The organism is Leeia sp. (assembly GCF_041909055.1).
GTDB classification, from domain to species: domain Bacteria; phylum Pseudomonadota; class Gammaproteobacteria; order Burkholderiales; family Leeiaceae; genus Leeia; species Leeia aquatica.
Window position 1 is genome coordinate 112,059 of record NZ_JAYREC010000003.1, and the last position, 328,674, is coordinate 440,732.

311 protein-coding genes and 2 tRNA genes (1 of these 313 cut by a window edge) are annotated in these 328,674 nt (G+C 61.4%); 145 read left to right on the forward strand and 168 right to left on the reverse strand.

Features of this window, described 5'->3' with window-relative positions; translation table 11 throughout:
- A protein-coding gene (locus tag ACE3O2_RS09365; RefSeq protein WP_374336889.1) for a porin crosses the window boundary here: on the reverse strand, positions 1-138 show its start. 861 nt of this gene lie to the left of the window's left edge; only the first 138 of its 999 coding nucleotides appear in the window; the start codon lies at positions 136-138; the stop codon falls past the left edge of the window.
- Between the two features lie 224 nt (positions 139-362).
- Here ACE3O2_RS09365 and ACE3O2_RS09370 point away from each other — a divergent pair, with 224 nt between their 5' ends.
- Positions 363-1,511 (forward strand): 2-methylaconitate cis-trans isomerase PrpF family protein, encoded by a 1,149-nt coding sequence (locus ACE3O2_RS09370; RefSeq protein ID WP_374336890.1) that lies wholly within the window; start codon positions 363-365, stop codon positions 1,509-1,511.
- 16 nt (positions 1,512-1,527) lie between these two features.
- Here the strand turns inward: ACE3O2_RS09370 and ACE3O2_RS09375 are convergent.
- The 10 genes from ACE3O2_RS09375 to mpl form a co-directional block, all read right to left on the reverse strand.
- Positions 1,528-1,604, reverse strand: a tRNA-Arg gene (locus ACE3O2_RS09375).
- Between the two features lie 64 nt (positions 1,605-1,668).
- Positions 1,669-1,744, reverse strand: a tRNA-Thr gene (locus tag ACE3O2_RS09380).
- Positions 1,745-1,861: 117 nt separating this feature from the next.
- The gene (locus tag ACE3O2_RS09385; RefSeq protein ID WP_168877790.1) at positions 1,862-2,275 is read right to left on the reverse strand and encodes a ClpXP protease specificity-enhancing factor; all 414 of its coding nucleotides are present in this window, start codon (positions 2,273-2,275) and stop codon (positions 1,862-1,864) included.
- The gene (locus ACE3O2_RS09390) at positions 2,272-2,868 is read right to left on the reverse strand and encodes a glutathione S-transferase N-terminal domain-containing protein (protein ID WP_168877791.1); all 597 of its coding nucleotides are present in this window, start codon (positions 2,866-2,868) and stop codon (positions 2,272-2,274) included. The genes ACE3O2_RS09385 and ACE3O2_RS09390 overlap by 4 nt, the downstream gene beginning before the upstream one ends.
- Before the next feature lie 198 nt (positions 2,869-3,066).
- Complete coding sequence (locus tag ACE3O2_RS09395) at positions 3,067-3,849, reverse strand: cytochrome c1 (RefSeq protein ID WP_168877792.1); 783 nt, start codon at positions 3,847-3,849, stop codon at positions 3,067-3,069.
- 19 nt (positions 3,850-3,868) lie between these two features.
- Positions 3,869-5,122, reverse strand: a complete 1,254-nt coding sequence (locus tag ACE3O2_RS09400; RefSeq protein WP_374336893.1) for a cytochrome bc complex cytochrome b subunit — start codon at positions 5,120-5,122, stop codon at positions 3,869-3,871.
- A 2-nt stretch (positions 5,123-5,124) separates the two neighbouring features.
- The gene (petA, locus tag ACE3O2_RS09405) at positions 5,125-5,715 is read right to left on the reverse strand and encodes a ubiquinol-cytochrome c reductase iron-sulfur subunit (RefSeq protein WP_168877794.1); all 591 of its coding nucleotides are present in this window, start codon (positions 5,713-5,715) and stop codon (positions 5,125-5,127) included.
- 210 nt (positions 5,716-5,925) lie between these two features.
- Entirely contained in the window at positions 5,926-6,891 is a 966-nt protein-coding gene (locus tag ACE3O2_RS09410) for a porin (protein WP_374336895.1), read from the reverse strand.
- Between the two features lie 357 nt (positions 6,892-7,248).
- Positions 7,249-7,998, reverse strand: a complete 750-nt coding sequence (locus ACE3O2_RS09415; RefSeq protein ID WP_374336897.1) for a YdcF family protein — start codon at positions 7,996-7,998, stop codon at positions 7,249-7,251.
- Between the two features lie 5 nt (positions 7,999-8,003).
- The gene (mpl, locus tag ACE3O2_RS09420; protein ID WP_374336899.1) at positions 8,004-9,347 is read right to left on the reverse strand and encodes a UDP-N-acetylmuramate:L-alanyl-gamma-D-glutamyl-meso-diaminopimelate ligase; all 1,344 of its coding nucleotides are present in this window, start codon (positions 9,345-9,347) and stop codon (positions 8,004-8,006) included.
- A gap of 195 nt (positions 9,348-9,542) precedes the next feature.
- Between mpl and ACE3O2_RS09425 the strand changes: the two genes are divergently transcribed.
- Genes ACE3O2_RS09425 through ACE3O2_RS09435 form a run of 3 tightly spaced genes read left to right on the forward strand, consistent with a single transcriptional unit; the run spans position 9,543 to position 12,366 of the window.
- Positions 9,543-10,451, forward strand: a complete 909-nt coding sequence (locus ACE3O2_RS09425) for a GGDEF domain-containing protein (protein WP_168877798.1) — start codon at positions 9,543-9,545, stop codon at positions 10,449-10,451.
- Positions 10,452-10,505: 54 nt separating this feature from the next.
- Positions 10,506-11,363: a GyrI-like domain-containing protein gene (locus tag ACE3O2_RS09430; RefSeq protein WP_374336901.1), complete on the forward strand. Its 858-nt coding sequence runs from the start codon at positions 10,506-10,508 to the stop codon at positions 11,361-11,363.
- Between the two features lie 49 nt (positions 11,364-11,412).
- Positions 11,413-12,366: an alpha/beta hydrolase family protein gene (locus ACE3O2_RS09435; RefSeq protein WP_374336903.1), complete on the forward strand. Its 954-nt coding sequence runs from the start codon at positions 11,413-11,415 to the stop codon at positions 12,364-12,366.
- Positions 12,367-12,413: 47 nt separating this feature from the next.
- Here ACE3O2_RS09435 and ACE3O2_RS09440 read toward each other — a convergent pair whose 3' ends face one another.
- From ACE3O2_RS09440 to ACE3O2_RS09450, 3 genes are all read right to left on the reverse strand, one after another.
- Positions 12,414-14,195: an acyl-CoA dehydrogenase gene (locus tag ACE3O2_RS09440; protein ID WP_374336905.1), complete on the reverse strand. Its 1,782-nt coding sequence runs from the start codon at positions 14,193-14,195 to the stop codon at positions 12,414-12,416.
- Positions 14,196-14,391: 196 nt separating this feature from the next.
- Complete coding sequence (locus ACE3O2_RS09445; RefSeq protein WP_374336906.1) at positions 14,392-15,330, reverse strand: electron transfer flavoprotein subunit alpha/FixB family protein; 939 nt, start codon at positions 15,328-15,330, stop codon at positions 14,392-14,394.
- On the reverse strand, positions 15,330-16,079 hold the full coding sequence (locus ACE3O2_RS09450; protein WP_374336908.1) for an electron transfer flavoprotein subunit beta/FixA family protein: 750 nt from the start codon (positions 16,077-16,079) through the stop codon (positions 15,330-15,332). The genes ACE3O2_RS09445 and ACE3O2_RS09450 overlap by 1 nt, the downstream gene beginning before the upstream one ends.
- 365 nt (positions 16,080-16,444) lie before the next feature.
- Between ACE3O2_RS09450 and ACE3O2_RS09455 the strand changes: the two genes are divergently transcribed.
- Complete coding sequence (locus ACE3O2_RS09455; protein ID WP_374336910.1) at positions 16,445-16,867, forward strand: MaoC family dehydratase; 423 nt, start codon at positions 16,445-16,447, stop codon at positions 16,865-16,867.
- A 23-nt stretch (positions 16,868-16,890) separates the two neighbouring features.
- Here the strand turns inward: ACE3O2_RS09455 and rph are convergent, their stop codons facing one another.
- From rph to ACE3O2_RS09470, 3 genes are read right to left on the reverse strand one after another with little or no spacing between them, the layout of a single operon-like run.
- Complete coding sequence (gene rph, locus ACE3O2_RS09460; RefSeq protein ID WP_374336911.1) at positions 16,891-17,607, reverse strand: ribonuclease PH; 717 nt, start codon at positions 17,605-17,607, stop codon at positions 16,891-16,893.
- A 15-nt stretch (positions 17,608-17,622) separates the two neighbouring features.
- Positions 17,623-18,543, reverse strand: a complete 921-nt coding sequence (locus ACE3O2_RS09465; RefSeq protein WP_374336913.1) for a PP2C family serine/threonine-protein phosphatase — start codon at positions 18,541-18,543, stop codon at positions 17,623-17,625.
- A gap of 5 nt (positions 18,544-18,548) precedes the next feature.
- Positions 18,549-19,505, reverse strand: a complete 957-nt coding sequence (locus tag ACE3O2_RS09470) for a serine/threonine-protein kinase (protein WP_168877807.1) — start codon at positions 19,503-19,505, stop codon at positions 18,549-18,551.
- A gap of 164 nt (positions 19,506-19,669) precedes the next feature.
- Here ACE3O2_RS09470 and ACE3O2_RS09475 point away from each other — a divergent pair, with 164 nt between their 5' ends.
- Entirely contained in the window at positions 19,670-20,539 is an 870-nt protein-coding gene (locus ACE3O2_RS09475) for a YicC/YloC family endoribonuclease (protein WP_308418739.1), read from the forward strand.
- 24 nt (positions 20,540-20,563) lie between these two features.
- Here the strand turns inward: ACE3O2_RS09475 and ftsX are convergent, their stop codons facing one another.
- The 3 genes from ftsX to ftsY are packed head-to-tail and all read right to left on the reverse strand — an operon-like array spanning position 20,564 to position 23,203.
- Positions 20,564-21,463 carry a permease-like cell division protein FtsX gene (gene ftsX / locus ACE3O2_RS09480; RefSeq protein ID WP_374336916.1) on the reverse strand — a complete coding sequence of 300 codons (900 nt, stop codon included), beginning with the start codon at positions 21,461-21,463 and terminating at the stop codon, positions 20,564-20,566.
- The gene (ftsE, locus tag ACE3O2_RS09485; protein WP_374336918.1) at positions 21,460-22,119 is read right to left on the reverse strand and encodes a cell division ATP-binding protein FtsE; all 660 of its coding nucleotides are present in this window, start codon (positions 22,117-22,119) and stop codon (positions 21,460-21,462) included. Before ftsE ends, ftsX begins: the two co-directional genes overlap by 4 nt.
- A 4-nt stretch (positions 22,120-22,123) precedes the next feature.
- Positions 22,124-23,203: a signal recognition particle-docking protein FtsY gene (gene ftsY, locus ACE3O2_RS09490; protein ID WP_374337419.1), complete on the reverse strand. Its 1,080-nt coding sequence runs from the start codon at positions 23,201-23,203 to the stop codon at positions 22,124-22,126.
- A gap of 110 nt (positions 23,204-23,313) precedes the next feature.
- Here ftsY and rsmD point away from each other — a divergent pair, with 110 nt between their 5' ends.
- The 3 genes from rsmD to rpoH all read left to right on the forward strand — a co-directional run bounded on the left by rsmD (position 23,314) and on the right by rpoH (position 25,176).
- Positions 23,314-23,865 (forward strand): 16S rRNA (guanine(966)-N(2))-methyltransferase RsmD, encoded by a 552-nt coding sequence (gene rsmD, locus ACE3O2_RS09495; RefSeq protein ID WP_374336920.1) that lies wholly within the window; start codon positions 23,314-23,316, stop codon positions 23,863-23,865.
- A gap of 51 nt (positions 23,866-23,916) precedes the next feature.
- Positions 23,917-24,165 carry a YfhL family 4Fe-4S dicluster ferredoxin gene (locus ACE3O2_RS09500; RefSeq protein ID WP_168877812.1) on the forward strand — a complete coding sequence of 83 codons (249 nt, stop codon included), beginning with the start codon at positions 23,917-23,919 and terminating at the stop codon, positions 24,163-24,165.
- Between the two features lie 150 nt (positions 24,166-24,315).
- Positions 24,316-25,176 carry an RNA polymerase sigma factor RpoH gene (gene rpoH / locus ACE3O2_RS09505; RefSeq protein WP_168877813.1) on the forward strand — a complete coding sequence of 287 codons (861 nt, stop codon included), beginning with the start codon at positions 24,316-24,318 and terminating at the stop codon, positions 25,174-25,176.
- A 171-nt stretch (positions 25,177-25,347) separates the two neighbouring features.
- On the opposite strand, the gene ACE3O2_RS09510 is transcribed toward rpoH, so the two are convergent.
- The 3 genes from ACE3O2_RS09510 to ACE3O2_RS09520 form a co-directional block, all read right to left on the reverse strand.
- Positions 25,348-26,001, reverse strand: a complete 654-nt coding sequence (locus tag ACE3O2_RS09510; protein ID WP_374336923.1) for a hypothetical protein — start codon at positions 25,999-26,001, stop codon at positions 25,348-25,350.
- Between the two features lie 119 nt (positions 26,002-26,120).
- Complete coding sequence (locus ACE3O2_RS09515) at positions 26,121-28,274, reverse strand: UvrD-helicase domain-containing protein (RefSeq protein ID WP_374336925.1); 2,154 nt, start codon at positions 28,272-28,274, stop codon at positions 26,121-26,123.
- 238 nt (positions 28,275-28,512) lie between these two features.
- A complete protein-coding gene (locus ACE3O2_RS09520; protein WP_374336928.1) occupies positions 28,513-29,397 on the reverse strand; it encodes a FecR domain-containing protein in 885 nt (294 codons plus the stop codon).
- A 163-nt stretch (positions 29,398-29,560) separates the two neighbouring features.
- Between ACE3O2_RS09520 and leuS the strand changes: the two genes are divergently transcribed.
- From leuS to holA, 3 genes are read left to right on the forward strand one after another with little or no spacing between them, the layout of a single operon-like run.
- Positions 29,561-32,188 carry a leucine--tRNA ligase gene (leuS, locus tag ACE3O2_RS09525; RefSeq protein WP_374336929.1) on the forward strand — a complete coding sequence of 876 codons (2,628 nt, stop codon included), beginning with the start codon at positions 29,561-29,563 and terminating at the stop codon, positions 32,186-32,188.
- A complete protein-coding gene (gene lptE, locus ACE3O2_RS09530) occupies positions 32,188-32,703 on the forward strand; it encodes an LPS assembly lipoprotein LptE (RefSeq protein ID WP_374336930.1) in 516 nt (171 codons plus the stop codon). The genes leuS and lptE overlap by 1 nt, the downstream gene beginning before the upstream one ends.
- 17 nt (positions 32,704-32,720) lie before the next feature.
- Entirely contained in the window at positions 32,721-33,749 is a 1,029-nt protein-coding gene (holA, locus tag ACE3O2_RS09535) for a DNA polymerase III subunit delta (protein ID WP_168877818.1), read from the forward strand.
- A gap of 18 nt (positions 33,750-33,767) precedes the next feature.
- On the opposite strand, the gene ACE3O2_RS09540 is transcribed toward holA, so the two are convergent.
- Complete coding sequence (locus ACE3O2_RS09540; protein WP_374336933.1) at positions 33,768-34,790, reverse strand: alginate lyase family protein; 1,023 nt, start codon at positions 34,788-34,790, stop codon at positions 33,768-33,770.
- Between the two features lie 50 nt (positions 34,791-34,840).
- On the opposite strand from ACE3O2_RS09540, the gene yaaA reads away from it, so the two are divergent.
- On the forward strand, positions 34,841-35,614 hold the full coding sequence (yaaA, locus tag ACE3O2_RS09545) for a peroxide stress protein YaaA (RefSeq protein ID WP_374336935.1): 774 nt from the start codon (positions 34,841-34,843) through the stop codon (positions 35,612-35,614).
- A gap of 143 nt (positions 35,615-35,757) precedes the next feature.
- A complete protein-coding gene (locus ACE3O2_RS09550; RefSeq protein WP_374336937.1) occupies positions 35,758-36,531 on the forward strand; it encodes a transporter substrate-binding domain-containing protein in 774 nt (257 codons plus the stop codon).
- 36 nt (positions 36,532-36,567) lie between these two features.
- On the opposite strand, the gene ACE3O2_RS09555 is transcribed toward ACE3O2_RS09550, so the two are convergent.
- The 5 genes from ACE3O2_RS09555 to ACE3O2_RS09575 form a co-directional block, all read right to left on the reverse strand.
- A complete protein-coding gene (locus tag ACE3O2_RS09555) occupies positions 36,568-38,223 on the reverse strand; it encodes a hypothetical protein (protein WP_374336939.1) in 1,656 nt (551 codons plus the stop codon).
- Between the two features lie 234 nt (positions 38,224-38,457).
- The gene (ppk1, locus tag ACE3O2_RS09560) at positions 38,458-40,533 is read right to left on the reverse strand and encodes a polyphosphate kinase 1 (protein ID WP_374336941.1); all 2,076 of its coding nucleotides are present in this window, start codon (positions 40,531-40,533) and stop codon (positions 38,458-38,460) included.
- A gap of 44 nt (positions 40,534-40,577) precedes the next feature.
- Positions 40,578-40,850: an oxidative damage protection protein gene (locus tag ACE3O2_RS09565; protein WP_168877824.1), complete on the reverse strand. Its 273-nt coding sequence runs from the start codon at positions 40,848-40,850 to the stop codon at positions 40,578-40,580.
- Positions 40,851-40,880: 30 nt separating this feature from the next.
- Positions 40,881-42,245 carry an amino-acid N-acetyltransferase gene (gene argA / locus ACE3O2_RS09570; RefSeq protein ID WP_374336944.1) on the reverse strand — a complete coding sequence of 455 codons (1,365 nt, stop codon included), beginning with the start codon at positions 42,243-42,245 and terminating at the stop codon, positions 40,881-40,883.
- 20 nt (positions 42,246-42,265) lie between these two features.
- The gene (locus ACE3O2_RS09575) at positions 42,266-42,988 is read right to left on the reverse strand and encodes a 16S rRNA (uracil(1498)-N(3))-methyltransferase (protein WP_374336946.1); all 723 of its coding nucleotides are present in this window, start codon (positions 42,986-42,988) and stop codon (positions 42,266-42,268) included.
- Positions 42,989-43,119: 131 nt separating this feature from the next.
- Between ACE3O2_RS09575 and ACE3O2_RS09580 the strand changes: the two genes are divergently transcribed.
- Both ACE3O2_RS09580 and ACE3O2_RS09585 read left to right on the forward strand, forming a co-directional pair.
- Positions 43,120-43,920, forward strand: a complete 801-nt coding sequence (locus ACE3O2_RS09580) for an inositol monophosphatase (protein WP_374336948.1) — start codon at positions 43,120-43,122, stop codon at positions 43,918-43,920.
- A gap of 33 nt (positions 43,921-43,953) precedes the next feature.
- On the forward strand, positions 43,954-45,195 hold the full coding sequence (locus tag ACE3O2_RS09585) for a GGDEF domain-containing protein (RefSeq protein WP_374336950.1): 1,242 nt from the start codon (positions 43,954-43,956) through the stop codon (positions 45,193-45,195).
- A 135-nt stretch (positions 45,196-45,330) separates the two neighbouring features.
- Here ACE3O2_RS09585 and ACE3O2_RS09590 read toward each other — a convergent pair whose 3' ends face one another.
- The 3 genes from ACE3O2_RS09590 to ACE3O2_RS09600 all read right to left on the reverse strand — a co-directional run bounded on the left by ACE3O2_RS09590 (position 45,331) and on the right by ACE3O2_RS09600 (position 48,160).
- The gene (locus ACE3O2_RS09590) at positions 45,331-45,960 is read right to left on the reverse strand and encodes a thiol:disulfide interchange protein DsbA/DsbL (protein ID WP_374336952.1); all 630 of its coding nucleotides are present in this window, start codon (positions 45,958-45,960) and stop codon (positions 45,331-45,333) included.
- Between the two features lie 73 nt (positions 45,961-46,033).
- The gene (locus tag ACE3O2_RS09595; protein WP_374336954.1) at positions 46,034-46,750 is read right to left on the reverse strand and encodes an SPOR domain-containing protein; all 717 of its coding nucleotides are present in this window, start codon (positions 46,748-46,750) and stop codon (positions 46,034-46,036) included.
- 48 nt (positions 46,751-46,798) lie between these two features.
- A complete protein-coding gene (locus ACE3O2_RS09600; protein ID WP_374336956.1) occupies positions 46,799-48,160 on the reverse strand; it encodes an adenosylmethionine--8-amino-7-oxononanoate transaminase in 1,362 nt (453 codons plus the stop codon).
- 304 nt (positions 48,161-48,464) lie between these two features.
- On the opposite strand from ACE3O2_RS09600, the gene ACE3O2_RS09605 reads away from it, so the two are divergent.
- The 7 genes from ACE3O2_RS09605 to ACE3O2_RS09635 all read left to right on the forward strand — a co-directional run bounded on the left by ACE3O2_RS09605 (position 48,465) and on the right by ACE3O2_RS09635 (position 56,523).
- Positions 48,465-48,755, forward strand: coding sequence for a co-chaperone GroES (locus ACE3O2_RS09605; RefSeq protein WP_168877831.1), 291 nt, complete (start codon positions 48,465-48,467; stop codon positions 48,753-48,755).
- A 54-nt stretch (positions 48,756-48,809) separates the two neighbouring features.
- Positions 48,810-50,453 carry a chaperonin GroEL gene (gene groL / locus ACE3O2_RS09610; RefSeq protein WP_168877832.1) on the forward strand — a complete coding sequence of 548 codons (1,644 nt, stop codon included), beginning with the start codon at positions 48,810-48,812 and terminating at the stop codon, positions 50,451-50,453.
- 257 nt (positions 50,454-50,710) lie between these two features.
- On the forward strand, positions 50,711-51,847 hold the full coding sequence (gene macA / locus ACE3O2_RS09615) for a macrolide transporter subunit MacA (protein WP_374336958.1): 1,137 nt from the start codon (positions 50,711-50,713) through the stop codon (positions 51,845-51,847).
- Entirely contained in the window at positions 51,844-53,781 is a 1,938-nt protein-coding gene (locus tag ACE3O2_RS09620; RefSeq protein WP_374336960.1) for a MacB family efflux pump subunit, read from the forward strand. The genes macA and ACE3O2_RS09620 overlap by 4 nt, the downstream gene beginning before the upstream one ends.
- A gap of 2 nt (positions 53,782-53,783) precedes the next feature.
- Entirely contained in the window at positions 53,784-55,142 is a 1,359-nt protein-coding gene (locus ACE3O2_RS09625) for an efflux transporter outer membrane subunit (protein WP_374336962.1), read from the forward strand.
- A 52-nt stretch (positions 55,143-55,194) separates the two neighbouring features.
- Entirely contained in the window at positions 55,195-56,118 is a 924-nt protein-coding gene (locus tag ACE3O2_RS09630; protein WP_374336964.1) for an AraC family transcriptional regulator N-terminal domain-containing protein, read from the forward strand.
- A gap of 117 nt (positions 56,119-56,235) precedes the next feature.
- Positions 56,236-56,523: a putative quinol monooxygenase gene (locus ACE3O2_RS09635; protein ID WP_374336966.1), complete on the forward strand. Its 288-nt coding sequence runs from the start codon at positions 56,236-56,238 to the stop codon at positions 56,521-56,523.
- Here ACE3O2_RS09635 and ACE3O2_RS09640 read toward each other — a convergent pair whose 3' ends face one another.
- Positions 56,524-57,015: a prolyl-tRNA synthetase associated domain-containing protein gene (locus ACE3O2_RS09640; RefSeq protein ID WP_374336969.1), complete on the reverse strand. Its 492-nt coding sequence runs from the start codon at positions 57,013-57,015 to the stop codon at positions 56,524-56,526. It lies immediately after the preceding gene.
- Between the two features lie 81 nt (positions 57,016-57,096).
- On the opposite strand from ACE3O2_RS09640, the gene ACE3O2_RS09645 reads away from it, so the two are divergent.
- Positions 57,097-57,495 carry a MerR family transcriptional regulator gene (locus ACE3O2_RS09645; protein WP_374336971.1) on the forward strand — a complete coding sequence of 133 codons (399 nt, stop codon included), beginning with the start codon at positions 57,097-57,099 and terminating at the stop codon, positions 57,493-57,495.
- On the forward strand, positions 57,488-57,919 hold the full coding sequence (locus ACE3O2_RS09650; protein ID WP_374336973.1) for a carboxymuconolactone decarboxylase family protein: 432 nt from the start codon (positions 57,488-57,490) through the stop codon (positions 57,917-57,919). The genes ACE3O2_RS09645 and ACE3O2_RS09650 overlap by 8 nt, the downstream gene beginning before the upstream one ends.
- Here the strand turns inward: ACE3O2_RS09650 and ACE3O2_RS09655 are convergent.
- The 11 genes from ACE3O2_RS09655 to ACE3O2_RS09705 form a co-directional block, all read right to left on the reverse strand.
- The gene (locus ACE3O2_RS09655) at positions 57,868-58,821 is read right to left on the reverse strand and encodes a CysB family HTH-type transcriptional regulator (RefSeq protein WP_374336975.1); all 954 of its coding nucleotides are present in this window, start codon (positions 58,819-58,821) and stop codon (positions 57,868-57,870) included. The genes ACE3O2_RS09650 and ACE3O2_RS09655 overlap by 52 nt on opposite strands.
- Complete coding sequence (locus ACE3O2_RS09660; protein WP_374336977.1) at positions 58,818-59,900, reverse strand: sulfate/molybdate ABC transporter ATP-binding protein; 1,083 nt, start codon at positions 59,898-59,900, stop codon at positions 58,818-58,820. The genes ACE3O2_RS09655 and ACE3O2_RS09660 overlap by 4 nt, the downstream gene beginning before the upstream one ends.
- The gene (gene cysW, locus ACE3O2_RS09665; RefSeq protein ID WP_374336978.1) at positions 59,897-60,772 is read right to left on the reverse strand and encodes a sulfate ABC transporter permease subunit CysW; all 876 of its coding nucleotides are present in this window, start codon (positions 60,770-60,772) and stop codon (positions 59,897-59,899) included. The genes ACE3O2_RS09660 and cysW overlap by 4 nt, the downstream gene beginning before the upstream one ends.
- A complete protein-coding gene (locus ACE3O2_RS09670; RefSeq protein WP_374336980.1) occupies positions 60,769-61,497 on the reverse strand; it encodes a sulfate ABC transporter permease subunit CysT in 729 nt (242 codons plus the stop codon). Before ACE3O2_RS09670 ends, cysW begins: the two co-directional genes overlap by 4 nt.
- Positions 61,498-61,622: 125 nt before the next feature.
- A complete protein-coding gene (locus ACE3O2_RS09675) occupies positions 61,623-62,312 on the reverse strand; it encodes an RBBP9/YdeN family alpha/beta hydrolase (protein WP_374336982.1) in 690 nt (229 codons plus the stop codon).
- Positions 62,313-62,322: 10 nt separating this feature from the next.
- Complete coding sequence (locus ACE3O2_RS09680) at positions 62,323-63,330, reverse strand: sulfate ABC transporter substrate-binding protein (RefSeq protein ID WP_374336984.1); 1,008 nt, start codon at positions 63,328-63,330, stop codon at positions 62,323-62,325.
- A gap of 100 nt (positions 63,331-63,430) precedes the next feature.
- Entirely contained in the window at positions 63,431-64,300 is an 870-nt protein-coding gene (locus ACE3O2_RS09685) for a metal ABC transporter substrate-binding protein (RefSeq protein ID WP_374336986.1), read from the reverse strand.
- 67 nt (positions 64,301-64,367) lie between these two features.
- Positions 64,368-65,243, reverse strand: a complete 876-nt coding sequence (locus ACE3O2_RS09690) for a metal ABC transporter permease (protein ID WP_374337421.1) — start codon at positions 65,241-65,243, stop codon at positions 64,368-64,370.
- Positions 65,243-66,001 (reverse strand): metal ABC transporter ATP-binding protein, encoded by a 759-nt coding sequence (locus ACE3O2_RS09695; RefSeq protein WP_374336988.1) that lies wholly within the window; start codon positions 65,999-66,001, stop codon positions 65,243-65,245. Before ACE3O2_RS09695 ends, ACE3O2_RS09690 begins: the two co-directional genes overlap by 1 nt.
- A complete protein-coding gene (locus ACE3O2_RS09700) occupies positions 65,998-66,177 on the reverse strand; it encodes a hypothetical protein (RefSeq protein WP_374336990.1) in 180 nt (59 codons plus the stop codon). Before ACE3O2_RS09700 ends, ACE3O2_RS09695 begins: the two co-directional genes overlap by 4 nt.
- Entirely contained in the window at positions 66,174-66,644 is a 471-nt protein-coding gene (locus ACE3O2_RS09705) for a Fur family transcriptional regulator (protein ID WP_374336992.1), read from the reverse strand. The genes ACE3O2_RS09700 and ACE3O2_RS09705 overlap by 4 nt, the downstream gene beginning before the upstream one ends.
- 110 nt (positions 66,645-66,754) lie before the next feature.
- Between ACE3O2_RS09705 and ACE3O2_RS09710 the strand changes: the two genes are divergently transcribed.
- The 3 genes from ACE3O2_RS09710 to ACE3O2_RS09720 are packed head-to-tail and all read left to right on the forward strand — an operon-like array spanning position 66,755 to position 70,016.
- Positions 66,755-68,629, forward strand: a complete 1,875-nt coding sequence (locus ACE3O2_RS09710; protein ID WP_374336994.1) for a CHASE2 domain-containing protein — start codon at positions 66,755-66,757, stop codon at positions 68,627-68,629.
- Positions 68,626-69,138: an SH3 domain-containing protein gene (locus ACE3O2_RS09715; RefSeq protein WP_168877850.1), complete on the forward strand. Its 513-nt coding sequence runs from the start codon at positions 68,626-68,628 to the stop codon at positions 69,136-69,138. The genes ACE3O2_RS09710 and ACE3O2_RS09715 overlap by 4 nt, the downstream gene beginning before the upstream one ends.
- The gene (locus tag ACE3O2_RS09720) at positions 69,138-70,016 is read left to right on the forward strand and encodes a M48 family metalloprotease (protein ID WP_374336997.1); all 879 of its coding nucleotides are present in this window, start codon (positions 69,138-69,140) and stop codon (positions 70,014-70,016) included. The genes ACE3O2_RS09715 and ACE3O2_RS09720 overlap by 1 nt, the downstream gene beginning before the upstream one ends.
- 12 nt (positions 70,017-70,028) lie before the next feature.
- On the opposite strand, the gene ACE3O2_RS09725 is transcribed toward ACE3O2_RS09720, so the two are convergent.
- From ACE3O2_RS09725 to ACE3O2_RS09735, 3 genes are read right to left on the reverse strand one after another with little or no spacing between them, the layout of a single operon-like run.
- Positions 70,029-70,409 (reverse strand): hypothetical protein, encoded by a 381-nt coding sequence (locus tag ACE3O2_RS09725; protein WP_374336999.1) that lies wholly within the window; start codon positions 70,407-70,409, stop codon positions 70,029-70,031.
- Positions 70,410-70,436: 27 nt separating this feature from the next.
- On the reverse strand, positions 70,437-70,820 hold the full coding sequence (locus tag ACE3O2_RS09730; protein ID WP_168877853.1) for an STAS/SEC14 domain-containing protein: 384 nt from the start codon (positions 70,818-70,820) through the stop codon (positions 70,437-70,439).
- A gap of 33 nt (positions 70,821-70,853) precedes the next feature.
- Positions 70,854-72,503: a response regulator gene (locus tag ACE3O2_RS09735; RefSeq protein WP_308418740.1), complete on the reverse strand. Its 1,650-nt coding sequence runs from the start codon at positions 72,501-72,503 to the stop codon at positions 70,854-70,856.
- 168 nt (positions 72,504-72,671) lie between these two features.
- On the opposite strand from ACE3O2_RS09735, the gene ACE3O2_RS09740 reads away from it, so the two are divergent.
- A complete protein-coding gene (locus ACE3O2_RS09740; protein WP_374337002.1) occupies positions 72,672-74,537 on the forward strand; it encodes an ABC transporter ATP-binding protein in 1,866 nt (621 codons plus the stop codon).
- 3 nt (positions 74,538-74,540) lie between these two features.
- Here the strand turns inward: ACE3O2_RS09740 and ACE3O2_RS09745 are convergent, their stop codons facing one another.
- The gene (locus ACE3O2_RS09745) at positions 74,541-75,404 is read right to left on the reverse strand and encodes a GyrI-like domain-containing protein (RefSeq protein ID WP_374337004.1); all 864 of its coding nucleotides are present in this window, start codon (positions 75,402-75,404) and stop codon (positions 74,541-74,543) included.
- A gap of 82 nt (positions 75,405-75,486) precedes the next feature.
- Positions 75,487-75,843, reverse strand: a complete 357-nt coding sequence (locus ACE3O2_RS09750) for a hypothetical protein (RefSeq protein WP_168877856.1) — start codon at positions 75,841-75,843, stop codon at positions 75,487-75,489.
- Positions 75,844-76,174: 331 nt separating this feature from the next.
- Here ACE3O2_RS09750 and ACE3O2_RS09755 point away from each other — a divergent pair, with 331 nt between their 5' ends.
- From ACE3O2_RS09755 to ACE3O2_RS09770, 4 genes are all read left to right on the forward strand, one after another.
- Complete coding sequence (locus tag ACE3O2_RS09755) at positions 76,175-76,372, forward strand: hypothetical protein (protein ID WP_168877857.1); 198 nt, start codon at positions 76,175-76,177, stop codon at positions 76,370-76,372.
- Positions 76,373-76,491: 119 nt separating this feature from the next.
- On the forward strand, positions 76,492-76,734 hold the full coding sequence (locus ACE3O2_RS09760) for a hypothetical protein (protein WP_168877858.1): 243 nt from the start codon (positions 76,492-76,494) through the stop codon (positions 76,732-76,734).
- A 1,041-nt stretch (positions 76,735-77,775) separates the two neighbouring features.
- The gene (locus tag ACE3O2_RS09765) at positions 77,776-79,029 is read left to right on the forward strand and encodes an HlyD family secretion protein (RefSeq protein ID WP_374337007.1); all 1,254 of its coding nucleotides are present in this window, start codon (positions 77,776-77,778) and stop codon (positions 79,027-79,029) included.
- A gap of 20 nt (positions 79,030-79,049) precedes the next feature.
- Positions 79,050-81,200, forward strand: coding sequence for a peptidase domain-containing ABC transporter (locus ACE3O2_RS09770; protein ID WP_374337009.1), 2,151 nt, complete (start codon positions 79,050-79,052; stop codon positions 81,198-81,200).
- Here ACE3O2_RS09770 and metH read toward each other — a convergent pair.
- Positions 81,193-84,933, reverse strand: a complete 3,741-nt coding sequence (gene metH / locus ACE3O2_RS09775) for a methionine synthase (RefSeq protein WP_374337011.1) — start codon at positions 84,931-84,933, stop codon at positions 81,193-81,195. The genes ACE3O2_RS09770 and metH overlap by 8 nt on opposite strands.
- Before the next feature lie 37 nt (positions 84,934-84,970).
- Between metH and ACE3O2_RS09780 the strand changes: the two genes are divergently transcribed.
- Positions 84,971-85,765: a substrate-binding periplasmic protein gene (locus tag ACE3O2_RS09780; protein ID WP_374337013.1), complete on the forward strand. Its 795-nt coding sequence runs from the start codon at positions 84,971-84,973 to the stop codon at positions 85,763-85,765.
- Positions 85,766-85,774: 9 nt separating this feature from the next.
- Here the strand turns inward: ACE3O2_RS09780 and ACE3O2_RS09785 are convergent, their stop codons facing one another.
- Entirely contained in the window at positions 85,775-87,730 is a 1,956-nt protein-coding gene (locus ACE3O2_RS09785; protein ID WP_374337015.1) for a transglycosylase SLT domain-containing protein, read from the reverse strand.
- Between the two features lie 83 nt (positions 87,731-87,813).
- On the opposite strand from ACE3O2_RS09785, the gene ACE3O2_RS09790 reads away from it, so the two are divergent.
- The 4 genes from ACE3O2_RS09790 (at position 87,814) to ACE3O2_RS09805 (ending at position 91,020) form a co-directional block, all read left to right on the forward strand.
- Positions 87,814-89,181 (forward strand): NAD-dependent succinate-semialdehyde dehydrogenase, encoded by a 1,368-nt coding sequence (locus ACE3O2_RS09790; RefSeq protein ID WP_374337018.1) that lies wholly within the window; start codon positions 87,814-87,816, stop codon positions 89,179-89,181.
- A gap of 123 nt (positions 89,182-89,304) precedes the next feature.
- Positions 89,305-89,853 carry a peroxiredoxin gene (locus ACE3O2_RS09795; RefSeq protein ID WP_374337020.1) on the forward strand — a complete coding sequence of 183 codons (549 nt, stop codon included), beginning with the start codon at positions 89,305-89,307 and terminating at the stop codon, positions 89,851-89,853.
- A gap of 55 nt (positions 89,854-89,908) precedes the next feature.
- On the forward strand, positions 89,909-90,430 hold the full coding sequence (locus tag ACE3O2_RS09800) for a carboxymuconolactone decarboxylase family protein (RefSeq protein ID WP_374337022.1): 522 nt from the start codon (positions 89,909-89,911) through the stop codon (positions 90,428-90,430).
- 89 nt (positions 90,431-90,519) lie between these two features.
- Complete coding sequence (locus ACE3O2_RS09805; protein ID WP_374337024.1) at positions 90,520-91,020, forward strand: hypothetical protein; 501 nt, start codon at positions 90,520-90,522, stop codon at positions 91,018-91,020.
- Here ACE3O2_RS09805 and ACE3O2_RS09810 read toward each other — a convergent pair.
- On the reverse strand, positions 91,008-92,678 hold the full coding sequence (locus tag ACE3O2_RS09810) for an SgrR family transcriptional regulator (protein ID WP_374337026.1): 1,671 nt from the start codon (positions 92,676-92,678) through the stop codon (positions 91,008-91,010). The genes ACE3O2_RS09805 and ACE3O2_RS09810 overlap by 13 nt on opposite strands.
- 98 nt (positions 92,679-92,776) lie before the next feature.
- On the opposite strand from ACE3O2_RS09810, the gene ACE3O2_RS09815 reads away from it, so the two are divergent.
- Together ACE3O2_RS09815 and ACE3O2_RS09820 are read left to right on the forward strand one after the other, a co-directional pair.
- Positions 92,777-93,970 (forward strand): MFS transporter, encoded by a 1,194-nt coding sequence (locus tag ACE3O2_RS09815; RefSeq protein WP_374337028.1) that lies wholly within the window; start codon positions 92,777-92,779, stop codon positions 93,968-93,970.
- Positions 93,971-94,058: 88 nt separating this feature from the next.
- Complete coding sequence (locus ACE3O2_RS09820; RefSeq protein WP_374337030.1) at positions 94,059-95,069, forward strand: BMP family protein; 1,011 nt, start codon at positions 94,059-94,061, stop codon at positions 95,067-95,069.
- A 34-nt stretch (positions 95,070-95,103) separates the two neighbouring features.
- On the opposite strand, the gene ACE3O2_RS09825 is transcribed toward ACE3O2_RS09820, so the two are convergent.
- From ACE3O2_RS09825 to gap (ACE3O2_RS09845), 5 genes are all read right to left on the reverse strand, one after another.
- Positions 95,104-95,847, reverse strand: a complete 744-nt coding sequence (locus ACE3O2_RS09825; RefSeq protein WP_374337032.1) for an MBL fold metallo-hydrolase — start codon at positions 95,845-95,847, stop codon at positions 95,104-95,106.
- On the reverse strand, positions 95,844-96,446 hold the full coding sequence (locus ACE3O2_RS09830; protein WP_374337034.1) for a methyl-accepting chemotaxis protein: 603 nt from the start codon (positions 96,444-96,446) through the stop codon (positions 95,844-95,846). Before ACE3O2_RS09830 ends, ACE3O2_RS09825 begins: the two co-directional genes overlap by 4 nt.
- A gap of 83 nt (positions 96,447-96,529) precedes the next feature.
- Positions 96,530-96,910 carry a methylglyoxal synthase gene (locus tag ACE3O2_RS09835; protein WP_374337036.1) on the reverse strand — a complete coding sequence of 127 codons (381 nt, stop codon included), beginning with the start codon at positions 96,908-96,910 and terminating at the stop codon, positions 96,530-96,532.
- Positions 96,907-98,376: a pyruvate kinase gene (gene pyk / locus ACE3O2_RS09840; RefSeq protein WP_374337038.1), complete on the reverse strand. Its 1,470-nt coding sequence runs from the start codon at positions 98,374-98,376 to the stop codon at positions 96,907-96,909. Before pyk ends, ACE3O2_RS09835 begins: the two co-directional genes overlap by 4 nt.
- A 200-nt stretch (positions 98,377-98,576) precedes the next feature.
- Complete coding sequence (gap, locus tag ACE3O2_RS09845; RefSeq protein ID WP_374337040.1) at positions 98,577-99,593, reverse strand: type I glyceraldehyde-3-phosphate dehydrogenase; 1,017 nt, start codon at positions 99,591-99,593, stop codon at positions 98,577-98,579.
- A 320-nt stretch (positions 99,594-99,913) separates the two neighbouring features.
- Here gap (ACE3O2_RS09845) and ACE3O2_RS09850 point away from each other — a divergent pair, with 320 nt between their 5' ends.
- Positions 99,914-101,596: a Wzy polymerase domain-containing protein gene (locus ACE3O2_RS09850; RefSeq protein WP_374337042.1), complete on the forward strand. Its 1,683-nt coding sequence runs from the start codon at positions 99,914-99,916 to the stop codon at positions 101,594-101,596.
- Here the strand turns inward: ACE3O2_RS09850 and ACE3O2_RS09855 are convergent.
- Together ACE3O2_RS09855 and ACE3O2_RS09860 are read right to left on the reverse strand one after the other, a co-directional pair.
- Positions 101,499-102,653 carry a glycerate kinase gene (locus ACE3O2_RS09855; RefSeq protein ID WP_374337044.1) on the reverse strand — a complete coding sequence of 385 codons (1,155 nt, stop codon included), beginning with the start codon at positions 102,651-102,653 and terminating at the stop codon, positions 101,499-101,501. The genes ACE3O2_RS09850 and ACE3O2_RS09855 overlap by 98 nt on opposite strands.
- A complete protein-coding gene (locus ACE3O2_RS09860; protein WP_374337046.1) occupies positions 102,650-103,141 on the reverse strand; it encodes a glutathione peroxidase in 492 nt (163 codons plus the stop codon). Before ACE3O2_RS09860 ends, ACE3O2_RS09855 begins: the two co-directional genes overlap by 4 nt.
- Positions 103,142-103,246: 105 nt before the next feature.
- On the opposite strand from ACE3O2_RS09860, the gene ACE3O2_RS09865 reads away from it, so the two are divergent.
- The 3 genes from ACE3O2_RS09865 (at position 103,247) to ACE3O2_RS09875 (ending at position 106,267) form a co-directional block, all read left to right on the forward strand.
- A complete protein-coding gene (locus tag ACE3O2_RS09865; protein WP_374337048.1) occupies positions 103,247-104,809 on the forward strand; it encodes an FGGY-family carbohydrate kinase in 1,563 nt (520 codons plus the stop codon).
- 109 nt (positions 104,810-104,918) lie between these two features.
- A complete protein-coding gene (locus ACE3O2_RS09870; RefSeq protein ID WP_374337050.1) occupies positions 104,919-105,644 on the forward strand; it encodes a hypothetical protein in 726 nt (241 codons plus the stop codon).
- A gap of 35 nt (positions 105,645-105,679) precedes the next feature.
- Positions 105,680-106,267, forward strand: coding sequence for a TetR/AcrR family transcriptional regulator (locus ACE3O2_RS09875; protein WP_374337052.1), 588 nt, complete (start codon positions 105,680-105,682; stop codon positions 106,265-106,267).
- Between the two features lie 62 nt (positions 106,268-106,329).
- Here the strand turns inward: ACE3O2_RS09875 and ACE3O2_RS09880 are convergent, their stop codons facing one another.
- The 4 genes from ACE3O2_RS09880 to ACE3O2_RS09895 all read right to left on the reverse strand — a co-directional run bounded on the left by ACE3O2_RS09880 (position 106,330) and on the right by ACE3O2_RS09895 (position 110,259).
- Entirely contained in the window at positions 106,330-106,722 is a 393-nt protein-coding gene (locus tag ACE3O2_RS09880; protein ID WP_374337054.1) for a BON domain-containing protein, read from the reverse strand.
- A 177-nt stretch (positions 106,723-106,899) separates the two neighbouring features.
- Positions 106,900-108,267, reverse strand: a complete 1,368-nt coding sequence (locus tag ACE3O2_RS09885; RefSeq protein WP_374337056.1) for a sigma 54-interacting transcriptional regulator — start codon at positions 108,265-108,267, stop codon at positions 106,900-106,902.
- Positions 108,264-108,806, reverse strand: coding sequence for a hypothetical protein (locus ACE3O2_RS09890; protein ID WP_374337059.1), 543 nt, complete (start codon positions 108,804-108,806; stop codon positions 108,264-108,266). The genes ACE3O2_RS09885 and ACE3O2_RS09890 overlap by 4 nt, the downstream gene beginning before the upstream one ends.
- Positions 108,790-110,259, reverse strand: a complete 1,470-nt coding sequence (locus ACE3O2_RS09895) for an ATP-binding protein (protein ID WP_374337061.1) — start codon at positions 110,257-110,259, stop codon at positions 108,790-108,792. The genes ACE3O2_RS09890 and ACE3O2_RS09895 overlap by 17 nt, the downstream gene beginning before the upstream one ends.
- Before the next feature lie 200 nt (positions 110,260-110,459).
- On the opposite strand from ACE3O2_RS09895, the gene ACE3O2_RS09900 reads away from it, so the two are divergent.
- Positions 110,460-111,005, forward strand: coding sequence for a polymer-forming cytoskeletal protein (locus ACE3O2_RS09900; protein WP_168877889.1), 546 nt, complete (start codon positions 110,460-110,462; stop codon positions 111,003-111,005).
- Between the two features lie 53 nt (positions 111,006-111,058).
- Here the strand turns inward: ACE3O2_RS09900 and metW are convergent, their stop codons facing one another.
- Together metW and ACE3O2_RS09910 are read right to left on the reverse strand one after the other, a co-directional pair.
- Positions 111,059-111,649 carry a methionine biosynthesis protein MetW gene (metW, locus tag ACE3O2_RS09905; RefSeq protein ID WP_374337064.1) on the reverse strand — a complete coding sequence of 197 codons (591 nt, stop codon included), beginning with the start codon at positions 111,647-111,649 and terminating at the stop codon, positions 111,059-111,061.
- A complete protein-coding gene (locus tag ACE3O2_RS09910; protein WP_374337066.1) occupies positions 111,649-112,794 on the reverse strand; it encodes a homoserine O-acetyltransferase in 1,146 nt (381 codons plus the stop codon). The genes metW and ACE3O2_RS09910 overlap by 1 nt, the downstream gene beginning before the upstream one ends.
- A gap of 470 nt (positions 112,795-113,264) precedes the next feature.
- On the opposite strand from ACE3O2_RS09910, the gene ACE3O2_RS09915 reads away from it, so the two are divergent.
- Positions 113,265-113,414, forward strand: a complete 150-nt coding sequence (locus ACE3O2_RS09915; protein WP_168877892.1) for a hypothetical protein — start codon at positions 113,265-113,267, stop codon at positions 113,412-113,414.
- A gap of 74 nt (positions 113,415-113,488) precedes the next feature.
- Here the strand turns inward: ACE3O2_RS09915 and ACE3O2_RS09920 are convergent, their stop codons facing one another.
- Together ACE3O2_RS09920 and ACE3O2_RS09925 are read right to left on the reverse strand one after the other, a co-directional pair.
- Complete coding sequence (locus tag ACE3O2_RS09920) at positions 113,489-114,469, reverse strand: GlxA family transcriptional regulator (RefSeq protein WP_374337068.1); 981 nt, start codon at positions 114,467-114,469, stop codon at positions 113,489-113,491.
- Positions 114,470-114,478: 9 nt separating this feature from the next.
- A complete protein-coding gene (locus ACE3O2_RS09925) occupies positions 114,479-115,384 on the reverse strand; it encodes an EamA family transporter (RefSeq protein WP_374337070.1) in 906 nt (301 codons plus the stop codon).
- Positions 115,385-115,639: 255 nt separating this feature from the next.
- Here ACE3O2_RS09925 and ACE3O2_RS09930 point away from each other — a divergent pair, with 255 nt between their 5' ends.
- Positions 115,640-116,086 (forward strand): GNAT family N-acetyltransferase, encoded by a 447-nt coding sequence (locus ACE3O2_RS09930; protein ID WP_168877894.1) that lies wholly within the window; start codon positions 115,640-115,642, stop codon positions 116,084-116,086.
- A 7-nt stretch (positions 116,087-116,093) separates the two neighbouring features.
- Here the strand turns inward: ACE3O2_RS09930 and ACE3O2_RS09935 are convergent, their stop codons facing one another.
- Positions 116,094-117,110: a 1-aminocyclopropane-1-carboxylate deaminase gene (locus ACE3O2_RS09935; protein WP_374337073.1), complete on the reverse strand. Its 1,017-nt coding sequence runs from the start codon at positions 117,108-117,110 to the stop codon at positions 116,094-116,096.
- A 180-nt stretch (positions 117,111-117,290) separates the two neighbouring features.
- Between ACE3O2_RS09935 and ACE3O2_RS09940 the strand changes: the two genes are divergently transcribed.
- The gene (locus ACE3O2_RS09940) at positions 117,291-117,776 is read left to right on the forward strand and encodes an Lrp/AsnC family transcriptional regulator (protein WP_374337075.1); all 486 of its coding nucleotides are present in this window, start codon (positions 117,291-117,293) and stop codon (positions 117,774-117,776) included.
- 4 nt (positions 117,777-117,780) lie between these two features.
- Here ACE3O2_RS09940 and dtd read toward each other — a convergent pair whose 3' ends face one another.
- Positions 117,781-118,233: a D-aminoacyl-tRNA deacylase gene (dtd, locus tag ACE3O2_RS09945; protein WP_374337077.1), complete on the reverse strand. Its 453-nt coding sequence runs from the start codon at positions 118,231-118,233 to the stop codon at positions 117,781-117,783.
- Positions 118,234-118,338: 105 nt separating this feature from the next.
- Here dtd and ACE3O2_RS09950 point away from each other — a divergent pair, with 105 nt between their 5' ends.
- The 6 genes from ACE3O2_RS09950 (at position 118,339) to ACE3O2_RS09975 (ending at position 123,444) form a co-directional block, all read left to right on the forward strand.
- Positions 118,339-119,208 carry an alpha/beta fold hydrolase gene (locus tag ACE3O2_RS09950; RefSeq protein WP_374337080.1) on the forward strand — a complete coding sequence of 290 codons (870 nt, stop codon included), beginning with the start codon at positions 118,339-118,341 and terminating at the stop codon, positions 119,206-119,208.
- Positions 119,209-119,257: 49 nt separating this feature from the next.
- Positions 119,258-120,697, forward strand: coding sequence for an AlkA N-terminal domain-containing protein (locus ACE3O2_RS09955; RefSeq protein WP_374337082.1), 1,440 nt, complete (start codon positions 119,258-119,260; stop codon positions 120,695-120,697).
- Positions 120,684-121,211, forward strand: a complete 528-nt coding sequence (locus tag ACE3O2_RS09960) for a methylated-DNA--[protein]-cysteine S-methyltransferase (RefSeq protein ID WP_374337084.1) — start codon at positions 120,684-120,686, stop codon at positions 121,209-121,211. Before ACE3O2_RS09955 ends, ACE3O2_RS09960 begins: the two co-directional genes overlap by 14 nt.
- A complete protein-coding gene (locus ACE3O2_RS09965; RefSeq protein ID WP_168877901.1) occupies positions 121,189-122,073 on the forward strand; it encodes a DMT family transporter in 885 nt (294 codons plus the stop codon). The genes ACE3O2_RS09960 and ACE3O2_RS09965 overlap by 23 nt, the downstream gene beginning before the upstream one ends.
- 18 nt (positions 122,074-122,091) lie before the next feature.
- Complete coding sequence (locus ACE3O2_RS09970) at positions 122,092-123,078, forward strand: serine/threonine protein kinase (RefSeq protein ID WP_374337086.1); 987 nt, start codon at positions 122,092-122,094, stop codon at positions 123,076-123,078.
- Between the two features lie 126 nt (positions 123,079-123,204).
- Positions 123,205-123,444 (forward strand): hypothetical protein, encoded by a 240-nt coding sequence (locus ACE3O2_RS09975; protein ID WP_168877903.1) that lies wholly within the window; start codon positions 123,205-123,207, stop codon positions 123,442-123,444.
- Positions 123,445-123,450: 6 nt separating this feature from the next.
- Here ACE3O2_RS09975 and ACE3O2_RS09980 read toward each other — a convergent pair whose 3' ends face one another.
- Genes ACE3O2_RS09980 through polA form a run of 3 tightly spaced genes read right to left on the reverse strand, consistent with a single transcriptional unit; the run spans position 123,451 to position 127,082 of the window.
- Complete coding sequence (locus ACE3O2_RS09980) at positions 123,451-123,960, reverse strand: GNAT family N-acetyltransferase (RefSeq protein WP_374337088.1); 510 nt, start codon at positions 123,958-123,960, stop codon at positions 123,451-123,453.
- On the reverse strand, positions 123,942-124,346 hold the full coding sequence (locus ACE3O2_RS09985; RefSeq protein WP_374337090.1) for an STAS/SEC14 domain-containing protein: 405 nt from the start codon (positions 124,344-124,346) through the stop codon (positions 123,942-123,944). The genes ACE3O2_RS09980 and ACE3O2_RS09985 overlap by 19 nt, the downstream gene beginning before the upstream one ends.
- A complete protein-coding gene (gene polA / locus ACE3O2_RS09990; protein ID WP_374337092.1) occupies positions 124,347-127,082 on the reverse strand; it encodes a DNA polymerase I in 2,736 nt (911 codons plus the stop codon).
- A gap of 82 nt (positions 127,083-127,164) precedes the next feature.
- Between polA and ACE3O2_RS09995 the strand changes: the two genes are divergently transcribed.
- Genes ACE3O2_RS09995 through ACE3O2_RS10020 form a run of 6 tightly spaced genes read left to right on the forward strand, consistent with a single transcriptional unit; the run spans position 127,165 to position 130,823 of the window.
- Entirely contained in the window at positions 127,165-127,893 is a 729-nt protein-coding gene (locus ACE3O2_RS09995; protein ID WP_168877907.1) for a TIGR00730 family Rossman fold protein, read from the forward strand.
- An 8-nt stretch (positions 127,894-127,901) separates the two neighbouring features.
- The gene (locus ACE3O2_RS10000; RefSeq protein WP_374337095.1) at positions 127,902-128,252 is read left to right on the forward strand and encodes a DUF2782 domain-containing protein; all 351 of its coding nucleotides are present in this window, start codon (positions 127,902-127,904) and stop codon (positions 128,250-128,252) included.
- 28 nt (positions 128,253-128,280) lie between these two features.
- Positions 128,281-129,249 carry a homoserine kinase gene (locus ACE3O2_RS10005; RefSeq protein ID WP_374337097.1) on the forward strand — a complete coding sequence of 323 codons (969 nt, stop codon included), beginning with the start codon at positions 128,281-128,283 and terminating at the stop codon, positions 129,247-129,249.
- Between the two features lie 14 nt (positions 129,250-129,263).
- The gene (locus ACE3O2_RS10010) at positions 129,264-129,842 is read left to right on the forward strand and encodes a sigma-70 family RNA polymerase sigma factor (RefSeq protein ID WP_374337099.1); all 579 of its coding nucleotides are present in this window, start codon (positions 129,264-129,266) and stop codon (positions 129,840-129,842) included.
- Positions 129,820-130,029, forward strand: coding sequence for a zf-HC2 domain-containing protein (locus ACE3O2_RS10015; RefSeq protein ID WP_374337101.1), 210 nt, complete (start codon positions 129,820-129,822; stop codon positions 130,027-130,029). The genes ACE3O2_RS10010 and ACE3O2_RS10015 overlap by 23 nt, the downstream gene beginning before the upstream one ends.
- The gene (locus ACE3O2_RS10020) at positions 130,026-130,823 is read left to right on the forward strand and encodes a substrate-binding periplasmic protein (RefSeq protein ID WP_374337103.1); all 798 of its coding nucleotides are present in this window, start codon (positions 130,026-130,028) and stop codon (positions 130,821-130,823) included. Before ACE3O2_RS10015 ends, ACE3O2_RS10020 begins: the two co-directional genes overlap by 4 nt.
- Here the strand turns inward: ACE3O2_RS10020 and rfbD are convergent.
- From rfbD to ACE3O2_RS10045, 5 genes are read right to left on the reverse strand one after another with little or no spacing between them, the layout of a single operon-like run.
- The gene (gene rfbD / locus ACE3O2_RS10025) at positions 130,815-131,687 is read right to left on the reverse strand and encodes a dTDP-4-dehydrorhamnose reductase (RefSeq protein WP_374337423.1); all 873 of its coding nucleotides are present in this window, start codon (positions 131,685-131,687) and stop codon (positions 130,815-130,817) included. The genes ACE3O2_RS10020 and rfbD overlap by 9 nt on opposite strands.
- On the reverse strand, positions 131,687-132,238 hold the full coding sequence (gene rfbC / locus ACE3O2_RS10030; protein ID WP_374337105.1) for a dTDP-4-dehydrorhamnose 3,5-epimerase: 552 nt from the start codon (positions 132,236-132,238) through the stop codon (positions 131,687-131,689). Before rfbC ends, rfbD begins: the two co-directional genes overlap by 1 nt.
- Before the next feature lies 1 nt (position 132,239).
- Positions 132,240-133,109: a glucose-1-phosphate thymidylyltransferase RfbA gene (rfbA, locus tag ACE3O2_RS10035; RefSeq protein WP_374337107.1), complete on the reverse strand. Its 870-nt coding sequence runs from the start codon at positions 133,107-133,109 to the stop codon at positions 132,240-132,242.
- Positions 133,106-134,182, reverse strand: coding sequence for a dTDP-glucose 4,6-dehydratase (gene rfbB / locus ACE3O2_RS10040; RefSeq protein WP_374337109.1), 1,077 nt, complete (start codon positions 134,180-134,182; stop codon positions 133,106-133,108). Before rfbB ends, rfbA begins: the two co-directional genes overlap by 4 nt.
- Before the next feature lie 60 nt (positions 134,183-134,242).
- Complete coding sequence (locus ACE3O2_RS10045) at positions 134,243-135,226, reverse strand: polyprenyl synthetase family protein (protein ID WP_374337111.1); 984 nt, start codon at positions 135,224-135,226, stop codon at positions 134,243-134,245.
- Positions 135,227-135,425: 199 nt separating this feature from the next.
- Between ACE3O2_RS10045 and rplU the strand changes: the two genes are divergently transcribed.
- From rplU to proB, 8 genes are all read left to right on the forward strand, one after another.
- Entirely contained in the window at positions 135,426-135,737 is a 312-nt protein-coding gene (gene rplU / locus ACE3O2_RS10050; protein WP_168877916.1) for a 50S ribosomal protein L21, read from the forward strand.
- A 29-nt stretch (positions 135,738-135,766) separates the two neighbouring features.
- Entirely contained in the window at positions 135,767-136,024 is a 258-nt protein-coding gene (rpmA, locus tag ACE3O2_RS10055; RefSeq protein ID WP_168877917.1) for a 50S ribosomal protein L27, read from the forward strand.
- A 90-nt stretch (positions 136,025-136,114) separates the two neighbouring features.
- Positions 136,115-137,236, forward strand: coding sequence for a GTPase ObgE (gene obgE, locus ACE3O2_RS10060; protein ID WP_374337113.1), 1,122 nt, complete (start codon positions 136,115-136,117; stop codon positions 137,234-137,236).
- Positions 137,237-137,415: 179 nt separating this feature from the next.
- Positions 137,416-138,162, forward strand: a complete 747-nt coding sequence (locus tag ACE3O2_RS10065; RefSeq protein ID WP_374337115.1) for an SIMPL domain-containing protein — start codon at positions 137,416-137,418, stop codon at positions 138,160-138,162.
- A 98-nt stretch (positions 138,163-138,260) separates the two neighbouring features.
- Positions 138,261-139,544 carry a hypothetical protein gene (locus ACE3O2_RS10070; RefSeq protein WP_374337117.1) on the forward strand — a complete coding sequence of 428 codons (1,284 nt, stop codon included), beginning with the start codon at positions 138,261-138,263 and terminating at the stop codon, positions 139,542-139,544.
- Positions 139,541-140,230 (forward strand): hypothetical protein, encoded by a 690-nt coding sequence (locus ACE3O2_RS10075; protein WP_374337120.1) that lies wholly within the window; start codon positions 139,541-139,543, stop codon positions 140,228-140,230. Before ACE3O2_RS10070 ends, ACE3O2_RS10075 begins: the two co-directional genes overlap by 4 nt.
- Positions 140,230-143,043: an AAA family ATPase gene (locus ACE3O2_RS10080; RefSeq protein ID WP_374337122.1), complete on the forward strand. Its 2,814-nt coding sequence runs from the start codon at positions 140,230-140,232 to the stop codon at positions 143,041-143,043. The genes ACE3O2_RS10075 and ACE3O2_RS10080 overlap by 1 nt, the downstream gene beginning before the upstream one ends.
- A gap of 76 nt (positions 143,044-143,119) precedes the next feature.
- Positions 143,120-144,241 carry a glutamate 5-kinase gene (gene proB, locus ACE3O2_RS10085; RefSeq protein WP_374337124.1) on the forward strand — a complete coding sequence of 374 codons (1,122 nt, stop codon included), beginning with the start codon at positions 143,120-143,122 and terminating at the stop codon, positions 144,239-144,241.
- Between the two features lie 69 nt (positions 144,242-144,310).
- Here proB and ACE3O2_RS10090 read toward each other — a convergent pair whose 3' ends face one another.
- Positions 144,311-144,976, reverse strand: a complete 666-nt coding sequence (locus ACE3O2_RS10090; protein WP_374337126.1) for a glutathione S-transferase family protein — start codon at positions 144,974-144,976, stop codon at positions 144,311-144,313.
- Entirely contained in the window at positions 144,973-145,386 is a 414-nt protein-coding gene (locus tag ACE3O2_RS10095; protein WP_374337128.1) for a DoxX family protein, read from the reverse strand. Before ACE3O2_RS10095 ends, ACE3O2_RS10090 begins: the two co-directional genes overlap by 4 nt.
- Positions 145,387-145,466: 80 nt before the next feature.
- On the opposite strand from ACE3O2_RS10095, the gene ACE3O2_RS10100 reads away from it, so the two are divergent.
- From ACE3O2_RS10100 to ACE3O2_RS10125, 6 genes are all read left to right on the forward strand, one after another.
- Entirely contained in the window at positions 145,467-146,348 is an 882-nt protein-coding gene (locus ACE3O2_RS10100; RefSeq protein ID WP_374337130.1) for a LysR family transcriptional regulator, read from the forward strand.
- Positions 146,349-146,449: 101 nt separating this feature from the next.
- A complete protein-coding gene (gene deoC, locus ACE3O2_RS10105) occupies positions 146,450-147,217 on the forward strand; it encodes a deoxyribose-phosphate aldolase (protein ID WP_374337132.1) in 768 nt (255 codons plus the stop codon).
- Between the two features lie 3 nt (positions 147,218-147,220).
- Positions 147,221-148,555, forward strand: coding sequence for a thymidine phosphorylase (gene deoA / locus ACE3O2_RS10110; protein WP_374337134.1), 1,335 nt, complete (start codon positions 147,221-147,223; stop codon positions 148,553-148,555).
- A gap of 41 nt (positions 148,556-148,596) precedes the next feature.
- Entirely contained in the window at positions 148,597-149,793 is a 1,197-nt protein-coding gene (locus ACE3O2_RS10115; RefSeq protein WP_168877930.1) for a phosphopentomutase, read from the forward strand.
- A gap of 15 nt (positions 149,794-149,808) precedes the next feature.
- Positions 149,809-150,519 (forward strand): purine-nucleoside phosphorylase, encoded by a 711-nt coding sequence (gene deoD, locus ACE3O2_RS10120; protein WP_374337137.1) that lies wholly within the window; start codon positions 149,809-149,811, stop codon positions 150,517-150,519.
- A 126-nt stretch (positions 150,520-150,645) separates the two neighbouring features.
- A complete protein-coding gene (locus ACE3O2_RS10125; RefSeq protein WP_374337139.1) occupies positions 150,646-152,478 on the forward strand; it encodes a DEAD/DEAH box helicase in 1,833 nt (610 codons plus the stop codon).
- Positions 152,479-152,483: 5 nt separating this feature from the next.
- On the opposite strand, the gene ubiA is transcribed toward ACE3O2_RS10125, so the two are convergent.
- Genes ubiA through ACE3O2_RS10160 form a run of 7 tightly spaced genes read right to left on the reverse strand, consistent with a single transcriptional unit; the run spans position 152,484 to position 159,760 of the window.
- Positions 152,484-153,356, reverse strand: a complete 873-nt coding sequence (ubiA, locus tag ACE3O2_RS10130) for a 4-hydroxybenzoate octaprenyltransferase (RefSeq protein WP_374337141.1) — start codon at positions 153,354-153,356, stop codon at positions 152,484-152,486.
- Positions 153,343-153,909, reverse strand: a complete 567-nt coding sequence (locus ACE3O2_RS10135; RefSeq protein ID WP_374337143.1) for a chorismate lyase — start codon at positions 153,907-153,909, stop codon at positions 153,343-153,345. The genes ubiA and ACE3O2_RS10135 overlap by 14 nt, the downstream gene beginning before the upstream one ends.
- A 55-nt stretch (positions 153,910-153,964) precedes the next feature.
- The gene (locus tag ACE3O2_RS10140; protein WP_374337145.1) at positions 153,965-155,302 is read right to left on the reverse strand and encodes an HD domain-containing phosphohydrolase; all 1,338 of its coding nucleotides are present in this window, start codon (positions 155,300-155,302) and stop codon (positions 153,965-153,967) included.
- Between the two features lie 13 nt (positions 155,303-155,315).
- Positions 155,316-156,131 (reverse strand): HDOD domain-containing protein, encoded by an 816-nt coding sequence (locus tag ACE3O2_RS10145; protein ID WP_374337147.1) that lies wholly within the window; start codon positions 156,129-156,131, stop codon positions 155,316-155,318.
- On the reverse strand, positions 156,128-156,922 hold the full coding sequence (locus ACE3O2_RS10150; protein WP_374337149.1) for a response regulator: 795 nt from the start codon (positions 156,920-156,922) through the stop codon (positions 156,128-156,130). Before ACE3O2_RS10150 ends, ACE3O2_RS10145 begins: the two co-directional genes overlap by 4 nt.
- Before the next feature lie 30 nt (positions 156,923-156,952).
- On the reverse strand, positions 156,953-157,444 hold the full coding sequence (locus tag ACE3O2_RS10155) for a response regulator (protein WP_374337152.1): 492 nt from the start codon (positions 157,442-157,444) through the stop codon (positions 156,953-156,955).
- A 9-nt stretch (positions 157,445-157,453) separates the two neighbouring features.
- Positions 157,454-159,760 (reverse strand): ATP-binding protein, encoded by a 2,307-nt coding sequence (locus ACE3O2_RS10160; protein ID WP_374337154.1) that lies wholly within the window; start codon positions 159,758-159,760, stop codon positions 157,454-157,456.
- 191 nt (positions 159,761-159,951) lie between these two features.
- On the opposite strand from ACE3O2_RS10160, the gene ACE3O2_RS10165 reads away from it, so the two are divergent.
- Positions 159,952-160,347, forward strand: a complete 396-nt coding sequence (locus ACE3O2_RS10165; protein ID WP_374337425.1) for a response regulator — start codon at positions 159,952-159,954, stop codon at positions 160,345-160,347.
- Between the two features lie 60 nt (positions 160,348-160,407).
- Complete coding sequence (locus ACE3O2_RS10170) at positions 160,408-160,809, forward strand: hypothetical protein (RefSeq protein WP_374337156.1); 402 nt, start codon at positions 160,408-160,410, stop codon at positions 160,807-160,809.
- 6 nt (positions 160,810-160,815) lie between these two features.
- On the opposite strand, the gene ACE3O2_RS10175 is transcribed toward ACE3O2_RS10170, so the two are convergent.
- Entirely contained in the window at positions 160,816-161,073 is a 258-nt protein-coding gene (locus ACE3O2_RS10175) for a hypothetical protein (RefSeq protein WP_374337158.1), read from the reverse strand.
- Between the two features lie 118 nt (positions 161,074-161,191).
- Between ACE3O2_RS10175 and ACE3O2_RS10180 the strand changes: the two genes are divergently transcribed.
- A complete protein-coding gene (locus tag ACE3O2_RS10180) occupies positions 161,192-161,581 on the forward strand; it encodes a hypothetical protein (RefSeq protein WP_374337160.1) in 390 nt (129 codons plus the stop codon).
- Here the strand turns inward: ACE3O2_RS10180 and ACE3O2_RS10185 are convergent.
- The 3 genes from ACE3O2_RS10185 to ACE3O2_RS10195 all read right to left on the reverse strand — a co-directional run bounded on the left by ACE3O2_RS10185 (position 161,528) and on the right by ACE3O2_RS10195 (position 165,392).
- Positions 161,528-162,925 carry a rhomboid family intramembrane serine protease gene (locus tag ACE3O2_RS10185; RefSeq protein WP_374337162.1) on the reverse strand — a complete coding sequence of 466 codons (1,398 nt, stop codon included), beginning with the start codon at positions 162,923-162,925 and terminating at the stop codon, positions 161,528-161,530. The two genes, ACE3O2_RS10180 and ACE3O2_RS10185, sit on opposite strands and share 54 nt — an antisense overlap.
- A gap of 151 nt (positions 162,926-163,076) precedes the next feature.
- Positions 163,077-164,429 carry a carbonic anhydrase family protein gene (locus tag ACE3O2_RS10190; RefSeq protein ID WP_374337164.1) on the reverse strand — a complete coding sequence of 451 codons (1,353 nt, stop codon included), beginning with the start codon at positions 164,427-164,429 and terminating at the stop codon, positions 163,077-163,079.
- A gap of 84 nt (positions 164,430-164,513) precedes the next feature.
- Positions 164,514-165,392: a LysR substrate-binding domain-containing protein gene (locus ACE3O2_RS10195; protein WP_168877945.1), complete on the reverse strand. Its 879-nt coding sequence runs from the start codon at positions 165,390-165,392 to the stop codon at positions 164,514-164,516.
- Positions 165,393-165,519: 127 nt separating this feature from the next.
- On the opposite strand from ACE3O2_RS10195, the gene gcvH reads away from it, so the two are divergent.
- The 5 genes from gcvH (at position 165,520) to ACE3O2_RS10220 (ending at position 171,067) form a co-directional block, all read left to right on the forward strand.
- On the forward strand, positions 165,520-165,891 hold the full coding sequence (gene gcvH, locus ACE3O2_RS10200; RefSeq protein ID WP_168877946.1) for a glycine cleavage system protein GcvH: 372 nt from the start codon (positions 165,520-165,522) through the stop codon (positions 165,889-165,891).
- 93 nt (positions 165,892-165,984) lie between these two features.
- Positions 165,985-168,861: an aminomethyl-transferring glycine dehydrogenase gene (gcvP, locus tag ACE3O2_RS10205; protein WP_374337167.1), complete on the forward strand. Its 2,877-nt coding sequence runs from the start codon at positions 165,985-165,987 to the stop codon at positions 168,859-168,861.
- Positions 168,862-169,149: 288 nt separating this feature from the next.
- A complete protein-coding gene (locus tag ACE3O2_RS10210; RefSeq protein WP_168877948.1) occupies positions 169,150-169,308 on the forward strand; it encodes a DUF3563 family protein in 159 nt (52 codons plus the stop codon).
- 227 nt (positions 169,309-169,535) lie between these two features.
- Positions 169,536-170,330 (forward strand): substrate-binding periplasmic protein, encoded by a 795-nt coding sequence (locus tag ACE3O2_RS10215; RefSeq protein WP_374337169.1) that lies wholly within the window; start codon positions 169,536-169,538, stop codon positions 170,328-170,330.
- A 200-nt stretch (positions 170,331-170,530) separates the two neighbouring features.
- The gene (locus ACE3O2_RS10220) at positions 170,531-171,067 is read left to right on the forward strand and encodes a DUF2087 domain-containing protein (RefSeq protein WP_374337171.1); all 537 of its coding nucleotides are present in this window, start codon (positions 170,531-170,533) and stop codon (positions 171,065-171,067) included.
- 2 nt (positions 171,068-171,069) lie between these two features.
- On the opposite strand, the gene ACE3O2_RS10225 is transcribed toward ACE3O2_RS10220, so the two are convergent.
- Positions 171,070-172,281, reverse strand: a complete 1,212-nt coding sequence (locus ACE3O2_RS10225) for an MFS transporter (protein ID WP_374337173.1) — start codon at positions 172,279-172,281, stop codon at positions 171,070-171,072.
- Between the two features lie 120 nt (positions 172,282-172,401).
- On the opposite strand from ACE3O2_RS10225, the gene ACE3O2_RS10230 reads away from it, so the two are divergent.
- Positions 172,402-173,274 carry a LysR substrate-binding domain-containing protein gene (locus ACE3O2_RS10230; protein WP_374337175.1) on the forward strand — a complete coding sequence of 291 codons (873 nt, stop codon included), beginning with the start codon at positions 172,402-172,404 and terminating at the stop codon, positions 173,272-173,274.
- Here ACE3O2_RS10230 and ACE3O2_RS10235 read toward each other — a convergent pair.
- On the reverse strand, positions 173,264-174,193 hold the full coding sequence (locus tag ACE3O2_RS10235) for a LysR family transcriptional regulator (protein WP_374337177.1): 930 nt from the start codon (positions 174,191-174,193) through the stop codon (positions 173,264-173,266). The two genes, ACE3O2_RS10230 and ACE3O2_RS10235, sit on opposite strands and share 11 nt — an antisense overlap.
- A 114-nt stretch (positions 174,194-174,307) precedes the next feature.
- Here ACE3O2_RS10235 and ACE3O2_RS10240 point away from each other — a divergent pair, with 114 nt between their 5' ends.
- The 3 genes from ACE3O2_RS10240 to ACE3O2_RS10250 all read left to right on the forward strand — a co-directional run bounded on the left by ACE3O2_RS10240 (position 174,308) and on the right by ACE3O2_RS10250 (position 177,264).
- Positions 174,308-174,910, forward strand: a complete 603-nt coding sequence (locus tag ACE3O2_RS10240; RefSeq protein WP_374337179.1) for an FMN-dependent NADH-azoreductase — start codon at positions 174,308-174,310, stop codon at positions 174,908-174,910.
- Between the two features lie 230 nt (positions 174,911-175,140).
- On the forward strand, positions 175,141-176,571 hold the full coding sequence (locus ACE3O2_RS10245) for a catalase (RefSeq protein WP_374337181.1): 1,431 nt from the start codon (positions 175,141-175,143) through the stop codon (positions 176,569-176,571).
- 225 nt (positions 176,572-176,796) lie between these two features.
- A complete protein-coding gene (locus tag ACE3O2_RS10250) occupies positions 176,797-177,264 on the forward strand; it encodes a Dps family protein (RefSeq protein ID WP_168877956.1) in 468 nt (155 codons plus the stop codon).
- A gap of 36 nt (positions 177,265-177,300) precedes the next feature.
- Here ACE3O2_RS10250 and fusA read toward each other — a convergent pair whose 3' ends face one another.
- Both fusA and ACE3O2_RS10260 read right to left on the reverse strand, forming a co-directional pair.
- Positions 177,301-179,313, reverse strand: a complete 2,013-nt coding sequence (gene fusA / locus ACE3O2_RS10255; RefSeq protein WP_374337184.1) for an elongation factor G — start codon at positions 179,311-179,313, stop codon at positions 177,301-177,303.
- 96 nt (positions 179,314-179,409) lie between these two features.
- Positions 179,410-179,550, reverse strand: a complete 141-nt coding sequence (locus ACE3O2_RS10260; RefSeq protein WP_168877958.1) for a hypothetical protein — start codon at positions 179,548-179,550, stop codon at positions 179,410-179,412.
- 452 nt (positions 179,551-180,002) lie between these two features.
- On the opposite strand from ACE3O2_RS10260, the gene murI reads away from it, so the two are divergent.
- Entirely contained in the window at positions 180,003-180,797 is a 795-nt protein-coding gene (gene murI / locus ACE3O2_RS10265; RefSeq protein ID WP_374337186.1) for a glutamate racemase, read from the forward strand.
- Positions 180,798-180,803: 6 nt separating this feature from the next.
- On the opposite strand, the gene ACE3O2_RS10270 is transcribed toward murI, so the two are convergent.
- The 9 genes from ACE3O2_RS10270 to hemE form a co-directional block, all read right to left on the reverse strand.
- Entirely contained in the window at positions 180,804-181,901 is a 1,098-nt protein-coding gene (locus ACE3O2_RS10270; protein WP_374337188.1) for a YHYH protein, read from the reverse strand.
- A 56-nt stretch (positions 181,902-181,957) separates the two neighbouring features.
- On the reverse strand, positions 181,958-182,437 hold the full coding sequence (locus ACE3O2_RS10275; RefSeq protein WP_374337190.1) for a hypothetical protein: 480 nt from the start codon (positions 182,435-182,437) through the stop codon (positions 181,958-181,960).
- Positions 182,434-183,699 (reverse strand): Hsp70 family protein, encoded by a 1,266-nt coding sequence (locus ACE3O2_RS10280; protein WP_374337192.1) that lies wholly within the window; start codon positions 183,697-183,699, stop codon positions 182,434-182,436. The genes ACE3O2_RS10275 and ACE3O2_RS10280 overlap by 4 nt, the downstream gene beginning before the upstream one ends.
- A gap of 85 nt (positions 183,700-183,784) precedes the next feature.
- Positions 183,785-185,215: a D-alanyl-D-alanine carboxypeptidase/D-alanyl-D-alanine-endopeptidase gene (dacB, locus tag ACE3O2_RS10285; protein ID WP_374337194.1), complete on the reverse strand. Its 1,431-nt coding sequence runs from the start codon at positions 185,213-185,215 to the stop codon at positions 183,785-183,787.
- 62 nt (positions 185,216-185,277) lie between these two features.
- Entirely contained in the window at positions 185,278-186,921 is a 1,644-nt protein-coding gene (locus ACE3O2_RS10290) for a FecR domain-containing protein (RefSeq protein ID WP_374337196.1), read from the reverse strand.
- On the reverse strand, positions 186,914-187,624 hold the full coding sequence (locus ACE3O2_RS10295; RefSeq protein ID WP_374337198.1) for a response regulator transcription factor: 711 nt from the start codon (positions 187,622-187,624) through the stop codon (positions 186,914-186,916). Before ACE3O2_RS10295 ends, ACE3O2_RS10290 begins: the two co-directional genes overlap by 8 nt.
- Positions 187,587-190,010, reverse strand: a complete 2,424-nt coding sequence (locus tag ACE3O2_RS10300; RefSeq protein WP_374337200.1) for a CHASE2 domain-containing protein — start codon at positions 190,008-190,010, stop codon at positions 187,587-187,589. Before ACE3O2_RS10300 ends, ACE3O2_RS10295 begins: the two co-directional genes overlap by 38 nt.
- Positions 190,011-190,043: 33 nt before the next feature.
- On the reverse strand, positions 190,044-192,212 hold the full coding sequence (locus tag ACE3O2_RS10305) for a primosomal protein N' (protein WP_374337202.1): 2,169 nt from the start codon (positions 192,210-192,212) through the stop codon (positions 190,044-190,046).
- A 436-nt stretch (positions 192,213-192,648) separates the two neighbouring features.
- The gene (hemE, locus tag ACE3O2_RS10310) at positions 192,649-193,728 is read right to left on the reverse strand and encodes a uroporphyrinogen decarboxylase (protein ID WP_374337204.1); all 1,080 of its coding nucleotides are present in this window, start codon (positions 193,726-193,728) and stop codon (positions 192,649-192,651) included.
- Positions 193,729-194,023: 295 nt separating this feature from the next.
- Here hemE and ACE3O2_RS10315 point away from each other — a divergent pair, with 295 nt between their 5' ends.
- The 3 genes from ACE3O2_RS10315 to ACE3O2_RS10325 are packed head-to-tail and all read left to right on the forward strand — an operon-like array spanning position 194,024 to position 198,848.
- Positions 194,024-195,340: a surface lipoprotein assembly modifier gene (locus tag ACE3O2_RS10315; protein WP_374337206.1), complete on the forward strand. Its 1,317-nt coding sequence runs from the start codon at positions 194,024-194,026 to the stop codon at positions 195,338-195,340.
- Positions 195,341-195,354: 14 nt separating this feature from the next.
- Positions 195,355-196,749, forward strand: coding sequence for a FecR domain-containing protein (locus ACE3O2_RS10320; protein ID WP_374337208.1), 1,395 nt, complete (start codon positions 195,355-195,357; stop codon positions 196,747-196,749).
- A gap of 2 nt (positions 196,750-196,751) precedes the next feature.
- Positions 196,752-198,848: a hypothetical protein gene (locus ACE3O2_RS10325; RefSeq protein ID WP_374337210.1), complete on the forward strand. Its 2,097-nt coding sequence runs from the start codon at positions 196,752-196,754 to the stop codon at positions 198,846-198,848.
- 27 nt (positions 198,849-198,875) lie between these two features.
- Here ACE3O2_RS10325 and ACE3O2_RS10330 read toward each other — a convergent pair whose 3' ends face one another.
- On the reverse strand, positions 198,876-199,235 hold the full coding sequence (locus ACE3O2_RS10330; protein WP_374337212.1) for a hypothetical protein: 360 nt from the start codon (positions 199,233-199,235) through the stop codon (positions 198,876-198,878).
- Between the two features lie 398 nt (positions 199,236-199,633).
- Between ACE3O2_RS10330 and ACE3O2_RS10335 the strand changes: the two genes are divergently transcribed.
- Entirely contained in the window at positions 199,634-200,524 is an 891-nt protein-coding gene (locus ACE3O2_RS10335; RefSeq protein WP_374337214.1) for a GIY-YIG nuclease family protein, read from the forward strand.
- A gap of 116 nt (positions 200,525-200,640) precedes the next feature.
- Here the strand turns inward: ACE3O2_RS10335 and ACE3O2_RS10340 are convergent, their stop codons facing one another.
- Both ACE3O2_RS10340 and ACE3O2_RS10345 read right to left on the reverse strand, forming a co-directional pair.
- A complete protein-coding gene (locus ACE3O2_RS10340; RefSeq protein ID WP_374337216.1) occupies positions 200,641-201,798 on the reverse strand; it encodes a ribonucleotide-diphosphate reductase subunit beta in 1,158 nt (385 codons plus the stop codon).
- A 179-nt stretch (positions 201,799-201,977) separates the two neighbouring features.
- A complete protein-coding gene (locus tag ACE3O2_RS10345) occupies positions 201,978-204,863 on the reverse strand; it encodes a ribonucleoside-diphosphate reductase subunit alpha (RefSeq protein WP_168877974.1) in 2,886 nt (961 codons plus the stop codon).
- A 345-nt stretch (positions 204,864-205,208) separates the two neighbouring features.
- Between ACE3O2_RS10345 and purU the strand changes: the two genes are divergently transcribed.
- The 5 genes from purU (at position 205,209) to ACE3O2_RS10370 (ending at position 210,526) form a co-directional block, all read left to right on the forward strand.
- Positions 205,209-206,063 carry a formyltetrahydrofolate deformylase gene (purU, locus tag ACE3O2_RS10350; protein WP_168877975.1) on the forward strand — a complete coding sequence of 285 codons (855 nt, stop codon included), beginning with the start codon at positions 205,209-205,211 and terminating at the stop codon, positions 206,061-206,063.
- The gene (locus ACE3O2_RS10355) at positions 206,060-206,614 is read left to right on the forward strand and encodes a hypothetical protein (protein WP_374337218.1); all 555 of its coding nucleotides are present in this window, start codon (positions 206,060-206,062) and stop codon (positions 206,612-206,614) included. The genes purU and ACE3O2_RS10355 overlap by 4 nt, the downstream gene beginning before the upstream one ends.
- Before the next feature lie 10 nt (positions 206,615-206,624).
- Positions 206,625-207,179, forward strand: coding sequence for a dual specificity protein phosphatase family protein (locus tag ACE3O2_RS10360; protein ID WP_168877977.1), 555 nt, complete (start codon positions 206,625-206,627; stop codon positions 207,177-207,179).
- 253 nt (positions 207,180-207,432) lie between these two features.
- The gene (locus ACE3O2_RS10365; protein WP_374337220.1) at positions 207,433-209,235 is read left to right on the forward strand and encodes an acyl-CoA dehydrogenase C-terminal domain-containing protein; all 1,803 of its coding nucleotides are present in this window, start codon (positions 207,433-207,435) and stop codon (positions 209,233-209,235) included.
- A 124-nt stretch (positions 209,236-209,359) separates the two neighbouring features.
- Positions 209,360-210,526 carry a hypothetical protein gene (locus ACE3O2_RS10370; RefSeq protein WP_374337222.1) on the forward strand — a complete coding sequence of 389 codons (1,167 nt, stop codon included), beginning with the start codon at positions 209,360-209,362 and terminating at the stop codon, positions 210,524-210,526.
- A 36-nt stretch (positions 210,527-210,562) separates the two neighbouring features.
- Here ACE3O2_RS10370 and pyrC read toward each other — a convergent pair whose 3' ends face one another.
- Together pyrC and ACE3O2_RS10380 are read right to left on the reverse strand one after the other, a co-directional pair.
- Positions 210,563-211,600: a dihydroorotase gene (gene pyrC, locus ACE3O2_RS10375; protein ID WP_168877980.1), complete on the reverse strand. Its 1,038-nt coding sequence runs from the start codon at positions 211,598-211,600 to the stop codon at positions 210,563-210,565.
- A gap of 1 nt (position 211,601) precedes the next feature.
- Positions 211,602-212,675: a TrkA family potassium uptake protein gene (locus ACE3O2_RS10380; RefSeq protein WP_374337224.1), complete on the reverse strand. Its 1,074-nt coding sequence runs from the start codon at positions 212,673-212,675 to the stop codon at positions 211,602-211,604.
- An 87-nt stretch (positions 212,676-212,762) separates the two neighbouring features.
- On the opposite strand from ACE3O2_RS10380, the gene ACE3O2_RS10385 reads away from it, so the two are divergent.
- From ACE3O2_RS10385 to ACE3O2_RS10395, 3 genes are read left to right on the forward strand one after another with little or no spacing between them, the layout of a single operon-like run.
- Positions 212,763-213,011 (forward strand): hypothetical protein, encoded by a 249-nt coding sequence (locus tag ACE3O2_RS10385; protein ID WP_168877982.1) that lies wholly within the window; start codon positions 212,763-212,765, stop codon positions 213,009-213,011.
- A gap of 60 nt (positions 213,012-213,071) precedes the next feature.
- Positions 213,072-213,389: a hypothetical protein gene (locus tag ACE3O2_RS10390; protein WP_374337226.1), complete on the forward strand. Its 318-nt coding sequence runs from the start codon at positions 213,072-213,074 to the stop codon at positions 213,387-213,389.
- Positions 213,386-213,556 (forward strand): hypothetical protein, encoded by a 171-nt coding sequence (locus tag ACE3O2_RS10395; RefSeq protein WP_168877984.1) that lies wholly within the window; start codon positions 213,386-213,388, stop codon positions 213,554-213,556. The genes ACE3O2_RS10390 and ACE3O2_RS10395 overlap by 4 nt, the downstream gene beginning before the upstream one ends.
- Here the strand turns inward: ACE3O2_RS10395 and ACE3O2_RS10400 are convergent.
- A complete protein-coding gene (locus tag ACE3O2_RS10400; protein WP_374337228.1) occupies positions 213,553-214,350 on the reverse strand; it encodes a substrate-binding periplasmic protein in 798 nt (265 codons plus the stop codon). The two genes, ACE3O2_RS10395 and ACE3O2_RS10400, sit on opposite strands and share 4 nt — an antisense overlap.
- Before the next feature lie 147 nt (positions 214,351-214,497).
- Between ACE3O2_RS10400 and ACE3O2_RS10405 the strand changes: the two genes are divergently transcribed.
- On the forward strand, positions 214,498-215,544 hold the full coding sequence (locus ACE3O2_RS10405; protein ID WP_374337230.1) for an asparaginase: 1,047 nt from the start codon (positions 214,498-214,500) through the stop codon (positions 215,542-215,544).
- 16 nt (positions 215,545-215,560) lie between these two features.
- On the opposite strand, the gene ACE3O2_RS10410 is transcribed toward ACE3O2_RS10405, so the two are convergent.
- The 6 genes from ACE3O2_RS10410 to ACE3O2_RS10435 form a co-directional block, all read right to left on the reverse strand.
- On the reverse strand, positions 215,561-216,268 hold the full coding sequence (locus ACE3O2_RS10410; protein WP_374337233.1) for an SPOR domain-containing protein: 708 nt from the start codon (positions 216,266-216,268) through the stop codon (positions 215,561-215,563).
- Positions 216,265-217,056 (reverse strand): type III pantothenate kinase, encoded by a 792-nt coding sequence (locus tag ACE3O2_RS10415; protein ID WP_374337235.1) that lies wholly within the window; start codon positions 217,054-217,056, stop codon positions 216,265-216,267. Before ACE3O2_RS10415 ends, ACE3O2_RS10410 begins: the two co-directional genes overlap by 4 nt.
- Positions 217,053-218,045: a biotin--[acetyl-CoA-carboxylase] ligase gene (locus ACE3O2_RS10420; RefSeq protein WP_374337237.1), complete on the reverse strand. Its 993-nt coding sequence runs from the start codon at positions 218,043-218,045 to the stop codon at positions 217,053-217,055. Before ACE3O2_RS10420 ends, ACE3O2_RS10415 begins: the two co-directional genes overlap by 4 nt.
- Complete coding sequence (locus ACE3O2_RS10425) at positions 218,042-218,455, reverse strand: thioesterase family protein (protein ID WP_168877989.1); 414 nt, start codon at positions 218,453-218,455, stop codon at positions 218,042-218,044. The genes ACE3O2_RS10420 and ACE3O2_RS10425 overlap by 4 nt, the downstream gene beginning before the upstream one ends.
- Positions 218,456-218,514: 59 nt before the next feature.
- The gene (locus ACE3O2_RS10430; protein ID WP_374337239.1) at positions 218,515-220,974 is read right to left on the reverse strand and encodes a penicillin acylase family protein; all 2,460 of its coding nucleotides are present in this window, start codon (positions 220,972-220,974) and stop codon (positions 218,515-218,517) included.
- 80 nt (positions 220,975-221,054) lie between these two features.
- Positions 221,055-221,846: a transporter substrate-binding domain-containing protein gene (locus ACE3O2_RS10435; RefSeq protein WP_374337241.1), complete on the reverse strand. Its 792-nt coding sequence runs from the start codon at positions 221,844-221,846 to the stop codon at positions 221,055-221,057.
- A gap of 286 nt (positions 221,847-222,132) precedes the next feature.
- Here ACE3O2_RS10435 and ACE3O2_RS10440 point away from each other — a divergent pair, with 286 nt between their 5' ends.
- From ACE3O2_RS10440 to ggt, 5 genes are all read left to right on the forward strand, one after another.
- Positions 222,133-223,029: a transporter substrate-binding domain-containing protein gene (locus tag ACE3O2_RS10440; RefSeq protein ID WP_374337243.1), complete on the forward strand. Its 897-nt coding sequence runs from the start codon at positions 222,133-222,135 to the stop codon at positions 223,027-223,029.
- Positions 223,030-223,157: 128 nt separating this feature from the next.
- A complete protein-coding gene (locus ACE3O2_RS10445) occupies positions 223,158-223,886 on the forward strand; it encodes an amino acid ABC transporter permease (RefSeq protein ID WP_240947278.1) in 729 nt (242 codons plus the stop codon).
- Positions 223,883-224,548: an amino acid ABC transporter permease gene (locus ACE3O2_RS10450; protein ID WP_374337246.1), complete on the forward strand. Its 666-nt coding sequence runs from the start codon at positions 223,883-223,885 to the stop codon at positions 224,546-224,548. The genes ACE3O2_RS10445 and ACE3O2_RS10450 overlap by 4 nt, the downstream gene beginning before the upstream one ends.
- Before the next feature lie 18 nt (positions 224,549-224,566).
- Positions 224,567-225,298, forward strand: a complete 732-nt coding sequence (locus ACE3O2_RS10455; protein WP_168877994.1) for an amino acid ABC transporter ATP-binding protein — start codon at positions 224,567-224,569, stop codon at positions 225,296-225,298.
- 135 nt (positions 225,299-225,433) lie between these two features.
- The gene (gene ggt, locus ACE3O2_RS10460; RefSeq protein ID WP_374337248.1) at positions 225,434-227,185 is read left to right on the forward strand and encodes a gamma-glutamyltransferase; all 1,752 of its coding nucleotides are present in this window, start codon (positions 225,434-225,436) and stop codon (positions 227,183-227,185) included.
- Between the two features lie 41 nt (positions 227,186-227,226).
- Here the strand turns inward: ggt and ACE3O2_RS10465 are convergent, their stop codons facing one another.
- The 3 genes from ACE3O2_RS10465 to ilvD all read right to left on the reverse strand — a co-directional run bounded on the left by ACE3O2_RS10465 (position 227,227) and on the right by ilvD (position 230,147).
- A complete protein-coding gene (locus tag ACE3O2_RS10465; protein WP_374337250.1) occupies positions 227,227-227,898 on the reverse strand; it encodes an MgtC/SapB family protein in 672 nt (223 codons plus the stop codon).
- Between the two features lie 79 nt (positions 227,899-227,977).
- A complete protein-coding gene (locus tag ACE3O2_RS10470; protein ID WP_374337253.1) occupies positions 227,978-228,286 on the reverse strand; it encodes an MGMT family protein in 309 nt (102 codons plus the stop codon).
- A gap of 7 nt (positions 228,287-228,293) precedes the next feature.
- Positions 228,294-230,147, reverse strand: a complete 1,854-nt coding sequence (gene ilvD / locus ACE3O2_RS10475; protein WP_374337255.1) for a dihydroxy-acid dehydratase — start codon at positions 230,145-230,147, stop codon at positions 228,294-228,296.
- Between the two features lie 158 nt (positions 230,148-230,305).
- On the opposite strand from ilvD, the gene lgt reads away from it, so the two are divergent.
- Positions 230,306-231,181, forward strand: a complete 876-nt coding sequence (gene lgt / locus ACE3O2_RS10480) for a prolipoprotein diacylglyceryl transferase (RefSeq protein ID WP_374337258.1) — start codon at positions 230,306-230,308, stop codon at positions 231,179-231,181.
- A gap of 55 nt (positions 231,182-231,236) precedes the next feature.
- Positions 231,237-231,632, forward strand: a complete 396-nt coding sequence (locus tag ACE3O2_RS10485) for a hypothetical protein (RefSeq protein ID WP_374337260.1) — start codon at positions 231,237-231,239, stop codon at positions 231,630-231,632.
- 103 nt (positions 231,633-231,735) lie between these two features.
- Here ACE3O2_RS10485 and ACE3O2_RS10490 read toward each other — a convergent pair whose 3' ends face one another.
- The 3 genes from ACE3O2_RS10490 to argB are packed head-to-tail and all read right to left on the reverse strand — an operon-like array spanning position 231,736 to position 233,885.
- Positions 231,736-232,344 (reverse strand): 6-pyruvoyl tetrahydropterin synthase family protein, encoded by a 609-nt coding sequence (locus ACE3O2_RS10490; protein WP_374337262.1) that lies wholly within the window; start codon positions 232,342-232,344, stop codon positions 231,736-231,738.
- Positions 232,338-233,000, reverse strand: coding sequence for a pyrimidine 5'-nucleotidase (locus tag ACE3O2_RS10495; RefSeq protein ID WP_374337264.1), 663 nt, complete (start codon positions 232,998-233,000; stop codon positions 232,338-232,340). Before ACE3O2_RS10495 ends, ACE3O2_RS10490 begins: the two co-directional genes overlap by 7 nt.
- Positions 233,001-233,885, reverse strand: a complete 885-nt coding sequence (gene argB / locus ACE3O2_RS10500) for an acetylglutamate kinase (protein ID WP_168878003.1) — start codon at positions 233,883-233,885, stop codon at positions 233,001-233,003.
- 287 nt (positions 233,886-234,172) lie between these two features.
- Between argB and leuA the strand changes: the two genes are divergently transcribed.
- From leuA to ACE3O2_RS10515, 3 genes are all read left to right on the forward strand, one after another.
- On the forward strand, positions 234,173-235,822 hold the full coding sequence (gene leuA, locus ACE3O2_RS10505; RefSeq protein ID WP_374337267.1) for a 2-isopropylmalate synthase: 1,650 nt from the start codon (positions 234,173-234,175) through the stop codon (positions 235,820-235,822).
- 132 nt (positions 235,823-235,954) lie between these two features.
- A complete protein-coding gene (locus ACE3O2_RS10510; protein ID WP_374337269.1) occupies positions 235,955-237,766 on the forward strand; it encodes a 2-isopropylmalate synthase in 1,812 nt (603 codons plus the stop codon).
- Between the two features lie 125 nt (positions 237,767-237,891).
- Positions 237,892-239,364 carry a YdiU family protein gene (locus ACE3O2_RS10515; protein WP_374337271.1) on the forward strand — a complete coding sequence of 491 codons (1,473 nt, stop codon included), beginning with the start codon at positions 237,892-237,894 and terminating at the stop codon, positions 239,362-239,364.
- Here ACE3O2_RS10515 and ACE3O2_RS10520 read toward each other — a convergent pair whose 3' ends face one another.
- The gene (locus tag ACE3O2_RS10520; RefSeq protein WP_168878007.1) at positions 239,365-239,943 is read right to left on the reverse strand and encodes a TetR/AcrR family transcriptional regulator; all 579 of its coding nucleotides are present in this window, start codon (positions 239,941-239,943) and stop codon (positions 239,365-239,367) included.
- 196 nt (positions 239,944-240,139) lie between these two features.
- On the opposite strand from ACE3O2_RS10520, the gene ACE3O2_RS10525 reads away from it, so the two are divergent.
- Positions 240,140-240,901: a flagellar brake protein gene (locus ACE3O2_RS10525; protein ID WP_374337273.1), complete on the forward strand. Its 762-nt coding sequence runs from the start codon at positions 240,140-240,142 to the stop codon at positions 240,899-240,901.
- Between the two features lie 41 nt (positions 240,902-240,942).
- On the opposite strand, the gene ACE3O2_RS10530 is transcribed toward ACE3O2_RS10525, so the two are convergent.
- From ACE3O2_RS10530 to nhaA, 9 genes are all read right to left on the reverse strand, one after another.
- Positions 240,943-242,172, reverse strand: a complete 1,230-nt coding sequence (locus ACE3O2_RS10530) for a methyl-accepting chemotaxis protein (RefSeq protein WP_374337275.1) — start codon at positions 242,170-242,172, stop codon at positions 240,943-240,945.
- Positions 242,132-242,590: a hypothetical protein gene (locus ACE3O2_RS10535; protein WP_374337277.1), complete on the reverse strand. Its 459-nt coding sequence runs from the start codon at positions 242,588-242,590 to the stop codon at positions 242,132-242,134. The genes ACE3O2_RS10530 and ACE3O2_RS10535 overlap by 41 nt, the downstream gene beginning before the upstream one ends.
- A gap of 403 nt (positions 242,591-242,993) precedes the next feature.
- Positions 242,994-244,523, reverse strand: a complete 1,530-nt coding sequence (gene lnt / locus ACE3O2_RS10540; protein WP_374337279.1) for an apolipoprotein N-acyltransferase — start codon at positions 244,521-244,523, stop codon at positions 242,994-242,996.
- A complete protein-coding gene (locus ACE3O2_RS10545) occupies positions 244,513-245,367 on the reverse strand; it encodes an HlyC/CorC family transporter (protein WP_374337281.1) in 855 nt (284 codons plus the stop codon). The genes lnt and ACE3O2_RS10545 overlap by 11 nt, the downstream gene beginning before the upstream one ends.
- 73 nt (positions 245,368-245,440) lie before the next feature.
- Positions 245,441-245,854, reverse strand: a complete 414-nt coding sequence (locus ACE3O2_RS10550; protein ID WP_374337283.1) for a VOC family protein — start codon at positions 245,852-245,854, stop codon at positions 245,441-245,443.
- Positions 245,844-246,332, reverse strand: coding sequence for an rRNA maturation RNase YbeY (gene ybeY, locus ACE3O2_RS10555; protein ID WP_374337284.1), 489 nt, complete (start codon positions 246,330-246,332; stop codon positions 245,844-245,846). The genes ACE3O2_RS10550 and ybeY overlap by 11 nt, the downstream gene beginning before the upstream one ends.
- Positions 246,329-247,279, reverse strand: coding sequence for a PhoH family protein (locus ACE3O2_RS10560; RefSeq protein WP_168878012.1), 951 nt, complete (start codon positions 247,277-247,279; stop codon positions 246,329-246,331). The genes ybeY and ACE3O2_RS10560 overlap by 4 nt, the downstream gene beginning before the upstream one ends.
- A 10-nt stretch (positions 247,280-247,289) precedes the next feature.
- A complete protein-coding gene (gene miaB / locus ACE3O2_RS10565; RefSeq protein ID WP_374337286.1) occupies positions 247,290-248,627 on the reverse strand; it encodes a tRNA (N6-isopentenyl adenosine(37)-C2)-methylthiotransferase MiaB in 1,338 nt (445 codons plus the stop codon).
- A gap of 85 nt (positions 248,628-248,712) precedes the next feature.
- On the reverse strand, positions 248,713-250,044 hold the full coding sequence (gene nhaA, locus ACE3O2_RS10570) for a Na+/H+ antiporter NhaA (protein ID WP_374337288.1): 1,332 nt from the start codon (positions 250,042-250,044) through the stop codon (positions 248,713-248,715).
- A 137-nt stretch (positions 250,045-250,181) separates the two neighbouring features.
- Here nhaA and ACE3O2_RS10575 point away from each other — a divergent pair, with 137 nt between their 5' ends.
- On the forward strand, positions 250,182-251,807 hold the full coding sequence (locus tag ACE3O2_RS10575) for a methyl-accepting chemotaxis protein (RefSeq protein WP_374337290.1): 1,626 nt from the start codon (positions 250,182-250,184) through the stop codon (positions 251,805-251,807).
- A gap of 13 nt (positions 251,808-251,820) precedes the next feature.
- Here the strand turns inward: ACE3O2_RS10575 and ACE3O2_RS10580 are convergent, their stop codons facing one another.
- Together ACE3O2_RS10580 and rsmI are read right to left on the reverse strand one after the other, a co-directional pair.
- The gene (locus ACE3O2_RS10580; protein WP_374337292.1) at positions 251,821-253,311 is read right to left on the reverse strand and encodes a YifB family Mg chelatase-like AAA ATPase; all 1,491 of its coding nucleotides are present in this window, start codon (positions 253,309-253,311) and stop codon (positions 251,821-251,823) included.
- The gene (gene rsmI / locus ACE3O2_RS10585; protein ID WP_374337294.1) at positions 253,311-254,177 is read right to left on the reverse strand and encodes a 16S rRNA (cytidine(1402)-2'-O)-methyltransferase; all 867 of its coding nucleotides are present in this window, start codon (positions 254,175-254,177) and stop codon (positions 253,311-253,313) included. The genes ACE3O2_RS10580 and rsmI overlap by 1 nt, the downstream gene beginning before the upstream one ends.
- Here rsmI and ACE3O2_RS10590 point away from each other — a divergent pair.
- The 4 genes from ACE3O2_RS10590 to ACE3O2_RS10605 are packed head-to-tail and all read left to right on the forward strand — an operon-like array spanning position 254,176 to position 256,833.
- Positions 254,176-255,258 (forward strand): penicillin-binding protein activator, encoded by a 1,083-nt coding sequence (locus tag ACE3O2_RS10590; protein ID WP_374337296.1) that lies wholly within the window; start codon positions 254,176-254,178, stop codon positions 255,256-255,258. The two genes, rsmI and ACE3O2_RS10590, sit on opposite strands and share 2 nt — an antisense overlap.
- Positions 255,255-255,590, forward strand: a complete 336-nt coding sequence (locus tag ACE3O2_RS10595; RefSeq protein WP_374337298.1) for a YraN family protein — start codon at positions 255,255-255,257, stop codon at positions 255,588-255,590. Before ACE3O2_RS10590 ends, ACE3O2_RS10595 begins: the two co-directional genes overlap by 4 nt.
- Before the next feature lie 59 nt (positions 255,591-255,649).
- Positions 255,650-256,243 (forward strand): SIS domain-containing protein, encoded by a 594-nt coding sequence (locus ACE3O2_RS10600; RefSeq protein ID WP_374337300.1) that lies wholly within the window; start codon positions 255,650-255,652, stop codon positions 256,241-256,243.
- A complete protein-coding gene (locus ACE3O2_RS10605) occupies positions 256,240-256,833 on the forward strand; it encodes a BON domain-containing protein (protein ID WP_374337302.1) in 594 nt (197 codons plus the stop codon). The genes ACE3O2_RS10600 and ACE3O2_RS10605 overlap by 4 nt, the downstream gene beginning before the upstream one ends.
- A 17-nt stretch (positions 256,834-256,850) precedes the next feature.
- Here the strand turns inward: ACE3O2_RS10605 and ACE3O2_RS10610 are convergent, their stop codons facing one another.
- From ACE3O2_RS10610 to ACE3O2_RS10660, 11 genes are all read right to left on the reverse strand, one after another.
- Positions 256,851-257,765, reverse strand: a complete 915-nt coding sequence (locus ACE3O2_RS10610) for a diguanylate cyclase domain-containing protein (RefSeq protein WP_374337304.1) — start codon at positions 257,763-257,765, stop codon at positions 256,851-256,853.
- 13 nt (positions 257,766-257,778) lie between these two features.
- Complete coding sequence (locus ACE3O2_RS10615; protein ID WP_374337306.1) at positions 257,779-259,509, reverse strand: SpoIIE family protein phosphatase; 1,731 nt, start codon at positions 259,507-259,509, stop codon at positions 257,779-257,781.
- A 13-nt stretch (positions 259,510-259,522) separates the two neighbouring features.
- Positions 259,523-259,831, reverse strand: coding sequence for an STAS domain-containing protein (locus ACE3O2_RS10620; RefSeq protein ID WP_240947281.1), 309 nt, complete (start codon positions 259,829-259,831; stop codon positions 259,523-259,525).
- A 78-nt stretch (positions 259,832-259,909) separates the two neighbouring features.
- Complete coding sequence (locus ACE3O2_RS10625; protein WP_374337308.1) at positions 259,910-260,989, reverse strand: chemotaxis response regulator protein-glutamate methylesterase; 1,080 nt, start codon at positions 260,987-260,989, stop codon at positions 259,910-259,912.
- Between the two features lie 19 nt (positions 260,990-261,008).
- Positions 261,009-261,620: a chemoreceptor glutamine deamidase CheD gene (cheD, locus tag ACE3O2_RS10630; protein ID WP_374337310.1), complete on the reverse strand. Its 612-nt coding sequence runs from the start codon at positions 261,618-261,620 to the stop codon at positions 261,009-261,011.
- Positions 261,617-262,459, reverse strand: coding sequence for a CheR family methyltransferase (locus ACE3O2_RS10635; RefSeq protein WP_374337312.1), 843 nt, complete (start codon positions 262,457-262,459; stop codon positions 261,617-261,619). Before ACE3O2_RS10635 ends, cheD begins: the two co-directional genes overlap by 4 nt.
- A gap of 74 nt (positions 262,460-262,533) precedes the next feature.
- The gene (locus ACE3O2_RS10640) at positions 262,534-265,272 is read right to left on the reverse strand and encodes a methyl-accepting chemotaxis protein (protein WP_374337314.1); all 2,739 of its coding nucleotides are present in this window, start codon (positions 265,270-265,272) and stop codon (positions 262,534-262,536) included.
- Between the two features lie 21 nt (positions 265,273-265,293).
- On the reverse strand, positions 265,294-265,779 hold the full coding sequence (locus tag ACE3O2_RS10645; RefSeq protein WP_374337316.1) for a chemotaxis protein CheW: 486 nt from the start codon (positions 265,777-265,779) through the stop codon (positions 265,294-265,296).
- 17 nt (positions 265,780-265,796) lie between these two features.
- Entirely contained in the window at positions 265,797-267,944 is a 2,148-nt protein-coding gene (locus tag ACE3O2_RS10650; RefSeq protein WP_374337318.1) for a chemotaxis protein CheW, read from the reverse strand.
- Between the two features lie 49 nt (positions 267,945-267,993).
- Complete coding sequence (locus tag ACE3O2_RS10655; protein WP_168878028.1) at positions 267,994-268,359, reverse strand: response regulator; 366 nt, start codon at positions 268,357-268,359, stop codon at positions 267,994-267,996.
- A gap of 34 nt (positions 268,360-268,393) precedes the next feature.
- On the reverse strand, positions 268,394-269,530 hold the full coding sequence (locus tag ACE3O2_RS10660; protein WP_168878099.1) for a methyl-accepting chemotaxis protein: 1,137 nt from the start codon (positions 269,528-269,530) through the stop codon (positions 268,394-268,396).
- A 283-nt stretch (positions 269,531-269,813) separates the two neighbouring features.
- Here ACE3O2_RS10660 and mutL point away from each other — a divergent pair, with 283 nt between their 5' ends.
- Positions 269,814-271,610: a DNA mismatch repair endonuclease MutL gene (gene mutL / locus ACE3O2_RS10665; protein ID WP_374337320.1), complete on the forward strand. Its 1,797-nt coding sequence runs from the start codon at positions 269,814-269,816 to the stop codon at positions 271,608-271,610.
- Positions 271,607-272,566 carry a tRNA (adenosine(37)-N6)-dimethylallyltransferase MiaA gene (gene miaA / locus ACE3O2_RS10670; RefSeq protein ID WP_374337322.1) on the forward strand — a complete coding sequence of 320 codons (960 nt, stop codon included), beginning with the start codon at positions 271,607-271,609 and terminating at the stop codon, positions 272,564-272,566. The genes mutL and miaA overlap by 4 nt, the downstream gene beginning before the upstream one ends.
- On the opposite strand, the gene ACE3O2_RS10675 is transcribed toward miaA, so the two are convergent.
- The 5 genes from ACE3O2_RS10675 to xseA form a co-directional block, all read right to left on the reverse strand.
- Complete coding sequence (locus ACE3O2_RS10675; RefSeq protein ID WP_374337324.1) at positions 272,567-272,887, reverse strand: AzlD domain-containing protein; 321 nt, start codon at positions 272,885-272,887, stop codon at positions 272,567-272,569. It abuts the gene before it with no gap.
- On the reverse strand, positions 272,884-273,597 hold the full coding sequence (locus ACE3O2_RS10680) for an AzlC family ABC transporter permease (protein ID WP_374337326.1): 714 nt from the start codon (positions 273,595-273,597) through the stop codon (positions 272,884-272,886). Before ACE3O2_RS10680 ends, ACE3O2_RS10675 begins: the two co-directional genes overlap by 4 nt.
- Positions 273,598-273,660: 63 nt before the next feature.
- The gene (locus tag ACE3O2_RS10685) at positions 273,661-274,539 is read right to left on the reverse strand and encodes an AraC family transcriptional regulator (RefSeq protein WP_374337328.1); all 879 of its coding nucleotides are present in this window, start codon (positions 274,537-274,539) and stop codon (positions 273,661-273,663) included.
- 3 nt (positions 274,540-274,542) lie between these two features.
- Entirely contained in the window at positions 274,543-275,670 is a 1,128-nt protein-coding gene (locus tag ACE3O2_RS10690; RefSeq protein WP_374337330.1) for a GTP-binding protein, read from the reverse strand.
- Positions 275,671-275,735: 65 nt separating this feature from the next.
- The gene (gene xseA, locus ACE3O2_RS10695) at positions 275,736-277,073 is read right to left on the reverse strand and encodes an exodeoxyribonuclease VII large subunit (protein WP_374337333.1); all 1,338 of its coding nucleotides are present in this window, start codon (positions 277,071-277,073) and stop codon (positions 275,736-275,738) included.
- Positions 277,074-277,557: 484 nt separating this feature from the next.
- On the opposite strand from xseA, the gene ACE3O2_RS10700 reads away from it, so the two are divergent.
- From ACE3O2_RS10700 to adk, 6 genes are read left to right on the forward strand one after another with little or no spacing between them, the layout of a single operon-like run.
- Positions 277,558-278,175 (forward strand): MotA/TolQ/ExbB proton channel family protein, encoded by a 618-nt coding sequence (locus ACE3O2_RS10700; RefSeq protein WP_374337335.1) that lies wholly within the window; start codon positions 277,558-277,560, stop codon positions 278,173-278,175.
- A gap of 6 nt (positions 278,176-278,181) precedes the next feature.
- The gene (locus ACE3O2_RS10705) at positions 278,182-278,613 is read left to right on the forward strand and encodes an ExbD/TolR family protein (protein ID WP_374337338.1); all 432 of its coding nucleotides are present in this window, start codon (positions 278,182-278,184) and stop codon (positions 278,611-278,613) included.
- A 3-nt stretch (positions 278,614-278,616) separates the two neighbouring features.
- On the forward strand, positions 278,617-279,624 hold the full coding sequence (gene lpxK, locus ACE3O2_RS10710; RefSeq protein ID WP_374337340.1) for a tetraacyldisaccharide 4'-kinase: 1,008 nt from the start codon (positions 278,617-278,619) through the stop codon (positions 279,622-279,624).
- Complete coding sequence (locus ACE3O2_RS10715) at positions 279,614-279,793, forward strand: Trm112 family protein (RefSeq protein ID WP_168878039.1); 180 nt, start codon at positions 279,614-279,616, stop codon at positions 279,791-279,793. Before lpxK ends, ACE3O2_RS10715 begins: the two co-directional genes overlap by 11 nt.
- The gene (gene kdsB, locus ACE3O2_RS10720) at positions 279,793-280,581 is read left to right on the forward strand and encodes a 3-deoxy-manno-octulosonate cytidylyltransferase (RefSeq protein ID WP_374337342.1); all 789 of its coding nucleotides are present in this window, start codon (positions 279,793-279,795) and stop codon (positions 280,579-280,581) included. The genes ACE3O2_RS10715 and kdsB overlap by 1 nt, the downstream gene beginning before the upstream one ends.
- A 48-nt stretch (positions 280,582-280,629) precedes the next feature.
- Positions 280,630-281,286: an adenylate kinase gene (gene adk / locus ACE3O2_RS10725; protein ID WP_374337345.1), complete on the forward strand. Its 657-nt coding sequence runs from the start codon at positions 280,630-280,632 to the stop codon at positions 281,284-281,286.
- Positions 281,287-281,358: 72 nt separating this feature from the next.
- On the opposite strand, the gene ACE3O2_RS10730 is transcribed toward adk, so the two are convergent.
- Positions 281,359-282,372, reverse strand: a complete 1,014-nt coding sequence (locus tag ACE3O2_RS10730) for a class 1 fructose-bisphosphatase (RefSeq protein ID WP_168878042.1) — start codon at positions 282,370-282,372, stop codon at positions 281,359-281,361.
- Between the two features lie 121 nt (positions 282,373-282,493).
- The gene (locus tag ACE3O2_RS10735; protein ID WP_168878043.1) at positions 282,494-283,627 is read right to left on the reverse strand and encodes a branched-chain amino acid ABC transporter substrate-binding protein; all 1,134 of its coding nucleotides are present in this window, start codon (positions 283,625-283,627) and stop codon (positions 282,494-282,496) included.
- Positions 283,628-284,039: 412 nt separating this feature from the next.
- Here ACE3O2_RS10735 and ACE3O2_RS10740 point away from each other — a divergent pair, with 412 nt between their 5' ends.
- From ACE3O2_RS10740 to murB, 3 genes are all read left to right on the forward strand, one after another.
- Positions 284,040-285,443, forward strand: coding sequence for an MATE family efflux transporter (locus ACE3O2_RS10740; RefSeq protein WP_374337348.1), 1,404 nt, complete (start codon positions 284,040-284,042; stop codon positions 285,441-285,443).
- 78 nt (positions 285,444-285,521) lie between these two features.
- On the forward strand, positions 285,522-286,910 hold the full coding sequence (locus tag ACE3O2_RS10745) for an MATE family efflux transporter (protein WP_374337350.1): 1,389 nt from the start codon (positions 285,522-285,524) through the stop codon (positions 286,908-286,910).
- Positions 286,900-287,916, forward strand: coding sequence for a UDP-N-acetylmuramate dehydrogenase (murB, locus tag ACE3O2_RS10750; protein WP_374337352.1), 1,017 nt, complete (start codon positions 286,900-286,902; stop codon positions 287,914-287,916). Before ACE3O2_RS10745 ends, murB begins: the two co-directional genes overlap by 11 nt.
- Here the strand turns inward: murB and ACE3O2_RS10755 are convergent.
- Together ACE3O2_RS10755 and ACE3O2_RS10760 are read right to left on the reverse strand one after the other, a co-directional pair.
- Complete coding sequence (locus ACE3O2_RS10755) at positions 287,906-289,162, reverse strand: multifunctional CCA addition/repair protein (protein ID WP_374337355.1); 1,257 nt, start codon at positions 289,160-289,162, stop codon at positions 287,906-287,908. The two genes, murB and ACE3O2_RS10755, sit on opposite strands and share 11 nt — an antisense overlap.
- Positions 289,163-289,166: 4 nt before the next feature.
- Complete coding sequence (locus tag ACE3O2_RS10760) at positions 289,167-289,424, reverse strand: accessory factor UbiK family protein (RefSeq protein ID WP_168878047.1); 258 nt, start codon at positions 289,422-289,424, stop codon at positions 289,167-289,169.
- Between the two features lie 294 nt (positions 289,425-289,718).
- On the opposite strand from ACE3O2_RS10760, the gene ACE3O2_RS10765 reads away from it, so the two are divergent.
- The 7 genes from ACE3O2_RS10765 to ACE3O2_RS10795 all read left to right on the forward strand — a co-directional run bounded on the left by ACE3O2_RS10765 (position 289,719) and on the right by ACE3O2_RS10795 (position 298,697).
- The gene (locus tag ACE3O2_RS10765; protein WP_374337357.1) at positions 289,719-290,057 is read left to right on the forward strand and encodes a P-II family nitrogen regulator; all 339 of its coding nucleotides are present in this window, start codon (positions 289,719-289,721) and stop codon (positions 290,055-290,057) included.
- Between the two features lie 18 nt (positions 290,058-290,075).
- Entirely contained in the window at positions 290,076-291,377 is a 1,302-nt protein-coding gene (locus tag ACE3O2_RS10770; RefSeq protein ID WP_374337359.1) for an ammonium transporter, read from the forward strand.
- A gap of 213 nt (positions 291,378-291,590) precedes the next feature.
- Positions 291,591-293,576 (forward strand): transketolase, encoded by a 1,986-nt coding sequence (tkt, locus tag ACE3O2_RS10775; protein WP_374337362.1) that lies wholly within the window; start codon positions 291,591-291,593, stop codon positions 293,574-293,576.
- A gap of 175 nt (positions 293,577-293,751) precedes the next feature.
- Positions 293,752-294,765, forward strand: coding sequence for a type I glyceraldehyde-3-phosphate dehydrogenase (gene gap / locus ACE3O2_RS10780; protein ID WP_374337364.1), 1,014 nt, complete (start codon positions 293,752-293,754; stop codon positions 294,763-294,765).
- A gap of 109 nt (positions 294,766-294,874) precedes the next feature.
- Complete coding sequence (locus tag ACE3O2_RS10785) at positions 294,875-296,050, forward strand: phosphoglycerate kinase (protein ID WP_374337366.1); 1,176 nt, start codon at positions 294,875-294,877, stop codon at positions 296,048-296,050.
- 190 nt (positions 296,051-296,240) lie between these two features.
- Positions 296,241-297,305, forward strand: a complete 1,065-nt coding sequence (gene fba / locus ACE3O2_RS10790; protein ID WP_168878052.1) for a class II fructose-bisphosphate aldolase — start codon at positions 296,241-296,243, stop codon at positions 297,303-297,305.
- Positions 297,306-297,476: 171 nt separating this feature from the next.
- Complete coding sequence (locus ACE3O2_RS10795; RefSeq protein ID WP_374337369.1) at positions 297,477-298,697, forward strand: M24 family metallopeptidase; 1,221 nt, start codon at positions 297,477-297,479, stop codon at positions 298,695-298,697.
- Position 298,698: 1 nt separating this feature from the next.
- On the opposite strand, the gene ACE3O2_RS10800 is transcribed toward ACE3O2_RS10795, so the two are convergent.
- A complete protein-coding gene (locus tag ACE3O2_RS10800; RefSeq protein WP_374337371.1) occupies positions 298,699-299,859 on the reverse strand; it encodes a citrate synthase family protein in 1,161 nt (386 codons plus the stop codon).
- Positions 299,860-299,954: 95 nt separating this feature from the next.
- Between ACE3O2_RS10800 and ACE3O2_RS10805 the strand changes: the two genes are divergently transcribed.
- Complete coding sequence (locus ACE3O2_RS10805) at positions 299,955-300,728, forward strand: class I SAM-dependent methyltransferase (RefSeq protein ID WP_374337373.1); 774 nt, start codon at positions 299,955-299,957, stop codon at positions 300,726-300,728.
- A gap of 83 nt (positions 300,729-300,811) precedes the next feature.
- On the forward strand, positions 300,812-302,236 hold the full coding sequence (locus ACE3O2_RS10810; RefSeq protein WP_374337376.1) for a diguanylate cyclase domain-containing protein: 1,425 nt from the start codon (positions 300,812-300,814) through the stop codon (positions 302,234-302,236).
- Between the two features lie 12 nt (positions 302,237-302,248).
- Here ACE3O2_RS10810 and ACE3O2_RS10815 read toward each other — a convergent pair whose 3' ends face one another.
- From ACE3O2_RS10815 to ppc, 4 genes are all read right to left on the reverse strand, one after another.
- Positions 302,249-302,431, reverse strand: coding sequence for a hypothetical protein (locus ACE3O2_RS10815; RefSeq protein WP_374337378.1), 183 nt, complete (start codon positions 302,429-302,431; stop codon positions 302,249-302,251).
- Between the two features lie 11 nt (positions 302,432-302,442).
- On the reverse strand, positions 302,443-303,510 hold the full coding sequence (locus ACE3O2_RS10820) for a 3-deoxy-7-phosphoheptulonate synthase (protein ID WP_374337380.1): 1,068 nt from the start codon (positions 303,508-303,510) through the stop codon (positions 302,443-302,445).
- Positions 303,511-303,516: 6 nt separating this feature from the next.
- Positions 303,517-304,059, reverse strand: a complete 543-nt coding sequence (locus ACE3O2_RS10825) for a metal-dependent hydrolase (RefSeq protein ID WP_374337382.1) — start codon at positions 304,057-304,059, stop codon at positions 303,517-303,519.
- An 88-nt stretch (positions 304,060-304,147) separates the two neighbouring features.
- Positions 304,148-306,907: a phosphoenolpyruvate carboxylase gene (ppc, locus tag ACE3O2_RS10830; RefSeq protein WP_374337384.1), complete on the reverse strand. Its 2,760-nt coding sequence runs from the start codon at positions 306,905-306,907 to the stop codon at positions 304,148-304,150.
- Positions 306,908-307,157: 250 nt separating this feature from the next.
- On the opposite strand from ppc, the gene hemC reads away from it, so the two are divergent.
- Genes hemC through ACE3O2_RS10845 form a run of 3 tightly spaced genes read left to right on the forward strand, consistent with a single transcriptional unit; the run spans position 307,158 to position 311,168 of the window.
- A complete protein-coding gene (gene hemC, locus ACE3O2_RS10835) occupies positions 307,158-308,090 on the forward strand; it encodes a hydroxymethylbilane synthase (protein WP_374337386.1) in 933 nt (310 codons plus the stop codon).
- A gap of 10 nt (positions 308,091-308,100) precedes the next feature.
- Entirely contained in the window at positions 308,101-309,954 is a 1,854-nt protein-coding gene (locus ACE3O2_RS10840) for a uroporphyrinogen-III C-methyltransferase (RefSeq protein WP_374337388.1), read from the forward strand.
- Entirely contained in the window at positions 309,951-311,168 is a 1,218-nt protein-coding gene (locus ACE3O2_RS10845) for a heme biosynthesis HemY N-terminal domain-containing protein (protein ID WP_374337391.1), read from the forward strand. The genes ACE3O2_RS10840 and ACE3O2_RS10845 overlap by 4 nt, the downstream gene beginning before the upstream one ends.
- Here the strand turns inward: ACE3O2_RS10845 and ACE3O2_RS10850 are convergent.
- The 5 genes from ACE3O2_RS10850 to ACE3O2_RS10870 all read right to left on the reverse strand — a co-directional run bounded on the left by ACE3O2_RS10850 (position 311,156) and on the right by ACE3O2_RS10870 (position 316,533).
- Positions 311,156-311,989, reverse strand: a complete 834-nt coding sequence (locus ACE3O2_RS10850) for a DMT family transporter (RefSeq protein ID WP_374337393.1) — start codon at positions 311,987-311,989, stop codon at positions 311,156-311,158. The genes ACE3O2_RS10845 and ACE3O2_RS10850 overlap by 13 nt on opposite strands.
- Before the next feature lie 61 nt (positions 311,990-312,050).
- Complete coding sequence (locus tag ACE3O2_RS10855) at positions 312,051-312,764, reverse strand: helix-turn-helix domain-containing protein (protein ID WP_374337395.1); 714 nt, start codon at positions 312,762-312,764, stop codon at positions 312,051-312,053.
- The gene (prmC, locus tag ACE3O2_RS10860) at positions 312,765-313,589 is read right to left on the reverse strand and encodes a peptide chain release factor N(5)-glutamine methyltransferase (protein ID WP_374337397.1); all 825 of its coding nucleotides are present in this window, start codon (positions 313,587-313,589) and stop codon (positions 312,765-312,767) included.
- On the reverse strand, positions 313,586-315,028 hold the full coding sequence (gene mgtE / locus ACE3O2_RS10865; protein WP_374337399.1) for a magnesium transporter: 1,443 nt from the start codon (positions 315,026-315,028) through the stop codon (positions 313,586-313,588). Before mgtE ends, prmC begins: the two co-directional genes overlap by 4 nt.
- Before the next feature lie 188 nt (positions 315,029-315,216).
- Positions 315,217-316,533: an ATP-binding protein gene (locus ACE3O2_RS10870; RefSeq protein WP_374337401.1), complete on the reverse strand. Its 1,317-nt coding sequence runs from the start codon at positions 316,531-316,533 to the stop codon at positions 315,217-315,219.
- A 198-nt stretch (positions 316,534-316,731) separates the two neighbouring features.
- Between ACE3O2_RS10870 and ACE3O2_RS10875 the strand changes: the two genes are divergently transcribed.
- The gene (locus ACE3O2_RS10875) at positions 316,732-317,094 is read left to right on the forward strand and encodes a hypothetical protein (protein WP_374337403.1); all 363 of its coding nucleotides are present in this window, start codon (positions 316,732-316,734) and stop codon (positions 317,092-317,094) included.
- A 139-nt stretch (positions 317,095-317,233) separates the two neighbouring features.
- Entirely contained in the window at positions 317,234-317,671 is a 438-nt protein-coding gene (locus ACE3O2_RS10880; protein WP_374337405.1) for a hypothetical protein, read from the forward strand.
- An 86-nt stretch (positions 317,672-317,757) separates the two neighbouring features.
- Here the strand turns inward: ACE3O2_RS10880 and ompR are convergent, their stop codons facing one another.
- Positions 317,758-318,489, reverse strand: a complete 732-nt coding sequence (ompR, locus tag ACE3O2_RS10885) for a two-component system response regulator OmpR (RefSeq protein ID WP_374337407.1) — start codon at positions 318,487-318,489, stop codon at positions 317,758-317,760.
- Between the two features lie 188 nt (positions 318,490-318,677).
- Here ompR and ACE3O2_RS10890 point away from each other — a divergent pair, with 188 nt between their 5' ends.
- On the forward strand, positions 318,678-319,184 hold the full coding sequence (locus ACE3O2_RS10890; RefSeq protein ID WP_374337409.1) for a hypothetical protein: 507 nt from the start codon (positions 318,678-318,680) through the stop codon (positions 319,182-319,184).
- A 66-nt stretch (positions 319,185-319,250) separates the two neighbouring features.
- Here the strand turns inward: ACE3O2_RS10890 and glnA are convergent, their stop codons facing one another.
- Positions 319,251-320,660 carry a glutamate--ammonia ligase gene (glnA, locus tag ACE3O2_RS10895; protein ID WP_168878072.1) on the reverse strand — a complete coding sequence of 470 codons (1,410 nt, stop codon included), beginning with the start codon at positions 320,658-320,660 and terminating at the stop codon, positions 319,251-319,253.
- Between the two features lie 269 nt (positions 320,661-320,929).
- Between glnA and ACE3O2_RS10900 the strand changes: the two genes are divergently transcribed.
- The 3 genes from ACE3O2_RS10900 to mtgA are packed head-to-tail and all read left to right on the forward strand — an operon-like array spanning position 320,930 to position 322,970.
- Positions 320,930-321,382 (forward strand): rhodanese-like domain-containing protein, encoded by a 453-nt coding sequence (locus ACE3O2_RS10900; protein WP_168878073.1) that lies wholly within the window; start codon positions 320,930-320,932, stop codon positions 321,380-321,382.
- A 2-nt stretch (positions 321,383-321,384) separates the two neighbouring features.
- Complete coding sequence (aroE, locus tag ACE3O2_RS10905; protein WP_374337411.1) at positions 321,385-322,221, forward strand: shikimate dehydrogenase; 837 nt, start codon at positions 321,385-321,387, stop codon at positions 322,219-322,221.
- Positions 322,221-322,970 (forward strand): monofunctional biosynthetic peptidoglycan transglycosylase, encoded by a 750-nt coding sequence (mtgA, locus tag ACE3O2_RS10910; protein ID WP_168878074.1) that lies wholly within the window; start codon positions 322,221-322,223, stop codon positions 322,968-322,970. The genes aroE and mtgA overlap by 1 nt, the downstream gene beginning before the upstream one ends.
- A gap of 46 nt (positions 322,971-323,016) precedes the next feature.
- On the opposite strand, the gene ACE3O2_RS10915 is transcribed toward mtgA, so the two are convergent.
- From ACE3O2_RS10915 to ACE3O2_RS10925, 3 genes are read right to left on the reverse strand one after another with little or no spacing between them, the layout of a single operon-like run.
- Positions 323,017-323,352 carry a YnfA family protein gene (locus ACE3O2_RS10915; protein WP_374337413.1) on the reverse strand — a complete coding sequence of 112 codons (336 nt, stop codon included), beginning with the start codon at positions 323,350-323,352 and terminating at the stop codon, positions 323,017-323,019.
- A 33-nt stretch (positions 323,353-323,385) separates the two neighbouring features.
- Positions 323,386-324,282, reverse strand: a complete 897-nt coding sequence (locus tag ACE3O2_RS10920; RefSeq protein WP_374337415.1) for a sterol desaturase family protein — start codon at positions 324,280-324,282, stop codon at positions 323,386-323,388.
- Positions 324,283-324,311: 29 nt separating this feature from the next.
- Positions 324,312-328,436, reverse strand: a complete 4,125-nt coding sequence (locus ACE3O2_RS10925; RefSeq protein ID WP_374337417.1) for an amino acid adenylation domain-containing protein — start codon at positions 328,434-328,436, stop codon at positions 324,312-324,314.
- Positions 328,437-328,674 lie beyond the last annotated feature (238 nt).

The following is a 328,674-nucleotide window of genomic DNA, read 5'->3' on the forward strand; positions in this document are numbered from 1 at the left end:
AGCAGCATTTGAAGCCATTTTGTTCTTCCACTGCACACCGGCACGCACATAGCCGGAAATGGTGACATTGCCGCTGTCGGCAAAGGCAGCCGGGGCCAGCATGGTAGCCATCAGCGCTACCGTCAGTTTCTTTTGCATGATCATTCCCTTGAGTATTGATTTCATTTGGCGTACCCCGGCAACGTACCGGGGCACACCGCAGAGCAGGCGCATCCCGTTCTCTGCTGCGGCGCAACGACGCTTGCGTCATCGGCCTCCGTTATACCGACCGTTTCCTACATGCGGGTTACCGTTGCATGAAACGCGCGATCCAGCTGAGGCTTGTTGCATAATTGCCCTCATGATCATGTGCAGGAGTCATCATGACCCTATACCGACTACCCGCGCTCTATATGCGAGGTGGCACCAGCAAGGGGCTGTTCTTCAATGAGGCCGATCTGCCTGACGACCCGGCTTTGCGCCGCACCCTTCTGATCCGTGCGGTGGGCAGCCCGGACCCTTACGGCGCACAGATGGATGGCATGGGTACCGGCATTTCCAGCACCAGCAAGGTGGTGATCCTGCAGCGCAGTACCCAGCCGGATTGCGATGTGGACTACTGGTTCGGGCATGTCGATATTCAGCGCGGCACGCTGGATGAATCCGGCAATTGCGGCAACCTGAGTGCTGCGGTAGGCCCGGCGGCCTTGCTGATGGGGCTGCTGCCCGCGCAAGGCGAGCAAGTAGACATCCGTATCTGGCAGCAGAACCTGGGGCAGCGCATCATCGCCACCGTCCCGCTGCAGCAGGGCTGGCCCGCCTGCGAGGGCGATTTCAAGCTTGATGGCCTGGCTTTTCCCGGGGCGGCCATCCAGCTGGCTTATCTGGATCCGGCAGGAGAGTCCGCCGGGCTGTTCCCGACGGGGCAGCCGCTAGACATCCTGCACTTACCCGATGGCAATACCCTGGAAGCCACCTTGCTGGATTGCAGCAACCCGCTGATTCTGGTGCGCGCAGTGGACCTGGGCCTGAACGGAACCGAGTTACCGGCAGAAATCAACGCGGATGCGGGCTTACTGGCCCGGCTGGAGACGATTCGCGCCAGCGGTGCCGTTGCCATGGGACTGGCCCGGACCGTGGCTGAAGCCAGTCAACTGCGGCCTGCCACCCCCAAGCTGGCGCTGCTGAGTGTCGCGCAGGATTATGCCAGCACCACGGGCGAGCCTGTCCGGCGAGAGCAGCAGCATCTTACGGCCCGCATCCTGTCGATGGGCAAGCTGCACCATGCCTTTACCGGCACCGGCAGCCTGGCGCTGGCGGTAGCCACCTTGATTCCTGGCACCCTGGCCCATGCCCTGAGCCGCCCGGTTGACGGCAGTCTGGTGCGCTTCGGTCATCCATCGGGCTATAACGAGGTGGATGCGACGGTGGAGTCGGTGGCAGGCCAATGGCAGGTGCGGCAGGTGAACATGACGCGCACGGCGCGCTGCCTGATGCAGGGCGTGGTGTGGGTACCACTGGAGGATCATTAAACAGCATGGGGTGAGATGGCGTGCCCGACAGGGATCGAACCTGTAACCCCCAGCTTAGAAGGCTGGTGCTCTATCCAGTTGAGCTACGGGCACGTTGTGGCCGATCGACTCGCGGCAGGCCGGGAAGGCTGAATGAAACCTTGCTGCTGAAACAGGGTGGTGCCGACGACCGGAATCGAACTGGTGACCTTCGCATTACAAGTGCGCTGCTCTACCTACTGAGCTACGTCGGCATTCGCATCAACCTGTTACCCGATGCGGTCGGCTAGTTTAAAAGAAGCAACAGCAAATTGGAAGCCTCAGCACGGGGATTCCACACCGAGGCCTCATCCCTGTACAGGGCGTGATGCTTATTTGACAACTTTCAGCCTGGGGCGCTCGGCCTTCTCCGGCTCAGGCTGCACCTCATCCCCCGGGCCTTCATCCGTAGGTGGTGGCTCCGGCTGGCCATCGTCGTTCACCTCAAACGCCATGCCGGTACCATCCTCGCGGGCAAACACCGCACGCACCCGGTTCACCGGCACATAAATCTGGCGGGAGGCCCCATTGAAGCGGGCGGAAAAGGTAATCACCTCATTCCCGATTTGCAAGCCTTGGGTGGCCGTCGGGCTGATGTTGAGGGTGATTTCACCATCCTTCACATACTCTACCGGAACGCGAGTCTGCGCGGAGACCGCGACCACCAGATACGGCGTCATACCGTTATCACAGCACCATTCATGAATGGCGCGGATAAAGTAAGGGGTGGTCGTGATCACACTCACTTGCGCATGGCCTTTTCGGAAGCAGTCAGCGAATCAATAAAGGCCTGGCGGCTGAACAGGCGCTCGGCGTACTTCAGCACCGGCGCGGCCGTCTTCGGCAGCTCAATGCCATAGTGTTCCAGGCGCCACAGCAGCGGGGCGACCGCCACGTCCAGCATGGAAAACTCCTCGCCCAGCATGTATTTCTGCTTGGTGAAGATCGGGGCCAGCTTGCTCAGGCCATCACGAATGGCGGCGCGTGCCTTGTCCACGCCCTTGCTGCCCTCTTCCAATGCCTCGACATGAACAAACAGCTCCCGTTCAAAGCCATGCAGGAACAAGCGTGCACGTGCGCGCATGATCGGATCGGCCGGCATCAGTTGCGGATGCGGGAAGCGTTCATCAATGTACTCATTGATGATGTTGGACTCATGCAGGATGAGGTCCCGCTCGACCAGCACCGGCACCTGGTTGTAGGGATTCATCACCGCCAGATCTTCTGGCTTGTTGTGAATGTCCACATCCACAATCTGGAAATCCATGCCTTTTTCAAACAGCACAATGCGGCAACGGTGGCTGAACGGGCAGGTGGTCCCGGAGTACAGGGTCATCATGATGCGGACGTCGCTCCATCAAACAAATCGTGAAAGCGGCATTTTAGCAAAGTGGACATGCCCATGACCAGAAAAAGATTACAAGTCCATGAAAACAAAGAGGAAAACAAGAAAAACCAGCCAAATAATAGCTGCGACCAGCATAAAAAAACGGGGGCCAAGCCCCCGTTTCTACACACCAGACAAACCGGCGTGTGCTTAATGCACTTCTTTCCAGTAGTCCTGCTTCAGCAGATAGACAAACGGCAGCAGGATCAGGATCAGGAAGAACAGTACGCCGTAGCCCAGCTGCTCGCGGAACACCTGATGCGGCTCACCCATCCAGACCAGATAGTTGACCAGATCGGTCACCTTACGGTCATATTCAAGGGTGTTGGCCTTGCCATCATTCAGTGAGGTCAGCAGGCCCGGCTTCACCAGTTCCAGCTTTTCCAGCACTTGGTGCGGTTTGTTTTCGTGATCTTTCTCCGTCTTGTAGACGGCCACTTGCTCGCCTTGCAGCTCCCACAGCACGTGCGGCATGCCTACCTTGTCGAACACTTTGTTGTTCCAGCCGGTCGGGCGGCTGCTGTCACGGTAGAAACCGCGCAGGTAGGTGTACAGCCAGTCGGCACCGTTGTCCTTGGTGCGGGCAATCACGGAGAGGTCCGGCGGAACCGCGCCAAACCACTCCTTGGCTTCCTTGCCGTTCATGGCCACCGTCATCGGGTCGGTTACCTTGTCGGCCGCGAACAGCATATTGGCCTTGATCTGCTCTTCCGGAATGCCAATGTCGGCCAGACCATTGAAACGCATGGCCTGGGCGGAGTGACAAGACAAGCAGTAGTTGACAAACACCTGTGCGCCACGCTGCAGGGATTCCTGATTGCGCGGGTTGATCTCGACGTGGTCGAGCTGCACAGACGACTCATTAGCCAGAGCCAGCACCGGGGCGACACAGGCCAGCAACAGCAGTTGCTTGATCATGCGGGTCAATTTCATCACCGTATCCGTCCCTTGCTCACATGGTTACCCGGCTAGGCACCGGTTTCACTTTGTCGATGCTGGTAAACACCGGCATCAGAATGAAGAAGGCGAAGTAAACCACGCTCAGGATACGGGCGATCAGTGTACCCATGTCAGTTGGCGGCTTGGTGCCCAGATAGCCCAGACCCAAGAAGGCCACCACAAACAGGGCCAGTGCGCTCTTGTATAGCACGCCACGGTAGCGGATCGACTTCACCGGGCTACGGTCCAGCCATGGCAGGAAGGCAAAGGCCAGCACGGAGGCGCCCATGGCGGCCACACCGGGGAACTGGGAACCCAGAATCGGCGGAACCGCGCGCAGGATGGCGTAGAACGGGGTGAAGTACCATACCGGCGCAATATGCGGTGGCGTCTTCAGCGGGTCTGCCGGGATGAAGTTGTTGTACTCCAAAAAGTAGCCACCCATTTCCGGCATGAAGAACACAATAGCGGTGAACACGATCAGGAATACCACCACACCATAAATATCCTTGATGGTGTAGTAAGGGTGGCTATAGATCGCATCCAGATACAGGCCGGTCTTCGGGTCTTTCGGCTGCTTCTTCACTTCAATGCCGTCCGGGTTGTTGGAACCCACTTCGTGCAGTGCCATCAAGTGAGCAGCCACCAGACCGATCAGCACCAGCGGCAGCGCAATCACGTGCAGCGCAAAGAAGCGATTCAGGGTGACACCAGACACCACATAGTCACCACGAATCCACACGGCCAGATCCGGCCCGATGAACGGCACCGAGCCGAACAGGTTAACGATCACCTGTGCGCCCCAGAAGGACATCTGCCCCCACGGCAGCAGATAGCCAAAGAAGGCTTCGCCCATCAGCGCCAGGAAAATCATCACGCCGAAGATCCAGATCAGCTCGCGCGGCGCTTTGTAGGAGCCGTACAGCAGGCCACGGAACATGTGCAGGTAGACCACCACAAAGAACATGGAGGCACCCGTGGAGTGCATGTTGCGGATCAGCCAGCCACCCGGCACATCACGCATGATGTATTCCACCGACCAGAATGCCTTCTGTGCATCCGGCACGTAGTTCATGGTCAGGAAAATGCCGGTAACAATCTGCAGCACCAGCACCAAAGCCGCCAGTGAACCGAAGTAGTACCAGAAGTTGAAGTTCTTCGGAGCAGCATATTTGCCCCATTGCTCTTCCCACATGCGGGTGAGCGGGAAGCGCTCATTGACCCAGCCGAGCAGGCCGTTTCGGTCCTGTTGCACGCTGTTCGCCATGCTTACGCTCCTTTTCCGTCATCACCCACCAGCAGGGTAGTACCGCTGAGCTTGTAGGGCGGAATTTCCAGGTTTTTCGGGGCAGGGGAACCGGCATACACGCGGCCCGCCAAATCAAAACGAGAGCCATGACAGGGGCAAAGGAAGCCGCCCTTCCAGTCCGCGCCCAGATCGGCTGGCGCAATTTCCTTGCGCAGGGTGGGCGAACAGCCCAAGTGCGTACAGACGCCCAACGCCACAAACAGCTCAGGCTTGACCGAACGGTTGGTGTTCTTGGCGTAATCCGGTTGCTGCGGATCTTCCGACTTCGGGTCTGCCAGCTTGCCATCCAGCGATGGCAACACGCTCAGCATGTCCGGGGTGCGGCTCAGAATCCACACCGGCTTGCCACGCCACTCTACCGTCAGCAATTGCCCCGGCTCCAGCTTGGATACATCTACTTCCACCGGTGCACCTGCTGCTTTTGCGCGCGCACTCGGGAACCAACTGGCCACAAAGGGTGTCGCAATACCAGCTACTGCCACGCCACCTGCTACGCCGGATGCGGCGAGCAGAAAGCGGCGCTTGCCACTGTCTACCGTTTGATCACTCATCGCTCGATTCCTGCCAGACCTAAACCTGCGCATTCTACCGCAATCCCGCCCTCAGCTTAAGCACCACGCTCAGGAAATTGCCGCAAAAACGCCCATTCGTCGCAGCAAGGCGACGTTTCTTGATCATTGTTAGCCAGATTGCCAACAGACGCAAAAGAAAAAGCCGCCCGAAGGCGGCTTTTTCAGACTTCAAACCGTTGCAGGCAACGATTAGAAGGAGTGCTTCATACCCACGAAGAACTTGGTTTCTGCCGAGGTATCGGTCACCTTGTTGCGGATGTACTCGGTGAAGAACTTGGTGCGCTTGCTCAGGTTGTAGTTCAAACCAACCGACCAGGTGCTCTTCTTCACGTTTTCAGCATAACCTTTGTTTTTCAAACGACCAGCCTGAATCTGGAAGTCAAATTTGCCAAAGGAAGCCCCGGCGTACAAAGTGAAAGCCTTGGCTTTGCGCTGATTGGAAGCCAAGTTAGAAGGCTTCCATTGCTGATACTCAGCACCGAATGCCCAGTCACCAAACTTCACGCCACCGGTAACTTGCCAAGTGTTGGCAGAACCACCACTGTTTTTCTGACGCAGATAGGCTGCACCCACATCCCAGTTTGCAGCGTCGTAGTCAACGCGAACGGACGTTTCGGTAGTGCCACGGAAAGAAGTGGTCTTGTCTTCCTTGGTAGACCACTGCAGCGAGCCAGTGAAGCCGCCCATTGCCGGCATGTCGTAACGGATCATGTTGCTGGTGAAGCTGTCGCTAAAGCGACCATGCAGCTCATCACCATACAGTTCCAGGTTGTCGTGCTTGCCGTCACCGAAGTTGTCTTCGCCATTGCCCAAGCGCACTTGACCGAAGGACCCCTTCAGGCCAACCCAAGTGTTGTGGTTACCAAATTGGCCGGTGCGGTCAGTACCGCCTTCGTCTTTACCAGAACCATCAACAGCAAAACGGGAGCGGATTTGACCCACAGCAGTCAGGCCATTACCCAGATCTTCGGACATGTTGAACTGGATTTGGCCACGACCATCAACGCGGGTTTCGCGCACGTTCTTGCCAGTAGCTTGCTTGTTCAGAAACTGCAAGCCGCCACGCATATAGCCAGAAATGGTCACGTTGCCGCTATCAGCGAATGCCGGAGCAGCCAGGGCGCCCAGCACAGCAACTGCGATCAGCTTTTTCATTTAGATCACTCCATATGGTTAACAACAATATCAGTGCCTTCTGTCGGACACCAATTCTGTGAAACTACCAGCGCATTTAACCGCATCCACCGCCGACATGCCAAGCTGATTTTCACGTTTCGCCCGGTTTTGCACAGCAAGTGTTGCGGGGTCACAACAAGCATGCCCTTAACATAAGAAGACTTGGCAAAACCGGCCGTCAACCCGCGCCAATGCTTGCCCGAAAGAAATCATCGCTACTTTATCCCGCGTGTCACCTGAAGCGCGGCAGGCGCCATTTCCGCCAAATGTGAAGGTTTCTTCCGTTGCGGCAACACAACACTTTTTTGGCGCTGCATCCCGACTTGGCGGGCGCATTCAGTGCCGAATGGCATACCACACGATACCCAACCATTCATGCAGCATCTGACCACTTTCCCTCCATGAAGTCGCTCCCGGCACCCAGTTGCGGTACCAGGGCTGATAGTCCGTGTGGAAGGCCACTCCCGCAGGCTGCACCTGCAGGCCCTGCTGCTGGAATTGCGGCAGCGCGCGCCGCAAATGCCAGCCATCGCTGACCACGTAGACGTGCTGGATGCCTTGCTGGCGTAGCAGCGATGCACTGAAGCGCGCATTTTCCGCCGTGGTATTAGAGCGCCCTTCTACCCAACGCACCGGCACCCCGAACTCATCTTGCAACACCCGCTGCTGCAGCACCGCCTCGGCCATGCCGCCATCCGGTGCGCCGCCACTCACCAGCACCGGCAGGCCCGTCTTGCGTTGCAACCAGGCGGCGTAGCGCACACGCTGCAAGCTGGGCTCTGCCAGTGTTCTGGCTTCATGAAAATCCGCCATGGCATCGCGGCGTCCGCCACCGAGCACCACAATGGCTTGCATACTGGAATTCGCCTGCCAGGCCATCCCCTGCTCCAGCCCGGCCGCCAGGCGGTTGACACACCATGGGGTCGCCGTCAGGTATAGTAAGAACAGCCCTAGCCAGAAGCCCACTTTAGCAATGCGCGGGAAACGCTGCCGCCCCAGCCAGGCCAGCAGCAGCAGCCACAGCAGACTGAAGGGCGGTAATACAAAAGCAACGATCAGATTACGGATAAACCAGCTGGTATCCATGCCATTCAGGCCAGCGCATTCAGCAACAGCTGGTGGATGCCGCCAAAGCCGCCATTGCTCATCACCAGAATCTGGTCACCCGGTTGCGCCATGTGCACCACTGCTGCCACCAGCGCGTCCAGCTGCTCGAATGACTGTCCCCGCGCACCAAGAGGGGCCAGAGCTGCAGCTGCGTCCCAGCCCAGATTGTGCGCATAGCAGAAACTGTGGTCCGCCTCCTGCAGGCTGGCGGCCAATTGGTCCTTCATGGCACCCAGCTTCATGGTGTTGGAGCGCGGTTCCAGCACGGCCAGAATGCGTGCCTGCCCCACCTTGCGACGTAGACCGGCAACGGTGGTGGCAATGGCGGTAGGGTGGTGGGCGAAATCGTCGTACACCGTGATGTCACGCACCGTACCGCGTACCTCCATCCGCCGCCGCACATTCTGAAAGACTGCCAGCCCCGCCAGTGACTGCGCCACCGTCACACCAGCATGGCGTGCCGCCGCAATGGCGGCGAGTGCGTTGTGACGGTTATGCTCACCCAGCATGGACCAGTGCAAATCACCCTGCGTCTGGCCTCCCAGCAGCACGCTACACCCATTATCCGCATCCGGCGCGCCCGCTTGCCAGCCTGCATCCACCGCAAAGCGTTCCAGGCTGCTCCAGCAGCCGCGCTGCAACACTCGCTCCAGCACGGGCGACTGGCCATTGCTGATCACCCTCCCCTCGCGGGGCACCGTACGCAGCAGGTGGTGGAACTGGGTTTCGATGGCCGCCAGATCCGCAAAGATATCAGCGTGGTCAAACTCCAGATTGTTCAGGATCGCGGTACGCGGGTGGTAATGTACAAACTTGGAGCGCTTGTCGAAGAAGGCGGTATCGTATTCATCGGCCTCGATCACAAAGAACGGGCTGTCCGTCAACCGGGCCGAAATACCAAAGTTCATCGGCACCCCGCCGATCAGGAACCCTGGATTCAAACCCGCATGCTCCAATATCCACGCCAGCATCGAGCTGGTGGTGGTCTTGCCGTGGGTACCGGCCACCGCCAGCACCCACTTGCCGCGCAGCACATGCTCCGCCAGCCACTGCGGCCCCGAGGTATAGGGCAGGCCACGGTCCATGATGGCCTCCATCAGCGGATTACCGCGCGACACCACATTGCCGACCACGAACAGATCCGGCTGCAAGTCCAGTTGCTGCTCAGCAAAGCCCTCAATCAACTCAATGCCCAACTGCTCCAGCTGGGTACTCATCGGCGGGTACACCCCCGCATCGCAGCCTGTTACCCGATGCCCCGCTGCTTTGGCAATGGCCGCAATCCCCCCCATGAAGGTTCCGCAAATGCCAATGATATGGATATGCATGCCGCTTTTCCCGTTGCGTGCGTAAAGCGCTGATTCTAACAGGCTTTGCTGCGAATCAGGCCACAGCCACGCATTCGTCATGGCCTGCAGGCTTGCGTTCATGCAGCCCGCTGGTTATCCTTGCCCCGACTCGCGCAGTCCGCTTTTGGCGATGCCGCTGATCCCTACAAGAATAGTGCGACACACTGGAACCCTATGGCTGCCTCTCCTGCTGATATTGCCCGCATTGCCCTGATTCGTCTGGCTGAACAAAGCCTGCCCCCCACCCCGGAAAATTACGCCCGCTTTTACTATGATGTGACCGGCACCGCACAGCCCGCGATGCAGGATGCGCAGCTGGTTGCACAGGTACAGCAGGTGGTACAGGACGCCAATCTGACCACCCTGCAGCTGGTGCAATACCTGGGCGGGCAGAATGCCACGCTGGAAACCTCCATAGAGGACCTGAGCCAAGCTGACGACAAGACTCGCGTACTGCACCTGCTCAACAGCCTGATCAGTACCACCCGCTCCATGCAGCAAACGGTGGAAGCATCACGCACCGAATTGAACGAAACCCGCCAAACCCTGCAGCAACTGCAGCATGAAGTGGAAATGAGCCACCACGACATGGAACACGATCTGATTACCGGGGTACAGAACCGGCTGGGCATGGACAAGACGCTGGCCAAAGAGGTCAGCAAAGCGCAGTCGACACGTACCAAGCTGACGGTATCCCTGATCGCCATCGACAGCTTCGAGGAGCACAAGAAGCGGCACGGCATCGACAGCTCGGACAAACTGCTGCAGCATCTGGTCACGGTAGGCCGCTCGGTCATGCGCGACAGCGACAGCATGGTGCGCTATGGGCAAGAAGAATTTCTGCTGGTCCTGCCGGAGACCGACCTCAAGGGCGCCCGTTTTGTATTAGACCGCTTGCAGCTGATCCTGCACCGCTCGCCGGTGTTTGTGCAGAACGACAAGATCCAGGTCAGCCTGTCTGCAGGCATTGCACAAATGCAGGGCAACGAGAAAAGCCACTCGCTGGTGATGCGGGCCGATCGCGCCCTGTTTGCCGCCAAGGCGGTGGGCAACGGGCATATCGAGTACGCTGGACAGCAATAAGCTGTCGCACAAAAGCTCAAGCCCCCCGTCAAAACCGATGGGTACAATCCGGGCATGCGTACATCCCTTGAGCTGAGCCTGCAGCAAGTCAACCGCGTAGTTGACCACATCGAAGCAGAACTGGGCCAATCCTTGCAGGCGGAGGATCTGGCCGCATTCGCCCAGCTGTCCGTCTGGCAGCTGCACCGCCTGTTCCGGGCGGTGGTGGGTGAATCCCTGATGGACTATGTGCGCCGTCGCCGTCTGGCGCAAGCAAGCGAACAGTTACGGTACAGTCAGCAAACGGTACTGGACATTGCCCTGGCCTGCGGCTTTGACTCGCATGAGGTTTTTACCCGCGCTTTCCGCCGCGAGTTTCATTGCTCTCCCACCCAGTATCGACGTGCCGAGCAGCTGCCCGCCAGCTTCCCGCGGCCCCGCCTCACCCCGGAATACCTGCTGCACCGCTTTGAGGGCATCACACTGACACCGGAATGGCAAACCCTTCCCGAGCGGCACGTCGCGGGACTCGGCCTGCAGTTGTATGGCCATGAGTCAGCCCAGCTGATCCCCGATCTGTGGCGCAAGCTCCGCACCCACCCGCAAGTACAGCAGTCTGCCGCCTGGGGGGTGCTGGATATCAGCCCGGACCAGCGCCAGCTGCGCTATCTGGCTGCCATTGCATGGCCTGAGGGCAGCCCCGTTCCGGAAGGCTGGCAGGCGCGCCGGATACCGGCTGGCCGCTATGCCCGCTTCCAGCACCAGGGCAGTGTCGCCAGCATCCAGCACAGCGTCAATTACCTGCATGCGGTGTGGCTGCCGCAGTCCGGGCAACAGCTGGCGGCCCGCCCCGAGCTGGAGTACTACCCCTCGGACCAGATCATTCAACTCCAGCAGCTGCGGATGGATATGCTGCTGCCTGTCGACCTGTGAGCGCCTCATCATGCCCCGATTATTTCTACACCTGCTTGGTGTTTGCCTGATGCTACCCGTATTGAGCCAGGCCATCGGCCTGCAACGCTTTGAAGTCCAGGACCCGGTACGGCAAAGCCGGATTGCGGCCCAGATGTGGTATCCCAGCGACAGCCCGGAGCAGACATTGCGGGTGGGCAGCTTCAGCCTGCAGGTTGCTGTCAACGGTCGGCCACTTGAGGGCCGCCGCCCTTTGCTGTTGATCTCGCATGGCAATGGCGGCAACAGCCTGGCACACCGTGATCTGGCGGACCACTTGGCTCGCGCCGGGTTTGTGGTGGTGACCTTCACCCATCCGTTTGACAATCACGAGAACCAGCAAGCGCTGGGCACCACCCTGCAATCACACGATCGTCCGCGTGAATTGCAGCGGGTTCTGGACCATGTGCTAGCGGACCCGGCCTTGTCCAGCCGAGTTGATCCGCAGCGCATCGGCGCCATCGGCTTCTCGGCAGGCGGCTACACCGTGCTGGCCAGTGCGGCAGGCGATGTGCAGCAAGCCCGCTATGACGCGTACTGCAGCAGTCAGCGCGATGACCCGCTAACCTGCAAGGCCTATCGTGAGCGAGGATTTATCCAGCCGGTAGAGCCAGTGTTGCCGGTGGTGGCGGACCCGCGCCTGAAAGCCCTGGTGCTGATGGCCCCGGCGGGGGTCTTCATGCTGAGCGATGAGCGTCTGCGCCAGTTGCAGCAACCGGTCCTGCTCTATCAGGCCACCCAGGATCACCTGATCCGCGAGCCGTTCAGTGTGGAGCGCCTGCGCAAGCTGCTGCCCAATATTCGTGGCGACCACCGCATCGAGGCGGGACACTTCGTTTTCATCGCCCCCTGCCCCTCAAACCTGCTCGCCGAACTGGCGGAGATATGCAGTGATGCGCCGGGCATTGACCGCGCCGCCATCCACCGCCGGATCAACAACGACGTCACCCTGTTCTTTCAGCAGCAATTACCGCCCGCCCCATGACAAAACGCCCTTGCGGGCGTTTTGTCATGGGGGATCACAGCGTCCTGTCAGAACTGGGCATCATCCATCAGCAGCACACTATCGGCACCGCCGGTGACTTGCACATGCAAGCCGCTGACCAGCGGCAGGCTGTGCTCGGCGTAGAAGCGGGCGGTGGCCAGCTTGGCATCAAACCAGGCCGGGTCGCTGTCGCGCTGCAGGGTGGCCGCCACCACCTGGCGCGCCATCATCATGCCGCCCAGCACCGTCCCCATCAGTTTCAGATACGGCACGGCACCCGCGGCAGCCGCGCGCGGCTGGCCACTGAACTGGGCAACCATCCAGTCGCTGCTCTGCTGTGCCAGTTTGAGTGCCGCTTGCAGGGCGTCGGCAACGCGGGCGCCGGTTTCCCCGCAGGTACGCGCTTTTTCCGCATCGGCAGCGGCCATCGCCAATACCGCCCTGGCGGTCGCGCCGCCATCTCGTGCCAGCTTGCGGCCAATCAGGTCCAGCGCCTGAATGCCGGTGGTGCCTTCGTAGATGGTTGTAATCCGCGCATCGCGCATGAACTGTGCCGCGCCGGTTTCTTCAATGAAGCCCATGCCACCGTGGATCTGCACGCCGAGATAAGTGATTTCCTGTGCCTGCTCGGTACTCCATGCCTTCACAATCGGGATCAGGAAGTCCACCAGCGCCTGTTGCTGCTTCTGTGCCGCCGCGTCAGGGTGCACGGCAGCCATGTCCAGCGCCACTGCCGCCACGTAGGACAAGGCGCGCATGGCTTCGATCTGCGAGCGCATCGACATCAGCATGCGGCGAATATCCGGGTGACGGATGATCGCTACCGGCGCCGGGTTGCTGCCGCCCAGCTCACGGCTCTGCACGCGGTCTCGCGCGTACCAGACCGCCTGCTGATAGGCGCGCTCGGCAATCGCCACCCCCTCCACGCCCACACCAAGCCGTGCGTGGTTCATCATGGTAAACATGTATTCTAGGCCACGGTTCGGCTCGCCCACCAGATAGCCAATCGCTCCGCCCTGCTCGCCAAACTGCATCACACAGGTCGGGCTGGCGTGGATGCCCAGCTTGTGCTCAATCGACACACAGCGCACATCATTACGCGCACCCAGTGCACCATCCGCACCTACCAGATACTTGGGCACCACGAACAGGGAAATTCCCTTCACCCCGGCCGGCGCATCCGGCAAGCGCGCCAACACCAGATGAATGATGTTTTCAGCGCAGTCGTGCTCACCCCAGGTGATGAAAATCTTCTGCCCGCTGATGCGGTAGTGCTCACCTTCCGGCACCGCCTTGCTGCGCACCTGACTCAGGTCGGAACCCGCCTGCGGCTCGGTGAGGTTCATGGTGCCGGTCCAGACCCCCTCCACCATCTTGTGCAGGTAGGTCGCTTTCAGCGCATCCGACGCATGATGGTGCAGGGACTCGATGGCCCCTTGCGTCAGCAACGGTAGCAGGCTGTAGGACAGATTGGCCGCGCACCACATCTCGTTCACGGCCACTGAAATGGCGGCAGGCAGGCCTTGTCCACCAAATGCTGTATCCCCTCCCAGGCTGTTCCAGCCCGCCTCAACAAACTGCCGGTAGGCTTCGGCAAAACCGTCCGCCGCTTTCACCTGATAGTCCGACCACTGCGCGCCTTGTACATCACCCGGCTGATTCAAGGGGGCCAGCACGCCGTTGGCAAATTTGCCCGCTTCTTCAAACACGGCATCGGCCAGCTCTGCCGTGGCCTCTTCATAACCGGGCAGGCGGGCGACCTGATCAAAGTCGGTCAGGGATTTCAGGGCAAACAGCATGTCGCGCACAGGCGTGGCAAAGGCAGTCATGGCGTGGCTCCGCAGTAAGTAATGGTCAAGCGCTTGCTTTATTTGGGTGCGCTGACCCGCTTGAATCATGGAGGATCAATCGGCAAATTGCGAACTTGCCAACGTACAAACAACACGCCCCTGCCCGGCAGTCATGCTGCAGACAGGGGCGATGTAACGCAGGTCACCCAACTACGGGTAACCAACCAACCGGGCCTTACTTGGCCAGCTCGGCTTGCAGTTCCGGCAGTACCGTGAACAGGTCACCCACCAGGCCGTAATCCGCCACCTGGAAGATCGGGGCTTCTTCGTCCTTGTTGATGGCGACGATCACCTTGCTGTCCTTCATCCCGGCCAGATGCTGAATCGCACCCGAGATGCCCACCGCCACGTACAGCTGCGGTGCCACCACCTTGCCGGTCTGACCCACCTGATAGTCGTTCGGCGCATAGCCCGCGTCCACAGCAGCACGGGAGGCCCCCACTGCTGCACCCAGCTTGTCGGCCAGCGGCACCAGCACCTTCTGAAAGTTCTCTTCCGAGCCTAGGCCACGACCACCGGACACAATGATCTTGGCCGAGGTCAGCTCCGGACGCTCGGACTTGGTCATTTCCGCGCCGACAAAGCGGGACAGGCTGCTGTCCGCACCGGTTGTAACGCTTTCCACCGCAGCCGCACCACCGCTGGCGGCGACCGGATCAAACGCAGTGGTCCGCACCGTCATGACCTTGATGCTGTCGGACGATTTGACCGTAGCCAGCACATTACCGGCATAGATCGGGCGCACGAAGGTATCCGCCGACTCCACGCCCACCACTTCGGAAATCATCGCCACATCCAGCAGGGCGGCCGCGCGCGGCAGATAGTTCTTGCCACTGGTGGTCGCCGGAGCCAGCACGGCACCATAGCCCTTGGCCAGTTCCGCCACCAAGCTACCGATGTTTTCGGCCAGTTGATGCCCCAGATGGGCCGCATCGGCCACCAGCACCTTGGCGACGCCAGCCACTTTGGCAGCGGCTTCCGCCACAGCGCCACATTGGTGGCCTGCGACCAGCAGATGGATGTCGCCACCCAGCTTCTGGGCTGCGCTCAGGGTATTCAGGGTGGCAGCCTTCAGCTGCGTGTTGTCGTGTTCAGCAATAACCAGGACGCTCATCACAGCACCTTCGCTTCGTTACGCAGTTTTTCCACCAGCTCAGCCACGCTGGCCACCTTCTTGCCTGCGCTGCGCGCAGCCGGCTCGGCCACCTTCACGGTGGTCAGGCGCGGGGTGACATCCACACCCAGCGCTTCCGGGCTCAGGGTTTCCAGCGGCTTCTTCTTGGCGGCCATGATGTTCGGCAGCTTGACGTAGCGCGGCTCGTTCAAGCGCAGGTCGGTGGTCACCACCGCAGGCAGCTTGAGGTCCACGGTTTCCAGACCGCCATCCACTTCGCGGGTCACCGCTACGGTACCCGTCTGCAGATCCACCTTGGAGGCAAACGTGCCTTGCGGCATGCCACTCAGCGCTGCCAGCATCTGGCCAGTCTGGTTGGCATCGTCATCAATCGCTTGCTTGCCGAGGATCACCAGTTGCGGTTGTTCCTTGTCGACAATGGCTTTCAGCAGCTTGGCCACGGCCAGCGGTTGCAGTTCGGCTGCCGTTTCCACCAGCACCGCACGGTCTGCCCCCATGGCCAGCGCGGTGCGCAGGGTTTCCTGGCACTGGCTCACGCCCAGCGAGACGGCAACGATTTCCGTGACCTTGCCGGCTTCTTTCAGGCGTACCGCCTCTTCCACCGCGATTTCATCAAAGGGGTTCATCGACATCTTGACGTTGGCGATATCCACGCCGCTGCCATCTGCCTTGACCCGCACCTTGACGTTGTAATCCACAACGCGCTTGACTGCGACCAGGACCTTCATACGCCTCCAGAGATGTATCAGCTGGGCAGTCTACTGCCCCGTTCATGGGCGACCGGGCTCTCACCCCGCCGCTGCGCACTGTCATGCCGCACTGCGGCATGACGACGTTAATCCATCAAGTCTAGCAGGCTTGCCGCCTGCCGGTAAGCATTCTGCCCTGCCGTTTTAAACAAACGTTTGAGCAGCCGTCATAGTTTGCTGTTTTAGCGCATTTTAATTCACAAAGCAAGCGCTTGAATAATTTACAGCATCACATATTTACGTTTACGTTAACGTAACATGCAAATTCCTGCAAGGTGCCCCCTTGCCAAGCCGTCATGCTGCACCGCAAAATGCAGCTTCCCGCTGAATCGCAAGGAACGGTCATGCAGCAATCGTATGCATTTGAAGATTTGAATATCGGTCTCGCCGCCGAGATCGGCCGTACGGTCACTGAAGCAGACATCGTGCTGTTTGCCGGTGTCACCGGTGATACCAATCCGGCACATCTGAACCAGCAGTACGCAGAAGGCACGCTGTTCAAAGGTCGCATTGCTCACGGCATGCTGTCAGCCGGTCTGGTGTCTGCGGTATTGGGTACCCGCCTGCCAGGTCCGGGCACCATTTACCTGAGTCAGTCGCTGAAATTCCGCGCACCGGTACGCCCGGGCGATACCGTGGTGGCACGAGTGGAAGTCACCTCGCTGGACCCGGCCAAGAAGAAAGTGACGCTGAGCACCACTTGCCGCGTGGGCGACACGGTGGTGCTGGAAGGTGAGGCCGTGGTGCTGGCCCCGGCCCGCAGCTAAGCAAGACGCAGCGCTTGGTGGGCTCAGCCTGCCAGCGCGGCTTTCTGCAGCTCAATCAGGCGAGCAATGCCTGCGCTGGCCAAGTCCAGCATCTGATTCATTTCTGTACGGTCAAACGCCACGCCTTCGGCGGTGCCCTGCACCTCAATGAAGCGCCCTGCGCCGGTCATCACCACATTCATGTCGGTTTCGCAGTCGGAATCTTCCGGGTAATCCAGATCCAGCACCGGCAAGCCCTGCCAGATACCGACCGAAACCGCGGCCACATGGTCACGAATCGGCAAGGCGGGCAGCTCGCCACGCTGCACCAGCAGGGACAAGGCGTCGTGCACCGCCACAAAAGCACCGGTAATGCTGGCGGTCCGGGTGCCACCATCGGCCTGGATCACGTCGCAGTCGACCAGCACCTGTCGCTCGCCCAGTGCGCCCAGGTCCACCACCGCGCGCAGGCTACGGCCAATCAGACGCTGGATCTCCTGGGTACGGCCGCTTTGCTTGCCTTGCGCGGCTTCGCGCTTCATGCGACTACCCGTCGAGCGCGGCAGCATGCCGTATTCTGCCGTCAGCCAGCCCTGCCCTTTGCCCTTGAGGAAACCGGGCACACCGGACTCAACACTGGCGGTGCAGATCACCTGGGTATCGCCAAACTCCACCAGCACACTGCCTTCGGCGTGGCGGGTGTAATGACGGGTCAGACGTACCGGGCGCAGCTGCCCCGGTTCACGTTGCGATGGGCGCATGGCAGCTTTCAACAATCAGGGTTTGGCAAATTTGCGGATGGCGTTCTGGATTTCAGCAATGGCGCGCTCGATGTCGTCATCGCTGACCTCGCCGCTGGCCTTCACATCATCCGAAACCCGCAGGGTATCCATCTGGGTGGTGACCACATCGGGGTTCATCTTCAGGGTGGAGGTGGCGGTGGCAATGGTGCCATCCTCTTCCTCCAGCCAGGTGATGCCCAGCGCGGTCAGGTTATCGGCGTGCTTGCCGCCGTTGAATTCAGCCCGGTCCATCAACTGTGGCAGCGCGTACAGCACCGGATAATGGGTCAGGTATTGCACCATGTCATGGGAATCCAGCGCGCCCCACACGCCATCGGTACACAGCAGAATGGTGTCGCCATTGGCGACAGGGCGACGCGGCGCCAGCTCCACCTCAGGCGGCAGCATGCTGCCCAGGCAGTTGTAGATCTTGTTCTTGTCCGGATGGGTTTCCGCCTCACGCTCGGTAATCTTGCCCATCTGCACCAGTTGTTTGACCCGGGAGTGGTCCTGGGTCAGCGCCACCAGCTCGCTATTGTGGAAAAAATACAGCCGTGAGTCACCCACATGCGCCCAGTAGGCCATATTGTCCTGCACGATACAGGCCACCACCGTGGTGCGCGGCGTTTCCAGCAGCTGGTTCTTGCTGGCATAGCCCAGAATGGCGTCGTGCGCCTGGTGTATGGTCTCGTACAAAAAGGCCGCAGGCTCACGCACCACTGGTTTGGCCTGCTCCTCAAAGCGGTTGACCATCAGCTCCACCGCAATCTGCGCCGCGATTTCGCCCTGCAGGTGCCCCCCCATGCCATCAGCCACCACCAGCAGCAGCGAGTCGCGGCTGTAGCTATAGCCCATGCGGTCCTGATTGTATTTGCGGCCGCCGCGGCGGCTTTCCTGATAAATCGAGAATTTCATCCTGTTCAGTCCTTGCGGCTGATCAAGTCACGCTGCAGGAATTCCTTGACCCGCTTGAACATGCTGACCTGAGGCACCTGATAATCCGTGCGCAACAATTCTTTTTGTAATTGCAGGACCGACTGCGGCCGGTCCATGAAATCCCGCTGCAAACACCAGTCCACCAGCTCCAGCAGCTGCGGTGAGTACATTTCCCGCCAGACCTTGTTCTGGCTGACCGGGCGGTATTTATCCTCGATCACCCGCGCGTCACCGGGTTGAGGCGCGTGCTTGGCCATACAGGCAAAAATGCTGGCACCCACCGCATAGACATCGCTCCACGGCCCAAGGTTATCTCGGTCGCGGTATTGCTCCGGTGGCGCAAAACCCGGGGTGAACATGGGCGACAGCCGTGGATTGTTGTCCGTCAGCGTCTGGCGGGCGGAGCCAAAATCCAGTAGTACTGGCGTACCATCCTGCCGGATATAGATATTGGCGGGCTTGATATCGAGGTGCAGCAGCTTGTGCAAATGCACGTCGCGCAGCCCGTTGAGTAGCTGGCCAAACACCAGCCGGATCATGCTTTCCTTGACCGGACCGGGCCGCAGCTGGATTTCCCGTTGCAGGGTGCGGCCGCGCTCATAGTTCATCACCATGTAGACGGTTTCGTTGGCGCGGAAGAAATTGAGCACGCGCACCACATTCGGGTGTTGAATACCCGCCAGCGCCTTGCCTTCCTCAAAGAAGCACTTCAGGCCATAGCGGAAGGTGGGCAGGTAATCGGCATTGGAGGGTTCCACCACATCGCCCGAAGTGCGCAGCACCAGCGAGCTGGGCAGATACTCCTTGATGGCGACCGGCTGGTCACTCTCATCGTGCGCCAGATAGACAATACTGAAGCCGCCCGAGCTGAGGGGCTTCACGATGGTATAATTCAGCAGCTGATAACCGCGCGGCAGCGGTTGATTGGTTTGTTGCCCCATGCCCTCTAACCAGATTCGTGTTCGGTGACCGGTCCGGTTACCGGACGGTATGGCAGCTGCAAACAGGAGGGCTCCGCCACTCCCGGCATGACTGTCGCATTGTCTTAGTTCGCCAACCCCTTGTAAAGCCGGAGCCACACACTCCGGTATAGCAGAAAGGAAGCATGATGATCGCCAGCATGACGGGTTACGCGTCCGTGACCGCAGAGACCGATCTGGGCATGATGACGCTGGAATTGCGGGCGGTCAATAACCGATTCCTCGATGCCGTGTTCCGCATGCCGGAAGAGCTGCGCGCCTTCGAGCCGCTGTTGCGGGAAGCGCTGTCCGGCGCCATCAGCCGGGGCAAGGTGGAATGCCGTATCAACCTCACCGCCCGACCTGATGCCCAAGCCGCGCTGGAGGTCAACGACCGCATGGTGAGCGCCCTGCTGGCCGCCGAGCAACGCGTGCTGGCACAGGCTGGGGGCGCGCGCGGCCTGTCGGTCTCCGATATCCTGCGCTGGCCCGGCGTCATGGCCGCTACCGAGGTCGATAACGAGCGGCTGAGCCGTACCTTGCAGCAAGCCATGCAGCAGGCGCTGCAGGACTTTGTCGCTTCTCGTAAGCGGGAAGGTGCCAAGCTGGCGGACGTGCTGCGTGAACGGCTGGAAGGCATCGAAGCGCTGGCACAAGCCACTCGCCCGAAGATGCCGCAGCTGGTCCAGGCTTATCAACAGAAGCTGGTGGAGCGCCTGCAGGAAGTCTTCGGCCAGGCGGACGATCAGCGCATCCAGCAGGAGCTGGCGCTGTTCGCGCAGAAGATTGATGTGGACGAAGAATTGTCACGCCTGGGCGCACACTGCAGCGAAGTGCGCCGCATCCTCAAGCAAGGTGGCGTGGTCGGCAAGCGGCTGGATTTCATGATGCAGGAACTGCAGCGCGAGGCGAATACCCTCGGCTCCAAGGCGGCTTCGCTGGAGCTGACCCAGACCTCGGTGGACATGAAAGTGCTGGTCGAACAGATGCGCGAGCAGGTGCAGAACATCGAGTAAGCGCCGACATTGCGGCGCCTCGGTTCAGCGATGGTCCAGTTGCAGCAGGTGGCGGGTCACCGCCACCCAGGCCCCCAGCCAGGCCAGTACCCCGGCTGCAGCCATCAGCAATAGCCCTTGCCACCACGGCAGGTAGGCCAGGGTCAGCTCGGTACCGTACAGGCGCGCCAGATGCAGCACCGGCGCTGACAGCTGCCAGGTGGCCAGCGCGGTAATTCCCCAGGCGGTGGCACCGCCCAGCATGCCTTGCAGCCCGGCAAAGTACAGGAAAGGCCGCCGGATAAAGGCGCGGGTGGCACCGATCAGGCGACTGACTTCAATCTCGTCCCGCCGTAACAGGATCTGCAGCCGCACGGTATTGCCCATCACCACCAGCAGGCCGATCGCCAGCAGCGCACTCAACCAGCCGATCAGGCTGCGCCCCAGCTGGGTAATCGCCACCAGCCGTTCCACCCAGGCGGCATCATGCACCACCTCGGCCACCTCCGGGCGTGCCGCCCACTGCGCCTGCTGCTGAGCCGGTGCCGCTGGATCGGCAAACTGCAACACCAGTGCGTCCGGCAAGGGATTGTCCGGCAAGGCATCGCCCAGCTCAGCCAGGTTGGCGCGGCCGATCAGATCCTTGAACGCGGCATCGCGTCCGATCCATTGCACCTTGACACCGCCGCTGGCCTCAATCTGCTTCTGCAGCTGCCTGGCCGCATCCGCACTGACTTCCGGCTTGAGAAACAGGGTCAGCTGCGGTTGCACCGGCAAGCGGGCCACTACCCGCTCACCATTGCTGAGCATGACCCACAGCAGCGTCGGCAGGGCCAGTGCTACCCCGATCATGCTCAATGTCAGCAGCAGGGCAAACGGTTGCCTCAGCAGATTGCGCAGGCCACTGAACAGCGCCTTGCGATGTGCCCACCACCATGCCTTCATGCCACCAGCCTCCCCTGCTCCAGGTGCAGGCGTCGGTTGGCGTAGCGGGACAGTACCGCTTCGTCATGGGTAGAGATCAACACGGTGGTGCCGACCTGATTGAAGGTGGTAAACAGCTGCATGATGTCTTCGGCGTACTGAGCATCCAGGTTGCCGGTCGGCTCATCGGCCAGCAGGATGCTGGGACGGTTGACCACCGCCCGCGCAATGCACAGCCGCTGCTGCTCGCCGCCGGATAAGGTAATCGGCAACGCTTTTTCCTTGCTCAGCAGGCCCACCTTGTCCAGCGCGGCCCGCACCCGCTTGGCGGCTTCTTTCGGCGGGTAGCCAATGATGGACAAGGGCAGCATGGCGTTATCAAACACGCTACGGTCAAACAACAGCTTGTGGTCCTGAAACACCAGACCCAGATTGCGCCGCAGGATAGGGATGGCGAACGGCTTGAGCGCCGCCAGATTCTGCCCGCCTACCAGCACGCTACCCGAAGTGGGCCGCTCAATGGCGGCCAGCAGCTTGAGCAGGGTACTCTTGCCAGCCCCGGAATGGCCGGTCAGGAACACCATTTCACCCGCCGCCACCTCGCAGCTGACATTGCTCAGTGCCTGATGACCATCCGGATAGCGCTTGTTGACCTGGCTCAGCTTGATGAACGACATGGGCTTACTCGTCGTCGAACAGGGCGTTGATAAAGTCGGCGGCCACAAAAGGGCGCAGGTCGTCGCGCTGCTCGCCAACCCCGATAAAGCGCAACGGCACCGGGCGGCTACGGGCAATCGCGGCAATCACGCCGCCCTTGGCGGTACCATCCAGCTTGGTCAGGATCAGGCCGGTTACCCCCAGCGCATCGTCAAACGCCTTGACCTGCGCGACCGCGTTTTGCCCGGTATTGGCATCCAGCACCAGCAGCACTTCATGCGGCGCGCTGCCTTCGGCCTTGGTGACCACCCGCTTCACCTTCTTGATCTCTTCCATCAGGTGCAGCTGGGTCGGCAAGCGCCCGGCGGTATCCACCAGTACCACATCAATATTGCGCGCCTTGGCGGCATTGATGGCGTCAAACGCCACCGCAGCCGGGTCACCACCGTCCTGCGCGATCACCGTGACGCCATTGCGCTCGCCCCAAGCCATCAACTGCTCGCGGGCTGCAGCGCGGAAGGTATCACCCGCGGCCAGCAGCACCGACTTGCCCTGGGACTGGAAATAATGAGTCAACTTACCGATCGAGGTGGTCTTGCCGGCACCATTCACCCCCACCATCATGATCACGTAAGGATGGTGGGTCGAAATGTCCAGCGGGCGCTCCAGCGGCAGCACCAGCTCGGTCAACGCCTCCTGCAGCTCCTGCTTCAACGCGCGCGGGTCTTTCAACTCACGCAGAGTCGCCCGGTCACGCACGGTCTTGAGCAGGGTCTGGGTGGCATCCACGCCCATGTCGGCGGTCAGCAAGACGGTTTCCAGCTCTTCATACAGGTCTTCGTCAATCTGGCCGCCACCAAACAGGCCCGCCAGCTGCTTGGTGAATTGCTGACGGGTTTTGGTCAGCCCCTGCTTCAGCCGGGCCGCCCAACCCAGTTTGGGGACATCTTCGGTCGCGGGGGCCTCAGGCTGGCTGACGGCGGGATCGGCTGCGGGCTTGTCTTTTTTGAAGAAACTGAACATCGTGGCTTTCTGTCCCGATACGTGGCGACCGGCGTCTGTTTGATCCTGCTTAACGGATGACACGCAATCGGGGTATAATATCCTGTTTTATTAGATCAATTTGCCGCCCGACCGTTCGGGCATGCAAATGACGTATTGTACGGGAGCCCGGCCCCGGCGCGCTACTTCATCGCGCCCGGACTGCACATCGCATGTTACGCAATCAGGTACGCATCATCGGCGGGCAATGGCGCCGCCGCCTGCTCAGCTTTCCGGACGGTGACGGCCTGCGCCCGACTTCAGACCGGGTGCGGGAAACCGTTTTCAACTGGCTGGGACAAGACCTGCACGGACAAAGTTGCCTGGATTTGTTTGCCGGCAGCGGTGCATTGTCTTTTGAGGCGGCATCCCGCCATGCTGCACGGGTGGTGGCGCTGGAATTGAGCCACAGCGTGGTACGGCAACTGAAGCAGAATCGCCAGTTGCTGCAGGCACAGCAGATCGACATTGTGCCGGGTGATGCTCTGCAATGGTTGCGCCAGTCCAGCGAGCAGTTTGATGTGATTTTTGCGGACCCTCCGTTTGCCGCCAACCTGCTGCCCGCTGTGCTGCCCCTGGCGGCTGCGCGGCTGAAGCCGGAAGGGCGGCTGTATATCGAAGGTGAACATTTGCCCGAGCTGCCTGCCGAATGGACCATACAGCGGCAAGGCAAGGCAGGACGGGTCAGCTATGCCTTGCTGCAACGGTCCGACCAGCCCGCTTGATTGACGCGGCAGGCCGTGCCAGAATCGAACTGAATAGTTGAGGAAATTACTATGTCTTTAATGATCACGGATGAATGCATCAACTGCGATGTCTGTGAGCCGGAGTGCCCGAATCAGGCCATTTCGCAGGGCCCGGAAATCTATGAGATCGACCCGAACCGCTGCACCGAGTGCGTGGGGCACTACGATACGCCGCAGTGCCAGGAAGTCTGCCCGGTAGACTGTATTCCGCACGACCCGGACAACGTCGAGACCCGGGAAGTGCTGCTGGTCAAATACGAGAAGCTGCAAGCTGCCTGAGCCTTGCCGCCTGATTCAAAACCGTTGTTGTTGCAGTCGCCATCCTGTCTCCAGGTTCCCCTACGGGGGTTGAACTTTTGACAGGATTGGCACTCTCATTGCCCGAGTGCTAATATTTTGTCAGACCCGAAAGCAGAAAGGCAGACATCCATGACGTCCACTGCGGTCATCCCGCTAACCGTTTCGACGGGGAATCTGGAGAGCTACATTCACAGCGTCAACCAGTTCCCCCTGCTGACGCAGGAAGAGGAACAGGCGCTGGCTGAGCGCCTGCACCGCCACAACGATGTGGAGGCTGCCCGCCAGCTGGTGCTGTCGCACCTGCGGGTGGTGGTGTCCATCGCCCGCAGCTATGCCGGTTACGGCTTGCAGCAGGCCGACCTGATCCAGGAAGGCAATATCGGCCTGATGAAGGCGGTCAAGCGCTTTGACCCCAGCCGGGGCGTGCGTCTGTTCTCCTTTGCCGTGCACTGGATCAAGGCCGAGATTCACGAGTTCATCCTGAAGAACTGGCGTCTGGTCCGGGTGGCGACCACCAAATCCCAGCGCAAGCTGTTCTTCAACCTGCGCAGCATGAAATCCGGCTTCAGCGCCCTGAACGAGCGTGAGGCGCAGGATATCGCCGAGCAGCTGGGGGTGAAGGCATCCGACGTGATGGAGATGGACACCCGTCTGTCCGGTCAGGATATTTCGCTGGAGCCTACCGAAGCGGATGACGACAACGCCCAGCAGGCTCCGATTGCCTACCTGGCCGATACCCGCAACGAACCCACCGCCCGGCTGGAGCAGCAAGCCATCGCCCACCTGCACGGCGAAGGCCTGATTGCGGCGCTGGACACCTTGGACGCACGCAGCCGCCACATTGTGGAATCACGCTGGCTGAGCGATGACAGCGGCGCCACCCTGCACGAGCTGGCCGCCGAGTATGGCGTTTCCGCCGAGCGAATTCGCCAGATCGAGCAAAAAGCCCTGCAGAAAATGCGACAGCAGCTGATCGCGCTGGTGGACTAAGCCATCTGGTTTCGCCCATAAAAAAAACGCCCTGCCTAATGCCTAGCTTTTCGCCCCACCGATGTTAACGATGAAGTTAACCGAGCACGGCAGCAAGGAACTACAAAGCCGGTATGAAAGGTGGTAAAAGGAATATGGCGCAGCTACTCCGGTAGCGCGCCCAGTTAAGCGCTATGTCTGCGGCAAGGAAAACACAACCTGAATAACCTTCTGGTTAGGGTAGAGCTTCTTGATCGCCGAGCGCAATTCGTCATGCCGTGCAACCAGTGACAAAAGATCTTCATCAACATTTTTGTAGATGGACGCTGTTATCTCTTTGAGCTTGTGAGTGAGGTCGATTCCAAGGACTTGCTCAATATCGTCCTGTGCGACTTTCCTTCCCACAGGGAAGCCCGCAGCAGCCATCTTGGGAAAGACTTCGTTCAGTACAAGCTCTGAGCGTATGCGAATTAACTGAATCGCAAGCGCAAATCGCTGCTCCTCAAGAAAAAGACCTGCATACGTCTGTGCATGGTCGCTCTGCAGTAAAAACTGAAGATCGCTCGCCTGGAACCGGTGCTCACCCACGGAAAGAGCTGGATGTGCAGCGAGGTTGAGCCAAGCGTCGGCGCGACCGCGGCAAGGCTCAAGGGCTTCTTTACGGTATTGCTCAAGCGTGTTCCAGAGATTGAATATCGTGTACAGAGCCCGGCTACCAGCCCCGACGTTGCGATCTCGAGTTTCACGATCGCGCCGCTGACTTTCCAAGGAGAACGCCACCCAAGCACCAACGAATGAAGCTACGAGAGTCGCTAGTATGGCGACAATGTCCTTGTACTCTGGCATTCAACCTCCGAAATTCCCAACGCATGAGTTAACCAGCGGGCTGCAAGGCCAAAGCATAGGTAAACCGCCGGCCTTGTTAACCAACTGAGTTGAACGATTTTAACCTTGATAAAACACGCTCAGCAGGCTTCCAGCCGAGCATAGCTGAGCAACAGCCATTTTACGCCCGCCTCCGGGAAGTTGACCTGAACCCGTGCGTCGTCACCCGAGCCTTCAGCTGCCACGATCACCCCTTGGCCAAAGCGGCCGTGCTTCACACTCTGACCAATGCGAAAGCCTTGCAGGTCTTGCGTACCCGCATACACGGCAGCGCCGGTTTGCACGCGGGGTGCTGCGTAGCCTCCATGGTTTGCACTGCTGGGCGGGCGACGGTTCAGCCACTGCGTCAGCGGCTCAGGTATCTCGCGCAGGAAGCGGCTTGCCAGATTGTAGCGGGTCTGGCCGTACAGCTGACGCTGCGTCGCCAGCGTCAGGTATAGCCGTTTGCGGGCACGGGTAATCGCCACATACATCAGGCGGCGCTCTTCACCGATACCATCGTGGGCGGAGAGACTGTTTTCATGCGGAAACAGCCCCTCTTCCAGACCGCAGACCCAGACCGCGTCAAACTCCAGCCCCTTGGCGGAGTGCACCGTCATCAGCTGCAGGGCATCCTGCGCCACTTCGGCCTGCAATTCACCGGATTCCAGCGAGGCATGCGCCAGAAAATCCTCAACCGTGCCGCCTTCCACCTCGTACTGGAAGTTCTGCGCCGCGTTGACCAGTTCTTCCAGGTTCTCCAGCCGCTCTTCACCATCCTTCTCGGCGCGGTAGGAATCGCGCAGGCCGCTGCGGTCCAGCAAGGCGTCGATCTTTTCTGGCAGCGGCAACTCGGCAATCTCGGCAGACAATTCGTCAATCAGGCGCACGAACACCGCCAGCTTGTTGGCCGCCGTGCCACCCGGCGGACGACTGCAGCAACTGGCCCACAGGGACAATCCCCCCTCCCGCGCCGCCACCTGCACCGCTTCCAGCGTACGCGCACCGATGCCTCGCGCCGGGAAATTGACCACCCGCAGCCAGGCACCGTCATCATCCCGGTTGGCGGTCAACCGCAGGTAGGCCAGTGCGTGCTTGATTTCCTGCCGCTCGAAGAAGCGCAGCCCGCCGTACACCCGGTACGGCACCCCGGCCGCAAACAATTGATGCTCCAGCAGGCGGGACTGCGCATTGGAGCGATACAGCACCGCCATGTCGGCCAGCGCCGTACCCTCACGGTGCAGCTGCCGCACTTCCTCTACGATGAAGTGCGCTTCGTCCTGGTCCGTCAGCGCCTCGAATACCCGCACCGGCTCGCCGGGTCCGGCAGCCGTCCACAATTGCTTGCCCAGACGGCCTTCATTGTTTTCGATCAGCGCGTTGGCAGCGTCCAGAATATTGCCGAAGGATCGGTAATTTTGCTCGAGCCGGATCACCTTGCCGATGCGGAATTCACGCTCGAAATCACGCATATTGCCGACATTGGCACCACGGAAGGCATAAATGGACTGGTCATCGTCGCCCACCACAAACATGGCGGTATCCGGCCCGGCCAGCAATTTCAGCCACTGGTACTGCAGGCGGTTGGTATCCTGGAACTCATCGACCAGAATGTGGCGGAAGCGCTGCTGGTAGTGCTCCCGCAGCATGGCATTGCGTGACAGCAATTCGTACGCCCGCAGCAGCAGCTCTGCAAAATCCACCACGCCTTCGCGCTGGCATTGCTGCTCATACTCGCCATAAACGTCGATATAGCGGCGGGTCTGCGGATCATAGCTCTCGCAGGCGCTGGCGCGGATGCCGCTTTCTTTTTGACTGTTGATGAACTGCTGTACCTGGCGCGGTGGCGTACGCTCCTCATCCACATTCAAGGCACGCATCACCCGCTTGATCAGCGCCAGCTGATCCTGCATGTCCAGAATCTGAAACGCCGCAGGCAAACCACACTCACGATGATGCGCGCGCAACAGCCGGTTGCACAGCCCATGGAAGGTACCTACCCACATGCCCCGGGTATTGATGGGCAGCATGGCGGTCAGCCGGGTCAGCATCTCCCGCGCTGCCTTGTTGGTAAAGGTCACCGCCATCAGGCCAAAGGGACTGGCCAGCCCGCTGTCCACCAGCCAGGCAATGCGGGTGGTCAGCACCCGGGTCTTGCCGCTACCCGCCCCGGCGAGGATCAGGGCCGACTCATGCGGCAGGGTTACCGCGGCCAGTTGCTCCGGATTCAGTCCGGACAGAAAATCATCACGCATGACAAGCAGGGGGTGCTACCACCCCCGATCAGGACAATGCGCGTATTGTAAGGGCAAACCCGGCAAGAACGCTCGTTCTATTTAATAATGCCGCTCAGAGCCAGGTTTATGGTCTTGCCAGCGGGGCCGAGGCAAGGCGAAAACGGCTAAGGAAGCGGAGTTTACTCGGGGTAAATGAGCATTCCGAAGCCATTTTCAACGCCATATCGGCGCCGCGCAGCAGACGATGAACCGGCTCTCAGCGCAGCCCGGCCTTGGGCTGCAACTCTGGCACCACGCCCAGCACCAGCGAGGCCGCAGCGTTGGCATCACTTTCGCTGTCAAAGTCCGGCACGCTGACCAGATACACCGCGCGGCCCTTGAACTTGCGCTGCTGCACTACAGCCGGAATACCCGCCTCATCCAGCGTACTCACCAACGCCTGCGCGACGGCCTTTTTCGGATAGGCTGCCAGATACAGCGACCAGTCACCCCGCACCACAGCTACGCCCCGGCCAGACTGGGTTTCGGTTTGCGGTGCCCAATCGGTTTCCAGCTTGTTACGGTCAACATAACTCACCGGCTCGGGCTGGCTGCCCCGGTTGGCCACATAGAACTGCAAGGGCTGGTCCAGCGTGGCAGACGCGCCGCCTGCGTGGCTAACCCCGATCTTGCCTTCAATCAGACACACCAGATCGCGCCCTTCATCGGATTTGCCCCACAAGTCGGTGCCGCGAATGCCCGCCGTCACCGTGGCCACCCGGATGCTGACATCACGCCGCGCCAGCTTCTGCGAGCTGCTGGTGGTAAAACGGAACGCCCCCTTGAGCACATCCAGCGAAGCGGCAAACAGGCCCTGGTTTTCCTCGGCAGGCACCACACTGCTCACCTTGAACTGGGCCTGCTCGCCCAGTTTGACGGTACTGCCCTCACTCAGCAGCAATTCCACTCGTCCGCCGGTACCGGTCTGCAGCAGGTCGCCCGCTTTCAGTACCGTTGCCGGGGTCAGCGCCTGACGGCTGCCATTGGCATGCTGCACCCAGGCGGGCATCTGCAGCCTGGCCACCTGCACGGCAGGCACAGCGAAAACGGCCATGGGCATGGCTAAAGCGGCGAGCAAACCCAATCGTTGCAAGGCATTCATGCAGGTCTCCTGTCATTCGCGTTAGCAGACTGCCAGAGTTGGCAGCGCTGTGGGTATAATCAACACTTTACATCATGACGGTGTCGCGCCAAAACCGCCAGTCCAACCATGCTGAAAGCATGCGCGCGGATGCGACCCCCAGCACGCAAGGACAGACCGCACCATGCAAGAGCAATACCGCCCGGCGGAGATTGAACCGGCCGCTCAGGCCCACTGGCAAGCCGCACAGACCTTCAAGGTGGTGGAAGACCCGAACCGCCCGAAGTACTACGCCTGCTCCATGCTGCCCTACCCGTCCGGCAAGCTGCACATGGGCCATGTACGCAACTACACCATCAACGACATGCTGGCCCGCCACCTGCGCATGAAGGGCTTCAACGTGCTGATGCCGATGGGCTGGGACGCCTTCGGCCTGCCTGCCGAGAACGCAGCCATTGCCTATCAGCGCTCACCGGCGGAGTGGACCTACGCCAACATCGAAGACATGAAGTCGCAGATGCAGCCGCTGGGGCTGGGCTTTGACTGGTCCCGCGAAGTCGCCACCTGCGACCCGGACTACTACAAGTGGAACCAGTGGTTCTTCCTGAAGATGCTGGAGCAAGGCATCGTCTACAAGAAAACCCAGGTGGTGAACTGGGATCCGGTGGACCAGACCGTGCTGGCCAATGAGCAGGTGGTGGACGGCCGTGGCTGGCGCTCCGGTGCCATTGTGGAAAAGCGTGAAATTCCGGGTTATTACTTTGCCATCACCCGCTACGCCGAAGAACTGCTCTCCAGCATCGACCAGCTGGACGGTTGGCCGGACCAGGTACGTGCCATGCAGCGCAACTGGATCGGCAAGTCGACCGGCGTACGCTTTGCCTTCAAGCACGACGTGCGTGATGCCTCCGGCGCGCTGATTCAGGATGGCAAACTGTTTGTCTTCACCACCCGTGCAGACACCATCATGGGGGTCACCTTCTGCGCGGTGGCAGCTGAGCATCCGCTGGCCACCCGTGCGGCAGAGCTGAAGCCCGCACTGGCGGCCTTCATCGAGGAATGCAAGAAGGGCGGCACCACGGAAGCCGAGCTGGCCACCCAGGACAAGAAGGGCATGGACACCGGCTTGACCGTGACCCACCCGTTGACCGGCGAAGCAGTACCGCTGTGGATCGGTAACTATGTGCTGATGAGTTATGGCGACGGCGCGGTAATGGGCGTGCCGGCGCACGACGAGCGTGATTTTGCCTTTGCCAATAAGTATGGTTTGCCGATCAAGCAAGTGATTGCCACGACCCATGTCGATACCCAACCGTTTGATGCCAAGGAGTGGCAGGGCTGGTATGGCGACAAGCAGCTGACGCACTGCGTCCACTCCGGCAAGTATGACGGCCTGGACTACGAAGCCGCTGTCGACGCCGTAGTGGCCGATCTGGCTGCGCAAAACAACGGCGAAAAGAAAACCACCTACCGCCTGCGCGACTGGGGCATCTCGCGCCAGCGCTACTGGGGCACGCCGATTCCCATCATCCACTGCGCCAGCTGTGGCGATGTGCCGGTGCCGTATGATCAGCTGCCGGTCAAACTGCCAACGGACTGCATTCCGGATGGCTCGGGCAACCCGCTGAAACACCGTGCGGATTTCCTCCACGTCGATTGCCCGCAGTGCGGCAAACCGGCGCAGCGGGAAACCGACACCATGGATACCTTTGTCGATTCCAGCTGGTATTTCATGCGCTATGCCTGCCCGGACGCCACCACCATGGTGGACGCACGCAACGATTACTGGATGGCGATGGACCAGTACATCGGCGGCATTGAACACGCCGTGCTGCACCTGCTGTACGCCCGCTTCTGGACCAAGGCGATGCGCGACATCGGGCTGGTGAAGATCGACGAGCCGTTCACCCGCCTGTTTACCCAGGGCATGCTGCTCAACGACAGCTACTACCGCGAACAGGCTGATGGCAAGAAGCGCTGGTTCTACCCGAGCGAGGTCGAGGTCCAGCACGACGACAAGGGCCGTCCGGTCAGCGCTGTCGCCAAGGAAGATGGTCAGCCGGTGCAGATGGGCGGCATCGAGAAGATGTCCAAGTCCAAGAACAATGTGGTGGAACCGAAAGACATCATCAGCCGCTTCGGGGCCGATACCGCGCGTCTGTTCACCATGTTTGCCGGGCCGCCGGAGCAAAGCGCAGCGTGGTCGGACAGCGGTGTGGAAGGCGCCTATCGCTATCTGCGCCGGGTCTGGGCCTGGTGCTACAAGCAGCATGACGCGCTGAAGGACGCTGGGACGGTTGACGCCGCCAGCCTGGACGCCGCCAGCAAGGCACTGCGCCGTGAGGTACACCTGACGCTCAAGCAGATCAACCACGATTACGAGCGCTTCCAGTACAACACGGTGGTATCCGGTGCGATGAAGCTGCTGAACACGCTGGAAGGTGCAGCGGCCGTGGCACCCTCGGTACTGCGTGAAGGCGCCAGCATCCTGCTGCGCGTGCTGTCGCCGGTCAGCCCGCACCTCACCCACGCCTTGTGGACCGAGCTGGGCTACGCGGCCACTGCCGGTGAGCTGGTCAACGCCAGTTGGCCCGAACCGGAAGCCGCGGCGATGGACAGCGACCAGATTGAGCTGGTGGTGCAGGTGAATGGCAAGCTGCGGGGTCAGATCAGCGTGCCGAAGGCGGCAGATCGCGCCGCCATTGAGGCCGCCGCGTTGGCCGACCCGCATGTGATGAAGCACGTCGAAGGCCAGACCATCAAGAAGGTGGTGGTGGTGCCGGGGCGTCTGGTCAATCTGGTGGTCGGCTGATGCGTACCTTACTCTCTCGTCTGTGCTTGCTCGGTCTGCTCAGCTTGCTGGCCGGTTGTGGCTTCCACTTGCGTGGTGCCCAACCGGTGGAGCTACCGTTCAAGCAGGTGTTCCTGGCCAAGTCCGGCGTGTTTCAACTGGACCTCGACGCGCAGCGTACCCTGAGTGAGCGCGGCGGGGTGGAGGTCTTGGCGCAGAGCAGCAGCGATGCGCCCGTGCTGGACAGCCTGCAGGAGTCACGCAACCGCAACCTGCGCTCGGTCAACATCGACGGCAAGGTGAAGGAATACGAGCTGCAATACACCTTCTCCTTCCGCCTGCGCAGCGCCGCGGGTGAGACCTTGCTGCAGAACCAGATCTCGCTGGTGCGCCGCATGAGCTATAGCGACGATGCCTTGCTGGCCAAGGAGCAGGAAGAGAACCGCCTGTATCTGGACATGCGGCAGGACGCACTGCAGCAGATGCTGCGCCGTCTGGCCCACGCGCCAGTTGGCAGCACGCCAGCTGCTCACTGAGTGGGATTGTTGCCGCCGTGGAGTTGAAGCTCGAGCAGTTGTCGCGCCATCTGCAGGGGCCGTTGGCCCCCTTGTATGTGTTGCATGGCGATGAAGCCCTGTTGCAGATCGAGGCGCGTGACGCGCTGCGTGAAGTCGCGCAGCGCGCCGGGTTCCTGGCGCGGGAAAGCCACGTGGTGGAAAGTGGCTTTCAGTGGTCTACCTTGTTGTTTGCCAATGATGCGATGTCGCTGTTTGCCGACCGCAAGTTCATTGAACTCGCCATTCCTTCCGGCAAACCAGGCACCCAGGGCAGTGAAGCCTTGCAGCAGCTGAGCCAGTCACTCAACCCCGACAACCTGCTGCTGATCACCTTGCCTCGTCTGGACAAAGCCACCCAATCCAGCAAATGGTTTCAGGCCTTGCAACAGGCCGGCGTCACCATCGCCACCCCGCCGGTGGAGCGTCAGGCGCTGCCCGCCTGGCTGAATGGCAGGCTGCAAAAGCAAAAGCAGCAGCTGGACCCTGCAGGGCTGACCTTTCTGGCAGAACGGGTGGAGGGCAATTTGCTGGCTGCGCATCAGGAAGTGCAGAAGTTGGCCCTGCTCTACCCCGAAGGCGCACTGAGCGAAGCGCAGGTGCGGGAGGCGGTACTGAATGTGGCCCGCTTTGATGTGTTTCAGCTCTCCGAAGCCGTGCTGCAAGGAGATACGGCCCGTTTTCTGCGCATGCTGGATGGTCTGAAGGCCGAGGGCGAGGCCCCCACGCTGGTGCTGTGGTCACTCAATGAAGATGCCCACCTGCTGTACCGGGTGGCGCACGGTCTGGCCCAAGGGCAAGCATTACCGGCCTTGCTGCGGGAGAACCGGGTATGGGGCGACAAGCAGCAATGGGTTGGTCCCGCCGCACGGCGGCTGGATGGCCCCACCCTGCGCCGCGCCTTGTCATTGTGTGCCGAGGCTGATCGCGCCAGCAAAGGCGTCAGCCCGCACGACCCTTGGCACGTGCTCAGTCAGCTTGGCCTGCTGCTGTGTGGTGCGCCCGTATTGCCGTCCTGGACACACTAGATTCCTCAACGAACCGGGCTACTCCGCCGTTTGCCACAGCAGCACATCGCCGCCCACCTGCCACGCCTGCAGGGACGTGAGCCCCTGCAGCCAGCGCTGCAACCGCGCATCCGGATGATGCTGCTGCCACAGCCACATCCAGGATGCATTCAGTCCTTTGACGCTGACAGGCTCTTGTGGTCGCCCCGCCTGCTGCGCCATCCAGCCGGGGTCCGCCAGACTATCCAGCACCCGCGATACCAGCCGCGACAGGCGACGCTCCCGCTCCTCATACAGGTTTACCCCTTGCCGCGACGCCAGCTCGGCCATCCACACCAGCGGCAGCAGCGCAAACTGGTGATAGGCCAGCGCTTTCTTGCCCCTCGCCATTTCACGCGGCAAGGTGCCATCCTCCTGCAGCTCGGCCAATCCCAGCCGGTATTGGTCACAGGCCCAGTCAAACAGCGCCTGTCGCTCGGTGGCGACTGCCACGGTCATCACGCTCCACCCCGCCCAGTAGGCGTGGTTGTTGAAGTCCGATTCGCGCTTGCGAGCGGCATAGCGCTGCTGTACGGCCGTTGCCAGTTGCAGCAGCCAGCCCTCAATCTGCTGCCGCTGTTCCAGCGGCAGTTGTGGCTTGACCTGCAGATAGGCCAGCGCCAGCCCGCCAGTACGCCATTTGCGCTCATACTCGCCCTGTGGGTTGACCTTGCCGAGCAGCGCCTGCCCTTGCGCCCAGTCCTGCAGCCATTGTCCAGCGCAGCGGGCGGCAGCGGCATCCCCGAGGCGCACATAACGGTTGCTCCAGGACTGCACCTGTCGCAGGTAGGTATCCAGCGGCATGGCCGCCGTCTTGTTAGCCGCCACCAAGGCAGGGTCCGCTTCGGAGTGCTGGGCATCGGTATAGAAGCTGACACCGATGACATCACGCTGAGCCGCTGGTGTGGCTACGCAAGCCTTGCCATTATCAGGCTGCAAGGGTGCACGCAGCACATAGGGGGACATCCAGGCCCCCGCGCCGCCATGCCACAGCAGTAATACCAGCCACCAGACCCTGCCCATCCTGACCGCTCCTTGCTAAACTGCTGCCTTGAATTTCTGCAGGTTACCCCATGCTGTTACTGCTGTCGCCCGCCAAGACGCTGGACTACGATTCTCCGCTCACCACCCGCCGCTTTAGCCAGCCCGATTACCTGCCCCAGTCACAGCAGCTGATCGAGCGTTTGCGCCACTTCAGCCCGGCCGCACTGGCCGAATTGATGTCACTGTCGGACAAGCTGGCGCAACTGAATGTGGGGCGTTACGCCGACTGGCACACCCCGTTTACGCCAGACAATGCCCGCCCGGCGGTGCTGGCCTTCATGGGTGATGTGTATGAGGGGCTACAAGCCCGCCAGTTTGACGATGCTGACCTGGACTATGCGCAGCAGCACCTGCGCATTCTCTCCGGCCTGTACGGCCTGCTGCGCCCGCTGGACCTGATCCAGCCCTATCGGCTGGAAATGGGGACCCGACTGGACACCTCAGCCGGGCGCGACCTGTATGCGTTCTGGGGCCAACAGCTCGCCCAGGCGCTGGACCAGCTGGCACAAGCAGAGGCACCGGGTCCGATCATCAACCTGGCCTCGGATGAGTATTTCAAGGCCGTCCCCGTCGCTGCCCTGCGCACGCCGGTGATCCAGCCGGTGTTCCAGGACCGCAAGAACGGGGTGTACAAGATCATCAGCTTTCACGCCAAGCGCGCACGCGGCATGATGGCCCGTTTTGCCATCCGCCACCGCCTGCAGCACGCCGAAGCGCTGCAAGGCTTTGATGAAGCGGGTTATCGCTTTGCCCCCGAGGCGTCGAGCGAGGATCGCTGGCTGTTCCGTCGGGAAGCGCCCTAGGTCGCCTGCCCCGCATTGTGGCACAATGCGCTTTCGCTGCAGTGCAGCGTAAACACGACCGCTTGCCATGCAAGCTGCCGTGTCCCATTGATCAAAGCGCATGTGGCGATCCCGCATGCCGCCGTGTTTGACAGGTGTATCCCATGAAGAAGTTGCTCCCCGCCCTGCTGGCCGGTCTGCTGGTCAGCGGCAGTGTTCTGGCCAAAGACTGGACCGAAGTCCGCATTGGCATGGAACCATCCTATCCGCCGTTTTCCAAGCTGAGCCCCAGCGGCAAGATCGAAGGTTTCGAGCCGGAACTGCTGGCGCTGTACTGCGCAGAAATGAAGCTGAAGTGCACGCTGGTCAGCAGTGAGTTTGATGGCCTGATCCCCGGCCTGCTGGCCAAGAAGTTCGACGTAATCATGTCTTCCATGTCGATCAACGCCGAGCGCAAGCAGAAGGTGAACTTTTCCGACCGCTACTACATCACCCCGTCGCAGCTGGTTGCCAAGCAAGGCAGCCCATTGCTGCCCACCGCAGCGGCGCTGAAAGGCAAGACCATTGGCGTGCAGCGCGGTTCGGTATCTGCCGACTATGCTCTGGCAAGCTGGCAAAGCCAGGGCGTGAACGTTCGCCAGTACTCCAAGACCCCGGAAGCCTATATGGACCTGACTTCTGGCCGTCTGGATGCGGTGTTTGCCGACAAGATGGAAATCCAGCAGGGTTTCCTGGCCAAGAACAGTGCCAAGTTTGCCCTGATTGGCACGCCGGTTTCCGACGCCAAGTACATCGGTGAAGGCATTGGCATGGCTTTCCGCAAGGAAGACCAGGACCTGACCGCACGCTTCAATGATGCCATCAAGAAGGTGCAGGCCAGCGGTGCATTCAAGAAGCTGAGCGATCGCTACTTCAAGTACGACATCAGCAAGGGTTGATGTATGCTGACCATGGCGGCTCAAGCCGCCATGGTGCTAAAAGCTGCTGGCCTGCGCTGCAGGCATCTCCAGCAAGGCTTCCAGCTGGGCCGGTGTGATGAATTCGAACTGGTCCACATTCATGCCATGGTCCATGCGCCGGATGGCGCGAATGCTGACCTCGTCCGTCATCCGCATCACATCAAATTCCCGCAGCGGCGCAAACTGCCCGGCAGGTGCAATCAGACTGGCAGGCTGCTTCATTTCCGGCACCGAAGGTAACAGCAGTGCCGGCTCGTAGTGCTCGACCTGATCATTTTCCTTGCGGCGCACCCGCACGGCCTCCGCATACGGCGCCAGCAGCTGCAAGCCAATGTCCAGCAGGCGTCCCTGCCGCACCCAGCGCACCACTGCCACATTCCAGCGGTCGACATGCTCGGAGCGAATCAGCACCACACTGCCCACGGTGATGCTTTCCGGCTGCGCCGTTTCCAGCTGCAAGGCGTAGCCCCCGGGGCTGACATTGATCACCTGCCAGCGCGACAGATGCACCTCCGGGCTCACCGGCGGTACCACCCGCACCACCTCGTCACCCGTCTCGGCGACAGCCTCCTCGGCGGCAACAGCCGCAGGCTCCAGCTCCAGTGCCCCGACATCTTCAGCCTGCAGGCGCTCGCGCTGCAGCTGCTGATGTGCAGACCACAAGCCACAGACCAGCAATACACTGGCGTTGTTGCGCATGCGGTTGAACAAGCGCTGCGGGGTAATCCCCCAAGCGCGGATCAGGCGGCGCAGCAGGTCAATATGGTGGGTGGCTTTCTGAAAATGGCTGGAAGAGGCTGCAACCTTTTCCAGCGGGACCAGCTCCTTGTGCAACCGGCGCACCACCTCAAAGGTATTGAGCAGAATGGCATGCCGCCCGTCCAGCTGCATCGGGCGGTGCCCCATAAACTGGGGCGGCACATCACGGTCGAGCTGAATCAGGAAGAACCCGGCGGGGTCTGCCAGCTGGGAGACCGCCTGCAGGGTGGCGTAATTAGCCAGCTTGTGCAGCCACTCCTGCACCTTCTGGATCTCGCCCGGCAACAGGCTGTGCGGATCTGACAGTCCCAGCAGCAGGATCTGCTTGTACAGCTGCTGAATGCTGACATTGGCCCCCTCCGGGACCTCGTCCAGCATTTTCTGCTCCCAGGCATGGCGGAACAGCAGGTGCACTTCCAGCCAGACCCGCTCCGGAACCGGGTAATAATTGCCATAGCACAGCATCAAGACCCGCTGGCTCAGCTGCAGCAGGCGCAGCAACAAGCCCGCGGCATTGCGCTGCCCGAACACAAAGCGGCGGCTGCTCTCTTCACGCAATACCAGCTTGCAGGCGCAAATCAACTCCAGCAACAGGTCGCGCGCCAGATGCCAGGCCTGCTCCGCCCGCTCGCGCTGCGGCACGGCCACACCGTGGTACAAACGCTCCAATGCGGGCAGGTGAATGTCGATCTTGGTCTGGAACTGCTCCAGCGCCTGCAGGCGAAAATCCCGGTCCAGCTTGCTGCGGTTGAGGGTGAACAAGGCGTCAAACAGGGTACGCCCCAGATCCAGCGGCTGCACCTGCGGCAGGCCGATCAACCAGTCGTGCAACGACTTGGCATCTGCCAAGTGCGATGACAACTGCGAGGCCACCGGCTCAGGTACATACAAGGATTCTAGCGTCGCATTCATGGGCGTGTTTCAAGACCGTCGGGTTGTCCAGCTGGCATGCCGATCTTGACAACGGCATGCCGCTTGATTGGGTTATAGGATGACTGCATCAGACCCGCAAGCCCAACCCGCTACCACAAGTCTGGATGAGGTCCTGGCAGAACATCTTCAATCAACCAGCATAAATGATGCCAGCCTGCCCCATCGTACACCGGAGACCCGAATGCAGCCTGAAACCCCCTCCGCAACAAGCCCTTAAGCTGCGCCGGACTCACCCAGTTCCAGCAGCAGGTGCTGCTGGGCAACACGCGCCACACCCCGGCGTGACGTTTTTTGTCGATAACTGCCGTCTGGCAGCATTTCCCAAGCTTGCCGGTTATCGCTCAGATACGGCAGCAAGCCTTCGCGGATCACCCGGCGCTTGAGCTTGGGTTCCAGCACAGGGAACGCCACCTCGATGCGCCGGAACAGATTGCGGTGCATCCAGTCTGCGGAAGACAGGTACACCTTCTCTTCCTTGTCGGCATGGAAGTAAAACACCCGGGTGTGCTCCAGGAAGCGCCCCACCACCGAGCGCACCCGGATATTCTCCGACAAACCCGGCACGCCCGGGCGTAACGCACACACGCCGCGGATGATCAGGTCCACCTGAACCCCCGCTTGCGACGCCGCGTATAGCGCCCGGATCACCTGCGGTTCGACCAGCGCATTCATCTTGGCGATGACCCGTGCCTTGCGGCCCGCCTTGGCGTGGCGGACCTCGGCTTCAATGGCCCGCAGGATTTCGCTGTGCAGGGTGAAGGGGGCCTGCCACAAGGCGTGCAGTTGCCCGGCCTTGCCCAGCCCGGTGAGCTGGGTGAAGATGTCGCTGACGTCTTCACCAATCTGCTCATTGCAGGTCATCAGGCCAAAGTCGGTATAGAACTTGGTGGTACGCGGGTGATAGTTACCCGTCCCCAGATGCACGTATCGGCGCAGCCCTTTCGCCTCACGCCGCACCACCATCAGCATCTTGGCATGGGTCTTGTAACCCACCACCCCATACACCACGTGGGCGCCCACCTCTTCCAGCCGATCGGCCCAGCCAATATTGGCCTCTTCATCAAAGCGGGCCATCAGTTCCAGCACCACGGTGACTTCCTTGCCACGCTGTGCAGCCTGGATCAGCGCGTCCATCAACGCCGAGTCATTGCCGGTGCGGTATACCGTCATCTTGATGGCCACCACCCGCTCATCGTGCGCGGCCTGACGCAACAACTCGACCACCGGGCCAAAGGACTGGAATGGGTGATGCAGCAGCACATCGCCACGCTGCATGACTTCAAACATGTCGTGATGCTTTTGCAGCACCGAAGGCAGGGCCGGGCGGAAGGGCGGGTATTTCAAGTCGGCCCGGTTCACCAGATCCGGCACCTGCATCAACCGCACCAGATTCACAGGGCCATCCACCTTGAACAGGCCCCCTTCTTCCAGCTTGAACTGCGACAGCAGGAACTCCACCATGTGCTGTGGGCAATTGTCCGCCACCTCCAGACGAACCGCCTCGCCAAACTGACGGTGGCTCAGCTCATCCTGCAACGCCTCGCGCAGATCGGTCATGTCGCCCTCGTCCACCGAGAGGTCGGCGTTACGGGTCACCCGGAACTGGTAGCAGCCCAGCACGTCCATGCCAGAGAACAACTCGCCCACATGCGCATGCAGAATGGAGGACAGGAACACGAAGCCATGCGAGACACCAGAGATCTCTGGCGGCAAGGGGATCACTCGCGGCAGAATACGTGGAGCCTGCACAATGGCGACCCCGGAATTGCGCCCGAACGCATCACGCCCATCCAGCTCGACGGCAAAGTTCAGGCTCTTGTTGAGTACCCGCGGGAAGGGATGCGCCGGGTCCAGCCCGATCGGGGTCAGCACCGGCATCACTTCACGGAAAAAGTAGTCTCGCACCCAGGCTTGCTGTGCCTCGTTCCAGCTGGGGCGTCGCAGGAAGCAGACCCCTTCCGCAGCCAGCGCAGGCAACACCGTTTCGCGCAGTACCCGGTACTGGTGCGACACCAGACCGTGCAGACGTTCGCTGATCTCTTGCAGCAAGGCGGCGGGCGTGTAGCCATCCACCTCGGTTGCATCACCCCGGCTGCGCAGGTGTTCTTGCAGCGAGGCGATGCGGACCTCAAACAATTCGTCCAGATTACTGCTGACGATACACAGGAATTTCAACCGTTCCAGCAGCGGATTACTGTCATCTTCCGCTTGCGCCAACACACGGCGGTTGAATTCAATCAGGCAAAGCTCACGGTTGAGCAGGTGATCCGGGCGTAGTTTGAGGGTCATACCGAAGTCAGTCAGGGGTGAGTCGGGTCACCCGGACAGACCCCTTACGGGGCGGGCGGCACATACCCTGCAACCGCATCCGCACCTCCGCCAAAGAAATAGGCTTCCAGTTGCGCAGTCAGGTACTGCCGGGCCCGGCTGTCTGCCAGGTTAAGACGGTTTTCATTGATCAGCATGGTCTGGTGGCGAACCCAGGCTTGCCAAGCTTCCTTGGACACATTCTCGAACACCCGCTTGCCCAGCTCTCCCGGCAGCGGGGGGAAGTCCAGCCCTTCGGCCTCACGCCCCAGTTTGATGCACTGTACCATTCTGCTCATGATGTTTCCTTTCACTTTACTGCTGGTTTATTACATTTTTTTGACAATCTGTACCAATGGCCGGTCACTGGGCTTGAGCGGCTTGATAAATACCTTGGAGCGGCGCTGGAAGTTGTACAGCTGCTGCTTCTTGGCCGGCAGATCCGATACCGGTGCCGCCGCAAACCCCCGCTCGCAAAACCAGTGTGCGGTACGGGTGGTCAACACAAACAATTGCTGCAGCCCCAGCTCCAGCGCGCGCTGTTCGACCGCCTGCAACAGCAAGTCACCATAGCCCGCCGCCCGAAACTGCGGGTCCACCACCAGACAGGCCAGCTCGCCCATGCCGGACTCGGCATAGGGGTACAAAGCCACACAGCCGACGGTCCGGTTATCGTGCTCCAGCACGGCAAAGCGTTCGATCTCCATTTCCAGCAATTCGCGCCCGCGCTTGACTAGCACGCCTTCCGACTCCAGCGGCTCGATCAGTTGCAGGATGCTGCCGACGTCATCAATGGTGGCATGGCGCAGCCGTTCCAGCCGCTGCCGGGTAATCAGGGTTCCGACCCCTTCATGGGTAAACAGTTCCAGCAACAAGGCACCATCTTCAAAGCGGGACAGCAGATGCACCCGTTCAATTCCCAGCTCACAGGCGCGAATGGCCGCAGGCAGATAACAGCCGATGTCATCGTACTGTTCCGAGCGCTTCTTCAGCACCTCGCGGGCTTCACGGGTGGTGACTTCCAGGCGCACGCTACCATGGGCGTCGGTCAGCCCAGGATCGTCCATGAAGAAAATCAGCTTGTCCGCGTTCAGTTCAGTCGCCACAGCGGTGGCCGTATCCTCCACCGTCAGGTTGAACGCCTCTCCGGTAGGCGAATAACCCAGCGGCGAAATGACCACAATCTCGCCTTCACCCAGCCGCTGCTGGATGGTTTCAACATGCACTCGGCGCACCTCGCCGCTGTACATCATGTCCACCCCATCGCGCACCCCCAGCGGCTGCGCAATCAGGAAGTTGCCACCCGCCACCCTGATACCGGCATTCGACATAGGAGTAGAGGGGAGTCCCATGGACAGGGTGGCTTCAATATCGGCACGCACCACGCCCACCGCCTCTTTCACGCACTCCAGCACGTCGGCATCGGTTATGCGCACCCCGCGATGGTAGTTCAGAGGCAGGCCTTTGGCCTGCACCCGCTGGTTAACTTGGGGGCGGACACCATGCACCAGCACCAGCCGCACCCCCAGGCTGACCAGCAGGTTGAAATCATGGGTCAGCGAAGCCAGCTGACCGCCCGCCACCACATCCCCCCCAATGGCGACTACAAAGGTTCGGCCTCGGAAGGCACGGATATAGGGTGCCGCTTCACGAAACCAAGTCACCATCGGGGTATGTGGCAGCATGCGGCTCATGGACTCTTCCCACTCCTTGTTCAGAAATCGCCCCACAGGGCAGAAATAGCCGCCAGCGCCGCCAGCGCTGCGGTTTCCGTACGCAGTACCCGAGGCCCCAGGGTCAGCGCTTGCCAGCCGTATTGTAACGCGAGGGCCACCTCTTCCTCACTCAGCCCCCCTTCCGGCCCGGCCAGCAACCACTGGCCGGTTGGCGCGGTCTGCTCTCGCAGGCGCTGCGTCGAACCCGGCAGCAGCACCAGCCCACGCTGCCCCGCCTGATGCTGCTGAGCCAACCAAGCGGACAAGGCTTGCGCCTCATGCACCACCGGCACTTGATTGCGCCCGCATTGCTCGCAGGCCGCCTCCACCACCCCCTGCCAATGCGCCTGCTTTTTCGCCCAGCGCTCGGGCGGCAGTTTGACGATGCCGCGACGGGTCAGCACCGGCTGAATCTCCGCCACCCCCAGCTCAACCGCCTTCTGCAGGGTGTAATCCATGCGGTCCCCACTGGACACCCCTTGCACCAGCTTCAGCTGCAGCGGCGACTCCCGTTCCACCGGGTCATGCGCGCCCAGCAGCACCTCGCTCCACTTGTTCGTCATCTGCGTCAAGGTAGCGTGGTACTCGCCACCCTCACCGTTGAACAAGGTCAAACTGTCCTGGGGCTGCAGGCGCAGCACCTGAACATGCCGGTGCACCGTCTCCGGCAAACGCAGCAGCTGACCCGGCTGCAGCGGTTGAGGGCAATAGAATCGAGGCATCGCTGAAATTGCGTAAAGACAGGAAGACTGGCAGTATAAGCCAATACTGAGTCTGGCCTGAACCATGCTGTTGTCCACCCTCCCGCCGCCGTCCTTCCACCCCTTGGCCGTTACCGCGCAGAAAGCCAGCCATGCTTGACCCGGAACGCTATCTTCCTGCGGTGTGTGACCTGGTTCGCACCGTTGCGCACCGTGAGATCATGCCGCGCTTCCTCAGCGGGCAATATGCCCGCAAGGTCGATGGCAGCTTGCTCACAGAAGCTGATCTGGCGACCCAGTCTGCGCTGATTGAAGGGCTGACCCGCATCATCCACTTCCCGGTGATGGGCGAGGAGATGAGCAAGGAAGAGCAGCAACGCTTGTGGCAGGCCGGCGACTCTGGCCTGTGGTGTCTGGACCCGATCGACGGTACCACCAACTTCATCCACGGCCTGCCCTACTTCGCCACCTCGGTCGCCTTGATGCAGCATGGTCGCAGCGTGCTGGGGGTGATTTACAATCCGGTCAGCAATGAACTATTCAGCGCGGTGGCCGGCAAAGGGGCCTGGCTCAACGGCCAGCCGCTGCCGCTGAAGCGCCATGTACCGCGCATGTGTGATGCCATCGCAGGTGTAGAGATCAAGTGGCTCTCCGGCAAGCTGCCAGCCCGCCTGATGAGCGTGGCCCCCTATGGCAGCCAGCGCAATCTGGGGGCCTCTACCCTGGACTGGTGTTATGTCGCAGCAGGCCGCTTTGATCTATATTTACATGGCGGTCAGAAGCTGTGGGACTACGCGGCAGGCGCATTGATCCTGCAAGAAGCAGGCGGCTGCATGTCTACCCTGCAATCACCACAGTTCTGGCAAGATGTGGTCTGGACCCGTTCTGCGGTTGCTGCACTGGATCCTGGCCTGTTTGAAACCTGGCAGAAATGGGTCTGGGCCAATCGCTGACCCGCTGCCGCTATTCAAGGAGGGGAACTGTCGATGCCATCACCGCTGTGGCGCGCAGTAGCCCCTTTACCGACCCCGGCGCTCTGGCTGTGTGTCAATACGCTGGGTGAGTTGCGATGCACTCAACTGAATAAAGCGGCGCAACAGCTGCTGCCCGAATTTGCTACCGCAGAACCCCTCTCCCAGCAATTGAGCCCCCGCCATCTGGTGATCCTGTCGCAGGCCCTGAGCCAGGGTGTCGCACTGGATGCCTTGCGCTTTTTCACCGCCCGCCAGCGCTGGCTGCAGCTCAGCCTCAGCCCGCAAGCCGGTGGCTGCGGCCTCGCCTTGCTCAGTGATATCAGCGATTTGCAGTCCCCACCGACCGACTTGGCCGATGCGCATTGGCTGGAAATCCTCAACTGGCTCCCGGTGGGGCTGGAGGTGGATCGGGAAAACTTTCAGACCCTGCTGCTCAACCGCAAGTTTGTGGAGCTGTTCGGCTATACCGATGCCGATCTGCCCACACTGGATGAGTGGTGGCAACATTGCTATCCGGACGTAGCGTACCGCAATACCGCGCGTGCCGCCTGGGAAACCGCCATCGCGGAAGCGCGCCTGTACAATATCGACATGGCGCCGCAGGAATGGCGGGTACGTTGCAAGAATGGCGAGTATCGGGACATCCAGTTTCACTATCGTGCCATTGGCGACCGTCATGTGCATGTGTACCTGGATGTCAGCGAGCAGCGCAGACTGGAAGAGGAGCTTCGCCAGCAAGCCACTACGGATGCGCTGACCGGCCTGCTGACCCGCCGCCACTTCTTTGAGCAAGGTGCCCTGCGCCTGCAGCAGGCGCAGCGTCAGGGCCATCCACTCTGCGTGCTCATGCTCGATCTGGATCATTTCAAACGGATCAACGACCGCCATGGCCATGCCGCGGGGGATCTGGCCCTGCAGCATGCAGCCGGTCTGCTGCGAGAGGGCTTGCGCATGCCTGACTTGCTGGCCCGACTGGGTGGCGAAGAGTTCGTCCTGCTGCTGGAGCACACCGACGTCGAGCAGGCTCAGCAACTGGCCGAGCGGCTGCGGCAACACCTGCACCAACACCCCTGCCCGTTACCGGATGGCAAAGCCTTGCGCCTCACCGCCAGTTTCGGCGTTGCCCGGATACAGCAAGGAGACAGTCTGGACAGCCTGCTTTCCCGCGCCGACAAAGCCATGTATCACGCCAAGGAATTGGGGCGTAACCGCGTCATGGTAGAGCTTGCCGCATCAGGAAACATCGAGGGATAGGGAAGCGCGGGTGGCATCGCACAGGTACACGCGCCTCAGGTATGGGGTTAAGCCGGGCCCACCCGAAAGGCCCTGCTCATTCACCTGCACACAGGCAAAACGAAGGGAACCGGCAATGCCGGTTCCCTTTCAACATCACGGTGCCTTGCGTGACTGCGCAATCAGCTGGTTCAACACAGCAAACAGCTGGTCTTCACCGCCGGCATCGGTCACCGAGGTCATGAACTTGCCTTGCACCACAAAGGTTGGCACACCCGAGATACCGTAGTCCTGGGTGACTTTGGGTGCACGGTTGGCGTAAGTCTGAACGCCGAAGGAGTTGTACACCCCCATGAAGGTAGCGGCGTTGAGCGGCTTGCCATTTACCTTTTGCTTACCGGCCCAGTCTTTCACCACGTCAGCATCACGCAGCTCAAGCTCTTGCTTGTGAATGGCGTCAAACGCAGGGCCAACCAGTTGCGGCATCTTCAGCGCTTCAATGGTCGCATACAGCTGGGCGTGCTTCTGCATGCCCGCATTCCAGGCCGCATGTACCCGGCGGAACTGTACATCGGCCGGCAGCGTCTTCAGCCAGGCATTGAGTTTTGGCTCCAGATGGTAGCAGTGCGGGCAACCCAGCCAGAAGAATTCAATCACTTCCACCTTGCCCTTGGGAGCCTGCACCGGCATCGGGTTCGGCATATTGATCCACGGCTGCGCCGCCTGGGCCACCAGACTGCCTGCCAGTGCCACGGTAGCCAGCAACCATTTCCATCCTGCTTTCATCACGCTCATCCTCTTGGTTTCAGTTCACGTCTCGCTCAGCCGATCCGGACCTTGTCCCACCGGCCAGGTACCCTTACTTCAACGGCAAGACCGTTGGGGTAATCCCGTTTTGCTGCAAGGTAGCCTTGACCCGGTCAATGTCTTCCTGCTTGTTCAGCGGTCCCACCATCACGCGATGCCATACCCCCTTGCCGGGAATATCCTTGCTGCGGACCGAGGCATCCAGCCCCAGCAGCGCCAGGCGGGCGCGCAGGCTCTCCGCGTCAGACTCATCCTGGAACGAGCCCGCTTGCAACAAGGCGCGCGCGGGCTTGGCGTCAGCCGGTTTCTCTTCAGCCGGTTTGGCATCGCCAGCCTCAGCAGGCTTGGCATCCGCGGGTTTCGCATCTGCCGGTTTGCTGTCAGCGGGCTTGCTGTCTGCAGGCTTGGCGTCTGCCGGTTTAGTATCCGCCGGCTTGCCAGCAGGCGTGGAGGCACCTTGTTCGGTCCCCGGCAAAATTTCAAAGAATTCAAAGTCCGGCTTGCTGGCCGGCTTGGGCGCATTCGGGTCGGCCACAGCCACACCATTGGCTTCTGGCTTGGGCAAGCCATCCGGTACGGCAGACGCCCCTACCTGCAGGCTGGAACCTTGACTGCCCAGCAACTTGCGGTTGACCAGATAAACCCCGGCCAGGGAAATGCCAATCCCCAGGAACAAGCCAATGACAATCCCGGAAAACAGGCTGCTGCCCCCTTGGCGATTGCTGCCGGACGGACGAGCACGCGGGGTATTCTTGTGGTCTCGGCTCATTGATCCTCCAGTTGGCCGGTTAGCGCGGACAGTCCGCACGCTGGGCGATTATACCGTTTTCATGCGCACGCCGCATGGGGCCCCCATCACCTCCAGCAGTGCATCATGGGTCGCCGCCACCAGGTGCTCGGCCTCCTCATCCGTCAGCACATAAGGGGGCATCCAGTAAACCGTTGGTCCCATCGGGCGCAGCAAAAGTTCACGCTTGAGTGCCGCCGCAAACAGCAGCTGGGCAAAACCGGTCGGCGCGTCCTCCACCTCAAAGGCCCAGATCATGCCGCCCCCCGTCTCCCCCGCCTGACGGAATTGCCGCACAAAGGGCAAGGCACGAATGGGCTCCGCCAAATGGTTAATGCGGGCCGCCAGCAGGCGATTTTGCGCAAACACATCCTGCTGCTCAAACAGGGACAGCGTCGCCAGCGCGGCCCGGCACGCCAGCGGATTGCCGGTGTAGGAGTGCGAATGCAGGAAGCCCCGACTGACATCATCATGGTAAAACGCCTGATAGATCGTGTCCCGACTCAGCACCACCGACAGCGGCAAATAGCCTCCCGTAATGCCTTTGGACAGCAACAGCAGGTCCGGCCAGATGCCCGCCTGCTCACACGCGAAGAAGGTGCCGGTGCGGCCACAGCCTACCGCGATTTCATCGGCAATCAGATGGACCTGATACTGATCGCACAAGCGGCGCAACTGCTGCAAGTACCACGGCCCATACATCGCCATGCCGGCCGCCCCCTGCACCAGCGGCTCGACAATCACAGCCGCCACCTGACTGTGGTGCAGAGCCAGATAGTCCGCCATCGCCCGGATGGCCCGCGCGGCAACGGTCTCCGGAGCTTCTCCCGGCGAGGCCAGCCGCCGGTCCGGTGACGGCATGGCGACACCGGCACGCAGCAACGGGGCATAGGTATCGCGAAACAGCGCCACGTCGGTGACCGCCAGCGCGCCCAGCGTTTCACCATGGTAGCTGTCCGTCAGATGCAGGAAGCGAGTTTTCTCCGGCTGACCGACATTGCGCCAGTAATGAAAGCTCTTCTTCAACGCCATCTCGGTCGCCGAGGCACCATCCGAGCCATAGAAGGCGTGGCCCAATACGCCACCGGTCAAGGCAGACAGGCGCTCGGAGAGCTCGATCACCGGGGCATGGGTAAACCCGGCCAGCATCACATGCTCCAGCTGGTCCAGCTGGTCTTTCAGCGCGGCATTGATTGCCGGATGACCATGCCCGAACAGGTTGACCCACCAGCTGGATACGCCATCCAGATAGCGCTTGCCGTCAAAGTCATACAGCCACGCGCCCTGCGCCCGCGCCACCGGCACCAGCGGGAAGGTTTCATGCCGCTTCATCTGGGTGCAGGGGTGCCACACCGCCTGCAGGCTGCGCTGCAGCCATGCCTGATTGTTCATTACACCCTGCCCTGCACACCTGTTCATCATGGGGCTGGATTGTAGCATGCCCCTCTGCCCCCCCTGTCGGGATGCCCTGTGGCATTCAGTGCGGATTCAGCCAATGTCGGGGCATGGGGTGGCGGCTCGCCTGTGATAAAAATCTCACAGCCGCCCTCTTGAAAAGGGTAAAAGCCGCCCATACCATTAGCACTCGCCACGGGGGAGTGCCAAAACGTGTTTGCGTATCAGGCACTCAGGACCCGCATCTTTCTGTAACGAGCGGTAGACCGTCTCGTTTTTTGTGAATCAGGAGAGTTGGATTATGAAAATTCGTCCGTTGCACGACCGTGTGATCGTCAAGCGTCTGGAAGCCGAAGAAAAAACCGCTTCCGGCATCGTTCTGCCGGGCAATGCTGCCGAAAAGCCAGACATGGGTCTGGTGGAAGCCGTTGGCGCAGGCAAGATCCAGGACAACGGTTCCGTGCGTCCGATGAGCCTGAAGGTGGGCGATAAGGTGATCTTTGGCAAGTACAGCGGCCAGTCCGTGAAAGTGGACGGCGAAGAACTGCTGGTGATGCGCGAAGAAGACGTGATGGGCGTGGTGGAAGGCTAAGCCTCCCGCAACCGCAACGTCTCATAACTCATTCCAATCCGGAGAGAAACGAACATGGCTGCAAAACAAGTTAAGTTCCACGACGAAGCCCGTGCCAAGATGGTGGTGGGTGTCAACGTTCTGGCCGACGCCGTCAAGGTGACCCTGGGTCCGAAGGGCCGCAATGTGGTGCTGGACCGCTCCTTCGGCGCCCCGACCATCACCAAGGACGGTGTGTCGGTGGCCAAGGAAATCGAACTGAAGGACAAGTTCGAAAACATGGGCGCCCAAATGGTCAAGGAAGTGGCTTCCAAGACCTCCGACGTGGCCGGTGACGGTACCACCACCGCTACCGTGCTGGCACAAGCCATCGTGCAGGAAGGCATGAAGTACGTGGCCGCCGGCATGAACCCGATGGACCTGAAGCGCGGTATCGACAAGGCTGTGGCTGCCCTGGTTGAACAACTGAAAGGCATCAGCAAGCCGACCACCACCTCCAAGGAAATCGCCCAGGTGGGTTCCATTTCCGCCAACAGCGACGAATCGATCGGCAAGATCATCGCCGACGCGATGGACAAAGTGGGCAAGGAAGGCGTGATCACCGTTGAAGACGGCAAGAGCCTGGACAACGAGCTGGACGTGGTGGAAGGCATGCAGTTCGACCGCGGCTACCTGTCCCCGTACTTCATCAACAACCCGGAAAAGCAGATCGCAGCGCTGGACAACCCGTTCATCCTGCTGTTCGACAAGAAGATCAGCAACATCCGTGACCTGCTGCCGCTGCTGGAGCAAGTGGCCAAGTCCGGCCGTCCGCTGCTGATCATCGCTGAAGACGTGGAAGGTGAAGCCTTGGCCACGCTGGTGGTGAACACCATGCGCGGCATCCTGAAGGTGGTGGCTGTCAAGGCCCCAGGCTTCGGCGACCGCCGCAAGGCCATGCTGGAAGACATCGCCATCCTGACCGGTGGCACCGTGATCGCTGAAGAAGTGGGCCTGTCGCTGGAAAAGGCAACCCTGGCTGAGCTGGGTCAAGCCAAGCGCGTGGAAGTGGGCAAGGAACTGACTACCGTGATCGACGGTATTGGCCAGGCTGATGCCATTCAGGCTCGCGTGGGTCAAATCGATCGCCAGATCGAAGAAGCCACCAGCGACTACGACCGCGAAAAGCTGCAGGAACGCAAGGCCAAGCTGGCCGGTGGCGTGGCCGTGATCAAGGTTGGCGCAGCCACCGAAGTCGAAATGAAGGAAAAGAAGGCTCGCGTGGAAGACGCGCTGCACGCCACCCGCGCTGCAGTGGAAGAAGGCATCGTGCCGGGCGGTGGTGTGGCCCTGCTGCGTGCCCGCGCCAACCTGGGCAAAGTGGAAACCATCAACGGTGACCAGGAAGCCGGTGTGAAGATCGTGCTGAAGGCGATCGAAGCCCCGCTGCGCCAGATCGTTTCCAACGCCGGCGACGAGCCGAGCGTGGTGATCGCCAAGGTGCTGGAAGGCAAGGGTAACTTCGGTTACAACGCCGGTTCCAGCGAATACGGCGACATGGTGGAAATGGGCGTGCTGGATCCGACCAAGGTCACCCGCTCCGCACTGCAGTTCGCTGCTTCTGTGGCTGGTCTGATGCTGACCACCGACGCCATGGTAGCTGAGCTGCCGGAAGACAAGCCGGCTGGCGGCATGCCGGGTGGCATGGGCGGCATGGGTGGCATGGACGGCATGATGTAATCTGCTGATCCTGTTACCGGATCGACCCGACTGCTCACCGTAAGTGGGCAGTCCACACAGAGGGGCTGGTGGAAACACCAGCCCCTCTGTGTACATCCACCCGCCCAATAAAAGCTTATCTCAGACACGCTGTCACGCTCATGAGCCGATCTACAGCATGGCAGGCGTATTTTTTTAGGGCAGCCTAAGGGCACTTTTGGCATACTGCACGCACTTGATCCAGCCTAGGCTGGTGCTAACCCGGTTTTGATTCACCCATGTCCAGACTCAGCAAGCTGTTTACCCGGTATTGGAAGCGTGCATTGATCGTCACGATCATCTTGCTCGGGGGCGTATACGGCTATCGGCAATGGACCTATGAGCCACCGCAGGAATACCTGACGGCACCAGTGGTACGCGGCGACCTGGAGCAGGCGGTTCTGGCCACGGGCACGTTGCAGGCGCGTTACCAGGTGGATGTGGGTGCACAGGCTTCCGGTCAGTTACGCAAACTGTGGGTCGATGCCGGCAGCAAAGTACAGCAGGGGCAAGTGCTGGCGGAGATTGATCCCCAGCTGGTCGAGAGTGACCTCAAGTCGGCACTGGCACAGCGTGATGTGCTGCAAGCCCAGCTGAACAGCCGGCAAATCGGGCTGCAGCTGGCCCGCAAAGAGTTGCAACGGCAACAGGGTCTGTGGCAAACCGAAGCGACGGCACGCAAGGAGTTGGAAGCCGCCGAAGCCCAGGTCCGCCAGGGTGAGGCCGATACCGAAGCGCTGAAAGCGCAGATTCGCAACGCCCAGATCAATATCGATCGTAACCGTACAACACTGGGTTATACCCGCATCACCGCCCCTATTAGTGGCGAGGTGGTGGAAATCGTCACCCAGCAGGGCCAGACCGTGATTGCCAGCCAGCAAGCACCGGTAATCCTGCGGCTGGCAGACTTGCGCGAGATGACCGTGAAGGCGCAGGTTTCCGAAGCTGACGTGATGCGGCTGACGCCCGGCATGCCGGTCTACTTCACGGTGCTGGGTGCGCCGCAGCAACGCTACTGGGGCAAGCTGCGTACCGTATTGCCGATGCCGGAGCGGATCAATAACGCGGTGTTTTACCGCGCCCTGTTCGAGGTGCCCAATCCGCAAGGCAAGCTCAAAGTAGACATGACGGCTGAAGTCAACCTGTTGCTCGCGTCTGCCAAGCAAGTGCTGAACATCCCGCTGTCCGCACTGGGGGCCCGTAATGCCAAGGGGCTGCATGCCGTCAAAGTGCTGAGTGCCCAGCATCAGGTGCAAACCCGCTGGGTCCGCCTCGGCATGCAGACCAATACCCGGGCGCAAGTATTATCTGGCCTGAAAGCGGGCGAACTGGTGATTACAGGCGGCGGCGAAGGGGCCGCGAGCGTGGCGCCATGAGTCAGCCGCTGCTCTCGCTGCGCGAGGTCAGCCGCCGGTTCCCGGCTGGCGAACAGGACGTCACCGTACTGGACCGCGTCTCGCTGGACATCCATGCTGGCGAAATGGTCGCCATCATCGGCAGCTCAGGCTCCGGCAAATCCACGCTGATGAACATCCTCGGCTGTCTGGATCAGGCCAGCAGCGGCAACTATCAGATCAATGGCGAGGATACCGCCCGCTTCGAACCGGATGCCCTGGCTCGTTTGCGGCGGGAACACTTCGGCTTCATTTTCCAGCGCTACCACCTGTTACCCCACTTGAGCGCGCTCGACAATGTGGCGATGCCTGCCGTCTACGCGGGCCTGCCGCTGGAGGCCCGCCGCGAGCGTGCCTCCCAACTGCTGCAGCGGCTGGGCTTGGGCGACAAGCTGCACAACCGGCCCAGCCAGTTGTCTGGCGGTCAGCAGCAGCGTGTCTCCATTGCCCGTGCACTGATGAATGGCGGCGACATCATCCTCGCCGATGAGCCGACCGGCGCGCTGGACAGCCGCAGCGGCGAGGAGGTGATGCGCATCCTGCAGGAGCTGAATGCCGCAGGCCATACCGTGATCCTGGTCACCCATGACCCGCAGGTGGCAGCCCGTGCGCGCCGCATCATTGAAATTCATGATGGCCGTATTCTGCGTGACCAGCATCAGGATGCCACCCCACCAGCAACCATCCCGCATCAGCCCATGCAGCGTAACCCGCTGGCCATGCTGGGACAATTGGCCGAAGCCTTCAAGATGGCACTGCATGCCATGCTGGCCAACCGCCTGCGTACCTTGCTGACCATGCTGGGCATCATCATCGGCATCACCTCGGTGGTGTCGATCATCACCATTGGCGATGCCGCCCAGAATTACATCCTGACTGACCTGCGCTCCTACGGCACCAACACCATCGACGTCGGCCGTGGCAGCGACTGGGGAGACGACAAGGCCAATAGCATCCGCAGCCTGCAGGCGGGCGATCTGACCGCCCTCGCCAATGAACCCTACGTGGACAGTGTGACGCCTATTACCGGCACCGGAGTGCGTGGGAGGGTAGGGAATCTGGATGCCAGCATCGAAGTCAGTGGGGTCAGCGCGCAGTACTTCCGTGTGAAAGGCAAGACCATCGCCAGCGGCCTGCCTTTTAATGCGGATGATGTGGCTCGTCAGGCCCAGGTTGCTGTCATTGATGAGCGCACCCGCAAGAAACTTTTCCCTAACCGGGACCCGATCGGAGAGGTCATCCTGCTTGGGCACGTGCCGGTCCGGGTGGTGGGGGTGATGGCCAGCCGAAAGTCCATGTTCAGCGATGGCCAAAGCCTGCGTGTGTTGATCCCTTACACCACGGCAGGAAGCCACCTGCTGGGACGCTCTCACTTTGACTATCTGACCATCCGGGTGCGGGACGGTCAACCCCCGGTACTGGCCGAGCAGGCGCTGACCCGTTTGCTGACCCAGCGCCACGGCAGCAAGGATTTCTTCACGGAGAATATCGACGTCGCGATCCGACAGGTCACCACCGTCAGCAATACCCTCAGCCTGCTGCTGACGCTGGTTGCGGTCATTTCCCTGCTGGTGGGCGGCATCGGTGTGATGAACATCATGCTGGTATCGGTGACCGAGCGTACCCGTGAGATCGGCATCCGCATGGCGGTTGGCGCACGGCAGCAGGATGTGATGCAGCAGTTCATCACCGAATCGGTGCTGGTCTGCCTGGTCGGTGGTGGCATCGGCGTGGTGCTGTCCTGGGGGCTGGCTACGGTCGCGGGACTGCTGCTGCCCAGCTGGCAGATTGGCCTGCCGGGGCGTGCCGTGCTGCTGGCGGTCGTCTGTGCCAGCCTGATCGGCCTGATTTTTGGCTACCTGCCGGCCCGCCGTGCCGCCCGCCTTAACCCGATAGACGCGCTGGCTCGAGAATGACCATGTTCCGCCCTGCCCTGTTACTGACCTTGAGCTACTTGCTGACCGCCTGCGCACCCACGCCATGGCAGCGGCCCAAGGCAACGGTCCCCAAGCAATGGCAAACCGAGGCTTCCAGCCAGCCCCCGCTGTCAAACACCGACTGGTGGCAGGGCTTTGGCGACCCCACCCTGCTGCAGCTGCTGCAAACGGTACGCCGCGACAACCCGGACCTGGCGGCTTCCGCTCAGCGCATCCGCAAGGCCATGCTCGAAGCAGGTATCAGCGCACGTGACGCTTACCCCAGCTTCACGGCCAGCCTCAACCGTAATGCCAGTCGCACCCTGGGTGAAGAAGACAAGCAATGGCAGCGCCAGTACCAATCCTCGATCGGGGTGTCGTATGTAGTGGACCTGTGGGGGAAACTGGATGCCGCCCAACGCGCAGGCTCACTGGAGTGGCAGGCCACCGAAGCAGATCATCGGGCACTGCAGCTGACACTGGACCGACAGGTGGCGGAGCGCTACTGGGACATCGCGGCGGCTCGCACCAAGCTGGCGTATCTGGAGCAAAGCCGCCAATACCAGCAACGGGTAGTCCAGTTGCTGGAGCAGCAGCAGCGCTGGGGTGCCATCGCTCCCCAGGACCGTTTGCAGGCCGAGCAGCTGCTGCTGAAATACCAACAGGAACGCCTGGGCCAAGAGCAGGATCTGGCCAGCCACTATAATGCTTTGGCACTGCTGGCCAATCAGCCCCCGGGTTCCTTTCATCCGGACATCGCACCACTCCCCCTGCAATCCGCCCTGCCAACGGTGCAGGCTGGTTTGCCCAGCAGTCTGCTGAACCGCAGACCGGACCTGCTGGCCGCCGAGCAACGGGTACAGGCGCTGCTGGCCCATGTCGACGAACGCAAACGCGCGTTTTACCCAGCGCTGACACTGACCGGCGAACTCAGTGGCAGTAGTCCGGAGCTGCGCCATGTGCTGCGTAACCCGCTGGCACTGCTGGGCGCTGGCTTGGTACTGCCCTTCATGCAGTGGCCCACTCTGCAGCTGCAGCAGCAAGCCAGCGAAGCCGAGTACGAAGAAGCCATCATTCTGCTACGCAAGCGCTGGTATACCGCTTTCCAGGAAGTGGATGATGCGCTGTCGAACCAGCAACAGCTGGGCGAGCAAATCCGCTTGCAACAGCAGATCGTGCAGCGCCAGCAACAGCAGGAGCGCATTGCCGAGCAGCGCTATCGCGCCGGTGCGGTGGCGCTCAAGGAGTGGCTGGCCGCCAGCGAAGCCCGCAGGCAGGGCGAGCTGGAATGGCTGGACCTTCAGCTGGAACGCCTCAAAAGCCTGTCGCAACTCTATGCAGCACTGGGTGGCGGCTATTGATTGCACGTTAGGGAAAGGCGATGATGTGGCCTGATATTGACCTGACCCCGCCATGCCGCACGCCGCACCCGATCCCCTGCTGAGCCTGCAACAGCAGGCCCGCCCGCTGGCCAGCCAGCCCGGGCACACCGCGACTGCCCTGCCAGAGCTGTGGTTGTTCCGCAGTGACCAGCCCTTGTCGCTGGTACGCGGCTACAGCCCCTATAGCCAGGTGGCGGTTGCGCTCAGTGGCCGCAAGTGGATTCACTGTCAGGGACAGACGTTTCTCAACGATGCTCGTCAGCATGTGGTGCTGCACGGTCGGCATCATTATCAGGCCGAGGTGGAAGCCAGTCCGGCAGCGCCCTATATTGCCCTCAAGCTACAACTTCCCCCGGCCCTGTTGGGGCGCACCTTGCTGGAGCTGCTGGAAGATCAGTTGTTGCCGCGTCGCGAGGTGGCTGCCGCCGCTTTTGTCGGCGAAGTGAATGCGCCGCTGGCAGATGCCTTGTGCCGCCTGCTGGATTGCCTTGGCCACCCCGCCGAGCGCCGCCTGTTGGCACCGCTCTACTTGAAGGAAATCACCGTCCGGCTGCTGACTTCTGAGGCGGCCAGCGTGCTGCGCGCCGGGCTGACCCGCGAGCACCTGCAGGTGTTGCGCGCCATGCAATACATCGAGCGCCACGCCACCCGTCAGCCGGAGATCGACGAGATCGCATCCGCTGTGGCCATGAGTCGTTCCAGCCTGGGGCATCGCTTCCGTCAGATTGTCGGCATGCCGCCGGGGCAATATGCCCGCCAGTTACGGCTGGAGACGGCTCGCCTGCTGCTGCTCGACCAGCAGGTGTCGGTCGCGCAGGCGGCAGAACAGGCGGGCTACGCCAGTACCTCGCATTTCTCGCGCGATTTCCGCCGCCAGTTTGGCCTGAGTCCTGGCCGCTATGCGGATACCTTTCTGCGACAAGCGGTGCTGCCGCTGGCGGCGATGGCAGGCTGAGCTACCGGTTTGCACAATCCGGCATGTCGGCTGGCGTTCCCGGCATCGGCAGGCCGCTCGTCGCTGGGCACAATGGCGCTCCCGGTCAACGTGACCTCCATTCAGGATATCCAGACCATGAGCGCCCATCTGCTGATTCACTTTAACGCTCAAGCCGAGCACTACCCGGCCCTGTTGCAATTGCTGACTGAAGCCAGCCAGACGCTGCCGGGCCAAGGCGGCTGCGCACAATTTCAATTGTTTCGATCGCTGGAGCAGCCCCACGCGCTGACCGTACTGGAGCAGTGGCAATCCCGTGAGGACCATGCCGCCCACTTCGCCCGGCTGGAAGCCTCCGGGGGTTGGGCCCATGTGCAATCCCTGCTGGCCACCGCACCCCAGATACACTGGCTGCAAGTGGCTTGATCAGGCACGCCGGGGTACGTCGAGAATATCCGGCGTATGCCCGGTGGCTTGCAAAAAGTGACGCACATCGCGCTGACTCAGCACCCGCGTTGCCGTGTTGACCAAGGGGTGCGCCTGTACCGCAGAGGCATCCCACACTGCCTGATCCAGCACGCAGCGCACCTGTCGGCTTGCATCCTGCCACAGGGCCAGCAGCGACACCGAGCCCGGCTGCAATTGCAAATAGCGTTGCAGGCGCTCTGCGGAGGCCAGCCTGAGGCCGGACACTCCAAGCAACGGCGAAAGCGCCTTCAAATCCACCTGATAGTCTGACGGCACCACCAGCAGCAGATGCTGGCGGCCTTTACCGTCGCACAGAAACAGGTTTTTGGTGGGCAAACCCGGCACCTCAGCCGCCAGCCGATCCGCTTCCTCACAGGTAAAGACCGGAGGGTGGGTCCAGCACGGGCTGTCGATACCGTGTTGTTGCAGAAAATCATCAAGCGTCGTCATGACCCTACCCTGCCAGCAGGCTGGCAGCGCGTCAAGCCAGCCTGCTTGACTTTGAGTACACTCCAACTTTTACAGTGGGTCATGAACGCCATGTACAGCATCCAGGACATCAGTGCACAGACCGGGCTGAGCGCCCATACCCTGCGCTACTACGAGCGCATCGGGTTGCTCGGGCCGGTACCGCGTGCACCGGGCGGCCAGCGCCGCTACCGGGAGGATGACCTGCACTGGCTGGCGTTCCTGCAACGCCTGCGCGTGATCGGCATGCCCATCCGGGAGATGCAGACCTACGCCAGGCTTCGACAATCTGGTGACAGTACGCTCGCGCAGCGTCGAACCATGCTGGAACAGTATCAGACCGCCCTGCTGGAACGAATCGGACAATTGCAGCAGTCCGCCCACCGGCTGGACGAAAAGATCGCCCACTACCGGCGGCTGGAGCTGGCTATCACCGCGACCGGAGACCCCAACCATGAATGACACACGTTACGAGCGCGGCCTGCAGAAGCTGGCCGAGATTGACGGCCATGCTGGTCAGCAGGTGATCGACAGCTTGCAGGACTTGGCTCCCGACTTTGCCCGTTACCTGATCGAATACCCGTTTGGCGACATCTACAACCGCCCCGGCCTCGACCTGCGCGGGCGGGAGATCGCAGTGGTGGCGGCGCTGACTGCACTGGGCAATGCCGCGCCACAGCTGAAGGTCCACCTGCATGCAGCGCTGAATGTCGGGCTCAGCCGCGAGGAAATTCTGGAGGTGATCATGCAGATGTCGGTCTATGCCGGCTTCCCGGCGGCACTGAATGCGCTGACCGTGGCACGCACGGTGTTTGCTGAGCGTGCTGCTGAGACTCAGGCCACCGCAGACAGCCGCTCCGCCCCCTCGCCTTCGGCCAGTACCTGACTGATGCGGTATTCATCCAGCTCCGGGGCACACAGCTGAATGAAGCGATAGGCAAAGTCCCGCAGATAGTGACCCCGCCGCACCGCAATGCGGGTGGTGTTCTGCGGGAACAGGGTGTGGCTGTCCAGCAGGTGCAGACCCTGGTCGCGCCGGGCATTGAACGCCATCGAGGCAATGATGCCCACGCCCAGCCCCAGCTCGACGTAGGACTTGATCACGTCCGCATCCAGTGCCGACATCACCACATCCGGCAGCAAACCGGCATCGGTAAAGGCTTGGTCGATCCTGGCCCGGCCAGTAAACCCCTCGTGATAGGTGATGATCGGGTAGTCTGCCAACGCTTCCAGCGTGAGCTCGGGTACATCGAGCAGCGGGTGCCCGTCCGGCACCAGCACGCCATGATGCCAGTGGTAATAGGGAAAGGAGCCCAAGGGGGGATGTTCAGTCAGGGATTCGGTGGCGATGCCGATATCGGCCTGCCCGTCGATCAGCATGCGGGCAATCTCATCCGGGCTGCCCTGATGCAGCTTCAGGTGTACGCGCGGGAAGCGCCGCTTGAATGCGGTCACCACTTGCGGCAGCACATAACGGGCCTGCGTGTGAGTGGTGGCAACGGTCAACTGCCCTTCATCCCGCTGGCTGTACTGTTCGGCCAGCCGCTTGATGTTGCCCGCTTCGAGCAGCAGGCGGTCCACCATATTGACCAGCTCCTTGCCGGGTTCGGTCAACCCCAGTAGCCGCTTGCCTTTGCGGACAAACAGTTCCACCCCCAGTTCGTCTTCCAGGTCCTTGATATGCTTGGAGACCCCGGACTGCGAGGTAAACAGGACGTTGGCGGCTTCGGTCAGATTGAAGTTGCGGCGTACCGTCTCTCGGATGATGCGCAGTTGCTGGAAATTCATGCGGCGACTCCCGTTGCCAGCTGCCTGGCAAACAACTGCAGTCGCTGCGGTCGCAATGCCACCAGTTGCCCTTCCTGCAGCGCCAGCGACTGCAATTGCTCGCGGCTCAGCTCCACCTCGATCGGGGCACGCAGGCCCTCCAGACTTTCCAGCTCGACGCGGCTGCGGATACCAAAGGTCAACACCCGTGCCACTCGGGCAGCAATGCCCTCGCCCACACTCGCCTGCGGCAGAATATCCAGCTCATGCGGACGAGCAAAGGCAATCACCTCCTCGCCCTGGGCGAAGCTGCCCTGTAGCGGCAAGCTGGCCGCGCCGATCTCCACCCGCCCGGCATTGATGCGCCCGGCAAAGCGGTTGACGTTGCCGAGGAAGCCATACACAAACGGCGTTTCCGGTTGCTGGTAGACCTGCTCTGGCGTTCCCGTCTGTTCTACTTTGCCATGGTTCATCAGCACCACCCGGTCTGCCACCTCCAGCGCCTCATCCTGATCGTGCGTGACAAACAGGGAAGTGACATGCAGTTCATCGTGCAAACGGCGCAGCCAGCGGCGCAGTTCCTTGCGCACCTGGGCATCCAGTGCACCGAAAGGCTCGTCCAGCAACAACACCTTGGGCTCTACCGCCAGCGCCCGTGCCAGTGCAATCCGCTGCCGCTGCCCACCCGATAGCTGGGAAGGGAAACGGTCTGCCAACCAGTCCAGCTGTACCAGCTGCAACAGTGACATCACCCGCTCACGGATGGTGGCCTCCGACGGGCGCTCACGGCGGGGCTTCATGCGCAGGCCAAACGCGATGTTGTCAAACACCGTCATGTGCTGGAACAAGGCGTAATGCTGGAACACAAACCCCACTTGCCGTTCACGGGCATGCCGCGCTACGGCATCTTCGCCATCCAGAATCACCTGTCCGGCGTCGGCCTGCTCCAGCCCGGCGATGATGCGCAGCAGGGTGGTTTTACCGCAGCCAGAGGGCCCTAGTAATGCCACCAGCTCGCCAGAGGGAAACGACAGACTGATGTCATCCAGCGCGACAAATTGGCCAAAGCGCTTGTGAATATGCTGAACCTGAATGCTCATGGAGCCTCCCGAAGCAAGGATATCTGCCGTGCAGCCCGATGCTCCACCCAGGTTTTGACCACCAGGGTGAACAAAGCCAGCACCGCCAGCAGGGACGCTACGGCAAAGGCCGCAGCATGTTGGTATTCGTTGTACAAAATCTCGACCTGCAGCGGCAGGGTGTTGGTCATGCCACGGATGTGCCCCGACACCACGCTGACTGCGCCAAACTCACCCATCGCCCGTGCGCTGCACAGGATCACGCCATACAGCAGCCCCCACTTCACATTGGGCAGGGTCACATGCCAGAAGGTGCGCCAGCCATTGGCCCCCAGCACCAGCGCCGCCTCTTCCTCTTCCCGACCTTGCGCCTGCATCAGCGGGATCAGCTCACGGGCAATAAAAGGAAGGGTCACAAACAGGGTGGCCAGCACGATGCCCGGCACCGCAAAGATCACTTTGAGCTCATGGCTGGCCAGCCAAGGCCCCAGCCAGCCTTGCGCACCAAACAGCAGGACAAACATCAGCCCCGCCACCACCGGCGACACCGAAAACGGGATGTCGATCAGGGTGATCAGCAAGGTTTTGCCGGGAAAGTCAAACTTGGCAATGGCCCAGGCAGCGCATAGCCCGAACAGCAGGTTGACCGGCACGGCAATGCCCACCGCCAGCAAGGTCAGCTGGATGGCAGACCAGACCTCCGGGTCATGCAGGGCGCTCAACCAGGCTGACATGCCTTTGGCCAAGGCTTCCACCAGCACCACAACCAGCGGCATGAGCAAGAACAGGGCAAAGAAGGCCAGCGCCACCACCAGCAGGCTGAGACGCACCCAGCGTGGGTCACGGGTGGCCAGCGGATGGTGGGAGGCAGCCTGGATCACGATCGTACTCATGCTGGCGCTCCCTGGCGGCGTACCAGCCAGCCTTGCAGTCCGTTGATCAACAGCAGCATGATCAGCGAGAGGCTAAGCATCACCACCGCAATGGCGGTGGCCCCGGCATAGTCATATTGTTCCAGCTTGCTGATGATCAGCAGCGGCGCAATTTCAGAGACCATGGGCAAATTACCCGCGATGAAAATGACCGAACCGTACTCGCCCACACCACGGGCAAACGCCAGCGCGACAAACACCCCCAGCGGTTGAAAAGCGACCTTCAGACCCAAGGGCTCCAGCCACTGCCCCAACCAGCCATTGCGGGCATACAGTGCGGTCAGGGCAATACCCGCCACGGCGGTTGGCAAGGCAAAGGGCAAATCAATCAAGGCATCCACCACCCGTTTTCCCGGGAAGGGATAACGCACCAGAACCCAAGCCAGCAGCACCCCGAACACGGTATTGAGCAGCGCTGCCGCCATGGCCATACCAAACGACAGACGGTAAGAGGCCACCACGCGCTCCGACGTGGCGGCTTGCCAGAAGTGCTCCCACCCCAGCGAACCCGCCTTCAGCACCACCGCCAGCAGGGGCAGCAGTACCATCAGCAGCAGATACAGCAAGGTTATACCCAGACTGAGGCGAAAGCCCGGCAGCACATGCCAGCGCTGGCGGCGCGCCCTCCGGATGGATGGCCCATGGTGCGGTATGGCTTCCAGTGTCACGTCTGCACCGGCTGGCATGATGCGCTCCCTGTTATTGGTGAAAGCCAGTGTAGGGAGCCCGACAGTGCTTGAGAAATATTAAAAACTGCGTTCTTTATTCAATAAAGTGATTTGAAGCAATATCACTAAGAACTGACAAGCATTTAAGCTAAACGACTACCTGTTTGCCGCTCCAGCAAGAGCCGGGTGTGATGGCGCAGGCGAGAAAGGTGCCCACCTCGCCCTTTGGGCAGATAGAGGGCGTCATCATCATTTCCCAAGGGCATACCGGTCTGACAAGTCTGCAAGGCATGCAGCAATTGCAGGCCAGCAGGCCAAGGACCGAAACCGGCCTCCACATTGATATGCCCGGCCATACCCTGATTAACGAAGCGACTACCCCAGCGGTCCGCCCACCATGCCGCAGACGTCAGCCGCATCCACGGATCATTGCGGCTGGCCACCAGCACACTGGGGCAGGGCAAAGGTTTGTCTGGCAGCCAGGCCGCTACACCGGCTTGCCAGCTCACCTCCTCCGGGTGCAAGCCCAGCAAGTCAAAGCGCGCCGGGCTGGCCGGAGCCACCAGCAACGCCCCTGCCACCTTGCCGGGCAATTCCTGGATCGCCACCACACTGGCCAGGCAGCCAAAGCTGTGTGCCACCACATACACCGGCCCAACGGCCTCCTGTATGGCCTGGCGTACAGAGCTGGCCCACCAGGCCAGTACCGGCTGTGTCCAGTCAATGCCGGTGACCCGGCACGCCTGCGGCAGCTGCTGCTCCATCCAGCTCTGCCAGTGCGCCGGGCCACTGCCCATGTAGCCCGGCACCATGAGAATGGTGGCGTGAGACACAGCGTCTCCCTTACTTGACCGCGATCTGGTCAAACACCCCGCCATCGGCAAAATGGACTTTCTGTGCCTTTTGCCAGCCACCGAAAACCTGATCAATGGTAAACAGGTTCAGCTTGGGGAAGCGCTTGAGGTCTTCCGGCTGCGCCAGCTGCGGCAATACCGGGCGGAAGTAATGGTCTGCCGCCAGGCGCTGCCCTTCTGCAGAGTAGAGATACTGCAGGTAAGCCTGCGCCTGCTTCAGCTGTCCGTGCTTGCTGGCCACTTTGTCGACCACCGCCACCACCGGCTCGGCCAGGATGGATACCGAAGGCACCACAATCTGGAACTTGTCCGGTCCCAGCTCTTGGGTAGCGAGGAATGCCTCGTTTTCCCACGCCAGCAATACATCGCCAATACCGCGTTCGGCAAAGGTGGTCAGCGAGCCGCGTGCAGCGGAATCCAGCACTTTGACGTTACCATACAGCTTGCGTACAAATTCACGGGCGGTTGCCTCGGAGCCGCCCGGTTGCTTCAGAGCATAGCCCCAGGCCGCCAGATAGTTCCAGCGGGCACCGCCACCGGTTTTCGGATTGGGCGTCACCACCTCCACACCGGGCTTGACCAGATCGGACCAATCCTTGATGCCCTTGGGGTTGCCCTTGCGCACCAGAAACACGATGGTCGAGGTATAGGGAGCACTGTTATGTTCCAACCGTTTTTGCCAGTCGGCAGGCAGGTTACCGGTTTTGCTGGCAATTTCGTCAATGTCGTACGCCAGTGCCAGCGTGACCACATCCGCCTCCAGCCCGTCGATCACCGCACGGGCCTGTTTGCCAGAGCCGCCGTGAGACTGGTTGATGCGCAGTTCCTCGCCGGTCTTGCCCTTCCAGTAGCGGGCAAATTTTTCGTTGTAGTCCTTGTAAAACTCGCGGGTCGGGTCGTAGGAGACATTGAGCAGGTCTGCCTGCGCCCACAGTGGCACACTGGCGACCAGCGCCAGTAGCCAGCGGGAAGAGCGGATTCGTACAGATTGTTTCATGGTGTGACCTCATGTCGTGTGGAATGAGGCCACTGTACGGCTCAGCCCATGCTGGGTGAACCAAGAAAAAGTGCAAAGCTTATCGCCTGCGGTGTCACCCTCACATGGCTGCCAGTAGCTGACTCAGGTTGTAGCGGAACATGGCTTCATAACTGGCCGCCGGACCGGTTGCTGCCGACAAGGCATCCGAATACAGCTTGCCGCCCGGCTTGACGCCCGCTTCACTGGCCAACTGCTGCAACAACCGCGGGTTGCTGATGTTTTCCACAAATACGGCCTTGACCTGCTGTTGACGGATCTGCTCGATCAGGCGTGCCACCGCCTTGGGGGTGGCTTCGGCATCGGTATTCATGCCTTGCGGCGCCAAGAAGGTGATGCCGAAACGCTGTGCGAGGTAGCCAAACGCATCATGCGAGGTGATGACCTTGCGGCGGGCTGCCGGGAGCTTGCCCACGGCAGCCTGCGCCCATTGTTCCAGTACCTGCAGGCGTTGCTGATAAGCGCTGCTGCGCTGGCGATAATAGGCCGCATGCGCCGGGTCGACCTTGCTCAAGGCCAGCTCGATGTTCTGCACATACTGGCGGACGCGTGCCGGGTCCTGCCAGGCATGCGGGTCTACACCATGCTCTTCGCCGGCCAGGGTCTGCACGCCCTTGGATGCGACGGTGAGTACGCCCTGATAATGTGCGGCGGTGGCCAGCCGAGGCAGCCAGTCGTCAAATCCCAAACCGTTGACCACCACCAGCCGAGCCTTCCCCAACAACGCAGCGTGCTTGGGGGCAGGCTGAAAGACATGGGCGTCCTGATCCGGCCCGACCAGCGCTGTGACGCTGACCTGCTCCCCGCCCACCTGCTGCACCAGATCCCCCAGAATGGAGAAGCTGACCACTACCGGCAAGCGTTCCGCCTTTGCCAGCCCGCAGATCAGCAGCAAGGCAGCTGACAGTTGTACCCAACGATGACGACGCATTGTTCACCTCTTCTTACGCAACCCAGTTGCATTTAATAATAAACCGATGCACCCTCCGCAGGCCTGCTCAGGCCTCCAGATGGCGCAAACGCCACACTTTCCACAGCAGCCCGCCCTGTGAGCCCAGCAGCAGCGACAGCATGTAGCCAAGCCCGGCCACCAGAATGATGCTGGGGCCAGAGGGTAGATCCGCATGATAGGACAGTAACAAACCGAGGTAGCCGGACAAACCCGCCAGCCCCAGTGACACCGCAAACAGGCCCGGCAGTTGGGCCGCCCACAGGCGGGCGCTGGTGGCAGGCAGCATCATGAGGCCCACCGCCATCAGGGTGCCTAGCGCCTGAAAACCGGCCACCAGATTGAGCACCACCAAAATCAGGAATACAAAGTGCGCCACCGCGCCGCCGCCACCCATGGCGCGGAAGAAGTCCGGGTCAAAACTCTCCAGCACCAGTGGCCGGTACAACAGGGCCAGCGTCAGCAGCGTGAAGCTGGCAATACCCGCCACCAGCAACAGGGCCGCAGGATCGACCGCCAGTACCGCGCCAAACAGGAAGTGCAGCAGGTCGACGTTCTTGCCCCATTTGGACACCAGCAGCACGCCGGTCGCCAGTGATAACAGGTAGAACGCGGCGAAGCTGGCGTCTTCCTTGAGCTGGGTCTGTCGTGTCACCCAGCCCGCCAACACCACCACCACCACCCCGGCAATCAGCCCGCCAATACTCATCGCCACCAGCGACAAGCCTTGCGCAATAAAGGCAATGGCCGCACCCGGCAGGATGGCATGGCTCATGGCGTCGCCCACCAGACTCATCCGGCGCAGCACCAGCAGCAGGCCAATCGGTGCGCAGCCCATCGCCAGCGCCAGACAACCTACCAGCGCATGCCGCATGAAGGCGAAATCGGCAAACGGCTGCCACAACCATTGGTACAAGGTATGCATCATGCGGCCACGCTCTGGTTGACAGGGTCATCCCGATGGCACACGGGCGCATCATCTACCCATCGTTCCGCCATGGCGTTGGCACGCTGCAGGCAGGCCGGGGTCAGCACTTCCTGGGTCGGGCCCCAGGCAATGCACTCTTTGGCCAGCAAGACCGTGTCCATAAAATGGCTACGGACCTGGTCAAAGTCATGCAACACCCCGATCACGGTACGCCCCTCGTGCTGCCAGTGCTGGATCAGCCGCAGCAAATCGGCCGTGGTACGTGCATCCACCCCGGTGAACGGCTCATCCAGCAAGATGATGGGCGCATCCTGCAGCAGGATGCGCGAGAACAGCACCCGCTGGAATTGCCCGCTGGACAGGCTGCCGATACTGCGGTCGCCAAAGCCTTCCAGACCCACCGTGGCCAGCGCCTGCTCCACCTGCTCACGCTCAGCCTGAGACACGCCACCAAACCAGCCCCGTTTGCGCCAATGCCCCAGCAGCACTACATCACGCACCGACACCGGGAAGCTGCGGTCGATATTCGCCAGTTGCGGCAAATACGCCATGTGTCGCGTCGGGTCGGCAAAGCGGATGCTGCCATGCTGCACCGGCAGCAGACCCACCAGCGCCTTGAGCAAACTGCTCTTGCCTGCACCATTGGGACCAACGATGGCGGTGGTCACCCCCTGACGAAACTGACCGGACACATGGTGCACCGCCGGATGGCGGTGGTACGCCAGCGTCACATTTTCCAGCGTCACCGCACTCATGCCGCCCCCTTCAGCGCCCACCACACCCCGCCCCACAGCAGCAGCAGCAGGGGCAGTACACACAGCACCCGCTGAAAGGCGGAGGCACCCAGCACACTCCAGCGTGCACGCTGGGGTACCGGGCGCGCCGTGTGGCGGTCGGGCGTATGGGAGTGCGAGTGGGTATGACCGCTCATGCGGTAGCTTCCTGTTGGCAGGCGTGGCAAACGCCCTTGATTTCCAGCTCATGCGCCGTGATGGTGAATTGTGCAGCTGCCGCATCCTGTTGCAACTGGCGCATGCTGGCCACCCCGGCGACTTCAGTAACCTGATGGCAGCGCTGACAAATCAGCAGCACACCTTGATGATGGGGAGTCAGCCCATGCTCGCAGGCCACAAAGGCGTTCAGCGATTCCAGTCGATGCACCAGCCCCATGCTGACCAGAAAATCCAGCGCCCGATACACCGTCGGCGGCGCAGCCGTGGGTTTGGCTTTCTGCAAGCAGGCCAGAATGTCGTACGCCTTGAGCGGCCCTCCCGCCTGCAGCAGCAAGGCCAGCACCTCACGGCGGCTGTCGGTAAGCTTTTCGCCGCGACTCAGGCACCACTGCTGGGCGGCCTGCAAGGCAAGGGGCAGGGAATTCATCGGGGTAAAGGGCAGCAAGGTCTCAGGTCTTATAAATGCAATGTTATAACATAACACATTGATGCGTCCAGTCTGCAGCCGCGCCACAAACCTGCCATAATCAGCGGCGAAACCTCGCGGACCCTGATATGGCCTCCCCTTTGCGACCCTGGCTCACTCGCCTGCAGCTACAGCCCGCCCTGGCGCTGGCCGGTCTGTTTGCGCTCTGGGTATTGATGGAAGCCTTGGCGGGCCTGCGTCTGCTGGCCCCGCTTGATACCTACTTCAGCGACCATTTGCTCCGCCAGCACGCTTCACAGCGCCCTACACCCGACAACATCGTGATGATCGGCATCGACCAGCGCAGCCTGGAAGACGACGCCATGCTGGACTTTGCCGGGCGCAACTGGCCGTGGCCACGGATGGTGCATGCCGAGCTGCTGCGTGAACTGCAGCAGCGGGGTGCCAAGGCTGTCATCTTTGACCTCACCTTCACCGAAGGTGACCCCTCGGCGCCAGAGAGTGACCGCGCCTTTGCCCAGGCCCTGCGGGCATTCCCGGCCTATTTACCGCTGGTAGTGCAGCCTGATGGGCAGCCCTCGCCATTCAAGCGTCTGCCCCCGATCATGGCAGTCCGCCCCGGCCCGGATGCCCAGCTCGACGCGGGTGCGCCACTGCTGACACCAATGGCGTTGCCGGTCGATGTCTGGCGCACCGGCTTGATCAACTTCCTGCCCGATCCGGATACCGTGGGGCGTCGCTACTATATTGACTATCTACGTCAAGGCTGGCGCATCCCTTCCCTGCCTGCCCGGGTCGCCCGCGATCAGGGCTGGGCGGTGCCACCACAGACCGATATTCTGCTGAACTGGTACAGCAAGCCCTTCTCCCGACTCTCCTACCGAGATGTGGTATTGAGCCGACAATTCAGCAAACCCATCCCGCTGCCGGATCTACACGGCAAAATCATCATCGTTGGCGCGTATGCCTCAGGTTTGTCCGACCTGCACCCCACGCCACTCAGCCGCCTCACCGATCCACCCACCCCGACCGCCGGGCCAGAGATTCTGGCCACCGCGCTGGCCAACCTGCAACACGGCGACTGGCTGCGTCCGGCACCGCGCGCCTCGGAGCTGGGGCTGGCCATCCTGCTGATGTTCCTGCTGGCCTGGGGCTGGCGGCGTGGCTGGCATGTCAGCCTGCTTGCCCTGGGTTTGCTGCTGGCAACAGCGTTCAGCACGCTGGGTAGCTATCTGCTCTTGCAGCGGACCATTCTTTGGCTTCCCTTTAGCTACCTGACCCTATGCTGGTTGTATTTTTTCATCTGCGCCTTGCTGTACTTTCTGGCCGAGCGGCGGCGGCGTGAGCATACCGTACAGCTGTTCAACCGCTTTCTGGATCCCCGTGTGGTGCGCAAGCTGGTAGACCGCAATGCGCTGGCCCAGGCGGAAGTCGGCCAGGCAGTGGAAATCTCGGTGCTGTTCTCCGACATCCGCGGTTTTACCACCCTGTCTGAGCGGCAGCCACCAGAAAAAGTAGTGCAGATGCTGAACGGTTATTTCGACTTGCAGGTAGAAGCGATAGACTTGCACGGTGGCACACTGGACAAGTTTATCGGTGATGCCATCATGGCCTTTTGGGGGGCGCCGCTCAGCAATCCGCATCACGCCAGCGAGGCGGTCGCCGCAGCGCTGGACATGACCGACCGGCTGGAACAGTTCAAGCGCATGCTGGGTGAGGCCGGACAAGGGTTTGATATCGGTATCGGCATCCATAGCGGCCCCGCCGTGGTGGGCCTGATTGGCTCCACCCAGCGGCGACTGGATTACACCGCGATTGGGGATACCGTGAATCTGGCCAGCCGCATTGAAGGACAAACCAAAGGTATCGCCCGCATTCTGGTCTCGGAATCCACCCGGCTGGCGTGCGGTGAACAATTTGAATTCATCGACCACGGTGAACATCAGGTCAAGGGCCGGGAACAACCGGTCCGGCTATTTGAACCAAAAAGGAAGACAACATGAACCGCATGCCGCGCCTGCTGGCCGGAGCGCTATTGGTGACCGGGGGGCTGGCTCTGGCGGCTCCCGCCACGGTAACCCGTAGCAGTGATCTGAAAGCCAAACCGCAACTCGACGCACCAACCATCGCCACCCTCTCGGCCAATAGCGAAGTGGATGCCACCCCCGGCGAAGGCCGCTGGGTGCAAGTGAAGACCAGCGACGGCAAGAGCGGCTGGGTCAACTTGATGGCGATTCGCTTCAAGAGCACTGCGAGTGGCAACGCCGGCGCAGGACTGGCGCAGGTGCTCGGTGCCACCCGCTCTGGCAGTACGAGCTCGGCCTCTACGACGGGTGCTAAAGCCGGCAAGGACGACCCCATGGCCAAGGCAGATATTCAGAATGCCACCCCCAATCCGGCGGATGTCGCCCAGATGGAACGCTATGCCGTCTCGGCCAATGAGGCCCGGCAAATCGCCCAGGCCAACCGCCTGAAAGCACAAAAAGTAGATTACCTGAAAGGAGGCCAGTAATGCGTGCCCGTCTTCCCCTGCGCCCGCTGCTGCTGACCGCCTTGTGTGCTGCGCTGCTGGCTGGTTGTGCCAACAATAAAGAGGTGCAGAAACTACTCAACAACTTGCCGGACAGCAACGCCAAGCAGATGCTGCAAGGTGCAGCCGAGGCCACCTCGGATGTCAGCCCGGAAGAAGAGCGCGCCATGGGCAAGGACATGTCCGCGCTGCTGCTAGGTGCAAGGCCTTTGTTACGCCATCCGGCGGCAGAGCAGTACGTCAACCGGCTGGGCCTGTGGATTGCACTGCAGAGCGAACGCCCCGATCTACCGTGGCGCTTTGGCATTCTTGACGACAAGGGTGTGAATGCCTACGCGGCACCTGGTGGTTATGTGTTCGTCACCAAGGGCTTGTTGCTGTCGGTGAAATCCGAATCCGAGCTGGCCGGGATCTTGGGCCACGAAATCGCCCACGTCATCAAGCGCCACCATGTGCAAGTGGCCAAGAAGAAGGGCATGGGCAAACTGGTGAGCGGGGCCATCGGGCAATATGCGCAGAAGCAAGGTACGCCGGAGTTGGCGGCAATGAACAATCTGTTCAGGAACGTCTATACCTCCGGTCTGGACCAGGCCGATGAGTATGAGGCCGATGAGTTGGGGGTGGTACTGGCCACCCGTGCGGGCTACTCGCCGTATGGCCTGCCTTCGGTGCTGCAGATGTTTGCAGCCGCCAATGCCAAAGACCCGGGCTTTGAGCTGCTGTTCTCGACCCACCCGATGCCGAATGACCGCCTGAACCGGCTGGACAAGCTGATGGGTGACAAGCTGGATGGTTTTGAGAAAACCGCTTCGCAAGACTCCAGCCGCCTGCGCAACATCCAGCGCTTGCTGGCTAGGTAAGTCTGGCTGACCTTACTCCGCTTGCTGCGCAGGCGGGGTAAGGTAACGCTGCAGCCAGGCTACCGCGTCGGGCTCATTACTGAAGGCAAAGCAGGGAATCTGTGGCCGGTTGTACAGCAGTGACAGACGGAACAGATGATGCAGATACCAGCCTTCCAGCACATAGGCCAGTGCGCTGGTCACACCGCATAGCGCCGGACCGGACAGGTAGCGTTTGACCTCGGGCGGCACAGACGGCCGCCCGCTACCGAAGACGATGACAGGACACGGACAATCCGCCAGTTCCTGCTGCCGGGCCACCGCCCACTGGATGTCTTCCAGTGTGATCAGCGGATCATTGCCATGATCCACCCTGACGATGCCATCCGCACCCAGCCAGACTTGTGGCCGCATGCTTGCCTCCCATGTCCGGAGCCCCTTTCAGGCGGCTTCGTTTCCGGTTTTCGGTACGTATCGCTTGAGCCAGGCCACCGCCTCAGCCTCGCTGGATACGACAAAGGCAGGATAAGGCGGCGTATCAAACAGCAGGTACAGCTTGACCATATTGCGGATCCAGTAGGAATCGGCCACATAGGCAATAGCGGTGGTCATGCGGGCGACCATGGCCTGCTGGGTAAACGCCTTGGCTTCCTTGCTAACCTTGGGGCGCCCCCTGCCCAACACCATGACCGGATGTGGCTGCGGGCACAGGCGAGCCCGCGCTTCAAACACCCGCTGGATCAGGTCAAGGGACAATTCCGGGTCCACCCCATGGTCGATGCGGACAATACCATCTTCTCCCAGCCATACCCGAGATTCTGTCATCGGCTACCCTGTCATGATGCGGCTTCGCCCGCATCACGCTCCCTTGATTCCAAACTGCTGGCGTACCATACGATACGCCTGCATCATTTTTTGATATTTGCCATTGGTCGGGTCTTGTGCGCCCACCCGCGCCAACAGGTCTTGTGCCAGCTGCATATACGCATCGTGCCAGCCGTGCTGCCCCACATAGGCCAATACGGCGCTGATGGCATTCAAGGCCACCGGCATGCTGCCTGGCCGCTCTGCCAGTGCCGACAGAAAGTGGTGTACCGCCCCTTCCAGATCCCCCGCCTGCGCCATACGCACGGCGGCATTATTCAATTCCACCACATCATTGGCGTGATCCTCGATCAAGGCTTTGCCTTCAGATTCACGCCCAACGGCTACGAACATCTGCTCCACTTTTCGCAATACTGCCACATCATCGTGCTGATTGCGCAGCAAACTGGATACAACCTCCTTTCCAGCCTGCTCATCACCCGCCCGGTAGCAGGCTTCCGCCAGTGCCACGCTGTAGGTGCCTGGCAGGTTATCCTTCAGCTCAGCAAATTGCTCCCGTGCGGCCTGCAAACTCTTTCCCGCCCGCACCGCATCACCCCGTGCGCTTGCAATACCGTACTCCATGACATGGGCCAGCAGGTCTGACTGCGGTGTGTGGAATGCCCGTCGCACCTGCGCCAGCGTCTGCTCTGCCGACTGGGTCTCGCCACTGGCCAGCAAGCTCTGGCTCAACTGGGCATAATCACCAGCGTCGTGCTGGAAGGAGTAGCGGGCATACTCGATCGTGTTGCGAAACGCATCCACCGCCACCGGCCAGTCGGCATTGCGCTGTGCCAGCTCTCCCAGTTGCCGCTGTCGCTGGATGATCGCCGGTGAGCGCGCCGCCGCACGCGACAGCACTTCCTGCGCGGACAGCAAATCTTCCTGTGCCTCCAGGCACCCCGCCAGACCGTCGTAGGCTTCCATTGCATAGGGATTTTCCGCCAGCACACTCTCAAACACGCGGCGGGCATTGGGATAATCCTTCAGGCGGAACAGCGACTTGCCCAGGCCCATGCGCGCCCACGGTGCTGGCCGGATGCGCAGCACCTGCTCATAAGTTTGCCGCGCTTCAAGGAAGGCGCCGGTCAACAAGGACAGACGTGCCTTGAGCCGCATGAAGTCGATCACGTAGGGATCCCGTTCTTCAATGCGGGCATTGCACTCCGCCAATGCACGCAGGTAGTCATGTTGCAGGATAGCCTGGTCCACCACCTTGAACGCCTGCTTCTTGGCCACGGCTTTCACCAGCCGCTGGCGCAAGGTCTCCCCCGAAAAGGGTTTCAACAGATAGTCATCCGGCGCGAGCTCCGCCGCAGACAGCACCGTCTGGGCGTTGGCTTCAGCCGTCACAATCATGAACACGGCAGATTGCTTCAGCAAATTGCGAGTTTTCAGCTCTTCCAGCAGACGCAGGCCATCAAACGGATGACTGAGCGAGAGGTCGCTCAATACCACGTCAATATCGCCTCGTTGTACCCGCGACAAGGCCTCATGGATCCGCGAAGCAAAATCCACCCGATTGGCACCAAATGACGACAGGGTCATCGACAGCGCCGTACGCATCTCCGCCACACTGTCGACCACCAGAAAGCCGGCACGGGAAAAATCCGGGTCAAGCTCCACCTGCAACTGTCCTTTCACCGGTTTGACATGGTGTCAGTATAGAGTAAGGTGCGTTGCTTGACTGCCTGCGCCGGTTCACGAGGCAGATGGATTGACCGCTGGGTCAGCCCTGTGGTTAGATTGGAAACGTTTTTCCCGAAATGCAGCCTTCGCTGTGTTTCGTCGTTCTTTGCCAAGGAGTTCAGTGTGTTTCGTCTGTTCGAGCGTCTGGTTAACCCGTATCCCGACACCCCACCGGTTCGCCCCCCCAAAACCTTGTTGCCTTTCTTATGGGCTGGGACGCAAGGCGTACGCAAGTGGATGCTGTTGATCGTTATTCTGACAGCGGCCATTGGTGCCTTTGAGGCCTTGCTGTTTGCCATGCTGGGCGAAGTGGTCGATTGGCTGAGTAACGTCACCCCGTCCCAGTTGTGGACCCAACATGCTGATACCTTGCTGCTGCTTGGCGGCTTGCTGCTCGCCAGCCCGTTACTGATTGCCCTGCATGCCCTGCTGAAGTACCAGGGGCTCCAAGGTAATCTGCCCATGCGACTACGCTGGAACTTTCACCGTCTGATGCTCGATCAGAGCATGCGCTTTTACCAGGATGAATTCGCCGGCCGCATTGCCACCAAGGTGATGCAGACTGCTCTGGCCGTGCGGGATGCCTGGATGGCGGTCATCGACATCATGGTGTTTGTGGTGATCTACTTTGTCACCATGGTGGCGATTGTCGGTCAGCTGGACCGCTGGCTGCTGCTGCCTTTCCTTGGCTGGCTGGTGCTCTACATTGCCACCCTGTGCTTCTTCGTGCCACGCATGGGCAAGGTTGGCCAGCGGCAGGCTGACGCACGCTCACTGATGACCGGCCGCATTACCGATGCTTACGCCAACATCACCACCGTCAAGCTGTTCTCGCATGCCCAGCGTGAAGCGCACTATGCGCGCTCTGCCATGCAGGAATTCATGGCCTCGGTACATGCCCAGATGCGGCTCGCCTCCGGGTTTGACATCATCAACCATATCCTGAGCATTGCGCTGATTGGCAGCACCGCCGGTGCCACCCTGTATCTGTGGACGCAAGGCCAGGTCGGGGTCGGTGCGGTGGCGGCGGCCACCGCCATGGCCTTGCGCCTGAATGGCATTTCACACTGGATCATGTGGGAAATGGCGGGCCTGTTCGAGCATATCGGCACGGTACAGGATGGCATGGCCACGCTGAGCCGGGGCAATAGTGTGGTGGACCGCCCAGACGCCAAACCTTTGCTGGTGACCCAGGGGGACATCCACTTCGAGCACGTCACCTTCAACTACGGCGGCAAGCGCCCGGTGATTGAGGCCTTGCAACTGAATATCCGCCCAGGCGAGAAGGTGGGGCTGGTTGGCCGATCCGGTGCGGGCAAGTCCACCATCGTCAACCTGCTGCTGCGCTTTTACGATATTGAGCAAGGTCGCATCCTGATCGACGGGCAGGATATTTCAGGCGTAACACAAGATAGCCTGCGGGCGCAAATCGGCATGGTGACACAAGACACCTCGCTACTGCACCGCTCGGTGAATGACAATATCCGCTATGGCCGGCCGGACGCCAGTGATGAACAGGTCGTCCACGCCGCACAGCGTGCCGAAGCCCATGACTTTGTGCTGGAGCTTTCGGACCCGCAGGGTCGTAAAGGCTATGAAGCCCACGTTGGTGAGCGTGGCGTGAAGCTGTCTGGCGGGCAACGTCAACGCATTGCCATTGCACGGGTGATGCTGAAAGATGCCCCCATCCTGCTGCTGGATGAGGCTACCAGTGCCCTGGACTCGGAAGTGGAAACCGCCATCCAGGCCAGCCTCTACAGACTGATGGAAGGCAAGACGGTGATTGCCATCGCCCACCGGCTCTCCACCATTGCGGCCATGGACCGGCTGATTGTGCTGGACAAGGGACGGGTGGTGGAAGAGGGGAACCACCAGCAGCTGCTGGAATTGGGTGGCATCTATGCCCGACTGTGGGCGCATCAGAGCGGTGGTTTCCTCGGCGAAGAAGCCGACGAAGAAGCCGTAGAAGAGGCCACCCTTCCAGCCTGACGCTTATTGGATGGGCAAGAAAATGTCCGTCACCGCTTCATGTGCCGGCACATCCGGAAACAGGCAGACGCGCTGCAAGAAGAGCGGCGCGTCCCGCAACTGCGCTCCGCTGCCGGGGAGCCAATGTCGGTACAGATGCAGGATGGCCCCCTCCAGCTGCTCATCCGGGCCAATATGGCGCAACACGGCACAGCGCCCACCCGGCAATGTGCCCGCTACCACCCCTTGCGGGTTGTCTGCCACCTCGCCGTCCCAGGCCACACACAAGTCAAAGCGGTAGTCTTCAGGGGCAACATCGTCCGGATGGTGGTAACACACATTGTAGGTGGCATAACGGCTGGGCGGCAGGTGATGCGCCTTGCGCCAGGCAATGAAGCGTTGCAGGCTTTCCCCCAGCAAGGCGCTCGGTCCGCGATGCGGTAGCATAGCGACCCGTGTCAGGGGAAAATCACGAATCAGGATGTCGGCATCCGGTTCAAACATGATGGCACTCCGTGCAGTATGCAAAGGCTGAAAAACACCCTGCCAGCGTTGCCACTGCGGTTGACGCCGGAACTGGCTCGGGCTGATACCAAAGCCTTGGCGAAACGCACGTGACAAGGAAGCAGAGCTGTCATAGCCCAGATCGAGTGCGATGCGCGTGATGCTATGGCGGGGCCGCCAAGCCAGCAAGGCCGCCGCACGCTGCAGGCGAGCCCCTTGCCGGAAGGCCTGCACGCTCAAACCAAAGCGTGCGCTAAACAGGCGGTGAAAATGCCAGGGCGAACAGGCCGCCAGCTGACTCAAATCCTCACGCCCCTGCTTTTGGTCCAGATGATGTTCCAGACTGTGCCACACCTGCTGCCAACGCCGCGCATCGCGCATCATCCACACTCCTTCTGAGTAGCATCAGATTAAGCGGCGCGCGGCCTGAACACTTGGCAGATCGTGCGAACCTGCATGGCGGGATTTACTTGCAGCGTTGCAGCTTGCGGTCGTTTACCAGCAGGAATTTGCCGTCAGGGGACAGCTTGAGTGTGAATGGCGCCTTGTACACCTCCCCTTCTTCATTGCAAGAGAACGTGCCCTCCAGCAAGGTTGCCGTACTGACCTTCGGCGACTTCAGGGTACACACTTGCTCATACTGCATGAGGGTCTTGCTGTCGATGACATAACCCACGTCATCGTCCGGCAGGACAGCTTTGCAGCCCTGCTTGGCCGTCACATCCACCCAGTTGCCACGAAAGGGGGCCGGGATGGTCGTCGCTGCCGCCAGGGCAGCACTACTGCTCATCGCAGCAACCAACAACAACAGCAAGGTACGCATCAGTGTCTTTCGAGGGTGAGGTGACAATCCCTCATTATACCAACAGCATCCAGCATCAACCACATCAAGTCCCCGCCGCCCTCACCCACCTGCCCCTCGCCTCGCATCATCCTGGCTCATCGCATCCACTCGTGTGGGGTGTCCCGCACCCACTTACTCATGCGAATATTCTTTCCATAAAAAATGGAGTCACCAATTTTCCACAAAAGTAAAAATAATAGTTTACATAAAGATAGAATAAAACTAGGATTGTGCACCCACCGCGTCCGCTATCCGACCAGTTGGGTGAAGTCAGTTAACCCTCTAACCACATACAAAACAGGAGCACCACATGCAACAGCATTCCCAGCACCTGCAAGAACTGTCGATGGAAGAAATCGCTCACGTCAATGGCGGCCTGCAAGATCCAGGCAAGCAATGGCTTTTTCTGACCCCCTCATCCATCAAGCTGGACGCCGGGGGCGGCTTGTTTGGCAGCTACAACTGGGACAATGGCAGCTGGAGCGTGGGCGTTCGTTTCAGCTTTTAAGCCCGCGACAAGACTTGGCTTTCTCATGTGACATGCATATGCCCCTGGGCCTTCGAGCATACCGAAGTGCACGCCCAGGCAAACGCATATCAGCCTGCAAATGAACAGGAGTAGCAAAAATGGAAATGTTGTCTCACGAAGAACTGAACGGCGTGGCCGGTGGTACCAACCCTAGCTTTTCTCTTACCTCCAGCTCCATCAGCGGCACGTACAGCTTTGGCAGCGGCTCGGTCAATGGCAGTTACAACTGGGGTAATGGCAGCTGGAGCGCCGGAGGGAGTTACAACTCCGGCAACTGGACGTTCTCTGGCGGTTTCGGCAGCGGTGGTAGCTGGAATGCGGGTGTAACGCTCCACTTCTGATCCGCAGGGCCAGCGGCTGCCTTGCTTGCCTGATCAAGCAGCAAGGCAGTCTGAAAACGATAGACCCGATCCATTCGGGCATCTCAAAAGGGAGTGATCAAATGGAAATGTTGTTGCAACAGGAAATTCAGCAAGTCGCCGGAGCAAGAGCGCGTGACAACTGGGTGGCCGATCTCCTCGGTGAACCACGCGGCATGGGTGATGCTGTGCCACCTAGCGCGGGAGGAGGCGGGTACCCTGGGTATTTGCCCCCCTACACCTACCAAAGCGTCGGGATGGCTGGGATGACCCCGGAGGAGCGTCTGGACTTCATTAACGCCATACGCAATGCATCCAGCCACCCGTAAGGGGGTGCCCCCATTGCGGCTCATCCCGGCAGCACAGGGCAACCCTCGCACCGGGTAGGTGGATCAAAGCAGAGACGGGCTAACACATGCCGAGCCCGCCTCTGAAGCCGGTCATGGTCATTGCCGTCGGGTGCTGAACGAGCCAATACACGCTTACCCTCCCCGCCCGTCACACCCATACCATGCCTAAAAAAAGCAGAACCATTCATATCAAGGAGTGAACCATGACACAGCAACAGCGCGCCTTGCAGACCCTGAGCCAAGAAGAAACTACATGGGTTTCAGGTGGGGGCGACGAGGCTTGGACCGAGATTGATACCCGCGAATTAGGGGCCAACTATTCCATGTACACATGGGTAGAAATCCCAAGGCTTAACCCAGGCCTAGGCGGGGGTGCGAGTACTTGGGTTATGGTGCCAACACCAGGGGCCATTTTCCCTCACAACACCCCCGATTCGACAACGAGCCCCACGCCAACCGCGAATCCCAATGAAGTCGATGCATTCGGCAACCCCTTGCCGTAAGGGTGTGCTTTCTCCGGCGTCACTGCTGGAGAACGTTCGGGGCAGGCGCTTGCGTCTGCCCCGTCCGGGCTTTACCCTCCCTTACCGGTCCGGATGCGCGGCATGCCGCCTGCGGCAAGCCAGACGGTCCACGGGTGCGGCCCGCTTGTTTGTTGAAGGATAGGACTGAAATGCGTCCCCTGTTTCGTGAGGAAGCCCTGCGCCACCAGCAGATTCGCTGGCTGGGAGACATCCTGTTGACCCAGCCCCTGGCGACGTGGGTGCTGACCGGGCTGGCACTGGCACTGGCAGGCGCGCTGCTGGCGCTGCTGATCTTTGGCAGTTATACCCGGCACAGCACCATCAATGGCGAGTTGCGGCCCGACAAAGGCACCCTCAGTATTCGCGCTCCACAATCCGGGCTGGTGTTGCGCAAGCTGGTGCAGGAAGGCCAGACGGTGCGCAAGGGGCAGGCGTTGTTCATCCTGGGCAGCGACCGGGATGCTTCCAGCCAGCCCGCCATCCAGCAAGCCATCAGTGAACAGATTGCCAAACGCAGGCAAAGTCTGGAGGCTCAGCGCAGCCGGACCCAGGCCCTGCAATTACAGGAACAGCAGCGCTTGCAGACCCAGCTCTCCAGTCTGGGCAACGAAATGGACAAGCTGAAAATGGCCATGTCGATGCAGCAGGAGCGGACACGACTGGCGGAGGGCGTGGTCAAACGCTACGAGTCGCTGGTGGAACAGCACTTTGTCTCAGCAGAGCAATTAGCCCAGAAGCAATCAGAGCTGCTGGATCAACGCAGCCGCCTGCAGCAACTGGAAAAGGAGCAAGCCGGTCTGCAACGGCAATTTGCCGACACCGAGCGCCAGTTGCAGCAATTGCCGGGGCAACAGCAGAACCAGCTTTCCGGACTGGAGCGGGAGCTGGCCGAGCTGAACCAGCAGTGGATGGAGAGTGAATCCCGCCGCACCATCACACTGACCGCCCCGGAAGATGGCATCGCCACGGCCGTGCTTGCCGAGCAAGGGCAGCCCGTCAACCCGGAACGCCCGCTGATGAGCCTGATCCCGGCCAATGCCCGCCTGCAGGCACGGCTGTACGCCCCCAGTCAGGATATTGGCTTCATCCGCCCCGGCAATCGGGTGGTCTTGCGCTATGCAGCTTACCCCTTCCAGAAGTTCGGCCACCAGACCGGCAAGGTGATTTCTGTCTCGCGCACCAGCATCAACCTGCAGGAAAGCGGGGTTGCCGCTGCCGACACGCGAAGCGAACCCATGTACCAGATTACCGTGCAGCTGGCGCAGCAGGATTTTGTCAGCCGTGGCGGGCATTTCCCCTTGCAGCCCGGCATGCGGCTGCAGGCGGAGGTACAGCAGGAACGTCGCAAATTGTATGAGTGGGCGCTGGAGCCCTTGTTCGGTTTTAGCGACCGCTTGCAATAAATTTTTCCGGATCCGTGCTCATGTCCATCCTTCAGCATCTGCGTTTCAGCATGTCGCCGCAACTGCCGATCATTCTGCAAACCGAGGCAGCGGAGTGTGGTCTGGCTTGTCTGGCCATGGTGTCCTCCTGGCATGGCCATCGCGTTGACCTGCCCACCCTGCGCAATCGCTTCAACATCTCGCTCAAGGGGGTCACCCTCGCCAATCTGATACAGATGGCCAACCAGCTGGAGATGAACAGCCGTCCGCTCAAGCTGGAGCTGACCGAGCTGGACCAGCTGCGCCGCCCCTGTATCCTGCACTGGAACCTCAACCACTTTGTGGTGTTGCATGCGGTCAATCGGCGTGGCATTGTCATCCACGACCCCGCGCTGGGCAAGCGTCAGGTCTCCTGGGAAGAAGCATCGCGCAGCTTTACCGGTGTGGCGCTGGAGCTGTGGCCCAGCAAGCCGTTTCAACCCAGAACCGAAGTACAGCGGGTACGCCTGCGGGAACTGATGGGGCAGGTTGGCGGTTTTCGCAAGGCCTTGCTGCAAATCCTCGGCCTCTCCGCCGCGCTGGAGGTGTTTTCCCTGATCACCCCGTTGATGATGCAGTGGGTGCTGGACCATGTGCTGACCACCGGTGATCTGGACTTGCTGACCACACTAGGCATCAGCTTTCTCGCGCTGACCGTTTTCAATCAAGCCATCAATGCATTGCGGAAATGGGTGATGCTGTATCTGGGGACCACCCTGAACCTGCAATGGCGCAGCAATCTGTTCACCCACCTGCTGAACCTGCCGGTGCAGTACTTTGAAAGACGTCATGTCGGCGATGTGGTGTCACGCTTCGGCAGCATTGATGCCATCCAGCAAACGCTGACCACCTCTTTCATGGAGGCCATTCTCGACGGGATCATGACCCTGCTCACCTTGACCGTCATGTACCTGTATAGCCCGGCACTGGCGACCATCGCGGTACTGGCCATGCTGGCCTATGCCGTGGGCCGCGCGCTCTGGTTCAGACCTTTGCGCAATGCCACCGAAGCCCAGATTGTGTATGCCGCGCGTCAGCAGAGTCATTTTCTCGAGTCCATACGCGGGATCAAGGCCATCAAGCTGTTTCAGCGGCAGGACATCCGCCGCTCGACCTGGCTCACCCTGCAAGCCGAGCAAGTCAATGCCGGTGTACGTACCCAGCAAATGAGCATTGCGTATGAGGTGTATAACAGCCTGCTGTTCGGGCTGGTGCATGTGGTGATGATCTGGGTCGGTGCCAAAGCCGTGCTGGCTGGCGAATACACCGCGGGTGCCCTGATGGCATTCATTGCCTATAAAACCCAGTTTGATGGCCGGGTCAGCAGCCTGATCAACAAATACTTTGAGCTCAAGATGCTGCAGCTGCAAGGCGCACGGCTAGCCGATATCGCGCTGACCCCGCCCGAAACCCTGCAACGGGAGCACGCAGAACCGACGGAAACGATCACCGGCGCAGCCGACATCACCCTGCAGGAGGTTCGCTTCCGTTACGGCACCCATGAAAGCTGGGTGCTGGATGGCGCCTCGCTGAAGGTGAACGCAGGGGAATCCGTCGCCATTGTCGGGCCCTCAGGCTGCGGCAAAACCACCCTGATTCATGTGATGCTGGGGATCCATACCCCGGAATCCGGCGATGTCTGCATTGGCGATGTCAGCCTGAAGAAGCTGGGGCCCAATGCCATCCGGCAGCTGGTCGGCACCGTGATGCAGGATGATGTACTGTTTGCCGGTTCCATCAAGGACAATATCAGCTTCTTTGATCCCCATGCAGACCGCGAGTGGGTAGAGGAATGTGCTCAGCGTGCTGCCATTCATGAGGATATCCTGCGGATGCCCATGGGCTACAACACCCTGGTCGGCGACATGGGCACCGCCGTGTCGGGCGGCCAGAAGCAGCGCCTGCTGCTGGCGCGCGCCCTCTACAAGCGCCCGCATATTCTCTATCTGGACGAGGCGACCAGCAGCCTGGATGTGGAGCTGGAGCACCTCGTCAACCAGTCGGTGAAGGCACTGCAGATTACCCGCATCATCGTCGCACACCGCCCGCAAACCATCGCCTCTGCAGATCGGGTGGTCTTGCTGCAACAAGGCAAGCTACAGGAGCTCTCTCGCACGACTGACGTGGCGATGCCGGAAACCAGCCTCAGCTGACATAGCCCAGCACCGGCGCCAGGTCACGCTCCGCCTGCTGCTGTGTAACACCACGGCGGCGGGCGTAGTCCTCCACCTGATCACGGTTGATCTTGCCGACGGCAAAATACTGGCTTTGCGGATGGCTGAAGTAGAAGCCGGATACCGCTGCCGTGGGCAGCATGGCGTAGCCTTCGGTCAGGGTCATGCCGATGGCTGGCGCATCCAGCAGGCGGAACAGATCGGCCTTGGCGACGTGGTCCGGGCAGGCCGGGTAACCGGGGGCCGGACGAATGCCCACATATTCCTCGTCGGTCAGCTGGTCTACCGTCAGGCTTTCATCGGCGGCATAGCCCCACAGCTCGCGCCGCACTTTGGCGTGCATGTACTCGGCAAAGCCTTCGGCAAAACGGTCGGCCAGCGCTTTGACCATAATGGCACTGTAGTCATCATTGGCCGCCTCAAAACGCGCCACATGCGGGTCAATGCCGATGCCACCGGTCACCGCAAAGGCACCGATGTAATCCTGCACGCCACTACCCTTGGGCGCGATGAAATCCGCCAGGCACCAGTTTGGCTTGCCAGCGGCCTTGGTATTCTGCTGCCGCAGATTGTGCCAGGTCATCAGCCGCTCGCCGGTTTCCGGGTGGTAGATTTCAATATCGTCGTGCTCGACGGTGGCCGCCGGAAACAAACCCACCACGCCATTGGCCTGCACCCAACGCTCGGCCACCATTTGTCGCAGCATGGTCTGCGCGTCGGCAAACAGGGCGCGCGCCGACTCGCCGACCACCTCGTCCTGCAGAATGCGGGGATACTTGCCGAACAGCTCCCAAGCGTTGAAGAAGGGACTCCAGTCGATATAGGGCTCGATCTCGGCCAGCGGCACATCCTCAAAGCGGAACACCCCCAACTGGCGCGGGCGTGGTGGCTGATACTGCGACCAGTCGAAGCCGGTCGCCGGGGCAAAACCATTCGCCCGGGCAGCGTCAATGCTCAGAAAACGGGCCTGTTCCTTGTTGGCATGAATGGTGCGGATGTTCTGGTATTCCGCCTGCACACCGGCCACAAAAGCCGGCTTCAGTTCATCAGACAGCAGGCTGGAGCACACACCCACTGCACGGCTGGCATCCGGCACATACACCACGCAGCCCGCCGGGTAGTTCGGCTCGATCTTGACGGCGGTATGCACCTTGCTGGTGGTCGCGCCGCCAATCAGCAGCGGAATGTCAAAGCCTTGCCGCTGCATCTCCTTGGCCATGTGCGCCATTTCTTCCAGCGACGGCGTAATCAGGCCACTCAGCCCGATGATATCGGCCCGTTCCGCCTTGGCCGCGTCCAGAATGGTCTGCGCCGGCACCATCACCCCCAGGTCGATCACCTGATAGTTGTTACAGCGCAGCACTACGCCAACAATATTCTTGCCGATATCGTGCACATCGCCCTTCACGGTGGCCATGATGATCTTGCCCTTGGCGGGCGCATCGGCCAACCCCAACCGGATCTTCTCTTCTTCAATGAAGGGTTCCAGATGGGCAACAGCAGCCTTCATCACCCGCGCCGATTTCACCACCTGCGGCAGGAACATCTTGCCGGCACCAAACAGGTCACCCACATGGTTCATGCCATTCATCAGCGGGCCTTCGATCACATGGATCGGGCGCTCGGCCTGCAGGCGGGCCTCTTCGGTATCGTCCACAATATAGGTGGTAATACCCTTGACCAGCGCGTGGGTGATGCGCTCCTGCAGGCTGCCCTGGCGCCAGCTCAGGTCTTCACCCTGTTTCTGCGCGGCGTCACCACGGAAACTTTCCGCCAGCGTGATCAGCAGTTCGGTGGCATCACCGCCCTCTTTGGGCGTGCGCATCAACACCACATCTTCAATGCGTTCACGCAGTTGCGGGTCCACTTCTTCGTAGACCTCCAGCGCCCCGGCATTGACGATGCCCATGGTCATGCCGCGCTGAATGGCGTGGTAGAGGAACACGGCGTGAATGGCTTCACGCACTTTGTTATTGCCGCGGAAGCTGAAGGACACATTGGAAACGCCGCCGGAAATCTTGGCGTGCGGCAGGTTGTCCTTGATCCAGCCCGTCGCCTCGATGAAGTCCAGACCGTAGCGGGCGTGCTCCTCGATGCCGGTGGCCACCGCAAAGATGTTCGGGTCAAAGATGATGTCTTCGGGCGGGAAGCCGATGTCGTGCACCAGCATGTCATAGCTGCGCTGGCAGATTTCCACCTTGCGGGCGTAGGTATCGGCCTGGCCCTGCTCGTCAAACGCCATCACGATCACGGCGGCGCCATAGCGGCGCAGCAATTTAGCCTGGTGGCGGAACTGCTCCTCACCCTCCTTCAGGGAAATCGAGTTGACGATGCACTTACCCTGCACACACTTCAGACCGGCTTCGATCACGCTCCACTTGGAGGAGTCGATCATGATCGGCACCCGGCTGATATCCGGTTCTGCGGCCACCAGATTGAGGAAGGTGACCATGGCCTTGTGGGCATCGAGCATGCCCTCGTCCATATTGATGTCGATCACCTGTGCCCCGGCCTCCACCTGCTGCCGCGCCACTTCCAGCGCTGCCGGGTAGTCGCCGTTCAGGATCAGCCGGGCAAAGGCCTTGGAGCCGGTCACATTGGTGCGTTCGCCCACATTGACGAACAGGTCACGGTCACCAATATTGAACGGCTCGAGCCCGGACAGGCGGCACTTGGGCTCAATCTGCGGCAGGACACGAGGTGGCTTGGTCGCCAGTACCTGCGCCATCGCCTGGATATGGTCCGGCGTGGTGCCGCAGCAGCCACCGACAATGTTGACCAAGCCGCTGTCGGCCCATTCCGCCACATGCTGCGCCATGTCTTCCGGCGTCAGGTCGTAACCGCCAAATTCATTCGGCAAACCAGCATTGGCATGCACCGACACCCAGCTCTCGCTGATACGCGCCATTTCCTCCACATAGGGGCGCAACAGATCCGGACCCAGCGCACAGTTCAGGCCATAGCTGAGCGCGCGGCTGTGACGCAGCGAGTTGTAGAAAGCTTCGGTGGTCTGACCGGTCAAGGTACGGCCAGACTGGTCGGTAATGGTGCCGGAGATCATCACCGGTACCGATACCCCGTGCTGGTCGAAGTATTGCTCGATGGCAAACACCGCCGCCTTGGCGTTCAGTGTGTCGAAAATGGTTTCCACCAGCAGCAGATCCACTCCGCCCTTGAGCAGACCATCAATCGCCTCGGTGTAGGATTCCACCAGCGCATCAAAGGTGACATTGCGGTAACCGGGGTCGTTGACGTCCGGGCTGATCGAGCAGGTGCGGTTGGTCGGCCCCAGCACCCCGGCACAGAAACGTGGCTTGGACGGGTTGCGCGCGGTCTCCGCCGCACACAGCGATTTCACCAGCTGTGCCGCCGCAAAATTCAGCTCCCACACCAGTGATTCCATGCCGTAATCGGCCATGGCAATCGAGGTGGCGTTGAAGGAGTTGGTCTCGATGATGTCGGCCCCGGCATCGAGATAGGCCTGGTGAATGCCGCCAATCACGTCGGGGCGGGTCAGCACCAGCAGGTCGTTATTACCCTTGAGATCATGCGGCCAATCGGCAAAGCGCTCACCGCGATAGTCGGCTTCTTCCAGGCGATGACGCTGGATCATGGTCCCCATGCCGCCATCGAGGATGAGAATGCGCTCTGCCAGCAGACGTTGCAATTCCGGGCGGCGGTTGACGATGGTGGCGGGTGCGCTTGTATTCATGACAGTACGGTGCTAGACCTAAAGGAAACCTATGGAGGTGCCTGCATTGTACCACGCTCACTCCACCCCCCTGCGCCATTGGTCTACCCTGCTGGTGCTGCTTTGCCTGAGCCCAGCAGCCCCCGCCGTGACCCTCAACATGATGTTTGGCCACGCCGATGGCGAGCCCATCGTCGAATTTGAAAGCAAGGCCCCGAATGCCCCGCTGAGCGGTGGCGTGACCTATGACCTGGGCAGGGCACTGGCCTTGCAGCTGAAAGTCCAGCTGCAGTTTGTAGAATTTTCCCGACGGCGTGTCGAAATGGCCTTGCTGAACGGCGATGCTCACATTGCCTGCAATACCAATCCGGCCTGGATGGACAAACCCGAGCGCTATCACTGGAGCAAGCCGGTTTACGCCCACGCCGAAACCCTGGTTTCGCGACAGCAGGTGGGCAAGCCGATCCGCGAGCCGCAGGACCTGAAAGGCGGATCACTCGGCACCATTCTGGGCTACCGCTACCCGGACCTTGAACCCTTTTTCCAGCAAGGCAGCATCCTGCGACGGGACGAGCCTTCACTAGATGGCAATTTCCGCAAACTGGGCAGCGGCCAGCTGACCGCCTTGATCAGCACCCGCGATGAAATCGCCGCCTGGCTACGCCGCCGTCCGACGGAGCAGGGCAAGTTTGTGGTCAGCGACAAGGACCTGACCACCTACCCCACCCACTGCCTGCTCTCGCCCAAAGCACCCATTACCCTGGAGCAACTGGATGCCGCACTGGATGCCTTGCGCAAGAGTGGTCAGTTGCAACAGATCATGAGCCGCTACCAGCTCTCCCCGGTGCCGTAAGCGTCACCCTTACTGTGCATCCGGTGCCAGGGAGACACTACCCCTTACCGGCATGGTGCCCATGCGCTTTTTCAGGCTGATGTAGGGATCCCCCAGCACCGCCGCGTAGAACACGGCGTTGCTCATCACCTTCTTCACATAGTCGCGGGTTTCATCAAACGGAATGGACTCGGTATAAATGGCCCCTTCCAGCGGCTTGCCACCCAGCCAGGCACGTGCACGCCCCGGGCCGGCATTGTAGGCCGCTGTCGCCAGCACCGGGTGGCCCAAGCTATCCAGCACATACTTCAAATAACTGGTACCCAGCAGCACATTGGTGTCGATATCATGCACCGCACTTTGCTGATAACCGGCCAGGCCAATGCGGCGGGCAATCCAGCTGGCGGTACCCGGCATCAGCTGCATCAGCCCGGCGGCCCCCACTGCGGAGCGCGCCACGCTGGCAAAGCGACTTTCCTGCCGGATCAGGCCAAACACCCAGGCCTCATTCACCCCCAGCCGCTCGGTATGCAGCTTCATCACATCCCGGTAGGGACTCAGGAAACGCAATGAGAAGTTGTGCAGCTGCTTGGTGCGATCAGCCGTGTTGATGGCGCGGTCATACCACTGGTTGCGGCGGGCATACTCGGCAGCAGCCAGCAGCAGTTTGTCGTCCAGTTCCCGCTGGGTCAGCAGCCACTCGCGGTTGGCTTCAAACTTCCAGTCCATCTGGTACAGCAGCATGCCACGCGCAAAGCCCGGCATTTGTGAGGCTTGCTTCACCTCGGCCTCGGTGGGCTTGTAGCTTTCACGCAGATTGAGAGTGTTCTGGCCCAGCTCCTCCGATGCCAGCAGGCCATAGTAGGTGTACTCCCCGGCCAGGCCCTGGTACAGCTCGCGCGCCTCGTCCAGATTGCCCTGGGCCGCCAGCGCCCGTGCCTTCCAGTAGCGCCAGGTGTTTTCACTGGCCATTTTCTCCGGCATGGCGGCGATGGCTTCCTTCACCATCGCCCAGTCCTTGCCGCGCAATGCCGCCCGTACCTTCCACCCCAGCTGGGTTTCCGACAGCACGGTGTCTCCTGCCAGGCGGTACCACTCCACTGCTTCCGGCATCAGCTTGAATGACGCCCAGTGGGCCACCAGACCCCAGGCATATTTGCGGTCAGTAGCCTCCATGCCGCCCTGCCAGCGTTGCAGCAGCGCAGCAGCCTGTGCCGGGTCCAGCATGGCTTGCCGGTGCAAGGCGAACAAGGCCACTTCCCGTGCTGCACGGGGCTTGGGGAATTCGCTCAGGCGCGCCAGATAGCTGGTCGGGCTGTTATAGATACTCTCCAGCTGGCGCAGGTCCAGCTGCTCACCGGCAGGTAACCAGTCATTGGTAGCGCGGGCGGCATCCAGCCGGTCACTCTTGGTGATTCGTCCTTCGCGCAAGGCCAGCCGCATGCGGTCCCACACTGCGGTGCTATCCAGGCCGGACTGCCGACGCCAGCTGTCCAGCAAGGTCAGGCAGCCTTTGGCCTGCTCGGCCCCGCTATACCATAGCGCCTTCAGTTCAGCCGGAGGCAAGGCGGTACCCCCGGCTTGCCGTGCCAGCAGCCGGTAGCAGTTCAATTCCTGGGTTTCATTGCCCAGCTTGGCATCAAACTGGTTGAAGACGCTCCACTGCTGGCGACGCCCCAGCGACAGCAGCCACTCCAGCCGCAAACGCTCACTCATCCAGCTATCCGCATACTGCTTCAGGTAAGCGTCCACCCGCGACGGGGCAGCGTTGTCCAGATCCAGCGCCAATTGCCAATAGCGCGGGTAAGGAGCGCCCAGGGTGCCATCCAGCCGGTTGGCCAGCTGCTCCAGACGTGCCGCATCCTTGGCACGGAAAGCATCACGGGCCGCATTCAGGTCTTCAGGGATACCGGCATGGGCCGTTGCCAGCATCAGCAGGCCGGTCAGGCTCAGACAAATCGGGGTAAAATGACGCAGTCGGTTCATGTACTCTATGTCACATAGCTTCCGGCTCACGCCGGGATCGTGGAAACGGGCCACCTATTCAGGTGGCCTTACAGGATAACACAATGCCATATTACAGCCTGAACCCGGCCACGGAAGCCCTGCAGGCCGAGTTCGCCAGCTTGCCCTCTGCGGACTTGCACGATGCCATTGCTGCCACCACGCAAGCCCAGAAACGCTGGGCAGATTGGCCACTGCCAGCACGCTGTGAAGCGCTGAGACAGGTCGCCCGCCTGTTGCGTTCCCGGGAAAGTGCATTAGCCTGTCTGATCAGCCAGGAGATGGGCAAGTTAAGCCGCGAAGCGGTGGCAGAACTGGGCAAATGTGCCGACCTGGCCGACTTTTACGCCGACCATGCGCCCGCCATGCTGGCGGACCAGCCGGTCGCCCTGCCTAGTGGCCGCGGCTATGTCAGCCACCAGCCGCTGGGCACCGTGCTCGGGGTCATGCCGTGGAATTATCCCTTCTGGCAGGTTTTTCGCTTTGCGATTCCTGCGCTGCTGGCGGGCAATGCCTGCTTGCTCAAGCACGCAGCCAATGTGCCGCAGTGTGCACTGGCGATTCAGCAGCTGTTTGACGATGCCGGTCTGCCCGCGCAAACCTTCCAGACCCTGCTGCTGGAAAATGACGATGTCGACCGGGCCATTGCCCAGCCTACCGTGCGGGCCATTTCCTTTACCGGCTCGGAAACCATAGGCAGACTGGTCGCGGCGACTGCAGGTCGCTATCTGAAAAAGTGCGTGCTGGAGCTGGGCGGCTCCGACCCTTGGGTGGTGCTGCATGATGCCGATCTGGAAGCCTCTGCCGATCAAGCCGTGGCAGCCCGTTTCATCAACGCTGGGCAAGCCTGCACCGCCGCCAAGCGCATCATCGTGGTGCCCGAGATTGCCGACCGCTTTGTTGCGCTACTGGCCGAGCGCATTGCACGGCTGACCCCGGGTGACCCGCAAGACCCGGCTACCCGCCTGGCCCCGCTGGCCCGCAAGGACCTGCTCGACAAACTGCAGAGGCAGGTGGATGCCAGTGTGGCGACCGGCGCAGAAGTGATTCTGGGCGGGAAACGCCAGCCCGGTGCCGGTTACTACTTCCAGGCCACCTTGCTGGATCAGGTGCCCGACAATGCGCCCGCCTATTTTGAGGAACTGTTTGGTCCGGTGGCGGCGGTGATTCGCGCCCAGGATGAAGTGGACGCACTACGGCTGGCCAATGACACCCGCTATGGTCTGGGGGGCGTGGTGTGGAGCCGGGATCTGGAACGCGCCGAAGCCTTTGCCCGCCGTATCGAATCCGGCATGGCCTACGTCAACAGCCAGCTGCGCTCCAATAATCTGCTACCGTTTGGCGGCATCAAAGCCTCGGGCTATGGCCGTGAGCTGTCCGAGCTGGGCATCCGCGAGTTCACCAACGCCAAGTCCATCTGGATCCGGGACTAGGCTTGCAATGACAGCAGCCATAGCGATAGCTTACCCCTATTAAATAGATAACAACAATCAATTTAACAGCATCAATAGCTCAAATCATAATGAGGCATCTTCACTCAACGCAGGAGCCTCAGCATGAAAACCGTCGGACAATCCCTCGAAGCCTTCCACATCACCGGCGTCAAGCCTGGCTTCAACCATCATGAAGAAAATGGCGTTTCCGCCTTTGAAAGCCTGACCGAGCAGTCCTTCAGCGGCAAGTGGAAGATCATCTACTTCTACCCCAAGGATTTCACCTTTGTCTGCCCGACAGAAATCGTCGAGTTCAACAAGCTGGTCAACGACTTTGCCGATCGCGATGCGGTGCTGCTGGGTGGCTCGACCGACAATGAATTCGTCAAACTGGCCTGGCGCCGCGAGCACAAAGACCTGGACCGCCTGAACCACTGGCAGTTTGCCGATGTCACCGGTTCGCTGGTGGATATGCTGGGCGTACGCGATGCCCAGGCGGGGGTCGCCTTGCGCGCCACCTTTATCGTCGACCCGGACAATGTGATCCAGCACGTCTCGGTGAACAACCTGAATGTGGGCCGCAACCCGCAGGAAATCCTGCGCTTGCTGGATGGCCTGCAGACCGATGAGCTGTGCCCGTGCAACCGCGCGGTCGGCGGCCAGACCCTGTAATCCCCCACATCATGCCCCGGGGCGGCCACTGCCGCCCCGGGCTGGAGACTGCATCATGGAATTCCTGAACCCCATCAAAGCACTGATCCCGGACTATGCCAAGGATGTCCGCCTGAATCTGGACGGCGTCCTGGCCCGCTCCAGCCTGAGCCCGGCAGACGCCGTTGGGGCAGCCCTGGCGGCTGCCTTTGCCAGCAAATCCGCCCCGTTGATTGCGGCCTTCCGCGACAGCGGCATCCTGAGCTCGGAGGAAACCGAGGCCGCCCACACCGCCGCCGCCCTAATGGGCATGACCAATGTCTGGTACAGCTATCTGGACATGGCGGATAACGACGAGCTGAAAACCCTGCCCGCCCAGTTGCGCATGAACGCCTACCAGAACCATGGTGGCGTCGACAAGCGGCGCTTCGAGCTGTACGCACTGGCCAGCAGCATTGTCGGCAAATGCCGCTTCTGCATCTCTGCCCACTACGCAGTACTGCAGCAAGAGGGCATGAGCAGCTCGGAACTGCGCGATATCGGCCGCATTGCCGCCGTCATCAACGCCACCGCACAGGTGCTGGCCGCTGAGGCGTGAGCACAAGCTCACGTCAGTCGCTGGTATCCTCCTGGCATCTCCCCCTACACTTCCGTCCGGATACCACGGTAACGGACGGAAGTGCTGCCATGAGGCATTTGCTGGTTGTCGTACTGCTGCTCAGCGCGCTACAGGCGCACGCCGCTTTGCCCATTCACACACGGATTGAACTGGCCCTGCGCTGCAAGGCCGAGCCGCTGGACGCGCACAACCCGACGACGCGAAAATGGTTGCAGCAGCAGGGTGTCCGCATCATTGACCATGACCCGGAAGGCCCTCCGGATCAGGTCTTCCGCTTCAAGTCCCCCATTACCATCGCTGGCGTCCGCATCAAAACCTTGTTCTATCAGGCGGACAGCGGCGGCATTTTCATGGCGGAATTTGAGGGCGACATGGCCCGGCTGGCCCACCAATGGCAGCTCAAACCGCATACCGGGAACGCAAAGCAGCGTCGGGAAGATGGCGGTGGCCTGCTGGATGTCCGCTTCATCGACAAGGCCGCTGGCGCAGATGTCATGCAGCAGGTGATCGGACCATGGATTGCCAACCCCAAACGTCAAGGCTGGGGCTGCCATTTTTACGATGGCTGAGCGTCGTCCCCTCGCACCCACAGCTTGCTGAAGTCCACCCAGCCATTGTTGCCGGGCGTAGCCCCCGCCAGCCATGGCGCCGGGTGAAGGCAATTGGCTTCGTGCGATAACGGTAGCAACCAGCCCTCCTGGACCAGATGGCTGGCTTCCTGTTGAAAACCCGCCAGTTGCTCGGCCTGCCCCGGCATCGCCTGGATCCTGGCCAGGGCTCGCCACAGTGCTTGCTGCCGCAGAGGTGGCAAATGCTCAATGATATTACCGCCCAGCCATTCATACAGGCTGAATACGGTATCTTCGGACAGGATTTCACCCTGCAGCGTCAGGTCGGCGCGCGGGAAGGCGCTACCTCCCTGCAACAAGGCCGCATCGCGCGGCAAGACCGTCAGCGTGATGCCTGCCAGGTTCAGCCGCTGACGGATGCGTGGCAACAACACGGCGGCCTGGGGCACCCCGAAATGCTGCAGGGTTACAGCCTGTGCAGCGTGTCTGAACGTCTGCCCGGATGGCAGACATTCTGCGGGCGGCCAACTCGCCAACAAATGGTGGGCCGGGCGCCGCCAGACCTCGTCGTCTGCCACCAGCGGGGGATGCGCCAGCCACGCCGCCAACTGCTGTCGCCGCTGGTCGTCAGACTCCCCCAGGATCAAGTAATGGCAGCCTTCCGGCCAATGCAGCCCCGCCTTGTGAACTGGCTGGCCCTCTTCCCGCTGCCACACCAGATCAAAGGGTGCCGGGTAATCCGGCAAATCCAGAATCCACAGCTCGATCTGCTCCAGCAGCGGTGCACCGCGATGGTGATGGGGCATGGCTTGCAACAGCAAGCGCCCCGGATGCCGCTGCAGCAAGCGCCATGGCCCACTGCCCACCGGCTGCTCGCCAAACTGACGGCGGCGGCGTGGCACGATGGACGCCGGACCATTGGTCAGGCAGTGCGGCCATAGCCAGTCTGGCCGCTCCAGCTCGCAACTGAAGCTGAGCGCATCGTGGCAAACCACCCGCCGCAGATGCCTGTATTGCCACTGCGCCGGGCCCGGCTCATCCCGCAAGCGCAGCAGGGTTTCCATCACGGCTGCACTATCCAGCACGCTGCCATCATGAAATTGCAGGCGGGGGCGTAACCAGAAACGCCAGCACTGCCCCTGCTGCTGCGCCTCCCAGTGGTGTGCCAGCGAGCCCACCAGCCCGCGTTGTGGGTCCGCCTCCAGTAAACGGTCAAACAGCTGCCGCACCAGATTGGCTTCCAGCCAGAACGCCACCGTCAGCGGGTCCAGTGATTTGAGCGCGCGAGGCAAGGGAATACGCAGCCGGGAACCGGCGTCGTGCTGCGCCAGCAAGCGCGGCAGGCTATCCAGCCATTGCTGCCGCTCTGCCGCAGGCAGGCGCTGCAATACCTGCGACAGTGCGCCTTGCTGCAACAACTGTTGCAGCTCCTGCTCCAGTTGCTGCAGCGCCTTGCCATGCAGCTGCAAGGTAGAGCGCACCCCACGTCCACGGCCCGCTTGCCAGGTCAACCAGCCCTCGCCCTGCATGCGTCCCAGCAGTTGCCGGGCGTGCCGCTCGCTGACGCACAGTTGCGCAGCCAGCTCCGGCAAGCCGGGCTGAACCGGTTGCTCACCGTAGGTCTGATACAGTTTCTGGAAGTAGCGTGCCAGCGACATGATGTAAAAAGCGGAACAGAACCCTTGTTTTAGCCCTTATTTTCATTCCGCTTATTGTTGCACACTTGCCCGGTCATTACACGCCTCAAGACGCCACCATGACCGCCACCCGTCTGCTTCTGCTATGCCAAGCCTTGCTGGTGCTCAGCCGCGCGCTGACCCAGCCGCTGTTTGTTCTGTTGCTGCACCGCCTGCATCTCTCCACCGAATGGATCGGTCTCATTCTCTCCCTGTGCGGAATCAGCGCCACCTTGATTGGCTTGTATGGGGGGCATCTGGCAGACCGCATGGGGCCGGCCCGGCTGCTGCGCAGTATGGTACTGCTGATTGCGCTGACCTTGCCGGCCCTGACACTCTCACCGCATCCCGCCATGTCCGCCCTCCTCATCTTGAGCGTGGACAGTGCCATGAGTGTCATCCTGGTGTCGTTCAAGGCCATGCTGGCACGCTGGATTACAACCGAGGAGCGCCCCAAGGTCTACGCTACCGGCTACCTGCTCTCCAACATCATGTTCTCGCTTGGACCGCTTTTGGGGCTGCAGCTGGCCGGCCTGCAGTTTGCCATTCCCTTCTGGCTGGGAGGCATCAGTGTGGGTCTGACCCTGCCTGTGCTGCGGCAGCTCCGCAGGTTTCCTGTCCAGCAGGATGCCGATGTCCGCAGTACGGCCCGTTTTGTTGACACCCTCAGCCGCTTGCGCCAGGACCACGTGCTGGTGTGCTACACCTTGGTCAGTTTCTGCCACTCGATGATCTATGGCCGGTTCAGCGCCTGGCTGATGCTGTGGCTGCTGAACCATTACAGCCCCATGCTCAGCCAGCGCTACCTCACCAGCATGATCCTGACCAATACGCTCGGCGTAGTCTTGCTGCAGTACCCGGTCAGCCGCTGGCTGTTGCGGGGTCATCTGGCACGATGGTTACTGTGGGCCAGCCTGTGCCTGCTGCCCGCTTTGTGGATATTGCAGGTCTCCACCAGCCTGCCGATGATGTGCGCGGCCATCCTGCTGTTTACCCTGGCCGAGCTGGTACTGGTGCCTGCCGAATACCAGCTGATCGACCAGATTGCCCCGGCTGATGCGCGTGGGGCCTATTATGGTGCCAGCCAGCTGTCGATGCTGGGTGCGGCGCTCAGCCCGGTACTGTGCGGCGCCTTGCTGAAGTGGGGCGGAAACACGGCCCTGTTTCTATCACTGCAAGGCATCGCCGTGGCTGGCGTCATGCTGCTGCTACTGGGCTTGCGCCTGCAACAGCAACGTACGCAACCGGTCCCGATGACGGCTGCGCCGGGCTGACATGACGAGCGGTGCTTGCCCAAACCAGGCGTGCCGCATACCATGCCCACTGCCCCCCGGCTAAGTCAAACTGGTATTGGAGTAAGGTATGCATGGCTTGCTGCGGGCACCCGCGCTGGCGTCGCTTGCCCTCATGGCAAGCACCGTCGCCCACGCGCTCACCCCCGCCATCATTTACGATCAGGGCGGTAAATTCGACAAAGGCTTTAACGAATCAGCTTTTGTGGGTGCGGAGAAATTCCGCGCCGAGAGCAAAATCAGTTTTCTGGAGGCCATGGCCACCCATGAAAACAACGCAGAAAACCAGATTCGCAACATGATCCAGAAGGGCGCAGACCACATCATCCTGATTGGTTTCACCTTCTCGGATGCCGTGGCCAAAACCAGCAAGGAATTCCCCAAGGTTCGCTTCACGCTGGTAGACAGCGTGGTGGAAGGCCCCAATGTGCAGTCCATTGTGTTCAAGGAGCATGAGGGGTCTTTTCTGGTCGGCATGGCAGCGGCCTATGGCAGCAAAACCAGCAAGCTGGGCTTCATCACCGCCATGGACATTCCGATGCTGCAGGCGTTTGGTTGCGGTTATGCCCAAGGGGCCAAACAGGTGCGCAGCAATATTGAAGTGTTCACCAGCACCATCGGCACCACTGGCGAGGCATTCAGCAACCCGCCCAAAGCAGCGCTGCTGGCCAAGAAGCAGATCGAGAAAGGTGCCGATGTGGTGTATGCCGCAGCAGGCGCCAGCGGCCTAGGCACCCTGCGGGTGGCCCGCGACACCAATACCTTCGCCATTGGCGTAGACAGTAACCAGAACTGGATGCTGCCCGGACGGGTGCTGACCTCCATGGTCAAGCGCATCGACACTGCGGTCTACCAGGCCTTGACCAGCTCCAGCAAAGGTAGCTGGAAGCCGGGCATTCTGAAACTGGGCCTGAAAGAAGGTGGGGTGGACTGGTCGCTGGACACGTATAACACCAGCCTGATTAGCCCCGCCACCAAGGCGGCCGTGGAACAGGCCCGGAAGAACATCATCGAGGGCAAAACCCGGGTGGTGGATTTCCGCGAGGGCAACAGTTGCCCCGTCGCGCTCACACCGATGTAACACACACCGGGCGGCCCCTTGCGGCTGCCCGGTGCTAACGCTTGATGCCGCTACCCACCGGCAAGGCCGCAAACCAGTTAATGAAGCGCATCACATCCCCGCCCTGATACACCGCGCCATGTTGCGGGCACATCATGTCCGGGTTCAGCTTGGCGGCCCGCTCACACCAGTCCAGCTTGGCCTCGGTGGACCCCATCCAGCGCCGGTGGAAGCCTTCCGCATGGCGGATGTGCTGGTCAAACTGAGTCACAAACAGACCACTCTCATCTTCGGGCAACAAGGCCGCGCCGACATCACCGGAGAACAGGATACGGGCGGCCGGATCATACAGCTGCATATTGCCGGACGAGTGCAGGTAGTGGGCCGGAACCGCTTGCAACTCCAGCTGGCCGTGGCGGAAGGTCATTCCCTCATCCGGGATGGAAATCAGCGTCTGATCGTCACCACCAAAATGTGGAATGAACGTGGCCCACAGGCGGCTGATATAGCAACGCAGCTGCGGGTTGAAATCCAGCCACAGCCCCAGCGAAGAAATGATGTCCGGGTCCTGATGTGAGGCAAACAGGCTGCGGATCGACAGCGGGTCCGCCACCGCACTGATGGCGGAAAACACCGCCGGGAATATTTCGCTGCCACCGGGGTCGGTCAGCAGATTGTCGTTACCACTGGAAATCAGGTACTCGTTGGTATCAATCACATAGCCGTGTTTGTCCGGGTCGCGTGCAATCAAGGTCCAACGGTGGTCACCCTGCTGGAAGATGACGGTTGCCTGTTTCATGCCTGCCTCCCCAAACCATCATGCAAAGCGGCCAGGGCCGGAACAATGGCCTGGATGTTCTGATCAAAATCTTGTGACACTTCACTAAGCTGGTTGCTGTAAGCAGCACCGTAGGCGGCCTCAATCTTGGCCGAGCGGGAAATGGCAATACCGAACTGGCAGATCTTCTGCGCGTCATCCAGCTTGACCCGCAACTCGCGTCGATACTGGCGGATATCGGAGCGGATGCGGGAAAAAGCCTGCTTCTGCTGACCTAGCCGCTGCTTTAAAGCTCCGCACTGTTCACCAGACAACGCATTGGCCGTCTGCATCAACTTGGCCCGTCGCTCCTGTCGCAGCAGGTCGGTGATCAGTGCCACCGAGCGGTAGGCATCCTGCTTCAGCAGCTGCATGAGACGGGTCAACTCCACCGACAACACCCGCAGCTCTTTGGAGATGACACTGAAGCCCAGCGCGGCACGCCCTGCCCGGTTGGCCAGCAGGATGGCATTCAAGGCCATGATGTTGATCTGGAAGGCGATGACCACCACCTCTTTGATGCCCTCATTGAGATGCACCATATCGACCAGTTCGGTTGCAGCAGCAGATTGCTCGGACATCGGCTTACCCCGGCAGGTAACAGCTTCAGTCTAGCAAAAGAGAAAAAAAATGCTGTGTGCCGCGTCGCCCGGCTTGATCCGGATCAAATCACCGCAGGCAGGCGTGCCAGCAAGGCGTGCGCCGTGGCCAGATTGGTGGCCAGTGCCACGTTGTGGACATCACACACCCGCAGCAAGGCGGTGATGTCCGGCTCATGGGGCTGGGCCTGCAAAGGATCGCGCAGGAACAGCACCATGCCCACCCGCCCCTCAGCCACCCAGGCGCCAATCTGCTGGTCACCTCCGAGCGGGCCGGACAGCAGGCCCTCCACCATCAGACCGGTGCCTTCGCGGATACGCTGGCTGGTGGTACCGGTCCCGATCAGCCGATGCGGACGCAGCAGCGCTGCGTGCGCCCGCGCCAAGGTCACCATATCGTCCTTCTTGCGATCATGCGCAATCAGGGCAATGGTCAGCGGTTTCATGCCGGTTTGCGCGCCTTGCGTTTCGGGGCGGCAGGGGTATCAAAACCATGGCCCACACGCACGATCTTCATGGTATTGGTGCCACCCGGCTTGCCCAGGGGCTCGCCATTGGTGATGACGATGGCGTCGCCCACTTCCACCAATCCGGCTTCCAGCAGCTTGCGTTCGGCATCGGCCAGCAGCGCGTCGCGATCCACATAGTTGGCCTCCATCAGCAATGTACGCACATCACGGTACAGTGCCAGACGTCGGCGGGTACTTTCCTGCGGCGTCAGCGCAATGATCGGCACTCCGGCGTTCAGGCGGCTCATCCACAGGGCGGTCGAGCCCGATTCGGTCAGCGCGGCAATGGCCTTGACCTTGAGATGGTGCGCGGTAAACAGCGCCGCCATGGCAATCGACTGGTCGATGCGGGTAAAGGTGCGGTTGAGGAAATCGGTATCCAGCGTGATATGGGCCGACTTTTCCGCTTCCACGCAGATGCGGGCCATCGCTGTAACCGTCTCGATCGGGAACTGGCCGGACGCCGTCTCGGCGGACAGCATCACCGCATCGGTGCCATCCAGCACGGCATTGGCCACATCCGACACTTCGGCACGGGTCGGTACCGGGCTGGAGATCATCGACTCCATCATTTGCGTCGCCGTGATCGACAGCTTGTTATGCTCGCGGGCCATGCGGATCAGCTTCTTCTGTACCGCAGGCACCGCCGCATCGCCGATTTCCACCGCGAGGTCACCGCGCGCCACCATTACGCCATCACAGGCTTGCAGCAGGTCCTCCAGATCACGTACCGCTTCGGTACGCTCCACTTTGGCGATCATCTGCGCATGGCCACCGGCAGCACGCATCAGCTCACGCGCCATATACATGTCAGCCCCGTTCTTGGGGAAGGAGACGGCGATGAAGTCGGCCTCAAACGCCACCGCGGTCTTGATGTCTTCCATGTCCTTGGCGGTCAGCGCTGGCGCGGTGAGGCCGCCCCCCAGCTTGTTGATGCCCTTCTTGTTGCTGAGCACCCCGCCGTGCACCACGGTGCAATGCACTTCGCTGTTGCGCACATCTTCCACTCGCAGCTCGATGCGGCCATCGTCCAGCAGCAGGGTATCGCCCTCGGTCACATCGTTGACCAGCTCCTTGTAGTCCAGCCCGACCCGGTTCAAATCACCGCTGGTTGCATGCGCATCGAGGATGAAGCGCTCGCCGTTGTTCAGGTGAACCTTGCCTTCCACAAAGGTGCCGATACGGATCTTCGGCCCCTGCAGGTCCGCCATCACGCCGACATCACAACCCAGTCGGGCGGCGATTTCACGTACCAGCCGTACCCGCTGGGTATGCTCTTCGGCCGTGCCGTGCGAGAAATTGATGCGGACGACGTTCACGCCAGCCTTGAGCATGCCCTCCAGGGCCTCCGGACTGGTGCTGGACGGGCCAAGGGTGGCAACAATCTTGGTTTTACGGAACATGGCTGATTACGCGCCCTTAGCGCGCCTCCTGGCTTCGGGCTGGACGGATGGTCGGCAGGCCCGTGGAACGAAAACCGGACGCAGGTAAGCGCCGGTCAAATAAAAAGAAGGGCACAAGACAGACAGCGTTTCCCCCCAGAAACACTGGCCACCCCGTGCCCCCCACTCGTGAACCGGTCATGTGACGCTGTTCGCGTCGCTCAGCCCGCTGCCTTCATCAAGGCAACGGTGGTATCCAGCATGCGGTTGGAAAAACCCCACTCGTTGTCGTACCAGCTCGACACCTTGACCAGACGACCTTCGGATACCTTGGTCAGCGTGGCATCAAAGATACTGGAGTGCGGGTTGTGGTTGAAATCCACCGACACCAGCGGCGCGGTGTTGTACGCCAGAATGCCCTTCAGCTCGCCTTCCGCGGCGGCCTTCAGCACGGCATTGACTTCATCCGCCGTGGTATCCCGGGCAGCGACAAAGGTCAGGTCCACCAGCGACACATTAATAGTAGGCACGCGTACGGCAAAGCCATCCAGCTTGCCATTCAGCTCCGGCAACACCAGACCGACGGCAGCGGCGGCGCCAGTCTTGGTCGGGATCATCGACGATACTGCCGAACGGGCGCGGCGCAGGTCTTCGTGGTATACGTCGGTCAGCACCTGATCATTGGTGAAGGCATGTACCGTGGTCATCAGGCCGTTCACCAGACCGATCTTCTCGTGCAGCGGTTTGACCAGCGGTGCCAGGCAGTTGGTGGTGCAGGAGGCATTGGAAATCACCGTGTCGCTGGCTTTCAGCACGCCATGGTTGACGCCGTAAACGACCGTCGCATCCACATCTTTGCCACCCGGCGCGGAGATGATCACCTTTTTGGCCCCCGCTTGCAGGTGCAGGCCGGCCTTTTCCTTGCTGGTGAACAGGCCGGTACATTCCAGTACCACGTCCACATTCAGCGCCTTCCACGGCAGCTCGGCCGGGTTACGTACGGCGGTGGTCAGGATACGGTCGCCATTGACCACCAGATATTCACCATCCACCGACACCTGCCCCGGGAACATGCCATGGGTGGTGTCGTACTGGGTGAGGTGAGCATTGGTGTTGGCATTGCCCAGATCGTTGATGGCCACGATTTCAATATCGTGTTTCTTGCCGCCTTCGTACAGGGCCCGCAGTACATTGCGGCCAATGCGGCCATAGCCGTTGATGGCAACCCGGATGCTCATGCTCACCTCCACAGTACTTCAATACAGATGTAGTTTTGTTTCCAACACTGCAGCGCAAACGATTCGTGCATCGCAACATGCTGATTGTCAGGAATTTCCGACAATATTTGCATGCAAACAAGCCACCAGCGCGCATGGAACGGTTGAGACTACTCTAGTCCAAATGTAGTTCAATTACAAGTAACAAAACTAATAATTTTGCGTCAGTTTGATGTAGTCGCGTGCACATCCAGAGGCACTCCATCGCAGCATCCATGCATGCCCATGCCGGCAGCGGCCTGCTCTGTTAAGATAGCGCGACTTGCCACTACGCCGTCATCATGCGCCCGCTTCCGCTTACCCCCAGCCTGTTGTTCACCACCCTCGCCAGTCTGTTGCTCGGTTTTTGTTGCCTGTTTGTCGACCCCGGCTACTCTGCACTGGTGCAATACACCCTGGTGTTTGTCGGCCTGACCGCGCTGGTGTTTCTCACCCTGCTGGCACGCAGCTGGCTGGAACGCGAAACGCTGACCGATCTGCTGGCTGCGGCATTGTGCGTCGGCGGTACGGTGGTTGCTGTCGACGGGGCGCAACAGCTGCTCAGCGCCATGGGCTCAGCCCGCTTTGCCAACCAGCAGATTGCCGGCACCCTGATTCGCCAGCCGAATCTGTACGCCAGCATGCTGTTACTGGGCTGGACGGCAACCCTCTACCTGCTGCCCGCATTGCAAGTTCGCTGGTGGCGAATCGGTGGCTGGTTATTGGCGGCGCTGGTGTTCGGCTGCACCTTGCCGTTTACCGGCTCGCGCACCATGTTCATCAATCTGGTATTGCTCAGTGGCCTGGCGATTGCCGCGCTGATCCTGGGCCGTTATCAGCGGCAAAAGCACTTTGGGCTCAGCCTGCTGCTCGCCATGCTGCTGGCGCTGGTGTCGCAATTTACCTTGCCACCGGCGCTCGCCAAGTTGACCGGTGCCACCAACCGCAGCGTACTGCAACGCGTAGAGGCCGCAGGGGCCACCGCCAGCGCCCGCCTGCGTACCGACGAGTGGAAAAAGGCGGTGCAGGTGTGGCAGGTACACCCGCTCACCGGCGTCGGCACCGTACGCTTCCCTTACCATAGCTTTGTCCTGCAACAGCAGGCACCCTTCAACGAAATCCCACGCGAGCGACTGTACACCCACCCGCACAACCTGCTTTTCGAGGTGCTCGCCGAGCAGGGTCTGATCGGTCTGGGCTTGCTGCTCGGTTTTCTGTGGTGGTGGTCCATCCAGCAGGTGTGGCAGAAGATAGATAGCCCGCGCCTGCTGGGCTGTGCCGGGGTGCTGATCCTACTGACCCACAGCATGCTGGAATTTCCGTTGTGGTACTGGTATTTCCTGATCCCGTTCACCCTGCTGCTGGCGCTAAACGACGACAGCCGCTGGCATCTGCGCCTGTCGGTACCGGGTAGTGTGCTCCTGCTGGCGCCCGCACTTACCCTGCTGGGTTGGGGCGGTTATCAGCAATGGTTGGGCACACAGCAGATCAACGCCAGTTATCACGCTTACTTTACCTCACGCAATGTCAGCCAGTCCCGCCAGTTGGCCCGCCCGGCGCTGAATAACCCACTACTGTCGCTGGATGCGGAGATGCAGTACAGCTATGGCGATACCGCCAATCTGCGCACGCTGCCGGATACGCTGGCACGCAATACCCGCCTGCTGCGCTGGCGGCCTTTCGCCAGCGTGGTCTACCACCGCGCCTTGTTGCTGGCCCAGGCCGGCCAGTTGAAGGAAGCCCGTTTCTGGCTGGCTGCCGGTTTGCGCAACTACCCCAAGGATCGCGGCTATCTGGAAAACATGTACGTGCGCTCCGAGCCCACCCCGGCACTCAAGGCCTTCTATGCCGAATATCAGGTCGCCAGTCAGAAGCGGCTGGACGAGATCAAGGCTGAGGTGGCCGCCATCCAGCGCAAAAGAGCTGCGTCATTGAAGCCGCAGCCTGCTGCAGCAAGCGCGGCGTCGCAGCCTGCATCGCGCTGAGGTCCGCCGGGCCATCGGCGATGGAAAAGCAGCCTTGAAAACGTGCCTGTAGCGCCTCACGTGCCGCAGGGTCAATGCCACCTGACAGCAGGCTGACCGGCACCGGCTGGCGTTGTGCCCAAACGGCTACGCGCCAGGGCAGTTTGCCACCCAACGTTTGCAGGTCGCTACGCCCCTCCCCGGTCACCACCCAGTCGGCCCAGGCCAACTTGGCCTCGGCCCCCAGCTGCTGCAGCATCCAGTCGGCACCGGATTGCTGCCGGGCGCCCAGCAGCCGCAGCGCATAACCGATACCGCCCGCCGCCCCGCTTCCGGTGGCCGCACTGGCGGACCATCCCGCCCAGGCATCGCCCAGCGTGACCCAGTGACACATGGCCGCCTCCAGCGCCTCCTGTTGGGCGGGTTCGAAACCCTTTTGCCGGGCAAACACCCTGGTCGCCCCTTGTGGTCCGCACAAAGGGTTGTCCACATCGCTGAGCAGGGTCAGCGTGAGCTGCGCCAATCGGGGGTCCAGACTTCGGGTATCCAGTGTCTGCAGGGACAACAGGTCTTGCGCCGTGGGCCAAGCTGCGGCTGCTCGCGGCGTGAGCTGTGCGCCCAAGGCCACCAGCAGCCCCAGGCCACCGTCGTTGACACTGCTGCCGCCCAGCGCCACGCTGATGTGTGTGGCCCCCGCGTCCAGCGCCTGGCGAATCAGCAGCCCCACCCCGGCGCTACTGCGCTGCATCGGGTCAGTGTCGCCTGCCTGTGCCAAACCCACCACGGTGGCCACTTCAAGCAGCGCATGACGCTCGGACAGCCACAGTAGCGGTGCCTCCCATGGCTGCCCGCAGGCATCGACCACCGGCACGCGGTACTGCGGGCCACCCAACACTTGCGCCAGCACCTGCAGACTGCCCTCACCGCCGTCGGCCAGCGGCAGGCAGGCCACCTCGGCACCCGGGCAGACCTGTCGAACCCCAGCCGCCATCGCTTCCGCGACCAGCACGGCATCCAGCGAACCTTTGAAACTGTCCGGGCACAACAGCACACGCAAGGGCCGCATGGGGGTGCTCACGCGCTGGCCTGCAAGGCCTTTTCGATGTCCTGCTGCAAATCCTCGGGTTTGGTGGTGGGGGCATAGCGGTCCAGTACCTGACCATCACGCCCCACCAGGAATTTGGTGAAGTTCCATTTGATGCCTTCGGTACCCAGCACGCCGGGGGCAGAAGACTTGAGGAAGCGATATAGCGGGTGTGCACCGTCCCCATTCACCTCGATCTTGTCGAATACCGTAAAGCTCACCCCGTAGTTACGCTCGCAAAATGCACCAATCGCGCTGGCGTCCCCCGGCTCTTGCTTGCCGAACTGGTTGCAGGGAAAGCCCAGTACCACCAGCCCTTGGGCGGCGTAGCGCTCGTGCAGCACCTGCAGGCCAGCATACTGCGGGGTAAAGCCGCATTCGCTCGCGGTATTGACAATCAACAGCACCTGCCCGCGAAAGCGCGCCAGGTCCACAGTTTCACCACTCAAAGTCTGTGCCGAAAAATCGAAAGCAGTCGTCATGTTCGTCCTCCGGGGTTCGAAAATTCCGATTGTAGCGTGATCATGATCGCTGCAGTCTGCGCTGAATTGGCGCACAATGCATCCTTTTGTCTTGACCGCCTGCAGATGGTTGCTGATGCCCTGATCCTGTCCCTCGACTTTGGCACCCAAAGCGTGCGCGCCATGCTGTTTGATGCGCACGGCGCGGTTCATGGCAAGGCCCAGCTGGCGCTGAACGATTATCAGGCGCCACAGCCCGGCTGGATGGAACATGATGCCGACGGCTTCTGGCAAGTGCTGGGGGCAGTCTGCCAGCAGCTGTGGTCCAGCGCTGCGGCAGATGCACGCCACCGCCTGATCGGCATCAGCCTCACCACCCAGCGCGCCACCATGGTGGCCCTGGATGCCGAGGGTCAGGCCCTGCGCCCAGCCATCGTCTGGCCCGACCAGCGACGCGCCAATACCCTGCCACGTCTGCGCTGGCACTGGCGCAGCGCCTTCCGCCTGCTGGGGCTGCAGCACACAGTACAGTACTTCCACCGTGAGGCCGACTGCAACTGGCTGGCCGAACAGCAGCCCGAGCTGTGGTCACGCACGGCGCACTATCTGCTGCTGTCCGGTTTCCTGACCTGGAAACTGACCGGACACTTTCGAGACAGTACCGGCTGCCAAGTCGGCTATGTGCCTTATGACTTCAAGCATCACCGCTGGGCCGCTGCCTGGGACTGGAAATGGCAAGCTTTGCCCGCCTTGCGCCGCGAGCAGCTGCCCGAGCTGCTGCCACCGGGTAGTGTACTGGGTCACATCACGGACACCGCCTCCAGCCACACCGGCATTCCAGCCGGGCTGCCGTTGATTGCCGCCGCGGCCGACAAAGCCTGCGAGGTGCTGGGTAGTGGTGCCTTGCAACCGCATATCGCCTGCCTGTCGTTTGGTACCACCGCCACCATCAACACCACACAGACCCGCTACATCGAACCGCTGCGCTTCATCCCGCCCTACCCCGCGGCCATTCCGGATGCCTGGAATACCGAAATCCAGATCAGCCGCGGCTACTGGATGGTGAGCTGGTTCAAGGAAGAGTTTGGCCACCCGGAGCAAGCGCTGGCAGAAGAACTGGGGGTGACGCCGGAGCAGCTGTTTGAACACCTGGCCGATACCGCCGAACCCGGTGCCATGGGGCTGATGCTGCAGCCTTACTGGTCCCCCGGCGTCAAGCAGCCCGGCCCGGAGGCGCGTGGTGCCATCATCGGCTTTACCGACAGCCACAATCGCGCCCATCTGTATCGCGCCATTCTGGAGGGTTTGTCTTATGCCCTGCGGGAAGCCAAGGAGCGGATTGAGCAGCGCAGCGGTACCCGTATCACCGAATTGCGGATTGCCGGTGGTGGCTCGCAGAGCGATGCCGCCATGCAGCTGACGGCAGACATCTTCGGCCTGCCCGCCACCCGCCCCCGCCTGTACGAAGCCTCAGCGCTGGGTGCGGCCATGGTGGCGGCCGTCAGCCTCGGCCTGCATGCCGACCATGCGGCAGCGGTCAAGGCCATGTGCCAGCCAGGGCAGACCTTCCTGCCCGATCCCGCCCGGCAGCATCGTTACCAGCAGCTCTACCAGCGGGTCTACCGCCAGCTGTACAAGCGGCTGCAACCCCTCTACCGCGCGCTGTACGACATCAACCACTCGCAGTAAGCCATTGCCTAACACACGCAGAGCAGGACGCCACGCCGCAAAAGGTTGAACCTGTTTACATTATAGTCATCATTTTATATTATGCTCATCATTCAAAAGGAGGGCGGTGATGACACACTTACTGGCAGAAGTCATTGAGGCGCACGGTGGCATGGCGCGGTGGCAGGAGACAGCCCGAATCCGGGCCTCGGTTTCGGCGACAGGTGGCCTGTTTTCGGCCAAAGGGCACCCGGACACACTGGCCGATGTCGAAGTGGAAGTCAGCTGCCACCAGCCTCGTGCGATCTACACGCCATTCCCGGCGGTGGGTCAGACTGGCATTTTCCAGCCGTCCCGTGTCGCCATTATGAGCCACGATGACGCGGTGCTGTGTACCCGCACCCAGCCACGTGAGGCGTTTTCTGATCCCGCCGCATCCGCCAGCTGGGATGACCTTTCGCTACTCTATTTCGGCGGCTACGCCATCTGGAATTACCTGTGCGCGCCCTTCTTTCTCAGCGGGCCGGGCTTCACGGTCACGGAAGGGGATGGCTGGGAAGAGGAAGGTGAGCTGTGGCGGCGGCTGCAGGTCACCTTTCCCGAAGGCTTCCCCACCCACTCCAGGCAGCAGGTATTCTACGTGGATGAGGCACGTCAGCTGCGACGGCTGGATTATCAGGCTGACATCATGGGTGGCGTTCCAGTGGCACACTATATGTCTGCCCCTCAGGATTGCTCTGGCTTGCGCATCCCCACCCAGCGCCGGGCTTACCCGCGTGGCCCGGACAATCAGGCCAACAAGGCGCGCTGCGTGGTCGAAGTCACATTGTCCAACATTACCCTGGGATGCCACTGAATCCGGCATGCTGCAGGCACACAAGGAGTCGGCCCATGGCCCGCTATGACAAAGGACACAAGGCAACAACCCATCAGCGGGTGGTCCGGCTGGCGGCGCGCCGCTTTCGTGAGTCAGGATTGTCTGCAGTAGGCGTAGCCAGCTTGATGGGCGAGGCTGGACTGACCCACGGTGGTTTCTATGGGCATTTCCCATCGAAACAAGCCTTGATCCGTGAGGCACTGGTGTCGGCCTTGAGCGACACCCGCCAGCATCTGGAGAAAGTGGCCCACGCACAGGGTGGCCTCGCGGCCCTGCTACACGCCTACTTGGGTGCCGACCATCGGGACAACCCGGCAGATGGATGTGCCATTGCGGCATTGGCCGCTGAAGTCAGCCGGGAGCCCGAAGAGACCCGCGCCGCTTTTGCCGAACAAACCCAGGCATTGATAGCCTTGATCGAGTCACAGCTTCCACCCGCCACACAGCAGCAAGCGGGTCGGCCAGCCAAGGCGGTGCTGGCCACCATGCTGGGGACACTGTTGCTGGCCCGAACCACCACTGACCGCGCCGAGGCTGACGCCATGCTGGAGATCGGCATGCAGGCCGCCTTGCAACTGGGCCAGACCGGGGTACTGTCCTGAACCCGTAGCCCTGACTGCGGGTCAGGGCCGGAGTAGCCCGCCATGCGGGCCACGGTTCACGCTCAGGACTTGACCAGCATGGCGTTCTCAACCGCCCGTACGCCCGGGATGGCCCCCGCCAGGTCCAGTGCATGATTCAACTGCACATCAGAAGCCACCTCACCGCGCAGGGTGATGTTGCCGCCCCGTGCCTCCACCTGGATACTCTGGCCATCCAGCAAGGGATCGGCCTTGAAGGCTGCGCTGATCTGCTCGCTCAGCGCCTGGTCACTCGGCTGCGCCGGGCTGACCGCTGCCGGTGAGGCGGCAACCTCGGCGGGCATGGCAGCGACAGGGGCTACGGTGGCGGCTTTGCCGGTTTTGACCTTGGGCTTGTTGCTGGTCGCCCAGCCTGCACTGGCCAATGCCAGTGTCAGCACAGCAGACCATCCCAATACGGCTTTACGATTCCACATGCGTCATACTCCTTTTACTGAACACAAAAGCGCACCGAATCACGGTGCCACCCACCATTCAGCAAAGGGCATGCCAGCCCATGGCAATCATTTAAATTCAAAGGGTTAACCATCGGCCTGGACAGGGATCTTGCAGGACAAGCCTGCTGGCGTCGTCCCAGCCCGACAGGTCAAACCTCAACCGCTGCTGGCCTCGCCCAGCGTCTCCCCCCGGAACAGGCTGGGGGTCAGCGCATGGCGCTGCAGCAGACGGTAGAATTCAGTGCGGTTACGATCTGCCAGCTTGGCGGCTTCGGCGACATTGCCATCGGTCAGTTTCAGCAATTGAATCAAGTATTGCCGCTCGAATGCCTGTTTGGCTGCGGCATAGCTGAGGCTCTCCATGCTGGGCTGACGCAGTGCGCGCTGAACCAGCCCCAGCGGAATCAGGGGCGAAGTCGCCAGCGCGGACACCTGCTCCACCACATTGTAGAGCTGGCGGATATTGCCGGGCCACGGCGCGCTGACCAGCATCTCCATCCCTTCCGGCACAAACCCTTGCAGCAGTTTGTCGTAACGCTGCGACTGCTGCTGCAGGAAGTGGTTGGCCAGCAGCGGGATGTCTTCCCGCCGCGCGGACAGCGACGGCAGGTGCAGCGACACCACGTTGAGCCGGTAATACAGGTCCTCGCGGAACTGGCCTTGTTGCATGGCCTCGTCCAGATTGCGGTGGGTGGCGGAGAGGATGCGTACATTGATCTTGCGCGCCTGCGCCGCGCCAAGCGGGCGCACCGCCCGCTCCTGTAGCACCCGCAGCAATTTCACCTGCAAGGGCAAGGGCATGTCGCCAATCTCGTCAAGAAACAGGGTACCACCGTCGGCGGCCTGAAACAGCCCCTCGTGATCGCGTACCGCACCGGTAAACGAGCCTTTGACGTGGCCGAACAGCTCGGACTCCAGCAACGATTCCGGTATCGCCCCACAGTTCACTGCAATAAAAGGCGCACTGCGGCGCGGGCTGGCACGGTGCACTGCCTGCGCCAGCAGCTCCTTGCCGCTGCCGCTCTCGCCCTGGATCAGCACACTGGCGTCGCTCTGCGCCAGCAGGCGGGCCTCCGCCAGCAAGGTTTGCATCACCGCGCTGCGGCTGAGGATGCCGGCGCGCCAGCCTTCATCATCGCCCGCCGCCGGGGTGGGCAGCATGCTCATGGCGGCAGCCACCTTCTGCAGCAGCAACTTGCCGTCAAACGGCTTGCTCAGGTAGTCGAATACCCCGCGCTGTGCGGCATCCACCGCGTCCGGAATGCTGCCATGAGCGGTGAGCAGGATCACAGGTAAACCCGGGTGGCTGGCACGCACCAGCTCGAACAGCTGCATGCCATCCATGCCCGGCAGGCGGATGTCGCTGATCAGCAACTGCGGCAGGGACAGTGCCATTTGTGCCAGCGCCGCTTCGGCATGCTCGACGGCCACCACCTGATGCCCGGCAGTCTGCAGGCGTAGCGTCACCAGACGGCGCAGGTCAGGATCATCATCCACCAACAGGATATAGGGTGTGCTGCTCATCGGCTGGCCTCCGGTGTGGGTAGCGGTTTGGGGGCCAGGCTGCGTTCGATCGCCTTCATACCTTCCAGCTTGTCGTTCAACTGATCGGCCCGCTTTTTCTCGTCTTTCCACTGCGCATTCACACGGTCCACCTGTTCCTCCTGCTTGCGCTGTTGCTGCCACTGGGTTTGCAACACTTGCAGCAGGGGTCGCCAACTGGCGCTCTCCGCCCGTTTGAGCAATTCATCACCCTGCTGCACGGCACGCGCCAGGTCTCCCGGCCCTCGCAACTGCGACCACACCATGACTTGTTGTACCTGTACCGTTTCACTGCGTTTGAGCTCGCCCAGCCGTGTAGCCTCCTTGGCCAGCTCAGCCGGACTCATGCCCTGATAGCGCTGGTACAACACCAGCCACTCACGCAAGGCCTGATCCGCTTTTTGCTGGCGCTGTTGCTCGGCGCTCACCACCGGCGCCGCCGGGCGTCGGGGTGCCGCACAGGCATTGAGCAAACCACATGCCAGCAAGGCCGCCAGCAGACGGTTAATGTTCTGAATCATGATCATCAGGCAATTCAATCCGAAAATGCGCGCCCTGCGCGCTGGCTAACAAACGAACGCGGCCACCATGCAGCAGCACGCACTCGCGCACAATGGAAAGCCCCACCCCGCTGCCACGACCGGCATCGGTCGCCCGGTCCAGCGGTTGGCGCTGCCCCTGAAAGAAGGGATCAAAGATGCGGGCATGATCTTGCGGGTCCACACCGGGCCCTTGGTCAATACAGTCCAGCTGCAGCCAGGATCGTCCCTCTTGCTGCAGCCGGGTACCCACCATGCGGATCAACCCGCCCGGCGGGCTGAAGCGGATGGCATTCGAGAGCAGGTTGTCCCACAGCATGGCAAAGCGCGCCTCGTCCAGCGCCAGCTGCACATCCGGCACCATCAGTTCGACCCGTAACTGGCGTGACTGCAACGGCAGCACATGGCGGCGCAGCGCCGCCTCCAATGCGGCTTGCAGTGACACACCACGCCGTAGCGGGTCATGCCGGGTCGCGGCAGCTTGTAACTGCAGCAAGTCTTCGATCCGCCGCTGCAGCAGCAAGGTATTCTGCTGCAGGATGCTGACCACCTCACGCTGGGCAGCGCTCAGCTCGCCCACGCCATCTTCCGCCAGCAGGGCACTGCCCTCACGCAGCGACGCCAGCGGGGTTTTCAGCTCGTGTGACACATGGCGCAGTACCCGCGCCTGATCATCCTCCAGCGCCGCCAGACGCTGGCGCAGCCAGTCCAGCCTCTGCCCTAGCTGCAACAGGTCACGCGGGCCTTGCAACTGCACGGGGTCAGTCAAGCGGCCCTCTCCCAGCTGATGGATGGCGCGTTCCAGCTGCCGCACCGGGCGATTCAACCAGCGCCCCAAGCTCCCCGCCAGCAGGATCACCCCCAATAGCGCGGCGACAATCCAGACCAGCAGCTGCTGCCGCTCACGATCGAGCTGCTGGTCCTGCTGCTGTTGCCGCAGTGCCAGTGCTTGCTGGCTGGTGCGTGACACCGCCTGCATGGTTTCATCCATCTGCTGCAGCAAGGTCAGCAAGGGTCGCACCCGCTCCGGATGGCCACTGGCCGCAGGCAGATTGGCGTAGACCAGCCGTCCCAGCTGTAACCAGTGCTGCAAGGATTGATGCGCCGCCCCTTCCAGCGGCTGCAGCAGGCGTTGCGCACGCTGCTGGCTCTCCAGCCACTGTGCCCGGTAGTTCTGCAACAGGCTGGCATCATCCAGCAACAGATACTGGCGGGCGCTGCGCTCCAGCGCGACCCCCTGCATCAGCAATTGCTGCACGTCCTCCGTCACCTGCACGGCACGGCGGGTCAGTAGCCGGTTGCTGCTGACCTGGGTATCCAGCAACAGCAGGCTGCGCAGCAGCGCCAGGCTGGGCAACAAGGCCACCAGCAGCATGCTCAGCAGCAGGACCTGGCGAAAGGTAGGGTGTCGCCAGCGGAAAAAGCGGGAAGTCATCCTGCCTAGGGCAAGCCACCGGCCAGAAAGTTGCGCAACAGACTGTCGGGGCGACACGACAAAAACAGGCGCTCCTTCACAAGGATGGCAATCAATTCATTGATTAAAAAGGAAAATCCATTCTGGCACAGCGCTTGCAAGAGGGTGATCAACCCCCTTGGGGGTGCCTGGATATCCCCTGATTACTGCTAGGAGCTGACATGTTCAACAAGAACACCCCGACCCCATCCACCGAGCGTGATGTGCGTAACCCGCTGGGAGGCCGTCCGCTGCAGCAAAGCCCGCTCAACACGCCACCCGCCTCGCTGGTGGCGCAACCCGAAGCCCCGGTCAGCCCGGCGGAAACCGAGAGCGGCGCGCGTTTGATCGTCGGCCCCAATGTGAAGCTGAAAGGGGCGGAAATCCTCGACTGCGACACTCTGGTGGTGGAAGGACGGGTCGAGGCGACCATGGACAGCCGGGTGCTGCGCATCGCAGCCAATGGCTCGTTTTCCGGCAAGGTCAGCATCGACGTGGCGGAAATTCACGGCCAGTTTGATGGCGAACTGACAGCCCGCCAACAGCTGGTGATCCACGCCACCGGCAAGGTCAACGGCCAGCTGCGCTATGGCAAGTTGCTGGTGGAGGAAGGCGGCCAGCTGTCTGGCGATGTCCGCTCACTGTCGGCGGAGCCCGACAAGCCATTGTCGCGTCGGGACAGTGCAGAAATCAGCCCGCTGAAAGCGCTGGCCAGCGCGGCGGGTTAAGCCGCCTGCCGCAGGGTGGCGCCAGCCGGAGCCGCCCTGCCATTCCGCCAGAGCTAGGCGCGTTGGCCCAGGCGGAAAATCGCCACACTGCCGCGCCAATTCGGCCACCAGCGCACCAAGCGGCCTCGGTGCATCACCCGTTTGTCGAGCAGCCGGAAGCCCAGCTGGCCTGCCAGGTGATCAAAATCATTCACCGTGCAGAAGTGGATGTTCGGCGTGTCATACCACTGATAAGGGATCAGGTCGGACACCGGCATGCGCCCGCACAGGATCTGCCAGCGGTTCTGCCAGAAGCCGAAGTTGGGGAAGGACACGATACACTCGCGCCCGACCCGCGCCATTTCACGCAGGATACCTTCCACATCGTGCATGGACTGGATGGTGTGGCTGAGCAGCACATAGTCAAAACTGCCGCTCTCGAACATCGACAGCCCGCTCTCCAGATCGCTCTGGATCACATGCACGCCATTGTCGAGGCAAGCGGCGATATTGGCGTCGTCACGGTCCACACCGTAACCCGTCACCTGCCGTTCGCGCTGCAGCAGTGCCAGCAGGCTGCCATCACCACAGCCCAGGTCCAGCACGCGGCTGCCGGGCGCAATCTGTTCGGCAATCTGCAGGAATTCCGGTCGCAAGGTCAGCATCACACCCCCTCCGCCGCAATGCGGTCAAAATAGCGCCGCATCACGGCAAAGTATTGGGGATCGTCCATCAGGAAGGCATCGTGTCCGTGCACCGATCGAATCTCGGCATAGGTCACCGGCAGCCGGTTATCGGTCAGCGCCTTGACGATCTCGCGTGAGCGGTCCGGTGCAAAGCGCCAGTCCGAATCGAACGCGGCAATCAGGAAGGACGCCTTGGCACGCGACAAGGCGCGGCTGAGATTACCCTCGCCGTAGCGGCGAGCCGGGTCAAAGTAGTCCAGCGCCTTGGTCATCAACAGATAGGTATTGGCGTCAAAGTACCCGGCGAACTTGTCCCCCTGATAGCGCAGGTAGGATTCGATCTGGAACTCGACATCAAAGTTGTAGTTGAAACGCTCGCCGCGCAGCAGGCGGCCAAACTTGGAGCCCATGCCATCATCGGACAAATAGGTGATGTGGCCCAGCATGCGCGCCAGCCGCAGGCCACGGGTGGGCACCACGCCGTGGGCGTAATAGTCACCACCGTGGAAATCCGGGTCAGTGAGGATGGCTTGTCGGGCCACATCGTTGAACGCAATATTCTGTGCCGACAGGCGCGGTGCAGAAGCAATCACCACCGCATGGCGGATGCGCTCCGGGAAACTCATCGTCCACATCAGGGCCTGCATGCCCCCCAAGCTGCCACCCACCACTGCCGCCCACTGCGCAATTCCCAGTTGATCAGCAAGGCGTGCCTGGGAATCCACCCAGTCTTTCACCGTCACCAGCGGAAAGCGCGAGCCGAACGGGGTACCGGTTTCCGGATCGATCGTCGAGGGCCCGGTGGAGCCGTGGCAACCGCCCAGGTTGTTCAAGGCCACCACGAAGAAGCGCTCGGTATCAATCGGCTTGCCCGGCCCGATCATGTTGTCCCACCAGCCTGCCGCCTTGTCGTCCTCATGGTGCAAACCGGCGGCATGGTGATGGCCAGAGAGGGCATGGCAGATCAGCACCGCATTGCTGCGGTCTGCGTTCAATTCACCATAGGTCTCATACACCAGCTGGTAGCGGGGCACGGTCACCCCGCAGGTCAGCAGCAAGGGCTGATCAAACTGGGCAGTCTGCGGGACCACACAGCCCACCGAGCCGCCTTTATCCTGACTCATCCTGACTCCTTGGCCTGGCATGGTGGCCCGGCCTGAAATAAAAAACACCCGCAGGCATCGCGTGCGGGTGTTCTTGGATTCCGCAACGTGGCGGAACAGGATGACCCTACGCTTTAGCCCCATTTATAGCGCGCCGGCAAGCTGTCCCTTCAAATCCGCGCGGGATGCACAGGCATCCAATGGCATGAAATCTACGCGCACCCACCCCGCCCGTCAACCGCCGCCCGAGCGGGCACCATGCACGCCCAGACTGTTTTTTGGTAGTTTAATTACTTTGTTAGCGTAATAATAAAATAATAAAAACAACCGAGATACAAACAATCAATTGAAAAATAACAATAAAATAAAAATTCTCTGCTACTATCCACACCAAAATACAAAAATTAGCCACCTAAACATATTGCATTGCACAACAAATTTTGCTACATTAGCTCTGCACTCATGAGGTGCATGACGAAAGGAGCAACACCATGACAGACCTTGGCCTGCTTGCAGCCTATATGCTGATGCGCAACCGTCTGAACGAAGAACTGAACCCGGCCCCTGCACCGGAACCGGAGCAGGAACTGAGCCCGCTGTTCCTCAGCAATCCGAAGCGTCGCTGGCTGAGTCAGGACTGAACGCCGCTCGGCGCGCCTGATCCAGCAAAAAGCCCGCCAGATGGCGGGCCTGTTTTTTCCGGATGGCGACATCGTCACGCCGCTTCCAGCTGCTGGCGTCGTTGCCCCGGCGGCACCGGGTCAAACTTGGCCCATACCCGCCGAAAATCCCGTGCTGAACCAAAGCCCGCCAACTCCGCCACCTTCTCCACCGAGTGGCGCGGATTTTCCAGCAGCTGCCGGGCAAACGTAACCCGAATCTGCTGCTGGTAGTCCACCACCCCCACCCCGGCGTGCTGCCGGAACAACCGGGTCAGGTTACGCACACTCATGTGCACCTGCTCCGCCAACTCAGGCAGGGACCAGTGACGATCCGGCTTGCCACTGATCACATCCTGTATCTTGTGTACCGCAGGGTGCATGTGGTTACGGTGTGCAAGCCAAGGCGACAACTGCGGGTCCTGCCCGCTGCGCCGCAAATAGACCACCAAGTGCCGCGCGACCGCCTGCGCAATCTCAGGTCCGGCATGCTGCTCAATCAGGTACAGCGCCAGATCGATCCCCGCCGTCACGCCGGCGCTGGTCAGGATAGGGCCATCTTCAACAAAGATACGGTCATCTTCCACCCTGGCCAGCGGTGCCTGCAGGCGCAGCCGTTCCAGCAACGTAAAGTGGGTGGTACAGCGGCGGCCATTGAGCAGACCTGCACGCGCCAGCAACAATGCAGCCGAGCAGATGCTGGCCACCTGATGCCGCGAACCCACAGTGGATCGCAGCCAGTTCACCACCTGCTGCGCCTCGGGCAGCGCGTAATTAACGATGGACTGGGTCACGCCGCACAGCATCACCAGCGCTTGCTCCGGCAGATACGATGGCAGCGGGGACACCCCAGCCACCGGCAAACCCAGCGAGGAGGATACTTGCTCACTGGGGGCTACCCAATGCAGGTCGAATGGCGCCCCCTTGGCACAGGCCACACGAAACGCCTCCGCAGGCCCTGCCATGTCCAGCATCATGAATTGCGGTGTCAGCACAAAATACACCGGCACCCTGCCCATCGTACGCCCGTCTGCCACGTTGTCCTCCTATCCCGTTCTTGCCGGCGCCGGCTGACCACGCAGCAGGCTCCACAAACGCGCGCCCTGCAAATTGACCAGCAGGCCCGCCATCAGCAACACCACCCCACCCCATTGCTGGCCATTCAACTGCTCGCGGTACACCACCCACGCCGTAATCAGTCCCACCACCGGCACCAGCAAACTGAACGGTGCCACCTGGTTGGCGGGATAGCGCGCCAGCAAGCGACTCCACAAACCATAGCCCAGCAAGGTGGCCACCCAAGCCAGATAGGCCACGGCGAGCAGCGAAGGCCAGGAAAATCCGGTCAGGGCCGTCCGGATCGCCTCTGGGCCTTCAATCGCCAGCGACAAGCCGAGGAAGGGCAGCGGCGGTATCAGGCTGGCCCAGACCACAAAGGCAAACATGTTGACGGGGCCATGCTTGGCCACCTGCCGGGTGACAATATTGCCGCAGGCCCACATGCTGGCCGCACACAGGGTAAACAGGAAACCCAGCAGCGGCATGCCCAGACCGTGCGCCATGCCGATCAGCGCCAGCCCGCCCGCCGCCAGCAACAAGCCCAGCAGCTGGCTTGTACGCCAGCGCTCACCCAGCCACAGCAGGGACAGCAGCAGGGTAAAGAAGGCCTGCGATTGCAGCACCACCGAAGCCAGTCCCGTTGGCATGCCGACATGAATGGCGGAAAACAGGAAGCCGAACTGCCCCACGGAAATGGTCAGCCCATACAGGATATACAAGCGCCAGGGCAATTTCGGACGCGGCACAAACAGCACCGGCAACGCCGCCAGTACAAAGCGCAATGCGCCCAGCAGCAAAGGCGGCACCCCGTGCAGCCCGGCCTTGATGACTGCAAAATTGACACCCCAGACCAGCACGATCAAACCCGCCAGCCCGATATCCCGTGTACGCACTTTTCACCACCCTTCGTTTGTACCATACTGTGCATGTCAGCCCGGCTTGCACAACAGGAACAGCGGCTGGCAAATTCATCTGCACTGTACCGGCACAATCGACAGACAGTTTGCTACTGTGCCCCGACACGGCCCGTTGCCCTGGTTGATCCGGGTAAGCAGATGGTGAGGCAAGCGGACGGCCATCGCCATAGCCGTAACCGCCAGCGTGCGGACAAATCAAGCCAACGCATGCGCGCAGAAGGAGTAACCGTCATGCAGCTGCAGCTCCTCCCGGCACAAGACAGTGACTTTGAAACCCTGCTGGCCCTGCGCATTCGTGCCCTGCGCCCCAGCCTGGAGGCCCTTGGCCGCTTTGACCCACAGCGCGCCCGCGAGCGCTTTCGTCAGGCCTTTTCACCGGCCCGCACCCTGCGCATTGAGCTGGAAGGCAGCTGCATAGGCCTGATCACCGTAGATCGCAGCCAGGACCCGTGGGCATTGGAACAACTCTACCTTGATCCCAGCGCCCAGGGCTGCGGCATTGGCAGCCACCTGCTGCGACAGTTGCTACAGGAAGCAGACCAGGCTCAGGTCACCGTGCGGGTGGATGCACTACGCGGCAGTGACGCCAACCGCTTCTACCGGCAGCATGGCTTTGAACAGATTGGCGAAGGGGAGTGGGATATCCATTACCAGCGCCCCTTCCGCTTGCTGCATTAACCCGCGCTCAGCCCTGACGGAACAGCTCACTGTAGGCGTTCAGCGCAGGCACCCCGCCCAGGTGGGCATACAGCACCCGTGAACCCGCCGGGAAGAAGCCTTCTCGCACCAAGCCGATCAGGCCCTGCATGGATTTACCCTCATACACCGGGTCGGTCAGCATGCCTTCGAGGCGCGCACACAACCGGATGGCCTCCAGTGTACCCTCGCTGGGCAGGCCATATTCCGGCCCGGCAAAGCGCGGGTCCAGCACCACATCTTCCGCCGTAATCGGTACACCGAGCGCAACCCGATCCGCAGTTTGCTGGGCAATCCGCAAAATCTGCGCATGGGTCTTGTCCGGGGTGGCTGAGGCATCAATCCCGATCACGCGCCGGGCACGACCATCTGCCGCAAAACCCACCACCATGCCGGCCTGGGTGCTGCCGGTCACCGAGCACACCACAATGTAATCAAACTGGAAGCCCAGCGCGGCCTCTTGCGCCCGCACCTCTTCCGCAAAGCCCACAAACCCCAGCCCACCCAGGGGATGCTCGGAGCACCCCGCCGGAATCGGGAACGGCTTGCCCCCTGCCTCGCGCACTTCCTGCATGGCACGCTCCCAGCTGGGCCGGATGCCGATATCGAAGCCCGCCGGATCCAGCCGCACGTCCGCCCCCAGAATGCGGGAGAGCTGAATGTTGCCCACCTGGTCATAGCCCAGCTCGGCATAGTTCACCCATTTCTCCTGCACCAGCACACACTTCATGCCCAGATGCGCTGCCACAGCGGCGACTTGCCGGGTCTGGTTGGACTGAATGCCACCAATCGACACCAGCGTATCGCACCCCTCGGCCAAGGCCTGCGGGATCAGGTACTCCAGCTTGCGCGTCTTGTTGCCACCAAACGCCAGCCCGCTGTTGCAATCCTCACGCTTGGCATACAACGACACCGCCCCGCCCAAGTGCTGGCTCAAGCGCTGCAGCGGGTGAATCGGTGATGGCCCGAACGTAAGCGGGTAACGTGGAAATGCGGACAGGTTCATCAGCTTGCCTCCAAAGGGTTATCAGGTACCGCAGGGTTCGCTGCGGTGACCAAACCATTGTAAGCAAAGCCAAAAAGCACTACATTGCAAAAAAATCCACACCTGCAAAACAATGAAACATCAAAAAATAATTTGAATTATTAATATTCTTACAATTCACTAAAAAGCAGAATAAAATTAATGACAAACCCTGCCAAACCCACTACCACGCCGCTGGACCGTATCGACCGCGCCATTCTGCGCCACCTGCAACGAGATGCATCACTCTCCAACGTGGAGCTGGCGCAGCGCGTCAACCTCAGCCCGCCCGCTTGTCTGCGGCGGGTAGAGCGCCTGAAACAAAGCGGGCTGATCCGTGGCGTGGTTGCCCTGCTGGATGCCAAGGCGCTGGATGCGGGCATGCTGGTGATGATCGGCGTGGTACTGGACCGCTCCACGCCAGAGTCGTTTACCGAGTTTGAAAAAGCGGTGGTCAAGGTCTCTGGCTGCATGGAATGCCACGTCACCACCGGTGAATTCGACTACTTCATGCTGATCCGCACCCGCGACAACGACAGCTTCAACCGCCTGCACGCCGAACAGCTGCTGCACTTGCCCGGCGTACGGCAGATCCGCTCCTTCATCGTGCTCAAGCAGGTGCTGTCCACCACCCAGCTGCCGCTGTAAGCCCCTACTCGCGCTGGCGGGAATCCAGCCACAGGGTGACCGGGCCGTCGTTTTGCAACGATACCTGCATGTCGGCGCCAAACACCCCAGTCGGAACCGGACGGCCCAGCCGTTCGGAAAGGGTGCGGACAAAGGCATCAAACAGCGGACGGGACACCTCCGGTGGCGCGGCGCGGCTCCAGGACGGCCGATTGCCTTTCTTGACCGATGCATACAGGGTGAACTGGCTCACCGCCAGCATCTGGCCGCCGACTTCCAGTGCGGAGCGGTTCATCACCCCCTCTGCATCTGAAAACAGCCGCAGGTTGACCAGCTTCTGGGTCAACCAGTCGATGTCGTCTGGCTGGTCATCCGCGGTGACCCCGACCAGCAGCAGGTAGCCCATGCCAATCGCCCCGACCACTTCACCTTCCACGCTGACTGCCGCCTGCTTCACCCGCTGTAATGTCACCCGCACCGCCATGCTCCCGGCAAAAGCCCCATGCTACCACGCTGGCCGTACAGGCTACGCGCTGGCCAGCAGCTGCTAGAATGAAGCATTCCCTGCCGCTGGAGCTGGCCCATGAATGCGCCTCGAGAAGCCTTTGTGCTGTGTAGCCAGCCTGGCGGCCTGCACCGTGTGCATTACTACGAGTGGGGCGACCCGGCCAACCCGCGCGTGTTGCTGTGTGTGCACGGGGTCACCCGCAACGGGCTGGATTTCCGCTATCTGGCCGAGGCCCTGAGTGCGGATTACCGGGTAGTCAGTGTGGATGTTGCCGGACGTGGGCTGAGCGACTGGTTGCCCGAAGCCAGCCTGTATGCGGTGCCGCAGTATGTGGCCGACCTGGTGACGGTGATTGCCCGGCTGGGGGTCGAGCGGGTGGACTGGCTGGGGACGTCAATGGGCGGGCTGATCGGCATGGCGCTCGCCAGCCTGCCGGGTAACCCGATTGCCCGGCTGATGCTCAACGATGTCGGCCCCTTGATCTCCGCCGTGTCTATCAACCGTATTGCCGAATACATTGGCAAAGAGCCGGTGTTTCCGGACCTCGCTGCCGCCGAAGCGCATATCCGGCGCGTCTCGACCCCCTTTGGCGCACTCAGTGATGCGCAGTGGCGTGATTTCACCCTCAGCAGCGTGCGCCCTCATCCGCAGGGCGGCTTTGTGATGCGCTACGATCCCAAACTGGCAGAGAGCTTTCAGGCGCTGGTGGGCGGCAACGATATTCCACTGTGGCCACTATATGAGCAGATTCACTGCCCGACACTGGTGATCCGTGGTGCCGAATCGGACTTGCTGAGCCGTGAGACGGTGCAACACATGCAGGCATGTGGCCCCCGGGCCGAAGCGGCGGAAATCGCCGGAGTGGGGCATGCGCCGATGTTTCACGATGCCGCCCAGATCGGTGTGGTCCAGCATTTCCTGCAGCACACCCCTGTGCCGGTTTGATGTCCGAAAACAGTGAGCGGGGCGCGGCAGGCACGCGCATAATGGGCTCATGCTGCTCGATCCTGACCACTGCTATCACGCCCTGTTGAGCCACGACCATCGCTTTGATGGCCAGTTCTACATAGGCGTCACCTCCACCCGGGTGTACTGTCGCCCGGTGTGCCGGGTGAAAACGCCCAAGCTGGCTAACTGCCGTTTTTATCCCAGTGCGGCAGCGGCAGAGGCCGCTGGTTTTCGCCCCTGCCGTCGCTGCCGCCCGGAGCTGGCACCCGGCAAATCAACGATGGACAGTGCCGCCCGGCTTGCCATCCTCACCGCCCGCCGGATCGAGGCGGGTGATCTGAGCCAGATGCGCCTGCCCGAGCTGGCGGCACAACTGGGGGTGAGTGATCGTCACCTGCGGCGGGTGTTTCAGGAAGAGTACGGCGTTAGTCCCAATGCCTACGCCCAGACCCAACGCCTGCTGCTGGCCAAGCGCCTGTTGACCGACAGCACGCTGCCGGTCACCGAGGTGGCTCTGGCCAGTGGCTTTGGCAGCCTGTCGCGCTTCAACAGCCTGTTTCGCAGCTGCTACCGCATGGCGCCCAGCGACTTGCGACAGCAGCCGGTACAAGATACTGCACCGGACGCGCCATTGCGCTTTGAGCTCAGCTACCGCCCGCCCTATGACTGGGCCACCCTGCGGGACTTTCTGTCCCACCGCTGCATTCCCGGTGTCGAACATTGGGAGGGAGAGGTCTACCGTCGCAGTGTACGGTTGGAATACCAAGGGCAGACACACCAAGGCTGGCTGCAGGTGCAGCCCATGCCAGGCCGCCCCAGCCTGCTGCTGCAACTGGGGCCCGGGCTGGCGCGCGCCATCCCGCCGGTATTGATTCGGGTCCGTCAGCTGTTCGATCTGTGTTGCAACCCGGACGAGATTGATGCCGTGCTCGGCACGCTGGCCGAAAACCAGCCCGGCATGCGAGTGCCGGGCAGTTTTGATGGGTTTGAACTGGCGGTGCGTGCCATCCTCGGCCAGCAGGTGATGGTGAAAGCCGCGCGTACCTTGGTCACCCGGCTGGTGGCCCGTCTCGGCGACCCACTGCCGGATGCCGGGCCGGTAACCCACCTGTTCCCCAGCGCGGCCACGGTGGCCGCCACCGCACCCGAGGTACTGGGTGAGCTGGGCATCCTGCGGCGGCGCAGTGCCTGCCTGATCGCGCTGGCGGAACAGGTGGCGAATGGGCAATTACTGCTGCGCCCCGGCGGCGACCTGCCGCGTACCCTGCAGCAATTGCAAGCCATTCCCGGCATCGGGCCGTGGACTGCGCAGTACATCGCCATGCGCGCCTTGAGCTGGCCAGATGCTTTTCCGGCGGCCGATGTCGGCCTGTACCAAGCATTGGGCTGCCGCGACGCCCGCCAGACGGAGCAAATCAGCCAAGCCTGGCGACCGTGGCGTGCTTACGCCGTCATGCACCTGTGGCACCGCCATGCAGACCACTGAAACGATCTGGCAATGCGTGTGGCCCAGCCCCTTGGGCGAGATGCTGCTGCGCTGCAGTGCGCAGGGGCTACGCGGTGTATGGTTCATCGGACAGCGCTATTTTCCGGCCGATGCCAACGCCTTCGCCACTACGCCGGGGCATGCGCTTCTGCACGAAACACAGCAACAGCTGACGGCATATTTTGCGGGCGAGCTGCAGCAGTTCACGCTACCGCTGGACCCGCTTGGCACCCCGTTTCAGCACCGGGTGTGGCAAGGCATTGCCCGCATCCCGTATGGACACACCTGCAGCTATGGCGAACTGGCCGCCGCACTCGGTCGCCCCACCGCTGCACGTGCGCTGGGCCATGCCACCGGGCAAAACCCTTTATCGCTGCTCATTCCTTGCCATCGTCTGCTCAGCAAGCAGGGGCAGCTCACTGGCTACGCCGGGGGACTGCCTCGCAAGCAAGCCCTGCTGCAACTGGAACACACCACCCTGAGGACACACCATGCCACTGCGCAGCCTGATTGACCTGTTCCTGCTGGCCGCTTTATGGGGGGCATCATTTTTGTTCATGCGCGCCACCGCGCCACTGTTTGGCCCCATTGCGCTGATTACCTTGCGGGTTTGCATCGCCAGCCTGTTCCTGCTGCCCTTGCTGCTGATGCAGGGCGGTGGCAGCGCGCTACGGCAGCATCCGTTCCGTCTGCTACTGGCTGGGCTGATTAATACCGCCATCCCCTTCGTGCTGCTGGCCTACGCCACCCTGTCACTGACTGCTGGGTTTGCTGCGGTGTTAAATGCCACGGCACCGATGTGGGGCGCGCTGCTCGGCTACCTGCTGTGGCAGGAGCCACTGGCGCGCAGTCGCTTGCTGGGATTGCTGGTCGGCTTTTCCGGCGTGGCCTTGCTGGTGTGGGATAAAGTGTCGTTCAAGCCCGGTGGCAGCGGGCTGGCAGTGGTAGCCGGGCTGGCGGCCACCTTCTGCTACGGCTTGGCCTCACACTTGGTCAAACGTCAGCTGGCGGGTGTCCGCCCATTGGCGGTGGCCTGTGGCAGCCAGTTGGGCGCCGCACTCTGCCTGCTGCCGCTGGCACTCTGGCAGTGGCCAGCAGTTCACGCCAGCACAGCGCAGTGGGGGCAGGTGGTGATGCTGGGCGTGGGTTGTACCGGTATTGCCTACATCCTTTATTTTCGCCTGCTGAGTCAGGTCGGGGTAGCGCGCGCCTTGGCCGTCACCTACCTGATTCCGTTGTTTGGCATCCTGTGGGGCTATCTGTTGCTGCATGAGACGGTGACGCTGCGCATGCTGCTGGGCGGGCTGGTGATCCTGCTCGGGGTGGCACTGGCTACTGGCGTGCTGCCTCGGGCCAGACCGGCAAGCCCTCGTTAATCTGCGTACAATGGCGGCATGAATGACACCTTGCTGCCGCCTTATGCGGACCTGACCCCGGACCGGGTACTGGATGCAGTCGAAAGCCTGGGCCTGCGTTGTAGCGGCCACCAGCTGGCGCTGAACAGTTTCGAGAATCGCGTCTACCAGATTGGCATGGAAGAAGGTCCGCCGCTAGTGGCCAAATTCTACCGCCCGGCACGCTGGAGCGACGACGCCATCCTGGAAGAGCACGCCTTCAGCCAGCAACTGGCCGAACAGGAAATCCCGGTGGTCGCGCCACTCCTGCTGCAAGGCCGCACGCTGCATGCGTTTGAAGGCTTCCGCTTTGCCCTGTTCCCGCGACGTGGCGGCCGTGCGCCGGAGCTGGACCAGCCCGACACCCTGGTCTGGATGGGCCGCTTTCTGGGGCGCATCCATGCGCTGGGGCGTCTGCAGCCCTACCAGCACCGCCCGCGGCTGGACCTCGACAGCTTTGGTCATCAGGCGCGGGACAGCCTGCTGCAGCATGCCGAGTTGCCCCCCGAATTGCTCCAGCCGTGGCGGAGCGTGGTCGATCAGGCGCTGGAAGGCGTAGCCGCTTGTTATGCCCGCGCCGGTGACCTCACCCTGCTGCGCCTGCATGGCGACTGCCACGCCGGGAATGTGCTGTGGACCGATGCCGGACCGCACTTTGTCGATTTTGACGACAGCCGCATGGGCCCTGCGCTGCAGGACCTGTGGATGCTGCTCTCGGGCGACCGTGCCCAGATGCAATCACAGCTGCTGGACGTGCTGGCCGGGTATGAAGACTTCTGTGAATTCGACCCGGCGGAACTGCATCTGCTGGAAGCGCTGCGCACCCTGCGCCTGATCCACTACAGCGCCTGGCTGGCCCAGCGCTGGCACGACCCCGCCTTCCCTGCCGCCTTCCCCTGGTTCAATACCCAGCGCTACTGGGAAGAGCGCATTCTGGAGTTGCGCGAACAAATCGCGGCGATGCAGGAAGGTCCGCTGGTGGTGTAAGCATCCCGCCCCACCCAGTCGAGCCATTGCCCGCCCGCCGTGGTCAGAACGCGTTGGTTTGATCCGCATCAAGCCCCCTGTCCGCCAGGATGCGCACACTGCTCGTCATAACCCGAGGAGTGCGTCATGAGTGTGACACCCGATACCCCCGCCCCGCTGGAAGCCACCCTGGAACTGCTAGGGCTTCCCGCTGCCGAGCTGGCTCAGAGCCAGCCCCAGTTAATGCAACACCTCGGCGAGCAGTGTCGCGCCTGCCCACAAGGGCAACAATGTGTGGACGATCTGGCGCACGACCGCGTAGACCAAACGCTGGAACCCTTCTGCCCTAATCGCGATACCTTGCAGACGCTGGCCCAGCTGCGTTGACGGGGCTCAGGCCAGGCGCTTGCTCATGTGCTGCAGGCGGGATTGGTAGCCACATCGCTGGTAAAGCCCGATGGCATGCTGGTTGAACTGGAATACGTCCAGCCGCATTTCCTGTGCGCCTTGCTCACGTGCCCAGTCATCGACCTGTTGCAGCAAAGCATGGCCGATGCCCTGCCCTTGCCATGGCAGCAACACCGCCACGCTCTGGATCTGGCATGCCAGCATCGGCTGCAGGTGCGGCATGCTGCGTTCATCCAGCAAGCGTGCTACCAGTAAGGCCACCACTTGGCCATCCACCTGCCACAGCCAGAATGCCCCCTCCCCCGCCTCCTGCCGCTGTAGCCGAAGCTGCCAGAACTCGGCATCCCGCATCGGGTCCGTCACCGCGGTGAACAATTCGGGTGCCGCCTGATGGTGCTGTGCTTGCAACACGGCACCCAGCTGGCAAATCACCGGCAAATCGGCCCATGTGGCCCGTCGCACCCTGCCCGGCGGGCTCATTCGCTCAGCAGCCATTGCAAGGCCTGTTCCTCATCATAGAAGTAGCGCAGCATTCCCCCGGCATTGCGGACCGCCGTTTCCATGAAACGCACCTGCTCCGCCCAGGCCGGATCTTCCACCACCGCCATCCGCCGGCGGCGGCGCGGCAAGGGCAGGCTGTGCAGCAACACATAGCTGTCCGCCAGCGACAATCGCCCTCTCAACTGCCGGTTATCCACCCGGACCCGATCCGGGTCCAGCTTGTCCAGCACGTGATAGAACACCTGCATCATGTTCTGGGTGTGCGGCAAGGTGGATTCGGCCAGCATGGTCACCTGCAGCCAGCCCGCTTGCTGCTGATACCGCAACAAGGGCTGGCCGGTGTCATCCCGGCAGGTCTGGATATCCTGATCAGACTGCATTCAATGCGCCGCCTCCCAGCTGGGGCCCAGGCCTACTTCCGCCAGCAGCGGCACCCGCAAGCTGGCCACATCGGCCATCAGCTGCGGCAGCGTCTGCTGCACGCGCGCGACCTCAGCATCCGGCACTTCCAGCACCAGCTCATCGTGTACCTGCATCACCAGACGGCTTGCCAACTGCTGCTCGCTCAACCAGCGGTCCACCGCAATCATCGCCAGCTTGATCAGGTCTGCCGCCGTGCCTTGCATCGGCGCATTGATGGCTGCGCGCTCCGCACCCTGCCGGCGCATTGGGTTGGCGGCCTGAATTTCCGGCAGCCACAGACGGCGACCGAACACGGTCTCGACATAGCCTTGCTCGCGCGCCTGGCTGCGGGTGCGCTCCATATAGTCCTTCACCCCTGGATAGCGCTGAAAGTAACGGTCGATAAAACCTTGTGCCGTGCCACGGTCGATTTCCAGCTGGCTGGCCAAGCCGAAGGCGGACATGCCATAGATCAAGCCGAAGTTGATGGTCTTGGCGTAACGGCGCTGGTCGGACGATACCGCCTCAGGGCTAGTGCCAAACACTTCTGCTGCGGTTGCCCGATGCACGTCCAGGCCCTCGGCAAACGCACGCAGCAGGCCGGGATCTTCCGACAGGTGCGCCATGATGCGCAGCTCGATTTGCGAATAGTCCGCACTCATCAGCACATGGCCGGCTGGCGCAATGAAGGCCTCGCGGATACGCCGCCCTTCGGCGGTACGCACCGGGATGTTCTGCAAGTTGGGGTCGTTGCTGGCCAGCCGCCCGGTCACCGCCACCGCTTGCGCATAGTTGGTATGTACCCGTCCGGTCTGCGGGTTGACCATCAAAGGCAGCTTGTCGGTGTAGGTGGACTTGAGCTTGGACAGGCTGCGGTTTTCCAGCAGCAGCTTGGGTAAGGGGTAATCCAGCGCCAGTTTCTGCAGCACTTCTTCGTCGGTGGAGAAGCCGCCGCTGGCGGTTTTCTTCACGTCTTTGGTCGGGATGCCCAGCTTGCCAAACAGGATTTCCTGCAACTGCTTGGGCGAGTTCAGATTGAACGGTTGTCCGGCCAGTTCATACGCCTGTTGCTCCAGTTGCAGCAGGCGCTGGCCCAGCTCGTGGCTTTGCCGTTGCAGCAGCGCCGGGTCCAGCAACACGCCATGACGCTCCATGCGGAACAGGATCTCAGCCACCGGCAGCTCCAGCTGGCGATATACATAATCCAGCGAGGCTTGCCGCTGCAGCTCAGGCTGAAACTGTTGCACCAGCCGCAGGGTCACATCCGCATCTTCGGCCGCATAGCGGGTGGCATCTTCCACGCTGACCTGCGCAAACGGAATCTGCTTGGCGCCTTTGCCGCAAATGTCTTCGTACTTGATGGTGGTGAGGTCCAGGTATTTGCTGGCCAGATCGTCCATATTGTGTGGCTCATTGCTGGCCAGCACGTAGGATTGCAACATGCTGTCGTCCACCACACCACGCAGGGTGATGCCATGGTTGGCAAAGATGTGGCGGTCGTACTTGAGGTTTTGCCCCACCTTGGGTGACGCCGGGTCCTCCAGCCAGGGCTTCAGCAGGGCCAGCACCTCGTCCATGGGCAATTGCTGAGGGGCGCCCGGATAGTCATGTGCCAGCGGCAGATAGGCGGCTTCGCCCGCCTGCACCGAGAACGAGATGCCGACCATGCGGGCGGTCATGCCGTCCAGACCCGTGGTTTCGGTATCCAGCGCCACCATGGGGGCTGCTTGCAGGCGTTGCAGCCAGCGTTGCAACTGCCCGAGCTCGGTGATGCAGTCGTACTGACACTCCGCCGGAGCCGCAATGGCTGCCGTCGCCACTGCAGCCGCCTCAACGGCTGCGCCCACCAGTGGGCTGGCGGCAGAAGCTTCACTGTCCAGCTCGCGCACCCAGCTCTTGAATTCGCACAGCTGGAACAAAGCCTGCAAGGCGGCCACATCCTTGGGTTGTGGTTGCAGCGCATCCCAGCCGGGCGGCAAGGCCACATCGCATTTGATGGTGATCAGTTGCCGCCCCAAGGGCAGCCATTGCAGGCTGTCGCGCAGGTTCTGCCCGACCACCCCGCCAATCTCATCCGCACGAGACATCAGGGTCGCCAGATCGCCATACTCGCTCAGCCATTTGACCGCGGTTTTGGGGCCACACTTGGGCACACCGGGTACATTGTCGACACTGTCGCCAATCAGGGTGAGGTAGTCGATGATGCGATCGGGCGGGACGCCAAACTTGCCGATCACGCCGTCGTGGTCCAGCATCTCCTCGGTCATGGTATTGACCAGGGTGATATGCGAGGTCACTAGCTGCGCCATGTCCTTGTCGCCGGTAGACACCACCACCTGCATGCCTTCTGCGGCGGCCCGCTGCGCCAGGGTACCGATCACATCGTCGGCTTCGACTCCTGGCTCTACAATCAGCGGCAAGCCCATGGCGCGGATAATGTCGTACAAAGGCTCGACCTGCGGTCGCATCTGGTCCGGCATCGGTGGCCGATGCGCCTTATACTCCGAATAGAGGTCATCGCGGAAAGTCTTGCCTTTTGCGTCGAACACCACAACGGTATAATCAGCCGGCTGTTCTTTCAGCAAGCGACGCAGCATGCTTACCACGCCCTTGATGGCACCGGTCGGCAAGCCGCTGCTGGCCCGCAGATCGGGCAAGGCATAAAAGGCGCGGTAGAGATAGGATGAACCGTCGACCAGTACCAGCTTTTTCATGGGGTTCGAGACTTTCCGGCATGCGGCCACCTCACCCCGCGGACCTGAACAGGCCCGCCCAGAACGGATTTGGAGGTTGCCAATGAGTTTGAGGGACAAGCTACCGAAGGTAGTCGATCCGCGCGCGCAGAACAAGCCCTACTCCGCCAAAGAATCATGGCGGCTGATGGAAATCATGTCCGAATTTGTGGACGGCATCGAGCAGCTGACCAAGGTGCTGCCTGCCGTCAGCATTTTTGGCTCCGCCCGCACCAAGCCGGAGCACCCGTATTACCAGCTGACGGAGGACATCGCACGCCGCCTGTCGGATTCCGGCTTTGCGGTCATCTCCGGTGGCGGCCCCGGTATCATGGAGGCGGCCAACAAGGGTGCTTTCGCCGGCACCTCGCCCTCGATTGGCCTCAACATCCTGCTACCCCATGAGCAGGGGGGTAATCCGTATCAGGATGTCAGCGTCAACTTCAAGTTCTTCTTTGCCCGCAAGGTGATGTTCGTCAAGCACGCCACCGCCTACGTGGTGATGCCGGGTGGCTTTGGCACGCTGGACGAACTCTCCGAAGCGCTGACCCTGATCCAGACCGGCAAGGCCAAGAAGATTCCGGTGATCCTGGTGGGCCGCAGTTTCTGGCAAGGCTTGCTGGACTGGTTCCAGAGTACGCTGGTGGGCGAGAAAATGATCAACCCGGAAGACATGGATCTGGTCAAAGTTACTGACGACCCGCAAGAAGTGGTCGACATCGTCTTCAACCATTACGAAGCGCGCAGCCGGGGCCAAACCCTGGCCGAGCGGGCCTCGACTTTTTCACTGTGAGGGCGGGCATGCGCACTACCCTGATCGCGGCCAGCTTAGGCCTGTTCCTGCAACTGGCAGGACCTGCCGTGCACGCCGCTGAGCCCTTGCCGCCCGGCTTGCAGCCGCTGCCGGATGTGCCCCCTCCGCTGGTCAATATTGATCCGGACAATGAGCCCGAAGTGACAGTCGTCCAGAAAGGCGACGTCAGGGAAGAGCAATTCCGCATCCGGGGTCGGCTCTACATGATCAAGATTACCCCGGCCAACGGCAGCAACAGCTATTACCTGGTCGACGACAAAGGCAGCGGGCAATTCCAGCGCCGTGACCGTGTTGATGTTAATCTGCAAATCCCCCGCTGGGTGGTGATGGAATTCTGATCCACCCTTTATCCGAGCCTGAATCCTTATGTCTGTTTTTACCCCTGTCAGCGAAGCTGAACTATCCGACTGGCTGCGCGCCTACACCCTGGGGCCCCTGCGGGAGCTGAAGGGCATTCTGGCCGGCATCGACAACAGCAATTTCTTTGTCACTACCGAGGGAGATCGCTCCGGCAACTGGCCCGATCAGACCCACTTTGTGCTGACCCTGTTCGAAAACCTGAAAGCCGAGCAGTTGCCCTACAATCTGGAGCTGATGGAGTTCCTGTCTCAGCAAGGCCTGCCTTCCCCCGCTCCGATACGGGATCGCAACGGGCAGTATCTGGGTGAGCTCAATGGCAAACCAGCCGCACTGGTGGTGCGACTGGATGGCGACTGGACCGAGCGGCCCAATGTGGCGCAATGTGCGCAGGTGGGCGGCTTGCTCGCCCGCATGCATCTGGCGGGGCAAGCCTACCCGCAGCAACGCGAGAATACCCATGGCAATGCCTGGCGTATCCGCACCGCCATTGCGGTGTCCCGCTTCCTGACCCCTGCCGAACAAGGGCTGATGGAGAACGAGGTCGCCCTGCAAGCCACCTTTGACCGCAGCGAATTACCCACGGGGGCAATCCATGCCGATCTGTTCCGCGACAACATTCTGTTCGTCGGCGATACCGTCAGCGGGGTGATCGACTTCTATTTTGCCTGCACCGACCTGCTGCTCTACGATGTGGCCATCACCGTCAACGACTGGTGCATGGGTAATGATTACCGGTTTGATACCGCCCGCCTGCAAGCCTTCTTGCAGCACTATCACGCCACCCGGCCCTTTACTGCCGCCGAAGCCGAAGCCTGGCCGATGATGCTGCGTGCAGCCGCCTTGCGATTCTGGTTGTCCCGGCTGTACGATTACTTCCTGCCGCGTCCGGCTGAGATGAACCAGCCGAAAGACCCACGGCATTTCCATCGCATTCTGGCCCAGCATGTGCGGGAAACCCCGCCCTTGCCGGTTTGAGGAACCCGCTCCACATGGCCGACTTTCTGATCGAACTGCAACAGCACCGCGATTATCTGTATCGCTACGCCCTGTTACAGCTACGCGATCCGGATCAGGCGGAGGATGTCACCCAGGAAACCCTGCTGGCCGCCGTTGAGCAGAAATCCGGTTTTGCCGGTAAATCCAGCCTCAAAACCTGGTTAACCGGCATCCTCAAGTTCAAGATCATTGACGTGATCCGGGCCCGCAGCCGCGAACCGCTGGCCAGTGAAGAGCAGCAGCTGGCGCAAGAGGGGCTGGGCGAGCTGGAAACCTTGTTTGATGAGCGCGGCCATTGGGCGACCCCCAATGTGTCTGACTGGAGCAAGCCCGAGCACGCGCTGAGCAACAGCCAGTTCTGGCAGTTGTTTGAATGGTGTCAGCAGCGGCTGCCGGTCAAAACTGCGCAGGCCTTCATGATGCGCGAGGTCATGGGGCTGGAGATTGCAGAAATCTGTAAGGCGCTGGAGGTGACAGCGACCAATTGTTCAGTGCTGTTATACCGGGCCCGCATGGGGTTGCGTACCTGTCTGAATGAGAAATGGTTTGATGGTGAAGCCCGAACCGCGTAGCTGCCGCAAGGCCACTGAATTACTATCCCGCTCGCTCGACCAGCCGCTGGGTCTGGGGGAACGTTTCTGGCTGCGCTGGCATCTGGGGCTGTGCAGCAGCTGCCGCAACTTCCGGCAACAGCTAGGGCACCTGCGTACCTTCTCCCACCACTTGCCGGACCAAGACCGGCAACCGCCGGAATCATGACGCTGCGGTCCCTCTGCGCCCGGCTCTGCCTGGGTGTGTTGCTGCTGAGCCCCTTGTGGCTGAGCGCACGGCCTCTGGTGCTGGTTTACAGCGTCATGCCGCCACTACGCTACACCGATGTGCATGGCCGACCTGCGGGACCTTATATCGACCTGATCCGGGAGCTGGGGCGGGAAATGCAGATCCCGCTGCAGATTCAGGAATGCCCGCTGATGCGCTGTCTGAAACTGCTGGAAATTGGTGAAGCCGATGTCTCCATCGGTTTGCGTGCCACCCCCGAGCGGGAGCAATTCCTCTATTTCCTGACCCCGCCGTTTGCCTGGGGCAGCAATACCGCCTTCTATCAGCGCCGTGATGACACGCAGCCGATCCGGCAGCTGAGCGATCTGAAAGGGCGTTGTATCGGCGTGGTGCTGGGCAGCCAGTTCTCCAGCGCCTTTGATAACGACACCAGCCTGTGCAAGGACACCACCGGCAGTGCCTACAACAATTTCCGCAAGCTGGTGTTTGGTCGGCTGGACGTGGTTGCCGTGCCCTCTGCACAAGGGGATTACCTGCTCAGCACCCCGGAGTTTCATGGCAAACTGGTGCGGGCACCCTACGCCATGGAATCCTCCGCTCCACGCCAGATCAGCCTGTCGCGCAACTCACCCTGGTTTACCCGCCGTGCTGAACTGGAGACGGCGCTGCGGCAGATCCTCAAGTACCCGCGTGTGCAACAGCTGGTCAATAACGTCAGTGATCCGAAGAAGCAGCCGGACATCGCACCGGATGCCCAGCCTCAACTACGCTGACCCGCGCGCCTGCAAGCATTGTTGCAGACCGGTTTGCCAATCCGGCAAACGTATCGAGAATACCTCAGCCAGCTTGTCGCAGCTCAACCGCGAATTGGCGGGCCGGCGGGCCGGTGAGGGGAAGTCTTGACTGGTGATCGGCCGTACCGGCGTACTGAACCCGGACTGTGCCATGATGGCCGAGGCGAAACCACACCAGCTGGTTTCCCCGCCATTGACCAGATGGTAGATGCCTGCACGCTCACCCAGGGTCGTCGGCGACACCTGCACCAGCACTTGCGCCACAGCCTCCGCTATATGGCGGCTCCAGGTCGGTGCACCGACCTGGTCTGCCACCACCGCCAGCTCGGGTTTTTCCGCGGCCAAACGCAGCATGGTCAACATGAAGTTGCGCCCCCGGTTGCCATACACCCAGCTGGTGCGAAAGATCAGCGCTGCCGCGCCACTGGCCAGAATGGCCTGCTCACCGGCGTGTTTGTCCGCGCCATAGGCATTGAGTGGCTGACAGGGGTCGGTTTCCCGGTAGACCTGCTCGCCCTCACCCGCAAACACGTAGTCGGTGGAGAAATGCACCAAGCCACAGCCCAGTTCACGAGCCAGGCGGGCCAGCTCACCCGGCAAGGCGGTGTTGAGCCGCTGAGATAACTCTCGCTCGGTTTCCGCCTTGTCTACGGCGGTATAAGCCGCCGCATTCACAATCCAGCGTGGCTGGCACCCTCGAACCGCCGCCGCCACCGCAATAGGATCCAGCAGATCCAGCTCCGTGCGCGTCGGTGCCCAGACCTTGCCGAGGGTCGACAGGGTACGCGCCAATTCAAAGCCCACCTGCCCAGTCACCCCGGTCAGCAGGATGTCGGCAGTCATCACGGCCACGGCTTTGCCTCCGCCCAAGTGGGCGCATCGAGATCTTTGCCAGACAACAACGGCGTCAGCCCTTCCAGTGGCCAATCAATCGCCAGGGTTGGGTCATCCCAGCGGATATAACCTTCATGCTCGGGTGCGTAGTAGGCCGTGGCTTTGTAGAGGAAATCCACCGTTTCGGAGAGCACCAGAAAACCATGCGCAAAACCGGGTGGGATCCACAGTTGTCGATGGTTCTCTGCACTCAGCTCCACCCCCACCCATTGCCCATAGGCGGGAGAATCACGCCGCAAGTCTACCGCCACATCGAACACGCAACCAGACGTCACCCGCACCAGCTTACCCTGCGCAAAGGGCGGGAGCTGATAATGCAAGCCGCGTAGCACCCCCCGGCTGGAACGGGAATGGTTATCCTGCACAAAGGCACCGCTAAAACCGGTCGCCGCTTCAAAACGCTGCTGGTGAAAACTCTCCATAAAGAAACCGCGTGCATCGCCAAATACGCGTGGCTCCAGAATGTATACATCAGGCAAGCGGGTCGGAATCAGCTGCATGTCACACCGCCCCGACCAGATCCAGCAAATACTGCCCATAGCCGGTCTTTTTCAGCGGCTGTGCCAGCCGCACCACCTGCGCGTCATCGATATAGCCCATGCGCCAGGCAATTTCTTCCGGGCAGGCGACCTTCTGGCCAGTACGCTTTTCGATGGTGGCAATGAATTGGGAGGCTTCCAGCATGGACTCATGCGTGCCGGTATCCAGCCAGGCGTAACCCCGCCCCATGCTGGCCACTTCCAGCTGCCCCTGCTGCAGGTAAAGTCGATTCAGATCGGTGATTTCCAGCTCGCCTCGTGCGGAAGGTTTCAGGCACCGTGCCATTTCAACCACTTGGGCATCGTAGAAGTACAGGCCGGTTACCGCATAGCGTGACTTGGGCTGTGCCGGTTTTTCTTCAATACTGACCGCCTGCCCTTGCGCGTCAAATTCGACCACCCCATAGCGCTCCGGGTCATTCACGGCATAGGCAAACACGGTTGCACCCTCGGTTTTTTGTGCGGCGTACTGCAGTTGCACCGCCAAATCTGCGCCGTAGAAGATGTTGTCACCCAGCACCAGTGCCGAAGGCTCCTGCCCGACAAAATCCGCTCCCAGGATGAAGGCTTGTGCCAAACCATCGGGTGAGGGCTGTACACAGTAGCTGAATCGAACACCCCATTGACTACCGTCGCCCAGCAGTGCCTCAAAGCGGGGCGTGTCTTGTGGGGTGGAGATGATCAGGATGTCGCGGATCCCCGCCAGCAGCAGCGTGCTGAGCGGGTAGTAAATCATCGGCTTGTCATAGATGGGCAGCAGTTGCTTGGATACCGACAGCGTGGCCGGATACAGCCGGGTACCGGAGCCCCCCGCAAGGATGATGCCTTTCATGCCTGATCTCCATATTGGGTTTGCAGCCATTGGCGGTAAGCGCCACTTTGCACCCGCTGCAGCCAAGCCTCATTGGCCAGGTACCAGTCCACTGTTTTGGCCAGCCCGGTCTTGAAGGTTTCTTCCGGCTGCCAGCCCAGCTCGTCCCGCATACGACTGGCGTCAATGGCATAGCGGCGGTCGTGGCCCGGGCGGTCCGCCACAAACTGAATCTGCTGTCGATAGGATAGCCCATCCGCCCGCGGACGACGTTCATCCAGCAGCTGGCACAGGGTCTCGACCACCGACAGATTGGTCTGCTCATTACAGCCGCCGATGCAGTAGGTTTCCCCCAGTTGCCCTTGTGACAGCACCCGCGCAATGCCTTTGCAATGGTCCAGCACATACAGCCAGTCGCGTACGTTCAGCCCATCACCATAAACCGGCAGCGCCTCACCTGCCAGCGCCTTGCACAGCATGAGCGGGATCAGCTTTTCCGGGAACTGCAGCGGTCCATAGTTGTTGGAGCAATTGGTGGTCAGTACCGGCAGACCATAGCTGTGATGCCAGGCTCGCACCAGATGGTCACTGGCGGCCTTGGAGGCCGAATAGGGGCTATTGGGTGCGTAGGGCGTACGCTCATGGAAGGCAGCCGCCTCAGGCGTCAGCGAACCGTACACTTCATCGGTCGAAACATGCAGAAAGCGAAATACGGCATGACCTTCCGGTGGCAGCGTCTGCTGGTATTGCCGTGCGGCTTCCAGCAAGGTGAAAGTCCCGACGATATTGGTGTCGATAAAGTCGCGTGGCCCCAGCAGGGAGCGATCAACATGGCTTTCAGCAGCGAAGTGCACAATGGCAGCAGGTCGATGCGTGCGGAACAAGTCGGCCAGCAACGCGGCATCACCAATATCGCCCTGCACAAAGGTAAAGTCAGGATCGCCGCGCAAGGGGTCTAAACTGGACAGGTTGCCCGCATAGGTGAGCTTGTCCAGCACCACCACCGGCTGGCCCAGTACTTGCCGCGCATACAGGGTGAAATTGGAACCGATGAAACCGGCTCCGCCGGTGACTAGCCAGGGGCGACGTGACACAGCGTCTCCTCAATCATGGATTCTACGGTCACACACAACGCACCATCACAAGGTGCGGTATCAGGCGTCCCGCTCAATGGACAACAGCGCCAGCTGCCGCAGCTGATCTCGGGTTTCGCTGTCCGGCACTCCCTGCAGGCAGGCAATGGCGGCTTCGACCTCACCCATGGCCACCTCCCGCGCGCTGGCCACCGCACCGGTCTCCTGCATCAGCTCCAGCAAGCGAGGCATGATGCCCAAGTCGCCCGCCACGATCGCGGCTTTCAACCCCGGCAATTCCGCTTCCGGCGCACGGCGCAGCGCGTAAATCACCGGCAGGGTCAGCTTGCCTTCGGCCAGATCGTCTCCGGCGTTCTTGCCGATGGTCTGCGCATCACCCGAGTAATCCAGTACGTCGTCGATGATCTGAAACGCAGTACCCAGGTGCATGCCGTAGCGCGCCAGGCTCTCCTCCTGCTCCACCGACACCCCGGCGAGCACCGCACCCAGACGGGCAGCCGCCTCGAACAGCTTGGCCGTCTTGTACTGGATGACCCGCAAGTAGTCCGGCACATCAATATCGGTGTTTCCGATATTCATCAACTGCAACACTTCGCCTTCGGCGATCAGGTTGGTGGCATCCGCCAGGATTTCCTGCACCCGCATCTGGCCGACGGTCACCATCATCTGGAAACTGCGCGAGTACAGGAAGTCCCCCACCAGTACGGCAGCGGCATTGCCGAACATGGCATTGGCCGTCTGTTTGCCACGGCGCAGACCGGACTCATCCACCACGTCATCGTGCAGCAAGGTGGCGGTGTGGATCAGCTCCACTACGGCAGCCAGCACATGGTGATACTGCCCCGGGTACTGGCAGGCACGGGCCGTCATCAAGGTCAGCAAGGGACGCAGGCGTTTGCCACCATTGCCAATAATGTATTCGGCCACCTGGTTGACCAACACCACCTCGGAACCAAGGTGGGAGCGGATGCAGGCATCCACCGCCTGCATGTCAGCCGCGAAACTCGCGCGCAAGGTCTGGAAGGAAATCGGTTGGGCAATCACAACACAAGCCAATCAGTCTGAGGGTTTGCGCGCCAGTGTACCGCAAAACGGCCCATCTGGCAGCGCACCCACGGCGCACCCATAAAAACCGTTGACAAATCAGTGACTTTCAGGAAAAATGTCGCGTTCCACATTCTGGCAGCCGCATTGCCGGGCGTGGAATAGCTTAATTTGAAGAATCCAGAACTGGAGCTCGTTTATGTACGCGGTCGTAAAAACCGGTGGCAAACAGTACAAAGTTGCCATTGGCGAAAAACTCAAAGTAGAACAGATACCGGCAGACATCAACAGCGAAATCGTACTCGAAGAAGTGTTGCTGATCGCCGATGGCGAGAAGGTAGCGGTCGGTACGCCGCTGATTGCTGGTGCCTCGGTGAAGGCCACCGTGCTGTCCCAAGGTCGTCACGACAAGGTTCGCATCTTCAAGATGCGCCGTCGTAAGCACTACCAGAAGCGTCAAGGCCATCGTCAGAACTACACCGAACTGCAAATCACCGCCATCAACGGCTAAGCAGACGGTCAGCACAGGAGTAAACTCTCATGGCACACAAAAAAGCAGGCGGTAGCTCGCGCAACGGCCGCGACTCGCATTCCAAGCGTCTGGGCACCAAGGCCTACGGCGGCGAACTGATTTCCGCTGGCAGCATCATCATCCGCCAGCGCGGCACCCAGTTCCACGCTGGCGAAAACGTCGGCATGGGCAAGGACCACACCCTGTTCGCCAAGGTGGACGGTCGTGTGGCTTTCGTGACCAAGGGTCCGCTGAAGCGCAAGACGGTGACCGTGGTTCCGGCCTGATCCGAGCCTCGCACCGCAAAGCCCTATTCGCTTGAATAGGGCTTTTTTTCTTCCTATGCTGCCACAGGCAGCCAGGCAAGCAGGAACAACATGAAATTCATTGACGAAGCCCGTATCGAAGTCCAGGCCGGCAAAGGCGGCAACGGCTCCGCCAGCATGCGCCGTGAAAAGTTCGTGCCGCGCGGCGGCCCGGACGGCGGCGACGGCGGTCGCGGCGGCAGCATCATTGTGGTGGCGGATGAAAACGTCAACACCCTGGTCGACTATCGCTTCGTCAAACACTACCGTGCCCGCAACGGTGAAAATGGCCGTGGCGCCGATTGCTACGGCAAGAGCGCGGAAGATGTCTATCTGCGCATGCCGATCGGCACGGTCATTTCTGATCGCGAAACCGGCGATCTGGTGGCCGATCTGACCCACCATGGTCAGGAAGTGGTGCTGGCCCGCGGCGGCAAGGGGGGACTGGGCAACCTGCATTTCAAGTCCTCCACCAACCGTGCCCCACGCCAGTTCACCCATGGTGAGGAAGGCGAGCAACGGGAGCTGATGCTGGAGCTGAAGGTGCTGGCCGATGTGGGGCTGCTGGGCATGCCCAACGCCGGCAAGTCCACCTTCATCCGCGCCGTCTCTGCGGCACAGCCCAAGGTGGCCGACTACCCATTTACCACGCTGCACCCCAATCTGGGTGTGGTGCGCATCGACCACGACCGCAGCTTCGTGATGGCCGATATTCCGGGCCTGATTGAAGGTGCCGCCGAAGGGGCCGGGCTGGGGCATCGCTTCCTCAAGCATCTGGCCCGCACCGGCGTGCTGCTGCATCTGGTCGACCTCGCCCCGTTCGATGAGAGCATCGACCCGGTGCAGGAAGCCCGTGCCATCGTGGAAGAACTGCGCAAATACGATGAAGCGCTGTACCAGAAGCCACGCTGGCTGGTCCTGAACAAGCTGGACATGATCGCGGAAGATGAGCGTGACGCCAAAGTAGCCGACTTCCTCACCCGCTTCGAGTGGCCCGCCAACCCGGACCCGCTGGCCGCTTTTGACCCACAGGCCGCCCGCCACTTTGTCATTTCCGGCCTCACTGGCGAAGGCACCCGTGAACTGACCTTTGCCATCATGGACTACCTGGAAGCGACCCGGCCACAGCACCAGGCTGCTGAAGGCGAAGCAGCCCCGGTAGAGCCGGAGCCGTGGGACCCGACCAAGAGCTGAGCCTGACACCTGAAAACCCGCCTGCTGGCGGGTTTTTCATTGCTGGGTTTACTCGCAGAACCACACTGAGCAAGCGTCCCAGTGGCGCGTGAAGATTCCTTCACGCCATTCCCCATACATTCCTTTGGCATGACAGCACCCAGCCCCTACACTGCTCAGTAGTGATATTGGAGCCCTGCATGACCCCGAACCGCTTTCACCTGACTGGACTGGGTGTAACCTTGGCCATTGGCATGGCCAGTGCGGCCTTCATCCTGGGCTATCAAGCCCGGCAGGCGGCCACCACCGGCCAGCAGAGCATCGAGGTCAAGGGCTTGGCCGAGAAACCGGTGACCGCCGATCATGGCGAGCTGGCGCTCACCCTGTCGGGACAAGGCGCCACCCTGCCGGAAGCACTGGCGGCTCTGCGCAAACAGCGCCCGCAGCTGGAGCAGTTCATCCAGCAGCACCAGTTTCAGAAGCCGGATATCGAAGTGGATAACGAAAGCTTTGAGCCGGTCTACAAAAAGGACGACGAAGGTCGGCAGACCGAGCAGCTGGACTACTACCTCGCCCGGCAGAGCTACACCCTGCACAGCAAGGATGTACAGCGCATTGCCCGTACCGAACACGATGTATTGCAGCTGCAGGAAGCCGGCTTGCCGGTCAGCCATGAGCCGGCAGCCTATCTGGTCAGCAATCTGGAGCAGGTCAAGATGTCGCTGATCGGTGCCGCCACCGACAATGCCAGCAGCCGCGCACAAGAGTTTGCCCGCCACGGCAATGTAACGGTCGGCAGCATGCGCTCGGCCTCACAGGGTGCGTTTTACATCCTGCCCGCCAACGGTCAGAACGACAACAGTGACGACTATGGTGGCGTCTACGACAAATCCACCATCAACAAACTGGCCCGCGTGGTAGTGACCGTGCGCTATAACCTGAACTGATTTCGCTTCATCCACCTCTCCTCTCGGCCCGCCATGACAAGCGGGCAATTCTGGGCCGCAAGCAGTATAATGCGGCCTGATTTTTTTGCAGCAGCCCCATGAGCGACCTTGTTTCCGGCCTGCCGGAGTTTTTCAGCACCGATCTGCCGCCTGGCGAATTGCCGATGCTGCGCCCGCTGCTGGCAGCGCGCCCCCTGCTGCAGGCCTTCATTGCCCTGTTCCGTGGCGGTGAAGAAGAGGTGATGGTGCGGCTGCTGGTACTGCGCGAGATTGGCGCACGCGCCGACCTGCCCCGCTGGTCACCACAAGCGCTGCAGCAGCAGTTCAGCTATCTGAATCCGGTCAAGCTCGATACCGTGCTCAAGCGCCTGCGCGAGCATGATCTGCTGATCTGGGACAGTGACAGTGGCGATTACGCCCTGTCCGAGCAAGCCCGCGCCGCCCTCGCCGCCCTCTCTACCCTGTTCAGCTTTGCCAGCGACCCCGATCAGGAACTGGATTACCTGACCTCGCAAGTGGCCGCCGGTCAGGCGGTGGGCAAAGTGTCGGAAGAGGCGCTGCGCCATCTGCTGGGTGGCCTCAATACCCTGCACCAGGAATTCACCGACGCACTGGAGTCCCAATCTGAATTCCGCATCCAGGCCGCACAGGGCAAGCTGGAGCGGGTGTGGCAGAGTGTGGAGAAAGCCACCGCCGTGGCCCGTACCGTCTACAGCGACGAAGAGCAACCCGTCAGCATCGTGCACACTGCGCAGGCCATCTCGCTGGCACAGAGCCGCATGCTGGCGCTGACCGGCACCTTCAAGCGCCGGCTGGCGCAATTGCAGCAGCAGCGGGTGCATCTGGGACAGAGTGGCCTGACCACCCGCGATATCTCCGCCTGGCTGCAACAGCAAAGCCAGGCCCGGCTGGCCAACCTGCTGGAAGCACTGTTACCCGCATTGCCGGATACCGCTTTCCTGACCAGCGATGAGCTGCTGGATGTGGCCGAATTCGAACTGATCGACCGCGACCGCCCGCAAACACTGGCCACCAGTCTGCCGCCGGTCGAGACCGCCCCCGATGCCGACGCCCCCACCGTGGAGCGCCTGATTGCCGCCGAGCGTCTGTTTGAGCGTTTGCAGGCAGTGCATAGCGATACCCGCCTGCTGGACGCGGTGCTGACGGACAGCTACGCCACCACCGCCTATCGCCTGTCCCTGCTCTCTCTGCTGGGCGACCCGGAAACGGCGACTGACCACAGCGTGGTCGCGCAGCTGGCCCGGCTTCCCTTGCAGCTGGACAGTGATGGCCGCATTGAAACTGTCACCGACCACCATGCTATCGAGAGCATCAGCCATGGGCTGCTGCGCCCGCTGAACCCTACTGACGAGTCAGCATGAACGATTCCCTTGCTACCTTGACCGCGCGCCTGCTGGCGCATCGCGTCATTCCCCGTCAGGACCCGCTGGCCCGCCGCGCCCTGACCGATGAGCGCTTCCGCGCCGAGCTGGATGCCCGCCTGGCTGCCGTTGGCCTGCGCCTGCTGGAAAATCCCTACTCGGAATACATCGCACTGGCGCTGCTGGGCGCACAGGAAGCCGCCGTTTTCGGGCAGGACGATGTCTGGCAATCGAATAACCTGGGCCTGCCGCGCGATGCCATCGCGCTGCTGGTAGTACTGTGGGCGCTGATCATCCTGCCCAAGCGACAGCGCCAACACGCCCGCCGCAGCAAGGAGCAGGCCGACCAGCAAGACATGTTTGGCAGTGACAAGCCGCTGCCGCACGGCGATGAGGTGTCCACCACCCTGTCGGAAGAGGCACTGTTCGCCGATTTCGGCAAACTGCTGGGTGGCAAGACCCGCATGAACCTGAACCTCGGCCTGCTGACACGGCTGGGCTTCATCCAGCGCCGCCAGAAAGGCATAGGCGAAGGCCCGCTGCTGGACCTGGCGCTGGATTACAGCAAGCTGGCCCCGCGCATCATCGACGGCGCACTGGGCGACGTGCTGCGCGAGTTGGGCCGCAGCCTGCCGGACCAGCCCGGCCCGCAGGTCGACGACGAACCGGAAGACGAGGACGCCTGATGTTCCGCATCCTGCAACTGGACATGATTCACTGGGATTTCTGGCAAGGCGTGAGCGTGCCGCTGGATGCCCAGATTGTCACCATCATCGGCCCCAATGGCTCCGGCAAGACCACGCTGCTGGACGCGCTGCGCACCATGCTGGCGCTGGACTGCTCCGGCCGCCGTGACTACAAGCGCTATGTGCGCAATAACAAGACCCCTTTCGCCTGGTTGCGTGGCCGCGTCGCCAACCCGCGCACCAGCGGCTTGTTCCCCTACCCGTTCTGGCCACACCAAAGCCCGGAAGTGACGCTGTTTTGTCGCATCCGCAAGCAAGGCGGTGACTGGGTGCGGCAATACGCCATTGCCGACGGTGACGTGCCGCTGAATGAGGACAGTGAATCGACGCTGGAATGGCTGGGCGTGCAGGAATACCGGCGGCGGCTGGAGCAGGCCGGGCTAACGCCCGCCATTGCCAAGGTACTGGCGCTGGAGCAAGGTGATACCGACAAACTGTGCGAGTACAGCCCGAAAGCCTTGCTGGATCTGGTTTTCCAGGTCTTTGGCGACAAAGCCGTGCTGGACCACTACGCCGAAGCCAAAGCCCAGCAACAGCAGGTCGAACACGAGCTGGAAGAGCTGGACCGTGCCAGCAAGGCGCTGGAGCATGAGGCCGCCACTGCCAGCCAGCGTGCGGACAAGTATCTGGAATGGAAACGGTTGTCGGACGATCTGCTGACACTGGACAGCGAAGTGCTGCCACGCATGCGGCTGGAGGCCCAGTATCAAGACCTCAGCCAGCGCTGGAAGGACTATCGGCTGCCCTGGCATACCCTGCGCGAGCAGGGGCGGCAGGCACACGAGCTGGAGCAACAGCACATCGAGCTCACCCAGCGCCTGAAACAGGCGCAGAGCGCGGTCGAGCAGGCCGAGCGTATCGAACGTGATGCACTGCGCCACCTTACCGAACTGCAGTCGCACGCCCAGCAGCACGAAGAGCTGCTCAAGCTGCGCGACCGCTTGACCCAGCTCGCCAAGTCGCACCCCGGCGCCGACCAGCTGGCCGATCAAGTGACAGACCTGCGCAACCAGCTGCGCCAGTGCAACAAAGAACGCGAGCAGCTGCTGTCGCGCCGCGACGAGCTGAACGCCACGCTCACTTCCTTGCAGCAGACCGGGCAAATGCCGCTGCCGCGTGAGGTGAGTGAGTTCCGTCGCATGCTGGACAGCGAAGGCATTGCGCATGACCTGCTGGTCGACATCGTCGATATTGCCAACCCTCAGTGGCAGGCCGCCATCGAAGGCATCTTGCGCGGCAACCGTTATCTGGTGCTGCTCAAGCGCAGCAGTGACCGTCGCCGTGCCCGCGAGCTGGCGCAGCGCGCCCGTTATCGCCACTTCATCGTCGACGAGCGTGAGCCGGTCGGCACGGCCAAACGCGGCAGCCTGCTCGAAGCCATCCGCTTCAATGCCGATGCGCCGGGCTGGCTGGTCGAGCAACTCAATCGCATCAGCCGGGTGGACAGTGTGGCCGACGGGGAGACCGTACAGGGCGACTGGATCACCCCGGATGGTTACTTCAAGGAACGGCGTGGCAGCCGCCACATTGGCGTCGAAGCCCACGACTACTGTCTGGGTACCGGCGTCAAGAAACAGCGCGAGCAGGCGGTCCACCGTGAGCTGGCCGACCTGCACGAGCAGGACATGGCACTGCAGCGCCGCATCAGCGCACTGAATCGTGAGCTGTCACCACTGCAGCAGATGCTGGATGGGGTGGACGCGGCCCATCAGCTGGCCCTGCGCACGGATGACTTCGCCACCGCCGAAGAAGCCTTGGCCAGCATGGCCCAGCTGCGGCAGGACGCCGGGCAGGCACTGGCCACCGCGCAGGACATTACCCGGCTGGAACGTGACGCCTGCAACGCGCTGGACAAGCAACGCGATGGCGTACGCCGCCAGCAGTACACGCTGGAAGCCAGTCTGGAAGAGGCGCGCCGCCTGCTCACCCAGCGCCGCCTGCAATTGCGTGATCTGCTGACCCAGCTGCGACAAGTGCGCCATGGCATGCCTGCCAGCTGGCTGCTGGCAGACGCCCGCCGCACCCTGTGCGAGCAATATCAATCGCTGGAGCAGGTGCGCGCCCAGATCAAGGTGGAGCGGGACCGACTGGATGCCGGTCTGGCGCGCGGCGAGTGGATTACCGATGAAACCGTGCTGCTGCGGCGAGACAAGCTGCAACAGCTGCTGCAGGAGCGCCAGCAGCAGCTCGACGCCATCGGCATCTCGCTGGCCCGCGCCCGTACACTGACCGAAGACGCACGCGGTGCCTACATCAACAAGCTGAAGTCCACCGTGCGGGCCTATGGCCGCAATGTGAAGCAGCTGGGTGCGCTGGCCGGCATCGAAGTGGAAAGCGAGTTGCCGCATCTGGACAACGACGATCTGGTGCTGGCACAGGCCGGGCTGGTGGTGAAGTTCAACTTCGACCAGAAGGGCATGATGGGGCTGAACGATGGCGAAGCCTCCGGCGGCCAGCAGGTGATGAAGTCGCTGATCCTACTGATCGGGCTGATGATGAACGACAGCCAGCCCTCCGGCTTTGTGTTCATCGACGAACCGTTCGCCCACCTGGACATCTTCAACATTGACCGCGTGGGTGCCTTCCTCAAGGCCACCGAGGCGCAGTACCTGATCACCTCGCCCAACACCCACAACGTCAACATCTTCGAGCCCTCTGAACTGACGCTGACCACCCGCAAGAAGCGCCCCGGTGAAAGCTGGGCACCACCGCTGCTGCAGACACGCCGCAAGCGGGCCGCATTGGCGCGTTAAGCCAGGAACGGTCGGCTACAGACAGACACCAGCAGCACTTCCCCCTATAATGGTCCGCCATTATCAGGGGGAAGCAATGCAGTCCGTCATCCAGTCGTGCCAGCGTATCGTCATCAAGGTCGGCAGCAGCCTCGTTACCAATGAGGGTCGCGGGCTGGACCACGCCGCACTCGCGCGCTGGGCGGAGGAAATGGCCGCGCTGACCCGTATGGGCAAGCAGGTGGTGCTGGTATCCAGCGGGGCGATTGCCGAAGGCGTCAAGCGGCTGGGCTGGGCCAAGCGCCCCAGCATGCTGCACGAAAAACAGGCCGCTGCTGCCGTCGGCCAGATGGGGCTGGTGCAAGGCTATGAGAGCTGCTTCCGTCAGCATGGCCTGCAAACTGCGCAGATCCTGCTCACCCACGAAGACCTGGCCGACCGTACCCGCTATCTGAACGCCCGCTCCACCCTGCTCACCTTGCTGCAGCACCGCGTGCTGCCCATCATCAATGAAAACGACACGGTGGTGACCAGCGAAATCAAGTTCGGCGACAACGATACGCTGGGTGCGCTGGTGACCAACCTGATCGACGCCGATGCGCTCATCATCCTCACCGACCAGCGCGGCCTGTATACCGCCGACCCGCGCAACAATCCGGCAGCCGAATTCGTGCACGAGGCGGTGGCGGGGTCTGCCGAGCTGGAGCAGATGGCTGGTGGTGCCGGTTCTTCGGTCGGTACCGGTGGCATGTACACCAAGGTGATTGCCGCCAAGCGCGCGGCGCTCAGTGGCGCGCATACCGTAATTGCCAGCGGGCGCGAGCCTCAGGTACTGACCCGGCTGGCCGCGGGCGAGGCGATCGGCAGCCAGTTGACCGCAGGCACCTCGCGGCTGGCCGCCCGCAAGCAATGGCTGGCTGATCATTTGCAGGTCAAAGGCAGCGTGACGCTGGACGAAGGCGCGGTCAAGGCGCTGCGTGGTGGCGCCAGCCTGCTGCCGGTCGGCGTGGTGGCGGTCAATGGCGATTTCCTGCGCGGCGAGGTGGTGCGCTGCCTGTCGCCGGAAGGAGTGGAAGTGGCACGCGGCCTGGTCAACTACTCCAGTCTGGAAACGCAGAAGGTACTGCGCCAGCCTACCGCCAAGCTGGAACCCATTCTCGGCTATATCGACGAGCCGGAATTGATCCATCGCGACAACCTGGTGCTGTTGCAAGCCTGATGCCTTCTGCATCATACGCAAACGGCCCACCCCTTGGTGGGCCGTTTGCTTGTACTGCTCCCCTCCGCCTCAGGCCGCTAGTTGCATCCGCCGCGCCAGCGCAGAGCCTTTCTGGCTGACAAACGCCCGCAACCCGCGCAGATAGTCTGCGGCCACCGCCTGCCGCACCGACGGGCGATCCGCCAGCGCCTGCCGCCAGGCTTGCAGCTTGGGCAAATCCGCAAACAGCTGCAGGTCTGCCACTTCGGTCAAAGCCTCAAAGTAGCGGAAGGCCGGGGCAAATGCAGCATCAACCAGCGAGAATGCACTCCCCGCAAAGAATGGTCCCGCCCCCAGTTCCGACTCCAGCCGCTCAAACCGCGCCCGTAGCGCACGGCCTGCGCGCTGCAGACCGGCTTCATCGACAGCCGCATACAGGCTGCCGATATCGTTCAGGGTGGCCGAGGCAAATTCGATCCAGCCCCGGTGCTGGGCGCGCTGCAGCGCGTCCGTGGGGTGCAATGCAGGCAGGGCCGTATCCTCCAAATACTCGCAGATGACGGCCGACTCGAAGATCGGCTGCCCTTCTACCAGCAGCAGCGGAGTCTTGCCGGTGGGTGACAGCGCCAAAAACCAGTCCGGCTTGTGGGCGAGGTCAATGTCCACCCGTTCGAACGGCACCCCCTTCTCCTGCAGGGCAATGGCGGCGCGCTGCACATAGGGGCACAGCCGATGGCTGATGAGGGTCAGCTTCATGCGGCACCTCCCACGGTCGCACGGCTACGCAACGTCAGGGCGCCATCACCGACCAGCCATTGCACCAGCGAGGCCACGCTGAGGAACACCGGATACTCCCAGCCGCCACCAGGGCTGGTGTGGACCCAGCCATTGCCCAGATGCACCCAGGCTGCTGCCAGCATCACCGGTAGCAGCAGCAAGGACACCTGACGAGCATAGATGCCCAGCAGCAAGGCTATCCCCCCGAGCAATTCCACCGTAAAGACCGGGTACGCCATCCAGCCGGGGAAGCCGACACTGGCAAAAAACTGCGCAGTGCCCGGCAGGGTGAACACCAGCAGCTTCAGCAGCGCGTGTGAAATCCACATGATGCCGAGGCTCCAGCGCAGCAAAGTGGCGCCCCATTGTTGTTGCGTATGAGCAGACATATTTCATCACTCCTTGTTGTGAACAGTGGGTGTAGACTATATTTGCACTCATGCAATGAAAATAAGCACCATCACAAACCATGCATGCAAAAACGCAATACAAGCTCAGCGCGGATGACCTGATCCTGCTGCTGGCCCTGGTCCGCACCGGCAAGCTGGCACAAGCGGGGGAGCGATTGGGCGTGGATGCCTCGACGGTGTTTCGCAGCATTCAGCGTATTGAGCGCGGGCTGGGCTGCAATCTGTTTGTCCGCTCTCGCCAAGGCTACGCCGCCACCGAACTGGCGCTGCAATTGGCCGAGCAAGCCGAGCAGATCGAGATGGCGATTGAAACCGCGCGCTCCAGCGCCCAGCAAGCGCCCGAGCAACTCAATGGCAGCGTGCGGCTGACCACCACCGACACCCTCCTGCACGGGCTGGTGGCCCCTGCCCTGCTCAGCCTGCGTCAGCAACACCCGCTGCTGGCATTTGAACTCCATACCGGCAATGAGCTGGCCAGCCTGACCCGCCGCGATGCCGATCTGGCCGTGCGCGCCACGCGCCAGCCGCCCTCGCATCTGGTAGGGCGCAGGCTGGGGCCGATTCGGGTCGCCCTCTACGCCCCTGCCGGGACCCGCATCAGCATGGCAGAAGCCTGCCAGGGGCAGCTGCCGTGGATTACCCCGGATGACGCGCTGCCGGAACATCCTTCGGTGCGCTGGCGCCGCAAGCATTACCCGCGCCTGCAACCCACCTACCGGGTCAACAGCATCCAGAGCGTGCAAGAGCTGGTGTTGCGCGGGCTGGGGGTGGGCATCCTGCCTTGTTTTCTGGCGGACCCGCAGCCGGGCCTGCAACGGCTGAGCGACGAGCTGCCGGAATGCCAGACCGACCTGTGGCTGCTGACCCATGCCGAATCCCGCCACCAGCGTCGGGTGGCGGTGTGCTATGCCTGGCTGGCCGAGCAGGTCAAACTGCCCTGATCTTGCGCGCTTTGCCGGTAAATTGTTGACAACACAAATTCAAATTGTTGACAATATATAGGTTCGCTGGCCGCGCCAGCCGCCTTCCATTGGAGCAATCCATGTCCGATCTTCAGACAGCCGCCCTGCGCGCGCTGCAATTGATGGATTTGACCAGCCTGAACGACGACGACACCCCGGCCCGGATCGTGTCGCTCTGCCAGCAGGCTGACAGTCCGGCGGGCCAGGTGGCCGCCGTCTGTGTCTACCCGCGCTTTGTCCCCATCGCCCGCAAAACCTTGCTGGCCCAAGGCACGCCCCATGTTCGCATTGCCACCGTCACCAACTTCCCGCTGGGCGAAGAGGATGTCGCGATCGCCGTGGCAGAAACCCGCGCGGCCGTCGCCTATGGTGCCGACGAAGTGGACGTGGTATTCCCGTGGCGTGCACTGCAGGCCGGTCATGCCACCGTCGGCGAACAGCTGGTGCGCGCCTGCAAGGACGCGTGTGGCGATATCTTGCTGAAAGTCATCATCGAGAGCGGTGAGCTGCGCGACCCGGCGCTGATTCGCCAGGCCAGCCAGATCAGCATCGCCGCCGGTGCGGATTTCATCAAGACCTCGACCGGCAAGGTGCCGGTCAATGCCACACTGGAAGCGGCTGAAGTGATGCTGCAAGTGATTGCAGAAACCGGCGGGCGGTGTGGCTTCAAGGCAGCGGGAGGCGTAAAGTCAGCAGAAGATGCTGCGCGCTATCTGTCGCTGGCCGACCAGCTGCTGGGGGCCGACTGGGTGACCCCGGCCCATTTCCGCTTTGGCGCATCCAGCCTGCTTAACAACCTGCTGGCGACCCTCGGTCACGGCACGGCATCGACCACGCAAGGGTATTGATCCATGTTCCTGCCTCAAGAAATCATCCGCAAAAAACGCGATCGCCAGCCACTGACTGACGAGGAAATCCGCTTCTTCGTCAAAGGCATCGCCAATGGCAGCATCAGCGAAGGCCAGATTGCCGCTTTTGGCATGGCGGTCTACTTCAACGACATGCCGATCAACGAACGCGTGGCGTTGACGCTGGCGATGCGCGATTCCGGCATGGTGATGCGCTGGGATGACATGGGCTTTGATGGCCCCATTGTTGACAAGCACTCCACCGGTGGCGTCGGCGATGTGGTGTCGCTGATGCTGGGCCCCATGGTCGCCGCTTGCGGCGGCATGGTGCCGATGATTGCCGGGCGGGGCCTGGGCCACACCGGCGGCACGCTGGACAAGCTGGACGCCATCCCCGGCTACAACACCACGCCGGACCATGAGACCTTCCGCCGTGTGGTCAAAGCCCACCGCGTGGCCATTATCGGCCAGACCGGTGACCTGGCCCCGGCGGACAAGCGCTTCTACGCCACGCGGGACATTACCGCCACCGTGGAATCCATCCCGCTGATCACCGCCTCCATTCTGTCGAAGAAGCTGGCTGCCGGCCTGCAGGCGCTGGTGATGGACGTGAAAACCGGCAGCGGTGCCTTCATGCCCACCTATGAATCGGCAGAGGCCCTGGCACGCAGCATCGTCGGTGTCGGTAACGGTGCCGGCATGGCCACCACCGCCCTGCTGACCGACATGAACCAGCCACTGGCCACCTGCGCCGGTAACGCCATTGAAAGCCGCGAGGCAGTACGCTACCTGCGGGGCGACATCCGACCGGCCCGCCTGCATGAAATCACGCTGGCGCTGTGTGCGGAAATGTTGCTGGCCGGTAAACTGGCCGACAACGAAGCCGAAGCCCGCGCCAAACTGCAGGACGCGCTCGACTCTGGCCGCGCAGCGGCCTGCTTTGGTCAGATGGTCGCGGCGCTGGGCGGTCCGGCTGACTTTGTAGAGCATTTCGACCGTCACCTGCCGACGGCCGCCGTGATCAAGCCGGTCTATGCTGAACGTAGCGGCTTTGTCAGCGCGATGGATACCCGTGAGCTGGGTCTGACGGTGGTGGCGCTAGGCGGCGGTCGCCGCACCGCCAGCGATCAGCTGGATTACAGTGTGGGCCTGTCCGACTTCGTCGAGCTGGGTCAATCGGTCAGCAGCGATACCCCACTGGCGATGGTACATGCCCGCAATGACGCCGAATATGAAGCTGCAGCGGCCACGGTACGGGCAGCCATTACGCTGGCTGATGCCAAGCCGGCGGCACACCCCGAGGTGTACCGCAAGATTCGCCTGCAAGACCTCGCATGAACTGACGCGGATGTCTGTCCGGCATCCGCAGGAGAAGCCGCATGAAACGCGCCATCATTCTGGTACTGGATTCGCTGGGCATCGGTGCAACGGCCGATGCCGTTCGCTTTGGTGATGTCGGCAGCAATACCCTCGGGCATATTGCGCAGACTGCCGCCCAGGCAGGCCATGCCTTGACGCTACCTCACCTTTCCCGGCTGGGGCTGGCCCATGCCTGCGAGGCTTCGTCCGGCTATTTTCCGGAGGGCATGGACCGCGCCGCGCCAATCTCGGCCTGGGGCTACGCCCGCGAACTCTCCAGCGGCAAGGATACGCCCTCCGGCCACTGGGAGATCGCCGGGGTGCCCGTGCTGTTTGACTGGGGCTATTTCAGCGACAAGACCAACAGTTTCCCGCAGGAACTGCTGGACAAGCTGGTCGCCCGCGCAGGGTTGCCTGGCTATCTGGGCAACTGCCACGCTTCCGGCACCGACATCCTCACCCGCCTCGGCGTGGAACACATGCAAAGTGGCAAGCCGATCTTCTACACCTCGGCGGATTCGGTGTTCCAGATTGCCTGCCATGAGGAAAGCTTCGGGCTGGAACGGCTATACGAACTGTGCCGCATCGCCCGCGAAGAACTCGGCCCCTACAATATTGGCCGGGTGATTGCCCGCCCCTTTGTGGGACACGGCCCGGACGACTTTGCCCGTACCGGCAACCGCAAGGATCTGGCCGTGGAACCGCCCGCGCCCACCGTGCTGCAAAAATTGCAGGAAGCCGGGGGGGAGGTGGTCTCGGTCGGCAAGATTGCCGACATCTATGCCCACGTCGGCATCACCCGCAAGGTCAAGGCCACCGGCATTCCCGAGCTATGGGATGCGACACTGGCGGAGCTGGACCGTGCGGGCGACCGCACCCTGGTGTTCACCAACTTTGTGGATTTCGACTCCAGCTATGGTCATCGCCGCGATACCCTGGGCTATGCCCGTGCGCTGGAACAATTCGACCAGCGCCTGCCGGAGCTGCTGGCCCGGATGGGCGAGGACGATATCCTGATCCTGACCGCCGACCACGGCTGCGACCCGACCTGGCCAGGTTCTGACCACACCCGCGAGCATATCCCGGTGCTGTGCTATGGCAAGCAGGTCGCTGCGGGTCCGCTGGGCGAGCGCAGCACCTTTGCCGACATTGGCCAAAGCATCGCCCACCATTTTGGCCTGAGTCCGATGGACTATGGCAGCAACTTCCTGAACTGAACACGGAGCCTTTCCATGCCTACACCTCATATTGGCGCCCAGCCGGGCGATTTTGCTGAAACCGTGATCATGCCGGGCGACCCGCTGCGCGCGCAGCTGATTGCCGAAACCTGGCTGAGCGATGCGCGCCAGGTTACTTCTGTGCGCAATATGTTCGGCTACACCGGCCACTACAAGGGCAAGCGCCTGTCGATCATGGCACACGGCATGGGCATTCCATCGGCCAGCATTTACGCCACCGAGCTGATCCGTGAGTACGGGGTGAAGAACATCATCCGCGTCGGCTCCTGCGGCGCGCTGTCGACCGACGTGAAGCTGCGTGACGTGATCATTGCCATGGGTGCCAGCACCGACAGCAAGGTCAACCGCATGCGCTTCATGGACCACGATTTTGCCGCCATTGCCGACTTTGACCTGCTGCAGACCGCCGTCAACGTCGCCAAAACCCAGGGCAAGGCCGTGCGGGTGGGCAATGTGTTCTCTGCCGACCTGTTCTACACCCCGCAGCCGCAGATGTTCGACGTGATGGAGAAGATGAAGGTGCTGGCGGTTGAAATGGAAGTGGCCGGTCTGTATGGCCTGGCTGCCGAGTTCGGCGCCCGTGCGCTGGGCATCCTCACCGTCTCCGACCACATCCGCACCGGCGAGGCCACCACCGCCGAAGAGCGGCAAAAAACCTTTGCCGACATGATCGAGATCGCCCTCGATACCGCCATCCAGCTGTAAGACAGGGCGGTCACGCTACAGCAAAGCGCCACCTTAGAAGGTGGCGCTTTTCACTAAAGGCCAGTAGGCGCCCTTGCTGCTGCAGTGCTAGCATCCCGCGCTTGTCTATCCTGCCCGGATTGCGCCTTGGCCACCCTGATCCCCAACCTGAACAGCTGCCTTCCACGCATGACCTCCGGCGAAAAGCGTTTCGCACGCCGCCTTGAGGCCTTGCTGGAAGACGACTATCTCTGCTGGTATGACGTGACGGTGGGCGTCAAGCGACGCAGGCCGGATTTTCTGATTCTGAACCCCCACCGTGGCCTGCTGGCGCTGGAGGTCAAGGACTGGAAGCTGGAAAGCATCCAGTCCATTGACCCTACCCTGGTCCAGGCTGAATTCAATGGTCGCTTGGTACGGGATGTGAACCCGCTGCTCAAGGCACGCGACTTCATGAATGTCACGGTCGACCTGCTAAAGCGGGACCCTCTCCTGCTGCAGTCACCAGACAGTCGGCACGCAGGCAAGCTGTGCATGCCTTATGGCTATGGCCTGGTGCTCAGCAAGATCAATCGCAAGGCCTTTATGGAATCCGGCCTGCAGGATGTCCTGGCCCCCCATTTGGTCATTTGTCAGGACGAAATGACCGAGGGCATGGAAGCGGAAGCCTTCCAGCTGCAGCTATGGGGCATGTTCCCCCAACCCTTTTCCTGTCGTCTGACCCTACCGCAGATCGACCGTATTCGCTGGCACCTGTTTCCGGATGTACGTATCGTTCATCAGCACACCTTGTTTGATGCTGATGATACGACAGTCCCTCAGGCACCGGACCTGATCCGCATTATGGACCTGCAACAGGAGCAACTGGCACGCAGTCTGGGCGAAGGCCACCGCGTGATCCATGGTGTGGCCGGATCAGGCAAGACCATGATTTTGGGTTACCGTGCCGAATATCTGGCGAAAGCGGCCAGCAAGCCCATCCTGATTCTTTGCTTCAATCGTGCGCTGGCGCAGCGACTGACGGGCTGGATGATCAGTAAAGGACTGGAGCAGCGTGTCACCGTACGTACCCTGCACAGTTGGTGCAGTGACATGATCACCACCTACCAGTTACCCCGCCCGCCGCAGGATGAGGGCCGCTTTGCCGCCATGGTGCAGACCGTGATTGACGGCGTGAACCAGCAGCAGGTACCGGCAGGACAGTACAGTGCGGTACTGATTGATGAGGGTCACGACTTTGAACCCGAGTGGTTCCGCTTGATCGTGCAGATGGTCGACCCGGATACCAACGCCTTGCTGGTGATGTACGACAGTGCGCAGGATATTTACCAGAAAACCCGCAAACGGCGCTTCAGCTTTGCCAGCGTCGGCATCCAGGCACAGGGCAGAACCACCATCTTGCGCCTGAATTACCGAAATACTGCCGAGGTACTCGGGGTTGCGCATGCCTTCGCACAAGAGCTGCTGACCGCCGAAGAGGCGGAAGAAGACGGGGTGCCGCTGGTGGCACCGCAAAGTGCGGGGCGACACGGTCCAGCGCCTGAGTTTATTCAGCTCCCGTCTTTCCGTGAAGAGATCCTGCTGGTGGCCGACAAACTGCGTGCTGCCAATGAGGCGGGTACAGCCTTGCAAGACATGGCGGTACTGGTTTACCGCAAACAGCAAGTCAGCATGGTCACCGACTGGCTGCAGCAATCGGGTATTCCGGCACAGGTCCTCTCCAGCAAAGCGGCTGAGCAGGGCAAGGAAGCCGTCAACGTTCTGACCATGCACGCGAGTAAAGGGCTGGAATTCTCGACAGTAGCCCTGTCCGGCCTGGGGGACTTGCCTTATGCCAGTCACGATGCCAACGAGCAAGCCCGTGTCTTGTACGTCGGCATGACGCGTGCCATGCAGCAGTTGATCCTGACCGCCAGCCAGGACTCCGACTTTACCCGCAAATTACAGCAAGCTTGCGCCCCTGCCCAGCAGGCCGCCTGAACCCCTCAGTGCAGCATACTATCCAGCAAGATGCCGCCGAACAGGGCAGCGCCAAACCAGTTGTTGTGGCGGAAGGCGGCGAAGCAGCCTTCGCGGCTGCGGTGGCGGATGAGGTGGTAGTGATACAGGGCGATCGCGGCGGCAGCGGCCACGCCAGCGTAGTAGGGCCAGCCGCGCAGCAGCTGCAGGCCTAGCAGGGTGATCAGCAGCAGGCTGAGGCCGTAGCAGAGCATCACCGCCAGCACGTCAAAGCGGCCAAAGGTGAGCGCTGAGGTGCGGATGCCGATGCGGATGTCGTCATCGCGGTCGACCATCGCGTACTCGGTATCGTAGGCCACTGTCCACAGCACATTGGCGAGCAGCAGCCACCACGCCTCCAGCGGAATCCGCCCTTGCAGGGCGGCGTAGGCCATCGGGATGCCAAAGCCAAAGGCAATGCCCAGATACGCTTGCGGGATGGCGAAGAAACGCTTGAAGAAGGGGTAGCTGGCGGCAATGAAGGCCGCAGGCAAGGTCAGCCACAGCGCCAGTGCGGGCAGCGGCAAGGCCACCAGCAAGGCCAGCAGCGCCAGCCCGGCTGCGGTCAGCAGGGCATCACGCGGTTTCAGCTCACCCGACACCAACGGCCGTTGCAGCGTGCGTTTGACGTGACCGTCAAAATCACGGTCAGCCCAGTCGTTGATGGCGCAGCCTGCTGCCCGCATCAGGATGGTGCCGAGCACAAAGATCAGCACCACCGTCGGTTGCGGCTGGCCCTGCCCGGCCAGCCATAACGCCCACAGGGTAGGCCACAGCAGCAGCAAGGTGCCACTCGGGTTGTCAAAGCGGGTCAGCCGGGCATAGGCCCACAGCGTACGCCGCCAGTCAGTATTCGACATGCAATCGCTCCCACAAGGTGGGCAAAAAGACTTCGGTGACCATCAAGGGCGCGCCCCGCAGCAGGAACACGGAGCGCCGCGCCCACAGGGTTCCGCAACGTTGCCCGACAGCACGCTCGGCTTGTCGGTGCAATGGGTGTCGGGCGCTGATCTGCCGGTAGCACAGCGCCTGTCGGCTGACGCGCGGATCGGTAAACAACACCTCCGCCAGCGGGCGATTACCCAGGTGCAGGACGGGTTGCCAGCTGCCGCGAATGGCGGCCAGCGGGGCAATGCTGTGGCCGACCACCACGGGCTGACCATCCAGCGTCAGCGTGACATCACGCACCAGGGTGCGCAAACGGCGCAGCAGCCCGACAGCGTGAAATTCATCGGCATGCGGCATGCCTACCGTAGACACCACATGGCGCACCGCGAAACGGCTGGACAGGCTGCGCAAGCGCCAGGTCAGCGAGCCGGGCGCAGACAGCCATTGTTGCTGCACCCGGTCGATGCGTGGCAAGGTTTGTGACCAGCCGTCACCATCCGGTGCGTGAAGACAGGGGTTATGCATACGGCGCCATTATGCCAGATGGCGCCGCAGCGACACAGCGAACGACGATTGCGGGTCAACTGCCGGTGTAGACCACCACCGGGAACACTTTACCCTCGGTATGGGCAAAGCGCTGAATTTGCTGGATTTGCGCCGCATTGAGCACATGATCATGCGACAGCAGCAAGACGCCGTCTGGCGTACGCAGGTCCTCGGCCAGCTTCATGCCGGGTTTTAGGTTGGCAAGATCTACCCGCTGCGTGCCGCCCACCAGCAAGGCATCCGGTTCCGCCAGCACCGCTTCAAAGGCTTGCAGTACCGCAGGATCGTAGCGGCTTTTACTGTACTTACGCAGGAATTGCAGCGCGTCTTCGCTCTTGAGCACATGGCCGATCAGGCTGCCGCTCAGCAGGGCCTCAAAATCCACCACCAGCATCAGAATACGGCCACCAAGGGGGATCTGCTCTCCGGCCAGACCATCGGGGAAGCCTTTGCCATCGTAGCGCTCGTGCTGATGGCGAATCAGCTTGCCGGCCGCCGCCATCTGCTCGATGGGCATCAGCGCCATCTGGCCTTTCTCGGGGTGCCGCGCATAGAGGTTGCGCTCATCTGGCGTCAGCTGGTCAAACGGCTTGGCGAGAATCTCATCCGGCAGGCCAATCTTGCCGATATCGTGCAGCAAGCCCGCCACCATCAGCTCCTGCGCCAATTGGTCAGATTGGCCCAGCTTGCGGGCGACCCGCCGGGCCAGCTCACCCACGCGGTTGCCGCTGCCAATATTGCCGCCTCGCAGCTCCAGCAGGTTGCTGAAAACCTTGAGCATGGTGAAGATGTTCTTCTTCAGCCGATCCTGCGCATTTTCCAGGAACAGCACGGTCTGGCGCAGTTCTTCGGTGCGGGCTTGCACCGTGACCTCCAGGTTGCTGTTGAGCTGCTTCAACTCGTCATTCTGTGCCTGGGTCAGTGCTTCCAGACGTGCCTTGTCACGCTCCAGTTGCCGCTTTTCCAGCGCGCCAGCCACGGTCAGCACAATATCGTTGTCATCCCACGGCTTGGCAACGTAGCGGTAGATGCCACCATCGTTAATGGCCTGGATGGTGGCACCCAGTTCGGCGTAGCCGGTCAGCAGAATGCGAGGGATCTCCGGCCAGCGTTGTCGCACCTGGGCCAAAAATTCAGCCCCATTCATGCCCGGCATGCGCATGTCAGACACCACCAGATCCACCGGTTCAGCCTGCAGGATCTCCAGCGCCATGGCCGCACTCTCTGCAGTCAGCACTTGATAGCCATGCGGGCGAAACAATCGTCGCAAGGAAGACAGAATGTTGACTTCATCATCGACAAACAGCAGTACTGGCGCATTCGTGCTGCCTGCCATGTCGGACACATCTGGAGTCATGGTCAGGGGTTCCATTTCTTCGCCCTAACTAGGAAAGAAAAGCTGCTTGTTGTGCAAAAACGGCCTGCTTGTTGACCAGCTCCTGCCACTGGGCTTCATCCAGCCGCAAAAAAGCCAACATGGAAGCCGGCAGGATCGTCTCTACGCTGAAAGGCTTACCGGCGAGCATCGCATGGGTCAATCTGTCGGCACAGTATACAATTGCACTGATGGGCCCGGCACTCCAAGCATCCTCCGAATGATGATTGGCAATACTGTAGCTAATGCAATCGGGCAGATGCCAGTGAATGCTCATCGCCTCGCCCAGCTCGGCATGATCAAAACCCAGGATCTCGCGCTCATGGGCCAAGAGCTCCGCCTCCTCCACCTCCCAATGTAGCGCCGCCTTCAGAAGGTCTGGATTTTTTTCATACATGAACAACAAGCCAATATCACAAAACAAACCTGCCACATAACAGACTTCTTTGGGAAAATCCAGCATTGTTGCCAGATAGTCTGCGTTCAAAGCTGTTTGCAGACAGTGTTTCCAGAATGCCTTGAGGTCCGTGCTTTCTGAAAATGCCCCCACCATTCCCAGGCTGATGGCCATCTTGCGAATGGTTTGCATACCCAGCACCGTCATGGCTTCCTGTACCGTTCCTACCCGGCCGGACACACCAAAAAAGGATGAATTGGCCAAGCGGAGCACCTTGACCAGCAGCGCCTGATCCTTGCTGATGCACATGCCCACATCCTGCATGCTCACGTCGGCATTGTCCAGCATGCGGATAAGTTCTATGGCCACAAACCGTGAGCCTTTGATGCTTATTCCCGTCTCAAGATACGCGGATAACTTGGGATTCATTTCATATCGTCCATGGCCTGCAAGATAATGACCCGGCCCTTGCCCTGGCTGTCACGCCCTATCTCAAATACACTCGCCAGCATCTTTTTGTCGGGGCTCACATTGACCTGGACTGGCTTCCCATTTTCAGACAAAGGTGACCGCAACAAACGCGACATCTCATGAGGCAAAACCGCCAATGCCTCTGCCCCTACACTGTCCACTCCCAACTGCAAATTGATGAATGCTTGGTTAACCATCGCAATGGTCAGATCTTCAGCAACACCGACCAGCGGGAATGGCATCACTTCCAGAATCTCTTTTGCCACATCCAGCGCGGCATTACTCAGCCTGGATTCCTGCCTGCTTGTCATGACCATTTCGGTCATGCGCTGATTGACCGCCATCAGCTCGCTGTTCAACCGGCCATTCTCCTGAATGACCCCGTACATTCTGAAAGCGTCAACCACCGTCGCCTTCACCATTTCATCGTCCCAAGGCTTGGACAGAAATTTATAGATTGCCCCTTCATTGACGGCATCGGTAATGGATTTAAGGTCTGAGTAACCTGACAGGACAATCCGAATACTATCCGGATAGCGCTTCTTTGCCTCTGAAAGAAACTGCACGCCCGTCATGTTGGGCATACGTTGATCGGAGATGATCACGCCTGGCTGGTACTGCTCCAGCAACGCCAATCCCTCGGCCCCACCATTTGCCCGAAGAATGGTATACCCTTCAGTTCGTAGCAGGCGATACAATGCAGCAAGTACATTCTCTTCATCATCAACCAGCAGCAGAACTTTCTCCATTGCATACATACCTCAAAGTAAATGGCACTATCACGCTTCTATATGCTCGACCCCGCTTTCTCCATCATTCAAGCGATCTTGCCCCATCAGAGCCCGCATTTCATCCGCCAGCCTGCGGTTTTCGCGGCGAATAGTCATATCCGACATCACCTCTAGTAGGTGCATCAACAGGTCCGTACGTTCCCAAGGTTTACTGACAAAGCGGGCAATGCCTACCTCGTTGATGGCCCGCAGCACCGCCGTCATGTCCGCCTGACCGGAGAGGATGATGCTGGCAGCATCCGGGCGGATCTGCTTCAGGCTGCGCAGCATTTCCACCCCATTCATCTCCGGCATGCGATAGTCGCTCACCACCAGATCCACCGGGTTCTCAAACGCATGGGCCAGCGCCTGTGCGGGCTCGGTAAACGTATGCAACCTGATCTGGAAGGCGCTGTCTGCCGCCTTGACCAGAAACAACAGCTCCCGCTTGAGTGCATTGAGCACATTGGCTTCATCATCAACCAGCATGACTTCAAACATGACCGTCTCCTATGCCTCAGCGGCAACCAGCACTTCGCCCCGGCGAACCGGCAAATGGATGGTGAAGCAGGTACCCACGCCCACCTCACTGCTGACTGTAATATAGCCGCCCAGCTTCTTCATGATGCCAAACACCAGTGATAAACCCAGCCCGGTGCCCTGCCCGACCGGCTTGGTGGTAAAGAAAGGTTCAAAGATGCGCTTCAGGTTTTCCGGGCTGATCCCCTTGCCGGAATCCTGAATGGAGATCCAGACCCGGTCTTCCGCAGCACCACTACGCAAGGTGATGGTGCCAAAGCTTTCAATGGCTTGGGCCGCATTGACCAGAATGTTCAGGAAAACCTGATTCAGTTGCGACGGAATGGTCTCGACGGACGGTATTTCTCCGTACTCCTTGATCACATCTGCCTTGTATTTGATTTCATTGCGTACCACATTGAGGGTAGAATCGAGTCCTTTGTGCAGATCGACCAGCAGCCATTCGCCTTCATCCACATGCGAGAAGTCCTTCAGGTCCTGCACGATGCGTTTGACCCGGTCGATGCCATCGCGTGACTCTGTCAGCAAGGCGGTGGTGTCTTCCAGCAGGAAGTCATAATCAATCTGCTTCTTGTAGCGCGCCACCTCGCCCCGGGTGGCCTCGCTCAGCTCACCTTCTGCATTCAGGTAGATCTGGTTCAGCCCGGTCAGGTCGTTCAGGTATTTACCCAGTGAATTGAGGTTGGAGGCCACAAAGCCGGTCGGGTTGTTGATTTCATGCGCCACCCCGGCGGCCAGCTGCCCGATGGCAGCCATCTTCTCCGATTGCAGCAACTGGTTCTGAGCCTGCTCCAGCTGATAGATCAACTGCTTTTGTGCTTCCCTTTCCTGCCACAGCTGCTGTTCATTGACTTTGCGCTCCGTAATATCCCGCAGCATCATCTGCAGCATAAACCCGTCATCCAGATGGGTATTGTTGATGACGACTTCAGCATGAAACGTCTCTTGATCAAATCTGCTGAATTCAAATTCAAACCTGCAGCTACCCCGACTTTCCGCCTCACGCACCTTGCGCAAAAAAGCAGGCCAGCTAAACTGCCCGTTTTCCTGCCGATGCGGAAAAAAAGCCTTGAAATCGTGGTTTAGGACATCCTCACTCGACCGCGCGCGGAACATGCCTACGGCAGCCCGGTTCACCTCGCTGATCCCTTGGTCATTGAGGAGAAACACCGCATCCATATTGGACAGAAACAGGATTTCAAACCGCTCGGCCATCTGCCATATTTCCAGCTGGGATGCTGAACGTTGTGCCTCTGCCTCTTCTTTGGCCTTTTCCAGCCGTACCTGGTGCCGGGACATGATCCGGAACAGAAACAAGGCAATAGCCGTAACCATCCAGATAATCAGCTGAATGATGATATGGTCATTCCACAGCCTCGCCACAGGCACAGACCAGTAGCTCTCCGGAATGGCTGCTTCCATGACCCAGCCCGATTTCACCACCGTTGCACGGAGGTAGCGGTACCCGGCAGGTCTCAGCAAAGCACCATGCTCCATGGCAGCGATTTTCCTGACCTGTCCAGGCTTGATTTCCATCATGTCACTGACACCCCAGCCTTGCGAGTTGGCCACTTGCAAAATACCGGCGTGGTTGGGGTGATAAAGCAGTAATCCTCTGCTGCTGAAGAGCATGACCCACTGCTGATTGCGTGAAAACTTGCTCAGCAGTTCCTGCCGAATGCTGCTCAGCAGCACATCTATCGTAACAGCCCCCTCCGGCTTCCCCTGCTCGTTGCTGAAACTTCGTGCTACCGTTACATACGGTTCTGAAACATCAAAATAAGGTTCGGAGATCAGAACTTGGCCTTTGTTCTTGAGGGTGGACTGATACCACTCCTTGGTCCGGAAATCCTCCTGGTTGTGCAGCCAGTCTACCTGGATTCCATATTTATACGCTTCAATGTCATCATGACCGACAAACCGGTTAAACGGCTTGCCATCACTGGCAAACACCCCCGGCTCAAACCAGATCCCGACCCCGAATATCTGGGTATTGTCCAGACCCTGCAAAGCTTGCAGCATGCGCTGCTGCAATGACTCCGGATCATTCCGCTCACCTCCCAATGTATAGGTCAACAGTTTGACCTGACGTGCATATCGGTCCAGTTCAAGGTCCATCTCATTGGCATGCACAGCAAGCACTTCCTGCTCCCTGGCAGTAATGTCACGCTCAAGGGTCTGCACCGAACCGTGGTAGTACCACCATGCCAGCCCACTGAGGGCGACACCAGAAAGTACAATTCCAAACAGCGTGAAACAGGCTTTCTTGTTAATCACTCACCCTCCCAGTCATTCCATCGAGTAAAGTGTCAACATCCATGCAATCGGTAGTTTCAGTGTAGACCATCCTTACCAAATTACTTGACTCACCGCCCACAGGATCAAGAGCTAATTGTATGTACTACAGCGTTATTTAGATGATGCGATTTGCGTTAGCCTCGTCACATGGGTGATGCATTCAGATTCTCATCGTAGAAGATGATCCTGCATTGAGGCTGCTGTACGAACGACAAGTCCAGAGCTGGAACATGCCGGTTGAACTGCGAATGGTCAGCAACGGCCTGGAAGGACTGCTGGAGATGGGTCGTCAACCGCCTGACTTGCTGTTGACTGACCTGATCATGCCGGAGCTGGATGGCTTTGCCATGCTCAATGCCCTGCGCACCAGTCCGCGTGTCAAACCCATGGCCATTGTGGCGGTCAGCGGGCTGGAGGACGAGGTGATTGCCAGCCGTGGTGGTCTGCCTGCCGGAGTGACCCGCATGCACAAGCCGGTGCCGTTTCATGAGCTGCATGGCTATGTGCAGGCTCTACATGCTTTGTTCGTCCGGGAACAAGCGGCCTCACACCCACTCGTCCGATAGCGGGCGCAACTTCTGATGCGCAGACGGGTCCATCCAGGGTCTTCCTTGCCGGACTCTGGCATGCTGCGATATTCCCTGCTGGCTGGCGTACTGTTGGTCTTGTCTGCCTGTCGAACGGACGCCTTGCTACACGCAGATGCGCGCTTGCGATCGCAGCTGCGTCAGGATGGGGTGTACCGTGCGCTGCAGCCCAAGGGTGACTGGATGCAGTGTGTGCTGATCGAAGAAAATGTCCGCACTTCAGCGTATGTTGATCTGGAAACGCGGGAGATTCATCAGGCACCGTGTCCGGGTGACCCCGGCAGTATTCCCCTGCTGGACGCTTTCCGGGTGGGGGCTGAGGGCAACATCCTGTGGTACGACCCGCTGGCAGAGCACTACCGGCCCTATGCCGAATTTCTGGTCAAGCAGCGCACAGCAGCAGAACCTGTCACTTCAGGTGCGGAGCGCGCCCTGCCATGAGCGGGCTTAATGAGCACGACCATCCATGATGGCGGCCCCGCCCAGCAAGGCCCGCAGGCTCTCGAAGCTGCCATGGAACAGCAGGACATGGTTTGGCAGGCTGAACCAGGAGCTGCCTCGGTTGAGTTCCGCCGTCACATAGCTGGTGGGGTTACCGCGTTGATCCAGCACCACATGGGTGGTGAGCAGGGGCAGGCCGCCGCCGTGCAGGGCAGGCTGGTAGCGGGTCAGCAGGTTGGCGTTACGGGTGAAGGTTTCAATCATGGTGGCGCGCCCATTTTAATTGGGTTGCCAGTCAGCTATCAAGGTGAATCTGCTGACAGCAGGCTGTCAGCACGCCCCGGCATACTGGGCCTCCCTTAACCACGATGAGCCCACGCCCATGAATCCAGTTCAACCCTTGCCCCCTCTGCCCTTTGCTGGCGTGGAATGGTCCCGTTTTCGCCTGCGTCACGGCGTGACGGAAGCACAACTGATGTCCGCTGCGCAAAGGGTGGTAGATGGCTTGCTCCGGCATCAACCCGGCTTTCAGGGCCATGCGGTGCTGCGCGATAGTGAGGGCGGCTATATTGACTTGTTGCTGGCCGACAGCGAGGCCCGCGCCCAGGCACTCTGCGGGATGTGGGTGTCCCATCCCGCCTGCGCAGACTATCTGGCCCTGCTGGAGCCGGATTCGGTCCAGCTCGGCTTCCACAGTAGCCTGTGCTCGGCCAGCGCCCTACCACTGCGCGCTGAGTTGATCCTCGGCGGAGCCGGGGAAGTGCTGGCGTAGCAGGGTCAGCGCCAGCTGGGTATGGGCGGTATCGCCCTGCTCACGGCTGGCGCGGGCCACCAGCAGCAACAGGGCCGGGAGGGCACGATGCTGGCGGTCGCGCGCCAGCAAGGCCCGGCACAGGCGCACCCCTTCCGGCAGGAAACCCGCCTGCAGCAGCCGTTTGCCCAGATTGGCCATCAGGCTGGCAGACAGGCGCGGCACAGGCCGTGCGTGCGTCAGGTAGTGATTGAGTACCTCGCGCGCTTGCTCAACCGGCAGCGCATTCCAGGCCAGCAGGCGGCCAGTGGCCAGATGATAGTCCTCGCTATCACCTTGCCAGCGGCTGGCCTGATAGTAGGCTTGCAGCAGCTCGGCCTGCTGCGGGTGCTGTTGCACCAGGGGGCGCAGCAGGGTGCGTGCGCGGTCAAAGGCCAGATCGGCCAGCAGCAGGTGTACCTTGTGCAGTTGCGCGGCCAGCTGCTCGGCCTCGGAAGGCCCGGCATCCAGCACCACCGGTTGCTCATCCTTGCGCCGACTCAAACGATACAGCCCTGCCAGCACGGCCCCAGCCGCAAAGCCGCCCAAGTGAGCGGTGTTATTGATCATGCCGTCCTTGTCGGCCCACATCTGGTAAGCCTCGTTGACCATCCAGACAGGCAGTACCAGCAGGGCGGGGGCCATGAAGAAGTCCAGATACACCACCACCCAGTACAGGAAGCGGATGCGCTGCAGGCCAAACAGCACCACGAACATGGCCATCACGCCCGAGATCGCGCCCGAGGCCCCCACCCCGACCACCAGCCGCTCGCTGTGCAGGGCCAGATCCAGGGCATTGGCGCCCAGCCCGGCCAGCAGGTAACACAGCAGGAACAGCCCCGCGCCCAGCGCTTCTTCGACCAGATAGCCGACGATGAACAGCACCACCATATTGCCAAACAGGTGATCCGCACTACCGTGCAGGAACATATGGCTGAACCAGGTCACCGGGCGGGGTTGCGCCGGAACAAAGCCGTAATGATCAGTCACGCTCTTGGCCAGCAAGGTCTCGAACTGTTTGCGCGCGGACTGCCAGCCTTCAGGGGCCAAGCCACTGGGCGAAAACAGTTGACCCGACTTCAGCGCGCGCTGAAAACCGGGGTCGTATTGCAGCTGCTGGGCCATGGCCGCCACCTCGCTCGGTGCCTCCGGCTCGCGTACATCGGCTTTGCCATGCTGGTTCTGATAGTGGACATACAGCGGCAATTCAATGTCGGGCAAAGACGATTGCAGGTAGTAGGTCCAGGCCGCATCTGTCCGTTGCTCATCCTTGCCCTGCAGCACAAAGAAAATGAAGGTACAGCTGATGATCAGCAGCAACGTCATCCAGGGTGGGCGGCGGCGCCAGTCGGGCGCTCGGGGTACGGGCAGTATCAGCATCAGTGAGCAGAACCGGCAAAGAAAAAGGCCGCTGCCCCTGCAGCGGCCTGATCCGGATTATGCAGGCAGTCTACGTCCGCGCCAAGCCGCGATAGCCTCAATTCTCTACAATGGCTCGGCCATTCACCGCCTGTACCGGGCGGGCGTTGTAGGGATAGAGCTGCGTATAGGCTTCATACTGTTTTGGCGAGATATTGCCCACATTTTTCAGCACAAACCACTTCACCCCCTCTGAGCACGGCGGCGTGGTCAGTGAGCCATCGTAATGGAAGTAATTACGGCTGGCAGGCAGCAAGCGGTTGGCGTCAAAGCCCGCGCTGGGCACCGCCTTCTCTTCACTGGCCTTGCCCGGCATATTGTCGAACACCGGCTTGAGCACCGGATTATCCTTGCCCCGGTTGAGTAGCACGCCAATCACCAGCAGCTTGCCATCCTCACTCTTGTGCACCAAGTGCGCCACCATGTCATTGGCGCGACCATTGATCTGCTCTTCACTCGGGGTATGGAAGTGGAATTGCAGCAGCTTGTAGCGCTTGCCCTCCAGCACCACGCCGCCCCCTTCCGCGACATTGGCCTGAATGGTGTGGCCATTGTTCACCACGGTGAGCGCACTGCTCTTGTATTCATAGCTCAGCGCCGGTACGCCGCTCCCGAATTTCCCCACCAGATTGATCGGTGACTGGGTGCGGCCTTCGGCACACACCTTCCACTCTGGTTTGAGCTTGGCCCAGAACTCCGGCCCGTTTTCGCCGTTATAGCTCCAGTGCACTTCGTGGCTGTCGCCCGCGGGCTTGGCCTCACCCGGCTTCTGCTCACCATGCTGACTCATGCCGAGGCAAGCCCGCAGCTCTTCCAGCCGCTTGTCCGGGTTACCGCTGATGGCACACTTCTTCTCACCCGAGCGGATCTGCTTCACCCCCTCGGCCAGCTTCTGCTTGTCCCCCTCCAGCGAGGCTTTCTTTTCCTTCAGGGCATTGATTTCACTTTTCAGCTTGGCCGCCTCATCCGACAGGGTCAGCATTTCGGTTTGCTGGTCCATCTCGTGCTGCAACTTGGCGATATCTTGCTTGAGCTGATCCGCTTCGGCCTTCAGGGCTGCTTCATCGCCCGGTTTGCCGCCTTCGCCGGGCTTGTGTGCCTCGGTGGCATGTTCAGGCTCGGCGCTCCCATGCTCAGCCTTGGGTTTTTCATGCCCACCCTCTTTCGTGCCGTGCTCACCCGCATCGGCGTGTTCTTCGCCACCCCCTTCAGCATCGCCCTCTTCCGCCTGCTGCTCGGTGTCATGCGCCTTGCTCTGGCCCTTCTTGCTCTTGCCATGACTGAGCACCACCGCCAGTACCACACTGAGGACGATCAGCAGCACACCACCGCCGATCAGGCCGATCATTAACCACTTTTTCTTCTTGTTGTCTGCCGCGGGGGCGGCGGCTTCTGCTGCAGGTTCAGACATGAGCATTCATCCTTGAGGGGCGCAACACCGCGCAATGCGTCTTAACTATAGCGCAGGAATGACGGCTTGCAGATGACGACATGGTCAGGTGGGATTGGTGCCACCCGTGGTATGTTGCAAGCGCGCCGACATGTAATCCACCAGCGCCAGCACCGCTTCACTGGCGCGGCTGCGGTCATAATGCAGATGTACACGGATGTCCGGCAGCTTGGGCATGCGCTCCAGCGAGCCCAGCACATGCACCCCCTCCGGCACCGCGCTGCGTGCCAGCACTGTGACGCCCAGCCCGGCCAGCACCCCGGCCTTGATGCCGCCAAAACTCGGGCTGGTATAGGCGATGCGCCATGGACGGCCAATCTGCTCCAGCGTTTCCAGGATGCGCTGACGGTAAACACAGCCCATCGGTGCCACGATCAAGGGCAGCGGGCTCTTGCTGTAGACAGCATGCTGCGGGCTGCCGATCCACACCAGTGCCTCGGTCCAGCCTTCGTTGGTGGTTTTGACGTTGGAGTTGGCGTGCAGGCCAAATACCAGGTCGTATTCCCCTTTCTCCAGCTTGGCCAGCAGGTGGGTCGACAGTTCGCAGCCCACTTCCAGCATCACTTCCGGGTAACTTTGCGCAAAGCGTCCTAAAATATCCGGGAGGAAGGAGTCAGCAAACTCGTTGGGTACCCCCAGCCGTACCGCCCCGGAGAGGCTGGTCTTGTTGATGCGGGCCAGCAGTTCGTCGTTCAGGTTGAGCATGGGGCGCGCATAGCTGAGCAATACATGCCCCTCCTCGGAGAGCTGGAAGCTGCGGCCGGAGCGCTGAAACAACGGTACACCGACCAGCTCTTCCAGCCGCTTGACCTGCAGGCTGATGGCCGGTTGCGAGCGACCCAACAGGTCTCCGGCGCTGGAGAATCCCCCTTCGTCGACAACAGTCACAAAGGTGCGCAGCAAGTCAGTAGGCAGGTTTTTCATGCATTCCCGGCTTTGGATTAACAGGACTAATCAAACCATTATAACTATTGATTTGACTTATGCGTTGCCAAACCCTATTTTTGCGGGGTTTTCTACCCCCAGTCCATGGACGATAAAGAGGCCCGACATGAGCACCAAATTTTCCGAAGATCACGAGTGGCTGCGCAGTGAAGCAGACGGCAGCGTCACCATTGGCATCACCCACTACGCACAGGATTCGCTGGGCGACCTGGTGTTTGTGGAGCTGCCTGCGGTGGGTAGCACCGTCAGCAAGGGTGACGCCTCCTGCGTGATCGAATCGGTCAAGGCTGCGGCCGACGTGAAAATGCCGGTGTCCGGCACCGTGCTGGCCGTCAATGAAGCGCTGGTGGACAACCCGGCGCTGGTGAATGAAGACCCGGAAGGCGCGGGCTGGTTTGTCCGCCTGCAGCCGAGCGATCTGTCCGAAGCCGATGGCCTGATGGACGAAGCTGCTTACAAGGCCCATATCGGCGCCTGATGTTGTGTGACTGCGCTGGACTGGCCACTGTGCTGGCCAGCCGGGCAGCCATTGCCTGACCAGACCCACCCCTACCGTTGCAGGAGCCGCACCATGACCACCCCCCGCCGTTCGCTGGCTGAACTGGAACAGCACAACGACTTCCAGCGCCGCCATATCGGCCCTTCCCGTGCAGACCAGGCCAAGATGCTGGCTGAGCTGGGTTACAGCTCGCTGGACAGCCTGATGGATGCCATCGTTCCGGCCAGCATTCGCCGCACCGAACCGATGCCGCTGCCGGGCGCCAAAACCGAGCCGGAAGCGCTGGCGGAACTGCGCGGGCTGGCTGAGCAGAATCAGGTGTTCAAGTCCTACATTGGCATGGGTTACTACGGCAGCCATACGCCGGGGGTGATTCTGCGCAACATCCTGGAAAACCCGGCCTGGTATACCGCCTATACGCCGTATCAGCCGGAAATCTCGCAAGGTCGTCTGGAAGCCATCCTCAACTTCCAGACCATGATCAGCGACCTGACCGGCATGGACATTGCCAACGCCTCCATGCTGGACGAAGGTACCGCTGCTGCCGAAGCCATGACGCTGGCGCTGCGGGTGGGCAAGTCCAAGTCCAATGTCTTCTATGTGGCCGACGACGTGTTGCCGCAAACGCTGGACGTGATCCAGACCCGCGCGGCACCGCTGGGCATTGAAGTGCGTATCTGCAGCGGCGACGAAGCGCTGGAGAACGACTCCTTCGCCGTATTGCTGCAATATCCCGGGGTCAACGGTGACGTACGTGACTACGCCAACTGGGTACAACGCTACAAGGCTCGTGGTGGCATGGTCATCGTCGCAGCCGACCTGCTGGCCCTGACACTGCTGGCTGCCCCCGGCCAATGGGGTGCCGACGTGGCAGTGGGCAACAGCCAGCGCTTCGGCGTGCCGATGGGCTTTGGCGGCCCGCACGCCGGTTACATGGCGACCCGTGATGAATTCAAGCGCCAGATGCCGGGCCGTCTGGTCGGCGTGTCGGTGGACAGCCACGGCAAGCCCGCCTACCGTCTGGCACTGCAAACCCGCGAGCAGCATATCCGCCGCGAGAAGGCCACCTCCAATATCTGTACCGCACAGGTGCTGCTGGCGGTGATTGCCAGCATGTATGCGGTCTACCATGGTCCCAAGGGCCTGAAGACCATCGCCCAGCGCACCCACCGTCTGGCAGGCACCTTTGCCGCCGGGCTGAAGAGCCTGGGCCTGAGGCTGAGCAACGCCACTTTCTTTGATACCGTCACGGTACAGACCGGCAACCGCACCGCCAGCATTCACGCCGCAGCAGCCGCTGCCCGCATCAACCTGCGGGTGGTGGACGACGCCCACATTGGCGTGTCCTTCGACGAAACCACCACGCGCGCTGACGTGCAAACCCTGTGGGGCCTGTTCGCCACGGCGGGCAGCAGCCTGCCGGACTTCGACCGTGTGGAAGCCGATGTGACGGATGCCTTCCCGGCCAGCCTGCTGCGCCAGGGTAGCTACCTCGACCATCCGGTATTCCATCAGTACCACTCTGAAACCGAGATGCTGCGCTACCTGCGCTATCTGGCGGACAAGGACATTGCGCTGGACCGCGCCATGATCCCGCTCGGCTCGTGCACCATGAAGCTGAATGCCACCAGCGAAATGATCCCGGTGACCTGGCCGGAATTTGGCCAGATCCACCCGTTTGCCCCGGCCAGCCAGACCCAAGGCTACCGCAGCATGATCAAACAGCTGGAAGACATGCTGTGTGCCGCCACCGGCTATGCCGCCGTGTCGCTGCAGCCCAACGCGGGTTCACAAGGCGAGTACGCGGGTCTGCAGATCATCCAGGCTTACCATCGCAGCCGTGGCGAAGGCCACCGCAACATCTGCCTGATCCCGAGCTCGGCCCACGGTACCAACCCGGCGTCCGCCCAGATGGTGGACATGCAGGTGGTGGTGGTGAAGTGTGATGAGAACGGCAACGTGGATGTGGCTGACCTGCGCGCCAAGGCCGAGCAACACAGCGTCAACCTGGCCGCCATCATGATCACCTACCCGTCCACCCACGGTGTGTTCGAGCAAGGTGTGCGTGAAATCTGCGACATCATCCATCAGCATGGTGGTCAGGTGTATGTGGACGGTGCCAACATGAACGCACTGGTCGGCCTGGCTGCACCGGGGCACTTCGGCGGCGACGTGTCGCACCTGAACCTGCACAAGACCTTCTGCATTCCGCATGGTGGCGGCGGCCCGGGCGTCGGCCCCGTGGCGGTAGGTGCCCATCTGGCGCGTTTCCTGCCGGGTCACCGTGTGCTGGAAAACGGCGAGCAGCAGATTGGCGCCGTGTCCGCCGCACCATTCGGCTCGGCCAGCATCCTGCCGATTTCCTGGACCTATATCGCCCTGATGGGCGGCGAAGGCCTGAAGTACGCCACCGAGAGCGCCATCCTGTCAGCCAACTACCTGGCCCGCAAGCTGTCGCCGCATTTCCCGGTGCTGTACAGCGGCCCGGGCGGGCTGGTCGCGCACGAGTGCATCATCGACCTGCGCCCGCTGAAGGACAGCAGCGGCATTTCGGTAGACGATGTGGCCAAGCGCCTGATGGACTTCGGCTTCCATGCCCCGACCATGAGCTTCCCGGTTGCCGGCACGCTGATGATTGAGCCGACCGAGTCCGAATCGCTGGAAGAGCTGGATCGTTTCATCGAAGCGATGGTCACCATCCGCGAAGAAATCCGCGCGGTGGAAGAAGGCCGCCTGTCGCTGCAGGACAACCCGCTGGTGCACGCGCCGCATACCGCACAAACGGTACTGGCCAATGAGTGGAACCATGCTTACCCGCGTGAGCAAGCCGCCTATCCGGTGGCAGGCCTGCGTCAGCGCAAGTACTGGCCGCCCGTAGGTCGGGTGGACAATGTCTACGGTGACCGCAACCTGTTCTGCAGCTGCATCCCGATGGACGCATACCAGTAAGTTTCACCGGTTTCACCCCCAAAAAGGCGCCTGCGGGCGCTTTTTTGCTTTGCAGCATTACAGGCAGGCATCACCTGACCTCCTGCTTCCTCCCGTGGCTTTGTCACGGCTGCACTACGACCTGAGTGCGCCCTTTAACCGGTTTCATTCATTCTTCACACCCTTGTAAAATGCTGTAAATAAACATGTTATGGATATGGCATTTTGATTAATTTGCGAATTATTAGTTGACTAATTTAAGAGACATGATATGATTTGTGCATTGCATCATAACCAAGGAGTAAAACCATGTTCTCGAACCTGTTCCATCTGCTGTTCAGCACCAATGAAGACCGTGAGCGCGAGCAACACGAAGCTTGGCTGGCTGAAGCGCAAGACCTGTTTGACCTGGAAAACCGCATGCGCGAACTGGACCGTCGTCCGGCTGGCAACCGCATTTTCCACTGATCCATCCCTGATGGATGGTTTCGCAATCTGCGCGAAACCTGTGGCCCTGCAGCACTGACCCCAAGGGATAGACCCATCGGTCCATCGCCTGTCTGACAAGGTAGCTGCCATGCGCCCACCCCCTGCAGCCCGCTCATGCGGGCTGCTTCCATTTGCACATCTGCAAGCTTGCTGACTCAGGATTACTGCTATTCTTGTGTTATTGCCACCGGATCGGGGTGATCGTTGTGCGTTCCTGCCTCTGCGCGATTCTGCTGCTGCTCACGACCCTGCCCGCTGTGGCGGACACACTGGCCATCAAACTGTTTGCCAGTGAATTCCCGCCCTTGCAGTACCCGGGGCCTGATGGCGATGCGCAAGGCTATGTCCACCAGCTTCTGCAAGAAGCACTGCAACGTACGCAACAGCAACTGGGCACCGATGTCACATTCAAAGCCGATCCCCTCAGCTTTTTACCGCTCAAGCGCGCCCTGCTGAATGTACAAACCACGCCCAACAGCCTGCTGCTCAGCGTGGCACGTACGCCGGATCGGGAGCAAGACATGCTGTGGGTGGCCGTGGTATCCCCCTACGACATCTGGCTGTATCGCAAACGCAGCACCCTGCCCAAACCCACGGACATCCTGGCCCTGCGCGGCAGGGGTTATCGCATCGGCGTGCAGGATGGCAGCAATGTGCAGGAATGGTTGCTCAAGCAAGGGATTGGCCAGCCACCAGACAATACCCTGCTCGACCCAGTTCCGCAGAACGCCCTCAACCTGGGCAAAGCCGTGATGGGTCGCATCGATTTCTTTGCTCACCCGGACATCAGCCTGGGCCTCCGCGCCCGCGAGCAACGGGTTGATCCGCGCCAGCTGGAGCCCGTGTTCCGACTGGATGCCCTCAGCACCCCGTTGTGGCTCGCAGCCAACAAACAGACCGATCCGCGCCTGATCAGCGCCCTGCGGCAGCAGCTGCAGCTGATGGCACAGCAAGGGCGACTGGATGCCTTGCAAAAGGCCTGGCACGATGCACAACCATGAAGCGCATTGAGCCGGACTGGCAGGCATGCCATAATAATCGGCGGTCGGCAGTTCACCCAGGCATCGCCGCTCCTGTCCAGGAGTGCTAAACCTGCCCGCAGCATCCTGTGGAACACATTCTTTGCCTTGTGCCTCACTGGAAGTCGGCGATCACCAGTCCCGCATTGTCGGTGGCACGTTACAGCGAAGGATGTCTGACCGTGTCCAAAACCCTTGTACCTTACCTTGTGCCCGACGTGTCTGATCTGGCACGCGCCTTGCGCCGCCATTGGCCAAGCCAGCCCGACATGCCAGGTCAGGTCGACATGCTGAACCTGCTGGCACGCTGCGCCGGTTTCAGCAATTTTCAGAGCTATCGCCAGCACGCGCTGCGCCCGCAGAAAACCGAGGTATCCCACCCGCCGGTACCGGCGCTGGCGCAAAAATTCATGCAGCTGCTGGATGCGCAGGGCCAGTTGACCCGCTGGCCATCGGGCCGCCCCCTGCAGCAACTGGCCTTGTGGTATCTGTGGGGTCGCTTTGACCGCCGCCGCAGCTACCACGAGCGGGAGGTCAATACCCTGCTCAACCAGCACCATCGTTTCGGTGACCCGGCCTTGCTGCGCCGGGAACTGGTCGGGCTGGGCCTGCTCAGCCGCAGTGACGACTGTCGGGACTACCGCCGTCTGTCACCGCAGCCCCCTGATGACGTCATCGCCGTATTGAAGCACCGGGAACGCCAGTTGCAGGCGGCCTGAGTTCAAGCCGGTTGAGCGGCCTGCACCGGCCGCTCTCGAATCGGCAAGTTCACGATGGCCGCCAGCGCAGCCAATGCCATGTCGGCATACCACATGGCATTGAAGTTCCCCAGTTTGACCAAGGCTTGTCCGCCCAGCCACGCCCCCAGAAAGCCGCCCACCTGATGCGACAGCAAGGTCAGGCCAAACAGCGTGGCCAGGTAGCGGGTGCCGAATAGCTTGCCGACCAGCGCGGCAGTAGGCGGCACGGTCGCCAGCCAAGTAAAACCCAGCCCGGCAGCAAACAGGTAATAGGTTAGCGGTGTGCGTGGTGCCAGCAGATACAGTCCCACCAGCAAGGCCCGCGAACCATACATGGCCGCCAGCACATACTTGCTGCGGTATTGGCCAATGCAACGCCCGGCATACAGACTACCAAAAATATTGGCCAGTCCGATAATGGCCAGAGACCAGCTGGCCACCTGAGGTGGTAACCCACACAAATTCACCTCACCCGGCAGGTGTGTAACCAGAAAGGCAATGTGGAAACCGCAGGTGAAGAAGCCGGCATGCAGCAGCAGATAGCTGCGGTCCTGCATCGCCTGCCGCACCACCGCGCCCAGCGGTTGTGCCTCGGCACTTGCGCTTGGCAGGGCCTGCTCTCGTCCGCCCAGCTTGCCAATCAAGGGCAAGGTGGCCAACGCCGCCAGTGCCATGGTCCAGAGTGCCCCCATCCAGCCGATGCCCAGTATCAGCTTTTGCAGCAAGGGAGCGAACACAAACTGGCCAAACGATCCGCCTGCATTGATCACTCCGGACGCATCTGCGCGGGCACTGGCTGGCAGGCGCTGTGAAGCCGCCCCCAGCAGAACGGAGAACCCGGCGATGCCGGAACCCGCCGCGGCAAACAGCCCCAGTGTGATCGACAAGGCCCAGCCCTGCCCCGCCAGCGGTGTCAGCGCACACCCCGCAGCCAGCAGCAAGACCCCTACCAGCAGCGCTTGTTGCGGGCCTTTACGGTCTGCCACCATCCCGGCAATGGGTTGCACCGCCCCCCACACAAACTGGCCAATGGCCAGCGCCAGACTGATGGTCGCCACCCCCATGCCGGTCGCCCGGTTGATCGGCCCCACGAACAGCCCCAGCGACTGGCGAATCCCCATGGACACCATCAGCAGACCGGCCGCGGCCAGGGTAACCACCATCACATCACGTTGTCTCAAACTGGCAAACATGGAAGGCTCCGCAGCATGTTGTGGCGTATACGGCATTGTCAGCCTTCAGGCGCAGGCTGACAAATCAGTTAAACTACAGCTATTGCCCAGTTTTTCTGCGCCATGATGCACTTGCCCTCCATGAAAGCCCTGCAAGCCTTTGCTGCGGTCATGCGCAGCGGCAGCTTCACGCTTGCCGCGGCAGAACTGCATGTCAGCGCCGGGGCCATCGGGCAACAGATCCAGAAGCTCGAAGCCATGCTGGGTTACCCCTTGTTTCAGCGCAGCACCCGTCAGATATGGGCCACAGCTGCGGCCCAAACCTACTGGCAGCAGTTGCAACCCATCTTGCAGCAACTGCAGGCACTGCATCAGGCGTCACCCCATACCGATACGGTGCGCATGACCTTGCCGCCCAGCTTTGCCTCCCGCTGGCTGGCCCCCCGCTTGGAGCACCTGGCCCGGCAACACCCACACATACGCTTGCACCTGCACACCTCGATCCAGCCCATGGATCTGGTACAGGAAGGCTTTGATCTGGCCATCCGCTACTTCACCGGTGAGGACGAGGGGCTGGAAAGCCAGTTACTCTGCCCGGACGAAGTGCGCGTTTTCTGCAGCCCAAGCTATCAGCAACAGCTGTCGCTACGGCAGGTCGATGACCTCAGCCGTGCCACGCTCTATGCCACCCCGCTGCAGCCCTACTGGGCAGCATGGTTTGACCGCTTCAGTACCCTGACACCCCAACACGTGCAGGCCATACCGCAGATCCACGTCGATCAGGGCGTGATTGCCATAGAAGCCTGCAGCCGAGGCCAAGGCCAAGGCATGCTGATGATCAGCCCGGTGCTGGTGGCCGATGAGCTGGCCAGTGGCCGCCTGATCGAACCCTTCCCCTGTCGCCTGCCACTCAACCACGGCTACCACGTGGTACATCGACCGCAGCAGCTCTCCACCGCAGCACGCACGGTCAAAGCCTGGCTGCTGGCGGAGGCACAGCAACCTACAGGCTGACTGCCTCCAGCGTATCCACCAGGAAGTCGATCAATGCCCGTACCGCAGGCGTCAGGCCGCGACGGCTGGCGTAGGCCAGGTGGAAAAATCCACTGGGCAGCTGCCAGTCCGGCAGCAGCAGCTGCAAGTCACCGGTCGCTAGTTCCTTGCCGCACAAGTAGGCAGGCAACCAGCCCGCACCGACTCCGCTCAGGATGGCAGACTTGAGCAACTGCATGTCGTCGCACACCAGCCGGGGCTGGTGCGGCACCAGCACCTGCTGCCCATCCGGATGACTGAAGCGCAGCTGGAAGCGACCATCATGCGGGCGCAGGCTGACGGTAGGCTTGCCCAGCAGATCCTGCGGCTGCTGTGGCCAGCCGGCGTGTGCCAGCCAGGCCAGGCTGGCCACCATCACTGGCTGCGAGCGGGATAGCCGCCTGACGACAACCCCAGCGTCCTCATCAGACTCCTGCCGCACCCGCAAGGCGAAATCAAAGCCGTCTTCAATCAGATCCACTCGCCGACTGGTGACCTCCACCTCAACGCTGACCTCAGGGTAGCGCAGCATGAACTCCGGCAGGGTGTGCAGCAGCAGCCCTTGCGCAATGGCGATCGGGCAACTGAAGCGTACCCGGCCACGCGGGATGGAATGCACCCGTTGCACGGTTTCCTGCGCCGCATCCGCGGCAAGGCGCATGCTCAAGCAGTGCTGCAGGTATTGGTGACCGATATCCGTCAGTGCCAGTCGCCGCGTACTCCGCTGCAGCAATCGTACCCCCAGCGCCTGCTCCAGCAGGGCAATCCGGCGCGACAAGCGGGATTTGGGCACCCCGAGTACCCGGCTGGCGGCCGCAAAGCCACCGTGCTGAACCACCTGGCTGAAGAAAAACAGGTCATTCCAGTCAGGGTTAGGCTGCGGCAAAGTCGGAGCGGTCATATTTGGCACCATTGTTCCATATACAGGACAATATATCCGAAAAATGCAGGCTTATCACCACATGCCACACCAATGATAATGGGCTCACTTCAACACGACTTATCGGAGCTTTCCATGAACATCCTGCATCTCGATTCCAGCCCGCTGATGGCCCACTCGGTGTCACGCCAGCTGACCGCCAAGTTGGTCAGCCAGCTGCAACAACAAAACCCGAATGCCACCCTCACCTATCGTGATCTGGCGCAGAACGCCCCCAGCCACTTGTCTTACAGCGAACTGGGTGCCGCCCAGCAAGACCCGTCAGAATGGAGCCAGACCCTGCGGCAGGATGTGGCAACCGCCAAGGCCATCCTTGCCGAGTTTCTGGCTGCCGATGCCATCGTCGTTGGCGCCCCGATGTACAACTTCTCCATCCCCAGCCAGTTGAAGGCCTGGATTGACCGCATCTCGGTAGCAGGTACCACCTTCAAGTACACCGAAACCGGTCCGGTCGGCCTGCTCAGCGGCAAAACGGTCTATATCGTGTCCAGCCGGGGCGGCCTGTATGGCAGCGCCAACGCCATGGACCATCAGGAAGCCTATCTGAAGACGGTGTTCCAGTTCCTGGGCCTGAGCGATGTGCAGATCATCCGCGCTGAAGGCGTCAACATGGGGGACAGCCTCCGCCAGCAGGCGCTGCAAGCCGCGCAGCAGGACATTGCCGCCGTCGCAGCCTGATCCGCCCCGTCGCGCCGCAACAGCCACCTTCGGGTGGCTGTTTTTGCTTCAATCGATAGTTTTTTAAAATTAAATTGTTTTAAACAATCAATTTTACCAATTTACCGTCTCCCGCCATACTCCGATCCAACACGTCGCAGGAGCACACCATGAACACGCAAACCACCCTGCGGGAACACATTCTGGCCATTCTGGCCGCAGTTGCCCATTGACCCTGAGGAGAGCAAACCATGTCCAAGCCCATCATGCACAGCGCTGCTGGCGCCCCCGTGATCAACAACCAGAACAGCCTGAGTGCCGGTCCGCGTGGCCCCGTGCTGCTGCAGGATGTCTGGTTGCTGGAGAAACTGGCCCACTTCGATCGCGAACGCATTCCGGAGCGTGTGGTCCATGCCAAGGGCTCCGGTGCCTATGGCACCTTGACCATCACCCAGGACATCACGGCCTGGAGCAAGGCCGCCGTTTTCAGCCGGGTGGGCAAACAGACGCCGCTGTTCCTGCGCTTCTCAACTGTGGCCGGGGAACGCGGAGCCGCCGACGCCGAACGCGATGTACGCGGCTTTGCCCTCAAGTTCTACACCGAAGAAGGCAACTGGGATGTGGTGGGTAACAACACGCCGGTGTTCTTCCTGCGCGATCCGCTGAAATTCCCGGATTTCATCCATACCCAGAAACGGGACCCGCAAACCAACCTGCGTAACCCGGTTGCTGCCTGGGATTTCTGGTCACAGCATCCGGAAAGCCTGCACCAGCTGACCATTCTGATGAGCGACCGTGGCCTGCCACGCAACTACCGCCAGCTCAATGGCTATGGCAGCCATACCTACAGCTTCATCAATGCCCGCAATGAACGCTTCTGGGTGAAATTCCACTTCAAGTCGATGCAGGGGCACAGCTTCTATACCGACGCAGAAGGCGCAGACGTGGTCGGTTCTGACCGCGAAAGCGCCCAGCGTGATCTGTTTGCCGCCATCGAAGCGGGCAACTTCCCGCGCTGGAAGTTCATGGTCCAGGTGATGCCGGAAGCCGAGGCGCAACAATACCGCATCAACCCGTTCGACCTGACCAAGGTGTGGCCACACGCGGACTACCCGCTGATGGAGGTCGGCATCCTCGAACTCAACCGCAATCCGCAGGATTATTTTGCTGAAGTCGAGCAGGCCGCCTTTACCCCGGCCAATGTGGTACCCGGCGTTGGCTTCTCGCCAGACCGCATGCTGCAGGGCCGCCTGTTCTCCTACGGCGACACCCAGCGCTACCGCTTGGGGGTCAACCACCACCAGATCCCGGTGAACGCACCACGTTGCCCCTTCCACAGCGTACACCGCGATGGCGGCATGCGACTGGCGGCCCCAAGCGGTCCAAACTACCAGCCGAGCAGCCTGCCCGGCGCCCTGCAGGACCAGCCGCAACAGGCTGAGCCTAATCTGGACCTGTTCGGCAGCGCAGGGCATTGGGATCACCGGGTGGATGACGACTACTACAGCCAGCCCGGTGCCCTGTTCCGCCTGATGGATGCTGGCCAGCAGGCCCGCTTGTTTGGCAGTATCGCCCGCTCGATGCGCCCTGTACCTGTGGAGATCCAGCAGCGCATGCTGGCGCATTTTGCCAAAGCAGACCCGACCTATGCGGCCGGTGTGGCGGCTGCCTTGCAAAGTTGATCACCCCGGCGGGCCCGGCGGCCCGCCTTTTCTCGCGGAGGCCATCATGCAGCTGAACGTGCGACATACCCTGGGTTTGCTGATCCTGGTCAGCGGCTGGTGGCAACTGCTGTCCGATCTGCCCAGGCCATAGCCATAAACTATGACAGGCTAAAGAATTAACCATTTCACAAAATCCGGCCCAGCATCCACAATGCAGTCATTACTCTGCAGAAAGGACGCATCATGGAGATCAACTTGGGGATTCCTGAAACCAACCGGCAACAGATTGCCGAGGGCTTGTCCCGCCTGCTGGCTGACACCTACACCCTCTACCTGCAAACCCATAACTTCCACTGGAACGTGACCGGGCCAATGTTCAATACCCTGCATCTGATGTTCGAGACGCAGTACAACGAACTGGCACTGGCGGTAGACCTGATTGCCGAGCGTATCCGCTCGCTGGGCTTCCCCGCACCGGGCACCTACCAGTCCTTTGCCCGGCTGACCTCGATTGCCGAGGTCGAAGGCGTGCCCAAGGCGCAGGAGATGCTGGCCATCCTGCTGAAAGGGCAGGAAGCGGTGGTACGTACCGCCCGCAGCCTGTTCCCGCTGGTAGATGAAGTGAACGACGAAGCCACCGCCGACTTGCTGACCCAGCGCATGCAGCTGCATGAGAAAACCGCCTGGATGCTGCGCAGCATGCTGGATTGAAAAAAGGGGCAGACCTTGCGGTCTGCCCCTTCTGCTTCATGCCAGCAAGCTGGCTTGTACCTGGACGGGTACCGGCTCCAGCTGGTCAAACTGCATGCTGAAGCTGGCACGCCCGGAGGTCAGGGCGCGCAGCTGGCCGATATAGCCAAACATTTCCCGCAGCGGCACCTGCGCCACGATCACCATGCCCGTCCCTTGCGGTTCCTGCTGACGCACCTGCCCACGGCGGCGGTTGAGATCACCAATACAATCGCCGACGTACGCCAGCGGGGTGACCACTTCCACCGTCATGGCCGGCTCCAGCAATACCGGCTTCGCCTGCAGCATCGCCGCCCGGAAGGCTTGCGCTGCCACCTGCTCGAAGGCCTGCACCGATGAGTCGCGCTCATGGTAGCTGCCATCCAGCAAAACGACCTTGCAATCCACCACCGGGTAGCCCGCCAGCACCCCCGCTTGCGCGGCCTGGCGGAACCCCTGCTCCACCCCGGGGATGAACTCCCGTGGAATGGCGCCGCCGGTAATACGGCTTTCAAACTGCAGCCCTTCACCGCGAGGCAAGGGTTCCAGCTGCAGCTGCACCTCGGCAAACTGGCCTGGGCCACCGGTCTGCTTGCGGAACACCTGCCGCTGCACCACCCCTTGCGTAGGGGTTTCCCGATACGCCACACGGGGCTGACCGGTATTCACCTCCACCCGGAAGCGGCTACGCAGTTTTTCCAGCGTGACCTCCAGTTGCAGCTCACCCATGCCGGACAGCAATAACTGCCCGGATTCCGGATCGGTGCGCAAGCGCAGGCTCGGGTCTTCCTGCACCAGCACCTGCAAGCCCTTGAGCAGATTCTGCTGATCGGCCCGGCTGCGCGGTTCTACCGCCACATCCAGCACCGGTTCTGGCGCTTCAATCTGCTCCAGCAGCAGCGGCTGGTCCAGCGCGGTCAGCGTTTCACCGGTCACGGTGTCCTTGAGACCGGTCACCGCCACAATGTCGCCCGCTTGCAGGCGAGGCCGTTCCACCCGCTCGCTGGCGTGCATTTCATACACCCGCGAAACACGCTCGCGGCGCTGCCGGTTGACATTGAGCAGCGTCGAGCCTGCTTCCAGCTGGCCCCGGTATACCCGCAGCCAGGTCAGGGTACCGTGGTCATCGTGCGTCACCTTGAACGCCAGTGCTGCAAACGGCCCGGTGACCGATGCTTCCAGCTCGCGCTGTACATCCTCTGGCGCAGGCAGATAGTCCACCACTGCATCCAGCAGCGGCTCGATGCCCCGGTTGCGGAATGCGGAACCCAGCAGTACCGGCACCGCCTTGCCTTGCAGCGTGACCTGCCGCAAGACCCAACGCAGCGACGCCAGCGGCAGGGTTTCCCCCGCCAGCCAGGCTTCCAGCAGCGCATCATCATGACCCACCAGTGCTTCCACCAGCAGGGCACGGTGCTGCTCCACTTCTGCCTGCATCTCTTCCGCCACCGGCAAACGCTGCGCCGGGCCTGCTTTGTCGTCAGGCCACAGCCAGGATTCACGGCTCAGCAGGTCCACCAGACCGATGAACTGGTCTTCTTGGCCAATGGGCAACTGGGTCACCAGTGCCTCCACCCCCAGCCGCTCACGAATCATGCCGACCACCCGGTGGAAGTCCGCACCCACCCGATCCAGCTTGTTGACGAAGGCCAGCCGGGGTACCCGGTAACGATCGGCCAGACGCCAGTTGGTCTCGGTCTGAGGCTCCACCCCGGCCACGCCGTCGAACACCACCACCGCACCGTCCAGCACCCGCAGCGAGCGGTTGACTTCGATATTGAAGTCAATATGCCCCGGGGTGTCGATCAGGTTGATCTGATGTTCCCGCCAATGCACCGTGGTGGCCGCACTGTTGATGGTGATGCCTCGCGCCCGCTCTTGCGGGTCAAAGTCCATAGCCGCAGCGCCATCATGTACCTCACCCAGCCGGTGACGCGCGCCGGTGTAATACAGCACCCGTTCTGTGGTGGTGGTCTTGCCTGCGTCGACGTGTGCAATGATGCCAATGTTGCGAAGTTTTCTGTTTTCCATGTTGATTTCTCACTACCAGCAAAAACCCCCTGTGGGGGTTGCCCAGCAGGGGGGTTGCGCGTGACCCTGCGGGCAAAAGCCGCAGGAATGCTGCGGCTAGTGCATGGCTTGCGTGATCTGACGACGGGATGGCTGCGCAAACGACACATCCGCCCGCACCGGACCAAAGGACGCGCGCAAGCCGCCGCGTCCTTGGCCGAGGTAAATCGTGGCAATCAGTTTGTCGTAGGTACGCATGATCAATACTTTCCGTGTCAGCCCCAGAAAACAAAAACCCCGGCGGGGTGCTCCTGCCGGGGTCTGGGACGATGGCCCGGCAGGCTTGCGCCTCCCAAGCCTGGCCTGGAAGGCTATACGCGCAACAAGTACAGCTGCACACCCATGCGGGCGCGGCTGCTCAGCTCAAAAGACTGTGGTTGCGACATCGGGAAACATCCCTGTTCAAATCTGGAATGCTGGCACTGTAACAGGTAGCACACAACATATCAAGAGAGGGTTTATTCACACGCTCCCCGATATATTGGAACGCGGTGGGTCAAGCGTGGTCAGCATCATGTGGTGGCTGTCATACACCCCTGACCATGCTGCCCTGTTCTGCATGTCTTGGGCAGCCGCTGTTACTGTCTGCACAGCGGGCATGTCACGATATAATCAGCAAATGCAATCAACCCTACGGACAGGCAAGCAGGATGACTGACGCAGCGATCGGCGTATTCGATTCCGGCCTGGGTGGCCTGTCGGTCTTACGGCATGTGCGGGCCACCCTGCCACAGGAGTCGCTGTGCTATGTGGCGGACTCGGCGCATGTGCCTTATGGCAGCAAATCGCCGGATTACATCATCCAGCGCAGTGAACACATTACCCGCTTTCTGTTGGCGCAAGGCTGCAAGGCACTGGTGATCGCCTGCAATACCGCCACAGCTGCGGCGGCGGCCTGGCTGCGTGAGCAGCATCCGGATGTGCCGATCGTGGCGATGGAACCCGCCGTCAAACCCGCTGTGACACAAAGCCGCAATCAGGTGATTGGGGTACTGGCGACCGAGGGTACGCTGAAAAGCGCTCAGTTTGCGGCGCTGCTGGCCCGCTTTGGCAGCGGGGTTACCGTGGTGACCCAGCCTTGCCACGGCTTGGTAGAACTGATTGAACAGGGTGCCTTGCAGGCGGACGATACCCGCACCCTGCTGCAGCGCTATATGGCCCCCCTGCTGGCGGCCGGGGTGGATACCATCGTGCTCGGCTGTACCCACTATCCCTTCGTGGCCCCCCTGATCCGTGGGCTGGCCGGTCCGGACGTGGCTTTGATCGACACTGGCAGCGCAGTGGCCCGCCAGCTGCAACGCCGGCTGACGGAATTGGGTCTGCTCAACACAACCAACACCACACCACAAGACCATTTCTTCAGCAGCGCTGCCGGACCCGAAGCCGAGCGAATCACCCGATTGCTGTGGGGGGCAGAGGTCAGCGTACAGCCCTTGCCCGGTTGACGGTCCTTAACGACTGGCTGGCACGCAGGCCACCACATTACCCGGCATCTGACGACATTGCCCGTGCAAGACGTCGCCACGCGGAGTGACGAAGCGGCAACCGCTCCCCTCTGCTTGCCCCTGACACGCGACCTGTGCTTCCGGCGGGGGAACCCGCCCTCCCCCGGCGTAACCTTCCTGACCTTGTCGCTGCGCACCCCCCTGCCCACCGGCAGGCGCATTGCCCGGCATGCCAGGTGCGCCATTTTCCCCATTGCCGGAGCGGCTGGCGACCCGCACCGGCGTGCCCCGGAAACAGCCCATGGTGTAGGGGTATTCGCGGGTCAGCACATAATGGTAGAGCATGACCCGCAGCCCCTCCCACCACACCGGTGCGGTCCGGCCATGACATTCGTCCAGGTCCGCATTGCCCAGTTCGCGACCGGACTCGTCAACGCTGCTGTAGATGCCAAACCCGTCCAGCGCGTAGCCCAGCAGCTTGCCACGCTCATTGGCCCCTTCCAGACAGGGTGAAGGACCGTGGTAGTGGTACTCCCCTTCCCGTTGCGGATGTCCATTGCAGCGGTCCTGCACCTCATGTGCCACCGCATCACGCCCCCCGGCGTCCAGCGCATTATAAATGGCTACACCACTCAGCGCCACGCCGATCATGCCCATCGGCACACAACTGGGTTGTGCTGCCCGCAGCGGCTGGCGCGGCAGGCGAATCTGCACGGTATGGCTGCTGATGCGGTTGGGGTTACGGTCCACCGCGTAGGCCGGGTCGCTCCGTGCCACCGGAAACACCCCGGTTACATGTCCCAATGGCAGGCCATTGCCTTGTAGCAAGCGGCTGTCCGCACTCAGGCTGATGCTGAAGCGTGCATCCGGCCAGCTGACCTGCCCTTGCACGCTCAGCTTGCGGGTCTCGTCCCAGAAGGCACCCTGAATCCAGTCGCCCTTCACTTGGGCACCGCCACCATCGAAGCGGCTGTTGCAGACGTAGACATAGCCACGCTGAGGCTGGCTGCTGATCTTGCCATCGCCCAGTGGCAGATGATGCGGGTCAGGCGCAGCGTGAACGGCCGTCAACCCCAGAGTCAACACGATCAGCATGCTACGCATGGTATACCCCATCCAGCCCCGTTGCTTGCAGTGTAGGCCAGCGGTCTGCGTACTGCTCAGTCCTGCGGGTCAGGCGCGGCAGCAACCCAGTACAATTCGCTGCTGAGCGCCATCACCGACTGCTGCTGGTCGATGGCCTCCTGCAGCAGATCAAGCAGTTGCCGGGTTTCTTCCAGCAGTTCGTCGCGCCGAAGGGTGTAATGGACCTCAGTCTCCAGCGTACGTTCACGGCCACGCCAGCCAAACAGGACCTTGAATTCGTCCGGTCGCGCCGACAGGTCCAGCAGCGCCTCCTGCAGCTCTACCTGTAACCGGTATAGCTGATAGCCGGAGAGGCAGGTCTCGCCGCCCTGATCCAGAAAGGCATCGTCTGCTTCATCCAGTTGGGCGCGGTCGAAGTAGCGCTCGAAGAAGGTATAGCTCCAATCATCCAGCACCACCCGGTGTGGTATGCCTTGCGCGTCGATGGTGGCGCGGTCCGGCCCCAGGTGGAAGTACAAATGGGTATAGATGCTGGTTTTGGAGTGGCGACTCATGCGTTCATGCCGCCATAGCGGCGGTGTGCCGCCAGCGCCAGGCCGGCACCGATGCTGCCAAACAGGTCACCTTCCACCGGTCGCGACCCCGGCAACAGGCGCTGTACCTGCTGGCGCAGCGAGCTGACGCCACTGGCCCCACCGGTAAAGAATACGGTATCGACCTGCTCGGCACGCACACCGGCTTGCTGTAGCAAGCCGGTGACGGTTTGCGTGATGCGTTTCAAGTCTGCGTCGATGGCATCCGCCAGTTGTTGCCCACTCAGCACATGCTGCAGCGGGGGCGATAACTGGTCCAGCTCCAATACCGTTTCAGGCTGACTGGAGAGCTCGATCTTGGCCTGCTCCACCGCAATGGCCAGCGCGTGTCCGGCGCGTTGTTCCACCAGCTGCAGCAAGCGGGCGAAACGTCCCGGTTCCGCCACATCGCGCTTCACATCCTGCAGTTCTGCCCACACCTTGCGGGTATAGGCCTGGTTGATGGTATGCCAGGTCGCCAGATTGAAGTAATAACTGGACGGCACTTCTGCATCACGATGGCGCAGCTTGCTGCGGTAGCCCAGCAGGGGCATCACCGCCGCCAGGCTCAGGCGACGGTCGAAATCGGTACCACCGATATGCACCCCGGCATTGGCGAGGATATCGTCCCGCCGCTCATCCAGATGGCGGCGCTGCGGGGAAACACGGATCAGCGAGAAGTCGGAGGTACCGCCGCCGATATCGACGATCAGCACCAGTTCCTCTCGCGTCACCTGCTGTTCATAGTCGAACGCGGCGGCGATGGGCTCGTACTGAAAACTGACTTCGCGAAAGCCGCAGTCCAGCGCGGTCTGACGCAAGGTATCTTCCGCCAGTTGGTCTGCCTGCGGGTCTTCGTCCACAAAGAACACCGGGCGACCCAGCACCGCACGCTCAAAGCTGCGCCCGGCGGCCTGCTCTGCTCGCCGCTTCAGCTCCTGGATGAAGAAACGCAGCAGGTCGCGGAACGGAATCTTGCGGCCCAGCACTTCGGTATGGCCATCGAGCAGGCTGCTGCCCAGCAGGCTTTTCAGCGAGCGCATCAGACGGCCTTCTTCACCGGAAAGGTACTCGGCCAGCGCCGCGCGGCCAAAGCTCACCTGCTGGTTTTCTGCATTGAAGAAGACTGCGCTAGGCAGGGTGAATTTGTCGTCCTCCAGCGCCAGCAGCCGTGGCTGTGCGTCGACCACCCATCCCGCTGTGGAATTGGAGGTTCCGAAATCCAGACCGCACACCGACGTCATCTTGCCACTCCTGCATCAAGGGTCGCGCAGTCTGGCAGATTTCCCCTGTCAGAACAAGTCCTTACCTGACAAATGGTCCACAGGATCAGTGGTTTTCGTACACCTCGCTCACCAGCGCGTCCAGCACCGGCGCGGCCCGCTCGGAGAGTTTGTGATGCGACACCGCCACTACGATCCACCATTGCCCGGAGCGCGCACGCACGAACCCGGACAAGGCCCGCACATCCTGCAAGGTGCCGGTTTTCATGTGCGCCGAGGTGGCGACCGAATCTTCGGCAAAGCGCTTGCGGATGGTACCGTCCACCCCGGCAATCGGCAGGGAGGAAATCAGTTCCGGCATATACGGCGATTGCCACACCGCGCGCAGCAGCTGCGCCATATGCTGGGTACTGATACGCTCGATGCGGGAAAGCCCGGAGCCATTTTCCATCACCAGCTCACCGAACTGCAGGGATTTGCTGCGCAGCCACTGCTGGATGCGCTCGCGGGCCGCTTGCAGGGGGTCGCCCGCCTGCCCGGACTCCACCCCCAGGGTGAGAAACAGCTGGCGCGCCATCAGGTTGTTGGAGAATTTGTTGATGTCGTGAATCACTTCACGCAGTACCGGCGATCCCTGGCTGGCCAGCAGGGTTGCCTCTGCCGGGACCGCACCGTCTGGCACGCTGCCAAGCGACAGCTGGGCATCCAGCTTGCTCCAGCGCCCGCCCAGCTCACGCCAGGTGTCGCGCACACTGGCGGCGATGAAGTCGGCATGATTACCCAGCGCGACACTATAGGTGGCGTCCTGACAGCTGGCGGGGAACTCGCCACTGAAGGTCATCTGGGTTTCACCATTGGCCGCCGTCTTGCTGTCGACTTTCAGTTTGTTGCGCCAGGTGGTGCAATCACCGCCCCCCACCCTCAGCTTGTTGACCAGTTGCAGGCGCGGCAGCGCGGGCTCTGGCAGCAGGCGTACCCCGTCGGCACTGCCGTACAGCCGTACACGCAAGGTCTTGAAATTGACCAGCAAGGGGTCGGGCACCACGTTGTAGGGCCGATCTGCCGCGCCGTCAAATTGCCCATCGTCTTCCTGCTGCGGCGGGAAGTAGCGGCGATCCAGCCGCAGCTCGCCGCTGATCTCACGAATGCCGCGCAGGCGTAGCTGCCGCACCAGCAACCACAGGCTTTCCTGGGTCAGTTTGGGGTCACCATAGCCTCTCAGGTAGAGGTCGCCCACCCAGCGCTCGCCCTCCTGCCGCCCTTGCCCGTACAGCTCGGTACGCCAGCTATAGGTCGGCCCCAGCAGTTCCAGCCCGGCAAAGGTGGTCACCAGCTTCATGGTGGAGGCCGGGTTGACGGCAACCTGCTCCCGATACTGGTACAAGGGCGCGCCACCCTGTACCGGCATCACATAGACGGCCAGACCGTCGGCAGGCAGCTTGGCCGCCTTCATGGCCTGCTGAACTTCTGCAGGCAGCTCTCCTTCTGCGGCCAGTACCGTCAAGGGTAACAGGCACAATGCAATCCACGAACGCATGACTTCCCCAATACAGAAGCCAGATCGCGTGATCTGGCCTCGGCAAACATAATGTTGAATTTTTACTGGGCAGTGATCGGCTGGCCGTTGCCACTGGTGACGGGGGTACCATCACTGGTCACCAGACGTCGGGCCACGGTAAACCGCTGCGGAGGTGAGTACGGCGTGGTAAAGCCATCCGGATCGATCGCCTGCACCCGCAGGAACCACTCACCGGCATCGGGCCGCGCAAGGTCCAGCTCAGGCTTGGCCACCATCTGTTCCAGCTTGATCTGCCGGAAGTCTTTGTACTCGGACAGTTGGACCCGGTAATGCTGCTCCGGTTCTCCTGGCCAGCTGAAATACAGGCGTTCGTTGCGCTCCTTGGGCTGCAAGGGGATCAGCTGCAGCGGTCGCACCGTCAGCTGCTGCACATCGCCATACGGACCTTGCTTCTCGCTGCCATCCGCTTGCCGCACCACGGTCGCCATCCGCCAGTAGTATTGGCCCGGTGTCAGCTCCGACTGCAGCTGCGGCTGCGACACCTGCCGATCCTGTTGCACGCTCTGAAAGCGGGCATCACTTGCCAGCTGCCAGCGGTAGCGCAACACCCCTTCCGGCTCGGCCCAGCGGAACGCCACAGCGCCCGTTACCACCTTGCTGCCCGTGCGGGGTTCGGAAGGCAGCGGCGCTTCCGGCCGTGCGGCCAGCGTGAACGGGTGCAGCTGGTCCGGGCCTTCCAGCCCATGCGCATCCACAGCGCGGATGGCCAAAACGTACTGGCCATCTTCCAGCCCGCTGATCCGGGTTTGCGGCTGCGTAGCCGACAGGGACAACAGCACCTGGTTCAGCCCCTCATCCCGCGCCACGCGCACCCGATAAGCTTGTGCGGCACTCACCGCAGGCCACTCCAGCCGGAACTGCACCCGCTCGTGCAGGGGTGGCAGCTGACTCAGGTCCGGGGCGGATGGCAAGCTGATCGGCACCGCAACCTTGCCTTGCGCATCAGCCCAGCTGCCTTGTCCTGCCGTCAGTTGCTGGGTCGAACGGCCTGACTGCCCTTGCAGCTCCACTCGCCCTTCTGTGACTTCGCTCTGGCTGTGCTGCTGGGCCTCATCAAACGCCACCCGGAAGCGGGTGCCACGAACCCCGGCGGCGACGAGCGGGGTATTGACGTCAAAACGACTGCCTGTGCGCTTGTCCGGGTTGGCATGCGCCTCGATCCGGCCTTGCTGCAGCTGTACGCGGTTATCACCCCGCCCACCCGGTGCCAGGCGCAGTTGCTCCAAGCGTGCACGACTGCTGCCCTGTAGCTGGACAATACTGCCATCCGGCAAACGCAAGGCAAGCGTGCCATCCGGCTGGGTCAGCAGTGCATCGCCCTCATTGACCTTGCTGTTGGCCGTGACCACCTGCCCATTGACGGTGGCGCCACGGGCATACAGCACCGTTCCGGTTGCCGGTTGCGGTTTCAGCCAGATCAGCGGAATGCTCAGGATGGTGCCGGGTTGCAGATGGGTCGGCAAGTGCACCCGGTTGTAGCGCTGCACATCCGCCCAGCGCTCAGGCCGGTCCAGCAACTGGTGGCTGACCGAATAGACCGAGTCGCCCGGCTTGACCTGATACTGCAGGTCATCCGGCGACGGCGTCGGCAAGCCTGCCGCAACCACAGTCAGGCTGGCGCCCAGCATCAAGACGGGCAAGGCCCGGTACCACCCCTCAAACATCCGCACCCACCTGCTCCAGTCGATAGCCGAAACTGTATACCGGCGTCAGCCGGAATCCGTGCTCAGGGCGCAACTGCAGCTTGCTGCGAACCCGGGAAATATGGGTATCCATGGTGCGCGAGGGCAGATCATGGTCATGCCCCCACACGGCTTCCTGGATATGGCTGCGCGACAGCAAACGCCCCAGGTTACGGAACAGCAGGAAGGCCAGGTCAAATTCCTTGTGCGTCACTTCCAGCGTCACCCCATCCCGCACGATGGTCTTGGCTGTCGAGTCGAACTCGAACGGCTCGACGGTGAGCTGCTGCACCCCTTGCTGCTGCGGGTAAGCGCGCCGCAGAAGGGCAAACACCCGTGCCATCAGTTCGGCTCGCCGCATCGGCTTGACCATGTAATCATCGGCCCCGGCAGCCAGCCCGGCCACAATGTCGGTTTCCTCGCTGCGGCAGGTGAGGAACAGCACCGGCAACGGGTCCTGGATGGAGCTGCGTACCCAGGTCAGCACTTCCAGCCCCGACATATCCGGCACTTCCCAATCCAGAATCAGCAGGTCAAAGCTTTCCCGGCGCAGTTCGTTGACCAGCCGGCGGCCTTCCTGATAGGTATGGCAACTGTGCCCGGCTTCCCCCAACACCTGACTGACGTAGTCTCCAAGACTGGCGTCGTCATCCAGTACTGCTATCCGCATCATCCATCCTTGCATGCTCAGTCTGCACCGCTGGCGGTGCGATTGCTGTTTCACCTGCGTCAGCACCCGCCGCCGACAGCAGGGCAAACCGGAACGTTGTACCCTGACCTATCGTGCTGTCTACTTCAATGATACCACCATGCCGGTCGAGAACGGTCTTGACAAATGCCAGACCCAGCCCCACCCCCTCTTCCTCCGGCTGACCAGAGGTACGAAAACGCTTGAAACGCTGGAACAGCTCGGTCTGCCGCTCAGGCGGAATGCCATAACCCTGGTCACGGATACTGCACCACCACCAGCCTCCCTCATAGTGGATCTGGCTGAATACCGAGGTACCGGCCGGGCTGTACTTGATGGCGTTGGACAGCAGGTTAATCAAGACCCGCGTCAACAACACCCGGTCGGCCAGCACAGGGGCTTCGGGGTGGGTATCGGGCTGGACCAGGGTCACCCCTTTCTCCTGCGCATTGACCCAAAGCTCATCGAGGGCATCCAGTAACAGCTCGGACAGGTTCTCTTCTGCAAAATGATACTGCTGCGCCTCAGCGCGAGCCAGCTGTACAAAGTTCTCGGCCAGACCCAGAGCCCGGCCGGCGTACTGGGCCAGCCGCTGCAGGAATTCCTCCTGCGGCAGTGCACGCCCCGGGCTGCGCTGCAATTCGATCAGGGCCAGGATAGAGGCCTGCGGCGAGCGCATGTCGTGCGACAGGAAGCGCAAGGCATCATCGCGGCCCCGCTCAGCTTGTCGCAGACTGGAGATATCGACCAGATTGACAATCCAGCCATTGAGCTCACGTCGCGCATTGAAGAACGGCGCGCACTTGACCAGCAAGCGGCTGCCATCACCCGCCCCGACTTCAATGCCATCGGCCACTTCGGCAATCTTGCCGGGGTCCAGCAAATCCAGCCAGGCCAGGATATTGCTGGCCTCCTGCGGCTGCAACGGCAACAGCAGGTGGGCCAGATGCCGCCCCGGCAGCGGCTCGGTCAGCGCAGCTTCAAAGCGGCGTGCCGCCGCCTGATTCGCCAGCAGGATGGTGCCTGCCGCATCCGTAATCAAGGTGGCATCCGGCAAACTGTTCAAACCATCGAACACCAGTCGTCGCCAGTCTGCCGCACGCTCCATGGCTTGCCGCACCAGCATGATGCGCTGGTCCAGAACCGTGGTCAGCTGTTCAGGCGCGGCATCGACCAGACCAAACGGCTGCGGCTCGTCGCGCAAACGCTCAAACGCCTCGCCCAGATAGCGCAGGGCGGCTTCCAGCCTTCGCCAGCTCCATGCCGGATAGGCGATGCCCAGCCCAATCAAGGCAGCGGAAGGCGGTAGCCACCAACCCGCCCGCATCAACCACACTGTCGCCAGCAGCACTGCCAGTGCCAGTGCCACCGTGGTCAACAGGATCCAGCGTGGCGACAGGCTGAGAAAGGCCACATAGGCCAGCAGCAGGGGCAGCAAGGCAAACAGCATGGACCACAGCGGCGTCACCCGCTCCAGTCGCTGCCCGCCGAGCAGGCTGTCCAGCACATTGGCCATCACTTCCACGCCTGGCATGGCCCGGGACGTACCCGATACCGGGGTGGGATAGGCATCCCCCAGCCCCACAGCCGACGCGCCGATCAGCACATACTGGTCACGAAACGAGGCCGGATCGACCCGGCCCTGCAACACATCCAGCGCCGACACTTGCCGGAAATGCCCGACCGGGCCTGCAAACGGCACCTGCATCCAGTAGTCTCGCTGCCAGACCCCGGGGGCTGCCCCCCCTGCCGGACGGCGCATGCCCGGTATGCGGTCAGGCTTGTGACCTGCCCATTGCAGCATGGCCAGTGTGAGGTGCGGATAGGTCCGGTTGGCAAAACCTTCCTGCAGGTACACGCTGCGCGCCAGACCATCCGGGTCCAGCTCCAGGTGAATGTGACCTTGGCCTGCTGCAGCGCGTTGCAGCAGCGGAATCGGCTCCAGCAGTTCCAGTTGACCGCCGCGCTGGCTCAGTACCACCGGCAGGATCACCCTGCCATGCTGCCGCATTGCCTCTGCCAGCAAGACATCGTCGAGCGGCTGGTTCAGGTCTGGCTCAGACAAGATCACATCCAGCCCCACCACCTTGGCCTGTGCGGTTCGCGACAGCAAGGCAGCCAGTACGGCACGGCGCCACGGCCAACGACCCAGCACATGAATGCTGGCGTCGTCGAGTGTCACCAGGGTGATGTCGGGCCGCGCCGAGCGTTGCAACTGGGGCAACAAGCCGTCATACAGGGTCTGGTCCAGCCGCCCCAGCCCATTCTGCCAGCCCAGCCAGCCGACCAGCCCCCCCATCAGCAGCAGGCTGAGCAACCATTCCCGCAGCAACAAGGACCAGCCCGCGCGGTGACCGCCCCAGCGGGGCCACAGCCGTATCATGCGACGGCTTCCACCAGACGGCATACAGGAATATCAGACATCAAGCGGATCAACCTCCAGTGTCCAGCTCACGCCCGGGGTGGGCAAGCCATACAGTTGTGGCGTCACAGCGCGCAGCCGCTGTTGCAGCGCGGCGCGTGTGGTGGATTGCAGCATCAGCTGTGCACGCTCCCGGCCATTCACCCGCAGCATCAGCGCCGGAACCGGTTCAAACACTTCGACCGTATCGGCCGCCTGCTCGGGCAGCATCAACTGTCGTGCCTGCTGCAGCCACTGCAAGGCCTGCTCGAGCGTACGCGCCTCAGCCCGCAGGATAGCCTGATATGCCAGCGGCGGGAACAGGCATTGCGCCCGTTCTGCCAGCAACTGTGTGGCAAACGCCGGGTAATCATGCTGTGTCAGCGCCACATACAGCGGATGATCCGGGAAAGCCGTCTGCACCAGCACACGGCCCGGCTTGTCCGCCCGACCCGCCCGACCCGCCACCTGCACCAATTGCGCAAACAGCCGCTCACTGGCGCGAAAGTCCGCACTGTACAGGCTGCCATCTGCGCCCACCACCGCCACCAGTGTCAGATTGGGGAAGTCATGCCCTTTGGCCAGCATCTGAGTACCAATCAGAATGTCGGCTTCGCCCGCCACAATCTGTTGCTGCGCCGCTTGCCAGCTGCCTTTACGCCGCATGCTGTCGCGGTCCACCCGCAGCAGGCGCGCATCGGGCAGGGCCTCAGCCAGCGCCGCTTCCAACCGCTGGGTGCCACTGCCCACCGGCTTCAGGTCTTGATTGCCGCAATCCGGGCAGTGCTGCGGCACCGCCTGACCCCACCCGCAATGGTGACACACCAGACGCCGCTCGCCTCGATGCCAGACCAGGCGCGCACTGCAACGGCGGCAGGAGGCCTGCCAGCCGCAGGCATCACAGAACAATACGGGGGCGTAACCGCGCCGATTGAGGAATAACAAGCTCTGCTCGCCACGCTGCAATTGTTGCCGCAGCACCCGTAGCAAGGCTTCGGACAGGCCATCGCGCAGCGGTGCCCGTCGGGTGTCCAGCAGCACCACTTCCGGCAATTGCGCCCCCGCTACGGCGCGCTGTCCCAGCGAGAGCAAGCGATAACGTGCTTGCTGGGCGTTATGCCAGCTTTCCAGCGAAGGCGTGGCCGAGCCCAGCAGCACCTGCACACCGGCCTGCCGTCCGCGCATGACCGCCACATCCCGCGCCGAGTAGCGCAAGCCTTCCTGCTGCTTGTAGGACGCGTCGTGCTCTTCATCCACCACAATCAGCCCCAGCCGGGGCAAGGGCGTGAACACCGCCAGGCGTGTGCCCAGAATCAGGTCCCGCTCACCGGCCTGGCAGGCCAGCCATTCCCGGGCGCGTTCTGCATCACTGACCTCACTGTGCAGGCAAGCGATGCGTGCGGTCGGGAAGCGCTGACGGAAGCGCTGCAGCAGTTGCGGCGTCAGGTTGATTTCCGGCACCAGCACCAGGCCCTGCTGGCCTGCTGCGAGCACCTCGGCCAGCCGCTGCAGATACACTTCGGTTTTGCCACTGCCGGTAATGCCGAACAGGAGCGCGGTCTCAGCCCCCAACTCACGCAAGGCCGCCACGGCATGGCCTTGGTCAGGGGAAAGGGTAGGCCCGTCAGTCGGTGACAGCTCCGGGGCCACGCCCCTGACCGGTTCCAGCCAGCCTTGCGTGAGCCAGTGCTTTAACAATGCAGGAGCACTTGCCCCCATGCTGGCCAGCACCTGCCAGTCGCCACCCTGCTGGAGTGCTTGAAAGAGTTGCCGCTGTAAGCGGGCTTGTGCGGGCAGCGCGGCCAGAGCGGCCTGCCCGGCAGGCGTCAGACATACCTGTTGTGGCATCAACTCGCGCAGCGCTTCGGTTTGCCGCAAGCGCCCCGGCAAGGCGGTGAACAGGGTGGCGCCCAGCGGGTACTGGTAATACTGGCTGCAGAAGGTCAGCAACTGCAGCAACCCCGAGTCCAGCAAAGGCGCCTCATCCAGCAGGGTCATCACCGATTTCAGCCGGGCAGGATCTATCTCGCTGTGTTGATCCAGCGCCATGAGGATTGCCACGCGCTGCCGTCGCCCAAAAGGGACCAGCACGCGGCAGCCCAGGTGGGCTTCGTTCAATCCTTCCGCACGATAATCAAACAGTTGCGGCAGCGGCACATCCAGCGCCACCCGGGCAATCTGCATGCAAGCTCCTGATCCGGTATCCATACCCTTTGCCCATGTCAGGGACTTGGCAGCGAAAGTTAAAGTAAGTTGTGACAAACACCGGCAAACCCTTTACGCAAAAGCGATTTTTGCCTTACCCACAGCTTCTGTGGATAACTATGTGGAAAATACGGGGGCAGCCGGGTCAAGTTTCGAGAACATGCAGGTTACCGACAGGTTGCACATTCTTTAAGCAAAGATTAATTTCTTTATATATCAATAGCTTGCAAAAACACTGAATGTCTTTTGCATGCTTCAGTGTGCTGCACCGCATGACCTGAGCAAACTGTGCATAACTTTGGTCGTGGAACTTAAAATGCCGCACTTTGCAAGAGGGTGAATGCAAAAAAACCTGTTGACATTACCCTCTGGCGCATGACGACTCAGAACAGCGCTGTGACCATTTTACGACAGCTTAAACTGCGGCACGGTGGTAAGCGCGGCTATGCTGCTGTACCGCCTGCACCAGCGCGGTGACATGCTCGGGGCGGGTAAACTGGGAAATACCATGCCCCAAGTTGAACACATGGCCGCTCCCCTGACCGTAGCTGTCCAATAGTCGCATGACTTCACGCTCAATGGCCGCCGGTTGTGCGAACAGGGTGCTCGGGTCCAGATTGCCTTGCAGTGCGACGCGATCCCCCACCCGGCGACGAGCATCGCCGAGGTCTGTGGTCCAGTCCAGCCCCACGGCGTCACACCCGGTATCGGCGATCATCTCCAGCCATTGCCCGCCGCCCTTGGTAAACACAATCACCGGGACTTTGCGCCCCTCTGCTTCACGCGTGAGCCCCGATATGATCTGCTGCATGTAGTGCAAGGAAAATTCCTGATAGGCCGCCTTGGTCAGGGTACCACCCCAGGTATCGAACAGCTGCACCGCCTGTGCCCCGGCTGCAATTTGCGCGTTCAGGTAGGCGGTCACGGCAGTGGCCGTGACCTGCAGGATATGGTGAAACAGGTCTGGCCGGTCATGCAGCATGGTTTTGGTCACCGGGAAGCCATCACTGCTACCACGGCCTTCAACCATATAGCACGCGAGCGTGAACGGGCTGCCCGAGAAGCCAATCAGCGGTACACGGCCTTGCAGCGCCTTGCGAATCTCCCGCACCGCGTCCATTACATAACGCAGTTCCAGCTCCGGATCGGGCGCCTGCAGCTGGCGGATGGCGGCCTCATCCCGCAGCGGGCGTTCAAACCGCGGACCTTCGCCCTCGGCAAAGTACAGGCCCAGCCCCATGGCATCCGGCACGGTCAGAATATCCGAGAACAGAATGGCGGCATCCAGCGCATAGCGCTCCAGCGGCTGCAGGGTGACTTCCGTGGCCAGCGCCGGGTTCTGACACAGCTGCAGAAAGGAGCCAGCCTGCTTGCGGGTAGCACAGTATTCCGGCAGGTAACGCCCCGCCTGCCGCATCAGCCACATCGGCGTCTGATCCACCGGCTGCCGCAGCAGGGCACGCAGGAAACGGTCGTTCTGAAGCACAGCAGTCATGGTGGCGGTCCGTCGTCAGCAAAAAGTGCATTATACCCGATCCCCACTGGCTGCCAGGGCGACCTGCATCAAGCCTTTGCCGCTCATGGCAGCCCCCGTGTTGTGCACTATGGCCGCATCAAGCCCGGACCGTAGCATGTACACCACAGCCTTGGCCGGGGCCTTGCTGCCAGACCGCTGCGTCTGGTGCAGCACACTCAACGGTCGACTATACTTGTTCACATATCCACTGCCGCGGTCTGTGCACTCGTGCCTGCGGCTTTGCCAGATCTATCCGCGACAGGATCATCCGGACATGCGCCTGACCCGTACCTTGCTGGCCGCCAGCTGTCTGCTGGCCTCATCGGCCCTGTTTGCTGCTGGCCATCCGGCCTTGGCCTCTGCGCAACAAATGTTGTCGCGGAAACAGCCAGCAGCCGCCTTCAAATTGCTGGCGCCGCTGGCCCCACAGCTTTCAGGCGACCCCGAATTTGACTATCTGCTCGGCATCGCCGCACTCGACAGCGGCAACCCGACGGAGGCCGTGTTTGCCCTGGAACGGGTGGTCGATACCCAGCCGGACAACCAGCCCGCTCGCCTGGAGCTCGCCCGCGCCCACTTCATGCTGGGCGAGAAAGCTGCTGCTCGTGAGGCCTTCCAGACAGTCAAGGATGCTAACCCGCCCAAAGCAGCGCTCTCAACCATCAACCAGTACCTGAATGCCATAGACGGCCCTGAAGCCGGTAAAACCCGTATCCATGGCTATGTGCAGGCGGGCCTCGGTCGCGACAGCAATGTCAACAGCGCGACCACCATTCAGAAGGTCGCCATCCCGTTGCTGGGCGGTTTGACAGTCAACCTGTCAGATAACAGCCTTGCTCAGCGTGATCGTTATGTCAGCATGGGTGCTGGGTTTGATATCCGTCATAACCTTGATGATGACCTGGTCTGGACCGGCAGCGTGGATGCCCAATGGCGCGAGAATCACCGTTGGGATGCGTTTGACGTTCACGGCCTGACTGCACAGACCGGCCTGACCTGGCTACGTCCGAGCGACAGCTACAGCATGGGGCTGGTGGGGCAAACCTTGCAAGTCGACCACAATAGCTATCGCACCTTGAAGGGCATCAATGGCCAGTGGATCCATGCGCTGGATGCGCAAGCCCAGATTGGCCTGTATGCCCAGCTGGCCCGCCTGCACTACCCCGGCCAGTCCGCGCGCGATGCCAACCGCAGCGTGCTGGGCGCGGCCTACGCCGAACAGCTGGACGATGACAGCATGATGTACAGCAGCGTCTATCTGGGGCGTGAAGCCGTCCGGAACGGCAACTACCCGCAGCTGGGGCACAAACTGTTTGGCTTCCGGCTAGGCGGCGAGTGGAATCTGCGCCCGGACCTCAAGCTGTTCATTCAGAGCAGCCTTGAGCGCCGCCGCTACGGCGGACAGGAAAGCCTGTTCAAGAGTAGCCGCCGTGACCGGCAGCTGGACCTGCGTATTGGCCTCAGCTATACCCCGATCAAAAACCTGACCCTGACCCCTTCGCTGAGCTGGACACGTAGCCGCTCCAACATCGGCATACACGATTATCGACGCACTCAGGCTGATCTGACCGTGCGTTATGACTTTGAGTGATAGCGAGGTTTGCCATGACCCCACGCGTGTTTACCCTCACCCGAACCTCTGCAGCGCTCTTGATTGCTGGTTTGTTGCCACTCCACCTCTGGGCCGCTGCAGGCAAAGTGGAATTTGTCAGCGGTGAGGTCATTGCCACGGGCAGCAACGGCCAAACCCGTACGCTGAGCCGAGGCAGCGAACTGGATGTCGCTGACCTGATCAATACCCAGAATGGCCGGATACAGGTGCGATTTACCGACGGGGGCTATGTGTCGCTGGCCCCGCGCACCCAGTTCAAGATCACCCAATACAAGTTCAACGGCAAAAATGATGGCGAGGAGCAAGGTTTCTTCAGCCTGTTCCGCGGCAGCATGCGCACCGTGACTGGCTTGATTGGCAAGGGGCGGCGTGAAGCCTACCAGGTGACCACGCCGACGGCCACCATCGGCATCCGTGGCACAGAATACACGGCAGAGCAAACGGATGGTTTAAAAGTCGCTGTGGCCAAAGGTTCAGTGGTGGTGACCAATGAAGTCGCCGATGTCGTACTGCAACCGGGCGAAAGTGTGTTCATAGACGGCCCAAAGACGCAGCCCAAGCCAGTAGAGAAAAGTGCCATCGTCGTTAGCCAGCAGGAAGACGAACAAACTCTGCCGGAAGACAGCAAGCCGCTGGATAATCAGCTGATTACCGGTAATGCGGTCGACAGCAATGGCAACAGCACCATCAAGCTGCCCTCCATGAGTGATGGCTCGGGATACCGGGTGAATTATTCCTATGTCAACCCGGGCTCGCCCAGTTATGGCACACCCCAGCTAGGTTCTGCCAGCAGCAGTACAGCGACGTTCAGTGACAGTGGCACCAAATTGACCACTTTTACCGATCTAAGCAATACCACTAATACCGGTACGACGACGGTTCTTGATGCTGGCAACAACAGCATCCTGGGCTGGGGGCGCTGGACCAATGGCTCAACCAGTGGAACCGGGCTGTTGGCCAGTCAATCCTATAGTGGTGCAACTCAAGCATTTCACTACATCGTCGGGCAGCCCACCGCTGCAGGCAGCATGCCCAGCACCGGCAGCTATACCTACAGCCTGATGGGCTCCACCACGCCCACCGCCAGCACTGGCTTGACCAGCAACAGTTTCAGTGGGTCTCTCAGTGTGGATTTCGGCCTCAATCAGGTCAAGCTGACCGGCTCCATCACCTCGGGGGCCAATACTTATAGCTTTATCGCCCCAAACTCTGGCTCGCTGACCAACGTGTTTTCGATCAGCAGCAGCAACCCCGGCGGTAGTTGTGCGGGGTGCACGTTCAATGGCGACGGCTTCTTTGCAGGCAACGCTGCGCAAAATGTTGGCCTCAGCTACAAACTGGATATTGTCGGGAACTGGCTGAACGGCGTCGCCGCCTTCCAGCAGTAACCGTGTCCATACAGCAGCAAGCTGCACGCCGAGCTGAGCAGCTGCTGGCGGAGAATCGCCCGTCCAAGGCTGCGCGGGTGCTGCAGGCGGCGGCAGATAGTAGCGCTCCTGCCCCCTACTGGCTGTTGCTCGGCCACGCGCTGCGGCTGGCCGGGGAGCCCCTGCCGGCTTGGGAGGCGTTGCAGTGTGCCTTGCACCGGGATAACAGCCTATTGCCGGCCCGGCTGGCAGGGTTGCAGGCTTTGAGTGAGGCCGGGCAGCTCACTCAAGCGCTACACCTCTGCCAGCAATGGTGCACTGAATTTCCGGATAGCCCAGACCTGCACACCGCACAGGCATGGCTGCTACGCAGCCTGCAACAAACGGATGCCGCGCTGACACTCTATCGGCACACCTTGGAGCGCTGGCCCGCGCACCTGCCCGCCCGTGAAAAAGCCTGCTTGTTGCTGCAACAACAAGGCCAGCTCTTCGCTGCGCTGGCCTTGGCGGATGACGGCCCTGACGACCTGCCCCACCGGCTGCTTCAAGCCGAATGTCTGCTGGCAACCGGGCAAGCGCAGCAGGCCGTAGCACGCCTCAGCCAAACAGACACCGATACGCCGCCAGAACCGCTTCGACTCGCCCTGCTGGGCATCGCTGCCGCTTGTGCGGGCGATATGGATACAGCCGGGCATGCTTTCAGCCAGGCCCCGGAGACTGCCCGTCAGGCCATTGCCAAGCGGGCGCCGGGCTGGAGTGCCCAGCAATGCGAGCAAGCCCGCCTGCTCCCGGAAACGCTGGCCCTGCACTACCTGAACGAGCAACGCTGTCATGCCAGCTGGCACGACCCCGCCCACTGCGCCCCGCTGGCGCTGGACACCCTGCCCGCGCCGCTGGGCGACCCACCGGACAACGTGCTGTGGTTTCAGGCGCTGTGGCGACCGCATGACCGCATGACCCTGCGTGAGCGTGCAGAAGCACTGGCTGCCCGCCTGCCTGCAACGCCGGTACGACAGGCAAACACTGCGCGTGCCGATGGCCCCTATCGTATCGGCCTGCTGAGTGCAGACTGGTGCCCGCACCCGGCCCCCCGCCTGATCCTGCCGCTACTGCGCCATGCCAGCCCGCGCGTACGCTATATCCGCTACGCCAGCGCGCCGCCTGTGGCCTACCCGCCGGTTGTCGCCATGCAGGCACACGCCCCGCTGGTCGACCTGTCGCGGTTGAGCGACCTGCACGCCGCCCAGCGCATTGCCGCAGACCAGCTGGACCTGCTGATCGACCTCAGCGGCTGGACCTCACAGTTTCGCCCAGCCCTGCTCAAGCACCGCCCGGCCCCCCGCCAGCTGGGCTGGCTTGGCTACTTCAGCACCTGCGGCGGTGCCGGGCTGGACCATGTGCTGCTGGACCCGATCATGGCCCCGCAAGGCGAAGACCGCTACTGGTGGGAAACCCTGCTGCGCATGCCGGAAACCCTGTGGCTGTATGACGACCAGCAAGCCATCGCCGCCACCCCCAGCCGCAGCGAACTGGGCCTGCCCGAGCAGGGCTTCGTATTTTGCAGCATCCATTCCGACTACAAACTGGACCCGACCCTCTTCGCCGCCTGGATGCAGCTGCTGCACGCGGTGCCCGGCAGCGTGCTATGGCAAACCCCGCGCCTGCCCGCCGTGGCAGAACACCTGCGGCGGGAAGCCAAGCGGCATGGCATCCCGCCAGAGCGACTGATCTTCAGCCCTTACGAGCCGGACCTGCCTCGCTATCTAGCCCGCTACCACCAAGCGGATCTCTTCCTCGACACCGCCTGCTGCAACACCGGCACTACCCTGCTCGATGCCCTCTATAGCGGCCTGCCCACCCTCACCCTGTGCGGCAACACCCCCTCCACCCGCAAAGGCGCCAGCATCCTGCACGCCCTCGGCCTGGATACGCTGATCTGCCACAGTCTGGCAGACTACAGCGCGCGAGCACTGCAGCTGGCCCGCGAGCCACAAGGGCTGGCCGCGCTACGCCAGCAGGTACAACACGCGCGCCAGCGCCCGCCGCTCAACAGCCGCCTGCAAGCCCAGCAGCTAGAGAACATGTGGTGCCATGTAATTGAGACCTGCCCCGCGCACTAGCGCACAGGACCTGGCCGCACAGACACCTCACGCCGAAGCCGCAGGCTCTCGCCCTTCCAGCAGCGCCACATCGCCCAGCTGGTCCCCCACCCGGTGCGACAAATGGCGAAACACCGCCAACCGCACCTCCGCCGCATCCGCCCGCCCCAGCTCCTCCACCAGATGCGTCTGCGCCTCATAGTGCAGTACCAGCAAGCCGCGCAGCTTCTCAAAAGCGGAAGCATGCCCATTGCAAACACTCAGGTCATTCGCCAGCACCCGATCAATCATCCCCGGCTCCAGCAACCGCACCTGACTCATCACGCACAACTGCACGATCTCCAGATCAATCGCCTCCACCGTCTCCGCCCACCGCTCATGGCTAAACCGCTGTTTGCTGAGACTCATCGCACCCCCACATGAAAATATTGCATCGCAACATATCGCTTACTTTACTGTGCTAGCGTGGGAATGCCAACACCGCTTGAGGAAATCTGCACGCTAGCAGCGGAACCTGATCAAAAGGATAGGCGGAGTTGCGCCTACTGAGCTTGAGAGCATGTAGGCACGCGCAAGGCGTGAGTCGAGAGTAGTACGTCGGCAATCGCCCTGACACTCGGGATCGGCATTCTTTTGGAGAAGATCAAACAGGCCAAGTCAACTAAAAATGTCAATGGCATTTTTATACCCATGCGAGGCACCCGATAGTGGGTGCACGTAGCGTACTCAATACCGAGCGTACACGGTAAAATCGGTTTCTGCGCAGTGATAATTTATGATCCGAAATAGGACCAACAAAGCACATCATGCAGCCTTTTTCAATCACCCTGTTTGCTACCACCGGTGACCCTGAGGGTATTCGCCATGTCGACAAATCTAACTGGTCAGGCTACGGCGTAGTGTTCAACCGGGAACTATTTCATCAACTGAAACAAGAGCCCGGCTTTTCTCAGGCAGGTGTTTATATTCTTGTAGGCAACGCCGCTGAGGAGACCATCTATATCGGTGAGGCCGATCCGGTCGGGGATCGGCTCAAGAATCACGTCTCGAACAAGGAAGGATGGGTCTGGGGCGTTTACTTTTTTGACCGAAACCACAAGATTGGAAAAACGGAAGTTCAGTATCTCGAATCGGCACTGGTGACGCTGGCCAAGAAGCATGGTCGCGCAATTCTGTTAAACAAGAATAGTCCTACCTCACCAACGATGGCTCCTGCAGCAAAGGCAACGGCACAGGCCTTCCTAGCAGACATGCTGTTGATCTTGCCAATGCTTGGGATCAACGCGTTCACACCACCGAAGCAAGAAGATCCGCTCGATCAAGTACAACCAGTCGGGGCAGAAAGCGATAAGTTCGACACCATCGTTGTCCCTGCTCGTGAGGAAGGATTCAAACAACGTTTCTTGAACGAAAACTGCTGGTTTGCGGTTCGGATCAATGCGAAGCACATCTCAAAACTGAAGTACATCGCGGCTTATCAGGTTGCCCCTGTTGCCGCCATTACTCACATTGCCGAGGTCGAAACCATTGTTCCGTATAACGATACGGGTAAATACATGATTCGATTCAAGGGGCCAGCCACAGCGGTCTCCCCTATACCACGTTTGGAAAATAGCGAGATCAATATGCAGTCCCCACGGTACGCACTGCGCGAAAAGCTCGCTGCAGCTCTGGCGCTTGATCAGATTTGGAAGTAGCCAAAGTGATTTCCATCATAACAAGAAGCCCCGCAAAAGCGGGGCTTCTTGTTGGCAGCACAATGGGAATGGTACGACATAAATGAAAAACTAACTGTCACCCGATGGGCTAACCCTCAATCCCAGCTCAACGCCCCACCCGACTGATACTCGGTGACGCGGGTTTCGAAGAAGTTCTTTTCTTTCTTCAGGTCGATCATTTCGCTCATCCACGGGAAGGGGTTGGTTTCGCCGGGGAAGAGGGGGTCGAGGCCGATTTGCTGCATGCGGCGGTTGGCGATGAAGCGCAGGTATTCCTTGAACATGCCGGCATTGAGGCCGAGCACGCCGCGTGGCATGGTGTCTTCGGCGTAGGCGTATTCCAGGTCTACAGCTTTCTTGAACAGCTCCACCAGCTCGGCCTTGAAGCTGTCGGTCCACAGGTGCGGGTTTTCCAGCTTGATGGTGTTGATGAGGTCGATGCCAAAATTGCAGTGCATGGATTCGTCGCGCAGGATGTACTGGTACTGCTCCGCAGCACCGGTCATCTTGTTCTGGCGGCCGAGGGCGAGGATCTGCACAAAGCCCACATAGAAGAACAGGCCTTCCATGATGCAGGCGAACACGATCAGCGATTTGAGCAGTTGCTGGTCGGTGGCCGGGGTGCCGGTCTTGAATTCCGGGTTGGTCAGCGCGTCGATGAAGGGGATCAGGAATTCATCCTTGTCGCGGATGGATTTGATCTCGTGGTAGGCGTTGAACACTTCGCCTTCGTCCAGCCCCAGCGATTCGACGATGTACTGGTAGGCGTGGGTGTGGATGGCCTCTTCAAACGCTTGCCGCAGCAGGAACTGGCGGCATTCTGGCGCGGTGATCTGGCGGTAGGTGCCGAGTACAATATTGTTGGCGGCCAGGCTGTCGGCGGTGACGAAGAAGCCGAGGTTGCGCTTGACCAGGCGGCGCTCGTCTTCGGTCAGGCCGTTCGGGCTTTTCCACAGCTCGATATCGCGCTGCATGTTCACTTCCTGCGGCATCCAGTGGTTGGCGCAGGTGGCGAGGTATTTTTCCCAAGCCCATTTGTACTTGAACGGTACCAGCTGGTTGACGTCGGTCTGGCCGTTGATGATGCGCTTGTCGACGGCGTTGACGCGGTTGGAAGCCCCGCCGCTCAGCAGGCTGCTGGCGGCCACCGGCTCGGCGGCATAGACCGGGGCCGGGTCGGGCCGAGGCGTCGCGGCAGCTTGCGGCGCAGCGGGTTTGCTCGGGCTTGCCACTTCGTCATCCCAGTTCAGCATGGTGGTCTTTCCTTTATCTCTCTAAGCCGGTGGCGCGCGGCGCCACCCTCGGTTCATTCAGTCTGCAGGACAGGGCTGCAGTTTGGACAGGCGGCGGGGGAGCTTGTTGCAGCCCGCCGCCAGACGGTCAGCCATCGCCACCACCGCTGCCACAGCGGCAGGGGGCGAGGGTGCCGCAGTCACTGGCAGCTTTCGCAGTCCGGGTTGTCGATGCTGCAGAATTTCACGTCAGACGCCGGTTCACTCACCGATTGCGCAGCGGCAATGGCGGTGGCGGCCTGGGCGGCGGCGGATACGCCACCACTCACCGGCACCGCATTCAGCTCACCGCCCTGGCCGGTGGACTTCTCGGCGGAGGTGGCGGCCAGCGTGCGCAGGTAGTAGGTGGTTTTCAGGCCCTTGACCCAGGCGAACTTGTAGAGGTCGTCCAGCTTCTTGCCAGAGGCGCCGGCCACATACAGGTTGAGCGATTGTGCCTGGTCCAGCCACTTCTGGCGGCGGCTGGCGGCTTCCACCAGCCACTTCGGGTCCACTTCAAATGCGGTGGCGTACAGCGCACGCAGATTGGCCGGGATGCGGTCGATCCGGCCCAGCGAGCCATCAAAGTACTTGAGGTCAGCCACCATCACTTCGTCCCACAGGCCGGCGGCCTTGAGGTCGCGCACCAGATAGTCGTTGACCACGGTGAACTCGCCGGACAGGTTGGATTTGACGAACAGGTTCTGGTAGGTCGGCTCGATCGACGCGGACACGCCCACGATGTTGGAAATGGTCGCGGTCGGGGCAATGGCCAGGCAGTTGGAGTTGCGCATGCCGTACTGCTTGACGCGCTCACGCAGTGCGTCCCAGTTCATGCGTTGCGAACGGTCTACCTCCAGGTAGCCGCCGCGTGCTTCGGCCAGCAGGTCGAGCGAGTCGAGCGGCAGGATGCCACGGTCCCACAGGCTGCCTTGGTAGGAGTGGTAGCGGCCCCGCTCCTGCGCCAGCTCGGTGGATGCCCAGTAGGCGTAGTAGGCCAGTGCTTCCATCGAGCGGTCGGCGAACTCGACGGCCTCTTCCGAGCCATACGGCACGCGCAATTCAAACAGGCATTCCTGGAACGACATCAGGCCCAGACCCACCGGACGGTGGCGCAGGTTGGCATTGCGTGCCTTCTTCACCGGGTAGAAGTTGATGTCGATCACGTTGTCCAGCATGCGCATGGCGGTCTTCACCGTGCGCTTGAGCTTGTCATGGTCGAGCACTTTGCTGCCGGTACCGTCGTCCTTCAGGTGCGCCAGCAGGTTGACCGAGCCGAGGTTACACACGGCAATCTCGTTGTCATTGGTGTTGAGGGTGATCTCGGTGCACAGGTTGGAGCTGTGTACCACGCCCACGTGCTGCTGCGGGCTGCGCACATTGCACGGATCCTTGAAGGTGATCCACGGATGGCCGGTTTCAAACAGCATGGTCAGCATCTTGCGCCACAGGGTGAGCGCTGGAATCTTCTTGTGCACGCGCATTTCGCCGCGCTCGGCCTTGGCTTCGTAGGCGGTGTAGGCTTCTTCAAACGCGAGGCCAAACTTGTCGTGCAGGTCCGGTGCTTCTGACGGGCTGAACAGGGTCCAGTCTGCGCCTTCCATCACGCGCTTCATGAACAGGTCCGGCACCCAGTTGGCGGTGTTCATGTCGTGGGTGCGGCGGCGGTCATCACCGGTGTTCTTGCGCAGCTCGAGGAATTCTTCCACGTCGGCGTGCCAAGTTTCCAGATAGGCGCAGACTGCACCCTTGCGCTTGCCGCCCTGGTTGACGGCCACGGCGGTGTCGTTCACCACCTTGAGGAAAGGCACCACCCCTTGCGACTTGCCATTGGTGCCCTTGATGTGGCTGCCCAGCGCCCGCACCGGGGTCCAGTCATTGCCCAGGCCACCGGCAAACTTGGACAGCAGCGCGTTTTCCTTGATGCCCTCGTAGATGCCATCCAGATCGTCGGCGATGGTGGTCAGGTAGCAGCTGGACAGCTGGCTGTGCAGGGTGCCGGAGTTGAACAGCGTCGGGGTGGATGACATGAAGTCGAACTTCGACAGCACTTCATAGAATTCGATGGTGCGGGTTTCGCGGTCGATTTCGTTGATGGCCAGGCCCATCGCCACCCGCATGAAGAAAGCTTGCGGCATTTCGATACGGCGACCGTGTACGTGCAGGAAGTAGCGGTCGTACAAGGTCTGCAGGCCGAGGTAGCCAAACTGGTAATCGCGGTGCGCGTCCAGCGCGGCGCCCAGGCGGGCGAGGTCAAACTGGGCCAGACGCGGGTCCAGCAGCTCAGCTTCAATACCTTGTTTGATGTAACGCGGGAAGTAGTCGACATAGCGCTCGGCCATTTCCTGCTGGCTCAGCTCTTCGCCGATGATTTCGCGGCGGATGGTGTTCAGCAGCAGGCGGGCGGTCACATAGTTGTAGGCCGGGTCTTGCTCGATCATGGCACGGGCGGCCAGCACCAGCGACTTGCGCACTTCGTCCGCCGGGACCCCGTCGTACAGGTTCTTCAGGGTTTCGGCCAGCAGGTGTTCCACGTCCACCACCGATTCGTAGCCTTCGGCGGCCGAGTCGAGCAAGGCGCGCAGCTTTTTCAGGTCCAGCGGGCTGCGGCTGCCATTGGTTTCCACCACGTGGATGGTGGCATGTGCTTCCGTGTCCGGCTTGGCGGCACGCTCGGCCTTGCGCTGCTCGCGGTACAGCACGTAGGCGCGGGCCACGTCATGCTCGCCGGAACGCATCAGCGACAGTTCGACCTGATCCTGGATGTCTTCAATGTGGATAGCGCCACCATCCGGCTTGCGGCGCATCAGGGCGTTCACCACCGATTGCGTCAACTGCTCCACCAGCTCGCGCACGCGGGCGCTGGCCGCAGCCTGGCTGCCATGGGTGGCGATGAAAGCTTTGGTCATGGCCACGGAAATCTTCACCGGCTCAAAAGCCACCACATCCCCGTTACGGCGGATCGTCTTGTACTGGGCGTAGGCTGCGTTCATGTCTGCCTCCGGACTGAGCGGGGTGGATGCGGTGGATTCTGCGACGGTTTGCATGCGTAGGCTCCTGATGGCGCACGAAAAACAGCCCGCCGGAACACGTCTCAAAAGGTGTGGGCAAGCTGTGGATAATCTGTGGGAATCCACTATATCTAGTGGAGACCCTGCTTTGATGTCACAAATTCTAGTAGCCTGAGCCGCTTCGCGCAAGCTTGATTTTTCGCCGCAATGCGGTATAGAGGGCCGCCCCGTTATGCCAACGGCCTGAGAAATCCGATGGTTGCTAGTGTGCCCCGCAACACGACGCGCAGTGCATTTCTGCTACACTGCTCCCGCCCCTCCGATAACCCCATGCCGCGTACGGCTACGACGGCCCCGCATGACACTTCTCCACTCGACATCATGAAAAATACCGCCACCCTGTTGATCAGCAGCCCCGACCACAAAGGGCTGGTCGCCGCGATTGCCGACTTTCTCTATCAGCACAACGCCAACATCCTGCACGCGGATCAACACCAGGACGCACAGGAAAACCTGTTTCTGATGCGGGTGGAGTGGGATCTGGAGGAATTCACCCTGCCGCTGGAGCAGTTTGCAGAGGCGTTCGCCCCGATTGCCGAGCGGCATCAGCTGGACTGGCGGCTGGAAGATGGCCGGCGGCGCAGCCGGATGGCGATTTTTGTGTCCCGCTTTGACCACTGCCTGGTGGACCTGCTGTACCGCCACCAGAGTGGCGAGCTGCCCTGCGACATTCCGCTGATCATCAGCAACCATGAGGATACCCGCCGGCTGGCCGAGTTCTACGGCATCCCCTTTGTGGTGATCCCGGTCAATGGTGACAACAAGGCAGAGGCCGAAGCCGAGCAGCAGCGCCTGCTGGACGCACACCAGATCGACCTGATCGTGCTGGCCCGCTATATGCAGGTGCTCTCCACCGAGTTCTGCGCCCGTTACCCGCAGCGCATCATCAACATCCACCACAGTTTCCTGCCCGCCTTCCATGGCGCCCGCCCCTATCATCGTGCCTTTGAGCGCGGGGTGAAACTGATCGGCGCCACCGGCCACTATGTGACAGAGATCCTGGATGATGGCCCCATCATTGAGCAGGATGTGGCTCGCATCAGCCACCGTGATGCGATTGACGACCTGCTGCAGAAAGGCCGCGACCTGGAAAAGGTGGTGCTGTCGCGTGCGGTGCGCTGGCATCTGGATCACCGGGTACTGGTCTACAAGAACAAGACCGTGGTGTTTGATTGATTGCTCGCCTGACCGCCCGCCTGCATCAGCTGTGGGACGATTGCGCCCACCTGCTGCTGGGGCGCCCCCTGCTGCCCTGGCCTTATCACTGGCAGCATGGCGAGCTGCTGCTGGTTCTGTGGCTGCTGGGGGTGGTCAATACCAATCCGGCACCTGAGTTTGTCGCCGGGCCTGTGCTGCGGGTACTGTTTTTCAGTGGCACATATCTGCTGAGCAACCTGCTGCTGGCGCGCGTACTGTGGCAGGTGTTGCGGCGCATGGTCCCCGGTCTGCCGTGGCTGGCCTGTCTCACCGTGCTGGTGATGGGCAGCCTGCCGGATGCCCTGATGCCCTTGCTACGGCAGCTGGGCGCCGCCGGTGCGGCGCTGAGCGATTTGCTGTCCTTGTATTGCCTGTTTGCCATCCTGCGCGGGCTGCGTCAGCTGACTGGTGCGCCCTGGTTGTGGCTATCCCTGCTGGGTGCCGCTGGCTGGCTCTCTGCACAAGCTGTGTTTATACTCAGTTTGCATACCGGGATTACCCTGGGCTGGATTCTGCCTCCTGCAAGTTGAGATCATCGCCATGTCCTTACGCCATTTGCTGCTGTTACTGTTTGTGCTGCCCCTGCTGGCATGGGCGGCCCCACGCCCCAGTGAATGGGCGCAGCCGGTAGGCAATGGCAAGATCATCAACCTGTACCGCATTTCGCCCAGCATTTATCGCAGTGCGCAGCTGGATGGCCCTGATGTGGCCAGCCTGAAGAAACTGGGCATCCGGACGGTACTCAACCTGCGCCGCTTTCATTCAGACGAGTACCTGTTCAAGGGCACCTCGGTACAAATGGTGCGGGTGCCGATGAATGCCTGGCATATTGAAGACGAAGACGTGGTGGCGGCCCTGAAGGTGTTGCAGCAAGCCTCTCCGGCGGCACCAGTGCTGATCCATTGCCAGCACGGTGCCGACCGCACCGGCGTGGTGTCGGCCATGTATCGCATCGTCGTGCAAGGCTGGGACAAGCAGGCGGCCATCGACGAAATGATCAATGGTGGCTATGGCTTCCATCCGGTGTGGGACAATATCCGCAGCTATATCCAGCAGGTCGATGTGGCGCGCATCAAGGCGGCCGTCAGCCGCTGAGGGTCCACCCCTTACCCGCCGCGCGAAAAAAGTAAGGCGGACCGATTGTCAGGACCCTTTTTCCCGGCTATGCTTATTAGAGAATTGTGGTTCATTATTGTGAAACTTACCAAATCAAGCGCTTGCTTGATTTTTTGAGACGCAAATAGTTGAACCTGATCAAACACTTGTTTGAAACCCAACTATACTTGAAGCATGCCAGGGTCCGCCCCGTGTCCGGAGACGGTCCCCTACAGATGACGGGAGCACTCAGATGGCCAACTATAAAGCGCCGATGCGCGACATGAAGTTTGTACTGTTCGAACTGCTGCAAGCGGACCAGAAAATGGCCACGCTGCCGGGGCTGGAAGAAGCCACCGCCGATGTGTTCGAGCAGTATCTGGAAGCCGCCGCCCAGTTCTGCGAAAGCGAGCTGGCCCCGCTTAATCGTGCCGCTGACGAAGAGGGCTGCACTTACGATGCGGCCAGCCACAGCGTCAAGACCCCGGCCGGCTTCAAGGAAGCTTACAAGCAATTCTGCGAGCTGGGCTTCACCAGCATCGATTGCGACCCGGACTACGGTGGCCAGGGCATGCCGAAGACGCTGTCCTTCCCGATGATGGAAATGATGAATTCGGCCAACGTGGCCTGGGCCATGTATCCGGGCCTGTCCCACGGTGCCTACAGCGCCATCCACGCCCACGGTACCGACGAGCAGAAAGCCCAGTACCTGCCGAAGCTGGTGGACGGCAGCTGGACCGGCACCATGTGCCTGACCGAACCGCACTGCGGTACCGACCTCGGCCTGCTGAAGACCAAGGCCGAGCCGAATGCCGACGGCAGCTACAGCATCACCGGCACCAAGATCTTCATCTCGGCCGGTGAGCACGACATGTCGGACAACATCATCCACTTGGTGCTGGCCCGCCTGCCAGATTCGCCGAAAGACATCAAGGGCATCTCCCTGTTCATCGTGCCGAAGTTCATGCCGAACGCGGATGGCAGCGTGGGTGAGCGCAACAGCGTGTACTGTGGCGCCATCGAACACAAGATGGGCATCAAGGCCAATGCCACCGCCGTGATCAACCTGGACGGTGCCAAAGGCTATTTGATTGGTGAAGTGAACAAGGGCATGTCCTGCATGTTCACCATGATGAATGCCGCGCGTCTCGGCTGCGGCATGCAAGGTCTGGCCATTGGTGAGGCCTCCTTCCAGAACGCGCTGACCTACGCCAAGGAGCGCCTGCAAATGCGCGCACTCGGCGGTGCCCAAGCCCCGGAAAAAGCCGCGGATCCGATCATTGTGCATCCGGACGTGCGCCGCATGCTGCTGACCGGCAAGGCCTACACCGAAGCAGGCCGAGCCTTCTCCACCTGGCTGGCCATGCTGCTGGATGTGGAAGAGCGCGCCACCAACGAAGAAGAGCGCAAGGATGCTGCCGATCTGGTGGCGCTGCTGACCCCGATCGCCAAAGCCTTCATGACCGACAACGGCTACATCGCCGCCAATATGGGCATGCAGGTCTTCGGTGGTCACGGCTTCATCCGTGAATGGGGCATGGAGCAGTACGTACGTGACTGCCGTATCTCGCAGATTTACGAAGGCACTAATGGCATCCAGGCGCTGGACCTGCTGGGCCGCAAGATTCTGCTGGACCAAGGCCAGAAGCTGCGCAAGTTCACCAAGATGGTGCACAAGTTCTGCGAAGCCGAAGCCGGTAACGCCGAGCTGGTTGAATTCATCGCTCCAGTCGCCAAGCTGAACAAAGAGCTGGGTGACATCACCATGGCCATTGGCATGCAGGCGATGCAGAACCAGCAGGAAGTCGGCGCGGCCTCGGTCGACTACCTGCGCCTGCTTGGCCATCTGGTCTATGGCTACTTCTGGGCACGCATGGTCAAGCTGGCGCTGGCACAGCAAAATGGCAATGAAGCCGACTTCTACAAAGCCAAGATCAGCACCGCCCACTTCTACTTTGCCCGCCTGTTCCCGGAGGTGGAAGCCCTCAAGCTACAACTGAAGGCCGGAGCCCAAAGCATGCTGGCGCTGGACGCCGAACACTTCGGCTTCTACTGAGCCCGCTAAACTGCCAGACCACGCCCACCAAATGGTGGGCGTTTTTGTTACAGCCATGCGACAGCAGTTGGCCCGTTTGAACGCTTCGCGTAACATCATGGCTTTGTCATGAAGAGGACGGGCCATGCGCCGCCTGCTTGCCGTACTGCTATGCCTGCCCCTGCTGGCCGCTGCCAGCAGCAACCTGAAAGATACCGCCACACTGACGGCCGCTTGCCGTGGACTGCCCAAACAGGCCAGCCAGCTGCGCGACAATGATCAGCGCCAGCGCTATGTGATTTGTCGTGACATCGCCGTGCTGCAGCATGCCGGCAAGGTGGTTTATGGCGACCTCAAGCGCCTTGAGCGCCTGTATAACGAACACCAGTACGAAGCCCTGGAGCGCATCATCCGGCAAGAGCTGACCTATGTGCTGCGTGAGCTGAAAACGCAATCTGCAGTCATGCAATCGCTCAAGTTGCAACCGGGCGAAGGGGTCTGGGTGCAGCCCGGCCGCTGGGCATTTGATGTGGATGGCGATGGTCAGATCGAGGTGTGGGAGCGCCACCTGCTGGCAATTCCCAAACGGGGCCACCAGACTCCGTTGCTGGCTGCGCCCAGCAATGATGAAGCCTATTACCAGGCTGAGCACAATCTGGATGCCCGCTTCCAGGTCGATCAGTCTGACGTGCAGTGGGCGCTGGCCTATCACCAGTTCGCCCAAGGCGTGCTGGAACTGGTACTGTCCTACGACATCCACTGGGATGCCCCATTTGAACGCATCCTGGAGCTGAAGTCACCGCAAGGGGTTGCCCGCGCGCACCAGCAGGTGCTGGCTGGCCTCAAGACCTCCGACGCGCTGCGTACGTCCCTGCTGGCGGAAACCGATGATGCGGCTGAGTGGATTCCGAACCCAAAGCAGAAGCAAACGGTGTTTCCGCTGCCCATGGACGAGCAGACTTTCCAGACCTGGAAAACCCTGTTTGACCATGTGATTCCGGCCTGGTCGGGCCAAACCCTGCTGATCGCAACGGAACAGGACGATGGCCTGCTGGCCGCGCTGGCCGAATTCTGCCCCACCAGCCAGGGCATTGATATCGCAGCGGTCTTCCACAAGCCAGTCCGCTATCCCTTCGCGCTGGAAAAACAGGCAGCGCAGCAGGCACTGAGTCGTCAGGTGTGCCGGGCGGTGGACAGCAAACACCCGGCATCCCAACTGTTTGCTTTCCTGACCGAGTACGTCGCACAGCAGGACAAGAATCCGAACGTGCCCAGCATGGCCTTCCTGCGCCATCTGTACTGGGTGAATTAAGCCACGCGCCCCGGTTGCTTGACGACCGGGGCGGCTTTACGCAGTCACCAACCGCCAATCCACCGCTTCGCCCGCGCGCAGCGGGATCAGTACATCTCCGTCATAGGGCAGGCTATCCGGCACCGTCCAGCGCTCCTTGCGCAGCGTAATCTGCTCCTGATTGCGCGGCAGCTGATAGAAGTCCGGGCCATTGAAGCTGGCAAACGCTTCCAGCTGGTCTAGCGCCCCCACCGACTCAAACGCCTCAGCGTACAGTTCGATGGCGCTGAGCGCGGTATACATGCCGGCACAGCCGCAGGCATGCTCCTTGGCACCCTTGGCGTGTGGCGCACTGTCGGTACCCAGGAAGAACTTGCGGCTACCCGAGGTCGCAGCCGCCAGCAAGGCTTCGCGGTGACGCTCACGCTTGAGCACCGGCAGGCAGTAATGATGCGGCCGGATACCGCCGGTAAACAGCGCGTTGCGGTTCATCAACAAATGGTGAGCGGTCAAAGTGGCGGCGACGTTGTCCGGCGCCTGCTGCACAAACTGTGCGGCGTCTGCCGTGGTGATGTGCTCGAACACCACCCGCAGCCGCGGGAAGCGCTGCAGCAAGGGCTGCATCACCCGGTCAATAAATACGGCCTCCCGATCAAACACGTCCACCGTCGGATCGGTCACTTCGCCATGCACCAGCAAGGGCATACCCAGCCGTTCCATCTCAGACAGCGTATCGGCACACCGCCCCAGCAAGTCGGTCACCCCGGCATCCGAGTTGGTGGTGGCACCCGCCGGATACAGCTTCACCGCTTGCACCACCCCGCTTTGCCGGGCGCGGGCGATTTCCTCCGCTGGCGTCTTGTCGGTCAGGTAGAGCACCATCAGCGGGTCAAAGCTAGAACCCGCAGGCAGCGCGGCCAGGATGCGCTCACGGTAGGCCAGTGCCTGGGCAGTGGTGGTGACCGGCGGCTTCAGATTGGGCATGACGATGGCGCGGGCAAACTGCCGCGCCGTGTGCGGCAGTACAGCGGCCAATGCGGCACCATCACGCAGGTGCAGATGCCAATCATCGGGGCGGGTCAGGGTAAGTTCCATGTCAGGTCCTGTGGCGGTGGCTGGGAGCCAGGCCCAGCCGCTGGTTAAGGGCAGCAATCCGTTCGGCATCGCCTATCAGGATCAGTGTATCAAGTGCGTCAAGTACCGTGGAGGGGGGCGGATTGAAGATATGCTGGGACTGCTGGCCGGTACGCAAAGCTACCAGCGACACCCCCTCCTCATGCCCCAGCCCCAGCGCTTGCAGGCTTTGTCCGGCAACAGGCGAACCCTGCGGGATCAGCAGCTCTTCCACCCGCACCGTCTGATTGTCCGACCCCAGCACCATGTCGAGAAAGGTCACCACATTCGGGCGCACCATCTCGGATACCATGCGCAAGCCGCCGATGAAATTGGGCATCACCACGCTGTCTGCCCCCACCTGCTTGAGCTTCTTCAAGGAGCTCTCTTCGACGGCCTTGGCGATGATGCGCAGCGCCGGATTCAACCCTCGGGCGGTCAGCACCACGAACAGGTTATCTGCATCGTGATGCAGGGTGGCAATCAGGCCGTGTGCCCGCTCGATACCGGCCTCCTGCAGCAAAGCCTCACTGGTGGCATCGCCCAGCAGACAAGGCACCTGCTGCTGTTGCAGGGCCTCCAGTTTGGCGGGGTCCATGTCGATCACCACAAAGGGGCGCTGCGCCCGGCGCAGCTCATCTACTGCGTATTGCCCGGTCTGGCTGTAGCCACACAGGATGATGTGGCCGGACATGCCAGCCAGGGTACGTTGCAGGGTCATATGCTTCAAAGCCTTGCGAATGTCGCCGTCCAGCAGCGAGGTAATGAAACCGGACACGGTGTACAGCATCAGCCCGGAGCCAAACACAATCAGCAGGATGGTAAACCAGCGGCCGGCATCCGACAGCGGATGGGTCTCACCGTAGCCAATGGTGGCCAGTGTGATGACGGTCATGTACAGACTGTCAAACCAGGACCAGTCTTCCAGCAGGTGATAACCCATCATGCCGGTCAGTAACAAGCCCAGCAGCAGGCCATGAAACCAGAAAATCTTGCGGTAGAGCGGATGGTGCATTAGCCGGTGGGACCACCACCAAACCCCGGATAACCACCTCATCGTCCCTGTTCTCATGCGTTCATCCTAAAGTTAACGACGCGTGCGTCGATAAACCTTACAAGCCGTCCACCCATTGCACATGCCATCATGCACCTCCTGCCCCTGCCTGCCACCCTCGCGCCGCGAGCGGAACGTCATACCGAGCCCGTGCGCACGGTACAAGACCCCTACGCAAGTGCGATCCCGGTGTATCATGCGCAGGACAATCGGCACAACAGCAAAGACCGCCGTCGCAGTGAGCGCCGCCGCCGGGATGAGGCGGTAGCACAGGAGCAACGCTCGGGATTTGAACGCCGCACCGGGAAACTCACCTCGACCTGGCTGATCAAAGCCTGAGACACGCCCTCTTACATTTGAATGGTAAAGCATATGCGACACCACACGTTGACCGCCGTCATGGTTACCGTCTTGTCCGCGGGTTGGGTATGGGCCAGCCCGGTCGATGACGAGGTCACCCATGCCCAATACTGGCGTGAGCAAAAGAACAGCGAATGGCAAGCCGCCAACGCCAAGCAGCAGGACGCCGCCCGCCAGTACCAGCAGGCCCAGCAAAAACTGCAGGAAGCGCAGAAGGCGGCTGAGGCCGCCAAGCTGGAGCTGGACAAGCAAAGTCAGGCCTTGAAAAAAGCGACCGACGCACTGGCACAGGCCGATAGTCGGCTGGACAAGGCCTGGGCAGCGGCGGATGCTGAACGCAAGAAAAAGCCACAATGAGTGGCTGGCTGGGCCGGGTCCTGTTCATCGTATTGCTGGGAATGGGCTTCAGCCTCGCTTACCGCATGCTGTTTGCACCCGGCACCCGAGCCAGCCTGGACAGGCTGGCCTGGCAGCTGGCCCTGCTCTTGCTCGGCAGCAGCGTACTGTGGCTGCTCTGGCATTAACCCTTCGGCTGCAAGACCCGTTCCTGCAATTGTCGAATCTCGCCCTGGCTGGTCATTTGCCGTAATACCTGCGACAGTTGCCGGATCAGTGCGGGTCGCCACGGGTATTGCTGGGCATTGACCTTGCTGAAGCCAATGAAGGCCTGCTGCCGGTCCAGCACCAGCGTGGGTCGCAGGTCAGCCGGTATGCGAGCCAACCGGCTGCTGTCTCGCTTGGCCTGTCGCCACGCCCATTCCACGCTGAGGCGGTCATTGGCATAGCAATCCACCGCCCCGACCTTGAGCGCGGCCAATCCTTCCATGGCATCACGGAACTCCACCCGCAGGACCGCCCCGTCCTGAAACGGCTGGTTCAGGCTGCGACTCATCAGAAAGCCTTGGTTGACGCCTATCTGCAGCCCCCGAAAATCGAGTGGCCAGCGCGGCGAGCCTGGCAGGGGCAAACCCTGGCGACAGTACAGGGCCACATCCTCCTCCCCCAGCGGCCCCACATAGGGGTCGATATAGGGTCGCTCCTGTGGCCAGCGGTAGGGAGGGATCAACGCCAGCGCAGACCCTTGCTGCAGCATGGCAAGACCGCGCGCCCACGCTACGGGCCTCAACTGCAAGCGATAGTCCGGCAAGCGCCTGAATGCAGCCTGCAGAATGTGATTGTATAAACCCGCCGGTTGGCCATGATCCTGATAGGAATACGGCGGGTAGTTCTCGTCGTAATAGATGATGACCACTTGCGGTGCCGCCATCAGCGGCGTGATCAGCACCAGCCAGCCACACAAGAGCAATAAATAGCGCATTCAACAATCCCCCGATCTTTCAGTCTGGCACATCGGCCCGCCCCGTCAAGCCAGACTGGCGCTTGTGGCAGATCAAGTCGGGCCGCAATACGCCAGCAAGCACACCGACCCTCCCTTATACTGCCATCATGCCTGTATGCGGGAGTGATGATGATGTCCGTCTGGAAACCGGTTGCCGCCCTGCCCCAACATGTCCCGTTGGCGATCAGCCAGCGTGGCGACTGGGTCGAGTGTGTGCACTATGGCTCGATAGCTGTGTGTGATGCCTCGGGTCATCTGCTGTATCGCGCCGGCGATGTGGACACACCGCAGTTCACCCGTTCCACCCTCAAGCCCTTCCAGGCCCTGCCCCTGCTGAACTCCGGTGGGGTGGAGCATTTTGGTCTGACCGCCCGGCAACTGGCCCTGCTGTGCGCCAGCCACTCCGGTGAGCCGATGCATGTTGAAGCCGTCAGCGCCATGCTGGCACAGGTTGGCGGGCAGGTCTCGCAACTGCAGTGCGGGTGTCAGGTGCCTTTGTTTTATACCGATCATGCCTTGCCAGCAGATGCAACATTTACGCCTCTTCACCACAACTGCTCAGGCAAGCACACCGGCTTTCTTGCCTACTGCCAGTTGCATGGGCACGACCCCAGCAACCACCTCTCACCCCGCCACCCGTTGCAGCAGGCCATACGCGAAGCGGTGGCGCAAACCTGTCAGGTCAACCCGGCTGACATGCCGATGGGGATCGATGGCTGCAGCGCCCCCAATTACGCGCTGCCCTTGCGCGCCTTGGCCACCGGCTATGCCCGGCTGGCCGCAGGTGTCGTGCCCGGGATGGCGGGTGCACCTTTGCAGCCCTTGTACCAGGCGATGCAGACCCACCCTGATATGGTATCGGGTAGCGGTCGCTTTGATCTGGCGTTGACCCGACAGGGTGAGGGGCGCTGGGTGGCTAAAGGGGGCGCGGATGGGGTGCAGGCCATCGCGGTGCAGCACGCAGGCTATGGCATTGCCATCAAGATTGCCGATGGCAATGCACGTGCCCTGCACACCGTTACCCTGACCTTGCTGCAGCAACTGGGGCTGCTTGATCACCCGGAACGCACGGCCTTGGCCGCCTGGCATCAGCCGCCATTACACAATGCAGCAGGGCTAACCGTCGGCGGCATGGTGGCCCGCATTGAGCTGGCGGAACACCGCCGGCCATAGACAACCCTGCCAATACTCAGGGGCAGGGCTGAACCTGCAAGCGACTACCCGGCCACTCAGCGGACAGCGCCTTCAGGCTGTCACGCCCGGCCTCATCCAGCTTGGTAAACAGCAGGGTCCAGCGCTTGATCACCGGATCGCGCGGTCGCACCTGGGCCGACTTCACCCCCTGATTCTTCAAGGCCTCCAGGTGGTGATCTGCAGCTTCCTTGCTGGAGAAAATTCCGAGCGAAATGGCACTGTCCCACCGCCCTTTGTCTTCGATCACGCTCAGATCCGTCACACCCAATGAGCGTAGCTGCTCGACTTTTTTCTCAACCAGCGTCTTGTCGCCCAAGGGCGGGATATACACCCAGTACTTCTCGGCAAACGGTTCGGAACGCGCCGATACAGGCTGCAGACGGGCAGCCTGCAATCGTGGCCGCAAGCTGCGCCAGCCCGCATCATCCAGCTGGGTCCATTGCATGCAGACCTGTTGTGGCACGGCGATGCTGGCGGGCGGCTCCGCCACCGCCACCTCACTGGCCGGAAGCTCCGAGGCGGGGCTTTGCACCGAAGCAGGTTCCGCCTGACTGGCCGGGATCCCCTCCGGCTTGAGCAAGGTGACGTGGGACGCAGCCAGCTCGGCATGCGGTGGTTCAGGCTGCTCGGCCTGATAACCCCAGCGACTCCAGGCATAGAAACCGGCATTGGCCAGCAACAGTAGCAACAGTAGTTTCTTCATGAGGAGGATTGTCTGTCCTGCAAGGGGATTTCGGCAAGGGGCTGTCCGCGATCGGCCTGCAACAGGCTTAGAAGCCCTTCCAGCACCAGCCCGTCAACCTGTCTGACCTGCAGCGTCAGCAACGGCGCCAGCAGGCTGGCATCGCCACCGGACAGCAGACAGACCGGCGTCTGCCCGCGCTGCTGCATCAGGCGCGCTTGCTGTTGCACCGCACCGGCCATCGCCTGCAGTGCCCCGCTATACAGCGCATCACCCGTTGTCTGGGGAAAGGCCACGTATTGCCCGGGGCGACGCGCCAGCCGTGCGGTACCCCCTGCCAGCGCCTCCAGTATCAGTTGCAGTCCCGGTGCAATCACCCCGCCCAGGAATTGCCCGGCTGCTGTCAGGGCATCTATCGTCAGCGCCGTGCCAGCGCTCACCACCAGCGCATCACCCGCGTGTAGCCGACGCGCCGCCAGCAAGGACAGCCAGCGATCCGGCCCCAGCTGTGTCGGGTCCAGATAGCCATTATGTACTCCAGCGGCATCCGCCTGCGGCACCACCCAATGAATGGGCACCTCCGGCCAGCAGGCCCGGCAGGCTTGCTCCACCAGTGCGCGTTGCTGCGCGCCGGTGACACAGCTCCCCCAAATCTCGAGCGGCGCGGGGTCCGCCCGCCAAGGCGGCTGGGCCTGCAATGCGGCATAGTCGACCACCTGGGCCGGCTGCAAGTGCTGCCGTTCATGGCACCAGGCCCACTTCAGGCGGGTATTGCCACCATCCAGCAGCAAGTGACGCACACCGTTCATGTCCGGTCTTTCGCTGCGCGCAAGGACACCTCACCGGCGGCCACCGGCCGCACCGTCACCCCGTCATGCAGCAGCAAGGCACCCGCCGCATCCACGCCCATGGCCACTCCGGCCAGACAGTGGTCATCGTGGTAGCACACCTGTACCGGCTGCCCTTGCCAGACGTGGTAATACTGCCATTCCTCGCGGAAAGCCGCGAAACCTGCATCCACAAACTGCGCCGACACCGCTTGCAACTCATCCAGCAGCAAGGCCAGCAAGGCATTGCGTGAAGGCAGGTGCGGCAGATGTGCGGCCAGATCGGTAGTACGCTGGTCGATCTGTTGCTGCAGGTTGTCGGGCAACCGCACGTTCATGCCGATGCCGACCACCGCCTGGATGGGCCCCAGCGCATCGCCCTGGGTTTCAATCAGGATGCCGGCCAGCTTGTGGCCATCCACCAGAATATCGTTTGGCCATTTCAGTTGCGCGGCCTGCAGGCCCAGGCGGTGCAGTACCCGCACCACCGCCACCCCTACCGCCAGACTGAGCCCGGACAGCTGGCTGATCCCACCGGGGAAACGCCACAGCACAGAAAAAGCCAGACTGCCTCCCAATGCAGCCTGCCAGCTGCGCCCGCGGCGTCCCCGCCCGGCGGTCTGGAACTCTGCCGTCAGGCACAGGCCATGCACGGCCTGCGCCGCCCGTGACAGCAGCTGGCTGTTGGTTGAATCCGCCACACTCAGCACTTCCAGCGGTGGTGCCCCCGCTTGCCGCATGGCCTGAATCTGTGAAGCGTCCAGCCAGTCCACCGGCTGGCTGAGGCGATAACCGCGCCCATGCACACTGTGCACTGGCACCCCCAGCTCGCGCGCCTGCTGCAGGGCCAGCGAAATCGAAGCACGCGATACGCCCAGCTGATCGGCGAGGGCTTCGCCGGAGCAGAACTGTTCGGTGCTGAGTGCTCGCAGCGTATCGAACACCAAGGGGCGCGGTGCGGCCAGTGTCATGCCTGCCCCGCCGCCTGCATGGCCTGCAGCATATCAAGCATCTCGCCTTCGATGCTGATGGCCTTCTGCAGGCGGGTATCCACCACCACAAAGGTCACCCGGGCACTGGCCAGCAATTGCCCGCTCTCCTGATGGTGAAACTGCTGCTCCAGCACGGCATTGCGGCTACCGATCTCCACCAGTCGGGTCGTGAGCGTCAGCACATCATGCATGTGGGCGGCACGCCGGTAATCAATATTGATGTTGACCACCACAAAGGCCAGCCCGCGCTCGGACCAGGCATTGAGATCGGTCATGCTGGAAAACAGCGCCCAGCGCCCGTCTTCCATAAACTCCAGGTAGCGGGCGTTGTTGACATGGCCATACACATCAATGTGGTAGCCGCGCACAGTCAGGGTGGTTTGCTGCATGTCTGCCTTCAGCTTCAGGGAAGCGTCTATTGTGACCGATCCATCGTTCTGCAACCAGATCAGGGCAACAAACGCAGCTGGGAAGCCTGGTGCGCCTCCACATCCCGGCTGGAAATCCACATGGGCCGGTATTGCTGGGTTGCAAAGAGTGCAGCCTGATCATGGTGGTGCTCATCCAGCAGGATGCCGCTTTGCCCGATCGGGTTGATACCTACGGCCGCCTCCGGCTCCGCCATGTCGATCAGCCGTCGGGTCGAGGGGCCGGACACCACCGGTGCCCCCCCGGTTTCCATCCGGGTGTACTGGTTGTCGATGGTGTCGCGCGCACCTGCCACCGGGAACGGTCCGACATTAAAGAAGGGGGCCAGTGCCGGTACTTTGCCCAAACCATGCTCATGAGTGAGGGTATGCACCTTGCCCCAGCGCCATTGCTGGATATCCGGCCCCAGTTGTGCAGTCAGGCCAGCCACCGTACGCTTCCAGCTATGCTGCAGTTGCTGGTCGCGGGTTTCCACAGCCGGTGTACGCAGATGATCCCACCAGGGTGACTGTGGATTGCGGCTGATGCCATACAGCGATTTATCGAGCAGGAACAGGCGGCGCCAGACCAGCAAATCCTCGGCGCTCAGCTTGTCGGCAAACAGGCTGTTGACCAGCTCCCCTTTCCAGCGGTCACACACGGTTGCCGCCAGGCTGTTGACCGGGTAATCACCTTGCCAGCGGCCGATCAGGCCCAGCAACTGCTGCTCGGTGGGGGGCAGGCGGGTGCCATCCAGCTGGTGCGTCCAGCTCTGGCACAGACTTGCCGCCACCGGGTTGCGCACATCAGTCTGGATACGCTGCAGGTCCTGCAAAGTCCAGGCCGCTTCACGCGGCGCCAGCAACTGACTCAGCCGCAGCGCGCGGTCCATCGCCGGATAATAGCCCGCCACCGTAATACCACCGGCACTCAGCGCAGCAGGATAGGGATGATTGGCCGAATAGATAATGCCGGAAGGCGGATTCACATAGCGCGGGTTCTGTGCAAAGGGCGCAAAGCCCAGTGGCTCTTGCTTGCCACTGCTGCCATCCAGTACCTGATGGCTGTTCACCCCCAGCGGACGCAAGGTCTGCCGTCCGATGGCCCACATGGCGATATTGCCATCCTCGTCGGCATAGCTCAGATTCAGGCCGGGCGACCAGTGCTGGCTGGCGGCCTGCTCCATCGACTTCAAATCCGTCGCATGACTGATGGCATAGAGGCTATCAAACGGGCGATTACGTGGATCCAGATAGGTCCAGTTCACGGCCACCGGCGGACTGTCCTTCATGGCAAGAAACAAACTATTGACCACCGGGCCGTGCAAGGCCAGTTGCACATGCAGGGTAACCGGTGCGGCATCGCGCACCACGATGGTTTCTACCCGCCCGCCCAGCTGCACCCAGCGCCCCCGCTCCTTCACACGGCCGGGTACGGCGGGATCCTGCGCCAGCTGGTAATAATCCACCTCGTCGTTTTCCCACATGGTGAGGCCCACGGCGTGATGGCCATTGTGCCCCAGCAGCGGAAACGGAATACCGGGCAAGAAATGTCCATACACTTGCCAATCTGGGGTGTGGATTTGGGCTTCATACCAGACCGCAGGCGCATGAAAGCCAATGTGTGGATCATTGGCAAACAAGGGCTTGCCACTGGCACTAAGCTTGCCCGCAATCAGCCAGCTATTGCTGCCTTGCAGTTGCGGTACCGGCAAGCTTTGGTTGATCTCGGTCACCAGTCGCGCCATGGCCACCGAGACAGAGGCCGCAGGCTGCGGTTCCGGTGCCGTCACCGGATCTGGCCGTACCGCGGGGGAAGCTGCGCTGGGCTTTAGCGGTGGTTTGGTGACCGGTGTGGTCTGGGCACCGGGCCAGTCATATACCAGCTCCTTCATATAGGCCGGACCCAGCCGTGCAGAAAGCTGGCTGACCATGGGGTCCTCCTGAAAGCCCTGGGAAAAACCGTAGGCCATCAGACCGGCAATACTGAGGCTGTCCACCACCGTAAACGGGGCAGGTTTGCTGCGGGTCAGCGCGTACTCCACCGGCAGCCGCTGCTCGCGGATATACTGGTTGATGCCCGCCACATAGGCCTGAGCCGCCTCACGCACCGGGCCACCCTGACGAATCAGCGCTTCGGCCTGCCGGGTGGCTGCAGCGCGGATACCCAGGGTGCGGAACAACTTGTCGGTTTTCAGCCCGGCTTCGCCCACCAGCTCCGCCAGCCTCCCCTGCGCGACACGGCGCATCAGGTCCATTTGCCACAAACGCTCTTGCGCATGCAGGTAACCCAATGCTCGCATGGCATCCGCTTCGTTGCTGGCGGTCAGGTGCGGGATGCCCCAGACATCAAACTGCACGTCGACCGGCTTTTGCAGGCCGGTCAGCACCCGCTCCCCTTCCCGTTGCGGTGCACGTCCCAACAACCACAACCAGCCACCTGCCACCGTCAGCAGCACCAGCAATACGCTGACCAGCAGGATACGACGCAACCAGACCATGACCACTCCGGAACTCTGTTCAAAGCTGCACGAAGGCTAGAGCAAAGCGCCAGACAGGACAAGAGGCGGACACGCTTAAATCAGGGCGCAAAGGTAAAGTTGCGCTTGAGGTTGTAGCTGGTGCCCGGCCCGAACCACTTGTCATACAGCCGCTTGCCCTCGCCACTGCGCTCCAGCTCAAGCAGTGCCTGATTAATGGCTTGCACCAGCCGGGGATTGCCCTTGCGCACGACCACGCCATAGGGCTCGCGTGAAATGGTGAGCGCAGGGATTTCATAATCCTGCGGGTTCGGAATGGTCTTGTGGTAAGACATCAGGATGTGGCCATCGGTGGTCACGGCGTCCACCTCGTCCTGCAGCAAGGCCAGTGTCGCAGCGGTGCTGTCGTCGTACTTGACAATGCGCGCAGTTGGCAGCAGTTTCAGCAGGTTGTCATAGCTGGTGGAATGGGTGGCGACCCCGATCCGCAGATGGGCCAGATCCGAAAGCTGGTGCACCCGATCGACCCGGGCCATGAACTGTTGTCCGGAGACAAAATAGGTATAGCTGAAATCAAACCCCTTCTGCCGTTCCGGTGTACGGGTGGTCATGGCCACCACGACGTCGACATAGTTGTTTTGCAGAATCTGGAAGCGGTTTTGGGTGGAGACGGCCAGAAACTGCGCCCGCACTTTGAGGGCGCGGGCAATCGCACGCACCAGGTCAATCTCATAGCCTTGATACTGCCGCTTGGCATCGAGAAACCCAAACGGGGGATAGCCGTCGCGCACCCCGGCCACCAGCACGCCCTTGCTGAGGACGTCATCCAGCAACTCAGCCCGGAGAGGGAGGCTGAACAAGCACAGCAGCGCACAGATCCATGCCTTGACCATCCGTTTCCTCCACGGCGGGCGTTCTCTGATTCAGCATAGCCGAGCCTGCTGCGACTGCAAGCCCGCCCCTGCTGCAGCGCAAAAAGCAAGCGGCTTGCCCCTCAAGTCAGGCCACTCTATAATCGGCCGCACATTCTGTCTGTTACCCTCGCTCGAGGCAGAACAGGCAGAATGACCAAAACAAAATCGATATTGCATACGCGTCGGGCCGGGAGCGCCCCAAACGCGAGCCACCTGCCATTCGAGCAGGCTTACGTCCCACACTAGGCTGAGAGGAAATCTGAACATGCGTGTTACCCCCAAACTGCTGTCCACCCTGGTACTGGCTGCCTTCATCGCCCAACCGACCCTGGCTGAAGAACTGACCGGCACCCTGAAAAAGATCAAAGACAGCGGCCGTATCGTCGTCGGCGTGCGTGATGCATCGCAACCCTTTTCCTACCTGCTGAATGACAAGCAGTACGTGGGCTATTCGGTAGACCTGTGCAACAAGGTTGTGGACTCGGTGAAGAAGCAGCTCAAGCTGAGCGCCCTCTCCGTGATTTACCAGCCGGTGACCTCGCAAACCCGTATCCCGTTGATGCAGAACGGTACCATCGACCTCGAGTGCGGTTCCACCACCAACAGCATGGAGCGCCAGAAGCAGGTGGCTTTCGGCAACAACATGTTCTGGGTCAACGTGCGGATGGCGGTCAAGGCCAACTCCAGCATCAAGGGTCTGGCTGACCTGAACGGCAAGCCGGTAGTGACCACCACCGGCACCACCTCTGACCGTTACATCAAGCAGCACGAAGTCGGTTCCAAGATCGACGTGAAGAACCTGTACGGCAAGGACCATGATGAGTCCTTCCTGATGCTGGAAACTGACCGTGCCGCCGCCTTTGTGATGGATGACACCCTGCTGGCGGCCAAGATCGCCAACTCGCGTAACCCGGCTGATTTTGCCATCGTTGGTGAAATCCTGTCCGGCGAGCCGTACGGCATCATGCTGCGCAAGGACGACCCTCAGTTCAAGAAGGCGGTGGATGACGCGCTGAATGCCGTCTACAAGTCCAAGGAAATCTACAACATCTATGCCAAGTGGTTCCAGTCCCCGATTCCGCCGAAGGGCCTGAACCTGCGCATGCCAATGAGCGACAAGCTGAAGGCGCTGTTCGACAACCCGAACGACAAGGGCGCCTGATTCCCGTAGTCGCTACGGAAGCAGCAACGGGGGGCTAATGCCCCCCGTACCTTGTCTGCAACGCACCTGCTGACCAGCAATGCTGGCCCGGCAGGTGTACGTGCATCTGTTGTGGAGGTCTTATGGACATGAACTGGGGAGTATTCCTCGAAGAGTCCCCCACCGGAGATGGCCCGTACTGGAAGCTGGCGCTGGATGGTGCCAAGTGGACCGTACTGGTCAGTCTCGGTGGCTGGGCGATTGCGCTGCTGGTCGGCTCGCTGATCGGCATTCTGCGCACCGTACCCAACAAACTGCTGGTCTGGCTGGGCGATGCTTATGTGGAGTTATTCCGCAATATCCCCCTGCTGGTACAACTGTTCCTGTGGTTCTTTGTGTTGCCGGAAGTACTGCCGGAAGCGGTGGGCCGCTGGCTGAAACAGGACCTGCCCTATCCAGAGTTGACCACGGCCATCATTGGCCTCGGTCTGTTCACTGCCGCACGGGTTGCGGTACAGGTCAGCGCGGGCATCAAATCGCTGCCCCGTGGTCAGGCGGCGGCTGGGCTGGCTCTGGGATTCACCCGCACCGAGGTGTACCTGAAGATTCTGCTGCCGCAGGCGTTCCGCATCATCATCCCGCCACTCACCAGTGAGTTCATGAGCATTTTCAAAAACTCCTCGGTGGCACTGGGTATTGGCCTGACCGAACTGGTCTTCCAGATGCGGCAAATGGTGGAGTATTCCAGTGTGGTGATTGAAACCATCGCTGTGTATACCCTGATCTATATTGCCCTGGCCTTGATCGTCAACCGCTTCATGGCCTGGCTGGAACGGGCGGTGCGGATTCCGGGCCTGATCGCCGGAGGTGGCAAATGAGCATGCCCTTGATTGACTGGGAACTGGTAGTCGCCAACAAAGGCCTGATCGTTGAAGGCCTGCTGTTCTCCCTGAAACTGACCTTGATTGCCAGCGTGATCGGCATGATTGGCGGCGCACTGCTGGCAATGGCACGGTTGTCCTCCATCAAGCCCCTCTCCTTCCTGGCCTCCAGCTACGTCAACCTGTTCCGCTCGGTACCATTGCTGCTGGTGCTGTTCTGGTTCTTCTTCCTGCTACCGTTTTTCGGTATCCGGCTGGAGGTGGGTAATATCGCCATTGTGACGTTCTCGGTGTTTGAGGCGGCGTACTTCTGCGAAATCATCCGCGCCGGCATTCAGAGCATTTCTCGCGGTCAGGTTTCCGCCGCCAGTGCACTGGGGCTGACCTATGGGCAAACCATGTCGCTGATCGTGTTGCCCCAGGCCTTCCGCAATATGCTGCCGGTGCTGGTGACTCAGGTGGTGATCCTGTTTCAGGATACCTCGCTGACCTCGGTGATCGGCGTCTATGATTTCTTCCATGCTGCCGAGGTGGTTGGCAAGAATAATGGTGCGCTGCCGCCGATGATCATGTTTATTGCCGTGATCTATTTTGGCATCTGCTTTTCGATTTCCATGGCAGCCCGCACGCTGCTGAAACGCTACGCCGTGCTGCGTTGAGCGCCCAGGAGAATTCTCATGATTGATATCAAGAACATTTCCAAATGGTATGGCCAGTTCCAGGTGCTGACCGACTGCACCACCAGCATCAAGAAAGGTGAAGTGGTGGTGGTCTGCGGCCCCAGCGGCTCCGGTAAATCTACCCTCATCAAGTGCGTCAATGCGCTCGAACCCTTCCAGAAGGGCGAGATCATTGTGGACGGCACCTCGGTCGGCGCCAAGGGGACTAACCTGCCGAAGCTGCGCAGCCGCGTCGGCATGGTGTTCCAGCACTTTGAGCTGTTCCCGCACCTGACCATTACCGAAAACCTGATGCTGGCACAGGTCAAGGTGCTGGGCCGCAGCAAGGATGAGGCCAAAACCAAAGGTCTGGCCTTGCTGGAGCGGGTGGGCCTGAGCGCCCACGCCGCCAAGTATCCGGCGCAGCTGTCCGGTGGGCAGCAGCAACGGGTGGCGATTGCCCGCGCCTTGTCGATGGACCCGATCGTCATGCTGTTTGACGAACCGACCTCCGCGCTGGACCCGGAAATGGTGAACGAAGTGCTGGACGTGATGGTACAGCTGGCACAGGAAGGCATGACCATGATGTGCGTGACCCACGAAATGGGCTTCGCCAAAAAGGTCGCCAGCCGGGTGATCTTCATGGATCAGGGCCGCATCATCGAAGATTGTGCCAAAGATGAGTTCTTTGGCGACCTGTCAGCCCGCTCCGAACGGGCGCAGGGCTTCCTGTCCAAGATTCACCACTGAGTCCCCTTGCAGTATCCCGGCGGCCACCCTTGCGGTGGCCGTTTTGCTTTCATGGCGGCTTGGCGAAATCGGTCATTGACGCCAACAGGGCAAGGTGATGTGATGCGGGTTCTGTCCCGAATCCGGAGGTGTGTGGTGAACCGTCCTGTCCGTTTCTTCCAGCTATCCCTGATCAGTGCTTTGCTCGGCAGCAGCCTGCTGTGGTCTACCCCGGCGCTGTCTGACGCCGTTGCCCCCGAAGCCGCCTCAGGCTGGACCAGCAAAGCCCCGGTCACCGGCCAGCGCATGATGCTGGTCACGGCCAACCCGCTGGCGACCGAGGCCGGCATGGCCGTATTGCGCCGTGGCGGCAGTGTGATTGATGCCGCCATCGCGGCACAGGCCATGCTGGGCCTGACCGAGCCGCAATCCTCCGGCGTCGGTGGCGGTGCCTTTCTGGTGCATTTTGATGGCGGCAAGGTGACCACCTTTGATGGTCGCGAAACCGCCCCCGCAGCCGCCAAGCCGGAGCGTTTTCTCGATCAGGCGGGCAAGGCAATGTCCTTCTACGATGCGGTAGTGGGCGGTCGCTCGGTTGGCGTCCCCGGTGCCATTGCGGCACTGGAGCTGGCGCACAAGCGCTATGGCAAGCTGCCATGGAACAGCCTGTTTGACGACGCCATCCGCCGCGCAGAAGAAGGCTTCCCCATCTCGCCGCGCCTGTATACCCTGCTGAAAGGGGAAAACTACCTCAAGCTGGCGGAGCCCGCCCGCAGCTATTTCTATCAGGCCGATGGTAGCCCCAAATCTCAGGGCAGCCTGCTGCGCAATCCGGAATATGCGGCCACCCTGCGCGAGATTGCCAAGCGCGGCTCGGCTGCGCTGTACAGTGGTCCGATTGCCGAAGACATGCTCAAGGCCATCAGCAGCCACCCGAGCAATCCGGGCGACATGACGCTGGCCGACCTGCAAGCTTACCGCGCCAAGGAGCGCGCGCCAGTATGCGGCAGCTACCGCAGCTTTAGCATTTGCGGCATGGGCGCCCCCAGCTCCGGGGGCATTGCGGTGCTGCAGATGCTCAAGCTGATGGAGCGCTTCCCGCTGGCCAGCCAGCAGCCGCTCTCTGTCGAATCCGGCCACCTGTTTGCCGAAGCCGGACGGCTGGCGTTTGCGGATCGTGGCAAGTATCTGGGCGACCCGGATTTTGTTCCCGTTCCGACGGCGGGCCTGCTGGACCCGGCTTACCTGACCCAGCGCAGCCAGCTGATTGATCCGACCAAGAGTATGGGCAAAGCCAGCCCCGGCACCCCGCCCGGTGCAGTGGTCGCACTGGGTAAGGACAATGCCATCGAGCTGCCCTCCACCAGCCATATTGTGGCGGTAGACAAGGAGGGGCACGCCCTGTCGATGACCACCACCATTGAGGATGCCTTCGGCAGCCGCATCATGGTGCGTGGCTTCTTGCTCAACAACCAGCTGACCGACTTCTCCTTCAGCCCCACCGACAACGGTCAGCCAGTGGCCAATCGGGTAGAGCCCGGCAAGCGCCCGCGCAGTTCGATGTCACCCGTGCTGGTGTTCGATTCGTCAGGACAACTGTACGCGGCAGCCGGCTCGCCCGGTGGCTCCAGCATCATCAACTATGTCGCGCAGACGTTGGTGGGCCTGCTGGACTGGAAGCTGGACCCGCAACAAGCGGTTTCCATGCCGCACTATGGCAATCGCAATGGCGCCACCGAGCTGGAAAAGGACCAGAAGCTGGAAGGGCTGGCCGAGCAACTGAAGGCCAAAGGCCATGAGGTCAAGCTGATCGAGATGACCAGCGGCCTCTCCGCCATTGTTCGTACCAAGCAGGGCTGGGTTGGCGGTGCTGACCCACGGCGGGAAGGCGTGGTTGCCGCCGAATAAGTGCCCCCCGCCCGCCGGGCCTCGCCTGGCGGGTGGGTACCTCAGCCTTGACTCAGGCTGGCCCAGTCACAGCGCGCACCCAGCTTCTGCAGGCTGCGCGCTAACCGTTCGATCACCTGGAAATTGGCTTGCTCGGCCTGCAATACCACCGTGAGCTCTCCCCGCTCGGCATCACTGCTGTCCTGCAGGGAAAGGATGCGCAGCTGCAGTGTCTCGGCCTGCCGCAGCAATTGCTGGCGGCATTCGACCAAGCCCGTCAGCGGCAGCCGTACCCGTAATTGGTAACGGCTGTTGCTGGCTTCACTCAGCCCCATCGACATGTCCATCTGCACCGCAACCCGGTGCAGCACAATATTGGCCAGCACAATCACCGCCGTGGCAGCCGATGCCTCACGCCAGGCTCCACTGCCGCACAGCACACCGACGGCAGCGGCACACCACAGCGTCGCCGCAGTGTTCAGCCCCTTGATGGTGATGCCGTCGCGAAACATCACCCCGGCCCCCAGAAAACCAATACCCGTCACCACTTGCGCCGCAATGCGGCTGCTACCCGGCTCACCACTGAAGAACGGCGTCGCACCGACAAACAGGGTCGCCCCGACACACACCAGCGCATTGGTTTTCAAACCGGCCAGCCGGTGCCGCCACTGCCGCTCGGCACCAATCAGCGAGCCAAGCAGCAAGGCCAGCAGGGCGTGCAATAAAAAGGTCATCAGGTCCATATGTGCAGTGTAGCGTCTGTCATGGCGCACGTCAGGCCAGCATCAGCACCGGCTGAGGCAGATCAAAGCGCTAGCTTGCGGTGCCCCAGCCAAACTGCCGCAGGTCGATGCGCCCACTGGCGGAGAACACCACCCCTTCTGCCTCCAGCAGCACGCGTTGCAGCTCGTCACTGCCGTCCAGCCCGCGCGGGCTGATGCGGCCTGCCGCATTGACCACCCGGTGCCAGGGCAGGTCTGGATCACAAGCATCCTGCAACACCTTGCCGACCAGCCGAGCTCGGCGCGGTAAACCAGCGAGCAGGGCGACCTGACCATAGCTGGCCACTCGCCCGCAGGGAATGGCGGCCACCACCTGCAGGATGGCCGCGTGAGGCGTCAAGGCCGGTTTATTTTTCAACCTGGGAGACATCGCGCACCGCGCCAGTCGCAGCGCTGGTGGTCATCGCCGCGTAGGCGCGCAGCGCAGCTGAGACGGTACGCTCACGGTTGAGCGGTTTCCAGCCCGCCTTGCCCTTGGCATCCATCGCTTGCCGCCGCGCCGCCAGCGTGGCTTCCGACACGGCCAGGTGTATGGTCCGCTGCGGAATGTTGATCTCGATGGTATCGCCCTCTTCCACCAGACCAATGGCACCGCCTTCGGCGGCTTCCGGACTGGCGTGGCCAATGGAGAGACCCGAGGTCCCGCCCGAGAAACGGCCATCGGTCAGCAGCGCGCACGCCTTGCCCAGCCCTTTGGACTTCAGGTAACTGGTCGGGTACAGCATTTCCTGCATGCCGGGGCCACCCTTGGGGCCTTCATAGCGGATCACCACCACATCACCGGCCACGATCTGGTCACCCAGAATGGCCGCCACAGCCGCATCCTGGCTTTCGAAAATACGGGCACGGCCGGTAAAGCAGAGGATGGATTCGTCCACCCCGGCGGTTTTAACGATGCAGCCGTCTTCCGCAATATTGCCGTACAGCACGGCCAGACCGCCGTCCTGACTGTAGGCATGCTCACGGCTGCGGATACAGCCGTTAGCACGGTCATTGTCCAGATCGGGGTAACGCATCGACTGCGAGAAGGCGATGGTGGTCGCCACTCCGCCCGGTGCGGCACGGTAGAAGGTACGGGTGTCGTCACTGCAGCTGTCACGCATGATGTCAAAGCGGTTCAGCGCTTCTCCCATGCTCGGACTGTGCACGGTCGGCACCTCGCGCTGGATCAGCCCGGCGCGATCCAGCTCGCCCAGAATGCCCATCACGCCACCGGCACGATGCACATCCTCCATATGATACTTCTGCGTGGCAGGGGCCACTTTGCTCAGGCACGGCACCCGGCGTGAAATGCGGTCAATATCCTGCATGTTGAACGGCACACCCGCCTCATGCGCCGCCGCCAGCAGGTGCAGCACGGTGTTAGTCGAGCCGCCCATCGCCACGTCCAGACTCATCGCATTCTCGAATGCCGCCTGGGTGGCGATATTGCGCGGCAGTACCGAGGCATCGTCCTGCTCATAGTAGCGCTTGGCCAGCTCCACAATCAGGCGACCCGCCTGCAGGAACAATTGCTTGCGGTCGCCGTGGGTGGCCAGCGTGGAGCCATTGCCCGGCAGGCTGAGGCCCAGCGCCTCGGTCAGGCAGTTCATCGAGTTGGCGGTGAACATGCCGGAGCAGGAGCCGCAGGTCGGACAGGCCGAGCGCTCGATGCTGGCCACGTCGGCATCGCTCACCTTGCTGTCGGCAGCCTCGACCATGGCATCCACCAGATCCAGTTTGCGTACACCACCATTCCAGTTAACCTTGCCAGCCTCCATCGGCCCACCTGACACGAACACCACCGGAATATTCAGCCGCAGCGCCGCCATCAGCATGCCGGGGGTGATCTTGTCGCAGTTAGAGATACACACCAGCGCATCCGCGGTATGGGCGTTGACCATGTACTCAACCGAGTCGGCAATCAGGTCACGGCTGGGCAGGCTGTACAGCATGCCGCCGTGGCCCATGGCAATACCATCGTCTACTGCAATGGTGTTGAATTCTTTGGCAACCCCGCCAGCTTTTTCAATCTCACGCGCCACCAGCTGCCCCAGGTTCTGCAGGTGTACGTGGCCCGGCACAAACTGGGTAAAGGAGTTGGCGATGGCGATGATCGGCTTTTCGAAATCGGCATCCTGCATGCCGGTGGCGCGCCACAGGGCACGTGCGCCAGCCATGTTGCGACCAGCGGTGGAAGTACGGGAACGGTATTGCGGCATGATGATTCACTCTGTCGTAGCACGGATACGCAGCAGCACGCCGAAGGCGGCTGCCAGCCGGAAACCGGATACTTGTGGTATCCGTGGCGACGGTCACATGCCGTACACCGAGAAACGGGTATAATCCCCCGATTCTAAAAGAAAAGCGACTTGCACGCATGCTCAATCACGCCGACCTCGGATTCCAGCCGATCGCGTTTCAGGTAGGCCCGCTTGCCGTTCACTGGTACGGGCTGATGTACTTCACCGCCTTCTTGCTGTTTCTCGGCCTCGGGCGGCTACGCCTGCGTCAGATGAAGCATCTGGAGCTGACATCCCGCGACCTGGACGATCTGCTGTTCTACGGCGCGCTGGGGGTCATCCTCGGCGGGCGGCTGGGCTATGTGCTGTTCTACAAGTTTTCCGACTATCTGACCCAGCCCCTGAATATTTTCAAAGTGTGGGAAGGCGGCATGTCTTTCCACGGTGGCATGCTGGGTGTGTTCCTCGCCACCTTGCTGTTTGCCCGCAAGAAGAAGCTGACCTGGCTGACGGTGACTGACTTCATCGCCCCGACCGTGCCCATGGGCCTGATGGTGGGGCGCTTTGGCAACTTCATCAATGGTGAGCTGTGGGGCCGGGTGGCGTCGGCAGAGCTGCCCTGGGCCATGTTGTTCCCCGGTGCGCGCAGCGATGACGCCAGCTACCTGATGGCACACCCGGAGTGGAATACGTTCTTTGCACAATATGGCAGCCTGCCGCGCCACCCCTCGCAGCTGTATCAGATGGCACTGGAAGGCCTGCTGCTGTTCATCCTGCTGTGGCTGTACGCCCGCAAAGCACGTCCGACTGGTGCTGTGTCCGCACTGTTCATGATCGGCTATGGCAGCTTCCGCTTCATTGCCGAGTTTGCCCGTGAACCGGACAACTTCCTTGGCCTGCTGCGATTCAATCTGTCCATGGGCCAATGGCTGTCCTTGCCGATGGTGTTGATCGGCCTGTGGATGTGGTGGGCGTCACACAATCAGAAGCCAGGCCGCCGCGTGGTGCGGTGAACACGGCAAAGACAGGCTCGCAGGGGGCTGCCCCTGGACATCTTTGGAGCGGAAGTTGACATCTTCACCGACGCCTGGCTATTTCAGCCGTTATGGGCGTGGCATCGTGACCACGCTCGTCTGCGGCGCTGCCTTGCTGCTTGCCGTACTATCGCTGCTGGTAGCGCACTTCACCGTCCCGGCTTTTGCGGAGCTGTTCCAGTCCTTCGGTAGTGACCTGCCCGCCATTACCCGCATTGTGTTTGCCTACGGCAAGCTGATTGCGTTGCTGCTGGTGGTTCTGGTGCTGGCCGGCGGGCTCAATGTGCTGCTCTCGCGGCAACAGGAGAAAACGCAGCAAGATCAGGCGTTTTACCTTGCCTGTGTCTTGCTGGTGCTCGCGTTTCTGTGGGTCGGCCTGATAGGGGTGGCATGCTATGCCCCGATCTGGGCAATAGGGGCCGTGGTCTAAGGACTGGCATCGTCGCGCATGACTGGCGAGAGACACCGCCTCATGCTGTGGATCAGATGGAACAACAGGGGGTCAGGCCCCCCATTGCCTTTTTTTACCCTGCTCAGTCGTCGTCGTGAGTATGTACTTGCAAGGTCACCGCCGGATTCACGAATTGCCCCCCGGCCAACAACTTGTCGTACAGCTGCGGGTCATGCCATTCGGCCTTCACCTGGTCTGAGAACACAATGTCCTGCAGGCGGATGGTGCCCATGCGCGGGTTGTAGGCGTCTTCACGGAAGCATTGTGCATAGCCAGTTTCCGTCTCATGGGCGATGATGGAGTGCAGCTTCACATCGGCTTCCCCGTTGACCATCACCGTCTGCTGCAGCAGCGCATCAATCATCACGAAAAACACCCGGCTGAACTGCTCGGCGCTCGGCGATACCGGCATGGCAATCCAGCGTGCCGAGAAGCGCTGGCACAGGGCGATGTAGTCGGCCTCGTCACGATCCCAATAGGTCACCGCGTGATCAAACGCATCCACCAGATCGCGGATACTGCCCTTCATCAGCCCGAAGTCGTACACCATCTGGCCATGATCCAGCGCATGCGCCTCCAGCAGCACTTCCACCTTGTAGCTGTGGCCATGAATGGAGCGACGGCAGCGGTCGCTGGAACAATTGCGCACGATGTGCGCACTCTCAAAACCGAATTTCTTGCGTATCAGCATGATGCCTCCTTCGGTCCACGCCGCACCCAGCCGACCCGGGTCAGGGCCGCAATATTACGCACCACCGCATCGACAAAGGCCGGGCGGTGACGGGCGCGGCTAATCCACACCGTACGCATGCCCAGCCGCTTGGCGGTGCGCAGATTATCCAAACTGTCTTCCACCATGATCATGCTGCCGGGCGAAGCGGCCAGCTGCTGCATGATGCGTCGATAGCCCGAGGGCGCGGGCTTGGGTTGCAGCCGCACATCCTCAATGCCCCACACCGACTCAAACTGCCGCTCGATTCCAGCCCGCTGCAAGATACCATCCACATAATGCCGGGGCGCATTGCTGAACAGCACCTTGCGTCCCCGCAGCCGCGCCAGATGGCGTGACAGACCGGGCTCATGTTGCAGGCAGTCCAGCAACTCGTGCAAGGGGTGGGTTTCGCGCAGAAAATGCGCCGAATCCACGCCATGATGCCGGATCAAGCCACGCAAGGTCGCCCCATAGTGTTTCCAGTAGCGGTCACGCAGGGCCTGCGCCCCTTGCTCATCCAGCCCCAGATGGTGCTGCAGGTAGCGCGACATTTCCAGACTGATGCGCGGAAAAATCTGGCTACCGGCATCATGCAGGGTATTGTCCAGATCAAAGATCCACAACCATTCCGCCATTCAGCGCGCCCGGATCATGGTGCCGACCCCGGCGTCGGTCAGGATTTCCAGCAGCAGCGCATGTTTGACCCGCCCATCAATGATGTGCACCGAGGGCACACCTGCACGTGCCGCGTCCAGTGCCGAGCTGATCTTCGGCAGCATGCCGCCGGAGAGGGTGCCATCGGCCACCAGTTCGTCCACGCGTGATGGTGTCAGGCCGGTCAGCAGATTGCCCTGCTTGTCGAGTACCCCTGGCGTATTGGTCATCAGGATCAGTTTTTCCGCACCCAGCGTTTCCGCCAGTTTGCCCGCCACCAGATCAGCATTGATGTTGTAGGCCTCGCCCTGCTCGCCCACCCCCACCGGCGCAATCACCGGGATGAAGTCGCCGCTGTCGAGCAAGGCCACCAGTTCCGGATTGATATCGGCCACTTCGCCCACCTGGCCAATGTCCAGCGGGGTATCGTTCTGCTCATCCGGCAGGTAAAGCTTGCGGGCACGGATCATGTCGCCATCCTTGCCGGTCAGCCCGACGGCACGTCCGCCATGCTTGTTGATGAGGCTGACAATTTCTTTATTGACCAGACCGCCCAGTACCATTTCCACGATGTCCATGGTCTCGGCATCGGTCACCCGCATGCCCTGCACAAACTCGCCCTGCTTGCCCACGCGCGCCAGCAGATCGTTGATCTGAGGCCCGCCACCGTGCACCACCACCGGGTTCATGCCCACCAGCTTCAGTAGTACCACATCCTGGGCAAAGCCTTCTTTCAGCTGCGGATCGGTCATCGCATTGCCACCGTATTTGATGACAATGGTCTTGTCCGCAAAGCGGCGGATATACGGCAGCGCCTCTGCCAGAATGCCGGCTTTTTGCTGGGCATCAATGTTCGGGGTGTCCATGCGTCCTCCATCAAGTCATGGCCGCCATTGTACCGGAAGCGTGCGTAGCGTGCCGGTTCGCCCCCACTTGTCAAGCGGCGGATATTCGGGTTATGTTGAAAAAACCATGTGTGCCTTTTCCCGCCACTTTCTGCTGATTTCCCTGCACGCCAGCCTGCTGCTGGCGCTGCTGCGCTGCGCGCGCAAATAACCCCACCCCCTCCCCACAATTTGCGTTTCACCTCCGGCCCGACCTGACCGGTCTGGCTGGTTTTTGCTGTGTTGTTCCATGACCTGGAGAACCCACCATGCAGTCTGCTGCACACAAGTACCCACCCCAGCCCGTATTGGCCTTGCCGGATCGGCAATGGCCCAGCCGCCAGCTGACCCACCCGCCGATCTGGTGCAGTTCTGACCTGCGCGATGGCAATCAGGCGCTGGCCAACCCGATGAACGGCCATACCAAACTGCGGCTGTTCCGCCTGCTGGTGGCCATGGGTTTCAAAGAAATTGAAGTGGCGTTTCCCAGCGCCTCGCAAACCGATTTCGACTTTGTTCGCCAGCTGATTAGCGAGGGCGAAGTGCCGGACGATGTCACCCTGATGGTAATTACCCAGGCGCGAGGTGAGCTGATCGAGCGTACCTTCGACGCGCTGCAGGGTGCGCGCCGCGCCATCGTACACCTGTACAACCCGACCGCCCCGCTGTGGCGCAAAGTGGTGTACGGCAAGGACAAGGGCGGCATTCTGGACCTGGCAGTGACGGCGGCACAGCAGATCTGCCAGCGCGCGGCCCGTCACCCGGAAACCGAGTGGGTGTTCCAGTACTCGCCAGAGACCTTCAGCGCCACCGAACCGGAATTTGCCCGCGACATCTGCAATGCGGTGCTGGACATCTGGCAGCCGACGCCACAACACAAGGCCATCATCAACCTGCCCGCCACGGTGGAGCTGAGCAGCCCCAATGTCTACGCCGACCAGATCGAGTGGATGCACCGTCATCTGCACGGGCGTGACAGCGTGGTGTTGTCGGTTCATCCGCACAATGACAGAGGCTGCGCAGTTGCCGCCGCCGAACTGGCCCAGCTGGCTGGCGCTGAGCGGGTGGAAGGCTGCCTGTTTGGCAATGGTGAGCGCACCGGCAATGTCGACCTGGTGACGCTGGCGATGAACCTGTACAGCCAGGGCATTGATCCCGGCCTCGATTTTTCGGACATCGACCATATCCGCGACACGGTGTCCGACTGCATCCAGTTGCCGGTGCATCCGCGCCACCCCTACGCCGGCGAGCTGGTCTACACCGCTTTTTCCGGTTCGCATCAGGACGCCATCAAGAAGGGATTTGCCGCGCAGGACCGCGAAGGGCCGTGGGCGGTACCGTATTTGCCGATTGACCCGCAGGATGTGGGCCGCAGCTATGAGGCGGTGATTCGCGTCAACAGCCAGTCCGGCAAAGGCGGCAGCGCCTGGTTGCTGCAGGAATGTCACGGTCTGCAGCTGCCCCGTGCCTGGCAGGTGGAATTCAGCCAGACGGTACAACAGCACAGCGACCACAGTGGCGTGGAAGTGGACAGCCATACACTGTGGCAATTGTTCCAGCAGCAGTATCTGTCCGCCGGACGCTTCCAGCTGCTGGGCAGCTCGCCCGCTTTGCATACGGGAGCAGCAGCTGAACCGCTGCTGCAGTTTCAGGTGCAGGATGGCGAGCAGACCCTTAGCCTCAGCGCTGAAGGCAATGGCCCGCTCGACGCCCTGGTGAATGCCCTGTCCCGCCATCTCGACTGCACACTGGACATCCTCGACTTCCACGAGCATGCCCGCAGCGAGGGTCGTGCAGCGGACGCGGTAGCGTTTGTGGCCCTGTCGGTGGATGGACAGCAGCGCCTAGGCGCCAGCATCCACAGCGACAGTCTGCAAGCGGCCCTGCGGGCGGTTTTCAGTGCACTGAGTCGACGCTGAGGTGACTATACCGCCATCAAATTCTACATTTTGTCTAATTTTACGAATGCCGTTAGACAAATTTGCAATGTGTATTTGACAAAATGTCTAACGCCCTCTACAGTGGGAACAGCTTTTTGACAGGACAGCACCGTGCAATTGGACATCGAACGTCTGATCAGTGACTTTGGCGGACCGGCCGTATTATGCGAGGCATTTAACCAGGCCTTCCCGGACGATCCTTTGTCACGCGCCGCCATCTACAAATGGCGCGAGCGCGGCAGCATCCCTCTGGCGCAGGTCAACCGCCTGAGCGTGGTTGCCCAGCAACAGGGGCGCAGTTTCAGCATTCACCATTATCTGGCTGCCGAAGGCAGCCCTGCTGTGACCATCCCGGTGGTCACAGCATCCCAGCCACAGGTATCGAACATGAGCGACCGCCTCTATATTTTTGACACCACCTTGCGCGATGGCGAGCAGAGCCCCGGCGCGGCCATGACCAAGGATGAGAAAATCCGCATTGCCCGCCAGCTGGAAAAGCTGGGAGTGGACATCATCGAGGCCGGCTTTGCCGCCGCCAGCCCGGGCGATGCCGATGCCATCCGCGCCATTGCCGAAGTGATCAAGGATTCCACCGTCTGTTCGCTGGCCCGCGCCAACCCGAACGATGTGCGTGCCGCCGGTGAAGCCATCCGCCCGGCCGCACGTGGCCGTATCCATACCTTTATCGCCACCAGCCCGATCCACATGGAGAAGAAGCTGCGCATGACGCCGGATCAGGTGGTGGAAGCCGCCGTGGCCGCCGTGAAACTGGCGCGTGAATATACCGACGATGTGGAGTTCTCTGCCGAAGACGCGCTGCGCTCGGACATCGACTTCCTCGCCCGCATTTTCAGCGCCGTGATCGAAGCGGGCGCCACCACCCTGAACGTACCGGATACCGTTGGCTATGCGGTGCCGCAACGTACCGAAGCCTTCTTCCGCGAGCTGATCGGCAAGACCAAGGGTGGCGACAAGGTGATCTGGTCCGCCCACTGCCATAACGACCTCGGCATGGCGGTGGCCAATTCACTGGCTGCCGTGCTGGGCGGTGCCCGCCAGGTGGAATGCACCATCAATGGCCTCGGCGAGCGTGCCGGTAACGCCAGCCTGGAAGAAGTGGTGATGGCGGTGAAAACCCGGCAGGACATCTTTGGGGTACACACCGGTGTCGATGCCACCCAGATCGTGCCCAGCAGCAAGCTGGTGTCCACCATCACCGGCTACCCGGTGCAGCCGAACAAGGCCATCGTCGGTGCCAATGCCTTTGCCCACGAATCCGGCATTCATCAGGATGGCGTGCTGAAGCACCGGGAAACCTACGAGATCATGAGCGCAGAGTCGGTCGGCTGGAGTACCAACCGCCTGACGCTGGGCAAGCTGTCTGGCCGCAACGCGTTTCGCACCAAGCTCGAAGCACTGGGCATTGTGCTCGACAGCGAGGAAGCACTGAACACTGCCTTCGCCCGCTTCAAGGAGCTGGCCGACAAGAAACGGGAAATCTTCGACGAGGACCTGCAGGCACTGGTCAGCGACGAAGCCACCCAACACGAGCACGACGCGCTGAAACTGGTGTCGATGCGTGTGCATACCGAGACTGGCGAAGTGCCGCAGGCCGAGATCGTCATCAGCCAGAACGGCAACGAGCAGCGTGCCGCCAGCAGCGGCTCCGGCCCAGTCGATGCCGCGTTCAAGGCGATCGAGAATCTGATGCAGTCTGGCAGCGAGCTGCTGCTGTACTCGGTCAACGCCATCACCAGTGGTACCGACAGCCAGGGCGAAGTGACGGTACGACTATCCCGCTCGGGACGGGTAGTCAACGGACAAGGCGCAGACACCGACATCGTGGTGGCCAGCGCCAAGGCTTACCTCGACGCACTGGCTCGCCTCGCGGGTCAGGAGCAGAAGGTCAACCCACAGGTTTAGCGGGTTCAGGCCACAAGCCTACCGCGGGCCGGCCACAAGCCGGCCATTTGCTTTTGGGGGACCAGGGACGCGCTCGCTTGAGCGTAGCTCGCAGCCCCGTTACCATGGGGTGAAACGGAGTCACCATGCCTAGCCTGTCACAACTAACCCACCAAAACCGCTTTGCCCGCCTGCCAGAAAGCTTTTTTGCCTGGCAAGCACCCGATCCCCTGCCCGCCCCCTGGCTGGTCAGCGCCAATCTGGCTGCCGCCCGTTTGCTGGGGCTGGATGAGGCCACATTCATCGGTCCGGAATTGCTGAATTTGGCCAGCGGCAATCAGCTGCCTGATTGGTGTCAGCCCTTGGCCAGTGCCTATGCCGGCCATCAGTTTGGTGTGTTTGTACCGCAACTGGGAGATGGCCGTGCGCTGCTGCTGGGCGAAGTTTTAGGGCCGGAGGGTCAATGGGAGGTGCAACTGAAAGGCGCAGGCATGACACCCTTCTCCCGCCATGCCGATGGCCGCGCGGTGCTGCGCTCGTCGATACGGGAATACCTGTGCAGTGAAGCCATGCACGGGCTCGGCATCCCGACCACCCGCGCGCTGGCGCTGGTAGGTAGTGACCTGCCGGTCTATCGGGAACGAGCAGAACCTGCTGCCGTGGTGGTGCGGCTGGCCCCTAGTTTTGTTCGCTTTGGTCATTTCGAGTGGTACTACGCACGCCAGCAGCACGACTTGCTACGCCAGTTGGCTGACTACGTGATTGACCATGATTGGCCTGACCTGCGAGACACCCCAACCCCCTACCTGGCCCTGCTGCAACGGGTGATCCAGCGTACCGCTGAGCTGATGGCAGCGTGGCAGTCGGTGGGCTTCTGTCACGGCGTGATGAACAGTGACAATATGTCCATTCTGGGGCTGACGCTGGACTACGGCCCTTTCGGTTTTCTGGACCGCTACGACGCCGGACACATCTGCAATCACTCCGACCACGGCGGGCGCTATGCGTTTGACCAGCAACCGGGCGTGGCGCTATGGAACCTGCAGATTCTCGCCAGCGTCATGCTGCCACTGCTGGACCGGGACGCCGCCATTGCCGCGCTGGAAGACTATGCACCACAGTTTGAAGCGGCCTGGCTGCAGCGCATGCAAGCCAAACTGGGGCTGGCAGGCAGCCAGCCAGTCGAGCAGGATGCCCCGCTGATTGAGGCCACCTTGCAGCTACTGCAGCAACAGCAGGTGGACTACACCCGGTTCTGGCGACAGCTCAGCCATGTCGGGCGGCAGGCCGGGACGGCGGACTTGAATCTGCGCGCCCTGTTTCAAGACCCGGCCGCTTGCGACGCCTGGCTGCATGGCTATCGACAGCGGCTGGCCTTGGTATCGGGTCTGGATAGCGAGCGGCAAGCTGCCATGTGTGCCGTCAACCCAAAGTATATTCTGCGCAATCATCTGGCGGAGCAGGCCATCCGGCGTGCCGAAGATGATCGGGATTTCAGTGAAGTAAACCGCTTGCTGGGCTTGCTGGCCAAGCCGTTTGAGGAACAGCCGGAGCTGGCGCACTATGCAGAGGCACCGCCGGACTGGGCGGCGCAAATCTGCGTCAGCTGCTCCAGCTGATCAACGGACAAACAGCTCCAGTGCGCGGTCGGCCACCCCATCAATGTCCAGCCGCAGGTTAGGGTCGTACCACTGCGCAGTCCAGTTCAGCGCACCAAACACGAACAGGCGGGTGATGCGTACCGAGGTGGGAATCGCGCCCTCGTCCTTCAGCGCCTGCAGGGTTTCATTCCACGACTGCTCATAGCGGTCACGCAGGTTCACAATGCGCGCCTGCGACTCTTCAGACAGCGACTTCCACTCATACAGCAGCACCGGGATGAAATCGCTGCCACGCTCGAGCAAGGTCTTGAGGTGAGCACGCATCAGCGCGCGCAGTTTCTCACGCGCCGTGTTCACCCCTTGCAGGGCCGTTTCCTGGTCTTGCAATGCCAGTAACAGCCCTTCTTCCATCACCACCAGCAGGATTTCTTCCTTGCTCTTGAAGTAATAGAAAATACTGCCCGATTGCATGCCTACCGCGTTGGCAATATCGCGCACCGTGGTCCGCTCGAACCCTTTCTCGCGAAACAGGCGGGCGGCAGCACGCACCAGATCGGTACGGCGGTTGGCTTCTTCGTGTGTTTTGACTTTGGCCATAGGGTCACGCTGTCAGTGCAGCGCTTGCTTTATCCGGAATATGAGACATGATACCGTAACGTCCGCCGCAACACATGACACAATGCAGCACCAGCCGACACCCGGTCGAACAGACTGGCAGCCAGAACGGGGCAGCTTGTGCAATAATTCCATCAGGTTCACCTGCCAATGTGCCGCTTGCGGTTGAAGAGGAAAAATGACCGACAGCCCCGAAACGGAAAACCCCGTCCCCCTTGCGACCAGCGATGATCTGGCCCGCTATACACTGCATTCCGCCGTGGAAGTTGTGTACGTCCTGCGCACGCTGATCAAGAGCGGGCAGATGGTGGCGGTGTATTTCAACCATGGCAAGGACTTCATGCTGACCACCTTGCTGGATGTCGATCCGGCCAAAGGTCAGCTGATCCTGGACTGGGGCGGTAGCGAAGCGACCAATCAGCGTTTCCTCAATAGCGAACGGAATGTGTTTGTGACCTCGCCCGGTGGCGTGAAAATCCAGTTCGTCACCACCCAGGCCAAACAGGTCAGTTTCAATGGCCGCCCTGCCTTTTCTGTTGCGGTTCCGGATACCGCCATCAAGCTGCAGCGGCGAGAGTTTTTCCGCCTGGAAACGCCCATCAGCAACCCTTACCTGCTCACGGTGCAGGGGCATGAATCAGGGGAGCATGTCTTGCCTCTGCACGACATCAGCCTGGGTGGCGTCGGTCTGACCGTCGGCAACCCGGCACTATTCAGCTTTCTGGAGGAATTACCGGATTGCAAACTGGACTTACGTGAGTTCGGCATCCTGCCACTGGCATTGCAAGTGCGCAATGTCGTCACCATTGAGCATCGCGGCGGCGGCATCAGCCATCGCATGGGTTGTCTGTTTATCTCCCCCCGCTCCAGTGTGCAGAATATCCTGCAGCGTTTCATTGCCCAGCTGGAACGTGAGCGCAACGCCCTGTTGAAACGCTGAACGGGCGGTTTCCCGCCCGCCTCATCAGCTTACATTTCTTGTTAGATCTTGAACTGGGCAATCAGTCGGTCCTGCTCAGTGGCTTGGGCCGACAGCTCATCGCTAAGCCTGCGTACTTGAGTCATGGCCTCATGATTGCTCTCGGTCATGCTGGCGATCTGCTCCACATTGCGGCTGATGATGTCACTGGCTACCCCCTGCTCGGAGATCGCGGTGGAAATATCCGACGCCTTGACCACCGACTGCTCGGCCAGACCACGAATCTGCTGCAGTGAATCCGCCACCGAGGCCGTCAACCCAACACCATGCTGCACCCGGCTGCTGACCTCCTGCATGGAACCCACCGCCTGGCGGGTATCATCCTGCACCGCAGCGATGATACGGGTGATTTCATTGGTGGCCTGCCCGGTCCGCTCTGCCAGCTTGCGCACCTCATCCGCTACCACCGCAAAACCACGGCCCTGCTCACCGGCGCGCGCGGCTTCAATGGCGGCATTCAGGGCCAGCAAATTGGTTTGATCAGCAATTTCCTTGATCGACTGGGCAATGCCGCCGATCTCGATCGAACGCTGGCCGAGTTGATCCACCCCGCGCGACGCATCGGTCACCACCCCGGCAATACCCTGCAGAGCATGGGCGGCCTCGGTAGCCACCTGGCTGCCACTGCTAGCCGCATGTTGCACCTGCTCCACATCGTTGGCCACACCGCGCGCATTGTCCGACACCACCCGGATACTGACGGACAGCTGCTCCACCGCAGAGGCCGTGGATGCGGCCGCATCCGCCTGCTCGGCGGAAACCGTCTCAACCTGCCCGGCACGCTGGCTCATGCCACCAGCGGCCTGTTTCACCTCCGCCGATATGCGCTGGCTTTCCTGCAAGGTATTGCGCAAAGCCTGCATCAGGCTACCCAGCGCCTGGGTCATCCGGCCAATTTCATCCTGCGCCTTGACCACCCATTGATGACGCAGGTCACGCTGGGCTGCGGCCTGCTCCAGATCCGCTTCCATACGCCCCAGTGGCGTACCGATGTCGCCCGAGATCTTCCAGGCCAAGCCCGTACCCAGCACCACCGCAGCCAGCAACACCAGCAGACTCCAGCGGATAGCGGATTGCTGGCCCGCATTCCGCTCTTCCGTATTGGCTTCAATCTCCTTGAGGGCTGCAGCATAGGCCTTGGCGGTTGCATCTTCCAGCTGATGAGTCGGTTCACGAACCTTCTTCACCGCCTCATACAGCGCTTTCAGGTCCCCCCCCCGCGCCCATGCCATCTGCCACACCGCGCATCCCGCCGGCGTAAGCCGACAGCAAGCCACGGAACTGGTCAGCTTGCTGTTTCAGTTTATCTGCATCACCTTGCAACATCGGGTCGGCACTGCCCAGTACATTCAGCTGCGCTTCCGCTGCTTTGACTGAATCCTCCCACTTGCCGCGATACTCCTTGACCTTGCCCGCATCCCCCAGACCGGCATTGATGAGCATGTCTTTCTCGAAGCGACGCAAATTGCCAACCTCAGCCCTGAAATTCGCCAGCGAGGTCAGCATCACCCGTACAACAGCATCACTATGCCCCGCTGCCGCACCTTGCACCCGCAAACCTTGCCAGCCCAGCAGCCCTACCACCACCAGCATCACCAGCAAACCCGCAAAACCCAAACGTATCTTCTGCCGCAACATGACTGGCATCATGATTATTCCCTCGCCCCGTTATTCCTGCCTGCTGCAGGTTACTTTTTTATCCTAGATGCCTTTGGGAAAAACGAAACCCTATTTAGAGATCGTGTTTGCCCGGCAAAACCACGCTGTGTTCCAGCTGGCAGCTGGCTTCTGGTGCTGACCGCAGTGCCAGGCAGCGCTGCATTGAGTAAATCTCTCATTTGTCATTATTACATTTTTATTAAAACGTTACATTTGAATATTGTATTCAGTAAGCAAGGCGTAAGAAAACTGCAATGCCCCACGTCGAAAGTGCGCGCACTGCAAGCCTGCAAGCACCGCACAAAGTACGGCATTCAGGAGGGGTAATAAGGAGATCAGTGCCGGGGGCTACCTCGGTGGCAAACATGCGGACACTGCGGTGCCGTGCCGCGCGTTACACTGTCCGGCGCCAGCGCCCGGAAGTCAGAAACAGCAGTAGTGCAAGCCACAGCCAGTGGTCCCCCCATCGTAGATAGGGGGTCAGTCCGCTGCGAGGCTGTACAGTCGCCTCCACCACTGCCGCACGGAAGGGTGCGGCCTGCGCGACGACCCGGCCATCAAACTCAATGGCTGCCGTCATGCCGGTATTGGTGGCACGCAGCATGGGGCGGCCCATCTCCAGACTGCGGAAGCGGGCAATCTGCAAATGCTGCGGCAAGGCCACAGAATTGCCAAACCAGGCCAGATTGCTGCCATTGACCAGCAGATGCGCATCATGCGCCCCATTGCGCAGCTCATGGCCAAACAGGTCTTCGTAGCAGATGTTGCCTGCAATGCGCAGCCCCCCCAACGTAATGGGTGGCTGCGCAGGCTGACCGGGGGACATGTCCGCAAGCGGAATATGCAAAATGCGCAGCACCCAGCTGCTGAAAGGTTGTAGCGGCAGGTATTCGCCGAACGGCACCAAATGCACCTTGCGGTACCACTGTGGCCGCTCGTTCGCCGCCAGCAGCAACATGCTGTTGTAGTAGTCCCCGCTCGGCCCACGCTCTGGCAAACCCAGCAATAGCGCGGCTCCTTTCTGCTGGGCCGTGCGCTGCAAGTCCTGCAGATAGCCCTGCGGCAGCTGTTCCATCAATAGTGGAAAGGCCGTCTCGGGCAGTATCAGCAAGCGACCGCGCGCTGCATGGATCTGCGACTGATAGACCTCCAGCGACAGCCGGGTATTGTCCGGATTCCACTTCAGGTCTTGCGGGATATTGCCTTGCAGCAGGGACACCGAGAGGGGTGCACCCATCGGCGTGGTCCAGGCAATGTGCTGCCAGCCCCAGCCACTGCCGTAGATCAGCGCAATGAGCAAACCACCGCGACGCCACACCGGGCCGCGTCGGCAGCTCCCCATCCATAGCAGGCCGCCGGCCACCAGCGCCAACAGCAAGCTCACCCCATGCACCCCCAGTACCGAGGCCCAGCCTGCCAGCAGGGTGTCGGTCTGGCTAAAGCCCAGCGACAACCAGGGAAACCCGGTCAATAACACACCACGCAAGGCTTCACACAGGGTCCAGGCCAGCGGCATCAGCAGCAGGCAACGCCAGCCAAGCGGCGCTGACTGAGCGGCACGGGCCTGCAACCACCCGGCCAGCGCCGGGTATGCCGCTAGATAGACACAAAACAGAAAGGTGCTCAGCGCAGCCAGTGCCGGTGGCATGCCGCCATACACCGACATGCTGACGTACACCCAGTGCACCCCGCCGAGGAAACTGCCAAGGCCAAACAGAAAACCCAGCCAGGCTGCCCGACGCGGGTTGGGGGCGTGGTGCAGCCACAGCCCGAACAGCACGCACAGGGGCAGCGGTGCCAGCCAGCCGGCCAGGAAGGGGGCGAAAGTGAACACCGTTGTACTCCCCGCCAGCAAGGCGAGCAGGGAAGGAATACTGCGAGGCAGGCGGGGCGGTGTCATGGACACCGCGTGATCACGCGGCATCCGGCCCGCCATGGCGCGCACGGCTCACCTGCAGTGAGTACAGGCGACGGCTATCAGCCCGCAACACCTCAAACTGCAGCCCGAACGCCTCAACGCGCTCGCCCCGCTTGGGCAGGTGCCCAAATTGGTGCACCACCAGCCCACCGATGGTGTCAAACTCGTCGGTGGGCAGGTCGACCCCCAGGGCCTCGTTAAAATCAGCCACCTCGGTGACCGCCTTGACGCGCCAGCTGCCATCGCGGTCTTGCAGCAGATGGTCTTCGGTTTCATCGAAATCGTACTCGTCTTCGATATCACCGATGATTTGCTCGATCACATCTTCGATCGTCACCAAACCCGCGACACCGCCGTACTCATCCACCACCACCGCCATATGGTTGCGGTTGGCGCGGAACTCCTTCAGCAGCACATTTAGTCGCTTGGATTCCGGGATGAATACCGCCGGGCGCAGGCTGTCGCGCAGGTCAAAGCTGTCCGGATCAACAAAGTAGCGCAGCAGGTCCTTGGCCAGCAGAATGCCAATCACCTGATCGCGGTTGCCTTCGTACACCGGAAAACGGGAATACCCGGTTTCCAGCACCATCGGCATGAAGCGGGCAATCGGCTCCGCCACGTTAATTGTATCGATCTGCGCCCGAGGCACCATGATGTCGCCCGCGCGCAGGTCGGACACCTGCAGCACTCCCTCGATCATCGACAGGGCGTCGGCATCCATCAGGTTACGTTCAAAGGCAGCGTGCAGCAGTTCGACCAGTTGTTCACGGTCTTCGGGTTCGCGCATCAGGAATGCGGAGAGCCGTTCCAGCCAGGAGTGTTTGGCCGGCGGCTTAGGGGAACCTTCCATTGGGTCGGACAAGCAGAAATGCAGATGTGGCTGATTATACGGTGTAACCTTGCGCGGCGGGCAAGCGATATTTTCATGACAGCGGGGCCGCTACCGCTTCGTACAGTTCGATCGGCAAGCCATCCGGATCGGGCAGGAAGGTAAAGCGGGCACCGGTATAAGGGTCCACCCGCACCGGTTCGCACGTCACACCCGCAGCAGCCAGATGCTGAATCAGCCCATCCAGATCGCCAACCCGAAACGCCAGATGACGCAAGCCCAGCGCTTCGGGCCGACTGGGGCGCGCCGGGGCCTGCGGAAAGGTAAACAGCTCCAGCTGGCGACCATCCGGCAGCTGCAGATCCACTTTCCACGAATCGCGCTCAGCACGGTAGTGCGCGGCCCGCTCCCGCAACCCCAGCAGCTCGACATAGAAATGCCGGGCTGCCGCGAGATCACTGACGATCAGCGCCACATGGTGGATGCCGCTGAGCCACTCAGTCGTCAATGGCGCGCCCGTCGGATTCGATATACGGATCAGCAATGCCGAGGCCGGCCAGCAGACGGGTTTCCAGTGCCTCCATCTCCTCGGCTTCGTCGTCCTCCAGGTGGTCATAGCCACGCAGGTGCAGCATGCCGTGGATCAGCAGATGGGCGTAGTGGTCGTGCAGGGCCTTGCCCTGCTCTGCCGCTTCACGCGCCACCACCGGTGCGCACAGCACAATATCGCCCAACAGCGGCATGCCGTCGATGAGCGGGCCGTCGTCGTCGAAGGTGAAGGTCAGTACATTGGTGGCGTAATCCTTGCCCCGGTACTCCCGATTCAATTGCTGACCTTCCTCCGCATCGACAATGCGCAGGGTCAGCTCAACCGGCACCGTCTCCGGCAAGGCCACCGTGGCCCAGTCTTGCCACTGCTTGCGGCTGGGCAGATCACTGGCCTTGCTCTCGCATTGCACCGTCAGGTGTAACTGCTTGCGGCTCATGCGCCCTCTCCCTGCCACTGGTCATAGGCGTGGATGATGCGTTGAACCAGTGGGTGGCGCACCACGTCTTCCGCCTGGAAGTGATGGAAGGACAGCCCGCGCACATCCTGCAGAATCTGCTGCACCTCCACCAGACCACTCTTCTGGCGGCGATCAAGGTCCACCTGGGTCACGTCACCGGTCACCACCGCCTTGCTGCCAAAGCCAATACGGGTGAGGAACATCTTCATCTGCTCGGGCGTGGTGTTCTGGGCTTCGTCCAGAATGATGAAGGCGTGATTCAGGGTACGGCCACGCATGAAGGCCAGCGGGGCAATCTCGATCTGGTTGCGCTCAAAGCAGCGCTGCACCTTGTCGAAACCCATCAGGTCGTACAGCGCGTCGTACAGCGGGCGCAAATAGGGGTCGACCTTCTGCACCAGATCTCCGGGCAGGAAGCCCAGCCGCTCGCCAGCCTCCACCGCTGGGCGCACCAGCACCAGACGCTTCACCAGATCGCGCTCCAGCGCGTCCACCGCGCTGGCCACCGCCAGATAAGTCTTGCCAGTCCCGGCCGGGCCGATGCCAAAGGTGATGTCGTGCTGCTGGATGGCTTGCAGGTAGCTCACTTGCCGTGCCGTGCGCCCACGCAGGTCGGGGCGGCGGGTGAGCAGAATCGGCCCACGGCTGTCTGGCCCGCCCGCATCCGGGCGCAGCGTTTCCAGCACCCCCAGCTGCACCTCTTCAACCTCGATGGGCCGATTGGCACGGCCATACAGGGTTTCCAGCAGTTCGATGGCCCGCGCGGTCTTGTCCGGCGCGCCTTCAATGCGGAATTGCTCGGCACGGCGGTTGATCTGCACCCCCAGCCCGCTTTCCATCTGTCGCAGGTTTTCGTCCAGTGCGCCGCACAGATTGGCCAGCTTCTGGTTATCGACCGGGGTAAACGCGGTTTCCAGTACCGTCACACATACTCCTTCATGCCGCTTCGTGGGTCACCACCTCACCACGCAAGGTGTTGGGGTTGACCGCCGTAATGCGGATATCGACAAACTGGTTGATCAGGCGCGGGTTGCCGGGGAAGTTCACCGTGCGGTTGTTCTCGGTGCGGCCAAACAGCTCGCTGTCGCTCTTGCGGCTCACCCCCTCCACCAGCACTTTCTGCACGGTGCCCAGCATGCTTTCACTGATCGCCCGCGCCTGCTCGTTGATGCGGGCCTGCAGGCGCGCCAGTCGTGCCAGCTTGACCTCTTGCGGGGTATCGTCGGTCAGGTCTGCCGCAGGCGTGCCGGGGCGCGGGCTGTACACGAAGGAGAAGCTCTGGTCGAACCCCATCTCTTCAATCAGCTGCATGGTCTTCTCGAAGTCCGCCTCGGTTTCGCCGGGGAAGCCCACGATGAAATCGGATGACAGGCTGAGGTCCGGCCGCGCCGCTTTCAGCTTGCGTACCAGCGATTTGTACTCCAGCGCGGTATAGCCCCGCTTCATGTTCATCAGCACCCGGTCCGAACCCGCCTGTACCGGCAGGTGGAAGAACGAAGCCACCTTGGGCAGACGGGCAAAGCAGTCAATCAACCGTGGCGTCACTTCCTTCGGGTGGCTGGTGACAAAGCGGATGCGTTCGATACCGGGGATTTCGTGCACATACTCCAGCAGCAGTGCAAAATCGGCGATCTCACCATCGCTCATCACGCCGCGATAGGCGTTGACGTTCTGCCCGAGCAGGGTCACTTCCTTTACCCCCTGCACCGCCAGACCGGCAACTTCGGTCAGCACATCATCAAACGGGCGCGACACTTCTTCGCCACGGGTGTAAGGCACCACACAGAAGCTGCAGTACTTGCTGCACCCTTCCATGATCGACACCATGGCCGTCGCGCCTTGCACCTTGGCCGGTGGCAAGCTGTCGAACTTCTCGATCTCGGGGAAGCTGATGTCCACCTGCGCTTCGCCGCTCTGCCGCCGCTTCGCCATCATTTCCGGCAGGCGGTGCAGGGTTTGCGGGCCGAACACCACGTCGACAAACGGCGCACGCTTGACGATGGCCTCGCCTTCCTGTGAGGCCACACAGCCGCCCACGCCAATGATCAGGCCGGGGTTCTGCTGCTTGAGGTGACGCACCCGCCCCAGATCGGAAAACACCTTTTCCTGCGCCTTTTCCCGCACCGAACAGGTGTTGAACAGGATCACATCGGCTTCGTCCGGGTTGTCGGTGGTCGACAGGCCCTCGCTGATGTTCAGCAGATCGGCCATCTTGTCCGAGTCATACTCGTTCATCTGACAGCCGAAGGTTTTGATATACAGTTTCTTGCTCATGCTACGGACCCTACCCACCGAGGGCGGGCAAATACTTGATTAAATGGGGCGATTTTATCACAAAGCCCCATGGCGCGCCGTCCGTTCACCCGGCACGACGGCCCAGTACAGCAAACCACAGCGTCGCCAGCACCCCGGCCAGCACCGAGGCCAGCAGAATGGCGCCCTTGGCCTGCTCCAGTTGCTCAGGCAGCGGATAGGCCAGGCTGGCGATGAAGATCGACATGGTAAAGCCCATCCCCGCCAGCAAGCCAACACCAAACAGGTCACGCCAGCGTGCACCTTCGGGCAGCCGCGCCAAACGGAGCAGCCGCGCCAGCCCGCACAGCAGCAGGATACCAAAAGGCTTGCCCAGCACCAGCCCGGCGACAATACCGAGCGCCAGCGGTTGCTGCAGCGTAGTCAGCAGGCTGGCATCCAGATGGATGCCAGCATTGGCAAACGCAAACAGCGGCATGATCAGGAACGCGACCACGCCGTGCAAGCCATGCTCCAACCGTTGCAGCGGGGCCTGGATGGCTTCGCAGCCCGCCTCCAGTCCATGCACGATGTTTTGTGCTTCCTGATCGGTGAGCAACAGCGACAGGCGGTTGGGGTCGCGCTGTGCCAGATCGTTCAGCAGGCGCTGTGCGTCCTTGAGAAACAGCCCCGGCGCCACCTGCGGGCGGGCCGGAATGGCAAACGCCAGCAACACGCCTGCCACCGTGGCGTGCACCCCGGATTGCAGCACCAGATACCACAGGGCCACCCCCGGCAACAGGTAAAACCACAGGCTGCGCACCCCCAGCCGGTTGCCCAGCAGCAGCACCACCCACACCCCACCTGCAGCCAGCAGCATGTCCCACTGCAAGGCACCGCTGTAGAACAGCGCGATGACCAGCACCGCACCCAGGTCATCGGTAATCGCCAGTGCCGCCAGAAACACCCGCAGTGATGGCGGCACCCGGTTGCCCAGCAAGGTCAGCACCCCCAGCGCAAAGGCAATGTCGGTGGCCATCGGCACTCCCCAACCGTTGGCAGCCGGCGGGTGCGGGTTGAAATACAGATAGAGGGCCGCGGGGACCAGCATGCCACCAATGGCCCCCACCACCGGCAGCGCCGCTTGCCGCAGGCTGGCCAGTTCGCCCACCAGCAACTCTCGCTTGATCTCCAGCCCGACCAGCAGGAAAAACACCGCCATCAGGCCATCATTGATCCAGGCATGCAGCGGCAACTGCAAGCCAAGCCCGGCCAGACTCAGCCCGGCCGGCAGCTCCCACAAGGCATGGTAAGCATGCTCCCCACCCAGGTTCACCCACAGCAAGGCGGCGCCTGTCGCCAGCATCAGGACAATACCACTGGCGGCAGACAGCGCCGTGAAGCGTTCGATCGGTGCCACGATGAATCGCAGAATGGTGTGTCGTGTGTCAACCGTCATCTCGGCTCCTTCAGTTACGGGGAGTAGCTTGCCCGTCTCGGCCGCAAACTGTGGCCAGCATTGCATTTCCCTGATCATGGGCTAGGTTGAAAAGAAAGTGGTTCCATCTGATTGAATCCCTGCCCGGAGGGTGCAACATGCTCAAACGTCATATCGCTTCCCGATTGTACTTGCTGGGAGGCTGTCTATTGCTGTTGATTGTACTCACCGGATTGATCAGCCTCTATAACATGCGCGCCATCAATCAGGATTTTGCCAGCACCTACAATGACCGGGTGGTTCCACTCAAGCAGCTGAAAGTGGTGGCCGACATGTATGCGGTCAACATCGTTGATACCACGCACAAGCTGCGCAATGGCAACCTGAATGCCACGGCAGCCCAGCAAAGCATCGAAACCGCCCGGGCAACCATCGCCAAGGAATGGCAGGCCTATCGCAGCACCTATCTGACGCCGGATGAAGCACGTCTGGCCAGTGAGGCGGACACCTTGATGAAACAGGCGGATACCTCAATCAGCCAGCTGCTGGGCCTCATTCGGCAGAATAATGCAGAGGCTGTGGCTCAATATGCCGCAAAGAACATGTACCCGGTCATCGACCCGGTGTCTGGCAAAATCTCTGAGCTGATTGACTTGCAGTTACGCGAAGCACAGCGACTCTATCAGGACGGCGAGCAGCAATACCAGCGCACCCTCACCATCAGCATCGGTTTGTTGCTGGCAGCAATTGCCATCAGCCTGTTGCTCAGTCGCTGGATCGCCCGCAGTATCGTGGGGCCACTGAAAGCAGCCGTACACTATGCACAGACCATTGCGCAAGGCGACCTGAGCGCCTTGCCCCCTGCCGCCAGCCAGGATGAAACCGGCCAGTTGCTGACCTCGCTGGGTGTGATGCGGCAACAGCTTCATGCTCTGGTAGAACAGATCAGTAGCCTGGCCAGACAATTGAACGACCAATCCCGACATATGGGCGAATCGGTCAATCATGCCGTCTCGGCTACCGATACCCTGGACGAAGCCACCAGCTCGATTGCGGCAGCGGTTGAGCAGTCCGCCACCAGCATAGCCGTGATCAAGGACAACGCGACACATGCCCGTGAAGGGGTTCAAGCTACCGATACCGCCGCCCAGCACGCTTTAACTCGTGTTGGAGACATGCATCTGGAGCTGGAGCGCCTGAGTCACTCCATCCAGGACTCCGCACAGCAGGTACATACCTTGGCCGAGAGCAGTACTGAAATCAATGGCATGGTCAAGGTGATTGCGTCCATCGCCGAGCAAACCAACCTGCTGGCGCTGAATGCCTCCATTGAGGCTGCGCGTGCAGGCGAAATGGGGCGAGGCTTTGCGGTGGTTGCAGACGAGGTTCGCAAACTGGCTGAGCATACCGCCACTGCCACCAGTGACATTACCCAAGTGGTCTCTCGCATTACGCAGCAGACGGGGCAGACCGTGGAGCGCATGCAAAACAATGTTCGTCAGGTCAAGGCCACCATGGAGACTGCCACCACCACTCGAGAGCAGTTGAATGCGATTGGCAGCCATGTGCAGGCGGCCTTGAGTTCAGTGTCAGAAATCACCATTGCATTGCAGGAGCAGGTTCAGGCCAATCATCTGGTGGCACAGGATACCGAGCGGGTCGCTGACATGAGTAGCACCAACCTGTCCACCCTGCAGCAAGCCAGCGCCACCAGCCACGCCCTTGAGCAACAAAGCACCTCTTTGCTGCAGGCGGTACAACGATTCCAGCTCAGCACACACTGAATCGTGAGCGAGGTTACAAACCTCGCCGGTACTGGATGGCTTCCGCCACATCGGTGGCCTGCAAGGCGTCCCGCCCCGCCAGATCGGCCACGGTGCGGGCTACCCGCAAAATGCGATGGTAGGCACGGGCCGACAGGTTCAGTCGCTGGCTGGCCTGGGTCAGCATGTTCTGTGCAGTCGGGTCCAGTACGCAGAACTGTTCCAGCTCACGGCTACCGAGGCGGGCGTTGGGCATGCCTTGTCGCTGCTGCTGCCGAGCATGCGCCTGCGCCACCCGCTGCTGCACCGCCTCGCTGGATTCGCCATCCGGCATGGCCGCCAGTTGCTCTGGCGGCACGCTGGGCACTTCCAGCGTCAGGTCAATGCGGTCAAGCAGCGGGCCGGACAAGCGCCCGCGATAGCGTTGCACCTGATCCGGCGTGCAGCGGCAGCGCCCGGACGGATGACCATGGTAACCACAGGGGCAAGGGTTCATGGCGGCCACCAGCTGAAAACGCGCCGGGAAATCGGCTTGCTGCGCCGCACGTGAAATGGTGATGCGCCCGGCCTCCAGCGGCTCGCGCAAGACCTCCAGTACCTTGCGGTCAAACTCGGGCAACTCGTCCAGAAACAGGATGCCGTGATGGGCCAAGCTGATCTCACCGGGGCGCGGTGAACTGCCACCCCCAACCAGCGCGACACTGCTGGCACTGTGATGCGGGTCACGGTAGGGCCGCTGCCCCCAGTGTTTGGCTTGCCAGCCGCCGGAACCCAGCGACTGCACCATGGCGGCTTCCAGTGCTTCCTGCTCGTTCATCGGCGGCAACAGGCCGGGCAGCCGTTGGGCCAGCATGGACTTCCCGGTTCCTGGCGGGCCAAACAGCAGCAAGGAGTGCTGCCCTGCCGCCGCCACTTCCAGCGCCCGCTTGGCCTGGGCCTGGCCTTTGATGTCGCGCAGGTCCGGATAGTGTCGCGCGACACCTTGCGCTTGCCCCTGCCAGCCCGGCAACCGCTCACGGCCATTCAGGTGGGCGCACACTGCCAGCAGCGTGTCGGCGGGCAGAATCTGTGCCTCGCGTACCAGCGCGGCCTCATCGGCGTTGTCGCGCGGCAGGATGAATTGCCGTCCGGCCGTCTGGGTGGCCAGTGCCATGGCCAACGCGCCTCGAATCGGGCGGAGCTGACCGGTCAGGGCCAGTTCACCGGCAAACTCGTAGTGCTCCACCCCATCTGCCTGCAGCTGACCACTGGCCAGCAGGATACCGAGCGCAATCGGCAGGTCGAAACGGCCCGATTCTTTGGGCAAATCTGCCGGCGCCAGGTTGACGGTGATACGCCGTGCCGGCAATTCAAACCCGGCGGTCTGCAGCGCAGCCCGCACCCGGTCGCGGCTTTCCTTGACCTCGGCCTCCGGCAAACCCACCAGGGTGAACGAGGGCAGGCCATTGGCCAGATGTACCTCTACCGTCACCAGCGGCGCGTGCAAGCCCGCCAGCGCCCGGCTGTACAGCACCGCCAGCGCCATTAGTCCTCCTGTGCCTTGAGTTCCAGCGCGCGGCTGTACAGCAGGTTACGCGGCGCACCGCTGATGCGGGTGGCCAGTGCCACCGCCTGTTTAACCGGCAGCTCGGCCAGCAGAATCTGCAACACCCGCTCCGGCTCCTCTTCCAGCCCCTCGCTGACCCGCTCCGGCGCGCCATCCAGCACGATGACAAATTCGCCGCGCTGCTGGTTGGGGTCCGCCTGCATCCAGGGCAGCAGCTCACCGAGCGTGCCACGGCGGATGGTTTCAAACGTCTTGCTCAACTCACGGCACACCACCGCTTCTCGCGACGCACCCAGCCCGGTCAGCAGGTCCTGCATGCAATCCAGGATACGGTGTGGTGCCTCATATAACACCAGCAACTCCGTCACATCGCTGAGTGCGCGGATCGCCTCCAGCCGAGCGTTGTGTTTGGGGGGCAGGAAACCGATAAAGCGGAAGGCGGTACGCTCAAAGCCGCTGGCCGAGAGGGCGGTCACAACGGCGGAGGGTCCCGGCAAGGGTTCAACCCGAACCCCTGCCTGATGCATGGCGGCCACCACCCGTGCACCGGGGTCGGAAATACCCGGCGTGCCGGCATCCGACACCAGTGCCACATCCTCCCCAGCCTGCAGATGCTGCAACAGCTTTTCCGCCGCCGCACGTTCGTTGTGCTCATGCACCGCCAACATGCGGGGCTGCGCACCGATATGGCGCATCAAACCGCTGCTCACCCGGGTATCCTCGGCGGCCAGCAAGGTCACCCGGCTCAGCACATCGCGCGCGCGAACGGTCAGGTCTTGCAAATTTCCAATCGGGGTAGCGACCACATATAATGTGCCGACTGTTCTGTTATCAGGTTGCGCCATGCGCCTTTCTGCCTTGTTTCGTGTTGCTGTCGCCTTACTATACGGCCTCGGCCTGTCCCTCGCCAGTCAGGCCGAGGAGAATCCGGCCAGTGTGCCTGCGGCCACCCCGCAGACGCCACACATCGCCTTGCTGCTGCCCTTGCAGTCCAAGGCGCTGGGGCCGTCAGCCGACGCCATCAAATCCGGCTTCATGGCAGGCTTCGAGCGCGCCAGCAGCAACGCGCTGCCGTATGTGGTGTACCCGATGGCGGACGAAGGTGCCGAGGTGGTGGATACCTACCAGCTCGCCGTACGTAGTGGCGCCCGCGTGGTGGTAGGCCCCTTGACCATCCCTGCCTTGAAAACACTGGTGGATCGTCAGGCCATCAGCGTCCCGACCTTGGGCTTGAACACCCTGAGCAGCGAGCAGCCCGCTCCGGAAAAACTGTATCTGCTCAACCTGTCTGGGGCCGCTGAAGCCCGTCTGGTCGCACGCAAAGCCTGGCAGGCTGGCCTGAAGCGCGCCACCACGCTGGCCCTGGATTCGGCCGTAGACCAGCGCATGCAACAGGCGTTTGTGGCGGAATGGGAGAAGCTGGGTGGCACGATGGTGAGTCAGGTCAATGTCCCCACGGTCAAGCCCAACTACCCGTCGCTCAAACCGATGCTGGCCCAGTGCCAGTGCGATGTGTTTTTCCTGGCAACCGACGCCACCCGCGCCCGTACCATTCGCCCCTATCTGCCACCGGATGTGGCCGTGTACGCCACTTCGCAAGCCTATACCGGCCAGATCAAGTCGCCCGCCAACTTTGACCTGCGTAACCTGCGTTTCTACGATATGCCGTGGCTGTTGCAGCTGGATCATCCGGCGGTGATGATCTACAGCCGTAGCCCGGTACCGTTGTCACTGAGCAACGAACGCCTGTATGCGCTGGGCATTGATGCCTGGCGGCTGGCCGAAAAGATGCTGACCCACCAAAGCCAACAGCCATTGGAGCTGGACGGCGTGAGCGGGCGTCTGGTCTTGCTGCCGGACGGTCAGTTCCAGCGCGAGCTGACCGGCGCCGAAATACAGAATGATGAAGTCCGGCTGCAGCCGTGATTGACGGCAGCCAAGCCGAAGCAGCGGCTGCACACTGGCTGCAGAAGCAAGGCTTGCAGCTGGTGGCACGCAATTACCGTTGCCGCCATGGCGAGATTGACCTGATCATGCGCGATGGCCATACGCTGGTGTTTGTAGAAGTACGCGCCCGCAGCAGCAGCCGGTTTGGAGGGGCTGCTGCCAGCGTGGACCCTCGCAAGCAGCAGAAATTATGGCTGACCGCCCAGCACTATCTGGCCGGCTTGCCACAGCTACCCGCTTGCCGCTTTGATGTGCTGGCGCGGGAAGGTACTGAATGGCATTGGCTGAAGGATGCCATCCACGGCCAGTGACACACCGGCCCGCCGGAACTTTTTATGCCAGACCAACCCTTACCCATATTGCGGATGTCATGGATCTGATTGCCCGTATCAACCAACACTGCGCCGACAGCGCCACGCAGATCCTGCAGTATGGTGAAGAGCTGGCCACCCCGCTGGCGCTGGCGGCAGAAAAACTGGTGGAGAGCCTGCTGCAGGATGGCAAGATCCTGCTGTGTGCCGATGCGCATTGCCAGGCCTTGGCCAGCTATGCCGCCAGCCGTCTGCTGACACGCCTGCAGCTGGCACGCCCGGGTCTGGCTGCCCTGCACCTGTCTGGGGATGCCAGCTTGCTGGCCGCCCTGCAAGCGACCGACAGCCTGGACACGGTGTTTGCCCGGCAGATTGAAGTGCTGGGTCACCAGCAGGACGCCTTGCTGTTGCTGTGCAGCGATCAGCCCGGCCCCAGTTTGCTGCGGGCCATTGCCGCAGCACATGAGCGCGGGCTGATGGTGATTGCACTGGTCGGCCCGGCGGGTGCGGCGCTGGCCGCACAACTGCAGGAACAGGATGTTTTGCTGGAGGTACATTGTACCGACCCGGCCCGGGTGCATGAACTGTATTTACTGGCGTTGCATTGCCTATGCGACGCACTGGATTGTCTGCTGCTAGGAGTGGAAGCATGAAACATACGTTTTCCCGTCGTACCTTGGCCAGCCTGCTGCTGGTCACGGCATTGGTGCCGATGTTGAGCGGCTGCCCGGTGGTGGTAGGCGCTGGTGTGGTATTGGGGGCATCGTCTGCGGATGATCGCCGCACCACGGCCACCCAGCTGGAAGACCAGGGCATCGAATTGAAGGCCGAAAACCGGGTCGGCGAGAAGTTCAGTGGCAGCAATGTGCATATCAACGTGGTCAGCTTCAACAGGCAAGCCCTGATCACCGGTGAAGTGCCGGACGCCAAGACCAAGCAGGACATCGAACGCATCGTCAAGACGGTACCGAATGTTCGGACCGTATTCAATGAGATGGTGGTGGGCCCGACCAGCAGCCTGGGCAGCCGCAGCAATGATGGCTTCATCACCTCCAAGGTGAAAGCGCGTCTGCTGGACTCTGGCAAGGTCAACAGCAATCACGTCAAAGTGTTCACCGAAGATGGCGTTGTATTCCTGATGGGGCTGGTCAAACGACAGGAAGGCGCGGATGCGGTAGAAGTGGCGCGCACCACATCTGGCGTAAAACGCGTGGTAACCGGGTTCTTTGAATACCTGGACTGAGGGATTGACGAGCGCAATCAGGCGAGCACCGCCTGATTGCGCCCTGCTGATTTGGCCCGATACAAGGCCGCATCCGCTTTGCCCACCAACTCGGCCGCCAGCATCGTCGCATCTGGCAACACCGACGCCACGCCCACACTGATGGTCACCTCACCGCACACGGTGGACGCGGCATGCGGCAACTGCAGTTGCTGTACCTGCGCGCACAGATGGGTGCCATACTTCAGCACGTCTTCCGCCGAACAATACGGCAAGAGGGCGACAAACTCCTCTCCGCCATAACGCGCCATCACCTCACCCGGACGACGAGTGCTGTTGGCCAGACAATTCGCCACCGCTTGCAGGCAGCTATCGCCGAGCTGATGTCCGTAGTGATCGTTGTACAGCTTGAAATGGTCAATGTCGATCAGCGCCAGACCGAGCGGCAAACCCTGCCTGCGGTGACGTGCAATCTCTAGCTCCAGTTGCGCATCAAAGAAGCGGCGATTGAAAATGCCAGTCAGGCCATCCCGCTGTGCCAGATACTGCATGGCCAAAGCATGCTGCTGCAATTTGATGTGGGTTCGGACTCGGGCCAGAGCGGTGGGAGGATTAATCGGCTTGGTGATGAAGTCCACTGCACCCGCCTCCAAGGCAGCCACTTCGCTCTCCATGCTGTTGGTAGCGGTGACAAAAATGATGGCGCTGTCACGGGTGACCTCATCAGCCTTGAGGGCAGCACACACCTCATAGCCATTCATCCCCGGCATCTCGACATCCAGCAGGACCAACTGTGGGCGAAGGGTGCGTGCCAGATCAATTCCCTGAGCACCTGAAATGGCACACACTATCTGACCACACTCTTTCAGCAGGCTGCCGAGCAGACGCTGCATGGTGACACTGTCATCAATGATCAGTATCCGGCATTCCTGCATATCTGGTTCGGGCGGCATGGTTTATTGTACCTTACAGCCGTGGACGGTGCTTGAGCGGATAAGAGACGGTTACCCTGTTGCCAGCTGTATTGTAGTTCAGATCTCGGCACAGATTGCGTACCAGGGCAATACCCTTGCCGGATGGCCGCACTGCATGCAGCGTATTGGTCTGCTGCAGTTTACCCTGGTGATCAAAGCCCCGTCCGCTGTCCGTCACCATGATCTGCAAGACAGGCTCCGCCTCATCTTGCAAGATGGCCAGCTCGATGGTGATTTCACCTTGGGTCAGGGCCGTGAGCCGTTCGCTGCGCAGCATGAAGTACTCGTCCATGCCATCTGGTGACTCTTTGAGTGAAGAGTCCAGCAGCAAAATGCCATGATCAAGGGCATTGGCGAACAGTTCCGTCAGGATCAGGAATACTTCAGAACGCTGCCGCCGCGTAATGCGCACCTGATCCAGCACATGGATCAACAGCGGCACCGTATTCACATACTTCAGTTCCTCCGGCCCCAGCGTCAGCGCCATGCGCCAACCACTTTGCACACTGCCGGACACATCATCATGCTCGCGCTGACCCGCGCTGATGCGGTCGGCCAGCTCCTGATCACAGCGGACAATGACCAGGGAAATATCATCATGGTGCGGCTCGCCGGCCAGATGGTCGACCACGGACTGGCGAACCTGTTCGACCTCACCCCCTTGTGGGGCCTGCTGCACGGCTTGCAGCAGCCGTGGATAACCAAAGGGGGCCTTGTCGTGGTCTTCCGCCTCAACCAGACCATCCGAGCACATCACCAGCCGTAGCGGCTCTTGCAGCGCAAAGGATTCCGTCTTGGAGTCAAACTGCATTTCCGGCAGGATGCCGAGGGGCAGATGCCGCGACGGAAACAGCAACACCACCTCACCTTGTGCATTGAGCAGGTGCAGCTTGGGAATGCCTCCATTCCAGACTTCCAGCCGGTTGGTCAGCATGTCCACGGACACCAGCGCCGCCGAGATGAAGCGGTCGCGCGGCAGAATCTGCCTGACCTTGCTGTTGATCTCGCGCGCAATCTCGGCAATGGAGAAGCCCTTCTCGGTCATGGTGTAGAAAGGCTGCGTCACCGGCAGCACATTCAGCGCGGCCGTCAAACCATGCCCCACCCCGTCGGCCAGCATCACATACAGCACATCACCCGGTGTGCGTGCTGCTGCGAGCAAGTCTCCAGAGAGAAACTCGGCAGGAGAGATCCAGGAATCCAGCATCGGATCATCCAGCTTGGCGCTGTTGACGATGCGCTCCATCAAGTGCTGCGCCACCCGCTGCTCTTCGATCACGCGATCCTGGTAGCGGCTGAGCTCGATGGCCTGCTCCCGAACCCGCTTGTACAGCATGACACTGCGTTCAAAAGCGCTGATCTTGGCACGCAGAATAGGAAAATTGACCGGCTTGGTCAGGTAATCATCACCCCCCTGGGACAAGGCGGCCACCAGGTCGGCGTCGTTATCCAGTGCCGTCAGGAAAATTACGGGAACCCAGCGTTCGCCCACACGGGTTTTCAGCTCACGGGCTGTCGTGATGCCATCCATGCCAGGCATCACCATGTCCATCAAGACAATATCCGGTGTCTGCTGCTCGGCGATCTGCAGCGCCTCATCGCCACTCCCCGCCTCCAGCACCTGGTGCCCCAGCGACTCCGCAAAACGTCTCAACAACATGCGAATCATGCGGTCGTCGTCGACGACCATCAGGATCATGCCTTGCGTTTGCGGGGTATCCACCGGCTGTCAGCCCTCAGTCCATGACAAACAGTTTGCTGAAATTGGCAATTTCCAGTACCTGTCTGGCAGAGCCGGTGCAATGGCTAAGCGTCACCTGCTTGTGGTTATTGTCGGCTTTTTCCTTCAACAGCATCAGCATGCCGAGTGCCGAGCTGTCGATGTAATCTACCGCACGAAAATCCAGCACCAGTTGTCGCACCGCAGACTCTGCCAACGCCCGGTCGATGGCATCACGAAACTCACGGTGGGCATTGAAATCAAACCGCCCAGCCAGCGTCACCGTCGCCACGGCCCCATTTACGGTATAACTTGCCTGCATCATGCTCTCCTGCTATCAACCTGTCGCTTCAGGTTACCTGCCGGTAACCCGCCCGTGCATCTGCCCTGATTACATTATGGTCTACACCCGGTTGGTTTGCCGACCAAATCGCGCCAGCCACGCCATCACGCGTTCTGCCATCTTGTTGAGCGGCACGATCTCGTCCACCCCGCCTTGCGCGATGGCTTCCTTGGGCATGCCGAATACCACACAGCTCGCTTCATCCTGCGCAAAGTTGTACGCCCCGCCCTGCTTCATCTCCAGCATGCCCAATGCACCGTCCTTGCCCATGCCGGTGAGGATCACCCCCACCGCATTGGCGCCCGCCACATTGGCCGCTGAACGGAACAACACATCCACGCTGGGGCGATGGCGGTTGACCGGCGGGCCCTGATTCAACTCGATCACATAATTGGCCCCACTGCGGGCCAGCAGCATGTGCGAATGCCCCGGTGCAATATAGGCATGCCCTGGCATCACCCGCTCGCCGTGAACCGCCTCGGTAACCTTGATCTTGCACAACCCATCCAGCCGGTTGGCAAACGACTTGGTAAACATTTCCGGCATATGCTGCGTGATCAGGATGGCCGGGCTATCCGGCGGAAAAGGGACCAGAAAGTCTCGGAGAGCCTCCGTGCCGCCGGTAGACGCCCCCACAATGATCAGCTTTTCAGTCGACAGGATTTTCGGCCGCGCGCTCGGCAAGATGCTATCCGCACTCAATCTGGGGGCGATCTCCTGCTTGCGGGCACGCACCCGCGCACCGGCTGCAGCACGAATCTTGTCGCTGATCTCATCGGCGTAACCCTGAATGCCGCGCTCAATATCCAGCTTGGGCTTGGCAATGTAGTCCACCGCGCCTAGCTCCATCGCGCGCATGGCAGCCTCCGAGCTGCGCTCGGTCAGCGTCGAAATCATCAGCACCGGTGTGGGCCGTAGTCGCATCAGTTTCTCCAGGAAGTCGAGCCCATCCATGCGTGGCATTTCGATATCCAGCGTAATCACATCCGGATTGGTATTGCGGATCACCTCCCGCGCCACGATCGGGTCTTGTGCTACCCCCACCACACGCATGTCACGATTGCGGTTGATGATCTCGCTGAGCAGATTGCGAATCAGCGCCGAATCATCCACCACTACCACCTTGATCGGGTTTGCCATGCACCCCGCCCCTTCTGTGTCAGAACAGCTCGACCTGACCTTCGGCACTGCCGTAATTGATGCGCGTGCTGTAGTCGCGTTCGCGCTGGACAATGGTATTGTTGTGTACCGTCTTCAGTTTCTTGACCAGCACCCGGCCCGTACGGGCAAAGAAGTATACCTTGCGCGGATAAATGTCCAGCAGGTCTTCACACAAGACGGGGATATTCTCGATGGACAGGAAGCGCCGCACGAAACTGGCATTGCGCTGCCCCACATTCGCTACGGTAAAGCCACGCAGCACATTGCCGCCGCCAAACACCTTGGCTTCCAGATTCTGGCGCCGTGCGCCATTCTTCAACAGCTGATTGATCAGCACCTCCATGGCATAAGCCCCATAACGGGCCGATTGTGACAGTGGAGAGTCGCCGTCACCCTGCCCGTCGGGCAGCATGAAATGGTTCATGCCGCCAATGCCGGACACCCGGTCACGGATGCAGGCAGACACACAGGAGCCCAGCACGGTCACAATCATCATGTCACGCGTGGTTACATAGTATTCGCCCGGAAGGATCTTGGCGGCTTCGATGTCAAAATGCTTGTCGAAGTACAAAGTGGGGGCAATGACCTCCTCTTCCAGGCGAGCACTCATACCTCGCCTTTCAGGCCATACACCGTCTTGCCTCGCGGCACAAACAGATCGGACACATGCCCCAGATGTTCTGAATGGCCAACGTACAGCAGCCCATCCTTGCGCAGCAATGGCACAAACTTCTCCAGAATGCGCCGCTGGGTCGGCTTGTCAAAGTAGATCATGACATTACGGCAAAAGATGGCATCAAATGGCCCACGAATCGGCCAGCTGGCGTCCAGCAAATTGAGCTGGCGGAACGTGATCAGCGCCTGCAACTCCGGCCGCACCCGAGCTTCACCGACATGAGCACCGCTGCCCCGGAGAAAAAACCGGCGCATCCGGTCTGCAGACAGTTTCTCCAGTTTCTCCTGCGCATAGACGCCCGTCCGTCCCTTGTTCAATACCTGGGTATCCAGATCACTGGCCAGAATACGGGCATTCGGGGTCAGACTCTGAAAATGTTCCATCAGGGTCATCGCCAGCGTATAGGGCTCCTCGCCGGTACTGGCTGCGTTACACCAGATGTTGACCTGATGCCCATCTTTGGCGGTCTTGCTCAGCTGCTCCTTCAGCAGGTCAAAGTGATGAGCCTCACGAAAGAACGAGGTCAGATTGGTGGTCAGCGCATTGGTGAACTCCTCCCATTCCGGCGAGTTCGGGTTACGTTGCAACTGCTCGAGATAGGCCTGAAAGCTGGTCAAACCCTGTGCCCGCAGCCGGCGGGCCAGTCGGCTGTAAACCATTTGCTTCTTGCTGTCTGCCAGCGAGATGCCTGCCTTCTTGTAAATCACCTGACGCACCAGCTCAAAATCCTGGTCGGTGAAGTGGAATTCCCGGCTTTTGTCTTCGCTCAACATGATCTCATCCAGATAGTAGGGAGGGCTCCCGGCCCAAGTCTGCCCTTACACCGGGAGACGCTCATTGAGGCCACTCAGAACTCCTCCCAGTCCCCATCATCCGAAACAGGCTTGGGCAGGGACGCTGGCCTGCCGCCCCCCCGCGCCGGGCTGGCAGCGCGCGCTGTCGCCATCGCCGTAGGTGCCGGCGCGGCCAGTGCACGCGAGCTGCTGCCACCCAGTTTGAACACCGAGACTGCGATGGTCAAACCCTGCGCCTGCTCCTGCAGACTCTCTGCCGCCGCCGCCGCTTGCTCAACCAGTGCCGCATTCTGCTGCGTCATGTCATCCATCTGGGTGATGGTGGTATTGACCTGCTCGATGCCCGCGCTTTGCTCGGTGCTGGCAGCAGAGATCTCACTCATGATATCGGTGACCCGCTTCACAGCGGTGACGATCTCTTCCATGGTATGCCCCGCCTCATCCACCAGCTTGGAGCCACTGTCCACTTTCTCGACCGAGTCATTGATCAAGGCTTTGATTTCCTTGGCGGCACCGGCAGAGCGTTGCGCCAGGTTGCGCACCTCGCTGGCCACCACCGCAAAGCCCCGTCCTTGCTCACCGGCACGCGCCGCTTCCACCGCAGCATTCAGGGCCAGGATATTGGTCTGGAAGGCAATGCCGTCGATCACGCTGATGATGTCTTCGATCTTGCGGGCCGAGCCACTGATCGCCTGCATGGTGGTCACCACTTCACTGACCACTTCCCCACCCTTCACCGCAATATCGGATGCCCCACGCGCCAGCTGATTGGCCTGACGTGCATTTTCGGCATTCTGCTTCACCGTACTGGTCAGCTCTTCCATGCTGGACGCAGTTTCTTCCAGGCTGGCCGCTTGCTCTTCGGTACGCTGACTGAGGTTCTGGTTGCCGGAAGCAATTTCCCGCGATGCCGTGTTGATGGTATCGGTGGCCTCCTTGATCTGCAGCACAATCTCGGTCAGGCGGTCGATGGTGGTGGTGCTGTCTTCCTTCAGCTGACCGAAAGCCCCTTCGTAGTCATTCACCACCTTGACGGTCAGATCCCCTTGCGCCAGCGCGCTGAATACCCGGCCAATATCACTCAGACCACGTTCGCTGGTTTCCATCAGCCGGTTGACGCCGTCGCCCAGGGTCTTGAAGAATCCTGCCTTGCCTTGCATCTCGATACGCTGGCTGAAGTCACCCCGGCCAGTAGCCTGGATGATGCTGTCCACTTCCTGCTCCACCGCCACTTCCTGAGTGATGTCACTCCACTCCACCACACTGCCCAGCCGCTCGCCGGCTTCGCCAAACACCGGGTTGGCAATCAAGGCGAAGTGGCGGCCCCCTACCTGGATCTTGGTGCGGTAAGTGGCCTTCAGGTTAGCCAACATATTCATCTGGTGGGCCGGGTTCTTGTGGAAGGTGTCGATCAGCGTCCCTTGCAGATTGGCGGAGCTGAACTGTGGCAGGTCTTTGCGGATATCCGACTCTGCAGCACGCAGCATGTCTTGTACGGCGCGATTCATATAAATGATCTTGCGGTCGTTGTCCGCAATCATCACATTGCTGGACACCCCATCCAGCGCGCTCTTGATGCGGGCGTTCTCACCGGCCACCTGCAATTCACGCTCACGGGCAACCAGCTGCTCGGTCACATCCGCCCACTCCACCACACTGCCCAGACGGCTGCCTTGTTCATCTTTCACCGGGTTGGCAATCAGGTCAAAGGTACGTCCCCCCACCTTGATGCGTGACTTGTAGGTAGAAGTCAGGTTGGCCAGCAGACTCATCTGGTGTGCCGGGTTCTTGTGGAAGGTGTCGATCAGCGCGCCTTGCAGATTGGCAGTGCTGAATTGTGGCAGGTCCTTGCGGATATCGGCTTCAGCCGCACGCAGCATGTCCAGCACCGCGCGGTTCATGTAGATGATCTTGCGGTCGTTGTCCGCAATCATCACGTTGCCGGATACCCCATCCAGTGCACTCTTGATGCGGGCATTGGCCACCGCGGCTTCAGCCGCCGCGCGCAGGGTCTGCTGCATTTGCTGCATGTTGGCCAGCAGGCTGCTGCTGTCACCCGACTTCACCGGAATCGCGGTCTGCAAATCGCCCGCCGCCGTACGCTTGACCGCGGCCAGCGCCACACTCAGCTCCCCGCCCAGGCTGCCGAGAATGCTGCGGGTAATCCAGAATGCCAGCAGCACGCCGATGACCACCGCCGTCACGCCGATCAGCAAGACCATCTTGATGGTGGCGTTGCCTTCGGCCTCGAGCAGCGTAGCATGCTCCTGCACCTGACTGGTTTCAAAGTTGATCAAGGCAGAAATGGCCTCGAGGTAGGCACTCTGCGAATCACGGGTTTTGGTCAGCAGGTATGCCTTGGAGGCCACATGGTCGCCACTGTCAAACAAGCGCAGGAACTCGTTGGTATCCGCTACAAATCCGTCTCGAGTGGACTTCACCTTGTCAAGCAGGGCGCGCTCTTCCGGCTCCATCTCCGCAGACTCCAGCTGTTTGAGCCGGTCCACAATGATACTGCGGGCGTCATTGATCTTCTTGCGCTGTTCATCCACCAGGGCCTTGTCATCCGCCAGCTGCGTGGTGCGGATGGATCGGGCAATGCTGTTGATGGCATCAATGACATCATTGGCCAGCACAGATCGGGGGAAATGCTTGCGGCTCATTTCCACCATATTCTCCTGCATGCTGATCACCTGGTTTCGGGTCAGCAGGGCGGACAGCACCAGAAGCAGCAACAGGATGCCGAAGCCGCCGAGCAGTTTGTTACGAACAGACAGTGCATTCAGGTTCACTTGGTATCTCCCTGCAGAAGTTCAGGCGGGCTGCATGGAGTGGTCCATCAACTCCATTTCGCTGCTGGTCATCAGTTTTTCGATATCGGCGAGGATGATCATGCGTTCATCCACCGTCCCCAATCCCTGGATATAGTCCGTCTTCAAGGTGGCACCGAATTCGGGTGCAGGACGGATCTGTTCACTCATCAGGGTGATCACATCGGATACCCCGTCCACCACGATGCCCACCACCCTGTGCGCCACATTGAGGATGATCACCACCGTGAACTGGTTGTAGGTGGCGGTACCCACCTGAAATTTGATGCGCAAATCCACCACCGGCACGATGGTGCCGCGCAGGTTGATCACCCCCTTGATGAAGGCCGGGGAGTTGGCAATGGTGGTCACCGTGTCGTAGCCCCGGATCTCCTGCACCTTGAGGATGTCGATGCCGTACTCCTCCTCCCCGAGGGTAAAGACCAGGTATTCACCACTGGCCGCATTGTGCTGATTGACTGTTTCCATACGGACCATTCCTTGCATCAGGCTGCAGCAGGCTGCTGCTGGCTCAGTTTGAACAGGGCTTCCACGTCGATGATCAGCGCCACCCGCCCATCGCCCATGATGGTGGCCCCGGAAATACCGGCCACCTTGCGGTAATTGCTTTCCAGACTCTTGATCACCACCTGCTGCTGGCCCAGCAGGTCATCCACAAACAGCGCCAGCTTGCCGCCATCGGCCTCAAGGATGATCACCAGCCCGCGGTCATAGCTCGCCACATGGTCTTCAATGTTGAACACCCGGTGCAGGCACACCAGCGGCAGGTATTCACCGCGCACATGGATCAGCTCCCCGCGCCCGGCCACGGTGTTGATGTCTTCCATCCTGGGCTGCAAGGATTCCACGATGAAGGTGAGCGGAATCACAAATACCTCCGGCCCGACCGAAACCGACATGCCATCCAGAATCGCCAGCGTCAGCGGCAGCCGGATGGACATGGTGGTGCCCTGGTCGCGCGCCGACTCAATGTCGATACGGCCGCCCATGCCCTGGATATTGCGGCGAACCACATCCATGCCGACCCCCCGCCCGGAGACATCGGTCACCACTTCGGCCGTGGAAAAACCTGCCTCAAAGATCAGGCTCCACACTTCCTGATCGGTCATGCTGTCGCTCACCGTCATGCCATTGCTGCGCGCCTTGGCCAGAATGCGCTCCCGGCTGAGCCCGCCGCCATCGTCCGAAACCTGGATCATGATGTTGCCACCCTGATGGAAGGCCTTCAGCGTCAGCGTACCGCGCTCCGGCTTGCCTTTGGCCAGCCGGGCTTCACTGGTCTCAATGCCATGATCCAGGCTATTACGCACCAGGTGCGTGAGCGGGTCGGCCAGCTTTTCGATCAGGCCCTTGTCCATCTCGGTGTTTTCGCCGATGGTGACCAGATCCACCTTCTTGCCCAGTTTGGCCGCGACGTCGCGCACCACGCGCGGGAAGCGGCTGAAGACAAAGGAGATCGGCATCATGCGGATCGACATCGCGGCTTCCTGCAGCTCACGGGTATTGCGCTCGAGCAGGGCTACACCGTTGTACAGGCGTTCATGCAGCACCGGATCAAACTGACCGGCGATCTGCGCCAGCATGGCCTGGGTAATCACCAGCTCACCGACCAGATTGATGATCTGGTCCACCTTTTCCACCCCGACCCGGATCGAGGTGCTTTCCTGGGCCACTGCGCCTGCGGCCGCGGCCTTGGCAGCAGCCGGTTTCTCGGCAGGCACCTTGGCGGGCGCAGCGACAGCGGCCACGGGCACAATACTCGCTTCCGCCTGCTGCTCGGCTTCACTCAGCGGCGTGAACAGGCCAAAACCGTCACTCTCTTCCTGCACCAAGGCCTCGACCGGCGCAGAGGGAAGTGGCGCAAACAAGCCAAAGCCTTCATCTTCTTCCAGCACATCGTTACTGCTGACAGCGGCCCCCTCCAACGGGGGGAAGAAACCAAACCCGCCATCAGCATCGTCCTGCAGTCCGGCGTTGAAGTCTTCTACCGTAAACGCAAACTCCGGCAGCAGAAAGCCCAGCATCTCGGAGAGGTCCTGGCAGGACGCAGCGGTGGTAAACACCCATTCGCGCGTTTTGCCACCGTCGCCCTCATCTTGCTCACTCATGCTGCCCAGTTTGCCAAAGCCCGCAAGCCGCTCCTGCAATGAGTCCAGATCCAGCCCGGCCGCCAGCACAGCATCCAGTTTCAGCGTGAGCCGCAGCCGTTGCTCGCCTTCTGGCAGCCCGCCGCCTGCGGTCTCTTGTGCTTCATCTGCCCCCCCGCTCAATGCCGTCAGTCGGTCACAGATCAGCTGGCTGGCCGCATCATCCGCCTCTCCCTGACCTTGGTGCGCCGCCAGCAAGTTCTTCAGCACATCGCCCGCCTGCAGAAACACGTCCACCATTTCGCTGCTCAGCTTGAGCTCATGCTTGCGAATACGATCGAGCAGGTTTTCCAGAATATGGGTGACTTCAGTCAGGTCATTGAAGCCAAACGTACCGGCGCCACCCTTGATCGAGTGCGCGGCCCGAAAGATGGCATTCAAAGCCTCATCGTCCGGCTGCTGAATATCCAGCGCCAGTAGCAAGGACTCCATCTCTCCCAGGTGTTCCGCCGCCTCCTCGAAGAAGACCTGGTGAAACTGCGACATGTCTATGCTCATCACCCGCTCCGTCTGCCGATGACCCGGTGGGCCGAGGTTAGCCGATGACCTTTTTCACGACATCCAGCAGCTTTTGCGGATCGAAAGGCTTGACCAGCCAGCCCGTCGCGCCGGCAGCACGGCCTTGCTGCTTCATGGCGTCACCTGCTTCAGTGGTCAGCATCAGGATCGGCGTGGTGCGATAGGTCGGCAGCGCGCGCAAGGACTTGATCAGGGTAAGGCCATCCATGCCCGGCATGTTCTGATCGGTCAGGATCAGGTCAAACGGTGTGCCGCGGGCTGCCGCCAGCCCGGCATTGCCATCCACCGCTTCCTGTACCTGATAACCCGCTGTTTTCAGGGTGTATACCACCATCTGCCGGATGGACGCCGAGTCATCCACGGTGAGTATGTTCTTGGCCATATGTGCTCCAGGTGTTGAGTGTTGTCGGCTGGGGTCAGAACAGCTCTATATCGCCGGTGTCCATGGTGTTCTGGCTAACCGGGTTGAATTCCACATCTGCATGCAATGCCGCAATCTGCTGGCGAACCTCTTCTGCGATATCCGGAATGCGTTGCAGAAAGGCGGCTTGTTTCAATAACTGGGGCTGCGCAGCCAGCTCCTGCTGCATGCTGGTCAATTGCTCGCAGAGGCGCGCCATGTTTTCCATGCGTCGTGAGGTATGCGTCACCAACTGGTTGACCAGATCCTGGAACTGCAGAGAGCGAATGGCCTGGTTGGTATCCTGCTCGACCACGCCGGCAATGTCGGAGAGTTGATCCACCGCCTCACCCATGCTGACATTGAGCGCACGAATGGCGGACATGGTGCGCTCCACCCGCATCTTGGACTGCAAGGCAAAGTTCATGTCCTGTGCGGCCAGCTCGGCAATACGGCCTTCGGCATCTGTCACCGAGGAGTGGACCAGGCCAATATTGTCGCGAATCTGCTGGCTGAACTGGTTGGTGCGCAAGGAAAGGTTGCGCACTTCGTCGGCCACCACGGCAAAGCCACGCCCGGCCTCCCCGGCCCGTGCGGCTTCAATGGCCGCGTTCAGCGCCAGCAAGTTGGTCTGCTTGGCAATGGCTTCAATGTCGCCCACAAAGCCAAGTACCAGCTTGACCTGCTTGGCGATGTCATCCATTTTTTCTACCAGCGCCATGCCGATGGTGCTGTTGCGCACCGTGCTGTCCACAAACAGCGACAGGGTGCGTGACGTATCGTTGGCAAAGTCCTCAAAGGTGATGGACTGACCTTGCTCGGTTTCCACTTCACCCCGGGTCAGCGCCTGGGCAATCTGCTGCTGCGACGCGGCTTGCCGGGTAATGCTGGTAAAGCTGTTGATCAGGGTGTCGATGGCATCACCCAGGATGGTGCGCACCCGCACCATCTCGGACTCGGAAATGGCAAACTGGTGAAGAAACTCGTTATCCGCCGCGCACAGGGTTTCAAACACTTGCTGCTCGGCCACTGTGGTGTGGCCACTGTGACGCTCACGTGGCGGAGCCTGCACACCACCTTCGCGCCGTACGCACAACAAACCCACCCACATCAGCAACTGCAGCAGGGCGATACGCCAGTCCAGCCAGCCCATCTGCCACAACACGGCCTGCAGCAGCACCAGCAGGCTGCCCTGTATCCAGCGATTGTTCAGTTTCTGTAGCACACCCACCTTGCACCTCGAGGCATGATTATTCGGTCATGGCATATGCCATGCGGGCCATGCTTTATCCGTGCCGCTGCGGCAGCACTTATGTTTGGTGATAGTTGACGTCTCACGCTTCGTCAAGGCACAACTCGGACAGGCATGCCCCATTCTTGCTATACTCGGCCAGCCGGTCATGAACCGGATCCCCTGCTTTTTGACGACGTTCCGCATGCCTGCCATTGCCCTGTTGCCCGACCATCTGATCAACCAGATTGCTGCTGGTGAGGTGGTGGAGCGCCCGGCTTCTGCCCTCAAGGAAATGCTGGAAAACAGCCTGGATGCGGGCGCCGATGACATTCAGGTGCAGCTGCAGCAAGGCGGCATTCAGCTGATTCGCGTGAGCGACAATGGTGGTGGTATCCCGGTGGCTGAATTGCCGCTGGCACTGGCGCGCCACGCCACCAGCAAGATTCGCCAGCTGGAGGACCTGGAGCAGGTCGGTACCCTCGGTTTTCGTGGCGAGGGGCTTGCCAGTATCGCTTCCGTTTCCCGCTTGTCGCTGACCAGTCGCGCGGTGGGGGCGGATCACGCCTGGAAAGTGGAAGCGCAAGGTGGCGAGCTCTCCCAGCCCGAGCCCGCCGCGCTCAGCGCCGGTACCGTGGTGGAGGTGCACGACCTCTACTACAACACCCCTGCGCGCCGTAAATTCCTCAAGACCGAAGCCACCGAGTACGGGCATTGCGAGGATACCTTCAAGCGCATGGCGCTGGCTTGGCCACAGGTGGCGTTCACCCTCAGTCATAATGGCCGTGTCAGCTGGCGTCTGCCGCGGCAGAGCAGCCACCAGCGTATTGCTGCCATTCTGGGCGAACACTTTCTGGAAGACGGCCTGAGTGTGGCCGCAGAAAACGGGATGCTGCAGCTCTCCGGTCTGGTTGGCAGCCCGACGCAGTCCCGCGCCGGGCGCGATGCGCAGTACTTCTTCGTCAATGGCCGCTTTATCCGCGACAAACTGGTCAGCCACGCGCTGCGCGAGGCCTACCGCGATGTGCTGCATCACGAGCGCCACCCAGTCTATGCCTTGTTTTTCCAGCTGCCCCCCGAGCTGGTGGACGTGAACGTACACCCGCAGAAAAGCGAGGTGAAGTTCCGCGATAGCAGCGCGGTGTACCGCCTGCTGAAATCGACGGTGCAACAAATTCTGGCGGGTACGGTAGCTGGGAGCAGCCAGCCGGTTGCCGAACCCGGCTTCACGCCCATGCCGCCGATGATGACGACCCGCCCCGCTCCGACACCTGGCAGTGGCTGGACAGCTGCTCCGCGCTATGAACAAGCCCGGATGCCACTGGGTGTTGCCGAGGCCGTGCCGAACTATTTTGCCGCCTTGAAACCGCTGGACGACCTGCCGCAAGCGGCCCCGGCGCTCCCCGCCGCCACGGATGCCCCGCCACTGGGCTACGCGCTGGCACAGTTACAAGGCATCTATGTGCTGGCGCAAAACGAGCATGGCCTGATCGTGGTGGACATGCACGCCGCCCACGAGCGCATTCTGTACGAGAAACTGAAATCCGCACTGGATCAGCACAGTGTGGTCAGCCAGCCTTTGCTGATTCCCGCCAGCTTCCACGCCACCAGTCTGGAGATGGCGACCGCCAGCCAGCAGAGCGCGACGTTGTCACGGCTGGGCTTTGAGCTGGCCCCCGTTTCGCCAACGCATTTAGCCTTGCGTGCCGTACCGGTGGCCTTGCAGCAGGCCGACAGCATTGCGCTGACGCGCGATGTACTGAAAGACCTGGCTGAAGTCGGCAGCAGTGATGTGCTGACCGCTCGGCGTAACGAGCTGCTCGCCACCATGGCCTGCCACGGCGCCGTGCGTGCCAACCGCCATTTGACGTTGCCAGAAATGAACGCCCTGCTGCGTGAGATGGAAGCCACCGAACGCTCCGGGCAGTGCAACCATGGCCGCCCGACCTGGTTTCAGCTCACGCTGGCTGACCTCGACAAACTGTTCCTGCGCGGCCAATGACACCCGCCTTGCCCCCACTGATTCTGCTGGCCGGGCCGACCGCCAGCGGCAAAACCGCCTGCGCCATTCACCTGCTGGAGCAGCAGCTGCCTGTCGAGCTGGTCAGCGTCGATTCGGCGCTGGTCTATCGCGACATGAATATTGGCACCGCCAAGCCGGATGCCGCCACGCTGGCACGCGCACCGCACCACCTGATTGACCTGATCAGTCCGCTGGAGGCCTATTCAGCGGCGCAATTTCGCAACGATGCCTTGCAGGTGATGGCGGAAATCACCGCACGCGGCAAGATCCCGCTGCTGGTGGGCGGCACCATGCTGTACTACAAGGCGCTGCTGGAGGGCTTGTCGGACCTGCCGGAGGCGGACCCCGCCTTGCGTGCGCAGCTGGAAGCCGATGCCCGCACAGATGGTCTGGCCGCGCTGCATGCCCGTCTGGCCAGCCTCGACCCGACCACCGCAGCCCGTCTGCATCCGACCGATAGCCAGCGCATCCAGCGGGCGCTGGAAATCTGCCTGCTGAGCGGCGAGCCAATGTCGGCCTTGCTGGCACGGCAGCAAGCCAGCCCGCTACCCTACCGCACTCTGCAGCTGGCGCTACACCCCTCCGACCGTGCGGCGCTGCATGAGCGCATTGCGCTGCGTTTCCGGCAGATGCTGCAGGATGGCTTGCTGGATGAGGTTCGCGAGCTGCAGCAGCGCTACCCGGCGCTACACCCGGACTTGCCCAGCATGCGCTGTGTGGGTTACCGGCAGGCCTGGCTGCATCTGGCTGGTGAAGACGATCTGCCGACCCTGATCGACAAAGGCATCGCCGCCACCCGCCAGCTGGCCAAGCGGCAGATGACCTGGCTGCGTGGCCTGCCCGGCTGGCAGCTGCTCGACTGTCTGGCGGCCGACCTGCCGCAACAGGTCGAGCAACAGGTTCAGCGCTGGCTGGACACCGCACCTGCCCACTGATCAGAGCAGCGCTGCCCGCCAGGCAAAATACGCGGCCAGACCCAACACAATGGTCAGCAGCTGGTTACGCCAGCGCAGGCAGACCGCAATCGCCACCAGCGCACCGATCAGCTGCGGGTTACGCCAGTGCAGCTCAATACCCTGCTCGTGCGGTGCCAGCACCATGGGCACAATCAATGCGGTGAGCACCGTCACCGGCACAAAAGCCAGTGCCCGCTGCAAGGCCGGGGGGAAGGTGACCCGATCCCCCAGCAGAAAGAAAGAGGCCTTGATCAAGACGGTAATCAAGGCCATGCCCAGAATCATCACGGTGTAGTTCATGCTGCCTCCTGCACGACGGTCGATGTTCTGGCATGCACCCAGACCCCCACCGTCACGCCCGCCAGAATGGCCAGCATCAGCCCGCCCTTATAGGGCCAATGTCGGCCCAGCAAGGCCACCGCGCCTGCAGTGAGTGCCGCCAGCAGTTGTGGGCGCTGCTTGAGCTGTGGCACCACGATGCCGATGAAGGTCACCACCATGGCAAAATCCAGCCCCCATTGCTGCAAGGCAGGGAAGGCCGCGCCGAACAGCACGCCCAGCAAGGTCCAGCTTTGCCAGTTGAGGTACATGGATCCGGCAGAACCGAGAAAATACCAATGGCTCTGGCTGTGCTGCGGGTGCAGGCGGTAATGCCCCACCATCACGGCAAAGGTTTCATCGGTCAGCAGCGCCCCCAGCCCCGCCCGCCAGCGCAGCGGCAGATGGGCGACGTGTGGCAGCAAGGTGGCGGAATACAAGGCATGCCGTAGATTCACCACAAAGGTGGTCAGCCAGATCAGCAGCAGCGAGGCATGACCGGCGACCAGCCCGACTGCAATGAACTGACTGGAGCCGGCATAGACGGTGGCAGACATCAGCGAGCCATGCCATAGCTGCATGGCAGAGCCTGCCGCCAGGGTGCCGAAAATCACGCCAAACGGGGCGGCACCAACCAGCATGGGCAGGGTATCGCGCGCGCCTTCCAGCAAGGCAGAACGTGGGGTATGCATGAGAATGAACTCCTTTCACCCTCAGCATACGTAACCCCTGGGGGGCTGGCTTGTACGTTCTTGCTATGCCGCGCGGCGAGCCTGCTGCCAGCGACCCGGCGCCACACCAAACGCACGCTTGAAATGGCGGGTGAAGTGGCTCTGGTCGGTGAACCCGGCATCCAGCGCGACTTGCGCGACCGGGGTGCCACGCCGCAGTGCGGCGGCAGCACGGTTGACGCGCAGTTGCACCCGCCAGGCGTGGGGTGGCATGCCGACCGTTTGTGAAAACAGCCGTACGGCGTGGTAGCGGGACAACCCCACCTGATCCGCCAGCATCTGCAGGTTGAGGTCCTGCGCCGGATCATCCGCCAACCGCAGCATCATCTGCTGCACGCGGGCATCATCGCGGCAATGCAGCGCACGGTCAGAGCGGGTGCCCGCGTGGCGTTGCAGCAGCAGGCTCAGGCCATTGACCAGCAGGCTTTCCGCCTGCAAGGGATCATTCCCCTGCTCCAGTACCCGGTGGGCAGCCCCCAGCACACTACAAAGCGGCGCATCCTCCACCACCTTGACCGGAAACCAAGGCAGCGGTGCAGGTCGCCCGGCCAACTCATCCGCCACCTGCTGCATCACTGGTACCGTAGGGTAGAACACCCGATAGCGCCATCCTTCGGCAGACACCGCCTCTCCCGTATGCACTTCGCCGGGATTGACCACCCCCATCCGCCCCGGCGACACCACCAGATGCTTTCCACCGTATTGAAACGCCTCGGCGCCGGTTTCAATCACCGGTATGGCGTAGAAATCATGCCAGTGCGGCGTAAAGCGGTGCTCAATGAAGTGCGCCGTCAGCAGGTCGCTGTCGGGCAGCGCCGGGTGGCGAAAGAAATGGGCCCGCTCACGGGGTGCGAGCGGGTGCGGCCCCTCGGCTAGGGTCAGGTGGGGGGGCGGGTCGCCCATGGCTCAGCGCTTCGGCGCCATCAGGCAGCGCTCCAGCTCCTGCTCGATCAGCTCACGTGGCAATTGCCGCCCGATGAACACCAGCAGGTTGGATTTCTTTTCGCCATCGTTCCAGCGGCGGCCAAAATTGCTGCCCATCATCATGTGCACCCCCTGAAACACCACCTGGCGCGGCTCCTTGGCAATGTAGAGCAGGCCTTTGTAGCGGTAGAGGTCGTTGCCGTAGGTTTCCAGCAGCTTGCTGAGGGTTTCCTCCAGCTTGTGCATGTCAAATGCCCGCTCGCTGCGGAACACGAAGGACTGCACCGCATCCAGATGCCGATGCGGCGCGTGATGGTGGTGGTGTTCATGCTCACAATGGTCGTGGTCACAATGCTCATCATGTTCGTGATGGTGGTGATGGGCCGGATCATCACAATGCTCATCGTGGCAATCGTGGTGATCATGCGCCTCGCCAGGGTTGAGGAAATCCGGATTGATGTCCAGCCGGGCGTTGAGGTTGAAGCCACGGATGTCGAGGATGGTGTCGAGCGGGGCCTCGCCGAAGTGCACCGCCTGAATCTGCGCGCGCGGGTTCATCTGTACCAAGCGGTGGCTCAGGTCCGCGCGCTCGGCCTCGCTGACCAGATCGGTCTTGGACAACAGGATACGGTCAGCAAATGCCACCTGCTTCTGCGCGGTTTCTTCACGGTCTAGCTGCTGCTGGCCATGCTTGGCATCCACCACCGTCAACACGGCATCCAGCAGGTACAGCTTCTGTACGTCTTCATCAAAGAAGAAGGTCTGCGCCACCGGACCAGGGTCGGCCAGGCCGGTGGTCTCGATGATCACCCGCTCAAACTGTAGTTGGCCCAGCGCGCGCTTGCCCGCGAGCTCCAGCAGGATACGCTGCAGGTCACCCCGCACGGTGCAGCAGATGCAGCCATTGTTCATCTCCACCACCTGCTCGGTGTCCTGCACCAGCAGTTCGTTGTCGATGCCCACTTCGCCGAATTCGTTTTCAATCACGGCAATCTTCTGGCCGTGCTGCTCCTGCAGCACACGGTTAAGCAGGGTGGTTTTACCCGCCCCCAGAAAGCCGGTCAGAATGGTCACCGGGATCAGGTCGGTGCGGTTCGGGTTGGTGTTCATGCAAAATCCTGTGGCTGAGCGTCAATCATATGAATTGTTGAATATGGGGGAAGCAGGCAGCTTCTTCAAGCACCGTCTGTCTTGGGCAGCTCCAGCGGCAATGCTTGCTGCTGCGGCGCCGGCGGGCTGACCCGCGCCTGCAGCTGCCCTTCTGCCAGCTGAATGTGCAAGGCATCGCCCGCACGTACCTGTTCTGGATGGCGCACCACTTGCCCGTTGGCCGTGGTCACCAGGCTGTAGCCCCGCGCCAGCACGGCCGTCGGGTCCAGCGCCTGTAACCGCGCGGCCAGCGTGCTCAGGCGATGTGCATGGCTTTGCAGCTGGCGCTGCAGGCTGGGACCGAGGCGGCTTTGCAGCTGGCTCAAGCGATGTGTCAGCCTTGGCAAATCAGGACGGCATGCCTGCCAGCGCCAGCGCAACTGTTGCAGGCGATGCTGGCGCTGTTGCAGCAATTGGCTACCAGCACGCTGCCAACGTTGTTGCCATTGCTGTAATACCGCCTGTTGCTGAGCTATGCGCTGGCCCGGGTGCAACAGCCGCCGCGCCAGATAGTCGAGCTGCTGCATGCGTGGCTCCAGCTGGCGCGCCACGGCACGCTGCAGACGGCGCTGCAGCTGCCCCAGGTGCTGACGCATGGCCAGCCCATCTGGCGACACCAGCTCGGCCGCTGCGGTGGGCGTGGCGGCGCGCACATCGGCCACAAAATCAGCGATGGTGAAGTCGGTTTCATGCCCCACCCCGCTGACCAGCGGAATCCGGCTGGCGGCAATGGCATGCGCCAGCGCTTCATCATTGAATGCCCACAGGTCTTCGATCGAGCCACCGCCCCGGCATAGAATCAGCACCGACACTTCCGCGCGATCGTTGGCTTGCTCGATGGCCCGCCGCAACAAGGGGGCGGCACCGTCTCCCTGCACCGGTGCCGGGTAGAGAATGACCGGGATATGCGGCGCGCGCCGGCGCAACGCCGTGAGCACGTCACGCAAGGCGGCGGCTTGCGGTGAGGTGATCACCCCGATGGCGGCCGGATGCGCAGGCAAAGTGCGCTTGCTGTCCGGATCAAACAGGCCAGCGGCTTGCAGACGCTGCTTGAGCGCCTCATAGGCGGCAAACAGTGCACCACGCCCGGCTTGCCGCATGCTGTCGACGGACAGCTGAAACTCGCCACGCGCGGCGTACAACCCTGCGCTGGCATACAGCTCCACCTTGTCGCCATTGCTGACCGGCCACGCCACGTACTGCGCCTTGTGCCGGAACATCACGCAACGCACCTGGGCGTGTTCATCCTTGAGCACAAAGTACCAGTGGCCAGAGGCCGCACGGGTGAGATTGGACACCTCACCACTGACCCACATGGGCGGCAACTGACCCGCCAGCAGATCGGCAACCCGTTGATTGAGCATGGAAACCGGGACTACCGCTACTGATAATTCATTTGTCATCACAGTGAAGGTCAACTCATCCACACCTTGTCAAGCCCTGCACTGCAACATGCAATCTGGGCGTCATCTTGTCAACAAAAGAATTATGTTATTGATTTTAAACAATAAAAAACACTGTCCAAGAAGCTGGCAGGCTACAAAACTTCCTTTACCATCGGGGGGTTAGCGCACTTTTGCAAATGTTGCCCACAAAGTTATCCACAGCTTTTGTGGGTAAATCCAAAAAACCTTGATGGATGACGGGCTTAGCCCGCATTCTTAAAGTAGCCCCCCGTCTTGCTGAGGAGAAAACAATCGCTTAGCATGCGCACTGGCGCCGCTTTACCCCAACGGCATGGCGCAGCGAATGGGCGGTTCATGGTATCCTTGCGCCGGACGCCTGATTCGGTATCCATTGTAACCGCAGCGCCATAGCGCCGGGTTGTTTCACCAAGAAGGAACAGTTGTGTATTCCATCATTCAAGCGGCCGGCTGGCCGATCTGGTTGTTGATCGTCTCTTCGATTGCGGCGCTGGCCATCATCATCGAGCGCGCCTGGTCGCTGCGGTCCAGCAACATCATCCCGTCGGGCCTGCTGCGGGAAGTGGTGCAGGAATACCGCCAGCACGGTGTGAACGAAGCCTTGCTGAAGAAGCTGATTGATCCGCGCGCGCCGCTGATGTCGCGCGTGTTTGCATCCGGCCTGAAAAACGTGGGCAGCTCGCGCGAGATCATGAAAGAATCCATCGAGGAAGCCGGACGTGCTGCCTCCATCGAGCTGGAACGCTTCCTGACCACCCTCGGCACCATCGCCGCCATGTCGCCGCTGCTTGGCCTGTTTGGCACGGTGGTGGGCATGATCGAAATCTTTGGTGCCGGTGGCGGCAGCACCGGGCAAAACCCGGCAGAACTGGCACATGGTATCTCGGTTGCCCTGTACAACACCGCCTTCGGCATCATCGTCGCGGTGCCCAGCATGGCCTTCTATCGCCATTTCCGCACCAAGGTGGATCAGCTGCTGGTGGAGATGGAGCAGCAGGCCATCAAACTGGTGGAAATTCTCCACGGCGAACGGCAAGGTTAAGCCGCCATGAACTTCCGTCGCGCCAAGCACCGGGAAGAACCGGAGATCAACTTCATCCCGTTGATCGACTTGCTGCTGGTGATCCTGATCTTCCTGATGGTCACCACCACCTACTCCCGTTTTGCCGAGTTGCAGATCAACCTGCCGTCAACCGAGGAAGCCGCCAGTGTCAGCGATCCCAAGGACAAGATGCTGAATGTGGCCATCGACGCACAGGGCCGTTTCAACATCAATAACCAGCCGCTGAACCAGACGGATCTGGCCGGTATCAAGGCCGCCCTGCAACAGGCAGCGGGTGACAACAAGGACCCGGTGGTGGTCATCAATGCCGACAACGATGCCAAGCACCAGAATGTGGTGCTGGTGATGGAAGCCGCCCAGAGCGTCGGCTTTGCCAAAGTCACCTTTGCCATTGATGAACAGACACCCGGCAAGTAAACCATGCGGGGCCTGACCGCAGAATGGCGCCGCCCCAGTTGGCGGCGCTTTGTTTTGTGGTGGCCTGCCCGGCTGTACGGGCTGCTGGCCAGCCTGCGGCGCGCCCTCTACCGGGTCGGCCTGTTGCGCTCGGTGCAGCTGCCGGTGCCGGTCGTCGTGGTGGGCAACATCCATGTTGGCGGCAGTGGCAAAACGCCCCTGACCACCTGGCTGGCCCGCTCCCTGCATGAACGTGGCTGGCATCCGGCCATTGTCAGCCGGGGCTATGGCGGCAGCCATCGTCAACCACAAGCCGTCCACCCCGACAGTGATCCGGCTCTGACCGGCGATGAGCCGGTACTGCTGGCGCAGCAACTGTACGACCATGAGGTGCCAGTGTGGGTGGGGCAGGACCGGGTGGCCACCGCCCATGCCCTGCTGGCCGCACACCCTGAAGTTAACCTCATCCTGTGCGACGACGGCCTGCAGCACTATCGTCTGCAGCGTGATGTGGAAATCTGCGTGATCGACGGTGCAGCCCCTTGGGGCAGCCAGGCCCTGCTGCCGCAAGGCCCGCTACGGGAGCCGCTGCGCCGCTTGCAGCGGGTGGATGCCATCGTCTACAACGGCAGCCCGGTCGCGCCTGCTGCCGCCACGCCACCTGCCTTCATCATGCGCCTTGAGCCGCAGGATTTTTACCAGGTCAACCACCCTGAGCAGCGTCGGCAAGCGGCCGACTTTCAAGGTGAGCGTCTGGTGGCGGTCGCCGGGATCGGCAATCCGCAGCGTTTTGCCCGCACGCTGGACAGCCTGGGCTTGGCACTGCCCCTGCACGCATTCCCTGATCATCACCCCTATCAGGCGGCAGACTTCGTCCCCCTGGCCGCAGATGTCATCCTGATGACGGAAAAAGACGCAGTGAAATGCAAATCGCTGAATAATGATACACTGTGGGCATTGTGCATCGCGGCAGAGGTCCACCCGGATCTGGCCGCCCTGGTGGAAAGACGCCTTAACGCCCATGGACGCTAAACTGCTCGACATTCTGGTTTGCCCTTTGTGCAAGGGCCCCCTGCAATACCATAAGCCGGCCCAGGAGCTGGTCTGCCAAGCCGACCGGCTGGCTTTTCCGATCCGTGACGACATTCCGGTATTGCTGGAAGACGAGGCCCGCAGCCTCGATACCCCTGACGCAGCCTGATGACTGCGTTCACCGTCCTTATTCCGGCGCGACACGCCTCCACCCGCCTGCCCGGCAAGATGCTGGCGGAGGTGGGCGGTGTGCCGCTGATCGTGCGGACGGCGCAGCAAGCATTGCGCTCCGGTGCAGCCCAGGTGGTGGTCGCCACCGATCATGCCGACATTGAGCAGGTGGTACGCGACGCGGGCCTGCCGGTGCTGCGAACCCGGGAAGACCACCCAAGCGGGACGGACCGGCTGGCTGAGGCAGCCGACCTGTTAGGTCTGCCTGATGAAGCCCTGATCGTCAACGTGCAGGGCGATGAACCCTTGCTGCCGCCCGCACTGATCCAGCAGGTGGCGCGCGCGCTGGCGGATACCCCTGAGGCCGCCATTGCCACGCTATGCCATCCGATCCATAGCGCGACCGATTTCTTTAATCCCAATGTGGTCAAGGTCAGCTTTGATCAGCGCGGCCGTGCGCTGACCTTCAGCCGTGCCCCGCTACCTTACGCACGCGATGCCTTCGCACAGCAGCGCGACGTGCTGCCGGAGGGCCTGCCCGCCTATCGCCACATCGGGATCTATGGTTACCGCGCCCACTTCCTGCGCGCCTACCGGCAGCTGCAAGCCTGTCCGCTGGAGCAGTTTGAAGCACTGGAACAGTTGCGCGCACTGTGGCACGGTTATGTAATCCAGGTGGCCATCGCGGCGGACGCTCCGCCCGCCGGGGTGGATACAGCAGAGGATCTGGAACGGGTGCGACAATGGCTGACCTCCCAGCCCGCGCCTGACAACATGCCGGGATAAGGCATGCCCTGATGACAATCAACTTCGACCTTTGAGCAGAGGAACACCATGAAACTGATTTTGTTGGGCGCACCGGGTGCAGGCAAAGGCACCCAGGCCAACTACCTGAAGGCCCACTTCGGCATTCCGCAAATTTCGACTGGCGACATGCTGCGTGCCGCCGTGGCCGCAGGCTCGCCGCTGGGTCTGCAGGCCAAGGCTGTCATGGACGCGGGTCAATTGGTATCCGACGACATCATCATCGGTCTGGTCAAGGAGCGTATCGCCCAGCCGGACTGCGCCAAGGGCTTTCTGTTCGATGGCTTTCCGCGCACCATCCCGCAAGCCGATGCGCTGAAGGCAGCTGGGGTTGCCATCGACTATGTGGTGGAGATCGACGTGCCGGACAGCGAGATCGTCGAGCGCATGTCGGGCCGTCGCGTTCACCTGCCCTCGGGCCGCACCTACCATATCAAGTTCAACCCGCCGAAGCAGGATGGCGTGGATGACGAAACCGGCGAAGCCTTGGTGCAGCGCCCGGACGACCATGAAGATACCGTGAAGAAGCGCCTGGATGTGTACCACACCCAGACCGAAGTGCTGGTAGGCTACTACTCCGAGCAGGCCAAAGCGGGAGACCGCAGCGCGCCGAAGTATGTGAAGGTGGCTGGTGTGGGCAGTGTGGAAGGCATTCGCGACAGCATTCTGGCGGCACTGGGCAGCTAAGCCCTCGCCTGGCCACAGCAAAAAGCCCGCAACCATGCGGGCTTTTTTTTATGCGCACACCCGGGAGACCACTTAGCGGGCAGCGTCCGCCTCCAGATGATAACGGGTAATTCGCTCCACCTCGGCTTTTGAGCCCAGAAACACTGCAACCCGCTCATGCAGGCTCGAAGGTTGAATATCGAGGATACGCTGGCGGCCGTTGGTTGCCGCGCCACCAGCTTGCTCCACAATGAAACTCATCGGGTTGGCCTCATACATCAGGCGTAGCTTGCCCGGCTTGTTCGGTTCACGCGCATCCCACGGGTACATGAAAATCCCGCCCCGGGTGAGGATGCGGTGCACATCGCCTACCATGGCGGCGATCCAGCGCATATTGTAGTTCTTGCCCAGCGGCCCGGTCTGGCCTGCCAGCAACTCTTCCACATAACGCTGTACCGGAGCCTCCCAATGGCGAGCATTGGAGGTATTGATGGCAAATTCCTGCGTTTGCTCAGGGATGCGAATGTCGTCGTGGGTCAGCACAAACGAGCCCAGCTCGCGATCCAGCGTAAAGCCCTTGACCCCACTACCCAGCGTCAGCATCAGGATGGTTTGCGGACCATACATGGCGTAGCCTGCCGCCACCTGGGTCACCCCGGGTTGCAGAAAATCGGCTTCACCGGGTTCACTCACCCCATCCGGGCAGCGCAACACCGAGAAGATGGTCCCCACCGAGCCATTGATGTCGATATTGCTGGAGCCATCCAGCGGATCGAACAACAGCATGTAGGCGCCCTTGGGGAAACGGCCAGGAATGGGGTATACCGTGTCCATTTCCTCGGATGCCATGGCAGCCAGGTGGCCACCCCACTCATTGGCCTCCAGCAGGATCTCATTGGAGATCACATCCAGCTTCTTTTGCGCCTCACCCTGCACATTGTCGGTACCTGCATTGCCCAGCACACCACCCAGCGCGCCTTTCGACACGGCATGGCTGATGGCCTTGCAGGCACGGGCCACCACTTCAATCAGGAAACGCAGGTCAGCAGGGGTGCCGTGATCGCGGGTTTGTTCGATCAGGTAACGGCTGAGGGTGACACGAGACATGGGGGGACTCCACGATGCAGTGCGCGCAGTTTACCCCAGCATGAGCGGGCTGAATACCAGTCCACCACAAAGAAAAAACGGCACCCGAAGGTGCCGTTTCAGGGTGTGATGAGTCAGAGACTCATTTCACCACTTGCACATCTTTCCATGCGCCGTTGGTGAATTGCTTCACGGTCACAGCGCCGCCCTTGATGTCGCCCTTGGCGTCAAAGGAGATGGTACCGGTCACACCGGCCATCTTGATGGCAGCCAGCTTCGGCAGGTACTTGGCCGGTTCGACCGAGTCAGCCTGCTTCATGGCTTCGATGATGGCGTTCATGGCATCGTATTCATACGGTGCATAGATCTGGATATCCATGCCGAACTTGGCCTTGAAGCGCTTCTCGAAGTCCTTGCCCTTCGGCATCATGGCGCGCGGTACACCGGCTTCGGTGCAGTACACGTCGCCGGACATGCCGTCGCCAGCCAGCTTGATCATTTCGCCGGTGCAACCACCGTCACCCACCACGTACTTGGCCTTCAGGCCCAGACGCTTCATTTGCTGCACTTGCGGGCCAGCGGTTGCATCCATGCCACCGTACAACACCACGTCCGGTGCCTTGGCCTTGATGGAGGTCAGCACGGCAGACCAGTCGGTGGTCTTGTCGGTACCGAATTCACGCGCCACCACCTTGCCACCGGCAGCCTTGACAGCCTTTTCCACTTCGTCAGCCAGACCCTGGCCGTAAGCGGTGCGGTCATCAATGATGGCCACGGTCTTGGCCTTCAGGTTCTTGATCGCGAAGGAACCCATGGCGGTGCCTTGTTGCACGTCGTTCGCCACCACGCGGAAGGTGGTCTTGAAGCCTTGCTGGGTGTACTTCGGGTTGGTCGCGGACGGGGAGATCTGCGGAATGCCTGCATCAGAGTAAATCTTGGAGGCCGGGATGGAGGTACCGGAGTTCAGGTGACCCACCACGCCCTTCACGCCAGCATCCACCAGCTTCTGGGCAACCACGGTTGCCGTCTTCGGGTCAGCGGCATCATCTTCCGACACCAGCTGGAAGGTGACCACTTGGCCGCCGATCTTGATCTTCTTGGCGTTGGCTTCTTCAATGGCCATCTTGGCGCCGGCTTCGTTGTCCTTGCCCAGGTGAGCAATACCACCACTCATCGGACTGACCTGGCCGAGCTTGACCACCATGTCGGCGTGAGCAACACCCGCCAGAGCAACAGCGGAAGCAACAGCGATAACCAGCTTGTTCTTGGTAAACATACTCTCTCCTCATGCATTGGCGGGCGAACTTACGTTTCACGTATGCCAATAATATCGGTTTTACTGCTGGGGGTTGGCCATACCCGTACCCTGATGGGGCTTGGGAGCGCGGGAAATTATTACGCCGATTTTTATCTGCTATCAAGCGTTTTCTACAGGTCCGTCCATTTAACCAGCTACTGGACAGCCTTGACCTTGCCCAACACTCGCGGATTGCCGGAATTGTCCGCACCATGACGCTACAGCCCGCGTCACGGCTGAATCGCCATGACAGACGCTGCACAGGCACCCATACAGCAATACGCAAGCCTGATGGGGCCATTAGCCGCTATACTCGTCGGGATCTCAGTAATTTCACGGAGCAGTCAGTGTTGCAAGAATGGCGACAAAACAGCTGTGGCGCGGGCCTGGCATGCTGAATCGCGCGCGCAATGAAGCCCGGCAGCTGGTTCGCCTGGCGCTGCCTTTGATCATCAGCCAGATCGCCTATGTGCTGCTGGGGCTGCTGGATACCCTGATGGCGGCCCCCTCCGGCGCAGTGGCTCTGGCGGCAGTGTCTATGGGCAGCAGCATCTGGATCGCCGTGTTTCTCTCCCTGTTTGGCGTCTGCAGCGCGGTAGGACCGTTTGTTGCGCAATATCATGGTGCCAATGCGCCAGACAAGATTCGCCATGTCACCCAGCAAGCCGTGTGGCTGACCTTGGGCCTGTCCGCATTGGCCGTATTGCTGCTGCTGAATATGCGGCCGTTACTGGAGGCGACAGGCGCACCGGCTGCCGTGATTGCCCAGGCTCATCTGTTCTTGCAGGGTATTGCCATCGGCACCCCCGCCGGGCTATTGGGACGGACCTTGGGCCTGTACGCCTCCAGCACCTCCAATGCCCGCCCCGGCATGTTTTTTGCGCTGGGTGCGGTTGTGCTCAACATTCCGCTGAACTGGCTGCTGATCAACGGTCACTGGGGACTACCCGCCTTGGGGGGCGCTGGCTGTGGCTGGGCCAGCGGCATCAGCATGTGGTTGCTGCTGCCCCTGCAGCTGTGGCACCTGAAGCACTCACCGCGCTACCAAGGCTTTCGCGCCTTGCAGAATTTTTCTCGTCCGCACTGGCCCACGCTCGCGCAGCTGTTACGCTTTGGCTTGCCAATCGGCCTGACTTTCCTCGGTGAAGTCGGGGCATTTTCCAGCGTGGCCCTGTTCATCAGCCGCCTGGGCGAAGTCACCACGGCAGCACACCAGATCGTCACCAGCCTGTCGACCCTGACCTATATGCTGCCGCAGGGGCTCTCCATTGCCCTGTCCATCCGGGTCGCTCAGGCACTGGGTGCGCAGCAGGCGCAAGACGCCCGCTTCCGCTGGCAGGTCGGCCTGCTGCTGGCCCTGCTGGTGGCCTGCGGCAGTGCCAGCCTGATGTGGCTGGCCACCCCGGCGCGGCTCGCTTACCTCTACCATGTCGATCTGCCGGTGCTGCACATCGCCAGCGTGCTGCTGGGGGTGGCGGCCTGGTATCAGTTGTCGGACGCCATACAGGTTTGCGCTGCCGCCGCCCTGCGTGCCTACAAGATCAGTACCCTGCCGATGCTGGCCATGCTCGTCGCGTTCTGGTGCATTGCCATGCCGGTGGGTTACCTGCTGGCTTACCGGCCTGACCTGCTGCCTGGGCTGACCCTGCCACCCTTGGGGGCGCTGGGTTTCTGGCTGGCCTTGCTGCTGGGCCTGACGCTGGCGGCCGGCATGCTGCTGTGGGCCTTGCTCCGGGTCAGCCGCCAGGCCTGCCTGCATTCACCGCCTTTGCAGCCTGCGGCCAGCACGCATTGATTGGCGGATTCCGTCCGTACGATAACGGATAGAATCCGCTACAATGCAAGGCCAACTTTACTTTCGCTCTTTGACACCATGACGTTCCGTACCCGATTTGCCCCTCACATTGCCGAAGGCAATGCCCTCGCTCGCCTTGCCGGCCCTACCATCGTTGCGGGCATGTCCCAGCTGCTGATGGGCTTTGTGGATACCGTCATGGCGGGTCAAACCGGCGCAGTCTCCCTGGCTGGCGTGTCACTGGGGTTGAACACCTGGGTGATCCCCTTTGTCACCCTGTTTGGCCTGCTCAGTGCCATTGGTCCCTTCATTGCCAATCACTATGGGGCCAAGACCTACGCGCAGATTCCCCGCTTGGCCATGCAAGGGATATGGCTGGCCTTGATCTGCGGTGTACTGGTCGTGCTTCTGTTGCTCGGTTGCAGTCAGCTGTTCCATCTGACCGGTGCACAACCGGAGGTGGTAGCGCAGGCGCGGGTCTACCTCTACGGCATGGCATTCGGGACACCGGCAGCCCTGCTGTTCCGGGTGCTCACCTTTTATTCCGCCAGCGTGTCACTTACGCGCCCGATGATGGTGATTGGTCTCGGATCGTTATTGCTCAACATCCCCTTGAACTGGCTGCTGATCTACGGCCACTGGGGCCTGCCTGCCATGGGTGGCGCCGGTTGTGGCTGGGCCAGTGGCATCAGCATGTGGGCAGGCTTCTTTGTGATGGTGTGGCATGTCCGCCGCCACGCCAACTACGCCGCCTTCCGTCTGCCACTGCGTCTGCCCCGACCCGACTGGAGTCTGATCAAGCCCATCTTGCGACTGGGTGCCACCATTGGCGGCACCTACCTGTTTGAAGTGGCCGCCTTTGCCAGCGTCAGCCTGTTTCTGGCCTCATTGGGGGCTGAAGTGGTGGCGGGCCATCAGATCGTGATGAATTTTGCAGCCATGATGTTCATGGTGCCCAGCAATCTGGGGCATGCTCTCACGGTACGCATCGGTCAGCACGTGGGCGCCGGGCGTCTCGATCAAGCGCGGCGGGTCTCCATGGTCGCCCTGCTGATGGTCAGCGCATTTGCGCTGCTGTCGGGCTCGCTGATGTTCCTGTTCCCCTTGCAGATTGCCAGCCTGTACACCAGTGACCACGGCGCATTGCAGGTCGCCATTGGCTTGCTGCCCATCGGTGCGGCCTTCCAGCTCGGCGACTGCCTGCAGGCCTGCGCGGGCGGCGGCTTGCGTGGCTACAAGGTAGGTTCGCTGCCGATGTGGATCATGGGGCTGTCGTTCTGGGTGATTGCCGTACCGCTGGGTTACTGGCTGGCCTTTTCCCCCATCGGAGGTGGCGCACCACTGGGCGCACGCGGCTTCTGGTACGGGCTGACCGCCGGGCTGTTTGTCGCTGCACTGCTGCTCACCGCCAGCCTGTTGCGCGTCAACCGGCAGCGGCTTGTGGCACAATCCGGCCATGCGCATTGAATCTCTCGCGTCACTGACGCCGTATCACACTTTTGCCGTTGCCGCCCACGCCCGCTGGCTGGTTCACATCGAACAGGATGATGAACTCTGGCCCGCACTGAACGATCCACGCTGGGCAGGGCTGCCGCGCCTGATTCTGGGCGGCGGCAGCAACCTGCTGCCCACCGGTGACTTTGCCGGGGTGGTGCTCCGCCTGTGCACACAGGGCAAGCAATGCGTGGCCGAAGATGCCGCATCCTTGTGGGTGGAAGCGGCCGCTGGCGAGACCTGGCATCCTTTTGTGCAGTGGACGCTGTCTCAAGGTGGCTACGGGCTGGAGAACCTGTCGCTGATTCCGGGCACGGTGGGCGCGGCACCCATCCAGAATATTGGCGCCTACGGGGTAGAGCTGAAAGATTGCTTCGAGCAGCTCTCCCTGCTGGATGCACGCGATGGTCGCCTGCATACCCTGAACCGGGAACAGTGCGCCTTTGGCTATCGCGACAGCGTGTTCAAGCACGCTTGGCGCGAGCATGGCATCGTGCTACGGGTTCGTTTCCGCCTGAACAAGACCGCCACCGTACACACCGGCTATGGAGAATTGCAGAAAGAGCTGGACGCCATGCAGGTCAGCGCCCCCACGCCGCTAGACGTGGCACAGGCAGTGATTCGGGTACGCCAGCGCAAGCTGCCGGACCCGGCCGTGATCGGCAATGCCGGCAGCTTTTTCAAAAATCCGCTGGTACCCGCCGCGCAAGCGGCTGCCTTGCTGGCGCAATACCCGAATCTGGTGCACTACCCGGCCGCTGCCGGGCAGGTCAAACTGGCGGCAGGCTGGCTGATCGACCAGTGCGGCTGGAAAGGCCGCCAGCTGGGAGCGGCCGGGGTGTATGAACGGCAAGCACTGGTGCTGGTCAACCACGGCGGTGCCAGCGGTGGCGAAGTGCTGACACTGGCGCAAGCGATTCAGCGCGACGTGATGCAGCGCTTTGGGGTGGCGCTGGAGCCCGAACCCATCATCCTGTAGCGCCGCTGCGCTGCGCGGCCAAAATGGCGCTGACCGCTCGCAAGCGCGCATCATGTACCGCTTGCGGAATGGCCTGTGGTTTGGCGCACGCCTTGGCCACTGCCCCGGCATCCACCGCCCTCGCTGCCTGCTGCAGCTCCAGCCACTGCGCCTGCTGCGGGTAGGCCCGCTGCTGCAGCCCGGTCCGCCCTTGCGCATCAAAGCGGCACGCCTGCACCAGCTCGGCAAAGCGCTCCGGCCGACGGAAGGCATCCGCCCGCTCCAGCAACTTGAGCACCGTGCTCGGCCGCAGCTCGGCCAGACGGTGAATCTGCAAATGCAACAGGCACACCAGCTCGGCCAGCTCACGCAAGGCGGCTGGCAGCTTCAGACGCTCGCACACCGCGCTGACCACAGGCACGCCAGCCTGCTCATGCCCATGGTGGCGGGGCCAGTCCGCCGGGTCCGTCAGCCCCTTGCCCAGATCATGCAGCAACACCGCCCAGCGCACCGCCAGCGACGCGCCTTGCTGGGCCGCGAGGTCCAAGGCCAGTAGCACATGCTCGCCACTGTCCACTTCCGGATGATGCAGTGGCGGCTGTGGCACCCCGAACAACCGGTCCAGCTCCGGCAGGATCACCGCCAGCGCCCCACTCTCCCGCAGGCTGCGGATCATCAGCGAAGGCCGGGCTTCCATCAGCCCCTTGGCAAATTCCTGCCACACCCGCTCGGCAACCAGATGGTCCAGCTCACCGCTTTGCACCAGCTGCCGTAGCAGGGCAGCGGTTTCCGGTGCAGTCTGAAAACCAAAACGGGCGGCAAAACGGGCCAGCCGCAACACCCGCACCGGGTCTTCCACAAATGCCGGGCTCACGTGACGCAGCAGCCCGGCGCGCAAATCCGCCTCACCGCCGTAGGGGTCAACCAGCAGACCCTCCGCGCTTTCGGCCATGGCATTGATGGTAAGATCCCGCCGGGCCAGGTCTTGCTCCAGCGTAACCTCCGGATCGGCGTGAACCACAAAGCCGGTATAACCACTGCCCGACTTGCGCTCGGTACGCGCCAGCGCGTACTCCTCGTGGCTGACCGGGTGCAGGAACACCGGGAAATCCCGCCCCACCGGCTGAAAGCCCCGGCTCAGCAGCGCTTCCGCGCGTGCGCCAACCACCACGTAGTCATGGTCCTTGACCGGCAGTCCCAGCAGGCGGTCGCGCACCGCGCCGCCCACCCGGTAGACCTGCAAGCCTTGCAACAAGGGATCCTGCATCCCCTCAGGCCTCATCTGCCTCATGCGGCTGTGGCGGCGTTTCCAGCGCCTGCAGCCGCGCCTCCAGAGCGGCGAGCTGCTCACGGGTTCGCGCCAGCACCTGGGTCTGTACATCAAACTCTTCGCGGGTCACCAGATCCAGCTTGCCGAATGCGCTACCCAGCATGGCCTTGACGTTCTTCTCCAGATCTTTGGCCGGGCTGTTGGCCAGCAATTCAGAGAATTTCTGTGACAGCTCATCCTTCAGTTTGTCTCGCAACATGGTTTGTGTCCTTTGTCCAAACAGCTTGTCTGCATTGTATGCCATTCCGTCGGCGCATCGGCAGTGCAGCACATCAAAGTCCATGCACCAACGCGGTGCAGTCTGATGCGCATCCCGTCACACCCTGGTGCATGAGCGGCCTGCAATCACGGCGCTACCGCGCCTGGCGGGGCACTGTAGGGCTGGCACGCCTTTTGCCAGTAGGAAGGAAACAGCATGTTGCTGTGCAATAAAAAGCGGGCCGCCCTGCGCAGAACACCGCATCCCTTCCTCAGACTGGAGATAGGAACTGTCATGAAGTTCATTTCAGCGGTAATCAAGCCATTCAAACTGGACGAGGTGCGCGAAGCCTTGTCCGCCATCGGCGTACAAGGGTTGACCGTCAGCGAGGTCAAAGGTTTCGGACGGCAGAAGGGGCACACCGAGTTATACCGGGGTGCCGAGTATGTGGTGGACTTCCTGCCCAAGGTCAAAGTTGAGGTCGCGCTCGACGATGCACTGGTCGATCAGGCGGTGGAAGCGATTGAACAGGCCGCGCGCACCGGCAAGATCGGTGACGGCAAGGTGTTTGTATTCGATCTGGAACAAGTGGTCCGCATTCGCACTGGCGAAAGCGGTTCTGACGCCCTGTAAACCGCTGGAGCCCTGAACATGAAGATGTCCCGTTTTCTGCTGGCGCTGGCCAGCCCTGCCTTGGCGATGCCGGCATTGGCCGGCGCACCGGTCACCCTGGATCGCGGCGATACCGCCTGGATGCTGGTTGCCACCGCACTGGTATTGTTTATGACCCTGCCTGGTCTGGCGCTGTTCTACAGTGGCATGGTTCGCCGCAAGAACGTGTTGGCCACCATGATGCAAAGCTTCGCCATCACGGCTGCGGTCAGCGTACTGTGGGTGGTGGTGGGCTATAGCCTGGCGTTTGACCCGAACAACAGCTTCATTGGTGGTCTGGGCCGGGTGATGCTGCGCGGCATCGACCACAGCACCCTGTGGACCGATGGTGCCGGAACCGCTTACACCATCCCGGAACTGCTGTTCATGATGTTCCAGATGACCTTTGCCATCATTACCCCGGCACTGATCACCGGTGCCTTTGCCGAGCGGATGAAGTTTTCTGCCATGCTGCTGTTCTCGGTACTGTGGTCACTGGTGGTCTATGCCCCGGTCGCGCACTGGGTGTGGCAAGCCGGGGGCTGGCTGTTCGCCAAAGGAGCACTTGACTTTGCTGGCGGCACCGTGGTGCACATCAACGCCGGTGTCGCTGGTCTGGTGTGCGCCCTGATGCTCGGCAAGCGGGTGGGCTTTGGCCGTGAAGCCATGCCTCCACACAATCTGGTGCTGACCCTGATTGGTACCGGCATGTTGTGGGTTGGCTGGTTTGGTTTCAATGCGGGTAGCTGGCTGGCCGCCGATGGTCGTGCCGTGATGGCCATGGTCGCCACCCAGGTGGCCGCTGCTGCCGCCGCCCTGAGCTGGCTGTTTGCAGAGTGGCTGGGCAAGGGCAAGCCATCGGTGCTGGGCCTCGCCTCGGGTGCCGTTGCCGGTCTGGTGGCCATCACCCCGGCCTCGGGTTATGTGGGGGTAGGCGGTGCCTTGGTGCTGGGTCTGGTCGCCGGTATTGTCTGCTACTGGAGCGCCACCTGGCTCAAGCACAAGCTGGGCTACGACGACTCGCTGGACGCCTTTGGCGTGCATGGTGTCGGCGGCATTCTCGGCGCCCTGCTGACCGGTGTACTGGCTGACGCCAGCATCACCAAGGGCACCCCGGTACTGCTGCCCCCCATGGAGCAGCTGTGGGTACAAACCCAGGCCACGCTGGCGACGGCGGGCTACACCCTGGTGGTGACCTGGCTCTTGCTGAAAGTGCTGGACATGACCATCGGGCTACGTGTCAGCACCGATGAAGAGCGCGAAGGGCTGGACATTGTGCTGCATGGCGAGCACGTCGAATGATCACTCCTGTCCTGCCATAAACAGGGCATGTCTCTTGATGGCCGCCGGCTTGCCCGGCGGTTTTTTTTCGACCCTGTCCCCCTGATAAACCCTTAATTGTGCTGGTACTAAAATGGTCTGCCTTGCCGCCATCCGGCCCGATACGCGATAATTAGCAGATTTTATTTTGCCCCCACCCCCTGCGTGACCCTACTCGCACAATAGGAACTTGCAATGGTTTCCCGTACCGACCTCGCCAACGCCATTCGCGCCCTTGCCATGGACGCCGTGCAACAAGCCAATTCTGGCCACCCCGGCATGCCGATGGGCATGGCCGACATCGCCGTGGCCTTGTGGCATGGCGAGCTGAAGCACAATCCTGCCAACCCGAAGTGGCCCAACCGTGACCGCTTTGTGCTGTCCAACGGCCATGGCTCGATGCTGCTGTACAGCTTGCTGCATCTGACCGGTTACGACCTGTCGATCGACGACCTCAAGCAGTTCCGCCAACTGCACAGCCGCACGCCGGGCCACCCGGAGTATGGCTACGCACCGGGCGTGGAAACCACCACCGGCCCGCTGGGGCAGGGTATTGCCAATGCGGTGGGCATGGCACTGGCCGAAAAGATGCTGGCCGCCGAATTCAATCGCGACGGTTTTGACCTGATCAACCATCACACCTATGTGTTCCTCGGTGATGGCTGCCTGATGGAAGGCATTTCACACGAAGCCTGCTCGCTGGCCGGTACGCTGGGGCTGGACAAGCTGGTGGTGTTCTACGACGACAACGGCATTTCCATCGACGGCCACGTCGAAGGCTGGTTCACCGACAACACGCCGCAACGCTTTGCTGCCTATGGCTGGCATGTGATCCCCAAGGTGGATGGTCATGACGCCGACGCGGTGAGCCGCGCGATTGCCGAAGCCAAAACCGCAGGCAAACCCACCCTGATCTGCTGCCAGACCGTGATCGGCAAGGGTTCGCCCAACAAGCAAGGCACCCACGACAGCCACGGCGCACCGCTAGGGGCAGACGAGATTGCCGCCACCCGCGCCGCCATTGGCTGGCCGCACGCTGCGTTCGACATCCCGGCGCCGATCGCTGAAGCCTGGAATGCCCGCACCAAGGGTGAGGCCCTGGAAGCCGAGTGGAACCAGCGCTTCGCCGCTTACCAGCAAGCCCACCCGCAGCTGGCTGCCGAACTGAGCCGCCGTCTGTCCGGTGAACTGCCGGCCGACTTCGCCCAGTACGCTGCCGAGCAACTGCAAGCGGTAGACAGCAAGGCGGAAACCATTGCCACCCGCAAGGCCAGCCAGAACGCCATTCAGGCGCTGGCACCGAAACTGCCGGAACTGATCGGCGGCTCGGCCGACTTGGCCGGGTCCAACCTGACCCTGTGGAAAGGGGCCAGCGGCGTCAGCAAGGAAGCCGGTGGCAACTACATTTACTACGGCGTACGCGAGTTCGGCATGGCCGCCATCATGAACGGCATGACCCTGTACGGCGGCTTCCGTCCGTTCGGCGGCACCTTCCTGATGTTCTCGGAATACGCCCGCAATGCCCTGCGCATGGCGGCGCTGATGAAGATCAACCCGATCTTCGTGTTCACCCACGATTCGATCGGCCTCGGCGAAGATGGTCCGACCCACCAGCCGGTGGAACAGACCGCGACCCTGCGCATGATCCCGAACATGGACGTGTGGCGTCCGGCCGATACCGCGGAAGCGCTGGTGGCCTGGCAAGTGGCGGTGGAACACCGCAACACCCCAAGCTGCCTGATCTTCAGCCGCCAGAATCTGGCCTACCAGCCGAAGGATGCCCAGCAGCTGGCGGATATCCGCAAGGGCGGCTATGTGCTGAAAGCCGAAGCGGGTGAACTGAAGGCGGTACTGATCGCCACCGGTTCCGAAGTTGATCTGGCGGTGAAAGCGCAAGCTGCGCTGGCCGAGCAAGGCATCCACGTTCGCGTGGTGTCGATGCCGTCACCCTTCCTGTTTGACCGTCAGGACAGTAGCTACCAGCACGCCGTTTTGCCACGCCACATTCCGCGCGTGGCGATTGAGGCCGGGGTGTCGGACTACTGGCGCAAGTATGTCGGCCTGCATGGTGCGGTTGTCGGCATCGACACCTTTGGTGAATCCGCCCCGGCCCCTGCCCTGTTCAAGCAATTTGGCTTTACCGTGGATAACGTGGTCGCCCAGGTCAAGGCGATCCTGTAATCCCGCGCAGTATCCCGATGACGCCCTGCTCCCGCCTCTCCCCCAGCTGCCTGCGGCAGCGGGGCCTCATCACCCCGTCTTCCCCCATCCTCCCCCAATCGGATGGTCAGGCACCCCCATGCCGGGCGGACGGTCTTGTCAAACCCACTCGTGAAACCGTAAGGAGTCTCCCCCCATGATCCGCATCGCCATCAACGGCTACGGTCGGATTGGCCGCAATGTGCTGCGTGCCTTGTACGAAACCCAGCGCCGCAGCGAATTCAAGCTGGTGGCCATCAACGCTTCGGGCGATCTGGAAACCAACGCCCACCTGACCAAGTACGATACCGTGCACGGCCGCTTCCCGTTTGAGGTGAAGGCCGATGCCGACGGCAAGTGGCTACGGGTCAACGGTGAGGACATCCGTTTCTTCTCGACCCGTAACCCGGCAGAACTGCCGTGGGGGGAGCTGGGGGTGGACGTAGTACTGGAATGTACCGGTGCCTTTACCAGCAAAGCCAAGGCCAAGGTGCACCTGGAAGCGGGCGCCCGCAAGGTGTTGATCTCGGCACCGGGCGACAAGGACGTGGATGCCACCATCGTGGTCGGCGTCAACGAGCACATTCTGCGCCCGGAGCATGTGGTGGTGTCAAACGCCTCCTGCACCACCAACTGCCTGGCACCGATCGTCAAGGTGCTGCACGAGGCCATCGGCATTGAAAAAGGGGTGATGACCACCATCCACGCCTACACCAATGATCAGGTGCTGACCGACGTGCGCCACAAGGACCTGCGCCGTGCCCGCTCGGCCACGCAAAGCATGATCCCGACCAAGACAGGTGCCGCTGCCGCAGTGGGGCTGGTACTGCCGGAACTCAATGGCCAACTGGATGGTTTCTCCATCCGGGTACCGACCATCAATGTGTCGATGGTGGATCTGGCGGTGGTGCTCAAGCGCAATACCGACAAGAACGAAGTCAATCAGCTGATGGCAGATGCAGCCAGCGGCAAGATGAAGGGCATCATTGACTACAACGACGAGCCGCTGGTGTCGGTGGATTTCAACCACACCCCGGCGTCGAGCATTTTTGACTCCACCCTCACCAAGGTGCTGGATGGCAACCTGCTCAATGTGTCGGCCTGGTACGACAATGAGTGGGGCTACTCCTGCCGCATGCTGGATGCTGCCAAGGCCTTGATGGCCGTTTGAGCGTTTCCGCTGCAGCAGGGCGATGGCGGGGGTGCGTCATCGGACAGAGATGGAGCAACCGGGATCGCCCGGCTGTGATGCGGATTCCAACTGAAACAGGAGTGGTGGCATGCAATTCAAGAAACTGAGTGATCAAGCGCTGGCAGGCAAGCGGGTGCTGATTCGCGTCGACATGAACGTGCCGGTCAAGGACGGTATGATTGGCGACGATACCCGTATCCGCGCCTCCTTGCCGTCGATTGAGCTGGCGCTGGCACAGGGTGCATCGGTGTTGCTGATGACCCATCTGGGCCGGCCGACCGAAGGTGAGCTCAAGCCGGAAGACAGCCTGGCCCCGGTGGTCGCCCGCCTGGCTGAGCTGCTGGGCAAGCCGGTGCGACTGGTGGCCGACTGGCAGCAACACGGCGTGTCGCTGGCAGCAGGTGAAGTCGCCATGCTGGAGAACGTGCGCTGCAATGTCGGCGAGAAGAAGAACAGCGATGCACTGGGGCAGGCCTATGCCGCGCTGTGTGATGTGTTCGTGAACGATGCCTTTGGTACCGCCCACCGTGCCGAGGCTTCCACCCACGCCGTTGCCAAGTTTGCCCCGGTCACCTGCGCCGGGGTGCTGCTGGCGGCGGAACTGGACGCTCTGGGCAAGGCGCTGGCACAACCGGCTCGCCCGCTGGTCGCCATCGTGGCGGGCTCCAAGGTCTCCACCAAGCTGACCATTCTGGAGGCACTGGCCGACAAGGTAGACCAGTTGATCGTCGGCGGTGGTATCGCCAACACCTTCCTGCTGGCTGAAGGCCACCAGATCGGCAAGTCGCTGGCCGAGCCGGACCTGCTGGATGCAGCCCGTGCCGTCATTCAGAAGCTGCGCGCCCGCGGTGGCAAGGTGCCGCTGCCGCAAGATGTGGTGGTGGCCAGCGAATTCAGCGCCACGGCCACGGCCACGGTGAAGCCGCTGGCGGCCGTCGGGGCCGACGAGATGATCCTCGATATTGGCCCGAACGCCGCCAATGAGCTGGCCGAGCTGATTGCCCATGCTGGTACGGTGGTGTGGAATGGCCCGGTCGGTGTGTTTGAATTCGACCAGTTTGGCAAGGGTACCGAAACGCTGGCACGCGCCATTGCCGATAGCGCGGCCTTCTCGATTGCCGGTGGCGGCGATACGCTGGCGGCGGTGGCCAAGTATGGCATTACCGAGCAGGTATCCTATATTTCCACCGGTGGCGGCGCCTTCCTCGAGTTCCTCGAAGGCAAGGTGCTGCCGGCGGTGGACATCCTGCAACAGCGCGCCTGATCAACGGCCTATCGGATGTGGTCTGCCTGACATGGCAGACCACTTGCAGTGGTCCCATAGCGGTCTGCTTGGCGGCAGGCAGGCCAGTGTTACAATACGCCACTGCAAGCAGCATACCACTCGACTGAAATCGTGCGGTTGCCCCTCCCCCGCCGCAAGGCACGGGGCACCGCCAACCCCGGAGATTCGCATGCCTCTCGTATCCATGCGCCAGTTGCTCGACCACGCTGCCGAGCACAGCTATGGCCTGCCCGCTTTCAACGTCAACAATCTGGAACAGATGCGCGCCATCATGGAAGCGGCCGATAAGACCGACAGCCCGGTGATCGTGCAGGCTTCCGCCGGTGCCCGCAAATACGCGGGTGCACCGTTTCTGCGCCACCTGATTCTGGCGGCGGTGGAAGAGTTTCCGCATATCCCGGTGGTGATGCATCAGGACCACGGCACCAGTCCGGCCATTTGCCAGCGCTCGATCCAGCTGGGCTTCAGTTCGGTGATGATGGACGGCTCGCTGGCTGAAGATGGCAAAACCCCGACTGACTACGACTATAACGTGCGGGTGACCCGTACCACCGTTGAAATGGCTCACGCCTGCGGTGTGTCGGTGGAAGGTGAAATCGGTTGCCTGGGCTCGCTGGAAACTGGCATGGCCGGTGAGGAAGATGGCGTGGGTGCCGAAGGCACGCTGGACCATTCACAGCTGCTGACCGACCCAGAAGAAGCCGCCCGTTTTGTGCGTGACACCCAGGTGGATGCGCTGGCGATCGCCATTGGCACCAGCCATGGCGCCTACAAGTTCAGCCGCCCGCCGACCGGCGACATCCTGGCAATTGACCGCATCAAGGCCATCCACGCCCGCATCCCCAACACCCATCTGGTGATGCACGGCAGCTCCAGCGTGCCGCAGGACTGGCTGGCGGTGATCAACGAGTTTGGTGGCCAGATTCCGGAAACCTACGGTGTGCCGGTCGAAGAGATCGTGGAAGGCATCAAGCACGGCGTACGCAAGGTCAATATTGACACTGACCTGCGCCTGGCGTCCACGGGTGCCATCCGCCGCTTCCTCGCCAAGAACCCGGCCGAATTCGACCCGCGCAAGTACCTGAAGGAAACCGTCACCGCCATGCGTGACATCTGCGTGGCCCGCTACGAAGCGTTTGGTGCCGCCGGGCAGGCCAGCAAGATCAAGGCCCTGTCGCTCGATGCCATGGCCAGCCGCTACGCCAAGGGCGAGCTGGCAGCCGTCGTTCGCTGATCCCTTCCCCTCACCCGCCGGGCGGCGCATCCGCCCGGCGGGTTTCGCTCGTCCTTGTCCCCCGCTATAATACGGCTGCATTTTTTAGTCGGACCAATCAAATGGGATGTTGGTCAGGCCGGGAAACTGTTTTTTAGCGACACCTGACAACATAACAAGGATTGAGGACAAATGAGTATCGGCATCGGCGGCAGTACGCCCGAAGCAGCACTGGCCCGACTGTCAGACATGACAGCGGGTGCACACCCTATTGAGCAGGCCGAGTATCAGGCCCGCATCGCCAAGGCCCAGGCTTATATGCAGGCAAACGGTATCGACGCCGTCTATCTGCATGCCGGGACCGACCTGTATTATTTCACCGGCACCCGCTGGAACCCCAGCGAGCGTATGGTCGGCGCCTTGCTGCCCGCACACGGGCCCGTGCGTTACATCTCGCCCTGGTTTGAGATTGGCACCCTGCGCGACTACATGGCGGTGGAGGGTGAAGTGCTGGCCTGGCATGAGCACGAGAGCCCGTATGCGCTATTTGTACGCATGCTGGATACACTGCCAGCCCAGGGTCGTCGCCCGGTGATCGGTTTGAGCGAAAGCACGCCGTTCTTTGTGGTCAATGGCATCCAGAAGCTGACCACCGCCTATGATTTTGTGGACGCCAAGCCGGTGACGGCACATTGCCGTACCTGCAAGTCCCCCGCCGAAATTGCACTGATGCAACGCGCCAAGGACATGACACTGGAAGTGCACAAGGCCGTCGCCAGCATCCTGCATGAAGGCATCACCACGACCGAGGTAGAAGCCTTCATTGAAGCGGCGCATCGCAAGGTCGGCGCCAACGGCTCCTACTTCTGCATCGTGCTGTTTGGCGAGGCCAGCGCGTTCCCGCACGGCGTGAAGTATCCGCAGACGCTGAAGCAAGGCGACATGGTGCTGATCGACACCGGCTGCAAATTGCACAGTTACATCTCGGACATCACCCGCAGCTACGTGTTCGGCGAGGCCAGCCCACGCCAGCGTGAGATCTGGAAAGCCGAAAAAGCCGCACAGGCTGCAGCCTTCAAGGCAGCGCAGCTGGGTGTGCCGTGCAAGGAGGTGGATGCCGCTGCACGCCGCTGTCTGGCCGCCCACGGCCTGAGCGCCGGTTACGACCTGCCAGGCCTGCCGCACCGTACCGGCCACGGTATCGGGCTGGACATCCACGAGTGGCCGTACCTGGTCGGCAGCGATGATACCCCGCTGCAGGTTGGCATGTGCTTCAGTAACGAGCCAATGATCTGTGTACCCGGCGCATTCGGCATCCGTCTGGAAGACCACTTCTACATGAGCGAAGACGGCCCGCGCTGGTTCACCCAGCCATCGCACAGTATCGACGATCCGTTCGGTCTGGCCGCCTGAGTCAGTCCAGCAAACGAACCCGCCGCCCCGGTGGCGCGGGTTCACGGTCTGGCAGCGGGCCGGTATAGTCAGCCCGCGGCCGGATCGGCTGCCCTTGCGCCACCTGCTCCAGTGCATGCGCCATCCAGCCGACGCTTCGCCCTAGGGCAAACAGGGTGAACGCGGCATCCTGCGGCCATTGCCAGTGCCGTGCCAGTGCCACCAAACCAAAGTCCAGGCTGGGCGGTGCGGCCCCTGCGGCCTGCATCTCCTGCGCCAGCTGCACCCCAGCGTCCGACATCGGCAGGGTAGCCAGCATCAGGCGTGCCCGCGGGTCGCCTTGCGGGTACAGGGGATGTCCCCACCCCACCGACGCTTGTCCTGCCGCCGCCTGCAACGCCACCCGCCGCGCCACTGTTTCCGTTGGCAGCTGCGCCCACCAGGTCGCCACCTCACGGGTCGCGCCGCCGTGCCGGGCTCCGCTCAGCGCCGCCATCGCCCCCAGCAGTACCGCAGCCAGATCAGCCCCGGTTGCCGCAATGCAGCGCGCGGTAAAGCTGGAGGGGTTCAGTTCATGGTCAGCACACAGCACCAGCGCCAGCCGGATGGCCTCAGCCGATTCCGGCCGCTCCCAGGCCTGTGCACACCAGTGGTGTAGGGCTAGCCCTGGGTCGCCCTGACCCAGCAGCGCTTGGGCCACCGTGCGCACCAAGCCCATCGCCGTGACCGGTAGCAAGGAAGACTGCCCCACACAACGCGCCAGTGCCGCCCACACATCCAGCCCCTGCAAGGTGGCTGGAGCACGGCACTGCGCCCAGTCCTCTCCCGGCACCTGCCACAGCAAGCGGGCGACGTCCTCCAGCGTAGCCTGCTGTGCCAGCCGGGTGACCGCACGCCCCCGGTAATACAGCTCCCCCGCCTGCACCAGCGTCAGCGCGGATTGCAGCACCGGCTGGCCCCAGTCCAGCGAGCGGGCCGCAGCTGCACGACCACTGCGCGCCTGCTGCCGTGCACGCAAGCGCACCAGCTCCTTCACCGCATAGCGGTGATGCCGTCCCTGCTCACGCGGGTGCAGCCAGCCCCGGCTGACGTAGGCGTAGAGGGTGGCACGGCTCACCCCCAGCCATGCGGAAGCCGCCTTGGCGTCCAGCCAGTCGGTATCAGGGAGGTCAGGTTGATTCATTGCATCAAGATTGACCGTTTCCGCAGCGCTGCGCAATAGTGCGCATGCATGCAGCTCCCCGCCCGGGCGGATCCATCGCAATTGGGGATGACATCATGAATTACGATTTTGGTTTGACTGCGACCGACTACGCTACCCACCGCGCGGGCTTTCCGCCGGATCTGTTTGCCCGCCTGCAACCTTATGGCATCGGCCTGAAAGGCCAGCGCTTGCTGGATCTGGCAACGGGTACCGGCACACTGGCTCGAGGCTTTGCCCTGCGCGGCTGCCGCGTCAGCGGGCTGGACATTGCGGCGCCCATGATGGCGCAAGCACGCGAACTGGACCAGCGTGCCGGGGTGGTGGTGGACTACCACCTGGGTCGCGCCGAGGCGACCGGTCTGCCCGAAGGGTCATTTGACGTGGTCAGCGCCGGACAGTGCTGGCACTGGTTTGACGCCCAACAGGCGACACAGGAAATACGGCGTCTATTGCGGCCCAGTGGTGCGGTTCTGATTGCCAGCTTCGACTGGTTGCCGCGCCCAGGCAATCTGGTCGCTGCGATGGAGGCGCTGGTCAAGCAGCATAATCCGGCGTGGGACAAAGATGGTGGCTGCGGCATCCACCCAGACCGCCTCAACGATCTGCTGGATGCCGGTTTTGTCGGGCTGGAAAGTTTCAGTTTTGATCTGGATGTTCCTTACACGCCCGAGGCCTGGCGTGGTCGCATCCGGGCCAGCGCGGGGGTGGGTGCTTCACTGCCGCCCGACGCGGTAGCCCGCTTTGACGAGGCCCATAGCCAACTGTTACAGACACGGTTTCCGCAGGACATGCTGCAGGTACCCCACCGGGTGTTTGCGGTCATCGCCCGTAAGCTGGCTGCCACATAAATTCACATCCTCAGGGTCCAGAAAACGCTAAACTAAAAGGGCTTATCCCTGAAAGTTGCACCATGCCGTCCGATGAAGCCCTGATGTTTGAATTGGCCCCGGTGTCGCTGTGGCTGGAAGATTTCAGTGCCGTGCACGAACTCTTCCAGCAGCTGCGCAGTAGCGGGGTTACCGACTTGCAAGCCTGGATGGATGAAGTGCCTGAGCGGAGAAGCGAGTGCGCACGCCGCATTCAGGTACTGAAGGTGAATCAAGCCACCTTGAAGCTGTTTGAAGCGGACAGTTTTGAACACCTGACCGCCAACCTGGATCGGGTATTCCGCAACGGCATGCAGGGCAGCATGTCCGAGCTGCAGCAATTGTGGGACGGCAAGACCACGCTGCACCAGCGCACCATCAACTACACCCTCAGTGGCAAACCGCTGAACATTCAACTGCAAGCCACCATCCTGCCCGGTCACGAAGCAAACTGGTCGCGGGTGCTGCTGTCGATCAAAAACATCACCGCCCTGTGTCAGGCACAAGAGCGGCTGGCACAAAGCGAGGCGTATACCCGGGGCTTGTTCGAACACTCACCGGTCTCGCTGTGGGTGGAGGACTTCAGCGCCGTCAAGATCCTGCTGGATGAAGTGCGTGAGGCCGGTATCACGGATTTTCGGGTATTTACCGACGTACACCCGGAGTTTGTCGATCGCTGCATGCGCGAGATTCGCGTCAGTGACGTGAACCGGCAAACGCTGGAGATGTTCTGCGCCCCCGACAAGACCACGCTGCTGGCCCGTCTGGGTGATATTTTCCGTGACGACATGCGCCGCAACTTCACTGAACAGCTGATCGACCTGTGGCAGGGCAAGCTGTTCCAGCAGCGCGAGGTGGTCAACTACGCGCTGGATGGCAGTATCCGCCATATCTACATGCAGTTTTCCGTCTTGCCCGGCTATGAGCGGGACTGGTCACTGGTGCAGGTGGCGCTGACCGATATCTCCGCCCGCAAGAAAGCGGAAGCCTATCTGGAGTTCCTCGGCAAGCACGATGTGCTGACCAAGCTGTATAACCGTTCTTACTATGCAGACGAGCTGAACCGCCTGCAGCGGCGCGGCCCCTTCCCGGTGACTGTGCTGATTGTGGACCTCAACAGCCTGAAGCAGACCAACGACCTGCTGGGCCATGCCGCTGGCGATGCCTTGCTGCGCCGGGTGGGTGAAGTGTTGAACAAGGCCGTGGACCGGCCTGCTTCTGCTGCCCGTATTGGCGGCGATGAGTTTGTGCTGCTGCTGCCTGGTACGGATGAGGCGGGCGGTAAAAACATGGTCGAGCAGCTGGACCGGCTGGTCCAGCTCAATAACCAGTTCTACCCCGGCACCCCCTTGGCACTGTCCATTGGTGCGGCCACCTGCCATGAAGGCGGCCAGCTGGAACAGGCCATTCACGAAGCGGATACCCGTATGTACGAAGCCAAGCGGGCCTACCACAGCGGACTACAGGATCGGCGAGACGAGACGCCGTAAGCACCCGTCTGACTACTGGGCGGAGGCGATACCCTGCTGCATGGAAGCCGCCTGCTGATCCACCGTCTGCTGCACGCCTTGCGCCTTTTCCAGCGCCTTGCGGTCACCATCAAACAGCCGGTCTTCCGGCTTTTGCTCACGCTGGCAGCCCGCCAGCAGGGTCAGCACCAGCATGCCACCCAGTATTGCGCGCATCCCGTTCCCCTTTAACCTACACGCTTCGGCAACACATCACGCAGGGTATCCGCCGCCTTGCGGATCATGTCTTCCGTCGTCGCCCAGTCCACACAGCCATCGGTCACCGAGCAGCCGTACTTCAACTGGCTGAGGTCCGCCGGAATCGGCTGATTACCTGCTTGCAGGTGGCTCTCGATCATCACCCCGACGATCGAGCGGTTGCCCTCACGTACCTGGTGTACGCAATCGGTCAGTACCAGCGGCTGCAGCTCATATTTTTTATAGGAATTGCCATGCGAGCAATCCACCACAATGCTTTGTGCCAGCCCGGCCTTTTTCAGCGCGGTCTCGGCAATCGCCACGCTGACCGAATCATAGTTGGGCCGCCCACCACCACCGCGTAACACCAGATGGCCGTAAGCATTGCCGCGGGTGCGGATCACGCTGGAGCGACCCTGGCCATTGATGCCCAGGAAGCTGTGCGGGCTGGCGGCTGACAAAATGGCATTCACGGCGGCATCGAGCGAGCCATCGGTACCGTTCTTGAACCCGACCGGCGTGGACAGGCCAGACGACATCTCACGGTGGGTCTGCGATTCCGAGGTCCGTGCGCCAATCGCGGTCCAGGCAATCAGGTCACCCAGGTACTGCGGCGAAATCGGGTCCAGCGCCTCGGTGGCAGCAGGCAGGCCCAGCTCAGCCACATCCAGCAGGAAACGTCGGCCTCGCTCCATCCCCTCTTCGATATGGAAGGAGTCGTCCATGCGCGGGTCGTTGATAAAGCCCTTCCAGCCGGTCGAAGTACGCGGTTTTTCAAAATACACCCGCATCACCAGCAGCAGGGTATCACCCACCTCCTCCGCCAGCCGCTTCAGCCGTGCGGCGTACTCGAGCCCGGCTTCCGGGTCGTGGATGGAACAGGGACCGACCACCACAAACAGGCGCGGGTCTTGCCGGTCCAGAATGCGCTTGAGGTCGTGCCGTCCTTGCGCCACCACCTGCGCCGCACGTTCGGTCAGCGGTACCCGCTGGTGGATCGACTCCGGCGAGGGCATGTCGTCAAACGACAGGATGTTCAGGTTTTCCAGATTCTGCATGTTCACTCACTTTACTGCATCGGGTGCCATCTGCTGACGTTTGCGCCAGACCCGACCCACCGCCATCACCAGCAGGCAGGGTAACCACACCCATACCAGCTCACTCAAAATCACCACCACGCCACGTGGGCTGAAAAAGCCCACCCCGATCGGCGATACGCGGATCGGTCGCCACGGCAGAAAAAAACGTTCGTTGCTGAATGGGGCCAGCCAGGCCACACCCAGCCCTCCGGAGGTCATGGCGTCCAGCACACTGTGCGACAGGCAGCAGACCGTACCGAACCCCCACAGCGCAGCAAAGCCGGCACGCTGCCGCAGCAGCCAGGCAAATACGAAGCCTGCCAGCACCGCAAACAGAATGGAATGACTCAACCCCCGGTGCCCCAGCATGTGCTCATATGGGATACGCAGCACAAAGCTGACTACATCGGCATCCGGCAGCATGGTCAGCAGCACACCGCCCAGCAGGATGCTGCGCTGTGCGGGCAGGCTGGACAGCCAGGGCCGGAGCGCCAACGCAACAGCGGGATGGGTAAACAGGGTGGCCATGCCACACTTCCTCAGTAGACGAGCTTACCCTTATAGCATGCCACTGCGGGCTGCGCCATGCTCTGGCGCAGCCCGCAGCCACCGCTCGTCAGCCGCTATTGCGCAACCCCGCCGCCACCCCATTAATGGTCTGCAGAATGGCCAGCTTCACCATCGGCTCTTCATCCCCGCCGCGCAAACGCTTGAGCAGGTCCACCTGAATGTGCGACAGCGCGTCCAGATACGGCAGGCGGGTGTTCAGACTGCGCGCCAGGGTCGGGTTCCCGGCCAGCAGCGCTTCATGCCCGGTGATGCGCAACACAGCAGCAATGGTCCGCTCGCGTTCCGCCACCAGCGTGCCGAAAACGCGTTGCGACAGCGCCTTGTCAGTCACCAGCTCAGCATAACGACCGGCAATCACCAGATTGGTCTTGGCCAGCACCTGCTCCATATTGGACAGCACCGTCTTGAAGAACGGCCACTCGCGGTACATCCGGCCCAGCAAAACCCAGCCTTCGTCACCTCGCTGCTCGACGAAGCGGGCAACGGCACTGCCGAGCCCATACCAGCCCGGAATCATCAGCCGCGATTGTGACCAGCTGAACACCCAGGGGATCGCGCGCAGGGAGCTGATGCCCTTGAAGCCGCCGCGCGCTACCGGGCGGCTGCCGATATTCAGTGCCGCAATCTCGGCAATTGGCGTGGCTTGCGAGAAATAGGTCTCGAAACCTTCCGTCTCATACACCAGCCCACGGTAGGCGCGGAATGAGGCATTGGACAACTCGGCCATGGCCTCCAGCCAGCCGGGATCGGTCGGGTCGGTGGGCGGGTGCAGCAGGCTGGCTTCCAATGAGGCCGTCAGCAGGGTCTCCAGATTGCGGTAGCCAATCTCGGCGTTGGCGTACTTGGAGGCGATCACCTCACCTTGCTCGGTGATGCGAATCTGCCCGCGCACCGTACCCGCCGGTTGCGCCAGAATCGCCTCATGGCTGGGGCCACCACCACGCCCTACCGAACCACCACGACCGTGGAACAGGCGCAGCTTGACCCCTGCGGCATCGCAAACCTGCACCAGCGCCACCTCGGCCTGATACAGCTCCCAGTTGGAGGTCAGATAGCCGCCATCCTTGTTGCTGTCAGAATAACCCAGCATGATTTCCTGGGTACCGCGCTTGCTGTCCACCAGTGCGCGGTAGAACGGCAGCTCGAACAGGGAGCGCATGATGCCCGCGCTGCGCTGCAGGTCGTCGATGGTTTCGAACAGCGGCACCACCATCAGCTCGGTCTTCGGCGTTGGCAGCAATTGCAGCATGCCGCACTCTTTCTGGATCAGCGCCACTTCCAGCACATCCGACGCACTGTTGGCGTTGGAAATGATGCCGTGGACGATGGCATCCTTGCCGAATTGCTGCCGAATATCGCGGATGGCGTCGAAAATCGCCAGCTCCTTGGCAGTTTCTTCGCCATAGGCAAAGTAGGGCGAACGCAGCGGGCGGGGTGAGGTCAGCTCACGCAATAACACCCGCAGGCGGGCCGTTTCGTCCAGCGCCGGGTAGTGTTCCAGCCCGGCAGCCGCCAGCAGTTCGCTAACCACCCGCTCATGCACGCCAGAGTGCTGGCGTACGTCAATCGTGGCCAGGTGGAAGCCAAATACCTGGATCGCACGCTGCAGACGCGCCAGCGTCCCCTCGGTCAGCCAGCCACTCTGATGCGACTCCAGCGAATGCTCCACCACCGCCAGATCGGCGAGGAAGGCCGCCGGGGTAGCATACGCTTCCGCCCCTTCACAGAAGGTACGCACCCCATCCAGCCCGAGTGCCAGCGCCTTGGCGGCCAGCTTTTGCCGAATTGCCATCAGCGCCAGCCGGTACGGCTCGTCTTTGCGGCTTTCCGGCTGTTGTACCGAGCTGGCGGCCAGTGCAGCCAGATCGTGCGTCACGTTGACCTCACGTGAGGACAGCATCAGCCGCGATTCCAGTCGCGACAACAAATCAAAATAATGGCGGAAGGCTACTTCAGCCTGCACCTTGAAGGCGTAGCGCAGCACTTCGGCGTTGACAAAGGGGTTGCCATCGCGGTCACCGCCAATCCAGCTGCCCATGCGGAAAAAGGCGGGCAGCTCGACTGGGGCACCCAGCTGCTGGCCGAGCGCCGCTTCCAGATTCTGGTACAGCGCGGGCAACTGCTGCAGGAAGGTGTAATCGTAATAGGCGAGGCCGTTGCGAATCTCGTCGAATACCGTCAGCTTGAAGCTGCGAATCTCGGACGACTGCCACAAGGTCATCACCAGGCGACGCAAGGCTGCGGTATTGGCGTCCATCTCCTCCGGCGTCAGCCACGGGTTGCTGCGCACGGTCAGCAGGCGGGCGATCTCGCGCTCACAATCCAGCACACTCTTGCGCTGCACCTCGGTCGGGTGCGCGGTCAGCACCGGCGACAGCCAGCCATTTTGCAGGAGCTCGAGCACACTGCCCGGCGTCACTTGTTGTTCCTGCAGCCGCTGCATCACATGCGGCAAGCTGCCGACCTGTGGCGCGGAGCCTTCAATGCGGTGGATACGACGGCGACGGTTGTGGTGCAGGTCTTCGGCAATATTGGACAGGTGGGAGAAGTAGGCGAATGCCCGCACCAGCGCCACGGTATTGCCATGCGACAGCTGGGTCAGCTCGGCTTCCAGCGCCGCGCGCTGGGTGGGATCCGCATCCCCCAAGGCATGCGCAGTTTCACGGATGCGGGTAATGGTGGCCCCGGTTTCCACCCCTTCCACACAGGCCAGCACTTCCAGCAACAGGCGATCCAGCAGGGCAATATCGTCCTGCAGGGGTCCATCCTTGTCACGCCGCAACTTGACTTCTGCTTCTTCCCGCACCTTGCATCCCCCCGATTCTGCGTGATGCGGCCTTGCGGCATCACCACCACGCCCGGTGCCTTTTCGGCACCTTCATTACATAAAAAACACCTCTTATGATGTAATCAAACTACAAGCCGTATCTTGACGAAAATATTGCAACGCGGCAAAGGTTTTTTTGCTTGCGCCAGCGCAAGCCGTTGCCGATTTGCTGCATGGTACAATGAGACTGTCAGTTCACCTTTAACAGTTGATCATCAAGGACTTTTTCATGTCTTTCCCCGACCGCCTCGTCATCGCCACCCGTGAAAGCCCGCTGGCGTTGTGGCAGGCGGAACACGTGCGTCATCTGCTGCAAACGCAATATCCGGGGCTGCAGGTTGAACTGCTGGGCATGACCACCCAGGGAGACCGCATTCTGGATGTCAGTCTGTCAAAAATTGGTGGCAAAGGCCTGTTCGTCAAGGAGCTAGAACTGGCCATGCAGGAAGGCCGTGCCGATCTGGCCGTGCACTCGATGAAAGACGTCCCCATGCTGCTGCCGGAGGGCTTTGCCCTGCCCGCCATCCTGCAGCGGGAGGAACCCTTTGATGCGCTGGTATCCAACCAGTATGACAGCCTGGCAGCGCTGCCATCCGGCGCCGTAGTTGGCACCTCCAGCCTGCGGCGGGAAAGCCAGTTGCGCGCGCAGTACCCGCATCTGCGTATCGAGCCCTTGCGCGGCAATCTGGGCACCCGCCTGCGCAAGCTGGATGAAGGCCAGTACGCCGCCATCATCCTGGCCGTCGCCGGGCTGAAGCGGCTGGGGCTGGCAGAACGCATCCGGGCCGTCTTGCCGCCGGAGCAAAGCCTGCCCGCCGTCGGCCAAGGCGCAATTGGCATTGAATGCCGCAGTGATCGCCCTGAGCTGATCACGCTGCTGGCCGGTCTGGATCACGCCGCCACCTCGGCCTGCGTGCAAGCAGAGCGCGCTATGAGCCGCAAGCTGGGTGGCAGCTGTCAGGTGCCGCTAGGGGGATTTGCGGTACTGGAAGGTGAGCAGCTGTGGCTGCGCGGTTTCGTGGCCCAAGCCGATGGCCAGCAAGTGCTGCGCACCGAGCAGCGCGGTCGTATGACAGACGCAACACAACTGGGTGAAGCCGCCGCAATGGCACTGATTGCGCAGGGCGCGGATGCTATCATGGCAGCATTGAGTCTGCCCTGACTGGACTTCGGTGAACCCACCTCTGCACCACCGCCGTATTGTCGTTACCCGCCCGGCAGCACAAGCCAGTGCCCTGATGCAATCCATCCGGGAGCTGGGGGGCGAACCCCTGTTGCTGCCCTTGCTGGTGATCGAGCCGCTACCTGATCCGCATCAGCTGCGCCAAGCGGCGGAAACGCTGTCCACCGCCCGTTTCGCCATCTTCGTCAGCCCCAATGCCGTCGAGCAGGCCCTGCCGCTGCTGCTGGCACACGGCAGCTGGCCAGAAGGGGTGCAAGCTGTGGCCATTGGCCCGGGTACCGCGCACGCCTTGCAGCAAGCCCACATCACGGATGTACTGTGCCCACGCCAGCAGTACGACAGCCAAGGTGTGCTGGCCCTGCCCGAGCTGCAGACGGTGGACGGCCAGCGGATCCTGATCTTCCGTGGCGAAGACGGCAAGGCGGAGCTGGGTGATGGCTTGCAAGCGCGCGGGGCGCAGGTAGAGTACATTCCCTGCTACCGTCGACTGCTGCCACAGGATACCGCACAGCATCTGGCCGACCTGCTGAGCAGTGACCCGCCGGATGCCTTTATCGTCACCAGCAGTGAGGCGGCCCGCCATCTGTTCAGCTCAGCTGGAGAAAGCCTGCTCAAGCAGCTACAATCCATCCCGATCGGTGTCACCCATCCGCAAATTGGGGATACCGTGCGGGCACACGGCGGCAGCGCTGTCGAAGCCGGCAGCGGTGGTGACCTCGCCTTGTTGAAGGCTTTGTCTGCCGCGCCGGATGTGCCGCCCCCACCCGTGACCACTGGCCGTACTGTGATGCCTGAACCGACACCTGCTTCTCCCGTACAACCACAACGCCCCGGCCTGGGTGAGCGACTGGTTGAACGGATCAACCCGACCTTGCTGGTAGCCCTGGTGGCCCTCGGCATCCTGATCTGGCAATGGCGCGACAACAGCCTGCAACTGAGCCAGCTCAGGAGTGAGGTCGGTCTGCGACTGGCCGAAACCGGCGCCTTCCAGAAGCAAAGCCGTGACCTGATTGAGCGTATTGAGCGCGCGCGTATTGAAGAGCGCTCACGCCTGGTCACGCTGGAAACCCGCATGGCCGAGTCGCAAAGCCAGCAGGCCACGCTGGCCGCCTTGTACCAGAACCTGAACCAGCACCGTGACAGCCTGCTGCTGGCGGAAGTCGAACAGCTGCTGATGGCCGCCAGCCAGCAATTGCAGATTGCCAACGACCCGCGCGCCGCGCTGGTGGCACTGGAAGGGGCCCAGTCGCGGCTGGCGCTGGAGGATAATCCCAAGTTCCTGCCGCTGCGACAGAGTGTGGGCAAAGACATTGCCACCCTCAAGACCTTGCCCAATGTGGATACCGTCAACCTGACCATGCGGCTGGATGCCATGCTGGCCGTGGTGGACAACCTGCCCTTCAGCATCGACAGCCGCCCGCAACAGGCGCCAAAGCTGCCTAACGTCAAGGAAGAGCCGGACAGCCTGTCCAAGGAAATCTGGGGCGAAATCAAGCAGCTGATCCGTATCCGCCGTATTGACAAGCCGGATGCCCCGCTGCTGCCCGCCGAGCAGACCTATTTTGTGCGCGAGAACATGAAGCTGCGACTGCTGTCCGCCCGCACCGCCTTGCAACAGCGCGACGAAAACGTATTCCGCACCGATCTGCAAGCCGTGCGCCAGAGCCTGCAGGGCTTCTTTGATACTCAGTCGATGGACGTGAAGCAGAGCCTGACCCAGCTGAACCAGATGCTGGCCACGCCGTTGCAAGTCAAATTGCCCGATCTGACGGCCAGCCTGAGCGCACTCGGCAGCCTGAAAACCTTGCAAGAGCAGGAGCTCACCGCAGGAGCCCATCCATGAGGGCGCTGTTCTGGACCCTGCTGCTGTTTGTGCTGGCGGTGGTGCTGGCCCTGCTCAGCCGGGTCAACACCGGCTATGCCATCCTGATTGTGCCGCCTTATCGCATCGACATCAGCTTCAACACCTTTGTATTTCTGACGGTGCTGGCTTTCATTGTCGCCTATTTCATCATCCGTGCCGCCGCCACCACACTGGCGCTGCCGCAGAAAGTACGCGACTACCACCGCAGCAAGCGCCGCAATGCGGCGCAGAAATCGCTGCTGGATGCGCTGCTGGCCTACTTTGAAGGTCGCTACTCACGCGCCGAGCGGCTGGCTTCGCAAACGCTGGAGCTGGAAGAATCGCCACAGTCACGCGCCATCAGTGCGCTGCTGGCCGCCGCTGCAGCCGATTCGATCAAGAATACCGACAAGCGTGATGCCTATCTGGCGCGCAGCGAACTGGCAACGCCAGATACCCACCTCGCCCGGCTGATGGTGCAAGCCTCGCTGCAACTGAAGGCACATCGCTACGAAGAAGCGCTGGAAACCCTGCATACCGCCAAGAACATTGCGCCCAAGCTGACCACTGCCCTGCGGCTGGAGCTGACCGCTCGCCAGCAATTGGGCCAGTTTGCCCATGTGCTGCCGCTGATTGCCCAACTGGAAAAGAGTGAGGCCATCAACCCGGTACAAGCCGAGCAGTTGCGCAAGCATGCCTTCACCCGCCAGCTGCGGGATGAGGTGCAGGAGCTGGTGCCGTTCCGCCGCTTCTGGAGCAAGCTGCCGGCTGACTACCGACTGGACAGCAAGATGGCCTTGACCGCAGCCCGCAAGCTGACGGACTGGCAACAGTGGGAAGACAGTCGGTCAGTCCTCACCCAGGCACTGCAGCATGGCTGGGAGCCTGCCCTCGTGCTGGCACTGAGCCAGTTACCTGCGGATGCACCGGCAGATGAAGTGCTGGCGCGGGTGCAGCAGGCCGAAGCCTGGCTGGAGCAACACCCGCAGGATGCCAGCCTGCTGCTGGCATTGGGGCGCCTCTGTCGCCAGCAACAGCTCTGGGGCAAGGCGCGCAGCTATCTGGAAGCCAGTCTGGCCGTCGCCCCCTCTGCGGTCACCCATATTGAACTGGCTCGCCTGCTGACCCAGCTGGATGAAGCCAGCACCGCACAGCTGCATTTTGAAGCCGCCGCCAGCGCCGTGGAACAGGCGCTGGCCGATCAGGACGACTGAGCCCGCCGCCCGGACCACCAGACCAGACTGGCTGCCCCGCTGATCAACACGGCGGCCAGCCCGATCTGCCCACTCAGTGGCCGCCCGGTCCACAGATGCAGGGCCACGGTAGACAGCAGCGGTGTCAGGTTGGCCAGCACCCCGATCCGGCGTGGATCGCCTTGCTTCAGCGCGCGATCCCACAGGTAAAAGGCCGCGCCCATCGGCCCCAGACCCAGCAGCAGCAGACTCACACCATCTACCGTCCGCCACACCACCGCAGGCTCCCACAGCCCGTGGCAGAGCAAGGCCAGCGCAGCGGATACCATGCAAAAACCGCCGACCGCCGCTGTCGGGAATGGGGGTACCCGACGACTGGCCAGTGAGTAGCTCGCCCAGACCAAGGCCGAACAGCCGGCCAACGCAAAGCCGACGCCACTGCCCTGCAGGCTGAACTGTCGCCCGCCAACGATGGCCAGTGCCGCTCCGGCAAAGCCCAGCACCGCCGCCAGTACATGCACGGCCCGCAAGCGGTGCCCCGGCAGAAACAGGGGCGTCAGCAATACAATCAGCAAAGGCCACAGGTAGTTGATCAGATTGGCCTCAATCGGCGGCGCGTGGCGTAACGCCATGAACAGCAGAAAATGGAAGCCGAACAGGCCGTACACCCCCAGCAGCAAGGTGCGTAACGGTACCCGCCATTGCCGCCAGTGCGGCAGGCTCAACAGCCCCCCCAGCAGCAGGGAAAGGCCCGTCAACAAGAAAGGCGGCCAGTGCGCCAGCGCCAGCCCCAGTACCGCCAGGCTGGCCCACAGGATGATGGCCATCAGCGCCCACAGCATGACATGCTCCTCGGCAAAAACCCCATGCTAGCGCGGCAGGACGGGGCGGATCGTCGCAAGGCTAGGATGGGGTGCCGATTTTGTGCGTATCCGGCCACAGGTCACGGGCGCGCACCCCATCGCTGCGCCGCAAGGCGGCGGTGAGGGCGGAGGGGGAGGCATACCCCACCTGTGCCGCTACCGCAGCCACCGCCATACCCTGCTGCAACCGCTGCCGGGCGGCCTGCAAACGCAGCTGACGTAACCAGGATTGCGGGGTGAGTCCCGTATGCTGGAGGAAGCAATCGTGAAAATGCGGCACGGACCAGCCGCATAGCTGCGCCAGTTCGGCCACGGCGATTGGCCGGTGCAGATGGGCGCTCACCCAGTGGCCCAGTGCGTCCAGCGGCAGGGTTGCCGTACGCATGGGGGATTGATGCCAGCACAGCACACCTGCGACGGCGGCCTGCAGCCCGACATGGTCGGGGCGTTGCTGCAAGGCTTGTTGCAGCTGCTGCAACAAGGGCCGCAAGGCGGTGGGCCAGCCAAATGCGGTCGGGCGAAGCGGAAAGACTTCCACCGGCAAATCCAGCACCAGACACTGATTGTCATGATAGCCCGCAAAGTCATGGTGGCTCTGCGGCGGGATCCACACCCCGCTGCCCGGCAATACCCGGTACAGATGCCCCTCCACTTCCAGCTCCAGCGCACCCTGCAGACAGCACAGCCATTGGCTGAACGCATGGGCATGGCTGCCATGGCTGGCCGCATAGTGGCGAAGGGCAGCCTGACTCATTCAGCCCTCCGGCCGCTGCGCGCAGGTGACGCGGGCTTGCCCGGCCAGATCATGGTGCAAATGGATCTGTTGCCAGCCCGCCTGCTGCAACAAGGCAGGTACCGTCTCGCCCTGGTCATAACCATGTTCGACCAGCAACCAGCCGCCGGGGCGCAGGCAGGCCTTCGCCTGCTGGGCCAGTGCGCGGTAAGCCTGCAAGCCATCGGCACCATCGGTCAAGGCACTGGCGGGTTCATAGCGCAAGTCACCCTGCTGCAGGTGGGGGTCTCCCTGCGGGATATAGGGCGGGTTGCTGACGATGGCATCAAACTGCTGCCCGGTGACGGCACTCAGGTAATCGCTGTGCACGAACCGTACGGCGGCGCCCAGTCGCCTGGCATTGTTCTGCGCCACCTGCAAGGCGGCATCGGACAGGTCCAGCGCCGTCAGCTGCCACTGTGGCCGCTCCAGTGCCAGCGTAATGGCGATACAGCCGCTGCCGGTACCCACATCCAGCACCTGTAGCGGGGGATCTGCCGGCAGATGGGCCAGTGCCTGCTCGATCAGCAGCTCGGTATCCGGGCGCGGGATCAGCACGGCAGGCGTGACGCGGAAGGGCCGCCCGTAGAATTCGCGGCTCTCCAGCAAATACGCAATCGGCTCCCCGGCCAGCCGGCGCTGCACCAGCGTGGCAAAGTCGAGCCGGGCATCGCTCGAGATGGGTTCCCCGCCATGGGCCACCAGCCAGGCATGGTTGACCTGCAATACCTGCTGCAGCAGCAGGCGCGCCTCCAGCCGGGGCAGGCCGCAATGGCGCAGCAGCTGATCGAGGCTATCGTCACTCACAGCAGGAACACGGTCGCCAGACCGAGGAAGATGAAAAAGCCGCCCGAGTCGGTGCACGCGGTGATCATCACCGAAGACCCCATGGCGGGATCACGCCCCAGCTTGACCAGGGTCATCGGGATCATCACCCCCATGAAGGCGGCCAGCATCAGGTTCAAGGTCATGGCGGCCGTCATCACCAGCCCCAGCAAGGGGCTACCATACAGCGCGTAGGCCACCACGCCGATCAAGCCGCCCCAGATCACCCCGTTGGCCAGGCTGACGCCGATTTCCTTTTTCAACATCCAGCGCGCGCTGTCCGGATGCAGCTGATCCAGCGCCATGGCGCGCACGATCATGGTGATGGTCTGGTTGCCGGAATTGCCGCCGATCCCCGCCACAATCGGCATCAGCGCTGCCAGCGCCACCAGTTTTTCGATGGAACCTTCAAACAGGCCAATCACCCGGGATGCCACAAAGGCGGTCACCAGATTGATGGCCAGCCAGGCCCAGCGGTTCTTCACCGAGCGCCACACCCCGGCAAAGATATCCTCTTCCTCCTTCAAACCGGCCAGGTTCAGCATCTCGCTGTCGGATTCTTCCCGAATCACGTCCACCATGGCATCAATGGTCAGCCGCCCGCACAGTTTGCCGGTGGCATCCACCACCGGGGCGGAAATCAGGTCATAGCGTTCGAAGGCTTGTGCTGCATCGCTGACGTCATCCCCCGGCGAGAAGGTGACCGGATCATCCGCCATCACCTCCAGCACGCGCCTGTCCGGATCATTCAGCAGTAAACGCTTGAGTGGCAGCACCCCTTGCAGCAGGCCCGCCTGGTCGACGACAAACAGCTTGTCGGTGTGGTCCGGCAACTCATCGAAACGGCGCAGGTAGCGCAACACCACTTCCAGCGACACATCATCGCGGATGGTGACCATTTCGAAGTCCATCAGCGCGCCGACCTGATCGTCCTCGTACGACAGGGCCGATTGCAGCCGCTCGCGCTCCTGGGCGTCGAGGCCGGTCATCAGCTCAGCCACCACGTCTTCTGGCAAATCGGGGGCCAGATCGGCCAGCTCGTCCGCATCCAGTGATTCGGCGGCCGCCAGCAGTTCCTGATCGTCCATGTCGGCGATCAGCGATTCCCGTACCGAGTCGGAGACTTCCAGCAGGATGTCGCCGTCACGCTCGGCCTTGACCATATGCCAGACGGTCAGACGGTCGGCCAGCGGCAGCGCTTCGAGAATGTGTGCCACGTCCGCCGAATGCAAGGCATCCAGCCGCTTTTGCAGCTCGGTGAGATGCTGGCGATGGACCAGGGTTTCCACCAGATCCTGATGCGGGCCGGATTGCTTGTGAATCAGGTCCTCAACCAGCTTGTGCTTGTGCAGCAGGGCAACCACTTGTTTCAGGTTGTCCTGCAGGCTTTCCTGCGGTTTTTGTTCGAGTTCGGTGGTCATGACGCCAAGCTCCGCCCCATCGGGGGCTGCAGCTCAACGCCCGAAGGGATCAACAACGATGTTGCAAGGGGAACGCGTAACTGCGTTTACTGGGTAAGTCCATTGGGGTCGTACACATCCTTCTGGGCGGCCGATTGCCGCGTGATACTGCCATTGTAGCATTGAACCTGTGTTGCAACACAGCAACGTCATGCAGGCCGTGGCCAGCGCAGCTCAACCAGTAACCCGCCTTCGTCGGCCTGCGCCAGACGCAATTGTGCGCCTTGCTCACGGGTGATGCGCGCCACAATGGCCAGCCCCAGTCCGCTGCCGCCATCGCCGCCACGTGCCGCATTGCCGCGCTCAAACGGCTGCAGCAGGCGGGCCACCTCCGCTTCCGGAATACCCTGCCCATGGTCACGTATCTGCAGCCAGACCTGCTGCGCATCCTGTCCGGTTTGTACGATGACTGGTGGCGCGCCATAGCGGAAGGCATTGTCCAGCAGATTACCCAGCAGGCGGCTCATCGCCAGCGGCTGCAGTGCCAGCTTTGGCAGCGGTTCTGCCGCCAGGTGCAGCTGTAGCTGCCCTGAGGGGTATTTATCTGGCAACGGTCGCAGCAGTTCATGCAGCTCGGTCACCTCCGCCCGTTCTTTGGGGCCGCCACCGATATAGATCATGAATTGCTGCACGATGCGTTCCATATCCTGCAGGTCGCCCAGCATGCCGTCGCGCAGGCTGTCGTCATGCATCATTTCAACCGCCAGCCGCATCCGGGTCAGCGGGGTACGCAGGTCATGGCTGATGCCCGCCAGCATCAGTCGTCGGGCATCGTCTGCATCGCGCAGCGACGTCACCATCTGGTTGAACTGATCCGTCAGCAGCCGCAGCTCTTGCGGGCCGCTCGACACCAGCAGCGGCGGTGACTGTCCTTCCGCCAGCAACTTGCTGGCCATCCCCAGTGCGCGCAGGGGCCGGTTCAGGCGCCAGACAAAGAAGGATGCGCCCAACATGGCAAGCAGGGTAAAGCTGCTGATACCCACCAGCAACGGCCATCGCCGTTCATTGCGAATACGCCCAAGCGGAATGGACAACCAGTACGGGCGCTCCAGCACATCGACTTGCAGCCACAAACGCCAGTTGGGCTGGCGCTGGACGCGCACGGCATGAATCGGCAGCTGGTCCGCTTGCAGCTGCCGCACAATCGCCTGCTCTTGCGCCGGGATATTGTTGTCTGCAGGCGGATAAGCCTCACTCAGTGGATATAGGTTGGGACCATAGGGCCGGTTGTAGGCACGCAGCCATTGCGCCCGCTGCGCCTCCGGCACGGCCTCCAGCTGCCCCTCCAGTTCGGACAAGGTATCCAGCACCTGTTCACTCAGCTGCCCCGCCACCAGATTTTGCCGGTAGTAGCGCAACACGCCCCAGGCAAACCATTGCGACAACAGCAAGGTCACGATGACCACGACGGCCAGTCGGCCAAACAGGGTGCGCGGCATCCAGCGCTGCAGGTTCAGGCGTGTCATGTCTGCATGATACGACCAAGCCGCCCGCTTTGCCGATCTGCCACACGCCTCAGTTGTAAATCGCTGTAACGCAAGCCATGTGGCCGCTCGCTTTTTTACAGCCCGTACCCGCCCAGACACAACTGGCTTACACGCGGACCGCAGACTGCGGTCCATGGCAAACGCCATATCACCCTTAAGACCACACAGGAGCTGCACATGAAACACATTCTGTTGATGAGTGCCCTCACCCTCTCGCTCACCTCGCTGCTGGCCCATGCCGAGCGTGAACCCGCACCGCAGACCGATCACCCCACGTCCATCAATGACCGCCAGCAAGAGCAGCGTGAGCGCATTGAACAGGGTGTGAAAAGTGGCGAACTGACCTGGCACGAAACCGCCCGTCTGGCCCGCGAGCAGCGGCACATCAAACGGGAAGAGGCCCGCTATCGTGCGGATGGCGAGTTGACCGCCCGCGAGCGTGCGGATTTGCAGCGCGATCTGAACAAAGCCTCCCGCGACATTCATGGGCAGAAGCATGATGCGCAGGATCGTGATCGCCACGGCGGCCGCCGCCGCTGAGCCCAGCATCTGTAAATACCTGTAACCCAGAACCGCCAGCGGTACGCCTTTTTACAAAGCGCCCCCCTGGCGGACACAAAGCACTTACAGCCCGGGTTCACACTAACGACGTCATCACCTGATCATGGAGTTTAAAATCATGAAAATCTCTCTGCTGATGTTAACCCTGCTGCTGGCTGTTGGCGTGGCTCGGGCCGAAGACACCCCGACACAAAATGAGGCGCCCAAGACCCTGGAGCAACGTGAACAACAATTGCAATCGCAAATTGAGCGCGGCCTGCAAAGCGGCAACCTGACCCAAGGCGAGGCGGATCGCCTGAAAGCCGAGCTGGACCGTATCAAGAAACGGGAAGCCGAGCTGCGTGCTGACGGCACCCTCACCGGGCAGGAGCGTGCCCGACTGGAACATCGCCTTAATGAATTGAAACATGACATTCAGCATGAGAAGCGGGATGCCAAGCGTAGCCAGCACCAAGGTGAGGGTCAGGAGGGTGAACATCAGGGCCGCGGTGAGCACAAGGATGGTGAGCACGGTGGCCGAGGCGGGGACAAAGGCGGCAAAGGCAAAGGCGGCTAAGCACAGCCTTATCCCAGCCCCCGGCTGTGCAAGCAGCCGGGGGCTGGGGCATTCAAGCCCGTCTGTACATCGAAGGGCAGCCGCCTTCAAGGTGTGGTAGTCGCACCATCTGGAACAAACACATAGCCGAAGCCCCACACGGTCTGGATAAAGCCCGGCTGCGACGGGTCGGCCTCAATCAGTTTGCGCAAGCGTGATATCTGCACATCGACACTGCGATCAAACGCTTCAAATTCCCGGCCACGCGACAACTCCAGCAAGCGCTCACGCGACAGCGGGTGACGCGGATGCATGGCCAACACCTTGAGCAGGCTAAACTCAGCCTGCGACAAGGGGACTTCAACCTCGCCACGAAACAGCTTGCGTTGCCCCGCATCCAGCCGGTAATCGGCAAAGACATAGACCTCTTCCGGATCCAGCGCCGCCGCCAGCGCGGGCACCTCCCCCTGACGCCGCAGCACCGCCTGGATGCGTGCCAGCAATTCTCGCGGATTGAACGGTTTGGGCAGGTAGTCATCCGCCCCCATCTCCAGTCCGATGATGCGGTCCACGTCGTCACCACGGGCGGTCAACATGATGATGGGCAAATTGTCGTTGCGCGCACGAATCTTGCGGCACACCGACAAACCATCTTCACCCGGTAACATCAAGTCCAGGATCAACAGATGCGGGCGTCGCTGCTGCAGCCGTTTTTCCAGCTGGCTGGCGTCTGCATAGACGTCAACGTCAAAGCCCTGCTCGGTGAGGTAGCGGGTCAACAGCTCGCGAATGCGGGCATCGTCATCAATCAGCAGCAGGCGTCGGGATGGGCTTGTCATGCCTTGTACTGTAGGGGAGCCGGCTGCGTTCTGCCAAGCCCCTGTTGCACCACAAGCGTAAAAAGCCTGTGGTAAACAGCGGTCAGGTTACAGCTTTTTACACGGTTCCCACAGCGCGACACAATGCAGATACACTCCTGCATCATACTGCCTTCATCCCGTTTTCCGCCTTGCACCCGAGCCTGATCATGCGCGCCCACCCCTTGCTTGCCATGCTGCTATTGCTTGCCTCTCTTGGCAGCACGGCGCATGCAGAAACGCCGGATCAGGGCAGCAATCTGCCGCCCAAGCTGGCTGAGCGCTGGCAACTGCGCGAGAAGCGCCTGCAGCAAGCGCTGGAAAACGGCGACATCACTCCTGAGGCCGCCGCGCGGCTACGGGAACGCTGGGCACGGCAGGCGGCCACCATTGAAAAAGCCCGTGGCCAGCTGCTTGACGGCAAGTCACCGGGGAGCAAACCCGGCAAACCCCAGCCAGAGAGCCTGCAGCCGCAACCGGAAACCCCGGCGCTGGATAACCTGCCGGCCCGCAAGGCCCTGCGCGAAGCCCGCAAAGCAAAGGAAGCACAAAAGACAGAAGCGGATGCAGAAGGACAACGAGGCCGCGAGGGCGGTGGCCGGCGCGGGCGCGATGGCGGTGGCTCCGACCGCGGGGGTCGTGATGGGGGAGGGCACGGCGGCAAAGGCAAAGGCTGAGCCGTCGGCAGCAAACAAAACGCCCCGGCGCAAACCGGGGCGTTTTGTCATCCTGTAACCGCGTACTTACAGGCTGTAGTACATCTGGAATTCCACCGGGTGGGTGGTCATCCGGGTCTTGTTCACTTCTTCCATCTTCAGCTCAATGTAAGCGTCGATGAAGTCGTTGCTGAACACACCGCCACGGGTCAGGAACTCGCGGTCAGCATCCAGCGCGGCCAGTGCTTCTTCCAGGCTGGCGCACACGGTCGGGATCAGCTTGTCTTCTTCCGGCGGCAGGTCGTACAGGTTCTTGTCTGCCGGATCGCCCGGGTGAATCTTGTTCTGGATACCGTCCAGACCCGCCATCATCAGTGCGGCAAAGCACAGGTACGGGTTGGCCAGCGGATCCGGGAAGCGGGTCTCGATACGGCGCGCCTTGTCGGAAGCCACGTGCGGAATACGGATGGAGGCCGAACGGTTCTTGGCCGAGTAAGCCAGCTTCACCGGTGCTTCGTAATGCGGCACCAGGCGCTTGTAGGAGTTGGTACCCGGGTTGGTGATGGCATTCAGGGCCTTAGCGTGCTTGATGATACCGCCGATGTAGTACAGGGCCATCTCGGACAGACCGGCGTAGCCATTACCGGCAAACAGGTTCTTGCCATCCTTCCAGATGGACTGGTGCACGTGCATGCCCGAACCATTGTCACCCACGATCGGCTTCGGCATGAAGGTGGCCGTCTTGCCGTACTGGTGCGCCACGTTGTGCACCACGTACTTCAGTACCTGAGTCCAGTCGGCACGTTCCACCAGGGTGGAGAACTTGGTGCCGATTTCGCACTGACCGGCGTTGGCCACTTCATGGTGGAACACTTCCACCGGAATGCCCAGCTCTTCCAGAATCAGCACCATTTGCGCACGGATGTCGTGCAGGGCATCCACCGGCGGTACCGGGAAGTAGCCGCCCTTCACGCCCGGACGGTGGCCCATATTGCCACCCTCGTACTTCTTGGCAGAAGACCAGGAGGCCTCTTCCGATTCGATCTCGACAAAGCAGCCGGACATGTCCACGTTCCAGCGCACGCTGTCGAAAATGAAGAATTCAGGTTCCGGGCCAAAGTAGGCGGTATCACCAATGCCGGAGGCCTTCAGGTAGGCTTCAGCACGCTTGGCGATGGAGCGCGGGTCACGGTCATAACCCTTGCCGTCGGCCGGTTCGATCACGTCGCAGGTCAGGAACACGGTCGGTTCGTCGAAGAACGGGTCCAGCTTGGCGGTATTCGGGTCCGGCAGCAGCAGCATGTCGGAAGCCTGAATGCCCTTCCAGCCACCAATCGAAGAACCATCAAACGCGTGTCCGCGCTCGAACCACTCGTCGTCCACCACGTGGGACGGCACGGTCACGTGCTGTTCTTTACCCTTGGTATCGGTAAAACGCAGGTCGACGAATTTGACGTCGTTTTCCTTGATCAGCTTCAGTACATCGGCGATGGCCATTGCAGTCTCCTGATGGATGTCTTTTGGTTGAATGCCTCATGCGCCTTTTTTCAGGGCGCCGGGTAACGGCAGACTATGTAGCATGAAGCATGCCAGCCTTTTTTCACCATCCGGGTGCGTTCCAGCCAGCACAACCTCCACGAACCGCACCATGATAGTGCAACCCTCTTGAAAATGCACAACCATGGTGCGCCATGCAAGTCGGCTGCTGCCATCTGGCACTCATGCGATAATGTGCGCCTGTTTGATGACTCAAGGATGACTGACCGATGAGCGAAGCCAACGACATCCTGTTGCGCGCCAAATCGCGCGGCGCACAGCTGGGCCTGCCTTATGCAGGCGCCCTGCAGCCGGACGAAGCCCATGCCCTGCTGCAACACAATCCCCACATCAAACTGGTCGATGTCCGCTCTGCCGCCGAATGGGCGTTGGTCGGCCGCGTGCCGGGTGCCATCGAAATCGAATTCAAAACCTGGCCGGGCATGCAGCCCAACCCCAACTTTCTGGCCCAGCTGAAGGCTCAGGTCGATCCCGAATCAGTGGTGCTGTTTCTGTGCCGCACCGGCGCCCGCTCACATGATGCCGCCGCGCAAGCCCAGCAGGCTGGCTACAGCGCCAGCTACAACGTGCTGGAAGGCTTCGAGGGCGACAAGGACGGCAACGGTCACCGGGGGAACGTCTCCGGCTGGAAGGCCCGCAAACTACCATGGATGCAGGGGTAAGCATGATGGACCGCTACGCGGTAATCGGCAATCCGATTGCCCACAGCAAATCGCCGCGCATTCACGCTGCCTTTGCAGCGGCCGAACAGCAGGCACTCCACTACGAGGCCCTGCTTGCCCCGCTGGATGGCTTTGTGGTGACGGTTGACACCTTCCGCCAGCAAGACGGGCGTGGTCTGAATGTCACCGTACCGTTCAAGCTGGAAGCATTTGACTACGCCCGCCAGCACGGCACGCTGACAGCCCGTGCTGAGCTAGCAGGCGCCGTCAACACCTTGCGTTTCGACGGCGTGCAGGTGCTGGGGGACAACACCGATGGTGTCGGCCTGGTGCATGACCTGCAACACAACCTGGCCTGTCCGCTCAGTGGCAAACGCGTGTTGCTGCTCGGCGCAGGTGGTGCTGCTCGGGGCGCCCTGCTCCCGCTATGGCAGGCCCAGCCCTCTGCACTGTGGATTGCCAACCGTACTGCCGACAAAGCGGTGCAGCTGGCCCGATTGCTGAATCAGCCCGCCGTTGAGGGATGTGGCTATCCAGATCTCGATGGTCAGCGTTTTGATGTGGTCATCAATGCCTCGTCCAGCAGTCTGGGCGCAGAAACCCTGCCCTTGCCAGCCGGGCTGTTTGCCCCGGATGCACTGGCCTATGACATGATGTACGCTGACACCCCGACCGCCTTTCTGCAACAAGCGCGCAGTCTGGGGGCCAGCCGTATTGCCGATGGCCTCGGCATGCTGCTGGAACAGGCGGCTGAAGCCTTTCTGCTGTGGCGGGGCGTACGGCCTGATACGGCACCGGTCCGCAGCCTGCTGCGACCCACCCCTCTGTGGATGAACTGATGGAACAGACGCTCAATACCGCGCCCTTGCCCCCCGCCACCCCGCCCCGCAAACGTGGCTTCTGGTTCTGGACGAAGCGTATCCTGTGGTGGGGCTTTCTGCTGGCCATCGTGTACAACCTGTGGATTTTTCTGCACATCTGGTGGTGGGTAGACCACAATCCGGACAATACTGCCTTCATGCGCGAGCAGCTAGCCGAGATCCGTGAAGACAACCCCAACGCCGAGCTGCAGCATGAATGGGTTCCTTACGAGAAAATCTCCCGCAACCTGAAAGCCGCGCTGATTGCCTCGGAAGACGCCAAGTTTGCCGACCATAATGGCTTCGACATTGAAGGCATCAAGCTGGCCTTCCAGAAAAACCTCAAGCAAGGCAAGATCGTGGCGGGCGGCTCCACCATCAGCCAGCAGCTGGCGAAGAACCTGTTCCTGTCCTCCAAGCGCACCCCTTGGCGCAAGGCGGAAGAAGCCTTGATCACCGTGATGTTGGAACAGATGATGAGCAAGGAACGGATCTTCGAGATCTACCTGAACAGCATCGAGTGGGGGGAAGGGGTGTTTGGAGCGGAGGCCGCCGCCAGGCACTACTATGGCCGCAGCGCCAGCAGCCTGAGTGCAGGCCAGGCCGCCAAACTGGCGGCCATGGTTCCCAACCCGCGTTACTTTGACAAAAACCGGCGCGACCGCAAGCTGCTGCGCAAGACCGGCATCATCCTGCGGCGCATGGGATCATCCGAGCTCCCCGATTAAGCGGCCTGCGGTGTGCGTCGATGCGACGCCACCGCAGTGCACGGGCTCAGCGAGCCGTCGCCGGTTGCAGCACAATCACCGCCATGCCCAGCAGGGCAATGCCTGCCCCCAGCCAGTCCCACCGCGTTAATGGTACTTGCTCCACCCAGCGTAACCACAGCAACGCCACCATGATGTACATGCCGCCATACGGCGCATAGGTCCGCCCCGCTGCCGTCGGGTGCCAGGTCAGTAGCCAGGCGAACAGCGACAGCGAGAGCGCCGCCGGTAACAGTAACCAGATGCTCCGCCCCTGCCGTAACACCAGCCACGGCAAATAGCAGCCTACCACCTCTGCCAGGGCCGTTACGGCAAACAGGGCTGCGGCTTTCAGCAAAACCATGCCGCACAACCCGTCCGGAATGGCCGCCGCAACCTACCGGCCTGCCATGGTGGGTGCTGCCGGATCTGAGTCGTCAGCCACCTCTACCGCCGGGGCAACAGGCTCGGGCAATGCGGCAGGGGTAACCGGATGCAGCCACGGCAAGAAGACCTGCTGCCAGGCCCAGCGCGGCTGATCATCGCCATCCACCCCCGTCTCCGGCCATTCATCCTGCTCAGGCATGCGCAAGGTACCGAACAGCCAGTCATAGAAGGGGAAGAACTGGGCATAGTTCCGGTTGTGGTACGCCACCGAGCGGCCATGATGGATGCGATGCATCTGTGGCCCCACCAATACGGCGGTCAGCCAGCCCATCGACCAGCGCAGTTGCGCATGAGTAAAGAAAAACCAGACCCAGAACAGGATAATGGCCCCAAAGTAAGGCAGCATGCCGCCGCCCAAGATCAGGTAGGTGGGGAAGTGGGCCAGTACCATACCCACCACCCCCGCGCCCAGACTATGCCGGACCGAGGTAGAGGCATCCATATTGTTATCATTGTGATGTACCCGGTGCAACACCCAGAGCGGGGCAAACTCATGCTGCGCCCGGTGCGCCCAGTAGTGGAAAAAGTCGTACACCGCGGTATACAGCAAGGTGGCCCACAGCACATTCTGCCAGCTGCCGGGATGACCTGGCGTCCAGCCCGGCAACAGCCGTCCGATCAGGCCATGTTCGGGCATGGCGGCTTCCACCCGGTCCAGAGCCAATCCCACCACAGCGAGGCCGATCATGTTCAGCGCAAAAACCAGCAGGTTATAGCCACGGTGCAGGAGGCCACGCAATGGTGCCCCTTCCAGCAACATGAACAGGGCGACAACCAGCGCCGTCCACTTCACGGCCCCACCCGTACCCAGCAGTACATCCTTGATCCAGTCCCAGACCTGTTGCATGCCCGCTCCTTCGTTACCCCCTGCGGGGCTCAATTCACTTCACTGGTATGCTGTTGCAACTGTTGTGGCTGGCTCACGCCGCCTTGGGCGAGCCGTGACCACTCTTGCAGCAGCACAACGGTGACACGTCGCACTTCGGCGCTTTCCAGCATGTCCCAATGGTCGCCATGCACCAGCTTCACACGCCCGTCCTGAGCAGCGACCCGCTCAAGCCAGTACTGGCGCGCCTCATGCAGCTCAGGACGAGACTTGCCCCCCATCGCCTGCACCAAGACCACCCGCACAGGGCAGGCAGGCGCAACATAGTCGCGCATGGTCAGCAAATGATGGTTATAGATGCGGAAGTACTGTTCGATCTGCTGATCATCAATCCCAGGATACATGCCATTGAATTTGACCAGCTTGCTGCGGAAGACTTCCAGACTCACGGTTTCTACGGCAGCGCGGTCCTCCGCCTGCGCCAGCCCCTGGGTATCCAGCAGCAACACCGTCACATCGCGCTTACCGGTTTGGGCCAGCTGGCACGCCATCTGATAGGCAATCAGGCCGCCATAGGACAGGCCCGTCAGGATCAAAGGCTGATCCGTCAGCCCCCCCAGCATCTCCAGATAGGTGTCCGCCATGGCTTCAACGGTGGGCAAGAAAGCCCCTCCCACTTCTACGCCAGGGGACTGTATGCCATAGACGCCGTACGATTCCGGCAAGGCCTTGGCCAGAGACAGATAACAGAACGCCGTGCCGCCTGCCGGATGAATGCAAACCAGCTTGGGTCCTGCAGCGCCAGTCCGGAACGTAATCAGGCTGCTGGCGGCAACGGCGGTCTCTGCCGCCCGCAGCCGCCCGCCTTGCGCCTCAATGGTCGGGTGCAACAGGATATCTCGCAGCGGCAGGCTCTTGCCGAACCGGGCCTCGATGGCATGCGACAGCTTGATGGCGGACACCGAAGTGCCGCCAATATCAAAGAAATTGTCGCGGATGCCAATATGGGGCTGCAGCAGCAGCGACCGCCAGATTTCGTACAAACCAAACTCCACATGGTCACGCGGGCTGGCCAGGTTGACTTGCTTGCTGGCCGAGGCTTTGATCAGCGCCAGCACCTTCGCCCGGTCCAGCTTGCCATTACTGCTCATGGGCAGTTCCGCCACCGTCGCCATCAGACTGGGCACCATATGCGCGGGTACACGCTGGGCCAGGCGGCTACGCCACTCCACCGGCGAGTGGCTACCTGCTTCGCCCTGGGCCACGATTGCCGCCAGCAACTGGACTTCACCCGCAGCATCCTGCTCGGTCAGCACCACCGCCTCCCGCACTAATGGATCGGCCCGCAGTGCAGCCTCAACCTCACCCAGCTCGATGCGGTAGCCGCGCACCTTGACCTGATTGTCCTGCCGCCCGAGAAACTCGATATGACCATCTGGCAGGTAGCGCGCGTAATCGCCCGTTCGGTACATGCGGGCACCGGCTTCGCCAGCAAAGGGGTCCTTCACAAATGCCGCCGCCGTTTGTACTTCATCCCCCAGATACCCCAGCGCCAGTCCGCGTCCCGCGATATGAATTTCTCCTGCAACGCCAACGGGCACCGGGTTTTGCCAGGCATCGAGCAAATAGACTTGGGTATTGTCCAGTGGGCGCCCAATCGGGCAGCGTCGATCCAGCGCCTGCACGGGGTGATAGGCACAGCTGTAAACGGTGGTCTCGGTCGGACCATAGCCATTCAGGATCTGCAAACCCGGCAACGCCTGCTGCATCCGGTACAATCCCACTTCGGAAAGCGGCTCCACCCCAACCAGCAACTGGCTGAGAGACAGGCCCTGCAGGCGTGCCTCGGGGGCCTCCATGATCCAGCGTACGAATGCCGGTGGCAAATAGGCTTGCTGTATCCGTTGCAGCCGCATCCAGTCCAGCAGCAGTGCCGGATCCGTGCGCACCGCTTCCGGCACCAGATGCAGGCAGCCTCCGCTCATGAGGGGCAGCATGATTTCATGCACCGACACATCAAAGCCAATGCTGGACCATAATGACCCTGCCAGCCCCGGCGGGCTCCCAATACGGCGTAGCCAATGGTCCAGCAGGTTGACCACTGCCCGATGAGGCACCACCACACCTTTCGGTCGTCCAGTTGAACCCGAAGTGTAGATGACGTACGCAGGCTGCTCGGGTTGCACAGGGTCACCAAGCGCATGCTCGCAGGGCGTGGTGGCCAGCAGCTCAGGTAACAACGTCCCACCCAAGGCAGGCCCTTGTTCCTCCTGCAAGACAAGTGCGGGCTGGGCATCGTCCCGCAAAAGTTCAAGCCGCTCCAGCGGCAAGCTCGGGTCCATTGGCAGATAAGCCGCGCCGGCCTTCAGTACCCCTAATATGCCGATCAGCAGGTCTGGGCTACGCTCAAGACAGAGTCCGACCCACTGGCCCGCCTTGATACCTCGAGCCCTCAGGGCATGGGCAAGCCGGTTGGCCTGGCGGTCTAGCGTGGCATAATCCAGCGTCCCGTGCGCTGAGGATACCGCGAGCTGTGCCGGATATTGTCTGGCCACGGCCTCAAACCGTGACACCAGATCCGCTGCACCCGACAACGGTTGCTGTGTTGCGTTCCACTCGTGCAACTGGCGATGCTGCTCAGCCTCGCTCAGTACCTGCAGGTAGGCAAGTGGCCGTTGCGGCGTCTGTACCACCGCTTGCAGCACATTAAAGAAGTGCTGCCCCATGCGGGCTATGGTCGCGGCTTCAAACAGGTCACTGTCGTATTCCCAATGCACCCGTAGCCCATCCGCTCTCGTCATAACCTCCAGCGAAAGATCGAATTTGGCGCTGGCCGTCCCCGCCCGTATGGGTGTGAATTGCAGCTCTGTCATTTCAGCCGCGCTGCCGGGCATGTTCTGCATGGCCAGCATCACCTGTACCAAGGGTGCATAGCTGGTATGGCGCTCAGGCTTCAACGCTTCGACCAGTCGGTCAAATGGCAACTCCTGGTGTGCATAAGCCGCCAATACCTGCGCCCTCGTTTGCTCCAGCAAATGCATGAAACCCCGCTCAGGCTCAATGCGGTTACGCATGACCAGCGGGTTGATGAAATGGCCAATCAGCGGCTCCAGCTCCTGCTTGTCGCGGCTGGCAAACGGGGTGCCGATGCATAAATCAGTCTGTGCACTATAGCGCCATAGCAGCACGGAGAACGCGGCCATCATGACCGTAAACAGCGTGGTGTTTGCCTGCCTGGCCAATTGCTGTAGCGCCGGTAACAAAGCGGGATCGGCATCCAGCGTCAGGCTACCGCCCCGGAAGCGTTGTACTGGCGGGCGTGGGTAATCCGTCGGCAGTGGTAAGAGCGCCGGTGCATCGTGCAGCAAGTCCATCCAGTAATGCAGCAAGGCTTGTAGCGTCTCCCCCTGCAGCATCTGATCCTGCTGCCGGGCATGGTCAGCATACTGAATGGGTAGCGCAGGCAAGGAGGGTAGCTGGTCTTGCCGGAAAGCCGCATAGCTCAGCATTAGCTCATCAAGCAGGATACCCATGGACCAGCCATCCGCCGCAATGTGATGCACATTGAGTAGCCAGACGTGGTCATCTGCAGCAAAGCAGTGCAGGCTGCTACGAAATACCGGGCCTTGTGCCAGGTCGAACCCGGTCAGCGCATCCTGCTCTGCCAGCCGTTGTGCCTCCTGCTCCCGGTGCGCCACGGCTAGTGTTGCACCGTCCACAACAGTCAGTAACTCCGCAGGACATGCCTGGACCTGCTGCTGTGGCTCTCCGCTGGGCGCGAGCTGAAACACACTGCGTAAAATAGTGTGCCGCTGCACAACATGGCGGACAGCGCGGGCCAAAGCCGCCCTGTCCAGCGGCCCCTTCAGCCGAAAAGCCAGCGGGTTGTTGTAGACGGGATTGCCCGGTGCCAATTGATCCAGCACCCACAACTGACGTTGCGCAGCCGACAAGGGCGCGACAAGCAACTCGGAGGAACCCGTCTTATCGCGTACACCGGTCTGCAGATACGCCAGCAAGTCCGCCTTGTGTTGCTTAAGCTCTGCCAGCAGGTCGGCGCTTAATGCACCCTTCGGGGCTTTCAGGCGCAGATTGCCATCTATCACCTCGACCCGCCCACCCTGCTGCTGCACACACGTCAACAGTGCCTGCAAGCCCTCTACCGTAGCCCCCATTGCCCCAATCCCCTGTCCTCATCCCGATCTGCAGTAACCGTGACTCTGGCTTTGTGATGTTGTTATTTAGCCAAGCTAAAATCTTGGGAAGCGTATAGAGAATTACAGAGAGATGCAAGGGTGTGCTGTGAGAGAGCCCCAAAGCGAGAAGCCCCTGCAGCTGTCTGCAGGGGCTTCAAATGGGAGCCTGGCGGTGACCTACTTTCACAAGCGATCTGCTCACTATCATCGGCGCAAC

Coding starts and splice junctions, on each gene's coding strand:
- murI (WP_374337186.1), top strand. CDS start 180,003: ATGACTGACGCAGCGATCGGCGTATTCGATTCCGGCCTGGGTGGCCTG.
- ACE3O2_RS09455 (WP_374336910.1), top strand. CDS start 16,445: ATGCAGCAATCGTATGCATTTGAAGATTTGAATATCGGTCTCGCCGCC.
- ACE3O2_RS09690 (WP_374337421.1), bottom strand. CDS start 65,243: ATGCATACCTTGTACCAATGGTTGTGGCAGCCGTTTGCCGATTTCGCC.
- ACE3O2_RS09620 (WP_374336960.1), top strand. CDS start 51,844: ATGAGTCAGCCGCTGCTCTCGCTGCGCGAGGTCAGCCGCCGGTTCCCG.
- ACE3O2_RS09710 (WP_374336994.1), top strand. CDS start 66,755: ATGGCCTCCCCTTTGCGACCCTGGCTCACTCGCCTGCAGCTACAGCCC.
- ACE3O2_RS10465 (WP_374337250.1), bottom strand. CDS start 227,898: ATGACCTTTTTATTGCACGCCCTGCTGGCCTTGCTGCTTGGCTCGCTG.
- ACE3O2_RS09725 (WP_374336999.1), bottom strand. CDS start 70,409: ATGCGGCCACAAGTCTGGCTGGGTGCGGATGGCATCGTCAGGGTGGAT.
- ACE3O2_RS09825 (WP_374337032.1), bottom strand. CDS start 95,847: ATGAAACAGGCAACCGTCATCTTCCAGCAGGGTGACCACCGTTGGACC.
- ACE3O2_RS10300 (WP_374337200.1), bottom strand. CDS start 190,010: ATGATACGGCTGTGGCCCCGCTGGGGCGGTCACCGCGCGGGCTGGTCC.
- gcvH (WP_168877946.1), top strand. CDS start 165,520: ATGAGCACCAAATTTTCCGAAGATCACGAGTGGCTGCGCAGTGAAGCA.
- gcvP (WP_374337167.1), top strand. CDS start 165,985: ATGACCACCCCCCGCCGTTCGCTGGCTGAACTGGAACAGCACAACGAC.
- ACE3O2_RS10320 (WP_374337208.1), top strand. CDS start 195,355: ATGACCCCACGCGTGTTTACCCTCACCCGAACCTCTGCAGCGCTCTTG.
- dacB (WP_374337194.1), bottom strand. CDS start 185,215: ATGCGTTCGTGGATTGCATTGTGCCTGTTACCCTTGACGGTACTGGCC.
- adk (WP_374337345.1), top strand. CDS start 280,630: ATGAAACTGATTTTGTTGGGCGCACCGGGTGCAGGCAAAGGCACCCAG.
- ACE3O2_RS09950 (WP_374337080.1), top strand. CDS start 118,339: ATGAATGCGCCTCGAGAAGCCTTTGTGCTGTGTAGCCAGCCTGGCGGC.
- ACE3O2_RS09785 (WP_374337015.1), bottom strand. CDS start 87,730: ATGAACCGACTGCGTCATTTTACCCCGATTTGTCTGAGCCTGACCGGC.
- ACE3O2_RS10260 (WP_168877958.1), bottom strand. CDS start 179,550: ATGCGTACCTACGACAAACTGATTGCCACGATTTACCTCGGCCAAGGA.
- ACE3O2_RS10015 (WP_374337101.1), top strand. CDS start 129,820: ATGGTGAAGCCCGAACCGCGTAGCTGCCGCAAGGCCACTGAATTACTA.
- ACE3O2_RS09600 (WP_374336956.1), bottom strand. CDS start 48,160: ATGAACAATCAGGCATGGCTGCAGCGCAGCCTGCAGGCGGTGTGGCAC.
- ACE3O2_RS09915 (WP_168877892.1), top strand. CDS start 113,265: ATGACAGACCTTGGCCTGCTTGCAGCCTATATGCTGATGCGCAACCGT.
- ACE3O2_RS10135 (WP_374337143.1), bottom strand. CDS start 153,909: ATGCATAACCCCTGTCTTCACGCACCGGATGGTGACGGCTGGTCACAA.
- ACE3O2_RS10145 (WP_374337147.1), bottom strand. CDS start 156,131: ATGAATCCCAAGTTATCCGCGTATCTTGAGACGGGAATAAGCATCAAA.
- ACE3O2_RS09640 (WP_374336969.1), bottom strand. CDS start 57,015: ATGACGACGCTTGATGATTTTCTGCAACAACACGGTATCGACAGCCCG.
- ACE3O2_RS09540 (WP_374336933.1), bottom strand. CDS start 34,790: ATGGGCAGGGTCTGGTGGCTGGTATTACTGCTGTGGCATGGCGGCGCG.
- ACE3O2_RS10330 (WP_374337212.1), bottom strand. CDS start 199,235: ATGAGTCTCAGCAAACAGCGGTTTAGCCATGAGCGGTGGGCGGAGACG.
- hemE (WP_374337204.1), bottom strand. CDS start 193,728: ATGACTGCTGTGCTTCAGAACGACCGTTTCCTGCGTGCCCTGCTGCGG.
- ACE3O2_RS10075 (WP_374337120.1), top strand. CDS start 139,541: ATGAACGATTCCCTTGCTACCTTGACCGCGCGCCTGCTGGCGCATCGC.
- ompR (WP_374337407.1), bottom strand. CDS start 318,489: ATGACAAGCCCATCCCGACGCCTGCTGCTGATTGATGACGATGCCCGC.
- ACE3O2_RS10525 (WP_374337273.1), top strand. CDS start 240,140: ATGACCGACAGCCCCGAAACGGAAAACCCCGTCCCCCTTGCGACCAGC.
- ACE3O2_RS10575 (WP_374337290.1), top strand. CDS start 250,182: ATGCTCAAACGTCATATCGCTTCCCGATTGTACTTGCTGGGAGGCTGT.
- ACE3O2_RS10250 (WP_168877956.1), top strand. CDS start 176,797: ATGGAGATCAACTTGGGGATTCCTGAAACCAACCGGCAACAGATTGCC.
- ACE3O2_RS09790 (WP_374337018.1), top strand. CDS start 87,814: ATGCCATATTACAGCCTGAACCCGGCCACGGAAGCCCTGCAGGCCGAG.
- ACE3O2_RS10295 (WP_374337198.1), bottom strand. CDS start 187,624: ATGCAAGGATGGATGATGCGGATAGCAGTACTGGATGACGACGCCAGT.
- pyrC (WP_168877980.1), bottom strand. CDS start 211,600: ATGGAACTTACCCTGACCCGCCCCGATGATTGGCATCTGCACCTGCGT.
- ACE3O2_RS09960 (WP_374337084.1), top strand. CDS start 120,684: ATGCAGACCACTGAAACGATCTGGCAATGCGTGTGGCCCAGCCCCTTG.
- ACE3O2_RS10410 (WP_374337233.1), bottom strand. CDS start 216,268: ATGAAGAAACTACTGTTGCTACTGTTGCTGGCCAATGCCGGTTTCTAT.
- ftsE (WP_374336918.1), bottom strand. CDS start 22,119: ATGTCGTTCATCAAGCTGAGCCAGGTCAACAAGCGCTATCCGGATGGT.
- ACE3O2_RS09400 (WP_374336893.1), bottom strand. CDS start 5,122: ATGGCGAACAGCGTGCAACAGGACCGAAACGGCCTGCTCGGCTGGGTC.
- ACE3O2_RS09875 (WP_374337052.1), top strand. CDS start 105,680: ATGGCCCGCTATGACAAAGGACACAAGGCAACAACCCATCAGCGGGTG.
- ACE3O2_RS10765 (WP_374337357.1), top strand. CDS start 289,719: ATGAAGTTCATTTCAGCGGTAATCAAGCCATTCAAACTGGACGAGGTG.
- ACE3O2_RS10010 (WP_374337099.1), top strand. CDS start 129,264: ATGGCCGACTTTCTGATCGAACTGCAACAGCACCGCGATTATCTGTAT.
- ACE3O2_RS10900 (WP_168878073.1), top strand. CDS start 320,930: ATGAGCGAAGCCAACGACATCCTGTTGCGCGCCAAATCGCGCGGCGCA.
- ACE3O2_RS10735 (WP_168878043.1), bottom strand. CDS start 283,627: ATGTTTACCAAGAACAAGCTGGTTATCGCTGTTGCTTCCGCTGTTGCT.
- ACE3O2_RS09730 (WP_168877853.1), bottom strand. CDS start 70,820: ATGACAGAATCTCGGGTATGGCTGGGAGAAGATGGTATTGTCCGCATC.
- ACE3O2_RS09550 (WP_374336937.1), top strand. CDS start 35,758: ATGAAGAAGTTGCTCCCCGCCCTGCTGGCCGGTCTGCTGGTCAGCGGC.
- leuA (WP_374337267.1), top strand. CDS start 234,173: ATGCAGTCTGCTGCACACAAGTACCCACCCCAGCCCGTATTGGCCTTG.
- ACE3O2_RS09930 (WP_168877894.1), top strand. CDS start 115,640: ATGCAGCTGCAGCTCCTCCCGGCACAAGACAGTGACTTTGAAACCCTG.
- ACE3O2_RS10005 (WP_374337097.1), top strand. CDS start 128,281: ATGTCTGTTTTTACCCCTGTCAGCGAAGCTGAACTATCCGACTGGCTG.
- glnA (WP_168878072.1), bottom strand. CDS start 320,660: ATGGCCATCGCCGATGTACTGAAGCTGATCAAGGAAAACGACGTCAAA.
- ACE3O2_RS10440 (WP_374337243.1), top strand. CDS start 222,133: ATGCGTGTTACCCCCAAACTGCTGTCCACCCTGGTACTGGCTGCCTTC.
- ACE3O2_RS10745 (WP_374337350.1), top strand. CDS start 285,522: ATGACGTTCCGTACCCGATTTGCCCCTCACATTGCCGAAGGCAATGCC.
- ACE3O2_RS10605 (WP_374337302.1), top strand. CDS start 256,240: ATGAAACATACGTTTTCCCGTCGTACCTTGGCCAGCCTGCTGCTGGTC.
- deoC (WP_374337132.1), top strand. CDS start 146,450: ATGTCCGATCTTCAGACAGCCGCCCTGCGCGCGCTGCAATTGATGGAT.
- deoA (WP_374337134.1), top strand. CDS start 147,221: ATGTTCCTGCCTCAAGAAATCATCCGCAAAAAACGCGATCGCCAGCCA.
- ACE3O2_RS09440 (WP_374336905.1), bottom strand. CDS start 14,195: ATGACTGCCTTTGCCACGCCTGTGCGCGACATGCTGTTTGCCCTGAAA.
- groL (WP_168877832.1), top strand. CDS start 48,810: ATGGCTGCAAAACAAGTTAAGTTCCACGACGAAGCCCGTGCCAAGATG.
- ACE3O2_RS09445 (WP_374336906.1), bottom strand. CDS start 15,330: ATGAGCGTCCTGGTTATTGCTGAACACGACAACACGCAGCTGAAGGCT.
- ACE3O2_RS09755 (WP_168877857.1), top strand. CDS start 76,175: ATGCAACAGCATTCCCAGCACCTGCAAGAACTGTCGATGGAAGAAATC.
- ACE3O2_RS09985 (WP_374337090.1), bottom strand. CDS start 124,346: ATGCAGTCTGATCAGGATATCCAGACCTGCCGGGATGACACCGGCCAG.
- ACE3O2_RS09815 (WP_374337028.1), top strand. CDS start 92,777: ATGACCGCCACCCGTCTGCTTCTGCTATGCCAAGCCTTGCTGGTGCTC.
- ACE3O2_RS10425 (WP_168877989.1), bottom strand. CDS start 218,455: ATGCAGCAAACCACCCTGACTGTGCGCGGCTACCACATTGATGTGTAT.
- miaA (WP_374337322.1), top strand. CDS start 271,607: ATGACACCCGCCTTGCCCCCACTGATTCTGCTGGCCGGGCCGACCGCC.
- ACE3O2_RS10270 (WP_374337188.1), bottom strand. CDS start 181,901: ATGCGTAGCATGCTGATCGTGTTGACTCTGGGGTTGACGGCCGTTCAC.
- ACE3O2_RS09895 (WP_374337061.1), bottom strand. CDS start 110,259: ATGACTTCCCGCTTTTTCCGCTGGCGACACCCTACCTTTCGCCAGGTC.
- ACE3O2_RS10175 (WP_374337158.1), bottom strand. CDS start 161,073: ATGATTGAAACCTTCACCCGTAACGCCAACCTGCTGACCCGCTACCAG.
- metH (WP_374337011.1), bottom strand. CDS start 84,933: ATGAATACAAGCGCACCCGCCACCATCGTCAACCGCCGCCCGGAATTG.
- ACE3O2_RS10195 (WP_168877945.1), bottom strand. CDS start 165,392: ATGAAAAACCTGCCTACTGACTTGCTGCGCACCTTTGTGACTGTTGTC.
- ACE3O2_RS10190 (WP_374337164.1), bottom strand. CDS start 164,429: ATGTCTGAACCTGCAGCAGAAGCCGCCGCCCCCGCGGCAGACAACAAG.
- gap (WP_374337040.1), bottom strand. CDS start 99,593: ATGAGCATCCGGGTTGCCATCAACGGCTATGGCCGCATTGGCCGCAAT.
- ACE3O2_RS09685 (WP_374336986.1), bottom strand. CDS start 64,300: ATGCGTCGTCATCGTTGGGTACAACTGTCAGCTGCCTTGCTGCTGATC.
- ACE3O2_RS10795 (WP_374337369.1), top strand. CDS start 297,477: ATGAGTATCGGCATCGGCGGCAGTACGCCCGAAGCAGCACTGGCCCGA.
- ACE3O2_RS10230 (WP_374337175.1), top strand. CDS start 172,402: ATGAAAGCCCTGCAAGCCTTTGCTGCGGTCATGCGCAGCGGCAGCTTC.
- argA (WP_374336944.1), bottom strand. CDS start 42,245: ATGAGCCGCATGCTGCCACATACCCCGATGGTGACTTGGTTTCGTGAA.
- ACE3O2_RS10535 (WP_374337277.1), bottom strand. CDS start 242,590: ATGATGCCAGTCATGTTGCGGCAGAAGATACGTTTGGGTTTTGCGGGT.
- ACE3O2_RS10450 (WP_374337246.1), top strand. CDS start 223,883: ATGAGCATGCCCTTGATTGACTGGGAACTGGTAGTCGCCAACAAAGGC.
- ACE3O2_RS10065 (WP_374337115.1), top strand. CDS start 137,416: ATGACCCCGAACCGCTTTCACCTGACTGGACTGGGTGTAACCTTGGCC.
- ACE3O2_RS10815 (WP_374337378.1), bottom strand. CDS start 302,431: ATGCGCGCAATACTGGGTGGCATGCTGGTGCTGACCCTGCTGGCGGGC.
- ACE3O2_RS10495 (WP_374337264.1), bottom strand. CDS start 233,000: ATGGCGGAATGGTTGTGGATCTTTGATCTGGACAATACCCTGCATGAT.
- ACE3O2_RS10515 (WP_374337271.1), top strand. CDS start 237,892: ATGCCTAGCCTGTCACAACTAACCCACCAAAACCGCTTTGCCCGCCTG.
- hemC (WP_374337386.1), top strand. CDS start 307,158: ATGTCTTTCCCCGACCGCCTCGTCATCGCCACCCGTGAAAGCCCGCTG.
- ACE3O2_RS10400 (WP_374337228.1), bottom strand. CDS start 214,350: ATGCGCTATTTATTGCTCTTGTGTGGCTGGCTGGTGCTGATCACGCCG.
- ACE3O2_RS09515 (WP_374336925.1), bottom strand. CDS start 28,274: ATGCGTGATGATTTTCTGTCCGGACTGAATCCGGAGCAACTGGCCGCG.
- ACE3O2_RS10240 (WP_374337179.1), top strand. CDS start 174,308: ATGAACATCCTGCATCTCGATTCCAGCCCGCTGATGGCCCACTCGGTG.
- ACE3O2_RS09700 (WP_374336990.1), bottom strand. CDS start 66,177: ATGAGCGGTCATACCCACTCGCACTCCCATACGCCCGACCGCCACACG.
- purU (WP_168877975.1), top strand. CDS start 205,209: ATGAAAAATACCGCCACCCTGTTGATCAGCAGCCCCGACCACAAAGGG.
- ACE3O2_RS10680 (WP_374337326.1), bottom strand. CDS start 273,597: ATGCATACCCCACGTTCTGCCTTGCTGGAAGGCGCGCGCGATACCCTG.
- ACE3O2_RS09605 (WP_168877831.1), top strand. CDS start 48,465: ATGAAAATTCGTCCGTTGCACGACCGTGTGATCGTCAAGCGTCTGGAA.
- ACE3O2_RS10590 (WP_374337296.1), top strand. CDS start 254,176: ATGCGCCTTTCTGCCTTGTTTCGTGTTGCTGTCGCCTTACTATACGGC.
- ACE3O2_RS10600 (WP_374337300.1), top strand. CDS start 255,650: ATGGATCTGATTGCCCGTATCAACCAACACTGCGCCGACAGCGCCACG.
- ACE3O2_RS09660 (WP_374336977.1), bottom strand. CDS start 59,900: ATGAGCATTCAGGTTCAGCATATTCACAAGCGCTTTGGCCAATTTGTC.
- ACE3O2_RS10395 (WP_168877984.1), top strand. CDS start 213,386: ATGAGTGGCTGGCTGGGCCGGGTCCTGTTCATCGTATTGCTGGGAATG.
- ACE3O2_RS09695 (WP_374336988.1), bottom strand. CDS start 66,001: ATGAGTGCGGTGACGCTGGAAAATGTGACGCTGGCGTACCACCGCCAT.
- ACE3O2_RS10760 (WP_168878047.1), bottom strand. CDS start 289,424: ATGTTGCGAGACAAACTGAAGGATGAGCTGTCACAGAAATTCTCTGAA.
- ACE3O2_RS10185 (WP_374337162.1), bottom strand. CDS start 162,925: ATGACGTTGCTGCTGATCATCAGCTGTACCTTCATTTTCTTTGTGCTG.
- ACE3O2_RS10580 (WP_374337292.1), bottom strand. CDS start 253,311: ATGGCGCTGGCGGTGCTGTACAGCCGGGCGCTGGCGGGCTTGCACGCG.
- ACE3O2_RS09470 (WP_168877807.1), bottom strand. CDS start 19,505: ATGGGGCAACAAACCAATCAACCGCTGCCGCGCGGTTATCAGCTGCTG.
- ACE3O2_RS09565 (WP_168877824.1), bottom strand. CDS start 40,850: ATGAGCAGAATGGTACAGTGCATCAAACTGGGGCGTGAGGCCGAAGGG.
- ACE3O2_RS09370 (WP_374336890.1), top strand. CDS start 363: ATGACCCTATACCGACTACCCGCGCTCTATATGCGAGGTGGCACCAGC.
- lptE (WP_374336930.1), top strand. CDS start 32,188: ATGCGTACCTTACTCTCTCGTCTGTGCTTGCTCGGTCTGCTCAGCTTG.
- ACE3O2_RS09830 (WP_374337034.1), bottom strand. CDS start 96,446: ATGTCCGAGCAATCTGCTGCTGCAACCGAACTGGTCGATATGGTGCAT.
- ACE3O2_RS09670 (WP_374336980.1), bottom strand. CDS start 61,497: ATGCCAGCCGGTGCAGACGTGACACTGGAAGCCATACCGCACCATGGG.
- mtgA (WP_168878074.1), top strand. CDS start 322,221: ATGGAACAGACGCTCAATACCGCGCCCTTGCCCCCCGCCACCCCGCCC.
- ACE3O2_RS09910 (WP_374337066.1), bottom strand. CDS start 112,794: ATGAGTCAGGATAAAGGCGGCTCGGTGGGCTGTGTGGTCCCGCAGACT.
- ACE3O2_RS09745 (WP_374337004.1), bottom strand. CDS start 75,404: ATGATGCGCGATGCGCGGCGTTGGCAGCAGGTGTGGCACAGTCTGGAA.
- ACE3O2_RS10115 (WP_168877930.1), top strand. CDS start 148,597: ATGAAACGCGCCATCATTCTGGTACTGGATTCGCTGGGCATCGGTGCA.
- ACE3O2_RS09860 (WP_374337046.1), bottom strand. CDS start 103,141: ATGACGACTGCTTTCGATTTTTCGGCACAGACTTTGAGTGGTGAAACT.
- ACE3O2_RS10315 (WP_374337206.1), top strand. CDS start 194,024: ATGCGCCTGACCCGTACCTTGCTGGCCGCCAGCTGTCTGCTGGCCTCA.
- kdsB (WP_374337342.1), top strand. CDS start 279,793: ATGACTGCGTTCACCGTCCTTATTCCGGCGCGACACGCCTCCACCCGC.
- ACE3O2_RS09475 (WP_308418739.1), top strand. CDS start 19,670: ATGATGATCGCCAGCATGACGGGTTACGCGTCCGTGACCGCAGAGACC.
- ACE3O2_RS10655 (WP_168878028.1), bottom strand. CDS start 268,359: ATGGCCAAGAACATACTCACCGTGGATGACTCGGCGTCCATCCGGCAG.
- ACE3O2_RS10155 (WP_374337152.1), bottom strand. CDS start 157,444: ATGTTTGAAGTCATGCTGGTTGATGATGAAGCCAATGTGCTCAATGCA.
- ftsX (WP_374336916.1), bottom strand. CDS start 21,463: ATGAAGGCATGGTGGTGGGCACATCGCAAGGCGCTGTTCAGTGGCCTG.
- ACE3O2_RS10430 (WP_374337239.1), bottom strand. CDS start 220,974: ATGGTCTGGTTGCGTCGTATCCTGCTGGTCAGCGTATTGCTGGTGCTG.
- ACE3O2_RS09995 (WP_168877907.1), top strand. CDS start 127,165: ATGAGTTTGAGGGACAAGCTACCGAAGGTAGTCGATCCGCGCGCGCAG.
- ACE3O2_RS10290 (WP_374337196.1), bottom strand. CDS start 186,921: ATGTTTGAGGGGTGGTACCGGGCCTTGCCCGTCTTGATGCTGGGCGCC.
- ACE3O2_RS09435 (WP_374336903.1), top strand. CDS start 11,413: ATGCTACCCGTATTGAGCCAGGCCATCGGCCTGCAACGCTTTGAAGTC.
- pyk (WP_374337038.1), bottom strand. CDS start 98,376: ATGTTCCGTAAAACCAAGATTGTTGCCACCCTTGGCCCGTCCAGCACC.
- ACE3O2_RS10705 (WP_374337338.1), top strand. CDS start 278,182: ATGAACTTCCGTCGCGCCAAGCACCGGGAAGAACCGGAGATCAACTTC.
- ACE3O2_RS09865 (WP_374337048.1), top strand. CDS start 103,247: ATGGTTGCTGATGCCCTGATCCTGTCCCTCGACTTTGGCACCCAAAGC.
- ACE3O2_RS10610 (WP_374337304.1), bottom strand. CDS start 257,765: ATGCCGCCCGAACCAGATATGCAGGAATGCCGGATACTGATCATTGAT.
- ACE3O2_RS09720 (WP_374336997.1), top strand. CDS start 69,138: ATGCGTGCCCGTCTTCCCCTGCGCCCGCTGCTGCTGACCGCCTTGTGT.
- ACE3O2_RS10225 (WP_374337173.1), bottom strand. CDS start 172,281: ATGTTTGCCAGTTTGAGACAACGTGATGTGATGGTGGTTACCCTGGCC.
- ACE3O2_RS09635 (WP_374336966.1), top strand. CDS start 56,236: ATGAGCGCCCATCTGCTGATTCACTTTAACGCTCAAGCCGAGCACTAC.
- ACE3O2_RS09880 (WP_374337054.1), bottom strand. CDS start 106,722: ATGTGGAATCGTAAAGCCGTATTGGGATGGTCTGCTGTGCTGACACTG.
- ACE3O2_RS09955 (WP_374337082.1), top strand. CDS start 119,258: ATGCTGCTCGATCCTGACCACTGCTATCACGCCCTGTTGAGCCACGAC.
- ACE3O2_RS09410 (WP_374336895.1), bottom strand. CDS start 6,891: ATGAAAAAGCTGATCGCAGTTGCTGTGCTGGGCGCCCTGGCTGCTCCG.
- ACE3O2_RS10850 (WP_374337393.1), bottom strand. CDS start 311,989: ATGCTGTGGGCGCTGATGGCCATCATCCTGTGGGCCAGCCTGGCGGTA.
- ACE3O2_RS09655 (WP_374336975.1), bottom strand. CDS start 58,821: ATGAATTTCCAGCAACTGCGCATCATCCGAGAGACGGTACGCCGCAAC.
- ACE3O2_RS09715 (WP_168877850.1), top strand. CDS start 68,626: ATGAACCGCATGCCGCGCCTGCTGGCCGGAGCGCTATTGGTGACCGGG.
- ACE3O2_RS10370 (WP_374337222.1), top strand. CDS start 209,360: ATGCGCCGCCTGCTTGCCGTACTGCTATGCCTGCCCCTGCTGGCCGCT.
- ACE3O2_RS10490 (WP_374337262.1), bottom strand. CDS start 232,344: ATGCTGATACGCAAGAAATTCGGTTTTGAGAGTGCGCACATCGTGCGC.
- ACE3O2_RS09500 (WP_168877812.1), top strand. CDS start 23,917: ATGTCTTTAATGATCACGGATGAATGCATCAACTGCGATGTCTGTGAG.
- ACE3O2_RS10070 (WP_374337117.1), top strand. CDS start 138,261: ATGAGCGACCTTGTTTCCGGCCTGCCGGAGTTTTTCAGCACCGATCTG.
- mgtE (WP_374337399.1), bottom strand. CDS start 315,028: ATGACCACCGAACTCGAACAAAAACCGCAGGAAAGCCTGCAGGACAAC.
- ACE3O2_RS10880 (WP_374337405.1), top strand. CDS start 317,234: ATGAAAATCTCTCTGCTGATGTTAACCCTGCTGCTGGCTGTTGGCGTG.
- ACE3O2_RS10020 (WP_374337103.1), top strand. CDS start 130,026: ATGACGCTGCGGTCCCTCTGCGCCCGGCTCTGCCTGGGTGTGTTGCTG.
- ACE3O2_RS10390 (WP_374337226.1), top strand. CDS start 213,072: ATGGTTACCGTCTTGTCCGCGGGTTGGGTATGGGCCAGCCCGGTCGAT.
- rsmD (WP_374336920.1), top strand. CDS start 23,314: ATGTTACGCAATCAGGTACGCATCATCGGCGGGCAATGGCGCCGCCGC.
- gap (WP_374337364.1), top strand. CDS start 293,752: ATGATCCGCATCGCCATCAACGGCTACGGTCGGATTGGCCGCAATGTG.
- ACE3O2_RS10415 (WP_374337235.1), bottom strand. CDS start 217,056: ATGAACGGTGTGCGTCACTTGCTGCTGGATGGTGGCAATACCCGCCTG.
- ACE3O2_RS10520 (WP_168878007.1), bottom strand. CDS start 239,943: ATGGCCAAAGTCAAAACACACGAAGAAGCCAACCGCCGTACCGATCTG.
- ACE3O2_RS09970 (WP_374337086.1), top strand. CDS start 122,092: ATGAATGACACCTTGCTGCCGCCTTATGCGGACCTGACCCCGGACCGG.
- rpmA (WP_168877917.1), top strand. CDS start 135,767: ATGGCACACAAAAAAGCAGGCGGTAGCTCGCGCAACGGCCGCGACTCG.
- rfbC (WP_374337105.1), bottom strand. CDS start 132,238: ATGCAGCTGATTCCGACCCGCTTGCCTGATGTATACATTCTGGAGCCA.
- ACE3O2_RS09430 (WP_374336901.1), top strand. CDS start 10,506: ATGCGTACATCCCTTGAGCTGAGCCTGCAGCAAGTCAACCGCGTAGTT.
- cysW (WP_374336978.1), bottom strand. CDS start 60,772: ATGAGTACGATCGTGATCCAGGCTGCCTCCCACCATCCGCTGGCCACC.
- ACE3O2_RS09890 (WP_374337059.1), bottom strand. CDS start 108,806: ATGATTCAGAACATTAACCGTCTGCTGGCGGCCTTGCTGGCATGTGGT.
- ACE3O2_RS10380 (WP_374337224.1), bottom strand. CDS start 212,675: ATGAGGTGGTTATCCGGGGTTTGGTGGTGGTCCCACCGGCTAATGCAC.
- ACE3O2_RS10210 (WP_168877948.1), top strand. CDS start 169,150: ATGTTCTCGAACCTGTTCCATCTGCTGTTCAGCACCAATGAAGACCGT.
- ACE3O2_RS10870 (WP_374337401.1), bottom strand. CDS start 316,533: ATGACACGCCTGAACCTGCAGCGCTGGATGCCGCGCACCCTGTTTGGC.
- ACE3O2_RS09760 (WP_168877858.1), top strand. CDS start 76,492: ATGGAAATGTTGTCTCACGAAGAACTGAACGGCGTGGCCGGTGGTACC.
- ACE3O2_RS10140 (WP_374337145.1), bottom strand. CDS start 155,302: ATGGAACCCCTGACCATGACTCCAGATGTGTCCGACATGGCAGGCAGC.
- rfbA (WP_374337107.1), bottom strand. CDS start 133,109: ATGAAAGGCATCATCCTTGCGGGGGGCTCCGGTACCCGGCTGTATCCG.
- ACE3O2_RS09575 (WP_374336946.1), bottom strand. CDS start 42,988: ATGCCTCGATTCTATTGCCCTCAACCGCTGCAGCCGGGTCAGCTGCTG.
- ACE3O2_RS10445 (WP_240947278.1), top strand. CDS start 223,158: ATGAACTGGGGAGTATTCCTCGAAGAGTCCCCCACCGGAGATGGCCCG.
- ACE3O2_RS10890 (WP_374337409.1), top strand. CDS start 318,678: ATGCGCGCCCACCCCTTGCTTGCCATGCTGCTATTGCTTGCCTCTCTT.
- mutL (WP_374337320.1), top strand. CDS start 269,814: ATGCCTGCCATTGCCCTGTTGCCCGACCATCTGATCAACCAGATTGCT.
- ybeY (WP_374337284.1), bottom strand. CDS start 246,332: ATGAGCCGCAAGCAGTTACACCTGACGGTGCAATGCGAGAGCAAGGCC.
- lgt (WP_374337258.1), top strand. CDS start 230,306: ATGCTCAATCACGCCGACCTCGGATTCCAGCCGATCGCGTTTCAGGTA.
- ACE3O2_RS10770 (WP_374337359.1), top strand. CDS start 290,076: ATGAAGATGTCCCGTTTTCTGCTGGCGCTGGCCAGCCCTGCCTTGGCG.
- rsmI (WP_374337294.1), bottom strand. CDS start 254,177: ATGGCGCAACCTGATAACAGAACAGTCGGCACATTATATGTGGTCGCT.
- ACE3O2_RS10530 (WP_374337275.1), bottom strand. CDS start 242,172: ATGGCATGGGCGCGGGGGGGGGACCTGAAAGCGCTGTATGAGGCGGTG.
- ACE3O2_RS09585 (WP_374336950.1), top strand. CDS start 43,954: ATGCCATCACCGCTGTGGCGCGCAGTAGCCCCTTTACCGACCCCGGCG.
- ACE3O2_RS09590 (WP_374336952.1), bottom strand. CDS start 45,960: ATGAAAGCAGGATGGAAATGGTTGCTGGCTACCGTGGCACTGGCAGGC.
- ACE3O2_RS09630 (WP_374336964.1), top strand. CDS start 55,195: ATGCCGCACGCCGCACCCGATCCCCTGCTGAGCCTGCAACAGCAGGCC.
- ACE3O2_RS10365 (WP_374337220.1), top strand. CDS start 207,433: ATGGCCAACTATAAAGCGCCGATGCGCGACATGAAGTTTGTACTGTTC.
- ACE3O2_RS10730 (WP_168878042.1), bottom strand. CDS start 282,372: ATGTCTCGTGTCACCCTCAGCCGTTACCTGATCGAACAAACCCGCGAT.
- ACE3O2_RS10925 (WP_374337417.1), bottom strand. CDS start 328,436: ATGGGGGCTACGGTAGAGGGCTTGCAGGCACTGTTGACGTGTGTGCAG.
- ACE3O2_RS09800 (WP_374337022.1), top strand. CDS start 89,909: ATGGAATTCCTGAACCCCATCAAAGCACTGATCCCGGACTATGCCAAG.
- ACE3O2_RS10635 (WP_374337312.1), bottom strand. CDS start 262,459: ATGTTGAGCGAAGACAAAAGCCGGGAATTCCACTTCACCGACCAGGAT.
- ilvD (WP_374337255.1), bottom strand. CDS start 230,147: ATGCCGCAATACCGTTCCCGTACTTCCACCGCTGGTCGCAACATGGCT.
- ubiA (WP_374337141.1), bottom strand. CDS start 153,356: ATGTCGAATACTGACTGGCGGCGTACGCTGTGGGCCTATGCCCGGCTG.
- ACE3O2_RS10715 (WP_168878039.1), top strand. CDS start 279,614: ATGGACGCTAAACTGCTCGACATTCTGGTTTGCCCTTTGTGCAAGGGC.
- ACE3O2_RS10915 (WP_374337413.1), bottom strand. CDS start 323,352: ATGGTTTTGCTGAAAGCCGCAGCCCTGTTTGCCGTAACGGCCCTGGCA.
- ACE3O2_RS09900 (WP_168877889.1), top strand. CDS start 110,460: ATGTTCAACAAGAACACCCCGACCCCATCCACCGAGCGTGATGTGCGT.
- macA (WP_374336958.1), top strand. CDS start 50,711: ATGTCCAGACTCAGCAAGCTGTTTACCCGGTATTGGAAGCGTGCATTG.
- ACE3O2_RS09395 (WP_168877792.1), bottom strand. CDS start 3,849: ATGAAATTGACCCGCATGATCAAGCAACTGCTGTTGCTGGCCTGTGTC.
- metW (WP_374337064.1), bottom strand. CDS start 111,649: ATGCTGACCTTGCGACCGGAATTCCTGCAGATTGCCGAACAGATTGCG.
- ACE3O2_RS10875 (WP_374337403.1), top strand. CDS start 316,732: ATGAAACACATTCTGTTGATGAGTGCCCTCACCCTCTCGCTCACCTCG.
- mpl (WP_374336899.1), bottom strand. CDS start 9,347: ATGCATATCCATATCATTGGCATTTGCGGAACCTTCATGGGGGGGATT.
- ACE3O2_RS10690 (WP_374337330.1), bottom strand. CDS start 275,670: ATGAACACCAACCCGAACCGCACCGACCTGATCCCGGTGACCATTCTG.
- deoD (WP_374337137.1), top strand. CDS start 149,809: ATGCCTACACCTCATATTGGCGCCCAGCCGGGCGATTTTGCTGAAACC.
- ACE3O2_RS09450 (WP_374336908.1), bottom strand. CDS start 16,079: ATGAAGGTCCTGGTCGCAGTCAAGCGCGTTGTGGATTACAACGTCAAG.
- ACE3O2_RS09390 (WP_168877791.1), bottom strand. CDS start 2,868: ATGATGACCCTGTACTCCGGGACCACCTGCCCGTTCAGCCACCGTTGC.
- ACE3O2_RS09795 (WP_374337020.1), top strand. CDS start 89,305: ATGAAAACCGTCGGACAATCCCTCGAAGCCTTCCACATCACCGGCGTC.
- ACE3O2_RS10000 (WP_374337095.1), top strand. CDS start 127,902: ATGCGCACTACCCTGATCGCGGCCAGCTTAGGCCTGTTCCTGCAACTG.
- ACE3O2_RS09750 (WP_168877856.1), bottom strand. CDS start 75,843: ATGCGTACCTTGCTGTTGTTGTTGGTTGCTGCGATGAGCAGTAGTGCT.
- petA (WP_168877794.1), bottom strand. CDS start 5,715: ATGAGTGATCAAACGGTAGACAGTGGCAAGCGCCGCTTTCTGCTCGCC.
- ACE3O2_RS09965 (WP_168877901.1), top strand. CDS start 121,189: ATGCCACTGCGCAGCCTGATTGACCTGTTCCTGCTGGCCGCTTTATGG.
- ACE3O2_RS09975 (WP_168877903.1), top strand. CDS start 123,205: ATGAGTGTGACACCCGATACCCCCGCCCCGCTGGAAGCCACCCTGGAA.
- ACE3O2_RS10810 (WP_374337376.1), top strand. CDS start 300,812: ATGTTTGAATTGGCCCCGGTGTCGCTGTGGCTGGAAGATTTCAGTGCC.
- ACE3O2_RS10275 (WP_374337190.1), bottom strand. CDS start 182,437: ATGAGTCGCCACTCCAAAACCAGCATCTATACCCATTTGTACTTCCAC.
- ACE3O2_RS10785 (WP_374337366.1), top strand. CDS start 294,875: ATGCAATTCAAGAAACTGAGTGATCAAGCGCTGGCAGGCAAGCGGGTG.
- ACE3O2_RS09465 (WP_374336913.1), bottom strand. CDS start 18,543: ATGAAATTCTCGATTTATCAGGAAAGCCGCCGCGGCGGCCGCAAATAC.
- ACE3O2_RS10855 (WP_374337395.1), bottom strand. CDS start 312,764: ATGAGTCAGGCTGCCCTTCGCCACTATGCGGCCAGCCATGGCAGCCAT.
- yaaA (WP_374336935.1), top strand. CDS start 34,841: ATGCTGTTACTGCTGTCGCCCGCCAAGACGCTGGACTACGATTCTCCG.
- ACE3O2_RS09650 (WP_374336973.1), top strand. CDS start 57,488: ATGAATGACACACGTTACGAGCGCGGCCTGCAGAAGCTGGCCGAGATT.
- aroE (WP_374337411.1), top strand. CDS start 321,385: ATGATGGACCGCTACGCGGTAATCGGCAATCCGATTGCCCACAGCAAA.
- ACE3O2_RS10095 (WP_374337128.1), bottom strand. CDS start 145,386: ATGTCTGCTCATACGCAACAACAATGGGGCGCCACTTTGCTGCGCTGG.
- ACE3O2_RS10740 (WP_374337348.1), top strand. CDS start 284,040: ATGCTGAATCGCGCGCGCAATGAAGCCCGGCAGCTGGTTCGCCTGGCG.
- obgE (WP_374337113.1), top strand. CDS start 136,115: ATGAAATTCATTGACGAAGCCCGTATCGAAGTCCAGGCCGGCAAAGGC.
- lnt (WP_374337279.1), bottom strand. CDS start 244,523: ATGCCGCGTGATCACGCGGTGTCCATGACACCGCCCCGCCTGCCTCGC.
- ACE3O2_RS10645 (WP_374337316.1), bottom strand. CDS start 265,779: ATGGAAACAGTCAATCAGCACAATGCGGCCAGTGGTGAATACCTGGTC.
- ACE3O2_RS10660 (WP_168878099.1), bottom strand. CDS start 269,530: ATGGGCTGGCTGGACTGGCGTATCGCCCTGCTGCAGTTGCTGATGTGG.
- ACE3O2_RS10360 (WP_168877977.1), top strand. CDS start 206,625: ATGTCCTTACGCCATTTGCTGCTGTTACTGTTTGTGCTGCCCCTGCTG.
- ACE3O2_RS09415 (WP_374336897.1), bottom strand. CDS start 7,998: ATGGATACCAGCTGGTTTATCCGTAATCTGATCGTTGCTTTTGTATTA.
- ACE3O2_RS09820 (WP_374337030.1), top strand. CDS start 94,059: ATGCATGGCTTGCTGCGGGCACCCGCGCTGGCGTCGCTTGCCCTCATG.
- ACE3O2_RS10845 (WP_374337391.1), top strand. CDS start 309,951: ATGAGGGCGCTGTTCTGGACCCTGCTGCTGTTTGTGCTGGCGGTGGTG.
- ACE3O2_RS09935 (WP_374337073.1), bottom strand. CDS start 117,110: ATGAACCTGTCCGCATTTCCACGTTACCCGCTTACGTTCGGGCCATCA.
- ACE3O2_RS10805 (WP_374337373.1), top strand. CDS start 299,955: ATGAATTACGATTTTGGTTTGACTGCGACCGACTACGCTACCCACCGC.
- ACE3O2_RS09980 (WP_374337088.1), bottom strand. CDS start 123,960: ATGGCTGCTGAGCGAATGAGCCCGCCGGGCAGGGTGCGACGGGCCACA.
- tkt (WP_374337362.1), top strand. CDS start 291,591: ATGGTTTCCCGTACCGACCTCGCCAACGCCATTCGCGCCCTTGCCATG.
- ACE3O2_RS09580 (WP_374336948.1), top strand. CDS start 43,120: ATGCTTGACCCGGAACGCTATCTTCCTGCGGTGTGTGACCTGGTTCGC.
- ACE3O2_RS10420 (WP_374337237.1), bottom strand. CDS start 218,045: ATGACACTGGCCGCACCGCGCCCCTTGGTGTTCGATACGCTGCGAGCA.
- ACE3O2_RS09595 (WP_374336954.1), bottom strand. CDS start 46,750: ATGAGCCGAGACCACAAGAATACCCCGCGTGCTCGTCCGTCCGGCAGC.
- ACE3O2_RS10825 (WP_374337382.1), bottom strand. CDS start 304,059: ATGGCCACCCTGTTTACCCATCCCGCTGTTGCGTTGGCGCTCCGGCCC.
- ppk1 (WP_374336941.1), bottom strand. CDS start 40,533: ATGACCCTCAAACTACGCCCGGATCACCTGCTCAACCGTGAGCTTTGC.
- ACE3O2_RS10090 (WP_374337126.1), bottom strand. CDS start 144,976: ATGAAGCTGACCCTCATCAGCCATCGGCTGTGCCCCTATGTGCAGCGC.
- xseA (WP_374337333.1), bottom strand. CDS start 277,073: ATGCTCAATCAACGGGTTGCCGATCTGCTGGCGGGTCAGTTGCCGCCC.
- fusA (WP_374337184.1), bottom strand. CDS start 179,313: ATGGAAAACAGAAAACTTCGCAACATTGGCATCATTGCACACGTCGAC.
- ACE3O2_RS10620 (WP_240947281.1), bottom strand. CDS start 259,831: ATGATGCAGGCAAGTTATACCGTAAATGGGGCCGTGGCGACGGTGACG.
- ACE3O2_RS10180 (WP_374337160.1), top strand. CDS start 161,192: ATGAATCCAGTTCAACCCTTGCCCCCTCTGCCCTTTGCTGGCGTGGAA.
- rpoH (WP_168877813.1), top strand. CDS start 24,316: ATGACGTCCACTGCGGTCATCCCGCTAACCGTTTCGACGGGGAATCTG.
- ACE3O2_RS10080 (WP_374337122.1), top strand. CDS start 140,230: ATGTTCCGCATCCTGCAACTGGACATGATTCACTGGGATTTCTGGCAA.
- proB (WP_374337124.1), top strand. CDS start 143,120: ATGCAGTCCGTCATCCAGTCGTGCCAGCGTATCGTCATCAAGGTCGGC.
- ACE3O2_RS09805 (WP_374337024.1), top strand. CDS start 90,520: ATGAGGCATTTGCTGGTTGTCGTACTGCTGCTCAGCGCGCTACAGGCG.
- ACE3O2_RS10685 (WP_374337328.1), bottom strand. CDS start 274,539: ATGGGCGACCCGCCCCCCCACCTGACCCTAGCCGAGGGGCCGCACCCG.
- ACE3O2_RS09645 (WP_374336971.1), top strand. CDS start 57,097: ATGAACGCCATGTACAGCATCCAGGACATCAGTGCACAGACCGGGCTG.
- ACE3O2_RS09810 (WP_374337026.1), bottom strand. CDS start 92,678: ATGTCGCTGGCACGCTACTTCCAGAAACTGTATCAGACCTACGGTGAG.
- fba (WP_168878052.1), top strand. CDS start 296,241: ATGCCTCTCGTATCCATGCGCCAGTTGCTCGACCACGCTGCCGAGCAC.
- leuS (WP_374336929.1), top strand. CDS start 29,561: ATGCAAGAGCAATACCGCCCGGCGGAGATTGAACCGGCCGCTCAGGCC.
- ACE3O2_RS09940 (WP_374337075.1), top strand. CDS start 117,291: ATGACAAACCCTGCCAAACCCACTACCACGCCGCTGGACCGTATCGAC.
- ACE3O2_RS10280 (WP_374337192.1), bottom strand. CDS start 183,699: ATGACGTCGGTGTGCGGTCTGGATTTCGGAACCTCCAATTCCACAGCG.
- ACE3O2_RS10305 (WP_374337202.1), bottom strand. CDS start 192,212: ATGCAGATTGCCCGGGTGGCGCTGGATGTGCCGCTGCCGCAACTGTTT.
- ACE3O2_RS10150 (WP_374337149.1), bottom strand. CDS start 156,922: ATGGAGAAAGTTCTGCTGCTGGTTGATGATGAAGAGAATGTACTTGCT.
- ACE3O2_RS10675 (WP_374337324.1), bottom strand. CDS start 272,887: ATGAACTACACCGTGATGATTCTGGGCATGGCCTTGATTACCGTCTTG.
- ACE3O2_RS10800 (WP_374337371.1), bottom strand. CDS start 299,859: ATGAATCAACCTGACCTCCCTGATACCGACTGGCTGGACGCCAAGGCG.
- rph (WP_374336911.1), bottom strand. CDS start 17,607: ATGCGCCCATCGCAACGTGAACCGGGGCAGCTGCGCCCGGTACGTCTG.
- ACE3O2_RS09770 (WP_374337009.1), top strand. CDS start 79,050: ATGTCCATCCTTCAGCATCTGCGTTTCAGCATGTCGCCGCAACTGCCG.
- murB (WP_374337352.1), top strand. CDS start 286,900: ATGCGCATTGAATCTCTCGCGTCACTGACGCCGTATCACACTTTTGCC.
- ACE3O2_RS10385 (WP_168877982.1), top strand. CDS start 212,763: ATGCACCTCCTGCCCCTGCCTGCCACCCTCGCGCCGCGAGCGGAACGT.
- ACE3O2_RS10340 (WP_374337216.1), bottom strand. CDS start 201,798: ATGCTGAACTGGGATGACGAAGTGGCAAGCCCGAGCAAACCCGCTGCG.
- lpxK (WP_374337340.1), top strand. CDS start 278,617: ATGCGGGGCCTGACCGCAGAATGGCGCCGCCCCAGTTGGCGGCGCTTT.
- ACE3O2_RS09555 (WP_374336939.1), bottom strand. CDS start 38,223: ATGAATGCGACGCTAGAATCCTTGTATGTACCTGAGCCGGTGGCCTCG.
- ACE3O2_RS10245 (WP_374337181.1), top strand. CDS start 175,141: ATGTCCAAGCCCATCATGCACAGCGCTGCTGGCGCCCCCGTGATCAAC.
- ACE3O2_RS10235 (WP_374337177.1), bottom strand. CDS start 174,193: ATGACCGCTCCGACTTTGCCGCAGCCTAACCCTGACTGGAATGACCTG.
- rplU (WP_168877916.1), top strand. CDS start 135,426: ATGTACGCGGTCGTAAAAACCGGTGGCAAACAGTACAAAGTTGCCATT.
- ACE3O2_RS10435 (WP_374337241.1), bottom strand. CDS start 221,846: ATGGTCAAGGCATGGATCTGTGCGCTGCTGTGCTTGTTCAGCCTCCCT.
- ACE3O2_RS09680 (WP_374336984.1), bottom strand. CDS start 63,330: ATGAAACAATCTGTACGAATCCGCTCTTCCCGCTGGCTACTGGCGCTG.
- ACE3O2_RS09885 (WP_374337056.1), bottom strand. CDS start 108,267: ATGAGCAGCACACCCTATATCCTGTTGGTGGATGATGATCCTGACCTG.
- ACE3O2_RS09510 (WP_374336923.1), bottom strand. CDS start 26,001: ATGCCAGAGTACAAGGACATTGTCGCCATACTAGCGACTCTCGTAGCT.
- ACE3O2_RS09850 (WP_374337042.1), top strand. CDS start 99,914: ATGCGCCCGCTTCCGCTTACCCCCAGCCTGTTGTTCACCACCCTCGCC.
- ACE3O2_RS09765 (WP_374337007.1), top strand. CDS start 77,776: ATGCGTCCCCTGTTTCGTGAGGAAGCCCTGCGCCACCAGCAGATTCGC.
- ACE3O2_RS10335 (WP_374337214.1), top strand. CDS start 199,634: ATGCAGCCTTTTTCAATCACCCTGTTTGCTACCACCGGTGACCCTGAG.
- ACE3O2_RS09870 (WP_374337050.1), top strand. CDS start 104,919: ATGACACACTTACTGGCAGAAGTCATTGAGGCGCACGGTGGCATGGCG.
- ACE3O2_RS10455 (WP_168877994.1), top strand. CDS start 224,567: ATGATTGATATCAAGAACATTTCCAAATGGTATGGCCAGTTCCAGGTG.
- cheD (WP_374337310.1), bottom strand. CDS start 261,620: ATGAGTGCTCGCCTGGAAGAGGAGGTCATTGCCCCCACTTTGTACTTC.
- ACE3O2_RS10820 (WP_374337380.1), bottom strand. CDS start 303,510: ATGCAGAATCTGGAAAACCTGAACATCCTGTCGTTTGACGACATGCCC.
- miaB (WP_374337286.1), bottom strand. CDS start 248,627: ATGAGCAAGAAACTGTATATCAAAACCTTCGGCTGTCAGATGAACGAG.
- ACE3O2_RS10345 (WP_168877974.1), bottom strand. CDS start 204,863: ATGCAAACCGTCGCAGAATCCACCGCATCCACCCCGCTCAGTCCGGAG.
- nhaA (WP_374337288.1), bottom strand. CDS start 250,044: ATGACGGTTGACACACGACACACCATTCTGCGATTCATCGTGGCACCG.
- ACE3O2_RS09425 (WP_168877798.1), top strand. CDS start 9,543: ATGGCTGCCTCTCCTGCTGATATTGCCCGCATTGCCCTGATTCGTCTG.
- ACE3O2_RS10170 (WP_374337156.1), top strand. CDS start 160,408: ATGCTGCGATATTCCCTGCTGGCTGGCGTACTGTTGGTCTTGTCTGCC.
- ACE3O2_RS10920 (WP_374337415.1), bottom strand. CDS start 324,282: ATGCAACAGGTCTGGGACTGGATCAAGGATGTACTGCTGGGTACGGGT.
- ACE3O2_RS09625 (WP_374336962.1), top strand. CDS start 53,784: ATGTTCCGCCCTGCCCTGTTACTGACCTTGAGCTACTTGCTGACCGCC.
- ACE3O2_RS09520 (WP_374336928.1), bottom strand. CDS start 29,397: ATGAATGCCTTGCAACGATTGGGTTTGCTCGCCGCTTTAGCCATGCCC.
- ACE3O2_RS10405 (WP_374337230.1), top strand. CDS start 214,498: ATGATGATGTCCGTCTGGAAACCGGTTGCCGCCCTGCCCCAACATGTC.
- ACE3O2_RS10755 (WP_374337355.1), bottom strand. CDS start 289,162: ATGCAGGATCCCTTGTTGCAAGGCTTGCAGGTCTACCGGGTGGGCGGC.
- rfbD (WP_374337423.1), bottom strand. CDS start 131,687: ATGACTGCCGACATCCTGCTGACCGGGGTGACTGGGCAGGTGGGCTTT.
- polA (WP_374337092.1), bottom strand. CDS start 127,082: ATGAAAAAGCTGGTACTGGTCGACGGTTCATCCTATCTCTACCGCGCC.
- ACE3O2_RS10650 (WP_374337318.1), bottom strand. CDS start 267,944: ATGTCGCAGTTTCACCAGGTCTTCTTCGAGGAGGCGGCGGAACACCTG.
- ACE3O2_RS10100 (WP_374337130.1), top strand. CDS start 145,467: ATGCATGCAAAAACGCAATACAAGCTCAGCGCGGATGACCTGATCCTG.
- ACE3O2_RS10625 (WP_374337308.1), bottom strand. CDS start 260,989: ATGGCAAACCCGATCAAGGTGGTAGTGGTGGATGATTCGGCGCTGATT.
- ACE3O2_RS10545 (WP_374337281.1), bottom strand. CDS start 245,367: ATGGAAGGTTCCCCTAAGCCGCCGGCCAAACACTCCTGGCTGGAACGG.
- ACE3O2_RS09835 (WP_374337036.1), bottom strand. CDS start 96,910: ATGAAACCGCTGACCATTGCCCTGATTGCGCATGATCGCAAGAAGGAC.
- argB (WP_168878003.1), bottom strand. CDS start 233,885: ATGGACACCCCGAACATTGATGCCCAGCAAAAAGCCGGCATTCTGGCA.